The 461,373-nt window shown below is 40.3% G+C and carries 390 protein-coding genes, 7 pseudogenes and 1 riboswitch (2 of these 398 running past the window's edge); of the genes and pseudogenes, 170 read left to right on the forward strand and 227 right to left on the reverse strand.

Features of this window, described 5'->3' with window-relative positions:
- The 3 genes in view from minC to minE are tightly spaced (at most 5 nt apart) and all read left to right on the forward strand, a layout consistent with a single transcriptional unit that may run on beyond the window.
- Window positions 1-662, forward strand: partial view of a septum site-determining protein MinC gene (gene minC, locus EJ103_RS16770; protein ID WP_004586360.1) — the 3' portion only. 46 nt of this gene lie to the left of the window's left edge; only the last 662 of its 708 coding nucleotides appear in the window; the start codon falls outside the window, past its left edge; it ends in the stop codon at window positions 660-662.
- A gap of 5 nt (window positions 663-667) precedes the next feature.
- Complete coding sequence (gene minD / locus EJ103_RS16775) at window positions 668-1,477, forward strand: septum site-determining protein MinD (RefSeq protein WP_024031716.1); 810 nt, start codon at window positions 668-670, stop codon at window positions 1,475-1,477.
- A gap of 1 nt (window position 1,478) precedes the next feature.
- Window positions 1,479-1,742, forward strand: coding sequence for a cell division topological specificity factor MinE (gene minE / locus EJ103_RS16780; protein WP_004586362.1), 264 nt, complete (start codon window positions 1,479-1,481; stop codon window positions 1,740-1,742).
- Window positions 1,743-1,827: 85 nt separating this feature from the next.
- On the opposite strand, the gene EJ103_RS16785 is transcribed toward minE, so the two are convergent.
- Window positions 1,828-2,550, reverse strand: a complete 723-nt coding sequence (locus EJ103_RS16785; protein ID WP_126008861.1) for an outer membrane beta-barrel protein — start codon at window positions 2,548-2,550, stop codon at window positions 1,828-1,830.
- A 134-nt stretch (window positions 2,551-2,684) separates the two neighbouring features.
- Between EJ103_RS16785 and EJ103_RS16790 the strand changes: the two genes are divergently transcribed.
- The gene (locus EJ103_RS16790; RefSeq protein ID WP_126008863.1) at window positions 2,685-3,581 is read left to right on the forward strand and encodes a LysR family transcriptional regulator; all 897 of its coding nucleotides are present in this window, start codon (window positions 2,685-2,687) and stop codon (window positions 3,579-3,581) included.
- Window positions 3,582-3,651: 70 nt separating this feature from the next.
- Window positions 3,652-5,337, forward strand: coding sequence for an RluA family pseudouridine synthase (locus EJ103_RS16795; RefSeq protein WP_126008865.1), 1,686 nt, complete (start codon window positions 3,652-3,654; stop codon window positions 5,335-5,337).
- A gap of 190 nt (window positions 5,338-5,527) precedes the next feature.
- Here the strand turns inward: EJ103_RS16795 and rnd are convergent, their stop codons facing one another.
- The 3 genes from rnd to EJ103_RS16815 all read right to left on the reverse strand — a co-directional run bounded on the left by rnd (window position 5,528) and on the right by EJ103_RS16815 (window position 9,329).
- Window positions 5,528-6,658: a ribonuclease D gene (gene rnd / locus EJ103_RS16805; protein ID WP_126008867.1), complete on the reverse strand. Its 1,131-nt coding sequence runs from the start codon at window positions 6,656-6,658 to the stop codon at window positions 5,528-5,530.
- 51 nt (window positions 6,659-6,709) lie between these two features.
- Window positions 6,710-8,362: a long-chain-fatty-acid--CoA ligase FadD gene (fadD, locus tag EJ103_RS16810; RefSeq protein ID WP_004586367.1), complete on the reverse strand. Its 1,653-nt coding sequence runs from the start codon at window positions 8,360-8,362 to the stop codon at window positions 6,710-6,712.
- 115 nt (window positions 8,363-8,477) lie between these two features.
- Window positions 8,478-9,329 (reverse strand): alpha/beta fold hydrolase, encoded by an 852-nt coding sequence (locus EJ103_RS16815; protein ID WP_126008869.1) that lies wholly within the window; start codon window positions 9,327-9,329, stop codon window positions 8,478-8,480.
- Between the two features lie 580 nt (window positions 9,330-9,909).
- Here EJ103_RS16815 and EJ103_RS16820 point away from each other — a divergent pair.
- Complete coding sequence (locus EJ103_RS16820; RefSeq protein ID WP_126008871.1) at window positions 9,910-11,199, forward strand: alkaline phosphatase; 1,290 nt, start codon at window positions 9,910-9,912, stop codon at window positions 11,197-11,199.
- Window positions 11,200-11,263: 64 nt separating this feature from the next.
- Here EJ103_RS16820 and EJ103_RS16825 read toward each other — a convergent pair whose 3' ends face one another.
- The 5 genes from EJ103_RS16825 to EJ103_RS16845 all read right to left on the reverse strand — a co-directional run bounded on the left by EJ103_RS16825 (window position 11,264) and on the right by EJ103_RS16845 (window position 18,498).
- Window positions 11,264-11,593, reverse strand: a complete 330-nt coding sequence (locus EJ103_RS16825) for a hypothetical protein (RefSeq protein WP_126008873.1) — start codon at window positions 11,591-11,593, stop codon at window positions 11,264-11,266.
- A gap of 68 nt (window positions 11,594-11,661) precedes the next feature.
- Window positions 11,662-12,366, reverse strand: a complete 705-nt coding sequence (tsaB, locus tag EJ103_RS16830) for a tRNA (adenosine(37)-N6)-threonylcarbamoyltransferase complex dimerization subunit type 1 TsaB (protein WP_126008875.1) — start codon at window positions 12,364-12,366, stop codon at window positions 11,662-11,664.
- Window positions 12,367-12,375: 9 nt separating this feature from the next.
- Entirely contained in the window at window positions 12,376-14,292 is a 1,917-nt protein-coding gene (locus tag EJ103_RS16835; RefSeq protein WP_029772969.1) for an ATP-dependent DNA helicase, read from the reverse strand.
- Between the two features lie 98 nt (window positions 14,293-14,390).
- A complete protein-coding gene (locus tag EJ103_RS16840) occupies window positions 14,391-16,244 on the reverse strand; it encodes a M28 family metallopeptidase (RefSeq protein WP_206435503.1) in 1,854 nt (617 codons plus the stop codon).
- Between the two features lie 73 nt (window positions 16,245-16,317).
- Window positions 16,318-18,498: a pre-peptidase C-terminal domain-containing protein gene (locus EJ103_RS16845; RefSeq protein WP_126008877.1), complete on the reverse strand. Its 2,181-nt coding sequence runs from the start codon at window positions 18,496-18,498 to the stop codon at window positions 16,318-16,320.
- A 503-nt stretch (window positions 18,499-19,001) separates the two neighbouring features.
- Here EJ103_RS16845 and EJ103_RS16850 point away from each other — a divergent pair.
- Both EJ103_RS16850 and EJ103_RS16855 read left to right on the forward strand, forming a co-directional pair.
- On the forward strand, window positions 19,002-20,285 hold the full coding sequence (locus EJ103_RS16850) for a sodium:proton antiporter (protein ID WP_064387250.1): 1,284 nt from the start codon (window positions 19,002-19,004) through the stop codon (window positions 20,283-20,285).
- Between the two features lie 133 nt (window positions 20,286-20,418).
- Window positions 20,419-22,356: a cytochrome c/FTR1 family iron permease gene (locus EJ103_RS16855; RefSeq protein ID WP_164521646.1), complete on the forward strand. Its 1,938-nt coding sequence runs from the start codon at window positions 20,419-20,421 to the stop codon at window positions 22,354-22,356.
- 58 nt (window positions 22,357-22,414) lie between these two features.
- On the opposite strand, the gene EJ103_RS16860 is transcribed toward EJ103_RS16855, so the two are convergent.
- On the reverse strand, window positions 22,415-22,663 hold the full coding sequence (locus tag EJ103_RS16860; RefSeq protein ID WP_004586377.1) for a hypothetical protein: 249 nt from the start codon (window positions 22,661-22,663) through the stop codon (window positions 22,415-22,417).
- 435 nt (window positions 22,664-23,098) lie between these two features.
- Between EJ103_RS16860 and hisG the strand changes: the two genes are divergently transcribed.
- The 11 genes from hisG to EJ103_RS16915 all read left to right on the forward strand — a co-directional run bounded on the left by hisG (window position 23,099) and on the right by EJ103_RS16915 (window position 31,857).
- On the forward strand, window positions 23,099-23,998 hold the full coding sequence (hisG, locus tag EJ103_RS16865; RefSeq protein WP_004586378.1) for an ATP phosphoribosyltransferase: 900 nt from the start codon (window positions 23,099-23,101) through the stop codon (window positions 23,996-23,998).
- Window positions 23,999-24,003: 5 nt separating this feature from the next.
- Window positions 24,004-25,305 (forward strand): histidinol dehydrogenase, encoded by a 1,302-nt coding sequence (gene hisD / locus EJ103_RS16870; RefSeq protein WP_126008879.1) that lies wholly within the window; start codon window positions 24,004-24,006, stop codon window positions 25,303-25,305.
- On the forward strand, window positions 25,295-26,404 hold the full coding sequence (hisC, locus tag EJ103_RS16875; protein ID WP_055254149.1) for a histidinol-phosphate transaminase: 1,110 nt from the start codon (window positions 25,295-25,297) through the stop codon (window positions 26,402-26,404). The genes hisD and hisC overlap by 11 nt, the downstream gene beginning before the upstream one ends.
- The gene (hisB, locus tag EJ103_RS16880; protein WP_024031732.1) at window positions 26,401-27,462 is read left to right on the forward strand and encodes a bifunctional histidinol-phosphatase/imidazoleglycerol-phosphate dehydratase HisB; all 1,062 of its coding nucleotides are present in this window, start codon (window positions 26,401-26,403) and stop codon (window positions 27,460-27,462) included. Before hisC ends, hisB begins: the two co-directional genes overlap by 4 nt.
- Entirely contained in the window at window positions 27,459-28,049 is a 591-nt protein-coding gene (gene hisH / locus EJ103_RS16885) for an imidazole glycerol phosphate synthase subunit HisH (protein WP_126008881.1), read from the forward strand. Before hisB ends, hisH begins: the two co-directional genes overlap by 4 nt.
- Window positions 28,050-28,082: 33 nt before the next feature.
- Window positions 28,083-28,817, forward strand: coding sequence for a 1-(5-phosphoribosyl)-5-[(5-phosphoribosylamino)methylideneamino] imidazole-4-carboxamide isomerase (locus EJ103_RS16890; RefSeq protein ID WP_004586383.1), 735 nt, complete (start codon window positions 28,083-28,085; stop codon window positions 28,815-28,817).
- Complete coding sequence (gene hisF, locus EJ103_RS16895; protein ID WP_006793443.1) at window positions 28,799-29,578, forward strand: imidazole glycerol phosphate synthase subunit HisF; 780 nt, start codon at window positions 28,799-28,801, stop codon at window positions 29,576-29,578. The genes EJ103_RS16890 and hisF overlap by 19 nt, the downstream gene beginning before the upstream one ends.
- Window positions 29,569-30,183, forward strand: coding sequence for a bifunctional phosphoribosyl-AMP cyclohydrolase/phosphoribosyl-ATP diphosphatase HisIE (gene hisIE, locus EJ103_RS16900; RefSeq protein ID WP_126008883.1), 615 nt, complete (start codon window positions 29,569-29,571; stop codon window positions 30,181-30,183). The genes hisF and hisIE overlap by 10 nt, the downstream gene beginning before the upstream one ends.
- 123 nt (window positions 30,184-30,306) lie before the next feature.
- A complete protein-coding gene (locus EJ103_RS16905; protein ID WP_055019041.1) occupies window positions 30,307-30,801 on the forward strand; it encodes a hypothetical protein in 495 nt (164 codons plus the stop codon).
- The gene (locus tag EJ103_RS16910) at window positions 30,802-30,987 is read left to right on the forward strand and encodes a DUF1289 domain-containing protein (RefSeq protein ID WP_024031736.1); all 186 of its coding nucleotides are present in this window, start codon (window positions 30,802-30,804) and stop codon (window positions 30,985-30,987) included.
- A 63-nt stretch (window positions 30,988-31,050) separates the two neighbouring features.
- Window positions 31,051-31,857, forward strand: a complete 807-nt coding sequence (locus EJ103_RS16915; RefSeq protein WP_126008886.1) for a glycosyltransferase family 25 protein — start codon at window positions 31,051-31,053, stop codon at window positions 31,855-31,857.
- A gap of 8 nt (window positions 31,858-31,865) precedes the next feature.
- On the opposite strand, the gene EJ103_RS16920 is transcribed toward EJ103_RS16915, so the two are convergent.
- The 3 genes from EJ103_RS16920 to EJ103_RS16930 form a co-directional block, all read right to left on the reverse strand.
- Window positions 31,866-33,137: an aminotransferase class I/II-fold pyridoxal phosphate-dependent enzyme gene (locus EJ103_RS16920; protein WP_126008888.1), complete on the reverse strand. Its 1,272-nt coding sequence runs from the start codon at window positions 33,135-33,137 to the stop codon at window positions 31,866-31,868.
- Between the two features lie 314 nt (window positions 33,138-33,451).
- Complete coding sequence (locus EJ103_RS16925; protein ID WP_126008890.1) at window positions 33,452-35,524, reverse strand: bifunctional diguanylate cyclase/phosphodiesterase; 2,073 nt, start codon at window positions 35,522-35,524, stop codon at window positions 33,452-33,454.
- Between the two features lie 143 nt (window positions 35,525-35,667).
- Window positions 35,668-37,458: a PDZ domain-containing protein gene (locus EJ103_RS16930; protein WP_055019045.1), complete on the reverse strand. Its 1,791-nt coding sequence runs from the start codon at window positions 37,456-37,458 to the stop codon at window positions 35,668-35,670.
- Between the two features lie 203 nt (window positions 37,459-37,661).
- On the opposite strand from EJ103_RS16930, the gene EJ103_RS16935 reads away from it, so the two are divergent.
- From EJ103_RS16935 to EJ103_RS16960, 6 genes are all read left to right on the forward strand, one after another.
- On the forward strand, window positions 37,662-39,197 hold the full coding sequence (locus EJ103_RS16935; protein WP_126008892.1) for a GGDEF domain-containing protein: 1,536 nt from the start codon (window positions 37,662-37,664) through the stop codon (window positions 39,195-39,197).
- Window positions 39,198-39,276: 79 nt separating this feature from the next.
- Entirely contained in the window at window positions 39,277-40,620 is a 1,344-nt protein-coding gene (gene ppnN, locus EJ103_RS16940) for a nucleotide 5'-monophosphate nucleosidase PpnN (RefSeq protein WP_004586396.1), read from the forward strand.
- 10 nt (window positions 40,621-40,630) lie between these two features.
- Window positions 40,631-41,404 carry a flap endonuclease Xni gene (xni, locus tag EJ103_RS16945; RefSeq protein WP_126008894.1) on the forward strand — a complete coding sequence of 258 codons (774 nt, stop codon included), beginning with the start codon at window positions 40,631-40,633 and terminating at the stop codon, window positions 41,402-41,404.
- A 69-nt stretch (window positions 41,405-41,473) separates the two neighbouring features.
- On the forward strand, window positions 41,474-41,860 hold the full coding sequence (locus EJ103_RS16950; protein WP_004586398.1) for a DUF3192 domain-containing protein: 387 nt from the start codon (window positions 41,474-41,476) through the stop codon (window positions 41,858-41,860).
- 6 nt (window positions 41,861-41,866) lie between these two features.
- The gene (locus EJ103_RS16955; protein WP_126008896.1) at window positions 41,867-43,555 is read left to right on the forward strand and encodes a hypothetical protein; all 1,689 of its coding nucleotides are present in this window, start codon (window positions 41,867-41,869) and stop codon (window positions 43,553-43,555) included.
- Between the two features lie 189 nt (window positions 43,556-43,744).
- The gene (locus EJ103_RS16960) at window positions 43,745-44,752 is read left to right on the forward strand and encodes an isocitrate dehydrogenase (RefSeq protein ID WP_055019049.1); all 1,008 of its coding nucleotides are present in this window, start codon (window positions 43,745-43,747) and stop codon (window positions 44,750-44,752) included.
- Window positions 44,753-44,956: 204 nt separating this feature from the next.
- Here EJ103_RS16960 and EJ103_RS16965 read toward each other — a convergent pair whose 3' ends face one another.
- Window positions 44,957-47,956, reverse strand: a complete 3,000-nt coding sequence (locus EJ103_RS16965) for an immune inhibitor A domain-containing protein (RefSeq protein ID WP_126008898.1) — start codon at window positions 47,954-47,956, stop codon at window positions 44,957-44,959.
- Window positions 47,957-48,400: 444 nt separating this feature from the next.
- On the opposite strand from EJ103_RS16965, the gene EJ103_RS16970 reads away from it, so the two are divergent.
- Together EJ103_RS16970 and ilvN are read left to right on the forward strand one after the other, a co-directional pair.
- A complete protein-coding gene (locus EJ103_RS16970; RefSeq protein WP_004586402.1) occupies window positions 48,401-50,125 on the forward strand; it encodes an acetolactate synthase 3 large subunit in 1,725 nt (574 codons plus the stop codon).
- Window positions 50,125-50,622, forward strand: coding sequence for an acetolactate synthase small subunit (gene ilvN, locus EJ103_RS16975; protein WP_004586403.1), 498 nt, complete (start codon window positions 50,125-50,127; stop codon window positions 50,620-50,622). The genes EJ103_RS16970 and ilvN overlap by 1 nt, the downstream gene beginning before the upstream one ends.
- Window positions 50,623-50,830: 208 nt before the next feature.
- Here the strand turns inward: ilvN and EJ103_RS16980 are convergent, their stop codons facing one another.
- The 16 genes from EJ103_RS16980 to EJ103_RS17055 all read right to left on the reverse strand — a co-directional run bounded on the left by EJ103_RS16980 (window position 50,831) and on the right by EJ103_RS17055 (window position 62,693).
- Window positions 50,831-51,106: an HU family DNA-binding protein gene (locus EJ103_RS16980; RefSeq protein WP_004586404.1), complete on the reverse strand. Its 276-nt coding sequence runs from the start codon at window positions 51,104-51,106 to the stop codon at window positions 50,831-50,833.
- Window positions 51,107-51,312: 206 nt separating this feature from the next.
- Entirely contained in the window at window positions 51,313-51,852 is a 540-nt protein-coding gene (locus EJ103_RS16985; RefSeq protein WP_024031747.1) for a DUF3833 domain-containing protein, read from the reverse strand.
- A 1-nt stretch (window position 51,853) separates the two neighbouring features.
- On the reverse strand, window positions 51,854-52,327 hold the full coding sequence (locus EJ103_RS16990) for a chalcone isomerase family protein (protein WP_126009689.1): 474 nt from the start codon (window positions 52,325-52,327) through the stop codon (window positions 51,854-51,856).
- Window positions 52,328-52,377: 50 nt separating this feature from the next.
- Entirely contained in the window at window positions 52,378-52,890 is a 513-nt protein-coding gene (locus EJ103_RS16995; RefSeq protein WP_055019052.1) for a DUF2878 domain-containing protein, read from the reverse strand.
- Window positions 52,865-54,127 carry a cyclopropane-fatty-acyl-phospholipid synthase family protein gene (locus tag EJ103_RS17000; protein ID WP_126008900.1) on the reverse strand — a complete coding sequence of 421 codons (1,263 nt, stop codon included), beginning with the start codon at window positions 54,125-54,127 and terminating at the stop codon, window positions 52,865-52,867. Before EJ103_RS17000 ends, EJ103_RS16995 begins: the two co-directional genes overlap by 26 nt.
- A gap of 53 nt (window positions 54,128-54,180) precedes the next feature.
- A complete protein-coding gene (locus EJ103_RS17005; RefSeq protein ID WP_126008901.1) occupies window positions 54,181-54,918 on the reverse strand; it encodes a DUF1365 domain-containing protein in 738 nt (245 codons plus the stop codon).
- Window positions 54,911-56,167, reverse strand: coding sequence for an FAD-dependent oxidoreductase (locus EJ103_RS17010; RefSeq protein WP_126008903.1), 1,257 nt, complete (start codon window positions 56,165-56,167; stop codon window positions 54,911-54,913). Before EJ103_RS17010 ends, EJ103_RS17005 begins: the two co-directional genes overlap by 8 nt.
- Window positions 56,164-56,874: an SDR family NAD(P)-dependent oxidoreductase gene (locus EJ103_RS17015; protein WP_126008905.1), complete on the reverse strand. Its 711-nt coding sequence runs from the start codon at window positions 56,872-56,874 to the stop codon at window positions 56,164-56,166. Before EJ103_RS17015 ends, EJ103_RS17010 begins: the two co-directional genes overlap by 4 nt.
- A 2-nt stretch (window positions 56,875-56,876) precedes the next feature.
- The gene (locus EJ103_RS17020; protein ID WP_126008907.1) at window positions 56,877-57,305 is read right to left on the reverse strand and encodes a nuclear transport factor 2 family protein; all 429 of its coding nucleotides are present in this window, start codon (window positions 57,303-57,305) and stop codon (window positions 56,877-56,879) included.
- A 1-nt stretch (window position 57,306) separates the two neighbouring features.
- Window positions 57,307-58,698, reverse strand: coding sequence for a deoxyribodipyrimidine photo-lyase (gene phrB / locus EJ103_RS17025; protein WP_126008909.1), 1,392 nt, complete (start codon window positions 58,696-58,698; stop codon window positions 57,307-57,309).
- Window positions 58,698-59,651, reverse strand: coding sequence for a DUF523 and DUF1722 domain-containing protein (locus tag EJ103_RS17030; RefSeq protein ID WP_055254114.1), 954 nt, complete (start codon window positions 59,649-59,651; stop codon window positions 58,698-58,700). Before EJ103_RS17030 ends, phrB begins: the two co-directional genes overlap by 1 nt.
- Before the next feature lie 8 nt (window positions 59,652-59,659).
- Window positions 59,660-60,340 (reverse strand): ChrR family anti-sigma-E factor, encoded by a 681-nt coding sequence (locus EJ103_RS17035; protein WP_055019059.1) that lies wholly within the window; start codon window positions 60,338-60,340, stop codon window positions 59,660-59,662.
- Window positions 60,333-60,956 (reverse strand): sigma-70 family RNA polymerase sigma factor, encoded by a 624-nt coding sequence (locus EJ103_RS17040; protein ID WP_004586416.1) that lies wholly within the window; start codon window positions 60,954-60,956, stop codon window positions 60,333-60,335. The genes EJ103_RS17035 and EJ103_RS17040 overlap by 8 nt, the downstream gene beginning before the upstream one ends.
- Window positions 60,957-61,025: 69 nt before the next feature.
- On the reverse strand, window positions 61,026-61,607 hold the full coding sequence (locus EJ103_RS17045; RefSeq protein WP_004586417.1) for an LON peptidase substrate-binding domain-containing protein: 582 nt from the start codon (window positions 61,605-61,607) through the stop codon (window positions 61,026-61,028).
- 223 nt (window positions 61,608-61,830) lie between these two features.
- Window positions 61,831-62,109 carry a hypothetical protein gene (locus tag EJ103_RS17050; RefSeq protein WP_024031759.1) on the reverse strand — a complete coding sequence of 93 codons (279 nt, stop codon included), beginning with the start codon at window positions 62,107-62,109 and terminating at the stop codon, window positions 61,831-61,833.
- Window positions 62,110-62,333: 224 nt separating this feature from the next.
- Window positions 62,334-62,693: a hypothetical protein gene (locus tag EJ103_RS17055; protein ID WP_024031760.1), complete on the reverse strand. Its 360-nt coding sequence runs from the start codon at window positions 62,691-62,693 to the stop codon at window positions 62,334-62,336.
- 167 nt (window positions 62,694-62,860) lie between these two features.
- On the opposite strand from EJ103_RS17055, the gene EJ103_RS17060 reads away from it, so the two are divergent.
- Both EJ103_RS17060 and EJ103_RS17065 read left to right on the forward strand, forming a co-directional pair.
- Window positions 62,861-63,490, forward strand: coding sequence for a hemolysin III family protein (locus EJ103_RS17060; protein WP_126008911.1), 630 nt, complete (start codon window positions 62,861-62,863; stop codon window positions 63,488-63,490).
- 607 nt (window positions 63,491-64,097) lie between these two features.
- Complete coding sequence (locus EJ103_RS17065) at window positions 64,098-64,997, forward strand: SDR family oxidoreductase (protein WP_126008913.1); 900 nt, start codon at window positions 64,098-64,100, stop codon at window positions 64,995-64,997.
- A gap of 275 nt (window positions 64,998-65,272) precedes the next feature.
- Here EJ103_RS17065 and EJ103_RS17070 read toward each other — a convergent pair whose 3' ends face one another.
- The 3 genes from EJ103_RS17070 to EJ103_RS17080 all read right to left on the reverse strand — a co-directional run bounded on the left by EJ103_RS17070 (window position 65,273) and on the right by EJ103_RS17080 (window position 67,568).
- Window positions 65,273-65,824, reverse strand: coding sequence for a diguanylate cyclase (locus EJ103_RS17070; protein ID WP_126008915.1), 552 nt, complete (start codon window positions 65,822-65,824; stop codon window positions 65,273-65,275).
- A 546-nt stretch (window positions 65,825-66,370) separates the two neighbouring features.
- Complete coding sequence (locus EJ103_RS17075) at window positions 66,371-66,682, reverse strand: MGMT family protein (RefSeq protein WP_126008917.1); 312 nt, start codon at window positions 66,680-66,682, stop codon at window positions 66,371-66,373.
- Window positions 66,672-67,568, reverse strand: coding sequence for a LysR family transcriptional regulator (locus tag EJ103_RS17080; RefSeq protein WP_126008919.1), 897 nt, complete (start codon window positions 67,566-67,568; stop codon window positions 66,672-66,674). The genes EJ103_RS17075 and EJ103_RS17080 overlap by 11 nt, the downstream gene beginning before the upstream one ends.
- 123 nt (window positions 67,569-67,691) lie before the next feature.
- Between EJ103_RS17080 and EJ103_RS17085 the strand changes: the two genes are divergently transcribed.
- The 3 genes from EJ103_RS17085 to EJ103_RS17100 all read left to right on the forward strand — a co-directional run bounded on the left by EJ103_RS17085 (window position 67,692) and on the right by EJ103_RS17100 (window position 72,766).
- The gene (locus EJ103_RS17085) at window positions 67,692-68,774 is read left to right on the forward strand and encodes an efflux RND transporter periplasmic adaptor subunit (RefSeq protein ID WP_024031767.1); all 1,083 of its coding nucleotides are present in this window, start codon (window positions 67,692-67,694) and stop codon (window positions 68,772-68,774) included.
- A gap of 2 nt (window positions 68,775-68,776) precedes the next feature.
- Window positions 68,777-71,857 (forward strand): efflux RND transporter permease subunit, encoded by a 3,081-nt coding sequence (locus tag EJ103_RS17090; protein WP_126008921.1) that lies wholly within the window; start codon window positions 68,777-68,779, stop codon window positions 71,855-71,857.
- Between the two features lie 471 nt (window positions 71,858-72,328).
- Entirely contained in the window at window positions 72,329-72,766 is a 438-nt protein-coding gene (locus EJ103_RS17100; protein WP_241232327.1) for a hypothetical protein, read from the forward strand.
- Window positions 72,767-72,775: 9 nt separating this feature from the next.
- Here the strand turns inward: EJ103_RS17100 and rluF are convergent, their stop codons facing one another.
- From rluF to EJ103_RS17150, 10 genes are all read right to left on the reverse strand, one after another.
- A complete protein-coding gene (gene rluF, locus EJ103_RS17105) occupies window positions 72,776-73,762 on the reverse strand; it encodes a 23S rRNA pseudouridine(2604) synthase RluF (protein ID WP_126008925.1) in 987 nt (328 codons plus the stop codon).
- Window positions 73,763-73,838: 76 nt separating this feature from the next.
- On the reverse strand, window positions 73,839-74,918 hold the full coding sequence (locus tag EJ103_RS17110) for a DUF418 domain-containing protein (RefSeq protein WP_126009694.1): 1,080 nt from the start codon (window positions 74,916-74,918) through the stop codon (window positions 73,839-73,841).
- A gap of 34 nt (window positions 74,919-74,952) precedes the next feature.
- Window positions 74,953-76,167, reverse strand: coding sequence for an HDOD domain-containing protein (locus EJ103_RS17115; RefSeq protein WP_029774480.1), 1,215 nt, complete (start codon window positions 76,165-76,167; stop codon window positions 74,953-74,955).
- Window positions 76,168-76,258: 91 nt separating this feature from the next.
- Complete coding sequence (locus EJ103_RS17120) at window positions 76,259-77,794, reverse strand: glycogen/starch synthase (RefSeq protein ID WP_126008927.1); 1,536 nt, start codon at window positions 77,792-77,794, stop codon at window positions 76,259-76,261.
- 41 nt (window positions 77,795-77,835) lie between these two features.
- Window positions 77,836-79,137, reverse strand: coding sequence for a glucose-1-phosphate adenylyltransferase (glgC, locus tag EJ103_RS17125; protein ID WP_004586432.1), 1,302 nt, complete (start codon window positions 79,135-79,137; stop codon window positions 77,836-77,838).
- 14 nt (window positions 79,138-79,151) lie between these two features.
- Window positions 79,152-81,689, reverse strand: coding sequence for a glycogen/starch/alpha-glucan phosphorylase (locus tag EJ103_RS17130; RefSeq protein WP_126008929.1), 2,538 nt, complete (start codon window positions 81,687-81,689; stop codon window positions 79,152-79,154).
- On the reverse strand, window positions 81,682-83,745 hold the full coding sequence (glgX, locus tag EJ103_RS17135; RefSeq protein WP_126008931.1) for a glycogen debranching protein GlgX: 2,064 nt from the start codon (window positions 83,743-83,745) through the stop codon (window positions 81,682-81,684). The genes EJ103_RS17130 and glgX overlap by 8 nt, the downstream gene beginning before the upstream one ends.
- Window positions 83,738-85,957, reverse strand: coding sequence for a 1,4-alpha-glucan branching protein GlgB (gene glgB / locus EJ103_RS17140; RefSeq protein WP_126008933.1), 2,220 nt, complete (start codon window positions 85,955-85,957; stop codon window positions 83,738-83,740). Before glgB ends, glgX begins: the two co-directional genes overlap by 8 nt.
- Window positions 85,950-87,947: a 4-alpha-glucanotransferase gene (gene malQ / locus EJ103_RS17145; RefSeq protein WP_126008935.1), complete on the reverse strand. Its 1,998-nt coding sequence runs from the start codon at window positions 87,945-87,947 to the stop codon at window positions 85,950-85,952. The genes glgB and malQ overlap by 8 nt, the downstream gene beginning before the upstream one ends.
- 9 nt (window positions 87,948-87,956) lie before the next feature.
- On the reverse strand, window positions 87,957-88,259 hold the full coding sequence (locus EJ103_RS17150) for an isoamylase early set domain-containing protein (RefSeq protein ID WP_004586437.1): 303 nt from the start codon (window positions 88,257-88,259) through the stop codon (window positions 87,957-87,959).
- 373 nt (window positions 88,260-88,632) lie between these two features.
- Between EJ103_RS17150 and EJ103_RS17155 the strand changes: the two genes are divergently transcribed.
- The gene (locus EJ103_RS17155) at window positions 88,633-89,565 is read left to right on the forward strand and encodes a hypothetical protein (protein WP_126008937.1); all 933 of its coding nucleotides are present in this window, start codon (window positions 88,633-88,635) and stop codon (window positions 89,563-89,565) included.
- 64 nt (window positions 89,566-89,629) lie between these two features.
- On the opposite strand, the gene EJ103_RS17160 is transcribed toward EJ103_RS17155, so the two are convergent.
- On the reverse strand, window positions 89,630-90,802 hold the full coding sequence (locus EJ103_RS17160) for a transporter substrate-binding domain-containing protein (RefSeq protein WP_126008939.1): 1,173 nt from the start codon (window positions 90,800-90,802) through the stop codon (window positions 89,630-89,632).
- Between the two features lie 128 nt (window positions 90,803-90,930).
- Window positions 90,931-91,359, reverse strand: a complete 429-nt coding sequence (locus EJ103_RS17165) for an Lrp/AsnC family transcriptional regulator (RefSeq protein WP_004586440.1) — start codon at window positions 91,357-91,359, stop codon at window positions 90,931-90,933.
- Window positions 91,360-91,541: 182 nt separating this feature from the next.
- On the opposite strand from EJ103_RS17165, the gene EJ103_RS17170 reads away from it, so the two are divergent.
- The 6 genes from EJ103_RS17170 (at window position 91,542) to EJ103_RS17195 (ending at window position 98,560) form a co-directional block, all read left to right on the forward strand.
- A complete protein-coding gene (locus EJ103_RS17170; protein WP_126008941.1) occupies window positions 91,542-92,747 on the forward strand; it encodes an aspartate aminotransferase family protein in 1,206 nt (401 codons plus the stop codon).
- Between the two features lie 45 nt (window positions 92,748-92,792).
- Window positions 92,793-93,827, forward strand: coding sequence for an arginine N-succinyltransferase (astA, locus tag EJ103_RS17175; protein ID WP_024031782.1), 1,035 nt, complete (start codon window positions 92,793-92,795; stop codon window positions 93,825-93,827).
- A 7-nt stretch (window positions 93,828-93,834) separates the two neighbouring features.
- The gene (astD, locus tag EJ103_RS17180) at window positions 93,835-95,301 is read left to right on the forward strand and encodes a succinylglutamate-semialdehyde dehydrogenase (RefSeq protein WP_126008943.1); all 1,467 of its coding nucleotides are present in this window, start codon (window positions 93,835-93,837) and stop codon (window positions 95,299-95,301) included.
- A gap of 27 nt (window positions 95,302-95,328) precedes the next feature.
- A complete protein-coding gene (locus EJ103_RS17185) occupies window positions 95,329-96,132 on the forward strand; it encodes a DUF1338 domain-containing protein (protein WP_029774468.1) in 804 nt (267 codons plus the stop codon).
- A gap of 56 nt (window positions 96,133-96,188) precedes the next feature.
- Window positions 96,189-97,043, forward strand: a complete 855-nt coding sequence (locus EJ103_RS17190; RefSeq protein WP_126008945.1) for a transporter substrate-binding domain-containing protein — start codon at window positions 96,189-96,191, stop codon at window positions 97,041-97,043.
- Between the two features lie 293 nt (window positions 97,044-97,336).
- The gene (locus EJ103_RS17195; protein ID WP_126008947.1) at window positions 97,337-98,560 is read left to right on the forward strand and encodes a type III PLP-dependent enzyme; all 1,224 of its coding nucleotides are present in this window, start codon (window positions 97,337-97,339) and stop codon (window positions 98,558-98,560) included.
- A gap of 160 nt (window positions 98,561-98,720) precedes the next feature.
- Here EJ103_RS17195 and EJ103_RS17200 read toward each other — a convergent pair whose 3' ends face one another.
- A complete protein-coding gene (locus EJ103_RS17200) occupies window positions 98,721-100,001 on the reverse strand; it encodes a flavohemoglobin expression-modulating QEGLA motif protein (RefSeq protein ID WP_054981898.1) in 1,281 nt (426 codons plus the stop codon).
- Window positions 100,002-100,147: 146 nt separating this feature from the next.
- On the opposite strand from EJ103_RS17200, the gene EJ103_RS17205 reads away from it, so the two are divergent.
- The 7 genes from EJ103_RS17205 (at window position 100,148) to EJ103_RS17235 (ending at window position 106,918) form a co-directional block, all read left to right on the forward strand.
- The gene (locus EJ103_RS17205) at window positions 100,148-100,405 is read left to right on the forward strand and encodes a DUF3081 family protein (RefSeq protein WP_029774464.1); all 258 of its coding nucleotides are present in this window, start codon (window positions 100,148-100,150) and stop codon (window positions 100,403-100,405) included.
- Complete coding sequence (locus EJ103_RS17210; protein ID WP_004586449.1) at window positions 100,405-100,710, forward strand: hypothetical protein; 306 nt, start codon at window positions 100,405-100,407, stop codon at window positions 100,708-100,710. The genes EJ103_RS17205 and EJ103_RS17210 overlap by 1 nt, the downstream gene beginning before the upstream one ends.
- Window positions 100,711-101,124: 414 nt before the next feature.
- Window positions 101,125-101,700 carry a transcriptional regulator BetI gene (gene betI, locus EJ103_RS17215; RefSeq protein ID WP_126009696.1) on the forward strand — a complete coding sequence of 192 codons (576 nt, stop codon included), beginning with the start codon at window positions 101,125-101,127 and terminating at the stop codon, window positions 101,698-101,700.
- A gap of 1 nt (window position 101,701) precedes the next feature.
- Window positions 101,702-103,165, forward strand: coding sequence for a betaine-aldehyde dehydrogenase (betB, locus tag EJ103_RS17220; protein ID WP_126008949.1), 1,464 nt, complete (start codon window positions 101,702-101,704; stop codon window positions 103,163-103,165).
- Between the two features lie 10 nt (window positions 103,166-103,175).
- Window positions 103,176-104,843, forward strand: a complete 1,668-nt coding sequence (betA, locus tag EJ103_RS17225; RefSeq protein ID WP_126008951.1) for a choline dehydrogenase — start codon at window positions 103,176-103,178, stop codon at window positions 104,841-104,843.
- Window positions 104,844-104,989: 146 nt separating this feature from the next.
- The gene (locus EJ103_RS17230; protein WP_004586453.1) at window positions 104,990-106,207 is read left to right on the forward strand and encodes a BCCT family transporter; all 1,218 of its coding nucleotides are present in this window, start codon (window positions 104,990-104,992) and stop codon (window positions 106,205-106,207) included.
- A 9-nt stretch (window positions 106,208-106,216) separates the two neighbouring features.
- Window positions 106,217-106,918, forward strand: coding sequence for a TorF family putative porin (locus EJ103_RS17235; protein ID WP_126008953.1), 702 nt, complete (start codon window positions 106,217-106,219; stop codon window positions 106,916-106,918).
- A gap of 259 nt (window positions 106,919-107,177) precedes the next feature.
- On the opposite strand, the gene EJ103_RS17240 is transcribed toward EJ103_RS17235, so the two are convergent.
- The 3 genes from EJ103_RS17240 to fdxA form a co-directional block, all read right to left on the reverse strand.
- Window positions 107,178-109,085, reverse strand: a complete 1,908-nt coding sequence (locus EJ103_RS17240; protein ID WP_126008955.1) for a GGDEF domain-containing phosphodiesterase — start codon at window positions 109,083-109,085, stop codon at window positions 107,178-107,180.
- 222 nt (window positions 109,086-109,307) lie between these two features.
- Window positions 109,308-111,554 (reverse strand): carbohydrate binding family 9 domain-containing protein, encoded by a 2,247-nt coding sequence (locus tag EJ103_RS17245; protein WP_126008957.1) that lies wholly within the window; start codon window positions 111,552-111,554, stop codon window positions 109,308-109,310.
- 140 nt (window positions 111,555-111,694) lie between these two features.
- Window positions 111,695-112,018, reverse strand: coding sequence for a ferredoxin FdxA (gene fdxA, locus EJ103_RS17250; protein WP_029774458.1), 324 nt, complete (start codon window positions 112,016-112,018; stop codon window positions 111,695-111,697).
- Window positions 112,019-112,209: 191 nt separating this feature from the next.
- Here fdxA and EJ103_RS17255 point away from each other — a divergent pair, with 191 nt between their 5' ends.
- Entirely contained in the window at window positions 112,210-113,817 is a 1,608-nt protein-coding gene (locus EJ103_RS17255; RefSeq protein ID WP_024031796.1) for an NAD(P)/FAD-dependent oxidoreductase, read from the forward strand.
- Between the two features lie 126 nt (window positions 113,818-113,943).
- On the opposite strand, the gene EJ103_RS17260 is transcribed toward EJ103_RS17255, so the two are convergent.
- The gene (locus EJ103_RS17260; RefSeq protein ID WP_004586461.1) at window positions 113,944-115,245 is read right to left on the reverse strand and encodes a DEAD/DEAH box helicase; all 1,302 of its coding nucleotides are present in this window, start codon (window positions 115,243-115,245) and stop codon (window positions 113,944-113,946) included.
- A 98-nt stretch (window positions 115,246-115,343) separates the two neighbouring features.
- A complete protein-coding gene (gene dapA / locus EJ103_RS17265) occupies window positions 115,344-116,261 on the reverse strand; it encodes a 4-hydroxy-tetrahydrodipicolinate synthase (protein WP_126008959.1) in 918 nt (305 codons plus the stop codon).
- Window positions 116,262-116,433: 172 nt separating this feature from the next.
- Between dapA and EJ103_RS17270 the strand changes: the two genes are divergently transcribed.
- Window positions 116,434-117,087 (forward strand): DUF6058 family natural product biosynthesis protein, encoded by a 654-nt coding sequence (locus EJ103_RS17270; protein WP_126008961.1) that lies wholly within the window; start codon window positions 116,434-116,436, stop codon window positions 117,085-117,087.
- Window positions 117,088-117,204: 117 nt separating this feature from the next.
- Here the strand turns inward: EJ103_RS17270 and EJ103_RS17275 are convergent, their stop codons facing one another.
- The 3 genes from EJ103_RS17275 to EJ103_RS17285 form a co-directional block, all read right to left on the reverse strand.
- The gene (locus tag EJ103_RS17275; RefSeq protein WP_126008963.1) at window positions 117,205-117,492 is read right to left on the reverse strand and encodes a putative quinol monooxygenase; all 288 of its coding nucleotides are present in this window, start codon (window positions 117,490-117,492) and stop codon (window positions 117,205-117,207) included.
- A 62-nt stretch (window positions 117,493-117,554) separates the two neighbouring features.
- A complete protein-coding gene (gene dkgB / locus EJ103_RS17280; protein WP_004586484.1) occupies window positions 117,555-118,370 on the reverse strand; it encodes a 2,5-didehydrogluconate reductase DkgB in 816 nt (271 codons plus the stop codon).
- 155 nt (window positions 118,371-118,525) lie between these two features.
- Window positions 118,526-119,698: an MFS transporter gene (locus tag EJ103_RS17285; RefSeq protein ID WP_126008965.1), complete on the reverse strand. Its 1,173-nt coding sequence runs from the start codon at window positions 119,696-119,698 to the stop codon at window positions 118,526-118,528.
- A gap of 114 nt (window positions 119,699-119,812) precedes the next feature.
- On the opposite strand from EJ103_RS17285, the gene EJ103_RS17290 reads away from it, so the two are divergent.
- Window positions 119,813-120,700, forward strand: a complete 888-nt coding sequence (locus EJ103_RS17290; RefSeq protein WP_126008967.1) for a LysR family transcriptional regulator — start codon at window positions 119,813-119,815, stop codon at window positions 120,698-120,700.
- 248 nt (window positions 120,701-120,948) lie between these two features.
- Window positions 120,949-121,992: a metal-dependent hydrolase gene (locus EJ103_RS17295; RefSeq protein ID WP_126008969.1), complete on the forward strand. Its 1,044-nt coding sequence runs from the start codon at window positions 120,949-120,951 to the stop codon at window positions 121,990-121,992.
- Window positions 121,993-122,181: 189 nt separating this feature from the next.
- On the opposite strand, the gene EJ103_RS17300 is transcribed toward EJ103_RS17295, so the two are convergent.
- A complete protein-coding gene (locus tag EJ103_RS17300; RefSeq protein ID WP_004586487.1) occupies window positions 122,182-122,448 on the reverse strand; it encodes a hypothetical protein in 267 nt (88 codons plus the stop codon).
- Window positions 122,449-122,673: 225 nt separating this feature from the next.
- Between EJ103_RS17300 and EJ103_RS17305 the strand changes: the two genes are divergently transcribed.
- Window positions 122,674-122,937 (forward strand): type B 50S ribosomal protein L31, encoded by a 264-nt coding sequence (locus tag EJ103_RS17305; RefSeq protein ID WP_004586488.1) that lies wholly within the window; start codon window positions 122,674-122,676, stop codon window positions 122,935-122,937.
- A complete protein-coding gene (gene ykgO, locus EJ103_RS17310) occupies window positions 122,937-123,071 on the forward strand; it encodes a type B 50S ribosomal protein L36 (RefSeq protein WP_004586489.1) in 135 nt (44 codons plus the stop codon). The genes EJ103_RS17305 and ykgO overlap by 1 nt, the downstream gene beginning before the upstream one ends.
- Before the next feature lie 51 nt (window positions 123,072-123,122).
- Here the strand turns inward: ykgO and EJ103_RS17315 are convergent, their stop codons facing one another.
- Together EJ103_RS17315 and EJ103_RS17320 are read right to left on the reverse strand one after the other, a co-directional pair.
- Window positions 123,123-123,509 carry an OsmC family protein gene (locus tag EJ103_RS17315; RefSeq protein ID WP_004586490.1) on the reverse strand — a complete coding sequence of 129 codons (387 nt, stop codon included), beginning with the start codon at window positions 123,507-123,509 and terminating at the stop codon, window positions 123,123-123,125.
- A gap of 199 nt (window positions 123,510-123,708) precedes the next feature.
- The gene (locus tag EJ103_RS17320) at window positions 123,709-124,098 is read right to left on the reverse strand and encodes a cytochrome b562 (protein ID WP_126008971.1); all 390 of its coding nucleotides are present in this window, start codon (window positions 124,096-124,098) and stop codon (window positions 123,709-123,711) included.
- Window positions 124,099-124,624: 526 nt separating this feature from the next.
- On the opposite strand from EJ103_RS17320, the gene EJ103_RS17325 reads away from it, so the two are divergent.
- Together EJ103_RS17325 and EJ103_RS17330 are read left to right on the forward strand one after the other, a co-directional pair.
- Entirely contained in the window at window positions 124,625-127,477 is a 2,853-nt protein-coding gene (locus EJ103_RS17325) for a TonB-dependent receptor (RefSeq protein WP_121638469.1), read from the forward strand.
- A 561-nt stretch (window positions 127,478-128,038) separates the two neighbouring features.
- Window positions 128,039-130,885, forward strand: a complete 2,847-nt coding sequence (locus tag EJ103_RS17330) for a TonB-dependent receptor (RefSeq protein WP_126008973.1) — start codon at window positions 128,039-128,041, stop codon at window positions 130,883-130,885.
- 105 nt (window positions 130,886-130,990) lie between these two features.
- Here EJ103_RS17330 and EJ103_RS17335 read toward each other — a convergent pair whose 3' ends face one another.
- The 13 genes and pseudogenes from EJ103_RS17335 to EJ103_RS17395 form a co-directional block, all read right to left on the reverse strand.
- Window positions 130,991-132,769 carry a sugar phosphorylase gene (locus EJ103_RS17335; protein WP_126008974.1) on the reverse strand — a complete coding sequence of 593 codons (1,779 nt, stop codon included), beginning with the start codon at window positions 132,767-132,769 and terminating at the stop codon, window positions 130,991-130,993.
- A gap of 24 nt (window positions 132,770-132,793) precedes the next feature.
- Complete coding sequence (locus EJ103_RS17340; RefSeq protein WP_029771978.1) at window positions 132,794-134,017, reverse strand: hypothetical protein; 1,224 nt, start codon at window positions 134,015-134,017, stop codon at window positions 132,794-132,796.
- Window positions 134,010-135,755, reverse strand: a complete 1,746-nt coding sequence (locus tag EJ103_RS17345; RefSeq protein WP_126008976.1) for an HAD-IIB family hydrolase — start codon at window positions 135,753-135,755, stop codon at window positions 134,010-134,012. The genes EJ103_RS17340 and EJ103_RS17345 overlap by 8 nt, the downstream gene beginning before the upstream one ends.
- Window positions 135,756-135,891: 136 nt before the next feature.
- Entirely contained in the window at window positions 135,892-137,130 is a 1,239-nt protein-coding gene (locus EJ103_RS17350; protein WP_126008978.1) for a uracil-xanthine permease family protein, read from the reverse strand.
- Window positions 137,131-137,139: 9 nt separating this feature from the next.
- Window positions 137,140-137,772, reverse strand: coding sequence for a uracil phosphoribosyltransferase (gene upp / locus EJ103_RS17355; protein WP_004586497.1), 633 nt, complete (start codon window positions 137,770-137,772; stop codon window positions 137,140-137,142).
- 144 nt (window positions 137,773-137,916) lie between these two features.
- Entirely contained in the window at window positions 137,917-138,876 is a 960-nt protein-coding gene (locus EJ103_RS17360) for a phosphotransferase (RefSeq protein WP_126008980.1), read from the reverse strand.
- Between the two features lie 387 nt (window positions 138,877-139,263).
- A complete protein-coding gene (locus tag EJ103_RS17365) occupies window positions 139,264-140,238 on the reverse strand; it encodes a transposase (protein WP_126008981.1) in 975 nt (324 codons plus the stop codon).
- A 176-nt stretch (window positions 140,239-140,414) separates the two neighbouring features.
- Window positions 140,415-141,026 (reverse strand): annotated as a pseudogene (locus tag EJ103_RS17370) (transposase); the annotation flags it as partial.
- A 103-nt stretch (window positions 141,027-141,129) separates the two neighbouring features.
- A pseudogene (locus tag EJ103_RS17375) lies at window positions 141,130-141,351 on the reverse strand (transposase); the annotation flags it as partial.
- 466 nt (window positions 141,352-141,817) lie between these two features.
- The gene (locus tag EJ103_RS17380) at window positions 141,818-142,210 is read right to left on the reverse strand and encodes a hypothetical protein (RefSeq protein WP_126008984.1); all 393 of its coding nucleotides are present in this window, start codon (window positions 142,208-142,210) and stop codon (window positions 141,818-141,820) included.
- Window positions 142,211-142,316: 106 nt separating this feature from the next.
- Entirely contained in the window at window positions 142,317-142,751 is a 435-nt protein-coding gene (locus EJ103_RS17385; protein ID WP_164521647.1) for a hypothetical protein, read from the reverse strand.
- Window positions 142,752-142,867: 116 nt separating this feature from the next.
- Complete coding sequence (locus EJ103_RS17390; RefSeq protein WP_126008988.1) at window positions 142,868-143,212, reverse strand: hypothetical protein; 345 nt, start codon at window positions 143,210-143,212, stop codon at window positions 142,868-142,870.
- A 111-nt stretch (window positions 143,213-143,323) separates the two neighbouring features.
- Window positions 143,324-143,755, reverse strand: a complete 432-nt coding sequence (locus tag EJ103_RS17395) for a hypothetical protein (protein ID WP_126008990.1) — start codon at window positions 143,753-143,755, stop codon at window positions 143,324-143,326.
- Window positions 143,756-143,987: 232 nt separating this feature from the next.
- Here EJ103_RS17395 and EJ103_RS17400 point away from each other — a divergent pair.
- Window positions 143,988-144,227, forward strand: a pseudogene (locus EJ103_RS17400) (phage integrase N-terminal SAM-like domain-containing protein); the annotation flags it as partial.
- A 193-nt stretch (window positions 144,228-144,420) separates the two neighbouring features.
- On the opposite strand, the gene EJ103_RS17405 reads toward EJ103_RS17400, so the two are convergent.
- The 5 genes from EJ103_RS17405 to EJ103_RS17425 form a co-directional block, all read right to left on the reverse strand.
- Window positions 144,421-146,676, reverse strand: a complete 2,256-nt coding sequence (locus EJ103_RS17405) for an acyl-CoA dehydrogenase (protein WP_004588700.1) — start codon at window positions 146,674-146,676, stop codon at window positions 144,421-144,423.
- Window positions 146,677-146,941: 265 nt separating this feature from the next.
- Window positions 146,942-147,970, reverse strand: coding sequence for a zinc-binding dehydrogenase (locus tag EJ103_RS17410; protein WP_126008992.1), 1,029 nt, complete (start codon window positions 147,968-147,970; stop codon window positions 146,942-146,944).
- A 14-nt stretch (window positions 147,971-147,984) separates the two neighbouring features.
- Window positions 147,985-149,394, reverse strand: a complete 1,410-nt coding sequence (locus EJ103_RS17415) for a TolC family protein (protein ID WP_126008994.1) — start codon at window positions 149,392-149,394, stop codon at window positions 147,985-147,987.
- Window positions 149,387-152,539 (reverse strand): multidrug efflux RND transporter permease subunit, encoded by a 3,153-nt coding sequence (locus EJ103_RS17420; RefSeq protein WP_126008996.1) that lies wholly within the window; start codon window positions 152,537-152,539, stop codon window positions 149,387-149,389. The genes EJ103_RS17415 and EJ103_RS17420 overlap by 8 nt, the downstream gene beginning before the upstream one ends.
- A gap of 9 nt (window positions 152,540-152,548) precedes the next feature.
- Entirely contained in the window at window positions 152,549-153,715 is a 1,167-nt protein-coding gene (locus EJ103_RS17425; protein WP_126008997.1) for an efflux RND transporter periplasmic adaptor subunit, read from the reverse strand.
- A 120-nt stretch (window positions 153,716-153,835) separates the two neighbouring features.
- On the opposite strand from EJ103_RS17425, the gene EJ103_RS17430 reads away from it, so the two are divergent.
- Window positions 153,836-154,774, forward strand: a complete 939-nt coding sequence (locus EJ103_RS17430) for a LysR substrate-binding domain-containing protein (protein ID WP_004588705.1) — start codon at window positions 153,836-153,838, stop codon at window positions 154,772-154,774.
- Window positions 154,775-154,782: 8 nt separating this feature from the next.
- Here EJ103_RS17430 and EJ103_RS17435 read toward each other — a convergent pair whose 3' ends face one another.
- The 7 genes from EJ103_RS17435 to EJ103_RS17465 form a co-directional block, all read right to left on the reverse strand.
- Entirely contained in the window at window positions 154,783-155,820 is a 1,038-nt protein-coding gene (locus EJ103_RS17435) for a GGDEF domain-containing protein (protein ID WP_164521648.1), read from the reverse strand.
- A gap of 143 nt (window positions 155,821-155,963) precedes the next feature.
- Window positions 155,964-156,935: a GTP 3',8-cyclase MoaA gene (gene moaA, locus EJ103_RS17440; protein WP_126008999.1), complete on the reverse strand. Its 972-nt coding sequence runs from the start codon at window positions 156,933-156,935 to the stop codon at window positions 155,964-155,966.
- 84 nt (window positions 156,936-157,019) lie between these two features.
- Window positions 157,020-159,311 (reverse strand): molybdopterin cofactor-binding domain-containing protein, encoded by a 2,292-nt coding sequence (locus EJ103_RS17445; RefSeq protein WP_126009001.1) that lies wholly within the window; start codon window positions 159,309-159,311, stop codon window positions 157,020-157,022.
- Window positions 159,312-159,323: 12 nt separating this feature from the next.
- Window positions 159,324-159,812, reverse strand: a complete 489-nt coding sequence (locus EJ103_RS17450; RefSeq protein WP_126009002.1) for a (2Fe-2S)-binding protein — start codon at window positions 159,810-159,812, stop codon at window positions 159,324-159,326.
- Window positions 159,813-160,006: 194 nt separating this feature from the next.
- Window positions 160,007-160,615 (reverse strand): nucleotidyltransferase family protein, encoded by a 609-nt coding sequence (locus EJ103_RS17455; protein ID WP_126009004.1) that lies wholly within the window; start codon window positions 160,613-160,615, stop codon window positions 160,007-160,009.
- A gap of 1 nt (window position 160,616) precedes the next feature.
- Window positions 160,617-161,636, reverse strand: coding sequence for an XdhC/CoxI family protein (locus EJ103_RS17460; RefSeq protein WP_126009006.1), 1,020 nt, complete (start codon window positions 161,634-161,636; stop codon window positions 160,617-160,619).
- A 417-nt stretch (window positions 161,637-162,053) separates the two neighbouring features.
- Window positions 162,054-162,914: a DUF6279 family lipoprotein gene (locus EJ103_RS17465; protein ID WP_126009008.1), complete on the reverse strand. Its 861-nt coding sequence runs from the start codon at window positions 162,912-162,914 to the stop codon at window positions 162,054-162,056.
- 596 nt (window positions 162,915-163,510) lie between these two features.
- Between EJ103_RS17465 and EJ103_RS17470 the strand changes: the two genes are divergently transcribed.
- Entirely contained in the window at window positions 163,511-164,236 is a 726-nt protein-coding gene (locus EJ103_RS17470; protein WP_126009010.1) for a tetratricopeptide repeat protein, read from the forward strand.
- A gap of 71 nt (window positions 164,237-164,307) precedes the next feature.
- Here the strand turns inward: EJ103_RS17470 and EJ103_RS17475 are convergent, their stop codons facing one another.
- The 9 genes from EJ103_RS17475 to dnaK all read right to left on the reverse strand — a co-directional run bounded on the left by EJ103_RS17475 (window position 164,308) and on the right by dnaK (window position 173,611).
- Window positions 164,308-165,726, reverse strand: a complete 1,419-nt coding sequence (locus tag EJ103_RS17475) for a coniferyl aldehyde dehydrogenase (RefSeq protein WP_126009012.1) — start codon at window positions 165,724-165,726, stop codon at window positions 164,308-164,310.
- A 154-nt stretch (window positions 165,727-165,880) separates the two neighbouring features.
- Window positions 165,881-167,605, reverse strand: a complete 1,725-nt coding sequence (locus EJ103_RS17480) for an ATP-binding protein (RefSeq protein ID WP_126009014.1) — start codon at window positions 167,603-167,605, stop codon at window positions 165,881-165,883.
- Window positions 167,606-167,776: 171 nt separating this feature from the next.
- Window positions 167,777-168,043, reverse strand: a complete 267-nt coding sequence (locus EJ103_RS17485) for a hypothetical protein (protein ID WP_004588716.1) — start codon at window positions 168,041-168,043, stop codon at window positions 167,777-167,779.
- Between the two features lie 186 nt (window positions 168,044-168,229).
- Window positions 168,230-168,481: a hypothetical protein gene (locus tag EJ103_RS17490; protein WP_004588717.1), complete on the reverse strand. Its 252-nt coding sequence runs from the start codon at window positions 168,479-168,481 to the stop codon at window positions 168,230-168,232.
- Window positions 168,482-168,637: 156 nt separating this feature from the next.
- The gene (locus EJ103_RS17495) at window positions 168,638-169,006 is read right to left on the reverse strand and encodes a response regulator (RefSeq protein ID WP_024031358.1); all 369 of its coding nucleotides are present in this window, start codon (window positions 169,004-169,006) and stop codon (window positions 168,638-168,640) included.
- Window positions 169,007-169,058: 52 nt separating this feature from the next.
- Entirely contained in the window at window positions 169,059-169,463 is a 405-nt protein-coding gene (locus tag EJ103_RS17500; protein ID WP_004588719.1) for a DUF1761 domain-containing protein, read from the reverse strand.
- A 120-nt stretch (window positions 169,464-169,583) separates the two neighbouring features.
- Window positions 169,584-170,045, reverse strand: a complete 462-nt coding sequence (gene ybaK, locus EJ103_RS17505) for a Cys-tRNA(Pro) deacylase (protein WP_126009016.1) — start codon at window positions 170,043-170,045, stop codon at window positions 169,584-169,586.
- Between the two features lie 302 nt (window positions 170,046-170,347).
- Window positions 170,348-171,490: a molecular chaperone DnaJ gene (gene dnaJ, locus EJ103_RS17510; RefSeq protein ID WP_024031901.1), complete on the reverse strand. Its 1,143-nt coding sequence runs from the start codon at window positions 171,488-171,490 to the stop codon at window positions 170,348-170,350.
- 201 nt (window positions 171,491-171,691) lie between these two features.
- Window positions 171,692-173,611, reverse strand: coding sequence for a molecular chaperone DnaK (gene dnaK, locus EJ103_RS17515; RefSeq protein WP_126009018.1), 1,920 nt, complete (start codon window positions 173,609-173,611; stop codon window positions 171,692-171,694).
- Window positions 173,612-173,852: 241 nt separating this feature from the next.
- Here dnaK and EJ103_RS17520 point away from each other — a divergent pair, with 241 nt between their 5' ends.
- A complete protein-coding gene (locus tag EJ103_RS17520; protein WP_064386624.1) occupies window positions 173,853-174,674 on the forward strand; it encodes a thioesterase family protein in 822 nt (273 codons plus the stop codon).
- 24 nt (window positions 174,675-174,698) lie between these two features.
- On the opposite strand, the gene EJ103_RS20280 is transcribed toward EJ103_RS17520, so the two are convergent.
- Entirely contained in the window at window positions 174,699-174,908 is a 210-nt protein-coding gene (locus EJ103_RS20280) for a hypothetical protein (protein WP_241232328.1), read from the reverse strand.
- Window positions 174,909-175,427 carry an amino acid ABC transporter substrate-binding protein gene (locus EJ103_RS17525; RefSeq protein ID WP_241232329.1) on the reverse strand — a complete coding sequence of 173 codons (519 nt, stop codon included), beginning with the start codon at window positions 175,425-175,427 and terminating at the stop codon, window positions 174,909-174,911. It lies immediately after the preceding gene.
- Window positions 175,428-175,594: 167 nt separating this feature from the next.
- Between EJ103_RS17525 and EJ103_RS17530 the strand changes: the two genes are divergently transcribed.
- The 3 genes from EJ103_RS17530 to EJ103_RS17540 are packed head-to-tail and all read left to right on the forward strand — an operon-like array spanning window position 175,595 to window position 179,021.
- Window positions 175,595-176,761 carry a paraquat-inducible protein A gene (locus tag EJ103_RS17530; RefSeq protein ID WP_236695089.1) on the forward strand — a complete coding sequence of 389 codons (1,167 nt, stop codon included), beginning with the start codon at window positions 175,595-175,597 and terminating at the stop codon, window positions 176,759-176,761.
- Window positions 176,758-178,413 carry an intermembrane transport protein PqiB gene (gene pqiB / locus EJ103_RS17535; RefSeq protein ID WP_029771939.1) on the forward strand — a complete coding sequence of 552 codons (1,656 nt, stop codon included), beginning with the start codon at window positions 176,758-176,760 and terminating at the stop codon, window positions 178,411-178,413. Before EJ103_RS17530 ends, pqiB begins: the two co-directional genes overlap by 4 nt.
- Entirely contained in the window at window positions 178,413-179,021 is a 609-nt protein-coding gene (locus tag EJ103_RS17540) for a PqiC family protein (RefSeq protein ID WP_004588727.1), read from the forward strand. Before pqiB ends, EJ103_RS17540 begins: the two co-directional genes overlap by 1 nt.
- On the opposite strand, the gene EJ103_RS17545 is transcribed toward EJ103_RS17540, so the two are convergent.
- Window positions 179,018-179,518: a GNAT family N-acetyltransferase gene (locus EJ103_RS17545; protein ID WP_126009019.1), complete on the reverse strand. Its 501-nt coding sequence runs from the start codon at window positions 179,516-179,518 to the stop codon at window positions 179,018-179,020. The two genes, EJ103_RS17540 and EJ103_RS17545, sit on opposite strands and share 4 nt — an antisense overlap.
- A 286-nt stretch (window positions 179,519-179,804) precedes the next feature.
- On the opposite strand from EJ103_RS17545, the gene EJ103_RS17550 reads away from it, so the two are divergent.
- Window positions 179,805-181,187, forward strand: a complete 1,383-nt coding sequence (locus EJ103_RS17550; protein WP_126009021.1) for a Na+/H+ antiporter NhaC family protein — start codon at window positions 179,805-179,807, stop codon at window positions 181,185-181,187.
- A gap of 117 nt (window positions 181,188-181,304) precedes the next feature.
- Here the strand turns inward: EJ103_RS17550 and EJ103_RS17555 are convergent, their stop codons facing one another.
- The gene (locus EJ103_RS17555) at window positions 181,305-184,196 is read right to left on the reverse strand and encodes an insulinase family protein (protein WP_126009023.1); all 2,892 of its coding nucleotides are present in this window, start codon (window positions 184,194-184,196) and stop codon (window positions 181,305-181,307) included.
- Between the two features lie 168 nt (window positions 184,197-184,364).
- Between EJ103_RS17555 and EJ103_RS17560 the strand changes: the two genes are divergently transcribed.
- Complete coding sequence (locus EJ103_RS17560) at window positions 184,365-184,784, forward strand: MAPEG family protein (RefSeq protein ID WP_126009025.1); 420 nt, start codon at window positions 184,365-184,367, stop codon at window positions 184,782-184,784.
- A 48-nt stretch (window positions 184,785-184,832) separates the two neighbouring features.
- On the opposite strand, the gene EJ103_RS17565 is transcribed toward EJ103_RS17560, so the two are convergent.
- Entirely contained in the window at window positions 184,833-185,591 is a 759-nt protein-coding gene (locus EJ103_RS17565) for a peptidylprolyl isomerase (protein ID WP_126009027.1), read from the reverse strand.
- A 296-nt stretch (window positions 185,592-185,887) separates the two neighbouring features.
- On the opposite strand from EJ103_RS17565, the gene ushA reads away from it, so the two are divergent.
- Entirely contained in the window at window positions 185,888-187,510 is a 1,623-nt protein-coding gene (ushA, locus tag EJ103_RS17570; RefSeq protein WP_126009029.1) for a bifunctional UDP-sugar hydrolase/5'-nucleotidase UshA, read from the forward strand.
- A 41-nt stretch (window positions 187,511-187,551) separates the two neighbouring features.
- On the opposite strand, the gene EJ103_RS17575 is transcribed toward ushA, so the two are convergent.
- Window positions 187,552-188,496, reverse strand: coding sequence for a hypothetical protein (locus tag EJ103_RS17575; RefSeq protein ID WP_164521649.1), 945 nt, complete (start codon window positions 188,494-188,496; stop codon window positions 187,552-187,554).
- Window positions 188,489-189,370 carry a hypothetical protein gene (locus tag EJ103_RS17580; protein WP_126009033.1) on the reverse strand — a complete coding sequence of 294 codons (882 nt, stop codon included), beginning with the start codon at window positions 189,368-189,370 and terminating at the stop codon, window positions 188,489-188,491. The genes EJ103_RS17575 and EJ103_RS17580 overlap by 8 nt, the downstream gene beginning before the upstream one ends.
- A gap of 233 nt (window positions 189,371-189,603) precedes the next feature.
- Between EJ103_RS17580 and EJ103_RS17585 the strand changes: the two genes are divergently transcribed.
- Window positions 189,604-190,449, forward strand: a complete 846-nt coding sequence (locus EJ103_RS17585) for a S1/P1 nuclease (RefSeq protein ID WP_126009035.1) — start codon at window positions 189,604-189,606, stop codon at window positions 190,447-190,449.
- Window positions 190,450-190,779: 330 nt separating this feature from the next.
- Window positions 190,780-193,920 (forward strand): TonB-dependent receptor, encoded by a 3,141-nt coding sequence (locus EJ103_RS17590; RefSeq protein WP_126009037.1) that lies wholly within the window; start codon window positions 190,780-190,782, stop codon window positions 193,918-193,920.
- A 123-nt stretch (window positions 193,921-194,043) separates the two neighbouring features.
- On the opposite strand, the gene EJ103_RS17595 is transcribed toward EJ103_RS17590, so the two are convergent.
- Window positions 194,044-194,469 carry a MarR family transcriptional regulator gene (locus EJ103_RS17595; protein WP_126009039.1) on the reverse strand — a complete coding sequence of 142 codons (426 nt, stop codon included), beginning with the start codon at window positions 194,467-194,469 and terminating at the stop codon, window positions 194,044-194,046.
- 415 nt (window positions 194,470-194,884) lie between these two features.
- On the opposite strand from EJ103_RS17595, the gene hmgA reads away from it, so the two are divergent.
- Window positions 194,885-196,183: a homogentisate 1,2-dioxygenase gene (gene hmgA / locus EJ103_RS17600; RefSeq protein ID WP_126009700.1), complete on the forward strand. Its 1,299-nt coding sequence runs from the start codon at window positions 194,885-194,887 to the stop codon at window positions 196,181-196,183.
- 5 nt (window positions 196,184-196,188) lie between these two features.
- Window positions 196,189-196,818, forward strand: coding sequence for a maleylacetoacetate isomerase (gene maiA / locus EJ103_RS17605; RefSeq protein WP_126009040.1), 630 nt, complete (start codon window positions 196,189-196,191; stop codon window positions 196,816-196,818).
- On the opposite strand, the gene EJ103_RS17610 is transcribed toward maiA, so the two are convergent.
- A complete protein-coding gene (locus tag EJ103_RS17610) occupies window positions 196,815-197,048 on the reverse strand; it encodes a TIGR02647 family protein (RefSeq protein WP_004588741.1) in 234 nt (77 codons plus the stop codon). The two genes, maiA and EJ103_RS17610, sit on opposite strands and share 4 nt — an antisense overlap.
- A 117-nt stretch (window positions 197,049-197,165) precedes the next feature.
- Between EJ103_RS17610 and EJ103_RS17615 the strand changes: the two genes are divergently transcribed.
- Together EJ103_RS17615 and EJ103_RS17620 are read left to right on the forward strand one after the other, a co-directional pair.
- Window positions 197,166-197,468, forward strand: a complete 303-nt coding sequence (locus EJ103_RS17615; RefSeq protein ID WP_126009043.1) for a DUF1496 domain-containing protein — start codon at window positions 197,166-197,168, stop codon at window positions 197,466-197,468.
- Between the two features lie 54 nt (window positions 197,469-197,522).
- On the forward strand, window positions 197,523-197,831 hold the full coding sequence (locus EJ103_RS17620) for a VF530 family protein (protein ID WP_004588743.1): 309 nt from the start codon (window positions 197,523-197,525) through the stop codon (window positions 197,829-197,831).
- A 38-nt stretch (window positions 197,832-197,869) separates the two neighbouring features.
- Here EJ103_RS17620 and EJ103_RS17625 read toward each other — a convergent pair whose 3' ends face one another.
- Window positions 197,870-199,489: a diacylglycerol kinase family protein gene (locus tag EJ103_RS17625; RefSeq protein WP_126009045.1), complete on the reverse strand. Its 1,620-nt coding sequence runs from the start codon at window positions 199,487-199,489 to the stop codon at window positions 197,870-197,872.
- A 457-nt stretch (window positions 199,490-199,946) separates the two neighbouring features.
- Between EJ103_RS17625 and EJ103_RS17630 the strand changes: the two genes are divergently transcribed.
- The 6 genes from EJ103_RS17630 (at window position 199,947) to EJ103_RS17655 (ending at window position 205,840) form a co-directional block, all read left to right on the forward strand.
- Window positions 199,947-200,471: a sigma-70 family RNA polymerase sigma factor gene (locus tag EJ103_RS17630; RefSeq protein WP_126009047.1), complete on the forward strand. Its 525-nt coding sequence runs from the start codon at window positions 199,947-199,949 to the stop codon at window positions 200,469-200,471.
- On the forward strand, window positions 200,468-201,151 hold the full coding sequence (locus tag EJ103_RS17635; protein WP_126009049.1) for an anti-sigma factor: 684 nt from the start codon (window positions 200,468-200,470) through the stop codon (window positions 201,149-201,151). Before EJ103_RS17630 ends, EJ103_RS17635 begins: the two co-directional genes overlap by 4 nt.
- Before the next feature lie 388 nt (window positions 201,152-201,539).
- Window positions 201,540-203,132, forward strand: a complete 1,593-nt coding sequence (locus EJ103_RS17640; RefSeq protein ID WP_029771656.1) for a DUF4331 domain-containing protein — start codon at window positions 201,540-201,542, stop codon at window positions 203,130-203,132.
- Window positions 203,133-203,142: 10 nt separating this feature from the next.
- A complete protein-coding gene (locus EJ103_RS17645; RefSeq protein ID WP_126009051.1) occupies window positions 203,143-203,655 on the forward strand; it encodes an Ig-like domain-containing protein in 513 nt (170 codons plus the stop codon).
- 56 nt (window positions 203,656-203,711) lie between these two features.
- Window positions 203,712-204,740, forward strand: a complete 1,029-nt coding sequence (locus tag EJ103_RS17650) for a tetratricopeptide repeat protein (protein WP_126009053.1) — start codon at window positions 203,712-203,714, stop codon at window positions 204,738-204,740.
- Window positions 204,737-205,840, forward strand: a complete 1,104-nt coding sequence (locus EJ103_RS17655; RefSeq protein WP_126009055.1) for a HupE/UreJ family protein — start codon at window positions 204,737-204,739, stop codon at window positions 205,838-205,840. Before EJ103_RS17650 ends, EJ103_RS17655 begins: the two co-directional genes overlap by 4 nt.
- 42 nt (window positions 205,841-205,882) lie before the next feature.
- Here EJ103_RS17655 and EJ103_RS17660 read toward each other — a convergent pair whose 3' ends face one another.
- The 7 genes from EJ103_RS17660 to EJ103_RS17690 form a co-directional block, all read right to left on the reverse strand.
- A complete protein-coding gene (locus EJ103_RS17660) occupies window positions 205,883-206,509 on the reverse strand; it encodes a TetR/AcrR family transcriptional regulator (protein ID WP_024031928.1) in 627 nt (208 codons plus the stop codon).
- Between the two features lie 78 nt (window positions 206,510-206,587).
- Complete coding sequence (locus tag EJ103_RS17665) at window positions 206,588-208,003, reverse strand: efflux transporter outer membrane subunit (RefSeq protein ID WP_004588752.1); 1,416 nt, start codon at window positions 208,001-208,003, stop codon at window positions 206,588-206,590.
- A complete protein-coding gene (locus tag EJ103_RS17670; RefSeq protein ID WP_126009057.1) occupies window positions 208,000-211,134 on the reverse strand; it encodes an efflux RND transporter permease subunit in 3,135 nt (1,044 codons plus the stop codon). Before EJ103_RS17670 ends, EJ103_RS17665 begins: the two co-directional genes overlap by 4 nt.
- A 12-nt stretch (window positions 211,135-211,146) precedes the next feature.
- A complete protein-coding gene (locus tag EJ103_RS17675) occupies window positions 211,147-212,316 on the reverse strand; it encodes an efflux RND transporter periplasmic adaptor subunit (protein WP_054981828.1) in 1,170 nt (389 codons plus the stop codon).
- Window positions 212,317-212,574: 258 nt separating this feature from the next.
- Window positions 212,575-213,855 carry a hemolysin family protein gene (locus EJ103_RS17680; RefSeq protein WP_126009059.1) on the reverse strand — a complete coding sequence of 427 codons (1,281 nt, stop codon included), beginning with the start codon at window positions 213,853-213,855 and terminating at the stop codon, window positions 212,575-212,577.
- 115 nt (window positions 213,856-213,970) lie between these two features.
- Complete coding sequence (locus EJ103_RS17685) at window positions 213,971-214,681, reverse strand: transporter substrate-binding domain-containing protein (RefSeq protein ID WP_126009061.1); 711 nt, start codon at window positions 214,679-214,681, stop codon at window positions 213,971-213,973.
- Window positions 214,682-214,800: 119 nt separating this feature from the next.
- The gene (locus EJ103_RS17690; RefSeq protein ID WP_126009063.1) at window positions 214,801-215,910 is read right to left on the reverse strand and encodes an arginase family protein; all 1,110 of its coding nucleotides are present in this window, start codon (window positions 215,908-215,910) and stop codon (window positions 214,801-214,803) included.
- A gap of 435 nt (window positions 215,911-216,345) precedes the next feature.
- Between EJ103_RS17690 and udp the strand changes: the two genes are divergently transcribed.
- A complete protein-coding gene (gene udp / locus EJ103_RS17695; RefSeq protein ID WP_004588758.1) occupies window positions 216,346-217,101 on the forward strand; it encodes a uridine phosphorylase in 756 nt (251 codons plus the stop codon).
- An 81-nt stretch (window positions 217,102-217,182) separates the two neighbouring features.
- Here udp and cdd read toward each other — a convergent pair whose 3' ends face one another.
- Window positions 217,183-218,109: a cytidine deaminase gene (cdd, locus tag EJ103_RS17700; protein WP_055253932.1), complete on the reverse strand. Its 927-nt coding sequence runs from the start codon at window positions 218,107-218,109 to the stop codon at window positions 217,183-217,185.
- Window positions 218,110-218,216: 107 nt separating this feature from the next.
- A complete protein-coding gene (gene ppc / locus EJ103_RS17705) occupies window positions 218,217-220,862 on the reverse strand; it encodes a phosphoenolpyruvate carboxylase (RefSeq protein WP_126009065.1) in 2,646 nt (881 codons plus the stop codon).
- A gap of 120 nt (window positions 220,863-220,982) precedes the next feature.
- Here ppc and EJ103_RS17710 point away from each other — a divergent pair, with 120 nt between their 5' ends.
- The 6 genes from EJ103_RS17710 (at window position 220,983) to EJ103_RS17735 (ending at window position 225,935) form a co-directional block, all read left to right on the forward strand.
- Window positions 220,983-221,381: a DUF393 domain-containing protein gene (locus EJ103_RS17710; protein ID WP_126009067.1), complete on the forward strand. Its 399-nt coding sequence runs from the start codon at window positions 220,983-220,985 to the stop codon at window positions 221,379-221,381.
- Entirely contained in the window at window positions 221,378-222,100 is a 723-nt protein-coding gene (locus EJ103_RS17715) for an SDR family NAD(P)-dependent oxidoreductase (protein WP_126009069.1), read from the forward strand. Before EJ103_RS17710 ends, EJ103_RS17715 begins: the two co-directional genes overlap by 4 nt.
- Before the next feature lie 9 nt (window positions 222,101-222,109).
- Window positions 222,110-222,721 (forward strand): flavin reductase, encoded by a 612-nt coding sequence (locus EJ103_RS17720; RefSeq protein WP_004588763.1) that lies wholly within the window; start codon window positions 222,110-222,112, stop codon window positions 222,719-222,721.
- 158 nt (window positions 222,722-222,879) lie between these two features.
- Complete coding sequence (locus EJ103_RS17725) at window positions 222,880-224,100, forward strand: Xaa-Pro peptidase family protein (RefSeq protein WP_126009071.1); 1,221 nt, start codon at window positions 222,880-222,882, stop codon at window positions 224,098-224,100.
- A 110-nt stretch (window positions 224,101-224,210) separates the two neighbouring features.
- A complete protein-coding gene (locus EJ103_RS17730) occupies window positions 224,211-224,870 on the forward strand; it encodes a DsbA family oxidoreductase (RefSeq protein WP_126009073.1) in 660 nt (219 codons plus the stop codon).
- A gap of 333 nt (window positions 224,871-225,203) precedes the next feature.
- Complete coding sequence (locus tag EJ103_RS17735; protein ID WP_126009076.1) at window positions 225,204-225,935, forward strand: MauE/DoxX family redox-associated membrane protein; 732 nt, start codon at window positions 225,204-225,206, stop codon at window positions 225,933-225,935.
- 61 nt (window positions 225,936-225,996) lie between these two features.
- On the opposite strand, the gene EJ103_RS17740 is transcribed toward EJ103_RS17735, so the two are convergent.
- The 7 genes and pseudogenes from EJ103_RS17740 to EJ103_RS17770 all read right to left on the reverse strand — a co-directional run bounded on the left by EJ103_RS17740 (window position 225,997) and on the right by EJ103_RS17770 (window position 230,411).
- Window positions 225,997-226,275 (reverse strand): peptidylprolyl isomerase, encoded by a 279-nt coding sequence (locus EJ103_RS17740; protein ID WP_004588770.1) that lies wholly within the window; start codon window positions 226,273-226,275, stop codon window positions 225,997-225,999.
- A gap of 108 nt (window positions 226,276-226,383) precedes the next feature.
- Entirely contained in the window at window positions 226,384-226,806 is a 423-nt protein-coding gene (locus EJ103_RS17745) for a hypothetical protein (protein WP_126009078.1), read from the reverse strand.
- A gap of 189 nt (window positions 226,807-226,995) precedes the next feature.
- Window positions 226,996-227,445, reverse strand: coding sequence for a DUF3592 domain-containing protein (locus tag EJ103_RS17750; protein ID WP_064386594.1), 450 nt, complete (start codon window positions 227,443-227,445; stop codon window positions 226,996-226,998).
- 90 nt (window positions 227,446-227,535) lie between these two features.
- Window positions 227,536-227,844 (reverse strand): annotated as a pseudogene (locus EJ103_RS17755) (DCC1-like thiol-disulfide oxidoreductase family protein); the annotation flags it as partial.
- Window positions 227,845-228,197: 353 nt separating this feature from the next.
- The gene (locus tag EJ103_RS17760) at window positions 228,198-228,725 is read right to left on the reverse strand and encodes a response regulator (protein WP_126009080.1); all 528 of its coding nucleotides are present in this window, start codon (window positions 228,723-228,725) and stop codon (window positions 228,198-228,200) included.
- The gene (locus EJ103_RS17765) at window positions 228,722-229,963 is read right to left on the reverse strand and encodes a HAMP domain-containing histidine kinase (RefSeq protein ID WP_206435507.1); all 1,242 of its coding nucleotides are present in this window, start codon (window positions 229,961-229,963) and stop codon (window positions 228,722-228,724) included. Before EJ103_RS17765 ends, EJ103_RS17760 begins: the two co-directional genes overlap by 4 nt.
- 43 nt (window positions 229,964-230,006) lie before the next feature.
- Entirely contained in the window at window positions 230,007-230,411 is a 405-nt protein-coding gene (locus tag EJ103_RS17770; RefSeq protein WP_004588774.1) for a nuclear transport factor 2 family protein, read from the reverse strand.
- Window positions 230,412-230,779: 368 nt separating this feature from the next.
- On the opposite strand from EJ103_RS17770, the gene EJ103_RS17775 reads away from it, so the two are divergent.
- Both EJ103_RS17775 and EJ103_RS17780 read left to right on the forward strand, forming a co-directional pair.
- Complete coding sequence (locus EJ103_RS17775) at window positions 230,780-231,859, forward strand: ketoacyl-ACP synthase III (protein WP_126009084.1); 1,080 nt, start codon at window positions 230,780-230,782, stop codon at window positions 231,857-231,859.
- Window positions 231,860-231,955: 96 nt separating this feature from the next.
- Entirely contained in the window at window positions 231,956-232,342 is a 387-nt protein-coding gene (locus EJ103_RS17780) for a VOC family protein (RefSeq protein ID WP_126009086.1), read from the forward strand.
- Window positions 232,343-232,359: 17 nt separating this feature from the next.
- On the opposite strand, the gene EJ103_RS17785 is transcribed toward EJ103_RS17780, so the two are convergent.
- Entirely contained in the window at window positions 232,360-233,721 is a 1,362-nt protein-coding gene (locus EJ103_RS17785; protein WP_126009088.1) for a leucyl aminopeptidase family protein, read from the reverse strand.
- An 82-nt stretch (window positions 233,722-233,803) separates the two neighbouring features.
- Window positions 233,804-234,226, reverse strand: coding sequence for a hypothetical protein (locus tag EJ103_RS17790; RefSeq protein WP_024031949.1), 423 nt, complete (start codon window positions 234,224-234,226; stop codon window positions 233,804-233,806).
- Between the two features lie 104 nt (window positions 234,227-234,330).
- Here EJ103_RS17790 and EJ103_RS17795 point away from each other — a divergent pair, with 104 nt between their 5' ends.
- From EJ103_RS17795 to EJ103_RS17805, 3 genes are all read left to right on the forward strand, one after another.
- Window positions 234,331-234,498 carry an oxidoreductase-like domain-containing protein gene (locus EJ103_RS17795; RefSeq protein WP_126009090.1) on the forward strand — a complete coding sequence of 56 codons (168 nt, stop codon included), beginning with the start codon at window positions 234,331-234,333 and terminating at the stop codon, window positions 234,496-234,498.
- Window positions 234,499-234,823: 325 nt separating this feature from the next.
- Entirely contained in the window at window positions 234,824-237,400 is a 2,577-nt protein-coding gene (locus tag EJ103_RS17800) for a TonB-dependent receptor (RefSeq protein WP_126009092.1), read from the forward strand.
- Between the two features lie 86 nt (window positions 237,401-237,486).
- The gene (locus EJ103_RS17805) at window positions 237,487-238,914 is read left to right on the forward strand and encodes a sulfotransferase (RefSeq protein WP_126009094.1); all 1,428 of its coding nucleotides are present in this window, start codon (window positions 237,487-237,489) and stop codon (window positions 238,912-238,914) included.
- Window positions 238,915-238,924: 10 nt separating this feature from the next.
- Here the strand turns inward: EJ103_RS17805 and EJ103_RS17810 are convergent, their stop codons facing one another.
- Window positions 238,925-239,827, reverse strand: a complete 903-nt coding sequence (locus EJ103_RS17810) for an alpha/beta fold hydrolase (RefSeq protein WP_126009096.1) — start codon at window positions 239,825-239,827, stop codon at window positions 238,925-238,927.
- A gap of 128 nt (window positions 239,828-239,955) precedes the next feature.
- Between EJ103_RS17810 and rlmF the strand changes: the two genes are divergently transcribed.
- On the forward strand, window positions 239,956-240,888 hold the full coding sequence (rlmF, locus tag EJ103_RS17815) for a 23S rRNA (adenine(1618)-N(6))-methyltransferase RlmF (protein ID WP_126009098.1): 933 nt from the start codon (window positions 239,956-239,958) through the stop codon (window positions 240,886-240,888).
- A 50-nt stretch (window positions 240,889-240,938) separates the two neighbouring features.
- The gene (gene ltaE / locus EJ103_RS17820) at window positions 240,939-241,943 is read left to right on the forward strand and encodes a low-specificity L-threonine aldolase (RefSeq protein ID WP_126009100.1); all 1,005 of its coding nucleotides are present in this window, start codon (window positions 240,939-240,941) and stop codon (window positions 241,941-241,943) included.
- On the opposite strand, the gene EJ103_RS17825 is transcribed toward ltaE, so the two are convergent.
- The 6 genes from EJ103_RS17825 to EJ103_RS17850 form a co-directional block, all read right to left on the reverse strand.
- Window positions 241,926-242,510 (reverse strand): thymidine kinase, encoded by a 585-nt coding sequence (locus tag EJ103_RS17825; protein ID WP_004588785.1) that lies wholly within the window; start codon window positions 242,508-242,510, stop codon window positions 241,926-241,928. The two genes, ltaE and EJ103_RS17825, sit on opposite strands and share 18 nt — an antisense overlap.
- Window positions 242,511-242,611: 101 nt before the next feature.
- Entirely contained in the window at window positions 242,612-243,406 is a 795-nt protein-coding gene (locus EJ103_RS17830; protein WP_126009101.1) for an amino acid ABC transporter substrate-binding protein, read from the reverse strand.
- A gap of 67 nt (window positions 243,407-243,473) precedes the next feature.
- A complete protein-coding gene (locus EJ103_RS17835) occupies window positions 243,474-243,944 on the reverse strand; it encodes a methylated-DNA--[protein]-cysteine S-methyltransferase (protein ID WP_126009103.1) in 471 nt (156 codons plus the stop codon).
- The gene (locus tag EJ103_RS17840) at window positions 243,941-245,296 is read right to left on the reverse strand and encodes an AlkA N-terminal domain-containing protein (protein WP_126009105.1); all 1,356 of its coding nucleotides are present in this window, start codon (window positions 245,294-245,296) and stop codon (window positions 243,941-243,943) included. The genes EJ103_RS17835 and EJ103_RS17840 overlap by 4 nt, the downstream gene beginning before the upstream one ends.
- Window positions 245,297-245,424: 128 nt before the next feature.
- Window positions 245,425-245,910 (reverse strand): GNAT family N-acetyltransferase, encoded by a 486-nt coding sequence (locus EJ103_RS17845; protein ID WP_126009107.1) that lies wholly within the window; start codon window positions 245,908-245,910, stop codon window positions 245,425-245,427.
- A gap of 10 nt (window positions 245,911-245,920) precedes the next feature.
- Complete coding sequence (locus tag EJ103_RS17850; protein WP_126009109.1) at window positions 245,921-250,678, reverse strand: PAS domain-containing protein; 4,758 nt, start codon at window positions 250,676-250,678, stop codon at window positions 245,921-245,923.
- 422 nt (window positions 250,679-251,100) lie between these two features.
- Between EJ103_RS17850 and EJ103_RS17855 the strand changes: the two genes are divergently transcribed.
- From EJ103_RS17855 to bfr (EJ103_RS17865), 3 genes are all read left to right on the forward strand, one after another.
- Complete coding sequence (locus EJ103_RS17855; RefSeq protein ID WP_126009111.1) at window positions 251,101-252,171, forward strand: PepSY-associated TM helix domain-containing protein; 1,071 nt, start codon at window positions 251,101-251,103, stop codon at window positions 252,169-252,171.
- Window positions 252,172-252,337: 166 nt separating this feature from the next.
- The gene (gene bfr / locus EJ103_RS17860; RefSeq protein WP_126009113.1) at window positions 252,338-252,811 is read left to right on the forward strand and encodes a bacterioferritin; all 474 of its coding nucleotides are present in this window, start codon (window positions 252,338-252,340) and stop codon (window positions 252,809-252,811) included.
- A gap of 12 nt (window positions 252,812-252,823) precedes the next feature.
- Complete coding sequence (gene bfr / locus EJ103_RS17865) at window positions 252,824-253,288, forward strand: bacterioferritin (RefSeq protein ID WP_004588793.1); 465 nt, start codon at window positions 252,824-252,826, stop codon at window positions 253,286-253,288.
- A gap of 71 nt (window positions 253,289-253,359) precedes the next feature.
- Here bfr (EJ103_RS17865) and EJ103_RS17870 read toward each other — a convergent pair whose 3' ends face one another.
- The 5 genes from EJ103_RS17870 to EJ103_RS17890 all read right to left on the reverse strand — a co-directional run bounded on the left by EJ103_RS17870 (window position 253,360) and on the right by EJ103_RS17890 (window position 260,430).
- Window positions 253,360-253,554 (reverse strand): (2Fe-2S)-binding protein, encoded by a 195-nt coding sequence (locus EJ103_RS17870; RefSeq protein ID WP_004588794.1) that lies wholly within the window; start codon window positions 253,552-253,554, stop codon window positions 253,360-253,362.
- Window positions 253,555-254,238: 684 nt separating this feature from the next.
- Window positions 254,239-257,439, reverse strand: a complete 3,201-nt coding sequence (locus EJ103_RS17875; protein ID WP_126009115.1) for a CusA/CzcA family heavy metal efflux RND transporter — start codon at window positions 257,437-257,439, stop codon at window positions 254,239-254,241.
- Between the two features lie 11 nt (window positions 257,440-257,450).
- Window positions 257,451-258,707 (reverse strand): efflux RND transporter periplasmic adaptor subunit, encoded by a 1,257-nt coding sequence (locus EJ103_RS17880; protein ID WP_055018869.1) that lies wholly within the window; start codon window positions 258,705-258,707, stop codon window positions 257,451-257,453.
- A 64-nt stretch (window positions 258,708-258,771) separates the two neighbouring features.
- Window positions 258,772-259,989 carry a TolC family protein gene (locus EJ103_RS17885; RefSeq protein WP_024032672.1) on the reverse strand — a complete coding sequence of 406 codons (1,218 nt, stop codon included), beginning with the start codon at window positions 259,987-259,989 and terminating at the stop codon, window positions 258,772-258,774.
- Between the two features lie 81 nt (window positions 259,990-260,070).
- Entirely contained in the window at window positions 260,071-260,430 is a 360-nt protein-coding gene (locus tag EJ103_RS17890; protein WP_227006932.1) for a hypothetical protein, read from the reverse strand.
- Between the two features lie 156 nt (window positions 260,431-260,586).
- Here EJ103_RS17890 and EJ103_RS17895 point away from each other — a divergent pair, with 156 nt between their 5' ends.
- The 5 genes from EJ103_RS17895 to EJ103_RS17915 all read left to right on the forward strand — a co-directional run bounded on the left by EJ103_RS17895 (window position 260,587) and on the right by EJ103_RS17915 (window position 267,340).
- Window positions 260,587-261,486, forward strand: coding sequence for a cation diffusion facilitator family transporter (locus tag EJ103_RS17895; protein ID WP_126009117.1), 900 nt, complete (start codon window positions 260,587-260,589; stop codon window positions 261,484-261,486).
- Between the two features lie 85 nt (window positions 261,487-261,571).
- The gene (locus EJ103_RS17900) at window positions 261,572-261,868 is read left to right on the forward strand and encodes a hypothetical protein (RefSeq protein ID WP_236695086.1); all 297 of its coding nucleotides are present in this window, start codon (window positions 261,572-261,574) and stop codon (window positions 261,866-261,868) included.
- Between the two features lie 73 nt (window positions 261,869-261,941).
- Complete coding sequence (locus EJ103_RS17905; RefSeq protein ID WP_002962255.1) at window positions 261,942-263,234, forward strand: TolC family protein; 1,293 nt, start codon at window positions 261,942-261,944, stop codon at window positions 263,232-263,234.
- Window positions 263,235-263,304: 70 nt separating this feature from the next.
- Window positions 263,305-264,201: an efflux RND transporter periplasmic adaptor subunit gene (locus tag EJ103_RS17910; protein ID WP_002962254.1), complete on the forward strand. Its 897-nt coding sequence runs from the start codon at window positions 263,305-263,307 to the stop codon at window positions 264,199-264,201.
- A 10-nt stretch (window positions 264,202-264,211) separates the two neighbouring features.
- Window positions 264,212-267,340, forward strand: a complete 3,129-nt coding sequence (locus tag EJ103_RS17915; RefSeq protein ID WP_024032674.1) for a CusA/CzcA family heavy metal efflux RND transporter — start codon at window positions 264,212-264,214, stop codon at window positions 267,338-267,340.
- A gap of 84 nt (window positions 267,341-267,424) precedes the next feature.
- Here EJ103_RS17915 and EJ103_RS17920 read toward each other — a convergent pair whose 3' ends face one another.
- Complete coding sequence (locus EJ103_RS17920) at window positions 267,425-268,312, reverse strand: cation diffusion facilitator family transporter (protein WP_002962252.1); 888 nt, start codon at window positions 268,310-268,312, stop codon at window positions 267,425-267,427.
- Window positions 268,299-269,029, reverse strand: a pseudogene (locus tag EJ103_RS17925) (transglutaminase family protein). Before EJ103_RS17925 ends, EJ103_RS17920 begins: the two are co-directional and overlap by 14 nt.
- A 78-nt stretch (window positions 269,030-269,107) precedes the next feature.
- Between EJ103_RS17925 and cadR the strand changes: the two are divergent.
- Both cadR and EJ103_RS17935 read left to right on the forward strand, forming a co-directional pair.
- The gene (gene cadR / locus EJ103_RS17930; RefSeq protein ID WP_002962247.1) at window positions 269,108-269,497 is read left to right on the forward strand and encodes a Cd(II)/Pb(II)-responsive transcriptional regulator; all 390 of its coding nucleotides are present in this window, start codon (window positions 269,108-269,110) and stop codon (window positions 269,495-269,497) included.
- 42 nt (window positions 269,498-269,539) lie between these two features.
- Window positions 269,540-269,917, forward strand: a complete 378-nt coding sequence (locus tag EJ103_RS17935) for a MerR family transcriptional regulator (RefSeq protein ID WP_055018870.1) — start codon at window positions 269,540-269,542, stop codon at window positions 269,915-269,917.
- Between the two features lie 835 nt (window positions 269,918-270,752).
- Here EJ103_RS17935 and EJ103_RS17945 read toward each other — a convergent pair.
- From EJ103_RS17945 to EJ103_RS17990, 10 genes are all read right to left on the reverse strand, one after another.
- Window positions 270,753-272,000 (reverse strand): hypothetical protein, encoded by a 1,248-nt coding sequence (locus EJ103_RS17945; protein ID WP_064386707.1) that lies wholly within the window; start codon window positions 271,998-272,000, stop codon window positions 270,753-270,755.
- Window positions 272,001-272,254: 254 nt separating this feature from the next.
- Window positions 272,255-273,061, reverse strand: coding sequence for a trypsin-like serine protease (locus EJ103_RS17950; protein ID WP_126009119.1), 807 nt, complete (start codon window positions 273,059-273,061; stop codon window positions 272,255-272,257).
- Window positions 273,062-273,257: 196 nt separating this feature from the next.
- Window positions 273,258-273,989 carry a glutaredoxin gene (locus EJ103_RS17955; protein WP_055018909.1) on the reverse strand — a complete coding sequence of 244 codons (732 nt, stop codon included), beginning with the start codon at window positions 273,987-273,989 and terminating at the stop codon, window positions 273,258-273,260.
- A gap of 33 nt (window positions 273,990-274,022) precedes the next feature.
- Complete coding sequence (locus EJ103_RS17960) at window positions 274,023-274,532, reverse strand: DUF305 domain-containing protein (protein ID WP_064387011.1); 510 nt, start codon at window positions 274,530-274,532, stop codon at window positions 274,023-274,025.
- A 140-nt stretch (window positions 274,533-274,672) separates the two neighbouring features.
- On the reverse strand, window positions 274,673-275,191 hold the full coding sequence (locus EJ103_RS17965) for a DUF411 domain-containing protein (RefSeq protein WP_126009121.1): 519 nt from the start codon (window positions 275,189-275,191) through the stop codon (window positions 274,673-274,675).
- A 10-nt stretch (window positions 275,192-275,201) separates the two neighbouring features.
- On the reverse strand, window positions 275,202-275,690 hold the full coding sequence (locus EJ103_RS17970) for a nuclear transport factor 2 family protein (protein ID WP_008109928.1): 489 nt from the start codon (window positions 275,688-275,690) through the stop codon (window positions 275,202-275,204).
- A gap of 22 nt (window positions 275,691-275,712) precedes the next feature.
- A complete protein-coding gene (locus EJ103_RS17975; protein WP_064387014.1) occupies window positions 275,713-276,621 on the reverse strand; it encodes a CopD family protein in 909 nt (302 codons plus the stop codon).
- Window positions 276,622-276,632: 11 nt separating this feature from the next.
- Window positions 276,633-277,040, reverse strand: a complete 408-nt coding sequence (locus tag EJ103_RS17980; RefSeq protein WP_004588802.1) for a copper resistance CopC family protein — start codon at window positions 277,038-277,040, stop codon at window positions 276,633-276,635.
- A gap of 22 nt (window positions 277,041-277,062) precedes the next feature.
- Complete coding sequence (locus tag EJ103_RS17985) at window positions 277,063-277,926, reverse strand: copper resistance protein B (RefSeq protein WP_055011431.1); 864 nt, start codon at window positions 277,924-277,926, stop codon at window positions 277,063-277,065.
- Window positions 277,923-279,755, reverse strand: a complete 1,833-nt coding sequence (locus EJ103_RS17990; protein WP_126009123.1) for a copper resistance system multicopper oxidase — start codon at window positions 279,753-279,755, stop codon at window positions 277,923-277,925. The genes EJ103_RS17985 and EJ103_RS17990 overlap by 4 nt, the downstream gene beginning before the upstream one ends.
- A 166-nt stretch (window positions 279,756-279,921) precedes the next feature.
- Here EJ103_RS17990 and EJ103_RS17995 point away from each other — a divergent pair, with 166 nt between their 5' ends.
- Window positions 279,922-280,608 (forward strand): heavy metal response regulator transcription factor, encoded by a 687-nt coding sequence (locus tag EJ103_RS17995; RefSeq protein WP_004588805.1) that lies wholly within the window; start codon window positions 279,922-279,924, stop codon window positions 280,606-280,608.
- A complete protein-coding gene (locus EJ103_RS18000; RefSeq protein WP_055018910.1) occupies window positions 280,598-281,995 on the forward strand; it encodes a heavy metal sensor histidine kinase in 1,398 nt (465 codons plus the stop codon). The genes EJ103_RS17995 and EJ103_RS18000 overlap by 11 nt, the downstream gene beginning before the upstream one ends.
- 421 nt (window positions 281,996-282,416) lie before the next feature.
- Here the strand turns inward: EJ103_RS18000 and EJ103_RS20285 are convergent, their stop codons facing one another.
- From EJ103_RS20285 to EJ103_RS18030, 6 genes are all read right to left on the reverse strand, one after another.
- Window positions 282,417-282,632, reverse strand: coding sequence for a GDCCVxC domain-containing (seleno)protein (locus EJ103_RS20285; protein ID WP_076916053.1), 216 nt, complete (start codon window positions 282,630-282,632; stop codon window positions 282,417-282,419).
- The gene (gene merC, locus EJ103_RS18010; protein WP_024601094.1) at window positions 282,620-283,009 is read right to left on the reverse strand and encodes an organomercurial transporter MerC; all 390 of its coding nucleotides are present in this window, start codon (window positions 283,007-283,009) and stop codon (window positions 282,620-282,622) included. The genes EJ103_RS20285 and merC overlap by 13 nt, the downstream gene beginning before the upstream one ends.
- A 65-nt stretch (window positions 283,010-283,074) precedes the next feature.
- On the reverse strand, window positions 283,075-283,452 hold the full coding sequence (locus EJ103_RS18015) for a MerR family transcriptional regulator (RefSeq protein ID WP_010557530.1): 378 nt from the start codon (window positions 283,450-283,452) through the stop codon (window positions 283,075-283,077).
- A gap of 377 nt (window positions 283,453-283,829) precedes the next feature.
- The gene (locus EJ103_RS18020; RefSeq protein WP_024032690.1) at window positions 283,830-284,216 is read right to left on the reverse strand and encodes a diacylglycerol kinase; all 387 of its coding nucleotides are present in this window, start codon (window positions 284,214-284,216) and stop codon (window positions 283,830-283,832) included.
- On the reverse strand, window positions 284,206-285,858 hold the full coding sequence (locus tag EJ103_RS18025; protein ID WP_096042867.1) for a phosphoethanolamine--lipid A transferase: 1,653 nt from the start codon (window positions 285,856-285,858) through the stop codon (window positions 284,206-284,208). The genes EJ103_RS18020 and EJ103_RS18025 overlap by 11 nt, the downstream gene beginning before the upstream one ends.
- Before the next feature lie 2 nt (window positions 285,859-285,860).
- Entirely contained in the window at window positions 285,861-287,822 is a 1,962-nt protein-coding gene (locus EJ103_RS18030; RefSeq protein WP_055018895.1) for an LTA synthase family protein, read from the reverse strand.
- 173 nt (window positions 287,823-287,995) lie between these two features.
- Here EJ103_RS18030 and EJ103_RS18035 point away from each other — a divergent pair, with 173 nt between their 5' ends.
- Both EJ103_RS18035 and EJ103_RS18040 read left to right on the forward strand, forming a co-directional pair.
- Window positions 287,996-288,670, forward strand: coding sequence for a response regulator transcription factor (locus tag EJ103_RS18035; protein ID WP_024032693.1), 675 nt, complete (start codon window positions 287,996-287,998; stop codon window positions 288,668-288,670).
- Entirely contained in the window at window positions 288,667-290,076 is a 1,410-nt protein-coding gene (locus EJ103_RS18040) for a HAMP domain-containing sensor histidine kinase (protein WP_223866400.1), read from the forward strand. The genes EJ103_RS18035 and EJ103_RS18040 overlap by 4 nt, the downstream gene beginning before the upstream one ends.
- A gap of 241 nt (window positions 290,077-290,317) precedes the next feature.
- Here EJ103_RS18040 and EJ103_RS18045 read toward each other — a convergent pair whose 3' ends face one another.
- Both EJ103_RS18045 and EJ103_RS18050 read right to left on the reverse strand, forming a co-directional pair.
- Window positions 290,318-290,908, reverse strand: a complete 591-nt coding sequence (locus EJ103_RS18045) for a hypothetical protein (protein ID WP_126009125.1) — start codon at window positions 290,906-290,908, stop codon at window positions 290,318-290,320.
- A 398-nt stretch (window positions 290,909-291,306) separates the two neighbouring features.
- Window positions 291,307-291,630: a hypothetical protein gene (locus EJ103_RS18050; RefSeq protein ID WP_024032696.1), complete on the reverse strand. Its 324-nt coding sequence runs from the start codon at window positions 291,628-291,630 to the stop codon at window positions 291,307-291,309.
- A gap of 686 nt (window positions 291,631-292,316) precedes the next feature.
- Between EJ103_RS18050 and EJ103_RS18055 the strand changes: the two genes are divergently transcribed.
- From EJ103_RS18055 to EJ103_RS18080, 6 genes are all read left to right on the forward strand, one after another.
- Window positions 292,317-292,928 (forward strand): TnsA endonuclease N-terminal domain-containing protein, encoded by a 612-nt coding sequence (locus tag EJ103_RS18055; RefSeq protein WP_126009127.1) that lies wholly within the window; start codon window positions 292,317-292,319, stop codon window positions 292,926-292,928.
- Window positions 292,925-294,952: a DDE-type integrase/transposase/recombinase gene (locus EJ103_RS18060; protein ID WP_126009129.1), complete on the forward strand. Its 2,028-nt coding sequence runs from the start codon at window positions 292,925-292,927 to the stop codon at window positions 294,950-294,952. Before EJ103_RS18055 ends, EJ103_RS18060 begins: the two co-directional genes overlap by 4 nt.
- A 71-nt stretch (window positions 294,953-295,023) precedes the next feature.
- Entirely contained in the window at window positions 295,024-295,896 is an 873-nt protein-coding gene (locus tag EJ103_RS18065; RefSeq protein WP_157683938.1) for a TniB family NTP-binding protein, read from the forward strand.
- A complete protein-coding gene (locus tag EJ103_RS18070; protein ID WP_126009132.1) occupies window positions 295,896-297,227 on the forward strand; it encodes a hypothetical protein in 1,332 nt (443 codons plus the stop codon). The genes EJ103_RS18065 and EJ103_RS18070 overlap by 1 nt, the downstream gene beginning before the upstream one ends.
- A gap of 971 nt (window positions 297,228-298,198) precedes the next feature.
- A riboswitch (yybP-ykoY riboswitch) is annotated at window positions 298,199-298,300 on the forward strand.
- Window positions 298,301-298,386: 86 nt separating this feature from the next.
- Window positions 298,387-298,947, forward strand: coding sequence for a TMEM165/GDT1 family protein (locus EJ103_RS18075; RefSeq protein WP_004588795.1), 561 nt, complete (start codon window positions 298,387-298,389; stop codon window positions 298,945-298,947).
- Between the two features lie 606 nt (window positions 298,948-299,553).
- Window positions 299,554-300,174, forward strand: coding sequence for a hypothetical protein (locus EJ103_RS18080; protein WP_126009134.1), 621 nt, complete (start codon window positions 299,554-299,556; stop codon window positions 300,172-300,174).
- Between the two features lie 384 nt (window positions 300,175-300,558).
- On the opposite strand, the gene EJ103_RS18085 is transcribed toward EJ103_RS18080, so the two are convergent.
- Entirely contained in the window at window positions 300,559-303,675 is a 3,117-nt protein-coding gene (locus EJ103_RS18085; RefSeq protein WP_277600538.1) for a PAS domain-containing protein, read from the reverse strand.
- A gap of 14 nt (window positions 303,676-303,689) precedes the next feature.
- The gene (locus tag EJ103_RS18090; protein WP_126009137.1) at window positions 303,690-304,082 is read right to left on the reverse strand and encodes a response regulator; all 393 of its coding nucleotides are present in this window, start codon (window positions 304,080-304,082) and stop codon (window positions 303,690-303,692) included.
- A gap of 1,482 nt (window positions 304,083-305,564) precedes the next feature.
- On the opposite strand from EJ103_RS18090, the gene EJ103_RS18095 reads away from it, so the two are divergent.
- Together EJ103_RS18095 and EJ103_RS18100 are read left to right on the forward strand one after the other, a co-directional pair.
- Window positions 305,565-307,142 (forward strand): glycoside hydrolase family 68 protein, encoded by a 1,578-nt coding sequence (locus EJ103_RS18095; RefSeq protein WP_126009139.1) that lies wholly within the window; start codon window positions 305,565-305,567, stop codon window positions 307,140-307,142.
- Window positions 307,143-307,429: 287 nt separating this feature from the next.
- Complete coding sequence (locus tag EJ103_RS18100; RefSeq protein ID WP_206435504.1) at window positions 307,430-309,082, forward strand: glycoside hydrolase family 32 protein; 1,653 nt, start codon at window positions 307,430-307,432, stop codon at window positions 309,080-309,082.
- A gap of 891 nt (window positions 309,083-309,973) precedes the next feature.
- Here EJ103_RS18100 and fucP read toward each other — a convergent pair.
- On the reverse strand, window positions 309,974-311,281 hold the full coding sequence (fucP, locus tag EJ103_RS18105; RefSeq protein ID WP_126009141.1) for an L-fucose:H+ symporter permease: 1,308 nt from the start codon (window positions 311,279-311,281) through the stop codon (window positions 309,974-309,976).
- A 317-nt stretch (window positions 311,282-311,598) separates the two neighbouring features.
- Here fucP and EJ103_RS18110 point away from each other — a divergent pair, with 317 nt between their 5' ends.
- From EJ103_RS18110 to EJ103_RS18125, 4 genes and pseudogenes are all read left to right on the forward strand, one after another.
- Window positions 311,599-312,729, forward strand: a complete 1,131-nt coding sequence (locus tag EJ103_RS18110) for an ROK family transcriptional regulator (RefSeq protein WP_004589563.1) — start codon at window positions 311,599-311,601, stop codon at window positions 312,727-312,729.
- Window positions 312,730-312,966: 237 nt separating this feature from the next.
- The gene (locus EJ103_RS18115) at window positions 312,967-315,564 is read left to right on the forward strand and encodes a TonB-dependent receptor (RefSeq protein ID WP_126009143.1); all 2,598 of its coding nucleotides are present in this window, start codon (window positions 312,967-312,969) and stop codon (window positions 315,562-315,564) included.
- Between the two features lie 32 nt (window positions 315,565-315,596).
- Window positions 315,597-316,616, forward strand: coding sequence for a carbohydrate kinase (locus EJ103_RS18120; protein ID WP_241232331.1), 1,020 nt, complete (start codon window positions 315,597-315,599; stop codon window positions 316,614-316,616).
- A gap of 731 nt (window positions 316,617-317,347) precedes the next feature.
- Window positions 317,348-318,207: pseudogene (locus EJ103_RS18125) on the forward strand (helix-turn-helix domain-containing protein); the annotation flags it as partial.
- Window positions 318,208-318,258: 51 nt separating this feature from the next.
- Here the strand turns inward: EJ103_RS18125 and EJ103_RS18130 are convergent.
- Window positions 318,259-319,110: a universal stress protein gene (locus EJ103_RS18130; RefSeq protein ID WP_126009145.1), complete on the reverse strand. Its 852-nt coding sequence runs from the start codon at window positions 319,108-319,110 to the stop codon at window positions 318,259-318,261.
- A 10-nt stretch (window positions 319,111-319,120) separates the two neighbouring features.
- Entirely contained in the window at window positions 319,121-320,611 is a 1,491-nt protein-coding gene (locus EJ103_RS18135; protein WP_126009147.1) for a SulP family inorganic anion transporter, read from the reverse strand.
- A gap of 341 nt (window positions 320,612-320,952) precedes the next feature.
- Here EJ103_RS18135 and EJ103_RS20185 point away from each other — a divergent pair, with 341 nt between their 5' ends.
- Window positions 320,953-321,093, forward strand: coding sequence for a hypothetical protein (locus EJ103_RS20185; RefSeq protein ID WP_164521650.1), 141 nt, complete (start codon window positions 320,953-320,955; stop codon window positions 321,091-321,093).
- A gap of 527 nt (window positions 321,094-321,620) precedes the next feature.
- On the opposite strand, the gene EJ103_RS18145 is transcribed toward EJ103_RS20185, so the two are convergent.
- Both EJ103_RS18145 and EJ103_RS18150 read right to left on the reverse strand, forming a co-directional pair.
- A complete protein-coding gene (locus EJ103_RS18145; protein WP_126009149.1) occupies window positions 321,621-322,574 on the reverse strand; it encodes an MBL fold metallo-hydrolase in 954 nt (317 codons plus the stop codon).
- 266 nt (window positions 322,575-322,840) lie between these two features.
- Window positions 322,841-323,212: a DoxX family protein gene (locus EJ103_RS18150; RefSeq protein ID WP_126009151.1), complete on the reverse strand. Its 372-nt coding sequence runs from the start codon at window positions 323,210-323,212 to the stop codon at window positions 322,841-322,843.
- 137 nt (window positions 323,213-323,349) lie between these two features.
- Between EJ103_RS18150 and EJ103_RS18155 the strand changes: the two genes are divergently transcribed.
- On the forward strand, window positions 323,350-324,237 hold the full coding sequence (locus EJ103_RS18155; RefSeq protein ID WP_126009153.1) for a LysR family transcriptional regulator: 888 nt from the start codon (window positions 323,350-323,352) through the stop codon (window positions 324,235-324,237).
- A 57-nt stretch (window positions 324,238-324,294) separates the two neighbouring features.
- Here EJ103_RS18155 and EJ103_RS18160 read toward each other — a convergent pair whose 3' ends face one another.
- The 5 genes from EJ103_RS18160 to EJ103_RS18180 form a co-directional block, all read right to left on the reverse strand.
- On the reverse strand, window positions 324,295-324,450 hold the full coding sequence (locus tag EJ103_RS18160) for a hypothetical protein (RefSeq protein WP_241232332.1): 156 nt from the start codon (window positions 324,448-324,450) through the stop codon (window positions 324,295-324,297).
- Window positions 324,451-324,546: 96 nt separating this feature from the next.
- Window positions 324,547-324,966, reverse strand: coding sequence for a hypothetical protein (locus EJ103_RS18165; RefSeq protein WP_241232333.1), 420 nt, complete (start codon window positions 324,964-324,966; stop codon window positions 324,547-324,549).
- Window positions 324,967-325,043: 77 nt separating this feature from the next.
- On the reverse strand, window positions 325,044-325,532 hold the full coding sequence (locus tag EJ103_RS18170; RefSeq protein WP_164521651.1) for a DUF6436 domain-containing protein: 489 nt from the start codon (window positions 325,530-325,532) through the stop codon (window positions 325,044-325,046).
- Window positions 325,533-325,545: 13 nt separating this feature from the next.
- Window positions 325,546-327,012 (reverse strand): methyl-accepting chemotaxis protein, encoded by a 1,467-nt coding sequence (locus EJ103_RS18175; protein WP_126009157.1) that lies wholly within the window; start codon window positions 327,010-327,012, stop codon window positions 325,546-325,548.
- 106 nt (window positions 327,013-327,118) lie between these two features.
- Complete coding sequence (locus EJ103_RS18180) at window positions 327,119-327,673, reverse strand: hydrolase (protein ID WP_126009159.1); 555 nt, start codon at window positions 327,671-327,673, stop codon at window positions 327,119-327,121.
- A gap of 310 nt (window positions 327,674-327,983) precedes the next feature.
- Here EJ103_RS18180 and EJ103_RS18185 point away from each other — a divergent pair, with 310 nt between their 5' ends.
- Entirely contained in the window at window positions 327,984-332,342 is a 4,359-nt protein-coding gene (locus tag EJ103_RS18185) for an EAL domain-containing protein (protein ID WP_126009161.1), read from the forward strand.
- On the opposite strand, the gene EJ103_RS18190 is transcribed toward EJ103_RS18185, so the two are convergent.
- A complete protein-coding gene (locus EJ103_RS18190) occupies window positions 332,339-333,235 on the reverse strand; it encodes a cation diffusion facilitator family transporter (protein WP_029774437.1) in 897 nt (298 codons plus the stop codon). The two genes, EJ103_RS18185 and EJ103_RS18190, sit on opposite strands and share 4 nt — an antisense overlap.
- Window positions 333,236-333,433: 198 nt before the next feature.
- On the opposite strand from EJ103_RS18190, the gene EJ103_RS18195 reads away from it, so the two are divergent.
- A complete protein-coding gene (locus tag EJ103_RS18195; protein WP_126009163.1) occupies window positions 333,434-334,876 on the forward strand; it encodes a diguanylate cyclase in 1,443 nt (480 codons plus the stop codon).
- Window positions 334,877-334,885: 9 nt separating this feature from the next.
- Here the strand turns inward: EJ103_RS18195 and EJ103_RS18200 are convergent, their stop codons facing one another.
- Entirely contained in the window at window positions 334,886-335,758 is an 873-nt protein-coding gene (locus tag EJ103_RS18200; RefSeq protein ID WP_126009165.1) for an SMP-30/gluconolactonase/LRE family protein, read from the reverse strand.
- Between the two features lie 354 nt (window positions 335,759-336,112).
- On the opposite strand from EJ103_RS18200, the gene EJ103_RS18205 reads away from it, so the two are divergent.
- Window positions 336,113-336,949, forward strand: a complete 837-nt coding sequence (locus EJ103_RS18205) for a patatin family protein (protein ID WP_126009167.1) — start codon at window positions 336,113-336,115, stop codon at window positions 336,947-336,949.
- On the opposite strand, the gene EJ103_RS18210 is transcribed toward EJ103_RS18205, so the two are convergent.
- Genes EJ103_RS18210 through EJ103_RS18220 form a run of 3 tightly spaced genes read right to left on the reverse strand, consistent with a single transcriptional unit; the run spans window position 336,946 to window position 339,058 of the window.
- Complete coding sequence (locus EJ103_RS18210; RefSeq protein WP_126009169.1) at window positions 336,946-337,182, reverse strand: hypothetical protein; 237 nt, start codon at window positions 337,180-337,182, stop codon at window positions 336,946-336,948. The two genes, EJ103_RS18205 and EJ103_RS18210, sit on opposite strands and share 4 nt — an antisense overlap.
- Window positions 337,179-338,774 (reverse strand): PepSY-associated TM helix domain-containing protein, encoded by a 1,596-nt coding sequence (locus EJ103_RS18215; RefSeq protein WP_126009171.1) that lies wholly within the window; start codon window positions 338,772-338,774, stop codon window positions 337,179-337,181. The genes EJ103_RS18210 and EJ103_RS18215 overlap by 4 nt, the downstream gene beginning before the upstream one ends.
- Window positions 338,771-339,058: a hypothetical protein gene (locus tag EJ103_RS18220; RefSeq protein WP_029774445.1), complete on the reverse strand. Its 288-nt coding sequence runs from the start codon at window positions 339,056-339,058 to the stop codon at window positions 338,771-338,773. The genes EJ103_RS18215 and EJ103_RS18220 overlap by 4 nt, the downstream gene beginning before the upstream one ends.
- Window positions 339,059-339,506: 448 nt before the next feature.
- On the opposite strand from EJ103_RS18220, the gene EJ103_RS18225 reads away from it, so the two are divergent.
- The 3 genes from EJ103_RS18225 to EJ103_RS18235 all read left to right on the forward strand — a co-directional run bounded on the left by EJ103_RS18225 (window position 339,507) and on the right by EJ103_RS18235 (window position 342,205).
- Window positions 339,507-339,728, forward strand: a complete 222-nt coding sequence (locus tag EJ103_RS18225) for a hypothetical protein (protein ID WP_024032720.1) — start codon at window positions 339,507-339,509, stop codon at window positions 339,726-339,728.
- Window positions 339,729-339,908: 180 nt separating this feature from the next.
- Window positions 339,909-341,936, forward strand: a complete 2,028-nt coding sequence (locus EJ103_RS18230) for an ATP-binding protein (RefSeq protein WP_126009173.1) — start codon at window positions 339,909-339,911, stop codon at window positions 341,934-341,936.
- Between the two features lie 17 nt (window positions 341,937-341,953).
- Window positions 341,954-342,205 (forward strand): hypothetical protein, encoded by a 252-nt coding sequence (locus EJ103_RS18235; RefSeq protein WP_126009175.1) that lies wholly within the window; start codon window positions 341,954-341,956, stop codon window positions 342,203-342,205.
- Window positions 342,206-342,316: 111 nt separating this feature from the next.
- Here EJ103_RS18235 and ahpF read toward each other — a convergent pair whose 3' ends face one another.
- Both ahpF and ahpC read right to left on the reverse strand, forming a co-directional pair.
- Window positions 342,317-343,900, reverse strand: coding sequence for an alkyl hydroperoxide reductase subunit F (ahpF, locus tag EJ103_RS18240; RefSeq protein WP_054981773.1), 1,584 nt, complete (start codon window positions 343,898-343,900; stop codon window positions 342,317-342,319).
- A 156-nt stretch (window positions 343,901-344,056) separates the two neighbouring features.
- A complete protein-coding gene (ahpC, locus tag EJ103_RS18245; protein ID WP_126009177.1) occupies window positions 344,057-344,626 on the reverse strand; it encodes an alkyl hydroperoxide reductase subunit C in 570 nt (189 codons plus the stop codon).
- A gap of 254 nt (window positions 344,627-344,880) precedes the next feature.
- Between ahpC and EJ103_RS18250 the strand changes: the two genes are divergently transcribed.
- From EJ103_RS18250 to EJ103_RS18260, 3 genes are all read left to right on the forward strand, one after another.
- Window positions 344,881-345,300 carry a DUF3429 domain-containing protein gene (locus EJ103_RS18250; RefSeq protein WP_054981772.1) on the forward strand — a complete coding sequence of 140 codons (420 nt, stop codon included), beginning with the start codon at window positions 344,881-344,883 and terminating at the stop codon, window positions 345,298-345,300.
- A 67-nt stretch (window positions 345,301-345,367) separates the two neighbouring features.
- Complete coding sequence (locus EJ103_RS18255; protein WP_024032725.1) at window positions 345,368-345,766, forward strand: hypothetical protein; 399 nt, start codon at window positions 345,368-345,370, stop codon at window positions 345,764-345,766.
- Between the two features lie 3 nt (window positions 345,767-345,769).
- Window positions 345,770-346,594 carry a class I SAM-dependent methyltransferase gene (locus tag EJ103_RS18260; protein WP_126009179.1) on the forward strand — a complete coding sequence of 275 codons (825 nt, stop codon included), beginning with the start codon at window positions 345,770-345,772 and terminating at the stop codon, window positions 346,592-346,594.
- Here the strand turns inward: EJ103_RS18260 and EJ103_RS18265 are convergent.
- Window positions 346,589-348,199 (reverse strand): GMC family oxidoreductase N-terminal domain-containing protein, encoded by a 1,611-nt coding sequence (locus EJ103_RS18265; protein ID WP_126009181.1) that lies wholly within the window; start codon window positions 348,197-348,199, stop codon window positions 346,589-346,591. The genes EJ103_RS18260 and EJ103_RS18265 overlap by 6 nt on opposite strands.
- 176 nt (window positions 348,200-348,375) lie before the next feature.
- Here EJ103_RS18265 and EJ103_RS18270 point away from each other — a divergent pair, with 176 nt between their 5' ends.
- The 4 genes from EJ103_RS18270 to EJ103_RS18285 all read left to right on the forward strand — a co-directional run bounded on the left by EJ103_RS18270 (window position 348,376) and on the right by EJ103_RS18285 (window position 353,021).
- A complete protein-coding gene (locus tag EJ103_RS18270) occupies window positions 348,376-349,392 on the forward strand; it encodes an AraC family transcriptional regulator (RefSeq protein WP_126009183.1) in 1,017 nt (338 codons plus the stop codon).
- Window positions 349,393-349,680: 288 nt separating this feature from the next.
- Window positions 349,681-350,682, forward strand: a complete 1,002-nt coding sequence (locus EJ103_RS18275; RefSeq protein ID WP_004587130.1) for a Gfo/Idh/MocA family oxidoreductase — start codon at window positions 349,681-349,683, stop codon at window positions 350,680-350,682.
- Between the two features lie 512 nt (window positions 350,683-351,194).
- A complete protein-coding gene (locus EJ103_RS18280; RefSeq protein ID WP_004587131.1) occupies window positions 351,195-351,944 on the forward strand; it encodes a FadR/GntR family transcriptional regulator in 750 nt (249 codons plus the stop codon).
- A gap of 219 nt (window positions 351,945-352,163) precedes the next feature.
- Window positions 352,164-353,021: a DMT family transporter gene (locus tag EJ103_RS18285; protein ID WP_126009185.1), complete on the forward strand. Its 858-nt coding sequence runs from the start codon at window positions 352,164-352,166 to the stop codon at window positions 353,019-353,021.
- 75 nt (window positions 353,022-353,096) lie between these two features.
- Here EJ103_RS18285 and EJ103_RS18290 read toward each other — a convergent pair whose 3' ends face one another.
- Together EJ103_RS18290 and EJ103_RS18295 are read right to left on the reverse strand one after the other, a co-directional pair.
- Window positions 353,097-354,275 carry an MFS transporter gene (locus EJ103_RS18290; RefSeq protein WP_064387172.1) on the reverse strand — a complete coding sequence of 393 codons (1,179 nt, stop codon included), beginning with the start codon at window positions 354,273-354,275 and terminating at the stop codon, window positions 353,097-353,099.
- 79 nt (window positions 354,276-354,354) lie between these two features.
- The gene (locus tag EJ103_RS18295) at window positions 354,355-355,449 is read right to left on the reverse strand and encodes an NADH:flavin oxidoreductase/NADH oxidase (protein WP_126009187.1); all 1,095 of its coding nucleotides are present in this window, start codon (window positions 355,447-355,449) and stop codon (window positions 354,355-354,357) included.
- Window positions 355,450-355,864: 415 nt separating this feature from the next.
- On the opposite strand from EJ103_RS18295, the gene EJ103_RS18300 reads away from it, so the two are divergent.
- Window positions 355,865-358,279, forward strand: a complete 2,415-nt coding sequence (locus EJ103_RS18300; RefSeq protein WP_126009189.1) for a TonB-dependent receptor — start codon at window positions 355,865-355,867, stop codon at window positions 358,277-358,279.
- A gap of 85 nt (window positions 358,280-358,364) precedes the next feature.
- Window positions 358,365-359,948 (forward strand): sulfotransferase, encoded by a 1,584-nt coding sequence (locus EJ103_RS18305; RefSeq protein WP_126009191.1) that lies wholly within the window; start codon window positions 358,365-358,367, stop codon window positions 359,946-359,948.
- Window positions 359,949-360,836: 888 nt separating this feature from the next.
- On the opposite strand, the gene EJ103_RS18315 is transcribed toward EJ103_RS18305, so the two are convergent.
- From EJ103_RS18315 to EJ103_RS18325, 3 genes are all read right to left on the reverse strand, one after another.
- On the reverse strand, window positions 360,837-361,142 hold the full coding sequence (locus tag EJ103_RS18315) for a hypothetical protein (protein ID WP_126009195.1): 306 nt from the start codon (window positions 361,140-361,142) through the stop codon (window positions 360,837-360,839).
- A 112-nt stretch (window positions 361,143-361,254) separates the two neighbouring features.
- Window positions 361,255-361,554 carry a hypothetical protein gene (locus EJ103_RS18320; protein ID WP_126009197.1) on the reverse strand — a complete coding sequence of 100 codons (300 nt, stop codon included), beginning with the start codon at window positions 361,552-361,554 and terminating at the stop codon, window positions 361,255-361,257.
- Window positions 361,555-361,673: 119 nt separating this feature from the next.
- Entirely contained in the window at window positions 361,674-362,087 is a 414-nt protein-coding gene (locus tag EJ103_RS18325) for a hypothetical protein (RefSeq protein WP_126009199.1), read from the reverse strand.
- Window positions 362,088-362,486: 399 nt separating this feature from the next.
- Between EJ103_RS18325 and EJ103_RS18330 the strand changes: the two genes are divergently transcribed.
- From EJ103_RS18330 to EJ103_RS18340, 3 genes are read left to right on the forward strand one after another with little or no spacing between them, the layout of a single operon-like run.
- Window positions 362,487-364,340 carry a CIA30 family protein gene (locus EJ103_RS18330; protein WP_126009200.1) on the forward strand — a complete coding sequence of 618 codons (1,854 nt, stop codon included), beginning with the start codon at window positions 362,487-362,489 and terminating at the stop codon, window positions 364,338-364,340.
- A 27-nt stretch (window positions 364,341-364,367) separates the two neighbouring features.
- Window positions 364,368-365,408 (forward strand): histidine kinase, encoded by a 1,041-nt coding sequence (locus EJ103_RS18335; protein ID WP_126009202.1) that lies wholly within the window; start codon window positions 364,368-364,370, stop codon window positions 365,406-365,408.
- Window positions 365,405-366,193 (forward strand): LytTR family transcriptional regulator DNA-binding domain-containing protein, encoded by a 789-nt coding sequence (locus EJ103_RS18340; RefSeq protein ID WP_126009204.1) that lies wholly within the window; start codon window positions 365,405-365,407, stop codon window positions 366,191-366,193. Before EJ103_RS18335 ends, EJ103_RS18340 begins: the two co-directional genes overlap by 4 nt.
- A 16-nt stretch (window positions 366,194-366,209) precedes the next feature.
- Here the strand turns inward: EJ103_RS18340 and EJ103_RS18345 are convergent, their stop codons facing one another.
- Window positions 366,210-366,620: a hypothetical protein gene (locus tag EJ103_RS18345; protein WP_004589556.1), complete on the reverse strand. Its 411-nt coding sequence runs from the start codon at window positions 366,618-366,620 to the stop codon at window positions 366,210-366,212.
- 191 nt (window positions 366,621-366,811) lie between these two features.
- On the opposite strand from EJ103_RS18345, the gene uvrA reads away from it, so the two are divergent.
- Complete coding sequence (uvrA, locus tag EJ103_RS18350; RefSeq protein WP_126009206.1) at window positions 366,812-369,373, forward strand: excinuclease ABC subunit UvrA; 2,562 nt, start codon at window positions 366,812-366,814, stop codon at window positions 369,371-369,373.
- On the opposite strand, the gene EJ103_RS18355 is transcribed toward uvrA, so the two are convergent.
- From EJ103_RS18355 to EJ103_RS18365, 3 genes are all read right to left on the reverse strand, one after another.
- Entirely contained in the window at window positions 369,370-369,861 is a 492-nt protein-coding gene (locus EJ103_RS18355; RefSeq protein WP_126009208.1) for a DUF2798 domain-containing protein, read from the reverse strand. The two genes, uvrA and EJ103_RS18355, sit on opposite strands and share 4 nt — an antisense overlap.
- Window positions 369,862-369,910: 49 nt before the next feature.
- Window positions 369,911-370,528, reverse strand: a complete 618-nt coding sequence (locus tag EJ103_RS18360) for a LysE family translocator (RefSeq protein WP_064387054.1) — start codon at window positions 370,526-370,528, stop codon at window positions 369,911-369,913.
- Window positions 370,529-370,596: 68 nt separating this feature from the next.
- Entirely contained in the window at window positions 370,597-373,074 is a 2,478-nt protein-coding gene (locus EJ103_RS18365; protein ID WP_126009210.1) for a prolyl oligopeptidase family serine peptidase, read from the reverse strand.
- A 165-nt stretch (window positions 373,075-373,239) separates the two neighbouring features.
- Between EJ103_RS18365 and EJ103_RS18370 the strand changes: the two genes are divergently transcribed.
- From EJ103_RS18370 to EJ103_RS18380, 3 genes are all read left to right on the forward strand, one after another.
- On the forward strand, window positions 373,240-374,217 hold the full coding sequence (locus tag EJ103_RS18370; protein ID WP_126009212.1) for a LacI family DNA-binding transcriptional regulator: 978 nt from the start codon (window positions 373,240-373,242) through the stop codon (window positions 374,215-374,217).
- Complete coding sequence (locus EJ103_RS18375) at window positions 374,217-375,446, forward strand: glycosyltransferase (RefSeq protein ID WP_126009214.1); 1,230 nt, start codon at window positions 374,217-374,219, stop codon at window positions 375,444-375,446. The genes EJ103_RS18370 and EJ103_RS18375 overlap by 1 nt, the downstream gene beginning before the upstream one ends.
- A gap of 107 nt (window positions 375,447-375,553) precedes the next feature.
- The gene (locus EJ103_RS18380) at window positions 375,554-376,780 is read left to right on the forward strand and encodes a threonine/serine exporter family protein (protein ID WP_029773039.1); all 1,227 of its coding nucleotides are present in this window, start codon (window positions 375,554-375,556) and stop codon (window positions 376,778-376,780) included.
- A 56-nt stretch (window positions 376,781-376,836) separates the two neighbouring features.
- Here the strand turns inward: EJ103_RS18380 and EJ103_RS18385 are convergent, their stop codons facing one another.
- The gene (locus tag EJ103_RS18385) at window positions 376,837-377,895 is read right to left on the reverse strand and encodes an alcohol dehydrogenase family protein (protein ID WP_126009216.1); all 1,059 of its coding nucleotides are present in this window, start codon (window positions 377,893-377,895) and stop codon (window positions 376,837-376,839) included.
- Window positions 377,896-377,906: 11 nt separating this feature from the next.
- On the reverse strand, window positions 377,907-378,413 hold the full coding sequence (locus EJ103_RS18390; protein WP_126009218.1) for a TetR/AcrR family transcriptional regulator: 507 nt from the start codon (window positions 378,411-378,413) through the stop codon (window positions 377,907-377,909).
- Window positions 378,414-378,715: 302 nt separating this feature from the next.
- On the opposite strand from EJ103_RS18390, the gene EJ103_RS18395 reads away from it, so the two are divergent.
- Together EJ103_RS18395 and EJ103_RS18400 are read left to right on the forward strand one after the other, a co-directional pair.
- Window positions 378,716-379,705 (forward strand): IS30 family transposase, encoded by a 990-nt coding sequence (locus tag EJ103_RS18395; protein WP_164521653.1) that lies wholly within the window; start codon window positions 378,716-378,718, stop codon window positions 379,703-379,705.
- Window positions 379,706-379,953: 248 nt separating this feature from the next.
- The gene (locus tag EJ103_RS18400; RefSeq protein ID WP_126009222.1) at window positions 379,954-381,861 is read left to right on the forward strand and encodes a tetratricopeptide repeat-containing diguanylate cyclase; all 1,908 of its coding nucleotides are present in this window, start codon (window positions 379,954-379,956) and stop codon (window positions 381,859-381,861) included.
- 10 nt (window positions 381,862-381,871) lie between these two features.
- On the opposite strand, the gene EJ103_RS18405 is transcribed toward EJ103_RS18400, so the two are convergent.
- From EJ103_RS18405 to EJ103_RS18415, 3 genes are read right to left on the reverse strand one after another with little or no spacing between them, the layout of a single operon-like run.
- Complete coding sequence (locus EJ103_RS18405) at window positions 381,872-382,090, reverse strand: DUF6500 family protein (protein WP_126009224.1); 219 nt, start codon at window positions 382,088-382,090, stop codon at window positions 381,872-381,874.
- Between the two features lie 26 nt (window positions 382,091-382,116).
- A complete protein-coding gene (locus EJ103_RS18410; protein WP_126009226.1) occupies window positions 382,117-382,374 on the reverse strand; it encodes a hypothetical protein in 258 nt (85 codons plus the stop codon).
- 57 nt (window positions 382,375-382,431) lie between these two features.
- A complete protein-coding gene (locus EJ103_RS18415) occupies window positions 382,432-382,683 on the reverse strand; it encodes a hypothetical protein (protein ID WP_126009228.1) in 252 nt (83 codons plus the stop codon).
- Window positions 382,684-382,999: 316 nt separating this feature from the next.
- On the opposite strand from EJ103_RS18415, the gene EJ103_RS18420 reads away from it, so the two are divergent.
- Window positions 383,000-383,425: a hemerythrin domain-containing protein gene (locus tag EJ103_RS18420; protein ID WP_126009230.1), complete on the forward strand. Its 426-nt coding sequence runs from the start codon at window positions 383,000-383,002 to the stop codon at window positions 383,423-383,425.
- An 85-nt stretch (window positions 383,426-383,510) separates the two neighbouring features.
- Here the strand turns inward: EJ103_RS18420 and EJ103_RS18425 are convergent, their stop codons facing one another.
- Window positions 383,511-383,924, reverse strand: a complete 414-nt coding sequence (locus EJ103_RS18425; protein ID WP_126009232.1) for a hypothetical protein — start codon at window positions 383,922-383,924, stop codon at window positions 383,511-383,513.
- A 348-nt stretch (window positions 383,925-384,272) separates the two neighbouring features.
- On the opposite strand from EJ103_RS18425, the gene EJ103_RS18430 reads away from it, so the two are divergent.
- From EJ103_RS18430 to EJ103_RS18475, 10 genes are all read left to right on the forward strand, one after another.
- Entirely contained in the window at window positions 384,273-386,627 is a 2,355-nt protein-coding gene (locus EJ103_RS18430; RefSeq protein ID WP_126009234.1) for a TonB-dependent receptor, read from the forward strand.
- A gap of 16 nt (window positions 386,628-386,643) precedes the next feature.
- Window positions 386,644-388,797, forward strand: a complete 2,154-nt coding sequence (locus EJ103_RS18435) for a bifunctional TVP38/TMEM64 family protein/FAD-dependent oxidoreductase (RefSeq protein WP_126009236.1) — start codon at window positions 386,644-386,646, stop codon at window positions 388,795-388,797.
- Between the two features lies 1 nt (window position 388,798).
- Window positions 388,799-389,617 (forward strand): DUF547 domain-containing protein, encoded by an 819-nt coding sequence (locus tag EJ103_RS18440; protein ID WP_126009239.1) that lies wholly within the window; start codon window positions 388,799-388,801, stop codon window positions 389,615-389,617.
- Window positions 389,604-390,881 carry an ABC transporter substrate-binding protein gene (locus EJ103_RS18445; protein WP_126009241.1) on the forward strand — a complete coding sequence of 426 codons (1,278 nt, stop codon included), beginning with the start codon at window positions 389,604-389,606 and terminating at the stop codon, window positions 390,879-390,881. Before EJ103_RS18440 ends, EJ103_RS18445 begins: the two co-directional genes overlap by 14 nt.
- Window positions 390,878-392,632, forward strand: coding sequence for an ABC transporter permease subunit (locus EJ103_RS18450; RefSeq protein ID WP_126009243.1), 1,755 nt, complete (start codon window positions 390,878-390,880; stop codon window positions 392,630-392,632). Before EJ103_RS18445 ends, EJ103_RS18450 begins: the two co-directional genes overlap by 4 nt.
- Before the next feature lie 22 nt (window positions 392,633-392,654).
- On the forward strand, window positions 392,655-393,293 hold the full coding sequence (locus EJ103_RS18455) for an ATP-binding cassette domain-containing protein (protein ID WP_096042815.1): 639 nt from the start codon (window positions 392,655-392,657) through the stop codon (window positions 393,291-393,293).
- A 27-nt stretch (window positions 393,294-393,320) separates the two neighbouring features.
- Window positions 393,321-393,965: a CDP-alcohol phosphatidyltransferase family protein gene (locus EJ103_RS18460; protein ID WP_126009245.1), complete on the forward strand. Its 645-nt coding sequence runs from the start codon at window positions 393,321-393,323 to the stop codon at window positions 393,963-393,965.
- The gene (locus EJ103_RS18465) at window positions 393,958-394,749 is read left to right on the forward strand and encodes a sterol desaturase family protein (RefSeq protein WP_126009247.1); all 792 of its coding nucleotides are present in this window, start codon (window positions 393,958-393,960) and stop codon (window positions 394,747-394,749) included. The genes EJ103_RS18460 and EJ103_RS18465 overlap by 8 nt, the downstream gene beginning before the upstream one ends.
- 595 nt (window positions 394,750-395,344) lie before the next feature.
- Window positions 395,345-397,471: a glycoside hydrolase family 16 protein gene (locus EJ103_RS18470; protein WP_126009249.1), complete on the forward strand. Its 2,127-nt coding sequence runs from the start codon at window positions 395,345-395,347 to the stop codon at window positions 397,469-397,471.
- Window positions 397,472-397,539: 68 nt separating this feature from the next.
- A complete protein-coding gene (locus EJ103_RS18475) occupies window positions 397,540-400,473 on the forward strand; it encodes a TonB-dependent receptor (RefSeq protein WP_054981730.1) in 2,934 nt (977 codons plus the stop codon).
- A 52-nt stretch (window positions 400,474-400,525) separates the two neighbouring features.
- Here the strand turns inward: EJ103_RS18475 and EJ103_RS20395 are convergent.
- The 7 genes and pseudogenes from EJ103_RS20395 to EJ103_RS18510 form a co-directional block, all read right to left on the reverse strand.
- Window positions 400,526-401,998, reverse strand: a pseudogene (locus EJ103_RS20395) (S41 family peptidase).
- 229 nt (window positions 401,999-402,227) lie between these two features.
- Window positions 402,228-402,740: a YetF domain-containing protein gene (locus EJ103_RS18485; RefSeq protein ID WP_121638353.1), complete on the reverse strand. Its 513-nt coding sequence runs from the start codon at window positions 402,738-402,740 to the stop codon at window positions 402,228-402,230.
- Between the two features lie 593 nt (window positions 402,741-403,333).
- Window positions 403,334-403,699 carry a hypothetical protein gene (locus EJ103_RS18490; RefSeq protein WP_126009251.1) on the reverse strand — a complete coding sequence of 122 codons (366 nt, stop codon included), beginning with the start codon at window positions 403,697-403,699 and terminating at the stop codon, window positions 403,334-403,336.
- 109 nt (window positions 403,700-403,808) lie between these two features.
- Window positions 403,809-404,720 carry a hypothetical protein gene (locus EJ103_RS18495; RefSeq protein ID WP_126009253.1) on the reverse strand — a complete coding sequence of 304 codons (912 nt, stop codon included), beginning with the start codon at window positions 404,718-404,720 and terminating at the stop codon, window positions 403,809-403,811.
- Window positions 404,721-404,862: 142 nt separating this feature from the next.
- Complete coding sequence (locus EJ103_RS18500; protein ID WP_064387074.1) at window positions 404,863-405,276, reverse strand: helix-turn-helix transcriptional regulator; 414 nt, start codon at window positions 405,274-405,276, stop codon at window positions 404,863-404,865.
- 194 nt (window positions 405,277-405,470) lie between these two features.
- Window positions 405,471-406,049 (reverse strand): hypothetical protein, encoded by a 579-nt coding sequence (locus EJ103_RS18505; RefSeq protein ID WP_126009255.1) that lies wholly within the window; start codon window positions 406,047-406,049, stop codon window positions 405,471-405,473.
- 434 nt (window positions 406,050-406,483) lie between these two features.
- Window positions 406,484-408,004 (reverse strand): aldehyde dehydrogenase family protein, encoded by a 1,521-nt coding sequence (locus tag EJ103_RS18510; protein WP_024032776.1) that lies wholly within the window; start codon window positions 408,002-408,004, stop codon window positions 406,484-406,486.
- Between the two features lie 172 nt (window positions 408,005-408,176).
- Between EJ103_RS18510 and EJ103_RS18515 the strand changes: the two genes are divergently transcribed.
- Together EJ103_RS18515 and EJ103_RS18520 are read left to right on the forward strand one after the other, a co-directional pair.
- Window positions 408,177-409,073: an AraC family transcriptional regulator gene (locus tag EJ103_RS18515; protein WP_126009257.1), complete on the forward strand. Its 897-nt coding sequence runs from the start codon at window positions 408,177-408,179 to the stop codon at window positions 409,071-409,073.
- 79 nt (window positions 409,074-409,152) lie between these two features.
- Window positions 409,153-410,184: a LacI family DNA-binding transcriptional regulator gene (locus tag EJ103_RS18520; RefSeq protein WP_055014506.1), complete on the forward strand. Its 1,032-nt coding sequence runs from the start codon at window positions 409,153-409,155 to the stop codon at window positions 410,182-410,184.
- Between the two features lie 73 nt (window positions 410,185-410,257).
- Here EJ103_RS18520 and gtfA read toward each other — a convergent pair whose 3' ends face one another.
- On the reverse strand, window positions 410,258-411,730 hold the full coding sequence (gene gtfA, locus EJ103_RS18525; RefSeq protein ID WP_126009259.1) for a sucrose phosphorylase: 1,473 nt from the start codon (window positions 411,728-411,730) through the stop codon (window positions 410,258-410,260).
- Between the two features lie 173 nt (window positions 411,731-411,903).
- On the opposite strand from gtfA, the gene EJ103_RS18530 reads away from it, so the two are divergent.
- From EJ103_RS18530 to EJ103_RS18540, 3 genes are all read left to right on the forward strand, one after another.
- Window positions 411,904-413,121 (forward strand): MFS transporter, encoded by a 1,218-nt coding sequence (locus EJ103_RS18530; RefSeq protein WP_126009261.1) that lies wholly within the window; start codon window positions 411,904-411,906, stop codon window positions 413,119-413,121.
- 164 nt (window positions 413,122-413,285) lie between these two features.
- Complete coding sequence (locus tag EJ103_RS18535; protein WP_126009263.1) at window positions 413,286-415,673, forward strand: TonB-dependent receptor; 2,388 nt, start codon at window positions 413,286-413,288, stop codon at window positions 415,671-415,673.
- 116 nt (window positions 415,674-415,789) lie between these two features.
- Window positions 415,790-416,737, forward strand: coding sequence for a carbohydrate kinase (locus EJ103_RS18540; RefSeq protein WP_126009265.1), 948 nt, complete (start codon window positions 415,790-415,792; stop codon window positions 416,735-416,737).
- A 67-nt stretch (window positions 416,738-416,804) separates the two neighbouring features.
- Here the strand turns inward: EJ103_RS18540 and EJ103_RS18545 are convergent, their stop codons facing one another.
- The 7 genes from EJ103_RS18545 to EJ103_RS18575 all read right to left on the reverse strand — a co-directional run bounded on the left by EJ103_RS18545 (window position 416,805) and on the right by EJ103_RS18575 (window position 425,553).
- Window positions 416,805-417,185 carry an STAS/SEC14 domain-containing protein gene (locus EJ103_RS18545; protein WP_004589535.1) on the reverse strand — a complete coding sequence of 127 codons (381 nt, stop codon included), beginning with the start codon at window positions 417,183-417,185 and terminating at the stop codon, window positions 416,805-416,807.
- Window positions 417,186-417,410: 225 nt separating this feature from the next.
- On the reverse strand, window positions 417,411-418,103 hold the full coding sequence (locus EJ103_RS18550) for a cupin domain-containing protein (RefSeq protein ID WP_126009267.1): 693 nt from the start codon (window positions 418,101-418,103) through the stop codon (window positions 417,411-417,413).
- Window positions 418,104-418,194: 91 nt separating this feature from the next.
- Window positions 418,195-419,661, reverse strand: coding sequence for a carbon starvation CstA family protein (locus tag EJ103_RS18555; protein ID WP_004589533.1), 1,467 nt, complete (start codon window positions 419,659-419,661; stop codon window positions 418,195-418,197).
- A 636-nt stretch (window positions 419,662-420,297) separates the two neighbouring features.
- On the reverse strand, window positions 420,298-421,215 hold the full coding sequence (locus EJ103_RS18560; RefSeq protein ID WP_024032786.1) for a carbohydrate kinase: 918 nt from the start codon (window positions 421,213-421,215) through the stop codon (window positions 420,298-420,300).
- Between the two features lie 2 nt (window positions 421,216-421,217).
- The gene (locus tag EJ103_RS18565; RefSeq protein WP_126009269.1) at window positions 421,218-422,741 is read right to left on the reverse strand and encodes a mannitol dehydrogenase family protein; all 1,524 of its coding nucleotides are present in this window, start codon (window positions 422,739-422,741) and stop codon (window positions 421,218-421,220) included.
- Window positions 422,742-422,777: 36 nt separating this feature from the next.
- Window positions 422,778-424,499, reverse strand: coding sequence for a hypothetical protein (locus EJ103_RS18570; protein WP_126009271.1), 1,722 nt, complete (start codon window positions 424,497-424,499; stop codon window positions 422,778-422,780).
- Between the two features lie 382 nt (window positions 424,500-424,881).
- Window positions 424,882-425,553 (reverse strand): HAD family hydrolase, encoded by a 672-nt coding sequence (locus EJ103_RS18575; RefSeq protein WP_126009273.1) that lies wholly within the window; start codon window positions 425,551-425,553, stop codon window positions 424,882-424,884.
- Between the two features lie 373 nt (window positions 425,554-425,926).
- Between EJ103_RS18575 and EJ103_RS18580 the strand changes: the two genes are divergently transcribed.
- The 3 genes from EJ103_RS18580 to EJ103_RS18590 all read left to right on the forward strand — a co-directional run bounded on the left by EJ103_RS18580 (window position 425,927) and on the right by EJ103_RS18590 (window position 429,285).
- Window positions 425,927-427,465 (forward strand): catalase, encoded by a 1,539-nt coding sequence (locus EJ103_RS18580; RefSeq protein WP_004587093.1) that lies wholly within the window; start codon window positions 425,927-425,929, stop codon window positions 427,463-427,465.
- A gap of 67 nt (window positions 427,466-427,532) precedes the next feature.
- On the forward strand, window positions 427,533-428,027 hold the full coding sequence (locus EJ103_RS18585; RefSeq protein WP_126009275.1) for an ankyrin repeat domain-containing protein: 495 nt from the start codon (window positions 427,533-427,535) through the stop codon (window positions 428,025-428,027).
- A 391-nt stretch (window positions 428,028-428,418) separates the two neighbouring features.
- On the forward strand, window positions 428,419-429,285 hold the full coding sequence (locus EJ103_RS18590) for an alpha/beta fold hydrolase (RefSeq protein ID WP_126009277.1): 867 nt from the start codon (window positions 428,419-428,421) through the stop codon (window positions 429,283-429,285).
- Window positions 429,286-429,305: 20 nt separating this feature from the next.
- On the opposite strand, the gene yddG is transcribed toward EJ103_RS18590, so the two are convergent.
- On the reverse strand, window positions 429,306-430,226 hold the full coding sequence (yddG, locus tag EJ103_RS18595; RefSeq protein WP_126009279.1) for an aromatic amino acid DMT transporter YddG: 921 nt from the start codon (window positions 430,224-430,226) through the stop codon (window positions 429,306-429,308).
- A 175-nt stretch (window positions 430,227-430,401) separates the two neighbouring features.
- On the opposite strand from yddG, the gene EJ103_RS18600 reads away from it, so the two are divergent.
- From EJ103_RS18600 to EJ103_RS18630, 7 genes are all read left to right on the forward strand, one after another.
- On the forward strand, window positions 430,402-431,055 hold the full coding sequence (locus EJ103_RS18600) for a TetR/AcrR family transcriptional regulator (protein WP_024032802.1): 654 nt from the start codon (window positions 430,402-430,404) through the stop codon (window positions 431,053-431,055).
- Between the two features lie 3 nt (window positions 431,056-431,058).
- Window positions 431,059-431,541 carry a putative 4-hydroxy-4-methyl-2-oxoglutarate aldolase gene (locus tag EJ103_RS18605; protein WP_126009280.1) on the forward strand — a complete coding sequence of 161 codons (483 nt, stop codon included), beginning with the start codon at window positions 431,059-431,061 and terminating at the stop codon, window positions 431,539-431,541.
- 346 nt (window positions 431,542-431,887) lie between these two features.
- Window positions 431,888-433,096, forward strand: coding sequence for an amidase family protein (locus EJ103_RS18610; RefSeq protein WP_126009282.1), 1,209 nt, complete (start codon window positions 431,888-431,890; stop codon window positions 433,094-433,096).
- Window positions 433,093-434,667, forward strand: coding sequence for a gamma-glutamyltransferase (locus EJ103_RS18615; protein WP_126009284.1), 1,575 nt, complete (start codon window positions 433,093-433,095; stop codon window positions 434,665-434,667). The genes EJ103_RS18610 and EJ103_RS18615 overlap by 4 nt, the downstream gene beginning before the upstream one ends.
- Complete coding sequence (locus tag EJ103_RS18620; RefSeq protein ID WP_126009286.1) at window positions 434,664-435,488, forward strand: sulfite exporter TauE/SafE family protein; 825 nt, start codon at window positions 434,664-434,666, stop codon at window positions 435,486-435,488. Before EJ103_RS18615 ends, EJ103_RS18620 begins: the two co-directional genes overlap by 4 nt.
- Window positions 435,489-435,491: 3 nt before the next feature.
- Window positions 435,492-436,721 (forward strand): alanine--glyoxylate aminotransferase family protein, encoded by a 1,230-nt coding sequence (locus EJ103_RS18625; RefSeq protein WP_126009288.1) that lies wholly within the window; start codon window positions 435,492-435,494, stop codon window positions 436,719-436,721.
- 14 nt (window positions 436,722-436,735) lie between these two features.
- Entirely contained in the window at window positions 436,736-438,022 is a 1,287-nt protein-coding gene (locus EJ103_RS18630) for an allantoate amidohydrolase (protein WP_126009290.1), read from the forward strand.
- A 110-nt stretch (window positions 438,023-438,132) separates the two neighbouring features.
- Here EJ103_RS18630 and EJ103_RS18635 read toward each other — a convergent pair whose 3' ends face one another.
- From EJ103_RS18635 to EJ103_RS18675, 9 genes are all read right to left on the reverse strand, one after another.
- Window positions 438,133-438,684 (reverse strand): YrbL family protein, encoded by a 552-nt coding sequence (locus EJ103_RS18635; RefSeq protein ID WP_164521654.1) that lies wholly within the window; start codon window positions 438,682-438,684, stop codon window positions 438,133-438,135.
- 426 nt (window positions 438,685-439,110) lie between these two features.
- Entirely contained in the window at window positions 439,111-439,422 is a 312-nt protein-coding gene (locus tag EJ103_RS18640; RefSeq protein ID WP_126009294.1) for a hypothetical protein, read from the reverse strand.
- Between the two features lie 277 nt (window positions 439,423-439,699).
- The gene (locus EJ103_RS18645; protein ID WP_126009296.1) at window positions 439,700-441,238 is read right to left on the reverse strand and encodes a glucan biosynthesis protein; all 1,539 of its coding nucleotides are present in this window, start codon (window positions 441,236-441,238) and stop codon (window positions 439,700-439,702) included.
- Between the two features lie 347 nt (window positions 441,239-441,585).
- Window positions 441,586-441,954, reverse strand: a complete 369-nt coding sequence (locus tag EJ103_RS18650) for a hypothetical protein (RefSeq protein ID WP_064387087.1) — start codon at window positions 441,952-441,954, stop codon at window positions 441,586-441,588.
- A gap of 105 nt (window positions 441,955-442,059) precedes the next feature.
- Window positions 442,060-442,359 (reverse strand): hypothetical protein, encoded by a 300-nt coding sequence (locus EJ103_RS18655; RefSeq protein WP_241232315.1) that lies wholly within the window; start codon window positions 442,357-442,359, stop codon window positions 442,060-442,062.
- A gap of 91 nt (window positions 442,360-442,450) precedes the next feature.
- Window positions 442,451-443,107 carry a hypothetical protein gene (locus EJ103_RS18660; RefSeq protein WP_126009298.1) on the reverse strand — a complete coding sequence of 219 codons (657 nt, stop codon included), beginning with the start codon at window positions 443,105-443,107 and terminating at the stop codon, window positions 442,451-442,453.
- A complete protein-coding gene (locus EJ103_RS18665; RefSeq protein WP_126009301.1) occupies window positions 443,107-443,661 on the reverse strand; it encodes a pesticin C-terminus-like muramidase in 555 nt (184 codons plus the stop codon). The genes EJ103_RS18660 and EJ103_RS18665 overlap by 1 nt, the downstream gene beginning before the upstream one ends.
- A 234-nt stretch (window positions 443,662-443,895) precedes the next feature.
- A complete protein-coding gene (locus EJ103_RS18670) occupies window positions 443,896-444,147 on the reverse strand; it encodes a Rho-binding antiterminator (RefSeq protein WP_126009303.1) in 252 nt (83 codons plus the stop codon).
- Between the two features lie 15 nt (window positions 444,148-444,162).
- A complete protein-coding gene (locus EJ103_RS18675) occupies window positions 444,163-445,002 on the reverse strand; it encodes a DUF417 family protein (protein ID WP_126009306.1) in 840 nt (279 codons plus the stop codon).
- A 358-nt stretch (window positions 445,003-445,360) separates the two neighbouring features.
- Here EJ103_RS18675 and EJ103_RS18680 point away from each other — a divergent pair, with 358 nt between their 5' ends.
- A complete protein-coding gene (locus EJ103_RS18680) occupies window positions 445,361-445,741 on the forward strand; it encodes a GNAT family N-acetyltransferase (protein ID WP_164521655.1) in 381 nt (126 codons plus the stop codon).
- On the opposite strand, the gene EJ103_RS18685 is transcribed toward EJ103_RS18680, so the two are convergent.
- The 7 genes from EJ103_RS18685 to EJ103_RS18715 form a co-directional block, all read right to left on the reverse strand.
- A complete protein-coding gene (locus EJ103_RS18685) occupies window positions 445,738-446,373 on the reverse strand; it encodes a trimeric intracellular cation channel family protein (protein WP_126009309.1) in 636 nt (211 codons plus the stop codon). The two genes, EJ103_RS18680 and EJ103_RS18685, sit on opposite strands and share 4 nt — an antisense overlap.
- Before the next feature lie 172 nt (window positions 446,374-446,545).
- Entirely contained in the window at window positions 446,546-446,965 is a 420-nt protein-coding gene (locus tag EJ103_RS18690; RefSeq protein WP_121638325.1) for a hypothetical protein, read from the reverse strand.
- Window positions 446,966-446,967: 2 nt separating this feature from the next.
- On the reverse strand, window positions 446,968-447,291 hold the full coding sequence (locus EJ103_RS18695) for a hypothetical protein (RefSeq protein ID WP_126009311.1): 324 nt from the start codon (window positions 447,289-447,291) through the stop codon (window positions 446,968-446,970).
- A 50-nt stretch (window positions 447,292-447,341) separates the two neighbouring features.
- Window positions 447,342-447,836: a hypothetical protein gene (locus EJ103_RS18700; RefSeq protein WP_241232316.1), complete on the reverse strand. Its 495-nt coding sequence runs from the start codon at window positions 447,834-447,836 to the stop codon at window positions 447,342-447,344.
- A gap of 20 nt (window positions 447,837-447,856) precedes the next feature.
- Window positions 447,857-448,321, reverse strand: a complete 465-nt coding sequence (locus EJ103_RS18705) for a hypothetical protein (RefSeq protein WP_055018918.1) — start codon at window positions 448,319-448,321, stop codon at window positions 447,857-447,859.
- A gap of 48 nt (window positions 448,322-448,369) precedes the next feature.
- Window positions 448,370-448,963 (reverse strand): RDD family protein, encoded by a 594-nt coding sequence (locus tag EJ103_RS18710; RefSeq protein WP_064387094.1) that lies wholly within the window; start codon window positions 448,961-448,963, stop codon window positions 448,370-448,372.
- 147 nt (window positions 448,964-449,110) lie between these two features.
- Window positions 449,111-450,265, reverse strand: coding sequence for an iron-containing alcohol dehydrogenase (locus EJ103_RS18715; protein WP_004587069.1), 1,155 nt, complete (start codon window positions 450,263-450,265; stop codon window positions 449,111-449,113).
- A 221-nt stretch (window positions 450,266-450,486) separates the two neighbouring features.
- Between EJ103_RS18715 and EJ103_RS18720 the strand changes: the two genes are divergently transcribed.
- Complete coding sequence (locus EJ103_RS18720) at window positions 450,487-451,386, forward strand: LysR family transcriptional regulator (protein WP_126009314.1); 900 nt, start codon at window positions 450,487-450,489, stop codon at window positions 451,384-451,386.
- A 183-nt stretch (window positions 451,387-451,569) separates the two neighbouring features.
- Here EJ103_RS18720 and EJ103_RS18730 read toward each other — a convergent pair whose 3' ends face one another.
- The 9 genes from EJ103_RS18730 to EJ103_RS18770 all read right to left on the reverse strand — a co-directional run.
- On the reverse strand, window positions 451,570-451,965 hold the full coding sequence (locus EJ103_RS18730; RefSeq protein WP_241232317.1) for a DUF4019 domain-containing protein: 396 nt from the start codon (window positions 451,963-451,965) through the stop codon (window positions 451,570-451,572).
- Between the two features lie 105 nt (window positions 451,966-452,070).
- Window positions 452,071-453,084 carry an MBL fold metallo-hydrolase gene (locus tag EJ103_RS18735; protein ID WP_126009316.1) on the reverse strand — a complete coding sequence of 338 codons (1,014 nt, stop codon included), beginning with the start codon at window positions 453,082-453,084 and terminating at the stop codon, window positions 452,071-452,073.
- A gap of 9 nt (window positions 453,085-453,093) precedes the next feature.
- Complete coding sequence (locus EJ103_RS18740; RefSeq protein ID WP_126009318.1) at window positions 453,094-454,992, reverse strand: TonB-dependent receptor; 1,899 nt, start codon at window positions 454,990-454,992, stop codon at window positions 453,094-453,096.
- Window positions 454,993-455,206: 214 nt separating this feature from the next.
- Complete coding sequence (locus EJ103_RS18745; protein ID WP_004587064.1) at window positions 455,207-455,941, reverse strand: DUF5020 family protein; 735 nt, start codon at window positions 455,939-455,941, stop codon at window positions 455,207-455,209.
- Window positions 455,942-455,971: 30 nt separating this feature from the next.
- Window positions 455,972-457,348 carry a nucleobase:cation symporter-2 family protein gene (locus EJ103_RS18750; RefSeq protein ID WP_054981699.1) on the reverse strand — a complete coding sequence of 459 codons (1,377 nt, stop codon included), beginning with the start codon at window positions 457,346-457,348 and terminating at the stop codon, window positions 455,972-455,974.
- Window positions 457,349-457,426: 78 nt separating this feature from the next.
- Entirely contained in the window at window positions 457,427-458,494 is a 1,068-nt protein-coding gene (locus EJ103_RS18755; RefSeq protein ID WP_126009320.1) for a BMP family ABC transporter substrate-binding protein, read from the reverse strand.
- Window positions 458,495-458,561: 67 nt separating this feature from the next.
- Window positions 458,562-459,488 (reverse strand): ABC transporter permease, encoded by a 927-nt coding sequence (locus EJ103_RS18760; protein WP_126009323.1) that lies wholly within the window; start codon window positions 459,486-459,488, stop codon window positions 458,562-458,564.
- Between the two features lie 2 nt (window positions 459,489-459,490).
- Window positions 459,491-460,594 (reverse strand): ABC transporter permease, encoded by a 1,104-nt coding sequence (locus EJ103_RS18765; RefSeq protein ID WP_126009325.1) that lies wholly within the window; start codon window positions 460,592-460,594, stop codon window positions 459,491-459,493.
- On the reverse strand, window positions 460,591-461,373 hold the 3' portion of the coding sequence (locus EJ103_RS18770; RefSeq protein ID WP_126009328.1) for an ABC transporter ATP-binding protein. It continues 777 nt past the right edge of the window; 783 of the gene's 1,560 nt are visible here — the last part of the coding sequence; its start codon lies beyond the right edge, outside the window; it ends in the stop codon at window positions 460,591-460,593. Before EJ103_RS18770 ends, EJ103_RS18765 begins: the two co-directional genes overlap by 4 nt.

Consider the following 461,373-nt stretch of genomic DNA (forward strand, 5'->3'; position numbering starts at 1 on the left):
CAGTATTGCATCTTTATAGCACTGATATCGCCCTTCTAGCAGAACAGTTGTATGTAAAAATAGCCCAAGCTCCCCGTTTTTTTGAAGGAGCGCCTATTGTTGTTAATTTAGAAGAAATTAAAAACAGCTCACTTGATTTTGTACATTTAAAATCTCTCATTGAGCGTATGAGCTTTAATGCTGTGGGTGTTTGTAATGGCTCAGATGAGCAACACACGCAAGCTAAAGCCGCTGGCCTTTCTGTACTAAATTACTCGCAAGATGCTAAAAGTGCACCCGTTAAACAAGAGGCGCCAAATACCTCTATTGTTGAAAAAAACGTGTACCTACCTGCGCAAGTAATTAATGGCACGGTACGCTCAGGGCAGCAAGTTTATGCAAAAGACAGAGACTTAATTGTACTTGGTGCAGTTAGCCATGGTGCAGAAGTAATAGCCGATGGTAATGTGCATATTTATGGCACCTTACGCGGTCGTGCTATTGCAGGTGCAAAAGGGATTAAAGACGCCTGCATTTATTGCCAAAAGCTCGAAGCCGAATTGGTTTCAATTGATGGCAATTACTGGATCAGCGACTCATTACAAGGTGAGCACTGGGGCAATGCAGTACAAATACAACAAAAAAACGAATCATTAGAAATTTCAGCTTTGGTTAAAGGATAAATCTCATGGCAAAAGTAATTGTCGTTACCTCTGGTAAAGGCGGTGTTGGTAAAACAACATCAAGTGCTGCAATAGGCACCGGTTTAGCTTTAAAAGGCTATAAAACAGTTATTATCGATTTTGATATTGGCTTACGTAATCTAGATTTAATTATGGGGTGTGAGCGCCGCGTAGTATACGATTTTGTAAACGTAATAAACGGCGAAGCCAACCTAAATCAAGCGCTTATTAAAGATAAACGCGTTGAAAAATTATTTTTACTACCCGCATCACAAACACGTGATAAAGACGCCCTTACCCGTGAAGGCGTAGAGCGCGTTTTAAACGAACTAAAAGAAGACTTTGACTACATTGTGTGTGATTCACCTGCAGGTATTGAAGCAGGCGCAATGATGGCGATGTACTTTGCTGATGAAGCAATTGTAACAACAAACCCTGAAGTATCTTCGGTTCGAGATTCAGACAGAATTTTAGGTATTTTACACAGCAAATCGAAACGTGCTGAAGAAGGCCTAGAAAATATTAAAGAACACCTATTATTAACACGCTACAACCCTGAGCGAGTTGAAAAAGGTGAAATGTTATCGGTAGAAGATGTTAAAGATATTCTGTCGATTCCTTTACTTGGTGTTATTCCTGAGTCGCAAGCGGTATTGAGTGCGTCTAATTCAGGCCAGCCAGTAATACTTGATGGTGATTCAGATGCAGGGCAAGCATACGCTGATGCAATCAATCGCTTACTCGGTGAAACAGTCGATTTTCGCTTCTTAGATGTTGAGAAAAAAGGCTTATTTAAACGGATTTTTGGAGGTTAATGTGTCTTTACTTGACTACTTCCGCTCAGAAAAGAAAAATAGCGCGTCATTAGCAAAAGAGCGATTGCAGATCATTGTCGCGCACGAGCGTTCGCAACGCGGAACACCGGATTACTTACCACAATTAAAACAAGATATTTTAGATGTGATCCGTAAGTACGTAAATGTAAACACTGATGCAGTGCAGGTACAGTTTGACCAAAACGAAGATGATTTAGCGGTACTTGAGCTCAACGTGACATTACCTGACGAAGAAAAAAAGTAGCACAACTAAAAGCGGCATTTTAAATGCCGCTTTTTGCTTTGCACACTCACTACACGTATGTGGTGCATTGTGTTGTGTTTTAAATTTAGAAGTTTACACGTAAACCAAGTAAAAACTCATGGCTTGCTGCACTGTCAATTTTAAAGCCATCAGTAAATGCATCTTGCCCCGTTTGCACATCACCAAATTCAATGTATTGATACTCAGTGTATAACGACATAGTTTTAGCTATTTGATAGTTAACCCCTGCGCCAATATTCCATGTAAATTCGGTTGAATCGTCATCAGCATACGCATCGTAATAGCCATCAACATTTCCATCGAATGCGTCAAAGGCGCTAATGCCTGCACCACCTAATTTTGCAGAATAGCTGTTATCGGCAAGCCCCAAACCCGCTTTAATATAAGGCGTAAACGCGGTGCTGTTATCAAAATCGTAAAAGCCTTCAATTGTATAAGTGGTGGTTTTTAAATCCCCCTTTAATACATACTGCTCACCTTCGCGTGCACCCACGCCAACTTTTGTATCGCTATAGTCAGTATCATGATAGCTAATACGCGCCTCTACTCTAAATTGAGGATTGAACTGATAACCTAAACCAATACTGCCTACACTGCCCTCACCGGCATCAAATTCAGATGGAAAATCACTATCTACGGCAATATTGTTACCAATGGCTTGAGAGTCATTTGCTTGCGAACTATAGCCTACATGTGCAGTTCCATAAAACCCCTCTGCACTAGCTAAAGTAGGTGTGGTACACGCTAAAGCAATTGCGGCAACCATAGTTTTTTGTAATGTGTTCATTGTTATTCCTGTTTTTTTTAACAACCAAATTATTGGGCTGTAAGGCTAATGTTGAATTCGCAGCTAATATAACTTTTCGATTCACAAGCGAATAGATACAATAACGGCACAATACAATTCCGACTTTCAGAACAATGATTAACTATTTACGACACATGGCTATTTTTGCCAAAGTGGTTGCTGGCGGTTCATTTCGTATTGCAGCTAAGGAGCTTGGCATAGCACCTTCACGTGTTAGCCATAGTGTTTCTGACTTAGAACAGTTTTTAGGCGTCACTTTATTACATAGAACAACCCGTAAATTGTCGCTTACCCCTGAAGGTGAAAAATTTTACGCCCACGTAGAAAACTTAACAAAACACGCAGAGGCAGGTTTGAACGAAATTAACTCTGTGGGTGATGAGCCTATAGGGTCTTTAAAAATATCGCTGCCCGCCTTTTTAGCAAGCTCCGAAATTTCAGCCGCGATAGCAGAATTTGTGCAAACCTACCCAAAAGTGAACTTGTCTCTTAATTACACAGACCAAGTAATAAATATAATGGATGAAGGACTCGATTTAAGTATTCGAGTTGGCTGGCTAGAAGACAGCTCACTCATGGCGCGTAAAATTGGAGAGAGTAAACGCTTTTTAGTTGCCTCAAGTAAGTACGCGAGTAAACATCAACCCCCTACGCACCCAAACGATTTAAAACAGTGGGATTGGGTTCATTTTAGTATGCACGGCAGCACTGTAGATTTTACCTCTCCAAATGGCGAAGTGGTGTGTATTTGTGAAAAGTCGCGCGTAAATGTAAATAGTGCGCTTGCAATAAGTCACTTTGTATCTGAAAACTTGGGTCTTGGCATATTGCCCGAAAACCTAGTAAAAAAACAATTAGCACGAGAAGAGTTCATTCACATTTTACCTAACTGGCAACTTAAGCCGCTTGGTTATTACGCGGTATGGCCAAATAATGCACGCAGAGAAAACCTAACACTATTATTAGTACGCTTTTTAGCTGAGCGCGGTTTAGTAACCGCAGAGGATTAAGCAAGTACCCCTTAAGTGAATATGTTATTATGGACCTATTACTTTGCTTTATGCCTGCTATTACTTTGCTATGTTAAATCACGCTTCTTGTTTTACTTTATTTGATTGCTCTGTAGATTCTATACCGCTTCCAGATAAATTTACGTTTCCGTTTTACTACCAGCCTCATCCGTTATCTGTTTTAGCCGCAACACAATTGCAGCAGCAACTTGAAACGCATTTACCGTATAACGACAATGACAGCAGTAATACAGCAACGAATGATGGCAAAATGTTTGGTGTACTGGTTGTACAAAACCAGCAACAACAACTTGGCTTTTTAGCGGCGTATTCAGGCCAGCTCGAAAATTTAAATACCGATATAAAATGCGTGCCTAATGTATCTACAATGGCACTGGAAGATGTAGGTTATTTAAAAGAAAGTAAAATAATTAACGAGATAAATGCGCAAATACATGCCCTAGAAAATGCAAGTACATTGAATAAATTAACAGCGTCATTAAATGCCGATAAAGCCGCGTTTGATCAGCAGTTACACGCTCAACAAAGCGTAATGCAAGCCAATAGAAAAACACGTAAAAAAGCGCGCAGTGCACTTGTAATTGAGCACAGCCAAGCAATAACGCCTGAGCAACAAGCAAGCTTGAATGAACTGGCCAAACAAAGCATAGAAGATAAAAAACACTATCAAAGCATAAAAGATCACTGGCACGACAAAATAACTCAGCAACAGCAGGCGCTTAATGCCCTACACGACGAAATAAAACAGTTAAAAAAGCGCCGTAAAGTTTTATCTAAAAACCTACAAAAGCGAGTGTTTGCACAGTACCAGTTTTTAAATGCAGAGCATGAAGTTAAAGATCTCAATGCCATATTTGCAGCATTGCCAGAGCATACTCCGCCATCAGGTGCGGGAGATTGCGCTGCGCCCAAGCTATTACAATACGCATATCTTAATAATTTAAAGCCAGTGGCTATGGCTGAGTTTTGGTGGGGGGCCGCACCTAAATCGGCAATACGCCAACATAAAAACTATTACCCTTCTTGCTACAGTAAGTGCCAACCTATTTTATCGCACATGTTAAAAGGCCTCAGCATAGAAAATAACCCGCTACTCGTTAACCCTGCTGAAGGTAAAACGCTGCCGATAGTCTATCAAGACGATGATATTGTTATTGTAAATAAGCCCAGCGAGTTTTTATCTGTACCAGGTGTCAATATTGAAGATTCTGTGTATCTACGTATTCAAACGCAATTTCCGCACGCTACAGGCCCGTTAATTGTGCACAGACTAGATATGTCTACATCAGGTTTATTAGTGGTGGCGCTCAATAAACGAGCCCACAAAGCACTACAAAAGCAATTTATTGCCCGCACTATTGATAAACGTTACATTGCGCTGGTTGATGGTATTGTGCCTAAGGACAGTGGCAAGATAGAGCTTCCATTGCGACTTGATTTTGACGATAAGCCACGCCAGCTTGTTTGTTATAAAAACGGCAAACCCGCACTTACTACGTGGCAGGTACTTGAACGTAAAAACAATATTACACGTCTACAGCTCTACCCTAAAACAGGACGCACTCACCAGTTAAGGGTACACTGCGCTCATCACCTAGGGCTGAATATGCCTATTATTGGTGACACACATTACGGTAAAAAAGCCAACAGGTTACACTTACATGCCGAATATTTGGCGCTAGATCACCCCATTACACATAAGCGTTTAACATTCAGCGTAGCGCCCGATTTTTAATACCAATTCGCATAATTAAGTGATCTATTTTGAGGATGAAAAAACGTGTTGATAGCAAGGCAAAAAAATCGCTATTTAGTTGTTCTAAATGAGAATTTTTTAACGCAGATAGCGACACGTTTAGTCCCTAAAAATGATTAAATATTATTGCGAATTGGTATAACATAGCCTGTTAGCTTAAAAAGTGAGTTTAATTATCCCACTCTTTAAGTGCCTCTTTAACAAAACTGTAGCGCCAAGAATTAAGTAAATCAGGTTTAATATGATTTACCTTTTGCTCATCGGTGAGTTTCCAATTCCAGCTAATAAGCTGATTAATTTGCTTTTTAGAGGCCATTACATCCTCTGGTATACCCTGCTCTTTTGCCACTTTCGTGATTTTTTGCTTAATATCTTTAGCGACTTTTTTATAAGCCGGAAAATCAATTAAACGTTTAAGCACAGGCGGATGCTCATCAACCGCAAGTGCCTTGGCTTTTTCAATACACTTTAGTATTTCGACCCCAGAGCGGTTTACTTCCATTGACTCAACACCCGGAATTTGTCTTAGCGTATTTAAGCTCGAGGGCCCACGTTTAGCAATTTCCGTCATGTTGTGCTCTTTAAGCACAAAGTTAAGCGCTAAATTTTTACGAATAGCTTTATTACGACGCCATACAGCTAATTCTTTTAATACCGCGAGCTCGTGTGGTTTTAGTTGCCATGCGTTTTTTATATCTTTGTAAAGCAGCTCATCTGGGGTTTGAAAGGCGCGTTTATTTGCAATTAACTCGCTCTCATTTATTACAATATCAAATAACTCAGCTTTATTTATACGCTCAATTATTAGTTCAAAACAAGGCAGTAAATGAAACGTATCAGCGGCTGCATAATCGAGCTGCTTTTTAGTTAATGGGCGCTGTAGCCAATTAGTTCGCGATTCACTTTTGTCTATTTCTATGCCTAATAGCTCTTTTACCATTAGCGCAAAGCCCATACAGTTGCCTTCGCCTAAAAGCTGAAGAGCAAATTGTGTATCAAACAATGGAGCGGGTACAAAGCCTGCATATTTTTGAAATACTTCAATATCTTCTGAGGGTGAATGCAACACTTTCAGTACTGATGGATCTTGTAATATTTGCCAAAATTCAAATAACGAGAGTTCAGCAAGTGGATCTATAAGGGCGAGATGCTCACCATCATATACTTGAATAAGTGCAACTTCAGGGTACAAAGTACGGCGGCGCATAAACTCTGTGTCTATGGCTAAAATAGGCTTGTTTTTTATTTGCTCAACAAAGGTGTTGAGTTGATTTTGTGTTTCGATCAATTGGTATTGCACTTAATCTCCTACAATAAAAAAGCCGGCTAATGCCGGCTTTTTTATAGTTTACTAATCTTTTAGGGCTCTTCTGAGAATTTTACCTACATTTGTTTTAGGTAACTCATCCTTAAACTCAACGAGTTTAGGCACCTTATAATTAGTTAAATTATCACGACAGTGATTTATTATATCTTTTTCAGTTAAAGAAGGGTCTTTTTTAACAACAAAAACTTTAACTTGTTCACCACTTACATCGTGCGGAATACCAATGGCCGCGACTTCTAGTACGCCGTCGTGCATGGCAACCACTTCTTCTATCTCATTTGGGAACACATTAAAGCCCGATACAATGATCATGTCTTTTTTGCGGTCAACAATATAGAAGAAACCTTCATCGTCGTATGTGGCAATATCGCCGGTAGCAAACCAGCCATCTTGCAAACATTCTGCAGTTGCATCTGGGCGGTTATAGTAACCTAGCATAACTTGTGGGCCTTTAACCCATAGCTCACCGGGTTCACCTTTTGCCGCTTCTTCTCCGTTTTCAAGCATTAGCTTAATTTCGGTATTAGGAGCAGGTAAACCAATAGAGCCATTATAAGCTTCTAAATCGTACGGGCTTACAGTTACAAGCGGTGCACACTCAGTTAAACCGTAACCTTCCATCAATTTAGAATTAGTCACTTTTTGCCATTTTTCAGCTACAGGACGTTGTACCGCCATACCGCCACCTAATGACATTTTTAAATGACTAAAATCAAGCTCTGCAAACCCTGGTGTATTGAGTAACCCGTTAAACAGGGTATTTACACCGGTAATAGCAGTAAATTTATGCTGATTAAGCTCTTTAACAAAAGCCGGCATGTCACGTGGGTTTGTAATTAATACATTCAAACCACCGTATTTCATAAACGTTAAGCAGTTAGCCGTTAACGCAAATATATGATAAAGCGGTAATGCAGTTACAACAACTTCAGTACCACGGTCTAATACTTTATCTAAACAGCCCGATACTTGCTCAAGGTTACCAACCATGTTGCCATGACTTAACATCGCCCCTTTAGATACGCCGGTTGTACCACCTGTGTATTGTAAAAAAGCCAGATCAGATAAGCTCATTTCTGGACGCGTATACTTTGCAGGGTCACCTGCTAACACATCTGAAAACTTAATTGTATTTGGTAGGCTGTAGCTGGGTACCATTTTTTTTATGTATTTAACCACAAAATTAACGATATGCTTTTTAATACCACCCACCATGTCGCCCACTTGGGTAACAACAATGTGTTTTACATCCGTTTTTGCAAGTGCTTTTTCAAGCGTGTCTGCAAAGTTAGCCAATATAAAAATAGCTGACGCGTCAGAGTCTTTTAACTGATGCTCAAGCTCTCGTACTGTGTAAAGTGGGTTTACGTTAACCACCACACACCCTGCACGTAAAATACCTAAAATAGCGATAGGCGTTTGTAATAAGTTAGGCATCATTACGGCAACTTTGTCGCCTTTTTTAAGACCTAAATCATTTTGAATATACGAGGCAACACGTTGTGTCGCTGTATCTATTTCATCATACGATAATGTTTTACCCATATTCGTAAATGCAGGTAAATCTTTGTAATCGGTAAAACTTTTTTCGAACACTTCGAGTAACGAGTTGTAATGCTCAGGATCGATTGTTTCAGGCATACCTTCTGGGTAGCGCTTAAGCCAGATTTTTTCCACTCTTAGCCCCTGTTTATAATTATATTTTTATTAACCTTAATCTAAGTAAGGCACTTTAACAATTGAGCAAATACTCTAATGCAGGAATAATCCCACATTTGGCGCTAATTTACAATTAACATGCACCATTTTGCAGCATAAAGGCTTGAATATGCTCAAAACATAACCCACTGCTTTGCATATGGCAATGATGCCCGCCATCTACATTAATTACCTTCAAGTTGTTGTAATAGCTAATATACTTGGCCAAATTTTGTTTTACAAACGAATAACCTTGGTTACCTAAAATTAATTGGCTTGGTGCAATTAATTGTTTTATTGCACCAATACATTGCGCTTCATCAAACCTAAAACCTGAGTGATTTTTAAGCTTAGGGTCTGTTGTTAACTCATACCCTAGTTCACTTTGCTTAATATTACGACTCATCAATAAGGTGATCAGTTCGTTATTTAAATCTGTTGTATTTGCACGCGCATCGATAATCGCTGATTGCGATTTATAAACGCGCTTTTTTTTATTGTAGGCGCGCTCTCTGTTCAGTATCGCCCCTTTTAATTGCTCACATACTTCATCACTGGGGGTTGTAACACAGCCAATCCCTTCAATAAAGGTAACTGAATGCACATACTCACTAAAACAACTAGCAAATAAACCAGCCACCATTGCGCCCATTGAATGGCCGACTAAATGTACCTTTTTTGCCCCTAAGCTCTTTATAAGTTGGTACACATCGTCAATATAATCAACAAAATAATAATGAGCGTCCTGTGCACGCCAATCAGATAGCCCATGCCCAACAAAGTCAACACAATACCAAGTATGCTGCGGATTAACCTGATCCAACATAGGTGTAAAACTATTACTGTTATCTAGCCACCCATGCAAGGCTATAACCAGCTCATCGCCAGTGCCTTTTTGTAAGCCTCGCAATGTTATATTTCTTGTTTTTATTTCAAATGGCTGCAACAGACACCTCTTTTTAACGTGCGACATTATTTATAACATACTAGTTGTCAGACCTCTAATACCAAAAGTTTTTATATTTTTTATACTTATAAAGACCACTTGAATTGTAAGGTTAACTTTAGAACTTCAATTATACATTTAATTTCAATAACTTAAACTATCTCAAGTTTCATTAATTCAATAAATAATTACAAACAGAGCTTAAATACTCTTCAGGTAAGTAATGTATACCACTATATTCAGTACACTATAATTAACATAACCTAAAAAAATGGCTGTATAGTTTTAGTGACAATTAGCCAAACCTGTTTATATACTTTGCTTTTTATTCTTACTTCATTTCATTATTATACGAGTGCGTATTGAACTTTGTGGATTGAAACTTGTTCAATCTACGGGCGGTTAAATCCTGGTACGAGGTTTGTAACCTTGTGGGCTGAGTAACAACCTAGCAAAAAACTTAATCGCCTTAGAAAGAATTTTTGGGCAGCGCATGTTTGGTATTTATGCTGCAAATTCAACACGCCGTAACCATATACAATTGTGGTGCTATTTAAACAGCACATTCATAGGGATTAAAATGAAAAACCAACTTAGCTTATTAGCGCTTTTATGTGCATCTACCAGTGTTTATGCAAGCGATGCACCTAAAAATGTAATTTATATGATTGGTGACGGGATGGGTCCTGCCTATACAACCGCTTATCGTTATTTTAAAGATGATCCAACCACCAAGCAGATTGAAACAACCGTATTTGATACTATTTTAACAGGCATGGCGCGTACTTACCCTGACGATCACACTTATGTTACCGACAGTGCTGCAGGTGCAACCGCACTGAGTAGCGGCCATAAAAGTTATAATGGTGCTATTGCAGTCGATACAGACAAAAAGCCTGTTAAAACCATGTTAGAAATAGCAAAAGAACGCGGTATGACAACGGCATTAGTGGCTACCTCGCAAATTAACCATGCCACCCCAGCTAGTTTTGCTACACATAACGAATCACGTCGAAATTACGATGCGATTGCTAATGAATACATAGATAACAAAATTGCCGGTAAACTCCCTGTTGATTTAATGCTAGGGGGCGGTACGCAGTATTTTATTAGAGAAGACCGTAACCTCGTTGATGAATTTAAAGCAGCTGGTTATCAATATAGCGATGATATAAAAAACCTTGGTCAGATCACACAAGTACCGGCACTTGGCTTATACGCCCCAATGGGCCTGCCATTTGCACTTGATGCTAATTCAAACCACTTAACGCAACTAACAGCTAAAGCATTTGATTTACTCGACGGCCAAAATAAAGACGGCTTTTTTGTCATGATTGAAGGCAGCCAAATTGATTGGTGTGGACATGCTAACGATGTAGCCTGTGCCATGGCCGAAATGGATGACTTTGCACAGTCGATTGAAAAAGCAAAAGCCTATATTGATAAAAACCCTGATACTTTATTAGTGGTTACTGCAGATCATTCAACTGGTGGGTTAACCCTCGGTGCGCACGGACAATATAAGTGGGATACAGAAGTTATTAAAGGTGTTAAAGCAACAGCCATTGAGCTAACAAAGCAATTACTCGCTGCTGATGACCTAGAGCCTATTTGGCGCGCCAACACAGGTATTGAATATACACCGGCTAATAAAGTAAAACTTGAACAAGCGAAAAAAATGGGCGAAACAGCGCTTAATTTAGCCATTAAAAGTATTATTAGTGACGCCAGCTTTACTGGTTGGACAACAGGCGGACACACCGCTGTAGATGTACAAGTATTTGCCTACGGTAAAGGCAGTGAACACTTTAACGGTGCTCAAAATAATACAGATATTGCCGATAAACTAATTGGCTTTATTAAACAGTAGCTATAAGCTAACGCAAAAAGCCCGAACCTGTGTTCGGGCTTTTTATTTTTTACTATTACTGGGGCTAAGCGTATATATCGACGCCTATTAAATCTTGTACTTCGGCGCGACGCTCTAAATTTGCAAATTCTGTATATGTTGAAATTGCTTTACTCACCGTTGGGCTTGGTTGGTCATAAATAGTTTGGCTATACTTTGCGTTACTGGTGCTTTGACTAAAGTATTGATTAGCAAGCTCTACACCCGCTTTACTACTTTTTACATAATCTGTGTTTGTTTTTTGACTGGCGCTATCATCCGCTAAACCTTGTGGTTTAGAGGGTATAATTTTTGTTGAGGTAACCTTTGCAGGAATATCCCCAGTAAAAAAACCAGCACCAATTGGCAAAGTCATAGATAACTTCCAACAACAAACATATTAAAAATTATGATTTAAAAACACTCAATTTGCAACTCTTGTGCTTATTCGCGACCCGGTAGTTTTTTCCATGTTACTGTATCGCGCACATATTTAGGTTGCGCATCGCTTGCTTTAACAACCTCGCCCTTTAAAAAGGCCGTATCTACATGGCTAAGCATATAGCGAGCATCTGGCAAAGTAATGGCTGTATTTATGGTTATATTGCTAACGTTTTTAAGTGCATCAGGGTAACTTTTAAATCCCGTGCCAACGGCAATCGCGTGTAACTCTTCACTGTTTATATGCTCTTTGCTTAATAACTCTGGTTTTATAACACACTCTTCATTTACCAACTCCATGCGTGCATTATTTACCTGGTATTGGGCAAAATAAATTTCTCCCATACGCGCATCTATAGCTGAATACACTACTGGTGCCTGCGTTTGCTCGTACGCTTGCTGGGCCATAATTGCCAAGGTTGATACGCCCACTAATGGTAAATTGGCTGAATAAGCTAACCCTTGTGCAATAGCAACACTAATGCGTACACCGGTAAAGCTACCTGGCCCTTGGCCAAAGCCAATAACGTCTAAGTCTTTTAATTTACACTGTGCTTTATTAAGAAGCTCATCAACTAAAGGGAGTATTTTTTGACTATGTTGCTGTGGGCATTCTTCAAAATGATGAAATGTTTGGCCCTCAAAGTGTAAAACTAAAGATAACGCTTCGGTTGAGGCATCTAGGGCAAGAATATTACTTTTAATCATTTTAGTACTCTAGTTAATGTGTTTTAAAAATGTGTTTGCATCTTCTAAGCTTCGCGTGCGACGCATCGGCGGTAAGCTTTTTAAAAATACTTGGCCATATTGGCGCGTTACTAATCGGTTGTCGCAAATAACCAGCACGCCTTTATCTTTGTTATCTCGTATTAAACGCCCCACGCCCTGCTTGAGCGCAATAACAGCTTGCGGTAACTGTATATGAGCAAACGGGTCTTTGCCTTGCATTTGGCAATCTTGCATTTTGGCTTGCAGTAATGGGTCATCCGGTGCTGCAAAAGGTAACTTGTCGATAATAACACAGCTTAGCGTGCTACCACGGACATCAACCCCTTCCCAGAACGAGGCAGTACCTAACAATACCGCATTACCATGGCGCGTAAATTTTTCCAGTATTATACGCTTAGACATTTGCCCTTGCATATAAACTGGGTAGTCCATTTGTGTGGTTAACCCCTCAGCCACCAAATGCATCATTCGGTAACTTGTAAACAGCACAAAGCAACGCCCTTTAGCCGATTTAATCAGCTCTAGGGTTAATTTTATAATTGCATGAGGCATGTTCTCTGCGTGCGATTCAGGCAAATATCGTGGCAAGCATAAAAGCGCCTGATTAGGGTAATCAAAGGGACTATCAACCATCATACTTTGCGCAGGAGTAATACCTAAGCTTGCATTAAAGTGATCGAGCTTATTATCAACCGATAACGTGGCTGAGGTAAATACAAACCCTGCGCCGGTGTCTTTCATCATTTGAGCAAATTTAGCAGAGACATTAAGTGGCGTAATATTAACCGTTAAATAGCGCCGCGTGGTTTCGTACCAATAGCTAAAGCCCGTTTGTGCGGTATCAAAAACACGCTCTAACTGACCTTTAAACGCTAATGTACGCTCAAACGGATGCTCTATTTTATCACTGCGCTCTAGGCACAGTTTTAATACCTGATAAACAAAGTCTAAATCGCTAATCACCCGATGCAGCGCTGCGCAAATTAATTTATCGCTGAGCTTTTCGCGCCAATCTCCTCGGCTACCATCTACACCAAACTGTAAACGTAAATCAGCCACACTGGTTTCTAGCTTATTAAGGCTTTTGCCAAGCTGCAGCATATCGGGAATTTCTGCACGGTAAATAGCGCGTAAATCGTTAATTAAATCCACCAGCTTTTTAGTGCTAATACTTTCACCAAAGTAGTCACTGGCAATTTCGCTAAGCTGGTGTGCTTCGTCAAAAATATAAGCGTCGGCGGTGGGCATAAGTTCGGCAAAACCGGAGTCTTTTACTGCCATATCAGCAAAAAATAAATGATGGTTTATAACCACTACATCCGCTTCGGCTGCATTTAAACGCGCTTTGCGTATATAACATGATTGAAAGTCTGGACACTCTTTGCCTAAACAATTATCGGCTGTCGAATTAACATAGGGCAGTACCTTGGCGTCTTCTTCAATACCAATACAATCAGCTAAATCACCCGAGTGTGTTTCACTGGCAAATTTTGCAACCATAGCAAGTTGATGCATTACATCAGGATCGTCTGTTGGCACATGAGCTACATGTTGGTTTAGCCTATAAGTGCACAGATAATTAGCGCGCCCTTTTAATAATGCGGTTTTTTTAGATGCATTAAGTGCTTTTACTAGCTGAGGTAAATCGCGGTGGTATAACTGCTCTTGCAAGGCCTTAGAGCCCGTTGAGATAATTGTTTTACCCTTAGATTTAAGGGCAGGCGCTAAATAGGCAAACGTTTTACCTGTACCAGTGCCCGCTTCAACCACTAACTGCGTGCTATTTTTTAATGCATCGTTAACGGCAACGGCCATATCAATTTGAGGTTGGCGTGGCGTGTATCCATCTAAAGATAACGCTAACGGCCCGGTTGCACTAAACAGCTGTTTGATAATACCAGTCACTTTACAAAAAATAATAGCGAGATTTTACGTAAGCCTGGCTATAAGGGCAAGCCAATTGAAATTAGAATTTTTTAAAGGGGCTCACACCCCTTTACACGTTATTGTGCATTTATAGATAACGTGACATTGCTGGCATTGCTATACCCTTTTAAATCGATATACCAATTACCTGTTTGTGGCGCAGAAAACGAACAGGTTTCGCTATTGCCATTTTTATATGGCCTGCACAAGTACTCAGAATCACTAGAAGGAGTGCCAAAGTTTACATATAAATCAGCATCGCCACTGCCACCAGACATTGTTATATCTAATGATGCGTACTGCGTATTTAAACTTTGGCTAAAGCGCTGCCAGCTCCCAGCAGAAACATTTATGTTTGTAATGCTCCGATTGATAGGCTCAATACTCCCCCCTTCATTGTAACTTCCGGTTAGGGATACATTTTCTATCGCATTCCATGCGTGTACCATCACATAGTAAACTCCTTCACTAGAGGGGTTAATATCGCAACGTTCATTACTACTTGAGGTAGTGCTTTTACAATCATAATCGTTCAGCGTAGGTGCTTGATTGTAGCGTACATATAAGTCTGCATCGCCTGTGCCGCCAGTCGTAATAAAATTTAAATTGCTCGCACTTTGTGGCACAGCTAATGTGTAAATAAACTGCTCTTTTGCAACCCCTGTGATCCCACTAAGTGTTTGCCCATTGGTTAATTGGTTATTAGTAGGAGGCGCAGTATCGCCGGCATTTTTTGCCATTTCGGCAACATAACTTACTGCCAACTTGGCGAATTTACTGGCATGTTGAGTATCAAACTGGTTATCGTTTTGGGTGTGAATAAGCGGGTTTATATCGCCCATTTTTGATTCAAAAGGCATAGAGGCTGCAAACCCTTGCTGATACCATGACGCATGATCAGAACAACCATAACCACACTGATCAAATCCATAATCTAATTGCGGTAAGTAGGTATCTAAAAGCGCTGCTAAAAACTGATTTTGTGCATTGTTAGTATAATCAGTCATCATGACTATATCTTCAAGGCTGCCATTATTGCCTGTCATATCAAACTGCACCATGCCCACTACATTTTTACCCTGCGATTGGTAGCTGCTTGCAATATCACTTGAACCTCTAAGGCCGACTTCTTCCGCTGCAAACGCCATAATTTGAATCGTACGCTGTGGTTTGTAATTAGTTTGTACAATCGCGCGCAGCGCCTCTGATAGCACAGCAATGCCTGAGGCGTTATCATCAGCACCGGGTGAACGTCCATTGCTTGGGTTTGACTGATTTATCGAATCAAGGTGGCCACCAATAATAACGATTTCATCTGCTTTTTCATTGCCTTCAATTGTCACTATAACCGACGATTGCGCCCAATTATGCGGGTAAGTTGCAATGCTAATATCACTGCGACTTTGCGCTATTTGTTGCCAATGTGTTTTTAACCAATTTGCAGCATCTATCCCTGTTTGTGAGGTGTAATAACGATTATTAAAACTGGTTAAAGAGTTAACAGTACTATCGAGGTTAACGGTGCTAATTGATGACATTAAATTTTGTACTGTTTGTTCGTTATCAATAGAATAACTAAATGCTAATGTATTTTGTATAGTATGCGCCGTGGCTAATTGTGTTGCGTAACTGCTCGCCTCTTGCCATGAATCATGTGCCACAAACCCACCGCACCGATTATAATTGTGGTGCATAAATTCGCTTAGATTATTTACCTGATCAGCTGGTATATACACCAAATCTATATTTTCAAGCGCACTTGTTGAGCGCTGTGCAAAGGGCAATCTTTGCACTAACCCATGCTGGGTATACTCATAATGTTCCGCTGCAGTTGAATCTATGCTTACCCACACTTTGTTTGTTTCACTTTGTGCTACAACGCCCATTGTAGTAAATAAGCTCAGCGCACTTAGTAGTTTAAAAGGTTTCATTGGTATTCCTTATAATTGGCAATACTGGTATCCATAAAATTAAAAAGGGGCACTAGGCCCCTGGTATCAATGTTTAATTAGCAGACACACTCAGTGTTACTCCGCTTGCATTACTGTACCCTCTTAAATCTAGGTACCATGTACCTGACTGTGGGTTATCAAACGAACACGTTTCACTGTTGCCATTTTTATAAGGTCTACACAAATAAGTTGACGTACTCGACGCCGAACCATAATTTATATAAAGATCGGCATCGCCACTTCCACCAGAAATAGTAACGGTTAAATTACTATAGCCCGCTCCTAAGTCTTGAGTAAATCGAGCCCAGCTATTAGTTGAAACACTAATATTAGACTCGGTTCTGTTAATCGGTGTTACGCCTCCTGTTGAATTGTTAAAACTCCCAGTAAGCGATACATCAGCTATAGCATTCCATGCTTCTACCATTACATAGTAGGTGCCTGCTTGAACGTTCGAAATACTGCAGTTTTCGGTGCTTGAAGAGGTGGTACTTTTACAGTCATACGTATTCAGTGTGGGTTTACTTCCAAACATTACATATAAGTCTGCATCGCCCGAGCCACCAGCGGTATTAAACTCAAGATCTGTTGCCCCCGCTGGTACATCGAGTGTAAAAAACATCTGCGCTTTTGCAGAGCCGCTGATCCCCGTACGTGCTACTTTATTTGTTAACGCCTCATCCGTAGGCACAGGTGTGCTCGAGCAATCGCTCCCTGCACTTAGGTTTGAACTAACTCCCACTGCGGCCAATGCAGCTTGTACATCGCTTGGGTTGTAATTTAAGTCACACGCAGCGTCCATAACGCCGTTACCAGCTAAATCCCAATTTGTACTCGCACTCCAATAAAGCTGATTCGCTCGTGCCATAACTACAAATGCTTTTTTAGTATCCCAGCCGGATGTAGTAGCAAGGTTATAAAATGCTTTGTTAAATACACCCGAGCTATAGTGCACATACATGCCAGAGGTATAACTACCTTGATTATCTATAGAGCGTCCATCCTGTGATGGGTTATTCATATAGCGAAGCGCGCCATTGCCTTTAAAAATATCTTGCCCGACTAACCAATCGTTAGTGCCTTTCATGTAATACTCAGCCGCTTCACCAGCCATATCAGAAAAAGCTTCATTTAAGCCACCAGACTTACCGCTGTAAATTAAGCCAGAATTCTGTTCGGTAAAGCCATGGCTTACCTCATGCGCCGATACATCAAGGCTTACGAGTGGGTAAAAAGTGCTTTGCCCATCGCCAAAGGTCATTGCGCTGCCATCCCAAAATGCATTTTCATAATTACTTGAATAATGTACGCGCATTTTTAACTGAAAACTTAGCGGTGGCGACCCCACCCAGTCGTTATACATATTAAAAATAACGTTACCAAAATAATGAGCATCGTTAAGCGGCGAATAAGCCCCATTTATCTCTTTTACTGTATTCTCTGGGCAGGTAAATGAATGGGCAGCAGAGCCACTTGTGCCGCCATTGAGATTTATAGTTCTTACATTGGCATTATCCATAACACAGGTGTTACCAGATTGAGACACATCTAGGTTGCTAAAGTCAGTACCGTAGATGTATTTACCTGTTTTGAGATTCCCCCCTGGTCCCGTAGCATCAGCATGTTGTAAGTTATCGTAGCTGAGCAAAACCTCACCGGTATTAGCATCGATTATTTGATAAGGGCGTGATGGCGATTTGCCGTAGGTTACATACGATACTTCATACACCAAATGCGCCTTACTTTGTTGATCAACCCAAATCGCTAACCTTGATTTCTCATTGTGTTTTTTTAAACCTTTAGTTTTTGAAGCTATGCCTACATTTTGGCTTTGAAGCATGGCTTGTTTTACAGATAATTTAGCGCTTACATCGTTTATATCGCCTTCAATATCGTACACCGCAGCGCCATGGGCTTTTTTAAGCATGCCATTTTTAAATGTAAGGCTTAAAGTGTCACCAATTACTGGTAAACCTTGATATGTTTGCTGATAACGGCGAGTTACTTCACCGTTATTACTTATAAACTCTTTTAATACAACTAACTCGTTCCTTACACTTAACCCAATCAAGTCTTTAGGGCTAGTAGATAAAATGGATGCTGAATTTGATTGCATCATGTTATTTAAAGCCGTTTGTTGATTTAGATATTTCTTGTTCGCAGCTACTGCATCTGTTGCTTGAACCAAGGTTAAAGCAGCAAAAGTTGCTAATGTGATTTTTGATAAATTCACGTTTACGCTCCGTCAAAATATTTAGTTTGTAGTGGATTTGTATTAACCGGAACTACTTGTACCCGATTAAGGATCAAGCTTATGTTACAAATTTGAGTTATGAAAATTAAACATTTAATTTACAAGTAAAGTATTAGGAAACGTAAGAACAATAGAAATTACAGTAGGTTAAAAAACACACAAAATCAGTAAAACTTTAAACAGATACAAATTGTATACATATATTTACACTAAATTACACTATTAGCCGTGCACAATAGCTACGTTTACTTTATTTAATTAACGGCAGTAATCAGCCATTATGTTGCCTAGGCAACTTTGTATTAATCTCCTCATTACAAGCAATAACACCAGTAAATTTGCATTAACTATATGTCTCCTAAAGACATAAAAAAAGTGCTAAAAGCCCCATAAATACTGTGACACAGCCTAGTCACAGGAGTAATATACGGCTCGTTTAATTCGCTCTTTTTTGTTCTCTAAAATAAATTTAAGGTTAGCCAATGAATGCTTGGTATCTCATTTGTTTTCTCTCTGCTATCGCAATTTTTATTGCTTATGCAAACCAGTATGTTCTTAAAATGCAAACAACGATTGCTATAACAACGGGCTCGGTTGTTATATCGTTGTTATTAATTATTTCAGTTAAGTTATTAGGCGATACAACTGCATTAGAAATGACGCAAGTTGTAGCCAGTATTAATTTTAATGAATTGCTTTTAAAAGGCATGCTTGGATTTTTGTTATTTGCAGGTGCTTTAGAAATTAACCTGTTGGCACTGCGTAAACAACGATGGGAAATAACCGCTTTAGTTTTGTTCTCTACCGTAGTCTCTACTTTTTTAATTGGCTATTTAAGTTTTTATATTTTTGCCGCACTCGGCTGGCCCGTCCCTTTTATTTATTGTTTACTTTTTGGCGCCTTAATAAGCCCAACCGATCCAATTGCTGTACTGGCAATTATTAAACAATTACGCGCCCCTGAAGGTATTTCGGTACAGGTAGAAGGCGAGTCTTTATTTAACGATGGTATTGGTTTGGTAATTTTTACTACGCTGTTTTCTGTTGCATTTTTTGGCACCGATGCCAACCCAGCCGACATTGCAGAGCTGTTTTTTGTTGATGCCATAGGTGGGATCGTGTTTGGCTTAGCAATGGCCCTTGTGGGTCACTTTTTAATTATTAACTGTAAAGATGTAAATATACGCCTATTAATAACCTTAACCATTCCAACTGCGGGTTTTGCCGCTGCCAATGTATGGGAAATATCTGGTGCGCTTGCCATGGTAACCAGTGGTATTATTTTAGGTAATATTACTCGCGCAAAAGCAACCGAGCGCACAGGGCCCGAAAACACGCGCTATATTAAAGATTTTTGGCACGCCACCGACAGCTTTTTAAACGCTTTGTTATTTTTGATTATTGGTATGCTGATTGTCACTATGCCAGTAACAATGGGTGAAATTGGCTTAGGCCTCGTTATGATCCCTGCTATTTTATTAGCACGTTTTATTAGTGTGGGTGCGCCATTTGTAATATTTAAGCGCTTTAAAAACTACGACAAACACAGCGTTAAAATTTTAACTTGGGGTGGTTTACGTGGCGGTTTAGCATTAGCTATGGCTGCAGCTATTCCTCGTGATCAAGTATTTATATCAGGCAGTGATCTGCATGATTTAATCGTTATTGTGACCTATGTTGTGGTTATATTTTCTATTATTGTGCAAGGTTTAACTATCTCGCCTCTCATTCAAAGTAGTATTAAATCTGCCGAGCAAAGTCACTAAGTTTTCTTTATTAAACCCGCAGTCTATTCACTGCGGGTTAGTTATTTATGGGGGATTATTTTTAGCACGGTTTTATTTATTTTAAGCGTAATAAAAATAGTTTTAATTTTAAATGTTTTTTATAGGGCTAATTATGTCCAGTAAGTATACAAGTGTTTTTTCGTTATTTTATGGCATTACACGTCGCCACGTTTTTCTCTTTCCTTTGTTCTTACTCACTTTTTTATGTTTTTCTGCTTTTGCCTCAACGCCTGCTGAGCAAGCTAAGATTAAACAAATATCACAACTTGCAGAGTACGTAGGGGTTGATTACGTTGGCGCGGTGCATAAAGGCGAGGTACTCAGTAAAGACGAATTTCAAGAAATGTCTGAGTTTGCAAATTTAATAAGCACGCTAGCCACACAGTTAAGCAGTGCTAATAATCAATACAGTCATATAAAAATACAAGCTGGCGCCTTACATAACGCCATTATAAATAAACAAAGCGTACAGAGTGTTCGTGCTGCCAGCTCAAAGCTTAGAGAGTCTTTGCTTGAATTTATGCCACAGCTTTCTTTGCCTACATCTTTATTACCCCTAAAACAAACAAAGGCACTTTTTGCAGAAAACTGCTCTATGTGCCATGGCATAAATGGACAAGGTGATGGCCCACTTGCTAAAGGTTTAACACCACAGCCTACGGACTTTACGGATAAAGAGCGAGCCACAAATCGCACAATTATGGGATTATATGAAGCTGTATCCAATGGCATAGACGATACGCCAATGGTTGCTTTTAGCCAATTTAATGAGCAACAACGTTGGTCACTCGCCTTTTATGTAGGCAGTTTAGCTTTTCAAGATATAACTAAGCCGCAACACAATAACCAGAATATCAGCACTTCAGACATCATTAATCTTAACCCTGCGCAGCTTTCACAAAATAAATCCCCTGCCCAAGTTCAATTTATTAAGTGGCTGCGCGGTAATCCAGAACACTTATTTAAAAACAAAGCTCAGCCACTTAGCGTTGCACGCTCGCAACTTATTGCAGCGCAAAATGCACATGCTAATGGTGAATACGCAAAAGCCAGCGAACTGGCTATCAGTGCCTATTTAGATGGCTTTGAGCTGATAGAGAATAACTTAAATGCATACGATGAAAGCTTGCGTAAAAGCATTGAAGTACAATTGATGAACTTACGTAACACATTCAAAAATGAAAAAAACACCGAGCTTGTCGGTGCGCAAGTTAATGCTGTACTTGCACAATTAACAAAAGCAAACAACCTACTTAATGACACCACACTCAGTGATGGCGCCTTGCTATCAGCCAGTTTAGTTATTTTGCTGCGCGAAGGCCTAGAGGCACTATTAGTAGTTATTGCGCTAATGACGGTGCTTATAAAAACCAAACGCCAAGATGCGCTTAAATACGTTCATATTGGCTGGGTAATGGCCCTCATAGCAGGTGGCTTAACATGGGCAGCAGCGCAAACATTAATACAAATAAGTGGTGCCAGCCGCGAAGTAATGGAAGGGATAGGCGCCCTATTCGCAGCTATTATTTTGCTATATGTTGGGGTATGGATGCACAGTAAAACCAGTGCTCAGCAGTGGCAGGCATATATTCAGCAAAATATTAATACGCGATTAGAGTCTGGCACACTGTGGGGGCTCGCGGGCCTCTCGTTTATAGCGGTATATCGTGAAGTGTTCGAGACGGTATTATTTTATCAGTCGTTATTAACGCAAAGCTCGCAAGCACAGTATTCATCGCTTGCTATTGGGTTTGCATTGGGTGTGGTTTTATTAGCGCTTATTGCATGGGTGTTAGTTAAATATTCGATTAAGTTACCTATTGCTAAGTTTTTTGCGTATACAACTTATTTATTATTTGCACTTGCCTTTGTATTAATGGGTAAAGCTGTCATTGCATTACAAGAGGCTGATTTAGTCGCAATTAGTTCAATGCCGATAAACTTTGATATTGCACTACTGGGTTTAAAATCTACGTGGCAAGGCTTTATAGCGCAACTTACCGTAGCTGTTATATTTAGCTTTTACATTATTAAAGCTAAAAAACGCTAGCAAACACATCCTTAATAGTAAAAAGTTGTGCGTGGCTTTTTACTATTAAGGGTTTAGATCATGCCCATGTATCTAAATGTTTATTCCCTTCATCATCTACGGTGATTGCTTTTTCATTAGCTGCACTTGCACTTTTTTTGCCCTGCGCCTGCGCTAATCTTTTTTTGTTGAGCGTCTGTTTTTTTTCATTTTCAAGCTTAATTTTTTGCGCTTGCGGCATATTTTGCACACCTGCAATATGAAATGTACTTTTAGGCTCAAGCTCTAACCGTGAAATTTTCCCTAAAAAAGGGATCATTATATCCATACTCCCCTCCTTAACCTGTTTATTAAAAATTAGATAAATTGACCAACAAAGCCCAATTTGCCTACAATTTAAACATTAAAACAACTAAAAATACTGTTTAGCTCTCAATATTATCGGCAGTTATAAGATATGCTTTAATTTGGTAAAAAAAAACTTGCCTTGGCTAGGCCGTTTATGTTTTTATGAATGCGAAATTTATTGAAACAGATTAAAGCTTAACGCTCACTAAACAGCGGTAAGCAAAATAGGATACAAAAATGCGCTTAAACCTGACAACAGTACATCATCACCACCATTCACCGGAATAACCTGTCAGGTCTTTCGCTGAGAGGTTATTCCTAAAAGGAACCTCTGGCGATTCAAAACACATTGATTCATTTTCGCCCTGAGGTTCCCCTCGGGGTTTTTAGTTTTTAAATTAAAGGAAAATGAATAATGAGTAACACAAATCGTCTACGTATCGCCATCCAAAAAGGCGGTCGCCTGTCTAAAGATTGTCAAGATTTACTAAAGCAACTAGGTGTTAAATTAAACCTACGTGAGCAACGCTTAATTGCACACTCAACCAATATGCCAATTGACGTACTTCGTGTGCGCGATGACGATATTCCGGGCTTAGTAATGGACGGTGTTTGTGATTTAGGTATTGTTGGCGAAAACGTACTAGTAGAAGTACAAGCCGAACGCGAACGCCAAGGTGTACCAAGCGAAGTTAGCAAACTAGCAAAACTAGACTTTGGTTACTGCCGCCTTGCACTTGCATGGCCACAAGAGCTTGGCCCACGTGATAAAAGCTGGTTTGAAGGCAAACGTATTGCAACAACCTACCCAGAAATATTAACGCAATGGTTAAAGCGCGAAGGCATAAATGCAAGCACTGTAATGCTTACAGGCTCAGTAGAAGTAGCCCCACGTGCCGGTCTTTCAGATGCAATTTGTGATTTAGTTTCTACCGGTGCAACGCTTGAAGCGAACGGCTTGATTCAAGGTGATACAATTTTAGAATCAAACGCGTGTTTAATTCAAAATAAAGACCTGCAAGATGAAGACAAACTAGCGCTAATCAATAAGCTTATGCCGCGCCTTCGTGGTGTTAAACAAGCTAAAGAAAGCAAATACATTATGCTACACGCGCCAAAAACTAAACTTGATGAAATTTGCGAAATTTTACCAGGCTCTGGCCAACCTACTCTACTTGCACTTGCTGGTAACGAAGAGTACGTAGCGCTACACATGGTAAGCAGCGAAACATTATTTTGGGAAACAATGGAGCAGCTTAAAGCCCTAGGCGCTAACTCTATTTTAGTAATGCCAATTGAAAAAATGATGGAGTAAGTACCATGCTTCGTTGGAATGAGGAATCTTCACAAGTACAAGCAGCGGCGCTAATGCGCCCTGCGGTTTCTGCCAGCGCCAAGGTTGAAGCTATATGCCAAACAATTATGAGCGATGTGAAAGAGCAAGGTGATAAAGCCTTACTTGATATGGCTAAAAAGTTTGATAATAGAGCTAACCCTCGTTTACGTGTACCGCTTGATGAAATAAACGCATCAGAGCAAGCACTAAGCGCAGAGCTTAAATACGCAATTGACACCGCTTATGCAAACGTTAAACGTTTTCACGAAGCGCAATTGCCTAAAGATATTAAGTTATCAACCCAACCTGGCGTTGAATGTGAACTGAAATATCAGGCCATCGAAGCTGTGGGTATTTATGTACCTGGTGGAAGTGCTCCACTGCCATCATCGGTTATTATGCAAGGTGTACTTGCACAATTAAGTGGTGCTAAAACCGTCGTACTTGCAACCCCTGTGCAAGGTGATGAAAGCATTAACCCTGCCATTTTATATGCAGCTAAGTTATGTGGCATTACAACTTTAATTGAAAGTGGTGGCGCAGGTGCGATTGCCGCAATGGCCTATGGCACTGAATCAGTGCCTAAAGTGAACAAAATTTTTGGCCCAGGTAATAGCTTTGTAACGATGGCAAAACAGCTTGTTGCGCAAACAATTCCTGGTATGGCAATCGATATGCCAGCAGGCCCCTCTGAAGTATTAGTAATTGCAGATGAGCGTGCAAACCCAGAATTTATAGCGGCAGATTTACTCTCGCAAGCTGAGCACGGCGTAGACTCGCAAGTTATTTTATTATGTAACAGCGAAAGTATCATTGAGCAAACGCAGCAGGCACTTACACGCCAGCTTGCTAAATTAAGCCGCAAAGATACAGCCGAGCAAGCTCTGGCTAATTCATCACTTATTTTAGTGGACTCTGTTGAGCAAGCATTTGACGTATCAGCGCAATATGGCCCTGAGCACTTAATTTTGCAATTAGCAGATTCAACACCTTACTTAGATAAAGTAAAAAATGCAGGCTCGGTATTTGTTGGCGACTACACGCCAGAATCAGCGGGCGATTACGCATCGGGTACTAACCACGTGTTACCTACCTACGGTTACAGTGCAACCTATTCAAGCTTAAACTTGCTTGATTTTTTCCGCACTTACACAGTACAAACTATAAGTAAAAGTGGCTTAACACAGTTATCAAAAGCTATTTTGCCACTAGCAGATGCAGAAGGCCTTGATGCACATGCAAATGCGGTTTCAATTCGTTTAGAGGCAATTAAAAATGAGCAATGAGAGCGCACAAGCGACTAGCTTATTACCACAAAATATTGCAGCTCTTGCTGCCTATAGCTCTGCTAAAAGTGAAAAGCTAACAGGGTCAACGTGGTTAAATGCCAATGAAAGCCCGTACGCTAAAAATATTGAGCTGAGTATTGAAGATTTAAATCGCTACCCAGATCCACAGCCACAATTGGTTATTGACCGCTATGCTGCGTATGCAGAGCTTGAAAGCGAAAACGTATTAATGACGCGCGGCGCCGATGAAGGCATTGAGCTTTTAGTACGTACCTACTGCGAACCTGCAAAAGACAGCATTGCGTTATTTTTGCCAACTTACGGTATGTACAAAGTAACCGCTGATACGCACAACGTTGCAATCAATGGACTAACCCAAGCGTTATTACTTGATGGCAGTGTTGATGAAATAGTTGAGGCAGTGGGCAGCTCAAAATTGGTGTTTATTTGTAATCCAAATAACCCAACCGGTAGCATAACCCCCCTTGAAAAAGTAAAAGCAATTGCAACAGCGCTTGCCGGTAAAGCCTTAGTTATTGTTGATGAAGCCTATATTGAGTTTTGCCCTGAGCAAAGTGCTACAGCGCTGATTAACGAATATAGTAATGTAGTGGTACTGCGCACTTTATCTAAAGCGTTTGCGCTTGCAGGGTTAAGAACCGGTTTCACACTTGCACAAGAAAGTGTACTTGCACCTATTCGTAAAGTGATTGCGCCGTATCCGGTATCGGGTGTGGTAGCAAGTATTGCAGCACAAGCCATAGCGCCTGATGCAATTACATCAATGCGCCGACAAGTGACTATTTTAAATAGTTTAAAAGCTAAACTTGTACAGTGGTTAAACGCATCCCCAGCTGCATTAAAAATTCTCACTGGTGAAGGTAACTTTGTTACCTTAAAATTAGCCGACAAAAACTACTTTAAAGTAGCACTTGAACAAGGTTTAGTGATGCGCGCGTTTACCCTATACGGTGAAGACGATTGGCTACGTATCTCCATTGGTAATGAGCAAGAACTTGAGCAAGTAAAAATTTGGTTAGATGGCCTTGATAAGCCAGCAACCTCACCTCTTTTATCAGGACAAGAAGTATCATGAGTAACCCCTATTTATTTATTGACCGTGACGGCACCATAATTGAAGAGCCAATCACCGACAAACAGGTAGACAGCCTAGAAAAATTAGCTTTTTTACCTGGTGTTATCCCGGCTTTATTACAATTACAAGCCGCAGGGTACCGCTTAGTAATGGTATCTAACCAAGATGGCTTAGGCACAGACAGCTTCCCGACTGCTGACTTTGATATAGCACAAGATAAAATGATGGACATACTGCAAAGCCAAGGCATTAGCTTTGACGAGGTATTAATTTGTCCACACTTTGACGAGCAAAACTGTGATTGCCGTAAACCTAAAACAGGTTTATTAACTGAACTTATGCGTTCTGGCAAAGTTGATTTAGCTCGTTCATACGTGATTGGCGATCGTCAAACCGATATTGGCCTTGCTCAAAACTTATGTTGTGAAGGCATTTTGTATGATGGCAGCTGGCCTGCCATTGTTACAAAGCTTACAACTGCCAACCGTGAAGGCCGTGTTACGCGTAACACCAAAGAAACCCAAATTGATGTAGCCATAAACCTAGATCAAACTAAAAACGGTAGCATTGAAACAGGCCTTGGCTTTTTTGATCATATGCTTGATCAAATTCGCACCCACGCCAACATTGGTTTAAATATTAAAGCGAAAGGTGATTTACACATAGATGAGCACCACCTTGTTGAAGACATTGGTATTGCCCTAGGTGTTGCGCTTAAACAAGCGCTGGGTACTAAATCGCAAATAGCGCGCTATGGTTTTGCACTGCCAATGGATGAGTGTAAAGCAGAGGCACAAATCGATTTATCGGGCCGCGCTTCATTTGTATTAAACGCTAACTTTAGCCGTGAAAAAGCAGGCGATTTAGACGTACAAATGGTTGAGCACTTTTTCAAAAGCTTAAGCGATAATGCCGCTATTAGCCTTATTTTATCGGTGAGCGACGGTAACTGTCATCACCAAGTAGAAGGCTTATTTAAAGCGTTTTCACGTGCCCTTCGTATGGCAGTAGCACAAGACACGACCCAACAAACAGCCAGCTCTAAGGGATGTTTATGATTGCCATAATTAATACCGGGTGTGCCAATATAAATTCAGTTCGTTTTGCCTTTGAACGCTTAGGTCAAACGCCAACAGTCATTACCTCACCAGAGCAATTAGCTGGTTTTGAGCGTGCAATATTACCAGGCGTTGGACATGCATCTGTTGCCATGAAACGCCTTGTAGATAACGGCTGGCAACAAGCTATAAACGAATACCAGCGCCCACTTATGGGAATTTGCTTAGGTATGCAGTTACTGTGCGAAAGCACCGAAGAAGGTAACGTACAATGCTTAGGTAAAATACCAGGCCAAGTAAAAGCCCTTGATGTTGGCAATTTAACATCGCCGCATATGGGTTGGAATAACTTAAGCGTAAATAAAGAGCATGCACTCACCAAAGGCTTAACACAAGACGAGCAAGTGTACTTTGTACATAGCTTTGCGCACACCGTAAACGATGCAACACTTGTAAGCGGCCAGTACGGCCAAACCTTTTCAGCCATTGTTGCAAAAGACAACTACGCTGGCATGCAATTTCACCCAGAGCGCAGTGCAAAAGTAGGCACACGTTTATTACAAAATTTTGTTGATTGGCAGTTATAAACGGCCCATTAACCAACAATAAAGAGATTATTTGTGATTATTCCAGCATTAGACGTATTACAAAATCAAATTGTTCGTTTATACCAAGGTAAGTACGACACCGCTCAGTTTTACCCTTTTGAGCTTGGCGCACGTTTAAAAGAATACGCCGACAGCGGCGCAGGTAAATTGCACCTTGTAGATTTAGAAGGCGCACGCGATCCAAGTAAAAAACAGTGGCAACATATCCAAGCTGCAACGAAAGCGCTTAACGTACCTTATCAAGTGGGCGGCGGCATTCGCTCAGAGCAAGATGTAAGCGATTGGCTAAAAGCCGGTGCTAACCAAGTTGTTATTGGTTCTATGGCGGTAGAAAAACGCGAGCAAGTAAAAGCCTGGATTGAACAATTTGGCGCCGAGCACTTTGTTATTGCCCTTGATGTAAATAAAACAGCCACGGGCTGGGCACCTGCTACGCACGGTTGGTTAAGTGAATCTGAGTTTGGTTTACTTGAGCTTGTAGATTTTTATGTAAGCTTGGGCGTTATTGACTTTTTATGTACGGACATCAGTAAAGATGGCACCATGACGGGCCCATCGTTTGAGCTTTACGAAGATTTAACTCGCCATAACAGCAGCATTAAAGTACAAGCTTCGGGTGGCGTGAGCTCACTTGATGACATTAAAAAGCTTAAAGAGCTGGGCGTAGGTGGTGTTATTTTAGGTAAGTCACTACTTGATGGCGCATTTAGTGTTGAGGAGGCGTTGGCATGTTATCAAAACGCATAATCCCGTGTTTAGATGTAAAAGACGGCCAAGTAGTAAAAGGCGTTAAATTTAAAGGCCACGAAATAGTGGGCGATATTTTAACAATGGCAAAAGCCTACAGCGATGCCGGCGCCGATGAACTGGTTTTTTACGAAATCAGCGCAAGCGTTGAAAAACGTCTACTTGATGTAAATTGGGTAGAGAGCATTGCCCGCCACATCGATATTCCATTTTGTGTGGCTGGCGGTATTAAATCAGTAGCCGATGCAGCACGTGTACTAGAGCGTGGCGCTGACAAAATAAGTATTAACAGCCCTGCTATTGCCCGCCCTGAGCTTATAAAAGAGCTGCATGATGAATTTGGTAAGCAATGTGTTGTTGTAGGTATTGATAGCTTTTACGATGAAGTGACCGGCGAATACTTAGTGTATCAACTAACCGGCGATCCTAATGCATCAAGCCGTACACGTTACAAAACCGAGGAATGGGTTAAACGCGTACAAGACTTAGGCGCAGGCGAAATTGTTTTAAACTGTATGAACCAAGATGGCGTACGTAACGGTTACGACAATGAGCAGCTGAGTAAAATGCGCGCATTATGTAATATTCCTTTAATCGCATCAGGCGGTGCAGGCAGTATGCAAGACTTTGTTGATGTATTTAAACAAAGCGAAGTCGATGGCGCATTAGCAGCAAGCGTTTTTCACAAAAATGTGATTAACATTGGCGAATTAAAACAATTTTTAACTGATAACCAAGTGGCAGCAAGACTATGCAAGTAACACAACAAAACCAAACTCAAGTAGATTTTGCTAAAAGCGAAATGATCCCTGCGATTGTTCAAGATGCTCGCTCTGGTGTTATTTTAATGCAAGGCTTTATGAACAGCGAAGCACTAAAGGTGACGCTTGAAAGTAACAAGGTAACCTTTTACTCGCGTTCAAAGTCACGTTTATGGACCAAAGGTGAGTCATCAGAAAACTACTTAAACGTAGTATCGGTGCATACCGATTGTGACTACGACTCAATTTTAGTACTGGCTAATCCAGAAGGCCCAACATGTCACTTAGGTACACAAAGCTGCTTTGGTGAAGACGCTAAACCTAGCCTAAGCTTTTTAGCACAGTTAGAAGATGTGATTGTTGCGCGTAAAAATGATGACCCTGAAAAAAGCTACACAGCGTCTTTATTTGCTAAAGACTTAAGCCGTAGCTGTCAAAAAGTGGGCGAAGAAGGCGTAGAAGTAGCGCTTGCTGCAATGAAACACGATAACGATGAACTTACTAACGAATCGGCTGATTTAATTTATCACCTTACTGTATTGCTACAACGCCAAGGCTTAGCCCTTGAAGACGTTGTAAAATGCCTACAAGGTCGCCATAAATAATACAGCTGCTTTGTTTTAGCGCATTTACAGGCCCATATTTTATGGGCCTTTTTACGTTATGGTATTTATTTTTTTACATAGGTTGCGTATGGTGCAGCTTATAGAATTCTTTTAGCGTTGCTTATGAATAAATCAATTATCACAGCCTTATCCTTATTGGTATTAACGGGCTGTGTAAGCCAAAAAGCCCCTGCGCCTACAATAGTAAAAACGCAAAACGCATGTAGCCCACTAAACACATTACTTAATGCGCACACTAACGGCTTTAATGCAGTAAAAGCAAATAAAGTGGGAAATGATTTTATAAACCAGTGGCATGCTAATACTCATTTTATAGGCAATACCTGCACCATTACTCAACATAATAAGCAGTTTAGTTATCAATGCACGAGTGAAAACAAACAAGCCCATGCCACAAATCTACATATACAAACAGTGGATAAAATACGTCAATGTGTAGCGTCACAAGGCTGGTACGAAAATACGAAAGAGTCAGCAACCTCAATGAGTAGTAACTTTGTTTTGGATGAAGCTCACCCAGTTATCACCTTATTTACCTCTCAAAGCAGAACGCGCTATATTACCCGTTTTGAAATTGCTCCACCGCTAGGAAATTAAATGCAAAAACCCACACACTCAAACACTAAGTTAAAAACAGACTGTTTAGGCATATGTGAGCGCCGCAGCGGTTATTGCACTGGCTGCGGGCGAACTAATGAAGAAATATTTGATTGGATCATCCTCAGCCAAGAAGAAAAAAACGCCATTTTAGCGCAGCCGCGAGCTGACTTAAAAAAGCCATAAATTTGCCACTTGCGTGTAACACCCCCCCTTTAGTATTGCTAAAAACGGTAGGGGGTGAACATCATGGCAGCATTATTTGTAATAAACTTAGCGCGCTCCGCGCAGCGACTCGCAAATACTCAAACGCAACTGGCACGTGTTAACTTGTCATTTGAACGGATTGATGCCGTAGATGGCGCACAATTAAGTACACAACAAAAGTTCCTACATTACAGCCCGCAATTGAATAAACAGCAGTATCACTATCCGCTAAGCAATGGTCAAATTGGCTGCTATTTAAGCCACCGTAAAGCATGGCAAAAAATAGTTGAAGAAAAACTAGATTACGCGATTGTGATCGAGGATGACTTTTATATTGATGAGAGCATTCATAATGCGATAAAAAATATTGAGCAGCTACAGCAGCCCTGGCAGCTTATTAAACTCGCCGCTTATGAAAACCGCACTCGCCCTATTGCCTATCAGCAAAACCTAAATAACCACCAGCAATTAGTCATACATAAAAAGCTAATGACCGGCTGTTGTGCTACGGCAATAAGCTATGAAGGGGCTAAGCAATTACTTAAAGCCACAGCTAAATTTGGCCGTCCTGTAGATTGCGATTTACAGCATATTTGGGAAACCCACGTAAATGGTTTTTCGCTTATGCCATACCCTGTTTCGCAAAATACAGACATACAGAGCGATATTGCAAGCTGCGCTACTAAAACCAAGGTTAAAAAAGCTTTTTTAAAACGTAAGTTTCAACAATTACACAGCGGCGTTTTAAATAAACTTTATACAAATGCATTTATAAAACAAACCAAGCAAATTAAACCTAATAAAAAAGGCGCTACAAAAGCACCTTCTTTACTCACGCAAGGTTCTTAATTTTATAACTATGCTTGATCGAGCGCTTGGCTTACATCGGCAATAATATCGGCAATGTTTTCAATACCGACTGATAGGCGAATTAAATCACGGCTCACACCTGCGCTTGCAAGCTCTTCATCATTTAATTGGCGGTGTGTAGTTGACGCAGGATGGCAAGCCAGCGATTTAGCATCGCCAATATTAACTAAACGCAGGATCATATTAAGCGCATCAATAAAGCGCGTGCCTGCTTCAAGGCCGCCCGCGATACCAAAGCTTAAAATGCCTGAGGCTTTACCACTGGTGATTTTTTGGCTCATTGCATTATATGGGCTTGATGTTAAACCAGCGTAGTTAACCCAAAGTACTTTAGGGTGATTTTCTAAGTATTCAGCCAGTTTCTGCGCGTTTTCGCAGTGGCGATCCATTCGTAAGCCTAGGGTTTCTAGGCCAATTAAAATGTCAGATGCATTTTTGGGCGCAAGTGCTGCACCGGTATTTCTAAGTGGCACTACTCTACAACGACCAATAAAGGCTGCTTCTGCAAAGGCATCGGTATAGACCACATTGTGATACGACGGATCGGGCTCATTCATCATTGCAAAGCGTGTGGCATTGGCTTTCCAATCAAATTTACCTGAATCAACAATCATACCGCCAATAGCTGTACCGTGTCCGTTTATATACTTTGTCAGTGAATGAACCACTATATCGGCACCTAACTCAAATGGGCGGCATAAATACGGTGTAGCTACAGTATTATCAACAATAAGTGGTACCCCTTTACTATGAGCAATGTTTGCTAAACGCTCAATATCGACAATATTACCTGCGGGGTTACCAATGGACTCACAAAATACTGCGCGGGTATTATCATCAATCGCGTCTTCAAAGGCGCTAAAATCATCAGCTTTAATCATGCGTGCTTCAATACCTTGACGCGGTAACGTATGGGCAAATAAGTTATATGTACCGCCATATACTTGGCTGGTGCTCACAATATTAGTGCCTACTTCACACAAGCATTGAATAGCATAGGTAATAGCTGCCATGCCCGAGGCTACCGCTAGCGCACCAATGCCCCCTTCCATTGCAGCAATACGCTGTTCAAGCACCGCATTGGTTGGGTTCATAATACGAGTATAAATATTGCCTGGTACTTTTAAGTCGAATAAATCAGCGCCATGCTGCGTATTATCAAACGTGTAAGATGAGGTATTATAAATAGGCACTGCTGCTGATTTTGTGGTTTCTTCAGACTCGTAACCATGGTGCAGTGCTAATGACTCTAGTTTCATAATTATTTCCTTCAATATTGTGATGATTAAACCTAGCATTATTAGCTTATAAAATGCACATGAATTAAATTAATGAATTATGAGTGTCAGGGGTATTAAAGTTTGCGGGATGAGTTTTACTCAATCTAGAGGGTGTTTTATTTCACTGCATAGGTTTTGTTTTATCAAAATACCAAAGCAGAAGCAGTAAAGCCTATCATATTAATGTGTAGCGTTATTTGGCTAAAGGGTTTAAATACTAAATGCGGTCGACGGCTCAATTTACGCTATTTACAACTAACTGATTTTTAGGTTAACACTTATAATAAATGTACTTATAACGCTTTAAAATCGAGTAACTGTAACGCTGGCAGCGGTTTACTAAAGTAGTAACCTTGAATCAAATCGCAATTTAGCTCGGCTAATAATTTTTGTTGTGCTGATGTTTCTACGCCTTCAGCTACCACACTTAAGCCTAAGCTATGCGACATTGCAATTGTGGCTTTAACTAAGCTGTAGTCTTCTTGGTTTTCGGTAATACCACACATAAAGCTGCGATCTATTTTTAATACTTCAAACGGATATTGCCTTAAATAGCTAAGCGATGAGTAGCCTGTGCCAAAGTCATCCATAGATAGTTTAATACCGAGCTTATTAAGTGCATGCAACGATTCTGTAATATTGGTTTGTACGCTCATTAACACGCCTTCGGTTATTTCAAGCTCGACATTTTTAGCACTTACTCCGGTTTTTTCTAACGTGCTTGCTATAAAACTTAGCAGCTCTGAATCTCTAAATTGGCTTGGTGATAAATTAATTGCCATGCTGTAGTTTTGTTGAGAGCTTACCTGCCACTGCGTTAAAAATGCTAATGCCTGCTCAATAACAAACTTTCCAATAGGAATAATTAAACCTGTTTGCTCTGCTAACGGAATAAACTCATCGGGCATAACCTTACCAAGCACACTATTGTTCCAGCGTAATAGCGCCTCAGCCCCAATTATTTTAAGTGTTTTAGCATCGCATTTAGGTTGGAAATACAATTCAAATTCGTTTTTTTCAAGAGCAACATGCATCTGCGCTTCTATTGCTAACCGCCTTTTTATGGCGGTATTCATTTCGCTGGTAAAGCAGGCGTAGGTGTTTCTGCCAAGCGCTTTTGCTTGGTACATTGCTGTGTCTGCATGGCGTAATAAATCAGAGGCTGTTACCCCATTATCGGGGTACAAAGCCACACCAATACTTAACGTTAATAACAATTCGCGGCCATCTATTTCAAAGGGGGTTCTAAAGCTTTTAAGTAAGCGTGTAACAATCGCATCTAGCTGTTTTTTACTGTGTAGCTCTGATTGTAGAATAATAAATTCATCGCCCCCTAACCTGCCTACGGTCGCGTTTTCATTAACTATTTGGCTCAGTTTATTAGCGGCGCTGATAAGTAATGAATCGCCAATTTCATGCCCGAGTGTGTCGTTTACTTTTTTAAAGTCATCTAAGTCGATAAAAATAACAGCGGCTAAAGTATTTTTTTCGCTCGCAGTGCTAATCAGCTGAGTAAGTCGTTTTAAAGAATAAAAACGATTAGGGAGTAGCGTTAAGCTATCGTAATAGGCTTGTTTACGTATAAGTTTGTTTGACTCATGCTGCTCTGTTATGTCGCGAATTATCACCATTACTTGGTCTGAATGATGTAAATAACTCACTCGCGCTTCGAAATACAAAACGCCTTTGGGTACTAAAAGTTCGTATTCAAAGCATACATTACCTTTGTTAATTAACAGCTCTTGAATATTGTCTTTAAACATTTTGGCTACAGTATAGGGCAATACGCTAAACATCGATTTATTTAAAAATTGCTCAGGCTGTAAATGTAAGTTGCTCAAATCATTTGCATGGTAATCAACTATGGTGCCATCGGGTTTGAGTAGAAAGTACAAATCAGGAATGGCTTCAAATACTTTTTCGAGCATCTGCTGTTTATCCATAGCTTGCGCTTGTGCTTGTTTTACATCGCTCAAGTCTATGTCTATGCAGTACATCTGTTTTACCCCATGCTGATTTGTAAACATAACATGGCTTGAAAACACAGTAACATTGCTGCCATTTTGATGCTGTAATGTAAGCTCAGCCGCGGGTATTTCGATATCGTTTATGAGCCACTCACGATGAGCATCTATAACCGCATCTTGCATTGGGGGCGGAATAATTAATTCTTCTAGTTTTTTTCCGGTTGCGTACTCTTTTGTATAGCCATAAAGCAGCTCACTGCCTTTATTCCAATAAATAACGCGGCGCTGCTCATCGTATCCTTGCACAGAAATACTGTGTATCGCATCAAATAACTGATGCAGCGGATCGTTAAGCACAAATTGATGTGAGAGGATTTGAGTGGTTTTTAATGACTTCATTTATACGCAACCTAGAGTCGTTATTAACACAATAATAGGACGTACTCTTAAAATTAGCACTTTTAGGTTGGTTTTTAAGTGATATACCTTTGCATAAGATATAAAAAAAGGAGCAAAAGCTCCTTTAATAAAACGCTATTATGTTAATCAGCTTGCACATTAATGGGGTGCTCTACCCCCATCCATGCTTTAAATAAGGCGCGTTGAGATAAAGTTGCATTTTTATCAGCAACCACCTTTTTAGGTTTATCATAATCTTGCGATAAAACGAGGGTTGTCGATTGAAGTGCATCGCGACGAATAAAATCGATAGTGACTTTTTCACCCGCTTTAAATACTTCTAAGCTCGATTTTAAATCTTTTCCAACATGCTGCTTGTTAACCGCCACAATTTTATCGTCTGTTGTGAGGCCCGCTTGCCATGCTGCTCCGCCTCTGCGAACGTGGGTAAGTGTTAATAACTCGCCGCTATTTTTTGCAGTGGCATCAATGCTTGCTAATGGCTTAGCGCTCTCAGGGCGAGTAAGCTTTAAGCCAACTTTACCTAATAAAGCATCAAAATCTATATTAGCTGGGGTGCTCACGTTATCGTGCCACCACGTTGTGTAGTCTTCACCTGTTAGCTCTTTTAATATTGCCAGAACATCTTGCTCAGTAAACCCTTGTGGTAACGTGTGCTTGTTGTATAAAGCGTTGTGTACTTGGCGGTAGTTAACTTTTGCCTGGGTTGTTTCTAATAAATGTATATCTAGCAACATAGAAAGCAATGAGCCTTCTAAATATATATTGGTGCTGTAATTACGCGCGTGGTCGCCACCTTGGTTTATCCATTTATCAAAGCTTGTTTCGCTGGCACTTTGTACTTCTCGACCTGGTGTTTGTAAGTGGCGATTAATCGTTTTACTCATCACTTTAAAAAACTCATCGGTGGTTTCTATGCCTGAGCGCACTAATAGATGATCTTCAAAGTAGCTAGTAGAACCTTCCGAAATCCATAATAAATTTGAGTAGTTCATGTTGGTGTAATCATAAGGCGCCAGCCCTTTAGGGCGGTAAGCTTTTACATTCCAGGTATGAATAAATTCATGCGCGGCGGTACTTATAAAGCCTAAGTAATCTTCGCGGCTACCAAAACGATTCCGTGGGCGCTGTATAATGGTTGAGTTTAAATGCTCAGTTGCCCCGCCAGCACCCGATGTAGCATGCACCATAAATACATAACGCTCATACGGGTAGCTATTCCAAATAACATTACCTGTGGTCACTAATTTTTTTAAATCAGTAAGCATTAGTTGCTCATCGTAGTTGCCTTCGCCCCATATGACTAACTCGTATTGGCGGCCATCTACTTCAAATTTATGAAGTTTGTTAATTCCTGTCTCTATTGGTGAGTCTACCAGTACATCGTAATCTGCGGCTTTAAAACTGTGTTTATTACTCGCATTTTCCATGCCTGATACAGAGCGCCACGCTTTAGGCACCTTTAAATCTACGGTAACTGGTTCTTGGCGAAATGATTCACTAAACATAAAAAAGCCAGATGCATCAATAAAGGCATGGCTATCGTCTATGTGGCGTGCACGTTTACCTAACTCGTTTGCATATACTTGGTAATCAATATTCACGTGTGTTGGCTCAGCTAAATGCACTCGCCATGTGCTGTGATTAATTTTTTCCCATTTTAATGCATTGCCATTGTCGTCTGTGGCCGCAAAGTAACGTACCCCATTGGCTAAATTTAATATTTCGTAGCGACCAGTGCGCCATGCAGGCAATTTAACATCGATATGCGATTGCGCCGACTTTGGAAACTCTACACTTACATTACCTAAATGATGTTGTGGCTGTGTAATACTTAAAGAATAATTTACATCGGCTAACGCAGGGGCTGCACAACAGGCCGCTAACATTGACAGGACAAAACGCTTTTTCATAATGACTCAAAGTTACTTATTATTTGAAATAAGCCTAACAAGGCATAAATTAAAAGTGAATTAAAAACGACAAACAACCTAATAGCTCAGTTTACATGCAGGGTCTAAGTAAAAATGCTAAGTTTTTAATTAGATAACTACACTTAATATGATTTTGTTGTAAACTGAAGGTAATGTAATTAATACGATGGCGGTATGCTTAGGTGTCTGAAAACTCTAACGCTGTAGATAAAAAGTTAAAGCAAGCAATTGAAGCAAGGATAGCCATTGAAAATGCGCGTAAGCTCCAAGTTGATACTTTATCAAATCTAACTGCAAAATTGTCTTTAAGCTGTAAAGGGCTTGATATTGAGCTTGATAATAAACTCGCCAAATTTAGAAGTTCGCTAAATAAAGGTGTCGGGTTTGAAATATTATCCCCTTTAATAGATGACATTTTATTGTTACTGCAAAACCAAGAGGCGTTACAAACAGCCCATCAGCGAGAGCTGTTTTCGAGCGTACAAACAGCCGGTAAGCTTTTACAAAAAACCAAAGGCTTACCAGATGATACCCGCCGCACCTTAAGACATTTACTCGACCACGAAATTAATAATGTACAGTCTACGCACGACTACATCCCGATATTAAATCAGCTTATTAACTTTTATCACCATGCTTTGCATAGCAAGCTTTCAACCACGGATGAAACAAGCACTAATGCTTCTCCTCGTATGGCTAAAAAGCTGTTAGAGCTTGCAAATGAGCTGGTATTAGAGGATGAATCGACTGAACAAATTAAACAAATAAAAAATACAATTACCGAAAACGATAATGTAGAAGCCCTGTTGCAAGCTGCTTTAAATATAATAAGCGTCGTGGTCAAAAATATCAGTAAAGAGCGCCAATCGGCACAAAGCTTTTTAGTCTCGCTTAACCAAACATTAGAAGAGTTGCACTCATCAATTGTATCTACCAGCCAGCACTCTAAGTCAATGGGGGAAGAGTTCGATACACTAAATAAACGTATTGAAGGAAAAATAAAACATTTAAACGAGCAAACCCAATCTGCTACGTCTATTTCCTCTTTAAAAGAATTAGTTGATAACGAGCTAAAATCTCTCAGCCAAGACTTTATAGCTAAAGAGCAGCTAGAAAGAAAAGACCGCGAAACGCTGATTGCCAGTTTTGATGAAATTAACCAGCGAATTGGCAGCTTAGAAGGCAAACTAACTAAATATAAAAAACGCCTAAACGAGCAACGCTTTAAAAGTTTACTCGACAGCCTTACAAAACTTCCAAATAGAGCGGCTTTTGATGAACGTTACAATCACGAGCTTCACTTATTTAATGTCCAAGCCTCGGATGTTACCCTAGTGGTTATTGATGTGGATCACTTTAAGTCAATTAATGATAGATTTGGTCATACTGCAGGCGATATAACCTTACAAGTTATTGCAAAGGCGCTGCAAAGATCAGTGAGGCAGTCTGATTTTATAGCCCGCTACGGCGGAGAAGAATTTGTCCTACTTATGCCTGGGCTTTCGTTGTTAAACGCAGCGCAGCCGCTTGAAAAACTAAGAAAAGTGATTAAGAATATTCCTTTTAAATTTAGAGAAAAAGAAATAGAAATCACCATTTCGTTAGGCGCTACACAATTTAAAAAAGGCGATACACCGCTCAAAGCATTCGACAGAGCAGATGACGCCCTTTATGAAGCAAAAAAAACGGGTCGGGATCGCCTTTGTATGAGTAAATAATGTCATAATTCTCAATTAGTTTGAGTGCTAAAGTAGATGACATGCAGTTTTTACATTTTAAGCAGCAAGGAGAATGCCGATGTTAATACAGTTAAACCCGACTGGGGTTTTAGATTTACTGTCACAATTGGAAGTTGATTTATTAGAGCAATCTTCAGCCAGTGAACGTTATCGACTTTTTAGAAACTGTGCCTTAGCCGTCCTTAACGTAGGCAGCCACACAGATGCAAGTAATGAAATTTACGACAAATACCAAGACTTTGATATTCGTTTAGTCAGTCGCGAGCGCGGCATTAAAATTGAGTTAGAAAACCCTCCCGAAACCGCCTTTGTTGATGGCGAAATAATTACCGGTATTCACGAGCATATTTTTTCGGTGATCCGCGATATTTTATTCATTTGCCAAAAGTACGAAAAAGATCTTAAAGAACAAAAAGCCATTACCCACATGGTATTTGATATGCTTAGAAACGCCGGGGCGCTGCGCGTTAACAGCGAACCAAACATGATTGTGTGTTGGGGTGGACATTCAATTAACGAAATAGAATATAAATACACAAAACAAGTAGGTTACGAGCTTGGCTTACGTGGTTTAAATATATGCACTGGCTGCGGCCCAGGGGCAATGAAAGGCCCGATGAAAGGTGCCACTATTGGCCATGCTAAACAACGTATTAGCGAAAACCGTTATCTTGGTTTAACCGAGCCTAGTATAATTGCCGCAGAGCCACCAAACCCTATTGTAAATGAGCTGGTAATTTTACCCGACATTGAAAAGCGCCTTGAAGCATTTATTAGAACGGCGCATGCAATTATTATATTCCCAGGTGGTGCAGGTACTGCAGAAGAATTACTTTATTTATTAGGTATTTTGCTGCACCCAGATAACGAAAAACAGTGTTTGCCTGTTATTTTAACCGGCCCTAAAGAAAGCGAAGCGTACTTTAGCGAGTTATGTAAGTTTGTAGAGCTGACATTAGGCAAAGAAGCTCTTGATAAGTTTGAAGTAATCATTGATGATCCTGCGCTAGTAGGGCAAAAATTAAAATCAGCTATGGCAAATGTACGTAATTATCGTAAAAGCCAAGGCGATGCCTACTACTTTAACTGGACACTTAAAATCGATAACGATTTTCAGCAACCTTTTGCACCTACGCACGAAAACATGGCAAGTTTAGATTTGCACCTAGAACAGCCCAAGCAGCAATTAGCAGCTAACCTACGTAGAGCGTTTTCGGGGATTGTTGCTGGCAATGTGAAAGATGAAGGCCTACGCGCTATAAAAGCACATGGACCTTATGTGTTAAGTGGTGAGCCTGATTTAATGAAAGATATGGATAAACTATTACAAGCATTTGTAGACCAAGGTCGTATGAAGTTACCCGGTAGTAAGTATATCCCTTGTTATGAAATAAAAGCATGAGTTTGACTATTTGAAACCCCATTTACTTTTAATTGATGCGCTTAATTTAATTAGGCGCATTTACGCAGTTGACGCTAACCAAACACACCACAGTGAAGAGCAGATGCTAAAGGCCAGTTGCGCGCGCGTAGCACATGCTTGCAAAAAGCTTTTACAGTCAACAGATGCCACTCACGCTATAGCTGTTTTTGATGGCGACAAAAGCTGGCGCTACCACTTTTATAAGCAATATAAACACTCTAGGGCCCCCATGCCCGACACGCTTAAAAATGCGCTGCACTACTTTAAAGAAGCTATAGAGCAAACGGGCATCGTTGTATTTGAACCGCTCAACGATGAAGCCGACGATATCATAGCCACCTTAGCCGACAAAGCTGCAAAAAATAAGATAAACAGTACCATTGTTTCTACCGATAAGGGTTTTTTACCTTTTTTGAACGACTATATTTGTGTGTACGATTATTTTAAAAAGAGCTACCTAGATTGCGACAGCATTGAGCAGCGCTTTGGTATTGAGCAAAGTAAACTTATTGATTTTTGGGCCTTAGCGGGTGATAAAACTAACGATGTACCCGGCGTTAAAGGCATAGGGACTAAATCGGCTCAGCTTATTGTAAATACCTACGAAAGCATAGATAGCGCCATAGAAGATGATGCCCTATCAAGCAGTATTCAAAAAAAGCTAGTTGAGCAAAAAGACATGTATGTTATTTCTAAACAATTAGTCACTTTGCGAACAGATATACAGCTAGGTTTTAGTTTAAAGCAGTTAAGGTTGCATTAGTCGCATGTTGATAGCACTGTTTAAGCGCACAACATATACTCACTTTATTGTTGCGAGTGTGAGTTAAAAATGATTAAAAAGTTTATAAGATACTTAATATTAGGGTTAGGCTTGTATGCACTCATTGCGACTTTAGTGATCACCTTTTATAAAGATGACCCGCAAGCAATGATTTGGCAAGACCGTGAGGCTTTTAACGAGCGCTACATAAGAAAGCTGTCTATTGATGAGGCGGTTACCTTAAACAGTGTACTCGATTATTTAGGAAGCCCCGATTTAACCTATGCCAAACGTAACAAAGACCAAGTATGGCAGATTGTTTTTTACCGTACACAGCACCAAACTTCAGATGGCATAACCACGATGGATGAATGCACCGGCTTATTATTTAAAAATGGTGAGTTATTTTTATGGGGCCCCAGCGCCTATACAACTTATCAGGAAAAGATCAGGTGATGGCCAATGGATGAGCCTATTTCAAAACAGTTAGTGCGGTTACTGCATAACACACATCAAATACTAACAATTTATAGTGACAAAACGCAGTGGCAACATCTTTATCCGCTTGTTGTACAAACAGCCCAGCACTATCGCGTTTTGTATCAGCAACACCCGCACGCTTTACAAGCGCGTTTAAGCTTGTACACCAGCCACTACGACTTTGCTACAAACCTCGTTATTAACCAATGTGTTATTAGCACAGCACTGTGCGCTAGCCAGCAATTTGATGACGAACTAACCGAGCTTTATATTGGTGTTGCATTGGTAGAGCATTGCTGCGTTGTAGCGCAGCATAATAAAATTGCGCAGCAGCAAATGCTTACACTCAGCGATAAAAAAATATGGCGTTTTCGCCATCAGCTAGCAGCAAAAGTGTTGCTCAGTGCACAGCACCCTACTCAAAATAGCGTGCGTATGTTAGCTAAACTAAATAAGTATAAGCAAGCGTTACTAAGTACTAGCGACATAATGCTATATGACAATGCCATAACCTTGTGTGCATTAAGTAATATTATCGCGATGAACATCACCTATACATCGAAAAAGAACCCATTAAATTTTTACAAAGCTTTGGGTGAATTGTATGTCAAAACAGCTAACCCATTTGCGCAAAGGTTAATTAAGGATTTAATAGCGCATATAGGCCCACACCTGCCAGGCAGTAAAATTGTTTACAGCGACCAAGCAATGGTTTATTTAGCAAGTGATGAGACTAATAAGCATATACTTATTAATGCCAATAATGAGAAAAAACTGGCGTGGTACAAGGTTAAAACCTCACTTAAAGATCAACCAATGCAATGGCTATGTGCTGATAAACGGGTATTATTTTTAGCCTGGAACAATGAGCACCTGGTACGTAAAGCCCCGGCGCAGATAAGTTCAAAGGCCGAATTAATAGCGTTAGTGAGTCATATAAAAGTAGCGCATGAATATAGTTTTAAAGGCTTAGATAAGTTACTAGCCCCTTTTAGTGAAATAACACAGAAGCTCTGCCAAGCAGTCAGGCCCTATAACAATCAGCACCAAGCCGCCAAAGACTTACGCCATAGCTTGTCGATGGTCGGCTACGATAATGCACCGGCAATTATTCAGCGGGTTATATTTGAGCAATTAGTGGATACATCACATCATCCACACAAACACATTGTACTGAATAAACTTAATAGCTTTATTAGTATTTTAGCTTTAATGGTAAGTAATAACCCAAATCAGCAATTTGAACATATAGCCTTGCCCATCTATGGTTACGTGCATTATTTATTAACCCACTGCAGTGCACAGCTCTGTGCAAAAGTAACCATAAGTAGTGTGCCTAACCAAACTTATAGTGCCCCATTAGCAGCCTTTTTTGGGGTGGAAACGATTAATAATGAACATTTAAATACAGAATTAACACAACTACTGAGTGATAATCCATGGACCAAGCCCCTACTCGATGCTGAACAACAACCTAAAAAAGAGCTAAACGAGCAGCACAAATTATGGATTAGTTTAAAGGTCGTGGCGCAAACTATTTTTAAACCCGCTCTGCCTTTAACTTCTTGGCAAAAACAAACTTTAAATGCGCAGCTAAAAGCACAAGGCTTTAAATCTGAGGATGATTTTTTTGCGCAACTGCAAGGCTTATCGCTATATAACAGCATTTAAGTCACTTATGCTGACTATAAGTACAGGTTATACCCTGTATTTATAGTATAAACTGGCAAAATGGGCGATAAGTTGGTATAAATGCGCCCTCAAAATATATCCACATACGTCACATAAATGACCTAACAAGCAGTTACTATTATTAGTAATAATTTATGTGCGTTTTTTATTCTTTTAAAGGAAAAGTCAATGGCCAAACAAACCATCACAGTGATCAAAGGCGACGGCATCGGTCCGAGCATTATCGACTCAGCACTTGAAATATTAAAAGCCGCAGGTTGCGATTTTGATTATGAATTTGTTGATGCAGGCCTTGCTGCACTAGAAAAAACTGGCGAGCTACTTCCTCAAGAAACAATTGATACAATCGCTAAAAACAAAATCACTCTTAAAGGCCCACTAACGACGCCGGTAGGTGAAGGTTTTACGTCTATTAACGTAACATTACGTAAGCAGTTTGGTTTATACGCAAACGTACGCCCTGTTAAATCATTTGTTGGTACTAAAGCACGTTACGATGATATCGATATCATTACTATTCGTGAAAATACCCAAGGTATGTACTCAGGTGTAGGCCAAGTAGTAAGCGAAGACGGTAACGAAGCAGAAGCTAAATCTGTAATTACTCGCGAAGGCGCTGAGAAAATCATCACTTTTGCCTACGAGTTAGCAGTACGTGAAGGCCGTAAAAAAGTAACCGCAGTACACAAAGCAAATATCTTAAAATCTACCTCTGGCTTATTTTTAAAAGTTGCACGTGAAGTTGCTGAGCGTTACCCGCAAATTGAATCAACTGAAATGATTGTTGACGCAACATGTATGAAGCTAGTTATGACACCTGAAGAGTTTGACGTTGTAGTAACAACTAACTTATTTGGCGACATTTTATCTGATCTTTGTGCTGGTTTAGTTGGCGGTTTAGGTATGGCACCAGGGGCAAACATTGGTGAAGATGCTGCTATTTTTGAAGCCGTTCACGGTAGTGCACCAGATATTGCTGGCAAAAACCTAGCAAACCCTACTTCAGTAATTTTAGCGTCTATCCAAATGCTTGAGCACTTAGATATGGGCGACACGGCTGAGCGTATTCGTAGCGCAGTAGCTGATGTAATAAAATCTGGCGATCGCACAACACGTGACTTAGGCGGCAGCCACGGTACAACTGATTTCACTCAATCAGTAATCGACCGTTTATAATTTAACAAGGTTAATCTTGTTTTAAGCCTAAAAAGCCAGCATATTGCTGGCTTTTTTGTATTTTAACCTTTGCTGATAACATCACTTGGCATAACTACGCTATTTATTTTAAATAGAATTTTTAATGCAGCGAGCATCACCTTTTATACCACTGGTGTTAAGTTATTAGACATTTAAGTCAAATGGTTTTACTTCACAAAATCATTAAACTTTATTGCTGGTACGCCGGTAAAATCCACTTATCACTAATAGCGCAATTAAATAACCTATTGCCCCACCACTTGATGACGATTCACTTTGCGCTTCTTGTACCGAGACTGTTAGCTCACTACTTATAACTTCATTGGTTTGACTGTCTGTGAGCACAAGTTTTACCATATAACTACCTGCACCTTGGTAATTATGACTTGGGTTTTGCGTTGTACCTAGTGGGCTGCTATCGCCATAATCCCAGCTATATGTATAATTACCAGATCCACCTAATGGTGAGCTATTAAATTGTACTGCTAAGTTGTTTGCCGTATGGCGTGTACTTAATTGCAGCGGTGCGTTAACACTCAAAGCATGCTGTTGGCTAACACTTATCCCTTGCGTATCAGTTACTATTAACGCGAGGGTATAATCTCCAGAGTAGCTAAATTGGTAATCTAGGTTTTCAGTTTGCGATACGGGTTCACCATCTATAAGCCAACTCATGTTGTAAGGTGCTTCTCCGCCAGTTACGATTAGTTGAGCAGATAAAGTCGCACCGTTTAATTGATACGTTAAATTTTCAATTTCTAGCGGTTTTGTGATGGTAATTTGTTTAGTTTGTGTTTGCGTAGTCGTCTCACCCATTGCCGAAAAGGTAACGCTGTATGTGCCGTAATCGGCATAGGTATGTGTAGGACTTAGCTCAGTACTCGATTGCCCATCACCAAAGTCCCATAAAAATGTATCTGTGGGGGTTAACTTTAAACCGGCTACATTAAAGCTAACGGTTGCCTCGTTTACTGTTGTGGTTATTTGTTGTAGCGCATCATAGCTAAGCAAAAGCTCAGCTGTTTCACTTTCAGGGTGTTGGCTGACTATTTCAAAGTTAAACCCTTGGGGAGTAAGCACCACACCTGATTCAGCCTGCTGCGTAAAGCTGTAATCAAAATGATCATTAAACTCACTAATGGCAGCTAAGTCTTGATCGCCTAAACCTGCACTTTGCTGATATAAACTAAATGCAGCATCGCGTACTTGTATAGGTGTATCTGCAAGTGCGGTGCTACTTGTACCGCGATAAATTGGCTTTTGATCCGCATCAACCACTAAATTAAAACCACCCCCTGGGTGATCAGTTGTGTTGTTGTTATCAAATGCACTATCGCTATACCATAATAAAACTCCCGGTGAATATTGCTCTGCTTGTAAGCCGGCATCCACACCTCTGTGCGCACGTAGCTGTATATAGTAGTGGGCTGCTTTAGCATAAATATAACTGCTCACGCGGCTAAAACCATTTAACGCTAAGGTCGACTCTGACTGCTCTGCGTTATTTTGCCAAATCACAGTATTGTTGTGTGTTATTTTTAAATCATCGGCTACAAAACCATAATACTGTGTGTTTGTATCGGTAATATACTCAATACTTAATGTAATGGTTTGTCCCGCATATTGTGTTAAATCAAACTCATGCATTAAAAAACCATTAGGTTGCTGCGCATCTGCATGTAAAAACGAATCACCAGTTATATACGGGCCTATATCGCCATAATAAGGGTTTGTCTCGATTGTATAATTACCAGCTAAAGGAGTTTGATTTACCTTTACTTGTACAAGGTCATAATCGCGCTCAATACTGTAGTAAGCTAAAAAGCTAAGTGTCAGTGGTGTAGCCGCCTCAGGTAAGGTCACGGTTTGTAAGAGCGTGTGTGTTAGGTTGTTACCTGTACCAGAGTAAAATTGAAAATCACCTTCAACCGGGGTTTTAAATTTTTCTAGCTGCTGCGCAAGTGTCACTTTAATTTGGCTTTGCTGCTGAGAAAGTGAGCTAGTATAAACAAGCGACTGCTGAGGCTGGCTGTTCACTTCCTCCATGGTTAAATTAAGCTGGTTCACCCAATTGCCTTGGTATCTGTTTTGTAAATACTCAAGCGCCTGTGCACTAAACATAACGGGCTGTGAACCTCTAGGTCCACCAGCCCAGCTACCAGTAGACATTATTGACCAAGACGATACAGGCTCACCCACGGTATTTGACTGTAAATCGTACTCATCTGCTAAACCTAAGTCGTGACCAAATTCATGCGCAACGACACCTATGCTGGCATCTATTGGGTTTATCGTATAACCCGATAACTTAACGCTACTACCCGCAATACTGACAGGTTCACTGTTTTCATCAAATACGTAGTAGCGGTGAGACCAAATTGCATCAACGCCTAAATAGCCTCCACCGGATTCTTCACCAATACTGGAATGAAAAACCATAACATGGTCGATAATGCCATTTGGCTCGTTGATAATACCATCGCCGTCAATATCATCTAAATCTGTTAAATCATATTGCGTTAAATCAATATCAAATTGTGCAGTGGCTTTTTCTACTGCTTCTTTTATCAGTGCGGGGGCATTTATATCGCGTGTGTTACCTACGCGCTCACCATAGGTTTTAGCATTACTATCTGCCCTAACCCACCCATATACTTGCCCGCTAAAAGTTAAGCTAGCGCCTGATGCGTCGTAATAATAATCGTATACGCTGCTAAGTGTTTCATTATTAGGGCCTACAAACCCACCCTCATTAAAAAGCAATTGTTGGTAATGCTCTTTTGTAAAATTTTCGTAATACATATCGGTATCATCATCAACTAGCTGATTGTCATCGTGCTTTAAATCAGGAAAATCAATTAAAATAGCCAGTATTTTAACCTCATTTAGCGCGTTGCTAGGACTAGCCGCACTTGCATATTGCAGCTGCTTATTGGCTTGCTTAGCGGTTAAGCGGGCTTTCATGGTAGAAACAGGTTTTAACTGCGAAGGGTTAAGCATTGCAGTATTCGCTAAGTAGCTTTCAACCGTTGGCTTGTTAGTGGTTTGTTGGGTATCAGCGCGTTTATTTAACCAATACTCTATTCTTTGTTTGTTAATAATACCTGGGTCATGCGCACTGGTATTTGCTGCGTTAAGATTTAGGCTGCAAAGGAATAAGCCAAGCCATATTATTTTTTTCACTGTATCTTCCCCAGATAAATTATTGCTCTATCATACCTAATATATGCATTAAGCACAGCGCTCAAATTACCTATTTACCCATTATGGTTACTCGGTTAAATTAGCATAATTTCTTCATATTTTTTATATAACTACAAATAGCGTGCAACTTTTTAGTATTAAAACAAATTAATTTGAAATTTTAATCCAAAACAGCCCTTTCAAGGTTGACATAAGCACGCAAAACCCTTAAAAATAACCCCATATAGAATTTTTAATCTAAAGCAGCATTTTGCTTTTTATAAAGTGACAATTATGAAAAAACAACTTCACCTTTTAATCGTACTCGTAGTGGTCTTAGTGATAAGCCCAGCGGGGATGTATTAAAAAGTGAAATTGCTTTTTAAAAACCCTCGCACTACGCGGGGGTTTTTTTATGCATAAACAGCGCACAGAGGAATGAGGATGAGCAAACAAGAATATAATGGTTCTGAACTAGTTGTTCAGGCATTAAAAGAGTTGAAGGTTAAGTATATATTTGGCTACCCAGGTGGGTCGGTTTTAGATTTATACGATGCACTTTTTCAACAAGAAGACATTGAACATATTTTAGTGCGTCACGAACAAGCCGCAACGCATATGGCAGACGGTTATGCCCGTGCTACTGGCGAAGTTGGTGTTGTACTTGCTACCTCAGGCCCTGGCGCAACTAACTGTATTACAGGTATTGCCACCGCTTATATGGACTCAATTCCGATGGTGGTATTATCGGGGCAAGTACCTACTAGCTTGATTGGTGACGATGCATTCCAAGAAACTGACATTGTTGGCTGTTCTCGCCCGGTTGTAAAACATAGTTTTAACTGCAGAAGCGCTGAAGAAATTCCGGCTATTTTGGCAAAAGCGTTTTACATTGCAAGTACTGGCCGCCCAGGACCCGTTGTTGTTGAGCTACCAAAAGATATGCTTAACCCTGCTATTAAGTTTGAGTACAACTTCCCTAAAACAACAGAGCTTAGAACCTACAGCCCAAATACAAAGGGCCACTCTAAACAAATTCGCAAAGCGGTTACCGCAATTTTAGAAGCAAAAAAACTGGTTATATACTCAGGCGGCGGTATTATTTTATCTAACACCTCTGAGCAATTAACCCGCTTAGTTGAATCGCTAAATGCACCTATCACTAATACATTAATGGGCTTAGGCGGTATTTCGGGTATTCACCCAAATTACGTGGGAATGCTGGGCATGCACGGCACGCTTGAAGCCAATAAAGCCATGGCAAATGCCGATGTAATTTTAGCACTGGGAGCGCGTTTTGATGATCGTGTAACCAATAATGTTAAAAAGTTTTGCCCTAATGCAACCATCGTTCACGTAGATGTAGACCCGACCTCTATTTCTAAAACGATTAAAGCACATATTCCGGTTGTGGGTTGTTTAGCCACTGTAATGGAGCAACTGCAAACCGGCATAGATAAAAGTAGCATTCAAATTGATCGCAGTGCACAAGAGGATTGGTGGCGACAAATTATTAGCTGGCGCGAGCAAAAGTGCCTAAGCTACAACACCGATGGCGACAAAATAAAGCCTCAAGCTGTTATAGAAGCAGTGTATAAAGCCACTAATGGTGACGCATATGTAAGCTCTGATGTGGGTCAGCACCAAATGTTTGCAGCGCAATATTATCCATTTAAAAACCCTCGCCAATGGATCAATTCAGGGGGCTTAGGCACCATGGGCTTTGGCTTACCAGCAGCGATGGGGGTTAAGCTTGCCTTTCCTGATAAAGAGTCAGTGTGTGTAACCGGCGATGGCTCAATCCAAATGAATATTCAAGAGCTATCAACATGTTTACAGTACAACTTGGCTGTAAAAGTGGTTTCGCTAAATAACCGCTCATTAGGCATGGTACGCCAATGGCAAGATATGATTTACGGCGGTCGCCATTCATCTTCATATATGGATTCATTACCTGACTTTGTAAAACTTGTTGAAAGCTATGGCCATGTAGGCATAAAGGTAGATACTTTAGATGAGCTACAACCTGCTATAGATAAAGCCATGAGCATTAACGACCGTTTAGTATTTTTAGATATTAACGTCGATGAAAAAGAACATGTATACCCAATGCAAATTAAACTAGGTGGCATCGATGAGATGTGGTTACGTAAAGGAGTAAAAGCATAATGCGTCGTATATTATCTATTTTATTAGAAAACGAACCGGGAGCCTTATCTCGCATTGTTGGGCTTTTTTCACAGCGCGCCTACAACATAGATAGCTTAACAGTGGGTACCACTGATGATGAGTCACTGTCACGTATCACCATTACCACTATGGGTGATGATAGAATCGTTGAGCAAATTACTAAACAAGTTAATAAATTAGTTGATGTACTTAAAATTATTGATTTGACCGAAATGAGTCACATCGAACGTGAATTATTACTTGTTAAAGTATTTGCCCAAGACGAAACCACACGTGCAGCGGTTACACGCGTTGTAGATGTGTTCCAAGGTGCTATTTTAGATATGGGACGCCAAAGCTACAGCTTACAACTGGTAAGCAGCACAGACAAAATAGAATCGTTTTTAGACACCCTACGCCATGAAACCGACATTATTGAAGTGGTGCGCTCTGGTGCTGTAGGGATCGGCCGTGGTGACAAAGCATTAAAAGCGTAATTAATTAAAGCTTAAACGTTAAGCGTTTTATATTAAATCCCTGCTAAGCAATTAGCAGGGTTTTTTTATGTTAAGCCTTGCATTACAACGCTCTGCATTAATACCTAATTAGGCATATGAGAATAAGCTTAGGTAAGCTCACTACTTTAATGCAGGCAAAAAAAAAGAGCTAAATAGCTCTTTTTTAAAAAATTCTGTAAAGCGCCAATTAAGGGTTTACTTGGTCTTTAAGACCTTTACCTGCTTTAAAGCTTGGGATAGTTGCCGCTGCGATTTGGATCTCAGCACCCGTTTGTGGGTTACGGCCAGTACGTGCTGCACGTTCTTTAACTGAGAAAGTACCAAAACCTACTAATGCAACTGAATTACCTTCTTTTAAAGAAGAAGTTACAGCGCCAGTAAACGCGTCAAGTGCACGTGTAGCAGCAGCTTTAGAGATTTCTGCATCAGTAGCGATTTTTTCAACTAATTGAGCTTTATTCATTGTTAGATTCCTATTCGTTATTATTTTGCCTTCGCAAAACCTATCTTTATGCATTTTTAAGGAGTTAGCAACAGCAAATTGCATTTTTTGCTTAAATACTTCGAAAATGCGTAAAATTTTAATAATTCTCGGTAAAATACAGCGTGTTGGGTTAACTAAAACTTAATTTAAGTACACAAAAGGCACACTTTAAATAACACACTGCTCTATATTTTTTCGATAACTAAGGTCACTTCCCCAACCTCGACACCAAACTTAACAATAGACGTTCGGTTTATCAAGCGCGATTGTGTAACCAGGTACATCCAATCATCAAAATTCACCTCAAGCGTACTACCGTCATAGGGTAAGGCCACATTGTAGTTCCAATGAAACACACTGCCTGCGCTTTTACCGGTTGCAATGCCAAGTACATCATCAGCACGTCCCACTAAGCTATTATCGTCATTAAGGGTGACATACCAAATACGCTTTTGTGTTTCACCATCGTCATACACAAAGTCTTCCTCTATAACGCCCTCGTTCCCTTCCCAGCGCGCATTCATAGTGACAACAAGTTTACGTGTGAGTTCGCCTTTATAATCTTGCACAACGCCGTATGCTTTCAAATCGCCACTAAAAAACGCTTTAAAATCAAATTCTGGGTTGCTGCTATTGTAGTGCTCTACTTTTGGCGCAGAGCAGCTTACTAAAAATAATGCGGCCATTAAAATACATAGCTGTTTAAATTTATTTATATTGCGCATGTTAAATCCCTAATAATTGTTTTCTAAGTGCTGGCTCTGAGGTATTTGGGCTTAGCCAAATAGCTAAAAACTGATTGGCAAATTGCGAGTCACTAATTTCACCTAACTTTTTATCATTATGATAAAAAGTAGCCTCACCGCTTGGTGATGTTTGTAAGCTTAACGACTCGCCTTTTTTAATATCTGGCCAAAAAGTGAGCAATTTATCAGCATACTTAGCTGATAAATCACTTTTACCTAAATGCTGCCATTGCTCTTTAGTGGCTTTAACAATGTCTTTTGCTGCAAAGTCTCGCAAATAGGTGAGCGTAAATTTAACGGGGTGCGACCCCTGTTTGTAACTCCCTGAGCGGGTATATAACGTTGCATCGTAAACATCCCAAAATAAATATTCCATGCGCGCCTCGCCCACTTTTTTAAAGTCAGTTTGCTCTTCGCTAAAGCTCAATGGGGTAAAAAAAGTAGCCATAATCATTGTGGCCGTTATTGCACATATTTTTGCGGTGATATTCATACAAGCTCCTGTTATTGCTTGCTACAATTTATAATCGCTTTAATTTTTTGATTAATAATAAGAATTAATGTAAAGGCAGCAGCCCAAAGTGCGCCGTACAGAAGCCAAAATGCCCATACAGGTGAATAAATACTAAGCACGCCAAATTGAGCACCTGAATAATAACTAATTGGCGCAAAGGCTAAGCACACTAAATAGGCTTGCCAAAGTTTTAGGTTAGTAATAAACGCCATTGATGTGTTTAAGCAAAGCAATAATGCTGCCCAAAGCAAGGCTAACCAAAGCGGAAAAGGGGATACTTTAAATTCCAGAAGGTTTAGCTGCACAGCAAGGTATTCACATAACAGCGCAATTGGTAAAGCTTTAACTAAAAGCAACGCGTCGAGCTTATGCTGCTTTGATAAAACAAACATAAGCACAACAATACCAGAGGTGTATAAAACAGATTGAGCTTCTAAAAACAGTGATAAAAACCACACTGTTTGAAAAAGCACAAAATTAATAATTAAGGGCAATTTCGTCATTTTGACTAGTAAAACGTGGTTTACGCGCCGTTAAATGAACGGTACTGGTTGCTCGCGTTCTAAAAGCGCCTTCGCAGTAAGCAAAGTAAAATAACCATAATCTGTAAAAACGCTCATCAAACTTGTCACTGTCTAGGGTGTGCCAGTTATCAATAAAGCGTGTGCGCCAATCGGCTAGTGTTCTAGCATAATGCGCGCCTATGTCGCTAACAGTATGAATAACCATATCGGTATTGTTTTTAATTTGCTCGCTCATCTCATTAATTGAAGGCAAACAACCACCGGGGAAAATATACTGCTGAATAAAGTCAGAGTTTTTTAAATAATGTTGATAACGTTGATCGCCAATAGTGATCGCTTGGATTAGCATTGAACCGTCTTCTTTGAGTAAGCTATTACATTGCTTAAAAAAGCTTGGTAGGTATTCATGCCCTACTGCTTCTATCATCTCTATTGATACAAGCTTGTCGTATTGCCCTTCTAATAAACGATAATCAAGCTTGAGCAAAGTTATATTATTTTCAAGTCCTAACTGTTTAACCTTGTTTTCAACATAGGCATATTGCTCATCAGAAATCGTTGTTGTGGTCACATGGCAGTTGTAATGTGTGGCTGCGTAAATCGCAAACGCCCCCCAGCCTGTGCCAATTTCAATGACTGAATCGCCTTCGTTTATCTCTACCTGCTCACAAATTTGTTTCAGCTTATTTTGTTGAGCGTCCTCAAGAGAGGCATCTTTTGATGGATAAACAGCGCAGGAGTAAAGCATTTCCTCGCTTAAAAATGACTCGTATAAATCGTTACCTAAATCGTAATGTGCAACGATATTCTTTTTCGACCCAGATTCTGAGTTGCTGTTTTTGAGATGGTTAAAACGGTGGGCTAGGCCACTAAAAAACGAGAATTTTTTTTCAAAAGCATCTAGTTGTTTTTGGTTTATGGCAAATATTTCGATGAGTTTGGTCAAGTTATCACACGACCATTGCCCAAGAATATAAGACTCACCAGCACCCACACTGCCAGATAGCGCAAATGCTTTGTACATGGCAGTGTCGTTAACGGTAATCGTGGTTTTTAAGTCTGAATGTTGTTGACCAAATACTGTTGAGCGACTGTTCTCAACTAACACTATTTGGCCTGTTTCAATACTTGCAAAGGCTTTGGTGACTAGCTTTTTATATAAGTTTGTAAACCAACCTGTTTGCTCTTGGCAGTTTATACTCGAGACTTTTTCCATCTTAAACCCTTTATAATTTTATCGCTACCTGCAACTAAGCTTGTTTAACTATACTAAGGTTTTCCTGAATGACCTAAAAAAGGAACCCTTTTAATAAACAGCTTAAGTGCTTGCACATAAATACCTCTGAAAATAGACAAAGTCATCGCAGGAAATTTTTTTAATAATTTATTAACTTCTTGCTTAGTTAACTGACTTCGCTTTAATCGTAAAGACGCGTCGAATAACAACTCATCCCCACGTTTATTTTCTATATGAATTAATGTGTTATCGGCTGTATGTTGTACCTGCCAATGGTAGTCCATATCTAAATTCATAAAGGGTGATACGGAGAAAGCCTTCTTAAAGTTCACTTTTTTTTGTAAGGGCACCAAATAATAATGGCGCTCATTCCACGGCGTATTGCTTACCTCAGCCACCATATATTTAAAGTTATCGGTGCTATTACCGTAAAAGTAAAAATTTACAGGGCTAAAATAAATGCCCATACACCTAAGTTGGCCAAGCATATAAATATGCGAAAACGTCTCTTTAACACCTAGTTTTTCTATTTGGCACTGTGCACGTTCAATAATACTTAATGGCTCTGAGTTTGGCAGTGTGTTTAAATAATCGGATTGATTAAAACGCAGTGCTTTAAACCCAAAAGTACCTAGCATAGGGTGAATGTTATTAAGCAATAACGGATTTTTTAAATCTACCCACATCATATAAAGCGGGTATTTAAACTGATGGTTTTTTACCGCAAAGCGCCTGTGCCTTACATCGCCTAAGTATACAGCGCTATTCAAATTCAACACCTAATTGCTTAGCCACATCTACCCCACTGCGAACACCATCTTCATGAAAACCGTTATACCAATAAGCACCACAAAAATAGCTATTATTTTGGCCATCAACAGTGTGCTTGAGTTTTTGTGCGGCAATGGATGATTCGTTAAAAACAGGGTGATGATAAGTAAACTCACGTAATATATTTGCTTTGTTAACCCCTTCTAAGTGATTAAGGGTTACACAAAATTGTGTATCTGAGTCAATACCTTGCAGTATATTCATTTGGTATGTAACAACCGCTGCTTTGTCGGTGTTTTCGTTTAGTAAGTAATTCCAGCTAGCCCAGGCGGCTTTTCTATCTGGCAGTAAACTAGTATCTGTATGCAGTACTACCGAGTTTTCGGTATAAGGAATTGCACCTAATACAGCGTGTTCTTGCTCAGTCGCATCACCAAGTAATGCAAGGGCTTGATCTGAGTGACACGCAAATACCACTTTATCAAATTCAGCTTGTTCGCCATTTTCAAGGGTAATAATTACTTTATTATCTACACGTGTAACCGTCTCAATGTCGGTATTTAGTTTTATCCGCTCTGCAAAACCTTTAATAAGCGGCTTAATGTATTGCTTAGACCCACCAGGGATTACATACCACTGCGGCCTGTTTGTAACATCAAGTAAGCCATGGTTGTAAAAAAAGTTTACAAAAAACTCAACCCCTACATCTTGCATCTCTTTTATGCTGGTTGACCAAATTGCCGCCCCCATAGGTAAAATATAATGGTATTTAAAAAAGTCATTAAAGCCGTGCGTATCTAATAACTGACCCAGTGTTTGATCTTTAGGGTAGTTTTGCTCGCTGTGCATTGCTTTACATAATTTATTAAACTTAACTATATCGCTTAACAAGCGCCAAAACTTAGGCCTAAATATATTTCTTTTTTGAGCAAATAAGCTGGCAAAGGTGTGTCCGTTGTACTCAAAACCACTTGCTTGATTATGAACACTAAAGCTCATTTGTGTTTCTTGTCTGTCTACGCCAATGCGCGCGAGTAGTTTTTCAAAGTACGGGTAAGTGCGGTCATTAAATACTATAAAGCCCGTGTCTATTGCGCGTTTAACCCCTGCATCTGATATCTCTACTGTCGCGGTATGACCACCAATGTAATCGTTTTTTTCAAATACGGTAATATCGTAATGCTTATGCAGTAAATGAGCACAGGTTAAACCCGATACGCCAGAACCTATTATTGCTATTTTTTTCAACGGGCTAATCCTTTTGCTAAACGTAACCAAAGTGGTAACGGTAAAATACGTAATGCTTTTAAAATAAGCGTAAACCGATAAGGAAAATGAACTTCTTTACGGCGTTTATTGATCCCCTTAATCATATAATCGGCGGCCTCTGTTGCAGTGACGGCCATAGGCATTGGGAAATCGTTTTTATCAGTAAGGGGGGTTTTAACAAAACCAGGATGCACCAACGTAACATCAACATCGTTTAAGTCGATTGCTAAGCTTTTCGCTAAATAGCTTACCCCGGCTTTAGATGCGCCATAAGCCTCAGAGCGTGGCAGAGGTAAATACGTAACGCTTGAGCTAACAAGTACAAGTTGTCCCCCCGCACTAATTTTTGGTAATAATGCCTCTAGGCAGTAGCCCATTGCCAGCAGGTTTACTGAAATAACTCGCTCAAACAAAGCGCTGTCAAAGTTACGGGCATCATCTACATACTCACAGTTACCAGCGTTAAGAATAACCTTATCAAAAGCACTAAACCCAAGGGTTGCTTGCTTTATGTCTTTAAGGTCTGTGGCATCAAACTGACACGCTTTAATGTTGGTGTGTTTTTCAAGCTCAGCTAACTTTTCAAGGTTTCTGCCGCAAGCAATCACGGCGTTACCTTGCTGTGCGTACTTTATTGCTAGCTGCTCGCCAATACCTGAGGTTGCACCTGTAATTAAAATATTCATCGCTACCCTGCTCGTTTATCTATGTAATTTATAACGCCACCTAAAATAGGAATATGCTTGTATAGCATCTCACCGACATTAAAATAGTCGCGGTGGTTAATAATTTTACCTTCTTTAAAAACCAGCTTACTGTGCCCTTCTACCGATATAGTTTTGCCAGAAGCCAGTTTTGGGTGGGCGTAATGCATAGTCCAATACAAAAATGCTTTGTCATCACGCTCGTAGGTGTCGCTAATATCAAACTGACAATGCTTAACATTACTATATAGATTAGAAAAATATCGGGTAAGCTCGCTTAGCCCGTGTATTTCGTGCATTGGGTCTTTAAATTTAATTTGCTCGCTGTAAATATCATTAAGCAAATGCAGGTTTGATTTATCGAGTTGTTGATATATGTCTACAAATTTTGCTACCGGTAATGCTGTTTCCATATCACCCCTTAAATGCAGCTATTGCACGCTCGCGAGCTGCTTTATGATCTACGATTGCCGGCCAGTAACATTGCTTATCAGCCCCTATTGACGCTAAATAAGCATGAGGAAAATGAATATGTTTATCTGGCACTTTTTCAAGCTCTGGTAAATATTTACGTATAAATTTACCATTAGGATCAAAGCGCTCACTTTGAGTAATAGGATTAAATACGCGAAAATAAGGCTGCGCGTCACAGCCAGTGCTTGCAGCCCACTGCCAGCCGCCATTATTAGAGGCTAAATCGCCATCAATAAGGTGCTGCATAAAAAACTGCTCGCCTTCACGCCAATCAATTAATAAATGTTTGGTCAAAAAGCTGGCAACTACCATTCTTAAACGGTTATGCATCCAGCCGGTTTGAACTAACTGCCTCATCGCTGCATCAACGAGTGGGTAACCTGTTTTTCCCTCGCACCAGGCTTTAAACTCAGCCTCGTTTTTACGCCATTTAACGCCATTGTACTTTTCGTTAAAGTTATCACCACGAGAAAGCTTAGGAAATTGCGCAATTAAATGACGATAAAATTCGCGCCAAATAAGCTCGTTTACCCAAGTAAACGTTTTACTTTTAGATGTTGTTAAAATATCTGGGTAGCGGTTTTGAATATTAACCAGTAACTGCTTAGGGCTTATAATACCCAGAGCTAAATAAGGGCTTAAACCCGATGTGCCTTTAATGCTGGGTATATCACGCTGATCGTCGTAGCTACTTAATTTGTCGCAAATAAAATTATCAACAATGGTTGCTAAGCTTTCATCATCAACCGGCCATTTTTCTGAGCTGCCATCACTTTTAATTGCCTGTGCGTTGTTATTTATCGGCTGTTTTTTTAAAGGCCACGGTAATAAGCTAAAGTGAGTATCTTGGTGTTGTTTAAGCCACTGTTTTTTAAATGGCGTAAACACTTTATACATTTCGTTACTTTGGTTTTTAACACTGCCCACAGGCGCTATTACATCTCCCTCATAGAGGGTAAACGTAATATTTTTATCATCACACTTTGCAAGTATTTGCGCATCACGATTTACTTCATTTAACTCATACTCTTTATTAGCAATTACATGTTCTACTTGATGTTTATCGCAAAATGATAAAAGCGCTCTTTCACAATCGTCAAAGTAAGGAGCGTCAAAAATATGCAGCTCTATTGCGTACTGTGCTAGCTGCTCGCGTATATAATTGAGGCGTCTTTTTAGTAAATCTATTTGAATGGGAGCGGCGTTGTGTTGTTGCCATTGCTTTTCGCAGATAAAAAAAATGGCCTGTTTAGCGCCATTATTTAGCGCTTCAATAAGCGCTTCGTTAGAAAAAAGGCGCAAATCGCGCCTAAACCAAAAAAGTGTATTCATTATATGCCGTAACGTAATTTTAGTTCATTAGGGTATGGATTAAAAAACACCTGCTTTTCTAGGTATTCATTAGGGTGTACTTTCAGATGATGTTTTAACAAAGTAAGCGGTACGTACAAAGGCACTAAACCTTGACGGTATTCATCGATGGCATCGCGTAGCTCTTGCTTTTCAACCTTAGATAAGTCTTTTTTAAAGTAGCCCTGCAAGTGCATTAACGTGTTGCAGTTATTCCTACGTGATGCAGGCTTTTTAAGGCCGTTCATTAACCCAAGAATGTACTCATCTGCTAAAGCGTTAATATCATCACCATTATAAGTACCAAGTAAATTACCTAAGTCGCGGTAAGCTTGATAATTATGAGCCATTAATAAGTACTTATATTGCGAATGAAACTGGGTAAGCTTATGCACTGTGAGCGGCTCAGAAGCTAATAACTGCCACTGTTTGTACGCGTACACGCGCATTACAAAGTTTTCGCGTAAATGCATGTCGTTTAAGCGGCCGTTTTCTTCACATGGCAGTAATGGATTGTGCTTCATTATTTGCTCAGCAAAAAAACCAACGCCTTCGGAGGTATTGCCGGTGCCCGCTTCGTTATAAATTTTAATTCTTTCCATACCGCAGCTTGGGCTTTTCGCACAAAAAACAAAACCACTTAGGTTTTTAGCTTGCTCTGTGGCTACTTTTTTACCGTATTCAGTTAGCTTAGGCCCAACATCACCAGTGCCATCTGGGCGACATACTTTTATTGTATCGCCTACGCGTACTTGGCGTATGGTTGGCCTAGGAATAGGTAACCCTACGGCTACCTCTGGGCAAAAACGCGTGTACTCTACATGTTTTCCAAGTTCATCCATACAAAAGTTAGACTTTTTATGGCCTGTATCAAAACGTACTTTTTCGCCTGCTAAGCAGGCGCTAATACCTATTTTTATTGTGTCTGTTTGCATAAATTCTCTTAATAAATCAAGTTACCTATAGGATTGAGTAACTTACTGAGCCCTTTATTAAAATGTAGCGCACTACTGACTACTGTAAAGCATAAACAGCCATCTTTTGTAAGTGGGGTGTGCTGATGAGAGCCATCTTGCCAAATAAAGTCTCCTGGCACGTAACTGCCCTCTTCATCACTAAACTCACCATCAAGTAGCAATGTTACTTCAAAACCAGTATGAGTATGCTCGGGGATTTCGCCCCCTGCGCCAATATGTAAAAGGCTTGAGCGCAATGGGCCATCATCAATAGCAACGCGAGAGCGAGCAAGCTTACCCACTTGCGTAAAACGCCCATGCGAAATGCGTGTTAAGGCGCGTGGTAATTCGTAGTTATGATCATTAACTTGTACGGTTACCGGCTCAACTTCGTAAACTTCATCAATGCTAGCATCGGCGGTTATCAAATCTAGCAGGTCAGCGTCAAAATCTGGTACTTGTAAATCGTTACTTAAATTTAATGTATCAGGGGCGTATGGCGGCTCGCTAAATACATCCTTTGCATTAGCGGCTTCAAGTTTTGCCACTTTTGCTTGGCAAACTGGGCACATATCAACGTGTATAGATACCGCAACGCTTAACGATGCAGGTAACTGCGCTGAACAATATTGTGCTAGTAAAGATTCACTAGGGTGATGTTTAATCATGCTGATCTCCCATTTCATTACGTAATTTTTGCAAGGCTAAACGCAATCGTGATTTTACCGTGCCTACAGGAATATTTAATTGTTGAGCAAGTTGCTCTTGCGACATATCTTGGAAATAAACACCTCTGACTACCTCTCGCTGTGCGGTTGGTAGTTTGTCTAGGTAACGTTTAATTTGTTGATCTTCCAAGTGGTCGCTAAATTCAAGTGTTGTATCTTGAGATTCGTTAATAAGTGGCCAAATATCTTCGCTTATATTCTCTTCTTTATTACTTTTCATTTTACGAAGCATATCAAATGAGGCATTACGCATTACGGTATATACCCAAGTCGTCGCAGCCCCTTTATCGCTGTGATACAAATGCGCTTTACGCCACACTGAGGTTAGTGTTTCTTGTACAAGCTCCATTGCTTGTGCCTCAGAGCCAAATTGCTTAATTCCAAAGCGTTTAATTTTTGGCGAAAAGTATTCAAATAAGTAAGCAAACGCTCTTTTGTCTCGCGAAGTAGCTACATCAAGCAGAGCTTGCATAAGCTCTGCACTTGGCGTTTCTGGCATGGCAGTATATTTACCTGTATTAGGTTCACAACGTGGTGAGGGTTGTTGACTTACCATAATAATTAATCCCGTGTATGCTTTTGTACATATCTATACGCCAAGCAATTAAACGCAGATCACATTATTTTAGGCAAATTCATTGTTAATCACAGTATGGAGGAAGTTTAGTAAGTTAGCAAAGTTACTTTCGAACGCAAGTTGCTGTTTTTTATCGATAGATATAGGTAATAGTTCAAGCCAGCGGGCAGCTACCCAGGCTAAATTATCAAACTTGGTTTGCCTATATAAACTAGAAAGCTCTTTATTGTTTAAAAATATGTCCTGCAAAGAATCAGACAAGCGTTGATTATCAGCCGAAATTTCACTGTGGGAGTCATTGTACCAATACGGCGTATTGCAATCGCTTAATAAGCCATGGCGCAATTCACTTTCATCTTGGTAAACGTCATTTATTTGCACGCTTTTAGCAGCGTACACATCAATAAGTAGCATATTGCTAGGGTCTTGATCAAAGTCGATAATATCGACCAAACAGCCCTGAGCGCTAATATTAAATGGCGTGTCGTGCTGGTAGGTGCACAGTACAAAACCGACATTATTTTGTAGTGCGGTTTTTACCATGTTTAAATACCTAGGCTCAAATATACGCAAACGCGTATAGCCTTCTGGTAACACAAATATTGGTAATGGGAAAATCGCACGTTTCATAAAGTCTACTTCTTTAAATTACACTGCCTTTATTTACGTGCGCTTTTACTAAGTCGATCAGCTTACTCAAATCGAATTATTTACCTATTAATTAAAAGTTGATCCAACTTCCCATACTTTTTATTACTTGAACCATATAGTAAACACTAATCATGCTTACAACAGGCGCCAACATAAGTGCAAATAATCCTAATTCGTTACTCATCGTCTTATCCTTTTACACTTATTTAGCTTTAACTTGCGTAGTTACCGGCATTGTAGACTGCGTGGTAACGTCAGCTTGTTCTTGCGCTTGATTTACAAATTGCTCAAGTACTGCCTGGGCATCAAAACTAAGGCTCTGCGAAATTGATTGTTCAAGTTCTGCCGTTGCTTGATTAATATAGCTTGTTACGTTTTGCGTTATAATATCAGTTACATCTAGGTCCACTTCACTCGCATGTACTTGCGAAGAACCTAATACTAATAAACTTGCCATAGCGATTTTAATTGAATGTTTCATAATGGTATTCCTTGTTGTGTATATTGTTTAGACGCAATAACATAATCAAGGGTTGTGCCAACAGAAAAACAAAAATTAAACCATTGATATATAAAGACTATATTAAAGCTATACAGCAACGCAGCATTCAGGCTTGGTTAATTTAACTAACCTTTTTAATTTTTTGACTAACTATTAGTAAATATTTTTAGTTCACTATTTGCAGTTTAAAACAACTACTACCATTACTTTTTATTTTGCGTATCGGGTTTAACTTTTTTACCTAACCGATAAGCATCAACCATACTTAGTAACCAAATGACCACCATTAAAGGAAGATATTTATATTCCCCAAGCTGTGCACATTCACCTGATGGATTACGGGCGGCTTGTAAAATGCCTGAAGCCGTCATCGGAATTTTACCTGCTAAAATTTCATTTGCGCTACATTGCGCTATAGCCAAAATATCACCTAATGTCATAAACAAAAGTAGCGTGAATACACCTGCAAAAATACAGCCTATTAAATGCTTTTTAAGCGAAAAATGCCCTGCCCCTGGATAAACAATGGCAGTAAGTAAAACGGCTTTGAGCTCTTTTTTCATGATAAACGTGCCTTAATTAATTGAGACTATACGACCACACTATACCCGATTAATTCCTTTTAAAATCAATAAAAGTACGGTGACAAATTTACAGTAATAATGCTGACATTGAAACATTGAGCGTACACCTGTACACTCAAGTTTAATTAATAAGTGGTAGGACTAGTATGACTATAGAGGCACCCTATTCTCGCAAAGAAGAAAAACTCAATGTATTAAGCCATGCACTGGGAATATTTTTTGCTGTGTTTGTAATGTGGGATTTATTTAAACAAGCCACCAGCGTAAAAGCTTATATTAGCACCGCTGTATATGGGGCTAGTTTATTTGTATTGTTTTTATCATCCACACTTTATCACGCCAGTGTACAGCCAAAATTACGCGCTTTTTATAAAAAGTGCGATCACTGCGCTATTTACGTATTAATAGCAGGTACGTACACCCCATTTTTGTTGCTATCTCTTAATGGATTGTGGTCTTGGGGCACACTGAGCTTTATTTGGGCAGTCGCGCTTGGTGGCGTTGCTTATAAAGTGCTGGTTAAAAATGGTAATAAAAAAGTCTCGCTGGCTACCTACTTACTTATGGGCTGGTTTGCCCTTGCGATTGTATACCCACTTTATTTAAATATTGATGTAAAAGCACTGTACTGGTTACTGGCCGGTGGCATTTTTTATAGCTTAGGAACATTATTTTATAGCGCTAAAAGCACTCAATTTAGCCACGCAATTTGGCACCTCTTTGTAATAGCTGGGTGTGTGTGCCACTACATTTCAATTACTTATTACGTGTATTAATGCATGTAATTAGTAATTTTACGCTACGTACATAAACCGCAATAATTTGGCTACCCTTCTATATAAAAGCGCGATAAAAGCGCGTTGTAGCTTAAGCGATATCACCGCCTTAATTTAAGACTCTGTTATTTACGGCTTTGATTATAAGCCTATCACTTTACCTTACTCGCCTAATTAACTAGCTCGATAAACAGCGTGTAACATTTTCGGTACTCTTATCCATTTTTTACCCATTTTATTCACTTACTCTTTTCCTAGTTTAAAAATAAATGCTTTGAAATAAGTGAGATAGCTTCATATTTTAAATGTAACGCTATGGCATATCTATTGCTCCTTCAATATAAATGGTCAGTAAAACCTTGGCCAAGCAAATATGTTAAAGGAGATACAAAGTGGGCGCATTCCAAGCTGACTCTACAATTGAGGCAAGTGCTAGATTAGTAAGTTGCTACTTATATTCAATATTTTACAACCACACCCACTTTTACGTCTATTCCCGCCAAGCAAAGAGGTAGGTAACACGCATTGCTGCGTTATATGCCATTAGGCTCTTTGTGATTACATGCAGTTAATCCAACTTAAACTTTACGTTAAAGGAGACGTTGATATGCCAACTAACCAATTTACAATGCAAGACCCTAGAAGCCAATATCAAATGGGACGAACCGAAAAAGACAGTGATCAACCAGACCCAGGCCTAGATGAAATTTTAAAACCTAAAGCAGATCACGGCGAAGATACCTATGTAGGTAGCGACAGATTAAAGGGTCGCAAGGCGTTGATCACCGGGGGCGACTCGGGCATTGGCAGAGCGGTTGCCATTGCATTTGCCAGAGAAGGTGCCGATGTGGTTATTAATTACTTAGCCAGCGAAGAAGCCGATGCGAAAGAAACACTCGATATATTAAAAGCCAGCGGTAGCAAAGCTTGGGGAATTGCAGGCGATATCTCTGATGAGAGTTTTTGTAACGACCTTGTGGCTCAAAGCGTTGAAAACTTAGGCTCAATCGACATATTAGTAAATAATGCGGGTAAACAACAGTTTGTTGCCGATTTAGACGATTTATCTACCGAGCAATTTTGCCAAACATATGCAACAAATGTATTTGCTATGTTTTGGATAACAAAAGCGGCGGTAAAACATATGCCACCGGGCGCTAGTATTATTAATACAACCTCTATCCAATGTTATCAACCCTCTGCTGGGCTTCTTGACTACGCATCGACTAAAGGCGCAATTACAAGCTTTACTAAAAGCTTAGCAAAAATGGTGATTGATAAAGGCATTCGGGTTAATGGGGTTGCTCCTGGGCCAATTTGGACCCCACTTCAACAAAGTGGCGGCCAACCGGCTAAAAAATTGCCTGAATTTGGTGATAACGTACCATTAGGTAGACCAGGTCAGCCTGCTGAACTAGCACCCACCTATGTCTACTTAGCATCGCAAGAGTCAAGTTACATAACCGCTGAAATAATGGGTGTGACAGGTGGGCAGCATCTACCATAGTCATGATGGCTCACTCATATTAGTTAATCTCAGCTTATTGTTTTTATAAAATAATAGCGGCGTATATACGCCGCTATTTTTACCTAGCCTTTTTTCAATTATACCTAAATAAGCACTACTAAGTATTGGTGAGGCTCTGGTTAGCAATACCTTAGACAGCACCTGAGCTTGGCACTAAAACCTGTGCTCAAGCAGCAGCACCATTTAGCACAGTGTGAGCAAGAGCGTGCCTATTTAGGCACGCATAAATTAACTGCTTAAATAACTTAAGCAGATTAAGTGTTATCTTTTTTAGCACGTATACCGCGAATGAACTCTTCTAAATAAGGCGTAAACTCTAGCGCAAGTGCTATAAATAGCACCGTTGCCAAGTAAGTTATTGGTAAAGGAGAGGCTTTTAATTGCAGCGTAAAGTCAGGAGGAAAGCCGCCTGGAGTAAATAAAGCGGTAAATTGCTCCCAATGGCGCGCAATAATTAATACCAAAGCTAACAGGGGTATCATTTCTAAAAAACTGTGTATATGTTGCTCTACCGGCCCTACCCTTCGCTTACTTACCGCATAACTTACATCCCACATTGCTGTAAGCTCATGCAGAAAAAACAACACAATACAAAGGGCAATAATCAAACTATTAACTTCAAAAATTAAAACGAGGATTAACGGAATGCCCACTTCGGCAAACATTAATAAATGAATAAATGACTCTTTAGCACCGCTGGTTGTAGAAATATTACTACGTCGATGACAAAACCAATCAGCAATACCAGCAGCAAGCCACACAGGGATCACAAAGTACATTAAAATCAATAAAGTTGGGTCAGTCATAGTTTGTTAGTCCTTAATATTTGGTTTTAATAACCCTCATGCTTAAAACTAAATATTTACACTTCATCAGCTTGATCATTCATCAGTAGCGATGTGAAAAACCGTATTTTTTAAATAATTTATCAGTCACTTTTAAGATGGCTTGAGGATTACTTACGTTTTTACCTTAATGTAAATGAGATACCATTTTTAAACGCGCCCTTGAGCCAACATTTGGTATGCTCAATATCTATTTACAACTAATAAGTAGTTCAAATGTTATGCCAAATCTCGACGCTTAATTGATTTAATGCCATTTTAGCTATAGGCAGGTGTGGAGGTGTTTTTACTTTGCCGTGTATATTTTTGTTGTGTAAAAAATAGAAAATATATCGCTTATCATTGTAAGTTTTTCATTCACAAAGCTAGATAAGGAGGTTGTGGAAAAGGTAAACTACAAGCTGAATAACCCTATTTGTTGTAGATTTACGCTAGCTAAAACAAAAAAGTAAGCCGCACACTTGTAATAAAGCAGCCTTTAAAAGCTTTTTTACGATAATACGTTCACTACTGCCATCTATACTCGCGCATATTTACTTTGTCGTTTTTAAAGCTAACCCCTTCTAATAATAGCTTTTGGCGCTGCTCTTGGTATTTATCACTGCCTGCAGGGAATGATATTTTACCTTGGCTGTTTACTACTCTGTGCCACGGTATAACAGAATCATCTGGCATTTGCTTTAAAAGGCGCCCTACTAAGCGTGAATTTTGCGGATAACCGGCAAGCGATGCTACTTGCCCGTAGCTTGCAACAAAACCTGCAGGTATATTTGCAATAATGGTGTAAATGAGGGTTTCTTTATCAATATCAGCGGTCATTAACGTACGCCTCACTGAGTACTTTAAATTGCTCCCAAATAGAGCGCGCAACAGGGCCATGGTGTATTGCATCACGCCTAAATGCACGTACTTCTATACCAAACTCATCTTCTCTGTCGTTTATCTGTATTTGCTGTAACAGCCCGGCTTCTATTTCAGGGGCGCAATAGTCTATGTTCATCATTGCCCAGCCGGCACCAGCAAGCAAAAACGACTTTAAATTGGTTACATCGTCAATCTTCATTAAGGCAGAGCCTTTTGAGTAAGAAAGCTTGTCGCTGTCTATGCTTAAGTCACTTTCAAACATGGCCAAACACGGGTAATTTTGTAGCTCGTTAAAGGTCATGTACTTAGGAAACGCTTTAGTAGCTGCAATAATACCAATGTTTAATTTACCAATAGGTAGGCTCTCTAAGTGCCCTGTTGCATGAAATAAGTCAAACCAGGGGCCTATGCCTAACTCCACTTGCCCACTATTTACTTGCTCTAAAGAGACAAAGCGTTTGCCACTGGTTAAATTAAACTCCGTACGCTTAAATAGTCTAAAAGTATTACTTATGATCTCGTTATAACTGTCTTTTTGACAAATTTGCTCATAACAAATTCGATATTGTGGCTCGTTACCCAGTGCGAGCTCTTTAGCAAGCTGTGCTAGCTCATCATTTGCATGCAATAATTGTTGTGCTTCGCGGTGAAAAACACGCCCTTTTTCAGTTAAATGTAATCGGTACTTGCTTCTATCGAGCAGTTCAAAGCCAATTTTTGCCTCTAGGTTTTTAATTGCTAATGTAAGCGCAGGTTGAGTTTTATGTAATTTAAGCGCCGCGCCACTTAAACTTGCACTTTGTACAATGGCATCTAAAATTTGTAATTGATTCAGCTTCATACTGCGCTCAACATGATCATAAATAAAACTTATTATGTTTCTAAAATTTAATGAATTTTATTTTATATGGTTGCGGCGTATCCTGCACTTAATTATTTTGCCCATCATTGCCACGGAGAAGACATGAAACTCTTTCGTCTATGTATACTTACTACGACTCTACTTACCTTAATGGCCTGTTCAGAGCCAGAAAAGCAAGTAAAAGAAGAGCCCATTAGGCCTGTAAAGTTATTCAATATAGGACATGATTCGCAAACAAATGTGCGCAGTTTTCCTGCTGAAGTGGTTGCTAACCAAGGCTCGTACTTAGCATTTAGAGTCAATGGTGAACTGGTAGAGTTTCCGGTATTAGCAGGTGAAGAAGTTGAAAAAGGGCAACTTTTAGCAAAGCTTGACCCAGAAGACTTTCAGTTACAGTACGATGATAGAAAAGCCCGTTATGAGCTTGCTAAATCACAACTTAGCCGCATTGAACAATTACTTGAAAAAAGAATCGCGAGTCAATCAGAGTACGATGAAGCATTGGCAAATATGCAAGTGGCAGAGTCTGCCTTTAAAATTGCCGAAACCAACCTAGAATACAGCGAGCTGCGCGCCCCATTTGCAGGGACTGTAGCCAAAGTATTTGTTAAAAACTTTGAAAACATTCAAGCCAAGCAAAACATTTTACGCCTAGAAACCCGCGATTTAATGGATGTAGAAATCCAAGTTCCTGAAAAAATAATAGCGCGCATTAAAAAAGGCAGCGACTACCACCCTACCGTTGTGTTTGACGGTTATGATAATAAAGAGTACACCCTTGATTTAAAAGAGTGGGACACGCAAGCCGATCCTACTACGCTTACCTACAAAGTTGTTTTTTCGCTACCAGTGCCTAAAGACTTTAACCTACTTGCAGGGATGACGGGCCGTGTATTTATCGATTTATCAAAAGTAACCAGCTCGCAAGTGGCTTACACTATTTTGCCGGTTGAGTCGGTTTTTTCTGAAGCTAAAGAAAGCGTGTCAGATAACGCCTATGTGTGGATATATAACCCAGAAACTGGTGTTGTTAATAAACAAGCCGTTAAAGTGGGCCAAGTACACCGCGACGGCATTGAAGTGCTAAGCGGTATTAAAGAAGGCCAAATTGTCGTTTCTGCTGGCGTGCACTCATTAGATGAAGGCATGAAAGTACGTCCATGGAATAAAGAGCGAGGCTTATAATTATGAGCTTTGCGCAACTCTCCATAGAGAAAAAAGTAATTAGCTGGATGTTTGCACTACTGCTGTTAATTGGCGGGAGTGTGTCGTACTTTGATTTAGGCCAACTAGAAGACCCAGAGTTTACGCTTAAAACCGCCATGGTTATTACTATGTATCCGGGTGCATCGCCACAACAAGTCGAGGAAGAAGTCACCTTTCCTATCGAAAATGCAATTCAGCAACTCCCCTACGTAGATTATGTGACCTCTATTTCATCAAATGGTAAGTCGCAAATATCGGTAGAAATGAAAAGCACCTACCGAAAAGAGCAGCTGCGCCAAATTTGGGATGAAATGCGACGTAAAATTAACGACTTAGCGCCGTCACTCCCGAGTGGCGTTTACCCAAGCACCATTTTAGATGACTTTGGTGATGTATACGGCGTTATGTATGCGGTTACCGGCGATGGCTACTCTTATGATGAACTTAAAGATTACACCGATTACTTAAAGCGCGAACTCGTACTCGTTAAAGGTGTGAGTAAAGTGACCATTGCTGGTGAGCAACAGCCTCAAGTAATGGTTGAAGTGTCTACCCGTAAATTAGCGCAGCTCGGTATTGCCCCAAGCCATATTTTTGGTTTACTGCAATCGCAAAATACAGTCTCTAACGCAGGTAAAATTAGAGTGGGCGATGAGTCTATACGCTTTCACCCAACCGGCGAATTTAAAGATGTTAAAGAGCTCGAAACTCTACTTATATCTAAACCCGGTGCTAGCGAGCTTATATACTTAGGTGATGTAGCAAAAGTATTTAGAGAATACGCAGAAGTACCCAGCAATGTTATTCGCTACAACTCAGAACAAGCGCTTTTAATTGGCGTTTCGTTTATGAACAGCGTGAACGTAGTAGATGTAGGTAAACGTATTGACGAGCACTTAGCAGAGCTTGAATACCAGCGCCCACATGGCATTCATGTAGAATCGGTGTATAACCAACCTAAAGAAGTAGAAAAATCGGTAGATGGCTTTATTGTCAGCCTAGTAGAGGCGATTGCCATTGTAATCGTCGTACTGCTTATATTTATGGGGTTAAAAAGTGGTATTTTAATTGGCGGTATTTTATTACTCACCGTTTTAGGCACCTTTATATTTATGAAGTTGTTCGCCATAGACTTGCAACGTATTTCTCTCGGTGCGCTTATTATTGCCCTTGGTATGCTGGTAGATAACGCCATAGTAGTAACCGAAGGCATATTAATAAATTTAAAGCGTGGCCAAACTAAGTTAAAAGCTGCGGTTAATATTGTAGAACAAACTAAATGGCCGCTACTAGGCGCTACAGTTATTGGTATTACTGCGTTTGCCCCTATTGGCTTAAGCTCTGATGCAACCGGTGAATTTGCGGGTAGCTTATTTTGGGTCTTGTTTATATCGCTTTTACTAAGCTGGATCACCGCCATTACGCTTACGCCATTTTTTGCAAATTTAATGTTTAAACAAGATGAGTTTAAAAAAGCTAAAAATGCTGAGGGCGAAGAGGAAGATGACGACCCATATCAAGGCTTTATTTTTACCGGCTATAAAGCACTTTTAGATGTGTCTATGCATTATCGTAAAACCACGCTTGTGCTTATGGTCGTGCTCCTTTGCTCGGCTGTGGTTGGTTTTGGTGCGGTTAAACAATCGTTTTTCCCCGCCTCTAACACGCCTATGTTTTATGTAGATTACTGGCAGCAACAAGGCTCCGACATAAGAGCAACGCTAGAGGGAATTAAAAAGCTTGAAAACTACCTTCAAAAAGAAGAGCTAGTTGAAGAAATAACCAGTACTACAGGCCAAGGTGCTCCACGCTTTATGCTTACTTATGCACCGCAAAAGTCGTACTCGTCATACGGGCAGCTCATTATTAGAGTAAAAAACCGCGAGGCGGTGGCTGTAGTAATGAAAAAAGTGCGTGAATACTCGCAAAATACACCGCTTTCAGCTGAGCTTAAAATTAAGCCCATGGAAATTGGCCCCTCTACCGATGCTAAAATTGAAGCGCGCTTTACAGGCCCAGACCCAGTAGTTCTTAGAAAGCTAGCGGCTAAAGCAGAAGACGTTATAGCACAGGATGAAGGGGCTTATAATATTCGTGATGATTGGCGGGCACGTACTAAAATGATTCGTCCACAATTTAACGAACAAAAAGCGCGCCGCTTAGGTATTAGTAAGTCAGACCTTGATGATGTACTGCTTACTAGCCTTTCAGGCAAGCAAGTGGGTGTATACCGCGATGGTACACAACTACTGCCAATTATTGCTCGCTCGCCGGCAAATGAGCGCCTAAATGTAGAAAGCGTTCACGATTTACAAATATACAGCCCTGTACTGGGTGTATTTGTGCCAGTCACGCAAGTGGTTGACGAATTTGTGGTTGAATGGGAAGACAGCCTAATTATGCGCCGCGACCGAAAGCGCACAATAACGGTAATGGCCGATCACAACGTATTAGGCGATGAAACTGCCGCTAAGTTATTTGCACGCGTGCGCGGGCCCGTAGAGGCAATAGAGCTACCGCGTGGCTATAAATTAGAATGGGGCGGCGAGTATGAGTCGTCATCGGATGCGCAAGCCGCTATATTTGGTTCATTACCGCTGGGTTATTTAGCGATGTTTGCGGTAACCGTACTGCTGTTCAATTCACTTAAACAGCCTTTAGTTATTTGGGCTACAGTGCCACTTGCCATTATTGGTGTGAGTGCGGGCATGTTAATAATGAATGCGCCATTTAGCTTTATGGCACTACTTGGATTACTAAGTTTAAGCGGGATGCTAATTAAAAACGGCATTGTGTTGGTCGATCAAATAAATCTTGAGCTTCGCGATGGTAAATCGCCTTATCAAGCTGTGTTTGAATCTGGCGTTAGCCGTGTACGCCCTGTAGCCATGGCGGCTATTACCACCATTTTAGGTATGATCCCGTTGTTGTTTGACGTGTTCTTCCAGTCAATGGCGGTAACTATTATGTTTGGTTTAGGTTTTGCAACCATACTTACGCTTATCGTAGTACCTGTGCTTTATACTGTTGTATTTAGAATAGACTACGAGCCTAGAAAGTAATTTAAAAGCCTTACAGGACGTTTAAAACGCAGCTTACCTCACAGTAGCTGCGTTTTTTATTATTTAAACCGAGGTTAAAGATGGACATAATAAACTAGGTTGTATTTGTATTCTGTTTGGCTATTTTCGCTTTATAACCGACGAAAATGGCAATGTAGATTTAAACAACTACCGTTTCACGAGCGGTATTGCACTGGTAATATTTGACGGTACTTACGATTTAATTACACGACTGCGCTCTAAAAACAGCGTATCTGCATTAGCCATTTATTTAGGGCTTTTTTTACTTTATATTGGCGTTGTGTTGTATAAATAACCCCTCAAATGACAGCAAAACAACTTTTTAGAATAATAATTACCGCTAGTTTACTATTCCCACCCCTATTTTTTATTGCTTGGAATGAAAATCTCGATCCCCCCTTTATTGCCAATACCGCTTATGATTTTTTAACACATAAGCTGTTTCCTGTTTTGTCAGTAATAATTAGTATTGCAGGGGGGATGTACGGATACAAAAAGTACAACGCATGCATAACATTTAAATCAAATTTTAAAGACTACTTAGAGGATGATGGGAAGCTTAGGGGCTGGCTGGGTATTTTGTTTATACCGGTTTTAGTTTATTTATGGCTGTGGGCTAGTTTTTGTATTTCAGTAAAGTTATGGACGTATTATTATAGCGACAATAGCTGGCAGCAAGAGTACCAGCTACTGGCTGTAGAGGCGTGTCCGAGTGATTACGAATACAGCTGCGCAAAACTGGTTGTGCTTGATTTACAAACTTACAGAAAGCGCTCTTTTAGGTGGTATTTAGATAAACCAGCATTAAAGCGGCTAAAAAATGAGAAAATAAACATCGTGGGCGTTAAAAGCCCACTTGGTTACGTTGTGCATCAAATACAGTGGTAAGTGCGCACGCTATTTTTTTAAACTTAATGTGCCAGATGAACGCGCTTTACCGTTTGCTGGCTTTTTGTTGTTTGCGTTTTTGCTATCGCCTTGCGTATTTTTGCTAGCGCCCCCTTTACCTACATAGGTGGTTGAGCGCTTTTGAAAGGCCGTGTTACTTCTTTGAGTGCGAGTGCCTCGCTCATTATTAAAGGCGCGTGGGTTTTCACCCTGAAAATCACGCTTTTTAGGCTCGCCTTTGTTATTGGCATTTTGCTTATTGGTATCAACCGAATGCTCTTGCGTTTTACCCGAATCAGCAATGGAGTCATTAATTTGTGCCATTTCTACGTCGGTTAAATGTCGCCACTGGCCTACTTTTAAGCCCTTTAACGTTACATTCATAATGCGGGTACGTTTAAGGGTCACAACTTCATAGCCTAGGTATTCACACATACGACGAATTTGGCGGTTTAAACCCTGCGTAAGCACTATTTTGAATTCTTGCGGAGCTGTTTGTGTCACTTTACATTTTTTTGTAACGGTATCTAAAATAGGAATACCGTTGGCCATTTTGCTCACAAATTGGCGATTGAGTGGTTTATCAACTGTCACCACGTATTCTTTTTCGTGGTTATTACCCGCTCGCAAAATTTTATTAACGATATCGCCTTCGTTAGTTAAAAAAATCAATCCTTCTGAAGGTCTATCTAAACGGCCGATAGGAAATATACGGGTGGGATAATTAACGGCTTTGACAATATTACTTTGAATTTTACTCTCGGTGGTACAGGTTATACCCACAGGCTTATTATACGCAATGTACACGCGTTTTGGTTTTTCGCGCAGCGGTTTTCCATCTACTAAAACAGTATCGGTATCAGCCACTTTTACGCCCATTTCAGGCGTATTACCATTAACTGTTACACGACCTTGCTCAATATATTTATCGGCTTCACGGCGTGAACAAAAACCTGTTTCACTAATAAATTTATTTAAACGTTTTAATTCGGTCATGGCACTTAATGGTCCTAATTTTAAAGGCGACTAGTGTAAACCACACGCCATTATTTTTCGCCCCTAATTTAAACCTTTACGCATTAATTTTTGTAATTTTTGCTTGAGTTAACCTGCGCCAAACATATTCCAGTGGCCCTTGCTCATAATAGCGACAATATAAAGCTGTAAACAATAGCTGCACGCTAACCAGGCCAGTCGCGACTATCCAATAGTCTATTCGGTTAAAACTTAATACCCACTGCGGATACAACACTTTATAAAGCAACAGCTGCATAAGTGTTTGGCATATATATAAGGTAAAAGCTAAGCGCCCAGCTTGCTGAATAAGCCGACCCACATGGGCACGGTTATTACAAAATTTAACGATGAGATGAATATAAAATACAGCCATGAACAATGCGGCAAAGGTATTTATAAACTCTTGTATAGCGAACCCTGCTCCTCCTGTAAACTTTGACGCATAAAGCCTCATGCCTGAAAAAATAAAGGCGCCAGCTATACAAACAATAAGGTGCGGCTTAGTTAAACCTTTACTAAAAACCTCATTTTTATATAAATATATGCCAATCAGCATTAGCCCTACGCACAGCCACATGATCATGATAGGAACAGCTACCAGCATTAATACGTTCATACCTAGGTTACTCAAAAAGTAATCGCTGTAATGCGGGCTATATAAATCGATATACTGTGCTGAATCACGATAAACGACCTCATCAGGCGCACTAAAAAGCACCAACCCCGTGGCTACACAACCAATTAAAAGAAACTCCCCTGCCCTTTTTACAAGCAGTTGGTTATTACTTTGCAAATATTTTAGAGCAAACCAGCCAGATACACCGTACAAAAATAAAATGTCGCCAGCCCAAAGTAAAAAACCATGTACCAAACCAAAAATGATAAGCCAATGCAATCGCGCTTTTAAAGGCGCTGTTGATTTAACTTTTTGCCATTGAATATAAAGCCCTGCCCCAAACAGTAAGCTAAACAGCGTTCTAAATCGGCCATCAACAAAAAAAGTACTCACAGCATGGATAAGGGTGTCGCTAAAAGGCGGGGTAGATAAAGGAATATAGCTATAATCCATTAAGCCAAACGCATAGCCATTCATATACACTAAGCAAAGCACGGCAATGCCGCGAATAAAGTCCATATTATAATTTCGCATAATGGGCGGTTACTGTCCTTTAACTATTATTTTTATAATTATCTGCCCAATCTACGGCTTGATTATATAACCCTGGTAGCACATCACTTTTAACATTAAGTAATATAACGGCTTTTTCTAATGTCCACCAGCTACCTGTTTCGTACGCTTGTACTACATTTAAGATATAATATAGGGTGTTTTTTTCGTTTAATAATGCCGCTTTAATATCATCAGGAAAAGGTAATTTTTCGACTAATAAACTCATAGGTTGATCGAGTATGGCATCTAGTAACGAAAACAAGCCGGTTAAAAACGCCTCACCCGCCAACGATTTAGACACCTGCTTTGCTATTAGCTCACAAAAGCGTGCTCTAACTACACACACTTGCATTAATTCTGCTGGCTTTTTACCCGCGGTGTGCGCGGTAACAATTAAACTAACAAACTTTTTTAAACGCTCATGCCCTAAATACACTAACGCCTGTTTAATAGATGATATTTTACTCTGAATAGGAAAAACACCGCTGTTAATTAGCCGCATAAGCTTATAAGCCAAGGCCGCATCGGCTTCAAATAACGCACTAATTTGCTTTATATCTGGGCTTGGTTTCATTACTTGCGCGTAAATAGCCACAACTAACGCATAGTTATAATCAATGTCTTGCTGTTCGTGCATTGTGGGCTTGGCAAAAAAGTAGCCTTGAAAGTAATCAAACCCCATTTTATGTGCTTGGTGATAATCGGCTTGGGTTTCTATTTTTTCTGCTAATATTTTTATTTTTTTATGCTGTTTTAGTTTTTCTACAATCTCGGCAATATCTGATAAAGGCGTTTGCGCAATATCAAACTTTACTAGCTTAATAAACTTTAAAAATCGCTCCCATTGCTCGTTATAAACAAAGTCATCTAATGCGAGTTTATAGTTTTTATGAAAAAGCTCTCTGCAAAGCTGATAGTTATCGTCGGTGGGTTCAATGGTTTCTAGCAGTTCAATGACCACATCTTTACAGGGTAAAAAGTCACATAAATTGTGCTTTAAAGAGTCTGGGCCTATATTTATCAGTGCCGTTTTTCCTGAGGTGATGTGGCGTGTGCCTAAATTAAGCTGGTTTTCCATTATTAGGCGAGCAGTTGCTTGACCTTCTTCTATATCGGGAAAAAAGTTTTCAGCACTATTACGAAATAAAAGCTCGTAAGCAACTACATTTTGCTTACGATTGAATATTGCTTGCCTTGCAACAAATACAGACACATTACCTACTTCTTATTTTTATACTCAAACTAAGTAATTAATAGCGTAAATAGGTATAAATGTCACTTCTACTGCGTTTAATTTTAATGATTTAGCAATACATGCTTGAAATATAATCAGCAGCGACCGTTTCCCACGAAAAACGTGCCCCTTTAGCATTAGCTGTAATGTTACTCCATTGCTTAGGATTTTGCTGTTTTAGCGTAAGGGTTTCAGTTAAGCATGTCATTAACCCATCAACTTGTTCATTCAACGAGCCGCCAGAAAATGCAAAGCCATTGTTGTTGTGACTTACGGTGTCTTTTAAACCGCCAACACTGTGTACTAAACAAGGTTGCCCTGCGCGCATAGCAAGCATTTGACTAATTCCGCAAGGTTCAAACGAGCTTGGCATTAAAAATAAATCCCCAAGCTCATATAGGCTATCGCCAATACCTTGCCCATAACCTTTTAAAAACAATAAGTTTGCATTGCGTGCCATGGCCTTGGTGAAAATGCTTTCAAGGGCTTTGTCACCAGAGCCTAAAATAATAAGACGACCGTTAAAACGGTTAATTATTTCACACACGTTATCAAGCGCTAATGCATTACCGTATTGTTGGCAAAGTAATAACACCTTTTGCTCGGTCAGCCTGCCAACACTTGTTACAAGGGGCCCATCTATTGGCGTGTTTTTAAACTGCAGCATGCGCTGATGCGCCACATAGTAGCTCGTTTCAAGCTGCTCATGTTTTGCCATCCAGTTAAATAAAGTATGTTCAATACGCTCATACAAGAGCGATAAAGTAACCTGCTCAGGGTTTTGCTCAGGGTATTCACAGCCATTTAATATTCCCACCACCTTGCCTTGAGCCGATTGATTTTGTAAATCAAGCTCTAAGCCTTCTCCACCAAAAAAACCTTGCTGATAATTACTCGGCTTTAGTACCTCGGTACTGTAAGTAGGTGAGACTAAATGAACTTTATCTGCCAAATTTATAGCACTGCGCATAGGGTTAAAACAGTGTGGGTAACGAGGATCGCACAAATGTTGCCCGTTATAACCTAACGACGGAAACCAAGCCTCTAAACTCGAGTCGTCGTGCTTAAAAGGCCTGATCCCTTGCAGTGCTAAATTATGAACTGTATAGGCAATATGTAAATTAGCGAGGGTATCGTAGCGTTTATCAAATTTTAATAATACGGCGACACACGCGCTATGCCAATCGTGTAAATGCAGTGCTTGAGGGCGCGTTATTAAACCCTGTAGCAGCGCTTCACATAGAGCGACACTAAATAATGCATATTTTGTTGCATCAGTAGCAAAAGGTCGTCCGGGTTCGTCATTGCAATACACCGAACCCGATTGGCTAAACAGTGGGTGCGAAATAACAAATTGATTAATGTGTGTGTTGTCATCACTTATTTTAAATAAAGATAATACCTGTGGCTGCGCTCTAAATATAACAGTGACATCACCTATATATTCACGTTGCAGTTGCTCAAACCCATAATCAGGGATAACAACATCTACGCTCACGCCTTGTGCTGCCAGTGCTTTTGGGGCATCTCTGACTACATCTGCTACCCCGCCCACTTTAGCGTTTGGTAGAGCATCGTTTTCTGCGGCAACCATTAATACATGCATTTATTTACTACTTCCTTAACCTTTGTTATTCGCATCCGATTTTAAGCGAACTTTTTATTTTCGTGTGCTTGACGTTCAAGCTTTTTAGCAAGTTCCGTGAGCATATCACGGGTGACTAATACGATGCCTTTTTTAGATACCCTAAAGCCGTTTTCTTCATCGGCTTTTCTATCGTAGCCAATTTCAAGCCCTGCGGGTATTTCACAGCTTCGATCAATTATGGCTCGCTTAATTTTACAATGACGATTAATGAGAGCCCCGGGTAAAATAACCGATTGCTCTATTTCGCAAAATGAACGCACGTGCACGTTAGAAAAAAGCAGTGATTTTCTAACTACTGAGCCCGATACAATACACCCTCCTGATACCGTTGAGTCTACCGCCATACCTCGTCTATCTTCATCATCAAAAATAAACTTAGCCGGTGGCAACTGCTCTTGGTAGGTCCAAATAGGCCAGGTTGGATCGTATAAATCTAGCTGTGGCTCGGGCATTACCAATTCCATATTGGCTTCCCAAAACGAGTCTAACGTTCCTACATCGCGCCAATAAGGTTGCCCTTCTTGCATGGGATCTCTAAACGGGAACGCATACACACTGTGCTCTTCTATAATTGCCGGAATAATATCGTGCCCAAAGTCGCGGCCAGAACCTTCATTTTCAGCATCTTTTTTTAGCTGCTCAAATAAAAACTCAGTATTAAACACATAGTTGCCCATAGAGGCTAAGCAGGTACCTGGCTTACCAGGGACAGAGCTGGGGATCGAAGGTTTTTCATCAAAGCGACATACCCGATTTTTTTCATCAACAGTCATTACCCCAAAGGTATCTGCAGCCTCTTCAACAGGTACTTCAAGGCAACATACTGTCATGTCGGCGCCTTTTTGCACATGCTCAGCTAATAGAGCGCCGTAATCCATTCGATAAACATGATCGCCTGACAAAATCATCACATATTTTGGCAGTTCGTGGCGAATAATATCCATGTTTTGAAAAACCGCATCGGCAGTCCCACAATACCACTCATCGCCATTACGCTGAGATGCGGGTAAAATTTCAACCGACTCCCCCAGCTCCTTTTTAAAATGGCCCCAGGCGCGATTAACATGACGAATCAAAGAGTGCGATTTGTACTGTGTGGCTATGCCTACACGCCTCACACCCGAATTGATACAATTTGATAATGGAAAATCGATAATACGGTGCTTACCGCCAAAATAAACAGCGGGCTTTGCGCGCCAATCTGTCAATTCGTGTAAGCGTGAGCCGCGTCCACCAGCCAGTATTAACGCGTACGTATCTCGGGTTAAGCTACTTATGTAACGATTTGCATAACTAGGCATAATACTCTCTCCGTTTAGTCTGTGCTCTTAGTGGCATGGCTCGTAGTTGCGTGTAAGTCTGTTTCACTAATAGTTAGGGGGGTTAGGTGCCAAATATCTTCACTGTATTGGCTTATGGTTCTATCGCTTGAAAATATGCCACTTGCGGCCGTATTTAAAATACTCATTCGCGTCCAATGCGTTTGGTCTTGATACGCAGCCTCTACCTGCTTTTGCGCTGCCACATAGCTTTCAAAGTCATGTGCAACCAACCACGGATCGTGAGGGCTTTTAATAGCATTAATAATGTCGTCAAATAAATTAGGCTCAAACAGGTTAAATTGCCCGCTTTCGAGTAACTGCATTACATGGCTTAGGTCGCTGTTTTGCTCTATTAAATGAGAAGGGTTATATCGCGATTTAATATCATCAATTTGATGAGCCTGCGCACCAAACAAAAAGAAGTTATCAGCGCCAACAGCGTCTCTAATTTCAATATTCGCCCCATCTAACGTGCCAATAGTAAGCGCACCATTCATCATAAACTTCATGTTACCAGTGCCTGATGCTTCTTTACCTGCGGTCGATACTTGCTCTGATAAATCGGTTGCAGGGCAAATAGTTTCCATTGCGGTTACATTATAATTTGGCAAAAACGCAACTCGTAAATAAGGAGCTGCAAGTGGGTCTTTATTAATAACCTCAGCTACATTATTAATTAGCTTAATTATTTTTTTAGCCATGTAATAACCAGGGGCGGCTTTACCCCCTAAAAGCACACAACGTGGTACTAAGTTTGTTGTATCGCCTCGGCGTATACGGTCATATAAATGAATAACATGAAGTACATTTAATAACTGGCGTTTGTATTCGTGAATACGTTTAACTTGTACGTCAAACATCATCTCTACATCAAAATCAACACCACAGCGCTCTTTCACTAAATCGACGAGACGTTGTTTGTTTTCGCGTTTAACATTTTGCCATTGCTGATGAAACGCGGTGTCGTCGAAGTAGCGGCGTAATTGGCTTATATCTGCAAAATCGCTAACCCATTTTGAGCCAATTTTTTCTGTAATTAAATGACTCAAGGCCGGGTTGCAGTGTGCTAACCAACGCCTTGGCGTAACCCCGTTGGTTTTATTATTAAACTTGTTAGGCCAAAGCTCGTAAAAGGTTTTAAATAGCCCTTCTTTTAAAAGTTGGGTATGTAGTGCGGCCACACCATTTACCGAATAGCTACCCACAATCGCTAAATAAGCCATGCGTATTTGCGGCACGTCGCCTTCTTCAATTAACGAAAGCGCGCGCTGTTTACTTGCATCGCCTGGCCAATGCTGTGCCACTTGCGCTAAAAAGCGGGCGTTTATTTCATAAATAATTTCTAAAATTCGCGGCAATAGTTTTGCAAAAAGCGGCACCGACCATTTTTCTAAAGCCTCTGGCAATAGCGTGTGGTTAGTGTAAGCCATTGTGCTGGTTGTAATTTCCCACGCGTTATCCCAATCAAGCTCGTAGTCATCAACCAAAATGCGCATTAACTCTGCCACGGCAATACTTGGGTGCGTATCGTTTAATTGAAATACATGATGTGCAGCAAAGTCACTAAAGTCTTCGCCGTATTGTTCAACCCATTGCGATACAATATCTTGAATACTCGCTGATGATAAAAAGTACTGTTGGCGTAATCTAAGCTCTTTACCATTTTCACTGCTGTCATTTGGGTAAAGCACCATTGTGATTTGTTCTGCTAGGTTTTTTTGCGCTACCGCTTCTGAATAACTCCCCGCATTAAACTCGGTTAAGTTAAATTCGTCGGTCGCTTCTGATTTCCATAGCCTTAGCGTATTAACAATGTCGTTTTTATAACCAGGAATAGGCACATCATATGGCACAGCTAATACGTCGTGACAACCAACCCATTGACGGTGTTCGCGCCCATGTTTGTCGGTATAACTTTGTACGTGCCCAAAAAACTTCACTCGTTGTGATTGCTCAGGCGCGGCAAGGTCCCACGGGTGCCCCTCACGAAGCCAGTTATCGGGTTGTTCAACTTGGTGGCCATTTTTTAATGATTGGTTAAACATACCGTATTCGTAGCGAATACCGTAACCAACCACGGGAAGCGCAAGGCTTGCACAACTATCTAAAAAGCAGGCAGCTAAACGCCCAAGGCCACCATTACCTAGCCCTGCATCGTGCTCGGCCTGGGCTACGGTTTCAATTGTGGTGCAATATTCTTGCAGTGCACTGGAGACTTGTTCGTCTAAGTCGAGGTTTAAAATAGCATTACCAAGTGCTCTACCCATTAAAAATTCTAGCGATAGGTAAGCTGTTTTACGGCGTTTTTCTTGCTTGATTTGTTGTTTGGTTTCTCTGCAACGTGCAACAAGCCGATCTCTGATTGTCAGCGCAAGCGCATGATATAAATACAGTTGCGACTCACCCACTTTGTCACGCCCTAAACTGTAATAAAAGTGCCGAGTTAAATCATCTTTTAAAGTGCTTTCATCAATTACAGGGCCTTCTTGCCACCCTTTTACCACACACACATTTTCGTCTTGCTTAGACATGACCATCGTCCTCTAAATTTGCACTAAAAACCCAGCTGCTTTGTGCTGAAATTTCGACTATTGCATCCTCTTTACTGCTTAGCGATGCGTTATGTACACTTGATAAAACCATCTCCCATTGCGCCGCGATAGGCGATGGGGGTAACTTACAAAAAACTGTTTTTTTACTCGCATTTAGAATGATTAATAAGGCGTATTTATTTTGCTTATCTAACAAGCTATACATTAAAAACTGGCGCTGTGGCTCGTGCCAATGCTCGTTAGTCATTTTTACGCCCTGCTCGGTAAACCATTTAACTGTAAAGCGCTCGTCTATATCTTCTGAAAACACGCTGTGTTTAAACGCACTGTGACCACGCCTTATTTTTAGTGCATCGTCAATAAATCGGGTTAGTGAATGATTTAGCTGCGAGTCTTTCCATGCCAACCAACTGGTGCGGTTATTTTGACAATACGCATTATTATTGCCCCCTTGCGAGTGTCCCATCTCACTGCCTGAGGCAATCATAGGCACCCCTTTTGAGAGTATTAGCGTAAGTAAAAAGTTCTTTTGTTGCTGCAGCCTCAGGGCAATAATTTTGGCATCATTAGTAAATCCTTCAACACCACAATTGGTGGAATGATTAGCGCTGTGGCCATCGCGATTTTGCTCGCCATTCGCTTCGTTATGTTTGTGCTCATAACTCACTAAATCGGCAAGCGTAAAACCATCATGGCTGGTAATAAAATTAATACTGTTTAGCGGCCCGCGCTGGCTGTGCTCAAAAATATCAAATGAGCCATGAATACGCTTTGCTACATTTGCAATAACGCCTTCTTCGCTTTGCCAAAATCGGCGTATTACATCTCGGTATTGGTCATTCCACTCTCGCCAAGGTGCAGCAAAAGCCCCCAGTTGATAGCCACCAGGTCCTATATCCCAGGGCTCACTAATAAGCTTTACACGGCTCAATACAGGGTCTTGCTCAATGGCTTGAAAAAATGCATGGGCGCTATTAAAACCATGGGCATTTCGGCCTAAAATGGTGGCTAAATCAAACCTAAATCCGTCTACTCCCATTACTTGCACCCAATAACGTAAGCTATCAAGTACCAGCTTTAAGGTTTTAGGATGATCAATATTAATGGTGTTACCGCAGCCAGTATCGTTTATATACACCTGAGGCTTATCAGCCACCGTCCGGTAATAAGCTAGGTTATCTAGCCCTCTGAGCGATAAAATCGGCCCATCGGCGCCCGCTTCTGCGGTGTGGTTATAAACCACATCTAAAATAACCTCTATATCCGCTTTATGAAGCTCGCTAACCATGCGCTTAAATTCGTTAATGTCATCATCAACTAAATAATCTTTATGCGGAGTAAAAAAGTTGAGTGTGTTGTAGCCCCAATAATTTTGCAGCCCTTTTGCTGTTAAAAACTGCTCACTTATAAAAGCATGTACAGGGAGCAGCTCTAGCGCGGTAACCCCTAAATTATGCAAATGCTCAATAAAGCTAGGGTGGCTTAAGCCTAAAAACTTGCCTTGCAAATTTTTAGGAATATTAGGGTGTCGGCACGTGGCGCCTTTTACATGGCACTCATAAATAACGGTATTAGACCAGCTATGGTTTGGCTTTTTATGTTTATAAGGCTGGCTATTAATGACCCGTGATTTAGGTATATCAATGGCATTATTAACGGTGCTTTTCGTGCCAATAGGCATTTGCCCATAGTGGCGCTCACTCCATGTAAATTCGCCAAATAAATCTTTTGCATAAGGGTCAATCAGCAATTTGTGCTCGTTAAACAGCAGACCTTTTTCAGGACTGTACTCCCCTTCTACGCGATACCCATATAACGCGCCTTCGGCTAAGGGCGCGACATGGGCTGTCCATATACCGCCTTCGTTGATATGCATGGTTACTTTTAATATTTCAGAGTGCCCACTTTTATCAAATAAGCACACATAAGCTTGTGTTGCTTTAGGTGCGTACAAGCTAAAGTTAACGCCGCCACTGCTAATAGATGCACCAAGTGGCTGTGGTTGCCCATGTGAAACCTCAAATCGATTACTCATCTTCAACCTTTTGTAAATAAATAGTCGTTAACCCGCCCATTGCAATTTTAATGCTATGCGAAAAGCCATGGGCGCTTGCCTTAACGCTACTAACCGTGGCGTTTTTGTTTGCTGTTACTTTAATACCTGAGCCAAAAAAAGCGTCATCATCGGTGTTTAAAATAACCTTATATTTACCCGCTGCGGGTACCCCAATTTCATACTCTTGATAAGAAACAGGTGTAAAGTTTGCTACTACTACAATAAAGTCGTGGGCATTTTTAGCATAACGTACAAAACTAAATATACTTTGCTCGTTATTGTTGTTATCTATCCATTCAAAACCCGCAGGGCTTGAGTCGAGTTCATACAGTGCAGGCGACTTTTTATAAACAGTATTAAGCGCTTGTACAGTGTTTTGTATACCACGGTGGCTTTTATGCTCTAGCAAATGCCAATCAATAGAATGATTGTGATCCCACTCTTTTCGCTGTGCTATTTCGCCGCCCATAAACAACAGTTTTTTACCGGGGTGCGCCCACATAAAAGCGTAATACGCACGTAAATTGGCAAATTTTTGCCAATCATCACCGGGCATTTTTTCAATTAATGAGCCTTTTCCATGTACAACTTCGTCATGACTTAGCGGTAAAATGTAATTTTCGCTAAATGCGTACACCATAGAAAACGTCATTTCGTGATGATGATGCTGCCTATAAAGCGGGTCATGTTGCATGTAATGAAGGCTATCGTTCATCCACCCCATATTCCATTTGTAGCCAAAACCTAAGCCATTGTGATCAACACTTTGAGTGACTCCCGGCCACGCGGTCGACTCTTCAGCCACCATCATAATGCCCTGATTATTTTTATAACTACGCAAATTCACCTGCTTTAAGCACTCAATAGCGCCTAGGTTTTCTCGCCCACCATAACAATTGGCAATCCATTCACCTTCTTTGCGGCTGTAATCTAAATAAAGCATTGAAGCCACCGCATCTACGCGCAGTCCATCAAGGCTAAATTGCTCTAGCCAATACATCGCATTAGAGATTAAAAAGCTTTTAACCTCTGGGCGGTCGTAATTATAAATATAGGTATTCCAATCAGGATGAAAGCCCTGTCGAATATCGGCATGTTCAAATAAATGCGTGCCGTCAAAGTGGTGTAAACCATGCGGATCACTAGGAAAATGCCCAGGCACCCAATCAAGTAGCACGCCTAAGTTTGCTTTGTGGCACTGCTGAACAAAGTATTTAAAACTGCTGTAATCACCAAAGCGACTAGTTGGTGCAAATAAACCCACCGGCTGGTAACCCCAAGAGCCATCAAACGGGTATTCACTTATTGGCATTAATTGAATATGCGTAAAGCCCATTTCAAGCGTGTAATTAACCAGTTTGTCGGCAAGTTCGCTATAGCTTAAATAGCGGTTTTCTTCAGCCCTTTGCCATGACCCTAAGTGCACTTCGTAAATACTTATGGGCGCGTCTATATGGTTACGCTTTTGACGATTTTTAAGCTCGCTATCACTGAGCGAAATAGCCGTTGCTTGCTGTTGTAATACACTGGCGGTACCTGGAGCTTGCTGCATTTTAAAGGCAAACGGATCTGCTTTTTCAAGCACATCGCCTTGCTGTGTCACAATAGAAAATTTATAACAGGTATCGGGCTGAAGCCCTGCGATAAAAAGCTCCCATACACCACACGCAGGATGAAAGCGCATATAATGACGATTAGCTTGCCAAAGGTTAAATTCGCCAATAACAGATACACTGGCTGCATTTGGCGCCCACACACAAAAACGCACTCCATCAACCCCTTGTTGATTAATAAAGTGTGCGCCTAAATGTTTATATGCATGCTCTAAACTGCCTTCGTTAAATAAATACATTGCATCCGTATCTAGGCTGCTTGCAAAGCTATATTCATCGTAAAAACATAATGCTGAGTTTGCATATTCAACGTTACACTTATAAGGCTGCGTTGGCATTTCGTTGCTTGTTGCAATAAATAAATCGCTACTGTTATAACGCTTAGCAATAACTTTTTTATCATTAATAATAATATTTACATTTTTAGCCGCGGGTAAATACACGCGTATTTCATAGCCATTTTTATAAGCATGTGCCCCTAAAAAACTAAAAGGGTCTTTAAATCTGCCGCCTTGAAGTGCAGTTACCTGTGCGTCGTAATGGGTCTGTAATGAATCCTTTGGTGCGGTACTACTCATATCCTTTCCTTATTGAATTAACTGCAGCCAAAGTACTGGCATTATTTTTAAAAATAGCGTTGCTTGAATGAGTTAAAACACGGCGCCAATTTGGGTATTCGGTATTAGTACCGGGTATATTCACCGGATACGTTTGTTTATCTAAATCATCAAGCTGAAGTGCAAATAAACGGGTCTCACTGTGTGCAAGTGCTTTGGCAAGTTCACCGTAAACGCACATAGCATCGCTAGTTTCGCTAAGTTGCTCTGCGCTATGTAACCGTATAAAACGCAGTAATCGTTGTTTTTCTTGTTGTCGTTCGTGCAATTGCTGTTGGTACTGCTGATCATCAATAAGCTGATACTGGCGTTTAATATCTAAATCATCTGTTTGCCACCAGCCGCAAAATGGCGGTACGTCATGATTCGCTATCATAATTAAACAATGCTTAGGTAATTCTTGTAACGGTAAAAACTCGCCATCATGTTGTTTTTCAAAATAAAATAAGCTATTTGAATAAATACCACTTACTGCAAGTGCGTGTTTTACCTCGGGCGGGACTATGCCTAAGTCTTCACCTATTACTATGCACTGATTAAGGTGAGACTCTATTTTTAAAATAGCCAATAAGTGCTCAAAAGGGTAATAAACATAACAGCCATCTTGTGTATGGTTACTTTCAAAGCACCACCATAAGCGCCTTAGTGCCATAACGTGATCAATGCGCAAACCGCCAACGCCTTGCATGTTTGCGCTAATAAGTGAGCGATAAAAGGCAAAGTGATCATTTTTTAATTGTTGCGGGTTAAGCGCAGGCAGCCCCCAATTTTGCCCCGCTTGTGCCCAAGGGTCTGGCGGCGCGCCAACATTGGCATTATCACTAAAAAGTGATTGCTGAGATTGATACTCAACGCCATCACCTGCACAGCCAACAGCAAGGTCATTAATTAAACCTATTGCCATGCCTTTATTTAAACAGTGCTGCTGACAATGGCTTAATTGTAATTTAGCCTGCCATTGTAAGTAGTAATCAAAGGTAGGATTGGCTGAATTCAGCGTAGTTAGGGTCTGGGCGTTTTGTTTGCAAAACTGTGCAAACTCATCGCGTCGTAAAGCACTGGCATGTGCTTCAAAATGACTAAATAGCGCTTTAAATAATGTATATTTAACTGCGCTTACTTTTTCATAATTTATAAACTGTTCATTGCTGTTAAAAAGCGCTTTTACCTCATCACTGTGTAACAAAGCATCTAATTGTGGATTGTTTTTAGCATCAGCTGATAGTTCAACACAAATGTACAAAGGATTTAATAACGCACGGCTATTAGGGCTATAGGGGCTGGCTCGCTCACTTTGCTGTGCAAACAGCAAATGTAACGGGTTGAGTAATATGTAGTCCATGTGCTGCTGTGCACATAAGTCACATAGCTCTAGTAAATCATTAAAATCCCCTACACCTAGGCCTGCTTTGTTTTTAACTGTGTACAACTGCAGCGAAAGCCCAGTGCGCTTAGTATCATCTACTTGAAAAACTTTTTCTGGGGCGGCCCACAATTGAATCTCTTTGCTTTGCTCCCCTACACTAACCAGCGCCTGATGATAACCTACCGGAATAGCCCCTAAAGGCACTGCTACTTCAATATAACGCACGCCATGTACATAGTAATCGCCCGTAATAGCCAAATTATGTAAGTTAGCACGCTCATAGGTTACGTTTAACTTTGGCAACGTTATCGCAACAGGTAAATCACGTTGACGCTCATCTATGCGAATATAAAAAAGGTTATCAGTTAAATTCACTAAGCTGGTATCGGGTGCTAACTCTAACCAAGGCGCAACATCTAATTGATAATTAAGCTGTGCTATTTGGTGTTCATCTTCGGTATTTACACCACAACATTGTAAGGCACGTTTGCGCGTGTCTTCGCTAAATATAACCTGCTCGCCCGTGTATTTAGTAAACTCATAACCGATACCGTGCAGATAAAACAACTGCGAAAGTGCGTCCATTTACTCGCCTTAATTTATGCGTTGAGTGTTCACTATGCTATTTTCTGTGCCAAATGTATTAGGTAGGTAGTCATCTGCTTGGTGGTCGTTATCCCAAATATCACCATTAATTAAGTAACGAAAATGAAACTGCTGATCAACTGGCAAGCGTTGCTTACATTTAAATACCCCTTCTTTTTTATTAAGCTTCATAGGCACAGGCTGCCAATCGGTAAATTCACCAAGTAAACTTACTTGCTCTGCATCAGGGTGGGTAAACTCAAAGGTAACTTCAGCTTCATTTTTTGTTTTGAAAAAACGTTTATTCAACATAGTAGGCTCCAACTAAACCAAAATGGGTACTTAATCTTTGCCACAGGGCCGATACAACACTTTAAAGGGCGATGTGGGGTGCATTTAAACATCATTAAACGCGGGTAATTTAAACAAATTTTTATTTACGCATTATTACAGTGCAAAAAAGTTTTTAGCTGCACATATAAGGTGCGATTACGATAAAAATTTTCGCTTATTAATGACAAACTAATGTACAGCAAGTATTAAACCAACTTAATCATTTTTCATTATTAATATATTGAGCAAAAAATCGTATAAAGGTTCACACTAACCTATAAAATTCTTTCGTTATCAGTGTGCTTAAGTAATAATACACAGCATCTTACGTCTCTGAAATACCAAAAATTTCATGTTGAAAAAAAGCATTTTATTTACTACGGTAATTGTATTTATTGCACTTGCCTCCTTTGTAAGCCTTTCTATACATACCCTTTATAGTAAAAAGCAATTATCAGTAGACCCTAAATTAAAAGAAATTTCAGGCATTGAGTTTGATAAAAAAAAGCGTTTGTGGGCGATTAATGATGGCGGTGACGACCCAAAACTTTATCGCCTGGGCGAAGATGGCGCTATTGAAAAAGAAATCCTTGTTACGAATGCTAAAAATATAGACTGGGAAGACATGACGCAAAATAAATTTGGTCATTTTTTCTTAGGTGATTTTGGCAATAATAAAAACGATAGAAAGTGGTTAACTATCTATAAAATAGAAAACCCAATAGATATAAAAACAGAGACCACCGAAGCCGAAATTATTAAGTTTACCTATCCTGAAATGGATGGCACTCCCATTACCCCTAACAAACGCAACTTTGATTTAGAGGCCTTTGTAGAGTACAAACGCCATTTATATTTATTTACCAAAAATAGAACAGAACCTTTCGATGGCATAACCAATGTTTATAAAGTGGGCGATCATGCAGCCAATTTTGATGCTCAGTTAATTGATTCATTTAAAACATGCACAACTCTAGAAAAACTCTGTTGGATCACATCCGCTGCTCTTAGCCCTGACAGGACTAAACTTGTGTTACTTGATTCTACAAGTATTTGGCTGTTCGAAAATTTTAAAGGCGACAAGTTTTTTTCTGGTGATGTGTATCGAATCGATTTAGGTATTGTTACGCAAAAAGAAGCGATCACCTTTTATGATGATAATACGCTTATTTTTACCGATGAAGAATTCAAAGGGCTGGTAGGAGGAAATGCTTACGTTATTAAATTAAACGAAGCACAAAAAACCGTTATCAGACAAGCGCCAAAGGCTGCTGTAAATAAATAGCTATACAATATTTACACAAAATTTTGCTATACACGCGGGCTTTAATAAGACGCTGCACACGCTATTAATTTAATGCGTTGTTATTAAGTGAGTGCAGCGCTTTTTCTACATCAACTCCCAAAATAATAACGCCAATATGATCGCCCTTGGCATTTTTTATCGGTAGACTTAATTGCACCTGAAAATGATGTGTTGAGGCATCATATTCAACACTGTCAAAGCGATACGCTAAAGACTGCTGGTATACGAGGCTAAATTTATTCTCATCCCCTTGCCAATAATCACTAGTGATTTTGCTTATAGCCACATTTTTACCTTGCTTATCTGTCACTATAATTTCGGTAATTATGCCTTTGAACTGCCTTTGCCATTGTTTTAAATATAATGAAGCATCAGTAAGTAACATATTTTTAGCTAAATCATGTTGATGTGTTTTGACTTCTTTTATCCAATGCTCGTCAGCGATTCTAAGCGCTTTGTTTTTCAGCTTTATATGGTTACTTTGCGCCGCGGCATCGGTAATTATTGGCTGTGAAATTAACGCCTTTATTGGCTCTAATAACGTATTTAGTATTTGTACTTGTTCACCCTGTGATAAATAAAACGGTGCAGGGGCACATTGAGGAATCGTTTCGTCGAATTTTTCTAAAAAAGAAGGGTGCGAATTAATAAGCTTATTAGCAGCAAAAACACCTAAAGGCACATAACGATAAAATGAGCGCGGGTAGGAAGAAGCATCAATACCTAAGTGATCGGCAGCATTATTAAAGTCATCTAAATCAAGTAATACTTTGTCTACTCTATGATGGTGAAGTACGTTTACTATTTCTTCTAGCGAGTTTACTTCAACTAACGAGGTAATATTTTGCGTTTTAAACCAATTAGCCTGATAACTGCCATGGACCACGCCATAACGTAATTTTTTCGGGTCTTTATTAACGCTATCGGGATGAGTAAACCAGTACCAATTTTCTAGGTAAATAGGTGACGACAACTTACCATACTGGCTCATCTCAGAGGTTAAATGCGTTGTAAAATACCCATCCAACCTACCTTGTTTTACCTCGCGACGAGCCCTCAGCCAAGGTAACGATTGCAACTCAAATGGCATGTCCATATTGTGTAAAATGCATTGCACTTGGTTAACCGCATTATCTGGTGTTGTAAGCGATACATTGGTACCAAATTTTAAGGGTTCAGTTAAAGTTAAAAGTGCAAAAAATAACGTTGTGGGCATAATCCATTGCTAAATAATTGTGTTAATTACAATTAGTATAGTAAGGCTTTGCCAAAATATCTAACTTCGATAAAATTAAATATTAAGTTAAATCAATAGGTAACCTTTCGCTTTCATAACACTTAACTTTAACGCTTAAATTTTGTTTCTAAAATCACTGACGATGTTGTGCGCTCTACCCCATCTAAATTACCTATATCATCAAGTAAATGGCTTAGCTTTTCTAAGTTTTGCGCTTGCACTACAGCAATTAAATCAAACTCCCCACTAATGGCATAAAGCTGGGAAATAGCATCAATCTGTTTAAGTTCTAAATTGGTTTTAGTGGTGAGTTTTTGCATCACCTTTATAGATACATGAGCCGAGACCATACTGGTCAAATAGTCTTCACCGTAATCTACGCTATAGCCTTTTATAACCCCTGTTTCTTCAAGTTTCAACATACGACTTTGCACGGTAGAGCGCGATAAATTAAGCATGCGTGCCAAGTCAGAAATACTGGCTCTTGCATTGGTTTTTAAAATTGAAAGTAGCTTTTCGTCTTGTGGAGTTATCATATTGCTTATTAATTTCGTTATTTTGACTTTTATTGTAATCATTTTTCACAAAATAGCACTGCAAATTTAACCTGCAACCTTCGATAATAGTGCTTAATAACAAAAATTACCTAGCTGAGAAAACGCTAACGTTTTTATTTTGCTAATCTTTATTCAATATTCACAATTTTTAGGTGTACATAATGCAAGTAACAAGAGACTTATTTAACGATGTAATGGTGCCAAACTACAATCCGTCGGCAGTTATTCCAGTGCGCGGCGAAGGCTCACGTGTGTGGGATCAAAATAACAATGAGTTTATTGATTTTGCAGGCGGTATTGCTGTTAATTGTTTAGGCCACTGTCACCCAGCGCTTGTATCTGCTTTAAAACAGCAAGGCGAGAAAATTTGGCACTTATCAAATGTGATGACTAATGAGCCAGCCCTGCGTTTAGCACAAAAAATGGTTGAAGCGACATTTGCGGATAAAGTGTATTTTGCAAACTCAGGCGCAGAAGCCAACGAAGCGGCTCTTAAGCTTGCTCGTCGTTTTGCACTTGACGAACACGGCGAAGATAAATCACAAATCATTGCGTTTAACAAAGGTTTTCACGGCCGTACATTTTTTACTGTGACGGTGGGCGGGCAAGCTGCTTACTCTGATGGCTTTGGCCCTAAACCTGGCGACATTATGCATTGTGATTACAACGACATTGCAGCATTTGAAGCACTTATTAGCGATAAAACATGTGCCGTAATGATGGAGCCACTACAAGGTGAAGGCGGCATTATTTCACCAACAGATGAATTTGCTAAAAAAGTACGCGAGTTATGTACTAAGCACAATGCACTGCTAATTTTTGATGAAGTACAAACAGGCGTTGGCCGCACTGGCGATTTATACGCTTACGAAGGTTTAGGTGTAGTGCCCGATATTTTAACTACGGCTAAAGCTTTAGGCGGTGGTTTTCCTATTGGCGCTATGATCACTCGTACTCATATAGCAGAGCACTTAAAAGTAGGTACGCATGGCTCTACGTACGGTGGTAACCCACTAGCTTGTGCAGTAGCAGAAGCTGCATTTGACACCGTAAACACACCGGATGTACTCAACGGCGTTAAAGAGCGTGAACAACTATTTCGCGATGGCTTAAATGCAATTAACGAAAAATACAACGTATTTAGCGAAGTACGTGGTAAAGGTTTACTTATTGGTGCGGTATTAAACGAAAAATTTGAAGGCCGCGCACGTGACTTTTTAGTTGCCAGTGCTAACAATGGTTTAATGAACCTTGTTGCAGGCGTGAATGTTATTCGTTTTACCCCTTCTTTAGTTATTCCATTTGAAGATATTAAAGAAGGCCTAGCACGCTTTGAAAAAGCAGTAAGCGACGTAGTAAACGGCTAATTTAATTAAGCGCGCCTTAGGGCGCGCTGTTGGAGCAAGTAATAAATGCAAGTATTACGTCCTATTACCACTGAAGACTTTGCTGCACTTAAGCAAATTGCGATTGAATCGGGCCATGGGTTTACCTCACTTCCGGTGGACGACCAGCTATTAAAAGACAAAATAGACCGCGCCGAGAAAAGCTTTGCTAAAAATATCAATCAGCCGTTAGATGAAAGCTACCTATTTGTTTTAGAAGACAGTGAAACAGGTGAGGTTATTGGCACAACCGCCATAGAAGCCGCTGTTGGCTTATCGGTGCCGCTTTATCATTACCATTTAGGTAAAACAGTACACCACTCGCCTACACTTAATGTTTATAACACCGTTGATATTTTAAGCATGTGTAACGATTACACCGGATGCTCTGAAATATGTACTTTGTTTTTGCGCGAAAACAGCCGTAAAGGCTTAACCGGGCGCTTTTTATCACGCTCACGCTTTTTATTTATGGCGCAGCACAGCGAACGCTTTGCCGATACCGTGATTGCTGAAATGCGCGGTGTAAGCGACGAAGATGGTCATTCACCGTTTTGGCAGTGGCTGCAAGAGCACTTTTTTAGTATTGAGTTTCCCAAGGCCGATCATTTAGTGGGGCTTGGCGATAAAGTGTTTATTAGTGAGTTAATGCCTAAATACCCTATTTACGTAAACTTACTCAGTAAAAAAGCCCAAGCAGTGATTGGCAACGTGCATGAAAAAACTAAACCCGCACTTAAACTGCTCGAAAAAGAAGGCTTTGAGCACCGTGGCTACGTGGATTTGTTTGATGCAGGCCCAACGGTAGAAGCCAAGCTTGGTAATATTCGCAGTATTCGTGAATCTCAAGTATGCCCTATTACTATTGGCGAGTTGGAACATATTAGCCAGCACAGCTCAGATACTTTAGCCGTTTGCAATCAAGGTGTAAGTGGGTTTAGAGCAACCTTTACCCAGCACGCCCATTATAACCACGCTAAACACACATTAGTAATAAGCCAAGAAGTGGCTGATGCCCTTAATTTATCCCAAGGAGATGCAGCGCGTTTTTTCCGCCTGTAAAACAAATATGAACACACACCTTATAAATAACCAATGGCATTCAGGCCAAGGCCCCGCTTTTAGCTCTGTTAATCCAAGTAACGGCGAAGTTGTATGGCAAGGTAATGGCGCAACAGCTGATCAAGTAGATGCTGCAATCAGTGCAGCTAGAGCCGCACAAGTACAATGGGCAGATACGCCAATTGAGTCGCGTATAACCATACTTGAAAACTTTGTAGCACAATTAAAAGAGCACAGCGAAGAATTTGCAGCCATTATAGCGCGCGAAACCGGCAAGCCTCTTTGGGAAACACGCACAGAAGTAGGCGCTATGACAGGTAAAGTGGCCATTTCGATTAAAGCGTACAACGAGCGTACCGGCACCACTGAAAACCCAATGCCGGGTGCAAAAGCCTTTATACGCCATAAACCACACGGCGTTGTGGCTATATTTGGCCCGTATAACTTTCCTGGGCATTTACCTAATGGCCATATTGTACCGGCTATTTTAGCGGGTAACACCGTGGTATTTAAACCGTCTGAACTAACCCCTCACGTTGCTGAATTTACTTTATCACTTTGGTTAAAAGCAGGCTTACCAGCAGGTGTGATTAATCTTGTGCAAGGTGAAGTAGAAACAGGTAAAGCACTTGCTTCGCATCAAAACATAGACGGTTTATTTTTTACCGGCAGCTCAAACACAGGTCATTTATTACATAAACAGTTTGCAGGCCACCCAGGTAAAATATTAGCGCTTGAAATGGGCGGTAATAACCCATTGATAGTTAAAGACGTAGCCGATGTAAGCGCTGCAGTGCACGATATTATTCAATCGGGCTTTATTACTTCTGGCCAGCGCTGTACTTGTGCACGCCGCGTGTTTATTGAAAAATCGCTCAATGGCGATGCTATTTTAGAAAAACTGATTAGCGCAACTAAAAACATTGTTGTTGATGACAGCTTTGCAAGCGATCAACCATTTATGGGCGCCATGATCAGCGAAAAAGCCGCCTTAGGCATGGTTGCAGCGCAAAATGAATTAGTTGCAAGTGGTGGCGAAATACTTGTTGAGCTTAAGCAGCTAAAAGCAGGCACTGGGTTTGTAAGCCCAGGTATTATTGATGTAACTAACATTACCAACATGGCCGATGAAGAACACTTTGGCCCGCTCATTAAAGTGTATCGCTACAACGACTTTGACAGCGCAATAGCAGAGGCCAATAACACCAGCTTTGGTTTATCAGCAGGCTTACTTGGCGATAACGAAGATGATTATAGCCACTTTTTAAAGCGCATTCGTGCCGGCATTGTCAATTGGAACCGCCCTATTACGGGTGCCTCTAGTGCAGCACCGTTTGGTGGCATAGGCGCAAGTGGTAACCACAGAGCAAGTGCGTATTATGCCGCTGATTATTGTGCCTACCCTGTAGCATCAGTTGAGGCCGATAAGGTAAACCTGCCACAAACTTTAGCGCCAGGCTTAGTAATTGAATAAGTGAATAACCCAATTTAAGGATTTAACATGCACACTAACGTAAATACATTATTTGAAAACCTATGGGATAACTATTTAGCCGTTACCCCCTCGGCAGATAAAATTCATGATCTGTTAGGCTCAACGCAAAAAGATGACATTATTAACGACCATATTGCGCTGCGTACCTTTAATATTGAAAAAGTAGGCCTTGAAAAACTAGCCGCGCACTTTTTAGCACTTGGTTATACAGAGTGTGGTGAATACCACTTTGAAGCTAAAAAGCTCTATGCTAAACACTACGAGCATAGCGACCCTAAACAACCTAAAGTATTTATTTCTGAGCTATTAGTTGAAAAGTGTTCACCCGAGTTACAAGCCATTGTGACAGATATGGTAGAGCAAATAGATGAAAACGCAGTAACTGCCGATAACTTTTTATACTCAGGTACCCATTGGCAAGTAAGTAGCGACACATACAAGCAGTTACTTGCTGAAAGTGAGTACGCAGCGTGGATGTCGGCATGGGGCTATCGTGCAAACCACTTTACTGTAAATATTAATATGCTTGCTAAGTTTGATAATATTCAGGATGTTAACCAAGCACTTAAAGACGCAGGCTTTGCCCTAAATACATCAGGCGGCGAAGTAAAAGGCTCACCAGAGGTGTTATTAGAGCAATCATCAACCCTTGCAGATGATTACGCTGTCACCTTCAGCGACGGTGACCTGCGGATCCCTAGCTGTTTTTATGAGTTTGCCATTAGATACCCTAAAGCCGATGGCGAGCTTTACACGGGTTTTGTTGCAGCCTCTGCTGATAAAATCTTTGAAAGCACTAACGCGCGTTAAAAATAAAACATGCCTTAATGTTTTAACTTAAAAAAAGCCCGTTTGGGCTTTTTTTTATGACAAAAATATTTAGAACATTTACACTAAGTTTTATGCCTGTATTTACTAAATTTTTGATTATCTTGCATGTACTGCTTATATCATCATTGAGCCATGCAAATGAACCACTTACATTACTCTCTAGAGCGAATGCGTCTACTGATGGCTTTTTAAACTCAGATAAAACGTTCGAAAGCCTGCTCAATCATACAATTAATACTAAATTGCAGTGGACCAACCAAGCTCGTTTAATCAAGCGACTTATGGGTAATGAAGCAGTATGCAGCTACGATATAATAAAAACGCCCGAGCGTGAAAAACATATTTTGTTCTCAAGTATACCAACTACTATTTACGAGCAACGAAAAATATACGCATTTAAACGCACCTTACAAAACTTTCCTGAACGAGTCTCTGTTGCTCAACTACTAGAAAAAGATTTTACCCTTGCCGTAGACTCAGGAACGAGTTACCAAAAACTTGAGCCTGTTTTAACAAAGTATAATGAGCAAATTGCAGCAATAAGCTCAGAAGATACCAGCGCTCAACTGCCTCAACTTCTCATCCATAATAGAATAGACATGATTGTCGATTACGAGGTTAACGTACTCGGTGCACTCACCAGTGAGCAACTAACACAAATAGATAGCCGTGAAATAGCTGAATTTCCAGAATTTGTTAATGGCTACTTTGCATGTAGTAAGTCAGAGCTTGGCGAAAAAGTAATAAAAACCATTAATATTTTAATGAACACCCCCGAAATTTACGACCGCTTACAAAAAAGTTTACAACAAGCCTATAGTGCTGATACATCTAGCGCTATGATGCTTGCTTACTCATCAGAGCACGTATACTTAACCTCTGATGAGTAAAATCAATCGTCAAGACAAACTCCACAAATCAACATAAGCCACTGATTTTAATAACAAATAAATTATTTTAAATTTATTTAAAATTTTTATTGCGCTAAATAAAAACCTACATTATTATCTCGCCGCTTCTTGATGATAGCCAATCCGAGTACATTACAAACCCCGTTTGTAGCAAGGCGATAGAGCAACTATCCAAGAGTGAATTTGACTGTGCGTTTGCACTATTGATCTCACTCAACTGACTCGTGGATACACCATACCCGAGCAGTTGCTTAATTGACTCGGAAAATAAAATGGCTTTTTCAAAACAACAACAAGACACCGTAACTAAAGTACCTGCAGCAGCGGTTGCTGCAAATCAAGCAATTGATTGCGCGCAACCGAGTATTGCCCACATTGAACAACTTGCTTCACAATTTGGCGCACCTCTAATGGTGCTTGACTGCGACGCTATACGTCGTCAATACCGTGCACTTAAACATGCACTGCCTGGCGTTGTGTTACATTTTGCTTTAAAGCCTTTACCGCATGCTGCTGTCGTGCGCACTTTGTTAGATGAAGGCGCAAGCTTTGATTTAGCAACCAGTGGCGAAGTTGACTTAGTAGCAAGCCAAGGCGTACCAAGCGAGCGTACGATTCACACGCACCCAATAAAGCGCGACAGTGACATTCGCGACGCACTTGCCTACGGCTGTACAGTGTTTGTGGTGGATAACATTAACGAGCTTGAAAAATTTATTGCCTATAAAGATCAAGCCGAAATTTTAGTGCGTTTAAGCTTTCGTAATAAAGATGCATTTGCTGACTTATCTAAAAAGTTTGGCTGCAGCCCAGAGGCGGCAATCGACATTATTAGCCTTGCCCAGCAACTTGGTATTCGTATTAAAGGGTTATCGTTTCATGTTGGCTCGCAATCACCTAACCCAACTAAATACGTTGAAGCGATAAATGCATCTGCAAAAGTGGTTAAACAGGTGGCTGAGTTAGGCTTACCAGCACTTAGTACGCTCGATATTGGTGGTGGGTTTCCTGTGCCGTACAGCGCAGATGTGCTACCAATTGATGTATTTTGTGCGCCTATTAATATCGCGTTGGCACAATTACCGGAAACAATGCAAATTATTGCTGAACCTGGCCGTTTTATTGTAGCAAGTAGTGTAACCAGTGTTGCCTCTGTAATGGGACAAGCCACGCGCGAAGGTAAAACATGGTACTACTTAGATGATGGCGTTTATGGCTCTTTTAGCGGTTTAATGTTTGATGAAGCAGCCTACCCTATCGATAGTGCAAAACAAGATAGCGAGCGTTTTGAGTCGGTACTTGCAGGCCCAACATGCGACAGTATAGATGTAATAAGTGATTCAATTATGCTGCCAAAACTAAACAATGGCGATTTAATTATTAGCCGTATGATGGGTGCCTACACACTTGCTACAGCAACCGACTTTAACTTTTTTAAACGTGCTGAGGTCGTTGTATTAAACGAGCAAATGCACAGCCAAGTATTAACAGGTTAAGAAAATAAGTTCCTCGCTATAGGTACGCTGGCTTGTACCTATACATTTCAACGCAGTTGCTCATTCCAACTGCGTTTTTTTTATTGCATTAAATAACTGGGGCTTGTTTACCTTTTTGCTCAACAGAGCAGGCTCTAATAAAAGCAACCTGCGCTACTTATTACAAAAATAATGGTTTATAGTCGTTTTCTAACTGTTCAAACGATAAGTCGCCTATAAATCTGCCAAAGCTTAGCCACGTTGCTAAACCTCGTAAATCTTTAAAATGTGGTGGTACAAATTTTGGACTTTCTATTACACCTAAACTATGTAATTGCGATATAAGTCTAAAATCATCAATCGATATTTTTCCGACCAACAATAATGGCAGCTGATCAATGCGCCCAAGCTGTATAGCAACACGAATTAAGTTATATACCAGCACAAATCCTTTAATGTAAGCAATATCCTTAGTAAAAGGTAAGCCTGTTGCCGTGCTGCCTCTAAATACACGTTGTGCTAACGTATAGCTTTCATCTTTTGAAAGCCCTTGCGCTAAGTAGTCACGGTATATATCAACAAACTCTGCGCCATCAATCACTTTAGTAACTGCTTGAATACGATTTACTAACTTTGATAAACGCCTAGGCGTTGATTTAAGGGTAATTATTTCGGTTAAAACAGCTAAGCCTTCTTGAGTCACTGTTGAGCTTGGCGTCCCTTTACTTAAACAGGTTAGATAAGGCTGAGCTAGCCCGTTTTGCGTTGTACCTACGTGTATCCACCCTTCGTGCACTTCTAAAATATCGAGCTCACGCTGTGAGAATTTAACATCTTGATTTAGCTTAATGTTATTTGCACCTGCAGCAGCATCACTGACAATCCCATCGCTGAGCATAACCTCTACATTAATACCCGCCATACTGCTATTTACTTGCTCAGATAAAATACGCACTGCATCACTTGCATTAATATTTTTAGGATCATCTGGCAAAATATCGGCTATTAATAAGTTTTGCAGTGGTTTTTCTAGCATATTGGCAAGTTCGAACAGTGAAGGTTCACCCGCATGAAATAAATCCTTTGGGTGACCAAAAAGCTCTACCGACAAATCATGAAACTCAGGCGTTCCTCTATACTCAAGCATACTGAGCACCGTTTTATACTCACTACACATTTTACCCATGTATTGAGAAATAGGATTTAGCTGACCTAACTGGTTAATAATATTGCGATGCAAGTTAGAAAACGCTTGGCGTAATTCGCTGGGGACAAATCCTAAATCTCGTTGCTGGTAATAGGCGCTATCGATTAGCGGATTTTTTTGGCACTTTTGCCTGAAAAACGTCTCTTTGATTTGTTTATCCCAGTTAATGGCATCGAGTATTCTAATGGGTGTTTGTAAAGCAATTAATTGCTCTGACAGTTCGCGAGTTTTAAGGAGTAAAGCCTTGTCTATCATGGTGTAAGCTCAACAAAAAATGAGGCTTGAGCATAAGGTAAAACCAGTTAATAGCAAGATTATTTTAGCGCTTTTTAGGCATTGTTTTTACGGTGATCGACCCTCATATATAAAACGTAATAGCTTTAAACAATAAAGGGTTAATGATGAAAAACGAACTCGATAACAAGCAGATCCTCTCTGTGTACGAACGTATTCAGCAGCGCGGTAAACAAAATAATATTGGTAAACATTATCAAGGTGTTACAGCTTACTCTGACATTGACGGCTACACTATTTACTTAGAAGGTAGCGGCGTATTATTGCGCTTTGGGTTTCATAATGCTTATCACTTAGATTATGAGCATGACAAACATAAAGACGACTTTTTAAAAAAACTATACAACATTGCTAATGAGGAATAATGCAGCCAAGACGCATTCGTAAACGCACCACAAACAAGCAAACCACCACGTTTATAAACCAGGTAATTACTGAGCTGCAAGCGCACCCAGAAAAGCTGGAGATAATCCGTCGAAACCTAAATGAATACCGCGAACAGACTCACCTTAAACGCGGTTTTTTGCTGGCTATTGAACGCTTTGACTGGGTGTTTGAGGCCAGTAACGATGTTAATTTTATATGCCAACAAATCTTAGCCGATGATTACATAGGTAATCGCCTTAGACGCTACCCGCTATTATTTAAAGGCGTTATTAATAGCGCCTAATTTGCACGCCTTTTTTAACCTTAACGCCTCCTCTTATAGCCATTACATACTGCTACTTTTTTAATTAGTACACTAATTAAACATGTAAAATGGTTTCGTTTGCTTATTTGAAATACCCTTCGTACTCTAACTATTACCATTCTAACGAATATTTATCTTTTTTATTACTCATACCCCGTAAACAAATCCTTACTATTTTTACCATTTAAAAATCAACATATAACCCACTGAATATAATCAACTTTATTAATAAAGGCCTGCAAGCAGCACTACTACAAATTAACCCGTTTTTATTAATAATCCATCTACATCTTGGTATCTGGTTGTTTACTTGCGCCTTGAATTGTTAGAGCTATTACATTAAGCTTATCTTTATTGAACGTTCAATTAATAAAAATTATGCCTAAAGTCGGAATGGAACCTGTCAGGCGTCAGCAGCTAATTGACGCGACCATTGAGTCAGTTGCACAGCGCGGTTTGCAAGGAACAACTATTAACACCATCAGTAAAAATGCGGGTTTATCATCTGGCATTATTAGCCATTACTTTGGTGGCAAGCAGGGGTTAATAGAGGCAACCGTTAGGTATTTGTTATCGAATTTAAAAAATGAATTACTTGAAAAAGTTGAGCCAACCACCAGCGCAATTGAGCGTTTGATGTTTATTGTTGAGGCCAACTTTGCACTTGTTCAACAGCGCAACGACACCACACGTACGTGGTTAAGTTTTTGGGCGCAGTCAATGCACGATCAAGAACTGCACAGGCTGCAAAATGTAAACAGTAATCGCTTGCAAAGTAATTTAGCATTTTCTTTTAAGCAACTAATGCCCGTAAAGCAAGCAAAGCAAGCTGCAGAACTTAGCGCCGCCATGATTGATGGCCTATGGTTAAGAGCAGTATTAAGTCAATCTGACGAAAACCAATTTAAACACAGTGAAACATTAGCAAAAAGCTATGTACATTCACTCATCAAGCAATATGGAGCCTAGCGTGACTACACCTGTCTATCAAAACTTTATTAACGGCCACTTCCTTGCAAACCAAAGTGGTGAAACTTTTGATGTAAAAAACCCAGCCACAGATGAAGTTATTTACTCGGTAGAAGTTGCCGACGAATTTATTCAAAACGCGGCTATCGAAAGTGCAAAACAAGGCTTTGCTCAATGGTCAAAAATGAGTCCAATAGAACGTAGCCGTATTTTATTAAAAGCGGTTGCTTTATTGCGTGAGCGTAATGACGAGCTTGCCTTAGTTGAAGTGCTTGATACAGGTAAACCAATGCAAGAAGCTAACTGCGTTGATATAGAAACAGGCGCAGATGTAATTGAATACTTTGCAGGCCTAGCACCAGCGCAAGTTGGCCAGCAGCAAATGGTTGGCGAAGACTTTTACTATACCCGCAAAGAGCCACTAGGCATTTGTGCTGGTATTGGTGCATGGAACTACCCGCTGCAAATTGCATGTTGGAAATCGGGCCCTGCCCTAGCCGCAGGTAATGCGTTTATTTTTAAACCTTCTGAAGAAACCCCTTTAGGTGCTATTAAACTAGCTGAAGTTTTTGTTGAAGCAGGCGTACCTGCCGGTGTATTTAACGTTGTGCAAGGTGCAGGTGATGTAGGTCAGTGGTTAACCTCTCACAGTGAAATAGACAAAGTGTCGTTCACTGGTGAAGTAGGCACAGGTAAAAAAGTAGTGGCAAGCGCTGCCGGTACATTAAAAGACGTAACAATGGAATTAGGTGGTAAATCACCTTTATTAGTGTTTGAAGATGCCAATATTGAGCAGGCAGTCAGTGCTGCTATGCTAGGTAACTTTTATACGCAAGGCGAAATTTGTACTAACTGTACCCGTATTTATGTTCATAAAAATGTATATCAACAATTTATTGATGAGCTTAAAACACGTACTGAGCAAAATATTATTGCCGGCGACCCACAAGATTTAAATACTAACTTTGGGGCATTAATTTCTAAAAAGCATCAAGAATTAGTAATGAGCTACATAGAAAGTGGCTTGGCCGAAGGTGCAACCCTACTTACTGGCGGTACAACTCTTTCTCCTGCATCAGCGCCTAATGGCTACTTTGTAGCACCTACGGTATTTACCGATTGCAACGATGAAATGACTATTGTTAAAGAAGAAATTTTTGGCCCAGTTATGAGCGTGCTTGTTTTTGAAGACGAAGACGATGTTATCGCCCGTGCAAATGGTACACACCTTGGCTTAGCTGCAGGCGTATTTACTAGCGATATTAAACGTGCGCACCGTGTTATTCACCAATTAGAAGCCGGTATTTGTTGGATTAATGCTTACGGTAATTCACCTGCTGAAATGCCTGTTGGTGGTTACAAGCAATCAGGTATTGGCCGTGAAAATGGCATAGAAACGCTTGATCATTATACGCAAACTAAGTCTATTTATGTGGGCATGACCGACATAGAAAGTCCTTTTTAAGGTGGCAACTATGAGTAACACTTACGACTATATTATTGTTGGCGCCGGTTCTGCAGGTTGTGTACTTGCAAATCGCTTATCTGAAGATACAAACAATAAAGTGCTATTGCTAGAAACCGGTGGTAGCGATAAAAGTATATTTATAAAAATGCCAACGGCGCTCTCTATTCCTATGAATACAGATAAATACGCATGGCAATTTCACACTCAGCCAGAGCCGTATTTAGATAACCGAGAAATGCACTGCCCACGCGGTAAAGTGTTAGGCGGTTCATCATCAATTAATGGCATGGTATATGTACGTGGCCACGCGAAAGATTTTGACGAGTGGCAGCAACACGGTGCTAACGGCTGGGATTATCAGTCGTGCTTACCTTACTTTAAAAAAGCAGAAAGCTTTTATTTAGGTGAAAATGCGCACCGTGGTGGCACAGGCCCGCTTGGCGTTAATAACGGTAACGAAATGCAAAACCCGCTTTACACCACCTTTATTAAAGCAGGTGTAGAAGCAGGGTATGCACACACAGACGACTACAACGCAGCTCAGCAAGAAGGCTTTGGCCCGATGCACATGACTGTTAAAGACGGTGTGCGCAGTTCGGCCTCGCGCGAGTATTTAGACCCAGTAAAATCACGCAATAACCTAACAGTTATTACAGGTGCTTTAGCACAAAAAGTGATTTTAGAAGGCAAAAAAGCCACAGGCATTGAGTACACAGTAAATGGCACTCTTAAAACGGCGCATGCTACTAAAGACGTTGTATTAAGTGCAGGTCCAATTGGCTCACCCCATATTTTACAGCTTTCGGGTATTGGCGATAAAGCCATACTTGAAGAAGCCGGTGTTGAGGTAAAGCATCACTTACCAGGCGTAGGTCAAAACTTACAAGATCATCTTGAGTTTTACTTTCAGTACAAGTGTAAACAACCTATTACCTTAAACGGTAAATTAGGTCTTATTTCAAAAGGCTTAATTGGCGCTAAATGGCTGCTGACCCGAAAAGGCTTAGGTGCAACCAATCACTTTGAGTCATGTGCGTTTATTCGCTCAAAACCTGACGTTGAGTGGCCAGATATTCAGTACCACTTTTTACCAGCGGCGATGCGCTACGACGGGCGCAGTGCATTTGCGGGTCATGGTTTTCAGGTGCATGTAGGTCATAACAAACCTAAAAGCCGTGGTAGTGTGACTATTCAATCAGCTAATCCTGAGCAACCGCCAAAAATTTTATTTAACTACTTACAGCATAAAGACGATATTGAAGGCTTTAGAGCGTGTGTGCGCCTAACTCGCGACATTATTGAGCAAAGTGCATTTGATGACTACCGCGATGAAGAAATTCAACCAGGTAAGCACATTCAAACCGACGAAGAAATAGATGCCTTTGTACGCCAAGCAGTAGAAAGTGCCTATCACCCGTCTTGTTCTTGCAAAATGGGCGAAGATGACATGGCCGTGGTTAATTCTAATACCCAGGTTCACGGTATTGAAGGGCTGCGTGTTGTTGACTCGTCAATCTTCCCAACGGTGCCAAATGGTAACTTAAATGCCCCTACAATTATGGTTGCAGAAAAAGCAGCGGATCTAATTTTAGGTAAAACACCGTTACCGCAAGCATCTGTGGACGTTGCCATGAGCAGTAATTGGCAAACAACGCAACGTAATAGCGAGATTTAATTAAGCCATAACGTGCCTAACACTATGAAGGGCACGTTCAACTTGCAGTGGCTCACGGCGTAAATTGGTTACGCGGTGTTTATGCAAGCAATAAAACAAAAACGGAGAACTTATGAGTTACTTTTATTCATTTTGGGAGGGCGATAATGACTATATGGCTTAGTGCTGGCATTATATTTACGCTACTTGCTGTTATCACTATTTTATTTAAATGGGGTAACGTACGCGTAGTAGGCGTAACACCAGTGAGAACGTTTACCTTTATCGCAATCTTATTTACCTCAGGCCTAGACGTTGGCCTAATCATGTTTCCATTAACCGAATTTGCAGGTTATGCAGACATAAAAGCAAGCCCAGAATACGCGTTTGCAAACCCACTGGCTATTGAGTTTGGCTACTGGGGATTCTTGATCTGGGGATTTTACTTTCTTACGTGCTTTTATTTCTGTGTAATAGAGCCCAAAGTTAAATTTTTCGAAATTTCATGGGTTAAGTTCATTAATAACGTGGTTATTATTGGCACATGTGCCTTTACGGCTTACCTACTGCTTTCTAACTTACCCTGGTACTTACCAGAGCTAGGCGATGGTTCGAGCGTTATACCTACCTTCTACTTTATTGTATTTGCAGCTATTTGCTTTGCTGTGTACTCAAGTACAGATATTAAATACGTGCGCTTTTTAAGTATTTCTACAACGTGGTTATTTATCGCATTAATTGCCTTTATGTGGGCAGGTGCCTTTGTCGTTGGTGACAGCGAAATGTCGGCATTTACCAATAACCTTGCTGAAATTGGTACTTACTTTGCCAATATAAATCAGTTTGTTTTACCGCTTAATGACTACCATGAATTTTATCTATTTTGGTGGTTTGCGTGGAGCATTATGATTGGCCAATTTACGTCTCGCTTTGTAGGCGGCCTTAAAACATACCAAGTATTAGGTGCAATGTTGATATTTCCATCTATTCCGATTGCGATTTGGTTTAGCGTACTTTATCACTACCACGAAATGGGTATTTCAACAGCGGGTATTAAAAACTTTGCCATGGTATTTGTTGGGATAGTGTTTGTTATTAATTCGCTTGATTCATTAATACGCTTATACACAGATAACCTTAACTTAACGGTTAAACGTTTAGGTAAAATGAACTATATGATACTCAATATTGTTGCCCTTTCGTTACTAACCCTATTGTTTAAGCTTGAGTTTTTACAAATTCAATGGGTTGGCGCGTTAGTAATTGCACTGTTTTTTGGCTGTGCTGCGTTTATTGGCTACAGCAAGTTTAAAACGGTTAACAATATAGACAGTTCGCCAAAAGCAAACAAAATAGATTACACAAAAATAGAAACTGTACATTAGGGATCAACAATGAATAACAAACTAAAACAACTAGCAGTAGCGCTACCTTTCGCACTTTTATCAACTACGGTGTCAGCTAACTGGTCAACAACCATTACAGCAGCATCTGACTATACTTTTAACGGTGTAACTCAAACTGATAGCGACCCTGCAATTCAAGCAAGCCTTGATTACGCGTTCGACAGCGGTGTTTATGCGGGTGCATGGGCATCTAATGTAGATTTTGGTGATGACACTGATTTTGAACTTGATGCCTACCTAGGTAAATACGTGCAATTAACTGAGACGGTTAGCGCTGATTACGGTATTGCTTATTACACATACCAAGGTAATAACAGCGATGGTAACTACGCCGAAGCCTACACAAAATTTGGCTATGCAAGTGAGTATGGTCAAACAGAGCTAAACTTTTGGTATAGCTGGGATTACTTTGGTACAGGCGCTGGCCATGTTATTTCTATGATTGCCCACACCTTTGAAATTGCCCCGAATCATGCAATTCGTGCAAGCTTTGATATTTCTAATTCGCTTGATGGCGAAAAATGGGCATGGGATGTAAACCAAAAGAAATCATACAAACATTACCGCCTAGCGTACCAAACTAGCTACGAAGGCTTTGGTATTGAGATTGCTGCTGAAGACACAAGCCTAGATTACGATTACGCTGATGAGCGTATAGTACTTGCTATATCACGCACATTCGATTTATAAAATTGTAGTTGTTAGATTCTACAAACAAAAATGCCACTTTTAAAAGTGGCATTTTTTTACTAAATTTTAAGGCTGTAGTCCTAAAGAACTTAGTTTTATTTAGGGGCAATTAAGCACAATATAGGGTTTAACATTTCGTGGACTAAATAGCTGCACCAGTGAATGCTCAAGTTAATCGCTATCGGTAGGGGCAATTTAATACCATAGCATGGGCCTAAAACCCTACATAAGCTATTAAATTACCTATAATAAACAGGCTCTAACTTTCTATTTCCCACGCGCTGGTGCCCGCTGCAGATAAGTTAGCGGTATTTTTACGTAAAACTTTGTTACCCACATTGATAGATGATTGAGGGCGACTAACCAAATAGCCTTGTACAGAGCTTACTCCCATGCGTTTTACAAGTTCAAACTGCTCGATTTCTTCTACGCCCTCTGCCACTATTTTAAGTCCTAACTTTTGACCTAATTCACTAATAGTATTAAGGATGTCATTGTACTTTGGACTTTTATCGGCTTGAGAGATAAACGAGCGATCTATTTTTATTACATCAATGGGCAAATCAGCCAATGTACTTAATGAACTAAAGCCAGTACCAAAATCGTCAATAGCAATCGTCACACCTTCTGCTCGAAGCCGCTCAAGCTCTTCAATCATACTTTTACTGGCTTTAATAAACGTAGACTCTGTTATTTCTAGCATTAAAGAATGCGATGGCAGCCCTGTGTTTTTTAGGTTTTTCATTATCCAATCGTACACTGAGCGGTGTTTTAGTTGCACACCCGATACATTAACCGAAATTTTTACTTTGCGCATACCGGCATTATGCCATGCCGCCATTTGCCTACACGACTCATGCATAATCCAATCGCCGAGCTCTAAAATAAGGTTAGACTCTTCGGCAATAGGTATAAACTCCGCCGGTGAAATCATCCCTTCTATAGGGTGATCCCAGCGTGTAAGCGCTTCAAAATAATCTATCATGCAATCTTCTACATGCACGATAGGTTGAAAAGATAAGTAAAAGTCTTTACACGCAACCGCTAAACGCAACTCTTCTAATAAATAGTGATAGCGGCGCATTTTATTACCCATCTCTGGGGAGTACACTTTAAAAATGCCTTTACCATCGCTTTTTGCACGGTACATTGCCACATCGGCCAATTGCAATAATGCTTGTGGTGTTGATGCGCTCTCTGGGTACGCCGCTATACCAATACTGGCGCTAATTTTTATTATTTTATTACCTAGTACAAAGTCCTTTTCAAGCTCACTGAGTACGTGCTTAGCAATATCGACTACTTTATTATCGGTATCTACTGACTCAATAAAAATTGAAAATTCGTCACCGCCTAAACGTGATAAATTTTGCTCTAACTGATTCGCCTCGTTAATATTACTTAACTTATGATGGCGTAATACGTTGGCTAAGCGCGTAGCAACCTGTACCAAAATTTCATCACCAAAGCTGTGGCCAAACGAGTCATTTACCTGTTTAAAGCCATCTAGGTCAATAAACAATAAGGCGCATTTAAGCTGCTCTTCATCAGTAAAATTTATTTGCCTATCTATATGCTCAATATAAGCATGGCGGTCAATGAGCAAGGTTAGCTTATCTTGGCAGATACTTGTTTGTGTTTGCTTTAAATAATTAGCAACATGGGTATTTAAATTGTTTATTGACTGGCTCAAATTACCCAGCCCTGATGGGTTGTCGTGTTGGGGTTGTAGGTTAAAGGCAACAAGCAATTGATTAGCGTTGTTATTCAGCTGTGCAATTTGATGCTGATAAGAGATTTTTTTACGCTCTTTACGAATAATTGTAAAGCCAACAAACAATACCATACACACCAATATAAAGTTTATTGGCGACGTTAAAGTCATTAAAATAAGCTTTGTTGCGTTTGCAGCGATAAATTCCGAGTCGGTAGTTTTAACTAACAAAAAATCGGCAGAAGGCTGGTGTATTAAATAGTGCCCATTGAGCATAGGGTTATACCAAGGCGCCATTTCGAGCGTTGTATCTACAATATCAAAGTGGCGTAAATCTATATCAGGGTTGAATAAATTAATGCGGTTAATCTGGTTTGTTAGTTCGATGTTTAAACAAAAGCAAAATAAGATAAATACAAAAAAAATGCCGCCTAAGGGTTTAAATTTATTCATCAATAAAATCCATCTAAATTACTTATCCTATAAACCCGTTACTAAAAGACGATTATATCGCCTGTTTTTAGTACTAAGCAAGCCATAGCACAGTCCTTATTCATTAAAATTTTAGAACTGTACTCAAAAAGAATAAATTAATGCTTAATAATTAACTAATTATAGAGTGTGATGAATAAAAATAAACCACTTTGTTAAAGTTACATATTTTGGCTTAACAACTTATAGCTGCCATGCATAGCTAACTTTTGTAAAAAATGTGCGTTGATCTCTTTCAACGTGTTTTAGGGAATCGTCTTGATAGCTTTTATCTGAGTAGCCTAAGTAAAATAATGTTTGAGCATTAATTTTGTACGAGTAAACTAATTGGCTGCCGTAGTCTTTATTAATGTGGCTAACTTGGTAGTAGTAGGCGTCTTTATTTCTATCAATGTCTTCAAATTGCAATATAAGCTTGAGCATAGCGCGCATGCTAAATTTATAATAAAGCCTAAAATCTAATAAGTTAGCAGTATAAACTCGCTCCCCTTGAGGGTTATCTAAAACGCTGTAGTTATGTGTAGCGTCTACTTGCCAATGATCGTTTATATCCCACGTAAGTTGTGTTTGCGTTGCATACGAATCGCCAATTTGCTCATTGGCGTAATCAATGCGGCTGCCATACTCGCCATAAAACGAAAGCCATATATTATTTTTAGGTTTAAAGCCCGTATAAACAAAGCCAATATTTTGGTTATAAAAAGCATCATTATAGTTTTCATAACGATGCAGTAAGCCAATTTCAAAAATAGACTGCTTTTGCCCTTTTAATGTTATAAATCCTTGGTATTCTTCTTCAAGTAGGTCGCCATTTTGCGCCCATGTTTTATCCCAATCAGCCTCATAAGACCATGACGTTAATAAGCCAGACTCATCTGCATACCAGGTTTGTCCGCCCCCAAAGCCTACGTTCTCATAATCTACTTTTTCTTGATAACCTAAGTCAGTGCGATAATCTTTACCTATGTTTTCGTAGCTGGCAAACAAATTGTAGTCACGTTTATCACGGGTAAACTCTATAGCGTACGCTTCATCAGATTGAGTTTTAGATAAGTTATAGTTACTTGTTAAAAAATCAGAGTTTTTAGAATCTGTTCTAGCTACCTGGTAGGTCAGTAGATCTGATTGATTAAACCAATAGCTGCCATCGACAGAAAGCACTGTATTGTAGTAATCATCGCTTTCGCGGTGAGTCGTACTTAGCCCTATAGTGCCTTGTTGGCCAATATCGTATTGATAACGCGCTGCTGCTGCATGGGTTTTATCCTCTAAAATTGCAAAACCAGAGCCTTGATTTGTAGGCAATAAAATATTGCTATTATTGTCATCGGCATACATAAATGCATAGCTATGTTGCCCTGTTTTACCTGTTAATTTTGCCCCTACTTCAGGCTCTGCAATAGTGCGGGTATACAATAGTTCAAATAAACTGCTTTTAAAGTAGGATGCGCCATCTAAAAAAAATGGTCGTTTTTCTGCATAATAAATTGAGTAGGTGGTATTTACATCTAGGGCTAACGCATCACTTTCTATTTGCGAAAAATCTGGGTTTATAGTGGCATTAATTACCGCATCTTGTGTAACCCCCCAGCGTAAATCAAGGCCAGCTTCGGTGTCTATATCGCCATTATCCCAGGGCCCTGGCAAGGTAGCTTTTGAATCATTTCTGAGCGCCGTAAGTGTGGGCGTTAGTTGCAGATTTTTGCTGGCTTTTATATTTTTAAAACCATTTAATTTATCAAACTGACATAAACTGCATTTTATATCTCGGTCAAACCCCATATTTGAAAGCTGATACAGTACATCACGTTGGTAATTTCGCATAAGGGCAAAGCCCCATGTTAAATCTGTTTTATTTTCAGGAAATCTTAGCGCTTTAAAAGGTATACGCATTTCAACCACAAACCCTTGGTCGGTAATTTGCCCTGCGCTATCCCATATTGCATCCCAAGACGGGTCTGATTGCCAGCCATCGGTGTCACTCATTCGCGTATCACCTTGCGCACCCAATGGATTTACATAAAATTCGTAAGCTGAACGTTCGTCGTTAAAAGTGTCAATAATTAAAATAACCGTATCATCTTGCCAAAGCGTATCTCTGTCGCGAAGAGAAGCTGTTATTTCGCTCGGCTGTGGATCTTCGGCTACAAAAGCAACATATAAGTTGCTGCCATCTTCATACATGTAAGCATCAGTTTTAACCGGTGGGGCGCCCTTTTCGTTAGGCTCATCTTGAAATGCTATAGGAACTAAAGTGGCATTTTGCCAGTGGGGCTCATCAATTACGCCATCTACAGTAATATCTGCATTTATATGTACAAGAGAATGCTGCTGTTTTTCACTGGCATAAAGGTGGTTAGAAAATAAAAGTGCTAATAAAAAGGGGAATAAAGCACTGCATTGTTTTTTTATAATTATTAAGTACTGCATAAACATCCATTTAGACGTATTTACCCTTAAAAGGTAAACTTATTTATGCAGTGTAATTTAAGTCAGTACATTTGTTAATAGCTTGATACTAAAAACAATAGCTTTTTTAACTAATTAATATTAAAGGCTTAATTTAAAAGCTAGGTTTCAATTAATTTAAGCTTATTAGCCACACCATTCCAACTATCGGCATCAGCAGGCGCTGGTTTTACCTCAACAATGCGTGGCCACACCAATGCAAGCTCAGCATTAAGCTCGGTAAACTCTTTTTGGTCTTCCGGCAGCTCGTCTTCTTGGTAAATTGCTTCAGCTGGGCACTCTGGTACGCATAATCCACAATCTATACAATCAATAGGGCTTATTGCTAAAAAGTTAGGGCCTTCGTAAAAGGCATCTGCAGGGCACACTGCCACACAATCTGTGTATTTACACTTAATACAGTTTTCGGTGACCACAAACGCCATAATAGTTTAAACCTAGTAATTAATTATCTACAGCGCGATCATACCCAACCCCATTAAAAACACAATAAATATGTGCCATCTGCGGTCAATTTAACGTAATATATGCGCCCTTAATGTATAGCCATTACGTGCCCTACACTTCTTATTGTGAGCGGATACTATTACCGCTAAGACACCTAAAAGAGATAACAATGATACGTTTAACCGAAATAAAGCTGCCGCTTGATCATAACGAAGACGCTATAGGCCAAGCCATAGTTGATAAACTAAAAATACAGCCAGCGCAGCTACACAGCTACAATGTGTTTAAACGTGGGTACGATGCACGTAAAAAAACGGCTATTTTACTTATTTATACCCTCGATATTGAAGTAGATAACGAAGAAGCGCTGTTAAACGCATTTGCTAAAGATCAGCACGTAAAACCAGCCCCCGATACCTCATACAAATTTGTTGCCCACGCCCCCGCTAACCTTACTGAGCGCCCTGTAGTTATTGGCTTTGGCCCGTGTGGATTATTTGCGGGCTTAGTGCTGGCTCAAATGGGTTTTAACCCTATTATTTTAGAGCGCGGTAAAGAAGTACGCGAACGCACCAAAGACACCTTTGGCTTTTGGCGTAAACGCACCCTTAATACAGAGTCTAACGTGCAGTTTGGCGAGGGTGGCGCAGGTACATTTTCAGACGGTAAACTATACAGCCAAGTAAAAGATCCAAAACATTACGGGCGTAAAGTTATCACCGAATTTGTAGAAGCCGGCGCACCAGATGAAATTTTATATGTAAGTAAGCCACACATTGGTACGTTTAAACTTGTTACCATGATTGAAAAAATGCGCGCACGTATTATTGAACTTGGTGGCGAAATCCGCTTTAGTACCCGCGTAGACGATATTCATATAGATGATGGACAAGTAACAGGCTTAACGCTTTCAAACGGTGAAAAGCTCAATACCCGCCATGTAGTACTTGCTGTGGGACATAGCGCCCGTGATACCTTTAAAATGATTCACGATAAAGGCATTTATGTAGAAGCGAAACCGTTTTCTGTGGGCTTTAGAATCGAGCACAAGCAATCGATGATTGATGAGTGTCGTTTTGGGCCTAACGCGGGTAACCCCATTTTAGGCTCTGCTGATTATAAACTCGTTCACCATTGTGATAATGGCCGCACAGTTTACAGCTTTTGTATGTGCCCAGGAGGGACTGTTGTAGCCGCCACCTCTGAAGAAGGCCGCGTAGTAACAAACGGTATGAGCCAATACTCTCGGAGTGAGCGCAATGCAAATAGTGCCATTGTAGTAGGTATTACACCTGAAAAAGACTTCCCTGGTCACCCGCTTGCCGGCATTGATTTGCAACGTAAACTAGAAGAGCAAGCCTATGCATTAGGCGGTAGCAACTACGATGCACCAGCACAGTTAATTGGCGACTTTTTAAAAGGAAAAGCATCGGGCGATTTAGGTGATGTACAACCGTCGTTTACACCAGGAATAAAGCTCACCGATTTAGCAAATGTACTCCCGCAGTTTGCTATCGATGCTATACGCGAAGCCATTCCAGCCTTTAATAAGCAAATTCGTGGTTTTTCTACAAACGACGGTTTATTAACAGGGGTAGAAACCCGTACATCATCACCTATTAGTATCAAGCGCGATAAAAGCTTCCAAAGCATAAATACTAAAGGTTTATACCCAGCGGGTGAAGGCGCCGGTTACGCAGGTGGTATTTTATCTGCAGGTATTGATGGTATTAAAGCGGCTGAAGCCGTTGCACTTTCAATGTTAGAAAACGCTTAACCCTTTTAAGTTATTAATCAAAAACCTCACTTAGTGAGGTTTTTTTGTTTAAACCTTGAGCTAAATTGAGGCACAAAAAAACCCGAGTAACCTCAGGTTTTTTTTAAAGCGTTACACTTTGTAAGCTTACTTTTTAAGGGTAAGCTTGGCGCCTTTTAAGCTTTTACGCACATTTGAAATACGTGAGCGATTTACCGCACGTGCTTCGCCTGTTGCTTGGCCTGTTGGCTTATTAGTACGGCTACGGCGTAAATGCGCTGGTTTTTTACCTATTTTATCAATAAGTACTTCACGGCTACTTACTTCATAACCCTCTAAGTAAACACGTTTGATTTTTTGGCCAATTAACGACTCTATTTCAAACAAGGTGTTTTCTTCTTCGCGGCTTACAAACGAAATTGCTTGGCCTTGATTACCAGCACGACCTGTACGGCCAATGCGGTGTACGTAATCTTCTGCAAGCCATGGTAAATCAATATTAATTACTCGTGGTAGGCCTTCAATATCAATACCACGCGCTGCAACTTCGGTAGCCACTAAAACACGTACTTTGCCTTCTTTAAATTCACGAAGTGCACGGCGGCGGTTACCTTGCGATTTATCACCATGACATACAGTGGCAGGAATACCATCAAGGTTAAGCTCTTTAACCAGCTCATCCGCCGTTTCTTTCATGTTTACAAACACAAGTACCTGTTGCCAGTTCTTTTTACCAATCAGCTCAGAAAGCAGCTCTTGCTTACGACGCTCTTCAACAGGGTACACAACATGCTGTACCGTACTTGCAGTACTATTAGTTTGATCTACGCGAACAATTTCAGGCTGTTTTAATACTTTTGCTGCAAACTGCTTAATAGCCGCTGGAAAAGTGGCTGAGAAAAGTAAAATTTGGCGCTGCTCGTCACAACTTTTAATAACACTTTGCATATCTTCAATAAAGCCCATATCAAGCATACGGTCGGCTTCATCAAGTACTAAGTGTTTAACACTTGCTAGGCTTAAATTACCTAAACGAATATGATCAAGTAAACGCCCTGGAGTTGCAACTACAACATCTACGCCGTCTTTAAGTGCATTTGCTTGGCCTGCGGTATTAACACCGCCAAATAGGCTCACTACTTTTAAAGCGGTATGTTTTGCATAGGCTTTAAAGTTATTTGCTATTTGCTCTGCCAGCTCACGAGTTGGCGCAAGCACTAACGCGTGCGGAGCATTGCTTGTGCTTAGCTCAGATTCAGTTAATTTTTGGATGATAGGTAAAGCAAACGCAGCCGTTTTACCTGTGCCTGTTTGGGCACTTGCTAAAACGTCTTTACCTTTACGAACAGCCGGAATAGCTGAACGCTGAATGGGCGTAAGGGTGTGGTAATTAAGTTCGTCTAACGCCTGAATAAGTTCAGGGGAAAAACTAAAAGATTTAAAATTCATGCTGTATAACCTGCGGCCACATTTATCAAGGGTCGCAAATTATACAGCAAAAACGCGTCAACAGTTAGTGATTAGTGTTTATTAATACAAACTTATCACTAAGATAGGATAAGCACATCATCGTTATTTAAAACGTTAGCTTTATTGCCCACAATATCATCAACGTTAAGCTCGTTTATTAAGGCCTCGCCTTGTGCTTGTTGCTCATCGCTCAGTGGCACATACGGTAATCTAAATACGGGATTTACCGCGCCTGTCATCATCATTGCGGTGTTTATTGCAATCGGGTTTGGCTCGCAGAATAGCCAGTTCATTAAAGGTTGTAATGAGGTATTTAACGCATCATTTTTAGTATCCATTAACTGGCGGAACAACCCTGGTATAAGATTAGATGTAACCGATATAACACCGTGTGCATTGTGCGTGTGGCGTGCATCGTGTGCTTCGTCATCGTTACCTGACCAACACGCAATGCCTTGCTGTTCGTAATGGGCAATACGCTCGTTACCACCACATTCTTTTACACCAATTAAATTAGGGTGTTTTGCTAATGGCTCAATAATATCAGGGGTTAAATCTTGCCCTGTGCGCCCTGCTACGTTGTAAATAAACGCAGGGCCTATATCGAGTACACGTTTAAAGTGCTCGTTAACACCGGCAATAGAGGTGCGGCCATAATATGGGTTAATTTGCAGCGCGGCATGCATACCACTTGCAAAGCCATACTTAGTGGCTTTAATAGCTTCGCGGGTATTATTGCTACCCGTATTCCCTACAATCACGAGCTTATCGCCATATTTATTTGCACTGTGCGCGATAAGCATTAAATGCTCTTCCCAGTTCATTAGCTGGCCTTCGCCGGTTGTACCACCAACCACAATGCCATCTACACCCGCTGCAATTTGTATTTCAACGAGTTCATCGTACTTTGCTAAATCTATTTCACCATTGGCTAAGTATGGGGTTTTAATGGCGGTAATTAAGCTTGCTTGTTTAATTTGTTCTAGGGTGCGCATAAAAATTCATTATTTATAAAACTTGCGCTATTTGTAACATACTTGCACGCATTTTTGCAGGCCTAAGCGAATAATAAACGTAAAATGGCTTGTGTTATTTAGTTTGATAATACAAAATACAAACACTGTACATTTAAACAGTATTTGTATTTTTAACTTTAAGCGAGCCATTATGCGTTTATCTGACTACTTAGCCACTCATTTTTATAACACCGATGAGCTTTGTCATGCTTTAAATATTGATGCCGAGCAACTAGATACATGGCAGCAGCAAAGTATTTTTCCTAAACCAAGTTATTGCATAAAAAGCCAATTAAGTTGCAGCTCGTACTCTGGTTTGTATGAATGTGAAGAGTACGATGACTATTACCCGCGCGGCTGTGTAAATTGGGGGCAAGGGCTAATAAAACAAAAAATAGAATCCTCTAGTAATGCCTTTAATTACTTTGCGCAGCAGTACACGGCAAGCCTGAGTAAACTTGCCCAGCAAGGCTTTAGTTTTGATGAAGAATTATTTGGCTGCGAAATAGACGAGCATTTACAGCAAGTGTGGCAACAGTTTTTATGCAGCAAATACGGCGTACTGACACAAAACGGTTTAATTGACGAAATAGTATGTGTGGATATAGGCCGCTTGCTGGTAGACGATATTACTGAATTGCGCACTAAAGGAAGTTTAAACCAGCAAGAGCGTACGCAGCTTCACCCCGCGATGAAGTTACTCAATAAAGCATTAGGCCACGGCGCCGATCACGAAAAACAACACACATTGCGTGCCCGTTACATAGATGCACTTATTTTAAAGTACGATTTATCGATTAAATAAAATGGCTGAGGTTTTAATACGAGGTGGGTATTTAAAAGACTAAGTAACGCAAATGGCGATGTATGCTTACGCCGCCACTGTATTTTACTTATTAACTAATATTAAGAGTGCTTTTTACTAGCCGATGGTGTTGTACACATCAATATTACTGCTTGTTACAAGCCCGGTAACTTGGGTACCAAATGCTTTGTAGTGAGGCTCTTGTTTATGAGCTTCAAAGTGTTCTTGCGACGCCCACTGCTCACTTACAAGGTACTCGGTTTTGTCTGAGTCACGTTTAACCGACAACTCGTAACGCAAACAACCCACTTCTTGACGTGAATACTTTTGCAGATTTTCGAGCGCAGTTAAAACAACCTCTGCGTCGATATTTTTGCTCGCTATAGTGGCAATTACCGTTAACATACGGAGTCCTTTTAAAAAAAAAGTGCAGCTTTGCTACACCTAATGTTGTTTTACGTATTTTATTACTGATCCCACTGCGGCGCAAAATCAGGCGTAGCTTGGCGGTCGCCACAATCAAGTCCGTCAATACGAGCAATGTCTTCAGCGTCTAACTTAACATGGTCATTAAAGTTATCTTCTAAGTTTTTACGCTTAGTTGACGATGGAATGGTGGTCATGCCGTTGGCATTAATCCATGCAATAACTACTTGCGCTGGCGATGCCTCATGCTTATTGGCAATATCAATAATAGTTTGATCTTTAAGTACTTTACCAACTACAAATGGCATATACGCTGTAACGTGAATGTCGTGCTGGGCACAAAAAGCGCGTAGCTTAGTATTGGTTAAATACGGATGCACCTCAACTTGGTTAGTAAATATCTCACGCGAATCAAGTGTTTGCATTGCTTCGTTTAAGTTGGCAATAGTAAAATTAGATACGCCAATATGTTTTGTTAAACCAAGCTGCTTAGCTTTTAAAAGCTCAGTTAGGTACTCACTCATTGGTTCATCATTTGAAGGCGCAGGCCAATGAATAAGCAGTAGATCGACAGAGTCTACTTGTAATTTTTCAAGTGACTTTTCAACGCTGGCAATAAAGTCAGTTTTGTTAAGCTTGTTGTTCCACACTTTGGTGGTTAAAAATATTTCGCTGCGCGGAATGTTACTATCTTTTATGGCTTGGCCTACTTGCTCTTCGTTACCATAAATTTGCGCAGTATCAATATGACGAAACCCCACTTCTAACGCCATTTTTACTGAATTGTAGGCGGTATCGCCTTCTAAACGGAATGTTCCCATGCCTAAATCTGGCATTTCTATTACACGTTGTGTCATGGCTCTATCCTTATAAAATAATCGGTTAAAAATACAAACTGTTTAAAGTTTTACGAAATACACCTTTTACTTCTTTTGTGTTGTCACCTAAAAATTTATGACCTCAATACAGGTAATGAGGTCATAAATTTAAGTTTCAACCTTAACAGAATACTTTATGTTTGTTTCACTTCTCGCTTATCAAGCATGCCACTGTAACGAGTTACTACTAATGCAAGAGCGGAAATTGCTGCGCCAATCCAAGCGGTATCTTGAAGTGACATACCCTCTACTACACTGCCACCAATAATTGAGCCCAGTGCGATACCAATATTAAACGCTGCTATGTTTAAGCCCGATGCGACATCTACCGCATTAGGAGTATGCTTTTGCGCCTGTTTTACGACATAAAGCTGTAAGCCTGGTACGTTACCAAACGCAAATGCACCCCATACTAAAATAGTCAGTACGGCCGCTACTTTTGATTCCATCGTAAAAGTAAAAGCCAATAAAATAATTGTCAGCGCGCTAAATATAATACTCAGTGCGCTAATTGGGCCGCGTTTATCAGCCAGTTTTCCGCCCCAAATATTACCAATGGCTACCGATACACCGTAAACCAGCATGATTAAACCAATCGCTGAAGGAGCAAAACCTGTTTCTTGCTCTAAAATAGGTGCTAAGTAAGTAAACGCAGTGAACGTGCCGCCGTAACCTAAAATTGTCATTAAATATACGAGTAATAAGCGCGGCTTAACAATAACCTGGAGCTGCTCTTTAAACGTTGCCGGAATAGACTGTTTTAAGTTTTTTGGTACTAAAATAGCGCTGCCAATTAAAGCGATTAAACCCAGTACTGACACCACTAAAAACGTTGCTCGCCAGCCAAAGTGTTGGCCAATCCAAGTCCCTAGTGGCACACCCGTCACTAGCGCTACAGTAAGTCCGGTAAACATAATAGCAATAGCACTGGCTTCTTTATCTTTACTTACTAAGCTTGTGGCAATCATTGAGCCAATTGAGAAAAACACCCCGTGAGCCAAGCCTGTTAGAATACGCGCTAGTATTAATGTTTCGTAACTAGGCGCTTGCCATGCAAGTAAGTTACCCAAAACAAATAAGCCCATTAAGCTTATTAGTACAATTTTACGGTTCCAACGCCCAGTTAGTGCGGTCAGTACTGGTGCACCAATGGCAACCCCTACTGCATATAAACTAACTAGCAAACCGGCTGAAGGTAGGCTTACGCCTAAATCGTTTGCAATAGTAGGCACTAATCCCACTATTACGAACTCGGTTGTTCCTATTGCAAATGCGCTTAAGGTGAGCGCCCACAAAGCCAATGGCATAATTAAATCCTCATTATTAGTTAAGACTTACAGTTTGACTAAAAATGTGTTTGCAAAAAACAGCATTAGTGACAAAATACTTTTGTAATTAATGCAAAAGTAAGGTACTAACGTATGGCTCAGCATGCAAAAACCGAAGACTTAGAAATGTTTTTAACGGTAGTAGATAGCGGAAGTTTTTCAGCAGCAGCTAATTTGCTTGATCAGCAAGTAGCAAAAGTGTCGCGGGCCGTGTCTCGCCTTGAAAACACGTTACAATGTACATTACTAAATAGGACCACTCGCCGATTAGAGCTAACCGAAGAGGGCCATACCTTTATTAAATATGCTCGCGATGGCTTAAACACTTTACAAACCGGCGAAGAAGCAATAAAGCTTTTAAAACAAGCTCCTAGTGGAAAATTACGTATTGATGCAGCAAGCCCCTTTGTACTGCACCAATTGGTACCTTTAATTGCTGAATTTAATACGCAATACCCCCACATTACGCTCGATATAACCTCCCACGACAGCATTATAGATTTGCTCGAACATAAAACCGACTTAGCAATTCGTATAGGTGAGTTAAAAGACTCTAACCTACATGCAAAAAAGCTCGGCGTAAGTAAATTGCATTTAGTTGCAAGCCCTAGTTACCTTAAACATACACCGGTTATTTCTCACACCAGCGACTTAACCCAGCATAAACTCATTGGTTTTACCGACTCGCCTAAACTTAATAACTGGCCGCTAAAATCGCCCATAGCTTTAAATTTTGGCCTAACCGCAAGTAGCGGCGAAACTGTACGCCAACTATGCTTGGCAAACCAAGGGGTGGCGCTGCTTTCGCACTTTATGATTGGTGATGATTTAAAATCAGACAAACTAATAGAAATACTGCCAGGGAGTATCAGCACGCCAAACAACCGCGAAATTGTGCAAGCGGTGTATTACAAAAACAGTGCTGTATCGTCACGTATAATGGCCTTTTTAGACTTTATAAAACCACTGCTGAAATTGTAAGTGACGTTTTTATACCAAACGCTTAATTAAGTAATCTATATTGAGGCTGGAAAAACGTGTTGATAGCTAAGCAAAAAATTGGCTATTTCGTTGTTCTCAGCAATTGCTCCTGCATCCATGCAGTCGTAAATGAAAATTTTTTAACGCAGGTAGCGACACGTTTAGCCCCGCAATATGATTAAGTATAATTGTGGATTGGTTTTAAGCCCAAGGGCAGCATACTAACACCCTAAATAAAAAGGAATAAAATGGACTCGTTAACGCAGGTAGTTTTAGGTAGCGCAGTAGGTTACGCGGTATTAGGTAATAAAATTGGCCGGAAAGCTGCTTTATGGGGTGCTGCTTTAGGTACTTTACCCGACTTAGATGTTTTTATTCCTTATGGCGGGCCAGTGGAGGCATTTACTTATCATCGCGGTTTTAGCCATTCGTTTATTGTGCACTTATTAATTAGCCCCCTTATTGTTTGGCTTATTTTAAAAATACACTCCGGCATGCAAATACATAAGGCGCGCTGGTTTTGGCTGGTATTTTTATGTTTATCGACCCATGCATTACTCGATAGCTTTACAGTATATGGTACGCAATTAATCTGGCCGCTTAGCGAGCACCCTTTTGCTATTTCAAATATATTTATAATCGATCCCCTGTACACCCTGCCGTTATTGTTGGCCTTTCTGTGCACTTTAATACCTAAAATACACACACCGCGCATTTATAAAATTAACGCCGCTATGCTTGTGCTCAGTAGCCTTTATTTATGTAGCTCTCTTATTTTAAAAGTAATAATTAACAATAAAATAGACGCCGCGTTTGCACATAAACACATACACATTAATAACTATGTGAGCACCCCCGCCCCGCTTACAACCTTGCTATGGCGAGTTGTTGCAATGTCTGATGGGCAATATTACATAAGTTATGCCTCGGTATTTGACTCCCCTGAAGAGGTTACAATAAACCGCTATAACACAAGCCCCGCTTTACTAAACGATATTAAAAATGAATGGGGCGTACAACGCTTACAATGGTTTACTAAAGGTTTTTATAGCGTGAAAGAGCAGCAAAATAAAATTGTTTTATCCGACTTACGTATGGGCATAGAGTGTTATTACGTATTTAATTTTGCAGTTGGTGAAAAAACCAACAAAGGAGTGCAGGTAAGCAACTTTGAAAAACTAAATCAGCGCTCAAATTTAAGTAGCCTAAGTAAAGTGTGGGGTAGAATTTGGAACCCTGATGTCAGTTTAGCCCCGCCCTATGCAGATAAAAATTGTATGAAAACGCCTTAACACTCTGATTATAATTGCATTCATTAATCTGAGCTGGCGTTAAAATATTTAAGTTTGCTTTCGCTAGCTAAAAATTTTAAGTGAAAACAAAACAAATTAGCAGCTTGAGATAGATTTATTATCCAAAGCTCAGGTTGGTGGTTAATTAATAAGGCGCAGCCAAGTGAGAGTTTCACCTGCGCCTAAGTATTAATTTTGGTGCTCGTATTGTCCGCGGTATACCTCAAACACTTTTAAAACAGTGTGCTGTTCTTTATTTAGATTATCAAACCAATCGTCAAATAGTTCGTCGTTATCTTGCTCACTTAACGCCATATAGTGTGCTAATAGCTCAATAATGTCGTTGTGTGTACAGTCTATTGGATTAATTTGCTCAGATAAGACTGTGTGATCGCGCTCTCTAAGGGTTTCCATCACCCCTTGGTCTATTTGTTCTTGTTGTGCTGCGTCGCTCATAGCTTACCTCTAAACCGTAAAAAATTTTTTTGTTAACACTTTTTATATAGTTATAACAGCCTAAAAACTAATAGCCAGTATTTTTGGTTTAAGTGGTTATTTTTTGAATTGTTTGCGCAATTAGCCAGCAAAAACCCATGTAAATGAGAGTAAAAATCATTTGCACAAACGTCGTAAACGCGATAATCTACAGTTATATTATCACATAACAACTTAAGGCGTATTATGAAACCTAATATCCATCCAGATTACAACGTGGTTGCTTTTCACGATACAGCTGCCGATAGCTACTTCATTATTGGCTCTACCATTAAAACAGACCGCACTATTGAGCTTGAAGGGAAAACGTATCCGTATGTGCCTATTGATGTGTCTAGCGACTCGCACCCATTTTATACTGGTAAGCAAAAAACAGTGGCTAGTGACGGACGTGTCGCGCAGTTTAACCGTCGCTTTAAAAACTTATCTACTGCCAAAAAAGGTGAGTAATGAAAGTATTAAGCTCGCTTAAAAGCGCTAAGCAACGACCAGGATGTCAAATAGTGAAGCGAAAAGGACGTGTTTTTGTTATATGTAAAGACAATCCACGTTTTAAAGCAGTACAAGGAATGAAGAAAAAGTAACACTAATTCCGTGAAGTATACGGGTAAACGATACATGTTTACCCGTATTTTTTATTTAACAACTACAGAAAACTCAGGTTGGGCCTGAATCACTTTTTTAACAGTACACGTATTAACCGCAGCAATAAGTGCTTTTTTATATTTTTGAGGAAAGCCATCTGGTAAATTAATTTCGATAGAAAATAATTTTTTACCTTCTTCATCTACGTTTTCATTATTTTGTGTAAGCGTCATCCCTTGTGTAGAGATATCGCGTTGCTCACAAAATTTACGTGCATAAAACCCAGCACATAGCACCATGCTTACTAAAAAGTAGTCAAACGGTTCTGGGTGTTCGGCACCGCCACCAGCATTAATACTTTGATCGCTTATTACTTCAAGGTCTCCAAATTTTGCACTTTGTTTTTGACCCTCTAACAATGACACCGAAATTTCCATTACTATTCCTTAATTAATCTGCACCCTAAATAAGAGCTTTACTAAATATTGAAAAATGAGCATTCAAACTCTTTAATCTACAGCTATACATTTTATTAAAACATCACAAATCTGCGCATCAATAATGCGCTACTACGAAAAAGTTAGCATATGTAGCGCTGAAATAACTGCTCGACATTAATTTACAAAAAAGCTGAGGTTAATTACCAAACAATAAGTCAAAAAAACCCGGAGGCTCGTGCAACTCATGATACTTCTTGCGTAAATCATCTATATTTTTAAGGGCTGGCTTTGCTGCATCAAGCCCGCGCTCATTCGCTAATTTTTTTGCCAACTTTGCTTGCGCAATAACTTTGTCTAGCCCTTGTAGCGACATCTGTGCTTCTTTATGAAAGGTCGCTTTTTTACTGGTTTCAACCAAAATAATAAACTTATCTATGGCGGTATTAAAGCCACCTATACCTACTGCTTGCACCGCATTTTTATAAGCAAGGCCTGTATTTTTCATATTAACTTCGAGATCAACTTCTTGCTCTGAAATGGCCGCAGTACTAAATACAAAAGTAAAAATTAAAACTAAAGACTTCATGGTAAAACCTATTTATAAAAAACAGTATAAGTGTATCAAGTTTACGTAATAAAGTAACTCAAGGTGCATAGGAAGCTAGATAACTGTAAAGGGGCTTTACAATAAACGAGTAAGTAACAAGTATTACCTTTATAAATGTAACTAAACAGTAAACACAAATAATACACCTTAAAAAAACGCCCCATAAAAGGGACAATAGAAATTAACACCGCCTAATGAAAACTCAAAAACATCAATACAAACACATGAATTACCTATATTAAATACAATTTAAAAACAGGGACAACAATTTCAATTAAAAGAACAATCTTATTTTAAAACAAGGGTTAAGCATATTTTTTTCATTTAATTAACACTGTATTTGGGCTTATTTTATTGTGATTTCAGCGAAAATTAGTTGTTCCCATATACATCCATGTTAATTGTTAATGTGCAATGTAAATAATAAATAAACAGCTCGTAGTAATTAATACACATTGCACAAGAGCTGTACCTAAAATCACAAGTAATCATCTAGGGAATTTCAATGAAAACGTTTAATATAGTCTCTCACAGTATTAAAGCTGCACTTTGTCTCTCAACTGCAGGTTTAGCATTTTCATCATTAGCGGCAGAAGAGGATGAAAAAAAATTAGAAAGAATAGAAGTAACAGGTTCTAAAATCAGCCGTGTAGGCGCAATAGCCCCTGCCCCTGTTACCGTTATCTCTGGCGAAGATCTTATTAACACCGGCGCAGTTAATATTGGTGAAGCCTTAAACAAATTACCAGCGTTAGGTAATACATACTCACTTGCAAACTCAGGCAGGTTCATTGGTACTGCCGGTTTAAATATTCTTGATTTACGTAATATGGGTACAGACCGTACCTTAGTACTTGTTAATGGTAAGCGCCATGTTTCAAGTTCTGCGGGCTCTCAATCAGTCGATACGAATACTATTCCAAGTGTATGGGTTGAGCGCGTTGAAATAGTTACCGGTGGTGCATCGGCCGTTTATGGTGCGGATGCCGTAACGGGCGTTGTTAACTTTATCTTAAAAGACAACATTGAAGGCTTAAACGTAAGTGTGACTAAAGGGGTTTCTGACCTAAGTGATTATAACAACGAAAAAGCCACTTTTTCATATGGTAAAAACTTTGATAATGGCCGCGGTAACGCAGCATTTGCAGTTGAATACTCTGGTCAAGACTCATTAAACGCACTTGATCACCCGTGGACAGACGGCTCTTACTCAAGTTTACGCAACCAAGCACAAACTGATGCTAATAAAGATGACCCAAACTTTCCTGATAAAATTTACACACCAAATGCAGGCTACTATGCAATTAATAACGCAGGCGTATTTAGCGTAGGTAACGGCTATGTAAATACGTTTAATCCAGATGGAACACAGCGTGATATTTATATTGGCGACAATGTTGATGGACTACTGTGTGCCGATTGTGACTCGTTTAACCTTGCACAATTTGATGAAATACAACCTGAATTTGAAAGATACAATGTTAATTTCAAAGTCAACTATGACGTAACAGAAGACTTAAATGCTTATTTTGAAGCAAAATACGTCAACAGTGAAGGTGAAAGCATTGGTCAACCAGCATTTTTCTTTGGCGATCCTAGAAATACAATCAGTATAGATAACCCATACTTAGATGACAGCGTCAGAACATTAATGGAAGAGGCTAATGATGGTGAAGGCGTCGACTCGATTAATGTTTTACGTATGATGACAGATTTAGGTCGTCGTATCGAAAATAACACCCGTGAAACCACGCGCTTTGTAGCGGGTTTAAAAGGAACAGTTTTAGAAGATTGGGATCTAGATGCTTCAGTGGTTCGTGGTAAAACCGAGCTTGAGCGTGTAAATGGCGCTAATATGATTTTAGATAACTATTCTTACGCGCTTGATGCAATTGAAGATGACGAAGGCAACATTGTATGTCGTAGTGAAGCTGCACGTGCTGACGGCTGTGTGCCTGTAAACATTATGGGTTTTGGCGCACCTAGCCAAGAAGCCATTGATTATATTAATACCGTATCAACCGGTACTTCTGAAATCACACAAACAGTGGTTTCAGCTTCACTGGCAAATGGTGCACTTTTTGAAGTACCGGCAGGTTATGTTGGTATGGCATTTGGTGTTGAATACCGTAAAGAAGAAAGTGAAACAATTGAACCTGATAACGCTGAGGGGACTTTCTTCAATGCTTTAGGTGAGGATAAGGGCGAATTTGATGTAAATGAAGTTTTTGCTGAGGCCACTATCCCTTTAGTCTCTGACCTTCCTTTTGTTCAAGATTTAGTACTGGATGCAGCTGTGCGTTACGCTGATTACAGCACCATTGGTGATGCAACAAGCTGGAAGCTTGGCTTAGATTGGACTGTTAATGACCAAGTACGCTTGCGATTTACACAGTCTGAAGCACTAAGAGCGCCTAATATTGGTGAAATTTTTGGCGCACCTAGCCAGACTTTCTATAACGTAGATGATCCTTGTTTAGCCGATAACTTAAATGATTTACAAAATAGCGACACTCGCCGTGCTAACTGTGCTGCGCTTGGTGTACCAGTTGGCTTTGAATCAGACTACGACTCACAAACACTTGAAGGCTTACAAAGTGGTAACCGTGATGTTAAAGGTGAAGAATCAACAAGTACAACCATAGGTTTAGTGTACCAGCCTGATTTCATTGAAAATGCAGTATTAACGGTAGATTACTGGAAAATAGAACTAGAAGATGCGATTTCTACAATTGCATCTCAAGAAATTCTGGATCGCTGTGTCGACAGCACTTCAGGTATTGAAAATCAATACTGTGATTTAATAACGCGTGATGCAAACAGTGAAATTACGCTAATTCAAAACTCAGTTCTAAACGTATCAGGCCAAGAAGCTTCTGGTATTGATTTTGAACTAGCTTATGACTTTGATGCCCTTGAGGGTAGCTTTGCAACCCGTTTAATTGGTACTTACTTAATTGAACGTAAAGAGTTCCCATTCCAAGATGAACCAGAAGAGTTCATTGAATATGCGGGTACAACTGGCGAAGCTGAGTGGCAAGCTAACATTAATATAGAGTATAGCTACGAGCGTTTCTACACCTCTTTAAGCACTCGCTATATTGAACAAGTGAGCTTATACACAGAACAAGAACTTGAAGACAACCCTAACCCTAGTAGCTTAATGAACTATGGCACTTATATTATTTCAGATATAACAGTAGGTTATAACTTTGATAATGGCATGGGTGTTAAATTAGGCGTAGATAACGTATTTAACAGAGAGCTTCCATACGGTACACGTGGTACAGGTAGTGGTAGTGCAAGTTACGATAATATTGGCCGTTTTGGCTATGTAAACTTATCATACGATTTTTAGTTTTTAACCCTCCCTAGAAAGGCCCTTAATTGGGCCTTTTTTATTTTTTTAGATGAAATTTACTCAATTTATTGTTTTTAGAAACATATAACTGTTTCATCATGTTACTTTTTCGGGGTCAACCGACACAAAGTAATTACATTAAAACACATTGGAGCTCGTTTTTAACTCATACGTTCAATTTACGAGCAAAGCATAGTTAAACCCCACGCCAACTTCAAAGCCATTAAAAGATCAAAAAACAAACCAATAAATCAACCAAACGTAAACACACCTGTAAAATAACAAAAAATGTAACACTACGCCCTTTTAACCCTCATTAATATTAACAAAACCCGAGCGATTTATTGTTGCGTTAATACTAACAAGCGGCAACTTTAGACAATTTAATAAAGAGTTAACTTACTGAAAAAGGGAAAATTACGACGCTTCTATTCATTGTTTCAGCATGCAATAATCGCCGGCCCTATAACAAAAGTTATAGGGCTTAGGCTAAATGCACTGTGTATTTAGCTAAAAGATAATGTATTTAATTATTATAAAATCTCCTTTGGGAAACACATGAAACGTCATAATTTACTTTCTACTAGCATTAAATGTGCATTGATTACTGCTGCTGCAACAGCGAGTAATTCTGTACTTGCACAAGATGAGCAAGCGACAAAAATTGAACGCGTTGAAGTAACGGGTTCGCGTATTTTACGTGAAGGCGCTATTGCACCGGCACCAGTAACAGTTATAAGCGGCGAGCAGCTAATTAATACTGGCGCTGTAAACATTGGTGAAGCGCTAAACAACTTACCAGCACTTGGCAATACATATTCAATGGCTAACTCAGGCCGCTTTATTGGTACAGCTGGTTTAAACATTCTTGATTTACGTAACATGGGTACCGACCGTACCTTAGTACTTGTAAACGGTAAACGCCACGTATCTAGCTCAGCGGGTTCTCAAGCTGTAGATACAAATACTATTCCGAGCGTCTGGGTTGAGCGAGTAGAAATTATTACTGGTGGTGCATCAGCTGTATACGGTGCTGATGCGGTTACAGGTGTTGTCAACTTTATATTAAAAGACAACATTGAAGGTATGGATTTTAGCGTTACCCGTGGTTTTGCCGATTTAAATAGCTACAATAACGAAAAAGCAACGTTCTCATACGGCTCTAATTTTGATAACGACCGTGGTAATGCCGCTTTTGCTATTGAGTACTCAGGCCAAGATTCATTAAATGCACTTGACCACCCTTGGACTAGCACATCTTTTAGCAGCTTACCTAACCAAGCCCAAACGGATGAGAACAAAAATAGTGCTGACTTTCCTGATGATATTTTAACACCTAATGCGGGTTATTTCGCCATCAATGATGCAGGTGTTTATGCACTTGAAGATCCAAGTAAATTTATTAATAGCTTTAACCCGGATAGCAGTGCTCGTGACTTATACATAGGCAATAACGCAGATCCATATTCATGTGCAGAATGTGACTTTTTTAACCTAGGCCAATTTGAAGAAATACAACCTGAGTTTGAGCGTTACAACGTAAACTTTAAAGTTAACTACGATGTTACCGACGATTTAAACGTCTACTTTGATGCAAAATACGTAAACAGCCAAGGCGAAAGCATAGGTCAACCTGCGTTTTTCTTTTTTGACAGCGACAACAGCATTAAAATTGATAACCCTTACCTAGACCCAGATATCAAAGCGCGAATGGAAGAGGAAGGCGTTGATTCAATCATGGTTAACCGCATGATGAGTGATCTTGGCCGCCGCGTTGAAAATAATACCCGTGAAACAACGCGTTTTGTTACAGGATTAAAAGGGACTGTGTTTGAAGACTGGGAATTAGATACATCAGTTGTGTATGGTCAAACTGACTTAGAGCGCGAAAATGGCGCTAATATGATTTTAGCCAACTACTTTAATGCCCTTGATGCCGTTGAAGATGCAGATGGCAACATCGTATGTCGCAGCGCTGCAGCACAAGCTGATGGCTGTGTACCGGTTAACATTATGGGTTTTGGCGCACCATCTCAACAAGCGATTGATTACATAAATACGGTATCTGTAGGTACGTCAACTATTAAGCAAACCGTGGTTTCTGGTTCACTTGCCAATGGCGCTATATTTGAATTACCAGCAGGTTATGTAGGTGTTGCATTTGGTGCTGAATACCGTAAAGAAGAAAGCGAAACAAAAGAGCCAGATAACGCAGAAGGTACATTTTTTAACGCTTTAGGCGAAGATAAAGGCTCGTTTAATGTGCGTGAAGTATTTTTTGAAGCAACTATGCCTATTTTAACTGACTTACCGCTTATTCAAGATTTAGTATTTGATACCGCAGTACGTCATGCTGATTACAGCACAATTGGCGAAGCAACTAGCTGGAAACTAGGCCTTGATTGGACTGTTAACGATGAACTACGTGTGCGTGTAACGCAATCTGCAGCACTTCGTGCGCCTAACATAAGTGAAGTATTTGGTGCAGCAAGCCAAACTTTCTACAATGTAGAAGACCCGTGCCGCGCTGAAAACATAGCTAATTTATCAAATGCAGCAACACGCACTGCAAACTGTGCTGCATTAGGTGTTGCAAGTGACTTTAACTCAGGTTACGACTCAGCCTCTTTAGATGGCTTAACAAGCGGTAACCGTGATGTTAAAGGTGAAGAGTCAACAAGCACAACCGTAGGTATTGTTTATCAACCAGAGTTTTTAGAAAACGCTGTGCTTACTATAGATTACTGGGAAATTGATCTAGAAAATGCAATTGACACAATCGACGCGCAAGAAATTCTTGACCGCTGTGTTGATAGCACGACAGGTATAGACAATCAGTACTGTAATTTAATTACACGTAATGCCAGTGGTGAAATTTCGCTGATTCAAAACTCAGTGCTTAACGTAGCTGGTCAAAAGGCGTCTGGTGTTGATTTTGAACTAGGCTATGACTTTGATGCGCTAGAAGGTAGCTTTAAAACACGTTTAATTGGTACTTACTTAATTGAACGTAAAGATTACCCGTTCCAAGATGATCCTAGTTCATATATTGAGTACGCAGGTACAACTGGCGAAGCGAAATGGCAAACTAACCTATCGGTTAGCTATGCAATGGATAACTTTTATTCAACGGTTGAAACACGCTTTATCAGCGAAGTTGATTTATACACAAATGTAGAGCTTGCGAGTAACTCGAACCCAAGTAACCAAATGTCTTACGGTAAATACTTTATTACTGATATGACTGTGGGTTACAACTTCGATAGCGGCTTAGGCGTTAAAGTAGGTGTTGATAACCTATTTAATCGTAAACTTCCGTATGGTACACGCGGGACAGGCGAAAACAGCGCAAGTTACGATAACATTGGCCGCTTTGGCTACATTAACTTAAGCTACAGCTTATAATTAGTAACAACGTTTATTAATTAAGTTAAAGGCTCGCACTGCGAGCCTTTTTATACCAATGCGCTTAATTAAGTGAGCTATTTTGCAAATTGGTATTACTGCACTTTATTTAATATTACTTAACCATACACTTTGATATGGCTCTAGCTCTATAGTGAGTTGATCCTCGGTAATTGTTTCATTAGCCACTAAATCAAACCACTGCTGGGTGTTAATTAAATTTAAATCTGCAAGAGTAAGTACTTGTGGTTTATCACTTATGTTATAAACGCAAAATATACTTTGGCGCCTGTCTATACTTTGCCGCCAAAACCCAAATAATCCCCCCGCTAAGTGCAGCGTAAATTGCGTGGCATTAGGATGAAATGCACTTTGTTTTTTTCGAATACCTAATAAATGCTTAATACCATTAAACACTTTGTGATGATGGCTATATTTATCACCTAAAGCCGATAATAGTTTTGACTCTTGCCAACGATGACGGTTAATTGCACGGTTATGCTGTGAGTTTTCAAAGCGTTCGTAATCGTTCGTTGTGCCAAGCAAACTATGAATATAAAGCCCAGGGATCCCTTCAAGCGCAAACATAATGGCGTGTGCACACATAAATCGCTCAAGGCCAAACTTATCTTGCCCATTGTGCGTGCCTTGTAATGCATCAAAAAGTGCAATATTTAGCTCATACGGTGTGTGCGTACCATCGTTACTGGTGCGCATTGATACACGCCCACCAAATTGCATAGACGTACTCACCAATGACGCCACTTCGCTTGGTTGTAACAAGCCTTCTATTGGCCTAAGTCCAATGCCATCGTGCGAGGCAATAAAGTTAAAGTATGTGGTGCCGTTTTGCGCAGGCGGCATACTCATCATCCAATGCTTAATGGCTGTGCTATCTCCACTGAGTAATGTATGCAGTAATAAAGGCGGTAAAGCAAAGTTATAAATACTGTGGGCTTCGTTGGCGTTACCAAAGTAAGAGAGATTTTCTTGGTTTGGTATGTTTGTTTCGGTAATTATGACAACGCTTGGCTCAGTATGCTCTATTAGGGTGCGAATAAGCCTAACTGCTTCATGCGTTTGCGGTAAATTAATGCAATTTGTATTGAGCTGCTTCCATAAAAATGCAACCGCATCTAGCCTAAACAAGCGTACGCCGTTATCTAAATAATGGCGAATAATACTTATAAACTCTTTTAGAACTTCCGGGTTACCAAAATCAAAATCAACTTGGTCGTGGCTAAACGTACACCATACATGTTTTTCGCCGCTAGGTGTGGTTACCGTATTTAATAGCGGTGACGTACGCGGGCGTACTACATTAGATAAATCATCGGTTAAACTTGCCGTTTTAAAGTAATCTTTGCCGGGGTCCAAATCGTTTAAAAAGTTTTCAAACCATACACTTCGGCTAGAGCAGTGATTAATCACTAAATCTGCCATTAGCTTTACATCTTTGGCAATATTTCTTATATCTTGCCAATCACCTAGCGATTCATTTACTTGCACGTAGTTCATTACCGCGAAGCCTTCATCAGAGCTATACGGGTAAAATGGCAATATATGCAAAGCATTAAGCTGCATATCGCACTGCTCTTTTATAAACCGGTGCAAGGTTTTAAGCGGTGCTTCTACCGGTTTTGCAACAGCTTGATCTCCCTCATCGTGCTTAATAATAGAGTCGCCATAGGCTATTAATATAATATCTTGCTCGTCCCAACGGTTAGTATGGGGTGTGGGGTCGCGCAGCGGGCTGTCGCCTAAAATTATAGTAATAAGCTGCTCAGCCAGCTCTGTAATACTTAAGGGCAGTTCAACATCTTTATAAATAATATGTAGATGTTGCTCTACCCGCTGTAAAAATAATTCACTTACTGTATTCACACGCGCCCCTTATTATTGTTTTATTTATTCACTAAATTCTTTATTATCAAGATCAACCGCTTCTCTTAAGCGCTCAAAAACATCTGGCATGGCCGATACAACACGGTTCCAACTTGGCACAAATGGCGCTTCCATTGGGTTATCTAAAAAGTGCTGACCTGCTTCCATAACATTTTTGGCAAACATTTCTACGGCCTTTTCCTCTTGGTGCACATCTAAGGTTAAACCATTCATCAGTGCATCGTTATGATACGTTTCTATAAAGTCTAAACCAATACGGTAGTAAGTTGCTTTTAAAGAACGAATTGTTTCGCTGGTAAAAGTAACCCCTTGAGTGGCTAATTTTCTAAATAGTGCCTTGGTTATGTCTATCGACATTTTAGATAAACCGGCGTTTTGGTCATCAAGAGAAAGTTCCTGGTGCTTATGATCGTAGTTATCAGCAATATCCACTTGGCACAAACGGTTATGTGAATAGTTACGGTACATTTCACTGAGTACGCCAATTTCAAGACCCCAATCACTCGGGATACGAATATCGTTTAGCACATCACGTCTAAACGAAAACTCCCCTGCTAACGGGTATCTAAAGGTATCCATATATTCTAGGTAGTCGGTATTGCCTAAAATAGTTTTGAACGAGCGTAATAACGGCGTTACTAATAACCGCGATACTCGGCCATTAATTTTGCCGTTTGCAGTACGTGGGTAAAAGCCTTTACAGAATTCATAATTAAAACGAGGGTGCGCTACTGGGTAAATTAAGCGCGCTAACAAACCTCTGTCGTAAGTTAAAATATCGCAGTCGTGCAGGGCTATCGACTCTACCTCTGAGGTGGCTAATTTATAACCCATGCAATACCACACGTTTCTGCCTTTACCAAGTTCACGCGGTGCAACGCCTAGCTCTTGTAATTCTTTATCAAGCGCTTGCAAGCGTGGGCCATCGTTCCAAAGCACTTTGTGGTTTTGGTTAAGCTCTTTAAAAAAGCCTAAAGCATGGCGGTATTGTGACTCGTCTGCCCTGTCTAAACCTATGGTAATTTGCGATAAATAAGGAACCTCTCTGAGTTCTTTTACAATGTTTTGCAGCGCTGGGCCTTCAAGCTCACTAAACAACGAAGGGAGTATTAACCCCATTGGCCGTTGCTTACTAAAACTAATTAGCTCTTCTTCAAGCGCTTCTACCGGTCTGTCGGCTATATTATGTAAGGTTGTGATGATGCCATTTTGATAAAAATCAGCCATGTGATTTTCGCTCCTCAATAGTATTTAAAATGCTGCTAATACAAGGCAATGTGGTTATTTCTTCAATCCAACCCAGTGGAGCGGGCGATTGCGAATAACGCGCCTTGTTATGTGTTAACTTAACCGGCTTTTTACTGCTTGGGTTATGTATGATAATGGCGATATCAGCTTGCTCTAGCATCTGCTTATCGTTGTCACTATCACCTAGTGCAATTACCGTGAGAGGCTTTCTAAAATGTTGTGAAATTTGTTTAACTAACCACTGCTGTGCAGCGCTTTTATCGGTGTTTTTAGCAATATGTATAAACCGCCCGCCTATTTTTATTTCGTAGCCGAGTGCTTTAACATCGTTTACAAACGCATTTAGTAATTCATCGCTTCCGTGCCAATAAAGTGGGTCTGAAAAATCGCGTGTTTGAGCGCGCCTTGCATGCGCTTCATCAAGCCCGGTGAGGGATGAAATTTGCTCGCTCGACAAATCACTAAATAACTTATAATGCGATTTATATTCGCTGCTTAAGGAGTCTAAATCACTAAGTAAGTTAGATAAGGGTGATGCAAATGCATAACACCAATACGCCCCTACTTGTGTGCAGCCAATGGGTTTAAGCTCAAAATAATCTACGGGTAAATAAGCAGCCGCACCATTTTCAACAATAAAAGGCTGTTGAATATTAAGCTCGTTTTTAAGTTCAACCACTTCGCAAAATGTTTTGCTCGTATTAAACACCACAGGAATGTGGGCTGCTTGTAAGTCTTGCAGCAAGCTACTAATATTTTTAGTGTTGTAATCGGCGTGATCGAGTAACGTGCCATCTAAGTCGGTAAATATAATAGGTTGCAGCGTATCGTCGCTGGTTAAGTGCATAGCACTAATATCGCGATTACTATCAAGCTCTATAAGGGCGTTAGCTTTAGCGCTTAGGGTATTTAAGTTTTCGCGAGTAATACGCTCAAAATGAGAAATAAAGTGCACCAGTTGCTCATCATTCATGGTGCCATCGCCCTCGCCTTTAGCGGCAATAAGCTTTTGCTCTTGCTCTTGTCGCCACTTAAATACATCTTCAAAGCTCGGCGCTTTAAGCATCACCGTGTAATCTATTTTACTAAACACACTTTTGTATTCATTTGCTAGGCAACTGTTTACACAACGACGCCACACGCCTTCTTTATCGTGCTGTGTTTCTAACTCGTTTATAGGCTCACTTAAAGAAAATAACGGTTGTGGCTCACTGCCTACGCACCAGCCTTCTAAAATAATAATATCAATGGGTTTATTGTTACATTGCCATGTTTGCTCGGGGCTGCAATCGTCGTGATGCTTGTCAAATTTAGGCAACGGCACGCCAACCTCTTTTGCAAGTAACCGGCTTATGGTTGTATTCATTAGCCCTACATCGTGGGTGCCAGGCACACCGCGGGTGGCAAATAATGGGTGTACGTCTTTGGCAAGTCCTTGGCGGTGCGCTTTAGATAAGTAAAAATCATCAATAGAAAGCGCGACACTGGTAAACAGCGTGTTGTTACTAAACCAAGTAACTAAAAAATCTGCGAGGGTGGTTTTTCCTGAACCTTGGCATCCATTTATGGCGACAAAAATAGGGGTGTTATTTTTTTTTGATTCTAGAATATCGTGTGCAAGCGGGATAAAAAATTGCTCACTAAGGTACTGATACTTTAAAGGCAATTGGTGCTTTGCTAAAAATGGGGTTATATCCACAATACTGGCCTCTGACATAGTAACTCCTTATATTATGAAGTAACAAATGCAGGTACTAGACCACTATTATTTTTATTTAATTATTAGTAACTTACAAAAATAGCGCAATTAGTATGCGCTATTTTGGTGCGTAAATTTTACATACAGTGCAAAATTAATCAGTTTCTGGTTCAGCTTTTGGCAATACCAAGTTAAGCACAATACCTAAAATGGCGCACAAGCTAACCCCTTCTAAGCTAAATTGGCTACCACCTATGTGCATACCGCCAATACCGCATACTAATATAAGTGCCACAATACTTAAATTACGGGGTGCAGTTAAGTCATCACCAGATTTAACCAACGTATTTAAACCCACTACTGCAATTGAGCCAAACAATAAAATCATTATGCCGCCCATCACAGGTACAGGAATAGTTTGTAAACCAGCGCCCATTTTTGCCACAAAGGCCAGTACCACAGCAATAATGGCAGTCCACATCATTACTTTAGGGTTAAAGTTTTTGGTAAGCATCACTGCGCCAGTTACTTCAGAGTAAGTAGTGTTTGGCGGCCCACCAAATAAAGAGGCAGCGGCAGTCGCTAAGCCATCACCAAATAAGGTGCGATGTAAGCCTGGTTTTTTTAAAAAGTCTTTATTGGTTACTTGGCTAATAGCCATCATATCGCCAATATGCTCAATAGCAGGTGCAATGGCAACAGGCACCATAAAGAGAATGGCTTGCCACTTAAATTCGGGCCATGTGAAGTTTGGTACAGCCAACCAGCTGGCTTCATTTACGCTACCAAATTCAACCACACCCATTACCAGTGATAAAACATAACCCGATATAACACCGGCTAATATAGGGATCAGCTTATATACACCTTTGCCCCACACAGCAAAAATAAGTGTTACAACAAGAGAAAACAGCGAAATAATAATGGCTTTATCGTAAGCAATAAGTTCAATACTGCCGTCGCCACTTTTACCCATTGCCATATTTACCGCAACCGGTGCAAGGGCTAAACCAATCACCATAATAACGGGGCCTACGACCACAGGCGGCAAAATTTTATGAAGTGTTGCCACCCCTTTAAATTTAACCAATAGCGCTAACAGCATATAAGCACAGCCCGCAGCCATTAAACCACCCATAGTGGCTGGTACGCCCCACATTTGTACTGAGGCAATAATAGGCGCAATAAACGCAAATGATGACGCTAAAAATATAGGCACCTTGCCTTTCGTCACTGCCTGAAATAATAAAGTACCTATACCCGCTGTAAACAAAGCGACACTTGGGTCAAGCCCCGTTAATAAAGGCACTAACACTAACGCACCAAATGCTACAAACAACATTTGGGCGCCGGTTAAAATGGTTTTTATAGAAAATGTAGAATTATTTTGCACTGTTAAACCTTAGTAAACCGTACCGAAAATTTTGTCACCTGCATCGCCAAGCCCTGGGATAATGTAACCCTTTTCATTTAAATGGCTATCAACTGAGGCAGTAAAAATCTCAATATCAGGGTGAGCGGCTAATGTTTTTTCAACGCCCTCAGGTGCAGCAACCAGTACAATTACTTTAATGTCTTTACAGCCTGCTTTTTTAAGCATATCGATTGTAGCAATCATAGAGCCGCCAGTTGCAAGCATTGGGTCTATAACTAAGCTTAAACGCTCATCAATATTGCCTACTAACTTTTCAAAGTAAGGCACTGGCTCAAGCGTTTCTTCGTTACGCTCAAGGCCCACTACACTTACCTTAGCCGCTGGGAGTAATGACATTACGCCATCCATCATGCCAAGGCCTGCACGTAAAATAGGCACAACAGTAATTTTTTTGCCTTTAATGTGCTCTACTTTTAATTTGTTGCCGTCCCAGCCAGTAATTTCGTTATCTTCTAACTGTAGGTTTTTAGTTGCTTCGTAGGTTAATAAGGTACCTACCTCAGAGCATAATTCACGAAAGCTTTTAGTACTTATACCGTGAGCGCGCATTAAGCCTAATTTGTGTTGAACTAGAGGGTGTGAAATTACGTGAATTGACATGATAAAAACCTACTGATACAAGAATTGGCGGTATTTTATATTAAAAAAGGTCATTTGACCTGCAATTTTAAATAAGTTTTCATAGATCGTGCCAAAATGTATTGATTTGCTTGATATTTATGCAAGCAATACGCTAATTTATGTTTATAAATTGTTATCTGATAACGTTAAATTTACTTGCGCCATCATGTAGCTATTTATTTTAAAATGAGTTGGGCTCCAACCCGCTAAAAAACGATAAAAATCGGCCCAAGCTAATGGCCATAATGCATGCCACTTCGCAATCACGTCATCGGCATTTATTTGCGGTTGATACACTAAAAGCGCATTTTTTAATTGGCTAAAGTAGTAACGTAAATACTCATCGGCGCAGGTATGTAATTGCTCGTCGCTTAAGCAGCTGGTCATAAAATACATTACATCGCAAATCCCTACCCCAGCCCCTACATACTGAAAGTCATAAGCGAGTATTTCACTTTGCTCATTTGCAGCAAAGTTGGCGAGCTTAGCATCGCCATGTATCAAGGTTTTGTAGTGTGATCCTTGCAGTGTTTTATCAATTTCATGAGCCGCATTTTTAATATCGGACTTTTCGTCAGCGCTTTGTTTTAACTTATTAAACTCATCTGGGCGCGTGCTTAAATGCCAGTAATTGCCTTGCTGCCATAAGCCCTTTGCTGGCTTATTTAAATTAAAGGCATGAAAAGATGCTAACCAGTTTAGTATTGCCTTTATATGCTGGGAGCTTGCTTGAGCAAAACCATATTGAGTAAAGTTTTTAAATACTAACGCATAATCATCACCATCATTAATTGCATTAATACAGGTAATACTTTTAGCGCTTGTCGGTAAGTACGCGCTGTATAACCTATAAAAATTATATTCAACTTTATAAGACTGCTGCTTTCTCTTTAATGCAAATTCGCTTTGCTTAATTTTTGGATGGTTTATGTGGCGTGGTATTTTAATCGCTTTGATAACACATGGCTCGGCATCAAGCGTGCACTCGACAATACAGCCACACCCGCTCCAAAGCGATGTGAGCGTATTACCAATTTCAATGTGTTTAAAATGAGGCTGTAAAAGAGGAAGATAAAATGCCATTGCTATATTAAGTCATTAAGTTTTTTATAGTTTAACATTAGAAGGTATTTTTAATAAAACGATAGCATCCATAAGCCCCTTGCTTAGTGTGACACCCATCTAATTTCTACATAGTAAATTACATAAAGTTAATACTTTTTTAGCTTGACACCCATCTTAATTTCTACAAAGTGAATTAGCCAGATTCAAAGCCTTTCTTAAAGTGACACCCACCTTAATTTCTACAAAGTGAATTACAAAAGGTTAAAGTTAACTAGTGAATTTATGTTTTTTAACTGTCCAAAAATAATTTGAGTTTTAAAATAGAAGTATTGCTAAATAAAGCTCAAATGGCAGCCACAAAAATTCCTACATTATGTAGTTGGAGTGCTCAAAAGTGATTAGGCTCTAAGCGAATAACTTTGCGCAGTTACTTATATTCGCTCGCCGCTTTCGGTTTAAGTTTTCGCAATACCCGTCTTGTGAGGCTGGCCTGCCCACTGCACCATGAAATACGCGTGTAAATTGTGTGGTGAGTTTTAACCAGTTTTCTGATGATATATTAAGCCTTTCTAGCAAAGGAAGGGTCATATTATCTATATGCCCGTGCTTACCCTCTCGCATTACTCGCCCTGTTAGCTCAACGAGTTCAAGGTACGATTTAAGCTCAAACGGCAGCCCTTTGGGCATAATTTGACGTGGCATACCTGCAAAGCGAAGTAGTTGTTTTGGCTGCTTGCCTTCTTTTGCAAATATTAAGCGTACTTGAGCGCTGGTATGGTCTGACTCTTCTGGCGTGTTAGCCATCTTGGCTCTAATGGGGTTTAAATCTACATAGGCCATACTCGCTGCAAGTGCTGCTTCATCAAGGAGTGCTTGCGATTTGAATCTCCCCTCCCAAAACCTTCCTGTGCAGTTATCTTCTATATTTGCTCTACGCGCTATATTTTCATTTAATAGGCGCATAAACCAGCTGATACTTGCTAAACGTTCTCGGTATTGTTTTACCGTTTGATTGAAAAAGATGAGTTCAACTTTACTTAGCTTCTCGCCTTGTATGTATTTTTGCGTTAACAATGTGCCTTTACAGAGTTTATGCCAGCGAATAACAATCGCTTTATCATTCAGCCTATTTGCTTTTTTATCATCTACATACAGTACTAAATGGGTATGATTGCTCATTACGGCATAAGCGCACACATCAATACAAAATACCTTAGCTAATTCACCCAGCTTATCTTCAACCCATCCTCGTCGATGCTCGTAAGATTGACCAGTGAAACGGTCTTCGCCACATAAAAATGCACGACGAACACACCGTGAAATACAGTGATAGTATTTTGTATCAACCAAACTTACTTGTCGCTTTCTTGCAATTGCCATAAGACACTCTGCCTGTTTTTTGCACTAAATAAAAGCTAGCCTCTAATTGCGTTAAGTGCAAAATTTAGGATGGGTGTCTTGTTTATTCTTTTTTAAGTGCAAAATTTAGGATGGGTGTCTTGTTTATTCTTTCAAAATTTAGGATGGGTGTCTTGTTTATTCCAGCGTACTTGAGCGCTGGTATGGTCTGACTCTTCTGGCGTGTTAGCCATTTTAGCTCTAATGGGGTTTAAATCTACATAGGCCATACAGGCTGCAATTGCGGCTTCATCAAGTAAAGCTTGCGATTTGAATCTACCTTCCCAGAATCTACCTGTGCAGTTATCTTCTTTATTTGCTCTTCGCGCTATATCTTCATTTAACAGGCGCATAAACCAGCTGATACTTGCTAAACGTTCTCGGTATTGTTTTACCGTTTGATTGAAAAAGATGAGTTCAACTTTACTTAGCTTCTCGCCTTGTATGTATTTTTGCGTTAACAATGTGCCTTTACAGAGTTTATGCCAGCGAATAACAATCGCTTTATCATTCAGCCTATTTGCTTTTTTATCATCTACATACAGTACTAAATGGGTGTGATTGTTCATTACGGCATAAGCGCACACATCAATACAAAATACCTTAGCTAATTCACCCAGCTTATCTTCAACCCATCCTCGTCGATGCTCGTAAGATTGACCAGTGAAACGGTCTTCGCCACATAAAAATGCACGACGAACACACCGTGAAATACAGTGATAGTATTTTGTATCAACCAAACTTACTTGTCGCTTTCTTGCAATTGCCATAAGACACTCTGCTTGTTTTTTACACTAAATAAAAGCTAGCCTCTAATTGCGTTAAGTGCAAAATTTAAGATGGGTGTCTTGTTTATTTTGTTGTTTATTTTGCTAAATGGGTATGATTGCTCATTACGACATAAGCGCACACATCAATACAAAATACCTTAGCTAATTCACCCAGCTTATCTTCAACCCATCCTCGTCGATGCTCGTAAGATTGACCAGTGAAACGGTCTTCGCCACATAAAAATGCACGACGAACACACCGTGAAATACAGTGATAGTATTTTGTATCAACCAAACTTACTTGTCGCTTTCTTGCAATTGCCATAAGACACTCTGCCTGTTTTTTGCACTAAATAAAAGCTAGCCTCTAATTGCGTTAAGTGCAAAATTAAGGTGGGTGTCTTGTTTATTTTGTTTCTAAATAAAAGCTAGCCTCTAATTGCGTTAAGTGCAAAATTAAGGTGGGTGTCTTGTTTATTTTGTTTCTGTTAGAGAAGATAGCTGATTTTTAACACCTTTTATCTGATCTGGAATAGAAGACACATAACTATTTGTTTTATATATAGAGTCAACAGCTTTGTCTATTTGCCCTTCCTTATATAATGTAAAGAACTCACTAATTTCGGTTTTGTATTCATTAGCCAGCAAATTCCCTGAAAAAAAACTAATAAACAATATCTATACATATTTCATTTAATACTCCATTTAAAGCTAACGCCGCCATAAAAGGCGAGCAACTTGTTGCGAGTCCAGCGCGTGAAACGCGCGATTTTTGATGGCCTTGTTATAGCCTACACCCACCGGTGAATACCCCAGCACGAAATTGCAACACTAACCGTGAAATAACCAAAATACAAAAAGGCTAATAGCTGGCTGGATGACGCAAGACAAAGAACGCCAGCAATACCTAAAGCCAAAAGCACAACGTTTAATAAAGTGAAGGCCTTCATTTTTTGCAACACAACAACTAGAGGCAACGCAAATAACGTTGTAAGTACATATGCGATCATGATCCCTATTACGCTATAGAAATTAAAAACCTGTTTCCAATCCGTAATTGCTGACTCTTCTGGGAAAAGTAAATGACTAACCAACCCCATAATTAGTATTGCAGGTATGATTGCCAAAGGACCTACCAACACCGAAATTACGTTTTTTCTAGTTGTATCACTGAATGTTTTCATGAGCTATAACTTTAAGCTAAGGGGCGCAGATACGTGGGGCATAATGGCGAAGCCGCCCCGCGTATAGGCGTCCCAGCGACCGAAGGGAGTGAGCTTTAGCGTTTTGTTATATGCTCTTAACACCGATAACTTCGCCCGACATTAGAACAGCAACGAAATTTTTTGAACCATACATTTTGTTGCCGTCTAGAAGAGAATCGTACTCTACAACGTAATACCAATACTCTTCTTTAGAAAAGCCAGCTAAACAATGGTACTTAACTAACTCAACACTTCTTATTTCAATACCATCGAACTTAGGCAAGTTGTTTACAGCCCAATCTTGCACTAAAGAATATGCTTTGTAGGTAGCTAATGGTGGTGAAGTCATTTCTTTAGGTGACCACGCTCCAGCTTTTTCAATCTTGCTTCCAGGAACGATAAGACCATACTTTTCACCGCCATGAGTTGCAGTAGTTCTGGGAGTATGATCTTCACAAAACTCAGTATTCGCTTGCGCAAATAACGGTAGTAAAATTAATAGAGGAAATATAAATTTCATCGCAATCCTTCCATGAGCATATAACGCCCTAATAATGGGCAAAAATTGTTTGCTAAAATGTTGAGGAACGAAAACAGCAAACTGTTTTTTGTCCTTATTAATTAGCTTGTTATAAGTCACTTTACACTAACTAGTTCAGCGTCATCAAACCCAACGGTTACATTAGGAACATGATTCAAAATAGTTGACGAATTAGATGAAAGTAGCCCTTTTATAATATTCACTACATCGGTTTGTACACTTTCCCAGTTAACACTATGCGAGCATGGTAAATCAATGTACTTTGTTGTTGGAACGAAGTCCTCGTTACAAGCCCAATCGTCATCTTCAGGATCATATTCGTTTGAGCCTACAAGGTAAGCTTGAAAGCCATTTTCAGATTGGAATAAACCGATATTTATGGCAATTACATCAGGGCGATCTTTTATTTGCTTAATCCATGCTTCAATTTCAGATTTCACAACGATTCCTTCGTGACTTATAACGCTTTGCTTTGGGGCCGTAGTGAAGCGCAGCGCAACGGAGGTCCCAGCCGCGTAGCGGCGACAACAGCAACTTGTTATGAGCTTTTGTTAATACCACAACAAATTATCCTTATAGTTCGCTGGAGGTTTTCCATCAGTAGTTAACCCTAAGTAGTAATAAAAACTCACCGTTTTACTGCCAATGTCGGCGGAACCAACAAAATACCAATGATCTGTATAAGACACTAAACCGAAGTGCGAGCGATGAGAAGCCTCTGAAACTTTAATCTCAGCCCCCTTTAGAAGGGACGCAACATCCATCCCGCGAGGACAGGATTTGAAACCATGGTTTTGATATAGCTCGTTAACGGGTAAGCCTTTAGTAAACATTGCATTATTATCAACAGCGCAAATGAAAACGTCCTTTTCTAAATTCTTTATGCCTATATCACCTTCAAATTGAGAACTATCTGAAACATTATTTATGGTTGTGCAACCAACCAAGAGAATTATCAGGCTACAAATTAGTAAGTTATTCATATGGCTCATAACAATTTTGTCTACGACATTTGTCGTTTTATAAACCGACAAATGTCCATATATTACAATGCATTTATCTTAACCATCAAATAAACGCCTGTAAACAATTAGTTAACTGAAAATTATTTTTAATCAGTGCGAAAATACACCGAAATGGTGGAGATCAGTAATATTGGACAAAACAATATACACTGTCTGTATATACAGTTAAATTTTGCTAGAGATTCATATCATGAAATCACCTTTTTTAACTATGATAGCCGAACAAATGTATCTAAAGCATTATGCTAAAAGTACCATCAAAGCGTATTTATACTGGATAGCTTCGTTTATTCGTTTTAACTCTATGAGGCACCCAACAACGATGGGAGATAATGAGGTCGAACTTTTTTTAAATCATTTAGTCAACCAACAAAATGTTGCTCCTAATACTCAAACACAAGCCTTAAATGCGTTGAGCTTTTTATTTAAAGTATGGAAAATAAACTAAACAGCTACTCTAATTGAACAAGCAAAACGACCATCAAATGAGCCACCATTACCCCTGTCTCTATATTACACACATAAAAAAGCCCCGCTTGCTTTTAAACAAACGAGGCTCCACACTAATTTTTTTAATCAAAAATAAAAGCGCCGATACAGCGGGCGCTTTGCATCATTGAATTTTATTGATTAACTACACTTTTAAGTGGGTTAACTGGTTGTGCGTTGTCATCTAATAAGTTCATGTCAAAGTCGAACTCATCAACGCGAATCGCTTTTTCACGCTTTTTGTTGTAATCAATTAGTTGCGCATGTTCATCCGCAGTAATTACATTTGCCGCTAATGCGTTATCTAGCGTAATGGCAAAACGTGTACCTGGTTTAATCGTTTTAGCGCGCAGCGCTTTTTTAACTTTAGCCAGCTCAACAAGTGATGCCATTTTAGCTTTATAAGCTTGCTCGTTAATGTGATGACCGTCACCTTCTACAGGCTTAACTAAATGCGTAATTTGCGCTTTAAATGCGGTATCAAGCTGTGCTTGTTTTGCTAATTCACGAATTAAGTCGTCGCTAATTTTTGGCATTTTAGTTGAGTAGTTCATTGTTACAAAACGAATAAACTTACGAGTACCACTTGCAGGGAAGTTATCTAAAAACTTATGCAGTGCTTCTTCAGCGCTTTGCAATGCAAAACGTGTCGCGTAGTGGAAGTACGGCGCTGCTTGCTCGCGCTCGCTGCTTGCTACTTTTTGCTCGTAATACTTAATTGATGCCATTGCCGCGTATAAAAAGCTCATTACATCGCCTAAACGTGCTGATAGCATTTCAGCCTGCTTTAACTTACCGCCAAGTACGAGTAACGAGAAGTCGGCATACACCGCTAATTTTGCAGACAGTTTATGTACGGCTTTTTCGTATTCACGTACTTCTGGTAATGCAGAGTTTGCACTTGCAGTAAATGGTAAAACACCTAAACGGAACGCTCGTAAACTATTTGCTGTGCTGTAACCAATTGTTTTACGCAAAATGCCGTTAAACTCTTTATCTGCACCTTTATCTTCACTATGGATTGATTCAACCATAGATTGTAAATAAGGGTGACAACGCATAACACCTTGACCAAAAATCATCAGGTTACGTGTAAGAATGTTCGCGCCTTCTACTGTAATTGCAATAGGCTGTGCTACGTAACCGCTTGCAAGGGTATTTTGTGGGCCATTTTGAATCGCTTTACCCGCTTGAATATCCATTGCAGAATCTAATACGTCGCGGCCAAGCTCGGTCATGTGGTATTTAGCTATTGCTGTAACAACCGATGGTTTTAAGCCCATGCCTAGGCCTTCAGTTGTCAGCACGCGCATTGCTTCTTGAAGGTATGTTTTACCTGCAATGTCTGCTAGTTTTTCTTGAATACCTTCAAATTGACCAATTGCTAAACCAAACTGCTCACGCACTGCTGCGTATTCAGATGCTGACTTAAACGCCACTTGTGATGTACTTACACCTAGTGCAGGTAATGAAATACCACGCCCTGCGCCTAAACAGCTAACCAACATTTGCCAACCACGACCGATGTTTTTCTGGCCGCCAATAATAAAGTCCATTGGTACAAATACTTTGTTACCACGTGTAGTACCGTTATAAAAACGAATACCCATTGGGTCATGGCGGTTGCCAAGCTCTACACCTGGGTGATCTTTAGGAATAAGCGCACAGGTAATACCTAAGTTTTCTTTGCCGCCTAGTAAACCTTCTGGATCCACTACTTTAAATGCTAAACCAAGTACCGTAGCGATTGGTGCTAGTGTGATGTAACGCTTATCCCATGTGATCTCGAGGCCAAGTACTTCTTCGCCGTTGTACATGCCTTTGGTGACAGTACCAATATCTGGAATGCCACCTGCATCAGAGCCTGCCTCTGGGCTTGTTAATGCAAAACATGGAATGTCTCTGCCGTTTGCTAAACGCGGTAAGTAATGCGCTTGCTGCTCTTGTGTACCAAAGTGCAGTAATAACTCACCTGGGCCTAAAGAGTTAGGAACCATAACAGTTACCGCTACTGCAGAGCTTTTTGTCGCAATGGTTGCCACAATAGTTGAGTTTGCATAAGGGCTAAACTCTAAACCGCCAAACGATTTAGGAATGATAAGCGAGAAGAAACGCTCTTTTTTCAAAAATTCTAATATGTCATCTGGTAAGTGAATACCGTTTTGAATAACTGAATCGTCAATCATGCCTAGTAGCTCTTGTACTGGGCCATCTAAGAATGCTTGCTCGTCTGCACTTAGCGTGGCAGCCGGCACATCGCGTAGTGCGCTAAAATCTGGCTTACCTTGATAGATAGACCCTTCTAGCCACACATCACCCGCGTCTAGCGCTTCTTGTTCAGTGATTGAAATACTTGGTAATACTTTTTTTAATTTTGTACGTAAACTCATGATTGAACTCATCCGACCAGATAAATAATACCTACATTACGTCATAAAAATCAGTTTAGATCAATTACTCTATTCAATTAATTAACAGTTTTTTCAATTTATTTTCTTTACGGTGACGTAAACTGTTGAAACTAAAAGGCTTACACTTGTGCGCTGAAATACCTCTATTTGGCAACAATTAAGCCCCATACTCATAAAAAGCTATTTTTTAGGCATAAAAAAACGCAGCCACTTGGGCTGCGTTTTTAAAATAAGGTGGGCAACGTTAACTACTTATTTGCACAACGTGTTTGCCTGTAAAGCCACCCGCAATTTGGTTATTTAAGGCAGCACTGACTGAGTCAGCAGTAAAGTCAACCGCAGTGATTGCCGGTGTTTTAATATCGCCCGATAGCGCGCCTTCAAGCAATAAATTGCCCATAAAACTTAAGCGCTGCTGTGCACATAAACTATTGGCAAGCCACGCACCACCAATAGACACCACACTAATATTAGGCGCTCGGTGGTACATTAAATCTTGATCAAAATGAGGCAGCGAGTTTAAACACGCGATACGCCCGCAAAAACGCATTAATTCAATATTTCTAAGCGTTGATTCACCGCCCATAGTATCAATTACCGCATCAAACCCTTGCGGGCCAAGCTCGCGGCGAATTTTGTCGCGTAACTTTTTGTCGTTATAATCAAATACCACATCGGCACCTAGCTGCTTTACCAGTTTGTGATTACGCTTTGAAGCGGTGGTAAATACATCGGCACCGCGTTGTTTAGCATATTGAATGGCAAACTGCCCTACCGCACCAGAGCCACCTTCGATTAGGATTTGGTCGCCCTCCGTAATGGCAATTTTATCTAAGCTAATAAGGGCGGCCATACCAGCGCACGGTAACGTAGCAGCCTTTGCAGGGCACAGCCCATCGGGCACAACCGATACAGCAAAGTTAGGCACGGTGGTGTATTCACTCAGTACCCCTTGCTTACCTATATTGGCATGCCACATTACTCGTTCGCCAACCCCAGGAAACACACCTTTGTTAGCTTTAACTACCACACCAACGGCGTCTAGGCCTAAAATATGAGGGTATTGCCACTTACAAAAGCCCGTTTTAGCAAAATAGGCATCAGCAGGATTAAGGCCTACATACTCAAGCTTTACCAACAGTTCGTTGTCGGCGCACTCGGGTATATCAACCTCAATATCTTGCAAGCGTATTTGCTCATCTGGTTGTGATAAAACAATAGCGCGCATTGTTTGTAAGGAGCTGCCTTGATGTGATAATTCAGTATTGCTCATTCAATTAACTCTACCTATTTTGTACTGCTAAGTGCATAGCTCCATTGGCCGTTAAATGCCTGATAAGCATTCACTTTAGCAAGCAATGTAGCAATAGTTGTGTCAACAGCGTTTTCTTGTGCCATTAAAACATCCTGGCGTGCATCTAACAACTCTAAGTACGGTATTTGGCCTTCTTCGTACATCGCCTGTGCTTGTAAAAATGCTTTATTTGCAAAGCCATAGCGCTGTTTAGCATAACGCTCTTGCTGTTGTTGATTGACCAACATTTGCAATGAAAGTTCACTTTGAGTCACCGCATTTAATACTATTTGCTGATAGTCGCTGTAGGCAGCTTCACTTAAAAACTGCTGTGCATCGCGCTGGGCAAGGAGTGCGGGGTAACTTAATATTGACCATTGCACTTGGGGGGCTACTTGCCATTGCTGATCAGTATTTTTTAAGCCCGTGCTGTCTATGCTTACTACGCCTGCAAAGGCTGATAAGCTAATATCAGGTAGTAAGGCTTTACTTGCCGCCACACTTAAGCTGTTAGCTTGGCTAAAATCATACAATGCACGGCTTATATCAGGGCGCAGGGCAATGGCGCTATTGGCATTTTTAAGCGCAACGCTAAAGCTTTGCTCCAGCAGGTTTTGCTCATTATCTATCGCAATGTCTTGCGCAAGCTTACCTGTAAGCACCGCTAAAGTTGATAAGTCGCTGTATTTAGCATACTCAATAGCGGGCATTAGGGCTTCTTGCTGCCTAAGCTGTGCCATCGTACGGTTTAGGTCAAGCTCGTTGGCAACGCCTTCATCTACACGTGCTTGAAGTACCTCAATGCTTTGCTCTAATGCGTTTATTTGCATGGCTATAATGTGTTGTTTTTCAACATTACCTTGATAGCTTACAAAACCTTTAACAACAGATGATACCACTTCAATTTGCAGTGAACGTACTTGCTCGGCTTGGCTCATGGCCGATGCATTTGCAGCATCAACCAAAGCAGTAATACGGCCAAATAAATCTAACTGCCAGTCAAGCGCTATGTTAGCACTCGATTGACGGTCAAACACATTCGGTGCATCGCTTCGTGCTGCGCCAATATTTACCCCGCCTTGGGGTAAATATTGCGCTTTTTGCTCACCAAGTCGGGCAAGGGTACTTTTAAGCGTTAATTGGCTTGTTTGCAAATTGTAGTTATTGGCAAGTGCGCTATTAACCAAAGCATTTAGCTGCTTTGATTCTAACTTGTGCCACCAATTTGTTTCATCTGCTATGGCAACATTGCTGGCAATATTTGCTTGAGCTACAAAATCGTTAATAGCGTTTTGCTCGCTTTGTGTATCTATTTTGCTAGCGCAACCAGATAAAAAAGCAGCCACTAGCACAGCACTTAACGTTAAGCGCGTTTTGATAGGTTTAGCGATTAAATTAGTCATGCGATAACCCCTTTGCTTTTTGCTGCTTTTTCACAACTAACATGTAAAACACAGGTGTAAATAATAACCCAAACACCGTTACCCCTATCATGCCTGCAAACACCGCGTTACCCATTGCGTGGCGCATTTCGGCGCCTGCACCGGTTGCAAGTACTAAAGGTACAACCCCAGCTGTAAAGGCAATTGAGGTCATTAATATTGGGCGTAAACGCATACGACACGCCGCTAATATTGCCTCAAAGTGCGTTAACCCACCGCCGTGTTGGTCGCGGGCAAATTCTACCATTAATATGGCGTTTTTAGAGGCAAGTGCCACCAGTACAATTAATGCAATTTGAGTAAATATATTATTGTCTGAGCCTACAAACCACACACCTAATAGTGCTGAGAAAATAGTCATCGGTACAATTAATATTATGGCCAGTGGCAAACGTAAACTTTCGTACTGCGCAGCAAGCACCATAAATACAAGCAACACAACTAATGGGAATACATAAACCATGGTGTTACCTGCAAGTACTTGTTGGTACGTTACTTCTGTCCACTCGTACTCAATACCTGTTGGCAGGTTGTCGGCTAATATTGTTTCAATAGCAGTTTGTGCCTGATCAGAGCTATAACCGGGGGCTGGGCTGCCGTTTAGTTCTGCACTTGGGTAACCGTTGTAATGCATTACACGGTCAGGTCCTATTGTTGGTGTAACTGTAAGTACCGAGCCAAGCGGCACCATATTTCCTGCACTGTTACGTACTTTTAGGTTAAGGATTTGCTCAGGATCAAGACGAAAATCAGCATCAGCTTGCGCATTAACCTGATAAGTACGACCAAACATATTAAAGTCGTTCACATACACAGAGCCTAAATATATTTGCAATGCGTCAAATACTTCATCAAGAGGAATACCTTGAATAAGCGCTTGCTCGCGGTCTATGTCAATATCCATTTGCGGTACTTGAATACGGAAACTTGAATATAAGCCCATTAACGCGGGGTCTTGCTGCGCTTTACCAATAATGGTTTGCAAACTATTAAATAGTGCATCAAAGCCTTTATTTGCTCTATCTTCAATTTGCAGCTTAAAGCCTCCGGTGGTACCTAAGCCTTGAATTGGCGGCGGCGGAAATACAGCCACAAACGCTTCATCAATAGCTGCAAAACGCTGATTTAACTGCGCGGCAATTGCCATCGCTGATTGACTAGGGTCGGTACGTTTATCAAAGCTCTCAAGTGGCGTAAATACAATGCCGCTATTTGGGCTGTTAGTAAAACCGTTTACCGATAAGCCTGGAAACGCCACGGTGTGTGCAACGCCTGGTACTTCTAATGCTATTTTTTGCATTTGCGAGAGCACATCTTCGGTGCGGTCTAAACTGGCTGCATCTGGCAGTTGCGCAATCGCAACTAAATATTGCTTATCTTGCTGTGGAATAAAGCCACCAGGTACGGTATCAAACAATTTAATTGTACCGCCCACCAGCGCAACATAGGCCACCATAACAATAACGCTCATACGTATAAGCTTTTGTACCAGCTTTTCGTAGCCTTTAGCACCACGGTCAAACACGCGGTTAAACGGTTTAAATAACCACGCACCAAACAGTTTATTAAGTAAACGCGTGAATGCATCTGGTTTTGCATCGTGCGATTTTAATAATAATGCCGATAGCGCAGGCGAAAGGGTTAACGAGTTAAACGCCGAAATAACAGTCGAAATAGTAATTGTTAGTGCAAATTGCTTATAAAACTGACCCGATAAACCGGTAATAAATGCAGTAGGAATAAATACCGCACACAGCACTAACGCTATCGCAATAATTGGCCCGGTTACTTCGCTCATAGCAACTCGTGTTGCCTCTAAAGGCGAAAGCCCTTGTTCTATATTTCGCTCTACGTTTTCAACAACAACTATCGCATCATCAACTACAATACCAATTGCCAGCACCAAGCCAAACAGCGAAAGTGTATTAATAGACACGCCTAGCCATTGCATTACAGCAAACGTACCAATTAACGAAATAGGCACCGCAATCAATGGAATAATAGACGCGCGCCACGTTTGTAAAAATACAATAACCACAATTACAACTAATACAATGGCTTCAAGTAGCGTTGCTATAACCGCATCTATTGAACCACGTACAAACACAGTGGGGTCGTAAACAATGTCGTACTCAACCCCTGCCGGAAAATCTTGTGATAAACGCGCCATTGTTTCACGTACTTGGTCTGAAAGCTCAATCGCATTTGAACCTGGGCGTTGAAAAATAGGCATTGCAAGTGCTGGCTGGTTATCAAGCTCTGCACGAAGTGCATAGGTATCTTGGCCTAAATCAACATGGGCTACATCAGACAAACGCGTTAATTGCCCTTGCTCGCCCACTTTAATAATGACCTTTTCAAACTCTTCAACACTGTTTAAACGCCCTTTTACGTTTAATAAAATTTGAAATTGGCTGTCGTTAGAAATTGGCTGTGCACCTAAGCTACCCGCGGCAACTTGCTGATTTTGCGAGCGCAAAGCGGCCACAACATCGGTGGCTGTAAGCTCACGGGCTGCTAATGCATCTGGGTTTAGCCACACGCGCATTGAATATTTGCCACCACCAAATAATTGAATGTCGCCTACACCTGGTAAACGGGCAATCTCGTCTTTAATATGAATGTCGGCATAGTTAGATAAATACGCTGTGTCGTGGCTGTTTTCAGGCGAGTATAAATGCACCACCATGGTTAAATCGGGTGATGATTTTTCGGCTACTACACCTAAGCGCTGCACCTCTTCGGGCAAACGTGGTAATGCACTGTTTACACGGTTTTGTACTTGTACTTGTGCACGGTCTAGGTCGGTGCCTAATGCAAACGTTACCGTAAGTGTCATACGGCCATCGCTGGTGCCTTGAGAAAACATATACAGCATGTTTTCGGTACCGTTAATTTCTTGCTCAAGCGGCGTTGCCACAGTTTGCGCAATAACGGTTGGGTTAGCACCTGGGTAATTTGCTGTTACCACAACAGTAGGTGGCACAACTTCTGGGTATTCACTTACAGGAAGTTGAAACAGTGAAATACCACCAGCAATTAAAATAACCAACGACAGCATGGCTGCAAAAATTGGTCGCTGAATAAAAAAGTGTGAAAATTTCATCAATAAACCTTATTGCTTAGCCATTAGCTGCGCGTTGTCGTTTGACAGTGTAAAAGCCACGCCGCTTGTATCAATTGTCACTGTATTTGGCGAAATTGGCATACCTGGGCCTACACGTGCAGGGCCATTTACCGCAATAACATCGCCTTCGTTTAGGCCAGCAGTAACAGCGCGTAACGCACCATAGCGCTCGCCTACTTCTATTAATTTGTATTCAAGCACGTTGTTTTCGCCTACGGTTAATACAAAGCGATTTTTTAAATCGGTGCCAATAGCACGCTCAGGAATAATTACTTTTTCGCTCACTTCGTTTGCTGCCAATTTAACGCGAGCAAAAGAACCTGCACGTAGTTGATTGTTATCTTGTTCAAATACCGCACGTACACGTAAAGTACCCGTTGCTGAATTAATTTGGTTATCAATAAAGTTAATATAGCCTTGGTAAGCAAACTCTTTTTGACCTACTTTTTGCATAACAACTGTTTGGCGGCTTTGGGCGGTTACATCATTAAAAGCGCTATTCCAAGTACGCTCATCAACATCAAAGTAGGCATACATTGCTTTATTAGAAACAATTGAAGTTAATACACTTTGGCCCGCTAATACGTTATTACCTTTGGTAATATTTGCGCGTGAGATAACACCATCAATCGGCGAAACCACTGATGTAAATTCTAAATCGAGCTTTGCAGAGGTAAGCTGTGCTTGCAGCGCTGCCAGTTGTGCTTCGCGCTGGCGAAGCGTTGAGGTACGCGCCTGTGCTTGTTCTGTTGAAATAGCTTTACGCTCTAATAAGCGCACTGCTCGTTTGTCTTCACTTTTAGCTTGTTCAAGTGCAGCTTCTGCGCTGTGTATTTGCGCTTCTAGGCTTGCTACAACTGCTGCAAAAGGGCGCTCGTCAAGTTGAAACAACACATCGCCTTGCTTAACAACATCACCTTCTTTAAATTCAATGCTATCAATCACCCCAGATACACGCGGCATCAGCGCAACTTCTTGCGGCGATTCTAAACGCGTGGTGTAGGTGTGCCAGCTTTGTACTGGTTTAATTAAAACTTGTGCTACATCGATAGGTTGTAATTGTTGTTGCTGCGCATTAGGTGCGCTCTCATCGGCACAGCCCGCTAAGGATAGAGTTGCCGCAGCTAATGCAGCAGCAATTAAATGTTTATTCATGAAGACGCTCCTTTATTTATTTACCTGGCATGTTACGGACTATACTTGCGGACAAAAACCATAGATTTATAAATTCATTAATGCCAAAATGGCATCAATAGCATTTATTGGGTGATCATAATGGATACAACAAGCCGGCTTTTAATGCTGCTTGAAGTGGTAGAACAAGGCTCTTTTGCCAAAGCTGCAGAAATAAGAAACATAGACCGCTCTGTTATATCTAAACAAATCAGTCGATTAGAGGACGAGCTAGGCGTTAGGTTATTAAACCGCACCACCCGTTCGTTTTCGTTAACGGCGGCGGGCGCAGAAATGATTAAAAAAGCGTCAGAGCTAAGAGAGTTACTTGGTGAAACCGTACGTATGGCCGAAAACTACCACTTAGAGCCACGCGGTGTGTTAAAGGTTACCTCGTCAACATTAATTGGTCGGCGTTATTTACAACCTGTGCTAAACGACTTTCAAAAACGTTTTCCACAAGTAGAAGTAGAGCTGCGCCTCGACGATAGGCTAGTTGATATTGTATCTGAAGGGTTTGATTTAGCATTTAGAATTGGTGAGCCTAAAGACTCCTCATTAATTGCCCGTAAAATTGCCCGTAACAGGCTGCTTATTGTAGCCGCCCCTGAATTTATAAAAACCTATGGTATGCCACAAACCATAGAAGAGCTGGTGCAGTTACCCGCTGCAAGTTATGCAAGTAACGCTATGCGCGTAGAAACCATAGATTACTACGATAGTAAAGGTGAGCCGTGCGAGCTAAAAATAAAAAGCGTGTACAGAGCAAACGACGCTGAAGTACTGCTAATGAAAGCTATTTCAGGGACTACCTACTTTGTTGCGCCAGCATTTATTATCGATAAAGAAATTACACAAGGTCAATTGGTGCCCATTTTAACGGATGTTAAGTTAAAAGAGTTTAGCCATATGTATGCGGTGTATCCACACAGAGACTTACCGGTAAGAACACGTTTATTTTTTGATGCAGTGAGAGAATACCTAGGTAAAGACAAACCAATTTGGGAAAACAACATCCCAAATTTTGAGCAAATGTACTAGCCTCGTACTTAGGCTATTTGAGGCTTTTCAATCAGGTTGGCATTTGCTTGAAAGTACACTTTATTGCGGCCATATTCTTTTGCTTTATACAGTTGTTTATCTGCTTTAATTACAAACTTTTCAAGCGTGTCGCCTTGGCGATACTTAACAACGCCGATACTGGCAGTTACATTTATTTTTAGTCCATCAATCTCAAATGCCGAATTGTTGAGTTTTTCTCTTATGGTTTCGGCCATTGCCAATGCATCACTTTGTGACGCAAAAGAATGTAGTAAAGCAAACTCTTCCCCGCCCACTCTAAATACATACCCTTTTGCCAATACAACCCGTAATAAAGTGGCGACTTCAATCAGCACTTTATCCCCTACTGCGTGGCCATGGGTGTCGTTAACCTGTTTAAAAAAGTCTAGGTCGAGTAAAAACAAATAAAGTTGCGACTTATCTTTAAGCTCTACTGCAAAGTAATGGTTCATTGATAAACGGTTTGCAGCCCCAGTAAGTGGGTCTAACAAGGCCAGATTTTTCAGCCGTTTAGACGATAAAGCACGACTGCCTTCAAATACATGAGAAATGGCCCAAATGCTGATATAAACAAAGGCAAGATTTAAACCGAAGTTAAGCGTTGTTAGAGGAAGTTGCGATGCTTTGGTTAATAATATGGCCCCCTGGAGTACAAATAACAAAGCCGATAATACAATGCCATAGCGCTTACCTAACAGTAGGTAATACAACACAGGTAACGCAAACGACCACACATACAAACCATTTATTGGCTTTGCTAAATAATTACCTAATACAATAACAAAGGTGACAAATATGCACATAACAACAGATTGCCATACTTCGAGTGCGTGTGTGTTTAAGCGGTGGTAGGTATAGGCACAAAATACAGTGAGCGCTATTTCTAAATAGCCTAATAACGCAAAGTTATTTAAAAAAATATTAAACGCAGCAAAAAACAATGAGACAAAACCAAAACACAAGCACATCCATTTCAGAACGTTTCTTCTTAATGATTTAGTACTACTAAGTGCTGCTATATCCATTCAAAAAACTTAAAATAATAAAAAATTCAGTGTAACCCTAAAATTAAATATAACAAGTAGCTAAATAGGTAAAAACAGTCATTTTAATAAACTGTGTAGCGAAAACAGTAAACTCAGTAGCGAATTACACTACATTTACGCCTTTACCCACCTAACATAGATAAGTTTGTAGTGACCCCGGTGTTTCCTTGGTGCAATAAGTGCGTTGGTTTTTTTGTTTTTATATAACGCGCTAACTGATCAATTAATGCCTGATTAGTGTTATCACTCATGTATTCTCTAAGTGATATACCCTGCTCAGAAAACAAACATAAATGCAGTTTCCCCAGTGATGAAATTCTTAACCTGTTGCAGGTAGCACAAAAGTCATTACTGTAAGGCATTATTAACCCTATTTTGCCTAAATAATCAGGATGGAAAAACTCTTGCGCAGGCCCCGCCGTTACATCACGTATAATGGGCTGCCAACCAGCGCGAAGCAACTGCTCTTTTATGGATTGCCCCGATATATGGTTAGCATCAAAAAATGCTTTATTGTCGTTTGTTTGCATTAACTCAATAAAGCGCATCGTTACGGGTCTGTGCTTTAAATACGCTAAAAAAGCTTCAAGGGCACGGCCATTGTACTGTTTCATGAGTACGCTGTTTATTTTTACTGAATCTAAGCCGCTCTCTAGGGCAGTGTCTATGCCTTGCATAACCGTGGCAAACTTATCATTGCCGGTAATGGTATTAAACATACGTGGGTCTAAGCTGTCGATGCTAACATTTATTGCGTTGAGCCCTGCGTGTGCCCAATCTTTAACATGTTTATGCATTGAGTAACCATTTGTAGTGGCGGCTATTTTGGTAATACCTTGGGTGTCTTTTGCCGCACGAATTACATCTATAAAATCTTTTCTGAGGGTTGGCTCACCGCCAGTAATGCGTAACTTTGATATGCCATGATGAGCAAAGGCGTTTACTGTATTGCTAATTTCGTTAAGTGAAAGGAAGTCTCGGTCGTGATCGCATTGATAACCATCCGGTAAGCAATACACACACTTAAAATTACAAACATCAGTAATGGATAAACGTAGATAACTAAATTTTCGCCCTGCAGGGTCGACTAGCATAAAAAAGCCTTTAACATTTTAATAATTCATCGCTAAGTTCAAAGCGCGTAAAGCCTGTGCCTTACGCGCTTTGTTAGCACTTAACTAGGCCGAAAGACCTGCTTTAAGCTCATTGGGTTTCATGGGTAAATTACGTAACCGTACACCAACTGCATTAAATACCGCATTTCCAATAGCTGGCGCAACCCCAATTACTCCTGGCTCACCTAAGCCCATTGGAAACTCATCACTTTGTACAAACTCTATGTCCATATCGGGCACATCTTGCATTCTAAGTGGCAAGTAAGTGTTAAAGTTAGTGGCTGCTACTTGTCCGTTTTGGTAATTATTTGATTCATGTAACGCAAGGCTTGTGCCCCACAGTAACGAACCTTCAAGCTGGGCTAGTGCACCATCTGGGTGAACAATTAAACCTGCATCTACCACGGCGTAAAGCTTTTTAAGCGTAATTTTGCCATCGCTTTTATTTACGTGCACATGGGCTGCTGTGGCAATCCACGCTGGCATATTACGCTCTTGGCCTGAACTTACTGAAAAACCAATGCCTTCATTTTCACCCAGCTTAACATTTGCGACCTTCGCTGACACTTTTTTAAGTACCGCATTTAAGCGCAGCGCTCCGCCTACGCTTTCAGGGGCTTTACCTGCTTGTTTACCTTTGCCGTCGAGCATTGATAAACGAAACTCAACCGGATCAATCCCTTGTTTGTGCGCTATTTCGTCGATAAAAGACTCTAGGCTCCATGCTATCCAGCCAGGGCCTACCGAGCGAAGCCAACCTGGGGTAAATGTGCTTTGCGCTAATTCGTTATTAATTGCGCGGGCACGGTGGTTATCCATGCTGTACCAGTGATCGGCTCCAGAGGCTGAAAATGCATCAAACTTACCTTTGCCATCAACCCCTGGTGATAAGAAGCCAGGTGCCATTGCTTTTGTTGGCCAGCCTGCTGCAAAAGCATGCTCCATTGCACTAAGCTTGCCATTTTCATTAAACGAAGCTGTTAATTTAGCTGTAGAGGCAGAGCGTGATTGATCAAATAAGCTATCGTCAGCGCGCGTAAATACCAGTTTTACGGGTTTGCCAATCGCTTTCGCTGTTAATGCTGCAGGCACAGTCCAATCACCAAACAAGCGACGCCCAAATCCACCGCCTAAATAATAAGGGCGAATAATAACGTTATTTTGTTCAACCTCTAACGCCTTGGCCAATGCAGGTAGTGTTAAAGACTGCCACTGATTACCGGTATGGATAATCCACTTGTCTTGTTTAAACTCTGCCACCGCGTTAAGCGGCTCTAATTGATAATGGCTTGCTGTTGCTGTGGTGTACAGTGACTCAAGCGACTGCGTTGCCTCAGCCTGCATTTTAGTGGTATCACCTTCATTAACAAATAAGGTGCCAGCGTTGCTATCGTTACATAATTTTTCGCCGAGGGATTGAATATCGGCCTCTGTAACATTAGCTGTTTGCCCTTTTTTATAGGTTACTTTTAGCGCATCTACCGCTTTAATAGCACTGGGGTAATTGTCAGCTAAAACCACCACCCAGCCTTGTACGGTATTACTCGGGTCGTTTAAAATCTCAAACCCTTTATAGCCTTTTATTGCTTTTGCAGCGCTATCGTCCACCTGTGTCACTTCACTACCATAACGTGTTGGTGGGATCACAGGGCGCGCATACACCATGCCTTCAAGCTCTACATCTATGGCGTATACGGCAGTACCATTTGTTTTTGCGGGAATATCAAGCGCTTTAAAGTCTTGTTTTAAACCCGTTAAGTGGCGCTTGTTGGCAGGCTTTAACGGCAGTTTTGCAACTTCTTCACTGCTAAATGTACGGTTAAACTCACCATTTTTAACAATATCGGCATAACTGAGCGATTTATCGCCAGCAATTATGCGCCCTTTACTAGCGTGGCACTGCTCAGGTTTAACCCCAAGCATATTAGCCCCTGCATCTATAAGGGCTATACGCCCCGCAGCGCCGGCTTGTGAAAGCGGCTTAAAGCTTTGAAACACCGACCATGAACCACCTGTAACCATGTAGCCCCACTTTTCGTGCGTATCTACATACGTGATTGATACTTTATCCCAGTCGCACTCAAGCTCATCTGCCACAATACGCGCTAAGGCGGTGCCTACGTGTTGGCCCATTTCAGCTTTGGCAATACTAACGACTACTTCACCTTGCTGGTTCATAGTCCACCAAATTGTGGGTGAAAACGATTGTTGTGCAATCGACTCTTTGGCGCTAAGTTCACCTGAAAATAAAGCCGGAGCAAATGCCATAACCAGGCCAGCAGTTGCTGTACTAATCATAAAAGAGCGACGGTTTAAGTCTACGGTTTCGGTATTTTTTTGAAATAGTTTTTTCATTGTCGGCTCCAGTTACACGTCTAGCTCTTTGGGGTTAAACATTTGTACTGCACTTTGCGATTCATCAGCTGCACGTTGTATAGCCGATTTAATACGCTTGTACGCCATACAGCGGCAGTAGTTGCCATTCATATGATTTACTATTTCTTGATCTGTTGGATTTGGATTGTCTGCTAATAACGTAGCTGCTTGCATAATTTGCCCCGATTGACAGTAACCGCACTGAGGCACTTGCTCATCGACCCACGCTTTTTGCAGCGGATGCGCGTTGTTAAGTCCTTCAATGGTCGTAATGTTTTTTCCTGCCACTGCGCCCACGGGTAATACACACGAGCGCGTTGCTTGTCCGTCTAGGTGCACCGTGCATGCACCGCACATAGCAATACCACAACCAAACTTAGTTCCTTTTAACCCTACTTCATCACGAATAACCCACAGCAAAGGTGTATCTGCACTTGCTTGCGATTTAACCTCTTTGCCATTAACTGTAAACGTCACCATAGCTTGCCCCTTGATTAAGCCTAAATAAAATTAAAGTAACGCATGACCCATACACGTTACTTTTTATACCACCGTACGTTGAAACTATTACGCTTTGCATTGCAGCGCACATTTTAAATGCGCGCTGGCATAACTGTTAAAAATTTAATCTCGTTTTGAACGTTTAACCTAAAGTTTAGGCTATATTTTTTAGTTTATTCGCTTACAGTTAGGTTGTTGTTATTATTAATAAACTGCTTTAATTGCTGTTGAGTGTCGATATCTGTGCTTGCCTGCTTAAGTAAAATGGTATTAACGTCAACCTGTGTATCGCGCAGTAAATGTTGAGCGCCTTTATCGCAATTTAGCGCTGCTAGAGTTTTAAAATCAGAGGCAGGAAATACAGCAGGTACGCCAAGGCGCTCGCCATAATCAGCACACCAGCGCGAGGGGTTGTTGTTAAAATGAGTAATTAAAGTATTTATGTGTGTAGCACTAAGCTCAACCTGATCCGCCAGCATAAATAAAATCCCCTCTAATGAGTGCGCCTTACTTATAGTGTGTGTTGCCAGCGCAATGGATTTTCCTAAGCCTATTTGCCAGTGTGGGTTATGCAGTATTTCAACATTTTTATAGCCACGTAACGCGTGTTCAATTTGCGCATGCCAAGCACCGCTAATAACGTATATGGGTAATGTGTCATCACCTTGTAAGGTATCTACGGCGCGGCAAATCATTGGTTTATTACCTACATCGGCTATAAGCTTACAGCCGTTAAAGCGCGACGATTGCCCAGCGGCCAAAATAACCTTTGCTACGCGCACCTTAGTTGCCCCAATTACTTAACGATGTAGCATCTTTATTAGCAAATACCGCATGAATTTCGCTAATGAGCGACAAAGCTATGCTCTCTGGCGAGTCGCCTCCCAAATTAAGCCCAACAGGACCAAATACAGGCGCTACTACCTTATTTACCTTTGTATTTGCATGTTCAAACACTTGCGCTCGGCGATGTGCTGGCCCCAGTAACCCCATGTACTTTAGTTGGCTTTGCTCAAGTGCGGCTAACGCCTGTGAGTCAAGGTCTACACTGTGGGCCATTAAAACAGCGGCATCCACTTTGTGCTGTTCGCAAAATTGTTTAAGCTGCGCAGCTGGGCAACGCAAAATATTATCGGCCTGCTTAAAGTAGTCTCTTTTAGCATTTGCAGCTCGGCTATCCCATACACTTACCGTCCACCCGAGTTGTTTAGCAAACGCGTATACCGGTATCGCATCAGCGCCACCACCGACAATTAATAAATGTGCGCTGGGGTAAATAGCCACTTCTAAACGTTGGACTTTATCTTGCTCTAAAAGCGCTGCTTTGCGGTTTAAAGATAAGTTGTGCTGCTGCGCCACGGTTTTAAAAACCCCAGACCCCTTTGCCACTAAAGGTTTAATTTGCTGTGTGTAGTGCCCGGATTGCTTATTTTTAAGCGCATTAAACATGCTATCTAGTTGTAAGTATTCGTTTTCACTATTAACGCTTTGCAAAATAATATGCACCACACCACCACAGCCAATTCCTAGCTGAAATGTTAAGTCGTCTTCATCGGTTGCATCATAGGTAATAGTTTTAGAATGTAATGTGGTCATAACCTGTTTGGCATGGCGCTGAATATCAGCCTCTAAACAGCCACCCGAAAGCATGCCTAAGCGCTGGCCAAGGCTCGAAATAAGCATCATCGCGCCCAATTTTCGATAGCTAGACCCTTCAATTTGGTACAAGGTTGCTAGCACCCATTGTTGTTCATCACGAAGCGGATACCACGTATTGAGCATTCCTTTTAAATCAGTAACCATAAACTGCAGCCATTACAAACCTTAATATGCGCGCGTTTTAATTATCACCAAGGTGTCGCTTTGCTTCATTTGTTAGATATAACGAGGATAATCAAGCAACAAATAAGTGAGAAGCGTACGTGATATATTTTAAAATCGATCAGATAGGACGTTATTAAATATGAAATATTATCTTAGCATTTATCGAGGGCGAGGTGACCTATGTGGATTGAAATTTTTCACTCTAGGTGCAATTAAATCGCCTTCAAAGGCTTTGCCCTGACTAAAAACCAAACGCCCTGCTGTAAATTCATCCACCGCAGTACGCCACGCCCTAACTTCCTTAATAAGCGTATAAATTATAAAAAGTTACACATGCTTAATTAGCAAACAATACGTTAGCTTTTTGGCTAATGTGAGCCTTGGCTCAAATAAGCATTAATCTTCAATTAAATCGGTGAGCGTATTAATTAGCTCATCAAACTCATCATTTACACTCTCGCGTTGCTGCTCACTCAATGTGGTATTTAGCTCAATAAGTAGGTTTACATAGAGCGCTAAGTTTGCATCATTACTGGCTAATAATTCTTCGCTCATATACGCTTCTCGCTGTGTAATTACATAGCTTAATTGTTTTACAAATTCAGCCTCACTGAGCGCTTTATTTAAAAGTACTTGCTGCGCTGCATTTAAACGCGTTTGCTTGTACTGATGCCAAAGCAATGAAGAGTCATAATGAGCATTGTTAGCTTGGGTAATAAGCTGCGTTTGCACAGGGGTTAACTTTCCTAGCCATTGTTTGTAGTAATCAAGCTGTCTTTCTAGGCGCTCGCTTTTGCGCTCCTGCGCTGTTAATTCAGTAAACTCTTCGTATTCTTCGTTAATTTGCGTTTGGATATTAGCAATAAGCTCTTCGCGCTGCGCATAAGAGAGCGTAAGCCCTAACTGCGCGAGCGGTATATGCGCGTGTTCAAGAATGTTTTGAAAATAAGCTCTGGCCAATACCACTTGCGACTTTAGTTGCTGATAGTCTAACTGCTGATTAAATAACACTTTTAAATTTAGGATATCTTGCTTGTAGGCGGGTAATTGCGTGGTGCGATGCCACTGCTGGGTTGTGTTAATAATACTTTTGAGTTGCTTGTTTTGCTGCTTATTTAGGTCAATGTAGTCATCTACCCAAAACGATGAAAGCCACGTTAGGTTATTATAAGTAAACGAAGCCGAACAACTACACAAAAAGAGCAGACTGAGCGCAATGGCTACGCGCGAAACTTTTATATTTTTTATTTTAAACATGAAATCCTCAACTAACGCTTTCTCTCAAACTCTCACATAATACGCAAAGATGTTAATTTATTTTAATTGATAATAATTATTATTTACTGTTGACACACCGCCAAATCTAAATAATAATTAATCGCATAAACAAAGTGTAACGACCTCAGTGCCCAAGGAAGAAATACAGCATGGATGCTGACATTTTGTTTTAAGCGCGTGACTGCTTAATGGCTATTATTTACTCGACCCAAGTAATAGCATAAAAGTTCATCTCTACTTGCTACATTGCTCATATTAGTGACGGTTAATATGACATTAAAAGCGCAGGCCTTGGCTTGCGCTTTTTTACTGCTTTAAATTTTCTGTAATATCTGTATCTTACGCTTATAAACAGCGCATTATTAGCAATATAATTGCTTATTTAAGCTATAATTACCACAACAGCTTGGCTAAGTGTTAAACGAGCATATAATCACCAAAGCGTTAGTATTTCACTTAACCGCAAGCACTTGCACCATTTTATACGTGGCTATTAAATAGTAAGTACAAAGTGTTGCAATAAAACAGGTTTTTATACATACACATTGCAACTATTACCTATTGGAGACATGGCTATGTCACAGTTTAATTTAAAAGCATTAATACTTACTGGCGTTTTGCTTTCAAGCCCATTTGCACATGCAACTCTTGAAGACGGTATAAGAGCTGCCAACGAAGGCGAGTTTGCGACGGCACTAAAAGAATTTGTATATTTAGCTGATAAAGGCTTTGCCCCTGGCATTTACGAACTAGGTAAACTTTACGAGGGCGGCTATGGTGTTACACGCGACTACTTTAAAGCGGCAGAGCTTTATAAAGAAGGCGTTAAAAAAAATCACGCTGACTCAATGTTTGCGCTAGCGGTATTATACGATGAAGGCAAAGGCGTAAAGCTTGATAAGCAAATGGCGGTTACGTTATTTGAAAAAGCAGCGAAAAAAAACCTCCCCGCCGCACAATTTAATTTAGGTGTTATGTATGCAAATGGCGAGGGCGTAACGCGCGATTATAAACAAGCCAGAATGTGGTACGAAAAAGCCGCTGCTAATAACTACTCACTGGCGCAATTTAATCTGGCGCTCATGTATTTTGAAGGCCTAGGCATGCCAAAAGACTTAGAGAAGTCGTATGTGTGGAACACCATTGCAGAATACAACGGCAACATGCAAGCAAGCCATAGCCGTAAGCTAGATGAGCGTAAAATGCTACCCAAAGAAATAGAAGAAGCAAAAGAAAAAGCCGACAAAATCTACGAAAAAATACTCGCAGGCACGTACGCCGGTGAAGGTCGCTTATTTTAATTTGCGCCTAGCTAAACCTAAGTGTTTAACAAGGGCAAATGCATCTCGCATTTGCCCTTTTTTATACCAATTTACTTAATATATAAAAATTTAAGCAACTTAATAATAAGGTTGCTCTGTTTGAGTAAAAGCGCGGTACGCGGGTTAAACGTGCTAGACACCAAGGTGTTTTTTGCATGACTAAAGGTTAAAAACCCTTCTTTACCATGATAATGCCCCATTCCTGAATGCCCAACGCCACCAAATGGCACATCGTCTGCTGTCACCTGCACTAAGGCATCGTTTACAGCAACTGTACCACTTAATGTTTGCTCCATGATGTAATCTTGAGCGTGCTTATCTTGGCCTAAAATATATAGCGCTAAAGGGTGATTATGCGCTTTTATGTAGCTAATTGCCTCATCGAGCTTTTCGTAGGTTTTAATAGGCAAAATGGGGCCAAATAACTCATCTTGCATTAACGTCATATCATCGCTAGGTGCGGTAACAATATGCAAACCCATTCTATGCTTTTGTTTGTCTTGTTGGTTTTGATCTAGCGGCTTAATAACTTGCGCACCTAAATGTTGTGCTTGTGTTAAATACCCTTCTAAGCGAGTGTAATGCGCATCGCTAATAATTGACGTTAAGTTTTTGCCTTCAACCCCGTCTTTAAAGTGCTTTTTATAAAGCTCGCACAATTGCTGCACCAGCTGATGCTCAAGGGCCTTAGGTACAAATACATAATCTGGGGCTACACAAATTTGCCCCGCATTAGCCATTTTACCAAACAATAATGTTTGCGCTGCTTTTTTAATATTAGCTTGTTCAGTAATGATCACCGGCGACTTACCACCAAGCTCTAAGGTAACAGGAGTTAAATTTTCGCTGGCTGCTTTCATAACCAGCTTGCCCACTGACGTTGAGCCAGTAAACAGCAGATGTGCAAATGGCAGTGCAGAAAACTTACTCGCTACATCGCTTGCCCCTAATACCACTTTACAATGCGCTTGTAGCTCGTCTGCAAATATTTTTTCGATGACTGCATTAGTATGCGGGGTAAACTCGCTGAGCTTAAGCATAACTCTATTACCCGCAGTAATGGCGGTAATAACAGGCACTAATGCCAATTGTATGGGGTAATTCCATGGTGCAATCACGCCAACTACACCAAGTGGCTGGTAAGTCACACTCACTTTTGATGGCCACAAACTTAAGCTAGTTGAGCGCTTACTGGGTTTTGCCCATTTTGGCAATTTTTTAATAATGTGCGCTAAGCCCTGAACCGTTGGCAGAATATCGCCAAGTAACGTATCGAACGCGGTTCTGTAGCCAAAGTCTTTTGATGCTGCATCGATAAGCGCTTGTTCATTACTAACAATGCGTTTGTGCAACGTTTTTAATAATACGATACGCTTATCTATCGGGAGGTACGTCTGGGCTAAAAAGCTATTTTGCAGCTCATTAAACGTATCGCTGAGTGACGGTGTGTGTGTGCTATCAGTATCCAAAGGTGCTACTCGTGTATCATTTTGCTACGACTATAACGCCGTTCTGATTTTCGAGCAATAACACTAACTATCTAAAAATTACCGTTTTTGTAGGAACAAATAGCCACAATTAATCACTACTCGCTCAATAATTTAGCCCTTAAATTACTTTTATTTAGCTCGTTAGCGGCTCACAAGGCAGCGTAATAATAAATTTAGCGCCGCCTTGCTCGCGGTTCTGTGCGCTTAGCGTGCCATTAAGCGCGCTAATAATTTGCTTAGAAATACACAACCCAAGCCCTAGCCCATCAACCGATTTAGTACTGTAAAAAGGCTCAAAAATAGTCTCTATATCGTGCACTTCTATACCCGGACCAGTATCTTCAATACACAGTTGCACACTATTATTTAGATAATTTGCACTGATACTCAACTCGCGAGTAATACACCCTTGCATTGCTTGGCTGGCATTCGATATTAAGTTAACTAACACTTCTTCAAGGGCCGCTTTATCTGCTAACACGTTTAATTGGCTGTCAATTTTAGGCGGTAAAACACTTATATTGTCCTGCTTTAGCTGGTTTTTATTAATCTCAATTGCCTTGGCTACTGATTCATTTAATGGCACTTCGCTAATAATCGTTTTTGCAGAATCAGAAAAATAATTTAGCTGTGCAACTATCTTATGCACTCTTGCTACTAAGGCTTCAACAAACTGTAAATTTTCGTTTAGGGCTTCAAACTTTCCTTTAGCTAGCAAGCGTTTAGCACTGGCTAAGTAAGTATTAATGGTATTAAGCGGGTGATTAATTTCGTGGTTAAAGCCCATGCTAAGCTGGCCAATTGTTGCAAGCTTAGTTGATTGTACAAGCGCATCTTGCTGTGCTTTAAAAGCATTAGTACGTGCACTAATTTCCTGACTGACACTGTGATGGGAATAAACCAGCTTTTTAACGCCAACAAAGCGCCTTAAGACAACATACCCTAGGGCAATAATAAGCGCATAAATTACCACAAAGCCAAATAACGCCGGTAATTGGGCAATATTAGCATTAGATACATTTACTAATACGGTAACCGATGCGTTCAAAAAGCGTAATTTTTGCTCTACCGATAAATAATTATGCTCATCAATTGTGCTAAACAGTAACCTTTGTGATGTGTAATTTGAATGGGCAATCAGCTTAGGTTGATAATCTAAATACGCTCGACGCTGAGCGATGTCTCGACGATGAGTAATATCAAGGGTAGAAAACGTATTCAGGCGCCAATTTTCCATATCTGAAATAGCAATCACGCTATCTTCTAGCTGCACATAAAAGTGGCTGCCTTTGGCGGTATTTAAAAGCTCACGGTCACTTTCAAATTTGTTCACATTGACTTTTAAAACAACGACCCCTACCGCTTGATTATTGTTATAAATGGCTTGTGAAAAATAGATGCCTCGCTCTTTTGTACGCATGCCTAGGGCAAAATACGCTACTTTTTCACCTGCAAATGCGCGCTTAAAATACGGTCTAAACGACAGATCGCTGCCTAAAAAGTTATGATCGGCCTGCCAGTTACTGCTTGCAATCACAGCGCCTTGTTCATCAAGAATATAAATATCTGAGGCACCACTGGCTTGTTGTATATCAGCTAAGTAGTTATTAATCTTTTTTTCGTTATTTTGCGCCGCACCTAAAAAATCAATAACCTCATTGTTATAGGTAAGAAGCTGAGGAATTTTTGAAAAACGCGCAAGCTCAGCATCAATATAATGCTTTAACTGAGTTGCTTGCTGGGCTGCTTTTTGCTCGGCCTGATTATAATAATGAGTTCGGCCATAGCAAAACACGACCGACAATAGCACTATCAGTACAACAAAAGATAAAAGAAGTTTTTTAGAAAAGGAGAACATGCCCTAGCTCACAACAAAATAGCTATAAAATTTAAGGGCGCTAGTTTAACGGGTTATGGGCGCTAACAACAGAAACTTTGTGTTAACAAATACAATAAATCTTAATTTATTTATAAACTGCTGCAAGTCTGTACTGACTCGCAACAGTAAACATCATTAGCGGTACTAAAATTACGAGTTAGTGGCTAATTGAGGCTTATTTTTAGCGTACTTGTATAAGCCGATCAGTGAAGCTGCAATCCAGAAAATCTCAATTACAAAGCTTGCAAGGTTAAAGTTGTAACACAAACTGATTAACAGCAAAATTGCCCCTGTTAAATTCATTATGTTGTACAATAACCCCGTTGGGGATGCTTTATTAAGTTGTAATAAAAAGAATGCACCAACAACTAAGAAAGTACCCGCCATACCTACAATATCAAATAACAGTGCTATCACACGTTTATCCTTTGCTTAAAAAACCCAACTAACTGGCCCTATCCTTGGGGAGGGTGTTTTTCAATCATTGAAACAGCAAAACCGGGCGAGTATATCAGGCTTGTTTATTGGTACAAGGTCAATTGTCCGCCTTACTAAGCAGCAAATCTAAGCTTTTGTAGTTATTACATTTTTAAACGTATTGGGTTATTTAAAGGTAACCTTACCGCCAATTATTTTATAAGCTGGTGTACCGCGTATGATTGCTGGGCGCGCAAATGGGCGCTCGCATTGGGGGCAAATACACGGTGTAGTTGTGTAATCTTGGGTTATTCGCTCTATAAAACACTTTACTAAAGCGCCTTTGCCACCTTTTCTATATTTAAACAGCGCCGCTTTGCAAGCAGAGCAAAAAATATCGACTGTTTTAGTCGGCCCTTTTTTATTTGGCTTAGCCATACACTCCTTAACATGCCTACATTGATACAAAGCAGGCATTTTAGCAGTTAATAAATAAAAACGTTACAGAAGCTAGGTAAACTGCCTAATAAGCAGTGGAGAAAACACAGGGGATTAAATAATAGGTACGATATAAAACGCCATAAAAGCGTTTCGCTAATCTCTAAAAAACAAACGGTTTAATTGCGCTGATAACACATTCATATTAAATGGTTTAATAATAAACCCCGACACTTTTGCTTTAATAACTTGTTTTACTGTATCAGCGTTATCTTCGCACGTGACCATAATAACAGGTAAATCGACTAAGGCTTGGTCGTGGCGTATGTTATCGAGCAAGTTTACACCGTCTACTTTAGGCATGTGTAGGTCGGTTATTACTAAATCAAATTTTTGCTGACGCAGTATTTTTAATGCCTGTTGGCCGTCAGTTGCCTCTACAACATTTTTGTAATCAAGCTGCCTTAGCATGTTAATTAATACGTGGCGCATAAGTGGCATATCATCAACGACTAATATTTTCATATTTATCTTTATTGTATTTTAGCGCTTAAAGGTGGCGCCTTATTTAGCGTACTTAGGGCCATACACCTATAATAAAACCCATTAATGTAAATTGTAATGTGTAATACCCTGCATTAATTATAAATAACTTGATTGGCCGCTGCTCATAAATGTAACTGAGCCCCAGCGAGCTACCTACCCAAAACAAACCGATGGCAAAACCTGTAAAGGCGCCCTCTCCCATTCCGGCCTCTTTACCTAAAAATAATGAAAGCACCACTGCCGACAAAAGTGCAAGTACCATACTGCCGCCAAAAATTAACGCCGGTTTTGCTGTTTGTAAATCAAGCTCCGTAAGGCCTGTACACTCTAACCAGGCATTTTTAAAAAAAGCGTTTGAGTACCAAATACCGCCAAGCATAAAAGAGGAAAGCGCCGCCACAAGCACGGCAAAAAAATTAACATCAGTAAAATTCATACATACTGCCATAATGCATAGTGTACAAGGGTATTTTGACTGTAGTTAAAAATACCCTAAGCAGCAAATTATCGCCTTTAAAATTTGCGGTTTAGGGTGTGTTGGTTTTTGTGGAGATTTTTAAAAATCGCCATAGGTGGCACATGTTTGTACCTTTAAATCGATTGGCGATAGCGCTACCTCAAGCCCTCGCTTACCTGCACTTACATACACTGTTTTAAAGGCCATAGCGCTTGAATGAATAAAAGTGGTTAGTCGCTTTTTTTGCCCAAGTGGGCTAACCCCTCCTAAAATGTACCCCGTGGCGGCTTGTACCTTTGGCGCGCTTGCCATTGCGACCTTTTTAGCGTGACTCAGTTTGGCCAATTGCTTTAAATTTACTTTCTGGGATACCGGTGTAACGGCAACAATTAACTGCCCTTCATTGGTTTCAAGCACGAGGGTTTTGAATACCTGCTCACTATTAAGGTTTAACTTTTCAACGGCTTCTTGGCCATAACGTGTTGTATTAGCATCGTGTTGATAACTAAGTACATCGTGAGGCACATTTTGTTTTTTCAGTAATTCTATTGCCGGGGTCATACAATTTAGTCACATTATTTTAAGCGCATTATTAATCTACAATAAGGGTTAATCATTTTGAAGAGTAACTTAATAGCAGATACGTAAAAAGCCTTTTATTGACGAGGGTATAGGTACAAAGGGTAAAGCAATGTGGGTCAATTGCACAAGGCAACAAAATAGCTCAGTGAATCAATCGATTGAGTATACGCACTTTATAATATTGCTAAGTCGTGCCCAGTAATATGGTTAAAAAAACATGAATTTGAGCCAAAAAAAACGGTGCATCAAGCACCGTTTTTTTTAGTTTTTACGATAACTAATTACTTAGTTAAATCGTCAAAAAACTTTTTAACGCCGTCAAAAAAACCTTGCTCTTTAGGACGGTTTTTTGAGCTATCTTTGCCCATGCTCTCGTCTAACTCTTTAAGTAACTCGCGTTGACGCTCGTTTAAGTTAACTGGCGTTTCAATCACCACTTTACAAATTAAGTCGCCTTGAGCACCACTACGAACCGATTTAACACCTTTGCCACGCATACGGAACATTTTGCCCGTTTGTGTTTCAGACGGTATTTTAAGTTTTGCACGGCCATCAAGCGTAGGCACTTCAATTTCGCCACCTAAACCTGCGGTAGTAAAGCTAATTGGCACTTCGCAGTACAAGTTATTCGCATCGCGTACAAAAATTGGGTGTTCGCGTACAGATACTTGCACGTATAAGTCGCCAGCTGGCGCTCCGTGCATACCCGCTTCGCCTTCACCGGTTAAACGAATACGATCGCCTGTGTCTACGCCTGCTGGAATTTTAACTGACAACGTTTTCGTTTTCTCAACACGCCCTTGGCCGTGACACTTATCACATGGGTCTGAAATAATCTGACCTTGGCCCTGACACGTTGGACACGTTTGTTGAACAGCAAAGAAACCTTGGCGCATTTGTACTTGGCCAGCACCATGACACGTAGTACATGTTTTAGGCTTAGAGCCCGCTTTTGCACCACTACCATCACATGGCTTACAGCTAACCCACGTAGGTACTTTTATTTCTACTTCTTTACCACGGACCGCTTCTTCTAAGCTTAGGTCCATGTTGTAACGTAAATCTGATCCACGTTGCTGACGCGATTGACGACGGCCACCACCGCCACCAAAAATGTCACCGAACACATCACCAAAAATATCACCAAAATCGCCTTGACCACCACCGCCAAAGCCACCGTGACCGCCGCCACCGCCTTGTTCAAAGGCAGCATGGCCGTATTGGTCATACATTTGACGTTTTTGATCGTCGGTTAAAATCTCGTAAGCTTCTTTTACTTCTTTAAATTTAGTTTCGAGATCTTTATCACCGGCGGTACGATCTGGGTGATATTTCATCGCTAAGCGTTTATACGCTTTTTTTATGTCTCTCTCGCTTGCATCTTTGCTTACGCCGAGAACTTCGTAATAATCGCGTTTTGACATATCTATCACACTACTCTTTTCTATTTGCAGCTAGGCTGCGGGATAAACCGATAAATCACATCGATTTATCATGAAAATTTTAAACCTTAAATACATACAAAAGGCGCGACAAGCTGTAGCCTGCGCGCCTCAAAAGTTCATCCTACCCTAAAAACTTGAGCAAATCATGTTGTTTAGGCTAGTTAGAAGCTTAGCTGACAATTACTTGTCGTCTTTTACTTCTTCAAACTCAGCATCAACTACATCGTCGTCTTGCTTAGCAGACTGTTGTGGTTGCTCGCCTGCATCTGCGCCACCTTGTTGCGCTTTAGCTTGAGCGATTTCCATTAGCTTTTGAGACTTTTCAGCAAGTGCTTGCGTTTTAGCTTCAATTTCTGCTTTGTCGTCGCTCTTAATAGCTGCTTCAAGGTCAACAACAGCTGCTTCAATTGCATCTTTGTCTTCGCTTGGTAGTGCATCGCCAGCTTCTTCAATTTGCTTGCGAGTACCGTGTACCATTGCATCAGCTTGGTTACGAGTTGCTACTAGCTCTTCAAACTTTTTATCTTCTTCAGCGTTAGCTTCTGCATCACGAACCATTTTTTCTACTTCTTCATCGCTTAAGCCTGAAGACGCTTGAATCGTGATTTTTTGCTCTTTACCTGTATCTTTATCTTTCGCTGATACATGTAAGATACCATCCGCATCTACATCGAAAGTTACTTCGATTTGTGGAGTACCACGTTGTGCTGGGCGAATACCTTCTAGGTTAAATTGACCTAGAGATTTGTTGTCGCTAGCACGCTTACGCTCACCTTGTAGTACGTGAATCGTAACGGCAGATTGGTTATCTTCTGCTGTAGAGAACGTTTGCGATTTCTTAGTAGGAATCGTTGTATTTTTCTCAATTAGCGCGGTCATTACTGAGCCCATTGTCTCAATACCTAGCGATAATGGAGACACGTCTAGTAATAGTACGTCTTTAACGTCACCTGCTAATACACCACCTTGAATTGCCGCGCCTACTGCTACAGCTTCATCAGGGTTAACATCTTTACGTGGCTCTTTACCAAAGAACTCAGCAACTGTTTTTTGTACTAGTGGCATACGTGTTTGACCACCTACTAAAATGATATCGTTAATATCATTTACAGATAAATCAGCATCCGCTAGTGCACGTTTAAGTGGCTCAATTGACTTAGTTACTAAGTCTTCAACTAATGATTCAAGTTTAGCACGCGTTAGTTTAACGTTCATGTGCTTAGGACCTGATGCATCGGCAGTTACGTACGGAAGGTTAACTTCTGTAGATTGTGCAGATGATAGTTCGATTTTCGCTTTTTCAGCCGCTTCTTTAACACGTTGCATAGCAAGCGGATCATTTTGTAAATCGATGCCTTGGTCTTTCTTGAATTCAGCTACTAAGTAGTTGATTACGCGGTTATCGAAATCTTCACCACCTAAGTGAGTGTCACCGTTTGTAGCAAGTACTTCAAATGTGTGCTCGCCTTCAACTTCATCAATTTCAATGATTGATAAATCGAAAGTACCACCACCTAAGTCGTATACTGCAACAACGTTTTCACCTTTGTTTTTGTCCATGCCGTAAGCAAGGGCAGCAGCTGTTGGCTCATTGATAATACGTTTAACTTCAAGACCCGCAATACGACCAGCATCTTTTGTTGCTTGACGTTGTGAATCGTTAAAGTATGCAGGTACTGTGATTACAGCTTCAGTTACTTTTTCACCTAAGAAGTCTTCTGCCGTTTTCTTCATTTTTTTAAGTACTTCTGCAGAAATTTGTGGTGCAGCGCGTTTTTCACCGCCCGCTTCAACCCATGCATCGCCGTTATCAGCTTTGATGATTTTGAACGGCATAATACCGATATCGCGTTGTACTTCTTCGTCTTCAAAACGACGACCAATTAAACGCTTAATTGCAAATAACGTGTTAGTTGGGTTAGTAACCGCTTGACGCTTAGCAGGTTGACCTACTAGAGTCTCACCGTCTTGCGTGTAAGCAATAATAGACGGGGTTGTGCGATCGCCTTCCGCATTTTCAATAACACGTGCTTTATCACCATCAAGTACTGCAACACAAGAGTTTGTAGTACCTAAATCGATTCCAATAATTTTACCCATGAATCTTCTCCAACTTCAAATTCGTTAATACGTTCGATGACTAGTAAATAGGGATGCCACAAAGTTAATTCAACTGTAAAAATGAAAAAAAATTCATTTTTTGTAATTTATTTAACAAAAAACCTTAATAAAAGTAGGGTTTGATGTTTTTTACGCCAAATACACCTATTCAACACAACTAGTCTGACCAGTTGTTATGTGCTATATATGTCTGATAATGATAATTTCAAGGATATTAACGATGCATTTTGATGACTTATTAAAACAAGCCTCTGCTATTTCAAACTCTTCTTCCGCTTCGCTTGCCAATAACAGCAATACAATGGAGTTTCCTGCTAATTGGTGCCAAGGTAGAACCGCTTTTGGTGGCCTTTCTGCTGCACTACTTTATCAAGCAATCAGAAAACACATTGACCCAAGTAGACGATTACTGTCTTTGAGCACTAATTTTGTTGGGCCGCTGCTTGCCGACACGCCTTTTTCTTTGTCAGTTGAAATTTTACGCCAAGGTAAAAGCAGTACTCAGGTATTAGCTAAAGTGATTCAGAGTGAACAAGTGTGCGTTATTGTCCAGGCGTGCTTTGCTATTGATAGGCAATCGGGTGTTAATGTACCGGTTAGTAAAGAAATGGGATTAAAGCCAGTGGATGCACGTCATACATTGCCGTTTATCGAAGGGCAAATGCCTGAGTTTTTCCAACATGTTGATTTATGTCCGCAGCAAGGCGCTATGCCTTTTAGCGCTGCACAGACCTCGCATTTAGGCGGCTGGATGCGCTTTAAACATACCCCAGAGGCAATTACCGAAGCACATATAATTGCCCTTACCGATGCATGGCCTCCTACATTATTACAAATGTTTAAACAGCCGGCTCCGGCAAGTAGCATGTCGTGGTATTTAGAATTTGTGCAAGAGCCAACACTTACACCCGGTGAATGGTTAGGCTTTGAAGCAATTACACATCATGCTAAAGGGGGTTATGGCTTAGAAGATGGCTGTATTTGGTCGCAATCGGGGGAGCTAATTGCTTTGACACGTCAAACCGTTGCTTTGTTTGATTAAGTACCGCTTAGCTTACTAATGAGCTTAGTGGTAACCACTCATTATTTGTTGATATTTTCCCTTTGCTTTTATAGTTAGCAAGCCTTTATCAAATGTTTTTTGCAGCACTGCGTTGTTAAAAAAAGCAGGGCGCGGGGCTTTTGGAAAAATTGGGTGAATATTAACGGGTAATGAGTGCGCATAGTCATTGTTATAGTAATGAAATATGCGCTCATCGAGGATAATTACATCCACTCAGTCTTTCATTAGCCTATCGACTTGCGCACGCTGATTGACTACTTCTTCATAACTTGCAAACTGAGCAACCCCTTTTGCAAATGGGGGTGGTAAATAAGCTGTCGCATGTTGAAATCCTAATACACTTTTATTGTTTAGCTCATTTATCGTCTCAATAGTAAAGTTGCGCTTTTTAAGAGATACCGCCACATTTTTGTAACTCAATACTGGCTGATGACTAGGGTAAATACCTGCGCCGCGCTTTCCTGCGTAATTAAGCAGTATATCCACATTACCGCTATGCAGTTGCTGCTCGGCGCGCTTGTTAAACATGTAAATAACCACAATATTACCTAAGCCCTGCTCAATAAGTGCCGCTTTAATTATATTACGTTGTATACCCGTATCTGTTTTTTCTATTACATAGGGAGGAATAGTCGCACTGGCAGCAATCACAATTGGCTGTTTTTGCCAAGCGGCACACACTGGCGGGCTTATAAAAAAACAGGTAATAAAGCAAAGTAATAACAGCCTCACATCTATCCTTAACGTATTGTTATTGCGCTTAATGATGAATCGCGTTGTATTAATAACTTAAATATAGCAAAATTGCGTAAACATTCTTCTTTGATGGTTATAACTTGCAAACAATTTGCCCGTGCTGCGACCTAATAATTGATATACCCGCAATAGCCGATAAGCAAATGGCCGTGTGCCCGCATTGTCACCATAAGTTGTGCGAAGGCGATGTAAACAACGACAGTAAAGTAGTTGCGCTAAGTATTGGCTCATTACTAATGCTATTAAGCAGCATGTTTTACCCGTTTATTTCATTTAGTAGCAGCGGCATAACGCAAACCATCACCCTGCCCGATGCTGCCCGAATTTTATTTAATTACGACAGTGAGTTACTTGGCTTATTTATTGATTTAAGCATTATTGCGCTGCCAATGAGCTTACTGATTATTCTTATTCCTATGCATCTTGGGCTTTTGCAATCTTTGCCTGAGGCCATCGCTAGGCGATTGCTCAAGTTTACCTTGGCCCTTGAGCCGTGGATCATGTCTGAAATATTTTTAATTGGCGTGTTAGTAAGCATGGTTAAAATTATGTCGCTTGCCGACATTAGTTTTGGCACCAGCTTTTGGGCATATATTGGCTTTGTTATTATGTATATTGCGGCACTTGCCCATTTAAATAAGCCGCGCTTATGGGCACATATTAAACCAGCAACAACACTCGAAGACGCAGCACATGCCAAACGCGCTATTGATCAAAACATTAAAGCTTGCCACGTATGCCATCAACTGTGTAAAAGTAGTATTTGCCCGCGTTGTCACACTAAAACCCATGTAAGAAACCCCAACAGTGTTCAAAAAGCAACTGCTTGGTTAGTGACCTCTGTGCTGTGTTACATACCTGCAAACCTATTACCAATAATGCACACCACCAGCCTGGGTGATGTGTCACCGTCAACCTTAATTGGCGGCGTACTGACACTTTGGAAAAGTGGTTCCTACCCCATTGCTGCCATTATCTTTTTGGCCAGCGTAGTGGTGCCACTGGCCAAAGCCTTTGTGCTTAGCTTTTTATGTATTATGGTGGCAAAACCTGCTAACAAGCACACAAAAGGCTATACTAAAATTTATCAACTTACTGAATTTATTGGCAAATGGTCAATGATCGATGTATTTGTTGTTGCTATACTCGTTGCCTTAGTGCAACTAGGCAACTTAATGTCAATTACCCCAGGGCTAGGCATTGTATTTTTTACTGTTATGGTAATATGCCAAATGATGGCTGCACATGCGTTTGATCCGCGCTTGTTGTGGGATACACCAAAAAACAAACATTCAGAGAATAAAGCATGACCGAAACGGCTAATGTAACAACAAAACCAAAAATTTCTGCTATTTGGATTATTCCACTGATAGCCTTATTAGTTGGTATATGGATGTTGTATCAATACCAAGCAAATGTAGGCCCTACTATTTATATAAAAATGCCCCACGCAGAAGGCATTATTGCAGGTAAAACAGAAATAAAAGTGCGCAGTGTTAAAATTGGTCAAATTGATGCTATACGCCTTTCTGACTCGCAAGATAGCGTTATTGCCCGCGCACAAATAGACAAAAACTATAATGAGCTCCTCACCGACGATGCTAAAATTTGGGTTGTTAAACCCCGTATAGACGAAACTGGCATTAGTGGTATGAGTACGCTTTTGTCGGGTGTTTATTTAGAGTTTTCACCGGGGGAGAGTAAAAAACTAAAAGAGCGTTTTGTATTACAAGACGAGCCGGCCCTTATTGGTAAAGATGTAAAAGGTGGGCGTTTTCAGTTACTCAGCTACAACGCTGAAGTGCTAGAGGTAAGCACTGGGATATTTTTTAAAAACTATAAAATAGGCCAAATAGAAACCGCTACTTTTGACTGGAAAAACCAAGCAATGAAGTACGGTATTTTTATTAACGAACCGTATCAAAATCTCATAACATTAAACTCTATATTTTGGGTTAATGCCGGCATTGAAATAGATTTGTCGGCCGATGGTATTAATATAAGTACCGGCTCATTAAGTAAACTCCTCAAAGGCGGTATTTCGGTTGGCTTACCAGAGCAACAAGCCCCAGGTGACTTAGCCCAAGACGGCCACAACTTTTCGCTAAGCCAAAGCTACAAAGAAGCACTAGAAGAGCGCTTTTACGACTTTGATTACTACATTATTGATTTTGAACAATCTATACGTGGCCTAAGACCCGGCGCGCCTGTGGAATATCGCGGCACCCGAATTGGTACCGTGGTAGAAGCCCCCGCTAACGTTATTGTTAATGGCAAACCTGCACATTTTAAAAACCATAATACGGCGGTGCCGGTACTGATTAAAATTGAGTATGGCCGTTTATATCACGATAGCGCAGCGGCCAAAGAGTTTTGGCAAAGTAGCCTAACCGGCTGGATAAAAAATGGTATGCGTGCTTCTTTAAAACCCGGCAACCTTTTAACTGGCGCAGTGTATGTAGATTTTGATATATACCCCGACGCACCAAAAGCGCATTTAGCAAAACTTGCCCAATATGATGTATTTCCGAGTATTTCTAGCGGCATTACGGTGCTTGCCGATCAGGTCTCGGATGTGCTTAACAAGGTAAACGATTTAAAAATTGAAGACAGCCTAGCGCAAATGCAAGCTACATTTAGCGACTACCAAGCGCTTGCTAACGAAATGCGTGCGTTATTAAGCCAAAAAGATACCCAAAACTTACCCGGCGACTTTAACCGTAACTTTGATAAAATGACCAAAAGTATGGAGCAGTTTGAAGTGACCATGCGTCAATTTGATAAAACCATGGCAAGTTATCAGGCCGGCTCTGAGTTTCATCATCAATTACAGCAAACCTTGCTTGAATTTAAACGCTTAAGTGAAGAAATTCAGCCGCTTACACGGGGTTTAAACGAACAACCTAATATGTTTATTTTTGATAAAGCACTCCCTGCTGATCCACAACCAAGGAAGCAATAATGAAACACTTATTTTTAGCCATAACCGTGTTAATTACCCTTGCAGGGTGCAGTGCGTCAATTCAAACCGCAACGCAGTATTATCAGTTTGAACAACCCATTGCTTCATCATCACGCCATGTAAAAGAAACTGATGCCCAATTAAGAGTGCAAACTGTAGCCCTTAGAGGCGCATTAAATAATTTGGGCATAGCAATGAAAATTGATAGCAACCAAATTCATGCGGCAAATTACAACCTATGGGGTGAATCGCCCGATGTGATGCTCACCGCTACAGCACAACAAACCCTTTTTAATGCAATGCCTAATTGGATGGTTATTAAGGGCTTACCGGTAATTACCGAGCTTGATCAGCAAACGTTTTACGAGCTTGAATATGAAGTGCACCACTTTAATGGTGATATGCAAGGCAACGCTGATATTTCTGGCCTGTGGCGCTTATATTACACCCACCCAGAAACCGGCCGCAGCCTGATTAGTGTGCATAATTTTTCGCATGTAGTTCCAATAGAAGATGACGGTTACGATGGCTTAGTGGCTACCCTTGAGCAAACTTGGCAAAACATAAACCTAAGCGTAGCAAAAGCCATAGAGCAAGCGCGTCTTTAATAAGCATATATAATTACGGCGGTTTTATCATTATTAATAACCGCCTTGCCTACCCTATTAAAACCTAACTTTAATAATACGCACTGAGAAGCGGTATTATTAGCTGCGCAGATAGCACTGACCTGCTTTATCCCAAGTGTGTGCCTATTATGTAATAGCACTTTGGCCGCTTCAAAAATATAACCGTTTTTCTCATAACGGGTTAACAAGGCAAAACCTAAATCTGGCTGCTGCAGTACATCGCGTTTATAAAAGCCCACAACTCCTACTACTTCACCATTGTGTAAAGTAATAATATAAGGGCCAAACCCTTGGTGTTTATGGGATGCTCTAAACGATTGCTCAATGTAGCGCTTGGCATCGCTGTGCGTATGAATGGCTTTATCGCCAATATATTTTATAAAATTTGGCTGATTCACCAAATTAAGTAACATGGCTGCATCGTGCTCATTTGCATAGCGCAATAATAAACGTTGGGTTTTAAATACGGCCTCCACGTTATCTCCTATAAAAAGTTATTTTGTACGTAAATTTTTATTGACTGAAATACAAAACCGGATTATTTTTGCGCCGATGTTTTTACAGGCACAACAATAGCGGCATGCTTCTCTTGCACCGTCTGGCGCCAAAGCCAACGCGTTTCCCTTTCGCTATTAATTTAACATAACAGCAAAGCACCCTACGCGGCAAAAGCAGTGACTTGGCACGTAATAACTATTACCTGCTTTGTTTTTGTTAAGCAATTTATTATTTAAATATGCTTTTAATTTTGTGAATCTTTAAATGCTTGAACCTTCTGCATTAAGTTTACTGCCACCAGCGGTGGTTGTGGTATTGGCTGTTGTTTTACGCCGCCCTATTTTATCTTTACTTATTGGCGCTTTAGTTGGCTTAGTAATAGCCGACCCAGCTCAGGTGCTTGCTAACTTTGCCAGCACATCACTTAAAGTAATGACCGACGAAACCATAGGTTGGTTAATACTCGTGTGCGGAGGCTTTGGCGCTTTAATCGCTTTATTAGTGCGCACTGGCGGTGCGTCGGCGTTTGGCAAATTAGCGCTAAAATACACTAAAGGTAAACGCTCTTCTTTATTTATGACCTTTTGTTTAGGTGTGGTTATTTTTATTGATGACTATTTAAATGCGCTTACCGTTGGTGAAACGATGAAACGCATTACCGATAAATTTAAAGTTAGCCGAGAAATGCTCGCCTACGTTGTAGATTCAACAGCGGCACCTATTTGCGTACTTGTCCCTTTATCGACTTGGGCGGTATTTTTTGGCGGCTTGTTAGTCGATAACGGCATTGCCGAGGAGGGCAAAGGCATTGCGGTTTATATTCAAGCCATTCCTTATATGTTTTACGCCTGGTTTGCAGTATTGGTGGTTTTGTTAGTGGTACTGGGTGTTATACCTGCTATTGGGCCTATGAAAAAAGCCGAAAGGTTAGCGCAAGTTGAGCAAGCCACTGTAGACCCTGCGCAATTTAGTGATATTCAAACAGCCGACGAATACGCTGTAAAAGCAGTAGAAGAAAGCTTTGAAGATGCCGACCCTAAAGGAAAATTACACAACTTTTTACTGCCTATAATTTTACTAGTAGCCTTTACAGTTTACTTTGAGATAGATGTATATAAAGGCTTATTGGCAACTATGGCGGTAACGCTTCCTTTTTATGCACTACAAAAATTAATGAGCTTTAGCGAAATGATAGAGCGCATGCTTGATGGCTTTAAAAGCATGATACCGGCTATTGGCACTGTAATAGCGGCATTTATATTTAAAGATGTGTGCGACTTAATTAGCTTACCGCAGTTTGTGATCGGTAGTTTGAGCCCGTACATGACTGCCCAATACTTACCGGCGGTGGTATTTATTGCTATGGCGGTGTTAGCGTTTGCTACAGGCTCTAGTTGGGGTATTTTTGCTGTGTCGATCCCAATAGTTATGCCACTGGCAACTGCCGTTGACGCTAATATTCCACTGGTTATTGGCGCGTTGTTATCGGCCTCATCATTTGGTAGCCAAGCCTGTTTTTACTCAGACTCTACCGTACTTGCAGCACAAGGCTCTGGCTGTAATTTAATGAGCCATGCAGTAACGCAACTACCTTATACATTAATTGCCGCGGCACTTGCCGTTGTCGGCTTTATTGCTATGGCATAAATTAAGTTAATATAAATAAAAACCCCAATGTAGTACTACACTGGGGTGTTTTACCAATCCACAATAATACTTAATTAAGCGGATTGGTATTCTTTTAGCTGTATAAATATATATAGCTTATTTTTGTAATTTAATACCATTGTAATAGGTTTCAAGCGATTGAATTTTGGTTTGATTTGGTAAATCAGCAAAGTCGCTTTCTACAAACTTAGTACCACGTAACTGCACATTTAAACGTGCGGCTTGTGGGTTTAGCATAGTTTGTTTGTAGTACTGCTTAATATCCTCAAGCGTTACTTTTTCAACTTCATCAATTAGCTTTTGCTTAGAGTCAAAGTGAAAGTTTTCACGATACCAATCGGTAATAAGTGGCCCCATTTCATCGCTTAGGTTTTTAGGCTGCTCTTTTAGTGATACAAGCGTGGCATTTTTAAGTTGAGCAAAAGTATCTAAGCTCATATTATCAAGCTCTACCGCGTACTCTTTTTTGAATTGATCAAAACGTGCCTGTATTTCTTTTGGCCCTTTAACAGGTGTTTGAATAAACAAGCCAATTGCCGAGTAATCCTCTATTGGGCGAGCCAGCGCGCCTACGGCGTATGCAAGTTGCTCTTCGGTACGCATTTTATCAAATGCAATGGTTCTAAAGTGGCTTTGTAACACCGCAGCTTGCGCTTTTTGTTTATACCCTGGCACTGGGTGAACAGTCATATCAACTACTGCCACATCGGCAACATCAATATCTTTTTGCAATACTCGCGTTTCGCCTGGCTGTGGTAACCATGCTTTACTACGCGCAAACTCACTCGATGTATGATTGCTTGGTAAAGTGGCACTTAACTCAGTGGCTATCGATTCTATATCTTGTTGGTTGTAATTACCGTAGCTAAATACACGTAAATCGTTGGTGGCAAATGTGGCTGTTTTTAGCTTGTTTAAATCGGCAACGCTTAGCGATTCTGCCGCTTTTATCAGTGCCTCTGTATCAAAGCTGCCTGTGCGGATAAGTTTAGAGTAAGCGCCAAATGCTTGTGCATACGGAAATTGCTTTTGCTGATTTAACAAACCACGTATATAGCGATCAATTGCTTGGGTAAATGCTTGTGCAGTTACGTCGGCTTTTAACCCGCTTAGCGCTTGTTTTAAAAGTACATCTTGCTTATCGGTAAAGCCACTCATTGATAAAACTAAACCATTACTTGGCGCAAGGTTTACACTCATGCCGGCAATGGCGGCTTCGGTGCTTAGTTGGCTTTGTTGAATGTTATATAAGTCGGCCCATACTGAGTAAAGTACTTCAGCATTAATATCATTTAAGCCTGGTTGGGTATTAATATATACCTCAACCAACCCCTTTGGCTGGGCAGCAAATTTTTGGCTTGCTTGGCGCCATACTTTTACGCCGTTTTTATCGTAAGCCAGTTTAGGGTGTTTCTGCTCTTTAAACTCAGCTGTTTTAATCGCGAAGCTTTCAGGTAGTAAGTTATTTACACTTGGTAAAGCAAGCTTAAACTCGCTTGATGTTTTCCAACTGGCAATTTCGGCATCGCTAATATCTTCTATGCGGTATTTACCATCATAAAAATGCAGTTGCGAGTCGGTTTCTTCTTGTTGCGAAATATACCAAACGCGCAGCGTATCGGCATTTAATTGTTTAAGTACCTCGTTTATCGCCTCTGCGTCAAATTTGGCATAATAGTAAGGTGCATCAATGGCATGATTTAATGGGTAATCTTGCATGCTACCAGTAAGCGCGCTGACATAGCTAAACTCATCGCCTTTTTCTAAAAACTTAAATTGATTGCTAAGTGATGTACGAATTTCATTAAAGTACTTAGCATCTACACCTTCTTTTTTAATCAGTTCAATGTATTGCATAATAGTTGCGACAATTGTTTCGCGGTTTTTCATGCCTTCATCGGTTAATTCTAGCGAAATAGTAAGCGCGCCGTAATTGCCGTACTGACTAGGAGAAGGAGACGCTGTTAATTGCGATACCCAGCCTTTGTCGCGTAGTAATTGTGCCGGGCTACCTGGCATCTCATTACTTAATAAATAACTGACATAACGGTTAGGTTTAACCGCAAAGTCGCTGCTGTTGTTATTAATCGTAAACTCAAGTTGCAGCTGTTTTACGTCTTCATTAGGTGAGTAATATACTTTTTTGCCACCGGCTTTATCAAAATCAAGCTCTGCAGTAACGGTTGGCTTTTCAATGTGTTTATTTTCGATATCGGCAAAATAAGTTTTTGCTTTTTGCTCCATTTGCTCAATTGGCAAGTTTGAAATAAGCGCCACTTTCATGATATTTGATGAATAGTATTTATTGTAAAAGTCGACCGTTTCTTTGTGTAATTGGCTGCCTTCTTTGTCTCCTAGCGTTTCTAGGTTACCAATTAAAAAGCGATTTGCCGGGTGATCACCCATCATTTTACGGGCAAGTTTAAACTGGCCAAAAAAGTCCATTTCGCGGCGCATTGACCACTCGGCATTTACAGCGTTTTTTTCTTTATCTGCATATTCAGGGTACAGCTTAGGGGCTTTAAAAAAATCAGCAAAACGGTCTAGCGCTTCATCAAAGGCATCGTTATTAATTTTAAACATGTAGTTGGTAATATCGAGCCAGGTATACGCATTATTTACCCCGCCATTTTTGGTCATAAAGTCAGAGTAGCCTTTTGTATCGGGGTAGCGCTCTGTGCCTAAAAAAAGCATATGCTCTAAGTAATGTGCCATACCTTGCTGCATCATAGGGTCGTGTAGTAAGCCTACGCCTACACTTAGCGATGCTGCTGATTTTTCAGCGCTTGGATCAGAGACTAAAATGACTTCTATTTCGTTTTCGAGGGTAAGAGTTTTATATTCGCGCGTATCATTTGGGCTTACAACTAATGTGTCTGAGAGTAAGGGGTTTTGCGAAGAACTAGCAACCGATGAGGTAGATGATGTATTTGTACAGCCACTTAAAACTGCTAAAGCGATGACGCTAAAACCAAGAATTTTTTTCATTTTGTTTTTCCATTAAAATTGCGCTTAGGATGCGCTCAAAACAACGTAATAGAGCTAAATTAACACTAACAATTAAGGGTTTACCACAAAATAATACTAATTTATGTAACACATTGTGAAAAACACCTGCATACTTAAAGTCAGTAAAATAATAACGAAGGAAATAGGATGGAAAAAATAATAATACTCGCCATGTTTGCACAAGTAACATTATCGCTCATTGTAATGTTAATTATGGGCAAGCGACGCTTTGCTGCTGCAAAAAACAAACAATTACAGTTGAGCGATTTTAAAACCATGCGCCTTGATAACGCAGGCGATACCGTACGCGTAGCAGATAGAAACTTTACCAATCAGTTTGAAATACCAGTGCTTTTTTATATCGGTTGTATTGTTGCATTGCAACTTAACAGCGCTAGCTACTTAATTACTGCGCTTGCGTGCTTATTTGTTATTTCGCGTATTGTGCATACGGCTGTTCATATTGGCAGTAATAATGTAAGAATGCGCTTTAATGTTTTTTTACTAGGCTGCGCCAGTGTGTTTGCATTATGGCTTGCGATTGTTTGGCGAATTTTAGCATTTTAGTAAAAGCGGCTTAATTAGCCGCTTTTTTATTTACTGTTTAACACATAATTAGTATTTAGCGCGTTTTAAGCGTTTACCCACACCAAGCAGTGCAATTAAGCAAAAACCAATACCCATACTCCCACCCGAACTGCTCGATGAGCCAGCCTCTGCTGATGAATCGTCTTGGCTTATTAATGTATTGGCTGTTGGGTTTAAGTTGGCAGATGAAAGCGGGTCGTCATCTAATACCACCACACTGTTAATAGTTACAAAGTTAGCGCTGCTCAGAGCGACATCGCTACTTGAGCATTGTTCACTGGTTATATCAACCAACGGGATATCGCCGCAGTGTACTAATCCAGCAATATTATCGAGCGTAGCTTGGCTTTGCGCTGTAATTTGTCCAAATACTGTAAAACCGCCATTTTGAGTATCAAGCGCTTCGCTATTATCAACCACATTAAAAAACCACTGGCTCGTTGCGCTGTTTTCATCGTTGGCTAATTTAGCCATCGCGATTGTGCCCTTCACATTAGATAAAACAGGCTCATTAACAACAGCAGGCTTGGTGGTTATTGGCACTAATTCGTCGGTAAATGTAAAGCCACCACCTTGTATTACAAAGTCGCTGACTGAGCGGTGTATTACGGTTTGGTTGTATGCGTCATCTTCAATATAACTTAAAAAGTTAGCAACCGTATTGGGGGCTTGTTGGTCAAACAAGTTAAGCTCTATCACCCCGTGCGAAGTTTGCATTTCAACAATAGTGGCTTGGCTAGTAAAGCACGAAAACGCAAGTAGTGAGCCAATCAGGCACTTTTTCATTATGAGTCCTTTTTGTTATTGTTATTTAAATTAAGTGTTAATTCTAATCCACACTATACGCCAAGAAAAAGCATTTAAAAGGCACAACTACAATTAACACCCTTTTAGTTACACTTCATTACATATTCTTTTAAATAACACTCGCTGTATTCGCTTTGTGTAAAAGCATTTAATAATTTAATATTACTTTTAAAACTCGAATATAAAAAAGTATAAAATAAGTACGTTATTTATCGCTAATTTAGTTTAAACTAACCGCCTAATAAATTAAGCACACCATAATAAATGGGTATTTCATGCGTATAATTATTTTATTTTCAGTTATTTTATCTGTTATAGGTTGTACAAACTCACCTTTAAACACCTCCACTGCCCCACAGTATATTACTGTATTACATACTAACGATAATCACGGGCGCTTTTGGCATAACGAAAAAGGTGAATATGGTATGGCAGCGCGTAAAACGTTAATTGACGCTTTACGTAACAAAGCTCAACAGCAAGGCCATGCAGTATTGCTGCTTTCTGGCGGTGATATTAACACCGGTATACCTGAGTCAGACTTACAACACGCAGAGCCTGACTTTAAGGGGATGTCGTTACTCGGTTACGATGCTATGGCAATTGGTAACCATGAATTTGATAACCCACTGAGCGTTTTAAGTAAGCAGCAGCAATGGGCTACCTTTCCTTTACTGTCTGCAAATATTTTTGACAAAGCAACTGGGGAAAGCGCATTTCAAGGCTATAAAATTTTTGAAAAGGGGGGCTTAAAAATTGCGGTTATAGGACTTACCACTACAGACACCGCTAAAATAGCTAACCCACAATATATTGGCCATTTAGAATTTAAAGACCCCGTTGATGTGACGGCAGCTCTCGCTAAAAAAATTAATGAGCAATACAACCCCGATATCACTATTGCTCTTACTCACATGGGCCATTATGTAGATGCAAACTTTGGGATTAATGCCCCGGGCGATGTCACACTTGCCCGCTCTTTACCCGCTAATACCTTAGATATGATTATTGGTGGTCACTCGCAAGAGCCGGTTTGTATGGCAGCTAAAAATAAAAATGACGATAACTTTAAACCCGGTCTTGCGTGTAAGCCCGATCAGCAAAACGGCACATGGATTATGCAAGCACATGAGTGGGGCAAGTATGTGGGTAAGGCAGAGTTTAAGCTAGAAAACGAAAAGCTCACCCTACTCGATTATAAATTGTTGCCAGTTAATTTATATGTTGATGAAATTCAAGCCGATGGGTCTAGTAAACAAGTATTAGCCAACGAATACATTAAACCCGATCCGACCCTAGAAGCTTTTTTAGCAAGTTACCAAGCAAAAGGCGCAAAACAAATTGCAGGTAAAATTGGCAGTGTTGATGCGCGTTTAGAGGGCGATAGAAACAAGGTGCGTTACCAACAAACTAATTTAGCGCGTGTGATTATACAAGCACAAATGAATGTAGTTGGCGCCGACTTTGGCCTTATTAGTGGTGGCGGAATAAGAAGCTCTATTGAAGCTGGCGATATTAGCTATAAAGATATTTTAAAAGTACACCCGTTTAAAAATCGCATTACTCACATGGACTGGCAAGGGCGTGATTTATGGAACTACTTAGAAACAGTGACCAGCTTCCCTGTTGATGCAGGTGCCTATTTGCAATATCACAAATTAGCGTTTACCCGTAAAAATGGCAAATTAGTCAGTGTACTCATTGATGGTAAGCCATTTGATGAAAATAAAACTTACCGTATGAGTTTAAATAGCTATAACGCATCAGGTGGTGACGGTTACCCTGCTATTAATAAACTAAAAGGGTTTGTTAGCACAGATGAAACCGATGCCCAGGCACTTAAAACCTTTGTCTCACAAAATAGTCCACTTAAAGCTGCGCAGTTTGCACCTAAATAACAAAACGTTATTAAAAGATAATGTTTAAGGAAAGTAGCTGTCTACTTTCCTTTTATTTCTATGTTTCCCTTTGCAATATTTATTAAGCCGTAACTGTGTAAACGTGAGCGAGAGCCCTCGCCATATGCTTTAGGCGGATAATAAATGTCTTTCATATCAGGGTGTTCATTTAAGACTTCGTCAAGAGCTGCACGAATCTCACTGAGTGTTTTTTCTAAGCTGCTATTAAAATTTGGCCGCTTGCGTATAGTATGCCCAAGCTCAATCAACCTATAAAAGTACTTATTAGCAAGCTCTATAAGCTCATCTGGCACGTATTTATTTTGATTTAGCACAACATCTTTATTATCACGACAAAACTCTATTAATGCTAAATAAAAGCATAGCGGTTTGTTAGCTAAACACACTGTAGCCTCAGGCATATAACTATTACTGAGTGTTTTAGTGTTTAAATCAATGATCAATGCCAGCTCTTTTGGTTTTCCTAAGTCAGTATCAGCGTTCAGTGATGGGCCTTTAGCATCTACAGGCATACCTATAATAGACTTCAGCCATTTGCTAAATAAAATACTCAAAACTAAAAATAACAAGCAAATCAAAAACCTGTTTTCTGACCAAAACTGTGCGTTTTTCTCAAACACTAAAGAGACATGGGTAGTGCTCGACTTGAGTGTTCTTACAAACTGGTTTGGCTTTAAAGTTAAAGGCTTAGCAGATTTTGGCACAATTTTAACTAAGCGAAGGTTATTGTCTAAATAGCCGTTGAGCTTTAATAAGTAGTCTTGCACTGCATGTTGGTTACCCGAGTGCTTTAAAAGCTCATTAGAGAGCGCAATTAACGGTAAATCCAGTGCAACTTGTTTTTCGGTTTCAATAACCTGGCGTTTAATAGCGTCACTCTGCTCATTAATTACAGACACATAAAACACTAAACAGTTAATAATAAAAACAGCGCAGCCAAAAAAAACATATTTATACTTATCCATTTTTAACGCTCTCATCTTTAGCTGTTACCTGCTCTGAACTGCAATCCCAGTACGATTGCGCCTCTTTGTAATAACTCAGTGTCTGCTCCTTTGACATATCAAGAATATGACGCTGTACAGCACATAAAAGGTCTGTATTGTTTTGCTGCATTTTTAGATACCAGCGCGAACCTGAAATTTTATTACTTAAAGGGGTTATATAATTTTTTGAAAAACGAGCAGCATCACTTTCTTTCCAAAAAGACGCAATAATATCGACCTGCCCATTAGCTAATAAGTCACGAAGCTCGCTGTGCGAACTGGCGTAAGTAATATCTAAATTGGCTAAGTTGATATTTAAATCTTTAAACATTTTCTTTGGAAGTATATGGCCAGAGCGGCTTGTAGGGTAATCTAATAAGCCTATACGCTTATCTAAAAAGTATTGTTTTGTTAAGCGTGGTTTTTCTTTTGAGGAGATAAAAAATGCGGTGTAATCAGAAAAGCCCACCACAGATTGATAGTTATAAGTTAGCTCTGCATTAAAGGCGTCCATTATATTATTTTTTGCAAGTACGAGGTCTGCAATCCCTTTGCCTACAAAATCGAAGCTTTCCGTTGTACTGTCACCCCAGTAACCTTTAACTGAACCGTATTGTTTCGTTACCACGGTATCAAGGCATAGAGACTCTGTAAGCTTCTCTGCCACGCTTTGCGATGGCGTAAATACAATAAGCTGATTTCTGTTTTCACTGGCTGTTGTATAACATTGTGTTGACGTTTTTATTAGTTCTGGGAAATTTATTTCATCACTTTTAACGCTCACCTTTCCAACAGACCATGCAGCAACCATAACCAGAAACAAAAGTGTAACAAACGACAGTTTATGTAACATGACCTTTCCAAACCCCATCAATAAGATGTACCTAACAACGCTAAGGCTTTATTTGAACAATATTATTTACTTATTACAACAGGTAATTTTACCTATCAAAGGTAAGTTATTGATTTAATGAAATTATGAATAAGAAATAATGAATACTCTTGACTCCTTTCTATATTTAGCAAAAACAATCACAATGTTTACACCAGCTAATAGGTGAATAAAAATAAATGCAGGAAACATTGATGCGCATTAAAATTGCTACTCTCGTAGCAACAACGTTAATAATTGGTGCTGTTTTTACAACTTCTAAAGCGTATGCGTGGGGTCAAAATGGTCATCGAATTGTTGGGCATATTGCTGAGCAACATTTGAGTGACGAAACAGTGCAGAACCTGTTGCCACTATTAGAAGGACAATCCCTAGCTCAAATTGCTACTTGGGCAGATGAAATGCGATCTAGTCCTGAACTATTTTGGCGTAAAAAATCTTCACGCTGGCATTACATAAACCTTCCTAAAAATAAAACACTTTCTCTAAATCACGCACATACACACAGCAAAGACGATGTAACAAATATTCTAGAAGGTATTTACTTCTCTATTAATACACTTCAGTCATCTACCTCTTCCCTTAATGAAAAACAGTTTGCTTTAAAGTTTTTAGTTCACTTGGTTGGCGACAGCCATCAACCATTTCATGCTGGGCGAAGTAAAGATAGAGGCGGCAATTTAATTAAAGTTGATTTTTTTGACAACGAAACCAATTTGCATAGCCTTTGGGACACTGGATTAATAGAAAATGAAAACTTAGCTTACACTGAATACGCTCAGTTTATAGATACCGACGATGCAGCATTAATTAAAACATACTTAAACAGCAGCCCTACTACTTGGCTGATGGAATCTCACAAACTGGCCGAAGATATTTATACCTCAACCAGTGATGAAGTGAGCTATAGTTATGTTTTCAAATACAATCCGCTTGTTAAGCAGCGTTTGCAAAAAGCAGGCGTTAGGCTTGCGGGTGTATTAAACTATTTATTTGATTCGTCAGATGAGAATAAAAAATTAAAAATAACGACAAAATAACAATCAACCTATAAATAAAAAACCTACACACGGGAATTAATTTATGTTTATACACTCTCTGGAGTATAGCTAAAATAATACAGCTAAAAATGTATTAATTACAAAATGTAAATAATTAATTGTAAAAGGAATTATAAAGTTTGCATTTCATAATACTGTCACATAACGGCGGTAACATAACAATAAGTAATTAATCCAAATTTAGTTAAGTATACAAGTATAAATTGTGCAAATTAATTTTGCATATTACAAGAGTATAAATTCAACAACACTGCTGACTTTATACTACTTAAAATAACAATTTAATTATAACTTTCACGGGAAATGAAAATGAAGACTAAACTTCAAAAAACAGCACTCTCACTTGCTATCGCTGCGTGTGTAAGTGTAAGTGGCGCTGCATTCGCCAACGAAACAACCTCTGCGATTAAGGGTCAAATTACCGGTCCAAACGGTAACCCAGCTCCAGGTACCAAAATAACAATTTTACACGTACCGTCTGGCTCAGTTAAAACAACAGAAGCAAACGATGCAGGTTACTTTACTGCTAAAGGCCTTCGTGTTGGTGGTCCTTACAAGGTAATCGTTGATTCTGATGTTTATGCTGATCAAGAATTTAATAATATTATCCTAAACATTGGTAACGATTACCCAGTAAATGCTGCACTTGAGCCACAATCAAGCATGGAGCAAATTGTAGTAACGGGTGCACCTATCAGCTCTATGTCTGGTGGTACTGGCCCAGCGTCTACATTTACTTTAACTGATCTTGAAAACACGCCTGCTATTAACCGTGATTTAAAAGATATCATTCGTATTGACCCGCGTATCACAATTGATGATAGCCGCGGTTCAATTAACTGTGGTGGTGGTAACCCTCGTTACAACAGCTTAACGCTAGATGGCGTTCGTATGAACGATAACTTTGGTTTAAGCTCTAACGGTTACCCAACTATTCGTGCACCTTTCTCTTTTGATTCAATTGAACAGGTTTCAGCTGAGCTAGCACCATTTGACGTACAGTACGGTGGCTTTACCTCATGTAACATTAATGCGGTAACAAAATCTGGTGGTAATGAAGTTCACGGTGGCATCTTCTACGATTTCACAAGTGATTCATTAAAAGGCGATAAAATTGAAGGCGAAGACGTTGATAACGGTAACTACACCGAAAAACGTTACGGCTTTAACGTTGGCTTACCGTTAATCGAAGATAAACTATTTTTATTCACTTCATACGAAAAACTTGAAGGTGTGCAACAGTTTAACTACGACGGTTTAAGCAGCGGCAGTGTAACTGCAGATGATATTGCTCGTATTACAAGTGTTGCTCAATCTGTATATGGTTATGACGTAGGCGGTATGCCTTCAAGTATGCCGGTTGAAGATGAAAAAATCTTAGTTAAATTAGATTGGAACATCAACGAAGATCACCGTGCAAACTTAATCTATAACTACAACGATGGTAATACGGTTTCACAGTCAGACACTGGTTCTAGCCGTGTTTCACTATCAAACCACTTTTACGACCAAAGTGCAGAATTTACTTCAATCATTGCTTCTGTTTACTCAGATTGGTCAGATGATTTTTCTACTGAAGTTCGTATTGGTAAATCAGAATTAGACGCAACGGTACAATCGCTTGATGCTGCAAGCAGCTTTGGTGAAATGCAAATTAGTACTGATAACGGTGGTACAGTTTACATTGGTCCAGATGATTCTCGTCAATCAAATGATTTAGACTACGATACCACTACATTTAAAGTAGCGGGTACATACTACCTTGACCAACACACAATTACTGCTGGTTATGAGTTTGAAGAGTTAGACGTATTTAACTTATTCGTACAACATACTGAAGGCGAATACCGTTTTTACAACGATAGAGATGCAGGCCTAACTGGTATAGATTTATTTGAACAAGGTATCGCAAACGCTGTTTACTACAACAATGCTGCCGGTACTAATGATCCTAACGATGCAGCTGCAAGCTTCTCATACGCTCAGCATACATTTTATGTTCAAGACGAATACGCATTTACAGACCTAGATGCAAACATCACATTTGGTTTACGTTATGATAAATACACAAGCGATGACGTACCTAACTTCAACCAAAACTTTACTGACCGTTACGGCTACAGTAACCAAAGCACATTCGATGGTATTGATTTACTTCAACCACGTGTAGGCTTCCAGTGGTATGCAACTGACGAGTTAGAAGTTCGTGCTGGTGTTGGCTTATTCTCTGGTGGTAACCCGAATGTTTGGTTATCTAACTCTTACTCTAACGATGGTATTACAAACATCGGTACTTACCGCAGCTCGGTTGATTTATTCAACACGCCTAACGTAAATGGCGGCACGCCTGGTTTTGAAGTACCACAAGAAATGTTTGATGAAGTTGCTAACACTGTAATTGGTTCAGGTGATGCTACAGTAAATGCAGTTGACCCAGACTTTGAAATTCCTTCAGAGTGGAAATACTCAATTGGTGCTACATACACAACTGAAAACGAGTATGTTATTTCACTTGATTACTTATACTCTAAGAAGAAAGATGCAGCGTTAATGCGCGATATCGCACTTGAAGATACAGGTGAAACAACTTTTGATGGTCGTCCTATTTACGAGTCAATCGAAGGCCGTGATGGTGAATACCTTCTTACAAATGTAAGTGGCGATAGCGGTGATTCATCAGTTATTTCATTAGCAGTAAGCAAAATGTTTGATAATGGCGTAAGCGTTAACTTTGGTTACGCGTACACAGATTCAGACGATGTTAACCCAATGACAAGCTCTGTTGCTGGCTCAAACTACGGTAATATTGCGCTAACGGATCCTGGTAACCCTGGTGTTGCATCATCTGATTACGAAATCCCACATCGTTTTACTATGACGCTTGGCTACTCTCATGAATTTGTAGATGGTTTTGCTACTCGCTTTAACCTATACGGTGAAGCATACAAAGGCTTACCATACAGCTACACATTTGACGGAAGTGATGACGCATGGGGCGATGCTAACTGGAATGGTGACCGTCAGTTACTTTACGTACCACTTGAAAACGATCCTAACGTTGTTTACGACATGAGCGCTGATGAAATTAACGCGTTTAACGACTTTATCGCATCTAACGGTTTAGAGCGTGGTGAAATCACTGGCCGTAATGCTGAAAACTCAGATTGGTTTGTTAAATTTAACTTTAAAGTTACTCAAGAATTACCAGGCTTTATGGATGGCCATAAAGGTGAAGCGTTCTTCGTAATTGATAACTTAACTAACCTGTTAAACGATGATTGGGGCGTACTTAAAAAAGGTCCTTTCGTTGGCGCTAGCATGATTTCAACATCAATTGATGAGCAAGGCCGTTACGTATACTCAGGCTTTAATGAAAACAACGCAAATACATCAGTACAATCTGATGCGTCACTATGGCAAATGCGTGTAGGTGTTCGTTACACTTTCTAATCGCATTAGCGTAAAAAACTACTAATTAAAGCCCATCTTTTGATGGGCTTTTTTTTACCAACCAGCTTAATTAAATGATCTATTTAGCCCCTCAAAATGATTAAGTATTATTGCGGATTGGTTTTATAAGGCACCTCTAAGCTCTTTTAGTAAATCTAGCAATTGGACTTGTTGCTGCTTACTAAATTTTTCAGCTAATTGCGCTTCCCAGTTTTGTGCATCACGTGCTATGAGCTTGTAAAGTGCATTGCCCTGCTCATTTAACATAACCTGCGTTACTCGCTTATCTTGCTGATTTAGCTGTGCTTCAACATACCCTCTTTGCAGCAATGATTTTATAACTCGCGAAACCGTTGACTTGTCCATATTGGCCTGTGTACATAAATCTTTTGCATTGCTTTTGCCGTATTGCGCTAAGTTTGCCAACACCCGCCATTGAGGGATGGTTAAGTTGTATTTTTGCTGATAAACACGCGCAAAATCATCGCTTATGAGATTTGCCATTTGGTTTAACTGATAGGGCAAAAACTGCTCTAGATCTATTTCCATTAATACTTTCTCATCGCATTTACACACTGTGAAAACTGTGCATTTTTATTTACAGGCTAAAACATGCGCCCATTTGAAATTACTCTCACTTGAGAGTACTTTAAACTAATTAGGGCCTGTTGACCTTTCAGGATTGAAATTTGTTCAATCTAGGGGCCATTTAATCGCGGCGCGAGGTTTGTAACCTAGTGGGCTAAGTAAAAACCGGGCAACAAAGAGTAAATGGCCCCTAGGCAGAACCCTTCGGGCAGCGCCTGTTTGGTATTTATGCTACGTTATCGCCTATTTATGGGGAACAACCACACTGCATAGGCTCTGCCTTGCCTAATTCCCAAACAGACTGCTGCAAATTCAACCTCGAAAGATAAACAGGCCCTAGAAAGATAAAACAATGTCACTCTCACAGGATCTAAATATGGCCAGCGAAATAAACTACATGAGCGGTTTTGGCAATGAGTTTGAAACCGAAGCGCTACCCGGTGCACTGCCTGTTGGGCAATTTACCCCACAAAAGGTGAAGTACAATTTATACACCGAGCAATTTAGCAGCACGGCCTTTACCGCCCCGCGAGCCGCTAATCGTCGCACGTGGCTGTACCGCCTTCGTCCATCGGTGGTACAAGGTGAATACACCGCTATAGATAACGCACTAATAAGAACAGCGCCTATAACTGAAGCAATTACGCCCCCTACGATGATGCGTTGGAGCCCTATTGATATTCCCACAAAGCCCACTGATTTTATTGATGGCTTAATTACAATGGCTGCAAATGGCAGTGCCAATGGGCAAACCGGTATGGGTATTCATGTTTATGTTGCTAACAGTTCTATGCAAGGGCGTTATTTTTGTAATGCCGATGGTGAGCTGTTGTTTGTGCCTCAGCATGGCGAACTGTTATTACACACCGAATGTGGAAAGCTCACAGTAAAGCCGGGGGAAATTGCCGTCATTCCTCGCGGGATTAAATTCTCGGTTGATTTAATTGATGAAACCGCACGTGGCTACATTTGTGAAAACTATGGTCATGCATTTGAACTTGCCGAGCGCGGCCCCGTCGGTGCAAATGGCTACGCCAACGACAGAGACTTTAAATACCCTGTTGCTGCATTTGAAGATAAAGAAGGTAGCTTTGAATTAGTCACTAAATTTAACGGTCATTTATTTAGTTGCCCTATCACACACTCGCCTTTTGATGTAGTTGCTTGGACCGGTAACAGCGCACCGTACAAATACGACTTAGCACGTTTTAATGTTATTAATACCGTGAGTTTTGACCACCCAGATCCTTCTATATTTACTGTACTTACCTCCCCTTCAGCCACTGAAGGCATGGCAAATGTAGATTTTGTAATTTTTCCACCGCGCTGGATGGTAGCTGAAAATACATTTAGACCTCCTTACTATCATCGCAATATTATGAGTGAGTTTATGGGCTTAATAGAAGGGGTTTACGATGCAAAAGAGCACGGGTTTGTACCAGGAGGCGCTAGTTTGCATAACTGTATGTCGCCACATGGGCCTGAAGCCGAGGTATTCGAAAAAGCATCTAACGCTGAGCTTGCACCGCAAAAATACGAGAACACGTTGGCCTTTATGTTCGAGTCTCGTTACATAATATCGCCCACTAAATATGCCCTTGAAGGAAAAGAGCGCCAAACTAATTACACTCAGTGCTGGCGTAGTATCACAAAACATTTTACAGGCGAGGAATAATAACAATGAAACTATACAGCTACTTTCGCTCATCTGCCGCATACCGTGTACGCATAGCACTTAATTTAAAAAGCATTGAGCATGATATGCAATTCGTTAATTTACTTAAATCTGAACAACTAGCTCAGCCTTACTTAGATAAAAACGTGCAAGGTTTACTTCCTGCTCTTGAAACGGACGAAGGCGTATTAGCGCAATCACTGGCTATTTTAGAGTGGTTAGATGAAAGCTATCCGCAAACGCCGTTAATTTATGGCACTGCATGGCAAAAAGCGCAAATTCGTAATATAAGCTATGCAGTGGCATGTGATATTCACCCAGTAAATAATTTACGAGTGCTCAAGTATTTAAGCAACGTATTGGGTGTAGACGAGCAAGCTAAAGCCGCCTGGTACAGGCATTGGGTAGAGCTTGGGTTTGAAAAAATTGAAATGATGCTAAGTGAAAACAATGAGTTTTGCGTAGGCAATACACCCACTCTCGCTGATATATGCTTAGTGCCACAGGTATTTAATGCGTTGCGTTTTAATGTAGATATGGCTGCGTATCCAAAAATTGCAGCCATTTATGCACGTTGTAATGCATTACCCGCTTTTAGTGACGCCGCGCCGCAAAATCAGCGCGATGCAGTTTAACTTTTTAACGCGCAGTGAATAACACTCACGTGCTCTATTAAATCAAGGCCCAGTTCGGTTAAATAGCCGCCATCTGGGCTGTCTATCACGCCTTTATCAAACAACCTTTGTGCCGCGCTTAATAAATTTGGTTCAGCATCCGAATGTAACTTAATCCCTTGCATTTTGCTCTCACGTGGAAATTTAGCTAATAACGTAAATTCATCTATCATTGTTTGATTAAATTGCATGTGTTCACCTTTTTATAATTGTGTGTTTAAGTCAGTGTTGTTTAACGCTATTACTTACCCTAGCATGTTTTTTAATCGTGTGTACTATTTTTAAACTATCAAAATCCGAGGTCGCTCATGCGCCATATTATGGTTTTATTTATTTTTTTAATTGCGTTCACTTTAGCCCCTAGCAGTTATGCAAAAACAGTCAAAACGCATTCTATTATTGACGCTAATGAGATTATTAATAATGGTGATATTTGTTGGTACGACAACAAACGTTATAGTGAAGGCGCGCTGGTGCAAGTACATTCTTTTACCTTAGTGTGCGCTGCTAAAAACCCGCAGCATAATAACAGTAAGCTAATTTGGCTAAAATTAGATAAAAAAGGCAATATTGTTTATCCCACAAAGCCTAAAACCATTACGGTCAATTAGCGCTAAAAGAGGATTTACGCTACAATGCGCACAGTTTAAATAAGTAGTATGGCTATGGATAATCAACCAAAAAATCCTCTTCATGGGGTAACGTTAGAACAAATTTTAGTAGAGCTTGAGCAGCGCTTAGGGTTTAAAGCCATGGGCGAGCAAGTAAACATTAAATGTTTTACCGACTCACCAAGTATTAAATCAAGCTTAAAATTTTTGCGTAAAACCCCTTGGGCACGCGATAAAGTTGAAGCTCTCTACTTACATACGTTAAGTAACAAACCGCTGCGTAAACCCAAAAGCGCTCAGCGCCCTAAGCCTGCCAGCCAAAGCGATAGCAGTGGTTTTGTTTGGCCAAGCATTAAAAAGTAATACACAAAAATGCACGTTAAACACGTGCATTTTGTATTTTATAACTCCTTACTAATTACATTTAACGAGGCAGGGTCAACTGTAATAGTAAGCGTATCCGCTATTTTTATTTCACCATCGAGTACATACTTAATTTCTTCGTCTGCGGTTATCGTTACTTTTTTAGCGTTGGTATGATGCGAGCTAATTGCTAAATGCGTTTGTGTAATACTACTAAACATAAGTTCAGCAATGCTTAACACGCGGGTGGTGTTTTCATCACTAGGTAGCAGCCAATTAATGTCTAATAGGCCATCTTCGTGATCGGGCTGACCACCTCCTTGGGCTAATAACGTAGTAAATGGCGCAGCATTAGCCACAATAAAGCTATTCGTATTTACCTCCTGCGTTTGATTATCATCAAGGGTAACATAAAGGGTTTGCGCTTTTTGCTCACTAAATGCCTGAAAAAAACCACTTAAATAGGCAAGCTGACCCGATTCGTTTTTTGAGTCTCTATCTGCTTTTTCTACCATTGATTGCTCATAACCAATCCCCGCTAACAACAGCATTAGCTCGTCATTACAATAGGCCGTATCAATTGTTTGGGTTTGCCCATCAATAATAAGATCGCAGGCCTGCTCAACAGGAATGATTTTAGAGCTAATCCCCATAAGCACATGCGCTAAGGCATTGGCTGTGCCCATTGGGATAATACCCAGCTTGCACTGAGTGTTTACCAACACACTTGCTACTTCTGTCACGGTTCCATCGCCGCCACAGGCAATTATTATATCTGGCTTATCTTTAATAGCTTGTTTAGCAAGCTCAATACCGTCTATTTCTTTGGTGGTGGTTAATACTTCTAAATCATAATACGCCGACAACCTAGCCACTATTAAATGCTCTTTGTCTTGCCACATTTTGGTACCCGACACAGGGTTTGCAATAATAACGGCTTTGTTTTTAATAACTAGCTCCCCCTTTTTATGTCGCTTTGCTAAATGACGAAGTTGATGCTTATTAAGATTTGCGGTTTCGCGGGTTTCTTTTATTTGCGCGAGCACTTGGTGAACATCGGCGTTTTTATCTTGGCTCAGTAAATACGCTGCCATAACAAATACCGAACGCCCTCTGCCCAGTGCACAGTGAACTACCACGCGGCGGTCTTCTTTAATATGATGATGTATCCAGTTAATGGCTTGGTTTAATTGCGAGTGGGTAGGCACACTATGATCAAGCACCGGAATATTTAAATAGCTAATATTTTCTTGTGTAGAGCTCCATTCTAAGCCATCAAACTCACACGTTACATCTAATATTGCCGTTATGCCGTTTTCTTTTAACGTATCAATATCAGAGGGGAACAATCGGCATGCTAAAAATAAATGGTCGTTAATTTTTTGAATGGGAGGGACTTTATCGTGCTTGCGAGAATACGCATTGTAAATTTGAGCACCCAGTAAAAAAGGCACAAATGCCCAGCGAATATAAAATGGAATAACACCATTTTCACGCTTTCTAAAAATTTTCGCCAAATTAAAAATGTAAGCACCACTGACAAGAATTAACGACAATGCACTCCAGTAAAATACCACTGCAAAATATACCGAGTTAACCTCCCACCCTATAAATATAAAAATTAACGCTAAAATTAAATAACTCGTTGCAGCCCACATATTTTCTCCTTTATTTTTACTGTTTTGGCACATTTTTTTACAGCTGTGTATAAGTGTAGTAGCAATTTGCACGCCAACAAAAGTTGTTTTTCAGGAACAGAAACAACACTAAGTGACTGATATAAGATAAATAAAAGTAGATAGCTTTAGCTGTATTCGCATATTAGGCGCTTTTTACACACTAATCGGTCATTTTTTCTCACTACCCAAAGGTAACTGTTTATATTTAAAACTTGTTTCAATGTGTACAGCAGCTAATATAAATGTCAGCTTAAAAGTTTTTGCATCCAATCACTCTTTTCACACGTTTATTGAGAGTGTGTTTATCTTTATTAGTTAAATTTATAACAGCCTGTTTAATCTCTATTTCAAAGCGATTAAGTTGCGCTTAAATAAAACAATTTTTAATTCACGAAGCTCAACACACCTCGGTAATAATAAAAACAACAGGAACCTTATGGAAAACGACAATTTACTTCCCCTTTTGTGTAAAACAGCACAGGGTAACAAAGCCGCGTTTGCTGATTTGTATCAGCAAACAAGCGCAAAGCTTTTTGCGATTAGTTTAAATATGCTGTCAAACCGCGCGCACGCAGAAGAAGTACTGCAAGAGGCATTTATAAAAATTTGGCATAACGCGTCAGAGTACAATTCATCTAAAGGCACAGTTATTAGCTGGATGATAAGCATTGTGAGATACCGCAGCTTAGATACATTGCGTTATCACAAGGTAAGAAAAGAGCAGGCAATGGGTGACGATGAATACGATGAACAAGCAGTCGATGTTAGTTACGACGAACAAACCAAACTTGTTAATTGTATTGAGCAACTTGATCCCCAACAAAAACAAGCCATTCATTTAGCCTATTACAAAGGGCTAAGCCATGGTGAGCTAGTCAATCACATAGAAACGCCCTTAGGCACAGTTAAAAGCTGGATCAGGCGTGGTTTGCAGCAGTTGCAGAGGTGTTTAACATTATGAATTATAATAAACCAGAATTACTTGATGCTTTAGCAGGGCAGTATGTATTGGGTACTTTAAAAGGCCTGGCACGAAAACGTTTTCAACGCTTAATGCTCAGCTTACCGCAAGCCCGAGAAGCCACTATAATGTGGGAGCAAAATTTAAATGATTTAGCCAGTGCAATTACGCCTCAAACACCCAGCGCGCAAGTGTGGCAGAATATTTTAAATACACTAGAGCACACCAACCAACCCGTTAAACCGGTGATCAAACCAGCTACATCGCTGTGGCGAAATTGGTCATTTATAGCTACAGCTGCCTGTATTATCTTAGCATTTTTGGTTATTCAGCCCACATATCAGCCCCAATACAGCCAACAAATTGCTTTAGTACAAAACCAAGATAAGCAATCACTGTGGTTTATTAACGTAGATGAGCAAACATTATCGGTTAAAGCCAGTGATAAGCTTGTTGCGCAAACCGATAAAGACTACGAGCTATGGATGATTTTAAAAGGGCAAGACACGCCAATTTCGTTGGGTCTACTGCCTAAAAACGGTGAAAAACAGTTACTCAAAGGCACACGCTTTAAGGCGCAAGACATTGCCCTACTCGCTGTTAGCTTAGAGCCTTTAGGTGGCTCGCCAAACGGCCTACCAACACAAGTGCTGTACACGACAGATTTAGTTATTTTATAACTAAATAAACGCGACTGGTTGGTCAAACTTTGTTTGGCCAACCTTTTTATTTACCTTGGGGTCTAGCGCCCTTTAACCATTAATATTTGATTAAACTAAAGTAGGCTTAATCGGGGTGCGATGTTTATCATATTGTGTGCTCAATACCTGCTGCGTTATTTTAATTGCATACACCCCCTGTAATAAGTATAAAACCAAACCGCTTCAGCCCCTTAACACTCTCTTATCACTTCCTTATCTAAATGCAAAACAGCCTGTTGCAAATTTAATCTTGAACGTTAAACACCCCTTTATTAACAAAATAAAAAAATATTTAACTTTTTTGCATCCATTGTGCTTTTTGTTTCGTTATTAGTTATGACTCCAATCAAAACTAAAGGAAAAAGTCATGAAAGCTTTAACTCCATCTATACTCGCAGTAGTAGTATGCAGTACCTTAGTAAGCACCTCTAGCGAGGCATCAAGTCATCGTGAAGCGCCGAACATTAGCCGCTTTCCAACCTTAGACTCTACCGACTTTTACGTATTTAATAGTTATGAAGCAGGCAGAGACGACTACGTTACATTTATTGCCAACTATATTCCTCTACAAGATGCCTACGGCGGCCCTAACTACTTTGCTATGGACCCAGATGCAACCTACAGTATTCATATTGATAACGACGGTGATGCAGTTGAGGATATTACCTTTGCTTTTAATTTTACCAGTATGCTGCCAAACGATAATCAAGGCGTGCAATTAACCGTTGGCCCAGAAGATAATCAACGTACTGTATCTGTACCTCTTAAAAACGTTGGTGGTGTAGCAGCAGGTGATGATAGCGCCGCTAATTTTAGCGAGTCATACACACTCAGCATGATAAGCGGTCCACAACGCACGGGTACCAGTACAGCATTAAGTAATACCACCACCAGTTCAACCACGTTTAATAAACCGCTTGATTATATAGGTGACAAAACATTTGGTTCAATGGCTGATTACCAAACCTATGCAGATCAGTTTGTTTATCAAGTTTCGGTACCAGGCTGTGACAGTATGGCCAAAGTATTTGTTGGTCAGCGCAAAGACCCATTTGTCGTTAACTTAGGTAAAACATTCGATTTAGTAAATTACGTTCCCGTTGAAGGTGATAGTGCGCCAGGTGCTGGGGATGGCGGTGGTTTCCCTGGAGGGATTACACAAAGCAGTGAGAATGACGACCTCGTAGATAAAAACGTTACCTCAATTGCAGTTGAAATGCCTAAAAGCTGTATTGTAGGTGAAGGCAACGGCGTAATTGGTTCATGGACAACAGCGAGCCTACCTCAAGCACGCATTTTAAACCCTAACGCTAAATTTGCAGATAACGCGGTAAATGGCGGTGCATTAACGCAGGTTTCACGCTTAGGTAATCCATTAGTTAATGAGCTTGTTATTGGTATTAAAGACAAAGATACCTTCTCAACGGCTCACCCTAAAGACGATGCACAGTTTTTAGATTACGTTTCGCACCCGTCTTTACCAGAGCTGTTAAATATTTTATTTAAAGATGCAGTAAATACCACACTTGGCGCTAATTTAGAAACTCTTGCTCCAACTAACTTTCCACGTACTGATTTAATCACCGCATTTTTAACTGGTTTTGCAGGGGTAAACCAACAAGCCACCGTAACGCCATCAGAAATGCTACGTTTAAATACTGCAATTGCAGCGACAGCACAAACTGATCAGTCTGCATTTGGTGTAGCCGGTGATGATTTAGCAGGTTTTCCAAACGGGCGCCGTCCAGGTGACGATGTCGTTGATATTGCACTTCGCGTGGTAATGGGGCGTTTATGTCACCCTATTCCTGTAAATGGTGAAGACACCGACTTAGGTCTATGTACACCAGAGGATGCTGATGTAGGTACAGTGCCATTCACTGATGGTGCTCCAGTTGATGCGAGCATGATGGATGCCACTTTCCCATACTTAGCCACCCCACTTGCAGGCTCTAAATAAGGAGTAACGTATGCGTAATTTAAACCTTACCCATAGCAGTATATTGTTATGCGCTTTGGCACTAGGCGCGTGTAGCAGTGATGATGATAACAAACAGCCCACACCGGTTGTAAATTCTGCGCCCAGTGCTAGTGATGCAATGTTAACCACACAAACAGAAGTTGAAATTAACGACATGTTAGTGGCCACCGATGCTGATGGCGATACATTAACATACACATTAACTTCGCAGCCGACATTAGGTAACGCTGTAGTAAATAGCGATGGCAGCTTTACCTATACCCCAAACAAAGAAGCAACCGGTAGCGACAGCTTTATGTTTGGCGTATCAGACGGTGTTAACCAGCAAGTGACTGCAGCGGTAAATATAACCATTGAAGCACTGCAAGTGGACTTTGCACAATTTGCAAGCGACGCATTTAATCAAAGCCCCACTGCGCAACCGCTATCTACCAACGGACGTGTCTTTATCAATACAGACACAGACGTAAGCGGTATTTCATCGGGCGCTTCTGGTAACTAACTCAGTAAGTAAATTAAGCTGATGGCCATGGATGGCTTTTTTAAGAGGATAAAACAATGCGCAGTCATTATAAAAAAATGCTCTTTGTTTTTTGCGCTGCACTTTGTGTAAATAACGTGCTTGCAAAACCAATTACCCCAAAAGATAACGCAATTATTGCCTCAAGCAATGCAACATTAAGTGCTAATTTAACCCTTGAGCAACTCTCTGCGCTGGTGCTAAATAGCCAATACATAGGCCAAACAGAGCGCTATCAAGGTGTATTAAAAAAACGCTTAAAAAATCTATATACCGCTTCTGCAACTGCACAAACCGGTTATTTATATGCACGGGTACTTCAAAAGGAGCATGCGTTTTCGCGTGCCATTGAAGTTGCTAATAACGTATTAAAAACCCAGCCAGATCATGTAAACACCCATTTATTACTCGCTAATATGTTGATGACACAAGGCAAATTTGAACAAGCTAAGCGTCATTGTGTGGCATTAATTGGTAACACCAGCCTATTAACGGCCAGCACGTGTGTGCTAGATGTACAAAGCCAACAGGGCAAACTTAGTGAAAGTTATCACGCGTTAGTTAAGCTTACGCAAAACAAAAACAGCAGCTTAGCGACAAAACATGTGCTCAGCGAAATGGCATTTAGACTCAATAAATTCACCCGTGCGCAGCAGCATATAAATAATATTGATTTAAACACAGCCCCGGTGAGCCTTATTGTGCTGTGGGCCGATATTCAACTGCAGCAAAACAACCCTGAAAAAGTGCTTAATACACTCGGTAAACTTGCCAATAGCCACTCATCGCTTGAAGACGCTATTTTGCTCAAGTTAGCCATAGCTGAAAAACGCAGTAATATGCACACTAATACGGTGTGGCAACCGCTCATGCAACAGCGCGTAAAATTACGTGAACAACGCCAAGATACCTTCCATGCCAACGACTTAGCTAACTACTATATTCATGTACAAGCAAACCAAGCCAAGGCACAATACTGGGCAAATATAAATTGGCAGCAAGCAAAAATGAGTACAGATAAACACTTACTAAGCCAAGCAAATACGATGGTTAGGGATTCTTTATGAGTAAAATAAACGCGTTATTTGTTTTATTTATAGTTGCGCTATTTGCCAACTTTAGCGTGCAAGCTCATCAGTTGAGCACAAGCTACATTTCACTGGATAATACCAACAACGAAAAGCAATACACAGGCACATGGCAAATAAATATTAGCGATTTAGAACAACAAGTTGCGCTTGATGTTAACCAAGACACCCAAATAAGCTGGGGCGAATTAAAATCACAAAAGACGGCTATTAATCGCTATGCCAAAAATACTCTATCGGTTTTACAAAATGAGCAAACTTGCCTATTAACAATCACCGATAACTACCAATTAGATAATCATTTTAATGAAGCATATTTAGTGTTACCGCTAGTTTTTAGCTGTAACACTGATGCAGATGTAACGTTAATGTACCGCGCTTTTTTTAACCAAGACGCAAATCACAAAGTTATTGTAAATGTAAATCAGGTTTCGCGGGTTTTCACTATAGATGAGCAACAACACACTTTTACCACTGGGCAATCGAGTTATTTAACGACTTTTAACCAATATGTTTATCAAGGCGTGTTACATATTTGGATTGGCATTGACCATATTTTATTTTTAATCGCTCTACTTTTAACCTGCGTTTTAACCCGCACTGAAAGTCACTGGCAGGCAATAGCAAGTAAAAAGCACATTATTAAGCACACTGCGTGGATTGTGACTGCGTTTACCCTTGCGCATTCACTTACCCTTACTGCTACGGCTCTTAATCTTGTTTCGCCAAGTAGCCGCTGGGTAGAGCTAGGTATTGCAATCTCGGTATTATTTGCGGCTTTAAACAATGTATGGCCGGTTATATTACGCCTTGGCTGGCTTACTTTTGCGTTTGGTTTGTTACATGGAATGGGCTTTGCCAGTGTACTGGGTGAGCTTGGGCTCTCGAGCGATTATCAATTGCTCAGCATTTTAGCGTTTAACTTAGGTGTAGAGCTTGGACAGCTGAGTATATTGTGTATTGCACTGCCGGTGTTACTAACCATGCGCAATAAACCTATTTACATAAAATGGGTGATGCCAATTGGCTCCCTTGCTATCGCTGCAATGGCACTATTGTGGTGCATAGAGCGCATTTAGCATTAAAAAAGCGAGTCTTTTGACTCGCTTTTTAGTTTTCTATTACTTTGTTTTATCAAACGGCATGAGCAAGGTTTTCATCGCAGGCCTTAGCGCGATTAACACCGTTTCTTCGGTGAGCTCAGGGTAGAGCATCTTACGAAGCAGTAACCCCGCCATCATCGAAAAAATAACGTTAATGCGGCTTTCAAGTTCGTGTTCATCAGTGTCTTTAAGTGCACTACGTTCACTGGTGAGTAGTTGGCGCATGCGCCCCCGCGCTTGAATATCCATATCTCGTAAAAGCGAGGCCACTTTACTATTGCGACCCGCTTCCGCCATCATGTCTAAATCAACCACACAGGCACCGGTATCCATATGCCTTTGTACACCAATGTTTAAGCCATCTATAAGCGCTTGCAGAACATCACCTGGGTGATCTTCAAACTCCTGAAAGATAGAAAACATTTCTTCCATGTCTTTAGCAATAATACTTTCAATTATTGCCTCTTTGCTTTCAAAGTAGTTATATATATGCCCAGCGCTCATGCCTGCAGTACGGGATATTTCGGCCATGCCTGCGCCATGGTATCCCTTGCGTTTAAAACACTCTGAGGCAGCACTAAGCACCTGCTCTCGCCTAGCTTGTGCTAATGCTGGGTCTATATGCCTTTTAGCTTTCGTGCTCATAACCCTACTCCGGTATTAAGCGCATACTTAATACAGCGTAAGTTCATTGCATAGCTTAACTTAACAACACCTTTCATTTTACTGCTCTTGCACAGGTGTTTTAGCTATATTCCAGCCGCCACCTAAAGCTTTATACAAATTAATTTGGCTGGCAAGGTAAGCCTGCTGACCTGTTATTAACTGCTGTTGAGCCGAGTACCACGTACGCTGTGCATCAAGTACCTGTAGGTAGCTATCAGCGCCTTTTTCGTAACGCATTTTTGATAAATCGTACGTTAGCTGACGCGAACTAATTAGCATATCGAGGGCATCAAGTTGCTCTTTGTAGCCTTCTCTATCTGCTAATGCATCGGCGGTTTCACGAAATGCATTTTGAATCTTTTGCTGGTACGTCGCCACCGCAATTTCTTGATCAGCCTTTGCCACATCAAGGTTTGCCTGGTTACGTCCCATAGTAAAAATTGGTAAGTTGATTGACGGTACAAAGCTCCACGTCCCTGAGCCTGAATCAAACAAGCCACTTAAATCACTAGACGTACTGCCCGCAGTTGCGGTTAAGCTAATGCTTGGGTAAAACGCCGCACGCGCTATACCTATATTCGCGTTAGCGGCTAATAAAGCATGCTCAGCGGCTTTAATATCAGGGCGCTGCGTTAATAAATCAGAGGGTAAACCAACAGGTACTTCTGGTAAATCCAGTAAATTAGTTAACGAGTTAGTCGGTAATAAATCACTCGATACAGGGCGCCCTACCAGTAAATCTAACGCGCTTTTATCACGTTTTAACAAGCGTTTATATGTTGCTATATCTACTTTTGCAGTGGCAACCGTACTTTTAAGCTGCTCAAGCGTAATTGCCGATGTAGCGCCTAAATCAAAGCTTTTTTGCGTAAGCGAGAGCGACTCCTGCTGTGAGCTTAATGTTTCTTTAGCAAGCTCTAATAGCTGTAAGTCAGTTGCGTAGTTTAACCAAGCATTGGCAAGCTCAGCAATGAGTGAAATTTGCGTGCTGTATTGCGTAAGCTCAGTGTTATAGAGGTTTTGCAGGGCTTGCTCAGACTGGTTACGTACCTTGCCCCAAATATCTAATTCATAAGAGGTAATACCAACCGTTGCGCTGTACTGTGAGCTAATACCTGCTTCACCCGTACTGGTTAAATCAGCCGGTAAACGTTGGCGCGTAGCCCCACCATTAAAATCTAATGAAGGATATAAGCCCGAATCTTCAATTTGGTATAAACCGCGTACACGCTGCACATTTAATACCGCTATTTGCATATCTTTATTATGCTCAAGGCTTAAGCTAATTAAGGTTTGCAATTTTTCATCATTAAAAAATTGCTGCCAATGTAACTGCTGCGCTGCTGCTTGTTCAGTGTCAGATACATAAGTATCTGGCACTGGTAAAGCAAGGTCTTTTTGCTCAGGGGCTAGTTGGCAGCCACTTAAAACAACTAATGTAATTGCGCTTAAAGTGAAGCGTTTAATGCTCATTGTGCGCTCTCCTTTTTATCGTCGGTGTTTTTCATTGGAAATACACGACGAACTAAAACAAAGAATAACGGCACAAATACCACCACTAAAATAGAAGAGGCAAGCGTACCACCTATAATCGAAATACCCAGTGCATTTTGCGCTCCTGAACCGGCACTTGAGGCAATAGCAAGCGGTATAACACCACAAATAAAGGCCATTGAGGTCATTAATATTGGACGTAAGCGTAAGCGTACTGCTGCAATAGCCGCATCGACTAACCCTAGGCCTTCTTGCATTTTATGAATCGCAAATTCTACGATTAATATTGCATTTTTAGAGGCTAATCCTATGGTGGTTAATAAACCTACCTGAAGGTAAATATCATTAGATAAACCTGCCATTACCGCGGCAACCGTCGCACCAAATATACCTAATGGCACAATAAGCATAACCGCAAACGGTACAGACCAGCTTTCATAAAGCGCTGCTAAACATAAAAATACAAACAATAGCGATATGCCGTAAAGTAACGGTGCTTGGCCACTGCTAGAGCGCTCTTGAAACGAAATACCCGTCCACTCAGAGGCAATTCCATTAGGAAGTTGCTTAACTAAGCGCTCCATTTCATCCATTGCTTGGCCAGTACTGTAACCTGGTGCAGCAGTACCTTGAATTTCCATTGCTGAAAAGCCGTTGTAACGCTCAAGACGTGGTGAACCATAAGTCCAATGCGAACTTGCAAAGGCTGAAAATGGCACCATATCGCCACTGTCATTACGTACATACCACTTGTTTAAATCCTCTGGCACCATACGTCCTTGCGCTTCACCTTGTAGGTAGACCTTTTTAACGCGGCCACGGTCAATAAAGTCATTAACGTAACTACTACCCCACGCAGTTGATAGCGTGCTGTTAATATCAGCCTGAGACACACCGAGTGCTTGTGCTTTAGCAAGGTCAACATCAAGTTGCAGCTCGGGCATATCTTCTTGTCCGTTAGGGCGTACACCCGCCAAAATTGGGCTTTGACTCGCTAAACCAAGTAATTGATTACGCGCTGCTAATAAAGCATCGTGGCCAAGTCCAACCCTGTCTTGTAAGAAAACATTAAAACCATTTGCAGTACCTAGCTCAACAATGGCTGGCGGTGGGAAAGCAAACACAAACGCTTCTTTAATCGTTGAGAAGTAGCCCATTGCTTTACCTGCCACACCTTGCACAGATAAATCATCACGTTCGCGCTCATCCCAATGCTTAAAGTTTACAAACCCTATTGCTGAGTTTTGACCAGAACCTGCAAAGCTAAATCCGGTTACCGTAAAAATACCGTTAACAGCTTCAGATTGATCGTTTAAATAGTGGTTTTCTACTTTTTTAACCACTTCTAATGTTTCTTCGGTTGTTGAGCCTGCAGGCAGTGAAACCTGGGTAAACAAAATACCTTGGTCTTCATCAGGTAAAAACGCTGTAGGTAGGCTTGAAAAGATATACACCATGCCCGCAACAATAAGGCCATAACATAAAAGGTAGCGCTTAGATAAGCGGATCATACGGCTTACAAAACTTTGCGCGCCGGCATTTGTTTTATCAAACCCGCGGTTAAAGCCACTGAAAAAACGGCCAAACAACGAGCTATTATCATGCACGTGGCTAGGCTTTAAAAGCGTGGCACACAATGCAGGTGTTAAAATAAGTGCCACTAATACCGATAGCCCCATTGCTGATACCAGCGTAATAGAAAACTGACGATAAATAACACCGGTAGACCCACTAAAGAACGCCATCGGAATAAATACAGCCGACAGCACCATGGCAATACCTACTAGCGCGCCTTTAATTTCATCCATCGATTTACGTGTTGCTTCAAGCGCAGAGAGTTTTTCTTCGCTCATTACACGCTCAACGTTTTCTACTACAACAATCGCATCATCAACCAGTAGACCTATGGCAAGTACCATCGCAAACATGGTTAATGTATTTATTGAATAGCCAAACGCGTACAAAATACCAAAAGTACCTAACAACACCACAGGTACAGCTATAGTTGGAATAAGCGTAGCGCGGAAGTTTTGTAAAAACAGATACATAACAACAAATACCAGCACGACCGCTTCTATTAACGTATGCACTACCTTTTCAATCGATAACGAAACAAATGGAGTAGTATCATAAGGGACGACAACGTCTAAGCCTTCAGGAAAAAACGCTTTTAACTCTTCAATAGCGGCTTTTACACCTTCTGCGGTATCGAGTGCATTTGCCCCACTGGCAAGCTTAATACCTAAGCCCGATGCTGGTTGTCCATCGTAACGCGCTACAACACGATAGCTTTCACCACCAAGCTCTACACGGGCTACATCTTCAAGGCGTACAAACGAGCCATCGGCGTTTGCCTTAACTATAATGTCTTCAAACTCTTTTGCTGTTTGTAAACGGCTTTGTGCAGTAACAGTAGCATTAAGTTGCTGACCTTCAACCGCAGGCATGCCGCCTAATTGCCCAGCAGACACTTGGGCGTTTTGAGCACTGATTGATGCACTAATATCAGCAGGGGTTAACTTGTAGTTTTGCAGCTTAGCTGGGTCTAACCAAATACGCATAGCATACTGAGAACCAAACAGCTGAACCTCACCTACCCCTTCAACACGCGAAACAATATCTTGAACATTAGATGACACATAATCACCAATATCGATATTCGTCATGCTGCCATCTTTTGATACAAAACCCAGTACCATTAAAAAGTTACGTGCGGACTTAGCCACCGATACACCTTGCCTTTGCACTTCTTCAGGTAGCAAAGGGGTGGCTGTGGCTAACTTGTTTTGCACTTGTACCTGTGCAATATCTGGGTCAGTTTCGGAGCTAAATGAAAGCGTAAGGGTTGCTGAACCACTCGACTCAGAAGTCGATGACATATATAGCAAACCATCAAGGCCTTTCATTTTTTGCTCAATAACTTGGGTAACCGTATCCTCTAGGGTACGTGCTGATGCACCCGGGTATGTTGCAGTAATACTAATTGCCGGCGGGGCAATTGACGGGTACTGAGCTATTGGTAAACTTTGAATAGCTAAAACACCTGCAAGCATAACCACGATAGCAAGTACCCATGCAAAGATGGGTCTGTCGATAAAAAATCGTGACATTAAAACTCTCCGTTATTGCGCTTTGTCAGCTGTTGCTGATGGTGAAACTTCAGTCGGTGTTACCGGCGCTCCAGGGCGAATTTTTTGTAACCCTTCAATAATCACTTTATCGCCATCGCTTAGCCCGTCGGTTACTAACCAGTTTGAACCAATCGTTCTGTCTACTTTTAAAACGCGGCTTTCAACGGTGTTTTCTTTGCTAACAACCATGGCTGTTGGCTCGCCTTTTGTATTACGGCTAACCCCACGTTGCGGCACTAAAATAGCGTCTTGTTTTACGCCCTCAACCACAGAGGCACGTGCATACATACCCGGTAATAATAACTTATCAGGATTTGGGAATTTAGCGCGTAAGGTAACCGACCCTGTGCTTGGGTCTACTGTCACTTCAGAGAACTGTAACGTGCCTTTAAGTGGGTAAGTTGAGCCATCTTCCATTTGCAGTTCAACATCTGTTTGCGATTGTGAATCAACGCTCAATGAACCTGAAGAAATAGCTTTTTTAAGTTGAGTTAGCTCGTTGCTTGATTGGGTTAAATCAACATAAATAGGGTCAAGCTGGGTCACTGTTGCCAGTGCTGTTGTTTGATTAGCGCTAACAAGCGCACCAACAGTAACGCTCGATTTACTAATTTGGCCACTGATTGGAGAAGATACATGGCTGTAGTCTAGGTTAATTTGCGCCGATTTAAGCTGTGCTTTTGCCGTTAATAGCTCTGCTTGTGCTTGCTTCTGCGCTGCATCTGCTTCGTCAAAGTCTTGCTGACTTACGGCTTTAATTTTTAAAAGCTCGCTATAACGCGACGCTTTTGATTTAGTGCTGGCAATACTTGCTTCAGCGCGGGCCACAGCTGCTTCGCTTGCTGCTAGGTCAGCTTCAAACGTAGCGGGGTCAATTTGATAAAGCGCTTGGCCTTGCTTAACTTGAGCACCTTCTTTAAATAAACGCGATTGCACAATGCCACTTACTTGCGGGCGGATTTCCGCAATTTGAAAAGCACTAATGCGACCGGGAAGCTCCTTTTTTAGTGTAAGCGCTTGGCTTTTTAATGTAATTACACCAACAGGTACTGCTTGTGGAGCTGAAGCTTGTTGCGAGTCAGCTGCTTGGTCGCAACCTGTTAAAGCAACAGATCCAACGAGGGCTGTTAATACAAATAAAGCGATGCGAGAACGCTGCATGTTAAATACCTTTTAGTCTATTTATGTCTAGAGTGAACGATCATTCTAAAGTAAATCTAAACGAGAATAAATTAAAACGGGTGCAAATTTACACTAACTTACAGTTGTAAAATTAAACTACGCCATAGGTTGTAGAAGATGTTAACTTGATGAAAAATAAAACGGAAAAGTATGAAAAATAAACTTTAATGCGGTGCGTTATTTATTAACCTGCAACAAAAAAGCCAAGCTAAGCTTGGCTTTAATACAAATTTATAACTATTTACTTATACGAGACACTAATAATTGCTCTACCCTTATCCCCTCAACATCAACCACCTCAAATTTAAAGCCATTAAAGGTAAAGTGCTCAGCACGTTTAGGTATACGCTTCATTGTGTATATTAAAAAGCCAGCCACGGTTTCAAAGTGCATTTGATCTGGAAACTCTTCAATGTCTAATACTTTTGCTAAATCAGAAATCGGGGTTAAGCCATCCACTAACCATGAGTGCTCATCGCGGGCAATAATAAGTTCATCGCCTTGGTGGGTAATTAAATCTCCCATAAACCCTTTCATTAAATCTTTTACGGTAACAATACCGACTAACAAGGCATATTCATTTACTACCACAGCAAACGGTTTTGCAGCACTTTTAAACGCATTTAGCGCTTCAGACAGGCTTAGGGTTTCAGGTAAATAAAACACGTCTGTTTCAATCAGCTCTTGCTTAATATTAGCTGGCTCACCTTTTAGTACTTGTCGTAGTATATCTTTTGACTCAACAGAGCCGCGTAATTTATCTAAATTACCCGAGACCACTAAAAAATGATTATGGGGGTTTTCAATAATTTTGGTGGCTATATCGTGGCTGCTTTCATTTAAGTCAAAATAAACTATTTGGTCGCGTGGGGTCATTACACTTGATAAAAAGCGTGCTTCTAGTTCAAACACATTGCCAATTAGCTCATACTCTTGTTGTTGTAAGCTGCCGTATTCTGCGCCCGCATCCATCATCGCCACAATGTCTTCGGTGGTAACAATATCTTCTCGCTCTGCGGGTACTTTAAATAAACGCAGTACTAAATTAGTTAAACCATTAAAAAACATCACTAATGGCGTAAGTGCAAAAGTGACCCATCGCATTATTGTTACCACACGCACAGCCACCGCTTCGGGCATGATCATCGCTAAACGCTTTGGCATTAAATCAGCAAATAATATAAACAGCGAGGTAATGGTAAAAAACGAAAATAAAAAGCTAATTTTTTCAAGGTGTACACCTTGGTAAAAAAGCACCAAGATACTTTGTACATAAGGCGATAGCGCTTGTTCGCCCACTATTCCGCCTAAAATAGCAATCGCGTTTAGGGCAATTTGGATCATCGCAAAAAACGCCCCAGGGTTTTCTTGCAGTTTTAATACCGCGGCCGCGTTATCACTGCCTTCATCGGCCATTACCCGCAGTTTAATTTTACGCGACGCTGCAATAGCAATTTCCGACATGGCAAACAACGCACTGATCAAGATCAATAAGCTAATCCCGATTAAATCACCCATTTAACGCTCCAAAAAGTTAGCGCTTTTTCAATAAAAAGCAGCTGATTATAGACGCTTTTTTAAACGCGGCAATTTATATTTATACTTTTACAGGGTAAATTAATAAGCCATTGAATTAACGTTGTTTATTTTGCTTTTTTGCTTCATCGAATGCCAGCGCAAGTCTATCTTGTAGACTTTGCGGCATGTTTTTATTACAGGCAAAGTAAAGGGGGGAGTGTTGTGTATTGAGCGTAAATATAGGCTCTAATAATTTAAGCTTTGGCTCAAACTGTGCGCGGTAGTTAAATTGTTTTTTACTTAATATAACAAAGTCGAGAATATCGTGCCGTGTGCTTATTAATTTATCTATCTTGTCTAAGCTATCAATTATCAATAAGTTTTTAGCCTCACTAAAGCCACGCTCTAGCAAATAATGGTGGCTAAAATTATCCCTAAGCACCGCTGTTTTATATTTTTTAGCATCGTTAAGCGTTTTTAAGCGAATGTTACGTGATTTAAGGGCATAAATAGCAGAGTCAAAACTTTCAAGCTCAGCCACCCAGCTAAACTTATCTTCTCGCTTAGGTAACCTTACAATAGAAAATATACAGGTATTCGTATCTCTTAATACTGCGTTATAAGACACAGCCCAACTGTGCGCTAACATAGTGTATTTAATATCTGTATTGGCGAGCGCGTTTCTCACTTTATCTACAGAGCGCCCTGCAAGTTGGTTGTTTTCGTCAATGTATTGAAAGTCGGGGAATACTTCGGTCACTATTGTAATTTCAGCTGCATTAAGCCTTATGCATGCAAAACACAACAAAAATAAGTACAGCTTCATTTAGCTTCGCCTCAAAACTAAAACAGATATACACCAACTATAGCCGAGGGTAACCGAACCGCTAGTTTTTAACCTAGCCCTATACGCTGATAGGACTAGATTTTTTAAAGACTAACTTGCTATTTATTCATTGCACTAATTAAGAACGCTGAAATTTTAGCGCCTTCACGTAATGTTGTTTCTGAACTTGCTTGGCCTACTAATGAGCTGTCGGTAAATGGCGCTATTTCCATCATGTCGGCGCCAGTAATTGGAAACTCATCGGCAATAGCTTGTAAAATATCCAGTGCATGTTGCGGGGTTAAGCCGTTATCTTCTGGTGTGCCCGTGGCTGAGGCAAATTCGGCATCGAGTGCATCTATGTCAAAGCTTACGTACACTTCATCTACGTTATCGGCTTTAAGCTGCGCAATGGTTTCATCTGCAACCGCTTTTGCACCACGCTCTATTATTTCATTAGCCCAATGTTGTTTTACACCAAAGGTGCTTTCCCAGTGCGATTTAGGTTTACCGCTTGAGCGAATACCAAACTGGATTAAATGATGCGGTGCAGGTAAAAACTCTAAAATATGCGTACACCACGAGCCAAAACATAAATCGATGCCTAAGCGCTCTACTAATAAATCGGTATGCGCATCAAAATGAATAATAGCGGTACGTTTGCCTTGCTCGCGCTTAGCTTTTAAATACGCTTTAGTTAGCGGGTAGCTGATTGAGTGATCGCCCCCAATACCAAATATGCCTTTATCTTTAAATGTGGCGTAAAAGCTGTCACACACATCTTCGGTAATAGAAAGCGGGCTTACGTAGTAATCATCGTTTTTATCGCCGTATAGGGCTTTTTGGCAGTTTGAAATTGTGGTGTCGTTTAAGTATTTATCATGTAATAAATGCGGTATAACACGCACATCACCTAAGTCGAAAGAGCGGCACTGGGTTTGCTGATCAATCAAGGCTGAGCGTAAGAATAATGGCCCCCAGTTTGCCCCACGTAAAATACCGCCGCCACAATCTGAGCTAATACCTAACATAACTGCTTTGTGAGGAGATTCGGGTAATTGTGTTAAAGAATCACGCCACAAAACATCAACATTTTCGCTTTGCCCATACAATTTATTACGTAATGCCGCTTTACGCTCTTTCGCGGTATTAACTGTAAATACACCATCGCCAGGTGCACATAAACAGTGCTCTACTTTACGTTTAAACGCGTCAAATTGTGTGCTCATAATAAATCCTATACTTGTGTGTTTTATTCATGTGGTTTTGATTAGTTATGCAAAAACTAAAATTATCGGCTTATTTGCAATTAACGCGTAATGCGCTCACTTATTGCTCAAGCATTATTTACACGCTTAAATAAAAGCCGTTAAAATAAAGCCGAAATCAAACCGTAACTATTTGTTATTAAATAACTAAAAACGCTTCAAACCACGTATTGATAAATTTAAATTATCACCATAATCAATACATATAGACTCTCAATAAACAAGTCAACCACCCGCCTTTTAACGAACTTTAAGCCTTTGATTTAATATTCAATGTGAATGAATAAAGCCATCATTTATAAGTATTTTTCAACATCGGACATACGTCCTGTACTTAGTTTACATTTGCCGTAATGATGCTAGATTGACAACAAATTTTTATAAAAAGGCTTAGTTATGGAAAAGGTATTTCACTTAGGATTATGTATTGACGATTTAAAAGGGGCTGAACTTGCTATTGTCCCTGGTGACCCAGATCGTGCTGCACGCATTTCTCAATTCCTAGACAACCCAACCTGCCTTGCTCAAACACGTGAGTTTCATGTTTATTTAGGCCAGTTAAATGGTCACTCTGTGGTGATTTGTTCAACCGGTATTGGCGGCCCTTCAACCTCTATTGCTGTAGAGGAGCTGGCACAGCTTGGCGTACGTACTTTCTTACGCATTGGTACTACTGGGGCAATTCAGCCACATATTAATGAAGGTGATATTTTAGTAAGCCAAGCGTCTGTGCGTTTAGATGGCGCAAGCCAACACTTTGCACCACTTAGCTACCCTGCGGTATCTGACTTTTTTGCCACTCAAGCTATGGTGCAAGCGTGTAAAAACCTAGATATCGACTTCCACATTGGTATTACTGCCTCAAGCGATACATTCTACCCAGGGCAAGAGCGTTACGATACGCACTCGGGTTATGTACCTAAGTCATTACAAGGTAGCTGTGAAGAGTGGCAAAACCTAGGCGTGATGAACTACGAAATGGAGTCTGCTACCTTATTTACCATGTGTGCAGCGCTAGGCCTTAAAGCGGCGTGTGTTGCCGGTGTATTGGTTAACCGTACTCGCCAAGAAATTCCAAATGTTGATCACGGTGAAATTGAGAAAAAATCTGTAGCTGTGGTATTAGAAGCTGCAAAAGTACTATTAGGCTAATGCCTTTTTAGCGCTTTAATAAAATGCATAAAGCACAGCAATTGCTGTGCTTTATTGTTTTTAGCTTAATCTAAATTCTGGTTACCTTAGCTTTGCGCTAATCACTTCTATTTCTGGCAAATTGCTAAAGCTTGCAAGTACAGCACGTGCTACTCCCCCTTGGTTTTCATGACCTTGGGTTTCTAACAGTGTAATTGCTTTAATCGTTTTATCGTTAAAGCTAAGACCCGCTAAAAACAATTGACTAAGCGCGCTTTGTAGTGGCGAAAGGCTTGGGCTGTAAGCCGCGTTTTCTGCATAACTGCCGTAAAAGTCACCATTGTTAAAGGTACTTATTTTAACTGCGCTAAAGTTGTTACTGTAAGGTACGTAGGCCATTAGCGCCATGGCTGCTAGTTTTTCATCAAGAGCTGTATCTGCAAATGTGTGTTGCTGCTGTTTTGGGTTAAACAGGCTAAAATCGTTGCCTAAATCTGTGGGGCCAAATGAATGCGGTAATAAATCAGCTAATTTAAAGTGCTGATCTGGTAGTAAAATATCAAACTCTTTTGCATCAGCCAGTTCGTTCATAAACTGTCTGCAATAACCACATGGGGCATCGCTAATTGCTATTTTTAGTATTTTTTTTGCGCCATTTAACCACGCATTGTTAATCGCCGACTGCTCTGCATGCACGACTAAACTAAGCGCTTGGTGATCAAACTCTACATTAGCACCAAAATAAAAATTTATATCACCTTGCTCATCAAGTGCTTTAACAATAGCTCCCACATGAAAATGAGAAACAGGAGCCACCGAAAATTCAGACGCTAAAGGCACTAAACCTTGTAATAACGCGTCATCAGATACATTAAGTTGCGCGCATAATTGGCTAATATCGTTAGGATGTAAAATACCGCGCTGGGCTTTTAATTGGCTGCGTAATGCTTGAGTTTGCGTAACGCTTAGTGAGATATGTGAATTTGTGAGTGCTGTGTCTTGTTGCACAGTAAAAGTTGCTGATGCCATAACATATTATAATTATTTAATGGCTAAGTAGTTTAAAAGGTTAGGCGCCTAAATGCTAGAAAAAAATGGGAGCACACTGTGCTCCCCTGTTTTTTAGTTAAAGTAGACTAACCAGTATTGCGCATACCTGCAGCAATACCTGTCATGGTGATCATTAATGCATTATCAATATCACCTTCACTTACTTTATCGCTTGAGCGCGAACGACGCAGCAGCTCAACTTGCAGTACATTAAGCGGATCGGTGTACGGATTACGCAGCGCAATCGACTCTTTTATCCATGGCTGATCTGCCAATAAGCTATTTTGCGGGCTAAGCGATTGCACTAAGCTAATTGCTTCTTCTAGCTCTTTACGTAACGAAGTACCTAGTGGTTTGTACATGTCTTCCACCAGCGCGTTATCGTAATGCTCACTTAACCAGCTATCGGCTTTACTAAATACCATTTCTAGCATTTCAAGGCGTGCTCTGAAAAATGGCCATTGCAGGCTCATTTCGTGCAGTGTTTCTATGCCGTATTTATCAAGTGCCGCTTTTAAGCCTGTTAATGCACCAAGCCATGCAGGTAACATTAAACGGTTTTGGCTCCATGCAAAAATCCATGGAATAGCACGTAAGCTCTCAACCCCACCATTTGGGTTACGTTTCGCAGGACGCGAGCCCAATGGTAATTTAGACAGCTCTAGCTCAGGCGTTGCCATTCTAAAGTAAGGAACAAAGTTTTCATCATGGCGAACCACATTACGGTAGTGATCGCACGACTGCTCGCTTATCAACTTCATTACTTCACGCCATTCTTGCTTAGGCTCTGGCGGTGGTAATAAGTTACTTTGCAGTACGGCACCCGCGTAAATATTTAAACTTTGCAGTGCTACATCGGGTAAACCAAACTTAAAGCGGATCATTTCGCCTTGCTCAGTTACACGCAAGCCACCTTTTAATGAACCAGGCGGTTGTGAATGCAGTGCTTGTGCAGCAGGTGCACCACCGCGCCCTACCGTACCACCACGACCATGGAATAAAACAAGTTCAATGCCGCGCTCATCGGCAAGCTGCACTAGTTTATCCATTGCTTCGTACTGTGCCCAGCCTGCGGCCATCATGCCGGCATCTTTAGCTGAATCAGAATAACCAATCATGACATTTTGGGTATTTTTAATATGCCCGCGGTACCATACGTTATCAAGCAACGTGGTAATTACATCGCTACCAGCGTTTAAATCGTCAAGCGTTTCAAACAAAGGCGCTACTGGTAAATCAAACTGACAGCCACTTTCTTTTAAAAGCAGTTGTACAGCTAAAATGTCAGAGGCGGTACGCGCCATTGAAATAATGTACAAGCCAAATGTTTTTTCATCTTGCTTAGCTATTACATCAAAGGTGTCGAGTACTTCTTGCACCTCTGGACTTGGTTGCCAGTTTTTAGGAATAAGCGGGCGGCGTGAGTTAAGCTCGGTAAGCAAAAATGCTTGTTTGTCTTGCTCTTGCCATTGGTTGTAATCGCCTAAGCCTAGGTGGCGTGTAAGCTCAGAAAACACATCGCTGTGGCGGTCTGAATCTTGGCGTACATCAAGTTTTGCCAAACGCAGGCCAAAGCTATTTATACGGTGCAGTAAATCAAGTAATAAACCATTGGCGACAACTTTCATGTTGCACTTTAATAAAGAGCGATAGCACACCTCTACTGGGTGCTTGATTTGATTTATATCAGTGATTAAGTCTTCTGAATCGCTGCGCTTATTCTTAATTTTTGCACCTAAATGCACCACTGTTTCAGATACTTGGTTTTTAAGCTTTTTAAGTACAGCGCGATAAGGTTCAAAGTCTTGTCCTGCCAGCTCAATTAGCTCATCGCTTGCATCTGACATGCTCAGCTCTGCGCTTAGCGTGTCAATATCACGGCTGTATAAATCAAGCGCCATCCAACGACCATGGTCAAGTACTTGCTGTGTTACCTGTGCGGTTACAAATGGGTTACCGTCACGGTCTCCGCCCATCCAAGAGGTAAACTCAATGGGGCTGTAATCAATTGGGAGCTCTAAACTTAAATGCTCTTTAACTTGGTCTGAAAACTCACGTAAAAAACGTGGCACAGCATGCCATAAGCTGTTTTCAATAACAGCGTATCCCCATTTAGCTTCATCAACTGGGCTTGGGCGAGAACGACGAATATCATCGGTGTGCCATGCTTGGCTGATAAGCTGAGCGATACGGTTTAAAATAGCTTCACGCTCTTGTGGTAAATTGTCTTTGCGCTCAAGCGAGGCTAAACAATCACTTAATTCTACGTGCTTATTAATAATGGTACGGCGCGTCACCTCGGTTGGGTGAGCGGTTAATACTAAGTTTATGTGGAGTTTTGAGAGTGTTTCGGCCAGATGATTACTATCTAATTGGCCTTCTTTTGCTTTTGCAGTTAACGTTTTTAATGTTTGAGTGAGAGGGTTTAGTTGGCAAAAACCAACATCATTAAAACGCGAAACAGTGTGGAACTGCTCTGCTACATTAGCTAAATTTAAAAAATGATTAAATGAACGGGCAACCGGTAAAAGCTCTTCATCACTAAGCGCATGTAGTACCTCAATTAGCGCTTGTCTGTCGTCTTCGTTACCACTGCGAGATGACTTTGATAAAGCACGAATTTCTTCTACTTTATCTAAAATCGCTTGGCCTTGGGCATCTTTAATAGTTTGTCCTAGTAGCTGCCCAAGTAAATTAACATTACCTCGCAAGGCGGCATATTGTTCACTCATTTCTCAGTCTCCTTTGTTTCATGGAATGCTATTAATATCATCATGAGCGCAGATTTAATAGATCCATTTGCAATGGTGAATCGTAATTAGCTATATGTAAATTATTAGAAAACGACTTTTATGATCATTTTTTACGACGCCAGCTGTCCGCTTTGCAATACCGAAATGCAGCACCTTAAAGATGCTGATACTAAACATAAAATTGTTTTAGAAGACCTTAACAGCCACGATTTTAGCGCACGTTATCCAAGTGTTAATAAAAACAAGGCCATGGCTATACTGCATGCACAGTTACCAACTGGCGAGATGATTTACGGCTTAGATGTTACCCATCAAGCGTGGAAAACAGTAGGAAAATACCGCTGGTTGAAAATTTTTCGCTTGCCAATAATTCGCTACTTCGCTGATGCCGCCTATATGTTTTTTGCAAAACACAGACAAAAAATAAGCCGTTTGCTCATACCAAACGCCTCCTGTTTAAACGGCCAATGCACTGTTAATACAAAGGACAAACAATGAAAAAAATTGTTTTATTTGGTGCCAGCAGCGCAATAGCACAAGCTTATATAGAGCACCTACAAATAAATGCACCCACAGTGCAAGTTATATGTGTTAGCTCAAAAAAGGCAAAAACAAATAGTAATGTTATTTACCTTGAGAGTGATTACACAGCGCAAAGCTTAGCCAAGGTTACAACTTACTTAAAAGAGCAAAATGCCGATATTCAACAAGTCGTTATGTTCAATGGCACATTGCACAACAAAACCCACATGCCAGAAAAAAAGCTAGAAGAGCTAAACGCAAACTATTTTAACGAATTATTTAATTCCAACACACTCACTCCCTTACTGTGCTTACAAAGCATTTTGCCGCTTTTAACACATAAAACGCAGTGCACTATAACGGCGCTCAGTGCGCGTGTGGGCAGTATTAACGATAATAAATTAGGCGGTTGGTATACATACCGCGCATCTAAAGCGGCCTTAAACATGCTATTTAAAACCGCAGCGGTAGAACTGGCGCGCCGAGCTAAAAATACTAAACTGGTGTTATTTCATCCGGGCACTACCGATACAGCGCTTTCGAAACCATTTCAAAAAAACGTACCTGCGGATAAGCTTTTTAGCGCTGAATTTGTAGCTAAACAGCTTTTTACACTTACGTTTAATAACCCTCATTTAGAACTTAACGGTGAGCCCGCCTATTTAGATTGGCAAGGCGAAGCCATACCCTGGTAAGGACCTTTAATGCATTTTACTAAAGAGCGCATAAACGCACTTGAAAAACACACTCGTACTCATTTAATTAATTCACTTTCGGGTTTTAAAAGCGCCAACTTAATTGGCACGCAAGACAAGCAAGGCAATACAAATGTAGCTATTGTTAGCTCGGTTATTCATTTAGGGGCTCACCCGCCATTGGTTGGCATGATAATGCGCCCTAATAGCGTGCCTCGCCATACGTTCGAAAACATCATAGAAACCGGCTGTTACACCATTAACCAAGTTAATAAGGCCATATATAAGCAAGCTCATCAAACATCAGCTCGCTACGATAAAGGCGAGTCAGAGTTTGACGCGACAGGTTTAACGCCAGAATACCTAAATGAATTTACAGCCCCGTTTGTGCAAGAGTCGCGATTAAAATACTCTGTAAAATACGTTGAGCACCAACACTTAGCCGTTAATGGCACCGAGCTGGTTATAGGTGAAATTACCGATGTGTATTTAGATGAAGCGGCGCTACAAAGTGATGGCTTTTTAGATTTACAAGCCATTGAAACAGTGGCTGTAACAGGGCTTGATAGTTACCACACTAGCAATAAATTATCGCGTTTACCTTACGCTAAAAAACCTTAGTATGCATGTTGTCGCATAATATTGAATTATGCTTTTACATTAAACACAATGCCTAACACCAAACTGCTTATTGGGGCTTTTTAACATTTTAGTGAAATTTAATTTGTTAAATTGCTCAAGAATTTATGCAGCTTGGTATTGAAACCAAGGAGACTTTTATGGCCACACTAGGCGTTGGTACACACACAAGCGAGCAAGCTTTAGCGGGATTAAGCAATATGACCGCCAATGTAACCCCTATTCAAGCAGATGAATATTTACAGCGCATTGCAAAAGCACAAGCTTATATGCAAGCAAATAATATAGATGCAATTTATTTAAATGCAGGTACAAATCTCACTTACTTCACAGGTATGAAATGGTATGCAAGTGAGCGCATGGTTGGCGCCATTTTACCCGCTATAGGCGATGTACAATACATAGCCCCTTATTTTGAAATTGGCACCCTAAACGGCTTTAAAGTGATTGAAGGCCCCATTCATGGCTGGCAAGAACATCAAAGCCCGTATGCGCTATTTGTTAGCGTACTAAAGCAACTCAACATACCTGACAATGCCACAATAGGCATTGATGAAAGTACACAGTTTTTTATATTCGACGGTATAAACAAAGCGCAAAAAGGCTTAAATATAGTTAATGCACAAAGCGTTACTGCACACTGTAGAATGCATAAGTCGGTAAAGGAATTAGCGCTCATGCAATGTGCAATGGATATGACCCTTGCAGTGCACCAAGCAACTGCAAGCATGCTATATGAAGGTATTACCACCACAGAGGTAGAAGCCTTTATTAAAAAAGCGCATCAAAAGGTAGGTGCGCCAGGTAACTATTTTTGCATTGTTTTATTTGGCGTGGCGACCTCATTTCCACATGGCGTTAAAGATGCGCAAGTGCTTAAAAAAGGCGATATGGTATTAATAGATACCGGTTGCAAAGTGCATGATTACCTTTCAGATATAACCCGCACCTATGTATTTGGTGAGCCAACAGTGCGCCAGCGCATGTTTTGGGATCATGAAAAAGCAGCGCAACTCGCCGCCTTTAGTGCTGCAAAAATTGGCGCTACGTGTGAAGCAGTTGATGCAGGCGCTCGTCACTATTTAGCGGCTCAAGGATTGGGGCCACAGTACCAAACACCGGGCTGCCCGCATCGTACGGGCCATGGTATTGGCTTAGATATTCACGAATGGCCTTATTTAGTCGGTGGAGACAAAACCCCACTTGCACCTGGCATGTGTTTTAGTAACGAGCCAATGCTAGTAATACCTGATGAATTTGGTGTACGTTTAGAGGATCACTTTTATATGACCGACAACGGCCCGCATTGGTTTACACAACCAAGTTATAGTATTGACGACCCGTTTGGGCTGAACGCTTAAACCCTTTATAAAGAGCAGCCATTAGCTGCTCTTTTTAGTTTGAGGATTGATAATGCATACTTCATCCCAATATCGTTTGTTATACCAAAGCAATCCGCAAAAGGATGAATATGAAAAACTTTAAAATTGATATCGTGTCAGACGTAATGTGCCCATGGTGCGTAATAGGTTACAAAAACCTAGAAACAGCGCTTGGCCAACTTAAAGACGAGATGAGTGCAGATATTACATGGCATCCTTTTGAGCTAAACCCTGACATGCCGCTTGAAGGTCAAAATTTAAACGAGCACCTAATGCAAAAGTACAACCTGACTGAAGAGCAAGGCGATGAAAATCGCAAAAACATGTTCGAAGCAGGTCAGCGTGCCGGGTTTACCTTTAATTTTGATGGTGAGCGCATCATGATCAACAGCTTTGATTTACACCGCCTACTTACTTGGGCGCGTGAAGAAGATAAGCAAACCGAATTAAAGCTTGCCATGTTTGAAGCACACTTCACCGATTTAAAATACTTAAATCAAGAAGACGCACTGCTTGATGTAGTCGCAAGTGTTGGCCTTGATAAAGAACAAGCGCGTAGTATTTTACACTCAGATAAATACGTTCAAAAAGTACGACAAGAGCAAGACCGCTTTAAGCAAATGGGTATTACTTCAGTCCCTACATTTATTATCAACGATAAATATGCAATCAGTGGCGGACAACCAAGCGACTCATTTATTCAAGCACTAAAACAAATTAGTGAAGAAGAAGCAAAACAAGACGCTTAGCAAGTAAGCTGCTGTTTAACATATATAAGGCTGCGCAATGCAGTCTTATATGGTTTTAAAGGTGCAGCGTGACTTTACTGCCTACGTGAGCCGATATTTCAATAAGCTTTTAACAAAAACCTCTGCGACTCAAACCTTACCCTCTGCACTTTTATAAAAGTGCTGGCACTATACGTGCATAGTCTATTTTGTGTTCTTAATGAGTGTGCTGCGCGCTATTTTATTTCAAATGCCACGTAAATATTACAAGGTGCTATTAACTTCTTTCATACCGCCATTCACTCACTATTACTTAAGGGCTAACGAGTAACTAAATACGCATAAGGAGCAAACATGGCTAAGTCAGCAACATTATACAGAATGGTAACTAATGAGCATATTTGCCCATTTGGACTCAAATCAAAAGATTTACTTAAGCGAAAAGGCTATAAGGTAGATGATAAACCGCTGACTTCGCGCGAAGAAACCGATGCATTTCAACAAAAGCACAATGTTGGTACCACACCACAAACATTTATCGATAACGAACGCATTGGCGGGTATGACGACCTGCGCGCTTACTTTAATAAATCGGAGCCTGGCCAACAAGGTACTACTTATACTCCCGTAACGGCCATTTTTGCTGTTACCCTATTGCTTGCCTTTGCATTTAGCTACTCGACTGGCTTTGCACTTTTTTCTATGCATACAGTTATGCTGTTTGTCGCGTTAACAATGGGCGTACTGGCTATTCAAAAATTACGCGACTTATACAGCTTTAGTAATTCTTTTATAACCTATGATTTATTTGCGATGAAAGTAGTGAGATATGCTTATGTGTATCCATTTTTAGAAGCATTTGTAAGTATTGGCATGATAGCAGGGCTTTCAGCTTATATTGTTGCACCAATTTCTTTATTTATTGGGGGTGTTGGCGCCGTGTCGGTGATTAAGGCTGTTTACATAGACAAACGAGAGCTTAAATGTGCCTGTGTTGGCGGAGATAGTAATGTACCGCTGGGGTTTGTCTCTCTGACCGAAAACCTGTTTATGATTGCTGCGGGTATCTGGATGTTTATTAAATAAAAAAACTGAATACGAAAAAGGCTGCAGTGTGCAGCCTTTTTACTATTTGTCAGCGAGCTTATTAAGTACGATAAAGCACTTTAATTACATGCCAGCCAAATTTAGTTTTAACTAAATGTGGCTCTAAAATAGCGCCATTAAAGGCTATTTTGTCAAACTGCGGAACCATTTGCCCACGTCTAAACTCACCTAAGTCACCGCCTTTTTTACCTGATGGGCACGACGAGTATTTTTTAGCTAAGGTTTGAAACTTGGCACCTTTACCTAATTGCTTAATAATGTCTTCTGCTATTTCTTTGTGTTTAACCAATATGTGGAGTGCGTGCGCTGTGCTTGCCATTTCAAAACCCTGATAATTTAAAACGCGGCGATTTTAGCACAGCCACCTAAACCTAGCATCTACTTATAGCTGACCAATCAAATAATTGGCGTCACCCAATAGCACGCTTTAATTCACAAAACCTGATATTTGGTCTAAGCAGCTATAGCTAGGGTCCGAGAGTGGGCTCAAGCTAGTTACTTTTCTAATTCGTGGTGCTTTACTTTTTTCATGACTGGCAATAAATCCCTCCACTAAAAGCATTCGATCACTACAATGCTTAACAAACCCCTCAGTTACATCACCGTAAAATGGGAATACTAAGTATTGCTTTGACTTTTTTTCTAGAGCTGCACGATCTTCATAAAAATCAAGGTGTCCGTAATGTCCAACTAAGCACACCTTAGTTCCAACCAAATCATTTTGATTCTTGAAAAGTTCGCCCCAAGATATTTTTTTACATTCAATTTTTTCCTGTAAAGGAAATGCTTTTACAGAAAAGACCACAACCATTAAAACTAACAATCTAGACATAGATATAAATTTTTTCATATTTGGATTCTATTAACTTTCCGGGAGGATTGCTCTATAACGCATCCGTACACTCTAAACTGCGAGGCCAAAAAAACTCATAACCTATTGATTTGTATTAGTTAACACCTCAATATTAGCAACAACCAAAGGCAATAAGAAAAACCTAACCCAATTAGTTTTCTGCTTCTGCTAAGAGCCTTTTTAAAATCAGTTTTTTAATAACGTTCTTAAATTCACAGCTGAGAAAAATACCATAGCTATACACACAAACAACAAAAGATAAATACCGTAGCCTACACCAACCATTAGGTAGGATTTACTAGGCTCCTGAGGATTATAATAAACATTAACTTTATCCCTCGTTTGATATTTTTTAAGTTGTAAATCTCGCTCCGCTCTATCAAGCATAGAGTTGACGTTTGATACTCGATTTCCAACAAATAGCTTTTCATCAAGCATATAAGAGTATTCAACCTCTATAATATAGCGCTCTTGGTTATGTTGTATACGTAGTCCATTACTAGAAATAACAGTACCCTCAACCATAGGCCAACTTTTCGTAGTCAGACCTTCTGAAACAACGGTGACTAAATATGCACTCCAAGCTAGTGAACTTAAAAGCATTACAACAAAAAAGACTCTACTTTTATTAAACATATCAGCACCTAATTTTTTGGGACTACACAATATATTTGTTTATGGAGACAATGATTCAACACGATAGTAAATTTCTTTACCTGCGATCAATTATAAATAATGTTTTGCGTCCTCTGGGTTGGGTATTCTGCAATACTGATATTTGCCAAATAAGGTATAGCGGTTTAAAGCAATTTTATCGTACAGCCAATTATTAAATGTATTGGGTAAAACACTAAATGCAGTGGCTAGTTTAAAGGGATAACCTAGCTGCTTAACCACTTCAAAAAAAGCATGGCTTTGCGTGTACGCTTTGCCGTTTTGTAGGTAAACCATTGAGGCGTATTGTGTGGTTGAAAAACCAAAGTGAGTTAATAACAGTGCACCTTTTGGGGATTGCACGCTGCACAATTTAAAAATGGCAGTGGCATCGTTACTAGGGCCTGTTGACCTTTCAGGATTAAAATTTGTTCAATCTAGGGGCCATTTAATCGCGGCGCGAGGTTTGTAACCTAGTGGGCTAAGTAAAAACCGAGCAACAAAGAGTAAATGACCCCTAGGCAGAACCCCTTCGGGCAGCGCCTGTTTGGCATTTATGCTACGTTATCGCCTATTTATGGGGAACAACCACACTACATAGGCTCTGTCTTGCCTAATTACCAAACAGGCTGCTGCAAATTTAACCTCGAAAGATAAACAGGCCCTAATAATATAATTTTTTGATTACGCATTAATGTAGTCGCATCATCTCTCATTTTATACCCCTTAAGCGGTTACAGCTGAACCGGCTTTTTTTGTAACTTACGCTGCAATGTGCGCCTATGCATATTGAGTTGCCGCGCAGTGGCCGACACATTACCGTTATTACTATGTAGCACTTGCTGAATATGCTCCCACTCTAAACGCTCTGGTGACATAACTGGTGTGGCAATATCACTAACATTTTGTGTATTTGAATCTGCGTTTAGGGCCTTTAATAGCGTGGCCATATCAACGGGTTTAGTAAGGTAGTCGTTAGCACCTAACCGCATGGCCTCTACTGCGGTGGCTATGCTTGCAAATCCTGTTAATAATACAATATACGCTTGCGGTAATAAGCTGCGAAGTGGCTTAATTAAGGCAAGGCCGTTATCGTCACCTAGTTTCATATCGAGCAAAATAAAATCTGGTAAGTGTTTACGTGCACTGAGTAATGCATCACTTTGGTTATGTGCAACTTCACAACTAAAGCCTTGTTTTGTTAAACGCCGAGCAAGTGTACTGGCTAGGTTTATATCGTCTTCAATTATCAGTAATTTCATGTAAGTGATTGCTCATTATTTGCTATGGCTAATTTTACTTTAGCCACAGCCCCGCCACTAGCGTGATTATACAAAGTTAACGAGCCGTTTAGTCGCTCAAACGTTACATTAGAAAGTAAAACCGCAAGCCCCATACCTTGGCTGCTAGGCATAAGTTGCCCGCCAAGCTCTGCTAATTGTGATTGGCTAAAACCGCTACCAAAATCACGAATTAGCAAATACACACTTTCACTGTGTTGATTATCTTGCTGCCAGCTTAGCTCTAACTGGGTTTGGTTATTTTTTTGATTAGCAATGCATGCATTTTGTAGCAAATTGAGAATAGCAGGCAATAGCATTGCATCACTTTTTAAGGTGACTGCTATTGGCTCACTTAACCAATTAATGTGCTGATCAGGGTATTGCAGTAATAATGTATCGATGATCTGCGTTTGTAGCTGGTTTACTGTAATGTGCTCGGTGGTATTTTTATTACGAAGCTGAGCAGAGAGCTTTCTAAAGTCATTTAATTGCCTAGCACATTGCTTGAGCGGTGTTTGCATTTGCACCACGACAGGGTTATTTGGCTGATCTTCTAAAAGCTCTTCAAATAGTAATTGTAAGTTAGCGATAGGACTGGCTAGTTGATGGGTTATTTGCGCAGCTGCGCCATCTAGGGTTACCAGTTGCTCGTTGCGCAATTGCTGCTCGCGAGCTTTAGCTATTGTGCGCTCTCGCTCCTTTAATGCTCGGCTCATAGCACCAATAACCAAAGCGATAACGCTTGCACTTAAAACAAAGTTAACCCACATGCCTATAAAATGCCCGCTCATATTCATTTGATGCATACTGTGATCGGGCATCCTAATGAGTAAAAAGCTATAAGCGGCAATTGCCAGTACGGCGATATAAGCCAAGCCTTTTTCACGAAGGGTGACCGCTGCAATCATGATAGGTAGCAATAATAGCGATACAAACGCATTGGTTGCGCCGCCACTTAATGAGAGCAAAATAGTTAAAAACAGGACATCCGCAGTGAGCTGCATTAACATCCCTATAGGGCGCGCTTGGCTAACATTTCGATAGGCGAATACGCTTACTAATTGAAATATCGCCTCTATAGCTATTACCACTAATAAAGGGAGTAACGCTATTTGGTGTTCTAATAAAAAATACACGCTTAGTACAGCAATTAACTGCACAGCAATAGCACCACTTCGCAGCATTAAAAGGCGGCTAATGGTCGGGTCGGTTTGCATAAACAAGGTGTGATATACCTATAAAATTTAATACGTTAAAAAGTTAATCTTCATCCATTGATATAGTAAACAGCGCGCACGGGGTCCCTTGATGAAACACCATTTTCCATTGTTCATTACTTTTACGCCAAAGCGACATACGTAAGGAGTAATTAAACTCACTTCGGGCTGAGCGCCTATAAGCGGCTTGGTAACTAATTTGCGCGACATCATCGCTAAGCATTCGCCCTTTAAAGTGCTGATTATAAAACTGCGGAACAACCTCGGTAGGTAAACGTGTGAGTACGTGCTGCTTATCAAATACGGTGCCATTAGCTGCAATTTCAATAAATTCATCATCAAGTAAGGCATTTAATGCATGGCTTGATTGACGAACATCGGGGTCGAGCAACTGTCGTTCGGCCTCTATCAAGTGATTAAACAACGACACTTTTATTTTATTGCTCATGGGCTTCCTTATTATGTATGCAATTGCCACGTGTTTGTGTGTTTATACGTTAAACGGGCAGTAATTAATAATATCGGCTTACTTTAATTCACTCAAGCTAACAGCTAGAGCACTGTGCCATAAACGCAAGCCACTTACGTTTAAGTAAAGCCGCAAAATCATGCACTATTCAATTATATGCTGTTTAACACATCGCTACGTATAGCTTTAATACTTGCTCACTCTTTAAACAAGCTTTACGTTAAATTGCCCACAATTACTATTATTTACGAGACAAAACAGGTTAATAACTTCTCTTAAAGGGCAATTTTTGATATAACTCACCCATTAGCAATACACGTCAGACCACCTTTTTAAGAGAACACACTATGGCCTACGCACATATTACTGGTTGGGGTAAATGCATTCCACCAGCAAGCATTAGCAACGATGAAATTAGCGAAATAGTTGATACCAACGATGAGTGGATCACCACACGTACTGGTATTAAATCTCGTAGGGTTAGCCATGTTAGCACCGCAGAACTTGCAACCGTTGCCGCAAAGCACGCCATCGATTGTGCAGGGATTGACGCAAAAGATATCGATTTAGTTATTTTAGCAACGTGTACCCCTTCTACTGTAGTGGCCAATACCGCCTCTTTAGTACAAAAAAACATTGGTGCTACCGGCGCTGCAGCTATGGATACCAATGCTGCGTGTTCTGGTTTTTTATATGCCCTTCAGGCTGCTACCGCTCAAATTCAGGCGGGTATGATTAAAAAGGCCGTGGTTATTGCTGCAGAGCGCATGACCTGGTATGTAAACTGGGCACGCCGTGACAGCGCTGTATTATTTGGTGATGGCGCAGGCGCAGTAGTACTAGAAGCCGCAGAAACACCCGCAGGCCTGCTAGGTACTAAAACCGGTTGCGACAGTGAAGACAGAGACATTTTGCATATCACCAACTTTGGTAGTGATTTAAATAAATATGAGCCAATTGGCCCATCAGACTTACTATTTGAAGGCCGTGAAATATTCAAACGTGCCGTTAAAGGTATGAGCGAAGCGTGTGATGATGTATTAACGCAAGCCAATCTAAGCCTTGATGACATAAACGTATTAGTGCCACACCAAGCTAACTTACGTATTATTCAAGCAATTCAGCATCGTTTAAAAGTGCCGGATGAAAAAGTAATGGTAAACATTGCTGACTACGGCAATACCTCAGCCGCTACGATTGCTATTGCGTTATGTGAAGCCGTAGAGCAAGGCTTAATTAAGCCGCATTCAAATATTATGTCGGCAGCGTTTGGCGCAGGTTTAACGTGGGCAGCAAGCTATATAAAATGGGGCGAGCGTGTAACGCCGATTAAAGTAAGTGATGCAACTTTGCCACCGTGTGAGCTAACAGGCCTTGAGCTTGTAGCCCCCGCAGTTAAAGCCTGCAAAGACGCTGAGCCTAGCTAAACGTTTTTAAAGCACATAAAAATTAAACGCACTTTTTAGTGCGTTTTTGTTTTTAGGAGAACAAACTCATGGAGCTAATTACATGGAGCTAACTACATGGAACTATTAGGCATTCATCATGCTGCTGTTATTTGCAGTGACTACGCCCGCTCTAAGCACTTTTATAGTAACGTACTTAAACTTAAAGTTATTAACGAGCATTTTAGGGCCGCGCGTAATTCGTATAAATTAGATTTAGCGATGCCTGATGGCAGCCAAATAGAGTTATTTTCGTTTGATGGAGCACCTGTAAGACCAAGCTACCCAGAAGCGCAAGGCTTGAGGCATTTAGCATTTAAAGTTAAAAACGTTGCCCAAGCAAAGCAGTATTTAGAGTCACAAAATATAACAGTGGAAGAGATAAGAGTGGATGAAATAACCGGCAAAAAATTCACCTTTTTTGCCGATCCAGATAACTTACCGCTTGAGTTATACGAGGTATAACCCTCGTATAACAAGGTTTATTTAAAGCGGCTTTGCAAGTAATTAAATACCGCACGAATACCTAACGCTTCGCCGCCAGTTGGGCGACCAGGTAATGCACGTAAATTCCACGCCATTACATCAAAATGTACCCAGGGTGTGGTTGGCTCTACAAACTCTTTTAAATAAAGCGCCGCGGTAATTGCACCACCAAATGGTGTGCTGGCACAGTTTGCCATATCGGCTACATCGCTCTTTAAAAAGCTTTTGTACTGATCAAATAAAGGCAATTGCCATACTGGGTCGCTTACATCCATACCGGCATCAATAATACCATTTGCTACATCGCGCTCTGTTGAGAAAAAGCCCGGTAACTCAGTACCTAAAGCAACACGACAAGCACCGGTAAGGGTCGCAAAGTCAATAATTAGCTCAGGGTTATCGTTTTGTGCCTCGCTAAGCGCATCACACAATACTAAACGCCCTTCAGCATCGGTATTGTCAATTTCTACCATAATGCCTTTACGCGTTTTAATTACATCACCTGGGCGAAATGCATTTCGCGATACCGCATTTTCAACCGCAGGCACTAAAACACGCAGTCTAATTGGTAAATTAGCCGCCATAATTAGCTGCGCTAAAGCAATAACATGCGCGGCCCCGCCCATGTCTTTTTTCATGTTACGCATGCCCGAGCTTGGTTTTAAATCAAGCCCGCCAGAGTCAAAACATACCCCTTTACCAACTAAGGTAATAAGTGGTGCGTTTTCATCGCCCCATTTTAAATCAAGTAATCGCGGTTTGTTTTCGCTGGCGCGCCCGACCATGTGTATTGTTGGGTAATTTTGCTCAAGTAGCTCATCGCCAATCCACTGGGTAAATTCGCCGTTGTAATTATTGGCTAAATCTTCCATTACTTGCGATAAATGCTGCGGCATCATATCTACCGCAGGTGTGTTTACTAAATCACGCGCTAAATAAATGGCATCGGCTTGTTGCTTAATACGCTGATACAGCGCTTCATCGGCAATGGCTAATTGTGCTTTGGCCGTTGGTTTTTCTTTATATTCACTAAATTCATAGCCGCCTAACACAAAACCAAGCGCGACTTGCTCTATAAAGGCATCATCGCCTTGAATTTGATACGTGCCCAGCGGTAATTTATTGGCAAGCTCGCCTGCGGCCCAAAAATCATCTTGGCTTTGTAATAAACAATAAACGTGGCTTAGCTCACCGGTTTGCGCGTCAGGCACAAGCGCTAAACCTTGCTTTTCAAAGCCGCTATTTGTTAACCATGTTTGGATAAAAGCCGGTTGTTGTGATTGCCAGTCAGTTAACTCGTTTTTAAGAATAAAAGATAAAGGAATACCAGAAGAAGTATGACGAAGTAATGCACTCATTGAAAAGCTCATATAATAAAAAATGGTAGCTCAAAGCATACCAATAAGACCGGCTAAAAGGTATAGCTAATTTTAGCCAGCTTTATTCTTTATTTGGCGCTTTAGTGTGTTGTTTTAAATCCTCTTTAACTATTTCGGCGTCTAGCTCTTTAACTGGTTTATTAATGTTAAACGAGCTAGGCAACACATCTACACCTACCATTCTGCCTAGCTTTACAACCAATGGAATAGTAATAGGGGCAAACGGCAGTACGGCAAATACTCCTAAGCCAAGCCCTTTTAAAATATCTACAAACTGCTCATTAGCACGCTTTAACTCTTCTTTGCTGGTTTGCCCTTGCGTGTAACGCCTATAAATGGTGAGCATTTCTATGGTTTCTTGCCTTTCTTGCGCAAGAGCAATTTTTAGCGCCACCATTGCACGACGAAAGCGAAGCTGTTGGCGCTTTTTACTAATTTTAACTACCCGCCAAGGCGCACGGTGAATAACTTTATATAATCGCATACCCTTTATTTTCACACATAAAGGGTTTTACACAAGAATAATTTACTTAATACGCCCTATACTTTACTCTTTTGCACCATAACAGTGCTCACAAGCTCATTTTTATGCAAAGCAAACAAATAATAGTACTCCCCAAACCCCAAAAACCACAGCCTGATGAATGCTGCGGCGGAGGTAGCTGTAGCCCTTGCGTGTGGGACGAATACAGACAAAAATATCGCGACTGGCAAGCGCAAAACACACCACCTGCCTCACCAAAAGAAACAAGTTGATAACATCCACCCACCCACTTCGCGCATTAAATCTTCGTAAAAGCGTTAAAATCGCACTTTATTAGTTCAAATTAGTTACATACTGCACCATTGTTGCAAATATATTTTATTTTGAACTTTTTGTTATTAAAGAGTTAATTATTAATTGCCCTGAAAGTTTTTTATGTATAGGCTGTACACAGGACTTCACATGAGGTGGGCTTTTAGCTTTAAGAAGTCGAGTAGGTTGACTCTTTATCCTCATGTGAACACGTCCAAAATTATAAATAAGTAATGTTAATTACTGCATTACGTACAAAATATATTCTAACTGGGGAAAATTAGAATGAAACTTAAAAGCAATGCGCTAAATCAAGCAATTAAATTTGCATTAGCAACAACCACCGCAGGTTTGTTTATTTCAGGTTCTGCTGTTGCAGCAGAAGAAAGTGAAACTAAAGTTAATAAAAACGTTGAAAAAATTGCTGTAGTAGGTACTCGCTCAGCGCCACGCTCTATTGGTGATTCACCGGTTCCTATTGATATTATTGGCGGTGAAGAGCTAGAAAAGTCTGGTAACACAGACATGCTAGAGCTACTTAAAGGCTCTGTTCCTTCTTTTAATGTTCACCAAAACCCAATCAGTGATGCTGCATCACTAGTACGCCCAGCTAACTTACGTGGCTTACCTTCAGACAGCACATTAATCCTTTTAAACGGTAAACGCCGTCACCGTGCTTCTGTTATTGCATTTTTAGGTGGTGGTATTAACGATGGTGCACAAGGCGCTGATATTTCAGTTATTCCTAGCATTGCACTTAAGCAAGTAGAAGTACTACGTGATGGTGCAGCAGCACAATACGGCTCAGATGCAATCGCAGGTGTAATGAACTTCCAACTTAAAGATGCCTCTGAAGGCGGTAAACTTGAAGTACGCCATGGTCAATACTACGAAGGCGACGGTGATACCACACAGATATCGGGTAACGTAGGCTTACCATTTACTGACAACGGTTTTGCTAACTTAAGTTTTCAATATAAAACAGCAGATGCAACAAGTCGCTCAGAGCAACGCCCTGATGCAGCCGCACTTTCTGCTGCAGGTGTACCAGAAGTGTCTTCGCTTGCGCAAGTTTGGGGTGCCCCAGAGGTTGATGACGACATTTCAATTTTTGGTAACTTTGGTTTAGAACTAACAAACGACTCAGAATTTTATATGTTTGGTAACTACTCTGAGCGTGATGTACGTGGTGGTTTTTACTACCGTAACCCGCACACTCGCCCAGGTGTATACTCAAACGATGGCGGTGAAACACTGCTTGTTGCCGATTTAACAGAAGACATGAGCGGTAACTGTCCAACTATCGCAATTGATGACAACGTACTAGATAACCCAGACTACATTAGCGGTGTTGCTAATAATCCTGATTGTTTTGCATTTAACGAAACCATTCCTGGCGGTTTTACACCTAACTTTGGTGGCAACATTACCGATACCTCTTTAACTATTGGTACAAAGGGTATGTTTACGGGTGGTTTCCTTAAAGATGCATTTTACGATTTAAGTGGTACGGTGGGTTTAAACGAATCTCGCTACTTTATTTACGACACGGTTAATGCGTCGTTAGGTGCAGACAGCCCACGTGATTTTAGCCCAGGTAAATATGAGCAACTAGAGAAAAACTTTAACTTTGACCTTTCTAAAGGCTTTGATTTTGACCTAGCGTACGATGTAAATATTGCCGGTGGTTTAGAATGGCACGAAGAAACATTTACTGTAATTTCGGGTGATGAAGCATCATTCACTGCAGGTCCTTTAACTGAGCAAGGTTTTGGTATTGGCTCTAATGGTTTCCCTGGTTTCAAACCTTCTGATGCAGGCGAATATACACGCCGTAACTACGCAGCTTATGTAGATATTGAAGCACCATTTACAGAAGAATTCTTAATGGGCCTTGCGGTACGTTTTGAAGATTACGACAGCTTTGGTACAACAACAAACTACAAAGTAATGGCGCAGTACCACGTAACTGAAGATCTAAATATTCGTGGCTCAGTAAGCACAGGTTTCCGTGCCCCTACTGTTGGCCAAGCGAACGTTAGTAACGTACAAACAAACTTAAGTGATGGTGTATTACAAGATTCAGCACTTTTACCACCAACAAACCCAATTGCAGTGCAATTAGGTGGTACAGAGCTTGAGCCAGAAGAATCGCAAAGCTACACTCTAGGTGCGGTTTACACTATTGGGGATTTATTTGTAACACTTGATTACTACAATATTGAAGTTGATGACCGTATCAGCCAATCTGAAAAAATTGTACTTAGCCAAGATGATAAAGACACGTTAGAAGCAGCAGGCGTACCAAATGCGCAAAGCTATGCACAAGTGAGCTTTTTCACCAATGACTTTGATACAACAACGCAAGGTATTGACTTAGTAGCAAACTACACAGCTGACATGCTAGGCGGAAGCTCTACATTTAGCCTTGCTTACAACTGGAATGAAACTGAGGTAACTAAGTTCAGTGACATTACTGGTGAGTTTAAAGTTAAGCGTTTAGAAGAAGATTTACCTAATCACCGTGCAACGCTTACTTGGGCACAGCAGTGGGAATCTTTTTCAATGTTTACCCGTGCTAATTACTACGGCGAATACCAAGGTGTTCACGTAGATTACGATGCAACAGCAAAAACAGCTGACGCAGCAGTAACTATTGACGCTGAAATAACGTACTTCTTAAATGAGTCTATTAGTTTCTCGGTAGGTGCACAAAACATCTTTGACCAAGACGCTGAAAAACTTGATTTTGAAGACCGTACGGGTATCCCTAACAATAACTGGGGTGGCCAATACTACGAGACATCTCCATACGGTATTAACGGTGGCTTCTACTACGCGAAAGCAACCTATACTTTCTAATATTTTTTCATGATAAACCAAGGCGAAATGTTAAGACATTTCGCCTTTTTTATTTTATATTAATTAAAAAACAATAATCCCTCATCATGCTAATTAAAAAAGCCAATCAATTACTACAAGAAAATAAACTCAAAGAAGCCGAGTTTCATTTTAAAGCAATTTTAAATAGTAACCCGCAAAGCGGCGAAGCATTATTTGGTTTAGGCAGGATAGCACTTAGGTTAGAGCGCTATGATGCAGCGGTATACTTATTACAAAAAGCATGCGAACGTTTACCCCATATGCTTGAGCCACTGCACGCCCTTGCCGATGCATTTAACGGTGTTAATTCCCCTAATGATGCGCTTAAAGTACTCGAATATGCTAAAAGTCTCGCAAGCCATAACCCAGAGCCTCATTATTATTTAGCTCAGCATTATTTAAGCTACGGCGAATTAGACAAAGCACACACCACATTTGCGCATGCACTAAGCATGGGGCTATACCCCGTAACTGCCTATATTTTATTTGAACTAGTACAATTAGGCCGTTTCAATAAAGAACATAATTATGTGAGCAACCTGCACCACTTTTTAACGCAAACGAATAACGTGCGTTTAAAAATGGTGTGTTACTACGCGTTAGGTAAAAGCTACGACAAACTAGAAGATACAGAGCAAGCATTTAACTACTATGTGCTTGCCAACAAACTTCAAAAAAAGCTTACTCACTTTAAAACCAGTGACTTAGTGCCTTTTTATGAAGCAATTATAACGCATAGTACACAACAGCTAATTGCATCTGCCGATCACACTTTTACCGGCACTATTACGCCCGTGTTTATTATTGGTATGCCCCGCAGCGGCTCAACCTTACTTGAGCAAATGATGGCCAGCCACTCACAGTTTGCTACATTAGGTGAAAACACCAGTATTGCTAACCAAGTGGTGGCATTGATAGAGCAGCAAACGCAAACCCCTTACCCGCAATGCTTAAGCGCGCTTAGTAACGATTTAATCGCAAAAGCTCGCAATATTTATATTGAAGAGTTAAAAAAAGCACAGCCTATACGCCCTTTCATCATTAATAAGCTACCGAGTAACTATCAGTCTATTGGCTTAATTTACTTGCTGTTCCCTAATGCTAAATTTATTAATTTAAGTAGGGATTTTAACGCTACTGCTTTTTCGGTGTTCAGTAACTACTTTGCCGAAAATGAGCCGTACTTTTGTGATTTAAAAGAATTCAAACTTTACCATGCGTTGTATGCAAAATTAATGGTTCATTGGCGCAGCCTGCCCTCATTACCGCTATACGATATTCATTATGAGCAAATAGTTGCCGAGCCTGAGTCGCGGCTAAGTGCTTTATTTTCGTTTTTAGGGTGTGAGTATGAACCGCAATGCTTAGCATTTTATAAGCGTAAGGCTGCTGTTAGCACATTAAGCAAACAAGCCATTAGGCAGCCAATTAATACACAGGCACTCGCGCATTGGGAGCGCTATAAAACACCGCTTTTAAAACAATTTGAATGAACCTAATTGCCTAACTGTGCTCGTTAAACCAGCTTACAACATCTTTAAATTGCTCATCCCGTGCCTGAGGGTGAGTAAGCATATTAATATGATCGTAATCCACACTATGACCATGGCGCTTGCCATAAATTTTAAGGGTTTGTTTTCCAGGTCCGGACTCTGCCATAAACTTTTTAATATCAATAGGCTGCGCAAGAGCCTTATCGTTTACAGCGCCAATATGTAGTGTAGGAGGCACCTGCACTTTAGCTAAGGCTTTTGCATAGTCAAAACCATCATCGCTATCTATCCATGGCCTTTTTTTAGCCCACTGCATGCTTTGATAATGCGACTTTTGCGATTCGTTATCGCTGCCCCACTTATAGCCTTTTGCGTTTAAGTACCCCTGTTTTTTAGCCAATATGGGCGCCATAAAGTACCAAATTATATTTACTTGTAGTAACTTTTTAGGGTGATTGTTAAACAAAGAGCGTTTAGAGCCAAAATAAGCACACGCTTTAACCTCTTTTAAATACTCAGGAAAACGTGCAAAAACGCTATTCATTAAAACGCCCCCCCAAGAGTGAGCAACCCAATAGTCTGGCTTTTTACCCTCGAATTGTTCAATGTAATTAATAAAGGCGGGGATATCTTCTACTATTGCCTCTGTTTGACCATATTTAGCCTGCGGCGAAATAAGCGGCTTGCTCTCTCCGCGCCCGCGCAGGTCTGCTACATAACAGCAGTAGCCTTGCTCAGCCAAATAAGGGGCTAACCCTTTATTGCTATGAGTATAAAAAATTTTGCCATTTTCTACTGCGCCGTGCATAAAAAACACCACGGGGCCCGCTTGCTTGTCGTTTGCTATACGGCGTAAATGTAGTGTTTGCTGATTGCCTAGTTGAACAAAATGGGAGTGCTGTGTAATTGCCACAAATTTTCCTTTATTATTTTTAGCCACTCATCCTACCAGTACCACTGTTAATTCTAAAGTAAATGGTTGCACTTTTTAGTGGGGCATTTGATACAATTGCGCCATTATTTAATTGCTAAATTAATGCTATGAAATCAAAACAAGTCACTAACAAGCTCCACCCACGCAACCAACATTTACATGGCTACGATTTAGACCTGCTATGCGATAAGCATGATGCGTTAACCCCATTCATCATCGTCACCCCTGCGGGGAGTAAGAGCATTGACTTTACCAATAACACAGCAGTAAAAACGCTTAATCAAGCGCTTTTAAAAGCGCATTATAAAATAGATTTTTGGGATATTCCTGAGCATAATCTTTGCCCTCCTATTCCTGGTCGCGTTGATTACATTCATTACTTGGCAGACTTATTAAGCGACGACAACCAACAAAATATTCCAACTGGCAGGCAAATTAAGGTGCTCGATATTGGCACAGGGGCCAATTTGGTCTACCCGTTAACGGGTAATCATGAATACAACTGGCACTTTACTGGTAGCGACATCGATGCAAATTCAATAAAAATAGCGAAACAAATCGCCCAATTTAATGGTTTAAAAATAACCCTTAAACACCAAAAAAACGCATCATCTATTTTTGAAAACATTATAAATCAAAAAGATTTATTTCATTTAACCCTGTGTAACCCCCCGTTTCACGCAAGCGCAGAAGAGGCCAATAAAGGGTCGCAGCGCAAATGGAAAAACTTAGGGAAATCACCTAAAAACACCCTTAATTTTGGCGGGCAAAATAATGAGCTATGGTGCGAGGGCGGCGAAGCACAGTTTATTAGCAATATGATTGCTCAAAGTGAGCAATTTGCAGAGCAAGTAATATGGTTTACCTCCTTGGTTTCAAAAAAAGAAACGCTTAAAGTGTTAGAAAATAAATTAAGCACCCTCCCTATTGCCGAATATAAAATTATAGACATGGCACAAGGACAAAAAGTAAGTCGCTTTATTGCCTGGAGTTATTTTGATAAAGCCACCCGTGAACAAATTTTTGAAGAGCTTGTTTAAACCCATAAAAAACAAAAAAGCCTGTAGTACTTAATAAAGGAATAACCACCATGATAGATTTTCGCTCAGACACGGTTACTAAACCCTCAAAAGCCATGCGCGATGTAATGTATAGCGCGCCAGTAGGCGATGATGTGTACGGGGATGATTCTAGCGTAAACCAACTAGAAGCCTATGCATGTGAGCGTTTTAGCTTTGAAGCCGCACTTTATTGTAGCTCTGGCACGCAAGCTAACTTACTTGCGCTTATGGCTCATTGCGAACGCGGAGATGAATATATTTGCGGGCAAAATGCCCATAACTATAAATTTGAAGGCGGTGGCGCTGCAGTATTAGGCTCTATTCAACCACAACCGATTGAGAATGAACCCGATGGCAGCCTCTGCTTTGATAAAATTGCCGCAGCAATAAAACCAGACGATAGCCATTTTGCCAACACCCGCTTACTTAGCCTTGAAAACACCATAGGCGGAAAAGTACTCCCCCTTAGCTACTTAGCCAAAGCACGTCATTTTGTAAATGAGCACTCGTTGGCTCTGCACTTAGATGGCGCACGTGCGTTTAATGCGGCGGTTGAATTAAACGTTGATATTACAGATATTACCCAGCACTTTGACTCTGTTTCAATTTGCTTATCGAAAGGGCTAGGTGCTCCCGTTGGCTCGCTATTACTAGGCACAAAGGCGCTTATCACAAAAGCACGGCGCTGGAGAAAAGTACTCGGTGGTGGCATGCGCCAAGCAGGAATGCTGGCAGCCGCGGGGCAATACGCACTTGAAAATAACGTCTCTCGCTTAAAAGACGATCACGCTAATGCGCGTTATTTAGCAGGTAAGCTTAATGAGCTCAATGGGTTTAGCGTTGATATGAGTAACACCACTAACATGGTGTATGCGCGCTATTCAAGTGAGTTAAATATAGCGCATATTAGCGAGCAATTAGCACAACAAGGCATATTAATCAGCCCAAGCAAACAGCTTAGGCTAGTCACTCATCTTGATATAAACAAAGATGATATAGATACTTTTATACGAGCCTTAGCGGCCCATATTTAACTCAGCCTTATAGTGCTTGCGGCACACCGACACATAACGGTCGTTGCCGCCAATTTCTACTTGGTTACCATCGGCAATGGCATTGCCGTTTTCATCTGTACGCAATACATGATTGGCTTTACGGCCGCAATGGCACACTGTTTTAAGCTCAACCAGTTTATCGGCCCATGCTAGCAAGTACTGAGAGCCAATAAATAACTCACCTCTAAAGTCGCTTCGCAGGCCATAACACAATACCGGAATACCAAGTTCATCAACCACATCTGTCAGCTGCATAACTTGCTCTTTAGACAAAAACTGGCATTCGTCAACCAATACACAGTGGCGCTTTTTTTCGTTTTGCAGATTTTGGATCAGCTCAAAAACATTTTTTGACGCATCAAATATATGCGCATCAGCTTGCAGCCCGATACGAGACGATACTTTTCCTACACCAGAGCGGTTATCAATTGCAGCCGTTAAAATAACTGGCTCCATACCGCGCTCACGATAGTTAAACGCAGATTGTAATAAGGTGGTTGATTTACCCGCATTCATCGCAGAGTAGTAAAAGTATAATTGAGCCATTGCCGTGCCTTAAGATAAAAAGTGCGCTTATGCTACCTTAATATGCGATTAATACCAATTTCATATCGCTATTTTAGTTAATAAGCACTTTGATTTTCTTACTACTCAACAGCTTGCAAGTATTTTATATAAATTTGTGCACTGTCAAAGCGCGCTAACCATTGCCATATCTCTTTACTAAGCTGGCTATTTTGCTGGAAAAACTGCTTTGAAAAAATTAAATAACCGTCGGTTGTTTCATAAGGTGGGTAAAGGGGTTTTACATCGCTCCCTTTATGTTGATAGCTCGACACTTTTAAGTCATCTACTTGGCATAAATCAACACTTGCCTGTACCACTCCTTTATCAAGTAATTCAAATGCTTTTTCTTTTGAAAAAGTATTATGGATGTAAAAAGGCTCTTCTTTTAGCGCGCTGTTTAAGCCATAGCCATTAGGAATGGCGATAGTGAACGCTTTATTTTGAAATACTTCACGTGTTTGCCATTGTTTATGAAAACGAGCTCGCCCTATTAAGCAGCTACTAAAACGACTCACTGCAAATTTTTCTAGCAACACCCCTTTTTCGTTTGTAGGGTACACAGCAAAACGTTCACGCCCATCACGATAGCTGGCAATAACGGCATTAACACGGTTAAGCTCTAAATCGTTTAAGCATCTGCGCCATGGTTTTCTAACAAATGAAATAGCCACATGGGGTATGTCGGCATCCAGTTGCTTTAAAATTTCAATTGAGGCGCCAGGGTTATCTATAGGCACCTCTTGCCCAATGCCCAAAAACATAGGTGCAACGTCTTTATCTTCGTAGCAAAATATAAGTGTTTGTGGGTTAGCAAACACTGCTGAAGAAAACATCAAACCAAATATAAATAAATAATTTAAGCTGCTGATACTCATAATAATTTTTATTAGTAAATAATGTAAATTGTAGCTTGTGATAACAAAGCTGCCAGTGCTGCAACAGTTAAATTATCCCTTCATGCTTTAGTAACCAACTTTTTCTCTCAAGGCCACCAGCGTACCCAGTAAGCCTTGAGTTTGCACCAATAATTCGATGGCATGGCACAATAATACTGATGGGGTTTTTGCCATTTGCAGCCCCGACTGCTCTTACCGCATTAGGGTTATTTAATTGTTTAGCTATATCGCCGTAGGTCATGGTTTTGCCAAAAGGGACGCTGAGCAACGCTTGCCACACACCATTTTGAAAAGGCGTACCTTGTGTATCTAATGGCACATTAAAGGTTTTGCGCTGACCATTAAAGTATTCGTTTAATTGTTTTACGCAGATTAAAACCGCTTCATTTGTTACTTGCTCAACGGGTGTATGGGTGTAGTGTGTTCTTGGGTAAAAACCAACATAGCTCACCCCGTTTTCAGTCGCTTGAATAATAACATCGTCAATCGGGCTCGAAATTGCGGTCTGTATAATCATGAAAGTTGCTGCCATAGTTGAAACGTTAAGTACGAGCGAAATGGAGCGCTCAGCTCTGGGTTAAATTGCTTAGCATTGATCAGCGCCTTTTTTACCCCGAGATCGCCGGCTAATAGTATATCTGGGTTACTTTGCCCGCGCAGTTTAGCGTAGTTAACAGTCCATGGGCCTATGCCTTTTATATCGAGCCAATTATCCAAAACCCTGTTATCGGGGTTATCAGCGCAGTACTTAGATAAATTTTTTAATGCATTTTTGCGCGATTGCGGCATTTTAAAAAATTCAAAGTCGCATGTCGCTAAATCCTCAGGCTGTGGAAAATACACTTTATCTGCGTGTTTATCGCCTCGCTCTGCGACCAGCTTTGTTACTAAAGTGTGCGCTGCCCCCACGCTAACTTGTTGGCCCAATACAGCGCGGATCCCCGCTTCAAAGCTTGACCATATTCCAGGTAAGCGTAGCCCTTCACTTAATGTAAATGCCCCATTAATACTGTTTTTTAAGTGGCTTTCAATAGGGTTTATATCGGCATCTACATCAAGTACACGGCGTATATTATTAATTACTTTTTGTAAGTGCTCGGTATTATTTATTACTATTTCAACTTTAAAATGGTTATGTTGCGCCTTAAAGTGCGCATTAAAATAACCTACCGCCCCTTTTAGCTTAAATGTTCGCCCGTAACTGGTTGGGGTTATCCACTCCATAGGCTCTATTAACCGCTTTGACAAAAAGCTGTGCAAAGCCTGCCAATTGTAAGGAGGTCTAAAAGGGAGAGTTAATACAATCACTGGGGTTGCCTCTTTTTTTGATTTTCTGAGCTTTGATGGCGCTATATTTAATTGTTGTAAAAAAGCATCGTTAAAACGTCGCACACTTTTAAACCCAGCGGCAAATGCAATATCGGTTATAGGTAATGTGGTCTCTTGAATGAGCTTTTTAGCAAACTGACATTGGTTAAATAACCGATACTGAGTAACAGACATACCAAAGTGCTGATTAAATATACGTCGCAAATAACGACTGGTAATACCCAAACGAGTAGCTAGCATTTCGCAATTACAGCTGTCACCTAAATCAATTAACTGCTTAGCTCTGAGCGCTGTTGTTTTTACCCCTTGCCAAGCAGCGCTGCCCGGAGCGCTATCGGGCCTGCAGCGTATGCACGGTCTAAAGCCTGCTTGCGCCGCGTTGTGCGCATATTGATAATACACCACATTTTTTTCTTGAGCGGTGGGCGCGGGGCAAATTGGCCGACAATAAATGCCGGTGCTTTTTACCGCAACGTAAAATAAGCCATCAAATCGTGCATCGCGGCTTTGCCGTGCTTTTTGCCAATACTGATTATTCATGTAGGGTCTTAATCAATAAAACGTACCTTAGCATAACAATTTTTAAAGCAGATACTGGCCGTTTTCGGCACTCATCTGCTTTTAAAAAAGTATTATACCAACCCACTTAATTAAGCGTTTTAGTATCACTATTGCTCTGCAAAATCGAGCAAGTCTTGGCCTGCTAGGCGGTAGATTATCCATTCGTTTTGAGCTTTTGCCCCAATGCTATTATAAAAATCTATAGCGGGTTTATTCCAATCCAATACTACCCACTCAAAACGTCCACAGTCGTTTTTTATAGCTTTATTAGCAAGGTGTTTCATTATTAGTTTGCCCGCACCATTGCCACGGCTATCGGGGCTCACGTATAAATCTTCTAGATATAAGCCATTTTTACCCAGCCAGGTAGAGTAATTATAAAAATACACCGCAAAGCCAATAGGCTCATCATCTTCAAAGCAAATAACACTGTGTGCAGTTGCCCCCTCACTAAACAGCGTTTTTATAATTGCTTGCTCATCTGTTTTTACTGCATCGGGTTCTTTTTCGTAAATGGCCAGTTCGGTAATAAACTGTAAAATGGTTGGCGCATCGCTTTTTTTAGCGTCGCGTATTTGTATTTGCTTACTCATGTTATTAATCCTAAAAGTACTGCTCTATTTTTTCTTTTAAAATATCAAGCTGAATGGGTTTAGTTAAGTAGTCATCCATACCGGCATTAATACAACGCTCTTTATCTGAGTCCATTGCATTGGCGGTTAGGGCAATTATTTTTATTGCTTTGTGCTCATCCCCTGCCATACCGTCTCGTATATTAGCCGTGGCGTCAAAGCCATCCATTACCGGCATTTGGCAATCCATTAACACTAAATCAAAATACCCTTCGTTATGCTCGCTTAAGGTATTTATGGCTTCTTGACCATTTTGCGCCAGTATCACTTCGCAATTTAGCTTTTTAAGCATCAGTGTAGAAACATGCTGATTAACGGGGTTATCCTCAACTAATAAAATTTTTGCAGGTGTGTCTGATTTTTCTTTTCTGAGTGACGAAATATACCCTGGGGTCACCAAAGGAAGGGGCTCCGTGCTGTCTGAACTTGTAATAACCGATAACGCAGAAATTAAATCGGCGGTTGTAACCGGCTTAGGAAAATAAGCCTGAAAACCAATTTTTGAGTAGCGCTGAGCGCCTTCCATACCTGCAATACTGGTCATCATTACTAATGGCATGGCTTTATAGTCATCATGTGCTTTAAGCACTTTACACAGCTCCATTCCATCCATTTCTGGCATTTGCATGTCTAGCACGGCAATATCAAACATAGGCTGATCATTTTCTATGCGCTGTGCACATAGTTCAAGCGCCTGTTTTGCACTACTAGCAAGCGTAACATTAGCCCCCCAATGCCCTAATTGCTGAGAGATAACTAAGCGGTTTGTCTCGTTATCATCAACCACTAATACATTTAACGAACTCATATTTATATTAGGGATGGTACGTTCTTTTTCGATGCCTTCAGCCACTTTCATGGTTGCAGTAAATTCGCTGCCTTTGCCAGGTTCGCTCGCCAGTGAAATTTTACCATTCATTAGCTCACATAACTGTTTACATATTGCAAGCCCCAGCCCCGTGCCTCCGTATTCTCGCGTGGTTGATGCATCCACTTGCGAAAAAGGGGTAAATAATTGCTGTTGTTTTGCTTCGGTTATGCCTATTCCTGAGTCTTTTACTTTTATATTTAGCAGTAGGTCTTGGTCGGTTTTTTCTATAGATGCGCTCACCACCACTTCACCCTGACTGGTAAATTTAACCGCATTACTAATTAAGTTGGTTACCACTTGGCGTATGCGCCCGGGGTCGCCCATTAAATGTGAAGGCTCCAAGGAGACTAAATCTAAAATAATCTCAATGCCTTTTTCTTGTGCGGTAAAGGCCTGTGCCTCGGCTATTTCGCCAATTAAGTCGCGCGCATTAAAATGTATATGCTCAAGCTCAACTTTGCCTGCTTCCGCCTTAGAAAAATCTAAAATATCGTTAATAACGCCAAGTAAAGAATGAGCACTGCTTTTAGCAATAGCGACCTTTTTTTCTATTGGTTTACTTAATGGTTCTAACTCTACCAGCTCTAACATGCCTAATACGCCATTCATCGGTGTACGAATTTCGTGGCTCATGGTTGCTAAAAACTGACTTTTTGCTATAGCAGCATCTTGTGCTTGCACTAAAGCAACCTTTAGCTTTTCAGCGGTTTCTTTACGCTTTTGCGAGACCAAGGTACTACCGACTAACGTAGCCAAAGAGCGCAAATAGGTTTCTTCGCTTTGCGTCCAAGTGTGCTTAACCCCTACAGTTTCTGCGCATAAAATACCTAAATTTCCATCGCCAGATGAAATAACCGCATCCAGCATCGATTGAATATTTAATGGTTGAGTATAACTTTGCGTAAATTCAATGGTTGCCTTATGCGTATATACATCTTCAATTGAAACTAGGTTTTGCTCAAAAATAGCCTCATAGTAACTTGGAAAATCAACCTTTTTAAGAACGCCGTCAAAATCTACAAATCCATCTTGTCGAGTATATAAACCATGGCACGCCATTTCGTCGCACTGTTTGTTAAATATCCAAATAGAGGCACGCTCAACATTTAATACCTCTACCATCGACTTTATCGTCAGCTTTTTAACTTGCGCAACGTCGCTATTTTGTACCTCAGGCGAAACCGTTAATGACGCTAAATTTTTGTTATAGGCGTTTGCTTTTTCGCTTTCTAACTCTAGGCGTTTATGTGCATCAATACTTTGGAACGAGCCAAAGACACGCACACATTTGCCGTCTTTAAACTCCGCCTGCCCCATCGACTTAACCCAGCGCTCTTTACCGGTATAAGTTAAAATTATCAGCTCAACACTCCAGCTTTCGCCTAAAGTCACCGCACATTCAAACAACGTACTAATTTTATCGCGGTGCTCTCCTGGCTTATAAAAATTAATGGCAGTATCAATGCTAGGTTCAAACCCGTCGGGAACTTCGTGTATTACTTTTACTTCGTCTGACCAATACATGGTTTGGTTTTCAAGGTTTATTTCCCATGCGCCAATTTGGCCTTGTTTACTCATTGCTTCAAGCAGGTTTTGTTGGCGTGTAATTTCTACTTGAGTATTATGGCGCTCAGTAATGTCTAAAATAAAGCCATCTAAATAAAGAACTTCGTTGTCATCGCCATAAATTGCTTGGCCTTTTTCGTGTACCCAACGAATACTGCCATCATTTCTTTTTACTCTGTATTCAATAGACCAGGGCAGCTTTTGTGCAATACAGGTACTTACCTGCAGCTCAACATCTTGATCGCCATCGTGAATAATAGCGGCAAAGCTTAGTGTTTTATTATTAATAAAGTCATCAGGCGTATAGCCTGTTATGTCTTTTACTTGGTCACTCATGTACAACATGGTCCAAGCTTTATCGAACTTACATCGATAAATAACCCCTGGAATATTTTCCACTAAAGAAGCAAAGCGATCGCGGCTATACTGTAGCTCAGACTCTATTTGCTTGCGCTCGGTAATATCTAAATGTGTTCCAATCATACGACGAGGCGACCCATCTAGGTTCCAGTCGACTACTTTTGCAGTATCGAGTACCCAAACCCAGTGGCCATCTTTGTGTTTCATTCGCGCTTCGCTGACATAGTAACCAGTGTCACCATTAAAGTGCGCTTTTAACTTTTGCTCTGAAATAACCAAATCATCGGGGTGTGCAAACTTATACCAAGTATTAATAGTGGTAGGTTCTAACTCGCTGAGTTTATAGCCTATTATTTCTGCCCAGCGATTATTAAAAGTCACTTTGCTGGTATCTATAAACCAATCCCATATTCCTACGGCGGTGGTATCTATGACTAACTGAAGTTGGGTTTTGTGCTGCTCAAGTTCAAGCTCTTGTAATTTTAATGGCGTGACATCAGTACGAATGGCTATATAGCTTTGCGGTTTACCGTGCTCATCAAAAAATGGCGCTATGGTGGTGTCTACCCAATAAAAGCCACCATGTTTTGCTTTATTACATATTTGGCCGTTCCATACTTCACCCCGTTTAAGGGTTTTATACATGCTTTTAAAAAAGCCTTTGTCGTGCCTTCCTGAATTAAGTAAACGGTGATTTTGACCTATAAGCTCATGTTCTTCATAGCCGCTAATTTCACAAAACTTCTTATTTACAAAGGTGATGGTGCCCGCTAAATCTGTTACCGCAACAATGGCATGCTCATCGAGGGCACTTTTTTGCTCATCCAATTGTTTAAACGCAGTTTGCAAAGCAGAGCGTTGCTTTTGCAGTATGCTCTGCTGCTCTTCTTTAAATGCCACCATTTTTTGAAGATCTACTGATAACCTATTTAACTCGAGACTATCAGTTAAAGTAGGCACCTTTACTTTCTCGCCATCGGTAATTCGGGCCATTACGGAGGTAAGCTGAATTAAAGGCTTAGATAAGCGCCGACTAAACCACCACGCTGCGCATAAAATGAGAAGTAAAGAAACTGCATTTGTAAAAATAGCCAGCTGCTTATAATAAGTAGAGTCTTTGAGCATAATGTGCAAAGGTTTTGCTGCTAAAAGTTGCCACCCTTGCACACCTAAAAAATTTAAATCACTAATATATGCATGGTATGTCGTGCCGTTGGCACTGGCGTAATCAAACACTTGCTTACTGGTGAGGGCCGTTTGCGAAAAAACAGGCGCCTCATCTGCATTTGTTACTGAAGAGCGCTCTATTTTATTATTATGTAGTACAAAAAAACTCACTTCGTTGTGCATGTTGTGAATGGTGTTTAAGCTTTTTAAAAGGCCATTAATATTTACTTCTGTGAGAATTACACCCTCTAGTTGTTGCGCCGAATTAAGCAAAGGCATAGCCACAATATTAAACTGTTTGCCATTTAACATAACAGAGCCAAAAGCGGCTGGCGTTGAGGTATTAACCGAATTTATAAGCGTACCAAGCTCACCTTTGTTTATCTGCCCGTAAGGCGAGATAATGGGCTGCTTAAGTGCCGATGCAGCGATAATTTCTATACTATTTACAAAGTCATATTGACTAACAAAATGATTTATTAATTTGCTTTGTTCAAGCGGGAAGTTAGAAAGCTGATTTTTAAAGGTATATAAATCAGTAAGGTGATCATCAAACCATAAATTAGCAAACTCTGAGGCGATAGAGCTTAATTCATGAAGCTCTGCATTTGCATTTTTTTGCAAGGTATTATTAACGTGCTGTAAGCTAAACCAGGTCAGCAAGCAAAGTGGAACAATAGCAATAACTAAAAAAGTAATGATCAGCTTACTACGCACAGACTGAGCTGTGCCATTTAGCAGCCCATACTTTTTTCCTTCAACCATGCTATATATCCAACAACTGTAATTGTATTATTTATTACCTATATTAATGCACTAAAACCTAAAAGACGCAAGTTTTAGCCCGTAAAGCGTTTAAAATACATCACATAATTACAGTTTAAACATCAATAAGTTGCAATTAAAATTTACACGCAAAAATAAGCAATAACGCAAACCGTGCATTTTTTAATTTTTAGCTGGTGTTTATTTCATTATTATAAAAATTAAAGCGCATTACTCATACGAACTTTTACTGACTTAAAGCCACTAAATTTTTAAACTTTATTTAAGGGCCTAAAGCTTGGCGTGTTGTTCGCGGTTTTATATACAGTAGTTTGCTTACACAAAGGGTCACATTTTATAAATTGATAAACACCTGTTCTATCACTTACAATCGCTGTAACTGCTTATTATAGAGATTACTTTTGAAAATCTGGTTACGTCGAATTCACTTATACCTTGCCTTACTAAGTGGCCTTTTTTTGTTAATACTCAGTATTAGCGGCGCCATTTTACTTTATGCAAATGACATACAATATTATATTCAGCCCGACAAATGGCAGGTAGAACCACAAACCAAAACGCTTAGCCACGCAGAGTTAATCCGCGCAGTACAGCAGCAAACAGATAAAAAAATCACCCGCTTTATGCCACTTAGTAACCCTAATGCCAGCTGGCAATTTAGATTAGGTGATGGCAGTAACGCCAGTGTGAACCCGTATACAGGAAAAGTAATTTTTCAATACCAGACAAATGACACGCTGAATGGTTTTACACTTGCTTTGCATCGCTGGCTATTATTTGAAACAGTCTCTGGTGAAAAACCACTAAAAAACGTGGTCTCTGTATGCGCCCTATTATTAATAATAAATGTGTTAGTGGGTTTTTATTTATGGTTTAAGCCTAAAAACCGCCTAAAACGACTGGCGATTAAACCTAAAGCCAAATTTAAAGTACTTATGTATCAGCTACACACCGTGATGGGTGTTTATGTTTTATTACCGCTATTGCTTATAGCCTTTACAGGTATCACCTTTAATTGGAAAAGCGCGACCAAAACATTAGTAGAAACCGTGGCATTTTCTCAAGTACAAAATAGGCCTAAAGCGCCAAAAGTGATAGCAAAATCAACTGCAATTACTAACTACGACCAAGCAATAAATAAAGCCCTTGATGTATTTCCTGAGGGGATTTTGTATCGTATTTACTTACCTAAAAAACACAATGACCCAATCGCTTTACGCATACAAAACCCAGGAGAAAGCCATGCTTATAGCTGGGTGTGGGTAAATCCATACAACGCTAAAGTGCTTAGCGCGTATGATGCCAGTAAAGCAAATGCAGTCACCCATGTATGGAACTTTAAATATGTGTTTCATACTGGCGCATTTGCAGGGCCGATTGTAAAATTTGTATGGCTTTTATTATCACTGTCGTTAGCATTTTTTATACTCAGTGGTGTTTATTTATGGTGCAAACGGCACAAATGGGTATAGCATTACCCTTTAAATGAAAATGCAAAACTGTACATAAACCAAGCAATAACGCAAATTTAAATAAGAATCAAAACCAATTGTAAATTAATGATTTTTATAGAAAAACTTGCAAAACACGCAAATTTAACTACACTGTGCACAATTAAAATAGTTAAGGTGATTTATCATGAAAGGTAATCAAAAAGTAATCGATGCATTTAATACTTTGCTAGCCAATGAGTTAGCCGCAATTGACCAGTATTTTATTCATTCACGCATGTATGATGACTGGGGTTTAGATAAATTATATGTACGCCTTAACCATGAAATGGAAGAAGAAAAAGATCATGCTGATTGGCTAATAAAACGCATCTTGTTCTTAGAAGGCGTGCCTAACATGACTAAACGCCGTGACCTTTTAATTGGTAACGATGTAAAAAGCATGATGCAAAACGACTTAACACTAGAGCTTGAAGTAGTTGCATGTGTTAAAGAGGTAATTGCTATTTGTGAAGAGCAGCAAGATTATCAGTCTCGCGAAGTGTTAGAAAAGCTATTATTTGATACCGAAGAAGATCACGTTTATTGGTTAGAGCAACAACTTGGTCTAATTGATAAAATTGGTACGCAAAACTACTACCAAGCACAAATGGGCGAGTAAGGAGCATAAAGTATGAAAGGCGATAAAGACGTTATAGCAGCTTTAAATAAAGTACTCGCTAATGAGCTTGTGGGTATTAACCAATACTTTTTGCATGCCCGCATGTTTAAAGATTTTGGTTTTAGCCAGCTTGATAAAGCAGACTACAAAGTTTCAATTCAAAAAATGAAAAACGCCGATCGTTTAATCGAACGTATTTTATTTTTAGAAGGCTTACCTAACTTACAAGACCTAGGCCGTTTACGCATTGGCGAAAACAGCGAAGAAATGATTGCCGCAAATATGAGCTTTGAGCTTGATACAATTGATGATTTGCGCAGTGCAATTAAATTAGCTGAAAACAAAAAAGATTATATTAGCCGTGAAGCACTCGACAATATTTTGAACGAGCAGGAAGAACAAATTGACTGGCTAGAAACCCAGCAATTACTTATTCAAAATACGGGGCTTGAAAATTACTTACAGTCTCAACTGTAAGGTAAATTTAGGTCATAAAAAAAGCAGCTTTATAAGCTGCTTTTTTTGTATTTGAATTTTGTAATAATGAATTAAGCGACTTGATCGGTAATATCTGCAATCTCAATAAGTTTGCGATTTAGGATCTTTTTAGTACAACAACAACACTTACCGCATTGGCTGCCTACTTTAAGCTCTTTAGTTAATTCACGCATGGTAGTTGCACCATCGTCAATTGTTTGCTCAATTTTTTTATCGGTCACCCCGTGACAAAGACAAATATACATGAATACAAACTACTCTCAATTTCATTTAGTAGGTGCATATTAATCTAAACAATAATGGTTATCAATTGTTTGTGGAATAAAAATTAGTTATTTTTCAAAAAAATGATCAGTGCCACTTAAATCGAGAATTCACGGCGCGTTGAGAACTTATTGATTTATAATGAAATATGGCACTTAAATTGAGATTTATTAACTAAATTACACTCTAAAAATAATTATGTTTTTTATTAGGTAAATTTCTTAAACAACGAGAAATCGCTTGAAAACATCTATTACAGTAAGTGATTTGAATTGATAATTTGCCCTATCTGTTATACGAAAGCTAATCGGTTTACTTCGAGGTAGAGTTTATTTAGGCCGATGCTTTGCGGAGTAGCAACAGCGCATCTTTATTTTTCATTACATAAAGAACTTGTATTCATGGGCAGTTATAGCCGTGGATTGCATCACTCAATAATTACCGGCGGTCTGCTCTGTGCCATAAGCCGACCTTGAGACACATAGAGATTAAGACTGCAAAGATACGAAAGCGGAAGTTAGCTTTGGCCTGTTTAACGACAAATATTCCGACAAAGCAGTCATGACTATTAGTTTATTGTTAAATCTAATCTTTCTTTTCGTTCATCTACTCAATAACCCCACGCTAAACGTGACTTTAGCGTGGGGTTAGAGTTCACAGTAATTTTATCTGGATAGCTCTTTTATTTTTTTCTCTGAAAACCAGCGATATAAAACAGGTAAAACAAATAATGTTAACAGTGTTGCAGTTACCAAGCCGCCAACAATAACACTCGCTAATGGGCGCTGTATTTCTGCACCAACACCATTAGACATTAACATCGGTATCAAACCTAAAGCTGATGTTATAGCAGTCATAAGTACAGGTCTTAATCTTGAAGTAGCGCCTTCAAAAACGGCTTTAGATGCTTCTAGACCGTCTTTAATACGTTGGTTGATACTTTCTACCATAACGACCCCATTCAATACCGCTACACCAAATAAGGTAATAAAGCCAACGGAGCTTGGTACAGACAAGTATTGTCCAGATAAATATAAGGAGAAAACTCCGCCAATTACAGCAAGCGGCACGTTGACCAATATCAGCATAGCTTGACCAACAGAACCAAAGGCAAAGTAAAGTAGTAGTGCGATTAGTGCTAACGATAAAGGTACAACTATAGCTAACCTATTTTGAGCACGTTTTTGACTTTCGAACTGGCCGCCAATCGAAACAGAATAACCTGAAGGTAAGTCAACCTTTTCAGCAATTACCGTTCTGATATCGGCAACCACGCTTCCCATATCTCGATTTTGTACATTTGCTTGGATAACGACTCTTCGTTGTACATCATCGCGTCTAACTTGTGGTGGGCCTGACTCAAATGAGACTGAGGCTACGTCACCCAGTCGCACCCAAGCACCAGTAGGTGATTGAAGCCGAATATCAGCAATAGCTTCTTTGTTACTTCGGTACTCTTCCTCTATGCGAACGTAAATATCATAACGTTCATTACCATTGATTATTTGTCCGGCTGCAACACCACCAATACCATCACGCACAACCTCCATTATGTCACTCACAGACAATCCAAAGCGTGATAGTTCTTGCCTGTTAGGACTTATCACCAATTGCGCTTCACCAGCAATTTGCTCCAATGCAACATCCCTTGCACCTTCAATGTTTTTAATTGCTGTTTCTATTTCTTGACCTTTAGCCGCCAGTACATCAAGTTCAGGCCCAAACAACTTTATCGCCAACTGAGCCTTAACACCAGATAGTAGCTCATCGACACGAGTCGCAATAGGTTGAGAAAAGTTGAGTAGCAACCCAGGGAATTCTTCTAGAGATCTCTCCATTTTTCCTTGAAGTTCATATCGATTAGATGCACTGGTCCACTCAGAAACAGGCTTCAACCCTATGTAAATTTCGATGTTATTCACTGGCTCTGGGTCTCCACCTATTTCTGCTCGACCAATTCGGCTTAATGCATAGGTTACTTCAGGAAAAGCCATTAGTTTTTCTTCTAGAATTGGTGCCACAGTGAGCGCGGTATCTAAACTGGAAGAAGGTGCAAGCGTTGCTCTTAAGTTTATCGTCCCTTCTTCTAACTCAGGTACAAATTCAGTACCAATTAATGGAACTAATGCAAAGGCAGAGAAAACTAATATAAGTGCGGCTGAAATGACTAATTTGGTGCGTTTTAGTGCGAATGTAAGCCCTTTTCTGTAGAGTTTGTCTAATGGCCTAAGAACAAAGCTTTCCCTCTCTTTTACACCTGACTTAAATAAATAAGTAGCTAAAGCGGGTACAAAAAACAACGCAACCACAATAGCAGATATAACAGCTAAAATGATGCTTATTGCCATAGGTTGAAATAACTTTGCCTCAACACCTTCAAAGCTAAATAAAGGCGTAAATACAACTAAAATAATAGAAGCTGCAAAAAATACGGGACGAGCCACTTCTTTACCCGCATTTTGAAGACGTAACTTAATACCATGCTCATCTTGTTCTACATCATGTGGATCAGTATCAGCACTAGGCACTCTTTCTTTTACAGTTTTTAAATGGGTAGAGTCTGGTCTATTTAAATGCTTAAACATGTTTTCAACCATCACGACTGAACCATCAACTAGCATACCAATGGCTACGGCAATGCCACCCAATGACATAAGGTTTGCAGAAATGCCCCACCAAGCCATGATCATTAACGCGATACCAATTGAAATTGGAATAGATATTAGGACAAGGAAGGTTGCACGTATATTCATTAAAAATAGTGCTAATACAATACAGATGAAAATAAATGCTAGTAATAGTGCATCAACTACTGTATCAACGGCTTTTTCAATCAAATCAGCCTGATCATAAAATGGTTCAAAGCGAACACCTTTAGGCAATGCTTGATTAATCAATGGGATTCTTGCATTGATACCATCAATGGTGGCTTTAGTATTAGACCCCATGCGTTTTAAGACAATGCCAGAGACAACTTCACCTAAATTTTCGACTTTACCGTCTTCGGTTTTGCGCGTCATTGTGACAGCACCTTGACGAATTTCACTGCCCATTTCAACTTTAGCAATATCCGAAACCGTCACAACTGTCCCATCAACTGTTTTGACGGGAACTTGTTTGATATTACTAATACCAGCGTCACCACTTTCAAACCAACCTGCACCTCTAATAACAAGCTGCTCTTGCCCACGGTTCATATACCATCCGCCAACATTGGCATTGTTGTTATCTAGGGCACCAACAACGTCTTCTTGCGTTAGGTTATAAGAAAGAAGCTTAGATGGATCTACATTTACTTGGTACTGCCTAACAATACCTCCAAAGGAGAGTACATCAGTAACACCATCGACAGGCATAACGAGTAATTTTACTACCCAATCATTGAGACTCCTGAGTGCCATAGCATCATAGCCTGCATCTTTATCTGAAATAAGAAGGTACTGAAATACTTGGCCTAGCCCTGAGGTGTTTGGCCCCATTTCGGGTGTGCCGACACCTTCTGGTATCAGTTCTTTTGCGGCTTGAAGACGCTCAAATACAAGTTGTCTTGCAAAGTAAATGTCGGTGCCTTCTTTGAAAACAACCGTGACGCCAGACAAGCCTGTCTTAGAAATTGAGCGCACTTGTTCTACATCAGGTAAGGCATACATGACCGCTTCAATGGGGTACGTAATGAGTTGTTCAACTTCTTCAGCAGCTAGTCCTGGCGCTTCAGTATTTACAGCAACTTGAACATTAGTAACATCAGGAAAGGCATCTAAATTTAGTTTTGGTATAACCATAATTGCGCCGACAATTGTGGCAAACAGCGCAATCAAAATCAGGAGTCTATTATTAACAGACCAATCTATTATTTTATTAAACATAGTCTTGCTCCTTAGTGGTTATGCGGATCAAATCCGCCTTTAGCGATTTCAGAAGCAACAAAAAATGCGCCTTTGGTTACAATTCGCGTCCCACTATCAAGGCCAATGATTTCCCTAAAATCACCTAAGGCTCGGCCTAGTTCTACTTCTACAGCTTTAAATTCTCCAGGGTGGTCTTCGACAAATACGGTCCAATCACCATCTGCGCTGCGGATCAATGCTTCTTCTGGCACAGCCATCACTTTCTGCTTTGTGGCAAACTGAAAGTAAACTTTTACAAACATACCTGAATGAAGGTTATCATCAGCATTCTGTACCCCCAATCTAATAATTCTTGTACGAGTTACGGGATCAATTGTATGGGCTTCTTGGATAACTTTGGCATTGTAACTCTGGCCTTCTAATTTAAGTACCGCAGGAGAATCAATTGATAAATTTAGCTTTTTATTTGGAGAAACTTTTGCTTCAACCCATAGTTGTTTTTCATCAGCTAACAACATGACTGAATCCCCAGCATCAACACGTTGCCCTTGGATAAAGTCGTCTTGAAGCACGACACCTTCACGGTGCGCCGTTAATGCATATTGTCCAAATGCTTTAATGTCTTTGTTAGAAATACCATTTATTGCTTTTTCAGTTAACCCTAAAGCAATGAGCTTGCCATAGCTCGCATTGTATGTTGTTTCAGCTTGTAATAATCGACTTTCACTCACCGTCTTATTACCCAGCTTTTTTACACGTTGCCATTCGGTTGAAGCGATTAAATAGTCAGCTTGTGCTTGTGCCATTGCTTCACTAAATAATGTAACTAACTTCTGACCTATTTCTACATACTCGCCAAGCGCTGCATGGCGACTGATAATTACTGACTCTGTACGTGGTGATACCACATAACTTTTATAGCCATTAGCTTTTATTTCGCCAGGTGCATATACGGAGCTAAATTGATATTCAGGCTTAACACTTTCCACTTTAATGTTAGCAAGCGACATCTTCTTTGGATCAATAGTGATACCTTCTTCATGTTCTTCTTCTCCCTCTCTATTACCACCTTCATGGCCGTGCTCGTCATGGTCACCTTTATCTTCTTCATGTCCCTTTTCGTGTTCATGCTCATCTTGATGTTCTTTTTCTTCTTGTTTCGAAACGTTTGTGACAGAACCAGTTCCATCTGACGACTGTGCAAAAGCATCATGATTTGTACTAAACCCAACTAACAGGCTGCTAATTACTACGGCTAAAAATTTTTTACTAATTACTGTATTCATTTTTGTAACCTATATCTTTAATAAATTTAAGATTTCGTTTTTCGCTACTGAAAAAACAAAGCGCTCAAATCTCAAATTTGGATAACTGACCCATACTTAAAATGAAGGATATTTCTGCAAGCTTGAATTGATTTTCCAAACGTATTCCTGCATGAAGCCCTTCCGCACGTTGATTTAATGCGAGTAAATAATCAGAAGTGTTTATGTCACCAGCTTGCCAGCGCTTATTTAATAAATTTGCGCTGCTAGCCAACCTACCTTGGGTGAGCTTTTGCCATTGCTCGTAGTATTTTCTACTGACATTAAGCGATTCATAATTAGCTTTTGCTTCAAAAGACTGCTTTCGATATACCGACTGAAAATTCGCCTCGGCTGCAATGGCTTCTGAATAAGCGGCTTTAACATTATCTGTATAGTTATTTCTGATGTTTAAAGGCATTGAAAAAGTCACACCAACCAAGTCTTCATCTCCACTTTTCCCTGCGCTAACGCCAATGGTTGGATTAGCTTTAGATTCCATAGTGGTTAGTTGAGCTTTAGATTGTTGTCCCTTCCATTTCGCTCTAGCAAGTTTAACTTTTGGATGTTCCTCAACCCACTGGGAGTTAAATGAGTAGCTTGTTGCTCCAAAAGTAAATGAAAACAAATTGGTAGTATTAGGCGTCCAATCAGGCAATAACTCCTGAACCTTTACCTCTGCATTTTTCAAAGCAATTTGAGACTCAGATATTTCACTAAAAATTTGCGACAAGTTTAAATAGACTAGCTCAGCGTCAAGTGGCTCTAGAAGTCCAGCTTTTCGTTTGTCTTCAACAATTCCAACGAGCGTTTGCAATTGCTCTTCTCTTTCTGAAAGTAACTGAGCAGCTTTTTTTGCTGCTTGCCAATTAACTAATGCAGTTAAGGCATTAGCCTTTTTAGAATCGAGTAGAGATAACAATTGTTGCTGGTTTGCATAAACATCAATTTCACCAATGGTTTTATTTGTTGATTGCTTATCCCAAAAATCTATCGTTTGACTGATACCAATAGAGTAATTATCAAAATCACCTTCTTTTTCATAGCTTGCTTCAAGCTCTGGGTTATATACGGCTTGAGTTAAGCTTTTGGCTCTATGATTACTTGCATTAAGTAACTCTTTAGCCGCAACAACTTCGGGATCTTTATTTATTTGACTATCTAGCCATGAAATACTTTTCTGTTTGCCATAAGTGGCAACTGAAAAACTCACAGCCATGCATAAAGACAGGGTTAAACCTGCATTTTTTAAAAATATATACATAAAACTTCTTAATTTTTTAATTTATAAACACGAACCCTTTATCCTTCTCATGGACAAATAGGTCATTAAAAATCAATCTAATTAAGAAATGGGTGGGCGAAGTATCGCTTCAAGGTAAGTATTTGTTTGATCAATTTGATAAGGCGTTTTATTGATAATGTTTAGTTTGCCCGTGGTATTTGAATTACTGACTAAAATCCAAGATAAGTGGCTGCCACTGCAATGACCGCAGTGATGACAATCTTTTTCATTATGCTGCTCATCACCTACATTATCATTTGAGACATTTCGATCATCTGCATGATCATGTTGAGTTTGAAGGTGCTCTATATCTATTTGGTGATTCTCAGATGTTGAGGATGCTACAGCAGTTAACGATTGTAAAACAATCGAAATAACCAAGAGCATTTTTAGTACAACATTAAGGTTCAAAGTTATCACCAGTTAAATATAGTATTTAAAATACTAGCAGAAACTATTTTCTTAAACTAGCTTTTCAATTCAGTTTCCACGCTTTTACATTAAATAATTTTTTATTTGACTCTATAGCCACTATAGATTTTATACTTATTTTAATATTATTACGGAGTGTTAAATATGTCAGAAAAATGTAGTGGTCAGTGTCAATCATCTTCTACCAATGAAGATGTAAAAATTGATACACAATTAGATAACTATAGTGGCGCGTTTGTCAGTACATTTAAAGTACCTCAAATGGACTGTCCTTCAGAAGAGAGATTGATTAGGTTAGCACTTGACTCAATTGAGCCTTCAGTTGGGTTGCAATTTGATATTCCTAGCCGTTTAGTCAAGGTTTTTCATGATGAAAATTTAGATGAGATAACAAAAAAATTACAACAACTCAATCTCGGTGCAGAGTTGGCATCAACTAAAGAAAGTGGCAGCACCGAAGCTGCAAAAGCAAAAGATCTAGCCCAAAAAAATGAGATGAAAGAAGCATCAACGCTAAAATGGTTGTTAGCCATTAATGGAGTCATGTTTTTTATAGAAGTAATTGCTGGGATTATTGCGCAATCTGCTGGCCTTATTGCCGACTCATTAGATATGTTTGCTGATGCTGCTGTTTATGGTTTAGCTATATATGCTGTCGGTAAAAGCATAAGCATGAAACTTAGAGCGGCACATATATCTGGTGTACTTCAAATTATTCTAGCGCTAGGTGCTTTGAGTGAAGTCGTAAGACGCTTTATTTACGGTAGTGAACCTATCTCTTCTTTAATGATGATATTTGGTGGAATAGCACTAATCGCTAACATTGCTTGTCTGTTTTTAATATTTGGCAACAAAGAAGACGGCGCTCATATGAAAGCGAGTTGGATTTTTTCCGCAAATGACGTAATCGCAAACGTAGGTGTAATCTTAGCTGGCTTATTAGTTACAGTAACTAGCAGCCGTTATCCAGATTTAGTGATTGGTTTGATTATTGCTGTTGTCGTTTTAAACGGTGCTCGCCGCATCTTACAGCTAAAGTCTTAAGTAGAAAGTAGTTAAAAGAATGCACCCGTCATATTTTAAACCATATATATCATACGTGATAATGATTTTAATCGCGGTGCAGTCTGTGTTTTTTTCGCAAGAAGAGATTGAAGGAAACTTAATTGAAAGTTCTTTTAATATATCACTAACTGAGTCTATTACCCCGCTAAAAGCTCCTGAAAGCTCTAATTTATTTGAGGAGGGTAATAGCCAAACTTTAATTGATAATTGTAATTTTTGTTGCTGCTGTCAGTTATTTTTAAATACAGATTCTTCTTGTAATATTTTACAAGCAACAGATCACTTCCTCACCTACGCCTTAGTTTCCCCTGAGCTAAAAGGCTATATCTCGGTGCCATTCCGCCCACCTAAATACGCCTAAATTTTATAGAAAATTAAGAAAGGTCAAATGTTAATGACCTAAATATCACATATAAATTTATAGGAAAGTATACATGGCACTTAATACCTGTGTGCATCGCAAGATAGCAATTTTAAGGTGTGTAACACCTCGGCTTAAATATATCGCGTTTCTCGCTTTGTCACTTTTTACATTTAATGTTTATGCCTTTGAGAAGCAGTTAAACCTTCAAGAGGCAATTCAGTGGACGCTTAAACAAAATCCAGAACTTAAAATATTTGATTTCAAGCAAACGGCATTAATTGGACGAGAACAAATCGCAAGTTTAAATCCTGCTTATGAACTAGAGCTTGAAGCTGAGAACTTTGCAGGCTCAGGTGAATTTAATACATTCGACAGTGCTGAATTAACAGTCGCTCTATCTTCGGTTATCGAAATGGGAGATAAACGCTCAGCGCGGATTGGAATTGTTTCAAAATCAAGAACACTACTCACTGCTGAAAAAGAAGTCTCTGCGCTTAATTTAATGGCTCAAGTCACTGAGAAGTACGTGGAAGTACTTGCAGCCCAACAAAGAGTTATATTGGCAGAAAATGCTTTGAGCTTAGCACAAGAAACCTTAGAGATTGTATCTCAGCGTAACCGCGCAGGTGCTACTCCTGAGGCTGAAGTGAAACGCTCAAAAGCAGTTATTGCTCAGGCTAACCTCACCCTTCAATCTGAACAAAAGCGCTTGGAATATCTAAAGCTTTCTTTATCAGCTTACTGGGGAGAAACATCAGTGTCATTCTCTAGAGTAACTGGAGATCTGTTTCAATTTGGCAATGATAGTGATTTTAGTAGTCTCTTTGCGAAATTAGAGAAAAACCCTGCTATTCAAGTTTATGCAAGTGAGCAGCGACTAAAAGAGGCCGAGTTACAGTTGGCTAAAACAGAGTCAACGGCCAATATCAAATGGTCTGTTGGTGTTAGGCGCTCTCAAGAAGCCAATGATACGGCACTGGTCGCTGGCTTTAGCTTACCTTTGTTTGCTGAAAAGCGAAATTCTGGCGCAATCGCTAGTGCGCTAGCAGAGCGTGACCAAGTTGCCATAGAGAAAGAGGCGACTAAGTTAAGATTTAGAAATCACTTACTACGAGCATACTCCAATAGAAAACAAGCCATATTAACAGCTAATTCATTAAAGCAGTCGGTTATCCCAATGCTTGAAGATGCACTGGAAGATACTCAAGACGCCTATCAAAAAGGTCGATATGGATATCTTGATTATGTATCGGCTAGACAAGAGCTGTTAAATGCTCGGCGAACCCTTATTGACGCGGCATCTGCTGCCCTAATTTATGGCGCAGAGATAGAAAAACTAACAAACGAAGCGCTGTCACTCTAAATAAACATCACTTTAAGTTTAATAACAATTTATTGATTCAGTGATTAACTGAATCGTTTAGGAATTCAAAATGAAAAACTATTTACTCGCACTATTGATTTTTATTGGGTATCTATCACCCATTCAAAGTGTTTTCGCTAGTGAAGATGAACATGAAGGCGAAGAAGGCATAAGCAAAATCGACAATAACATGGCAAAAAAGGTTGGTGTTGAAACAGCCTATTTAGCTTCAAAAACGTTGAACCAAACTATCCCTGTATACGGCTCTACGACGATAGGCGCTGAACAATTATTTCAAGTTAGCGCTAGATATAACGGCGTTATAAAGACAATAAACTTCACTGTTGGTGATACGGTAAAAAAAGGCGATCTATTAGCCGTTATTGAATCTAATGAGAGCTTAAATACTTATAAAATAACATCGCCTGTTTCTGGGACTGTTTTACAGCGAAATGGAAATATTGGCGGTATCACGCAAAACACTAGCTTGTTTGAAATCGTCAAATTTGACACCTTGTGGGCTGAATTTAAGGTGTTTACCAGCCAATATAATCAAATCAAAGTCGGTCAGCATGTTGATATTGAGCAAGGTGAACACGCATTCAGTTCAGTCATCACTAATATTATTCCAGCTAAAGATCAGCCTTATGTTTTAGCACGGGTACGATTAAACAACACTGAGTTAAAGCTAACGTCAGGTCAATTATTAAAAGGCAACGTAAAGATAAACCAATTTGAGGTGGATTTAGCGGTCGAGAAAGTTGCCATACAAGAGCTAGGTGGACAATTAGGTGTCTTTGTAAAAGAAAATGAAGAGTACGAGTTTGCACCACTTGTCCTTGGTCGTTCAGACAAAAACTATATCGAGGTCATTGATGGCCTCAGTAAAGACGCTGAATATGTAAACAAAAACAGTTATCTGATTAAAGCAGATATCTTGAAATCTGAAGTAGAAGACGACGATTAGGAGACGCAATATGATTGAATCAATTTTGCGTCTTGCAATAAATAGGCGCTATTTAGTATTAAGCTTGCTGATGGTAATCATCGGCGTTGGTATGTGGAGTTATCAAAAACTTCCCATTGATGCTGTTCCAGATATAACAAACGTACAGGTACAAATAAATACCTCTGCCCCCGGTTATTCACCTTTAGAAGCGGAGCAAAGGGTAACTTTTCCAGTAGAAAACGCATTAGCTGGACTACCAAAGCTGTCTCACACCCGCTCTCTTTCAAGATATGGTTTATCCCAGGTGACCGTTATCTTTGAAGAGGGAACCGATATTTATTTCGCACGCAACTTAATCAATGCAAGATTAGCTGCGATAAAAGGCGTTATTCCCTCTGGCTTAGAGCCAGAGATGGGTCCTATTTCCACAGGGCTTGGTGAAATATTTATGTATACCGTACAAGCTTCTCCTGACGCTAAAATGCCTAATGGAGAGCCTTATACCGCTATTGCTTTAAGAGAAATACAAGACTGGATCATTAAACCGCAATTGGCTCAAGTTAAAGGCGTCATTGAGGTCAACAGCATCGGCGGCTATAACAAGCAGTATCATATAACGCCGAAACCCGAAAAATTACTTTTTCATCAGGTAAGCTTTGAAGACGTTTCTGATGCATTACGTAAAAATAATGATAACCGTGGCGCGGGTTATATTGAGCAAAACGGACAACAAGTGTTAGTGCGCTCCATCGGGCAACTTGCGACAATGGATGAAATCCTCAATGTCATCATCAAAAAGAACGATGGTATTCCTGTAAAAATAAGTGATGTTGCCAATGTTGCTATAGGCAAAGAACTTAGAACAGGGGCTGCTACTCGTAATGGCATTGAGACAGTGCTTGGTACAACCATGATGCTGATTGGTGAGAATTCTCGCACCGTTGCTTTAGAAGTGGAACATAAGCTCAGCGAAATACAAAAATCTCTGCCAAAGGGCATTACCGCAGAGCCTGTTTACGACAGAACAACGTTAGTAGATAAAGCGATTGCAACCGTTACCAAAAACCTCGTTGAAGGTGCGCTTTTAGTTATTGTTGTGTTATTTATTCTACTTGGAAATTTACGTGCAGCTCTCATTACCGCTGCTGTTATCCCTATTTCCATGTTAATGACAATCACAGGTATGGTGCAAGCAGGAGTATCTGCCAATTTAATGAGTCTCGGCGCATTGGACTTTGGCTTGATAGTGGACGGGGCTGTAATCATCGTTGAAAACTCTGTCCGTAGGTTAGCACAGGCCCAACACAACGGTCATAGGCAAGACTTAAGAGAACGCCTAAATACCGTTTTTGAAGCCACTTCAGAAGTGATACGTCCAAGCTTGTTTGGTGTGGCAATTATCACTGTTGTTTACATCCCCATTTTCACGCTAACTGGCGTTGAAGGGAAAATGTTCCACCCTATGGCGGCAACTGTCGTTATGGCGTTAATTTCCGCAATGATCCTTTCAGTTACACTGGTTCCTGCTGCTGTAGCTGTGTTTATGAAAGGTAAAATCAGCGAAAAAGAAAGTGTAGTTATTCGTTCAACCAAGTCTATTTATGAACCATTGTTAAAAATGGCGATGAAATTTCGTTGGATTATTGTTTCATTCTCAACGCTGTTAATGGGGTATAGCCTTTGGTTAGCAACTACGCTTGGGACAGAATTTGTTCCTCAATTAAATGAAGGTGATATTGCACTACAGGCATTAAGAATTCCATCGACTGGCCTAGAGCAATCAGTAGAAATGCAAGAAGTACTTGAGCAACGTATTAAAGCGTTTCCTGAAGTTGATAAAGTATTCTCGCGCATTGGCACACCAGAAGTAGCAACCGACCCAATGCCACCGAGTATTGCTGATATCTTTGTTATTTTAAAACCACGTAAAGAATGGGCCGAACCTTCAAAACCAAGAAGTGAATTAGTTGAAGAAATGGAAAAAGTACTGAAAAACATTCCAGGCAACAACTATGAATTCACTCAGCCTATTCAAATGCGTTTCAATGAATTGATTTCTGGCGTTAGAGCTGATGTCGGCATCAAAATATTTGGTGATGATTTGGATCGGTTATTACTTACCGCAAAAGATATTCTAAATATTGTGAAAACCGTGGATGGTGCCGCTGATGCTCGAATGGAACAGGTCACAGGTGTTCCATCTTTATCAGTAATTCCTAAACGAGAAGCGCTTGGTAGGTATGGATTGAACGTTACCGAATTGCAAGACTGGGTTGCCACTGCGATTGGCGGTGAATCTGCGGGGATCATTTATGAAGGTGACAGACGGTTTGAGTTAGTTGTTCGCCTACCAGAGCAAATAAGAACGGATATCGATAGCTTGAAGCATCTGCCGCTTCCACTTGAGAATGGTAACTATGTGCCAATTGAAGAAGTTGCAGAGCTTAAATCAGAGTCTTTACCCGCGCAGATTAGCCGAGAGAACGGAAAAAGAAGAGTTGTGGTTACCGTCAATGTTCGTGGTAGAGATTTAGGCGGTTTTGTAAAAGAAGTTAAAGCTAAAATTAATCAGGAAGGAGAAATTCCAGCAGGATACTGGCTTGATTATGGTGGAACGTTTGAACAACTAGAATCAGCAAGTAAGCGATTAAGCCTAGTTGTACCGATAACATTGGTTGTTATCTTAGGTATTTTGATTATAGCATTTGGTTCATTAAAAGATGCATTAATCATTTTCAGTGGCGTGCCTTTAGCATTAACAGGGGGCGTATTTTCACTTTATTTAAGAGACATGCCCTTATCAATTTCGGCAGGTGTCGGCTTCATTGCATTGTCAGGTGTCGCAGTATTAAATGGCTTGGTTATGTTGGCTTTTATTCGAGATCTTTGGCATGAAAAAGGCGACCTATACGTAGCGATCATTGAAGGTGCCATCATTCGTTTAAGACCTATTTTAATGACGGCACTGGTCGCAAGTTTAGGTTTTATTCCAATGGCGTTAAACACTGGAATTGGTGCAGAAGTACAACGACCACTAGCAACAGTTGTTATCGGCGGTATTGTATCTTCTACCATTTTAACTTTGTTTGTATTGCCTATTTTATATCAATGGGCGCATGGCGCTGAGAGTAACAAACAGCAATCCGACGAAATCTAAAAGCAAAAAAGCAGCTTAATTACTAAGTTATGCCTAATTAAGCTGCTTTTTATATTGTATGCTCCAAAATTTTATTGATAAAACTTACTCTGCTTCATCCCTACAATTTTCATTTAAAAACTCAAACTCTATCGTCGTATGCGATAAATGATAGGAAGATAATTTAGCTGCAACCTCTTGTTTAAGCTTAATTAATTCTTTAACGTCAAAGTTGTCACTCAGCTCAAGGTGCGCTGTTAAAACGTGACTTTCACCATCCAGTGACCAAAAATGCATATGGTGTATACCATTTACTTCAGGAAATTCAATTAATGACTGCTTAATACGCTCTTGGGTCTCTTTATCGGGTGCAGCTTGAAGAAAAAGCACCAATGTTGATTTAAGATTTTTGAAAACGTTAAATAAGATAAACAGCGTAAACCCTATTGATAATAGAGGATCTAATATCGGCAGTTCAACGAACAACAATACAATAGAGACTATAAGAACGGCAACCCAACCGAGTACATCTTCAAGTAGGTGCCATGTCAGCACTTTTTCATTTAGTGTTTCACCCGCTTTTAATTTGAATACCGCATAACCATTTACGGCAACACCGAGTATGGCTAGCCCTAACATCCCCTCAACTACAGGCATTTCAGGATTGGACAGCTTAGGTATTGCTTCAAATAAAACCCAAATAGAGCCGATAATCAAAACAATACTATTTACCAATGCACCAAAAAGTGTAAGTCGGCGATAACCATAGCTGAATTTGTCTGATGCTTCTTTATCTGAAAAACGACTTAAAATCCACGCAAAACCTATTGAAAGACTATCACCAAGATCGTGAACGGCATCCGCCATTATCGCCGTACTGTTTGTGAGCCAACCACCTATAAATTCGATAATGGTAAATATCACATTAAGGAAAAATGCCCAACCAATCCGGTCGTCTTTACCATGCTGATGACTGTGACTATGGTTGTGCATTTTGTACCTCCAGTACTTTTTTATTTCTTATTTTTGATACATTCATATTAATCAAATGTCGGATCACTCGTTGATACAACCAACGTTTTACACCTGATAGATTAGTACCTTTTTCGAGATAGAACTTATCTGGTGAATCATAAAGCCCAAAGTCGTCATGAATACCTTCTTTTTGAATATAGGTATCCTCTCCACGCCAATCCGTACCGGGTGAAGATAAGCACTTTGTTGCAACACCATAACCACAAAACTCATCTTTTGCTTGGCTAAATTTCTGCTGTAGTGAGCTTAAGTATTGCTCATCCAATATAAAGCCCTCTAAGTTTATCCAACGCCCTTCAAAGTAAACTTCTACCCAACTATGAATGATGTATTTAGGTGCTAACCAAAATACAAGCTTGGGATAGCACCTTTTTGTAGTTGCTGATCAATGGTAAAACCTTGGAAACGACACTGGATACCTAGTCCACGCAATAGTGCCATTAACAGATTACCCTTAGTATTACATTGTCCATAACCATCTGCTAGCACATCGCTTGCTGAAATATCATCACTCTTGTTATAGCCAAACATTATTTCATCTTTTACAAACTGATAAGCGGCACCAATTTTGTTGAAATTATCCAAATTTTTCCACCCTCGTTGATCGATCAGGGATTGGATATCTTTGTGTTCAAAATTAACGATATTCGTATTGTTTAAATATTTCTCAGTCATTTTTATATATCCCTTTCGTTGCATACCTATACTATAGATCCTATAGTAACTATAGAGTCAAATGTCTGGGGGAAATTGATGAAAATAGGCGAATTGTCAAAAAAATCGGGCTGTTCAATACAAACGATTAGATATTATGAAAGAGAAGGATTACTGTTAAATCCAAACCGTTCAGAAGGTAATTTCAGGCTGTATGATAGTAAAGCACTTAAACAATTGGAATTCGTAAAGCATTGTCGCAGCCTAGATATATCACTCAATGATATTAAACGTCTTATCGAATTAAAAAATAAGCCAGAAGAAAGCTGCTCTAGCGTTAATGCATTAATTGATCAGCAACTTGCACTAGTGAATAAACGTATGAAAGAATTAAGGGCGCTTAAAGCTGAATTACAACAGATGGCAAGTGCTTGTGGTTCAGACAATACAATTGAAGCGTGCGGCATCATCAAATCATTGGATAGCTAAACTAAATATAACTTTAGATTAGTAGTATTCACAAAGGCAATAATGAAAACCATTGGCAAATTAGCACAATCATTAAATTTAAATGTAGAAACCATTCGTTTTTATGAACGAGAAGGGCTGATTACACAACCTGAAAAACCAATATCTGGTTATAGACAATATGACGAAACAATAGCAGGACAACTTAGGTTTATCACAAAAGCCAAAGCGCTCGGCTTTACGTTAAGAGAAATAAAATCGCTAATGTCTATGGACAGCAACTGCACTCAAGTTGAGCTATTAAGCCGACAAAAGTTAGCAATCATTCGAGACAAAATTAATGACCTTCAACGTTTAGAGAAAGTAATTGTGGATATGACAAATACCTGTATGCAAAACGAAGATCCAACACATTGCCCCATAATTGATTCATTAAAATGATTGACTCCGTACTTATATACGGAGTTTAGAATGATGGTAATATCAACCAATAGACTTTCAAATGATAAATAAAATATTAGACAGAGTAGGCTCTAGTGGCGTTTGGCTAGCGGCACGGCCTGCTTCCCTGCATTAAGGTCACTTGCATCGGCATTAGGACTAGGCTTCTTCTCTCACTTCGAAGGAATAGCTGTAAATACGCTCTTACCTATTTTTGCATCTTTGGAACTATTGGTAAACTTATACAACTGGCACAAAATAAAAACCATACCAGAGCTGTCTTCAGCATTCTAGGGCCTGTAGCAGTGCTATTAACGCTTTATCCTCTTTGGCTATATGATTGGAGCACATACCTATTTTACTTTGGTATTTGCTTAATGGTCGTTATGTCGGTTTTGGATATCGTAAAACCAGTAAGGGAGCAAACATGCAACGTATGGCTAATTGCCGTCGTTGAAACGATTAACGGTCAATGTCTGCTTTTCGCTCAAATAAGCCCCCCGAAAAGTGGCTCATATATCTATCTAAGTTAAGGCTTTCAAAAACAGAAGTATATTTCCGATAACTGCCTTTGAATTCCTATAAACGGAAGTTTGCTTCCGAAATATAGCAATATTGGGTTAGAAACCGGAAGTTTACTTCCGTTTTGTACTTTAAGATTATAAGTTGGTATCTAATGAAAGCTCGGCAGTCCAACTCTTTTCTACCCCATTGTGTTTTACGTTAGTTTTTCTACACAGCATTCAGTTTAGTATTTGACTTACTTTACCTTATGACAAAAACTCTAGCTATATGGTCAAACTTACTCATCCACTGCAGTCCGTCAAGTTGATAGCTATTCAATAACTAAGTGCCGGTTAATAGCTTTTTTACACTCAAGGGTAAAGCGCCCCCCCATGTCCCTATCTACTTCGAACCTTTTCTTTTCCGAATCGACAAACCTTACAGTTGTTTTTATGTTCTCACCTTCACCGCTCAGGATGAGGGTAAGAGTGTTCTCATCTACCTCTTTGTAACCGAGAGTTAGCTTCTTCTCTCCAGCTTGGTTGTATATGTCATATTTTGGATAGTTGTCATCAACCTCCACAGCGCCTATTTTATCGCTTTCGCCTAGTAGTGGTTCAAGAACAATATCTTGAATAACCTGACAAGCTAATAGGTATAAAGGAGAACCCTGCGCTTGTTTGATGATCGACCTTAGCTGGATGCTTCTATACAGGCCACCAAATGTAGCCCCTTCACTACTGGTCACTAAACTCTCCGCTATTTCATGGGCAGCAACAAACATGTTCAGTATATCCTCTTGTGAGTTGGATTTTTCAGTTGATGGGGTTTCAACCACTTGATTCACTATGGGGGATAACTCTCCACCTAAGAAGTTTGTTAGATGGAGTGTTTCGAAAAAAGCATCTCGGTAGGTATTTATATCTGAGCTATCCAAATTAATCACCCTCATCCCAATTTCATAATGCAGTGTTAGTGCACATTGATTTAAATACTGAATTAGCTGGATGATCAGACTTTCTTTGATGTGCCTGTTCGGCGTTTCTTTGGCTTCTTCGTTTTGCAATAGGTTTAGAGCTTCTTCTAGTAGCCTTTCGGTATTCCGAAAGTAGTAGTCAATGGCTCGTATCGCTTCATCACAGACACTTAGTTTACCACGTTTAATTAGACGGTCTTCCGCATACACCTTTGAGTGAATTGCTGGCAAGTCATCTGTTGAAATAAAAGTAAATGCACGGTCAGAGGATAATTTACCAAACTGCTTAATTAAAAGACGCTCACTAACATCATACTCATCTCTAAGGTGTCTATTTATTACTTGCTGCTCCTCTAATTCGGATGGCTTATTTGAGTTGTGAGCTATCAACCATTGAATTAATGTCGTAACACAAAAAACAACAGAAGCCAGCGGTATCCGATAGGTTTCTAATGTATGTTTTAGCCCCTCAGAGAAGCCAGAGACATTTTGAGCCATAGAGACCAATGTCAACACTACAATTAGAGTGAAAAATGGCAACACCCAAAACCAAATGGATTTGTATGGAGGTTGCCTTCTAGCTTTGCTCTTTATTGTGTCCATAAATATTTCTCAGTCAGTAGGTTATGTACTAGCTTACCCTATGAAACCCGTCATAACCAACAGAGTTTGCTTGCGTTGCACATCATCCACACTGCCAGAAAGTCCGCCGTGGCGAGCCGCTTATTCAATACATCACCTAATTCTAACTGAGTTAATTTAACAACCTATGTAACTCAAAATTGTCCAAGAACGAGCTTAAACGACCGTCCGCTTCTCGCTCTAGGTCGAACTTCATTACAGTCCCAAAACAGACGCTAATTGACAGTTTTTGGTTCGCTAGCTAATACATCCTTAATCCACTTACTATAATTGGAAATTCTCACTTGATATGCAGTTGTACCATATAACCCACCCTTAAAATCAGAAATATCGCCATGCGCTAATTGCCAACTTGAAAGCCCTACAAGAAAGGGTATACCACCCTGATAAATGACAGAGGCTCCACCACTATCACCTGAAGCGTGCATTCCCTCTAGAGGTAATCCATTAGGTGCCTTATCAAACCTGAATGTCAGCCAATTAGTTTCTGCATTTTCGATAATATTTTGGAAGTGATTCAGCTGTTTCAAAGATTTAGTCTCAGACTCTTCGCCAATAAGCCCATTACCTGTGGCACCTCTACCAAAAACTGTAACTGTTTTTCCTTGTTCTTTTGTGTTTGTGTAAAGAGTAATCGGTAATACATCGCTCACAGGCGAAGTTAATTTGATTAATGCAATATCACTTCTTGCTTTAAAAAAACTCATTAAAGGCGCTAAATTTCCTTTCAACAAACTTTCGCTAGGTTTTTCAAATTCAGGATGTATGTACACTTTTTCAATTTGATATGTATTTGATCCAATCCTTAAACTTTTACCAATATAATTATAAAAAATGGTATTCGCGACAGTTACAACCCACCTTGGGTTAATTAAAGCGCCATGCCCTTCATGAGGCATATCCACTAAGAAGTTAGGAGCTTCTTTCGACACATAATTCTCAGGGGGAATATCATGCCTTTTTACAACAGCGAGACAGCTAATAGAAAAGACAAATAGAAAAATGAAAAAGAAAGCTTTCATAGTGCGTCCATGTTTTTATGAATGCTTTACAGGCTACCTTGCAAGCTAGGAGAAGGCAACTAATTCGACCGTCTGCAATTCGCTCATAGCAGTCTGCCTGATGAAGTCTAAACGTATTCACTTAAACTGTAAGATCAGATATGAGCTGGTACAACTTGACTAGTACACCATTATGTTTTTAAATTAAAGCTGTTGTTTACTTAATAAACATCCAAATACCGGCAGCGATCATAAACAGGTTTTCTGTTAGGGAGATAAACCCTAGTGGTACGTTACTGTCACCGCCTACACACGCACATTTTAACTCTCGTTTATCTATATAGACTGCTTTTATCACTGAAACAGCACCAACCCCACCTATGAACAATGAAATAGGGGCAATAATATAGGCTGGTAATCCGGCTATCATTCCAATGCCAACAAATGCTTCTAAAAATGGGTAAACATAGGCGTACCTGACTACTTTCATAGCGACTAAGTCATAGGTTATAAATGAATTAGTAAAGCTAAATAAGTCTTGAAGCTTTTGTATTGCTAACACTGCCATTGTTAGGGCTACAAATAGTTCAGCGGTTTGCATTGATAATAAGCTATTATTCGCTGCAAAACTAAATGCCACACTAAGCAAAAAACTAACCGAAAAAATCGCAATCACGGGCGTGTAAGTTGTACCTTCTTGCCCAGCTTTTGGCTTATCAAAGTAATCGCGTAAGTCGTCATAGCCACCTATACGTTTATTATCAATAAATGTTTGAGGTGTAGTTTCTACACTGTGTTGTTTTTTAAATTCATCTGTTTGCTCTCGAGAAGTTAATAGCTGATCATCAACTGTATATCCCTCTCGCTCTAGTAGGTCTTTTGATTTTAAACCAAACGGGCAAATATGCTCATCTGTGGCCATTCTAAAAAGTTGGGCTGATTTACTCATGTTTAGCTCCCTTTTATGTATTGGTATAAAATTTTACTTAGCATTAAAATCCGGTACTGTCCTAGATTGTGCTTGCTCCTGAGTTTCTGCTAGGCCATTTTTCTCTATATCCTTTAGTAACCACTGCATTTCTTTAATCTCACGACGCTGTGCCTCAATAATATTTGTTGCAAGCTCTTGGACTCGCTTATCTTTGATTTTTGCCCTTTCACTGGTGAGTATTGCAATTGAATGATGTGGGATCATCGCCGACATCCATGAGCTATCATCAACAGTCGCTTGTGATCGAACTAAAAATAAACTTCCCGCAAATACGGTAACACTAGCAATGAGTACTGTTATATTTTTCTTTTTATCTTTATACATATTGAGCATGAAAAGTAGCATTATCACTGCCATCGTGGCTCCCATATAAAGCGCCATATAAGTACGAGTTTCACTAAAAAAAACATGACTTAGCTGATAAGTATTCAAATACATCAGTACAAACATGACTAATGTTGATGTGGCTATCATTAAGAAAAACTTTAAATACTGCGACATTAGATGGCTCCTTTCTATCATTTACTTTGTATATCATTTATACCAATGGGTAATTCTTACAGGTTATTAGGCGTAAACCCACTATATATTTAATCATTGAATCAATGTTTAATATTACATCAAGAGTTGTGCCATAAGTGTTAAAACTGCTCAGCGTATTTGCTAATATGCTTATAAGTATTCTGCTGTAAATCGTGCGTAAGCATTTCAATATTATATTTATAAAAGCGATCGCCTATTTCCATACCTGGCGTACCAGCAGGCATAGAGGGAACAGAGAGCCCTATCGTCTTTTCAGGATGTTGTTCAGCTAAAAACTGTTTTATATGTTTGGCGGGAACATGACCTTCAAATACAAATCCATCGGCTGAAACGGCTGTATGGCATGACCGCATATTTGGTTTTATTTGATACTGAGATTTAATCGTCCCCATGTCATTGACGTTAATTGCTTTTGTTTGAATATTGTTTTCGCTCAAATGAGCAATCCACTTATTACAACATCCACAATTTTTACTTTTATAAACGGTAAGCTCAATTTTAGGTTTTTCTGAATTCTCATAAGTTATTAATGCTTTATGTTGTTTTTCGATACTTATCGCCGAAAATGACATAGTTAATGATAAAAATAACGCTGAGGTAATGTAGATTACTCGCATTGTTAACTCCTTAATTTGACCAATGAATATGAGTGATTTTCCAACCTGTATCGGTGTTTTTTAATGTGATTGATTCCATTCCCATAGACTTAATATCTTTTCCTTTGTACTTTCCTTGAGTTTTACTTCTTGAAATTGAGTAAGCTATGTCTCCATTTGTGTAAACTTGATGCTCTAGTAGTTCACTATTAACAGCACTTAAGAATTTCATATCCGCTATCATATGATGTTTCGCGTATTCATCTGCAGAACGCTCAACACTTCCGCCTTCAAAAATGATGACATCGTCGGCCAGTAATTTACGTGCAGCTTCGCGATTGCCTTGTTTTAGAGATGCATGAAATAGGCTGACTGTTTTTGCAGCCTCGCTATCAACATTGACAAAGGCCTTGCCTTTTTTTGAATATTTTTCATCGTCATGTGCACTAACAGTAAAAGAACTAACAGTGCTAAAAATTAGTAGCAATAAAATTTTTAAATTAAAGGATTTAATTAACATACGTTTCCCTTTTTATTAATCGTTAAATAGGCGGACCAACAAGTGTGGTAAATACACTTGTTGTAATAAGTACAAACAGGGCAATTACTATTTCAACAGTAATCGAGCGTTTTAATATACTTATATGGTGTTGTTGAGTGATTTGCGGGACTAAAAAAAGCTTATGCCATGCACCTAGGAACAGCATCGCGCTGACGAGTAACAGCTTTAATAAAATTAGTTGCCCATAATCTGATGTAAACAATGCAGAAAATGACTCTAGGTACCGCAGGAGCAGAGTTAAGCCCGAAATAAGTAGTACAAATACAATAACAATAGCGAGTTGACCAAAGTAATGCATTAACCGCTTTACTTCACTGGTAGGTAGTAAAGTGCAGCTTTTGTAAAGCGGCCACAATGACCCTAACCAGCTCGCTATGGCAATAAGGTGAAAGGTTAAAATACTTTTCACTAACCCATTTTCGTTTGCACTGTGCCCAGTAAAAGTGAAGCTATAAGCGATAAACCCAAGCATGATGAGTATAACGGCACCGTTTTTATAACCTGCTACGTTATCATCTGATTCCACATTCCACATACATGCGCTAATTAGAGCAATAATAAGCGCTGGTATTCTAAACCTTGCTTGGTCACCTATGACTGATTGCCAAACAATTTCAAGCATAAAGGGGTCAAACATTCCCATAAAGCCTGATTCAGCCATTGCTCCAGCTTCTATAGGTACTTGTAAAAGTGCAGCAATACTACCTGTAACTACACACGTAATTTGCCAACGTTTTAAGAACTGATGAAAGCTAATTAAGTGATGCTCTGCAACATTGCTGTTGCCACACATAAAGCGCATTAATAAAGTGCCCGCAAGCCCTACAATTGCTATATAGCTTGCTAGTTTTAATAATAGTAAGAGCACTGACCATTCACTTAATTGCATGATGTTGCTACTTAATGATTATGTTTGCTGTGGGTATTAGATTGTTCTTGCATCATCTTATGCGATTCATTTTTATGTACCATAAATCTAAACGTGCCAGTCATTTTATGTCCATCACCACCCAGTGCTGTCCATTTAACCGTGTAAGTGCCTTGGGCTAGGCTCGGTAATGACCAATTAAAGTCTGTGCTTGGGGTGGCGCTGGGTTTGAAATCAAAGTTTATTGTTTTATTTTTTTCATCTTTGATGATGACTTTTGCTAGCCTTACTTCACCACTAAAAATTAACGAAAGTTCCTCTGGTCCTTGCATTAACATGGCTTCTTGTGCAGGTATTGATTGCTTGAGTGATATATGCGCTGATGCGGAAAATGTAAGCACTAAACCTAAAATGGCTACTGCAGAGTTAAAAAACTTCATAATTACCTCTTATTTAAAATGATTAAAACCAAAATTTAATACCCGCAACAAATGCGGTGTTGTTGCTACTTTGTCCACTTGATGTGGCATAGTCGGCGGTATTGCCAAATTTATTGCTCCATTCAACGCCAATATAGGGCGCAAACTGGCGTGTAAATTCATAACGAACCCTAAAGCCAATCGCGCTGCTTGATAGGCCACTTCCAAGCTCGTTTTGTTTATCGTTTTTGCCATAAAGTGTAATTTCGGCTCGCGGTTGTATAATTAGCTTTTGCGTGAGTAGTAGTTCGTACTCTGCCTCTAACGTAAATGCGGTATTGCCTCGCTCACCTACGTATGCTGTCATATCAAGTTCAAACCAATAAGGGGCTAAACCTTGTAAGCCAAAAGCCAACCATTGCCGATTTTCACCTTCTTTATTGTAATCAAGACGAACACCTGCTTGAGTATCCCAATATGCTGATACGGCATGACCCCATAAAATATCGGTTTGGTTTTCTTCAATACTTCCTTCGCTGAAATCACCCTCGGTTTTAATTACCAATCGATCAAAGGTAGTGCCGTACCATGCTTGTAAGTCAAATACACCTGCGTTTGCTTGCTCGTTATATTCAAGACGATCGCCTAGTAATGCGTAAAATGGATGCTCATCAGCGAGTGTTAATCGCTCATTGCCCTCAAGCGCATATGGGCCTTCTGTTAAAGTTGTTCCCGCAGAGTAAGCATGGGGGTCTCTTGCATCTTTAGGTGCACTTCCTCCTTGTGGTTGCATCTTAGCGCTATTCATTTGTGCCATTTCACTTTGCGCTAATAAAGGGAAACTAATTAATGAAGCCCCAGTTAACATTAATAAACTAAATGATTTAGATAGTTTTAATTGTTTCATGATACGACTACCTCTCTAAACATGCCGGCATCCATATGGAATAATAAATGGCAATGCCAAGCCCAGCGCCCTACATCGTGAGGGGTGGTTAAAAAGCTGATTCTTTGTGCGGGTTGAACAGGTATTGTATGACGTCGCACTTGCACATCACCTTGCTCATTTTCTAAATCACTCCACATACCATGCAGATGCATAGGGTGCGTCATCATGGTATCGTTTTGTAAAATAACTCTTAAACGTTGGTTATGCTTCATATGCACTGGCGTGCTTTTACCAAATTCTAAGCCATCAAATGACCAGCTATAACGTTCCATATTTCCGGTTAAATGCAACTCAATTTCAGCTTCTGGCTCTTGCTGGTTAGTGATCCCTTCAAGTGAGTGTAAATCTGCAAGTGTTAAAACACGGCGACCATTTTTACGTAAACCAATACCAGGATCATCAAGATTTGTTCTAGGCATATCAACGCGCATATCAACTGAAGCTCCATACTCCGTTTTGGCATGACGCACTTTAGGGCTGGCAACTGCCAATGGGTTTTCAGACATACCATGTTTGCTATGATCCATCGCCATTGCACCGTGCTCCATAGCGCTATGATCCATTTCTTTAGAGTTCATACCTGACATGCCAGCCATACCTGCCATACCTGCCATTGCAGAATGCTCACCGCCGTGGGTCATATTGCCCATCATATCGGTCATCGTTAACCATTCAACAGGGTCAAGTGCAGGTACTGGCGCATCAATATTAGGCGAGCTTGATAAAGTTCCTTTTGCGTAACCAGAGCGATCCATACTTTGAGCAAAAATCGTATAGGCATCATTTTTAGGCTCAACAATTACGTCGTAGGTCTCACCAGGGCCGAATCTAAATTCATCAACTGTCACTGGTTCAACGTTTTGCCCATCAGCTTGTACAACTGTTAGTTTTAGTTCGGGAATACGAACGTCAAAAAAAGTATTGCTTGAGCCATTAATAAACCTAAGTCTTACTTTTTCTCCAACTTTAAACATTCCTCGCCAATTTGACATTGGCGTACTACCGTTCATTAAAAAGGTCATTGCTGATGCAGATAAGTCAGCTAAATCTGTAGGATTCATTCTCATTTGATTCCACATTTTGCGGCGTTGCAAAGCATTCGAAACACCGCTATTTGAAACGTCATCAAAAAATTCTGGAACAGTGGGCTGATTGAAGTTAAATACATCACTCTGTATTTTTAATTTGCGGAACAGCGCCATTGGGTCATCATCAGTCCAATCAGATAATTGAATAACATGCTCGTTATCTGCACTAATAATATCTTTTTCTCGCGGTTCAATAATTAATACACCGTACATGCCAGTCATTTCTTGAAAGCCACTATGTGAGTGATACCAATATGTACCGCTTTGTTGTAATTTAAATTTATAAACAAAGGTTTCGCCAGGCATAATGCCTTTAAAACTGATACCAGGTACGCCATCCATTTGATACGGTAAAATAATGCCATGCCAATGAATTGAACTCGGTACTGATAACTTATTTGTTACTCTAATAGTAACGTCATCGCCTTCTTTGAGGCGCAAGGTAGGGGCGGGTATAGAGCCATTGATAGTTGTCGCCATACGTACTACGCCAGTAAAGTTAACCGGCGATTCATCTATAACCAGATCAATTACTTTGCCGCTAAGTTCGGGCACAGTGCCTGTTATTGTTCCTGCTACTAAAGATGATGCAGCATGTAATACACTCGGAAAAGCAGCAAGTACACCTCCTGCAATTAAGCCTTGAACAAATCGTCTTCGTGGTGTGCTAACCTGTTGTGATGACTTTTTAAACCCCATTTCCTTACTCCTTCATACCAGAATATGTATTGAGTATAGAAAATAGACCTGTCTTAAACATGACGCGAACATTACAAAGTTGTAATGTTGGTGTCATGTTGCTGTAGTGACAGATACTGCATAATATTTGCAGAGGTAGTTGTTAGGACTTTAATGAAGGAATTGTATGCGCTTATTAGTTGTTGAAGATGAATCAAAGACAGGAGATTATTTAAAACAGGGACTAAGTGAAGCTGGTTTTCAGGTTTCTTTGGCGCGCAATGGACTTGACGGTCATCACCTAGCAATGACCGACTTATTTGATGTAATAATACTTGATGTCATGTTACCTGACGTATCCGGTTGGAAAATTTTACAGTCGCTACGTGAAGCAGATAACAAAACCCCAGTACTATTTTTATCTGCTCGCGATAGTATAGACGATAGAGTAAAGGGGCTCGAACTTGGTGCTGATGACTATTTAATAAAGCCTTTTGCTTTTGCTGAAGTTTTAGCAAGAGTACGCACTCTTATTCGCCGTGGTGTAGTACAAACAGTTGACGATATACTGATAGTTGCTGATTTAGAAATGGATATTCCAAAGCGAAAAATACAACGTGCAGGCAAGCGTATTTTATTGAGTAATAAAGAGTTTAGCTTACTTGAACTATTGTTACGGCGCGAAGGTGAAGTACTGCCACGTTCGTTAATTGCTTCTCAAGTATGGGATATGAATTTTGATAGCGACACCAATGTGATTGATGTTGCCATTCGTAGGCTAAGAGCAAAAGTTGATGATGACTTTACTGTTAAATTAATTCATACGGTTCGTGGTATGGGCTATAAATTAGAGGTTGAAACTGATGGCTATTAAGTCACGGCCTTTATCACTTACGATGCGTGTTGTGTTGTTTGTCGCTGTAACCGTTATTGCGTGCTTAACTTTAGTTGCCACCTTAATAAATAGTTCGATAAAACATCATTTTTTCCAGCAAGATAGTAGTGAACTGCATGTTATTAATCAATCTATTGAATTAGTTTTAAGACAACAGTATAAATCAAACCTGAAACTTAAAAATGAATTATCTAACGCTGTAGCGGGTCATCACGGTGTTTACTATCAGGTAAATACCGCAAAAGGAGAGCTCATTTTTCAAAGTTCTGAACGAGATTTTAGTGATTTTGTAATGAGTGCTAATGCTTCAGCTGGCTTTAACCGTAACAACATTACCTCATGGCAAAATGATACCCACACCTACCGAGCTCTGGTGAGTAATTTAAGTACTGGGCAACAGCAATACAAAATTACTACAGCGATAGACATGAGCTTTCATTTACACTTTCTCAATCAATTTCAACAAAGTCTTTGGGCTATTATGTTTGGCTCTGCGGTACTCATTTTATTGGTGGCTTGGTTTGCTATACATCAAGGATTGAACCCTTTACGAGGTTTGAGTCAGAAAATGCATGACATCCAAACTAATAAGATGGATGTAAGGCTTGATGAAAATAAAGTGCCTATTGAGCTTGTTAATATGGTGCAGTCGTTTAACTCGATGCTCGACAGGCTCCAAGGTGAATTTATTCGTTTATCAAATTTCTCTAGTGATATTGCGCATGAGTTACGTACTCCACTAACAAATATAATCACTCAAACACAGGTTGGTTTATCTAAAAAAAGACAGTTGTTAGAGTATCAAGAATTATTGTTTTCTAATCTAGAAGAGCTGGAACGACTAACTAAGATGGTTAGTGATATGCTTTGGCTTGCAAAAACTCAGAATGGACTGGTTAAACCCGTTCAAAATACTCTAAAAAGCCATGATGAAATTGAAGCATTATTTGAGTACTTTGATGCTTTGGCTGAAGACTCATTGATTACATTTAAGAAAAAAGGTCAAAACCTTTGTTTTTATTGTGACAAATTACACTTTCGCCAATTATTATCAAACCTCCTATCCAATGCAATAAGGTATGCCCCAAAAGGCTCATCAATCACAGTAAATAGTGAAATATTTACCGCTGAAAAAATATGTATTTCAGTGATTAATACTGGGGAGAGAATACCTTCTGAGCATTTACCTTATTTATTTGACCGCTTTTATCGACCCGATAAATCGCGCCAACGACACAGCGATGGAGCTGGTTTAGGGCTTGCAATAGTTAAAGCTCTAGCGCAAGCAAACGGTGGAAATATAGAGGTCAGTTCAAATAATCAAACTACCAGCTTTAAAGTTTTTCTAAATTTAGCTAAAAGCTAATTATTAAATTTAATAACCCAATGTTTGCTTGTACCTCTAGACTTCCCAGCTTTCATTAAACACCGGTTTATAAACTTAAAGTACAAAACGGAAGTAAACTTCCGGTTTCTAACCCAATATTGCTATATTTCGGAAGCAAACTTCCGTTTATAGGAATTCAAAGGTAGTTATCGGAAATATACTTCTGTTTTTGAAAGCGTTGGCCTAGATAGCTATATGAGCCATTTTTCGGGGTCTTATTTGAGCGAAAAGCGGAGGGTCGGGTAAACTCGTTTTTGGACAAAAATGAGTTAGAGCTGAAGGACGGCTCTGTGCCAAAAGCAGCCCTTGAGTGACTTAGTGATAAAGGCTGCAATGATACGATTGCTGACATTTCACTATTTCTTTTTATGCCTTCTCATTGCCATTAATAGACTGTCATTTAGCTATCGCAACAACTTTGACCTTCTTGAATTGGCGGGCATTTCACTGTTCCATAAGAGCAATATACGCAACAATCGCCTTTCAAAGGCTTTAGGAGAACTTTGCAAGATTCACATTCATAATACCACTGGCAAGCGTTGGTTGGCATTTCTTCAGTTTTACTGAAGCCACACTCAGGGCAAGTAATGGTAGAATTTAACTCTATACTTTGCATGTTTGCTCCTTCAAAGGTTTAACAATGTCTAATACGGACATTACAATCATCAAACAAATACCTACATAAAACAAATAAGTGCTCCATTCGTATTGCCATAGTGGATAGAGGGTTAACAAAACCGCTATAGGGCCAATAACCCCAAGAATACCTCTCGCATGATTTTGGTTTTTATACCAGTTATACAAATTTACCAACAATGCCAGAGTTGCAAATATAGGTAACAAGGTATTTACAGCAATTCCCTCAAAGTGAGAGAGAAAGCCTAATCCTAATGCTGATGCTAACGAGCCGAGTGCGGGGAAGCACCCCGTACAACTAAGAGCCGCAAGCCAAACACCACCTGAGCTAACTTTATCTAAAATCTTATTAATCATTTTTAACGTCTAACATTATTTGAATGATTTGAGTATGAACTCCGTAGGTAGGTACGGAGTCAATACTATTTTAGCGAATCGATTATTGGGCAGTGGGATTGATCGTTATTGTTGCGGCATGAATTAGTCATTTCTTTTATGACGACTTCTAAGCGTTGAAGGTCAGCTATCTTATTTTGAATTACGTTCAATTTCAGCAAGCCTAGGGATTCTACTTTGGCACAATCGCCATCCATTGACATCAATGAAGCCACTTCTTTTAGAGTAAAGCCAAGTGCTTTGGCCTTACAGATGAATTGTAATTGTTTGGTGATTGAGTCGTCATAGACACGATAACCATTTTGAGGTTTTTGAGGCTGTTTTATCAAGCCTTCCCGCTCATAAAACCGTATAGTTTCTACGCCTATATCAAGTTCTTTAGCCAACTTGCCTATTGTTTTCATCGTCCAACCATAAAATCAACTTTAATCATGACATTAGTATATCAATACGAAGTAAAATTGCTCGAACTACAATGACTGGTTTTCACTAAAAGCTGCCCTTAGAGCATTTACGTTAACTCGTCTTGGGGCAGAAAAGAGTTGGACTGCCGAGCTTTCATTAGATACCAACTTATAATCTTAAAGTACAAAACGGAAGTAAACTTCCGGTTTCTAACCCAATATTGCTATATTTCGGAAGCAAACTTCCGTTTACAGGAATTCAAAGGTAGTTATCGGAAATATACTTCTGTTTTTAAAAGCGTTAACCTAGATAGCTATATGAGCCATTTTTCGGGGCCTTATTTGAGCGATCAGCGGTCATTGAGATTGGATAAATTTTAAAAATAACCAATATAGTTTATAAATACAGCAACCCAGACGACTGAACATATCAATAGAGCAATTAGTACTGCTGCGGAGCCTAAATCTTTAGCGAGACCAGACAATGGATGAATTTCTAAGCCAACTCTGTCTATTGTTGCTTCTATTGCTGTATTAACAATCTCTGCGAATATCACAAATAAAACAGAGATTAGGAGCATGACCTTTTCGTAAATACCTATCTGCCAAATAGAAATAATAGTTAGCGATAAAGCAAGTAATAAAAGCTCTTGTTTAAAAGCAGCTTCATTTTTGGCAAGCCATTTAAATGCACGCTGTGAATTTTTAAAAGCTAAAAATACTCGATTAATACCTGACGGCTTATTTACATTATCAAACTGCATTGGGAATTCCCTCATTGTAGGCTTCGGCCTTACAGGCGTTAAAAATATCGTATATAGGTTGGTATTGGTTGCTATTTACATGAGTTAATCCAAGCAAAGTGTCAAAAATATTGTCGTGTGAAAATGTTTTTGAGTGTTGCAACTCAACACAGCGATTGAATTCAGAGTCAGTAAGCTTATTACTCCAAAAAATCATTGGGATATGAGTTTGCTCGGTTGGTGCTAGTGCATAAGGAAACCCATGAAGGTATAAGCCTTTTTCACCAAGTGACTCACCGTGATCTGACACATACAAGAGTGATTTTTCCGTTTCGTTACTTTCTTGTAATACTTTTATTAATTCGCTCAATACCCTGTCTGTGTATGCAATAGTGTTATCATATGTGTTTGTTAGCTCTGTTGTAGTACAGTTCTGAATATCGCTTCGATCGCAGTCAGGTTTAAACAAACTTGCGTGTTCAGGGTAACGACGATAATAAGTTGGCCCATGTGAACCTATCATATGTAGAATAATCAATTTATGCTTAACGTTACTTTTAGCTATTCTGTCTTTGAATTTCGAGACTAATATTTCATCAAAACAGTAATCACCGTCACAGAGCGAGTGCTTTTTGTTCGGCTCAATGTTTTCTGATTTGACGCGAGCACACACTCCTTTACAGCTGCTATTATTATCAATCCATGTCACTTCAACACCACTACGCTGGATAATGTCTAGGACATTTTCTTGACTATTAGCAAGGCGCGAATCATATTCTTTGCGATTAAGCCGTGAAAACATACAGGGCACGGAGATAGCCGTTGCCGTTCCACATGATGAAACATCACTAAAATATTTCACGCCTAGCTTAGAGGTATAAGCATTCGTTGCTCTACTATAGCCTTGCAGTGAAAAGTTAGCAGCCCGAGCAGTTTCTCCTACAACCATTACTGTTAGCGAGGTGGTCGTTTTATTTTCTAAAGCTGGTAAATTATCAAGTACCTTAAAAGGTAGGGGGGGGTAAAAGTAATTATCTCTCAAATATTTATAACCCGCTGTATAAAAAGCAAACGGGGTGATATAGCTTGTAAGCTGTCGGTTATTACGCCCTACAGAAGCGTACTCTTTATAAAAGGTTGCTGCTATTAAAGCACAACAAAGCAAAGCAAATAGATTTAGCTTCACAAAGCTCTTTAAACGTACTCTAAAACTACCAATAATTATGAACTTGGAAAATAAGTAAGTAGGTACAATTCCTAATAAAACTACAAATATTACAAGCTGAAAATTTAAATATGAAAATGCTTCACCTGAGTTTGTCTCAACAATATTTTGTAACATGCTTTTGTCAAAAATAACGCCATAATTAAGTGTTGAATAAAACAATAATGAGCAAAGTAAAACGCTAAATAAAAGTACGGGTTTAACAAAAGTAACTAAGGACAACCAACTCAAAACTAAAATAGTCAATGAGAAAAGCATTAAAGGAATAGACGTGATAAAAAGCCAATTTATATGGCCTGGCTGTGTTGCAGCAATAAAGGTGTTGTATAAAAACAAGCCATTAAATACGATAACAATATACATCGAAACTAAGCAAACGAAATGACTATAACTTACATGCCAAGACGAAATGTTAAAAATTTTAAAAGCATTTTTCATAATTATTCCTTATCGCTATTTTTATCAGCTAAACGATAAAGCTGCTCTGTGTAAGCTAAGTTGCTAAATAACACATGAGCGAGTGCTTTTTCAGCTAACGTTTTATCTGCGTTTTCCGGTTTATTTCTTTTTTGTATTTTGGTTTTTTTGTTATAGCGCCAATAGCTAGTTTGTTGATTTGGCATTAGGATGACAGCGCGATCATTTTCTAGGTATGCAAAATTGTCGTAGTACTGCATCATCACGCGTTCAACTGGATAATTTTTGGTGAGATCAAAGCCCACCATTGGAGTTGCTTGTTCAATTCCTAAAAGTGACAACAAAGTAACTGGTAGGTCAATTTGACTAACAAGTCTTGAGTCGCGTTTAGCCTTCATATCGCTGTTTAAAATAACCGCAGGTATGTGAAAAGACTTTAAAGGGACGGGCTCAGAGCCAAAAACACGCACATCATGGTCTGCCACAACCAAAAATACGGTGTTTTTCCAGTACGATTGTGTTTTTGCTTTATTTATAAACTTCCCTAGTGCGTAATCTGCATACTTAATTGCAAGATCACGTTTATAGTTTTCAGGGCTATACCCTTCAGGTAGCGATACCTTACCTTGTGGGATGTCAAATGGATCGTGATTGCTCGAAGTAAATACAAGACTAAAAAATGGCACTGCCGCATTACTTAGTTTAGTCAGTTCCTTATCTGCTTGTTGGAATAAGTCCTCATCACTCGCGCCCCAAGATGAGATAAACTGAGGGTTTTCAATGTGGTTGATGTCAACAATATCGTTAAATCCGTTTCCTAGGAAAAAGCTTTTCATATTGTCAAAATGACTTTCACCGCCGTAGATAAATTGGGTAATATAACCTTGTTGACTCAATACATCAGCTAATGAAAAAAAGTTATGCTGGGATTTAGATAGTTTAACTACCGAGCGAGATGGAGATGGCATAAAGCCAGTGGTAATTGCTTCAATACCTCTCACGGAGCGCGTTCCCGTAGCATAAAGGTTGTCAAACCCCCACCCTTGTTGATATAGCTCATCAAGTTCAGGAGTTATACCTAACCCACCAAGTTGTCCAACAAATCGGGCACCTAAACTTTCCTCAAGTATAATTACTAAGTTTTTTTTAACTCCAGAAACAAAAGGTTTGTTGTGTGCCAAGGTCGGAATATTTCCGGTGACAAACTGCTTACGATAAGAAGCCTTTTTGACTATATCTATAACTTGCTGATGAGGCATTGTGCCATACAAATTGCTAGCACTTTTTTCGTTACCCATGTTTTTCAGCGCAAACGCAACACTGTAAGTGGAGTTAAGAACAAGTGAATTTACTAGTGAATCTTGAGAAAAATAGACTAATGCAGGGTTAAGTGGCCGGTGGCTCAATGTACCTCTGGCAGCAAGGAAACAAAGTATTAAAACACCCATAAGAATAGATAAATTAGCTACTTTTTTCAGTGGCTGTACTTGTGGTTTTGTGAATGCTCTATATAAAAGGCGATAGCTGTAAATACTTGTTATTGTCGCCACAAGTAATGTACTTAGCATTGCTAAAAGGTGACCATGAATTAGCATCGAGAATACTTCTTGTGGGTAATCAAGATATTCAATATATAACCGGTTAGGCCTTACATCATATTGAGTGATGAATGCAGCTGTTGATGTTTCTAAAATAACAACAACAGTCGCAATAATGCTACCGTAAAGCGAAAACATGCGCTGGAATAGCTTTGTTTTAGAGCGTGCAATTACATGCAGCATCAATATCAGCACTCCAATAGTTGCTAAGTATCCAACGCTACTTAAGTCTATTTTGATAGCACCTGAAATGACTGGCCAAATATCACCATCATTTAATCTTGAATGTTGCCATATCAATAGCCCAATTCGGGAAGTTATAAAGATTGATAACAATATAAGTGTAAAACGTAACAAGGGTTTTAAAACGGAAGTATTTGCTGACATAGTTGTACTCGTCTTTAAAAATTGCAGCAATACTAAAAATCGAAACTTAAGAAATCCTGATGATAAACTTAATAATGGCTATACTATAAAAACTTAAGGAAGCCTTAAGTAAAACTTAAGTTATATAGCGTAACCTAGTGATTAAGATGTATTTTCAGGTGAACAAATAGAACATGAAGTTATTAATAATTGAAGATTCAGGGTCACTGCGACGTAGTTTACGGGTTGGCTTAACAAATTTGGGCTTTGCGGTGGATGAAACCGGTGATGGCTCACAAGGGTTGAGTATGGCAATGACAGGTGAATATGAGCTTGTAATACTTGATATTATGCTACCTAGTATCGATGGCATCACTGTACTGCAAACCATAAGAACAAAACAGCTTGATACTAAAGTTTTAATTTTATCCGCAAAGCAAGAACCTGAAGACCGCGTTTTAGGGCTTCTAACCGGAGCGGATGATTACCTCACTAAACCTTTTTCATTTGATGAACTTCACGCTCGACTCTTAAATTTAATGCGTCGTGGTGGACTAAAAATGGTCAGTGATATTATAGTTATTGATAATTTAGCCCTGAATTTACAGTTAAAACTGCTAAAAGTTTCTGACAACGTTATTGATTTAACACCCAACGAGTACAAAATTGTCGAATGTTTATTTAGCAATCAAAATAAAGTGTTTAGTGCGGAAAAGCTAAGTACCTATCTTGCAGGACAGTATGATTTAATATCGAAAAACTCGATTGAAGCCCATTTATCATCTGCTCGTAAAAAAGTAAGAGTTGCAGGGGGAGAGCTACCAATTCAAACCAAACGTGGCTTTGGTTATATTGTGCAAGGGCAATGATGAAATCTATTCGCAGTAAACTAGTAATTACTCTCTCAGTAACTATAACAGGGTTAGTTTTATGCATATTGTTGGCCACTGATATTGCTGTTGATAGCTGGATAGACAATGAGTTTGATCGCAGCCTGCAATCTAAAGCAGGTATGTTAAAGACCTTAGTAAATAAGACCGATAATGGTTATTCCTATAATTTTTCCAGTGAGTTTATGCCTGAGTTCGCAGGAGAAGTTGAGCCCGAATACTTTCAAATATGGAACAAAGAAGGTACCTCCATCCGCTCAAAAAGTTTAGATTTATTTGAGGTTAAAAACCTACCATTTGAAAACTTGGAAATTGGCGAATCAAAAATACGACCTATTCAACTACCTGATGGTCGAGATGGCCGAATTTTTTACAGTCGTTTTATACCACAAGTAAAAGATAATGCATCAGTTGACACCTCTAAAAAGACAGACGGTGAGTCAATGATTTTAGCTTATACAGCATCCTCTGAGGAAGTTGATTTTGTACTTTGGTTGATTGACGTTATTTTTATAGTCACGACGATTACAGTTATTGTATTTATTCGATTGTTTGTCAGAAAGGCCATAGATACATCACTTGCGCCATTGGTACAATTAAATAAGGATATCAGTCAGTTAAGCATTATCAGTGAAGGCTCAGAGATATTTATAAAAGAGCCAGTTAAAGAGCTCTTGCCAATTGTTGAAAGTTTAAATGCCTTTATTAAAGAGAACAGGCAACTTTACCTAAGAGAGAAGCGCCTCACATCAGATATTGCCCATGAAATAAAAACGCCCATTGCCGAACTAATTAATATGGCAGAAGTCTCCATACGGTTTCCAAATGAAAAAGAGCTCAATGATGACTTTAAGCCTGAAGCTTTGAAGATAAGCCTGAGACTTAAAAATATAGTCTCAAATTTATTGCTATTACATAAATACGGGGGAGGTAAGCTGAACAAGCGAGATGCCTGTGATTTAAATCAAGTTATTAGCAGAATACTGGAAACCCATGATTTATCACGTGTAAATTTGCAGTTGGATGAAAATGCACCAGCAATTATGAGCAACTTGTTTGCCCTTGAATCAATTTTTAGCAATTTAGTTAACAACGCGAAACAATACAGTCCACTCGATTCAAAAATTTTAGTCTCCACGAGAGTTGTAAGGGATAAAAACTTAATATTATCAGTTACTAATTCCCTTAATGAACCTTTGAATGATAGCGATATAGACCAATTATTTGACCCATTATGGCAAAAAGACACTTCAAGAACATCGATTGATAACTTTGGATTAGGGCTATCAATCGCTAAGACGCTTAGTAAAGCAATTGATGCGCAATTAAGCGCGAAAGTTAGTGACAAAAAAATTACATTTTCTTTAGCCTTAACTACGGATTAGCTTATTCACTAACTACATAGAAATAAAGGCTGGGGTGTACAATTATGTGAAGAGGCTCCTATATACTTAATTTTCTGGCAGCTATAAAACAATCAACACCTTTTCTGCGGCTTAGCTGGGTGTTGTTATCACTGTCCGCTCATGGAATAAATGCGTCTGTTCGATTTGATTGACTTTATTTGTTCAAATCTGACAGTTTTGGTTAGATCTTATTAAATGAATACATTACGCGCTTATCTTGTTAAGCAAAAATGCTAACTAAATCACTGTTAAAAGAAAGTCCGCTTAAGCTATTTTCATTAACCAGAGATTTAAACGCAGCATTACAATAAAGTGCTGTCCCACCTTGCATGCATGATTTAAAAACAAGATTTTTGTCTGATTTAAATGATAAGGATTTGAGGCCATCCTCAATACCATTCAGGTAAGCCTTTTCAGTAAGAGATTCGTCTTCTTCTTCGAAAACGAGTGGATTAAATAAAATTAGCTCTTTATCACACCTAAGCGGTATAAACTCCCCGTATACTTGCAGATAGTTCCCTAGGGCAATATACGCTTTTTGGTTCAAAACAAGGTAATTCGTAAATAAGTTTACGTCGTAGGCTTGCTTTAAAGCTTCTTTTTCAACCTTGCAGCTAAATCCGTTTTTGACTATATCCGTTATTCTAGTTTTGCCGCTTGGAAAGCCAATCTTGGCTAATATTACTGCTTCTTTATAACTGAGGTTATTTTCTTCGGCAATTTGGTCTGCCATCGATACGTTATCTAGGTCAATTATATCGTATGTTCTATCTGGTTTGTGTAATTTATAAATATCGAGTTCCTTTCCCATAAGTAATCCTTTGTGAAGTAATATTTGTGCTTATTAAAGATTAATGAAGCCAGAATATCAACTCCTTCGGCAACGCAAACAGAATCTTATTGAATATTAGCCAAATTTTATTAGGCTGGATTACTAAGGGAGTGCGCGTTAGTTATACCTGTACTCTATTCATTTATTAGCTTTTACTGTATTCATTTATTAGCTTTTACTGTATTCATTTATTAGCTTTTACTGTATTCATTTATTAGCTTTTAATGTATTCATTTATTAGCTTTTAATGTAGAACTAGCAATATTTACATAATACAGATTCTCATCTTTGCCTACCAAAGCCCCTAGGTATCTACCGTAATGTAGAGCTCATGACCTTTAAAAGTAAAATAGACAGATTAGAAGGCGATAATCGCCTTATTTATCTTCCATAATATCTTTAAGTGCAATGCGCTTTAGCTTAGTACCATCGCGATACCCTTTTACTAACAATTCATCTAATACAGCGCCAGTGTAGAAGGTATAGCCATTTTCTTCATCAACGGGAAGCTCGTATACAGAGCCTGATATTTGAGGCCAAATCCAATAATTCCCACAGGGTGATAAGTGAGGTAGAACCATTGAACCTGAGCTTACTCTCCATTCATCATCATTTTTCCACGAACAAAACAACACATAGCAGGGTTTGCTATCAATAGTTTGAAACGTTAAAACAACCCACCCTTCTGGCTTGTGTTTCATATGTCACTCCATCTTGTTTACAAAAAAATTTAAGCCTCCATTAACCTTAACTTAATAAACAAGAACACCCCCTCTTTTTTCTTAAAAAACACAAAAAATAAAAATGCTTAAATTAACCTAGAATTAATATCGTTGGCATTTTATGAATTTTAAAACCCAAATCAAAGACACTTAAAGAAGATAACGAGAGATCTGACCAGTTTAACCTTCTCTATTTCTGTAATATCTGCAATCATAGTGACTGCCTTTTGAAAAGCATCAACCTTGCTGGGGGCTAGGTGTGAAATTTTAAATTTAAGCTTTTAGGAGCAGCACTGAATACTAATTTCACTTTGGGTGTTTTACTTGAACATAACAACTTCATGTTAAACACAAACATAAAATCGGTTTGGATAAGGTAAAAACAACTCGAGAAACCTTCACAGTACTTTAAAGATAAATTTTTTTTGAGAATAAATAATTTGCTCGTAGAAAAAACATTGAACTTAACTTTTGAATTTTAAAGTGAGATTAACCCTTGAAAATAAAACAAAATTTTCAGTGGCTCCAAGGATTGATAAGCCTAATTATGACGAAAGGAATAATGTAAAAATGCTTACCAAGAACAACTATTCTAAAGATAAACCTTTTAATTTATCACCCATTATCTATAGTGTAAAGACATTTATTTTTTGGGAGGTAAAATTATGACCGTTACAAAGACGAACGCTAACGTTCACAGAGGTCGATTTGTTATACGATTTTACTCCCATAAAAATCAGTGCGCACTTAATCCCGAGTCATTTCAGGAGCTGATCCTGGCTTTTAAACTGGAATGTGACCCTAATGTGAAGCTGTTTGCCACCCAGCCTGAGCAAATAGAAGTGACTATAGACAAAAAAGTTTACCGCTATACACCCGACTTCTTAGTCCTATATCATTCTGGCTTCGCTGAATATATTGAAGTTCATCATGAGTCTCAGGTTGATAAAGAGTATCACTCGAAAATTCATCTTTTTAATGAGTACACCCGAAAAAAAGCACAAATAGGTTTACGGTTAATCATCGTCGATAAGCTCAATACTATCTTTATGGCGAACCTGAATCTGATAACAATGTATTACTCGGAGCATTCATTGCCATTAACAATGCTGCCTGATGGAGATTTAACCTTTGGTCAACTCATCGAATGCTTGGAGGGTATAGCTAAAAACCCAGTGTCAGAGGCTTATGGACTAATTGCATCAAATGTATATAAATTCGATATGGAGAAGCCGTTAAACGCCTCTACTACATTGATGCGAGGTCACCTCAAATGATCGGATATGCTACGGGCACTGACTTGACTAATAAGTACGGTAACGTTGAATCTATTGCGTTTGTTGACAGTACATCAATACTCCTTTCCGGTGATGGTATAGAGACTAAGAAGCGCCTATTACCTCGAGACGACTTTGAGAAATCAATTGATGATAAAGGCTTTATATTAAGAAACGCACAGCATCCACATATTGAACTAACAGAATATCAAAAGTTAACGGTTACATCACGATTGATGTATCAATCTATCTTGAAAGAACTGGTTAGTGAAGGATACCCTGCTACAACTAAGAAGACATATGATGAGCTCATCAAACGAGTCGAGAGCCAACATCCTGCAACTATTGCCACAAAACACCCGCAATGGAAAACGGTATGTCGCCATTGGCGCGTATGGGTTCAATCAGATTTTAATGATGAGGCGCTTGCGGGAGTGAAGCGCAATAGCCCTGTACGGCTAAATGCGGCCACTGAGGCTTTCATACAGCACTACATCGCTACCGTCTATTCGTGTAATAACTCTGCTTTCAAAGGCGCATATTACAGTAACTATAAACGAGAAGCGCAAGAAGCTAGCTTGAAAAATAATGAGATTCAAATCGCATCACAACGCACCTTTTACCGCCGGTTACAAGAGCTTACTGATGCCGAAAAACTTGCTAATTTTAAAGGCCTTTCACAAGCGGAAATCAATAAGCGACTAACAACGCTACGTAAACGAATAAAAACCTATTACGCAATGCAGCGCGTTGAATGCGACCGTGTTGTGCTAAATATGTGTTTAATTGACGACAAAACAGGCCTTCCGACACCGCCTATTTCTTTGTATGTAGCAATAGACGTATACACACGCGCACCTATCTCTGTGGTGCTTAGCTTTGAACCTGAAAACTCTGCCGGTGGGCTTAACCTTTTACGTCAAATATTTATGGCGGATAGTAATCTTACAATGAATGGACGCAAACCGACTACATTGATTATGGATAATGGCCCAGGGTTTAATAATCGTTTGATAAAAAAGGCTGCGGAGCGACTTGAGTTAAATATTCATTATACACCATCAAATCAACCTGCTAAGAAGCCATTCATTGAGTCATTTTTTAACGTATTAAGAGATCACTTTTTTTCAGGTATGAAGATTGAAACGCAAAGTGGTGAGACGAGTATTGGATTTCAAAGTTATTCAGGAAAACGTACTAACCCGAACTCACTCGACACAATTCCATTAGCTAAACGTGCGGATATAAAGGTATCTGATTTTACAAAGCTACTGAATATATTTTTGACAGAATACATGCACAAACACCATAAACAGGCTGGCCATACGCCTATCAAAAAATGGAATCAGTCCATTATTGATACGCCTATGCCTTCATTCACATATGATCAGCTACAACATTGCTTCCACGTGTCCAGAGCCCAGGCCTCACATAAATTACAGCAACGTGGAACTATCAGATGTTTAGGTCAAGATTATTACAGTGATGAGCTAAAACAACTATACGCGGCTACTAAAACAGACATGGAGCTGGGTGAAAACCCCTCTGTTTATGTGTTTCATGACGACCTAGATGCCAGAAAAGTAACAGTTCAAGCAACACTGCCTGGCGAGAACAATCCTGTGGAAATAGTGGCTGATAATATTGACCATCATGATACTAAACTACCAGTCAGCTTTGCTGAATTAAATGGCAATCAAACTCTGACCCAACTCGGAATATATACAGAAACTTTCTCCCATACTCCTACTGGTCACTATGTCGGTGAAATAACTGAATTCGTAAAGCAAAAGCCCAAACGCAAACAGCACAGAGGCCCGAAGGTAGCGTCTTTCAATAAAAATACGAAAGAGAACTTATCCATTGTAGAGCGAATAAAAAAATCTCATAAAGTGAATGAACTTAAATCACAGATATCGCACTCAGGTGAACAAGATACCTACGCAGATACGATAGTGAGCAAAACCAGAGAAATGGCCTCTACCCGTTATAATGATGATGAAGGAAATGAAAAACAATGGTAACTATGCCCAGTACAATTTTCGCATGTGACATTCAAATGAAGATATGGCAGAGGATAGCGGAAATCCACAATATGTATCACGTACCTTCAGAGGATAAACGAGCTCAACTTATTTATGGTGCCTCGGGTGCTGGCAAGACGTATATATTAAAGCAGTATCACGCTCAGTTTTTACCTGTTACTAAGCCAGAAAAAACGACAAAACCAATCTTTTATGTCGCTTTTAAGGAGTTTAAAAAAAGTACTGCAGAGATAACTCGATTTTTAATTTCAGAGCTAGAGGGAACAACACAAAACTCTCGCACTACTGCAGCTGAATTGGATGCCCAACTTATCTCACTTCTCAAAGACCTAGAAGTGGAGCTAATCATTCTTGATGAAATTCAGAATATTGCCTCAAGTTATGATGGGATAGAGTTTCAACGAATTATTAAATATTTTTGCTATCTGATCGATAGCAACAAGATCCGTTGTTCGATTATTTTCGCCGGTACAAGCAGTGCTAAGCGCCTTATTACATTTGGTAGAACCGCCGGTAAATTTGACGATGACGAGCAGATGTCTCGTCGACAAATGCGCCCCATTGAAATTAAGCCAATCCTTCCTAAAACGAAAAACTGGATTGCCTGTTGTAATTGGTTCATTCAACAAGTTGGGTTGCCAAATTTAACAAAGGATGAGCACAGTGAGCTACTTGATCGTATTTACCTTGCGTACAGTGAGCACACCATGAGTACAATGCGCGATTTATTTTTACGTAATAACACACGAAATGCAAAAAACTATGATCAGCTTATAGAAGCCTTATTTGAAAACTTTGAGAAATATGCAATTGGGGCTGTCAATCCATTTGATTATGAACTTTTAACAAAAAAACAATTAGATGCATATCTAAATGAGCAAGATAAAAACCTTAGAAGTCAGTTCTATTCGGGGTTATGCTAATGCGTTTCCCAATAAAACCCTCTTACTATGAAGCGGAGTCAGGTATTGGTTATGTACTTCGTTTACTTAAAAGAAATGGCATACAATCAGAATCTCGCGTACTCAATAAGGCTATGCTAACCAGTATCATCAAAGGTAGATCAACAAAGAACGGACTCCTTGATCACCTTATTCCTATAACTCGCACTTTATCATCATTAAAGATAAAGTGCTGGACACATGCGAGATTGCTAACGCCACAAGTTTGTCCAGATTGTGTTAACCAATATGGGTATTTTAGGGCCCAGTGGCAAAATCCATTTTTACGACACTGTATTATTCATGAGTGTGCCCTGTTATCCGAATGCCCTCATTGCAATTCACCGCTGCAATTTACCATTAATCTTCTAAATGGCCGCTGCACATCACCTTTGTGCGGCTTACGCTTAACGCATATGCCATTGAATAATCAATTAAAATCACCTGAACAAGTCCACGATGCATACCTCATAGCTAAAGTGATAGTTGACGATAGTAATACACGAACGAGTTTCCCACCAAAGGAGATTACCTCCACATTATTAAATAGAGCGGCTGATATTCTTAATAACCCAGATAGTGCTAGAGTATTCTTAAGTGAAAGGGCTAAACGTGTACCAACAGATCTACCGTTGAACATTGAGTTTCACAAAATTGAAATTATTGTTCAGAATTTGCTATGTGAATGGGGGTCATTATCCACACTATATGAAATGTATAATAGCGAGTATATTCGTTCAAAAGCTCCCATAACTCAGCTTTGGTTTGAAGCTCAAACAGCCTCCTCTATAATTGGGGTAACGTTTAAACAAATCGCTCTTTTAGTCGAAGTTGGATTGATAAGAACTGATTCAAAAAAGGCCTTAAGAACAGATACTCGCGTTGAAATATCAGGTGTTTATACCTTTTTAGCCGAGTTCAGCCACAATAAAGATTACGTCCCCCTTTCTGAGCTACGTCGCTTTATGGCTCTTCATAATATCTGTATAACTGATGTACTGATAGCTGCTAAAAATAAAGAATTATCAATAACATACAAACCTTCATTAGACTTAATGCATTCCATACACGTTTTGCCTGAAGCATTCGATACCTTTTGTAAATTACATACTCAACTTATAAGAGATAAAACGATGTCCGTTGCAAACGTAGCTGAAGTCACCGGTATACCAAAGGTAGAACTAATGAGGTTGATTAATACCGGTAAGCTCAGGCCCGTTTACATTCATGGCAATAATTCAAAACGTATACTTAATTGTGATACTTTGAAGTTGGCGAAAACGCAAAACAAACAGCTATCACTCGACATTTAGTACTTTGTAATTTCAACTTTAATTTTTAGGCCGAGACATGTTCTCGGTCTATGCTTTATTAATAACAATACCGGCAGTTCACTAAAACTAATCGACTGAATATCAATAAGTTTAACTTTCCCTTTTTTAATAAAGGTTTAGTAACTTCATCCATAACTAAACCTAAATCAAACCAAATTTGAATTAACTCAACATTACAAATGAAGCTTCGCATATCTGCATTTTAACTTTCACTTAAATGGCTTCATTTCTCTTTATCCTAAAAATCCATTTTCTAATCGATTTACTACACTTTTACTAAGTAAATATTAGCGTATAGTGTTCGCCACTAATTTACCGAATACAGAATCTACTTAATTATGTGCTCATTAAAATCAAGTCAGAGTTCTTCAGTGGCAGAATGAGAATCTGCAAGGCAGAATGAGAACTTTTTGGCTGGATGAGAATTTGTGTTGGGGCAGTTTTTAGCTATAAATAATTCTCAATTTAAGAGGCGCAGTACCGATAAAGAACACAAGCTAAGTTATTGTTTTGAAATCTTATTACATGGCTGAGATTCTCAAGTTATATGGCGCCGATCAAAAATGATCAGTGCCACTTAAATCGAGAATTCACGGCGCGTTGAGAACTTATTGATTTATAATAAAATATGGCACTTAAATTGAGATTTATTAACTTAATTACACTCTAAAAATAATTATGTTTTTTATTAGGTAAATTTCTTAAACAACGAGAAATCGCTTACAAACATCTATTACCGTAAGTGATTTGAAGCGGTAATTAGCCTAGTTATTAAAACGTATACTTTTTGCTTTAAACATATGGTCGAAAATGAGATGCCCTGATGAAGATTAACGGCTTTGACTTAATATGCTTGTGTAGTGGCAGCGTTAACTTGTCCAACTTTATAGATGCTCATCGGTAAAACTTATAATTAAATATTTACTGGTATTTTACTTTGTGGGAAAATAGTCACCCTCTTAGGGGAGTAGCCTGCTCATTAGTGAGTAAACTTATCAACATAATTGCACCTTATGTGCATGGTAAGTTTGTAATGTTGTAGCAAGCATTATCGGCAAGACCTAGGTAGACACTATCCTCATGGCGGGAGATAGTTGTTTGCCTCGGTTTAATATTTCCCGCCAAAAGACTAAAATTTATGGATATTTTCTTAACCTCTACCGTTACTGTCGCTCTTGCTGAAATAGGCGATAAAACCCAACTTTTATCTTTACTCTTAGCAGCCCGCTTTCATAATAAAATAGCGCTTATTCTAGGTATTCTCGCTGCAACAATTATTAATCATGGTTTATCTGCTTGGTTTGGTGATTGGCTAAGTGGGAACTTTGTCGTGGAATACTTACCTTGGATAGTGAATTCAAGCTTTATTGTAGTGGGTCTTTGGCTACTTATTCCAGATAAGGATGAAGAAGTGAGCCACAAATATGACTGCTATGGCGCGTTTGTAGTAGCTTTAATCTTATTTTTTATTGCTGAAATTGGTGACAAAACACAAATCGCAACCGTATTGCTTGGTGCGCAATATCAATCAGTACTATGGGTTACCATAGGGACAACGTTAGGAATGTTAATTGCTAATGTCCCTATTATATACGTTGGTAAAGCTTTGTTACAAAGAATTCCACTAAAAACAATAAGAGCTATTGCGGCCAGTGTTTTTGTGATATTGGGTATTCATGGCTTAATGACGATATATTGATAAAGTAACGTTGAAATCAAGCGCAAACGCTTACATAACACTATACAAGTGACTGTAAGCGTTTTAATAGTGTCAATTGTAAACAACTTTAATACTATATTAGTCCTTAAATTTTCGTAATTTCAGATCATAGTGGCATTTAATAAAATAGCCAATGTTCAAAACCTGTTATTTAGAGCCTAAGCAACAGCTAAAACCGCCACCTGGTAACATGGAATCCAACACATTAAAACCCGATTGTAGCGTTTGTGCTGACTTATTTAAGCTGTACCTCTTTAATGTGTTATTTACAGACTACTATCTTTGGTTTATCTTGAATTACATGAAGCTACCATAGGTGAAAAATGAAAAATTATATTTCTATTCTTACAGACCTTCACTGCAACCGTTTATGGCGATACCATTCATTACATCGACGCATCCTCACTAAGGCACAACCCCAATAATAAGTACTTTATTGAGGTTCTGACAAAAGCCCTAAAAACATCAGAACCCGAGTTTGGAAAATTTAAGCTAAGCCCAATAGACACCCTAATTAGCCAAGAACGGCAACTGAGGGAACTGAACAAAGGCAATATTGATGTTTTTTGGACGGTGAGCACCCCAATGCGTGAAAAAGTAGCTTTGCCGATCAAGATCCCACTAATTAAGGGTGCCTACGGGCTAAGAGTGCTTGTAATAAATAAGTTGGATAAATCGGTGTTTTCCATGCTCAACTCGCAGGAGGGATTAGCTGGAAAAATAGCAGTTTTAGGTAAAGACTGGCCTGATGCAGCAATATTTCGCGCGAATAAACTTTCAATCAACACAGAGGCACCTGAATATTCTCTTTACAATGTCATAGCAAAAGAGCGAGGTTTTTACTTTCCAAGAGCTATTACAGAAGCTTGGTCTGAACTCCACAGCCTAGAAAACCCTCAATTAACTATAGACACCCACCACCTACTCCAATATCCCTCAGCAGTCTACTTTTTCGTTGCTAAAGATAATAAAAAGCTTGCCGAACGAATTGAAGTAGGACTTAATAAAATGAGGAGGTCAGGTCAGCTTGACGCACTTTTTTACGAATATCCGCTTCATCAACTCTCGTTAGCAGCTAGTAATATAAACAATGCCAAAATTTATCAACTTAATAACCCGCTTTTTGTTAACTCAGATGAAAAAGTGGCACTAAAAAAAGCACAAAATGAAGTATTGAGGCATCTTAAAGGGTTAAGTAGTAACTAATCTTTATATTAGTTAAACTGACATCAATATACTTACATTTCTAAAATGCGCTTAACTATAAATTATTTCTCGAAGCCAACTTTTATAATTTAACATGCATATCTGGTCACAGCACATTTCGGTTATTTGATACTCACTAAACTTAATCTCTCCCAGTATAGAGTCACGAAGTTTCTCATAATCAATTTGGGTCAACAACCTACCGACATTATCTCCTTGTGTGCAATCCGAAACAGATGCTCTATACGGTTTTTACACATAGCAATTAAGTCTTCCTGCTTACTACGGAAGGTGTTCTGTATAGCCGTTCAGATTTATAATTTTTAGGTTAAGCCTCTTTTAAAAATTTTGTTTTATATCACTGATGTGATCGAAAACTTATATTTAATGTAATGGAAAACGAACATAAAATGTTGCTCCCTGCGAACTAGATTCATCAAAGCCAATACTGCCGTTCATTGATTCTGCAAGTTCTTTACATAATGCTAATCCCAAGCCTGTCCCTCCTTTTTCTTTTGCACTGCTTGCATCCGCTTGAGAAAAACGCTGGAAAAGTTTATTTTTATAATGTTCAGGTATACCTGGCCCCTCATCTTTAACTGCTATTTCAATATTTTGCTTAACCTGAGAAATAATAATATGAATTTCCCCACCCTCAGGTGAATATTTAATCGCGTTAGAGAGTAAATTGGCAAGAATTTGATGAAGTCTATGTTCATCAATTAAAATTTGAGCCTTTTCTAATACCTTTGGGATTACTAGGTTGATATGTGACTTTGTCGTATAAGTTGAGTTATCAACTACCGATTTTTCAAGTAGTGGCTTCAGCGACTGCAACTGCAGCTCAAAACACATTTTACCGGCTATTAACTTTTCTACATCGAGCAAGTCGTTAATGAGACGCTGCAAACGCTCCACGTTACTACAAGCTACATTAAGCAATTTAGCACTTTTTTCATTAAGCGCACTCAACTGGGTAGCTTGTATTAATTTTAATGCACCACTAATAGAAGTAAGTGGTGTTCTAAGTTCATGGCTTACTGTGGAGATAAAATCGTTTTTCATTTGCTGTAAACGCATTCGCTCTGTCACATCTTGTACAGAACCAATCATTAATAAATCGGGGTTATTAACTTCGGGTAACATTTGTGCTAGTTCATGCACCCAACGTATTTCACCATCTGGACGAATAATACGGTGGACGACATCATGTAGCCCTGTAGTTTTTGCTCGCTCTTCACTTTCATAAACAAGATCTGCATCATCAGGATGAAGAGTACTTCTAAATAACTCCACGCTTGGTTGCGTTGTTGCCTCATCAAAACCAAATACGTCATATATCATAGATGACCACGATAGCTCACCCGTGTTTAATGACGCCTGCCAATAACCTATTTGCGCTTGTTGGCTTGATAGTTCAAGCCGCTGCTGTGCTAAACTCAATGCGTTATTGGATTGCTCAAGTGCGATGTAGTGCTGCTTTGTATCCGTAATATCATAAAGGTAGCCATGCCAGAGCACACTTTCATCTGGTAACAACTCGGGCATTGCCCTACCAGATAGCCACATAATTTTACCGTCATTTTTTTCAACTCGGTATTCATGCTGCCATAAAGTTAAATTCTCTGCCGAATACTGAATACTGCTTACTAGCCCAGGCAGATCTTTTTCAAGAATCATATCGAAGATTTGATTTGCACTTTGTTGTATCTGCTCTGGAGTAACGCCGTATATTTTTTCTATATTTTGACTGGCATAAGGAAAGGCTATACGCCCATCAGGCCATTGCTGAAATTGATAAACAGCACCTGGTAATTGTGCAGTTAAATTAAGCAATTGTCTTTTTAATTTCTTTTCATTAGTAACATCTAAAATGAAGCCGTCTAAATATCGCACGCTACCATCTGCGTTATATTCCGCTACACCACGCTCCTCAACATGACGAATAGAACCATCTTTGGTTATAACTCTGTAATTTAGCAACCAGCTAGCTTGCTTACAAATTGCTTTATGCATTTCATCATCAACATAAGATGAGTCATCAGGATGAATAATACTGGCATAGCTACGAACTGCATTATTAATAAAATCACTGACAGGATATCCTGAAAGAGAGTCAATACTCTCGCTAATGTAATGCATTGTCCAACTATCGTCGTTTAAACACCGATAAGTTATGCCAGGTATATTATTAACTAAAGTTTGAAATTGATCTCGGCTTTGCTGAAGTTCCGTTTTGGTTCTCACCTCGTCAGTCACGTTTAAATGACTACCTATCATTCGAATTGGTTTACCATCTGATGACCATTCAATGATTTTACCAATACAACGTACCCAAACCGTTGAGCCATTTTTATGGTAATAGCGCACAATATTATCAAATGCTTGTTCACCATAACTCGCTACATGTTTGTCAAACGAATCAGTAACTTTAGCTAAATCATCTGGATATATAATTTTTTGCCATGCTTCGGGTGTATTGGCCATTTCATCATCTGTATAGCCAAACATTTCTTTAAATGCTGGACTTAAAAACTCAAAATCATCTTGTATATACCAATCCCAATATCCCGCCATTGTCTGTTCTAAAATTTGCTCGTATAACCATTTTTGTTTTTGCAGCTTTTCTTTATTTAATTTTTCTTCAGTGACGTCCGCATGAGTACCATACATCATGCTTGGCTCACCTGTCTCAGTCCAAGAAACCACTCGACCTCTATCATGTACCCAAATCCAATGGCCTTGCTTATGTTTCATTCGGCATTGGTGATCATAAAAATCGAGTTCACCGTTAAAATGGCTTTCAAGTAAGTCTCTCGAATGCACTAAATCATCTGGATGAGTTAGCGATAACCATGTTTCAATGCTCACAGGGTTGAGCTCATCAAGTGTGTAGCCTAGCATTTCTCCCCATCGTTCATTAAACACAGTTTCACCTGTTTGGACGTTCCATTCCCATGTGCCAATACAAGTTCCTTCTAAAACACATCTATAACGTAATTCACGCTCAGCAAGTTCTTTTTGCGCTTCTTCTTGAAGCCTATCTTGAATTTCAAGCTCCACTGCATCTGCAAATTCCCTGAGTATTTTTAACTCTCTTTGATTCAATGTGCGTGGTTGAGGATCTATAACACATAGAGTACCAATAGGTTGCTGGTCAAAAAATAAAGGCGCGCCAGCATAAAAACGTATATTAGGGTCACCCGTTACAAGCGGGTTATCGGCAAATCTTGGATCTTGGCTAGCATCAGGGATTTCAAAAATATCCTTACCTTGAATAGCATGACCACAGAAGGAAATATTTCGCGGTGTTTCACATGCACTTAAACCTTGTTTAGACTTAAACCATTGCCTACCAGTATCTACAAGTGAGATAAGTACAATCTCAGTGCCTAAACACAATTTAACTAAATGAGTTAATCTATCAAAACGTTCTTCACTATCAGTATCAAGTAGCTGCGTTTTGGCTAAGGATATTAATCGTTGCGCTTCTGTAGTCAAAAAGGGAGCTGGTTTCATATATTAAACTCTTGCGCCTCTATAAATAATTGGTTTAATGTGCTGCCTATCGTCATTGGGTCAAATGGCTTTTCTATGACTCCTACCGCTCCCGCATCTATATATATCTGTTTCTCGGAAGGCTGAATTTTAGCTGTCATAAACACAATGGGTGTGGTGGTCAGTGAAGGTATTTTTTTTAATTCAGCCAACGTTTCTAAGCCATCCATTTTCGGCATCATTACATCGAGTAAAATTAAGTCAGGTGCAAATGCAACGACCTCCTTTAATGCAGACTCTGCACCTTCACAACTTAAAACCTCAAAGCCAGCAATATCAGATAGCGCCATCTCTGTAACGATACGGATACATTCATCGTCTTCAACATGCATTACTTTATTAAGTTTCATATTACTCTCACTGTATTTTACAAAGTACTTTTATTACGTACTTAAATATACGTAAAGCAAATATTTTATAACCTAGTTTATCGGTATTTCCAATGCTATTAAAATTCAATAATATTATTTACAACTTAAGGAAAATCATTAGCTCTAAAACGATTTATATTAAGTACCTACTAAAAAGTTATAAATGTTTGGTCCATTAGGTCAATAAGTTACCTTACAAAAAAGTTTAGCTAACAGTGAGCTAATTTCATAGTGTGTATATAAATCAGTTCTAAAGATGTGGGCTTTCCCACTTTAGAGGACATGTTTTTGTCGCTTAGCTTAGCTAAATGTCAGCAATTGTCACTTCGACGAAGTCCGCCTAGAGCGAGATGGGTCACTTAAGAATTTAATGTCTTAAGTCATGAACCATTGGCTTTATCACTTTCTTACGTTTACAGTGGATAATGTCAGTAAATTCTTCGACCATAGTTAGTTGTAGACGATTTAAAAAACTGATTCCCCCCTAAATAAAACCTATATCAGGAACACAGGTAAATAAAAACTTTGTCGGATTCCTATTGCAGCAAAACAAATTGCTAACGCTCAACGAGACCTTAACTTTCGGCAAAATTGCCTAGAATATAAAAACTCAACATTAGTTTACCTAGTGCAGATTAATTTATTAAGAGGCTCGCTTCGAGTTAAACTTCCGTCACGCTGAAGATTAAAAACCTTGGCGGGAATGCTTTTCAAGACCCAAAGCAACAGTATTTTATGAGTCGGTATCGTTTTTGACTCGTCGGAAAATAACAATACGTAATCCTATATTCGGGGTTCATTTTTCCAATACATAAGCACTAGTGTAAAACTAATGCCCCCTTTTTCCAGACCAACTTAATCGATTAAGTAAAACCCTAATTAACCTAGTGCCGAATGGTGATAAATACATTGTTTTTCAGTTAAAACCTAAATGCAGAATCACAACATTAAAGCATTAAAATTTAGTTTTACAGCATTAATATTCACACTTTTATTTTCTCCCTCTAGGTCACTCATTAAGATTATAAGTAAACACCAACCCCTACACACCCCATATATATGACAAAACCTTAATTCAAGATGAATTAACCGGATTTTTTTAAAAGATAATTCATGCATTAGTTTTTATATTTATATTTATGTTTATATTTATATTATTAAATCAGTACACTCTTACTAAACACGCAACTTAATCGTTTAAGTATTCGAGAAAGTAGTATATAGTCACACTGCTAATATCAATTAGCGAGGGCATTATTACGCCTGAATTTCTTGGCTAATTCCAGAAGATAAACTTTAGCCTTTGTCCGAATCGATTTCGCTTTAAAAGTCGCATACATTCAAGTGAATACAATTAGTTTTCACTTAGGATAATTGATTTAGACTAGGGTAACAGGGTGTCTTATTAGGAAGAGGCTATTCTTTTACGGGAAACATTTTCAATTTAGTGAGAAGATATTGATGGATAGTAAAATAAGTAAATCGACAATCCCAATTTTGTGTGCATTTCTGGGTTTAACAACGGCAGCTGTTGCAGAACCTTATCTACAGCCAGGTCCCGAGCCGACACTTCACACCCAAGAGGCATTTTCACCTGAGAGTAATTTCACTGCGAAGTGGACGCGGGCTGATGCACGCCAAATCAAGCGCATGTCTGATCCGACGGCAGGTTCACGTCAAAATTCGATGCCTGAAGAATATACTATGCCTGATATCCCGCAAAACTTTCCCGACATGTCGAACGAACAGGTCTGGGTATGGGACTCTTGGCCTCTTACTGACGAGAATGCTAATCAGTACAGTGTCAATGGGCAGGAGATCATTTTTTCTTTAGTAGCTGACCGTAGCCTTGGCTTTGATGACCGTCATGTTTACGCAAAGATCGGCTACTTCTATCGGCCGGCTGGGATTTCCGCTGACCAACGCCCAGAAAATGGTGGTTGGACCTATGGTGGTCTCGTGTTCGATGAAGGTGTCACCGGTGAAATTTTCGAGGACCAGTCTTATAGCCACCAGACCCAGTGGTCAGGCTCCGCGCGTATTTTTGCAGGTGGTGAAATAAAATTATTTTTCACAGATGTTGCATTCTACCGAGACCAAAACGGTGGACCGGACATCAAACCGTACGACTCTCGACTCGCCCTAAGCGTAGGCCATGTGCATGCTAATAAACACGGTGTGAGATTCACCGGGTTCAATAAAGTTACGTCGTTACTCGAGGCTGACGGCACTTACTACCAAAATGCTGAGCAAAACCCTTACTATAACTTCCGCGACCCGTTTACTTTCGAAGATCCGGCTCATCCAGGTGAGACCTATATGGTATTTGAGGGCAACACGGCGATGGACCGGGCAACTGCACAGTGTGATGCGGACGACCTTGGCTACCGGGACGGCGACCCTTATGCAGAAACCGTAACCCAAGTGAATGCATCGGGTGCGCCCTTTCAAATCGGTAACGTTGGTCTGGCCAGGGCTACGAACGACGACCTGACCGAGTGGGAATTTCTGCCGCCTATTCTATCTGCAAACTGTGTCACCGACCAGACTGAACGACCGCAGATTTACCAACAAGATGGCAAGTACTATCTTTTCACTATTAGCCACAGCACTACATATGCAACAGGTATTACTGGCCCCGAGGGCGTATATGGTTTCGTAGGCAACGGTATTCGTAGTGATTACCAGCCGATGAACCAGGGATCTGGGCTGGTGCTCGGTAACCCAACAAACCTCAATTACTGGCCAGGTAGCCCGTTTGCGCCAGACTATAATCAGCATCCAGGTCAATTCCAGTCATACTCACACTATGTGATGCCTGGTGGTTTAATCCAATCGTTCATCGACACAATCGGCACTAAAGAAAATTTTCGTCGTGGTGGGACACTTGCACCTACAGTTAGGATAAAAATTAACGGCGACTCGTCAGAGGTTGATTATTCCTATGGCGTAAATGGTTATGGGCTAGGTGGTTGGGCCGATATCCCTGCAAACCTGAATGTGAATTCGGGCGGACAGATCAAGCCACTTAAGCAATAACTTTAGTAAATTAACTTATATAGTCCTTACAAGGGGGAAGAGGAGAATGTGTTGTACCGACGTATCCTCTTCTCTCTTATTTGTACCTGGCAAATAAAAGTATGCGGATTCATTGGACAGCCTCACAAACTGTCAGTCTGTTTTTTTTGTTTTGCGGCAGTGACTTTTGAAGCACTGCATTTCTTTATTTTACAATTTTTTTGTACCGCCCATACCATCTATCATGCTCATTGAGTACCTTTGCGCAACTACTTTACTTTTTATCCGATTTTCCAATAAGGAGAGTTATGAATAACAATTTTATTTTAATATCTGCAAGTCGCTGGTCTTTGGCAATTTGCATGTTGGTCGCGCTGTTCAATTCAGGGGGGTCATCGGCCGTTGAATTCGGTTCCGAAGCAGCAATCAGCTCCTCACCGTTGCCCCTGTTGACAGAAAAATCATCTAAATACCAGCGTCCGACTAATTGGGCACGATATAGACCCGCAATGCACCTGACCCCCGAAAAACACTGGATGAACGATCCTCAGCGTCCAATTATGATTGACGGTATCTGGCACTACTATTACCTTTACAATGCCGATTATCCTATAGGGAATGGTACTGAGTGGTACCACGCAACCTCGGTTGACCTTGTGCACTGGCAAGATCACGGCGTGGCAATTGATAAGTATAAGAATGGCCTCGGCGATATTGAAACCGGCAGCGCAGTAATTGACATCAATAACACTGCAGGCTTCGGTCCTGGCGCGGTAATCGCCATTATGACTCAACAGCACGAGGGTGTGCAGCGTCAATCACTCTTTGTCTCGACTGACGGCGGCTATCGATTTAAGGCGTACCAAGACAACCCTATTATGGACAACCCAGGATCCCAGCATTGGCGTGATCCTAAAATAGTCTGGGACGACACGCGCAATGAATGGTTGATGGTTCTGGCTGAGGGTCATAAGATCGGCTTTTACACATCGCCCGATTTGAAGCATTGGAAGTATCAGTCTGGGTTCAAGCGCAGCGACCTTGGAATTCTGGAATGTCCAGACCTGTTCCGGATGTCGGTCAACGGTGACACTGCAACTACACGATGGGTGCTGGTAACTGGCGCGAACGGCTTTAAAAAAGGAATGACCACGGGAACTGTGTACTGGACCGGAGAATGGGACGGAGAACATTTCACCGCTGATCACGATGAACCTCAATGGCTAGACTTCGGCGCCGACTTTTATGCCGCAGTGACATGGGACGACCCCCGCAACAATGACGCCGAACGCCTTACTTCGCGCTATGCCATCGGTTGGCTTAATAACTGGGCCTACGCCACCAAACTCCCAACCGATGACTGGCACGGGGGAGCTAACTCGGTCGTACGGCGCATCATGCTTCAGTCCGTCGACGGTAAGCCACAACTTGTATCGCAACCCATAAATGCGATCAACAAACTTGAAGGCAGTACAATAGCTCGATCTAATATTCGGGTGACGGAAGCGTCGAAAACGACACTCCCTCAACCTCCATCCGACGCCTACCGTCTCCGTGTGAAAATTAATGCGGATTCAGATGCTAAAGAGGTCCGCTTCCGACTTAAGGAAGGAAAAAAGCACTTTTCTATCGTTGGGTACAACCTTGCGAATGATACTGTATTTATCCAACGCGATAGTGATGCTATAGCCAATGCGATGCCCAAAGTTTACCGCGAGGTTCGAAAGTCGCCCGTACAAATGCGCGATGGCTTTGTCATGTTGGATATCATTGTAGATATAACATCCATTGAGGTCTTTGTAAATAACGGAGAAGTTGTACTTTCAAATCTTGTATTCGGTGCCCCCGGAGAAAATGGCCTCTCGGTCGAGTCAATTGGCGGGAATACCGAACTGAGCTTATTTGAGCTAGCTCCTTTGAAGGTTGCCCCGATCATTCGCAGTAAAGGTAATACGCGCTAGGCCTATGCTCCCGTGAAATTTTCGCCTAGATGTATTTTAAGGTGTTGCTGGTTATTGTGTAATTAATAGATATCGTTCCAATATGCTATCTCTCTAAGAACAAAGAAGCTCGACAGCTATTGAAGTGGATTGAGCTTCCTGAAAAAACAATGATGCGGGTCTAGTTGTACATCAGATTGACAAAACCAGAGAGATGTTGATAACTCTATAATTCACACGGAGTTTGATTTGAAATTTATCAACTAAAGTAGAGGGCTATATTTGTAATTCGTATCAGCTTTTTTACTAACGTAATGGTAAAGTAATTTTGGACACCCATTAAGAAGGAAATATTATGCTAATAAGCATATAAATTTGGGTAAAAATCACAAAATTAAAACGCGAAACTTATTCCGCAGTAATCAAATAAGAAACTACTCAATTAGCTTAATTTAGGTTTAACGACAATTGACTCTAAGATTAAATATAAAGAACCTTAAATTGTGGCCAATATAATTGGCCACTACATTTCGAGAATCCCTCCACAAATATACATCTCAATTGTTGGATGTACTACCACTACAATGGTGAGTACTTTGCTGAGGTTCTGACAAAAGCATTATTCATATAAAGCTTAATAGGAGCGTTATAAGGTTGCTCGGTTTAAACTAAAAATGCCCTTCGTTTTAGTAAACTCACCTCCACCCAGTTTGACCTCGCTCTTTAATGCAATGAGCGCGGACTAATACTACCCACTAAATACGAGTAAATATTGCGTTGCTTGTATTGAGCTAATACTAAAAAACATAAGGCTTAATAAACTTTTAATTATCAATGCCTCAACTTACCAGTATTTAGCTAGCAGAGAAAATATAATACAAAAAAGCCGAGCTCTTAACTCGGCTCAAGTTATTAACAAGGAGAGGTTTTGTTAAACGTTCTTACTTTAGCCTTTAAATCAAATGCAGCATAAGCGGCTACAACAATAAAGCAACCTGCAGGCACCATATATGAAAATGCAACGCTGTAAGTATCAATAAATACAGCTTGAATTACAGGTACTATTGCCCCACCAAGAATCGCCATAACTAAACCTGCTGCGCCTAGCTTAGCATCGTCACCTAACCCGTGTAGCGCAATAGCATATATAGTAGGAAACATTAATGACAAACAAGCAGAAATACATACTAGTGCCCAAACACCACTTATATTGGGCATTTGCACCATGTAAACACATAACATCATTGCTATAAGAGATGTAGCCATCAGTAACTTTGCAGGACGAATAAATCCCATAAGCCACGTCATTACAAAACGAGACACTAAAAATGTAATCATACTGTATTGTAAAATTGTGCCGCCACTGACCTCATTTGTATTCAACGCTTCCATTACATATTGAATCGTAAAGGTCCATACACATGTCTGTGCAGCAACATTAAAAAATTGGGCTATTACACCAAAACGATAATGGGTATTTTTAAATAAGCGTTTAAAGGCTGGCTTAAAATCAACATGTTTTGAGACCTGCTTCTTTTTACAAAAATCCGGCGTTTTAGTGAACGCGATGGCAAGCCAAATAAAAACAAGCACACATGCCATACCCACATATGGCACCATTACGGCATCCAATTCGGCGCTTATTATATTTTTGAGCTGCGAAGTAGTCATGCTCGAACGCTCATCGGAAGTAGCGGTATTCAAGCTTGGTAAAATAAGAGTAGCAGCCAAAAACACCCCTATGTTTGTCCCTACCGGATTAAATGATTGCGCTAAATTCAACCTTCGAGTTGCACTTTGCTCATTCCCCATCCCCATAACATAAGGGTTTGCAGATGTTTCTAAAATAGATAGGCCACCTGCAAGTATAAACAAAGCCGCTAAAAAAAAGCCATAGGTCATTGCTTGACTAGCAGGGTAAAACATAAATGCGCCCATTGCAGCCATGCCTAGCCCAGTTAATACGCCAACTTTATAAGAATACCGTTTATTAATATAGGCAGCAGGAATAGCTAAGCAAAAATATGCGCCATAATAACTAAACTGCACCAATGCGGATTGCACTGAAGACATAGTAAAAATTTTACTAAAAACTTTTACTAACGGATCGGTCATATTTGCAGCTGCACCCCAAGCTGCAAAACATAATACAAGTAAAATAAAAGGCACGACCATCTCTTTTGAGACCAGAGGTGCTTTCGTGTGTGTGTGTGTGGTCATTTCAGTGTCTCAGTTGTTAACTTTAAGTAAAGCATTTAAACAGGTATATATCTGCACGTCAATAAATCAACTATAGTTATTTATTGTGCTTTTAGCTTTATATAATATCAATATATTATTCAACAAAGTAGCAAAGCAGCTCCCATTTATACAGGTTGCTGTATCGCCAAACGAGAGCTTGCGGTGTACAATAAATTAAGTTATTCAAGACAATAACCAACTAGGTAGGAATAATTATTAAAGCTAAAAACCCTCGACTTACATCACAAGAAGGCAGAAGCCAATCAGGCCTGCGTGCTTATAATGAACGTCGAATTATGACGCTGATCCGTCAGCAAGGTAGCGCTCCAAAAGCTGAAATTGCGCTGAAAACAGGGCTTTCTGCGCAAGCGGTTACAGTTATTATTAATAGCTTAGAAGCCGATTCCCTGTTAATAAGAAAAGAGCCACAACGAGGCCGTGTGGGGCAACCCACAATCCCCTTTGCACTAAACCCTGATGGCGCATTTGGTATAGGTCTAAAAGTAGGTCGCCGTAGTTTTGATTTAACACTTATTGATTTAATGGGAAATATTCGTGCTACGCTTCATGAAAATTGCGCTTACCCAACAGTAGATAGCCTACTAACCTTTTTAAAAAAAGGTATAAGCGTACTAAAAATGAGCCTTAATAAAGACCTAGCAGATAGGATTTTAGGCATAGGCGTTGCTACTCCTTACGAGATTTGGAATTGGACAGAAGAAGCCGGTGCCCCTACTGAAATAATGGAACAGTGGAAATCTTTTGATTTTAAGTTAAGAATAAATCAAATAATTGACCTACCTGTTTATGTTTGTAATGACGACACAGCGGCTTGTTCAGCTGAGTTAAGCTTTGGAAACCCTACCCGATTTACAGATTTTTTATATGTTTTTATAGGCACTTTTATTGGGGGTGGCGTAGTCATAAATGAATCATTATTTACAGGTAAAAAAGGCAATGCAGGCGCTATTGGCTCACTTCCCAAGCCTATGCTTAATAGCAAAGGTCAACTTAGTTCTCAGCAACTTATTATGCAGTCATCTTTATATATTTTAGAAAAAATGCTTAAAAATGATGGCTACAACACCGATATACTATGGAGTTCTAATGAATATTGGGGCGACTTAGGACCTGTTTTAGAAAAATGGATAGATCAAGTTGCTGACGGCCTCGCCTATGCAGCATTATGCTCCCTTGCGATTTTTGATTTTGAAGCTGTCGTTATTGACGGCGCTATTCCCATAAACGTTAGAGAAAAAATAGTACTCGCTACCCAGATAAAATTAAGCGAAGCAGATCACCGTGGTATTAATCGCTGTGAAGTAAAAAGTGGTTCTATTGGAGCTAAAGCACAATCAATAGGCTGCGCTAACTTACCGTTACTCATAAACTTTTCACAAGACAACACTATCCTTTCACACCATTAAAGCAATTCTGAATTCACTATTAGCAGCTTGCGCTTAGCTTGGGCTGCTATATACAAAGTACCTTTTCATAAATCCCATAGACTAATAAGTCACCATTATGTTTGTAAAAATTAATAAATAATAATAGTTGATTTATTAAATCAAGTTCTCTACATTCTATTTACAATTTTGAAAACACTGACCCGTTTGATTAATAAATCACAAAATTGTAAACACACACAATAAAGAGAGAACAACATGAAAAATATGTCTGCTAAAATGACCTTAATAGCTACGGCAGTTGCTATTTGCATTTCACCCAAAGCTAAGTCGCAAGACCAAGATTCATTAGAAACAAAAAGTGATTTAGGTTTTGAAAGAATAATCGTAACAGGTACATCTCGACCCAAAGAAAAAATTGAGTCAACGAATGCAATGACAACGTTTAACGAAGCTAAGTTAGAGCAGTTAGCGCCCCACAGTGTAGCAGAGCTCGTTAGAAGTATTCCTGGTTTTCACGCCGAAGACACCGGCGGCGAAACGGGTAATAACGTGGCTCCCAGAGGTTTCCCACTTTCAACCCAAACTGAATTTACAGCACTACTACGTGACGGTATGACTGTATTTTATAATCAAGATATTTTATTCACTCAAAATGACAGGTTTACTCGACTTTCAAATTATGTAGGTAATGTGGAAGCAATAAGAGGCGGCGCATCCTCTATATTTGTTGGTAGTGCACCTGCAGGGTTTATTAACTTTATCTCCCGTGAAGGGGGCGATGATACTCAAGGCGATGTATTTTTTGAAACCAACAGTAATAATCGTTTAGGAGTGCAAGGTTGGGTAAGCGGCTCTATTAATGATCAAACAACCTATGCGGTAGGCGCTTGGTACCGCGAGGATGACTCAGCACGCGATCCTGGGTATACAGCAAACCAAGGTGGTGAAATAAACGCTAATATTAAATATTTTTTTGATGATGGTAATGGATTTACGCGCTTTGAAATAAACAAACAAGATGACAGCTCATTCTTTTTTATCCCACAACCACTAACGGGAAGCACTACCGATGCGCAAACAATACCAGGTGGTATGGACATAAGAGACGGCACAACAGGTAATTCAGCAGGTGCTCGTCTTTTAACGCTAAACAACACCCCAAGTGGAGACATAGATTTAGACGTAGCAGATGGCAACTACGCTGACGTCACTTATTTTGGTAACACTACCGAAATAGAAATAAACGAGAATTTAATTTTTTCTAACCAAATGCGTTATACGGATATGTTAACTACATTTACCGGTATCATAAATGTAGGTAATGCCGAATTATTATCAGATAAAGCGCAAGCCATTTACGATGCAAATGCAGACCAATTAAGTAATGCACTCGTAAACGGCAGTTTAAATTTTGATATTCGTGATGCAGGTACAGGGTTTAGTGTTGCAAACTCAAGTGATGTAAACTCATATAACACAAATGGCTACGGTATTAATGCCGGCTTTTGGCACAGGCGCTTTGAAGGCGATAACTTTCAAAATGAAACTAAATTAAACTACACATTCGATAACATGGGGGATGGCACTCTCTATGCAAACTTTGGGTTATTTTTCTCTAATATCAATGGTCACGTAACTGACTACCGTATTAATACATTACAATCAATTGAGCCTCTACCACAACGATTAGATATTGTTTTTACCGATGAACAAGGTAACGATATTGGCAGCGGCACATACAAAGGTATTCAGTCAGGGTCTCATGGTTATGCAGATATTGTTTACAGTGAAAAAACTCTCGCGCCGTTTGCCGATTTTGAGTACGAGCTTGAAGATGTATCTTTCAATTTAGGCCTAAGATACGAAACATTAAAAGCAGATGGTGAGGCGCAAAATCAAGCAGAATATACAATAAATAGCTTTGCCAGTGATACAGATACTATTAACGGCAATATCTCCTTACCTTTTGGCGCAGGCACCTTCAGAAACTTTAACGTTGAATACAATGAACTTGCTTGGACAGTGGCCGCAAACTATAAATTTAATGATGATTTGGCTGTATTTACACGTTACGCAGATGGCTTTCGTATGCCTGATGTTGACAAGTACATGGCAATTACAGGCTTGACAAATCAACAAGAAATTGACGAGTTTAATAATTCCAATCGTCGAGAAACACAGCCGGCATCAACGGTAATGGCTGAGGTAGGTATAAAATATAACGAAGGCGACATAGCCGCATTTGTCACAGGTTACTTTGCAGCTGCTGATGATTTATTTTTTAATGTGCCAACGGTTGAAAACGGCCAAGTTGTTCAACGCCAAGCATTTAGAAATACGGAAACTCTTGGCGTTGAAGCTGAGTTAAACCTTCAAGTTACCGAAGGCTGGCGCGTTGGGGTTTCTGCTACTTATCAATCTCCAGAATTTGTGAACACCCCTGCCGCTCAATACCTTGATGCGAATGGTAATGCTGCGGCTATTGATATCAATGGCAACATGCCTGTACGTGTTCCAGAACACTTTGGGCAACTTACTAGTAGCTATGAATTTGATGATTTTTCTTGGGGTATGGCAACACTACATGGTAGCTATTCATGGAGTGGTAAACGTTATGCTGATGATGCCAACACTGCGGAGCTTCCTATGTATGGCATGCTAAATATTGGTTTATCGCTTGAAAATGAAAAAGGCTACTACCTTCGCGCTGATGTAAAAAACCTAAATAATTCTGAAGGGTTATCAGAGGGCGATCCACGTGCAGGTGAAACAGTTGCGGGTCAAGCAACTACGTTCAATGCACGGGTTGTGCTACCACGCACATTTAGTATTAGCATAGGTAAGCGCTTTTAATTTTATTTTTATCGCCTGCTTAGCAGGCGATAATGTTTACTATTATAGGAATATTTACGATGGAAGTACTTGCAATCGGCGAGGCGTTAATCGATTTACTTTCAAATGAATGTATAAACGAAAACACCTCAAATCAGTCGTTTAGTTTTAACCAATTTGCAGGCGGTGCACCAGCAAATGTAGCTGTAGCAGTGGCTAAGTTAGGTGGTAAAAGTGCACTTTTAGGAAAGGTAGGTGATGACAAGTTTGGCCACTTTTTAATTAATGCCCTTAAATCCCATAATGTAAATACAGATCACCTTGGTTTATCTCTAAGGGGTAAAACTGCCATTGCTTTTGTGTCTTTAGATAAAAGCGGTGAACGTACGTTTGAGTTTTATGACAAATCCGCAGCCCATTACGACCTTCATATAACAGATCTAGATCCAACCTTATTTACGCAACCTAAAATTGTTTCATTTTGTTCAGGCTCTCTAGCCAAGCCACTCATTTACGATACCACTGTATATGCTCTACAACAGTTTAATAAAGTTGATTCTATATCCTGTATGGATATTAATTTTCGCCCAGCATTTTGGGATGCACCTCATACTGCAGCATCAGTAATATTTGAAGTTGCCAAAACAGTTAATATCATCAAAGCAAGTAAAGAAGAGCTAGCTATGTTGTATGGAATAGAGCATATAGAAAGTACTATAAAAGCGTGGATTGATAGTGGTGTAACGTTAGTGCTTATGAGCGATGGCGCCAAGCCAATTTCATTTACATCTCAATCTTTCAGTGGAACCTACCCTTGCCCTTATGCAAATGTTGTAGATACCACTGCTGCAGGGGACTCATTTATTGGCGGCTTTTTATATCAACTAGCTAAGAACATTTGTAATCGTAGTGAATTTTCTACTTGGACTAATAATTTTGAAAACGTTTTAAAAGCTATTGACTTTGCGACTAAATGTGGAGCATTAACAGTCTCTAAATTTGGTGCCTTTGATGCACTGCCAACACAAAGTGAAATAGCTAATCTAAAACTTAAATCCGCAGCTGTGGCATAGCTTATAACAATAAAATCCGTAAACTAAATTTGGTTACTAATTTCATACCAACTAGACTTTTTTGCCTTTAGTACGTATTTGTTAAAAGATAAAGCTTTCTTAAACAGAAAAAACTATTGGCAAAAAAGTATGCGTGAAAAAATAAATTTAAATCCCTTTCTACTTACATATGTCTTTAGTAGCGCTATATCGACCCCGCTTATTTATAACTTTGAGCCATTTATGCTTGGGGTTGCGCATTATTACGAATGGCACTAACGCTTTGTTTATTAAAAACTCCTGAAATAAAAAGCCAACTAAAGCGCTTTAACGCGACACTTAATATTCTTAGCCAAAACATGCTTGCTCTTGTGAATCCGCTTAACCAAACGTAAAAAATAATTAGGCTGCACTCTTTCATGAAAGCAAAAAATAAATCGCTAAAGTTAAATAAGCTTTATTATAGAAATAACTAAAATGGAGTACTTTTTAAATTCACTTCCTGTGATTGTACTAACAGTAGGCTTCATCGAAATTTTGTTGTTTATAACCGTATTCTAAAACCGCATATGTTGTCCTTAATCGTATTTGACCCACAGCTCTAACAGCCTAATATTCTTAATATTACCCAGGTACGTTTTAATACCTCTTAATATTACCCAGGTACGTTTTAATACCTATAAAAGGCTAATAAGTAACAGCGCTATTAAACAGTGCAATAACAAGTGGACTGCAATTTCTCTCAGATGCAACGTGCCTGTGAGGAACTGGGGATCCAAATTATCTTTGCCAGCTCTCCTCAGGGCAAAGGCCGTATTGAACGCGCCTTCGATACTTTGCAAGATAGGTTAATTCCGGAGTTACGGCTTAACAACATTACTGACATGACGGGCGCGAATAGCTATCTCCATCACGTCTTTATCTCTCTGTTCTGGCGTAAAAGCTTGGTTGTAGAATCAAGAAAACCAGAAACCGAATATACGCCTTTATCACGCTACACCAACCTTGATGATATCTGCATCACCAAGGCCTACCGGAAGATCCGTAACGACCATACGTTTAGCTTCAGGGGAAAACTCTACTTCATCGACTCACCGCTTAAACACTCAATCGCAAACCAGAGAATTGAAATCCGTCTAGGTAAATATAAGCGGCGCGATGCTTACTTCGCCGGACGAAAGCTACAGGTAACCGAAGTAACAGAGCCTAAAAAATTGTCCTCGGAAGACAATGAGATCCAGAAGAAGCTTGAAGCATTAGCGTTGGCCGAAAGGCTTGGAAATGTGGCAAAAGCTTCCCGTCTTAGTGGTGTCTCCCGCGATACGATTTACCGCCACCGTAAACTAATAAAACAAGGTGGAATCCATTCATTAAAACGCAAAGAAACATCAGGATTAAGGCATAAAAATTGTGTCGATATTGATATTGAAAGAACAGTAATCGAACACTCAATCCAATATCCTCACTTAGGCCAGCAGAAAATTGCTAAAGAGATAGAGCCAAGTATGGGCTGGAAATCAGTCCAAATGGTGTACGCAGTATCTGGCTTCGACAGAGCATGAATACTATTGAACAGAGGATGGTAAAGGCGTCAGTCGCAGTTTGCGCCTGATCGGATGACCAAACAGTGCGCAATACATATACGTATTGCGCACTGTGTAGACTATCGTAAAACAATCAACGGAATATCTACTGTTTCCAACATTTTCAATGTATTGCTACCAACAAATAACTGTCGCAATCTGGAATGACCAAAAGCCCCCACTACCAACAAATCAATGTTGTTCGCAATTTGATATTTCACCAATTCTTCATTGATATTGCCTTCTAAAAATGCAGTAGTCACACTTAAGCCACGCTCGACTAATTGAACGGCAGCATTATCAAACTTAGCTTTAAGATCGGATTCATTGTTTTTTATCGCCACTAAATGACAATCAATGTCATGCAAGAGGCCGCCATCCAGCACTTTTTGTAGTGCCCTATCAGCCGACTCACGCCCGTCATAAGCAATCATAAATGACGATGGCACTGAGAATTTTTCAGGAACAATAACAACAGGCTGGGATACTTTTCGTAACAGTGTTTCAAGATGAGAGCCAATAGCTTTAAACTCGTTATCGTGACCGACCCCTTTACGGCCAATAACAATTAGTCGAGCCTCGCTTTCAAGTTCGCTTAATGCCTCAACGATATCGCCATTACGCTGTAAAGATTGCACTGTCTCTAGACCCATTTTTCGAGCCTCAGAGACTGCGTATTCAAGAAGCTCGTCGCCAAACTGAAGAGCAAGCTTACTTCTTTGCTCATCCAGTTTGGTCATCTCTTCCAATAACGAGGAGCGAGCGCCGAGCCCGATACTACCAGTATAATCATCCGCGCCGTGTTGATGCGTTTTTTCAATGGTATGGATAAAGCATAACGGCTTTGCCAACTTATTTGCGACCCATTTGCCAGCGCCGACGACGGCGGGTGTTATTACAGAGCCATCAATACAGGTAATAATTTTTTCCATAACTTGTCTCCTAGTGACCAGCCATTAGCTTTTCAACTTCTGCCGGGCCATTGTGTACACCAAACTTATCAACCACAGTCTCTGTTGCCTCGTTCATACCTATTAAAGTTACAGTAGCGCCTTCACGTCGATATTTAATGACGACTCTGTCTAATGCATTAACGGCAGTAATATCCCAAAAATGGGCGTGGCTAAGGTCTATCACAACCGTATTTACAGCCTCTTTAAAATCAAACGATGCAATGAACTGCTCTGAGGAAGCGAAGAATACCTGCCCGATAATTTCATAGGTCCGGGTCTTATCAGGCTCGGAATAGTGGGGCTTGACTGCCATAAAGCGCCCGATTTTGTTAGCAAAGAAAAGGGTAGCAAGCAAAACACCAACCAGCACACCTATAGCCAGATTATGTGTTGCTACAACAACGACAACGGTGCTAATCATGACAATATTAGATGAAAGCGGACGCTTGCCTAAATCTTTTACTGACGTCCAAGAGAATGTCCCGATTGCCACCATTATCATGACAGCGACTAATGCTGCCATCGGAATTTGTCGAAGCCACTCATCCAACACGAGTACCATAAAAAGTAAAAATGTCCCTGCGACAAAACTTGACAGTCTGCCACGACCACCAGACTTCACATTGATAATTGACTGTCCAATCATGGCACAACCTGCCATGCCTCCGAACAAGCCAGCACCAATATTAGCAATTCCCTGACCTTTACATTCCTTGTTTCTATCACTATTCGTGTCAGTCAAATCATCGACGATGGTAGCCGTCATCATCGATTCCAGCAAACCTACAACAGCAAGGCCTGCGGCATAAGGGAACACTATTGATAGCGTTTCAAAATTTAACGGCACGTCCGGCCACAAAAATATCGGTAATGTGTCAGGCAGTTCTCCCATATCACCCACTGTGCGTATGTCTAATCCTGTGACAATAGCAACAATAGTCAGTGTGACAATACAAACCAGAGGCGAAGGAATGGCCTTGCCAACCACAGGCAGATAGGGAAACAAATATATAATGCCAAGACCAGCGGCGATCATGACGTACACATGGTAAGTCACGTTGGTCAGTTCTGGCAGTTGTGCCATAAATATCAAAATAGCTAAGGCATTCACAAATCCCGTAACGACTGACCGTGAAACAAACCTCATCAACTCACCTAACCGCAAAAAGCCAGCCACAACCTGTAACACACCTGTAAGTAATGTCGCGGCTAACAGATATTCGAGACCATGCTCTTTCACTAGTGTCACCATCAATAGCGCCATAGCACCTGTGGCTGCCGAAATCATACCGGGTCTTCCGCCAACAAAAGAAATGATTACCGCTATGCAAAAAGATGCGTATAAACCCACTTTGGGGTCTACCCCAGCAATTATAGAGAAGGCAATGGCTTCGGGAATGAGGGCTAAGGCCACAACAATACCCGCAAGCACATCACCACGAATATTAGAGAACCAATCTCTTTTTACGTGTTCGAACATGCAAAGTTACCTAAACAGTTTTCCTCAAAAGAGGATAGAAAAATTACGTATGAATATGTCTCGCAAGGGATGCGATAAATTGCTCATTAAACTGAGCAGGAGATATTTAGAGGGGAAGCCTAGGGCGGCGTAAGTGTCAAACTTGACTCCGTTGCGTGTGATTTCAGATTTGAGGATCATACATTACCCGAATGTCATTATCCATGCCATTATTCCAAAAAGAAGCTACAGCAACTTCGTTTCCTGTATTGCTTATTTGATTGCCACTCAGTATTGTGGACATGATAAAGTCGCGTGGTAATTATACCGTCAGTGTCCCTTGGTAATCACACTAGCAAACTATGGGAAGGCCAGGCACCTTTGAATTTAAAGATAAACTGTTAGTTGACCCATTTACTTTATCGCCATTTGCACTAACAGGTATTATGAAACTCACTTATTTAACAGTAACCGCCGCTAAATTACCCAATAAAGTAGTTTAATGCTTATCAAAGGTAGAGTTTGTAGGATTATAGGCCTACTACGGCGCTGAGCCTTTCCATTAAAATCACATGCGCCACACGTCATGAAGTTGACCTAATCTCTCTCGGTTTTCGACCTGCCTAGAACCATTACGAGCATGTAAAGCAATACTTCTGGGGCGTGTTGATCTTTGGTGGTTGAATTTGCAGCAGTATGTTTGGTTTATAGGCAAGGCAGAGCCTATGTAGAGTGGTTATTTCCCATCAATAGGCGATAACGGAGCATAAATACCACACATGCGCTGCCCGTCAGGTTATTTCTAGGGACGATAAACTCTTTATTGCCTACATGGATGTAGGTAAGGAGCGTGAGCAGGACGCGGAAGCTTTGCTCAGTTTTTACTTAGCCCACAACTTCGCGCCGCGATTTAATTGCCCCTAGATTGAACAAAGGTCAACACGCCCTAGTAATAGATATCGCCTTAAAGCGATATATACAGTCATTGTAAATACATCAGCACGATAACGTCGGTGAGTATAAAGCTATATTAGTTTGACTCAAATGACGAAAGTTTCTTTTGAACGTTATTTCGCAATACATCGTCGATGTACTCATTAAATGCTTTATTACCGATTACCACAGGGTTTAATTGATCAGATTTACGATTTTTTAATGTATTAATTTGATTAATTAAATCATGTGAAAACGGGTGGTTTGAGATACTCGCATCAACATCGTTTTTGTTTGCAATTTTTTGAAAATAATTTAAAGAGTGCAAATAAGTTTGATTTGCTTCTTTAGTATCCGGTAAACCGGTACCTCCCCAAAGTGCAACTGTATGAGGTTTGCCATTATCTGTAACAGGTATTATCAAAGACAACCCACCAGGCGTATGCCCTGGTGTAGCAAGTACCGTTAAATTAGTTTTACCTAAACTTATTTTTTCACCATCGATAACCTGGGTGTAAGTGCTAGGTAACGGTATTTCGGTAGAAAAGTTACCGAAAGGATCAGTTAATACAGGTGCATTTGGATTATGGATATAGTCCCACTCATTTTTTCTCATTAAAATTTTAGCGCCATAATGGGATTCAAAGTAGTGAGCGCCACCATAATGGTCGCTGTGTCCGTGAGTAACTATCACGTATTTAATATCCTCAGGATTTAAGCCTAGCTCTTTTAGTCCAGGAACAATCACATGTTTAGCGTCGTGCGGGGTCCACATAGTATCGATTAAAATAATGCCCTCAGTTGTAGTTATAACAAAAGTGCCTACGCTGACATATCCTACAAAATAAAGGTTATCAAATAGCTGAGTGGGCTCAAGAACAGTGGTATTGAACAAATCACTAGAGGTTAGCGAGGAAGGTAATTTATTTAATCTAGTACTTATTTGATCTTCACTCAATTTTGAAATATTACCGTTATTTGATGTTGTGCAGCCGCTAAGTAAGTAAGTTATTACTGTAATCGAGAAAATGCCTAAAAATGTTTTTTTCATATTTTACACCTCAGTTAATTAGGCATATTAAAAGCCCAAGTAATAAACTTTAGTACGTCGTCTATTTAATTATCAAATACAGGGTATGAACTCAAAATTAAAATTTAATGGATAAAACAACTTTAGCCTTTGTTTGCTTAGTAATCGAGCTTGTTATCTTTAGGCTAAATGAGAGATGTGAATGCATTAGTCATCTTGTAAAAGAGGGTTTGAATAACGATAGAGGCGAATATATCGTTATTCATTGGATGGAAAATAGCTCTAGGTTACTTATTATCCAAGGCCTTTATATCATTAACTCGGTTAATTATGATATTAATTAAGAAAGCAGATAAAATAACGGCAGGTATTGCATTGGCAACACTGTCGTAAACCACATGAAAAAATGTTGCACCTGCCATAATAATTAACAAACCACTCGCAGCTAAAATGCTTAGTTTTTTTATCCAAATAGCAATAGCACCCGCAAGTTCACTTGCACCAATAAAGTAGCCAAACCAAGCAGGTAAACCCATGAGTGCAAAAGATAAGTGCATTTGCTCAACTCCTGCTAGTTTTGCAAAGCCTGCCGCTATAAACGCAAGTGATGTTAATCCTAGTGATGTGTACATAAAAATTATTTTTACTTTTGTGCTCATGTTATTCCCAACTTTAATAAGAGTGATCTAAGCCTACGCTTAGCTTTTGACGTTAGAATAATTACAGTTCTTATTAATTAATATTGAATGTTTTTTTATAAGATATAAACTTTAGCTTTACATGTTTGGCGTAAATTATGAAATTAGAACAGCTTAGTATGTTTGTTACTGTTGCTCAGGTTGGATCACTGAGTGAAGCAAGCGCTCTTTTACACAAAACTCAACCAGCAATAAGCCAAGGTATTAAGCAACTAGAAAATACCCTTAACTTTGCCTTATTTAGTCGTCACGGTTATCGGTTAGAGCTTACCAGTGCAGGAAAAACTATGTTTCATAAGGCTGTGAAATTGTTAGATGATGCAGTACAACTTAAACAAGTTGCACACCACATAGCACAAGGGAACGAGGTAAGTATAACGATTGCAATTGAAGCATCATTTAATTTAAAAGGTATATTACCATTACTAAAAAATATGCAAAATCAGTTCCCTGAAACTCAAATAATAATCAGGCAAGAGTACATAACAGGTGCAATTGAAGCATTACTTGATGGTGGTGCTGATCTGTGCATAACACCAACAATGGAATTTTCTGCACAAGAAGAAAAAATTGAAAAGCATTTGTTAAATAGCGGTTCATTAATCAATGTAGCTTCCCCAGTGTTGATAAAGCGAAATCCAAATCTTAGGCAGGCCGCTGATTTGTTGAACGAATACCAAATAATTGTGCAGGACTCAGGCACTGGTTCAAAAAACATAGAGTGGGGTGTACAGCAAGGTCAGCGACGATGGTATGTAAATGACTTTCCAACTAAAAAAATGCTTATCGAAAATGCAATGGGTTGGGGTAAATTACCAGGCTATTTAGCTGATGAAGGTATTGAAAATAATACTCTGCAAATGCTGTCACTTAGTGATGTGCAAAATATAACGCCGCTGAAATATTATATTATTAAGAAAAGGGGAGAAGTGTTAGGACCTGTAGGAGAGGCTGTGTGGGAGCAATTTAAAAACTATCAGATATAACAATCTCATATATGTGAAAACTTATTTAAATTACTTCCCTAAAAAAGCCACTAAAACCTACTTAGCTTGCTCTCTTACTACCACAAACTTAAGTGGCACATCGCCGTTGTTATAAATGCCGTATACATCATTAGGGGCTGTAAATGAAAATATAACCAGTATGAGTTGGTTGGCATTTGCCATTAGATTAATGGGATCAAATCTTGACTTCATAAAATAAAAATCTTCAATGACAGCTCATGGCAAAAATGCGGCTGTTAGATTTAATTCTCTCTAGCTGTTCAAATCAAGACTCATTCATCGAATATTTTATGCGCTCACTGTAGTGCCATTTTTAATATTTCGAATGGAGTGTTCTTCACTAAGGGCTTTGTCAAAGCCTACAACATTAAATGCAAACCACTTCTCACCTTTTAAATTGCATTCAAGCAGCTCAACATTGTTGCTAAAATCGTTTAAGAATAGCGGCGAATATTTAGGGGATACTACAATTGTTGAAACACCCAAACCCGCTATATCAGGTTTTTGTAAGTTTTGGTGAGCAGTACTAGGCTCTATCAACCAATCAACGCCCAACGTTCTCCAATTGTCTCTCATGCTCATACCGTCGAACATTAACAACTGGCCCTCGGTCAATTGAATAGTTTGTTCGAACCCCGTTCCATTAAGTGAGAGAAACTCATCAGGCTCGACACTCACACTGTATACTTTATTAAATTTGTTTGTCATTAAGCATTACCTTGAGTCAATAATGAAATACGTTTTTGAAATTGAAAATCTAGGAAGCGATTCATTATTCACTAATATTAAGCAGTGCAGTAACAACCACTGGTTTTATTAAGTAACAGTTCGCTGTTAAATCCAGCTACAAGATTATTTATAACCGTTTCAACAAAACCACTGCCCTGCGCGCAGCCAAGCCCTTGAGAAAGTGGGCCGGCATAAACAAAGTCACCTTTATCGTTAATCACCACAGCAGCTGGTGTAGCAGGGAGCAGTATTTGTAAAGAGGCTGTTTGCTCAATATTGATAAGCGTAATATTTTGCGCTTTAGAAAACGCAGCCAACTGTTTTAAATGAGGCTGGGCTTGCTTGGTGCAGCCACAGTCAGGGTCAGTAACGATAATCAACGAATTATGCTTTTCTGCTGTAAACCCTATGTGTTGTTTAAATTTAGTAAACCACCCTGGTTGTTCAAGCACGCCATAGCTGTCAAAAACGCGCAACTGATTATATTGATAATAAACTAAACCAGAAACCGTCAATACTAACCACAGAGCAATCACTGCGCTCATTTTAATGGATGAATTACTTAAATTTAGCAATGCTTTGCTCTAATACCGCAATACTTACGTCGATCATTTGTACTTTAGCGGTTAGTTTTTCTACCACTTTGGTATCTTGATATTGGCTTTGCTGCATTTGTTCTGTGCTTGAGGCTATTTGTTTTGTGTTTACAGCTTGCTCAGCAACAACTTGCGCTACAGAGTGAGTACTTATGCTGACGGCTTTTATTTGCTCACTCATGGCGCTTATGTTTTCTTTCATGGTGGTGCTGATATGCGTTAAATCAACAACAAAATCGACACACTGGCTCATAGATTGAGTTGACGTTTTACTGTTTGTAACTAAATCTTTTAATGTTAAAGCAATTTTATCTGTCGTGGCTTTACTGCTTGTAGCAAGCGTTCTGACTTCATCGGCTACAACAGCAAACCCGCGGCCATGCTCACCCGCTCTTGCGGCTTCAATGGCTGCGTTAAGCGCAAGTAAGTTAGTTTGCTCTGCAATGCCCGATATTTCATTTAACAGCCCTGATATTACATCGCCAGCGGCCACTAAATGATTTATTTGCTCTTCTGTATGATTAAGTAAATTAAGTAGCTCCGTGCTTTTAGTGTCTGTTTGCATAACGTCATTTAAGGCGCTATTTGCAGCTTGAGTAATGTTATCTACTTGCTGCTTTAACACTTCGCTTTCATGCTCAACTAAGCTAAAGCCCTGTGCAACTTGAGCACCAGAGTCAGCTATATCATTAGTTTGTTGCTTTCTTTGCTCTGCCCCGCTTGCTAGCTCATCGTGTACGTTTATTAATTGCTGCGAATTTTGCTGCAGTGAAAGAGACTGCGTTTGCACTTGCCTAATTACATCTGATAAATAACCCAATAAAGTATTAAAGCCCGCTACTGCATTGCTATTTTTATCATCGGCCCTAAGCGAAAGCTGTATATGCTCAGGGTCTTGCATAATGGCTTCGGTCGCTTTGGTTAAAGACACGCCAGCTCGGCGCTCTTGTTGTAGGGTTTTAGCAATATAGCCTGCTACAAACACTTCTACTATTGCATAGCCGGCATGTATAAGCACCGTAGTAAACGCCAGTCTGTCAGGGTCAAATACATAAAAGCCGGTGTTTTGTGTTTGTAAAAAGTAAAAGCTTAAATGATGAACGGCCACAAAAATAATGGCCGTAATAAACACCTGCCACTGCACAAACATGATCAACATGGCCATTAAGATGAATATTTCGAAGTGTATTTCTATCAACCCAAAGGCTTGTTGTATGTGCAAAAAAGAAAACATCATAATTGCCGCAGCAACAACATGACCTGTGATTGGGCTATTTTGCTGAGTTTTAAGTAACCATATAGGCATTAAACTTAAAGGTAGGCCGACTATAAATGCTTGTGTAAGTGTCCCAAAGTACAAGCCTAGGGCGATAGACTCTACAAACAAAAAAATAAATATTATGGTGAATAAACGACTTACACTATTCATAAATACCTTTAATTATTAAAATTTTTTTAAACAAAATCAGGGGTTGTACGTATTAGCTAATAATTACGACCACATTTAATTATCAATATAGCCTAGCCTGCCAACTTTACTTAATAATTGATAAAACCGCTTTAAACTCAGGTAATGCTGCGTTTTTTGCCCACTGAAAAATGATACTTTCTACGCTTGTAATTATTGCACCTGCCTGTTGTAACTGCTCTAGAGCTAGCGATTTATGCATCGTATTACGTGAGCCCACAGCATCTGCAGCTACATGTACCTCAAACCCTTGTGCTATTAAATCTAAGCAGGTTTGTAACACACATACATGCGCCTCTGTGCCTATTACTATAATTTGTGAACGCGTAAGCTTTGTAAACACAGCATTAAATGCAGGCTCATTACACGCACTAAAATGCGTTTTTTCAACAGTCTGTGCGTTTATAAGGGTGTTTTTTAAAAGGCTGTTTGTACCACCAAGCCCTTGAGGATATTGCTCAGTTACTATGCTAGGAATTTTAAAAAGGGCGCTTACGTTGGCAATTTTTATTGCCCACTCTAGTAAATTAGAAAATTCGCTAATAGCGGGAGAAAGCTTATCTTGAATATCTATCACTAATAACACGCTGTTATCTGCAGATAAATTTTTGTGACTAACCATAACACCCCGTTTTTAAGTAATTATAATTAGTAAGCGTAGCTTAAATGATTATAAATAACTAAATTAGTGCTTTAATTTAGTTGTTATAAGTTGTAATCCACATTTTAAAAAATGTGCTATATTTAACTTTTATATGTATATCCCCTGCCCTAGAGCGAGTTTATTAGTGCGATTGAGTATTTTGTTTTTTCTCTTCACCACTGTATGTTTTCTTTGTATTACTAGCGTATCGGCCTCCACAAATTATGCTCAACAACTACAACGAATATCTACCGATGAAGGTTTATCCCAAAATTACGTAACTAAAATTTTGCAAGACGATTTAGGTTATATTTGGATAGCTACAGCGCAAGGGCTTAATCGATTTGATGGCTACACGGTAACCCCTTTTGATGGCGGATTTACCCTTAACGAAAACTTCATCACTACACTATTTAAAACGCATGCAGGCAATATAATTGTTTCTACTGAGCTTGCCGGCGCCTATTTAGTTAACCCAAAAACGTTAACTACTCGTAATATATTTTCGGGCAATCTTGCAGGTAATACAGCTAGTTACGCTTCAATTGAAGCGATAGCCCAACACCAAGATACCTTTTACCTTGCCATTTTAAACAACGTGTATTCACTTAACTCTAAAACAAATTCACTTACTTTAGAGTTTACAATAGGCAATGAAAACAGCGTGGTGCGCGCGTTAAAATATTACAAAAATACGCTATTTATAGGCACACAAACGGGTTTATTTAGCTACGACCTAAAAACAGAGTCATTAACCCCTCTTAATTTACATACTCCCGATAAACAAACAGTCGATAACAGTAATGCTAAGTTTTTATCTGTAGACCCCGCGCTAGGATTATTAGTAGGCACCGTTGAGGGCATGTACGCGTTAAGTTTAAATAGCTCAGCAGGAGCAGCTGCAACTCAAAGCACTAAAAGCGTGATTGCTGATTACAATATTTGGGATTACAGCAATACACCCTATGGCGAATTTATTGCCACAGAGCATGGCTTGTTCGAATTTAACCGAGAAAAGGGCACCACTGAGTTAATTCTTAGCTTTGATCAAAGTAAATTTAATATTACCGAAAATACTATTAACGATTTAATGGTCGACTCAAGTGGCGTGTTTTGGCTGGCGTCGCGCACTCAAGGCGTCCTTACTTGGTCAATAAACACACGGCGCTTTAACAAAATCACCCTACCCGAAAACAACTATATAAACAGTATTTACCAAGACGATGATTTAACTATGTGGTACGGCACCGATAATGGCCTTGCTCATGTAAATGCTAAAAACAAAAAAACCTACTACCTAACCTCGCAAGACCCTAAAGCGGTTTATGGTGAATACGCTATTTTTGCAATTAATAAAGCGCATTTAGAATCCACTTCACGGTATTTATGGCTAACGGGGTACTACAGTTTAATTTTATTTGACAAAGAAACAGGCACAGCCGTTGCTAAAAAAGATTTAAATAACGCACTGTCTGAAGGTGCGGTTATTTATGGTTTGTCTGAGGTAGCCCCCGACACATTCGCTTTTTATAATGATCACAGTTTTTATGTGTACAATGGCAAAACAGGCTTAACGCGCGAAATTAACGGGTTAAAACAACATGTAAACCCTTTAGAGGCCTATACTTTTCATCGACCTTTTGATGATTACCCAAATGAATTTGTATTAAGCACAACTACCCACTTTTACCGCTTTAACGAGCAAACAAACACCCTTACTACTATTTATAAAACCAGCAAAAAAGACAGCCAAAATTACCACACAGTCGAAAACTGGTTAACCGATAAAAATAACATTTTATGGTTAGCAACAACCAGCGAAGGCTTAGTGGGTATTGATGCGCAGAGCTTTGAAAAAAAGCACCACTTTAACGTAAGTAACGCTTTAAAAACGCAGTCTATTTATTCACTTATTAGCGATGAGTATGGCTATTTATGGTTTAGCAGTAAAAATGGTTTGTACCGCTTAAATACCGATACGTTAAGACTGCGAGTTTTTACAGTAAAAGATGGTTTATCGGTTAATTTATTTAGTACTTTAGGGGCAATTACGCTTAAAAATAACACTGTAATGTTTGGCAGCAGTTATGGTGCGATTTCGTTTAACCCCGCTGAGTTTTTACAGCAAAGCACGCAAACAACAACCTCAATAACCGATATTACTTTAATGTCGCGCGATTTAGACTATCAGCCAAATCAGTTTGCCACCTCTGCATTGCAATTAACACATGAGGATATGGGTTTGGAGGTCAGCTTTTCTAATTTTGATTTTCAAAATAGCGCGGAAACACGGTACAAAATTACGCTTCAAGGACCTACTTCGCTAGAGTATGATGATTTAAAAGCAAACAAAATATTTTTTACAAAGCTCCCACCAGGTAATTATCAATTAAAGGCCAGCGCGTATAATTTTAATAGTGCGACCGAGTCAAAGCCGGCGCTGTTAAATTTTAATGTGGCATACGCGCCGTGGAAGTCTCCTTATGCGTATGCGGCTTATATTTTAATTATTATAACTGTGCTGTGTTTACTGTTTTGGCAATACAGAAGCAGACAGCTAGCCATAGCTAATGCGCAAAAAGCGACAATACACTCACAAAAACAAACCGAGCTTGCGCTCAGTAACAATAAAAGTGGCATTTGGGATTACCATTACAGCGACGATTCGGTAAATACAAACCGGGGGAGTGAGCTTGGGTATACTAATTTGCCCAACCGTATTCCATTAAAACATTATTTAGCTTTAATTCACCCTGAAGACAAACCGCGGGTTATTTCGCACTGGTTAAATTTTACCAAACAAAAAAAGCATGAGCATTGGCAAGCAACTTACCGGTTAAAGCATAAGCTTGGCCATTGGTTGTGGTATCAAGATTTAGGGCAAATTATTTATGACGAACAAACAAATAAACCGGTATCTGTATCTGGCATATATACCAACATAACAGAGCAACGTGCCAATGAGCAGCAAGCCAACATTTTAGGTGAGGCGTTTGGGCAAATAAACGACTGGCTGCTTATTCTAGATAATAATTTGGTGCCGGTTTCTGCAAATAACAGTTTTATAAAAACCTTTTCGCAAACTCATAAACATCCGCTTAGCTTAAAAGTGTTTGTTAATGCGATAGGTAAAACGCAATGTAAAAGCTATGCCAGCACATTAAAAAGCTTAACAGCAAAACAAAATTGGCGAACTGATGCCGTTATTAAAACTGCAACTAACCCGCACCACCCCATACATATAAGTGCCACTGCAATCGCTAAAGATACACATAGCATAAGTTACTATGTGATTGTTATTTCGGATTTAACCGAGCAAAAAAAGGCAGAAGACGAGCTGCGCTATTTAGCCAACTTCGATCCCCTAACACAATTGCCTAACCGCAGTTTAATGCATCAAAAAATTGGTAAATCGGTTAAAAAAGCTCATCAGCAGCTCACTCAAAGCGCTTTACTATTTATAGATTTAGACAAATTTAAACCGGTAAACGACACATTTGGCCACGCAGTGGGAGATCAACTACTGTGTAATATTACCCAAAGAGTGAGCGCTATGTTGCCAAGTAATGCCACGCTTGGCCGCCAAAGCGGTGACGAATTTTTAGTGCTTATTGATAACGTAGAAGACATAGCCGCACTAAATAACATAGTCAAAAGTATTAGCTCAGAACTTGCCAATAAGGTCATTATCGAAGATTTTTCTATTAATATATCAGCCAGTATTGGCGTGGCTTTATACCCATTTGATGCCAGCTCGACCGATTTACTGATCAGAAACGCAGATGTAGCCATGATGCATGCAAAGCAAGCTGGCCGAAACGGGTTTAAGTTTTTTAACGACTCGATGAATGAGCAAATAAAACAAAAGCTCATCCTCGAAAACGATTTAAAAGACGCCGCGAAAGATAATCTATTATTTAATCACTACCAACCCATAATAGACACGCACGCACAAACAATAAATGGGGTTGAGTTACTTATGCGCTGGGAAAATAACGGCCAATTTGTCTCGCCGGCATTATTTATCCCTATTGCTGAAGAAACAGGCCTGATAGAAGCATTAACTGAGCAAGCTTTAGAGCGCGCGCTAACTGAGCTAGCCCCTACATTGGCCAGCAACCCATTATTTTATATTTCACTTAACTTGTCGCCAAAGCACATTTTAAGGACGAATATAGCAACCAAGCTGACCAATATATTAAAACAGCATCAAATGAGCCCAGTACAACTGCGCCTAGAAATAACAGAAAACATACTGCTAGAAGACAAGCAAAAAGCCGCAAAGCAACTACAAAAGTTAAAATCGGCTGGTTTTAAGCTGTTACTCGATGATTTTGGCACCGGCTACTCATCACTTACTTATTTGAGCCAGTTCCCTATTGATGTCATTAAAATAGATCAAAGCTTTGTTAACAGTATTGGGGTTGATAAAAGTGATGAGTCGATCATCAAAACCATTTACACTTTAGCTCAAAACTTAGAGCTTTATTGCATAGCCGAAGGCGTTGAAACTAAGCAACAAAAAGCCTTTTTAGAAGGGTTAGGTTGTCATGTTTTACAAGGTTATTATTTTGCAAAACCAATGCGGGCAGAGCAATTACAAAACCCCGAAACACATGAGCATATTCACACTTTAATAAAAAGCTAGCTATGAATATGCTGGCATTCGTGGCTTTCAATTTGCAGTACGCTGCTTTTAACATTAAAACGCGCAGCGAGGAGTTTTTCTATTTTTAAGCGGCAGGCTTCATCGTGCTTTTCAATTGTACAATGCTCTTTTAACACCACGTGAGCGCCGACAATAATATCGCTGTCTTTGCGCGACACCGTCACATTATGTACGTTATGCACATGCTCTAAATCGGTAATTGACTGCTCAATATCCTTCACTTTAGGCAACTTAGCGTTATTAAAGAACAGCCCCTTAATACAGCTCGTGATCACTTTACCGCCGGTAAATAACACAAACGAGGCAATTAGCATGCTCGATAAAATATCAATAATGCTCCAGCCCGTAAAATAAATAAGTACGCCAGCTATAAACGTAGAAATGGTCGATATAATGTCAAAAAACGAATGTAAAAATACAGCGTACACATTAATGCTTGCTTTGCGGCCTTTATAAAGTACCCACGCTGCAGCACCATGAAATAAAAACCCCACAGAGGCAATACTCGACATTAAAAAGCTGTTTATTGCTAAATCATGGCCATCGTTATGATGGGAAATTCTCTCTACACCTTCATATAAAATAACGGAGCTTATCGCCAAATACAGTAAACCATTAATTAAACCACCAATGAGCTCAGCGCGTTGATAGCCATCGTTATAGGTTTTAGCAAAATGAATTGCTAAGCTTGAGGCAATAAGGGCAATAAATAGCGAGCTATTATGCACAAATAAGTGCCCTGCATCGGCAAGTACAGCAAGCGAATTAGCGTAATAAGCGCCAATTACCTGAATTACCATAAATGAACATGTTATCGCTAAAGCAATAAGTAACCGACGACGAGACGCCTGGTGTGTAGTGATTTCTGTCATGAAATGCTTGAAAAACCTATACTTAAAATGCAAATAAGCCGTCAGGTGGCTTAGAGTAGAAAAGGGTAATGATATACAGTAGCAATTGTAATACGAAGCCCTCTTAAACGCACTAAAAACTTAGCAAAATAGCTAAAGTTGTACTAAATAACATAGTAGGAACAATTAAATTGTATGTAAAATCAACGGGAGCAATGAGTGGGCTTAAAACCAATCGAAGATATGTGGAGTACTATAAAGCTTATTCCGTTTGCCGTTGTACTTTATGATGCTAAAACACAAGCCTATAAAGCAAACACTCAAGCGCAGAGTATATTTGATTTACCCTCACAGCCAACATTAAAAGATGCAGACTTTAAGCACCTCACGTTAAGTAGTACAGAAAGTAAAAAACAATTTACTGTTACGCAATTGTTTGAAAAATACTTAGTTATAAATACTAACTGCCACGTATTTTTACAAAAACAAACGCAATGCCTATTACTAAACGCCAAACTTGCTTCGCTAAATAGTCACTTACACATTGCTACGTTTGAGATAATTGAACACAACGAAGATGCGCAATATAACTTTGATAAAATTATTTCAAAAATTTCTACCGACTTAATAGATATTCAAATTGACGATATTGATACTCATATAGAGTTTGCGCTTAAAGCCATTGGCACTGTATGCCATGCCGATAGGAGCTACTTATTTAAATTTTCTGAAGATGGTAAGTCAATGCGTAACACCCATGAGTGGGTTAACCAAGGGATTCAGCCATTTAAAGATCAACTACAGCACATACCAAAAAACTCACTTCCCTACTTTGCTAATTTAATGGGCACCACACACTTATTTAAAGTAAATGATGTTGCCAGCCTCTCAGAAAAAGCGACTAAAGAAAAACAAGAACTTGAGCGTGAAGGTATTCAATCGGTACTGTGTATTGGCCTTCGCTACGATAAGGAGCTAGTAGGCTTTATTGGTTGTGATTGTGTAAAGCAAAAACGTGAGTGGACAGACTTAGACTTAATTAGGATAAAACTAGTAGGTGAAATAATCGCTAATGCGTTTAAAAACTTAAACTACAAGCAAGAGCTTCAGCATATTCAACAACAGCTAATTACCGCAAATCAAAAACTTAACCACCTTGTTAATACCGACAGCCTCACCACAATTGCAAACAGACGCTGTTTTGACAAAGCACTAGAGAGCGAAATTAAACGCTGCGCACGTGCTAAGCAACCGGTTAGCTTAATTATGTGCGATATAGATTTTTTTAAAAATTACAACGACAGCTACGGCCATCAACAAGGCGATGAAGCCTTAGTTAAGGTGGCAGCTGCGCTTAAGTCGCAATGCCGACGCGAAGGCGATTTAGCCGCGCGCTATGGCGGTGAAGAATTTGCCGTCATTTTACCGGCAACTAATGAGCAAGACTGCCAACAATTTACCCGCTTAATTCAACAAGCAATTAAAGCGGCAGACATAAAACACAATAATTCTACCGTAAGTGAGTACTTAACATTAAGTATCGGTTTTTATTCAGCCACGCCTGATAAAAATAGCACGCCGCAGTGCTTTATAAGTAAAGCCGATCAAGCACTCTATACCGCAAAAGAAACAGGCCGTAATAAGGTGTGCCAATTTACATAACTAAATCTATTATAAAGTAACGGGCGGCTCTAGCTGCCCGTTTTTTATACCTAATATTTTAAATACATTACCTTGTAATGACTGGTTAGTTTTTACATTACTGTCATCTGCAGAAGTTACAAATAGCCACTGTGCGTTGTTGCCACCAAACGCAACACTTGTAGGTTTTGTTGCAGCAAGTGGCAGTGTGTTTAAAACCTCCCCATCTGGCGATAAACACATAACGCAGCCCATATCCCATACCGCAAGCCATAAGTTGCCAAGGGCATCAATCACACAGCCATCTGGGTCCACTTGGGTATTTTTAAATTGATAAAAAACTTGGGCGGGTAATATAGGCTCGCCGCTATCTGGGTTTACATTTAAAGTAAAAATACAGCTGGCTTTTGAGTCGCAGTAATAAGCACGTGAGCGCGCTTTATCAAAACATAACCCGTTGGGAATGGTTAAACCTTGCACCACGCAATTGAGCGAATTTTGATAAAAACGGTAAATTTTACCTTCTCCTGAGCGGGCGTTTGTATCCATAGTGCTTAGCCAAAAACCACCCCAGGGGTCAGCTCGACCATCGTTAGAGCGCCGTGTGGGCTGGGTATTTTCTAAAAATGTAAGCGTTTGGCGCACCCCAGAAGCTATATGGTATTTATAAATACCCGTACTGGTGCCAATAATAAGGTGTGCTTTATCAAGCCACGCTAAAGCCGAAACCGTATCTTGCATTTCAACTTGTGTTAGTGAGTCAGGCTTTGTTAAGCACTTACTTAGCAGGAGATTTTTTTCTATATCTACCCAAAATAGCGTTTCAAGCAAAGGGTGCCAAAGCGGGCTTTCACCTAACTTATTTTGCACGTTACTAAATACGGTCACACTTAAGTCAGTCATAAATAACGATTCTTTAATATTAACAAAGCCTTGTATTAATAAATACTTTATCAGAAATACCCAACACTTACGATTAAACTAAACGTATTAGCAACTAAATGCTTTTGCTAAGCCAAACAGTGCACTAATACCAAATAGCTTAATTAAGTGATTTAGTTTTAAATACTAAACCATATTGATTACAGGATAAAAGCTTCGTTACTGGTCTGTTTATATCAAAATTTTTAGCGCCGTTAGCGCCAAGTTTAATCCCTTGAGTGAATTAAGTAATGTGGCAAATGGGTATAATTATTTCAGCATTTTATCGCGCTTTACCTGGTTAGTTGGTAATATCATCAACAGGGAGGTAATAGTATGATTAATAATAACAATAAACATTCTTTAGTGGTTGAGGGAGGTGCAATGCGCGGTATTTTTGCCGCCGGCGTGCTGGATGAGTTTTTAGCGCAGCGCTATCAACCTTTTACTAATTACTTTGGGGTTTCTGCTGGCGCTACCAATATAGCCGCTTATTTATGCCAACAACCTAAACGAAATTACCATGTTATTACCGATTTTTCGTGTCGGCCTGAATTTATTAACTTAGCGCGCTTTATCAAAGGCGGCCACTTATTTGATTTAGATTGGCTGTGGCAAGCAACCATTAAAGAGATCCCCCTCAATACAGAAGCCTTTGCAAAGGCGGCTCACGAATTTTATATCGTCTCTACAGCTATCACCACAGGGCAGCCCCATTACCTCAAAGCAAGTAGTGATGCGATGGTAGAGCAACTTAAGGCATCGTGCGCGATTCCAATTGCGTATCGTAACTACCCTATAATTAATGATATTGCGATGACCGATGGTGGCGTAGCAGACTCTATTCCCGTAATAAAAGCATACGAAATGGGCGCTCAAGAAATAACCGTGGTGCTTTCTCAGCCACTAGGCTATAGAAAAAAGCCAAGTAAATCTCAGTGGTTAACTAAAAAACTTTATAAAAACTACCCTGCTTTAATAAAAAGCACGATTAACAGAGCGCATGTTTATAACAGCAGCATAGATTTTATTAATAATCCGCCTGAAGATTGCAAAATCAATATTATTGCTCCACCGCCTCAATTTAGAGTGGGCCGTACAACAAAAAATGTTAAACGCCTTAAAGATGGGTACAAAATGGGAATTGAAACAGCCAAAGCCTTTTTAAGCTAAGTGTGTTGTTTCCCTTTAGATAGCGCAACCAGTATGCCCATTACAGTAAACGCTGCAATAGTGCATACAATCCCCGCTAGCACAGCGTAAACATGTATAAAAAACGCTAAGGCAATAGCTATTAAAGCACAACAATACAGCCACTTATAGGCTACATTGTAGTGCTTACTTCTCATTAATAATAAAGCGGCCAGTAAACACGCTAGTGCAATAACTATCATAACGGTGCTCATGCTGCTTTTACCTCTGCAAGTGCTATGGCATCAGGTTTTGTTTTTAAGTATCCCCATAAAAACGCCAGTCCCACAATTAAAAAGCTAATATCTGTAAATGCCACTAGGGTACTGTTTGCGTTAATAACATTATTAACGCCCAATACACTATTAAGTGGTAAAACACTTATTAAGAATAAGGCGCAAAGCAACAAAGTTGCTCTAAAGTAGTTTTTATAGTTTTGCCAAAATGCTGCAATTACTAGCCATACTAACCACGTGTAAAAAAATACCGGCCCAAAGTAAGCATTGTGCTCAACACCAGCCACGGCATAGTTTAAAAGTACTTGCACAGGGAATAACACACAACAAGCAAGCACTAAACCACCGCAACTGCCTATAATAAAGCGGTTCCACCTTGCATACGCGTCAGCGCTAAGCGTTGGTGTGCTGCCTCTGGTACGCTTTGCTAACCACATCATCATGCCTGAAAGTGGCATTAAGGCACATGCTAAGCCAAGCATTACCCAAAGTAACTTCACAAATAAACCTGCAAAATTACCAAAATGGAGTGGGAAGAGTACTTCAATAATTTTAATTGATACCCCTGCAATATCGCCAAAACTACTCATTGAAGTGATGTACTCCCCTTGCCCATTGTAATGCAATAACTGAGAAACCACGGCTTCGCCTCCTAAAAGGCGTAAATACACTTGTGCGTTAGCATCGTTATGCGCCATTACCGTGGCATCTAAAATAACAGCGTGTGGGTAGCGTTGCTGCGCATCACTTAAAATAGCGGTTATGTTAGTCGGCTGATTTACATGACTAATTATTGGCTCAGGAATAGCTGTAAAAGTTTCTATCAACTTATCTTGGTCTCCTCCAAAGCTAACAAAAGCTGCTGCAGGTAGTAAAATTACGGTTGCGAGCCCTAAAAATGCGCCACTAAAGCCAATTACAATATTAAAAATACTGCCCCAAATGCCCATTACTTTGTGGCCGTCACTTATGGTTACATCAAAGCCTTTAAGCCACCTAAAGGTGAACAGCTCTTTAATTAATTTACGATGTATAAATAAGCCAGTTACCGTACTTACTAATAATGTTAAACCTAAAAACCCAGTTAAAATAAGCCCTATAGGTCGCCCTAAATGTAAGTCAGCGTGAAACTCACCAATGTAGCTGGCTGCATCTGTTTTTCTATTGGCATAATATTGCTTACTGGGGCCATAGTAGGTATTTACCAACGCTAAGCTCGCTGGGTCAAATTCAAATGCCCAAAGTACTTCTTGCTGGTAATTTTCATCACCATGGTGCGATTCAAATACTAAAGCCAATAAGTGAAAATTATGCCCTGTTGGCATAAACACATGAATGTTTTCACCAAACTCTTTGGGCACTTGAGCGTGGTATGTATTAACTAATGTGCTTATTTCACTATTAGGAATATGTTGAGTTTGCTGCAGTGATTGGTTGGCCCAAATTTTTAGCTCAGGCCTTGCAAGTACTGCTAACGCGCCGGTAAATGCCACAACAAACAATAAAACGGCGGTTACTACGCCCACCCAACTATGTAATAAAAATAGCTTTTTTAAAGTAATTGATTTCATCCTTGCCCCTGCATTAATGCAAAATAACTTAAAATTCCATGCACTAAACACAAAGTGATCATGAGTAAAAATGGCTGCCATGCTTTTTCGCTAATGTAGGCATATATAAAAAGCCCAACCCAAATAATTGGAAACAGTAAAATAGGCAGTAAAATTTGTTCACTCATTTGTAAGGGCAAATAGGTAGTCATCCCGGTGATCATCACCGTAGCGGTTACCAATGCCAATACGCACGCCATTAAATGGCGACGCTTTGTAGCGCTAAAGGTTTTTTTATTATTCATTTTTAGCTCTTTTAATAAATAGCAGGCGCGCACATCTGCATATACAAATAACAACTATTTGCATTATATTGCGCATTTGTAAATTTATACAACATATTATCGTTACTTAATAAGCTAGCAAGCTCCTTTTTATTCGCATAATCAATGCCTGTTTATTTATAAAATTACATTTTTTGAGCATACTTGGTATTTAGGTAGGCAAATATGATGAGCTAAAACTGTTTTTAAATAATCCCAAAAACAACTGCGTTATCATACTGATCAGTGCTTAACTGCTTAGCCCATTAAAATAACGACTAAACAGGCAAATTTTTAACTTTAACAGTCAACAAACTCTATAATTATTGTTATTTTGTTAAGGCATATGCAAAAAGCTAATTGTCCCTAGGCAGGCTCTTTTTGCAGCTGTTAAACAAATCACTATACATTGATAAAATGAGAGAAATTTATGAGCGATAAAATCAATCCAGACGCGTTACACGCACTAAAAATTGCATTTACTTACATGCCGCAAGCAATTGAAGTAACAAAGTACGAATATGGCGAGCGCTATCAAACGGTGCTTGATCATATTGAAGCCGTGCGCGAAGTGTTGCTTATAAACGATGTAGACCCAGAAGAAGTAGGCGGCGACATAAACCCAGAATACACGCCTAATTCTACCTATTAATGGGAAAAGTTTGCTAATTGAGCAAAACAATTAAGTTCGCGTGTTGATAGCCTAACACCCATTACTCAATATATTGCTCAACGGTTTACGCCTGTTGGTATAAACTGTTAAAAACATATAAATAAATGTGCCTATCTGCCGATACGCATAACGATATAAAATACAATTAAGGTAATTGCGGTGAACTTTTTAAGGCGTTTTCACGATATAGTCTCAGACCAAACTCTGGATTTTAATTCTAAAATTAAAAACCTACTCGCGTTTGGCCTAGAAGTGTTCAGCCTTGATGTAGCAATAATTAGTAAAATTGATGCTAATACGTACACAGTATTACATGCTCTAACACCCGATAACGCCTTATTACCCGGTACACAATTTGAGCTAGATGGCACCTATTGCGTCCATACGTTATCTGCGGGCTCGGCGCTATCGTTTCATAAAGCCTCACAAAGTACGATTGCAACTCACCCTTGTTACATAAATTTTCAACTTGAGTCCTACATTGGCGCACCTATAAAAGTAGCCGATAAAACTTTTGGCACGGTTAACTTTTCATCGCCTAACGAGTCAACTGCATTTAGCGACGAAGCCTACGATTACATTGAGCTATTTGCTCAGTGGTTAGGATCTGAATTTGCAAAAATAGACACGAAAGAGCAACTTTTAAAAAATAGCTACACCCTTTCAAAGCTCGAAAACATCGCTAATATCGGCACTTGGGAGGTCGATTTAATCGAGAACAAAGTTTATTGGAGTAAGCAAACTAAACGCATTCATCAGGTAGCCGATGACTACCAGCCAATAGTTGATAACGCAATTGAGTTTTACAAAGAGGGCCCCAGCAGAGAAGCCATAAATAAAGCGGTAGAAAACGCCATAAACAAAGGTGAAAAATGGGATTTAGAGCTTGAGGTTATCACTGCACAAAACCAAGAAATTTGGATTTCGACTTTTGGAGAAGCCGAGTTTAACGAAGGTAATTGCATAAGGCTATTTGGTACATTTCAAGACATTACCGAATCTATATTACTTAGAGAAGCGCTAAAAAAGAAAAAAGCCGAAGCAGAGCATATGTTAGAAGATAGAAGTATGCTATTTGCTAAAATTAGCCACGAGTTACGCACCCCCCTAAATGGCATAACCGGCATGCTCACCACCCTAATAGATGAAAAAGACACTGAAAAACGAGACGAAAAAATAAAAATAGCGCTACGCAGCGCTGATATTTTATTAAATATTATCAACGAAGTACTCGATTTTTCTAAAATTAATCATGGTGAATTAAAACTAGAGCCAACCGATGTACTGCTTAAAACCATATTTAGTGATTTAGCCTCTTTATATACCCCGTTATTTAAAGAAACCCATGTTGAATTAATCATAGAAAATACAATTGATGATAGCTGCTGGGCCTTTTGCGACAGCACACGCCTGAGCCAAATTACCTCTAACTTATTAAGTAACGCGTTAAAATTTACCGAGCAAGGCCATGTAAAACTTAAAACACAGCTCATAAATAATAACGATGCGTTATCTCTTGGTATCACTGTTTCTGACACTGGTCGCGGAATGACCCCTGCCTTTTTAGAGTCTTTATTTTCGCCGTTTACACAAGAGGTTGACGCTAAAAATAATAAAGGGGGCACAGGGCTTGGCCTAGCAATTATAAAAGAGCTTGTAGAATACATGGGCGGCACAATAAAGGTGACAAGTGAGCTACAAAAAGGCTCAACGTTTAGTATTAATATTCCGCTAGAGCTTGGTAAAGAGCAAGTAATAGACGACATTCAATCAAAAATTGAGTTAAACAGCCACTCGCTCAGTGTACTTATTGTTGATGACAGCGATATAAACCGCCGTGTGCTTGATGCCTCTCTTGATAAGTTAAACGTAAAAGCCGACTGCGCCATTGATGGCCAAGACGCTATTTTTAAGTGTAAGCAAAAGCATTACGACCTTATTTTTATGGATTGCATTATGCCAATCCTGGATGGTTTTGAAGCCACTAAAACGCTGAGAGCGCAACGTATTTGCCCTAGCGAAAGCACCTACATTGTAGCGCTAACTGCTAATACATCGTCGCAAGATAAACTAGCTTGCCAGCAAGCAGGCATGGATATGTTTGTCTCTAAGCCGTTTAAGCTTCCGCACATAGAAAAAGCGCTTTCTAATGCCTTAGAACATACAGCTAAAGTAAATTCGCTTTAATTTAGTAAGGACATACTATGAGAAATATAATAAGAACATTACTTTTTACTGTACTGTTGTTAGCCATATTTAAAGGCATTTCTACAGGGCAATGGGGTTCATCAATAATCGTTGTTATTGTATCAAGCGTATTGCTATTAGTTACGTTTATCAATGGGAAAGCATCACGTAGCTCTTCAACTTATACAAGCACTGACTCTTCAATTTATGCTAGTAATAACTCACACTCTAATAATGATTGCGGTGGGGATTCTGGTGGCTGTGATTAATAGAGATATTGTTATAAGCATTAAAAAAGCCGCCTTTGGAGAGGGCGGCTTGGGTTAACAAACAGCTTTTGGGTGTACCTATTGCTGTTACATCAAGAGACGATTTGCCTATTAAGCTGCATTTTGGTCTTGGTTGCTTTGCTCGCTATGGCGAATTAAGTAATCAAACGCCCCTAAGCTTGCTGTTGCACCACTACCCATTGCAATAATGATTTGCTTAAACGGCGTATTTGTCGCGTCACCCGCACCGTAAACGCCCGGTAATGAGGTTGCGCCTTTAGCGTCAATTTCTATCTCGCCAAACTTGCTTAGTGTAAGGTCGCTCTCTTTTAACCATTCGGTATTAGGGATCAAACCTATTTGTACAAAAATACCTGCAAGTGCTAATGATTTTTCCTCGCCTGTTACACGGTCAGTGTAATTAAGTCCGGTTACTTTTTTACCATCGCCTACTACTTCAGTGGTCTGCGCATTTTTAATAATAGTGATGTTGCTTAAGCTATTCGCTTTGCGAATAAGTACTTCGTCAGCGCGCAGCGTGTCAGCAAACTCAAGCACAGTTACATGCTCTACAATGTTAGCTAAGTCGATAGCCGCCTCTATACCCGAGTTACCACCACCAATAACGGCAACAGGCTTACCCTTGAATAGCGGACCATCACAGTGTGGGCAGTAAGCTACGCCATGGCCGCGATATTCTTGCTCACCAGGTACGTTCATTTCACGCCAGCGTGCACCGGTTGCTAAAACAAGCGATTTAGCTTTTAAAGTAGCCCCGTTTTCAAGGGTAATTTCATAACCATTACTACCGCGACCAAGCCCTGCTGCGCGTTGGTTATGCATTACATCTACATCGTATTCTTTAACATGCTCTTCAAGCTGAGCAACAAGCTTTGGACCTTCAGTGGCTTTAATCGAAATAAAGTTTTCGATAGCCAACGTATCGGCAACTTGGCCACCAAATCTATCGGCGACTATACCGGTGTTTAACCCTTTACGAGCAGAGTAAATAGCGGCTGAGGCACCCGCAGGTCCGCCACCGACTACTAACACATCAAACTCGTCTTTTTCGCTTAGTGCTGCAGCTTGCTTAGCAGCGCCTTTAGTGTCTACTTTATTTAAAATGTCGGTCAGGCTTAATGCACCTTGGCTAAACGGTTCGCCATTTAAGTACACAGCTGGTACTGCTAAAATATTGCGCTCTTCTACTTCGTCTTGAAACAGTGCGCCGTCAATCATTGTTGCTTTAATTTTGCTGTTTGTTGCTGCCATTGTATTTAGCGCCTGCACTACTTGCGGGCATGTTTGGCAACTTAAGCTTATGTATACTTCAAAATTAAGTTCTTGATTGAGTGATTCTATTTGTTCAATGTCTTCGCTTTTTGCTTTGCTTGCGTGTCCGCCAGTGTGTAAAAGCGCTAACACTAAACTTGTAAATTCGTGACCCATAGGTACGCCAGCAAACGTAATGTGGGTGTTTTTTTCGGGTGAATGCACAACCATAGATGGGCGACGTGCGCTCGAATCAGGGTTGCTCACTACCGTAAACTTGTCGCTTAATGATGCTAAGTCGTTTGCTAGGCTTTCTACTTCTGCTGATTTTTTGCTGTCATCCAAGGCAATAAGCAGCTCAACAGGTTGAGTAAGCGATTCAAAATGGCTTTTTAATTGATTTTTAATGTTGTTATCTAACATGGCTTAACCCTTTTTAGGAAAATTTAAACAGCAAGCCTCCCATGCCAACTAATGCATGTGCTAATGAGTCCGAGTTGAGATAGGAGGCACCAACAAACGAAATGATGTTGGTTTAAGGGCAGTTACCTGCCCTCATAAAAGTGGGTAAACCTGTATTTAGATTTTACCAACTAGGTCTAGTGAAGGAGCAAGTGTGTCTTCACCTGGCTGCCAAGATGCAGGGCAAACTTCACCGTCGTGAGTTGCAATGTATTGTGCAGCTTGTACTTTACGTACTAACTCTTTAGCGCTACGGCCAATACCTAGGTCATGCGTTTCAATTACTTTAATCTCGCCCTCTGGGTTCATTACAAAAGTACCGCGAAGTGCAAGGCCGTCATCTTCAATCATAACGCCGAAGTTGCGAGTAATACGGCCAGTTGGGTCGCCAATCATTGGGAATTTAATTTTACCAATAGTGTCTGACGTGTCATGCCATGCTTTATGCGTGAAGTGAGTATCAGTTGATACTGAGTAAACTTCTACACCCATTTCTTGTAGCTGCTCGTAGTAATCAGCAACATCGCCAAGCTCAGTAGGACATACAAACGTGAAATCTGCTGGGTAAAAGAAGAAGATTGACCACTTACCTAGTACGTCTTTTTCAGACACTTCTACAAAGTCACCATTGTGGTATGCAGTTGCGTTAAAAGGTTGAATTTTTGTGTTGATCAATGAAGTGCTCATAGTATTCCTCATTTATATTTAAAGTGTTTTAAAGTTACTCAACGCAGCCAAAATGTGTGGCCTTTCGCGTTGGCTTGATTAATACAATAAGCCCATTGATAAACTAAATAAAATTGATTGTTTAGATTAAAACAATCGATTTTTAAGATTGAACTATCCAGCTCTTCTATTCGTAAACGATTTATTACCTGTAAGTGCTAAGAATACTGCTACAATAGCCGCGCTAAAAAACACACAACATAAGGCATGCTGTAATGGAAAAATTTGTTAATCATATTCAACTTGGCTATTTGGGGTTACTACCCTTTTTGGGCTGTGTAGCGTGGCCGCTTATGTTTGGCAGTAATAGCGTTAACTTGGAGTTTTTTACTTTTTATAGCATTGCTATACTGGCATTTATGGCGGGCAATTTATGGCGTGCTGGGATGCAAAGCTACAGCGATGCAATTAAAGCGGTTGTGCCTGTTATACCCGTACCATTTTTATCGTTTATCCCGCTGGAGTGGGCGCTTGCCTGGTTAGGGGCTAGTTTTTGGTTAGTTCTTATCTTTGAAAAAGCCACACCACAATGGCAAACCTACCATCGCGATTATCAAAAAATGCGCTTTATTCTTACCTCAGTGGTATTTGTGTGTCACATACTCACCATTGGTATGAGCCTCTACCCAAAATAACCTTGCGCTGCTTAACCTACTAGGCGTAATAGTGTAACATCCGCGCACTGCTATTTAAGGACGCACCATGATTAATACATTACGCCAGCAGCTTAACGAGCTTGGCGAAAACTACGTAGAAAAAAACGCCGCTTTTAAAATTAAAGTTATTCCGTTTTTTTGCGCTATTAGTATTAAAAAAGATCACAAAAATGAAGGCCGGCTCAGCTTTTACTCAAACCAATTAATAGAAATACTGTTAGTGGTGTTATTTATGTTGTTTGGGCTTACGCTTTATAACCCAGAGGCGGGTTTTACACATGGTCCTATTCATATTGTGTTTGCTATTTTAATTACCTTTAATTTAATTTTAAAACAAATAGCCATTGAAGGGCTTAAAACACGCCTTGCGTTTCATCGTTTGCATGGTGCTAATACAGCGCAAAATACTCAAAGTGCAGATCAAAACACTCACAAATCTAATTAAGTTATGTATTTAAATCCTAATTGGCGAATTCTCACCGTAGGCGATGGCGATCTATCGTTCTCTAATGCGGTGGTTAATCATATAAAACCGGCAAAGTTAGTCGCATCTACTTATGATAGCGCCGAAACCATAGAGCAAAAATACCAGCACAATGCGCTAAGTAGTTTAAAAAAGTGTCATGTTGAGGTTATTAATTGCTTTGATGTAACGGACCCTTTATGTTGGCAAAAATTAGCTGCCCACCAGCACAGCTTTGATGTGGTTATTTTTCAGTTTCCGCTTATTCCTGCCTTTGTAGGGCGCGAAGCATTTGAAAGCAACACCCAAAAAACCAGCATGAACGTGCTTAATCGCGCGTTACTACATCAATTTATTAAATACGCTAACAAATACGCACTCGACAAAAGCGGCCCTATGCTTTGCTACATAACCTCAAAAGATGTAAAACCCTATCGCGAGTGGAATATTGAAGGCAGCTTAAGTAATGGCCTTGAGGCTAAGTACGCGGGCCAAATGCCTTTTGATATTAACCAGTTTGATGGTTACAAAATAAGAAACGTAGACCGTGATAAACACGTAAAAGACACCAGTGGCATCACTTATGTGTTTACGCCTAAAGCAACCTTGGCGCAATCTGACGAACTAAGCACTCACCTTACAAAGCCTGCGTATTTAGGTGAAAATCATTGCTCGCTTTGTCGGGTAGGCCCTTTTATTGCCACCGAAGATGAAAACAAACACCTTAACGCTAAAAAGCACCAACAAATGCTTAAACTAGAAGATGACTGGCAGGCGTGGCTTACTGACTTTTACAACCACACTTTATAACCCTGTTTTATAGCTCAATTTAATTAAATCAGCGGCCTTTTCAGCAATGGCAATAACAGGTGCGTTTGTGTTACCTGTTACTATGGTTGGCATAATTGAGGCGTCAATAACCCTTAAGCTGCGTATCCCGTGTACTTGTAGTTTGCTATTAACCACCGCCATATTGTCGGTGCCCATTTTACAGGTGCCCACAGGGTGATACTCGGTATCGGCAGTTTGGCGAATAAACTCAATAAGCTGGGAATCGTTATTTACATCTAGCGGGTAAACAAAGTTACCACGAATTTTATCAAAGGCGGGGCTTTGCATAATACGCAGCGCTTTTTTAAGCCCTGCAAGCATAAGCGATAAATCATCAGGGTGGCTTAAATAATTAGGGTCGATAAGTGGCGCACTGCGTGGATTGCTATTGGCAAGCCTTATTGTCCCTCGGCTTTTGGGGCGCATAATACTACTGTGAATACTATAGCCATGGCCAAGGTGAACTTTGCGACTATGATCGTCCACCAACCCAATAACAAACTCAAGTTGAATATCCGGCGCAGGCGAATTATCCAACACATTAATAAACGCATGTGACTCAGCAAAATTACTGGTTAACACCCCGCTGCGTTTACTAAACCACTGCGCACACCCTTTAATAATACTTGCAGCGCCTTTTACACTTACCCCAAAGGTGCCTTTTGCTGTATTTGCTTTACACAAAGGCACCACGGTTAAGTGATCTTGTAAATTACCCCCTACTCCTTCCAGTGCATGTTCCAGTGGTATGTTATGCGCTGCTAAATGCGCTTTAGGGCCAATTCCTGAAAGCATTAACACTTGCGGAGAGTTAATTGCACCGGCGCTTAAAAGCACCTCCTTTTTGGCCATTAATGTAATAATTTTACCGCCGCGCTCAAGCTCTACGCCGTGGGCAACCTTATTTTTTATTATGATTTTATTAACGTGGCTGTGGGTAAACACACTAAGGTTAGGCCTATTTAAGTGCGGTGTTAAATACGCTTTTGCAGCACTGCAGCGCTCACCATTATGTTGCGTAACCTGCGAAAGCCGTGCTCCATGTTGCTCAGCGCCATTTATATCGTCATTTAACTGTATTCCTTGCTCGACACACGCCTTTAAAAAGCAAGAGTTTACCGCACTTGGCTTAGTCAGCTCTTGCACATGCAAAGGCCCTGTTGTGCCATGTAACGCGTTATTAAACGTTTTATTGTTTTCGGCTTTTATAAAATAGGGTAATAAACTGTTGTAGTCCCACCCAAGGTTGCCATTTTGTGCCCAGTTATCGTAATCGTATTTATTACCGCGTATATACACCATGGCATTAGTAGAGCTTGACCCACCTAGCACTTTGCCCCGCGGTACAAAGCCACATCGGTTATTAAGCGCCTTTTGCGGTACCGTGTTGTAATGCCAACTATTTATGCCGTATGGCACACTGGCCGCAATACCCGCAGGCATTTGTATTAAAGCGCTCTTATCGCTACCGCCAGACTCTATTAAGCACACACTTATATGCTGATCTTCTGATAAACGCGCTGCCAGCACACAACCTGCACTGCCTGCGCCAATAATAATATAATCAAACGTGTGGTTACTCATAGGTGCCTTTGCAACATCACTATTTAGTTCTTATTGGTAGCTGCTTTTGCTTTGTGCATCCATGCAGTTGTAAATCAGCAGTTTTATTGCAGCATGCTATTCGCTCTATAGTGCATAGATTAAATCCTAAAAACTTGATATTTTTAGACACCCTCTTTAATTTACAGCGCCAGTGTATGAGCAGCCCAATACGTGCCACCTCTTTATATTCAATAGACTCGTTAATTAAAGAACTTGGTGCAGACCCAGCAAGCGTAATGAAAACCTGTAAGGTCACTGTCGACTTTAATAACCTTGAAAACCAATATTTACCCTACTTGAGCTATGCAAATTTATTAGAGTACTGCAGCCACACCCTTAACTGCCCAAGCTTTGGGCTTAAATTAGCAAATAAACAAAACTTTGATATTTTAGGCCACATCGCCATAGCCGCTAAAAGTGGGACTAATTTAGAAGAAGCGCTTAGCTGGGTGGTTAAATATTTACACTTACACAGCCCCGCATTGTGCTTAACAACGCACTCATTAGATAATGACGAGAGCTTATTTTTATCGTTTGAATTTAACTTAAAGCCCCTGCCACAAATAAACCAAGCCATAGAGCTAACGCTTGGCTTAGCCATGAGCATAATTAAAAAATTAAGTAATAATCAGTGCAAGCCTCGCACTGTGTTTTTACCGCAAAAGCTGGCAACTAATACACATGCATACAAAACCTATTTTGGCTGTAAAGTAATAGAGCACCGCAACAGTGCAGGCATTGTAATAAACAAAGCCGACTTATCGATAAAGCTTAACCACAATGAGCTTAATAAAACCGACGCGGCCTTTAATTTTTTAGCTAAACGCAACGAACACAGTCACTCATTACCTGCCCAAGTAAGCGCACTCATAAGGCCAATGCTGCCTATTTATCAGTGTTCAAACCAAACTATTGCTGAGGCACTTAATATGCACCCGCGTACCTTGCACCGTGAATTAGCTAAACATAACACCAGCTTTGTAAAACTTAAAGACACCACACGTCGGGCGCTGGCAGCGCATTACTTGCTTCAAAAACAATACTCTATCAGCACTATTTCAATGCTTTTAGGCTATCACGAACAGGCAACCTTATGCGCAAGTGTTAAACGCTGGTTTGGGTATTCTCCTAGGGCGTGTCGAACTTTGTGGATTGAAATTTATTCAATCTAGGGGCGATTTAATCGCGGCGCGAGGTTTGTAACCTAGTGGGCTAAGTAAAAATCGAGCAACAAAGAGTCAATCGTCCCTAGAAAGAACCCATAGGGCAGCGCATGTTTGGTCTTTATGCTGCGTTATCGCCTATTTATGGGGAATAACCACACTACATAGGCTCTGCCTTGCCTAAAAACCAAACATACTGCTGTAAATTCAACCACCAAAGGTCAACACGCCCTAAAGCATACAGGGCAAAAAAAATGTTAAAGTAACGGCTCTTATTATTTAAGCTAAGGAGCAGGCATGAACTTTGTCATTGTCGGTACAAATTTTATTAGTGATACCCTATTAAGCGCAGCAAATACGTTACCTGCATTTAATTTATACGGTGTGTGCTCACGCAAACAATCAAGCGGCGAAGCCTTTTTATCTAATCACCCCAATACCGATGTAAAAATTTTCACCTCAATTGAGCTGGTATGCCAAGACCCCGATGTTGATGCGGTGTATATTGCAGCGCCAAATAGCCTACACAAGCAATATGCAGTAATGTGCCTTGAAGCAGGCAAACATGTACTAGGCGAAAAACCTTCAGCCGCTAATAGCCAAGAGCTAAATGCTATTTTAACTGCAGCTAACGCCAATAAACGCCTTTACATGGAAGCAATGATGACCACGCATTTGCCAAACTTTGCGCGACTTAAAAATGCGCTGAGTAAAATTGGTAAACCCCGTAAGTTTATTGGCCAATACAGTCAGTACTCATCACGTTACGATAAATACAAAAACGGCGAACGCCCAAATACCTTTTTACCCGAATTTGCCAATGGCGCTTTGCTCGATTTAGGTGTGTATCCGCTTTACCTACTTATAGCACTTTGGGGCGCTCCACAGCGCGTGAGTGCCAGTGGGGTACTATTAGATACAGGCGTAGATGGCGCAGGCGACGTATTATTAAATTACGATGATAAACAAGCCGTTATTAGCTACTCTAAAATTTCTCAAGGCGATAACATCACCGAAATACAAGGTGAGCGCGGACGCTTACGAATACATGCCGTGTCGCAGTTAAAACACATAGAGTTTGTTGCCAATAACGGGGAGGTTGAGGTTATTTCTGATAAATTTGATGAGCACTTTATGAAATACGAAGTTGCGCACTTTATGCAAACCATAAACGCGCAAAAGCGAGAGTCAGATGTTAATACACATCAGCTTGCCCGCGACGTAATGAACGTACTTGATACCGCAAGAAAGCAGCTTGGGGTAGTTTACCCTAATGATAAAAACGCAGCAGCGGACTAAAGTTGACCCCCATCCGTGGGCAATCAAGGCAAGAGCCTAGTTGTAATTATGCGCTTACTTATTTTTTATTAGGTACAGCTAAATTACACAGGCTCTTTATTAAAGCGTGTAGATTTTTAATGGTTTAATTTGCATAAATCTATTCACCATTCAACCAAGGCAGCGCCAGTTATTAGGCGCACTAGGTTACACACCTCGCACCACCATTAACCCGCGCCTAGATTGCACACATTTCAATCCATTAAAGTTAGCTTGCTCTAAGCACGCTTATATAAATGAGCAAAGTTAACTTAGCACACAAAAACATGACCAATCAAGCTAGCCAATTATTAAAATTTATACTAAATTGGTAACATAAATAGGTTAACACTCATTTATAATATTATATGACCGTTACATCACTTTAGAATTTTGACATAATAGTGAATTTTGGGGTAACCTCTGCTAATAACAGTAGGTTTAGGCTATTTGAGCCTATTAGCCGCTATTCCTTAAGGTAATAAAGGTAGAATATGGGAAACCGTCGCTTATTTTGGCGCATTGTTGATAAAGTTGAAGCTTTGATAAACCAAGGAGAGTTTTCTGCTGGGAGTCGTTTACCACCAGAGCGAGAACTTGCCGACATGTTTGACGTAAGCCGCCCAACAATTCGTGAAGCTATTATTGCATTAGAAGTACGAGGCCGCGTAGAGGTCAAAACCGGCTCAGGCGTTTATGTAATAGAACAACAAGAAACATCGGTAAAAACAAAAGAGATCAGCGCTTTTGAGCTAACACAAGCTCGCGCACTCATTGAAGGTGAAATAGCCGCACTTGCCGCTCAATCAATCACCGATGAAGAACTAGCTCAATTAAAGCAAACGCTAATAGCCATGGAAAAAGGCTTATATGTAGAACAAGCAGACCGCGAGTTTCACGAAATTATAGCGCGTGCTACACGTAACAAAGCCCTTGAGTATGCAGTGGCAAATTTATGGGATTTGCGTTTAAACAATTCACAAATTGTGGCTGATTATGGCAGTGTGTGTAAAAACAATAACGATTGCGTAATGGATGAGCACACCGCTATTTATAATGCGCTGCAAACGCACGATGCAAGCGCCGCACGTACCGCAATGCATAAACACTTTAACCGTTTAATTAATGCATTATTTGACGCTGTAGAAGCGCGTGCGCTTGAAGAAATCAAACGTAAAAATGATGAAAAACGTGGCCTTTATTCTTTAGATGGCCTAGTTAAAAGTGCTAGCAAAACACACTAAAACGACCTAAACGTTTATAAGCCAACGATCTATTCGCTGGCTTTTTTATTTTAAGGCACTCAGCGTTTGCCTTTAGTTATGCATAATCAGCTACGCTAATTCATCGCACATATTAGTCACTCCCTCCCAAATTTAATGTGTATGCCATACAAGCTATTACTTAGCCAATAAAAAACAGATACACTGCGCAAAACTAGACGATTGTTACCAAGGAAAATAATGCAATCAACCACTAAAGACTTTTTGCTCGCGTTTGTGTGCGTTATTTTAGCAATGATCACAATTCAATCTGGTGCCTCATTTGCTAAGCAGTTATTTCCGGTTGTTGGCCCCGAAGGCACTACTGCACTTAGGCTTGGCTTTTCTGCACTTATTTTGTGTTTAATATTTAAACCGTGGAAACACCTACCAGCTAAAGGTAATCGGTTATCAATTGTGGTATACGGTTTAAGCCTAGGCGGAATGAACATTTTATTTTATTACGCCATTGAACGTATCCCTTTAGGAATTGGTGTGGCGCTTGAATTTACCGGCCCATTAGCGGTGGCGTTATTTAGCTCACGCGCTAAGCGCGACTTATTTTGGGTGGCGTGTGCAATTGCGGGTATTTTACTGTTACTGCCCGATATGAGCAGCCAAGAAAGCCTAGACCCAATTGGCGTAATACTCGCGCTAGGTGCCGGTGCTTGCTGGGCAGCCTATATTTTATTTGGCAAAAAAACCGGCACGCAAAGCTCGGGCGGCGCAACGGTCGCACTGGGTATGACCGTAGCAGCCATTGTACTTGTACCTTATGGCGGCATATTACAAAGCAGTGCATTTACATGGAGTGTTATACCGCTGGGCATTGGCATTGCTATTTTATCAAGTGCACTGCCCTATACACTTGAAATGGTTGCACTGCGTAATATGCCCGCTCAAGGGTTTAGCATTATGCTAAGTCTAGAGCCTGCATTTGCCGCTCTTGCTGGGTTTATTATACTTGGCGAGTTATTAACCTTGTGGCAATGGTTGGCTATTTTATTGGTGATTATAGCTTCGGTGGGTAGCTCATTTTCGAGTGTTAAAAAACAATAATCGCCTCTATAAAAAGGCCAGCACATAACTGCGCTGGCCTTTTAAATAACAAAATTTTATGTAACTTGTATCGCGCTACTTTTTACTTGTCATTAAATAGCCGACTAGTGATATAACTGGCATACCCGCTGCCACTAACGCCACGCTTTCCCAGCCACCAGCTTCGTATAGAGGGCTTGCCATTAACGAGCCAAGCGCTCCGCCAACAAAAATACTGGTCATGTATATGGCGTTTAAGCGAGCTCGGCTTTGCGGCTCTAATGAATATACCACCCGCTGACCCAACACCATATTTGCCTGCACAGCAAAATCAATAAACATGCCCGTAAGCGCTAAAATAATAATACCGTGCGGAAGCTCAAATATACTGGGTAAAAAGCACGCAGCAGCAATCACTTTTGCAAGTAACGATAACTGATGCGTGTAACCTTTGTCGGCTAAACGCCCAACAATAGGGGCTGCAATAGCACCAGCTGCGCCTACTAAAGCAAATAAGGCGATTTGTGATTGCGATAAGCCATATTCTCTGGCTAATACAACCGGTACGCTGGTCCAAAATAAGCTAAAAGAGGCAAACATAAGCGCCTGATACAATGCCCGCTGACGCAGCACGGGCTGCTGTATTATTAGCTGCTTAAGCGATTTTAATAACTTAAAGTATGTTGTATTGTGTGTCGGTTGTCTGCTCGGTATTGCAAAATATATAACACTGGCTATAAATGCCATACAGCCTGCGGCAAAGTAAAATACGGCTCGCCAACCAAAGTGATCGGCTATCAAGCTTGCAACTGGCCTTGCTAATAAAATACCCAGTAACAACCCCGCCATTATATTACCCAGTACTTGCCCACGTTTTTCATCTGACGATAAATGCGCAGCAAGCGGTATTAATACTTGTACCGATACAGAGCTCGCCCCCACCAATAAGCATAATAGCAACATTACACTTGGGCTTTGCGCCAAGCCTGCGCCTATTAAACTTAAAAATGTTATGGCTAAGGTAATGAGCATTAAGCGTTTGTTTTCGACTAAATCAGCCAATGGCACTAAAAAAAACAGTCCCATTGCATAGCCAATTTGTGTAAGCGACACAATAAAACTGGCGCTGTGCGCACTTAAACCCACATCAGGCGCTAATAACTCAATAATAGGTTGGGCATAATAAATATTTGCCACAATAAGGCCACAGCACAGAGCAATAATGCTCACTAAGGTATTACTTATTTGCACTGGCTGTGCACGTGATTGGTTCATAAATAACTCTAATTTATAAATAATAAAACCCACTGCATATAAATGCAGTGGGTAGCCATGGTAAATGTAAAAATGTAAGTTACTTAATAGGTGAAGGCTGCCCATGCGGGCTAGATCGCAAGTACTGTTTAGGCGCATTAACGGTTGCACCAAGCTGCGCTGCAGCATGCCAAGGCCAATGCGGGTTATACAAAATACCTCGCGCTAGTGCTACGCCATCGGCTTGCTGCTCGCTAATAATATCTTCGGCTTGTTGTGGCTCAGTGATTAAACCTACAGCTATTACCGGCATACTTACTACCTCTTTAATAGCGGTTGCAAATGGTACCTGAAAGTTAGGTTTAACCGGTATTTGTTGCTCTGGGCTTAGCCCTGCTGTACTTACGTGAATAAAATCGCAGCCAAGCTTATCTAATGCTTTAGCAAGCTCAATAGATTGTGCTAAATCCCAGCCACCTTCTACCCAATCAGTAGCAGAGATTCGAATGCCTACCGGTTTATGGCTTGCAAATTCAGCTCTTAGCGCTTTAAACACCTCAAGCACAAGGCGCATACGGTTTTGCAAACTGCCCCCGTATTCATCATCACGCTTGTTTGAAAGTGGCGATAAAAACTGATGTAACAAATAACCATGCGCACCATGTAGCTCAATTAAATCAAGCCCTAGCTCATCAGCGCGCTTTGCTGCACTGACAAAATCGTTTATTAGCTGGGTTATATCCGATTTTGTCATAGCCTTTGGCTGGTAGGCGCTGTCATCGTAGGCAATGGCTGAAGGCGCAAGTGTTTGCCAGCCGTTGTCTTCGCTAGGTGCAATTGCACCACCGCCATCCCACGGTTTTTCAGTAGATGCTTTTCGCCCTGCATGCGCAAGCTGAACGCCAATAGGCATAGGACTGTATTGCCTAAGCGCTTTTAAGCTTTTGCCCAGTGCTTGCTGGGTTTCGTTATTCCAAAGCCCTAAATCGGCGTAACTAATCCGCCCCTCAGGGCTTACCGCGGTGGCCTCTAAAATTAATAGCCCTGCACCACTTAAGCTCAATTGCCCTAAATGAATAGTGTGCCAATCACTGGCAGCTCCCTGATTTGCTGAGTACTGGCACATAGGCGCAATAATAATGCGGTTGTCTAAAGTGAGTTCACCGAGCTTTAAAGGTGAGAATAATTGGCTCATAAATATTCCTTAAATACGCGTACTTTAGTACGAAATGCTATAGCTTACGGTATGAAGGGTTAATGGGGATCAAACTTCACTTTTATAGTGCTAAAACGAGAATAAATACCGTTGAGCAAAACATTCAACAGGGTCTTATAGGTTTTTTAACCGTATTAATACATTTAGGTAATTAACCAATATGAATGGCTATTTACATTTGCTCAACGAGTAAAATATGCTTCCTTGTACCTTAATTAGCCAATTACTTGGATGTTATACATATTTATATAATTTTTTGTTGTGCAACTAGCTATATTTATTCCAAAAAAGTGAATTAAAATTCAATTTTAATATTCCCACCACTTTAACTCCCTGATAAACTGGTTAACTTATATTAACTGGTGTTAAATTTTGAATCTGGGGATCACTTTTTATGTTTAAACCAAGCTTGCTAACCTTGGCTATTTCGAGCGCTGTATCTAGCGCATTTTTATTTTCTAACTCGGCTGTGGCACAACAAGAAACCACCGCTAAAAACAAATCACTCGAAGTAATCGAAGTTACAGCAACAAGACGCAGCGGATCTGTACAAAATGCACCGCTAAACATTACCGCACTTGATGCCGATGTAATGAAAGATCAAAACATTGGCGAATTAGCCGATGTAGCGCGTTGGGTACCTGGTTTAACAATTACCGATCAAGGTGGTCGCTCAGGCTCACCGATTATAGTTCGTGGTTTAAACACTAACTCGTCGGGTCCATCATCAGATGGCGGCACCGTAGCCACATACGTTAACGAAATTCCAGTGTCAGTTGATATGCGTTTAGTTGACATAGAGCGTGTAGAAGTACTTATTGGGCCACAAGGCACATTATATGGTGCTGGTACTTTAGGCGGCGCAATTCGTTACATGCTTAAAGAGCCAGAGCTTGATTTTACAACGGTAGAAATATTTGGTGATATGTTTCAAACCCAAGAAAGTGACTCGTTAGGCGGCGAAGGCGGCTTTATAGTAAACCTGCCACTTATTGAAGATGAACTTGCAGTACGTGCAAGCTTGAACGTATACGAAGACCCAGGCTTTATTGATTATGCTTACACAGTGCGTGAGCCAGGTGTATCGCTACCGGACCCTGATTGGAGTAACGCCGACGAAGTAAACAACAATATTAAAAATGTTGAAGATGCTAACGGCGAAACAACTACCACAGGCCGTATTTCTGTACGTTGGAAACCAAGCGAAACATTTGAAGGGACACTTAATTACTTTTACCAAAATCAAGACAGCGAAGGCCGTTCAATTGTTCATTACAACAGCCTAAACGATGATAACGGTTTAAGCGATATTGTAGGTAAATACGAGTCGGCTTATCGTTATGAAGAGCCGCGCGAAAAAGAAGATCAACTATTAAGCCTAGAGCTAAAAGCCGACCTAGGTTTTGCAGAGCTTGTATCGGCAACCGGTATTTCAAGCTTTGATGCCGACGGCCAACGTGACCAAACCGATTTACTTATCCGCCTAAATTACGGTTATGAAGAGTTCCCTGCGTTTTCATCATACACACGTGAAATTGACGAAGAAGATACCTTCACGCAAGAGCTTCGTTTAGTATCGCAAAGCGACAGCGACCTAAATTGGATTGTAGGCGCGTTTTACAACAAAATAGAAACAGACGCCTCAAGTAAAGAATTTACCCCAGGCTTTGGTGATTTTGCCGTAGAAAACTTTGGCGCATCGCAATCTCGTCCAGATCAACTTGAGTACTTTTCTGTAGACCGTACAGAAATTACAGAGTCGGCTTTGTTTGGTGAAGTAGGTTACCAACTAACAGAAAAACTAGATGTGACCATTGGTATGCGTTTGTACCAGTACGACGTTGAATCAGAATCTGCTGTCGACTTCCCGCTATTTAATACCTTATTTGATGGCGCAGCACCTGATGCGATTTCATTAAATTTTGAAAAAAATGAAGCAGACGACAACGGCAGCCTATTTAAATTTAACGCTAAATACCAGTTCACTCCATCAGTAATGGGTTATGCAACGGTAAGTGAAGGCTTTAGAATTGGTGGCTCAAATGGTTTAGCACCGTGTCCTGATCCATTACCAGCTAACCAAGCAGGTTGTGGTAGCCCAGAAGAAATGCTTTACGATGCCGATACCACAACAAACTACGAGCTAGGCCTTAAAAGCACCTGGTTTAGAAGCCAATTACACTTTAACGCCGCTTTATTTAATGTAGATTGGGAAGATGCGCAAATTGCAGGCGCAACAGATGTAGGCCAATTACCGTACTTATCTAACGCAGGCTCTGCCAACGCAAAAGGTATTGAGCTATCTACCCGTGCTATTTTATCTGACTCCTTTACCGTGTACGCAACATACGCATACACTAAAGCAGAGCTAACCTCAGACGCCCCATTTTTATTTAATGCCGATGGTACCGATGGCGCAGAAGACGGCGACCGTTTACCAGGCTCGCCAGAGCACCAGTTCTCTATGGGTGTAAACTATCAAACAGATGTATTTAGCGATAAAACCCTTGATATTAACTACGGTTTAACAGCCCAAAGCGATGTAATCACAAGAGTAGGCCTGCACGACAACGGTGAAACCCTGCCAGGTTACAGCTTAAGTAATATTTCTGCCAAGTTAACAGCCGATGAGTGGTCAACAACTCTTTATGTTGATAACCTATTCAACAAATATGCATTTACATCAGTACGTCGCTCAGATGCAGACATAACATCAGCAAATGGCGCCGACATACAACGTAACTACGGCCACTATATTAATCGCCCGCTTACGGTAGGCGTTAAATTTAACTACAAATTTGAAATATAATTTATAGTCACTTTTAAACAATGTTATAAGGCTCAAATTTATTTGAGCCTTTTTTCTTTATTAACACATAAATAAAACAAACATCATGCAGCCAAACTTAAAGCACCTTCATCAAAGCGCCATTGAGTATTTAAACCAAGGTAATATACAAGGTGCCCATAAAGCCCTCGTCGAATTAGTGACTCAAAAAAGCGACTTTGCCGATGGCTACTTTTTACTGGCCATGGTTAATTTACGCGTAGGGCAAATTCACAAAGCCATAAAGCTAATAGAAAAAGCCCTTTGCCTTGGTAAAAGCATTGAATACACCGCACAGCTTGCAAAGTGTTACGCATTAACAGGTGAGCTTACCAAAGCCAAAAACACCGCTTTAGCGATACCCGTTGAGCAAATAAAAAAGAGTCTTGATGCCGATACCCTAGGTGTAGCGCTTACACAAGCAGGCCTGCACAAAGAGGCACTAAACTACTTTAACTGCGCAATTGAGCTGGCTAACCATGCAAATAAACCGCAGCCACAGTTTTATTATAATTTAGGGGTAAGCGCTAAATTTTTAGGTCAATTTGAACAAGCCAAAAATGCCTTTGAAAACGCAATTACGCTAAACCCACTTCACCATTCAAGCCATTTCGCATTAAGTGACTTAACCAAAGCGACGCTGCAAACTAACCATATTGAACGCTTAAAAAACGTGTTTAAGCAAGTAACACACCCCGATGCAAAATTACACATTGGCCACGCACTTGCAAAAGAGTACCAAGACATAGGCAAGTTTGATGATGCGTTTAACAGCCTGGAGCGAGGAAAAGCCACTAAACGCGCTATGCAGCCTTTTGATCATAAAAGCTCAGCCGCATTATTTGAACACATTAAACATTTAAGTGAGCAGAATAAACACGCGCTAACACACGGCAGCCCAACGCAAGAGCCTATTTTTGTATTAGGTATGCCCCGCTCTGGCACCACATTGGTTGAGCGTATTTTATCGAGCCACAGCGACGTACAATCAGCCGGTGAATTACAAGACTTTGGCCTAAGCGTTAAAAAATTAAGCCAAACTCAAACACCGCATGTACTCGATACTCAAACACTCACTAAAGCGTATGAGCTTGATTTTAATCATCTTGGGACAACGTATTTAAACGCCACTCGCGTAACCACCGGCAGCCATAAGCACTTTATAGATAAACTCCCGTTTAACTTTTTTTATATCGACTTAATAACCAAAGCCCTACCAAACGCTAAAATTATTTGTATGCTGCGCGACCCAATGGACACCTGCATTGGTAACTATCGCCAGTTATTTACCATTAATAACCCCTACTACGCGTACTCGCTCGATTTACTCGACACAGCCAAATTTTATAGCCGCTTTTACAAACTCATGCAGCACTTTAGCGCCCTGCACAGCAATATAAAATTAGTAAAATACGAAGAACTAGTCGCCCAGCCCGAGCAGCAAATAAAAGAGCTAGTTAGCTTTTGTAATTTAGAGTGGCAAGCACAGTGTATGGACTTTCACTTAAACACCGCGCCGGTATCTACTGCAAGTAAAGTGCAAGTACGTCAACCACTTAACAACAAAGCAATTGGCCGGTGGAAAGCATTTAAACCCCATACTAATGCAGCAGTGGAGTACCTTTTAAGCCAAGGTATTAATGTTGAATGAGCGTTTTATTTTGGGTAGTAGGTGAATCCAAATAAGCGACTTGTGTAAGTGTAGGTCGGATAAGCGAAGCGCCATCCGACACAGTAAAATACCTTGCCAATTATTATCACATTTTATGTTGTCGGTGGCTTAAGAGTGAAATGAGCGGACGGTCGTAACCTTAGTCACTTGTTGTTATATTTACTTACTATCAGAGTCTTGGTTATTATTAGGTAAATCATTACATACAGCACAATTAATATTTTTGCGATAATTGTAAGAACGTCTAATAGCAAAAATAGTTACCGACACCAATGCCCACGATATACCAAATCCAATAGAGTATTCTAGACTTCTGCCTTTTAAGTATTGAACACTAGTTAGCAGAACAAAAATAATTGGTAGAGCTATTGCGTATTGTACAATCCACTTTTTTATTGGCATAAATATTCCATTAACGCTCTAAACTTGCAGTAAAAAAACGCACCAGGTAATGCATGGCTATAATGTTGAGCTGAGCCATGCTTTAGCAGCACAGTCCCACTTGATTAGCTTTTTACGCTTATTTACACGAGGCTTTTCTAGGTGCTGATGCTTTATGTAATGGAGCCGCTTTTGAGTTTCTGTATTTAGTATTCCAGTTATTAACTTCTCTGATATTAGCAACGATAGCAGCAGCTCCGCAGTCTTTTATTTCTTTGTGGGTACTGACAGGCACTCCATTATCGTATGCAAGAGTATATCTTTTGTTGCTTGATACATCGTTAGTATTACTACAAGCAGCTAAAAAGCACATTGAAATTAAAACAGATATTTTTTCATTTTATATTCCTTTACTCATTAAAATTTAAATATAGTAGATTATTAACTATGAGCCTAACGCACTATTAACAGTTTATTAAGCGTACACTACTGCAGATATACTAGGTTTAATTGTAGCAATACCGCCGCCCCCATTAAGTACATATTAAATAATCTAAATTTTTTAAACTGTCTTATTTTTCCATCGACTACAGTTGAAAAAAAACCTGTTTTAAGTGATTCACTTAAATTTGCATTTGTAACAGACCATTGAGAGCTACCTAAAGAGTTATGGGATAATTTTTTCCATTCTTCTGGGTAGGTATAAGATAAATATTTACACAGATCTTTGAATTTTTTTATTTGAACAAAAATAAGTATAGATATAAAAATTAAAGGGATAGAACTTACCATGTAACTAACCTCCTTTGCGCATAACGCCTTTTTAAACGGAAGATAATGGTTGGCTACAATCGCGAAGCGATAGCCAGCAATTATTTTTCAATTTAAGCAATTTGTTTGCTGATTATTTGTTAAGTAAACTTATCCATTCACTTGGGTTCGACACGATAAATTGATATGTACTACCGTCTTGCAACGAAATTTCTATGGCATCCGATGTTAAAGGAATAATACCTGCTCCTTTGCCCAAACATTTGTCTACTTTTGAAATTGACTTTCGCTCAATTTTGTATGACCCAAGTCCGGCGCCGTTGTGGAACGATTCAAAGTTGACTTCGCTTTCAGTTACCCAGAGCTTACCATCCCCTTTAGCCACGCCATTCTGAATGGTTGCTATAGTCGACTTAACAGTGTCTTCTTGCATATTTCGAACTCCTTTAGAAAATATTTAATTGTTGAGTTGTTCTTATTATTTGCGCCAATCAGCTAACGCCCCACTAAAACGGGTGAGGAGCAGCGTCCTACTTTAGTGCCTTGTTAGGTTTACTTTAGACGAGTTAAATCCCCATTTTTAAGATGATAAAATTGTTCCTCTTCACCACTAGGACAGCAGCGAGGATCATCAGGCATTTTTTGCTTAATGTTAACCCGAATAATTCCTGCTTTAACTTGAACATTTTGAACAATACCAAAAAGCTTCATAGTTGAAGCTTCACTATTATCAGCACTAAAAACTGATAAATAATCTTGCCAATATGTTGCTCCAAGCATAGACCACTGAATAATAGTTATCTCTTTGCTATAACCATCAATAACTCCTTTAATTTTATTCTTTACCACGTAACCTTCTCTAACTTCCAAGTAAGATTTAATGGTATTTTCAATCTGATTATTGACTACTTCGTTGCTCAGTGAAGAAAAAGACACGATTAGTGAGATTAAAAATAAATACTTCATGCAAACCTAACAACTTTATCAGAGGACACTTTCCTTATTTTAGCGCCAAAACGTCCTTATTTTATGTACTTATATTAATAGCAAATAGCGTAAGCTATTGCCAACTATAAATATTATGCTTTATGTAGCTTATATAAACATGTAAATAAGAGGAAAGTTTCCTCCTATTATTACTAAACTAATGTCGACTCAACTGAGTTACTGCTTCTCGCTCATCGCGGCCCTTTAAAAACTTAATTTAGTTAGCCTGAGTACCCCACCACAACGCTTATTTACTTTTATGTCGGTTCAACTGCAAATAATGTCGATTCAGATAAACATTAATGAAGCAGGTTAAAAAGCTCGCTAAATTTCTTATCAACAAAACGCCAAACACCTATTTTGATAAGGAATATAGTCATGAACATTATTACAAAAACAGTTATAGCACTGAGTTTAGCAAGCCACTTTAGTGCGTATGCCATTGACCTGCGGGTCGACAACATTCGTGTATACCAAAGTAATTCGCAAAGCTTTTCTGCGCCGAGTTCGCTGTATATTGACGATGGTAAAATTGTAAACGTTGCTAAAGCGACCGACCCACTACAAAACGCCGATAAAACTATTGATGCCAACAACCAATATGCAATACCTGGTTTAATTGATTTACATGTACATTTGGGTTCATCGGGCAGTAACTTTACTGAGTTTCAGTATTTGCCGGTTAAATCGCACTTTAATTCTAATTTGTATTTAGGCGTAACTAACATTGTTGATTTGTTTTCGTTTGAGCAAACCCTAAACGAAGCCGCTCAATTAAAAGAAGCCCAACTAACCCCTAACCTTTTTTATGCGGGTACTTTGTTTACTAACCCTGGCGGGCATGGCACGCAGTTTGGCGGCCACGCATACGAAATTGCAAAAGATGAAGACATAGCTGCACTATGGAAAAAACATATAAGCACTAATCCCCATGTAACTAAAGCGGTTATTGAAACCTTTGGCGGTGTGGGTAAATCGTTGACTGATAGCCAATTAAGCGATCTTGGTAAGCGCTCTAAAGCGGCTAATTTACCGTATTTTGTGCATGTTTCTACATTAAATGATGCTAAACGCGCTATTAAAGCCGGCGCAACAGCTTTAGCGCACGGTATTAATAGCGAAGCGATTGACGATGAATTTATTACGCTAATGAAACAGCATAATGTAACCTATATTCCTACCCTTGCGGTGTATCATAACCATAGCGATGAAAAGCATAACCATACTATTAGCTCACAAAGCGAGTTACTAAAAACCATTCCCGAAAAGCTACAAGGGTGTTTGTTTGATAACGTACCTGCACCTTCAAAATGGAAAGAGCACGCGTGGGAGGAGCGTAAAACCGCTTATGCAAATATACAAAAGCTACATAAAGCTAATATTACAATTGGTACAGGCTCTGATGCCGGAAACCCTTACACGCTACACGGTACTGGGTTACATAACGAGTTAGATGCACTTAAAAAAGCGGGCCTTACAAATGGTGAAATAATTAATGCAGCCACAGTTAACGGCGCAAAAGCGATTAATAAAGCCAAGAGCATTGGCAAGCTGGCTAATGGCTTTGAGGCAAGCTTTGTACTGCTTAAGCAAAACCCACTTGATGATATAAACCACATTCATACTATCTCAGAGGTTTATAAAGCAGGAGTACAAGTAGACCGTCCAGCACTTATTGCTCAAAACAAAGCCATAAAGCCCCAAGGCCCCGCTTGTAATGAAGTAATAAAAAGCCGCCAAGCGCAGAATATTATTGATGATTTTACCGGTGATACACCATGGCAAGCCTTGAGCGACTCGGTAATGGGTGGTCAATCTGTGGCAACACTTACCACGCATAAAAACAGCTTAACGATTGATACAACCATTACAAAACCAACCAGCTTTGGCGCGTGGGCAGGCGCTGAAATAAAATTTACATCGCCGGCTGATGCCTCATCATTTAAAGGTATTCGACTAACATATAAAGGTTCAACCACGCCTTTTGCTATGTCTGTTTATCATAGTGATGTAAAAGATTGGGATCACTTTAGTGTACTTTTAAAACCACGCGATGAATGGACAACACTTGATATTCCTTTCACTACATTTAAACAATTTGGCTTTGGTAGCCCCGTTACGTGGTCGGCCACTCAATTAACTGGAGTAAACCTAATGTGGCGTAAAATGCCAGGTGCAAGCAATGAGCCATTAAAAAACACACTACAAATCAAAGAGCTAACTTACTTTTAAAAGAGTAGCAGTCAAAACACAAACTCTTTGGGTTTTGACTGTTTTTTGTTATGGTTTAATCACTTACAAAAAGAAGCACCTATTATGCTCAAACATCCTTTTTATAAATACAGCTTTTTTATTTTACTTGTTGTAGATATTGCTTATGCCCTTGGGCTCATAATTGCTAACTCTGCGCCCTTTACTGCGGGTAGTGCACTCGCTGCTACCGTGTGGTTTGTTACTTTTTACTGGGTTCCTGTTTGGAGTGCGGCAGCGGTTATTTTTTACCTGCGCAATAAACACATTAACAAAATAGCGTTTGAATGGTTAATTGCATTTGTATTTATGGCACTTGGTAATGTGCTTACTGATATAGTACTCACACAGCTTTTTGATGGGCACAAATCGATGGGGGTGTTTGTTGTTTTTAACGGCTTACTTTGGGGCTCGTGTATTTACTTTACCAGTATTTTTATTGAAAACAAAAAACGCGCAACAGCCGAAAAACACGCGCTTAAACAAGCGCAACTTGCTACATTGCGCTACCAACTAAACCCACATTTTATGTTTAATAGCTTAAATACAATTTCGGCTTATATTCATACAAACCCTGATTTAGCCGATGAAGTACTGCATGAACTGGCTGATATTTTAAGGTATTCCCTCGACACCGCAGAGCAACAACAAATACCTTTACAGCAAGAGCTTACAATAATAGAAAAGTACCTAAATATTGAAAAAGCCCGCTTTGGCGATAAACTCAAAGTTAATTACCACATTCCCAATACGCTTAAAAACATATCGCTGCCCCCGCTACTTATTCAACCAATTATTGAAAACGCCATTAAACATAACGCCAAACAAACGTCGTTAATACTTAATATAACGCTTAGTGAGCTACCTAACGGCGTTAAAATACAAATTAGCGATAACGGTAAGGGTTTTTCGAGCGAGGTAATAAAACACGGCCATGGCAGTGGTGTAGGAATGAAAAACATACTAAAACGCGTTAAACAACTTGGTAAAAGTAAGGTACTACTGAGCAATAATAATGGTGCAGTGGTTACGTTGGAGCTAACACTATGAGCCACAAAAACCAGCCAAATACAGTAACTAAAATGCGCGTATTATTTGCCGATGACGAGCTTCCCGCTCGCGAAAAATTAAGCCATCAATTGAGTTTAATGGAGCATGTTGAAGTAGTGGGTATGGCCACAAATGGCAAAGAGGCCATATCATTAATAAATGAGCTGACTCCTGATGTGGTATTACTTGATATCCAAATGCCTGAAATCAATGGCTTAGAGCTTATTGATTTACTTAACTACCAGCCCATTATTATTTATACAACCGCGTATGACCAATTTGCAATTGAAGCTTTTGAGCAGGCCTCAACTGACTACTTACTCAAACCTTTTCCTATTGCTAGGCTAAAAAAAGCTCTCGCTAAAGCGCAGCAGCAACTAGAGCAACAACGTGCACATACGCTAGTCAATCATGAACCCAACGAGCAAACCTTTACATTAACCAAAAACACCATAAATAAGCTCATTAGTAAAAACGGTGAGCGTATATTTTTACTCTCCCCAAGTGACATTAAATTTATTAAATCGGAGCAAGGCAATAGTTTGGCGTGGAATGGCGATACATTTCATCATTTAAGCCATACACTCGATCAGCTCGAACATGCTTTAGTAGCAAAAAACTTTGTACGAATTCATCGAAGTTATTTGGTTAACGTTGACCACATTAAAGAAATACAGCGTTGGTTTAACGGTAAGCTAATGGTGATTGTAAATGATGAAATTAAATCAGAACTAAGCACCAGCAGAGCCGGTGCCGATAAACTAAAGCAATTGCTACATATTTAACTTATCTAAAAACATGTTACTGATCATTACTGGTATACACACTTAAAATAGGAAACGTATGCTCAGCAAACGATACCGTTACCGACTGTGTTTGATTGCCTTTAAAGCCTAATTTAAATTCACTTGGTGTTAGCCTGCTGCCATCTGCAAACAGCGCTAATACGTGTTCTTGATTAAGCTCTCGCTTACCAGAGGCTAAATTAGTAAGGGTAATAACCGCCCAACGCTCTCCTATTTCGTTGCTCATAAGTACATAGTTTGCAATAGAAAAGTCAGACTTTTTAGGCGTTATATTATTATCGTTTGGAAACGACAAGTGCATGCTATTTGGTATGGCTCGGTCAACGTTTAGTACATTATTTTGCGCTGCACACACATTGGCGCAAAGTACTAATAAAAATAAAAAGCTAACTACAATTTTTGCCACAATTAAACGTCCTTTTAAATTTCGACTTTGCTTGATTGATTGAAATTTATACTCGCAGTTTTTACCTATTATGTAAACACTCTATTAAACGCTCAGTAAACTAACTAAGCGCTCATTCAGTGACGCCCCATTAGTATTAATACTTTGCGGCACGTTAATAAACACATGGTTATTAAACAGGAGTAAATTACATGGCAACCACACCTAAAAATTCACATGAGGTTAGTAATGCGCAATCGGCTTTATTAAACCCAGAGCACAGCATTCAAGTACGAGGTGCGCGTGTTCATAACTTAAAAAATGTGGATGTAAACTTGCCCCGTAATTCACTTGTTGTTTTTACTGGTATATCGGGCTCGGGTAAATCATCGCTCGCCTTTGGAACATTATTTGCCGAATCACAGCATCGTTATCTTGATTCGGTATCGCCTTATGCGCGCAGATTAATAGACCAAGTAGATGAGCCTGATGTAGATTCGATTGAAGGGCTGCCACCCGCGGTAGCATTACAACAACAGCGTGGCGCACCCTCGGTACGTTCGTCGGTCGGTAGCGTAACCACTATTTCTAACGCGCTGCGAATGCTTTACTCACGCGCGGGCGAATACCCCAAAGGGCAAGGTATACTGTATGCCGATGCGTTTTCGCCAAATGCACCACAAGGCGCCTGCCCAGAGTGCCATGGTATTGGCCGTGTATTTAACGTAACCGAAGAGCTGTTAGTGCCCGACCCGACTAAATCAATTAAAGAGCGCGCCATTGCAGCATGGCCGCCGGCTTGGCAAGGTAAAAATCTAAGCCGTATACTTACCTCGTTAGGTTACGATATTAATAAACCGTGGCAGGCCTTGCCCAAAAAAGCCCGTGATTGGATTTTGTTTACCGACGACACACCCACAGTACCGGTGTTTCCCGAGTACACGCTTGAGCAAACTCAAGCGGCTATTAAAAATGAAGAAAGCCCCAGCTACATGGGTACATTTATAAGTGCTAAACGCTTTGTTTTACAATCGTTTGCCAGTACCCAGAGCCCACGCACAAAAAAGCGCGTGTCGCAGTATATGCAAATATCACAATGCCCACAGTGCGAAGGAAAAAAACTTAAAAAAGAGTCGTTATCGGTTAAAGTAGCAGGCCTTGATATAGGCGAAATTTCGCAGTTAACACTTGGCGAGCTGGCAGAAAAACTCAGCATTGCAGCCAATAACCCCGCTAAAAGTAACGCAGCCAACCCCGAAAAAGCCATTGTGGCAAAGCGCATCACAAGCGACATTATCAAACGCGTAGAAGCACTCACTAAACTTGGTTTAGGGTATTTATCGCTTGAGCGCACTACGCCATCGTTATCAGCTGGGGAATTGCAACGCTTGCGGCTTGCAACGCAAATTCGCTCAAAATTATTTGGTGTTGTGTATGTGCTAGATGAACCTTCGGCAGGTTTACACCCAGCCGATACGCAAGCACTTTTAAGCGCCCTAGATGAACTAATAGCGGCTGGTAACTCAGTATTTGTGGTGGAGCACGATACAAGTGTAATTCGCCACGCCAATTGGGTGGTTGATGTAGGGCCAAATGCGGGTTCGCATGGCGGTAATATTGTTTACAGCGGCCCAGTTGAAGGCTTAGAGCAAGTGAGCAACTCACATACAAGTCAGCATCTTTTTAAGCATAACAATAACGCAAAGCCAAATCATCAAACACAACGTACTCCAGCAGACTGGCTTAAGCTAAGTGGTATTGAGCGTAACAATTTACACAACATCAGTGCCGAATTTCCGCTTGGGGTTATTACAAGTGTTACGGGGGTTTCTGGCTCAGGTAAATCAAGCTTAGTAAGCCAAGCCTTAGTCGAGCTTATTCAAGATGCTTTAGGACAAAAAACGCCGCCGCCAATGCCTACCGATGAAGCCGACTTGCTTGATCAAGAACTCCAAACACCAACCCATGGCAAAATTACCGAGGGCCTTGAGCATATAAAGCGCCTAATAACGGTTGATCAAAAAGCCATTGGCCGCACGCCTCGCTCAAACCTTGCTACTTACACTGGTTTGTTCGATCACGTACGTAAATTGTTTGCCAATACCAAAGAGGCAAAAGCGCGTAAATACGATGCAGGTCGTTTTTCGTTTAATGTGAAAAAAGGCCGTTGCGACAACTGCGAAGGCGTAGGCTTTGTAAGCATTGAGCTGTTATTTTTACCGAGCGTGTATTCGCCGTGCCCCATGTGTAACGCTAAGCGCTATAACCAAAAAACACTCGACATTACCTATAAAGATAAAACCATTGCCGATGTGCTTAATTTAACGGTGGAGTCAGCGCATACTTTTTTTGCCGATGAACCTGCTATTTTACGTGCGCTAAACGCGCTCTTACAAGTAGGCCTTGGCTATTTACGTTTAGGGCAACCGGCTACTGAGCTTTCGGGCGGAGAGGCCCAGCGCATAAAACTTGCCACAGAGCTGCAACGTGCGCAGCGCGGCGATACGCTGTATATTTTAGATGAACCAACCACCGGCCTACACCCAAAAGATGTAGCCATGTTGATGGCGCAGTTAAATGGCTTAGTTGATGCGGGCAACACCGTTATTATGGTTGAGCACGATATGCAAGTAGCCAGTAACAGCGATTGGGTTATTGATATTGGCCCAGGAGCCGGGGACGAAGGCGGCTTAATTGTTGCTCAAGGTAAACCAGAAGATGTGGCTCAATCTGAGCATAGCCGCACGGCAACATTTTTAAAAAGCGCACTTTAGCTTTTTAAAAATCGCTCTAATTTAGGTTTTACAGTAACCGACATAACAAGCATTAATGTTAAACCAATGGGTAGCGCGGCTAATAACCCCTCTACCCACGCGGTATAAAATAAGCGCATATTGGCAAAACCTATATTGTTACTAGCGGTTACAAACGCCATTAGCGACTCCATGGTAAGCGCCATAAAAACACTAATTACTAAATTACGTTTTAGCTCGCTTGCTCTTGGTAATAATTTAGCCACCAAGGTATTCATAAGGGCTGTCATTGCTAACCCCACAGGGGCCATAACCAACACCGCACTTAAAAACGAGGTAAACCAATCTATATAAAAATGCTCAGTTATACCTACATTTGTGTAAGTCATAATGCCTGTTAAGCTGCCGCCTACAAAAACAATAATACTTACCATCACCATTATTTTATAAATTACAGGTGTTTTTTTAGGCTCTACGAGCGCAGAATTTACTAAAGCAGGCGTATTCATTAAACAGGTATTTCTCTTAAAATAGATGACAATATCAACTGTTATTTAATTACCCTAATGCCAGCCATATGCCTACTAGCACCATAAGGCTGCCTGCAATTCGGTTCATCCATTTTATATTATCACCACGGCTTAAAAATAAACGTAGGCTTTTACCGCCTGTGGCGTACGCTAACATGCAGATAAATTCGCTTATCATAATAACTAAAACAAGCACTAACAGTTGCGGGGCGAGTGCGTGTTCAACGCTAATAAATGGCGGTAGTAAAGAGATCATAAACGCCCAGCCCTTTGGGTTAGCAATGGCAGTCACAAAGCCTTGCGTAAATAGCGACTGGCGACTTACATCATGCGGTTTTTGTGTATCAATCGACATTTTACCTTTTGCGCGCCACATATTTATACCTATATAAATTAAGTATGCACCGCCTACCCATTTTAAAATATCGAACGCATTAGGGTAATTTAGCATTACGCTTGCAACACCTAATACCGCAGCAATAGCAACACTTGCGACCCCTAACAGCTCACCTATCATCATCCATAATGTGCGCCTTACACCTATGCTCATACCTAATGTCATGGCAAGGGTCATACACATACCCGGTGTGATAGATACAAAAAAGAAGGTAGGAATAAAAACGGCAAGCGCTGCAACATCAATCATTTTTTCTCTCTATATTAAAAGCAAAAAACGCGGCTAAAGTAGCCGCGCTATTGGTTACCTATTATCTACTATTGTTCAGCAATCGGTATTGGCTCTGCTACTTGCTCAGTAGTAACATTTTCCGGCTCTTCAACAGAATCACTTAATAAGTACTTATCTAGCCACTGCTCTTGCTCCCACAGTACATGCAATAAGCTTTTACGAGCGCGGTAACCATGTGCCTCATAAGGGAGCATAACTAAGCGAGCGTCTTTACCTAAGCCTTTTAGGGCGGCGTACATGCGCTCACTTTGCATTGGGAAAGTTCCAGAGTTAGGATCTTCTTTGCCATGAATCATCAGCATTGGCTCATTAATTTTTTCAGCATGGAAAAACGGCGACATGTTAGCGTACACACTTTGTGCTTGCCAAAAATCACGCTCTTCACCCTGAAAACCAAACGGCGTTAGGGTACGGTTGTAAGCACCACTGCGAGCAATACCGGTTTTAAATAAATCACTATGCGCTAATAGGTTTGCCACCATAAATGCACCGTACGAGTGCCCTGCTATAGCAATGTTGTTTTTATCGGCAATGCCTTTTTTAACCAGCACATCAACCGCAGCTTGCGCACTTGAAACTAGCTGCTGTCTAAAGTTATCATTTGGCTCGCTGCCATCAACACCTACAATAGGCATTTTAGGGTCGTCAAATACGGCAATACCTTTAGCAAGGTAAGGCATAGGGCCCCAATAACCAATGTAAGTAAATTCGTATGGCGATTCGCGCACTTGTGATGCTACGGCTTTATCTTTGTATTCAAGTGGGTACGCCCACATAAGTACGGGTAACGGGCCTTGGGTTACATCGTAACCTGGTGGTAAATAAAGCGTGCCCGAAAGCTCAACCCCGTCATCGCGTTTATAACGTAACTGCTCTTTTGTAACCCCTTTAAATGCTGGGTACGGATGAGCAAAATTAGTAAGCTGCGTAAGAGTATCGTTATCTAAATCACGAATAAAAAAGTTAGGTTGCTCGGTTTTAGACTCTCGCACAGTTATAAAGCGCTCGCCTTCGTCGTCAAGCAATGCACGAACACGCTCGTAGTATGGCGCTTGTGATTGCCATAAACGCTTGCTGCTATTCGTTTTTACATCGTACTGGTCTAAAAACGGAATATTACCTTGCTCAGACGCGCCGTTACCGCGCAGATACATATAACGCCCGCCAACAATTTTAATAACGTTGGCGCCTAAATCGTTACGCTCGTATATAAAGCTACCTGGGTTTTTATACGCATCGTTATAGCTTCGCTCAGAAAAAAGCACACGGTTTTTATCTGCATTGCGTGGCTGAATAACATACGTGCGCACTTGGCGGTCGCTAAAGCGCCAGTCGCTAAGCATGGCAATATTTTGATTACCCCAAACTATACCAGCATAGCGGCGCTCTACTTTAGCAAACAGTTTTGGCTCGCGTTTAAACGGCGCGCGTAGGCTGTAAATATAATCATGGTGCTTAACATCGGTTTTCATGTCGCCGCCATCTTGTGCTTCGGCCCAAATAACTTCTGCGCCTTGATCCGCGCGCCATTCAAAATCGCGGCGGCCGGTGCGAACACTGTCATAGCCTTGTGGAATGTTATCGGCAAGCGGTTGTTTTACAAGTTCGGCTAATGCGTAACCGCGCATTCCCCATATTTGCCAAGTGCTGGCAAAACGGCTGTACGGTACTTGATACGAAAACGGCTCGTTTATCGCAGCAACTAATATATTGGTTGAATCTGGCGATACCGAAAACGATTTAAATAATGCAGGGCTGCCAATGGCTTGTGTATTGCCATCAAGCGTTACGTAAGCTAATTGCCCTTGGCCGTAAAATTTAAACTGTGCTTCGTCAAACGGGCTGGTTAATAAGTTTTGATAAGTACGCGCTTGGGCTTTTTCGCCTGTGCTTTGCTGTATAACAGGCACTACATTTTGACTGCTGTTTTTTAACGCGGGTTTACCTATATTAACCGCTAAATTTGCAACCAGTGCGCTGCTATCGGGCAGCCATTGGTAAGGCGTAGCGGTAATAACCGAGTTAAGCGCTGCATTTGAGAGCATTTTTGCTTGCTTTGTCTCTACACTGTAAAGCCATAAATTTGCTTGGTTTTGTTGCTCTACAACAAACGCTAAATATTTACTGTTAGATGACCATTTAGGCGAGCGAATAATACCGTTTGGTAAATTATTAATATTAATAACGGTGCCGCTTTGCACATGCTTAAGCTCAAGCGCGCTGTATTTAGCGCTAACACGCGAGCGTGAAAAGTTAGCAGGGTTTAGCTTTATACCCGCAAGTTTAAGCTCATCTTTAGCAAGCTCGTCAAGCGTCTCTACGCGCTTACGCTCAAATAAAGCAAGCCATTGGCCATCGCTCGATAAAAAACTAGTGGGTGCTAATTTGGCATCTACCACAGCGGCGAGCTCAGGCGAAGGTGTTTGATAACCTTGCTCAGCATAGCTGTTTGGCATTATTACAACACAACAAATAAAGGCAACTAACAGCCTAAATGCGTTCATGTTTTTATCCTTTTGTTATTTTTAAGATTATAAAAGGTATATAAACATGTTTTGCTCTGTTCATAAAGTATTAAGCTTTAAATTACAGGGCTAAAAGATGACTTAAATGCATTATATACGCTACACTACGCAGCTATTTACTCACTACTGCGCGCTTAAAATACCATGCCTAACAAAGCTAAATCGGTCACTATTTTTGATGTTGCTCACCGTGCGGGGGTGTCTAAATCGACCGTATCGCTGGTGCTTACGCACAGCAATAAAGTAGCCGATAAAAGCAAACAAAAAGTGTTACAAGCCATAGATGAGCTAGGTTATGTGTATAATCGCGATGCAGCGGCTATGCGCTCTGGGCGCTCTAATTTAGTAGTTGTAGTAATTGACGATTTAACAAACCCGCTTATGGCATTGCTTGCTAAAAATATTGAGCAGGCATTAAGCGAGGCTTTTTTTCAGGCCATTATTGTTAGTAGTAACAACAGCCTAGAGCGCCAAACGCAGCTAATAAATAATTTAAAAGAATACAAAGTGGCTGCATTTATAATTTGCCCTGTGGCTAGTACCTGTGCGCAGTGGCTCGACAACCTTGCTGCTGCCTACCATGTTATTAGCCTAATGCACGAAGTACCTTACAGCTCAGCCCCGTGTGTTTTACCCGACTACACTAAAGCAAGCCATGTAGTAACATTGCAGCTAATAAATGATTCGCCTAAAAACATACTCTTTATGGGTGATGAAAGCTTATCTGCACAGGGTTTATTAAGTGGCTTTAATAGCGCGTGTAAAAAACACAATATAACCCATGAGCCAGCTATTACGTGCACAAAAAACACCCCATTACATGCTAAGCAAATATTTAGTAGCACATTACTTAATAATCCGAGTATTGACGCGGTTGTATGCGCTAATAATATAATTGCGCATGGCGTTTTAGCCGCCGCCCCGCATTTGAAAAGCAATATAGTAAGTTGCTTACATATTCCTGATATTACCGAAATGCAACCTCGCTTTACTTGCGCCAATATTAACACGCAAGAGCTTGCTAAGCGCAGTATTTTAGTGCTGCAAGAACAACTTCAAACAAACACTGCACCAGTAAAAACGCTGGTAAATGTAAACCTACAAATTAGAGAAACACCGTAATGAAAAAAGTGCTGGTAATTGGTTACGTATGGCCAGAGCCAAATTCGTCTGCTGCGGGTACGCACATGATGTCGTTATTAAATGCGTTTAAAGCGCAAAATTGGCAAGTAGAATTTGCCACCCCAGCACAACGCACCGAGCACATGGTAAACCTAGATCACTTTGGTATAACCAGTCAAAGCATTGCCCTAAACTGCGAAAGTTTTGATGAGTACGTTAAAGCGTACAACCCAGACATAGTGATGTTTGACCGCTTTATGATGGAAGAGCAATTTGGCTGGCGTGTAGATAAACATTGCCCCAATGCCATTAAAATACTCGATACCGAAGATTTACAATGCCTACGTAATGCGCGCCACGAAGCGCACAAAGGCGAGCGAGAATTTACCACCAGCGATTTACATTCAGACATAGCAAAACGCGAAATAGCCGCAATATTGCGCTGCGACCTAAGCTTAATTATTTCAAGCTTTGAAATGCAATTACTTAGTAATGTATTTAACGTAGAAGCCAGTTTATTACATCATCTCCCTTTTATGGTCGATTTAACTGCTTTACCTGCGCAAACTAAATCGTTTGAACAACGTCAGCACTTTATGACCATAGGTAACTTTAGACACGCCCCCAACTGGGATGCCGTGCTGTACTTACAAAAAATATGGCCGCTTATTCGCAAGCAATTACCAAAAGCAGAACTGCATATTTATGGCTCTTACCCGCCACCAAAAGCAACAGCACTTAATAACCCTAAAACCGGTTTTTTAATAAAAGGCTGGGCTGATAATGCCTATGAGGTAATGCAAAGCGCACGCGTATGTTTAGCCCCACTTCGTTTTGGCGCAGGTATAAAAGGCAAGCTGCTAGAAGCAATGATAATGCAAACCCCTAGTGTAACTACCGACATAGGCAGTGAGGGCATGCACAACGAACTACCATGGCCTGGTAAAGTGACTAATAATACTGAGGATTTTGCAAATGCAGCCGTTGAGCTTTACACCAATCAAACCGATTTTGAACATGCGCAACAAGCTGGCAATACGCTACTTAATACCTTGTACGACAAAGTAAAATTAAGCGCGGCGTTAATTAATAAAATTGACTCTATAAGCAACGATTTAAAAGCGCATAGGGAAAAAAACTTCACCGGACAAATGTTAAAACACCATACTATGCGCAGTACGCAATATATGGCGCAATGGATTGCTGAAAAAAATAAAAAATTAGATTAAAAATGACTAGACTCCTACAGATTTGTGTTTAAAATCGCGCCCATTACAAATGGGCGTTTTAGCCTATACTTTTAGCTAATTTATTTACACACTGGTCCATACAAGATTTGAAAACTGCAACCTTTACTGAAAAACGCAAATTTATCGTTAAATTAGGTAAAATGCTTCATAAGTACGGCACCCCAGCGTACCGCCTAGAAGCACACTTAATGGAAGTGGCCACTTACTTAGGACTTAAATCGTCTTTTGTTATGTCGCCAACTTCGGTAACGTTTGTAATTTGGACTGATGGCCACGAAGACGAATACACCCACGTGGCACGCGTAGACCCAGGCGATCACGACTTAGGCTCACTTGCCGACACCGACGACTTAGTTAATCAAATGCTCGACGACAAGCTCACCTTGCAAGAGGTTGATGCTCAGCTTGATGCCATTTACGACATGCCAAACCCGTACAATAAATTTGTTACCGGTATTGCTTTTGCAACATCGGGGGGTGCATTTGCCATGCTAATGGGTACCAGCTGGACAGACGTTATTTGGTCTGCGTTGCTTACTTTAGTGGTGTATGTGTTTGTACTGTGGTCGGGGCGCTCAAAACGGGTTGCTCACATGCTTGAGCCCCTTGTTGCTATAGTATCGGCAGTGCTGGCTTGTGCAATAAGTGTGTATATTTCGCCCGATATAAATATACGGTTAGTGGTGCTTTCAGCCATTATTGTATTTATACCTGGTTTAGCGCTAGCGCTTGGTTTAGCAGAGCTTGCAGCTAGGCATTTAGTGTCGGGTACGGCGCGGGTTATGGACTCGTTTATGCTGTTATTTAAACTGTACTTTGGCGCCTTTATTGGCATAGGCATTGGCTTTGCCATATTTGGCCAAACTGATTTTGTACAGCCCGAGCCACTACCGCGCTGGACTGCGTGGCTTGCTATATTTTTACTTTGTAGCAGCTTAATAGTGATATTTAGAACCAAACTTAAACATGCTGGGTGGTCAATCGCATCTGGTTTTATAGCCTATGGCACGAGTATTGGTTCGGCTATGTACCTTGACTACACGTTAGGCACATTTGTTGGTGCGCTTTCGGTTGGAGTGTTTAGTAACTTATTTAACCGCGTTGCAAATGCGCCAGCTTCCATTGTTGCCATGCAAGGCTTAATTGTACTGGTGCCCGGCAGTAAAACGTATATTGGCTTAAACTCGCTTATTGAAGGCCAAGACTTTGTTTATGCCGAGCATATAGGCCAGCAAACGTTTTTAATATTTATGTCGCTTGTAGCAGGGCTCATATTTGCAAACGTAGCTTTACCGCCTAAAAAAAGCTTATAAGCTTGTTACCATTAAAAAGCCCGCTTACTTTGTAACGGGCTTTGTTGTTTAACGCGCTATTCGCTATGAGGGATGGTGAGTACAATTTTTCCTACGTGTTGTTTTTGTGCAAACACTTTTTGCGCTGTAACAATTTCGCTCAATGGGAATGTTTGCGCCACAATAGGCTTTATTTTTTCTTGTTCAATAAAGTTAACTAAGCTTTTAAATACCTCAGGCTCTATAACTGTACAGCCAAAAAAAGTTAAATCTTTTAAGTACAGAGTACGTATATCAAGCTCTACTAATGCCCCGCCAATAGCGCCCGACACCGCATAACGCCCCTTTGGTTTTAATACCTCCAGCAGTGCAGGCCATTGCTCGCCGGCAACAAGGTCAATGACTACATCAACACTGTTTTTACCTAAGGCTTGAATTAAATCATCTTCACGAAATATAACTTTATCGGCACCTAACTCTTCAAGCTGCTGCGCCTTACTTTTACTCGTAATGGCAATAACAAAAGCGCCACGTGCTTTAGCTAATTGCACTGCCGCTGAGCCAACACCACCAGAAGCGCCTGTAATTAAAACAGTTTGCCCTTGCTGTGGGTTTGAGCGAAATAGCATGTTTTCGGCCGTAGAATATGAGCACGGAAAAGAGGCCAGCTCTTCATCACTATAGTTACTAATGATTTTATAAGCGTGAATAGAGTCAACACGGGTAAACTGTGCAAAGCCACCATCACACTCAGAGCCAAAATACCATGGCGATTTAAGCGTTTCACCATTAGCTTTAATTAAACATGGCTCAACTATGACGCGCTCACCAATACGGCTTTGATCTACGTTTTTACCAACAGCCACAATTACGCCGCATACATCTGCCCCTTGAATACGAGGAAAAACAAACGCATCACCAGACCAACTTGCATCGTCTTTACTGCTTTGTTTTTTAGCGTACCACGCCGTGCGGGTATTAAGATCTGTGTTATTAACACCTGCCGCCATAACTTTTATAAGTACTTCTGTTTGTGCAAGCCCTGGCAACGGTAAGTTAGTTGCATACTTTAATACATCAAAATCGCCATGCTCGGTAAGCTGTACAGCGTGCATTGTGCTAGGTAAATTTGCCATTGGTTGCTCCATTATATTAATTTAAGAATACTGTTTTTTGCTGATGTAACCGCCTCATCGCCCATAACTGGCCACGCACTCGACACTCCTTCGTGCAGCAAAAACAAGCTACTAGCCAACGATGAATTTAAACCTTGCTCAACTAGCAGTTTTTTTACGTCATTTTTATGCGTTTGCACCGCAAGGCTAATAGCTTCATCTTCAGGAAACGCCGACAACGCATTAATAGATAAACAGCCATTAGGCGCAAATTGCACCATCCACGCTTTTAGTTGATCAAACATGTGCAAAACCGCCTCAACTCCCGGAGCAGGTGCATCTTTAAGTAAAAAATTAATATAGCGATTATGGCGGTACTCAAGCGCAGCAATGATCATTGCCTGCTTTGACGGGTAATATTTATAAAGGGTGCGCAAACTAACGCCACTGAGTTTTTGCAGCTTAGCCACACTAGGCTCAGCAAAGCCATGTTGACTAAAGGCCACCTCAAGTGCAGCAGCTATATCTTGTTTTAGCATAGTGTTTAACTCATGTAGAATGAATGCTCTACCCAATATGGTAGAGCATTCATTCTACATGTCAACCAATACAGATTTATACAAAATAATAACTATGACACCCATCTTAAAATTAACAAATGAGGAAAGCCCTCAAGTTCAAAATGTATAAGGATAGTGATAGATATGGCATCCCTTTAATCTTTCTTAGTCATAATAAAGCCATAACTGTGACACCCACTCTAATTATTTATAAATTAACAAGCCAGATTCAAGGTCGAAGTGCACCACCTTTACTAAACTATAAGTTCAGGAGGTGTGCCATGGGTACCCAATATTCACATTTATCTAACTTTGAACGTTGTCGTTTATTTGAGTGGTATCATTACCAAAAAAAATCAATACGTGAGGTGAGCCGATTACTAAATCGCTCACATAGCACTATTAGCCGAGAGCTAAAGCGTAATAAATATGATTATTACGTACCAACTTATTACCCTCATCCAGCTCAAATGTATTATGAAGTAAGGGTAAAGGAGAGAGCTAAGCGAGTTAAGCTTAAGTCTGTTGAAGCTCAACGCTATGTGGCAGATAAACTCAAACTTGGGTGGAGTCCTGAGATCATAGCTGGACGAATAAAATTTGATAAAACCTTACCCAGCGTATCTCACGAGGCCATTTATCAATATATATACAAGAATGAAACATCACTTATTGTATATTTAGCTAGGCAACATAAAAAGCGTAAGAAAAAATATCCAACCCGTAAAACGAAAACAGTTTGGGGTCAAAGATGTAGTATTTTAGACAGACCAGATGACATTAATCTCAGAAAAAACGTTGTGCATTGGGAAAGTGACTCTGTTGAATCTAGCGACAGAAAATGTGCGCTGAATGTGTTACTTGAACGAGTTTCTAGAGTGTGTCACATCACTAAATTATCATCTAAAAAAGCTCTAGCGACATCGAATGCAATATGTAAAAAACTATCTATTTACCCACCAAGCTCTTGTTTATCGATAACTTATGACAATGGCTCTGAAAATACGGAGTTTAAAAAAGTAGAAGCCATTTTGAAAAATAAATCTTATTTTTGTGAGCCTTATCACAGTTGGGAAAAAGGTGCTGTAGAGCAAATAAATGGGTTAATTAGAAGGTATTATCCGAAGAAAACAAACTTTAGCAAAGTAAGCCATCAGCAATTAAAAAAGGTAGAGGAGCAACTAAATAATCGCCCTAGAAAATGTTTAGGATTTAAAACACCAAATGAAGTCTATAATGAATTAGGTGGTGCACTTCCAATTAGAATCTAGGCTTGTGTTTTATACAACTATTATGATGGGTGTCGTTATTATTTTATTATTTGTGTTTTGATGGGTGTCATAGTTATGTTTTAAATGGATGTCATCATTATTTTAATAATGCTTTTCATACTTATTTACTAGAAATTGAACTTTCAAAAGGATGTGGTGGTGTATTCCCAATAAAGTATTAACTTGTTATTTACAAGCAATGCTATAGTTAGTTATATCGTTTTAGGTGTTGATTCAGTAAAAAGTAAATGACGAACAATATAATAATAAAAATCAATATAGTGTGGTTTCACTTTTTTGTGCTCCTGTTATTTTTACTAACAAGTAGTGCTACATTTGCCAATAGCTCTTCACTAACTTCATCTGATATAAAATCAATCCAAAGCCTGCTTAGTGATATTAAAGCCAACAAGCTAGATTACCTTTTACACCAAAAACAACTAACCCACGCTTATAATGTCACTAAACATACAAAGCATAAACAGTTGCACCTTGAAGCGGCTGCCTTATATTCAGAGCTACTTTTTCGACAAGAACAATACACCGCGCTAAGTACCCATTTGCTAATGTATTTAAAGAGTACTGAGCTTGTAACATATAAAAACAGTCACCTACTATTTTTAGAGGCTCAGCTTAAGCTTTTCGCAATTAACAAAGAGTTAAGTAATGCGCAATCGCTTGCTAATCAACTGCAAACGCAGGTAAAACAGCTTTCTCCTAACGAACAAATCATTGTTTTTCGGGCTATAGCCTATTACTACACCGAAACCGACGAACTTAAAAAAACGCTAAGTGCGGCGTTAACAGGTTTAGAGCTTGCAATAAAAGAAGAAGACATAGCCTCGCAGGGCTACTTTTTTAGAAAAATTGCCGACGCTTACAACTACCTCTACAAAGATGATAAAGGAAAAGCCATTTATTATGCCCAAAAAGCGGTAGATTCATACGAGCAAACAAGCGACGGCCTATTTACTGCTAAAGCTTATTGGAGTTTAGGAAACGTATTACTTGAGGTCGGTCAGCCTAAAAACGCGCTTGTATACTTAAATAAAGCGCTGGCTTATTTTAGCAAAGTTAATATGAAAAAAGGTTTAGCCTTCGCTCAATATTCTATTGCAAATATTCAATACCTGCAGGGTAATTACGATACGGCTTTAATGCTTGTAAACAAAAACATTGCACTTGCAAGCTCTGCCGGCATTAACGACATGCATTTAGCATCAATGATTTTATTATCAGACATCTACACAAAACAAAATTTATTAAATAAAGCCAACCAAGTAAACGACGAAGTATTTTTAAACCTAGATAAATTTAGCCGCAGCATTTATAAGGCTGACTTTTTAAGCAAACGCTATAAATTAAAGCGCCAGCTTAACTTCACCGAAGATGCATTTAAAGCAATTGAAGATGAGCTTGCTTATACAATAAAACACTACGAAGCCACCAGCGAAACCAATATAAAAACCTTACAAGTTAAATTTGAAGTAAAAGAAAAAGAAGACAAAATTTTACAGCTAGAATACGAAAAAGACATAAACAAACTGCAGGCAACAGAAGAACACCAGCAAAAAATAATTTGGCGCTTAAGTGCCTCAATCGCCTTTATTTTAGTCATCGTGTCGCTATTTTTATTTTACCGCCAAATGCGCCAACGAAAAAAATACCATGCTATAGCATTAACCGACTACCTAACTAACAGCTTAAATCGGCGTGGCATTTTGCAAAAAGCAAATGAGTGTTTATCCCAGCAGAGCCTAGCAATAGCCATCGTTGATTTAGATTACTTTAAAGCTATTAACGACAAATTTGGCCACGATATAGGAGATTTAGTACTTATAAAATTTGCTCAAGCAGCAAAAGACACACTAAGTACTAACGATAAGTTTGGGCGTTATGGCGGCGAGGAGTGGCTATTTGTTTTAAAAACGCAAAATCGCGATAAAATAAACAACTTTTTTGAAAATCTTGAAAATAAGCTAGCGCAGTACTGCAGTCATATTGAGGCATTGCCAAGTAAAACACACGTAACCTTTAGTGCTGGCGTGGCAATAAGTGATGCTAAAAGCGACTCACTTAGCGAGCTAATTAAACGTGCGGACCAACAACTCTATAAAGCAAAAGAAAATGGCAGAAACCAAATAGCAATCGCGTAAATATACGTTATTAGTCACCTTCAATAATCATTTGCCTTATTTTTATCGCTTTTTCAAAGTGATCTAACTTATGGGTGTGTATCCACCACGTAGCGGCTTGCATCAGCAGCTCTGGATTGTCGTTTTTATTTGCAAAAAAAGCGTAAAAAGAAAGCCCTACGTTTTCGCCTTTGGCTGCTATTTTTTTATCGCACACAGCTATAATTTTTGCTTTTAGTTCTTCCTGCATACATACCTTATTTAATTGTATTTTAATTATCTAAATATACCGTTTAAAAAACTAACAATTAGCTGTAAAAGACTTCTATCAACAATACTATGATTCTCAAACTCTTTATTAGGCGTATTTACTTTTGTAGCTTTGCATTCATTATCTAGCGGCTCATTTTTATGTATATTGGTTTCATAAGCTATATCAGCTTGCTCCATACATTGTGCAGAGCCCGCATAAGGCTTTGCCGCACAGCCAGTTAAAAATATACACAGTAAGAATACAATTAAAAACGCTTTCATATTCAATCCTATTTTACGCACCCTTATGCTTTAAATTATAGCTGTAAGTTTGCTTACTTAGTCGGCTATTAAAACAAGTAGATCAATAAAAAACACACCAACTTCATCAAAAAAAGTGTCGCCTTTAGCATCCTTTTTTATTTGAGCGCTTACACATTCATTGAAAACCTCTGAGCTTGTTTTAGCGCCATTTAGCTCAGTTATTTCTGCCTCTTGTATGCATACACGTCGTTCAGAATGCTCGGCTGTACTACATGCACTTAATAACGCGCACAGTAATAATGCTGTAGTGTGGCTTTTTAAGTTCATCCTTAAACTATCCTAGTATCTAAAGTTTTATAAAAATATAGGTAAGGCAAGTATGTACAGCTTGTACCCAAATAATGCGCTACTTTAGCATCTCAATAAAATACCCAACCAGTAAAAATATGTAAGCTTATGTAGCGTCAAAAACAATCGCCTCTTTTAATCTGAAAAAATTGCAGCTGTTTATGTGTAAAAGTTACAGAGCAACTCCATCCAAACCAGCCAAAAGTACATTAAAGTCAATTATATCAAAACATTAAAATTTGGCACTGCGCTTGCTTTTAAAAGTTTATAAAGCAATTACAGCAAGGAAAGAGTTATGAATATTTTTGAAGCGCTACGTCAAGACCACGATAAACAACGCGAGTTAGTAGATGCCCTCATTCAAACGCACGGCGATACACAGCAGCGCCACAAGCTAATGGACGAGCTAAAAGCCGAATTAGAAGATCATGCAAAATTTGAAGAGCGTTATTTTTATAACCCACTTATGTTTGACGATCTAACGCACGAAAAAGCACGCCACAGCGTTGCTGAGCACCATGAAATTGACGAATTAATTGAACAACTTGAAGACACCGAAATGAGCTCATCGGCATGGTTAGTTGCAGCTAAAAAATTGCACCATTTAGTGCATCATCATTTAAGTGAAGAAGAACATGAAGTATTTCAATTAGCGGGTAAAGCCCTAACCGAAGGGCAAAAAGAAAGCCTAGCTAAACAGTATAACGATGCCATGCATTAGTTATTAATTAAACCGACTTCCATACACTCCCTTGTGTACTTATTGGTTATAAGCCGTATGGCTTATAACCATTTTTTTTGCAGTGCTACTTAATGGTAAATTTAACGTCTTGCTCGCGTAACACATAAAGTGCAAAACACGCTGCCCACATTGGCCACGCTGTAAAAAACAATAAGTTATTAAAGCCATCAATATACTGGTTATAAGATGAAAGCGTAGAAAGGCCGTGCATTACAAATATAACGCCATACGTAAGGCGCTTTTTAATACCCGCTAAAAAAGCCAACACTATAATAAGCTGTAACGCCCCCAGTACATAAGCAACCACATCTGTAGAGCCGCCAATACCATAAAAATGCTCAAAAATTCGTGCGCTATGCCCAGGGTTAACAAACTTATCAAACGTCCACATAATCATTACAATAAACACGCCTAGGCGTAGCGAAAAAAGCGACCACTGCAAACGATTTTGAAAGTCAGTACCTGTTGTACCAGTCATAAAATTTCCTTAAAACTAAATAATTTAATGTTGAAACTAGCAAGACCGCTCAACACATATTTTATTTCATCTCAATGTATAATTTTTTAATAAGTTCTGTGCCCTGCTTTTCGTTTGTTTGCGTATAAAACCGCTATTTATAAATTACGACCTTATCATGGCAATAACTAACTACAGTATTTGTAAAACAAAAACATAGTGCCTAAAACTGAATAACGCTTTTGAGCAATGTGCTAAACTTTTAACGTTTCATTCTAAAAAACAAAAAGAATTAATATTTACTGAAAGTTATTCACAAAGCTTCAGGTCTTTATTGCCACATTCACACTAACCAAAATGAGAACCCTTTTGAAACATTCATATTTGGCACTTTTTATAGCCGCTTCACTCACACCTAATTTTTATGCTCACGCGGCACAATCTGCAGCTAATACCGACTCAATTGAACGTATTGAAGTAGCAGGCCAAACGATTAAATCTCAAGGGCTTTCTGTAAAAGATGCCACTATTAACGGCCCCTTCGGCGACAACCTTGTGCTGCAAGACATAGCACGCTCAGTAACACCTATTTCAAGCGAGTTAATAGAGCAACTAAATATTACTACCCTACAAGACGTACTAGCCGTGAGCCCAAACACATACTCTGCAAGTGGCTTTGGTGCACCCAGCTTACCTACTATTCGTGGCCAGCTAGGTGAGCTTTTTCAAGATGGTACACGCCGCCAAGCAGGTAATAATGGCTTTGGCGTGCCGTTATCGTTCAATTCTGTAGAACAAATAGATGTAGTAAAAGGCGCACCGCCGGTTTTATTTGGTTCAAGCCAACGTAACGGTGGTTTTGTAAATTTACACTCAAAGACTGCCTCTACAGATGAAAGTAAAGGTAAAGTTAAGCTCTCAGCCGGGCGATGGGATCAATACAGTGCGCAAGTAGATTACACTGCCCCCATTATAAAAGATAAAGTGGGCCTTAGAGTAAGTTACGAGCACCTTGATGAAGGCAGCTACTACGATTACTCAGGCACTAAAAGCGGCAGCTTATTTGCAGCAGTTAGAATTTTGCCCGATGATAAAAGCAGTTGGGACATTAACTTTGAGCTATACCAAGTTGAATTTACCGATAACGCCGGTATTAACCGCCCTACCCAAGCCTTAATTGATGATGGCCTTTATATTACCGGCCAAGGCGTGCAAGCCAATGGCAGTACCGTACCAGCAGCGGGTTCAATTGTATCGCCTACTGGGCAAGTAAAAATAGATCGCAGCACCGTGCTTACCGACCCTGATAACCAAAACGAAGCAACCACTTATTTAATTCACAGCATTTATAAGCGTGAGCTAAGTGCTAATGCCTCACTTAAAAACATTACGTATTTTCAGCATTTACAGCGTGAAGAAATAGCCCAAAACAGCTTTGTAGAAATTATAGACGGCGCCGATACAGCGCAAAACCGCACTGAGCTTACCTACCGTTGGAATAGCGACCAACAAACAATTTTTGCTTTTGACGTACGCTACAACAAAGTACTTGGCTACAGCCAATTTACTACCGAGGCCGATTTACCTATTGATTTAACTGGCCCACTTTCAAACCGCCGCATTCCCTTAACCGATGCACAAAAAGCACGTTTAGTAGAGCTAAGCCCAGGTGTGTTTGTATCGCCTGGCGGCCAATACGATTTAGATAACGATGGCAGCGGCGACTTTAACTTATCAGACACCACCGACTCACGTTCATGGCAAACAGGACTTGCTATTCAGCAAGACTCAGATTGGGGTGATAAGCTTCATACTAGCGTGGGTTACCGCATTGATTTTTACGATGTAGAAGCAAACGACCCTATTGCACCACAAGGCCAAGTTGCTGCAAGCGACAGCATTAACGAAATACTGCATTCTGGCCAAGTTAGCTTTAATTACAAATTAAATAGTGATTACACCACCTATGGTGCAGCAAGTTATAACGAAGCAACATCAAACAGTATGGCTGGCGGCACATCACTTGGCGGCGATAACACAATTAGCGCACAAAATTTTGCTACCGAAAACACCTTAGTCGAGTTTGGCTTAAAGTACGCTCCAACCGATAGCGACTGGTACGCTGATGGCGCGGTATTTAGCCAGCGCCGTAGTTTACGTAATCGCGACGGCAGCAATACAGGTATTCGTACTACAGGTTTTGAAAGCCAAGTATTTTACGATGCCTACCCTTATTGGCTAAGTGCGGGCTACAGCTATATTGATGCTCGTTACGACAATTCTGCAAGCAGTCAAGATTCTGCTCAAGTAATCGATGCATTTGACAATTCACGCCCAGATATTATTGCAGGTACCGGCGTTGGCGCACCAAGTTTTACCGCGTTTGCACCTTCAAACCGCCAAGTTCAGGGCATTCCTGAGCAGTCGTTCAGTTTTAACGGAAATTATTCAATTAATTCGAAATGGCAAATGGGTTTTTCCGGTCTATATACAAAGAGTTACCCATTAGACTTTTTAGCAACAGTTAAAATTCGTGATCAATACACGCTAAACGTTAATACTAGCTACGCATTTACGCCTAGCACTAAGTTGCGATTAGATGTAAACAATGTCACTAATCAAAAAAACTGGCGCCCAGTATTTGAAGGGGGTTACTTTGGCGCAACATTGGCATTTCCAGAACTGCCAATAAACGCAAAATTAACACTAACCCATAATTTTTAAGAGCGGTTGAGAGAACATGATTAAAAAACTATTTTTGGTATTGATTGCAGCAGCGGCTATAGGCTTGTTCTTTCACTTTAATTTACACCAGTTACTTACGCTTGAAGGCTTAAAAGGCTCGATGGATCAATTTAGCCAATATAAAGAGCAATCGCCATTATTGGTTTTTGGTGGCTTCTTTTTATTATACGTAGTGGTAACGGCTCTCTCATTACCGGGGGCGGCTATATTAACACTAGCCGCAGGTGCGTTATTTGGCTTAGTTGAAGGCTTATTGGTTGCCTCGTTTGCCTCTACGGTAGGTGCTACGCTTGCCTTTTTAGTATCGCGTTACTTATTGCGCGATACAATTAAACAACGTTTTCCTGAGCGTTTAGACGCTATTGACGCAGGCGTTGAAAAAGAAGGTGGCTTTTACTTATTTACGCTTAGATTAGTACCCGTATTTCCGTTCTTTTTAATTAACTTATTGATGGGTGTTACCGCAATTAAAGCATGGACCTTTTACTGGGTAAGCCAAATAGGCATGCTGGCGGGTACATTTGTATTTGTAAACGCGGGTACGCAACTTGCGCAAATTGAAAGCTTATCAGGCATTTTATCGCTCGATCTTATTTTATCATTCGCTTTATTGGGTGTGTTCCCTTTTATTGCTAAAGGAATCTTAAACGTGTTTAAAAAACGTCGCGTATACAAAAACTACACTAAACCTAAAAAGTTCGACCGCAACATGATTGTTATTGGCGCAGGTGCTGGCGGCTTAGTGACAAGCTACATTGCAGCAGCAGTTAAAGCCAAAGTAACGCTAATTGAAGCCGGCGAAATGGGTGGCGACTGTTTAAACTACGGGTGTGTGCCAAGTAAAGCTGTGATTAAAAGCGCTAAAATTGCTGAGCAAATTCGCCACGGTGAACACTACGGCTTAGAAAACATGGCACCGCAGTTTTCGTTTAAAAAAGTAATGGCACGTGTACATAAAGTAATTGCCGACATCGCACCACACGATAGTGTTGAGCGTTACACTAACCTAGGCGTAGATGTAGTAAAAGGCTACGGTAAATTATTAGACCCGTGGACTGTAGAAATTAAGCTTAACGACGGTGGCACGCAAACACTCACAGCCCGTACTATTGTTATTGCCACAGGCGCACGCCCATTTGTACCACCACTACCTGGTATTGAAGAAACAGGCTATGTAACAAGCGATACATTATGGACTAAATTTGCTGAGCTTGAAGAAGCCCCTAAAAAGCTTGTTGTACTTGGCGGTGGCCCAATTGGGTGTGAACTTGCACAAAGCTTTGCACGCTTAGGCTCAAATGTTACGCAAATTGAAATGGCTGAACGCATTATGATCAAAGAAGACCTAGAAGTGTCTACCTTTGCCCACGAAGCGCTTATTGAGAGCGGCGTAAACATTTTAACCTCGCATCAGGCACTGCGCTGTGAAGCGCGCGACGGTAAAAAATTCATTGTGGTAAAACATAATGATACCGAAATCGATATTGAATACGATGAACTACTATGTGCTGTGGGCCGAAGCGCTCGCCTTAAAGGTTACGGCCTTGAAGAGCTTGGCATAGAAACTAATCGTACTGTAGTCACTAACGAATACCTTGAAACGCTTTACCCTAACATTTTTGCCGCTGGCGATATTGTAGGTCCGTATCAGTTTACGCACGTAGCCGCTCATCAGGGTTGGTACGCAGCAGTAAATGGCTTATTTGGTAACCTTAAAAAGTTTAAAGTAGATTACCGTGTTATTCCGTGGACCACATTTATTGACCCTGAAGTAGCACGTGTTGGCTTAAACGAGCAAGACGCTATTGATAAAGGCATAGACTATGAAATCACTCGCTTTGAATTTGAAGAGCTAGACCGCGCCATTACCGACAGCGCCACCAAAGGCTTTATTAAAGTAATTACACCAAAAGGCAAAGACAAAATACTCGGTGTTACTGTGGTATCTGAGCACGCTGGTGATTTAATAGCTGAATTTGTACTGGCAATGAAACACGGTTTAGGCCTTAACAAAATACTAGGTACTATTCACAGCTACCCTACTTGGGCTGAAGGTAACAAGTACGCAGCAGGCGAGTGGAAACGCGCTCACGCACCAGAAAAAGTACTTAACATGCTTGAAAAATACCACGCATGGCGCAGAGGCTAATATGTTTAAAACACCTTTAAAAGCGCTATTGTTAGGGTCTGCTTTGCTTGCAACATCGTTTGCAACGTCATTTTCGGCCCAAGCTCAAAATATGCACGACAGCTGGAATACATTATTAAACAACCATGTTATAGCTATTAATAATGGCCACAGCACTGAGGTTGATTATGCAGCAATTAAAGCTAAGCACAGTGAACTTAAAACCTATTTAGATTCGCTATCGGCTGTTACGCAAAACGAGTTTGATACGTGGGAAAAACCGAAGCAGCTGGCGTTTTTAATCAACGCGTATAACGCCTTTACTGTTGAGCTAATATTAACAAAATACCCAAACCTTAAATCAATTAAAGATTTAGGCAGCTTTTTTAGCTCACCATGGAGCAAAGAGTTTGTGCCATTACTTGGTAAAACGCGCAGCCTTGATGATATAGAACATGGTTTAATACGTGGCAGTGGTAAGTACAACGACCCACGCATTCACTTTGCTGTAAATTGCGCAAGCATTGGCTGCCCAGCACTACGTGAAGAAGCCTACACAGCCACTGATTTAGAAAGCCAATTGCAAGCGCAAACGGTGCGTTTTTTATCAGATACAACCCGCAATATAGCGCAAGATAACACGCTAAGTGTATCTTCAATATTTAAGTGGTATGGCGATGATTTTGAACAAGGCTTTAAAGGCGCAAACACATTGCAGCAGTTTTTTTTGCAATACCCTAAAGCACTAAAACTGATACCAGCTCAGCAAAAAGCGCTTAAAAATAACGACATAAAAGTTAAGTTTTTAGACTACAACTGGGATTTAAATGCTCGCCAATAAATGTTGGCAAACATTATCGCGATACAGCTTTTGCTGTGTCGCGTTTTGCATTTGCCTTGTTATTAGCTTTAAAAGCCTAGCAAGTACACAATTACAAAGCCGTTGGCAGCAAATTGAAAGCTTAGGTAAAAACCAAAGCGTATATTTTTATGCATGGGGCGGCGATGCGCAAATAAATGCATATATTCAATGGGCTGCGCAGCAAGTAAAAGCCAAATACAACATAAACTTAGTACATGTAAAGCTAAGCGATACCAGTGAAGCAGTAAGCCGGGTACTTGCCGAAAAATCAGCAAACAATAACGATAAAGGCAGCGTAGATTTAATTTGGATAAACGGTGCTAACTTTGCAACCATGAGCGAACACTCGTTATTACTAAAACAATGGGCTAATAGGCTGCCTAATTTTAGCTACACCGACCCTAGTAATAACCCTGCTGTTAATTTTGATTTTGGTATACCCACTAATGGAATGGAAGCACCTTGGGGGCAAGCATCGCTCACCTTTTACTACGACAGTTTAGCAATTGATGGCACTGCAAATAACACACTACCAACAACCCTAAACCAATTACTTAGCTGGAGCGCACAAAACCCAGGGCGCTTTAGTTACCCAAAGCCCCCTGATTTTTTAGGCATGAGCTTTTTAAAATACGCGCTTGTTATGCTACATCAACAAAGCGATGACACACTTAAAGCACAGTTAAATCAGCCAGCTACTGCACAAAACACAGCCCAAGTATTAAACCCGTTATGGGATTTTTTAAATAAGCTGCACCCAACACTTTGGCGCGGCGGTAAACACTTTATGCAAAGTGGTGCACAAATGCGCCGCTTAGTAGGCGACACAGAACTAAGCATAGCGTTTACGTTTTCAGCACCCGAAGTGCCCGCAGCCGTTAAACGTTATGATTTACCAAAAAGTATTCGCAGTTATGCAATGCAAGATGGCAGTTTAAGTAACACCCACTTTGTAGCCATACCTTATAATGCAAGCCATGCACAAAGTGCGCAGTTAGTGGCTAATTTTTTATTAAGCCCAGAGGCGCAAGCTCAAAAACAAAAAGCACCTATATGGGGCGATAAAAGCGTGCTTATTCAATCAACGCTAGCACCACAGCAGCAAGCTTTATTTAAAACAACGCAACCGCATCCAAGCGCCCTGCCTTTAAATAGTATTAAACGCACGCTAAGTGAGCCACACCCAAGCTGGGTAAATGCTATTTTGCAAGGTTGGCAAGCGCGTTTTGGAGTAAGCCAATGAGTGTTGTATCAAATAAGCTAGCAGCGAGCCCAACACTTAAACCACATAAATGCGCCGATATGTTTAGTAAATTAGTTAAATTAAGTCCACGCTTTTTACTGGCATTGCTTATTTTACCTGTAATAGGCGGCTTAATTAGCGTGCTATTGCCCGCTTTTGGTTATGCGCCGGTACTTGAGCACACAACACTTGGCCTACATGGCTTTACTATGCTCATGCAAACACCTGGCCTAACACACATGGTTATGCTAAGTGTTGGCAGCGGATTAATAAGTACCTTACTAGCCTTTACCATTACATTAATGATTTTAGCGGCATTTTTTAATAGCCCGTGGCTTAACCGTATTCAGCGTTTACTGAGCCCAATACTCGTAATACCCCACGCGGCAGCGGCTATAGCGGTTGGTTTTTTAATTGCGCCTTCGGGAATGATCTCGCGTTTAGTATCGCCTTGGTTTAGTGGGTGGGAACTTGCGCCTAACGGACTGTTTCCGCATGACGCGTTTGGTATTAGTATAATTTTAGGCTTAACCCTTAAAGAGCTGCCTTTTTTACTGTTAATGGCGCTAGGTGTGCTTGCCCAACCTGAGCTTGGCAAAAAGCTGCGCCAGCAACATAAAGTCGCGCTTAATTTAGGCTACTGCCCTATGACTGCTTTTTTTAAAGTAGTATTACCAAGCCTTTACCCATTGCTGCGCCTACCCATTTTAGCCGTATTGGCTTATGCCAGTGCAAGTGTAGAAATGCCACTTATTTTGGGGCCAAATACCCCGCCAACGCTTGCTGTTGCTATAATGCACTGGTTTAACGATGTAGATTTAAACCTGCGTATTAAAGCCTCTGCGGGGGCGTTATTGCAGCTTGTACTTACTGGCGGTTTGCTAGCACTTTGGCTTGGCGGCGAAAAAGCGATAAAAGCATTATTTAGCGATTTACTCACCAATGGCGAGCGAGAATATGGCGGTGTTTATTGGCAAAAAATAACAACCGTATTAACAGTATTTGTAATTGGCTTTATTTTGCTTTCATTAATTGGCTTAATTATGTGGTCGGTTGCCGGATTTTGGCGTTTTCCGGCGGCACTGCCCGAGCAGCTCACGCTACTTCACTTTAAAAGTGCGCTAATGCAAATGCAAAACCCGCTTTTTAATACCCTTGCTATAGGGCTAGTAACTACGTTATTTGCCATTATTATTACCCTTTTGTGCTTAGAGTCAGAGCAGTTAAGTGCCAAACCTATGTCGCGCTTTACCAGCTTAATTATTTATTTACCGCTGCTTGTACCAAGTATTGCGTTTTTATTTGGCCTAGTGTGGCTGCAACAACTAGTAAATAACCAGGCCGCGTTTTTTAATGTGGTATTTACCCATTTATTGTTTGTACTACCGTATGTGTTTTTATCGCTTGCGAGCAGTTATAGGCGCTTAGACCCTCGCTTTGCTCATGTAGCAGCAAGCCTTGGCGCAACGCCCTGCAAAGTATTTTTACAAGTGAAATTACCCCAGTTATTTGCTCCTATTTTAATTGCGGCGGCACTTGGTTTAGCCATTAGCTTTGGCCAATATTTACCTACACTTTTAGCCGGTGGCGGGCGCATAGCAACCATAACAACCGAAGCGGTTACCCTTGCTAATGGCGCAAGTAGGCGCACCAGTGCGGTGTATGCCATTATGCAAATGGCATTGCCACTCATTGGCTTTATACTGGCGTGGGTGTTACCTAAGTACTTTTTTAAAAGCGCCCATCGCTAACCCATAAATTAAAAGGTTTTTAATGCAGTCATCTTTAGAGATTAAAAATTGTGAGCTTTATCGTCAAAACCAGCAATTACTTAGCTTAAACGAACAGGTAAAAGGCGGCGAAATACTCACTGTTATGGGGCCATCAGGCAGTGGTAAATCAAGTTTATTAAATTGGCTTACCGGCACATTACCCAACGGCTTTAGCGCAAATGGCGAAGTGTGGCTTAACGGCGAAAATATTAATAACTTGCCCGCACATTTACGCCACATAGGCGTGCTTTATCAAGATGCGTTATTATTTTCGCATTTATCGGTAAGCGGTAACATTGCCTTTGCTATGCCTAAAGGCAATAAAAAACAGCGCCTTGAAAAAATAGAGCATGCCCTTGAACAAGTAGGGTTAAAAGGCATGGCTAATCGCCACCCCGACAACCTCTCTGGTGGGCAACAAGCCCGCGTTGCTTTATTGCGTATGCTATTAAGCGAGCCAAAAGCTATTTTACTTGATGAGCCCTTTAGCAAGCTCGATACCCAATTAAGAGTAGATACGCGCGAGCTGGTATTTAGCCAAATACGCGAGCATAAATTGCCCGCTATTATGGTAACTCACGATCATAGCGATGCAGAGGCTGCAAACGGCAAACTGATCACCTTAAATTTAGCCAAGTAAACGCACAAAAAGCACAAGGCACCAAGTATGTTAGACAAATACATCACCCCAGTAATAAAGCCACTGTTAACTCCTGTTGTGGCGTTAATGCACAAGCGCGGCATAACACCCGACCAACTTACTGTGGCGGGCTTTTTAATAGGGCTATTAGCTGTGCCATTAATTGCGTATGAAATGTGGTACGCAGCGTTAACGGCTATTGCTTTAAATCGTATTTTAGATGGGCTAGATGGCGCATTGGCACGCCATACAAATTTAAGTTCAAGCGCTGGCGGCTTTTTAGATATTACCCTCGACTTTTTATTTTATGCGGCAATTCCGCTTGGCTTTATTTTGGCAAACCCTGAGCAAAACGCGATTGCCGGTTCCTTATTACTGGCTACTTTTATAGGCACTGGCTCAAGCTTTTTAGCCTTTGCCATAGCCGCCGAAAAATTTAAGCTCGAAAAACCCCAGTTTAAATACAAAAGCTTTTACTACTTAAATGGTTTAACCGAAGGCACAGAAACCATCGCGCTGTTTATTGCCTTTTGTATTTGGCCGCAGCACTTTGCCCTAATGGCGAGTATTTTTGCCACTGCGTGCGCTATTACTATTTTTACACGTATACATGGTGGTTATAACACGCTTAAATGCCAAGAAGCTGATGAGGTTAAACAAACCAATGAGTAATGAAATTTGGTGGCGATTAGGGTTCTTTTTTAGCATTTTGGTTATTATGATGCTGCTAGAGTTGCGTATGCCTGCCCGTAAATCGCCGATAAAAAGCACCACCCGGTGGTTGGCCAATTTTGGACTGGTGTTTGCGGCCTCTGTAATTGCTCGCTTAAGTGTGCCAATAGGCTTAACTGCCGTAGCGCTTTATAACCAAGAGCACGGTATCGGTTTATTTAATCAAATAGCCACACCAAGTAATGTTGCTATTATTTTAAGCATATTACTGCTAGATATAGTTATTTATTGGCAGCACCGGCTTTTTCATCAAGTGCCTATTTTGTGGCGCTTGCACCGTGTGCACCACGCCGATGCCCATGTAGATACCAGCACAGGTTTGCGTTTTCACCCTATCGAAATTGTACTCAGCATAGTTATAAAATTGATTGCCGTTACCGCTTTGGGTGTACCTGCTATTGCTGTATTAATATTTGAAATAGCACTTAATGGATTAGCGCTGTTTAACCACGCCAATATACGTTTACCCAATGCCATAGAAAAACCACTTCGGCTCATATTAATGACCCAAATACTGCACCGTATTCACCATAGCCAACGCGTGAGCGAAACCAATTCAAACTATGGATTTAGCGTTATTTGGTGGGATAAACTGTTTGGTAGTTACAAAAATGAAGCGCAAAAAGCCGATAACGACATAGATATAGGCTTAAAAGAATACCCTAACCCGCAGCAAAACGCCTCGCTGTGGGGCTTGCTAATTATGCCGTTTAAACGTAAATAAGCTGCCATTTCAAGTGGCTACAATACTATTTAAATAAACAATAAATTAAGAGGTAAATGCGTATTTAAATTTACACATTTACCTTATTAAACCCCGCCAAAGCCTTACTCCCTATAATTTAACCTTTACAAGCTAAGCGCTTTAAAGGGTTTACTAACCTATTGAATACTATACCACTTTCACTTTTTTTAACTTTCGTTTTTTGTAAAAAAGCAAAATTACACGCCATATAGTTAGCCTAATACAGGTAAATCATCGCAATTAGCGCTAAATGTAATTGCTACAGGTCACTTTAATATTTACTAATTAAGTAAAGTATTAATAGATGTATTAAAAATGCAACATTAAAAATAATGTAAGCTTTTAAATTTATTAACGATTTAGTTAATAACTCCAATTGGTAAACTGGTCTTACCGTAAACTAAATGTAAATAAAACACACAAATATGTTGACCATTTACGTAGTGCGCAATATTATTTGTAAGCGCTTACAAAAACACATGATAAATGTAAGCGCTTACAAAAATAAATATGGTTCTTTTTAATAAGTTTAAACACACATTCTGACAACAATCTGTGAAACCGGGGTTCAGCTATGAACATTGAAAAAACACACATTGCTCGCTTACTGGCTGCTATTTCGTTAGCGTCTTTAGCTGGCTGTGGTGGCGACTCAGCCACAACATCTAATTTTGAAAATATCGACGCTTCTGAGCCAGTTTCAGATTGGCAACTAGTATGGAGCGACGAGTTTGATGGCTCTGCCATTGATACTAATAAGTGGAACTTTGAATTAAACTGCGATGGCGGTGGTAACAACGAAAAACAATGTTACACCGATAACGAAGAAAACGCCTTTATACAAGACGGTGTGTTAAACATTGTTGCCCTACCCGCAACAGAAGGCGCTGAAAAGCCCTACACTTCTGCGCGTTTAAATACCCGTTACAATGCTGACTTTACTTATGGCCGCTTTGAAGTACGTGCAAAGCTCCCTTCGGGGCAAGGCAGCTGGCCTGCGTTTTGGATGCTACCAACCGATGAAGAATATGGTACATGGCCACGCTCAGGCGAAATTGATGTTTTAGAATCAGTAAACCTAAAAACCGCTGACGAAGATGGCGGTGTTGAATCAAGCATTCATGGCACATTGCATTACGGCCGCGCTTGGCCAGATAACAGCTACACAGGCCAAGAGTACAAATTTCCTGAAGATAGCAACCCAGCAGATGACTTTCATACTTACGCAGTAGAGTGGCAAGAAGGTGAAATACGCTGGTACGTTGATGGCTACCTTTATGCCACACAGCGCCAATCAGAAGTATTATATAATTCCAAAGGCGAAGCCGCAGGTTTGAAACATCGCGGTTGGTTTGCAGAGTATTTTGAACAAGGTTTTGGCGAGCTAGAAACTCATTGGGATAGCGCTCCTTACGATAAAGACTTTCACTTACTGTTAAATTTAGCAGTAGGCGGCGACTGGCCTGAAAACGTAAATGAGTTAGGCGTAGATGCCAGCGCATTTGAAAACGGCCAAACATTTGCAATTGACTACGTACGTGTTTATCAATGTGCATCAAACCCAGATACCGGCAAAGGGTGTGAAACTATTCGCCCAGGTTACGATAGCTTAAACGATGCCTTACTTGAGGGCGATGCCCCAGTTCCTATAGCTGGAGGGGTTACTCCATTAACTATATTTGGTGATTCTTTTAATATTAATTGGCCTGCGTGGGATTGTTGCGGAGGCTCAACTCCTGCAGTAGTTGTTGATGAACAGCAAGGTAATACAGTTGAATTTAGTGTTGGTGAAAACCCAACTGTAAACGGTTTTATTTCAAGAGCGGCAAACATTACTGATGAAGCTGGTGTAGCTTCCCCTTTTGATGCAACCCCCCTGTTAGCACAAGGGTATTTTCAGTTTAAAATGAAAGTAACTAGCGCACCTGCTGATTCAAACTCTACATGGGTTGTTAAGCTTGAAAGCGCAGGAGACGCCCCTACGGCAGCCGAATTGCCTATTACCCAAAGCGTTGAAGGTATTGCGCCTGTTGTAGGTCAATGGCAAACATACACATTTAAATTAACCGATCTTGTTGCAGCAAACTTAGATATTAGTGCTATTGATGTAGTTATGATTTTTCCTGCATGGGGCACTGGTAATGGCGCTGTTTATAGAGTTGATGATGTAAAAATAACTCAAGACTTTCCTAAGCTAGATGTTTTCTCTGATACTCAAAATCTTGACTGGCCAATGTGGGACTGCTGTAGCGGCTCTACGCCAGTGGAAGTAATGGATGATGAAGAGCATGGTATAACAGCGGAATTTACAATAAATGATACGCCTACAGTAATGGGTTTTAACAGCCGTACATCTGTTGGCGGAAGCGGCGAAGCATTTGATGCAAGCGCTATCATAACGGTTGGTCAAATTACGTTTGATATGAAAGTTACGAGTATGCCGAGCACACCCGATGCGTCATGGTTTTTTAAAGTTGAGTCAAACGAAGGTGACTCTGCCGTAGAGCTTGCACTTACTGAAAGTGTTGAAGGCATTGCCCCTATTTTAAACGAATGGCAAACATATACTTATACGCTTTCTGACTTATCAGCTGCCGGTTTAGATGTAAGTGCGATAGATGTATTAATGATTTTTCCTAATTGGGGCCAAGGGGCTGGCGCAACATATCGTGTTGATAATGTGACAATTTCAAACCCATAAAAACACACACTACAATAGGCGCTAAGCGCCTATTGCTACACAACAACATTTTATAAAGCAGAGCTATTATGAACACATTCAATTTTAAAAAGAGCCAACTTGCGGCTTCTGTGTCTCTTATCATTGCTGCAAGCACGTTAAATACGGCCATTGCTGCCGAGGCAGACACTGCAGCATCTCCTGATGTAGAAGTTATTGAAGTAAAAGGTATTCGTGGTTCACTTATTCGTTCTATGGATATGAAACGTGATTCATCGGGCGTAGTAGATGCCATTTCAGCAGAAGAAATGGGTAAATTTCCAGATACCAATTTAGCAGAGTCATTACAACGCATTACCGGTGTATCGGTGAGCCGAGCAAACGGTGAAGGTAGCCAAATTACCGTACGTGGTTTTGGCCCAGAGTTTAACTTAATTACGCTAAACGGCCGCCAAATGCCTGGCACAGGTTATACGCGTTCGTACAACCTTGAAAACATTGCCTCAGAGGGCGTAAGTGCGCTAGAAGTATTTAAAACAGCGCGCGCCGATGTACCAAGCGGTGGTTTGGGTGCAACAGTTAATATTTCTACTGCGCGCCCTTTTCAAAAGCCAGGCCAAAATTTTTCAGCCACGGTTAAAGCAAATCACGACTCATCAAACGAAGCCGGTGATGATGTAACCCCAGAGCTTTCTGCTGTTTATAGCAACACATTTGCAGATGACAGATTTGGTTTTGGTTTTTCGTTTTCGCATCAAGAACGCGACTTTCAAAAACAACGCGCCAATATCCAAGGTTGGCAAGCCAATGTTGATTTACCTGAATTAGATAGCAGTAACGTTGTTGATAACCGTACTGACCCATCAGGTAATTACTACTTCCCTAAAGACATGAACTACTCTATTGAAGATGTAGAGCGTGAACGTACTAACGGCCAAGTTACTTTTCAATTTGAACCAGTTGATGGCTTTGTAGCCACCTTAGATTACACAGCAAGTAAAGCGGTTACGGGCTCTGAAAGTATTGGTTGGGGTATTTGGAACGACTTTGGTAGCAATATTAATGGCTACGAGCTTGATGAAAACGGCACCGCTGTTTATGCCGATATTAGCGGTAACGATGCCTCGTTTACAGCCAACAAAGGCACCACAGAAGTAAAAGCACGCTCTATTGGTTTAAACCTAGAGTGGGAAATTAACGACACGTGGCACGTTGAGCTTGATTACCATGACTCTAAAAATGAAACCGATAACGGCGCCGATGACGGGCTAGGCAGTACCGGCCAAGTGATTTTAGGCTCTGATCAGCTAGCAAACAAAATTTACGATTACCGCACAGGCGAAATCCCAAGTGCTCAAGTTAACTGGTTAAACGGCACAAGCGAATTAACGCCAGGCGAAATTGACTCTAACTTTAGCCAATTTACGCACTCGCCGGGTGAATCAAACATTGAGCAATTACAATTACATACCACTTGGTACAATGAAAACTTTGATATTGGCCTAGTTAAAGTAAAATTTGGTGCATCGCGCACTGAGCAAAACACCGGTGGTTACACTGCATGGAGTGGCTTAGTGGGTGGCCCTGGTTTTAACCCATCGTACACAGAAATATTCCCAGATAGCATGTTTACTCGCCACGATACGTCGGGCCTTTTAGATCAATTTGATGGTGGCGGCAGCAACTTACAACCAGGTTACTACTATACCTACGATTTTGACGAAGCAGTTGCTCGCCAAATGGCTTACCTCACCTCTGATGTAACCGGTGGCGATGCATACGCAGCTAATGCTTACATGGATGGTATTGATAGCGAAAGCTACGTAGAAGAAATTACAAACAGCTTTTATATTCAATCAAGCTGGGAGTTTGATGTAAGCGATTACTACGTAAAAGTAAACGCAGGCCTGCGCTACGAGCAAACAGATGTAACCAGCACAGTACGCCAACGTGTTGAAGAACAAGTAAACTGGATAAGCGCCTCAGAGTGGATAATGCAATATGCAGCCGGCGGCGATGATAACTTCTTAGAGCAGCAAGGCGATTACGACATATTATTACCGTCAATCGATGTAAGTGTTGATTTAACCGAAGACGTTGTAGCCCGTGTTTCATGGGGTAAAACTATGTCGCGTGCACCACTGGGTGATTTAGCCGGTGGCCGTAGCTTAACAGGCAGCCCAAAACCTGGCTCGCGCACGGGTAGCCAAGGTAATACAAATTTATTGCCGTTTGAATCAACCAATCTCGACTTATCATTAGAGTATTACTACGCAGAAGGCAGCTACGCCTCTGTTGGTTACTTTAAAAAAGACGTAGATAACTTTATTCAAACCACCATTACGCAAACCACGATTGAAGGTCTATACGACATTTTAAACGGCCCACGTTACTTACAAGCAGTTAGCGATATTGAATCGCGCGGCGAGCAAGCAACCACCGATGCTATTTTTGCGCAAATGATTAGCAATGGTTATGGCAATGCGAATGGCGTCATTGAGCCAAATAGCGATGACCCACTTATGGTATGGAACATAAGCCAACCACAAAACACCGACAGCAAATCGGTAGATGGTTTTGAAGTGGCTGTTCAGCACTTAATTGGCGAAACTGGTTTTGGTGTAGGTGTTAACGCCACGTTTGTAGATGGCGATGTAGAATTTGATAGCGAAAGCCTAGACCAACAAGCGCCGCTTACAGGTTTAAGTGACTCTGCTAACTTTCAAGGCTTTTACGAAAAAGACGGCCTATCAATCAAAATTACTTACGCATGGCGCGACTCGTACTTAATTGGTGTAGGCCAAGCACAAGGCTCAGCCGATGCACCACCGCAATATGCTAAAGCCTACGGCCAATGGGATATGAGCGTAAACTACGATGTAAACGAAAACGTAACCGTATTTTTTGATGGCATAAACTTAAATAATGCCACCGAAGAAGGCTACGGCCGTTACGAAGAGCAGTTTTTATTTGCTAATCAGTACGGCCCACGCTACTCAATTGGTGCCCGTTACACGTTTTAAACTATTCCCTAGTTAGAATAGTTAAGCCGCTTGTTTCAACAAGCGGCTTTTTTTATAACGTTTTTATTTGCTCAAGCAATACATTGGTTGTCCAATCAATGCCGTTATATGCCACATCGGGCTTATAAAAATCCCCTGCCCCACGCGCTCTGTTTACGTATACTTTGTTAGGTACAATCACTTTCCCCAACCCTGACGGTAAATCGGCTAAACGTACCTCCATATATAATGAGTCTGCGCTACTTGGCGCACCGAATAACGTTGTATTTTCAAAAAGCTTAAACTTATCAAGCGCATCTAAACAAGCACTGGCGCACTGCGGTGGAACAATAACAAACACCTTGCTTTTAAAGTCACTAGTTAAAGGCTTTTGAGGTATGTTATTTGGCATATTAGTTTCTTGCTCTACATAAAATGGATCACCACTTTTAAGTGATAAAGCCATACCCGCAGCTGTGATTTTAAATATTTTCAATAATTCAGGCTGATTTTTTACAACCTCTAATAAAGACACTACATGGTCGGTATTATCCTTTGATGCTCTCCACCACACTTGCGTGTTTTGATAAGTATTATTTACTTTTTGTTCTACTATTTTTTTGCCCCATAGTTCTTTGGCTATTTGTGAGCTCCAATAAGATGAGCCACCTTGGTTATGGCGCAAATCTAACACCACGGCTTTTGCAGTAAGTAACTTGCCACGCTGCTGTTGTATTTTTTCAAACACTTTATTGTAGGCAGCAGTTTGCTTTTCGGTTGATGAAAAGCTAGGCATAGCAATCCACGCAATATTTTTTTCAGGCCAGGTTAAATCAATGGGGAGTTCATCACCGTTGTAGGCATTTTCTAAATGCTTACTGACTGACTTAGGCCTTACAGACCAATTTAATACGTGTGTATAGGTATCGCCATTGGCTTTAACAAATTCGCATTCTTTTAAAGGAGTTAAAAATGGATTGCCCTCGTCAATGAGTAACCGCCAACCTTGCTGTCACCAATGGCCAGGTTGTGCAACTTGCCCATGAAACTTAAACACTCTCTCACGTATTAAGGTCTCGGTGCTTTGCCCATCACATTGGCTTACAACGTCGCCTTTGCTAATATTTTTGTTTTCACTGTAATACACTTTTAGCGCATCACCTCGCCACACAGTTCTAAAGCCCGGCCAGCGGCGCGCGGGTCTATCTACGCTTGAAAACGCACCCGCGTGGCCATCTTGTAATACAGTACTAAAACGAGAAATTGCCGTTGCATGAACCTGCGGCCCGCTCGCTTGAGCTGAGAGTTTAAGTGCTTCTGCTTTCGCTTTTTTTAATAAGTCAGGGAAGGTTGGATTATTAACATCAAACATACCGGGATGATTTTGTGCGGTAATGCTATATGCTGCCTCAATATCGCGCTCTGTTATACTGCGCCACTGCTCAGGTGTAGTAGGTATAATCGGCTCTTGTGCGGCATTTACAACTGCTGGTAGTAGTAAAATTGGTAGCAATACATAATTGGTTATTTTTGTTTTTATAGTCATGAAAATCCATTTAAGCTAAAAATAAACTACTGGTACATTATTGTTCATTAACAATACTAATAAAGCGATTTAAGGGACATAAGTAAATACATACCTGGCACCTAAGTTAAAGATTTAAGAGTCGTCCAACCTTATTTAGTAGGTGAGCAATGTGTCTGATACAGTAAAAAAGCCATGCCAATTAGTTTTGGCTCTTGAAGGTAATCTTCGGCCGCTAAAAATTGTCCAATTAATCTCGGGGATTTCGTAACTTCATAATCAGTTGATCATAGTTTTCACTTTTCGGCACAATACTTAATTCACCATCCGCCTCGAAAACCACCGCCATAACTGTGCTTAAATCACCAAAACCGGCTTTTCGAACACTCGCTTCCACTTCCGTGCTGGTGAGTCGAGTGTCTTTCATAGCAGCCTCTATATATTCACCGTCGAAAAAGACTAATTGTGGAGAAGTTTTGACTACTTTGTCGAACGTCGAAAAATGGGCGCTGATCCAAGTGAGTAAATATTGTAAAAATAGGAGCAAGCTTACCGCGACTAAAACCTCAACTATAACCACGTCTTTCAATAAGATAGCAGAACCTAAGATGGAGCCTGCCGCAACGGTGATTATCCAGTCAAAGTTGTTCATTTTAGCAAATGAGCGTTTACCTAATAAATGCGTCGCTAGGATTAAAAAGGGATAAATAATCAAGGTTGTGGTAACAATGCGCGCTATTTCACTCCACGATTCAAAAAACATATTTCCCTCTACTTAAGGTGCTGAATATACTAATAATAATATAAACTAAACAGCCACCTGAATCACACAAACTAGGCAGTCACCTTAATAAAACAAACAACACTGTGCAACTAAATCTGCCATACAGATTCAGGATTTATCTTTTATTAATAGATCTCTTTACGAATGGTTTTTAATTTATGTCAGGGCATCAAATTATAATGGGGCCTAACAAATTATGATGGGACCCACTTTATTTAGCCTATTAGAATCTAGGCTTTGTAAAGAGCAAAGTTTAAGATGGAGGTTTTGTTAATTCTTTCTCTGAATTTTTTAACTAAAGGCACTATCGCTAAAGCTAGCAATACGGCAAGAAAAAAGCCCACAAACGTATTACCAAACACCCATCTAAAAAAGATTCCTGAAAGAGATAGAACAAAAGCTGACCAAAGCCATGGATTTATATTCTGCATACTATCTAGAGCACCTCATAACACCCTGCTTAGGGGCGCAAACACATGGGCTATAATTTGGATCGAAGCGACGCAGCCCATGTGTGTGCATCCCAGCGAACGAAGTGAGTGTGTTGATTAGGTTGTTTGGTGCGTGCATATTTAAACCACTACCCTAGGGGCTTTACCATGAAAGCCCAAGTATAGTTTTTTGAGATTATCTGGCACGAGAGGCCAGCCACGCTCAATACCTTCTTTTGTACCTTTCCAGAATAAGTGCTCTGTATAATATACATCTATGTATTCGAATTCTGCTTTGGTTGCAGTATCTAGTTTTTCGCTCATGTACTGCAACTGTTCTAATGCTTCTTCTAAATTACCTTGGTTAAACAAAATGGTTGTCAAATTTGCGAACTCTTCCATTAGGAATGTGGGTGCCCATTTTTCATGTTTTTCCATGAGAGGCACAACGTCAGGAAATTTAGTGCGGATCTCTTTTAAGAACTGTCTTATCTCTGATTTGGCCATTGATTTCTCAGAATCACCTAACGCCCGCTTAAGCGGACAAAAATTGTTGGTTATAATGTGGAGCGAAGCGGAACCTAACCAGCTGTTTTTGTTCCATTTAAAGCGCTTGTTATGCGTTTTCTTCGCTAGGCTCTAACTTTAGTAAAATATGCTTTTTAGACTCAACTACAAATGGTTGAAAATTATCATCAATTTTCAGTTTTATAACAGGTTCAGTTGTATGTTCGACCAAAGCTTGTTTAATACTCTGGTAATTTTCTTTAACAGTAGCTTGAAGGTTCCTAACTTTAAATAGTAAATGATCTGATTGAATAACGGCCGAAGTCGGATGCTTGCTCGATGAGAACCCAAAACCTATAGGCATATATTCTGTTCCATCATGTAGGACTACATTAGTATTTCCAGCATTTCTACGCAAAGCTCTTCTTTGCTCTGTAGATAAAATTGGTGCAGTTGAGTTAGTCTTGTAAATAAAAGGCTTAATCACATGAGGCCAGTTATTATGAATTGTTTGAATTAAGTCGGTGTTAGTCCACGTTACAACGGAACCATCTGCTTTCTCGTGTTTCAATATATCAAGTAGGTATGCATTGCCCTCACTTAAATAGATAAATAACAATTCTTCACTTCGCTCTTCACGGAAGTGTAAATGATAAATTCCCCACTCAGATTTTAGCAAGTCTGCATTTTTTACTTGATTTAATTTCCTTACTTTATTACTTAATAAGCGATTGACGTCCACACCATTTTCGAGTTTATTAATGATCTCATTTATTTCACTCCGCCCCTCTAGCTCACTTGAAGTATGAACATTCCATTTAATGACAGGGATTCTTCTTGAGTACACTGTAAAGCAATGAAGTAATAAATTATGTAAGTCATAATCTTTAATTTTACTTTTTATTTCTTCACTTCGCTTATCTTGTAAGCGTAACTGTTCAAATGTTGGAACGGCAAGGTCGGCATCTTTAAGTAGCCTTTGAAGCTCATCTACTAGATCAGAAAAAAAGTCTAAAGTCATAGCTGGAATCCTTATGGGTAACGCTGACGCATAACTTTTCAATAACGAGCGCAGGCACGTGGGGCATAATGGCGAAGCCGCCCCGCGTGTATGCGTCCCAGCGAACGCAGTGAGTGAGTTTATTGAGTTGTTATATCGCTATTCACCAATATTTCTTCGTATCAATATAATGCTTCATGTTAGAAAATATGTAAGCTAGAAAAAAAAATGCCGGCGTGGCAATTACGTCGGGTTTTATGAACCAAGTTAGTAGGCCCAAAAGCACCGTCATCATTTCTAACATAATAATTTGCTTTCTTGCTTTTACTCCCCAAAACGAAAACCTGACCCATAACGGCTCTTTTTTCCATTCATTAGATGTTTTGTCTATCACGATAATTTCCTCTTGAAGTTTAGAAATGTCAATTTCAAACACAGAGGCAAGGGCTTTAAGAGATTCTATGCTGGCCTTGTTTCCACTTTCTATTCGTTGAATAGTTCTCGTACTCAAGCCACTTAACGTGGCGAGTTGTTCTTGTGACCAGTTTCGTTTTTCTCTAAGACGTTTGACTATCATTTGGGCTCCTTACCAGTGCGAGAGGAAACTATCCATGTTTTAATCGATTGTCGGTTACGAAATTCACACGACAGTGGGACGACAGGCGATGTTTACAGCGATATAACACCCCAAGAAGGGGCAATTACACGTGGGCTATAATACGGAACGAAGTGACGGGAGCCCACGTGTAATTGTCCCGCTTGCTTAGTTTGTTAGGTGAACTTGATAGGCAGCATAGCGTAATCAATATTTTTGCCTTTAAACTCATTTTGTATCCACCAAACAAGCCTAACCATTAAGTTCATAAAAAGAATGATGAACTTCAATCTTGGTTCGGAAGATGTCCAATCATGAACCTTCTCGCTAGGTGTTCCATGTTGATCTTTGCCTTTTACTGATAATTTGAATTCTTCGCATGGTGTAATATTAGCGTCGGCTAGAAATGAATTTACTTGTACTCTGAGCCCTTCTATCTGCGAATCCTCAAGTTTATGCCTCTTTCTATGGGAAAACTTATTTCTTATGTCATTTACTTTGTCGAGGATTTTGTATGCGTCAATATGCAATCCCATATTTCTTGAAATTACTAATTTGGTTTTGAAAGGAACGAAGACACCTGAAAATAAATCTTCAACATCACTTAATTTGCTGCAATAAAGTGTTATGAGATCTTCTAAAATCAAATGGGCTTTCAACAGGCATGCTGATTCATCAGGTATGTTGTACATACTCAACATATCTTCATTATCAAATAGCTTTTCAAATTTATCTGTAAATGGTACTGATTTCATTAAGACATCCTTGTTCACCTAACAACTTTGTCTACGACATTTGTCGTTTTATAAACCGACAAATGTCCCTATATTACAATTCATTTATCTTAGCTAGCAAATAACCACCTGTAAACAATTAGTTAACCACAAAGAAATCTCCGTTAATGCTGAAATACACATAAATGGGGGAGATCAGTTATATCCGACAATGCATAAATCACTGCACATTTTTAGAGCAACTTTTATAAAAAGTTAATATCGTAAAATCGTTTTTAACGCAGGTAATGAGTTATTAAAACGCTTAGGTTTTAACGTTTTGAACCCGGCTGGTATTGTACTTATATATTACAACACGCTTAAAGTAGCGTTGTGAGCAATGTGAATAAAAGCGCTGCAAATATGCAGCGCCCTCATTACTTAATGGTTGTTGTGTTTAAGTTTGAATTGCTTTATCAGAAAAAGCCGAGCGGGTCTTCGCTATAGCTCACTAATAAATTTTTAGTTTGTTGGTAGTGATCGAGTGCTAGTTTGTGTGTTTCACGCCCTATTCCTGATTTTTTATAACCACCAAATGCAGCATGTGCTGGGTACATGTGGTAACAGTTAGTCCACACTCGGCCAGCTTCAATTTTGCGCCCCATGGTATAAGCACGGTTCATGTTTCGGCTCCACACCCCTGCGCCTAAGCCAAATTCTGAGCTGTTGGCAAGTTCGAGTGCTTCAGCTTCATCTTTAAAGGTCGACATAGAAATAACAGGGCCAAAAATTTCTTCTTGGAACACACGCATGTCGTTTGTACCTTTAAGCAGTGTAGGTTGTATGTAATAACCACCATTTAAATCGTCATTTAGCTGCTCTACGTTTCCGCCGGTGAGTACTTCAGCGCCTTCTTTTTTACCTATGTCTATGTAACTAAGTATTTTATCAAACTGTGCTTTTGAAGCTTGAGCGCCCACCATGGTTTCGCTGTCGAGTGGGTTACCGCGTTTAATTTGTTGGGTACGTTCGAGTATGCGCTCAATAAACTGCTCGTATATATCTTCTTGAATAAACAATCTTGATGGACAGGTACATACTTCGCCCTGGTTAAAGTAAGCAAGTACGGCGCCTTCTATGGCTTTTGATAAAAACGCGTCGTCTTTTTCCATTACATCATTAAAAAATATATTGGGCGATTTACCGCCAAGCTCTACCGTTGACGGAATAATGTTTTCAGCAGCACATTTTAAAATATGTGAGCCAACAGGTGTAGAGCCTGTAAATGCAATTTTAGCAATGCGTTTACTTGTGGCCAGTGCTTCGCCTGCTTCTTTACCAAACCCATTTACAATATTGAGCACGCCTGCAGGCAGTAAATCACCAATAATGTCCATTAAAACTAAAATAGATGCTGGAGTTTGTTCGGCTGGTTTTAGTACCACACAGTTACCTGCAGCAAGAGCTGGGGCAAGTTTCCATGCGGCCATTAAAATAGGGAAGTTCCACGGAATAATTTGCCCAACCACACCTAACGGTTCGTGAAAATGATATGCCACCGTGGTTTCGTCAATTTCACCAATACTGCCATCTTGCGAGCGCAGGCACCCTGCAAAGTAGCGAAAGTGATCGGCCGCGAGCGGAATATCAGCCGCGAGTGTTTCGCGAATGGCTTTACCGTTATCCCATGTTTCGGCAACGGCTAGTAGCTCTAGGTTTTGCTCAATTCGGTCGGCTATTTTTAACAGTATATTACTGCGCTCGGTCACCGAGGTTGTGCCCCACTGCTCTCGCACTGCATGCGCTTTGTCGAGTGCTAGGTTTATATCATCTTTGTCGGAGCGAGGTATTTGGCAAAATACCTTACCGTTTACTGGGCTTATATTATCAAAGTACTGGCCGTTTACAGGCTTTACCCACTCTCCGCCAATGTAATTTCCGTATTGTTGTTTAAAGTTTACGAGTGCGCCGTCGCTACCTGGATTTGCGTATATCATGTGTGTGCTCTCTTTATTGTTGTTAGCTAAAGGTCGAACATTTATATAAAACAAAATGCTTTATATTTAATCAGTGTTGTTTGACATTAGCCTAACAAGCCCCTAAAAACTTGATTAGCTGTCCACAAAAGTTGTCTGTGAGTCCACACTAATAAAAGCCAAAAGGATTGATATGCACACATCTCAGTTAAACAAAAGACGCCAACAACTTGATGTTTTAATAGAAAATAAAGTGACATTTGCAGCAGATAACAGCGAGTTGAGCATTTACGACACGTACCAACGCGCACAAAAGGTGGCACTGCATTCAAAGGAGTTACTGTTTTGTGCCATGCTCAGCGGTAAAAAAGTAATGCACGTAGAAAGTAGCCAATACCATAAAGCATTTTTACCCCACGAGTCGTTTGTATTAGCGCCAGAGCAAGGTGTATTAATTGATTTTCCACAGGCATCAATGCACGCCCCAACCACATGTTTAGCAATTGAAATAAGCAAAGATAAAATAAACGCTGTGGCGAATGTGCTTAACATGCAGCAAAGCTTTGCACACGATGGCGGCTTATTCGAGTATGTTCCACAATTGGTGCATAGCCAACATAATAGCCAAACACAGCAATTATTAGAGCGCATGGTGCATTTATTTAGCGAACAAGGCGCACAGCGACATTACTTAATTGACTTGTCGTTAAACGAATTGATCACCCGGTTGTTACAACAACAAAGTCGCGATTTATTACTCGCTAATAGCGATAAACCACGCCTTAAAACAAAAATAAGCGATGCACTGCTTTATATTGAAGAGCACTTAAACGAAACGCTCGACATAAATACCTTGTGCAAAATAGCCTGCATGAGCCGCAGTAAGTTTTATCAGCAGTTTAAACTGGCATTTGGCACTACCCCAGCCCTTTGGCAGCAACAATTAAGACTTAAAAAAGCGCGCAATCAATTACTGCAAGGCCATGCAATTAGCCAAGTGTGCTTTGATGTTGGGTTTAATAGCGCGAGCCACTTTAGTCGTGTATTTAAACAAACCTTTGGCATTGCGCCTAAAGAGTGCCGGCATTAAGGCTAAAACCTTATTTTTTACTTTGCTAACGCCCTGAATATGTTAGTTTATTAACATGAGTATTGAGTAAAGAATTGGTATGAGTAAGCAAACCCGCTGGACACTAAAAAGTATTGCCAAAGAGTTAGGTGTATCTAACGCAACAGTCTCTAATGCGTTTAATCGCCCTGATCAGCTATCGGCTAAACGCCGAGACGACATTCTTGCAGCGTGTAAAACCTTGGGCTATTACGGGCCCAATAAAGCCGCGCAATCGCTTCGCAGTGGTACGTTTAATATTGTGGCGTTAGTGCTGCCCGATAGCGTGGAATATATGGTGTCGGACCCTGTGGCCAGTAGCTTTATGCGGGGTGTAACCTCGGTGCTTGAAAAAAACGGCATTAATGTTTTATTGTTTTCTGGTAATAGCGATAACCTTAACAGTGTGGTCGACTTTGTTGATGGCTTTATTTGTTATGGCCGCCCTCGAAATAACGCATTAGTAGAGCAGCTAAAAACGGTCTCTAAACATGTGGTAACTATTGATTTTGATATAGCCCGCAATGCCTCTGTAAATATTAATAACGAGCAAGCAAGTTACGAAATAGCCAAGCATGTTTTAAAAAATCCAAGTGATAAAGTCGCTATTTTAGGCTTAAGATTACTTGATGAAAACGTATTGTGCCGCGTATATGAGCACCACGAATTTGAAACAGGGCAATCTATTTCGCACCAACGTTTACGGGGTTATCAACGTGCTTTAAGTGAGGCAAATATAACCGTAGCTGATGACCGTATTTGGAATATACCTGAGAGCAGCGAGCGTTTTGCTAACATTGCCGCTAAAGAGGTGTTAAGTGCCTCCCCTCGCCCTAACGTTATAATTTGTATGAGTGATTTAATTGCCCTTGCCACCATGCGAGAAGCGATAAAACAAGGCATAAAAATAGGTGAAGAACTGCGTATTGTCGGCTTTGATGGGATAGACGAAGCCGCTCGTTTTGTGCCGCGCCTAACCACTATTCATCAAAACAGCCAAGAAAAAGGCGTAATGGCCGCCGAACTATTTATATCTAAAGAAGAAAAAATATGTGATGTAAGTTACGAGCTAGATATTGGCGCAAGTGGTTAATAGGTTATGTTAAAAAGGGCTGGGTAAACAAAAGCCAAGCTCAAGAGCTTGGCTTTTATGTTTTAATAGCATGTTAGGCTAGCAATGCGTTTAAACTTATCGTTGTTTCTTCATCACCATTTACTTGAGTAATAAGCGCGTCTCGCGTTTTAAAATTAACACTTAATGCAATAGACTTATCTTCTAGTTGCCATGTTAAACAACATATTCCCTGGGTGCCGTGAGCACTAAACTCTCCTGCAAAAGCGGGGTGTTCATTACGTAATTTAATGAGCTCTATTAAACCTTTTACTACAGGTTTATTGAGTGCGTGCTCAATTGTTTCAGTATTTAAATACGGGCGGTTAATATCACGGCCCACATTGGTACGCGCAAGTAAATCCATATCGTTTTCGCAGGCAAATAAACCGCCGTAGTACACTTGCGGCACACCGGGGGCAAAAAACTGTATGGCACGCGAAATCAAATAATCTAAATCGTTAGCGCCTAATGCATTGTAATACGTGCAATTTACTTGGTATAAATCAACGTTACTGGCAGCAGCACCCGTAGCTTGGCGGCTTTGGTTGTTACTGTTGGCATGCATGGTTTCTACAAGCGTATCTATTTGCTGTGCATTTAATAGCCCTGGCTTGTCGCCCATTGGGCCTGCATCAATAATGCCTATGCCGTCGTGCGTATCAAGTACCGTTAAACAGTTGCGTGGTGAAATTTGTAACCATTTAAGTAATGCATCTACATCGTTATTAAATAAGCTATGCAAAATAAGCGGCGGTAATGCAAAGTCGTAAACCATGTTTACACGCTTTGCTACTTCTACTTGTGTTTGGAAGTGGCTATGAATTTCAGCAATGGTTTCCATGCCAAGCTCGTTTGCTTGCTTTGACAAGTTATCTAGGTAGCCAAAGGTTTCGTCTAGCATAAAACAGTTTGTACCGGCTTGTTTAATTGCGTAACCCGCTGCATCTAAACGAATAATATTTACGTTATTTTCAGAAAACTTAGTTAATACGTTATTTAAATACGCAATACCCGCTTCAACTTTTACGTTTATATCAATTTGGTTATCGGTAAACGTGGTCCAAAAGTCATACGTTTGACCATCGCCACACTGCATGGGTGTAAAACAGCTACCGGGGCGCGGGCGATAAATGGCTTGCTGCTCTTGCTCGCTCATTCCATTTGGAAAAACGTCTTCTTTTGTTAAAAACAAATCCCAAAATTCTGATTGCTTACCTTTAGCTAGCACATCTTGAAACTGATAAGACTGCGCCGATACATGGTTAACGATTAAATCGGCCATTAGATCATGGTTTTCACCCAGTGCTTGAATATCAGCCCATGTACCAATGCGAGAATCTACTTCGCTGTGATCAATCGGGTCAAAGCCTGCATCGCTGCCATCAATCGGATTATAAAACGGCAAAAGGTGTACACCACCAAAAACGCCCTTAAGTTGGCCATTTAAAAGCGTAGTAAGTGCGTTTATATCTTGCCCTGTGATTCGATCAGCGTATGTGATCAATTGAACTTTATTCTTCATCATGTGTGATTACCAAGTTGAAACTTAATCGATTAAGATATATCTTTAACTAGCACGTACAATTTTACAAGTAATTTTTAAATATTTTACATACAAAAGTTGTGGCAACGGTAATACTAACTAGAGTAAGTGATTGAGTTATTACTATAACTTGAGCCACAACGAGGAAAAATCACATGACGAATTTACACACACACACCCAAAGCGACCCAATGCAGCGCATACGAATACTCACTTACATGATGTTTTTTATGTTTGCGATGACCTCAGATGCGGTAGGTATGATCATCCCTGAACTGATCACAGAGTTTGGTTTAAGTATGACCCAAGCCAGTGCTTTTCATTACGCACCTATGGCACTCATTGCCTTTAGTGGCTTGTTTTTGGGCTTTTTAGCAGACAGCCTAGGCCGTAAACAAACCATAATGTTAGGCTTACTAATTTTTTCGCTCAGCTGTTTTTTGTTTGCCTTTAGTAACAGTTTTTCGGTATTTTTAATTTTGCTCTGCTGTATAGGGCTTGCCATTGGTTTATTTAAAACCGGCGCACTAGCGCTACTTGGCGATATATCTGCAAGTAACGCAGAGCACACTAAAACCATGAACAAAGTAGAAGGCTTTTTTGGTATTGGTGCCATAGTTGGCCCTGCGCTGGTAGGCGTACTGCTTACTCAAAACGTGAGCTGGACTTATCTGTACATTATTGCCGGCGTTATGTGTTTAATTTTAGCGTTAATGGCATGGCGCGCCGACTACCCAAGTGTTGTTAAAAGCACAGAAAAGCCAGCTTCACTTGCCACCACCATGAAAATGATTAAAAACCCGTATGCACTTGGTTTTTCGTTGGCTATTGCATTATATGTGGCTACCGAGGTTGCTATTTACGTGTGGATGCCAACACTTTTAAAAGATTACACAGGCTCGTGGCCTTTGCTTGCGACCTACGCACTTACTATATTTTTTGTATTACGTGCTGCTGGACGCTTTATTGCTGTATGGCTTTTAAATCACTTTAGCTGGCAAGGGGTTATGGCTTATTTAAGCTTAGGCATCGCACTGTGTTATGTAGGCACTTTGCTAGGCGGTGTTGATTGGGCGGTAGGCTTGCTTCCGCTTTCGGGTTTATTTATGTCGATGGTTTACCCTACTTTAAACTCTAAAGGTATATCGTGCTTTCCTGTTGCACAACATGGTGCAGTAGCGGGTGTTATTTTATTTTTTACCGCGCTTTCGGCCGCACTTGCGCCTTTATTTATGGGCATGATAAGTGATTACTTTGGCCACGTACGCTACGGTTTTTACTTAGCTACCGGCTTTGCTGTGATCTTATTTTTAGCCATGCTTTATAACTTTTACCGCGACCCTGCGGCAAAAGCATTAACTAAAAATGCATAAATGGCTGCTCAAGCCAGAATAAAAAACACCTTTAAAATCAATATAAAAACAAAAAAAGTGCAAATTACACACAAAAATAATTTGCATATTGTAAAAACTTTGTTATTTTTACTTAATCGATTAAGTAAAAATAACAAACTCACACAACACAATGAGGCGTTAACATGACAACACACCACACACCTTTATATTTAATCAGTGCCTTAGCACTTGCAGTAAGCCAAGGCGTTCATGCACAAGACGAGCAAGAAACCAAAGTGCAAGCTAAGCAAGGGCTTGAAACAATTGTTGTAACCGGTGTACCTCGCCGCACAACTATTATGGCATCGAGCTCATCAGTAAGCAGTTTATCACTTGAGCAAGTTGAGGTATCAACACCACGCTCAACGGCTGAAGCATTTAGAATTATCCCGGGTGTTCGCGCTGAATCAACAGGCGGTGAAGGTAATGCAAATATTGCAGTGCGTGGCTTACCTGTAGCATCGGGTGGCGCCAAGTTTTTACAACTGCAAGAAGATGGTCTGCCTGTAATGCAGTTTGGTGATGTTGCCTTTGGTAACGCAGATATTTTTATGCGCCTTGATAACACAGTGCAAACAATCGAATCTATTCGTGGTGGCTCAGCCTCTACATCAGCCAGTAATGCACCTGGCGGCATAATTAACTTTATTTCTAAAAATGGCGAAAACGAATCGGGTAGCGTATCTACTACTGTTGGCCTAGATTACGACAGTGTACGCACCGACTTTGAATACGGCACCTATTTAACCGACAGCGTGCGTTTTCATGTAGGTGGTTTTGTACGCCAAGGCGAAGGCCCGCGCGAAACAGGCTACACATCAAATAAAGGTGGCCAAATTAAAGCTAACCTTACTAAAGATTTTGAAAACGGTTACGTTCGCCTTTATTACAAACACTTAGACGATAAGAGTGTTGGCTATCTTCCTATGCCAATGTACTCAAATGGTGACTCTATTGCTGGCTTTGATGCGCAATCAGATACACCTCACTCAGCGTTATTTACTAAAACAGTACGCTTAAATGGTGAAAACCAAATTAGCAGTGGTGATATCCGTGATGGTATGAATCCAAAGGTTGACTCTGTTGGTTTTGAAGCTGTATTTGATTTAGATAACGATTGGCGTATCGAAAACCGTTTTCGTAAGTCATCAATTAGCGGTAACTTTAACTCGCTTATTCCTGCTGAGGTTGGCAGCGCATCGTCTATTGCACAAAGTATTGGCGGTGTAGGCGCAACACTTAGTAACGCAAACACAGGCGAAGCATTTAATGATGAACTTGCCATGCGTATTCACACTTTTGATGTAACGCTTAACGACTTTGGCTCTATTGTTAACGATTTTAAACTGACTAAATCGTTTAGTGATGACACTAGCCTAACCTTTGGTTACTTTGCCTCTACGCAAAATATTGCTATGTCGTGGTTATGGAACTCTTACGTAATGGAGCTTAAAGGCGACAATGCGGCACTTTTAAATGTAACCGCAGCCGATGGAACTGAGTATTCAGAAAACGGTTTATACGCATACGGCACGCCTTATTGGGGTAACTGTTGTCAGCGCGATTACGACACCGAGTACGACACTCGCGCACCGTATGTTGCGTTTTCAACAAAACTTGGTGATGTAAGCATTGATGCAAGTGCCCGCTACGACAGCGGTGAAGCACGCGGTAACTACGCAGGTGCCGTAACCTCAACAGTAGATATGAACCGTGACGGTACTATTTCTATTCCTGAGCAAAACGTAGCAGGTATTGATATAGCTAATGCAAGCCCAGTAAATTACGATTGGAGCTACTCGTCTTATTCTGTAGGTGCTAACTACCAAATTGACCCAAGCCTAGCGACGTTTGCACGTATTAGTAAAGGCGGGCGCGCAAATGCAGACCGTTTATTATTTGGTAAAGTACGCAGTGACGGAAGCGTAGCCGATGAAGATGCAGTAGATGAAGTAAACCAATTTGAGATTGGTGTGAAAAAACGCTTTGATTCGTTCTCGGTATTTGCAACAGCCTTTTACGCAGAAACAGAAGAGCAAAACTTTGAAGCAACATCGCAAACCTTTTTCGACCGTGAATACGAAGCAAAAGGGATTGAGGTTGAATCAACTTACTTTATGGATGCATGGGACTTTAGAGGTAACTTTACTTGGACCGATGCTGAAATTGCAAAAGATGCGCTAACTCCTGAAGTTGTAGGTAACACACCACGTCGCCAAGCGGATTTAATTTACTCATTAATGGCGCGTTACAGCTACGATAAAGGCGCGGCAGGTGTAAGCTTTATTGGTACAACCGATGCTTATGCACAAGATAACAACGACCTTAAGTTTGACGGCTACACGCAAGTAAATGCGTTTGTAAGCTACGACTTATCAGAAAACTTAAACCTTGCGCTTAATGTAAACAACCTATTCGATACAGTAGGTATTACAGAAGCCGAAGAAGGCTCAGTACCTGAGAACGACATTATTCGTGCCCGTACTATTAACGGCCGCACTACGTCGGTTACTTTAAAATACGCTTTTTAACTAAATGTGTGTATTGCGCTGCAGTGAGTCATCGCTGTAGCGCCTTTTAAAGTATGAATAAATAACACCCTTCATGTTTTTAGCCTAGCCTTGCTAGGCTTTTTAGGATATTCCAAATGACCAAACTCCTGTGCTTAGGCGAGCTTTTAATTGATATGCTGCCTCAAGATGCTCATAACTCAGCGTACTTACCCATCCCTGGTGGTGCACCTGCTAATGTTGCTGTTGGCTATGCAAAACTTGGCGGTGATGCTGCATTTTGTGGTGGTAAAGGAGACGATCATTTTGCCAATCAATTAAGTAATGCATTGGCTCAATACAATGTAAATACAGACTATTTGTTTACCATTGCTGGCTCACAAACCGCCATGGTAATAGTAAGCCTTGATGAAACAGGCGAGCGCAGTTTTGGCTTTTATCGCCATAACACAGCCGATGTACTTTTAACCCAAGCGCATTTAGCGCAAATAAATTGGCAAAGCATAAGCACCCTGCACTTTTGCTCAAACACCCTAACCGATCCAGCCATAGCTAGCACAACGGTTAAAGCGCTAGAGCTTGCTAAAACACATAGTAAGCTCGTTAGTTTTGACGTAAATTTACGCTACAGCTTGTGGGAAAACATCCATGATATAGCCAGCAATGTAAAGGCCTGCTTCGCTTATTGCGACATAGTTAAACTTTCGCGTGATGAACTTAATTTTTTAGCAAAGCATAGCGAAACAACAGGCGAAAATTACATTCAAATGCTATTAAATACAGGAGTAAAACTGGTGTTTTTAACCGACGGGCCTGAGCCTGCTACGGTTTACCACAGCGCATTTATACTTAACGAATCGGCACCAAAAATAAACGCAGTAGATACAACAAGCGCGGGCGATGCCTTTATAGCGGGAGTTTTATACTATTTAAATAACTTAGGGAGTAATTTAGTGCTGGCAGATAAGTTAAATGATGAAACTAGCATAAAAAACGCCCTGCACTTTGCCCTTCAATGTGGCTCTAAAGCGTGTTTAGCTAAAGGAGCATTTCCGGCATTACCAGTGCTGGCTGATGTAATATAACCTTAAGTAGAGTGCAAGTTGCTTTAAATAATAAAAAACGCTCTTGAGAGCGTTTTTTATTATTTAATTATTCATCTAGCCAATCGATGGCGGCGGTGGCGTTTTCGTAGTATTGCACCTCGCCTGAAATAAACCAATTGCCTATTTTAGCCATGCGGGCTTGCCATTCTTGATTGCCATAAATAGCAATTTTATTAAATTCTTTTGAGTGCCTTACGCCAAGCTTTAAATCATCCCACGCGGCGCGAAGCTCCCAACCTTCTAACTCGCTGGCATCAATAAGCACGTTTGCTATAGGGTGTTTAACCTCGCCAAGGGCTGAGTCGATCATGGGGGTAATGACTTTATAGTCGTCGTGGGTTAGCGTTCCTACAGCTTTTAGTTTTAAAAAAAATTCTCGGCCTGCGCGTTCAATACCAATAGATAAACCATGTGTTGTGTGTACCATGCTGCTCTCCTTAATCGGGTGCGCTTATGTTATTTACAGCCTGTGTGAGTGGGTTTAATAACAAAAGCTGGAGTTAATTAAAGCCTATAAAGTGAAATTATTCCCTTTAAAAAATAAAAACCCCAAAAATACCCATCACTTACTGAGTTAAACTATAAAACTACACCGTATTAAGTTAATTAGTACTGAACTAAATCAAACAATACTGCTAAATAATGCTATTTGCTAAGCGTTTTGTACGCGCTCTATTTGCTTATCTACATCTGTTAAGTGCCCTAATTTAAGCCACACTTTTGCACCTTGCTTACCTGCGGTTATATTAAGCTCACTATTAATAGGCAGCCTTAACCAGCTGTGTTTTACTAATACGTCTGATTGCTCACTTATATCGCCTTCAAGGACGAGTAGCTCAGCACCACCATTTGCACTAATTTGCATGTTAGCGTCTGCCTCAAAATGTAATAAGCTCACATCTTCAAAGTCATCTTTATAAAGTGGGGTTATGGCAAGGCCTTTAAATGTGGCGTGTTGCACGCTGCCCATATGTTGTGTTTGTAAGCGTACGTGGGTTCTATCTTGTGGCTGAAATTGCCAAAGCTTTACAAATATTATGCAGCCTTCATCGGAGCCTGGTTTGTGCTTCGATTGCGGAGGGTTACGAATATAAGAGCCTTGTGGAAAATCGCCATGCTCATCTTGAAATACCCCTTCTAGTACAAAAAACTCTTCGCCGCCTGTATGCACATGAGGCGAAAACTCGCTCCCTAGTGCATAACGTACAATGCTTGTAGCACGGGCTACTTCTGCGCCTACTCTATCAAGTGGGCGCCTATCAACGCCCGTCATTGGCGAAGGGGTCCAATTAAGTTGCTCACTATGAACAACGACTCTCTGGGTAAAATCAGCGGCTATTTTCATTTTATTACCTTTAATATTGCATCGTGTGAGGGTAAATTTTATGCATAAAAAAAGCGAGCTTAATAAGCTCGCTTATTTAATTTTTAACGCTTTACGCTACATCTAGCTTTTTATGCTTAGAGTGTACAAACACTAAACCTACTAAGCCAATAACAACCACAGCGGCACCAATTGGTTTACCTAAGTCGGCCGATAAATTAAAGCCAATAGCAGCAGTCATAATGTACGAAAGTGTTACGCCAGTAGCGATAACGGCAGGTATGCTGGTGATCCAGTGGAATGCACGTCTATCAAATAAGTACTTGGTTGCAAGCCATAGCACACTGGTTGAAAGCAGCATGTTTGAAAATGCAAAGTAGCGCCAAATAACCGAGAAATCTAATTTAGTCATAAAAAAGGCTATCGTTAAAATTGGCACTGCCAGTAATAAGCGATTACGTAAGCTTTGCGGAATATTAAACGCATCAACCACGGTTAAACGCAGTGAACGGAACGCCGTATCGCCAGAGGTAATAGGGAACACCGCAACAGCAATAATGGCCATAATACCGCCCATTACGCCTAAGTAGCTATTTGCTACATGGTTAACCACTAAACCTGGGCCACCTTGATCAAGCAATGCTTTTAAGCCTGCGTAACCTTCTGGGAACGCGGCAATACCCGCAAGTGCCCATACACAACCTACAATGCCTTCACACATCATTGCGCCGTAATATACTGGGCGTACGTATTTTTCGTTTGTTAAACAGCGGGCAATTATAGGCGCTTGGGTAGAGTGAAAACCACTAATAGCACCACAGGTAATGGTAATAAACAGTAACGGCCAGGTTGGCAGGCCATCAGGGTTTGGCTCTAAAAAGTCATGCGCGTGGTCGGCTTCAAAGTAGGCTAAAAAGTCGCCTGCAACTGGTAAGTGTGGTGCATCTAGTAATAACGCACCGGCTATTAATGTAGTCATTACAATCATTAATAAGCCAAATAGCGGGTAAAACTTAGTAATAATTTTATCAATAGGTAGCAGCGTTGCTAAAAAGTAGTACGCTAAAATAGCCAAAACCCAAAAAGTATTATTAGCAAAAAAAGTGCCTTCAAATACATCTAAGTTACTTAATAAGCCTGCTGGGCTCATAATAAATACAACGCCCACAAAAAACAGTAGCATGGCTGTAAATATCAGCATAAAGCCTTTAAACACAACGTTGTAATAGTGCCCTGCTATTTCTGGTAAGCTTTTGCCATCTTCTTTAATGCTCATCACACCCGAGAAGAAGTCGTGTACTGCACCGCCTAATACGTTACCAAGCACAATCCACACAAGTGCTACCGGTCCGTAAAGCGCACCTAAAATTGGGCCAAATATAGGGCCTACACCCGCAATATTTAAAAACTGAATTAAAAATGCACGCACAGGGTGAATGGCTACATAGTCAACACCTTCGCTAAAGCGTTTTTGCGGTGTATCAACTGTTGTATCCATACCTGCTTGTTTTTCAACAAACGGGCTATAAAACTTATATCCCAGTATTAAGATTGTTATGCAGATAAAAAAGATGATCATAAAGCACGTTTCTCTTTTTGTATTTGGAGTATAGAGCGCCTAATTGCCGCCCCGCCTTTCAATCCATGAATAATCGACGAACATTAACAAAGTATTAATCCCCCCGCTATAAGACGAATAGCTAATACACAAGGGTCTGTAGACCTTTCAAGGTTAAATTTGCAGCAGCCTGTTTGGTATTTAGGCAAGGCAGAGCCTATGTGGTGTGGTTATTCCCCATAAGTAGGCGATAACGCAGCATTAATGCCAAACAGGCGCTGCCCTTCGGGTTCTGCCTAGGGGCGATTTACTCTTTGTTGCCTACATGGATGTAGGTAAGGGGCGTGAGCAGGACGCGGAAGCTTTGCTCGGTTTTGACTTATTCTTACATGGATGTAAGCCAGTAGGGTAACGCAGGAGCAGTTACCGAGCCCACTAGGTTACAAACCTCGCGCCGCGATTAAACCGCCCCTAGTTTGAACAAATTTCAAACTGCAAAGGTCAACAGACCCTATTTGAGTTACTTTTTATGCACCTTGCTCAACACTTAATCTAAACGGCTTCATTAATAAAAATTAAAGCAAAAAAAAGCGGCTTTACTATAAAAGTAAAGCCGCTTACACACACAATGATTGGGTGTAACTGTGATTTTTTACGTTACGCTGGGCTCATAAACTCGTTAATTTGTTCATGAGTAAGTGTAGGTGTAGCACCGGCACTTTCGGCCACCATAGCACCTACTGCACACGCAAAATCAACAGCATGTTGTGCACAATCGCTACTACAAAGCTGATAAATTAACGACCCTAAAAACGAATCCCCCGCGCCTACTGTATCCACAACGCTAATTAAATAACCTGAGTTATAGTAATTTTCGCCTTTTATGGTTAGTAGTGCACCGTGGCTGCCTTTAGTTACACATAAGTATTCAGTGTTAGTTTGCTGTGCAATAAACGCTAAGTTTTGCTCAAGTGAATGGAACTTACAGCCCATTGCTTTGGCAATTTCATAAAGCTCTTCATCGTTTAATTTGATGAAGTCGGCTTTATTCATTAAATCTACTAATGTGTCTAACGTGTAGTGTGGCGCACGTAAATTTACGTCAAACACTTTAAAGTTAGCTACATCAACTAATTGGTTTAATGTAGCAAGTGAAGCTTCGCTTCGGCCAATTAGGCTGCCAAATACAAATACATCACTGGCTTTTACTTTTTCAATAAGTGAGTCTGTAAGCTCAATGTTATCCCATGCAGTGTCGGCAACTATTTCGTAGCTGGCTGAGCCGCTTTTATCTAGGGTAACTTGTACTGTGCTGGTTTTTTTGTCGTTATTAACGCCAATGTATTCGCAGCTTACGCCTTTGCTTTTAATTTCGCCTAGTAGCTCAGTACCCAGTTCATCGTTACCTACAGCGCTTATCATGTCGGCTTTAATGCCCAGTGAGTTAATACGCACACACATGTTAAGCGGCGCGCCGCCTAAGCGTTTATCGTTTGCAAAACAATCCCATAGTACTTCGCCAAAGCAACTTACGCTTACGTCTTTACCTTGTTTAGAATCAATTAAAATGCTCATTATTAATTACCTTTAGGCTCAAGCACGTTATTCATAATTGCTTTAATTTTGCTAGCCGGTGCGTATAGCGCTTCTACATTGTTTTTGTAGTGAGACGTAAAGGCACTTTGCGTGTTTAAATCGCCAAATAAGCTAGTTAGCGATAAAAATGCAAGGTCATCAGTCGCCGTTTTAGCCGCGGCTTCATGTAACTCGCTTTGCATTGCATCGATTATTTCAAGCTTATTGCCTTGCTCATCTTCGCCTTTATCGCTGTAAAAACACCATGCAGCAATAACCAGGGTCGCAAGTGATACATCACGGCCACGGGCTAGATTTTCGTTAATAGTGGCAATTAAAAACTTAGGTAGCTTTGCTGCGCTTTCTGAACAAATGCGCGATAAGCTGTCTTTAATGTTTGGATTAGCAAAGCGCTCAATTAGCGTGTCTTTGTAGATTTCAAGGTCAATGCCTTCTAATTTCTCTAGGTTAGGCGTTACTTCTCTATCCATAAACGCACGTAAGTACTTAGCAAATAAAGGATCTGATACTGTTTCGTCAATTGTGCCGTAGCCATGTACAGAGCCTAATAAACCCAGTACCGAATGGCCTGCATTTAATAAGCGTATTTTCATGGTCTCAAAAGGTGTTACGTCACTTACAAATTGTGCGCCAACGCTATCCCAATCTGGGCGTCCGCAACAAAATGAGTCTTCAATTACCCATTGTGAAAACGACTCACAGGTAATTGGCCATTCATCGCTAACACCGTAGGCATCAACAACGTAGTCAATATCGCTCTTTTTAGATACTGGCGTAATACGGTCAACCATTGCATTTGGGAAGGTTACGTTATTAGCAATCCACTCGCTTAGTTCTTTATCTTGCTCGGCCGCAAAGGCAAGTAGCATTTTACGCGTTACATTACCGTTGTGCTGAATGTTATCGCACGACTGTACTGTAAACGCATCAAGGCCTTGTTCTTTACGTAGCTTTAACGCAGCAGTAATGTAGCCAAACGCCGTAATTGGGTCGTTCGGGTTATTAATGTCGTTAATAATGTCTGGGTTTGAGTAGTCAAACTCACCCGTAACTGGGTTAAAGTTATAGCCGCCTTCGGTAATGGTTAACGACACAATATGCGTATCGCTGTGCGCAAGCTTATTAATAACCGCTTGTTTGTCCTCTGGAGCAAACAAAAAGTCAATCATAGAGCCAATAACTTTGTTATCTATTTGCCCGTTTGGGTGTCTTACCGTTAGCGTGTAAAGGTAGTCTTGCTGCTTTAAAATATCGCGCAGACCACGGTTACCCTCTAATAAGCCAACACCACAAATACCCCACTGTTCAGCACCTGGCGTTTTTAATAGCTCGTTAATGTACACCGCTTGGTGAGCACGGTGAAAGCCGCCCACACCAATATGAACTATACCCGCTTTTAGCTTACTACGGTCGTAGTTTGGTGTATCTACATGGCTTGGCATATCTGCCAAGCTTTGTTGGTTTAGCCCTTTAACAAGAGCGTCAGTGTGCTGGTGTTGCGTCATGGTGCGGCCTTACTAAAACAATATTAAAAATTTAAATTAAGATGCAGTATTGAGTGCTTTATGGCGCAATAGCGACCAGTAAGCGGTTGCAAAATAAATAATGGTGCAAATAAAACATGCAATTTCAAACTGAGATTTATTTCCTGCGTAAATGCTCATGCTGTCACTAAAAAACATTACTTGGCTGGCAAAGCCAAAAATAATAAGTAACGAAACAGTCGACACGCCATTTAACACTTTGGTTAGCATTGAGTTATCAGCAACTGGAGCTTGAACGTTTTCTGCAAGTCCTGCTTGGTACTCTTTAATGTCTTGCTGCTCTTGCTCTTCTGCTGCAATTTCTTTGCTGTAGTCTTCACCTGCGCCGTATTTTTTTGCCAGTAGCGTGTAAATAACAATGGTGAAAATCCAAGTAGGAATAAATAAGTAGTAAAACGACATTACATCAATCGCATTTAAACCAAAGCCAAACACAAGTGCTAATGCCCAAGAGGCAATGGCTGGTACGCTACGTGTAATGTTTTTGTATTTAGCCCAGTAACGGGTTAAACCAATTTTAGGAAATAAAACATGCTCGGCAAATACAATGCCGCCTACAGGTACTACTAATAAGCCTGCGTAAGTTAAAAGCGGTAACATTTGCGAAAATACAAACGGGAAACACGCAATTATAACGGTTACAACACCGACAATTGCTGTAGTGCGCTCGCGCGATTGGTCAACAAAAATAGATTGTGCTGCAAGGCCTGCACGGTAAAGGTTGGCGTTAGCTGTAGTCCAGCCTGCAATAATTACAATAACAAAGCCTGTCCAGCCTAATGCGTGGTAAGCAACGTCACCTGGGTCAAGTGATGAAATAGTTGTTTTAAGTAATACCGCAACACCTGCGCCCATAATACCGGCCGAGATCCATGCTAAGTAATGGCCAAAAAACATACCTACGCCTGAAAACAAACCGTAGCTTTTGCGTTTAGCAAATCTAAAAATTGCCATATCAATTAAGCCAAAGTGGGTAATAGAGTTTGCAGCCCATGCAAAACCAATAACCTCTAATAAGCCAATACCTTTTTCGCCATCAGCGGTGGTACCGGTCCAAATAGAAGAATCCCCTATCGCCATAAAGTCATCAAACCCTGTTAGCGTGGTTACTCCTAATACATGATTAGAAAGCTCAGGGAACAAGGCAAACGAGCCCGCTATAAAAATAACAAATAACCATGGCGCACAAATTTTAGAAAAATCAGCAACGGTTGAAAAACCATACATAGCCACAAATACAACAATAGAGCCAACCGATAAAACAATGGCCACAAATGCTAAGCTGTTAGGGTACCAATCGAGTTGCGCGGGTATATCAAACAAAAACCGCACTGCGGTTGCCGATACCGTGATCATAGCGGCGGATATCACACTAAATATGACCACATTTGCCCAGTTATAGAGCTTGGTCATTGAGTTACCCGCAATTTTATTTAGGTAGTTGTATAAACTTAAGCGTGTTTCTACCGCAATTGGAGAGGTAATTAACCACCACGAACACATAGCTAATAGGTTACCAATTAATAAACCTAATAAAATGTCGATGGTCGATGCGCCTAATGCAACAAAGGTTGCACCAATAACAAACTCGGTTGCAGCAACGTGTTCACCAGCGTATAAACCGGCAAAGTGCTTCCAACCATGAAGCTTATGATTAGCAACGGGCAATTGCTCTTCGTTAACATCGTTAAATGTTTGTGTGTGTGGACTTGATGCCATGGTATTTTCCTATTGTTTTAAGCACAGCCCTAACTAACCTGAACTCTGGATAATAAATCTATCTTAAGCAGCTATTTCCAGCGCTAACTACGTTAAATTTACTTGCAATAGGCTAGCTATTGACGCGTAATTTCGCCTTGTTTTCACTGTAAATCTCTGGCTAGAGAAAATAAACATAGATATCAATTTTGATTTAATATGTTAGTAAATCTCTTAACCAAAGTTCAGGTTAACTATTAATTTAAATAAGTGTTTTTTATTTAAATTAATAGTGAGTAAATCACCGTGCCTTTTTATAATGCTACTACTATAACTACTTAATAATTAATGCATTTTTACGTTAAGCTTTGTCAGTGTCATAAAGCTCAACGTTGATATTCTATTACTGTGTTTGTAATGCTGGGTACTGCTTATAAAAGTCATCCCAATGCGTTAAATGCGCTACCTCTGGGTAAGCTTGGTGAACAAAGTTCACTGCATCTTGCATATGCCCACCCCCGCTGTAATGCAAAACCTGCATATTGGCGGCAAGAGCGGCGCACACGCCGGCTTTTGAATCTTCAATCACTAAACAATTTTGTGGCTTTACGCCCATTTGCTCAGCGGCATGTAAAAATAAATCGGGTGCGGGCTTACCATTTTTTACCTCACTTGAGGTAAATACCTTATTAAAGTGCTGCGATAAATTAACCACATTAAGCGCTTTAGCGGTGCGTTTAGGGCTACTGCTTGTTGCAATACAGCAAGGTACAGATAATTGCTCTAGCACGTGTTTAATGCCGTTAGTTGGCATTAATGCAGTTTCGAACTCGTTTAATAATGCTTCTCGGTAATCGGCTTCAAAGCTCTCAGCTAAGGTCACGTTAAAGGTATCGAATAAGTTTTGGGTAACTGTTTTAAAATTACAGCCCAAAAAATATTGCTGTACATAGGCTCGGTCAATATTAACGTCAACCTCTGCAAGCATGTTTATTAACACTTGCGCGCTTAATATTTCGCTATCTATAACAACGCCATCACAATCAAAAATAACTAATTCTATTTTAGTATTCATATTGCCCCTTTTTATGCACCTAGTTTGGTGCAACCTTAACTTGAGCATAAGCCCAGCAAGTGAGCATATTCTCTTTATTGTTATAATAAGTCAACATCTTGTTAGTGAAAAACGCACCACAGTGGTGAATATTTATTCATTAAATATGAAATTGTCTGTATTTTCATTGATTTCAAAATTGCAATTACGACTAAGGTCGAACATTGCAAAACCGCTATTTAGAAAATAGAAGGCAGCACGCAAACAACAATCTAAATTTGTGATTACTCCAATCTAAACAATCAATTTTACCGAACTTACTTTTGTTAATACACTCGTTAACAGTTAAACAGCCAGCAACACTGCCGGCACTTTTATACAGATGAGGTCGACAATGAATACTCAAAAAAACACGATTAATAATAAATCTACGTTAACGCTAAGTGCATTAGCTTTAGCAATGGCATTACCTGCAAGTGCCGCAACTACCCTTACTAAAGACAACGGCGCAGCTGTTGGCGACAACCAAAACTCGATTACCGCAGGTGAGCGCGGAAGTGTATTACTTGAAGACGTACACCTAATTCAAAAGCTACAACGTTTTGCACGTGAGCGTATTCCTGAGCGTGTAGTGCATGCGCGTGGTACAGGTGCACACGGTGTGTTTGTAGCGTCTAAAGAATTAGATGACTTAACAATTGCTGCACCGTTTGCAGAAGCGGGTAAAGAAACTGACGTATTTGTACGTTTTTCATCAGTAATTCACTCAAAAGGTAGCCCAGAAACACTACGTGACCCACGTGGTTTTGCTACTAAGTTTTACACCGACCAAGGTAACTGGGATTTAGTAGGTAACAACTTACCGGTATTCTTTATTCGTGATGCGATTAAATTTCCAGACATGGTTCACTCGTTAAAGCCGTCACCGGTAGATAACATTCAAGATCCTAACCGCTTTTTTGACTTTTTCTCATACGAGCCAGGTTCTACTCACATGTTAACGTGGGTATACAGCGACTACGGTACACCAGCAAGCCTACGTAAAATGGACGGCTGGGGCGTACATGCTTACAAAATGATTAATAAGTCAGGCGATGTTAAATACGTTAAGTTTCATTGGGTAAGCCAACAAGGTATAGACAACCTTGATGCTAAAGAAGTAAACGAAGTGCAAGGTAAAGACTTCCAACACTTAACACGCGACCTATACAGCGAGATTGGTAAAGGCAACTTCCCTAAGTGGGATCTATACATTAAAACCCTTGATCCGTCGCAGTTAGATGACTTTGACTACAACCCATTAGATGCAACAAAAATGTGGTTAGACGTTAAAGAAACTAAAGTAGGCACCATGACCCTAAACCGTATGCCAACTAACTTCTTCCAATCTACAGAACAAGTTGCAATGGCACCGGCAAATGTAATTCCGGGTATTGAGCCATCTGAAGACAGACTATTACAAGGGCGTGTTTTCTCTTACGCCGATACGCAAATGTACCGCTTAGGTGCTAACCACCAACAATTGCCAATTAACCGTGCAAAAGTTGAAGTGGTTAACTACAACCAAGACGGCGCAATGAACTACGGTAATACAACAAGTAACGTGAACTACCAACCAAGTCACGAAAACGTTGCAGAAAACCCAATTGCACGCAGAAGTAACACAGAGCTTAAAGGCTACGTACAACAAGCAGCAATTAAAAAGCAGCAAAACTTTGCTCAAGCGGGTGTACTTTACCGCAGCTTTAGCAAGCAAGAGCGCACTAACTTAGTTAACAACTTAGCCGGCGATTTAGGCAAAGTGAAAGACAGCAAAGTTATGCACAAAATGCTTAGCCACTTCTACAAAGCAGATAGCGAATACGGTACACGCTTAACTAACGCTGTAAACGGCGACATGAAACAAGTTAAGCAACTAGCCGCTAAGCTTTAATATTTTACCCAACCTGTAAGTTATTGAGGAAAGCCTGGCTTTCCTCTTTTTTAAAAAGGTAAACAGTATGCGTAAATTACTTATTATATTTACTTTAGTGATGAGCTTTTCAAGCTTTGCCAATGAGCCACAAAGCCCTGTAACGGAACAAAGCACCGTCCAGTCGCAATACGACAGCTTACTTGCTTATTACTTTGCAGCCGCACGCACCGACGACACCGCCGTTATAACGCAATTTGTTGATGCTGGCATTCCTATTAATAGTTACAACAACAAAGGTTACACCGCGCTAATGATTGCCACCTACCACGGCAATAAAAATACGGTAAACACCTTATTGCAATTAGGCGCTAATGCCTGTTTAGAAGATAACCGCGGTAACACAGCCCTAATGGCTGCCATATTTAGAGGCGAATTTAGCATAGCTAAAACACTTGTAGGCCTTGATTGCGATAACGCACATCAAAACAAAGCCGGTCAAACAGCCGAGCAATTTGCACAAAAATTTGGCCAACAAAAAGTGCTCGACTTATTAGCACAGGTCAACAGTAAATCTAATTAACCAACTTTTAATTACCCCCTAGCCCGTTATTGTTAGTGACAATAAGGCTACATTAGCAGCCAATAACACGGCTTTAGCAAAATAAGTAGTACCCTTTAGTTATTTAAACCTTCCTCTCGCCCCATTTAATCTGGGGCGTGGTTTAATACCAACGCCAATAAATAGCTGATCTATTTCATTTACTAAAACAACGCATTTCTTTGTTGTAATTAGCGTCAAGTGAGCAACTATTTACAGCAATTTACACCTAAACTGAATTGTTTATTCGACGTAAAATTTAGAACATATACTTGATAGGGTTGGTATAAACAATGCTTTCCCCTCTTGCCGAGACTGGTCTAACCAGCTATTATTTTTACCTGTGTACTTTATATGGGAAATAATAATTCTAATGACCGCACCACACTTTGAGCACACCACTATTACCTGTAATAACAGGCAAACCCTAAGCGCCCGTGTATTTACACCCACCAGCCCTATTAAAGGTGCGGTGATGATTGCCCCTGCAACCGGTATAAAGCAGCAGTTTTATGCAAACTTTGCTACTTACTTACAGCAACATGGCTTTGGCGTTATTACGTTTGATAACAGTGGCATTGGCCAATCGCTTAACCGTAGTATTAAAAAAAGCAAAGCCAGTTTACAAAGTTGGGGTGAGCAAGACATGCCTGCGGTACTTGAGCATTTGCAAAGGGTATTTCCTAATACGCAATATCATTTAGTGGGTCATAGCGCCGGCGGGCAATTAGTGGGGCTAATGCATAACGCTAACGAGCTAAGCTCCGCGTTTAATTTTGCTTGCTCGTCAGGTAAATTAACTAATATGAGCTTAGTGTACCAGGTTAAAGCGCACTTTTTTATGAATGGAGTTATACCCCTTAGTAATGCCTTGTTTGGTCATACTAAATCGCAGTGGTTTGGCATGGGCGAACCCCTACCTAAAGGCGTAGCTAAACAATGGCGAAAATGGTGTAACGCCCAAGGGTATGTGCAATCAGCATTTGGTGATACCGTATTTCAACACTGTTACAACACGCTTTCTATGCCCTCAATATGGGTTAATGCTACCGATGACGATATTGCTAACAATGCAAATGTTGCCGATATGCTCTCGGTTTTTCCTAAATTAAAAGCACAAACCCTAACCTTAAACCCACACGACTATGGTTTGAAGGAAATTGGCCATATGAAATTTTTTAGCAAAAAATCTGACGGATTATGGCCACTTGCGCTTAACTGGCTAAACAAACACAGTTAAAAAAGGATGCGTTTACACCGTTAGTTTACGGCGTTAATTTGCTTTTTAACTGGTTTTTCACGCGTTACGAAATAGCACACGAGTGAGCCGCCAGTTACCATTATTACTCCTTGCCAAAACGAGGCGCTGAGGGTAATTGATAAATAAAGCGCCGAAATAATCGCCGAAAAAACCGGCGTAAAATACGAAAGCGTACCAAGCAACATTAAGTTACCGCCAATAATAGCTTGGTTCCAAAGAGCATACCCGCTGCCAACAACCACACCAGCTAACACAAGCGTTACGGTCGCGTGCAGTGTAAAGGTCATTTTTGGCTCGTCACTTAATCCATACAACACCCATAAGCTTAGTGCCGTGGCGATAAAAAACAGCACAATGGCATTTTGCCCATTGCTATTTTTTTGAGTAATTACACAGTAAACAGACCAAATAAAAGGTGCTACAAACGCCAACAAGTAGGCCGTTGGGTTACTGGCAAAATTGCCCATAATACTATTAAGAGATAATCCACTATCGCCACCAACGCACCAAGCCACACCAAAAAAAGCGAGCAGCATACCGGGGTAAATCCAAATACTTACTTTACTACGGTTAACTATAATACTGAGCAAAATGGTAAGTGTGGGCCATAAATAATTTATAACTGCCATTTCTACCGCTTGGTGGCGATTATTAGCAAGCCCTACAAACAGCGCTAAACACACCTCGTAAAGTGCAAATAAAGCAGTGCCCCAAATAATATAACGCTTATTAAACCCAGCAAACTTGGGCCGTCCCATTACCAAAATTAAAAACAGCGCGCTTACACTGTACATAAGTGCCGCCCCACCTATGGGGCCAAATAACTCCGAAACATCCCTGAGCAGAGCCACTAAACAACTCCATAATAAAATAGCGGCAATGCCATAAAGCGTGTATTTATGATTAGAAAAAAAGTCCATTAACTACCTAAAAGTACTACTTATGTTTGACGTTACGCTAACAGTAATTAATGGGTTAAACAATTGTTGCTCATCATTTATTGTTATAAAGATGTTTTTGGCCTGCACTTAAGTGTTTGACCTTTTGGTCAGTAAAGTTACAATCATTCAACACGTTAAAAACAGCATCGCCATAATGAGCACACAAACAAAGCCAAATAAAAAAGAACTCACCCGAGTAAAAAACCAAACATTAATACTCGATGCCGCCGAGCAGTTGTTTTCTCAGCTTGGTTACGATGGCACCAGTATGAGTATGGTTGCCAAAGAAGCAGGCGTTCCTAAGGCCAATATTTTATATTATTTTAAAAGCAAAGACGGCCTATACGAAAACGTAATAGACCGCATTATCGCGCACTGGAACTTAGGCTTAGATAACGTAACCCCTGAGGACGACCCTGCACATGTGTTGTATCACTATATTAAAAGCAAAGTCATACTTGCCGTAAACCAGCCGCTGCAATCACGTTTATTTGCCAGTGAAATACTGCGCGGCGCTCCTTATTTGCAAAACTACTTTAGAACCAACACACGCCCGTGGGTAAAACAAAAGGTAGACGTGTTTCAGGCCTGGATAGATGCAAACAAAATGGATAATGTTGACCCTTACCATTTATTATTCACCATTTGGTCAACTACGCAGTACTACGCCGATTTTCAGGCCGAAGTGCTACTGGTAATGAACAAATTAGAATACGACGAAACCGATGTGGCACAAATAACGCAATCAACTGCCCACATAATTTTAAAAGGTATTGGTTTAAAAATACCTGAGCACAGTGAGGCTTAACCCATGGATAATTTTACCACCCCAGACTTATTTGACGATCACCGCAATAACGTACAAGTAGCCGACAGCGGCCTGCGCCACTTTGGAAAAAAAACCACGTTTAGTGGCCAAGCAGTTACCGTTACCTGCCCAGACGATAACTCGTTTGCCGCCGACATACTGCATGAAAACGGCAAGGGTAAAGTACTGGTTATTGATGGCTTTGCTAGCAAACGCTTTGCTTTTATAGGCGATATTATGGCGGAGCGCGCGTTAAAAAACGGCTGGGAAGGCGTGATTATTAACGGCTGTTGCCGCGATATTGAAATACTTGCCACAATGGATTTGCCGGTTATGGCACTTGGCTCAACCCCGCGCAGTACATTAAAGCGTGGCTTTGGAGATAAAAACCAAACAGTGACCATGCTTAGTACCACAATTAACCCTAACGATTGGCTATATGCCGATGTAAATGGCTTAATTATTAGCCCTAACGCATTACTATAAACGCTACACTTGCAACCAAGTTGGTGCAACCACGCACCAACTTGGTGTGTTTTCACCTCTAAATTACGCCTTATTTAATACTTATATTTTTATAAATATCTGCTAAACCCCATACAAACCAAACAAAACCTGACCGAGCGGACAACTTTATTGCATTTGGCATTGCTTTTGCTTAGCTTTTAGGCAATATAATAGCTAACCGATTAAAAAGCGGATCAGGCTCTGTAAAATAAAAATAAGATGTTACGCAGTGGGCTGAAAAATAATAATAACTAATTCGTCTTTTTAATCACCCTAAATCTGATTATAACCAGTTGGTCAGATTTACTTTATAACGAGTGGTGATATGAGTACCAAAACAGATAATAATTTTACCGGTATTTTTTGTGACCATGGCCCTAACGCATGGCAAACACAAACCCACGGCACACTTGTAAATAAGCGCCTTGCGGTAAAAGATGTATTTGCTGTTAAAGGCGAGCGCAACAGCGCAGGTAACCCAAGCTGGTTTAAAGCAGCAAAACCTGCACAGCAAACAGCAAGTACCGTAAACAAACTAATGAATGAGGGTTGTAGCTTTACAGGCTTTACCCATACCGATGAGCTGGCCTACAGCTTAGAGGGCAATAACATTCACTATGGTGCAGCACAAAACCCAAAACTTAAAGGCCATGCAAGTGGCGGCTCAAGTATGGGCTCGGCTGCAGCTGTAGCGGCTAACTTAGCCGATATTGGCTTAGGCACTGATACTGGTGGCTCTATTAGAATACCGGCAAGTTATTGTGGCTTATTTGGCATAAGGCCAAGCCATAACGTAATTGAAAAAGATGGCCTAATACCGCTAGCGCCCCCATTTGATACCATTGGCTGGCTTACGCAAAATGCACAGCTGCTAAGTGATGTAGGCAATGTACTTTTACCAAATCAAGCTATTAATAACGTTGATACCTTAGTTATTTGCGAGCCACTATTTGAGCTGGTTGACCCTGCATTACAAGCCCCACTTAAACAATTGCTTGAAAAAACCAAACCTTATTTTAAACACCATAAAGAATTTGAACTGCCTAACAGTAGCTTATTAAGCGAACTGGCTGACAGCTTTAGAATACTGCAAGGGCGAGCAATCGCAAAAACGCACAAAGATTGGCTTCAATTGCCAGGGCAACTTCCCCAGTTTGCTCCGGCAATTGCGGCACGTTTTAACATGGCGCTTGCCCTAACCGCCCAAGAAGAGCAAGAAGCACTAAATGTACAAACCCAATGGCAAACACTAATCGCTAAAAACCTAAACACAAACAGTTGTTTATTTTTGCCAACCACACCCACAACTGCACCTAAATTGGGCGCCGACACAAGCGCCTTACGCATGCAAATAATTACCTTATCGGCCATTGCGGGCTTGAGCCGCTCGGCGCAAGTACACTTACCATTGGCTAATTTAGAAAATGGCCACCCATATGGGTTTTCATTAATGATGAGCCACGGCAACGATAAAAGCCTACTTGCCTGCGTACAACAATTAGCTGCCCACTTTAAACAGGACACACTTGCATGAGCAAACACAACATTGCCTTTACTGCCCCGCATTTTGCAGCAACCGAGGCAGGCACCTTAATACTAAAACAAGGCGGTACAGCCACCGAAGCCATGGTAGCGGCAGCGGCTGCGATTAGCGTGGTATATCCGCATATGAATTCAATTGGCGGCGACAGTTTTTGGCTTATTGATAACCCAAACCAAAGTATACCCACTGCCATTGATGCCTGCGGGCGCGCACCAAACGATATAAGCGCCTATAGCAATGAGCCACACATACCAGAGCGCGGCGGTTTAAGCGCATTGACCCAAGCTGCAACATTACGCGGCTGGCAAAAAGCCCTTGCGGTAGATGAGCACGCAGCTCTCTCACTAAGTACTATTTTAGCCCCAGCCATAAAGCTCGCGCGCGATGGCTTTACAGTATCTAAAAGCTTGCAAGCAGGCTGCGAAAAGCTTGCCACTGCTTCAAACACCAACGCTGCCTTTGAAGAACTTTACATACCTAATGGTAAACCGTTGCAAGCGGGCCAACATTTTAAAAACCCAAAACTTGCCAGTACCTTTGAGCACTTAGCCGAGCATGGCTTAAACGCCTTTTACCAAGGCCCTTTAGCAGAGTCGTTTGCAAACGATTTAGCTGCCGCAGGCAGTGCAATTACACGCGCTGATATTGCCAATACGCAGGCCGATTTAGTAACGCCGCTCAGTGCTAATTTATCGGGCATACAGTGTTATAACTTACCCGCCCCCACGCAAGGCGTACATTCTCTGCAAATAATTGGCGCTGTTAATAAACTAAAACATTTAGCCAAAACAGAGGCCGATTGGATGCACTTAATTGTTGAGGCAACCAAACAAAGCTTTACTCACCGCCCTACACTGTGGGCCGACCCAGATGCGCTAGGCGATGATTATAAAAACGCATTAACTGATGAGCGCTTAAATGCGCTTGCCAGCAATATAGATATGAGCCAAGCCAAGCAATGGCCATTTAATGCAGAGCCAGGCGATACCGTTTGGATGGCAGCACGTGATAAAAACGGCCAACTAGTGAGCTTTATTCAAAGTGTTTACTGGGAATTTGGTAGCGGCATTTTGATGAGCGAAGGCGGCTTTGTGTGGAATAACCGCGGTTTAAGTTTTAGTTTAAATAGCAACGATGCCAATGCCTTAAAAGCGCATAAAAAACCGGCTCATACACTCAACCCTGCTTTAGCAAAATTTGACGATGGTAGACGCCTTGCCTACGGCACCATGGGCGGCGAAGGCCAGCCACAAACACAAGCTGCAGTATTTAGTGGTTACGCATGGCGTAATAAATCAATTGCCCAAGCAGTAAGCGATCCGCGTTGGTTACTAGGGCGCACCTGGGGCGATACAAGCACAAATTTAAAGGTAGAGCAAAGCTTAGTAATTCAAGTTAAACATGAATTAAATCAACGTGACCACGACTGGGTAAGCGTTGATAATAACAATGAAATGATGGGTCATGCAGGTGCCATTTTAGATACGCCTACCAGCCTTGAAGCAGCCACCGATCCTCGTTCAGATGGTCGCGCAACAGTAACTACAGCAGGAACACAATGACAGAAATAATAAATCAATGGCCGATTATAGCGGCCTTAATAGCAACCGGTATTTTTGCAGGTATTTTAGCAGGCCTATTTGGTGTAGGCGGCGGCATAGTAATTGTGCCTGTGCTGTACTTTTTACTGCAAGGCTTTGGCGTAAGCCCTGAGTCGGCCATGATGATAGCCACAGCGACATCGCTTGCCACCATAGTGCCTACATCTATTTCGTCGATTCGCTCGCACCATGCCAAGGGCAATATCGACCTTGCTTTAATTAAATACTGGGCCCCGTTTATTTTGGTAATGGCCGTTATATGTAGCTACTTAGCTCATTCTATACGCGGTAATGCATTGGTACTTATGTTTGCCTGTATTGCCATTTTAGTAAGTTTAAACATGTTATTTAGAGCCGGCGCGCCTGCCCTTGTTAGTAAATTACCAGGTAAATTTGGCCAAGGCATTATGGCAAGTATTTTAGGTGGTTTATCGGTAATGATTGGCATAGGTGGCGGCACTATTGGCGTACCCATGCTAAACGCGTTTAACGTACGTGCCCATGTTGCCGTTGGCACCGCTGCTGTATTTGGCTTATTAATCGCGTTACCGGGCGTTATTACTTTATTAAGTATTGGTACTACACCCACTGATGCGCCGCTTGGCACGTGGGGCCTTGTAAACCTACCTGCTTTTATACTTATTATTCCGCTTACTATTTTGTTTGCCCCTATTGGCGTAAAAATTGGTAGCAAGCTAGATCAAAAACAATTAAAACGCGCCTTTGCCGTTGTATTAATGATAACGGGCATTCGTATGCTTATTCAGACTCTGGGAGCCTAAAACATGTTTAGCGACACGCAAATTCAAACTTTAAATCCGCCACAGCGATTACTCATGGGCCCAGGCCCAATAAACGCAGATCCACGCGTGCTACGTGCTATGTCGGCGCAGCTAATTGGCCAATACGACCCAGTAATGACCGGTTTTATGAACGAAACCATGGCCCGCTATCGCGAAATTTTTAAAACCAAAAACGAATGGACCATGTTAGTTGATGGTACATCGCGCGCAGGCATAGAAGCCGTTTTATGCTCTATTTTACGCCCAGGCGATAAAGTACTGGTGCCCATTATGGGCCGCTTTGGCCACTTGCTTGCTGAAATAGCCGAGCGCGTAGGCGCAAAAGTACACACCATAGAAGTCCCGTGGGGCGAGGTATTTACCCCCGAAAAAATAGAAAAAGCCATTGTTGATGTAAAACCCCATGTACTTGCTATGGTACAGGGCGATACCTCTACAACCATGAACCAACCCCTTGAACACATTGGCGATATTTGCCAAAAGCACGACGTATTATTTTACTGCGATGCCACCGCATCAATTGTAGGTAACGATTTACCCGCCGATGAGTGGAAACTCGATGCGCTTTCGGTTGGTTTGCAAAAATGTTTAGGTGGCCCATCTGGCTCTGCCCCTTTAACACTGAGCGATAAATGCGCCGATTGGATCCAAAAACGCAAAAAAGTAGAAGCGGGTATTCGTACCGCGCAGCATACCGACGGCACCGAGCCATTTGTACGCTCAAACTACTTTGATTTAGGCATGATCATGAATTACTGGGGCGAAGAGCGCCTTAACCACCACACCGAAGCCACCAGCATGCTGTATTGCGCATCAGAATGTGCTCGCATTGTTATTGAAGAAGGCGTAGATAACTGCGTTGCCCGCCACAAGTTACACGGTGATGCCATGCTAACGGGTATTCAAGCGCTGGGCTTAAACGTATTTGGCGACTTAAACCATAAAATGAACAACGTAGTGGGTGTTTATATACCCGAGGGCATTAATGCTGACCACGTACGCGCTCAAATGCTAACCGACTTTGGTATTGAAATAGGCACCTCGTTTGGGCCGCTGCATGGCAAAATTTGGCGTATTGGCACCATGGGTTACAACGCCCGTAAAGATGCCGTATTACAAACATTGGCAAGCCTAGATGCCTGCTTACACGCCAACGGCTATAAAGGCCCTAAAGGCGAAGCCGCTATTGCCGCCCTTGCCCATTATAAATAAAAAAAGGATTTAGCATGACGATTGCAAGCCCCCTCCATGAGCCATTATTAAGCAGTGAGCTGGCTAATAAATTTGCCGCGCGCGCGTTATTGCGCTGTAAAACGCTCAGTGCCCTATCGCAAATGCAAGGTGGCATTCACCGTGTGTATTTATCTAAAGAGCACAAAGAGTGTAACCGTGTAACTGCTGAATGGATGGCTGAGGCGGGCATGCAATCGTGGCAAGACGAAGTCGGCAATTTATGGGGGCGCTTAGCATCATCTAACCCAAACGCTAAACGATTAATTATTGGCTCACACCTAGACACCGTACCAAACGCCGGTGCATTTGATGGTATTTTAGGGGTATTACTGGGTATTGAAATAGCCGCCCTTGCACACACGCTTAAGCTTGATTTACCGTTTCATTTAGATGTAGTGGGCTTTTGTGATGAAGAAGGCACCCGCTTTGCCACCACATTAATTGGCTCAAAAGCACTGGCGAACGAGTTTGACCCCCAGTGGTTAAATATACAAGATACAAACGGCATTAGTATGCGCCAAGCCATGCTTGATTTTGGCCTAACCCCTGATGATTACGCTAAAGCCGCCCTTAACAAAAACGAATTACTCGGTTATTGGGAAACCCACATAGAGCAAGGACCAGTGCTTGAATCGGTAAACCAGGCGCTAGGCGTAGTAACCGCTATTGCTGGCGCCAAACGCGCTATGATCACCCTAACAGGCCAAAGCGGCCATGCAGGCACTACACCAATGAACTTACGCCAAGATTCGTTAGTTGGCTGCGCCGAGCTTACCCTTGCCATAGAGCAGCTAGCAAAAAACGCAAGTAATGGTGAAGTAGCCACCGTAGGGCAAATTCATGCTCGCCCAGGCGCTACAAATGTTATTGCCGGTAAAACGACTATAAGCCTAGATGCACGCGCACAAAATGATGCCGACCTAGCAGTATTACTTAATGCAATACATACCCGCGCCGATCAAATTGCTACATCGCGTAATTTAACGCTTGATTGGCAATGGACACATGCGGCCGACGCCGTAGCGTGCGACACTCAAATTCAACAATTGTTTAGCAGTGCCTGTAAATTGAATAACCAAGCCTCGCCTTCACTTGCCTCTGGCGCTGGGCACGATGCCATGGCTATTGCTCCTATTTGCCCTGTGGGCATGCTATTTATACGCAGCCCTGGCGGGATAAGCCATCACCCCGCAGAAGCTGTTATTGATGAGGATGTAACAAAAGCCCTTAGCGTAATGTACAGCGCGCTCATGCTGTATGTAAAAGAGTTAGAAAAGTAACTAACGGTTATTAAGCGCAGGGTAGGCTATGTGCTGTTAGCTTAGCCCTGCGTATTAAACGGGGCTGTGGTTATTAAGTAAAGCCAGTATTTAAAATCGGTGTTTAAAACTTAATTAAGGCTTAAGCCAAGCTCATTTAAACTCGCTTCAAAGCGCTGCCATTTTCTATTTATTTTACGCTTAGCCGATGAGCTCACGTAATTACTAATAGGAAAAAACTCAGTATTACCAATATCATCAACAACAACACACCGCTCAATGGTGCCGTTATTATTAACACACGCTATATTGCGTGGTTTTATTTCTTTGGTGATCACTAAATTGTGTAATAAATAATCTTTTAAAGTTAATAGTGGCTCGGCTAAGGCTTCACTATTTGGCTGATTTAAATAATATTCTAGCGTTTTAGCCGGCTGATTATTTGCATCAATCACTAAATCAAACACATACCCTGTGCCAATATTGGTGTGTACCGTACCATGGTATCGCGCTAACAACTGCCACTGAATATTTCGGTTACTAAGTCGCTTATAATAAGCCAGCTCTTGGTCTTGCTCTTGCGAAAACCCTTCATGGCTTACTTTTATACATAAATTATGTGCCTCAGGATGCCTGTAACACGTTCTATGCGCCCCTTTACCTACAATTAAATCGTCGTTCAATGAGATCAAACCAATTTTCGTCCTAACGTAAATTTACAAATACCAATTCGCTTAATTAAGTAACCTGTTTTGAGGATTGGTATAAAACGAGGTAAATAACACGCCATAATATTGCACGCTTAGTATTTACATCTATTAATGCAGCTTTTAATACTATGTCAGTAATAAAGTAGGTACATTCGTTAAATAAGCCGGCCATTTTAACTATAAATTAGGGTTTATCAAGGTAAATTAGCTACAGTTTGAATGTATTAAAGCCTAAGGTAGATTTGCTTTTGTATTATTATTAAAACAAATATCAGGCTATTGAGATAAGGAAGAAGAACAAAAAATTTAGATTTGTTCGCGGTAGTTAACCAAGTCTTACAAATAAATATTTAGATAGTAGAAGCCCCGTTTTTACTATCTAAATACGCCGGTATATAGCTAAACCGACTTTGTATATTTGTATTCGCATGATACAACAGCTGCACATAAGCCACTAAAAGCTAAAATACAAACTGCAGAAACTGCACCCCAAATTGACATTATCAGCACAGGTAAACCGGCATTTGGTGCAGACATAACTATTCCATTCCCTAAATCTTTAGGTGCGCCAAGGTTAGAAAAAACACCAAATAAACCAATGCAAATAGCTATAAAAAACAGTATATAACTCAAAAACCCAAGCACTCTAGAAGCGATAAGCAGGCCCTTAAGGTTTTCTGTTTTAATTGTTGAGTATGGGTAAAGTTTCATATATATCCTTAATTTAATTACTTTTATTATTTTTATTATTTTTCCTGATCGAATGTTTATTATTCACACAAGCAAACATAAAAACAAGTAGGAGCAACTTAAAATAGCTAAATTCACCAAGTAGTTAGCCAAGCATATTAAATTTATAACTAAGTATTAGATGTATATTGAAATAAGAGAATTGCTTTAGCTAACCTTCGCTAAAAACATTTATTTTGCAGTTATTCGGGTGGCTACATAAAACTAATTATAGGGCCACCCGTTTTAATTTTTATAGTTACTCAATCGTTACCTTTGCATCACTTACCCATGTTTCGGTTATCGCCTCTTCGTTTTTATCAACCAAATACGCGCGTATGCTTACGGGGTCGTTATTGCTCTGTTTGTAGTCAAATGCTAATCGCCATTGGTTGGTACCCACTATTGGGTAAGCACCAATTGGCTCCAGTATTTCGCCGTTACTGGCTTCAACAATAGGCTTTATGCCACTTTCTCTATCTAGGCCTTTAAACACTGGCCCTTCAAAATCAATCACCATTTTGTTTACGCCCTCAGGAATAGGCTGGCCAGGAATTCCGCCCTGCCCTTGGCGAGTATTAACAACACTTGCTAGGTTTTTTGATTTTGGATCGAGTGGACGCCACTCAATATCATAAGAAAAGGTAAACTCATCGCCTTTACGTACCTCTTTTTCAGGCACCCAATAAGCAACAATGTTATCAAACGTTTCATCTTTAGTTGGTATTTCGATTAGCTGCACAGCGCCTCTCCCCCAATCACCCGTAGGCTTGATCCACGCTGATGAACGCTTATTGTAAAACACGCCGTCGTCTTGGTAGTTATTAAAGTCACGATCTCTTTGGATTAAACCAAAGCCTTTAGGGTTCTCATCAATAAAGCTATTGGTCGACACCGACTGCGGATTATTTAACGGTCGCCAAATATACTGGCCCGACCCAGTATGAATCGCTAAGCCATCGCTGTCGTGAATTTCTGGGCGCCAGTCTTTAGCTACCGTTTTATCTTTTTCTGAGTACCAATACATGCTGGTTAGCGGCGCTATACCTAAGCGCTCTACATCGGCGCGCATATACAAATTAGCACTTACAGAGGTAACATGCCCTTTGGCCTCTTTGTTGTCTTTACTTAAACCAAACCGATAAGCACCTGTAACAGAGGGCCCCTCAAGCAAAGCCCACACAGACATGCTCTCACCTTTATTTTCTGCAGGGCCTAACCAAAATGCCGAAAAGCGAGGGAATTCTTCTGGCTCACTCATACCGGTATTTATTGCAATACCGCGAGCCGACAACCCATATTGCCCCTGAGGGCCATCAGTTCTAAAATAAGACGCCCCCAAAAACGATATCCAATCTGGTTTTATATCGGGGCGCATAATTCTAAAGCCTGCAAACCCAAACCCTTCTGGCAGGTCGTGGGCAGGGCTGTCGTCAGGCATATCAAAAAGCGCATTACTAAAAGGCAGTTCTTTAACGTTGTTTTTATCATCTCTGATGAAAATACTTACCGGCTCAGGAAAATATCGCCCAGGGTAAAATAATTGTACCGGTGCCTTTTCGCCATTTGGGTAGAGGGTTTCATCTTCTTTAAAGCGTATTTTCCAATGTTCGTCATAGGTGATTTTATCAATAAGCTCAGGTGCAGGCACTTCCACAGGCGTATAAGGCTTTTTGGCAGAGGCTTTTGCCATTGCTTTTAAATCTTCAAAAGTAAACTTAGCACTTGCTTGTGCTTGCGCCGCGTGTAACGACACAGAGGAGGCAATAATAGCGGCAATAAATAACTTTAACTTCATAAAAAGTATCTCTAGTAAAGGGAGTCTAAAAATAAGCGCCCACTACAAGCGCCTAACTTAAAATGCTTGTAAAGATATTACACACCGCAATATGAACTCGCGTTTACTAAAATAAGGTTATTTGGCGAAGCTTCTATGCTTAGCTGTGTTTAGGGGAGATTGTATTTGAATAGTTGCGTTTGAATAGCTGTATTAAATAAATGCGGCTGATATAACTTTTACTTAGTTAAAGCCAGTTAGTGCTTTAAAATCGAACTGCTGAACAATGCGTCACTGCTACGCTTAGTATAAATACCTGACTAGTAAAAGCCTCATAAAATTAGCTAATTAGTATGGTGTTCAGCCACTTATTTACTAATGTCTTTTCGATATTTTGTTATACCGCTGGCTATTTCCTTCCACCAGTTGTTAGCCCCAAAATGCAAAAACTTATACTTAGTTGGTTTAACTCTGCCTGCGTTTGCAATTATTAACTTTGATAACTGCTCAATATCATAGCCAGTCCACTCAGGTATTGGCTGTGCAAAATTCTGATTAACAGCAGGGTAAACCTCATTCCAGTAGATATACTCTAATTCTAAAATTGAATACTTAGATTTAGCACACGTAGCTATAGCGTTTTCTAGCTCATCAGATGGCTCAATATCCATCCAAAACATTTGCAACGCATCCCAAATAGGTTTTCTATCTTCTGAATCTAATCGCGGATTATCCATAAGCCACTCACGCCTTGTAAAGTTTAAAAATAAAACCTGCCATTAGTAACAAAGTGAACTATTTTCTGTGTTCAGCTATTTAAGTATGCTTGTTATTGCTACAGGTTAAATAGCTTTTCGCATTTTATTTAATAACTCGTAGCATGCTTTATACAACAGTATTTCCATGTCTTTTGTATGATACAAAGGGCCCCAGCGAAAGAATCCTCTTAAGCTAATTTTTTTAGCAATAAATTCGCGCCATGTAATAGACTTGGAAACACTAAACGTTTTAATCGTCTTGTTGTGCTCAATGTTATACAAGCGCGACACTAATTTAACTTTTGGTCGCCAAAAAAGCGGAATAATAGCAGTATCAAAATCCACAGGGAATGCATCGCCACCATGCAAAGTAACTATAACCACATCTAAACCAATATCTGACTTTTTGGGCTCTTTAATAGACGAAATACTATGAAGGCAAAATACCTCTTCAAGCTTTTAATGGATATTAAGTTTAATTCACTGGATATTTCATAGCTTCAAGTTTACGCTGCTTATCTGGATCAACGATTATGATAGTTGAATAACTCTTATAATTACCCACTTTAGATTCATCTGTAACCCATACAATCCAATCTGAAAAAGAATTATCATTTACATCTGCTAGTGCAACTACTTCAAGAATGAAAGTCCATTCATCAGTCTGTAACTCTGCAATGTTATGCCCAGCATGGCTATTTTTCGGAAAAAGTGATCCAAGTGTATGCGATTCTTTACTGCTTACTCTATACAAAGATGAAGGAAAAGTTCGAAGATCTAATTGATCTTTCAATCTTCTACCAAAATTTAAATCAGTACCTTCTTTTGGCTCTATTGAAGTTGATTTAATGAGAATATCTAAAGCTTCGCAAATCAAATACTCACTTTTAACAAGTTGATTATGGACTGACTCTTCAATGCTATACTTTGAGTTCAATAAAAAATATGAGTTGCAGCTTTTAGCTTTTTCACCGTTACTAAACATTAAACCAGTGCGATTTATTTCTAAGGAGTTATCCAGGTTTTTATAAGATACCTTTAGAGTGTTATTTAATATGTCTTTATCTTGGTGCAGGTCAGCATTTGTACAGCCAACTAAAAACAAAATGCTTAAATAGGCTTCAATTTTCATTATATTTTTTCCAGTAAAGCAGCTTCTTTTCTTCTTCTTGTAGGGTAAGCATCACCAAATGACTTTAATATTTTGATAGCTTCCTTCCAATCCTGTGATGTTACCGCTTTCCAAAATTTGGGGGTAGTTGAACTTAAACCGATGCCATATTGAAACGAAACAGAAGTAATAACTGTTTGAGCTTGGTGAGGTATATCAATGAATTTTTTTTTATTCCCCAGAGCGCTATTATACTTTAATTTCAATTGATTAATATGAGATGATTTTACTGCCTTGTCTATTTCTTTAGCTTGAATTAGGCTAATCATAAGAGGAGATTTTTTAAGTATGGCTTCAGCACTTTTACCTTTAGCCCCTAAATAGGGTTTTAACTTATTCATCAAAAGCGGGTTTATTCTCAAAGCCCTGAGCTCGGCCTCATTTCGTTGACCAAGGTCGAAACCTGTAGCTATCGTAACTCCGCTTTTACTAACTTCGGGAGCAGGCACATAGCCTTTTGTATTGCAGCCACCTTCAAGATCACTTAGAAATTTATAGTCTATATTTTCTGGCATAAAACCTCCTTATCTTATTTATAATATCGAATTCAATCAATAATCATACTAAATAAATCTAGTGTAAACAAGTAATTAGAGCTGTTATAAAAGTGACTTTTTAAAAAGGTAAAAAACCGTGTTTAATAAGTTATTGGGTTGGTGTTGCTAATTAGAGTAAAGGTTGTGGGATATATACATAGTTCGTTTTAACATAGGTTTACAGCGCTGCCTTTGCACCATTATCTAGATTGTTTAATTAGCCTCAAAGTTTACTTTATTAAAATACGGGTTTTGTGTGAGGGCTTTAAGTAGACTAATTGTAGTGAGCACAATAAGCTTTAGCTCGCCATTTACGTTAATGGCAATGCACTCTTGTTTGAGTGCATTGCGTTTTGTATCAGTTGCTACACCACATACACTATCACCATTTTTTAATATAAGCTCAATGCGTAAATGGTGCATACAGGCAATTTCGATGTAGTCGTATTGGTGGCAACTGATCATAATGCCCTCTTTATATTATTTAGCTGGCTTAAGTAGCATTAAAGTGGCAATAACAATTAGGTTGCCTACATACCATAAATCTTTAATTACAAATTGCCCTAAACGCTCTAATAACGTGCTTGAGCTAAACGCGCCGTTTGCGGTAATTAAAAATGTTTGGGTCATTAAAAATACGCTTAAACACGCTAAGCCACTAACAATAATAAGCTTTTTATTGTTAAGTAAAATGCCTATGCCAAGTAACACTGCAAATAATACATCAAACCCACCAATTACGTTTGATGCGCCTTGTACGCTAAATACCGTGTATAACCACGACATAAACGGTGAGGTTTCTACAAGTCCTACAATGGCTTTGGCTTCAAACTCATAAAATTTCATGCCGCCAATCCACAGTAAAACCATAGCAACCGGTATAAAGTTTAAAAGTACGTGTTGTTTGTCTGTTAGTTTATTTTTATAAAACAAAAATAAATACAAAGGGATAACAGCAAAGTATTTAATTATGCCTTGCCCACTGCCAATAATTGGAAAGCCACCTAACTGTGCCATCCAGCGGTTACTGGCAAATAAGGTAAGTAAAGGCACTATGCTAACAACTAACACGAGTATAAGTGCAGGCACAGGCTTTATTAATTTTAAATGCGCAGCTAAGGTGGTGACTGCCAACGCAATCATAGCGCTGCCTGTGAGCAAACCTAATGTATTTACACTGAGTAAGGTATCAAGTTCATAAAAACTAAAGGTAGCTGAGAGTGTGTTTGGATTTGCACCTAAAGCAAACGATACACCAAGTAATGCAAAGCTGAGTGTAAGTAAAAAGGTGAGTGCGTTATTTGTGTGTGTTATGTTCATTGTGTGCCCATTAAATCTGTAATGGCTAATAAAGACCTAATTTTTACAAAAAGTGATTCAACTAAAGTTAAATTTTTTAAATACAAGGAAGGACATTTTGGTTTTTACGTTTACAAAATCCACGCCCGAAAAGAGGTTTAACCTGAGCTTTGGTTAAGAGATTTAGATATAGTTGGCTAGTAATGTTACTGGGTCTGTTTTCTCTAGCTAGAAATTTTAAGTGAAAACAAGGCGAATTTGCGCGTCAATAGCTAGCCTATTGCAAGTAAATTCAACGCAGTTAGCGCTAAAAATAGCTGCTTGAGATAGATTTATTAGCCAAGGTTCAGGTTATTAATTATGTCTTAGAAAACTTACTATGGTAGAGCACCTTGAGGTGGCCGGCTTATTTTTAACTGAGCAACAGCATAATGAAAGGGTTGACGAGCAATACGATTGCTCTCATCTCATACAGTTTAATGGTGATACTATAGGTACGCTAAAGTACAAGGTATCGGGTAGCCACATTGAAATAATGCAATTACAAATACACCCCAACCATCAAAATAAAGGCTACGGCAGAGGCGTTATTGAGCAAGTAATTAAAACTGCAAAGTTAAAGCCTATCAAACTAACAGTACTTAAAAACAACCCTGCTAAAACACTTTATACTCAACTAGGCTTTAAGATCACTGGGGAAGATAACTATGAGTACCATATGCAAACCCAGCCAATTAATAACTCCCGCCTTAAAACCTAATCACTTTGATTTTTAAAATCTTTTTTTCTGAAAATGGTTAGGTGCCAGCCCCATTTAAGCGAGCCTAGCCTTAAAAATACCGTAGAAAACAATGAGCCTAAAATACACCAAATATAATCAATACTTAAAGTAAACAACGCTGCATATACAAGGCCACCAATTAAACAGGCTGAGGCATAAGGCTCGTTTCGCATAACCGAGGGCAACTCACGACAAATTACATCGCGTATAAGCCCACCAAAAATACCGGTTGTTACACCCATAGTAATGGCGATTAACATACCTGTGCCGCTAATCAGCGCTTTTTCGATCCCCATAATATTAAACAAACCCATGCCTATGGCATCGACGAATAAAAAATAAAAGTTATTTACATGAGGCAAGTAACGTACAAATAATATTGTGGCTACAATGGCGGCGTAAGTTGAGTATAAATATTCGGGCGTAGCAATCCAAAATACAGGCTTATTTAGCAAAATGTCTCTGAGAGTACCGCCGCCAAGTGCAGTGACAGTAGCCACCACAACCACCCCAAAACCACTTATGTTTTTTTCGTAGCCTAGCAGTGCTCCTGCAACCGCAAAAAAAGCCACTCCGAGCAGCCCCAGCACCATAAAGTATTCAGCAGTCATGTGCATTCCCTTTTAAATTTTATACATTGGTGTATCAATTTATATGCCAGATGTAATTAGCAAAAGCCAAAAGCGAGGATTGAAAGTACTATTAAAAACAATTAGTTAATAAATTTTTGATAAAATTAATGATGGGTTATTGTGATATGCGATATTTAAAAAAGTAATTATTTTAAAAGTGAGTAGTTTTTACACATTTTTTATAAGTAGGACTGTAAATTAAGTTATTGCGATTAACCCATTCATAATAAGCTAAATAGCCAACAAAAAGAGACTCTAAAATTAATAGGCTTATACCCTTCCAACTTGCAGAATCTAGGTATATAAAAATGAAACAGATGCAAATCAATGTCCAAAATGTGTTAGCTAAAGCTAATAATTTAATGATCAAAAAGCTTCTTTTTCTTTTAGAAGCCAACAATAATGCCAGCGCACCATAAAGCATATTAGCTGCTGTAATAAATTGAAGGATATATAGAGGTAAAGAATAAACTTCGTGAAACCATCCTTGAAAACTAAACAACGTTAAACCTGCAAGTAGCCCTGCGACACCGTCAAGAAAGAGTATGTCGAATTTTTTATATGTAACCACTTTTAGTATCTTTCAGCTTTTAGTTGAGCTGCCTTTTTTAGTGCCCACCAGCCAATTATTAGGCTCATTAGTATACGTACGGGAAAGTAAATAACGGCTGGAATGCCGAATAACCAATTGGCAAAGCCTTCGGGCATTACATAAAACGCAACCTGCTTCACCCAATATATAAACTCTACATACTGCGCTAAAAAGTCATTAAGCGATAAGCTCAAAAATGCTAAATTATTACTGATTAAAACCCAAAGTGCATACAAGCCAAGCAGGCCATCGCCCACACTGCCAATATAAGATGAGTAACCAATAAATAATAACAAGCCGCGCATGGTAAGTCCTTGTTAGCTGTATCGTTAAGTTAAATAATAAACTCGCTTAGTTAGTTACAGCCTTTGTTGGTTTTAGCTAGCTGAACGTCATGCACACTTGCATGTGCACCACAGTAAAAAATATAGTTAGAACAATGGTAGTTTTCATCCTTAATATTTAAACCATTCTCATCAAATTCTAGCTCAAACTTACAGTTAATGTCGTATTCGGGCTCTTGTTCTTCAAACACCAGTTTTTTATCCTTTAGTACTAAAGGTAATGGTTCTGTAGTTCCCTCAAGCGGCGCTGTGATAGTGCAAATATGAAAGTTGTAGCCCCATATAAGGCCTTCTGTAAAATATTTTTCGCCTTCTTTGAATATATTTATGTAACTCGTTTTTAGTTTAAAATGCTCATTACTTTCGCCTCCATCTTTGTTGAGCATAGGAGTCGCGCTCGTTATTTTATCCGTTGTGGAATAACATCCTTCAAATGAGCTTGCATGTGAATATTCACTAAAGAGCACACTTGCTAGCATCAAAAACCTTAAAGCCTGTATGCTCATTACTGCTCCTTGCTGCGCTGTTAATCTTCGTCAAAAAAACGGCCACTATCATCTGTCATTTTTACTGGCAGGCCGTTATCTACCATAAAATAGTAAAAACGTAGGTCGTCAATTAAATCTGGAGCGGTTATTTCAATATCTTGGTATGTCGCGTTTTTAAACTTAAATCGTAAAATATGCTCAAAACGCTTAGTTTGGCAATAAAGCACTTCTTCTAGCTCAGACACTTTTATATTTATGCCGAGTAGTTCAAACTCGCCATTTACAATTTCAATTGCATGAGCCTGTTCTGTGTTTGCACAATACCACTGTGAAAAAAACCTCAATAATACAAACGCAAAGAGGTATAAAAATTGATGCAGCAAAGGCTGTTCAATAAATACCTCTACCCAAAATAAAACTATAACTGCGATAAATGTGTTGAAACCAAGCGTCCAAAGTAGTTTTGCGCTGGGTGTTTTTTTGTACCTTGTTAGTTTTTTCATAAATCCCTTTAAAGTATTATCCTTCGCTGAGTATTGCTATTGCTATTGCTAAATATTACTCACTTTTGTTCCCGCTATATGATCGTGTAAACAGCGTTTATCTTTTCCTAATATAAATGCAGGGTTTACAAATCCAGCAATAAACTGACCTACCGAAGGGACTAGTGATAGCAGCTGCATAGGTAACATGCGTTTAAAGTAAATAGTTGTAAAACTTGCTTGTGTGCCGTCTAGGTTTTCTATACGAATAGACATGCAGTATTTACCAATAGTTTGTCCGCGGTGATACATAAGGTAACCATGAAGCACTAACATAGAAAACACACCGAAGCCCCATAAAAATGCCGTTAAACTCAGATTTGGTTGGCTTAAACTTTCAAAACCGATATACATTATTACAGGTATAAAAACCGCTATACCTAATAGGCCGTCAATAATAGCAGCAACAAGCCTGTCCCCGCGTGATGCTTTTTCTCCCGCTATTTTTAGGTCGGCATTGTGTGCGGGCTCTTGCGCTTCTCGGGTTTTTATAAGCTCGTCTATTTCTTTTGCGCGCTCAGGAAAGCGTTCTCGGTCAATGACTTTTGCGCTGGAGTAAAGTTCATCTAATGTGTAGGTAGAAAAGTCTATTGGGGTATCCATGCTTGGGGTATTCCTTTACGTGATTTAACCCAAAGTAGCATAGCTTTAGTAATTCATTCAATAATCTATGTAAAAAATCTAGTTCAACATTTAGCTTTTTGAGCATAAAAAATGGCGCTAAAAAGCGCCATTCAAAAAACAATTAAATTAAAGCGCTAGGCTTAAAATTTTCTTCGCTTTAGCTATGTCAATATCGCCATGTTCGCCAAGGGCTGTCATGCCGTTACGCTCAAGGTTGTTGGCAACGGCTTCAACCGCGTCTTCACCTAGGTCGTAATCGCCAAGTTTTGTTTTAATGCCCATTTGCTCAAAAAAGTCTTGAGTATGTTTAATGGTTGCATCAATCAGCTCGTTTTTGTCTTGCATATCAAGGCCAAATACACGCTCACCTAACTGAATAATTTTAGCGCGTTTTTGCTCTTGCTGAACAAACATAAGCGGCGGTAATACAATTGCAAGTGTTACAGCGTGATCTAAGCTATAAAGCGCTGTTAGCTCGTGGCCAATCATATGCGTAGACCAATCTTGCGGTACGCCTTGGCCAATTAAGCCATTTAGTGCCATCGTTGCCGACCACATTACGTTTGCACGAACATCGTAATCTTCTGGGTTTTCAAGGGCTTTAGGGCCTTGCTCAATTAGCGTAGATAAAATGCCTTCAGCAAAACGGTCTTGCAGTGGCGCATTAACTGGGTACGTTAAGTATTGCTCAATAACATGTACAAACGCATCAACTACACCGTTAGAAATTTGGCGAGTTGGCAGTGAGAATGTATACGTAGGATCAAGCACGGCAAATTGCGGTTGCACTATTGGCGTACCAAAGGCACGTTTTTGCTGGGTTTCTTTACGGGTAACAACCGAGTTACCGTTGCTTTCTGAGCCTGTAGCCGGAAGCGTTAATACCGCGCCAATAGGTAATGCACTTTTTACTTCTGCGCCATTAACTAAAATATCCCAGCCGTCGCCTTCGTATTTTGCTGCTGCCGCTACGTATTTAGCGCCGTCGATAACACTACCGCCGCCTACAGCTAATATAAAGCTAACGTTTTGCTCTTTCACAATTTCTACAGCTTTTGAAAGTGTTTCGTAAGTTGGGTTTGGCTCAACTCCCGAAAACTCCACAAAGTCCACACCTTCAAGTGCATTTACTACATCGTCATATACGCCGTTCTTTTTGATCGAACCGCCACCGTATAAAAACATGACCTTGCCTTGGCTTGGTACGCGGCTTGCGATCTCATTAATTTGATCTTTGCCGAATAAAATCTCGGTGCGGTTTTTAAATGCAAAATTTAACATATTTGTACTCTACTTGGTTACGGGGCTCAGCCCCTGGTGCTCATTGCTTTATAAAATGGGAATTAATAGTTAACTTTCAAGTAATTAATTACCTATTTTATAAATTAAATATTAAAACGTTTAATGTCTAACTGAACGAGCGCAAGTGTACGCGCACTTTACAATAACTAGAATTCAGTTAATCTTGCTTTACCCATCGGATTTCTGATACCTAATGTTTTATGTCTTATTTTGTACAATTACGCACCTTTGTTGAAGTATATCGTTGTAAAAACATCTCTCGGGCTGCTAAAAATTTGGGGCTGTCGCAACCGGCTGCAACCGCGCATATACAAACAATGGAGTCGGTGGTAGGTAAATCGTTATTTGAGCGGCGTCACCGAGGTGTAGAGCCAAGTAATGCCGCCCACGATTTAGCAGGCCAAGTGGCAAATCACCTTGATGCTATAGAGCAAAAAGTCGCCTCTGTACGCACCCGTTCAAACGATGTGAGCGGAACGATTACACTAGCCGGGCCCGCCGAATATATTAGTTATGTTGCCTCTGCACAGCTGGCAAATTTGTTACAAGCAGGCAATGTTGATGTGGTCGTGCTGCCTGGTAATCGTGAGCAAATTTATTCAGCGCTCGACACCGGCGTTGCCGATATGGCTATTACAGCCTCCCTGCCCGATAACAAAATTTACGACTTTGAAGTGCTCGACAGCGAAGAGCTAGTACTGGTGGCGCACCGTTTATTAGCGCAAAGCTTAGAGGGACAAACCATTACGCCAGCACTTTTAAATACGCTGCCGGTGGTCAGTTACGACAGTCAATTACCGCTTATACGCCAGTATTTTGATACTGTATTTAAACAAAGCTGTACGTCAAAAATAATTGCCCGCTGCCGCGACATACGCGCGCTCGCCGGCATAGTAAGAACCGGTGTAGGCTATACCGTGCTGCCTGATTATATATGTCATGACGATATTCAATCGGGTAGATTAATTAAACTTGGTCCGCAAGGGCCGGAAAACAATTTGTACTTAGCGTGGCGTAAAGGGGCGCTTGCTCACCCGCGGCTTAATTATGCCCGCGATGTGTTAATGGCTTTTTCTAATATTAATAAATACGCAAAATAGTTTTTTAACTTATACCAATCCGCATAATTAAGTGATCTATTTTGAGGATGGGTAAACGTGATGATAGCAAGGCAAAAAATTCGCTATTTAGTTGTTCTAAATGAGAATTTTTTAACGCAGATAGCGACACGTTTAGCCCCTGAAAATGATTATATATTATTACGGATTGGTATTGAACGCTGGTTATTTAATAAAATAGCCAACCGCGCGCCATTGCCCACTGCTTTTACTTAATGTAAGGGTTTCAACCGCAAGCCTTGCTGAAAATTGCGTTTTAAATTGCACAATAAGGTATTTACCTTGCGGGGCACCAGGTAAAGATGAGTAAGCATTAGCACTTATTTGTTCTCGCGTAGCCACTTTACCTAGTGGCGCACGCACTGTGTTTAGGGCGCTTTTCCAGTTTGCTTTACTTAATTGTGATTTAAATAGCGCATCGGCTTGTTGCCAACTTTTTGTGTATTCACCCGCATCAATTAACTGTAACCAGTTTATTGCTACGGGCATATTTTTAGTGGTTTCGGACCACACTGAGCAGCTTATAAACAAGCATAAAATTAAAATGAGGGGTTTCATCATTCTTCCTTTTAATCTGGCGTTAAAAGTAAATATAGATACTCCAAATTACAACACATTGGTTAAATGGTTAACCCCTAATATTAAAAACTTTTGCAAATAAGTGCCTTACTCTCCTTTAATTTTTAAAACCTGCGCGTAAGTGCAATCGCTCAACATAGAAAAACCATGCGAGGCTTGCTCTTGGCCTATTACAAATGGATGCTCCGCCTCGGGGGCTCTATTTTTAAGTTGCTTTATGCGCTCAAACGAACCATCGCGTTTAGGGTGGTTTGATATAAACACATCTACACCGGCTTGCATTGCCACATTGCCAAAACGTTTAGCGGCAACACTGTAAGCGCTAATTCGCTCAATATCAGGCCCATAGTTTAGCCCAGTCCCTCCCCACAGGCTTAGCATATGTTTTTTGCCGTTATCATATACTGGGAACAACAACGAAATAGTGCCAGGGGTGTGTCCAGGCGTTAAATAAACGCCAATGCTAGTATCGCCAAGCGTAATTGTATCTGCCTCTTTTGTGCTTATATCTCTTGTTGGCCGTTTGCCCCAACGTGGGCTTTCAAAATCAAGCTTTGGTTGTTCTAAGCGTCGCCACTCAACCTCACTCATTACAACACGCGGTTTGTATTTATTAACTAAGTACTCTTGCCCACCGTAATGATCACCATGCCCATGGCTAATAATTAAATACTTAATATCTTCGGGGTTTAAGCCTAGTTTAAGCAAACCTTTTTCAATGTAATTTTTAGCTTGTTCGTTGTTATTTAGCGCATCAATAACAATAAGCCCTTGTGATGTTTTAACTACCCAACTTGCCACTCCACCAGTACCTACATAATAAAGGTTGTCAAACACTTGTGTAGGTTCAATCGTTGATGAACGCCGTTTACTACCCAACTTTTTACTGCGCTTTTTACCTTCATTATTAGTACGAACACGCTTTGTTAAATCACGTAACGGGTTTTGTATATCGCATAGGCTTGTTAACCCCGGAAACTCATCAGCGTACTGCATGCCTTTTTCGACATAATCTTGCGCTGTTAATTGTGTATTTTGCGCAATAGCCGGGTACGTAGCTAAAAAGCTAAGTACCACAGCAGATAATATAAACTTTGGCATAAACACCCCTTATAGTTTTGTATCTATAGCTAGCCAGTAGCGTCGGCCATCTTCTACATAGCCGTATTCATCGTAGCTGGTTGCTTTATCAAATATATTGTAAATACCAAACATAACTTTAACGTTACCGTTTACTTGCCACGCACTGCCTATATCTGCTGTTGCAATAGAAGGGGCTGAGGTTAAACGGCTAGTTATAGAGGCTGCTTCGGTTTCTTTACCGCGGTAATTAGCACGTGCCCACGTATTAATATTATCGCTTACATCCCAGTTAATATTTAGCGTTGCTAAATGTTTAGGTATTTGCGTAAGTGGCTGGCCTTTATTGTCGCCACTGCGTTGCTCAGAAAAAGTATAGCTGTAGCTAGTTGCAAGGGTAATATCTGCACTTAACATTGTTTCTATATTTAGCTCAGCCCCATAAGTCACCGCTTTATCAATATTGATGTTATAGCGGTCGGTTTCATCACCACACACTGTGATAGGACATAAAACGGTGTTAATTTTGTCTTCAAAGCTATTATGAAAAACCGTGATATTAGTTTGAAAATCACTGTTAGCATAATACACAGCCGCTTCTTTACTCACGGATGTTTCGGGCTCTAGGTCAGCATTTCCATATAAATCGCCACCGCGGCTGCTTTGGATCCAATTAGGGCTAAGCTCGCGTAAATCTGGCGCTCGGTAACCGGTAGCTACGCCCGATTTAAAGGTCCATGCCTCATTAACATTCCAAACTCCGTATAGGCGTGGACTCAAGTGCGAATCAAACTGCTCGTTATCATCAACTCGTAAACCCGTGGTAAGGGTAAAATCGGGGTGTAAGCTCCACTCATCTTCAGCAAATAGCGACCATTGTTTGTTATCTATTTTAGTAATAGTGGCTGCGTTTGTTGTTTTGTCATCAAGCTTTTCTTGTTCAAATGCGCCGCCTAATGTTACATGGTGGTTTTCAAGTGCAATTGACCACTGCGTATTTGCTAAGGTATTTTCGATGGTTATTTCACGGCCTTCGTTTTCAACCGACTCTTGTTGAATATACGAATGCGCAGCGCCCCAACTATAGCTACCTTTATGTGCTAACGACCACGTGCTGCGGTTATTGTTCGTTTCGCTAGAGCTATTTCGACTAGGTAACGATAGCCCCGAGGTAGAAATACGTTTTTGATCGTGTTCGCTGTATTCCAGCGATATCACATCGTGCTGGGTGGCTGTTAAATGCAGTGTACCACTGTAACTTGTCAGCTCTTTTTCACCGTAACCGCGCTCAATTTCATCTTCTTCACGCTCTTGGTAAAGAGCCGAAAGGTTAACGCTTAATAAATCTTTTATTAATGGCCCCGCTGCATATATTTGCCCTTGGTATTCATCACCCGAATTACTGTTTTCTTGCTGTGTGGTTTCTAGGCGAACATTAGCATGCCAATTGTCGTAATTTTTACGGGTTATAACATTAATAACGCCGCCAATTGCATCCGACCCATACAACGTAGACATAGGCCCACGCACAACTTCAATACGTTCAATAGCATCTAGTGGTGGCAGCCAATCTTGCTCAAAGCCACCGCTGCCGCTTGGTTGTGATTCACGCCCTGACTGCTTTTTACCGTCTACCAAAATAGCAGTGTACTGCGCTGGCATGCCACGCACGCTTATATCTTGTCGCGAGCCACCACCGGTAACCGTAACCCCTGCAACATCGTTAAGTGCATCGGTTAAGTCTTTATAAGCGCGGTTTTCTAGCTGCTTTTTGCTAATTAAAGTAATAGAAGCTGGCGCTTGCGCTAAGGTTTGTTCAAAGCCAGAGGCGGTCACTACTATTGTTTCTATATCATTGTTAGCGTTAGCCAAAGTGTAAAATGGCGCGACAGCAATTAGAGGCAGAGCTAAAGTGTTTTTCAGAGTCATTACGTGGTATATAATTAGTTATTTTACGTAATGATAACAATTATCAATACATTCAGCAATTAACATTTCATTAATTCACAATAAAACTTAACCGATTAAGATGCGGGTTACTGCAGTGTCATTATTAACAATAAGTCAATTTTATTGCGTTACAGAATACAAAAAAGGCTGCATTAACTAGCAGCCTTTTTTGTATTCTGTAACGCTTAAAGTTTTAAAAATGCCATTTAACCATCAAATTTGGGTTGTGCTCTGTTTGACCATCTACACCAAACTTATTTTTCCAATATACGTATTCTATACCTACATCAAGGCGACCTGTGTCTAGGCCAAGCATAGGAGCAATGTTGTATTTAAGTTGTGAGGTAAAGTTAAAACCGCCTTCACTTTTACCAAACATAGTGTCGGTACTGTCAACAATATCTAAAAAGCCATCGTATCTAAAGTTACCCTTGTTATAGCCCCACGTTACGGTTATTTGGTTGTTATCTTCACGCTCTATGCCAATATCGTCCTGAAAACGACGGTAATAAGCCACATTAAAATATTGAAACCCTGGTACATCTAACGATACGCCGCCACCTAATAAGTAGTTATTTTGATCGGTATCGCCCGAGCCATATTCTGTTTGTAGGCCTAAAAATACCTCTTTAACAAAGCTGTTTTGTGGCTTGTACAGCGTTGGGTTTATGTTTAGCTCTCCGTATACTTCATCGGGGTTACTTAATCTATCCATAAAAAAGAAGGTACCGCCCCATGTATGCCCCGATGCATGCTCAATGGTTACTACGCTTCTGTCATCTTCCTCCCCCGAAAACGGCTCGAGGTAATCGGCGCCGGTCATGGCGGTTATACTAAAATCTGACCACAGCTCTTTTGCCGACACACTACTTGAACACACCGCGATAGCACTGACTAAGGCTAATTTTTTAATTGTTGTAATTTTCATTGTTAATCCCTTTGTTATAATTTTATTAGTCTAGTTAAGATGATCTGTACTTGCTGAATAATTTTCTGGTAAAACAAGCGTCATAACGATGGCGGTTAAACCCGATACCGTTACAGCGCTGCCAAAAATAGCAGTTACCAGCTTAGGCGCATTTATAAACATTTCGGGCACAAAGCTTACCCCTAGACCCATACCTAAGCTCACCGCAATAATAAGTAAGCTACGACGGTTTATTTTTTCGCTTGCAAGAATTTTTACCCCTGCGGCTGCCACGGTACCAAACATAACAAGCGTTGCACCGCCTAGCACTGGTTTAGGAATATTTTGTAGCACGGCACCAATCACCGGAAATAACCCTAAAATAATCAAAATTACACCAATCCACAGGCCAATGTATCTACTTGCTACACCGGTTAACTGAATAACGCCGTTATTTTGGCTAAAAGTAGTATTAGGAAACGTATTAAATGCGGCAGCAATCATTGAGTTAACCCCATCGCCTAAAATACCTCCGCGTATACGCGCTAAATAGCTTGCGCCTTTTACCGGTAATTTAGACACCGCGCAATTTGCGGTTATATCGCCTGTGGATTCAATGGCGGTAATTAGGTATAAAAAGCTAAAGGCAATCATGGCGCCAAAATCAATGTTAAAACCATATTTAAAAGGTAATGGCATGGCGATTAAATCAAATTCGCCCATTTTAAATTTGGCTATACCTAAAATAAGTGCAAGTAACCACCCTACTAACATGGCAACGACTACAGCGGTAAGCCTTACCCACTGATTTTTGCTAGCATTTAGTAATACCACCAGCGCCACCACCGAAAAACCCACAATTAAGTTGCTTGGCGAGGCAAACTTTTCAGGCATATTAGTTAACAACCATTGCCCGCCGCCTATGTCCGTCATACCTACTTTAATGAGGTAAACCCCAATGGTGGTGATCACCACACCGGTCACTACAGGCTTAATTACTTTGCCAAGCTTTTCTATAAAAAAGCTAATAAATATCTCTACAAAGGCTGCTAAAAAACACACAGCAAAAATGGTGGCAAGTACTTCATCGTTTCCGCCTCCAGTGGCTTTTACGGTAAAACCGGTTGCCAAAATAGTGCCTAAAAACGCAAAGCTGGTGCCTTGTACGCAAATAAGCCCTGAGCCAATTGGCCCCACACGGCGAGCCTGAATAAATGTACCAACACCCGATACAAACAACGCCATACTAATTAAATACGGTATTTCGCTACCAAGCCCCAACACGCCACCAATAATAAGCGTGGGCGTAATAATACCTACAAAACTTGCCAGTACATGTTGCAGGGCAGCAAAAAAAGATTCGGTCAGCCCTGGTTTATCATCTACTGCGTAAATTATGTCTTCTGAGATTGCTTCTTGGTTTGACATAGTCAACATCCTTTTAGCGCTTTAATATGGGCAAGGTATACACGCCTTGCCCAGGTTTTAATTTAAATACAGTGGCGCTTATTTAAGCTGCCCTTCAACACCCTCTACATAAAAGTCCATACCCAGTAAGGTTTTATCATCAATTGTTTGCCCCGCTTTAGTTACCAGCTCACCTTGCTGATTGTTAATTGGGCCACTAAATGGATGAAACTCGCCGTTGGCAATTTTGGTTTTAATCGCCTCTATCTCTGCAACCACATTGGCGGGAATGTCTTTACTCAGCGGCGCTAAGCGGGTCATACCGGCATCTATGCCTTTCCATACATTTTGCGATTCCCATTTATCATCAAGCACTTGCTGCACGCGCTCGGCGTAAAACTCATCCCAATGATGAACAGGCGCCGTAAGGTGCGCTTTTTTACCATAGCCGCTCATATCTGAGTGGTAACCAATGGCGTATATTCCGGCGGCTTCTGCGGCTTGAAGTGGCGCAGGTGAGTCGGTGTGTTGAGTAATAATATCAACACCTTGGTCGATTAAACTGTCGGCAGCTTCGCGCTCTTTACCAGGATCAAACCAGCTATTAACCCACACTACTTTTACTTTTGCGTTAGGTTTTACTGAGCGCAGGCCCAAAGTAAACGCGTTAATACCGCGTATTACCTCAGGAATAGGAAACGCGGCAATATAGCCAATACTGTCAGATTTACTCATGTGCCCAGCAATAACACCGGTTAGGTAGCGCCCTTCGTAAATACGGTCAAAATAAGTGCCCACATTTTTAGCGCGTTTATAACCTGTTGCATGCTCAAACTTTACGTTAGGAAAACGTTTAGCCACCTTAATGGTCGGGTTCATGTAGCCAAACGAGGTGGTAAATATTAAATCGTGCCCGCTTTTGGCTAGTTGTGTAATAACTCGCTCTGCATCGGCGCCCTCTGGCACGCTTTCTACAAAGGTGGTTTTTATTTTTTCGCCAAATTTATCCTCTAGGTAGCGGCGGCTTACATCGTGGGTGTAAGTCCAACCAGCTTCGCCAATCGGGCTTACATATACAAACCCTACTTTTACGCTGTCTTTTGCCATTGCACTCGCGCTTAACCCTAAGCTAAGTGCTACGCCAAGCGCTGTTATTAGTTTTTTCATTGTTATTCTCCGTGTTGTATTTTTAATATCCTGTTGAAGGCTTATTGTTACTCTTTGTATAAAATTTTTAATGGCCCTTATGCCAAGGCTTACCTAGCCACATGGGTTCGTACATTTTTAGTTTTTGTTTATTTTTACTTAGCATAATCAGTACTATAAGCGTTGCACCATAAGGCAGCATGGCCAGTAAATTAGAATCCACCGCTAAGCCAAGCGCCTGTGCCACTAAGTGCATAATGCTGGCAAAACCAAATAAATAAGCGCCTAGCATTACCCGCTCAATTCGCCAACTTGCAAATACCACTAAAGCCAGTGCTATCCAGCCACGTCCCGAGGTCATGTTTTGTGTCCAAAGGGGTGTGTAAGCAAGCGATAGGTACGCCCCTGCAATACCCGCCATTGCGCCGCCAAACATAACGGCTAAATAGCGAGTACGCATTACAGGCAAGCCTAAGTTATTACCAACGCCTGGGTTTTCACCAATGGCGCGTACCGCAAGCCCTGCCCTGTGGTATTTAAAAAATAAATAAGTACCAAGTACTAATACCCAACTTAAATACACAATGGCATCTTGCGAAAACAGCGCTTTGCCCAGTAGCGGAATATGCTCAAACCCTGTAATTGCTAAAGTGGGTAAGGCATTAATGGTTTTACCCTCGTAATCAACGCCTAAAAATGCCGACAAGCCCGTGCCAAAAATAGTTAGCGCTAACCCGGCAGCCACTTGGCTAGCATTTAAATTAAGTGCTACAAACGCAAATACTAACGACGCCATAACCCCCACAAACGCAGCCACGCTAAAGCCTATAAAGAGGTTGTCGCATTGGTACATGGTTATAAACCCTGCCACCGCGCCTAATAACATCATGCCCTCTTGCCCAAGGTTAAGTGTGCCGCTTTTTTCGCATACCATTTCACCTAGAGCCACCAGCAATAAAGGCGTGCCGGTGCGAATAGTGGCGTATAAAATATTTGTGAATACCTCTAAATCCATGTTTAAGATTCCTGTGCGATGGGTGTTAGCTGCGTTTTTTGTTGTTTAAATGGCAGTAACAATTTAATGCGATAACCAATAAGCACATCGCACGAGAGTAAATAAAACAGCATTAAGCCCTGAAAAATGCCGGTAATGGCATTGGGTAGGCCAATTTCTATTTGCGCCATTTCGCCGCCCATATAAATAAGCCCCATTAACAGCCCTGCTAAGGTGATCCCAAGCGGATGTAAGCGCCCTAAAAAGGCCACAATAATTGCGGCGTAACCATAACCGGGGGATATTTGCGGCACTAATTGCCCTATAGGCCCAGCCACCTCGCCAGCCCCTGCAAGCCCAGCTAACCCGCCACTTATTACCAATACACCAGCAATTAAAAGCGCACGTTTATAGCCCGCCATTTTGGCCGCCGATGCATCAAGCCCAAGTACTTGAATTTGAAAACCCACAAAGGTTTTACTAATAAACACCCATGTGGCACACAGCGCTAATAGCGCAAATGCAAGCCCTAAATGAAGGCGAGTACCATCAAATAAAACCGGTAGTAAGGTGCTATCGCCAAATAAGGCGCTTTCAGGAAAGTTATAGCCGTATGGGTCTTTTAATGGCCCGTGTACTGACCACAGCAACACATTAACGGCAATGTAATTGAGCATAATGGTGACTAAAATTTCGTTGGTGTTTAAACGTAATTTCATAAACGCGGCTAAGCCTGCCCACAGCATGCCACCGGCAATACCTGCAAGTAATGTAAGCCCTAATGCAAAGGCACTTGTAGAGTCAACAAAGTTAACAGCTACGGCACTGGCGCATACGCCGCCAATAAGTAGCTGCCCTTCAGCACCTATATTCCACACCGCCGCTCTGTAACACAGCGCTAAACCATAGGCACATAATAAAATTGGAATGGTCATTACTAATAGCTCGGTAACGCCGTACCAGTCAGAAATTGGCGCTATGAGTAAGGTATATAAGGCATTAATCGGGTCGTGCCCTAGTAAGGCAAACACCACATAACCTGTTATTAAAGTGAGTAAAATAGCTAAAACAGGAGAAAGATAACTCCATGTGTTTGAGCGCTCTACGCGGGGTTCAAGCTTTATCATGCCAGCGCTCCTTGCGGTGTTATTTTTGCTGTGTTGCTTTTAGTGTCGTGATTAAAATCGCCCGCCATCCACTGCCCTAATTGCACAAGTGGTACACAGTCGGTATTTAAAATAGGTGAGAGCTTACCATCACAAATTGCCCCAATACGGTCACAAATTTTATAGAGCTCGTCTAAATCTTCTGAAACAATCAGTACTGCACAGCCTTCGTCGCGCAGCGTTAAAATTGCCTCGTGAATGGCAACTTGCGCGCCAATATCTACACCCCAAGTAGGGTGCGACATAACCAGCAATTGTGGGTTTTGCTCAACCTCTCGGCCAATAATAAACTTTTGCAAATTGCCGCCCGAAAGGCTTGCTGCGTGAGTACGGTTGCTGGGGGTTCTTACGTTGTATTTTTTAATGATTTTGTCGGCGAGTTGGCTAATTTTTTGTTTTACTAAAAAGCCTTTTTTAACTAAACCACTATCAAAACTGGTAAGAAGTGCATTCTGCGCTAAATCCATATCGGGTACTGCGCCGCGCCCTAGCCTGTCCTCGGGTACGCATGCAAGCCCAAGCCTGCGCCTTTTTAGAGGGCATAACGCATCAACAGCGGTATTTTTAAATTTTATTGCGTTGCTATTTTTTTGCGGCTCCTCTCCCGAAAGCGCTTTTAATAGCTCCTCCTGCCCATTACCGGCAACCCCTGCAATACCGACTATTTCACCTTGTTGTACAGCAAAGTTCACATTTTTAAGCGCAATATCAAATAACGCCTGCGCACTGGTTGATAAGTT

This window comes from Pseudoalteromonas sp. Xi13 (assembly GCF_003952205.1).
Lineage (GTDB): Bacteria > Pseudomonadota > Gammaproteobacteria > Enterobacterales > Alteromonadaceae > Pseudoalteromonas > Pseudoalteromonas atlantica.

What these genes read in the sequence shown, in the direction of transcription:
- dnaJ (WP_024031901.1), bottom strand. Translation starts at nt 171,490, where the DNA reads ATGTCAAAACGCGATTATTACGAAGTTCTCGGCGTAAGCAAAGATGCA.
- upp (WP_004586497.1), bottom strand. Translation starts at nt 137,772, where the DNA reads ATGTCAATTCACGTAATTTCACACCCTCTAGTTCAACACAAATTAGGC.
- EJ103_RS17760 (WP_126009080.1), bottom strand. Translation starts at nt 228,725, where the DNA reads ATGAAATTACTGATAATTGAAGACGATATAAACCTAGCCAGTACACTT.
- EJ103_RS17630 (WP_126009047.1), top strand. Translation starts at nt 199,947, where the DNA reads ATGGAAAACGACAATTTACTTCCCCTTTTGTGTAAAACAGCACAGGGT.
- EJ103_RS17155 (WP_126008937.1), top strand. Translation starts at nt 88,633, where the DNA reads ATGTTGAAAAAAAGCATTTTATTTACTACGGTAATTGTATTTATTGCA.
- EJ103_RS18260 (WP_126009179.1), top strand. Translation starts at nt 345,770, where the DNA reads ATGTATTTAAATCCTAATTGGCGAATTCTCACCGTAGGCGATGGCGAT.
- EJ103_RS17520 (WP_064386624.1), top strand. Translation starts at nt 173,853, where the DNA reads ATGCATTTTGATGACTTATTAAAACAAGCCTCTGCTATTTCAAACTCT.
- EJ103_RS18465 (WP_126009247.1), top strand. Translation starts at nt 393,958, where the DNA reads ATGAGTAATGAAATTTGGTGGCGATTAGGGTTCTTTTTTAGCATTTTG.
- EJ103_RS17425 (WP_126008997.1), bottom strand. Translation starts at nt 153,715, where the DNA reads ATGAATAAACATTTAATTGCTGCTGCATTAGCTGCGGCAACTCTATCC.
- EJ103_RS18585 (WP_126009275.1), top strand. Translation starts at nt 427,533, where the DNA reads ATGCGTAAATTACTTATTATATTTACTTTAGTGATGAGCTTTTCAAGC.
- EJ103_RS18705 (WP_055018918.1), bottom strand. Translation starts at nt 448,321, where the DNA reads ATGAAAAAACTAACAAGGTACAAAAAAACACCCAGCGCAAAACTACTT.
- fdxA (WP_029774458.1), bottom strand. Translation starts at nt 112,018, where the DNA reads ATGGCGTTTGTGGTCACCGAAAACTGTATTAAGTGTAAATACACAGAT.
- EJ103_RS18370 (WP_126009212.1), top strand. Translation starts at nt 373,240, where the DNA reads ATGCCTAACAAAGCTAAATCGGTCACTATTTTTGATGTTGCTCACCGT.
- EJ103_RS17795 (WP_126009090.1), top strand. Translation starts at nt 234,331, where the DNA reads ATGCAAAGCAAACAAATAATAGTACTCCCCAAACCCCAAAAACCACAG.
- EJ103_RS17480 (WP_126009014.1), bottom strand. Translation starts at nt 167,605, where the DNA reads ATGTTCTCCTTTTCTAAAAAACTTCTTTTATCTTTTGTTGTACTGATA.
- EJ103_RS18695 (WP_126009311.1), bottom strand. Translation starts at nt 447,291, where the DNA reads ATGCGCGGCTTGTTATTATTTATTGGTTACTCATCTTATATTGGCAGT.
- EJ103_RS18145 (WP_126009149.1), bottom strand. Translation starts at nt 322,574, where the DNA reads ATGAAAAAAACATTTTTAGGCATTTTCTCGATTACAGTAATAACTTAC.
- EJ103_RS18435 (WP_126009236.1), top strand. Translation starts at nt 386,644, where the DNA reads ATGATTAAAAAACTATTTTTGGTATTGATTGCAGCAGCGGCTATAGGC.
- EJ103_RS17640 (WP_029771656.1), top strand. Translation starts at nt 201,540, where the DNA reads ATGAAAGCTTTAACTCCATCTATACTCGCAGTAGTAGTATGCAGTACC.
- EJ103_RS17230 (WP_004586453.1), top strand. Translation starts at nt 104,990, where the DNA reads ATGACTATATGGCTTAGTGCTGGCATTATATTTACGCTACTTGCTGTT.
- EJ103_RS18470 (WP_126009249.1), top strand. Translation starts at nt 395,345, where the DNA reads ATGAACATTGAAAAAACACACATTGCTCGCTTACTGGCTGCTATTTCG.
- EJ103_RS18280 (WP_004587131.1), top strand. Translation starts at nt 351,195, where the DNA reads ATGGGAAACCGTCGCTTATTTTGGCGCATTGTTGATAAAGTTGAAGCT.
- EJ103_RS17285 (WP_126008965.1), bottom strand. Translation starts at nt 119,698, where the DNA reads ATGCCATTGGCTTTGTGGGCGCTCACCTTAAGCGCATTTGCAATAGGA.
- EJ103_RS18645 (WP_126009296.1), bottom strand. Translation starts at nt 441,238, where the DNA reads ATGAAGTTAAAGTTATTTATTGCCGCTATTATTGCCTCCTCTGTGTCG.
- EJ103_RS17670 (WP_126009057.1), bottom strand. Translation starts at nt 211,134, where the DNA reads ATGTCACGATTTTTTATCGACAGACCCATCTTTGCATGGGTACTTGCT.
- EJ103_RS16785 (WP_126008861.1), bottom strand. Translation starts at nt 2,550, where the DNA reads ATGAACACATTACAAAAAACTATGGTTGCCGCAATTGCTTTAGCGTGT.
- hmgA (WP_126009700.1), top strand. Translation starts at nt 194,885, where the DNA reads ATGGCCAGCGAAATAAACTACATGAGCGGTTTTGGCAATGAGTTTGAA.
- yddG (WP_126009279.1), bottom strand. Translation starts at nt 430,226, where the DNA reads ATGGACTTTTTTTCTAATCATAAATACACGCTTTATGGCATTGCCGCT.
- cadR (WP_002962247.1), top strand. Translation starts at nt 269,108, where the DNA reads ATGAAAATAGGCGAATTGTCAAAAAAATCGGGCTGTTCAATACAAACG.
- EJ103_RS20185 (WP_164521650.1), top strand. Translation starts at nt 320,953, where the DNA reads ATGGGAAGGCCAGGCACCTTTGAATTTAAAGATAAACTGTTAGTTGAC.
- EJ103_RS18560 (WP_024032786.1), bottom strand. Translation starts at nt 421,215, where the DNA reads ATGAGCATTTTAATTGATTCTAAACAAGGTAAAGACGTAAGCGTAAGT.
- EJ103_RS17645 (WP_126009051.1), top strand. Translation starts at nt 203,143, where the DNA reads ATGCGTAATTTAAACCTTACCCATAGCAGTATATTGTTATGCGCTTTG.
- EJ103_RS17020 (WP_126008907.1), bottom strand. Translation starts at nt 57,305, where the DNA reads ATGGAAACAGCATTACCGGTAGCAAAATTTGTAGACATATATCAACAA.
- EJ103_RS18225 (WP_024032720.1), top strand. Translation starts at nt 339,507, where the DNA reads ATGAGCGATAAAATCAATCCAGACGCGTTACACGCACTAAAAATTGCA.
- EJ103_RS17835 (WP_126009103.1), bottom strand. Translation starts at nt 243,944, where the DNA reads ATGATTATACAGACCGCAATTTCGAGCCCGATTGACGATGTTATTATT.
- EJ103_RS17565 (WP_126009027.1), bottom strand. Translation starts at nt 185,591, where the DNA reads ATGAAAAAGTGCCTGATTGGCTCACTACTTGCGTTTTCGTGCTTTACT.
- EJ103_RS17905 (WP_002962255.1), top strand. Translation starts at nt 261,942, where the DNA reads ATGGCACTTAATACCTGTGTGCATCGCAAGATAGCAATTTTAAGGTGT.
- EJ103_RS17050 (WP_024031759.1), bottom strand. Translation starts at nt 62,109, where the DNA reads ATGAAACATTCAATTAAAATCGCTATGGCAAGTTTATTAGTATTAGGT.
- EJ103_RS18220 (WP_029774445.1), bottom strand. Translation starts at nt 339,058, where the DNA reads ATGAATAATAAAAAAACCTTTAGCGCTACAAAGCGTCGCCATTTAATG.
- EJ103_RS17460 (WP_126009006.1), bottom strand. Translation starts at nt 161,636, where the DNA reads ATGGTTACTGATTTAAAAGGAATGCTCAATACGTGGTATCCGCTTCGT.
- EJ103_RS18415 (WP_126009228.1), bottom strand. Translation starts at nt 382,683, where the DNA reads ATGAACTTAAAAAGCCACACTACAGCATTATTACTGTGCGCGTTATTA.
- EJ103_RS18425 (WP_126009232.1), bottom strand. Translation starts at nt 383,924, where the DNA reads ATGACTGGTACAACAGGTACTGACTTTCAAAATCGTTTGCAGTGGTCG.
- EJ103_RS17385 (WP_164521647.1), bottom strand. Translation starts at nt 142,751, where the DNA reads ATGAAATTTATATTTCCTCTATTAATTTTACTACCGTTATTTGCGCAA.
- EJ103_RS17750 (WP_064386594.1), bottom strand. Translation starts at nt 227,445, where the DNA reads ATGTTTAATAAAAGTAGAGTCTTTTTTGTTGTAATGCTTTTAAGTTCA.
- phrB (WP_126008909.1), bottom strand. Translation starts at nt 58,698, where the DNA reads ATGAATACACTTTTTTGGTTTAGGCGCGATTTGCGCCTTTTTTCTAAC.
- EJ103_RS18640 (WP_126009294.1), bottom strand. Translation starts at nt 439,422, where the DNA reads ATGAAACTTTACCCATACTCAACAATTAAAACAGAAAACCTTAAGGGC.
- hisIE (WP_126008883.1), top strand. Translation starts at nt 29,569, where the DNA reads ATGCAAGTAACACAACAAAACCAAACTCAAGTAGATTTTGCTAAAAGC.
- EJ103_RS17805 (WP_126009094.1), top strand. Translation starts at nt 237,487, where the DNA reads ATGCTAATTAAAAAAGCCAATCAATTACTACAAGAAAATAAACTCAAA.
- EJ103_RS17200 (WP_054981898.1), bottom strand. Translation starts at nt 100,001, where the DNA reads ATGATAGACAAGGCTTTACTCCTTAAAACTCGCGAACTGTCAGAGCAA.
- EJ103_RS18170 (WP_164521651.1), bottom strand. Translation starts at nt 325,532, where the DNA reads ATGAGCGCAGTGATTGCTCTGTGGTTAGTATTGACGGTTTCTGGTTTA.
- EJ103_RS18320 (WP_126009197.1), bottom strand. Translation starts at nt 361,554, where the DNA reads ATGCAAGAAGACACTGTTAAGTCGACTATAGCAACCATTCAGAATGGC.
- EJ103_RS18610 (WP_126009282.1), top strand. Translation starts at nt 431,888, where the DNA reads ATGAGTACCAAAACAGATAATAATTTTACCGGTATTTTTTGTGACCAT.
- minD (WP_024031716.1), top strand. Translation starts at nt 668, where the DNA reads ATGGCAAAAGTAATTGTCGTTACCTCTGGTAAAGGCGGTGTTGGTAAA.
- EJ103_RS18535 (WP_126009263.1), top strand. Translation starts at nt 413,286, where the DNA reads ATGACAACACACCACACACCTTTATATTTAATCAGTGCCTTAGCACTT.
- EJ103_RS17315 (WP_004586490.1), bottom strand. Translation starts at nt 123,509, where the DNA reads ATGGAAATTTCGGTGTCATTGTTAGAGGGTCAAAAACAAAGTGCAAAA.
- EJ103_RS16850 (WP_064387250.1), top strand. Translation starts at nt 19,002, where the DNA reads ATGAATGCTTGGTATCTCATTTGTTTTCTCTCTGCTATCGCAATTTTT.
- pqiB (WP_029771939.1), top strand. Translation starts at nt 176,758, where the DNA reads ATGACCGAAACGGCTAATGTAACAACAAAACCAAAAATTTCTGCTATT.
- EJ103_RS17725 (WP_126009071.1), top strand. Translation starts at nt 222,880, where the DNA reads ATGGCCACACTAGGCGTTGGTACACACACAAGCGAGCAAGCTTTAGCG.
- EJ103_RS18130 (WP_126009145.1), bottom strand. Translation starts at nt 319,110, where the DNA reads ATGGAAAAAATTATTACCTGTATTGATGGCTCTGTAATAACACCCGCC.
- EJ103_RS16980 (WP_004586404.1), bottom strand. Translation starts at nt 51,106, where the DNA reads ATGAATAAAGCTCAATTAGTTGAAAAAATCGCTACTGATGCAGAAATC.
- EJ103_RS17260 (WP_004586461.1), bottom strand. Translation starts at nt 115,245, where the DNA reads ATGAATTTTAAATCTTTTAGTTTTTCCCCTGAACTTATTCAGGCGTTA.
- EJ103_RS18300 (WP_126009189.1), top strand. Translation starts at nt 355,865, where the DNA reads ATGTTTAAACCAAGCTTGCTAACCTTGGCTATTTCGAGCGCTGTATCT.
- udp (WP_004588758.1), top strand. Translation starts at nt 216,346, where the DNA reads ATGGAAAAGGTATTTCACTTAGGATTATGTATTGACGATTTAAAAGGG.
- EJ103_RS17685 (WP_126009061.1), bottom strand. Translation starts at nt 214,681, where the DNA reads ATGAAGCTGTACTTATTTTTGTTGTGTTTTGCATGCATAAGGCTTAAT.
- EJ103_RS18115 (WP_126009143.1), top strand. Translation starts at nt 312,967, where the DNA reads ATGAAAAATATGTCTGCTAAAATGACCTTAATAGCTACGGCAGTTGCT.
- EJ103_RS18205 (WP_126009167.1), top strand. Translation starts at nt 336,113, where the DNA reads ATGATTAATAATAACAATAAACATTCTTTAGTGGTTGAGGGAGGTGCA.
- EJ103_RS18100 (WP_206435504.1), top strand. Translation starts at nt 307,430, where the DNA reads ATGAATAACAATTTTATTTTAATATCTGCAAGTCGCTGGTCTTTGGCA.
- bfr (WP_004588793.1), top strand. Translation starts at nt 252,824, where the DNA reads ATGAAAGGCGATAAAGACGTTATAGCAGCTTTAAATAAAGTACTCGCT.
- EJ103_RS17590 (WP_126009037.1), top strand. Translation starts at nt 190,780, where the DNA reads ATGAAGACTAAACTTCAAAAAACAGCACTCTCACTTGCTATCGCTGCG.
- EJ103_RS18410 (WP_126009226.1), bottom strand. Translation starts at nt 382,374, where the DNA reads ATGAAAGCGTTTTTAATTGTATTCTTACTGTGTATATTTTTAACTGGC.
- EJ103_RS16990 (WP_126009689.1), bottom strand. Translation starts at nt 52,327, where the DNA reads ATGATTATGGCTACTTTTTTTACCCCATTGAGCTTTAGCGAAGAGCAA.
- EJ103_RS18270 (WP_126009183.1), top strand. Translation starts at nt 348,376, where the DNA reads ATGAGCAGCCCAATACGTGCCACCTCTTTATATTCAATAGACTCGTTA.
- EJ103_RS18215 (WP_126009171.1), bottom strand. Translation starts at nt 338,774, where the DNA reads ATGAAATCAATTACTTTAAAAAAGCTATTTTTATTACATAGTTGGGTG.
- EJ103_RS18290 (WP_064387172.1), bottom strand. Translation starts at nt 354,275, where the DNA reads ATGAACCAATCACGTGCACAGCCAGTGCAAATAAGTAATACCTTAGTG.
- ahpC (WP_126009177.1), bottom strand. Translation starts at nt 344,626, where the DNA reads ATGAGCACTTCATTGATCAACACAAAAATTCAACCTTTTAACGCAACT.
- EJ103_RS18265 (WP_126009181.1), bottom strand. Translation starts at nt 348,199, where the DNA reads ATGAGTAACCACACGTTTGATTATATTATTATTGGCGCAGGCAGTGCA.
- EJ103_RS18530 (WP_126009261.1), top strand. Translation starts at nt 411,904, where the DNA reads ATGACGAATTTACACACACACACCCAAAGCGACCCAATGCAGCGCATA.
- EJ103_RS17775 (WP_126009084.1), top strand. Translation starts at nt 230,780, where the DNA reads ATGGCCTACGCACATATTACTGGTTGGGGTAAATGCATTCCACCAGCA.
- EJ103_RS17840 (WP_126009105.1), bottom strand. Translation starts at nt 245,296, where the DNA reads ATGAATAATCAGTATTGGCAAAAAGCACGGCAAAGCCGCGATGCACGA.
- EJ103_RS17320 (WP_126008971.1), bottom strand. Translation starts at nt 124,098, where the DNA reads ATGAAGTCTTTAGTTTTAATTTTTACTTTTGTATTTAGTACTGCGGCC.
- EJ103_RS17405 (WP_004588700.1), bottom strand. Translation starts at nt 146,676, where the DNA reads ATGAGTTTACGTACAAAATTAAAAAAAGTATTACCAAGTATTTCAATC.
- EJ103_RS17965 (WP_126009121.1), bottom strand. Translation starts at nt 275,191, where the DNA reads ATGCGAGTAATCTACATTACCTCAGCGTTATTTTTATCATTAACTATG.
- EJ103_RS18040 (WP_223866400.1), top strand. Translation starts at nt 288,667, where the DNA reads ATGATGAAATCTATTCGCAGTAAACTAGTAATTACTCTCTCAGTAACT.
- EJ103_RS17445 (WP_126009001.1), bottom strand. Translation starts at nt 159,311, where the DNA reads ATGAAAAAACTATTTCAAAAAAATACCGAAACCGTAGACTTAAACCGT.
- astD (WP_126008943.1), top strand. Translation starts at nt 93,835, where the DNA reads ATGAACACACACCTTATAAATAACCAATGGCATTCAGGCCAAGGCCCC.
- bfr (WP_126009113.1), top strand. Translation starts at nt 252,338, where the DNA reads ATGAAAGGTAATCAAAAAGTAATCGATGCATTTAATACTTTGCTAGCC.
- EJ103_RS16950 (WP_004586398.1), top strand. Translation starts at nt 41,474, where the DNA reads ATGATTAAAAAGTTTATAAGATACTTAATATTAGGGTTAGGCTTGTAT.
- EJ103_RS17790 (WP_024031949.1), bottom strand. Translation starts at nt 234,226, where the DNA reads ATGCGATTATATAAAGTTATTCACCGTGCGCCTTGGCGGGTAGTTAAA.
- EJ103_RS17435 (WP_164521648.1), bottom strand. Translation starts at nt 155,820, where the DNA reads ATGGATATAGCAGCACTTAGTAGTACTAAATCATTAAGAAGAAACGTT.
- EJ103_RS17970 (WP_008109928.1), bottom strand. Translation starts at nt 275,690, where the DNA reads ATGTTAATTAAATCCTTTAATTTAAAAATTTTATTGCTACTAATTTTT.
- EJ103_RS18155 (WP_126009153.1), top strand. Translation starts at nt 323,350, where the DNA reads ATGAAATTAGAACAGCTTAGTATGTTTGTTACTGTTGCTCAGGTTGGA.
- EJ103_RS16960 (WP_055019049.1), top strand. Translation starts at nt 43,745, where the DNA reads ATGGCCAAACAAACCATCACAGTGATCAAAGGCGACGGCATCGGTCCG.
- uvrA (WP_126009206.1), top strand. Translation starts at nt 366,812, where the DNA reads ATGGCAACCACACCTAAAAATTCACATGAGGTTAGTAATGCGCAATCG.
- EJ103_RS18295 (WP_126009187.1), bottom strand. Translation starts at nt 355,449, where the DNA reads ATGAGCCAATTATTCTCACCTTTAAAGCTCGGTGAACTCACTTTAGAC.
- EJ103_RS17075 (WP_126008917.1), bottom strand. Translation starts at nt 66,682, where the DNA reads ATGACCGCTGATATTGATAAAGAAACCCTCATTTACACCATTATTGCA.
- EJ103_RS17015 (WP_126008905.1), bottom strand. Translation starts at nt 56,874, where the DNA reads ATGAATATTTTAATTACAGGTGCAACCTCAGGTATTGGCGAGCAGCTA.
- EJ103_RS18330 (WP_126009200.1), top strand. Translation starts at nt 362,487, where the DNA reads ATGAACATTATTACAAAAACAGTTATAGCACTGAGTTTAGCAAGCCAC.
- EJ103_RS18565 (WP_126009269.1), bottom strand. Translation starts at nt 422,741, where the DNA reads ATGACGCAACACCAGCACACTGACGCTCTTGTTAAAGGGCTAAACCAA.
- EJ103_RS16905 (WP_055019041.1), top strand. Translation starts at nt 30,307, where the DNA reads ATGAATAAATCAATTATCACAGCCTTATCCTTATTGGTATTAACGGGC.
- glgC (WP_004586432.1), bottom strand. Translation starts at nt 79,137, where the DNA reads ATGCCTAGTTATGCAAATCGTTACATAAGTAGCTTAACCCGAGATACG.
- EJ103_RS17960 (WP_064387011.1), bottom strand. Translation starts at nt 274,532, where the DNA reads ATGTCGCAGTATTTAAAGTTTTTCTTAATGATAGCCACATCAACATTA.
- EJ103_RS17340 (WP_029771978.1), bottom strand. Translation starts at nt 134,017, where the DNA reads ATGGCTGATTTTTATCAAAATGGCATCATCACAACCTTACATAATATA.
- EJ103_RS17885 (WP_024032672.1), bottom strand. Translation starts at nt 259,989, where the DNA reads ATGTATATATTTTTAAAAAATGCAGGTTTAACCCTGTCTTTATGCATG.
- EJ103_RS17240 (WP_126008955.1), bottom strand. Translation starts at nt 109,085, where the DNA reads ATGAATAAATTTAAACCCTTAGGCGGCATTTTTTTTGTATTTATCTTA.
- EJ103_RS18495 (WP_126009253.1), bottom strand. Translation starts at nt 404,720, where the DNA reads ATGACTTTAGACTTTTTTTCTGATCTAGTAGATGAGCTTCAAAGGCTA.
- hisF (WP_006793443.1), top strand. Translation starts at nt 28,799, where the DNA reads ATGTTATCAAAACGCATAATCCCGTGTTTAGATGTAAAAGACGGCCAA.
- EJ103_RS17735 (WP_126009076.1), top strand. Translation starts at nt 225,204, where the DNA reads ATGGCTAAGTCAGCAACATTATACAGAATGGTAACTAATGAGCATATT.
- dapA (WP_126008959.1), bottom strand. Translation starts at nt 116,261, where the DNA reads ATGCGCACCCTAGAACAAATTAAACAAGCAAGCTTAATTACCGCCATT.
- EJ103_RS17870 (WP_004588794.1), bottom strand. Translation starts at nt 253,554, where the DNA reads ATGTATATTTGTCTTTGTCACGGGGTGACCGATAAAAAAATTGAGCAA.
- EJ103_RS17780 (WP_126009086.1), top strand. Translation starts at nt 231,956, where the DNA reads ATGGAACTATTAGGCATTCATCATGCTGCTGTTATTTGCAGTGACTAC.
- hisB (WP_024031732.1), top strand. Translation starts at nt 26,401, where the DNA reads ATGAGTAACCCCTATTTATTTATTGACCGTGACGGCACCATAATTGAA.
- glgX (WP_126008931.1), bottom strand. Translation starts at nt 83,745, where the DNA reads ATGAGTAATCGATTTGAGGTTTCACATGGGCAACCACAGCCACTTGGT.
- EJ103_RS17540 (WP_004588727.1), top strand. Translation starts at nt 178,413, where the DNA reads ATGAAACACTTATTTTTAGCCATAACCGTGTTAATTACCCTTGCAGGG.
- EJ103_RS17380 (WP_126008984.1), bottom strand. Translation starts at nt 142,210, where the DNA reads ATGAAAACATTCAGTGATACAACTAGAAAAAACGTAATTTCGGTGTTG.
- EJ103_RS17040 (WP_004586416.1), bottom strand. Translation starts at nt 60,956, where the DNA reads ATGGTAAGTCAACAACCCTCACCACGTTGTGAACCTAATACAGGTAAA.
- EJ103_RS16840 (WP_206435503.1), bottom strand. Translation starts at nt 16,244, where the DNA reads ATGAAACCTTTTAAACTACTAAGTGCGCTGAGCTTATTTACTACAATG.
- EJ103_RS17490 (WP_004588717.1), bottom strand. Translation starts at nt 168,481, where the DNA reads ATGGCTAAGCCAAATAAAAAAGGGCCGACTAAAACAGTCGATATTTTT.
- EJ103_RS17500 (WP_004588719.1), bottom strand. Translation starts at nt 169,463, where the DNA reads ATGAATTTTACTGATGTTAATTTTTTTGCCGTGCTTGTGGCGGCGCTT.
- EJ103_RS18520 (WP_055014506.1), top strand. Translation starts at nt 409,153, where the DNA reads ATGAGTAAGCAAACCCGCTGGACACTAAAAAGTATTGCCAAAGAGTTA.
- EJ103_RS18575 (WP_126009273.1), bottom strand. Translation starts at nt 425,553, where the DNA reads ATGAATACTAAAATAGAATTAGTTATTTTTGATTGTGATGGCGTTGTT.
- EJ103_RS18210 (WP_126009169.1), bottom strand. Translation starts at nt 337,182, where the DNA reads ATGAGCACCGTTATGATAGTTATTGCACTAGCGTGTTTACTGGCCGCT.
- EJ103_RS18235 (WP_126009175.1), top strand. Translation starts at nt 341,954, where the DNA reads ATGAGAAATATAATAAGAACATTACTTTTTACTGTACTGTTGTTAGCC.
- EJ103_RS18490 (WP_126009251.1), bottom strand. Translation starts at nt 403,699, where the DNA reads ATGGCCAAATCAGAGATAAGACAGTTCTTAAAAGAGATCCGCACTAAA.
- hisC (WP_055254149.1), top strand. Translation starts at nt 25,295, where the DNA reads ATGAGCAATGAGAGCGCACAAGCGACTAGCTTATTACCACAAAATATT.
- EJ103_RS17130 (WP_126008929.1), bottom strand. Translation starts at nt 81,689, where the DNA reads ATGTCTAAGCAAGACGAAAATGTGTGTGTGGTAAAAGGGTGGCAAGAA.
- EJ103_RS18735 (WP_126009316.1), bottom strand. Translation starts at nt 453,084, where the DNA reads ATGCCAAAGTTTATATTATCTGCTGTGGTACTTAGCTTTTTAGCTACG.
- EJ103_RS18385 (WP_126009216.1), bottom strand. Translation starts at nt 377,895, where the DNA reads ATGGCAAATTTACCTAGCACAATGCACGCTGTACAGCTTACCGAGCAT.
- EJ103_RS17950 (WP_126009119.1), bottom strand. Translation starts at nt 273,061, where the DNA reads ATGAAAGCTTTCTTTTTCATTTTTCTATTTGTCTTTTCTATTAGCTGT.
- EJ103_RS16855 (WP_164521646.1), top strand. Translation starts at nt 20,419, where the DNA reads ATGTCCAGTAAGTATACAAGTGTTTTTTCGTTATTTTATGGCATTACA.
- EJ103_RS18075 (WP_004588795.1), top strand. Translation starts at nt 298,387, where the DNA reads ATGGATATTTTCTTAACCTCTACCGTTACTGTCGCTCTTGCTGAAATA.
- EJ103_RS18285 (WP_126009185.1), top strand. Translation starts at nt 352,164, where the DNA reads ATGCAATCAACCACTAAAGACTTTTTGCTCGCGTTTGTGTGCGTTATT.
- EJ103_RS17845 (WP_126009107.1), bottom strand. Translation starts at nt 245,910, where the DNA reads ATGAGTAAGCAAATACAAATACGCGACGCTAAAAAAAGCGATGCGCCA.
- EJ103_RS18095 (WP_126009139.1), top strand. Translation starts at nt 305,565, where the DNA reads ATGGATAGTAAAATAAGTAAATCGACAATCCCAATTTTGTGTGCATTT.
- maiA (WP_126009040.1), top strand. Translation starts at nt 196,189, where the DNA reads ATGAAACTATACAGCTACTTTCGCTCATCTGCCGCATACCGTGTACGC.
- rlmF (WP_126009098.1), top strand. Translation starts at nt 239,956, where the DNA reads ATGAAATCAAAACAAGTCACTAACAAGCTCCACCCACGCAACCAACAT.
- EJ103_RS17830 (WP_126009101.1), bottom strand. Translation starts at nt 243,406, where the DNA reads ATGAGTATCAGCAGCTTAAATTATTTATTTATATTTGGTTTGATGTTT.
- EJ103_RS16955 (WP_126008896.1), top strand. Translation starts at nt 41,867, where the DNA reads ATGGATGAGCCTATTTCAAAACAGTTAGTGCGGTTACTGCATAACACA.
- EJ103_RS17875 (WP_126009115.1), bottom strand. Translation starts at nt 257,439, where the DNA reads ATGTTTAATAAAATAATAGATTGGTCTGTTAATAATAGACTCCTGATT.
- EJ103_RS16860 (WP_004586377.1), bottom strand. Translation starts at nt 22,663, where the DNA reads ATGGATATAATGATCCCTTTTTTAGGGAAAATTTCACGGTTAGAGCTT.
- EJ103_RS17160 (WP_126008939.1), bottom strand. Translation starts at nt 90,802, where the DNA reads ATGCCCACAACGTTATTTTTTGCACTTTTAACTTTAACTGAACCCTTA.
- EJ103_RS18510 (WP_024032776.1), bottom strand. Translation starts at nt 408,004, where the DNA reads ATGATATACGCAAATCCAGGTAGCGACGGCGCACTCGTAAACTTTAAA.
- EJ103_RS18720 (WP_126009314.1), top strand. Translation starts at nt 450,487, where the DNA reads ATGTCTTATTTTGTACAATTACGCACCTTTGTTGAAGTATATCGTTGT.
- EJ103_RS18050 (WP_024032696.1), bottom strand. Translation starts at nt 291,630, where the DNA reads ATGAAACACAAGCCAGAAGGGTGGGTTGTTTTAACGTTTCAAACTATT.
- EJ103_RS17245 (WP_126008957.1), bottom strand. Translation starts at nt 111,554, where the DNA reads ATGCAGTACTTAATAATTATAAAAAAACAATGCAGTGCTTTATTCCCC.
- EJ103_RS18665 (WP_126009301.1), bottom strand. Translation starts at nt 443,661, where the DNA reads ATGCCAGAAAATATAGACTATAAATTTCTAAGTGATCTTGAAGGTGGC.
- EJ103_RS17205 (WP_029774464.1), top strand. Translation starts at nt 100,148, where the DNA reads ATGAAAAACGAACTCGATAACAAGCAGATCCTCTCTGTGTACGAACGT.
- EJ103_RS18760 (WP_126009323.1), bottom strand. Translation starts at nt 459,488, where the DNA reads ATGGATTTAGAGGTATTCACAAATATTTTATACGCCACTATTCGCACC.
- EJ103_RS18505 (WP_126009255.1), bottom strand. Translation starts at nt 406,049, where the DNA reads ATGAAATCAGTACCATTTACAGATAAATTTGAAAAGCTATTTGATAAT.
- EJ103_RS18555 (WP_004589533.1), bottom strand. Translation starts at nt 419,661, where the DNA reads ATGATCATCTTTTTTATCTGCATAACAATCTTAATACTGGGATATAAG.
- EJ103_RS18150 (WP_126009151.1), bottom strand. Translation starts at nt 323,212, where the DNA reads ATGAGCACAAAAGTAAAAATAATTTTTATGTACACATCACTAGGATTA.
- EJ103_RS17715 (WP_126009069.1), top strand. Translation starts at nt 221,378, where the DNA reads ATGAAAAAAATTGTTTTATTTGGTGCCAGCAGCGCAATAGCACAAGCT.
- EJ103_RS17915 (WP_024032674.1), top strand. Translation starts at nt 264,212, where the DNA reads ATGATTGAATCAATTTTGCGTCTTGCAATAAATAGGCGCTATTTAGTA.
- EJ103_RS16985 (WP_024031747.1), bottom strand. Translation starts at nt 51,852, where the DNA reads ATGCGCAATATAAATAAATTTAAACAGCTATGTATTTTAATGGCCGCA.
- EJ103_RS17575 (WP_164521649.1), bottom strand. Translation starts at nt 188,496, where the DNA reads ATGGATAAGTATAAATATGTTTTTTTTGGCTGCGCTGTTTTTATTATT.
- EJ103_RS17275 (WP_126008963.1), bottom strand. Translation starts at nt 117,492, where the DNA reads ATGTTAACGGTAATTGCCACTATAGCGAGCAAAAATATCGACGCAGAG.
- EJ103_RS17620 (WP_004588743.1), top strand. Translation starts at nt 197,523, where the DNA reads ATGGATAATCAACCAAAAAATCCTCTTCATGGGGTAACGTTAGAACAA.
- EJ103_RS16920 (WP_126008888.1), bottom strand. Translation starts at nt 33,137, where the DNA reads ATGAAACTAGAGTCATTAGCACTGCACCATGGTTACGAGTCTGAAGAA.
- EJ103_RS18755 (WP_126009320.1), bottom strand. Translation starts at nt 458,494, where the DNA reads ATGAAAAAACTAATAACAGCGCTTGGCGTAGCACTTAGCTTAGGGTTA.
- EJ103_RS18740 (WP_126009318.1), bottom strand. Translation starts at nt 454,992, where the DNA reads ATGACTCTGAAAAACACTTTAGCTCTGCCTCTAATTGCTGTCGCGCCA.
- EJ103_RS16995 (WP_055019052.1), bottom strand. Translation starts at nt 52,890, where the DNA reads ATGACGAAATTGCCCTTAATTATTAATTTTGTGCTTTTTCAAACAGTG.
- EJ103_RS17495 (WP_024031358.1), bottom strand. Translation starts at nt 169,006, where the DNA reads ATGAAAATATTAGTCGTTGATGATATGCCACTTATGCGCCACGTATTA.
- EJ103_RS16970 (WP_004586402.1), top strand. Translation starts at nt 48,401, where the DNA reads ATGAGCAAACAAGAATATAATGGTTCTGAACTAGTTGTTCAGGCATTA.
- EJ103_RS18060 (WP_126009129.1), top strand. Translation starts at nt 292,925, where the DNA reads ATGATCGGATATGCTACGGGCACTGACTTGACTAATAAGTACGGTAAC.
- EJ103_RS18440 (WP_126009239.1), top strand. Translation starts at nt 388,799, where the DNA reads ATGTTTAAAACACCTTTAAAAGCGCTATTGTTAGGGTCTGCTTTGCTT.
- EJ103_RS18625 (WP_126009288.1), top strand. Translation starts at nt 435,492, where the DNA reads ATGTTTAGCGACACGCAAATTCAAACTTTAAATCCGCCACAGCGATTA.
- EJ103_RS18250 (WP_054981772.1), top strand. Translation starts at nt 344,881, where the DNA reads ATGGAAAAATTTGTTAATCATATTCAACTTGGCTATTTGGGGTTACTA.
- EJ103_RS18600 (WP_024032802.1), top strand. Translation starts at nt 430,402, where the DNA reads ATGAGCACACAAACAAAGCCAAATAAAAAAGAACTCACCCGAGTAAAA.
- glgB (WP_126008933.1), bottom strand. Translation starts at nt 85,957, where the DNA reads ATGAGTAGTACCGCACCAAAGGATTCATTACAGACCCATTACGACGCA.
- EJ103_RS17995 (WP_004588805.1), top strand. Translation starts at nt 279,922, where the DNA reads ATGCGCTTATTAGTTGTTGAAGATGAATCAAAGACAGGAGATTATTTA.
- EJ103_RS17430 (WP_004588705.1), top strand. Translation starts at nt 153,836, where the DNA reads ATGGATACAACAAGCCGGCTTTTAATGCTGCTTGAAGTGGTAGAACAA.
- EJ103_RS17450 (WP_126009002.1), bottom strand. Translation starts at nt 159,812, where the DNA reads ATGGTGACGTTTACAGTTAATGGCAAAGAGGTTAAATCGCAAGCAAGT.
- EJ103_RS17580 (WP_126009033.1), bottom strand. Translation starts at nt 189,370, where the DNA reads ATGTTACATAAACTGTCGTTTGTTACACTTTTGTTTCTGGTTATGGTT.
- EJ103_RS18605 (WP_126009280.1), top strand. Translation starts at nt 431,059, where the DNA reads ATGGATAATTTTACCACCCCAGACTTATTTGACGATCACCGCAATAAC.
- EJ103_RS17800 (WP_126009092.1), top strand. Translation starts at nt 234,824, where the DNA reads ATGAAACTTAAAAGCAATGCGCTAAATCAAGCAATTAAATTTGCATTA.
- EJ103_RS18660 (WP_126009298.1), bottom strand. Translation starts at nt 443,107, where the DNA reads ATGAAAATTGAAGCCTATTTAAGCATTTTGTTTTTAGTTGGCTGTACA.
- ushA (WP_126009029.1), top strand. Translation starts at nt 185,888, where the DNA reads ATGCGTATAATTATTTTATTTTCAGTTATTTTATCTGTTATAGGTTGT.
- EJ103_RS17190 (WP_126008945.1), top strand. Translation starts at nt 96,189, where the DNA reads ATGACAAAAATATTTAGAACATTTACACTAAGTTTTATGCCTGTATTT.
- EJ103_RS18390 (WP_126009218.1), bottom strand. Translation starts at nt 378,413, where the DNA reads ATGCTAAAACAAGATATAGCTGCTGCACTTGAGGTGGCCTTTAGTCAA.
- EJ103_RS17150 (WP_004586437.1), bottom strand. Translation starts at nt 88,259, where the DNA reads ATGTTGAATAAACGTTTTTTCAAAACAAAAAATGAAGCTGAAGTTACC.
- EJ103_RS17655 (WP_126009055.1), top strand. Translation starts at nt 204,737, where the DNA reads ATGAGTAAAATAAACGCGTTATTTGTTTTATTTATAGTTGCGCTATTT.
- EJ103_RS16825 (WP_126008873.1), bottom strand. Translation starts at nt 11,593, where the DNA reads ATGACTTTGCCAATTGGTGCTGGTTTTTTTACTGGGGATATTCCTGCA.
- EJ103_RS17305 (WP_004586488.1), top strand. Translation starts at nt 122,674, where the DNA reads ATGAAACCTAATATCCATCCAGATTACAACGTGGTTGCTTTTCACGAT.
- EJ103_RS17745 (WP_126009078.1), bottom strand. Translation starts at nt 226,806, where the DNA reads ATGAAAAAATTTATATCTATGTCTAGATTGTTAGTTTTAATGGTTGTG.
- EJ103_RS18455 (WP_096042815.1), top strand. Translation starts at nt 392,655, where the DNA reads ATGCAGTCATCTTTAGAGATTAAAAATTGTGAGCTTTATCGTCAAAAC.
- ppc (WP_126009065.1), bottom strand. Translation starts at nt 220,862, where the DNA reads ATGAGTGAACAATATGCCGCCTTGCGAGGTAATGTTAATTTACTTGGG.
- EJ103_RS17470 (WP_126009010.1), top strand. Translation starts at nt 163,511, where the DNA reads ATGTCACAGTTTAATTTAAAAGCATTAATACTTACTGGCGTTTTGCTT.
- EJ103_RS17555 (WP_126009023.1), bottom strand. Translation starts at nt 184,196, where the DNA reads ATGAAAAAAATTCTTGGTTTTAGCGTCATCGCTTTAGCAGTTTTAAGT.
- astA (WP_024031782.1), top strand. Translation starts at nt 92,793, where the DNA reads ATGCAAGTATTACGTCCTATTACCACTGAAGACTTTGCTGCACTTAAG.
- EJ103_RS17720 (WP_004588763.1), top strand. Translation starts at nt 222,110, where the DNA reads ATGCATTTTACTAAAGAGCGCATAAACGCACTTGAAAAACACACTCGT.
- EJ103_RS16915 (WP_126008886.1), top strand. Translation starts at nt 31,051, where the DNA reads ATGGCAGCATTATTTGTAATAAACTTAGCGCGCTCCGCGCAGCGACTC.
- EJ103_RS17660 (WP_024031928.1), bottom strand. Translation starts at nt 206,509, where the DNA reads ATGAGCACGAAAGCTAAAAGGCATATAGACCCAGCATTAGCACAAGCT.
- EJ103_RS18035 (WP_024032693.1), top strand. Translation starts at nt 287,996, where the DNA reads ATGAAGTTATTAATAATTGAAGATTCAGGGTCACTGCGACGTAGTTTA.
- EJ103_RS17255 (WP_024031796.1), top strand. Translation starts at nt 112,210, where the DNA reads ATGATACGTTTAACCGAAATAAAGCTGCCGCTTGATCATAACGAAGAC.
- EJ103_RS17045 (WP_004586417.1), bottom strand. Translation starts at nt 61,607, where the DNA reads ATGAAACGTGCGATTTTCCCATTACCAATATTTGTGTTACCAGAAGGC.
- EJ103_RS17550 (WP_126009021.1), top strand. Translation starts at nt 179,805, where the DNA reads ATGCTTGAACCTTCTGCATTAAGTTTACTGCCACCAGCGGTGGTTGTG.
- EJ103_RS17935 (WP_055018870.1), top strand. Translation starts at nt 269,540, where the DNA reads ATGAAAACCATTGGCAAATTAGCACAATCATTAAATTTAAATGTAGAA.
- EJ103_RS17365 (WP_126008981.1), bottom strand. Translation starts at nt 140,238, where the DNA reads ATGGCAATTGCAAGAAAGCGACAAGTAAGTTTGGTTGATACAAAATAC.
- hisG (WP_004586378.1), top strand. Translation starts at nt 23,099, where the DNA reads ATGAGTAACACAAATCGTCTACGTATCGCCATCCAAAAAGGCGGTCGC.
- ilvN (WP_004586403.1), top strand. Translation starts at nt 50,125, where the DNA reads ATGCGTCGTATATTATCTATTTTATTAGAAAACGAACCGGGAGCCTTA.
- EJ103_RS17650 (WP_126009053.1), top strand. Translation starts at nt 203,712, where the DNA reads ATGCGCAGTCATTATAAAAAAATGCTCTTTGTTTTTTGCGCTGCACTT.
- EJ103_RS17330 (WP_126008973.1), top strand. Translation starts at nt 128,039, where the DNA reads ATGAAACGTCATAATTTACTTTCTACTAGCATTAAATGTGCATTGATT.
- hisD (WP_126008879.1), top strand. Translation starts at nt 24,004, where the DNA reads ATGCTTCGTTGGAATGAGGAATCTTCACAAGTACAAGCAGCGGCGCTA.
- EJ103_RS17635 (WP_126009049.1), top strand. Translation starts at nt 200,468, where the DNA reads ATGAATTATAATAAACCAGAATTACTTGATGCTTTAGCAGGGCAGTAT.
- EJ103_RS17530 (WP_236695089.1), top strand. Translation starts at nt 175,595, where the DNA reads ATGGCCGTGTGCCCGCATTGTCACCATAAGTTGTGCGAAGGCGATGTA.
- EJ103_RS18590 (WP_126009277.1), top strand. Translation starts at nt 428,419, where the DNA reads ATGACCGCACCACACTTTGAGCACACCACTATTACCTGTAATAACAGG.
- EJ103_RS18305 (WP_126009191.1), top strand. Translation starts at nt 358,365, where the DNA reads ATGCAGCCAAACTTAAAGCACCTTCATCAAAGCGCCATTGAGTATTTA.
- EJ103_RS17270 (WP_126008961.1), top strand. Translation starts at nt 116,434, where the DNA reads ATGCGTTTATCTGACTACTTAGCCACTCATTTTTATAACACCGATGAG.
- betI (WP_126009696.1), top strand. Translation starts at nt 101,125, where the DNA reads ATGGAACCTGTCAGGCGTCAGCAGCTAATTGACGCGACCATTGAGTCA.
- fucP (WP_126009141.1), bottom strand. Translation starts at nt 311,281, where the DNA reads ATGACCACACACACACACACGAAAGCACCTCTGGTCTCAAAAGAGATG.
- EJ103_RS17560 (WP_126009025.1), top strand. Translation starts at nt 184,365, where the DNA reads ATGGAAAAAATAATAATACTCGCCATGTTTGCACAAGTAACATTATCG.
- EJ103_RS18065 (WP_157683938.1), top strand. Translation starts at nt 295,024, where the DNA reads ATGTATCACGTACCTTCAGAGGATAAACGAGCTCAACTTATTTATGGT.
- EJ103_RS17770 (WP_004588774.1), bottom strand. Translation starts at nt 230,411, where the DNA reads ATGAGCAATAAAATAAAAGTGTCGTTGTTTAATCACTTGATAGAGGCC.
- EJ103_RS17290 (WP_126008967.1), top strand. Translation starts at nt 119,813, where the DNA reads ATGGCTCAGCATGCAAAAACCGAAGACTTAGAAATGTTTTTAACGGTA.
- EJ103_RS17060 (WP_126008911.1), top strand. Translation starts at nt 62,861, where the DNA reads ATGACTATAGAGGCACCCTATTCTCGCAAAGAAGAAAAACTCAATGTA.
- EJ103_RS17410 (WP_126008992.1), bottom strand. Translation starts at nt 147,970, where the DNA reads ATGAGCAATACTGAATTATCACATCAAGGCAGCTCCTTACAAACAATG.
- EJ103_RS18360 (WP_064387054.1), bottom strand. Translation starts at nt 370,528, where the DNA reads ATGATTGATGTTGCAGCGCTTGCCGTTTTTATTCCTACCTTCTTTTTT.
- EJ103_RS18700 (WP_241232316.1), bottom strand. Translation starts at nt 447,836, where the DNA reads ATGAGCATACAGGCTTTAAGGTTTTTGATGCTAGCAAGTGTGCTCTTT.
- EJ103_RS17415 (WP_126008994.1), bottom strand. Translation starts at nt 149,394, where the DNA reads ATGACTAATTTAATCGCTAAACCTATCAAAACGCGCTTAACGTTAAGT.
- EJ103_RS18175 (WP_126009157.1), bottom strand. Translation starts at nt 327,012, where the DNA reads ATGAATAGTGTAAGTCGTTTATTCACCATAATATTTATTTTTTTGTTT.
- tsaB (WP_126008875.1), bottom strand. Translation starts at nt 12,366, where the DNA reads ATGATTAAAAGTAATATTCTTGCCCTAGATGCCTCAACCGAAGCGTTA.
- EJ103_RS18750 (WP_054981699.1), bottom strand. Translation starts at nt 457,348, where the DNA reads ATGTCAAACCAAGAAGCAATCTCAGAAGACATAATTTACGCAGTAGAT.
- EJ103_RS17395 (WP_126008990.1), bottom strand. Translation starts at nt 143,755, where the DNA reads ATGAATAACTTACTAATTTGTAGCCTGATAATTCTCTTGGTTGGTTGC.
- EJ103_RS17825 (WP_004588785.1), bottom strand. Translation starts at nt 242,510, where the DNA reads ATGGCTCAATTATACTTTTACTACTCTGCGATGAATGCGGGTAAATCA.
- EJ103_RS18030 (WP_055018895.1), bottom strand. Translation starts at nt 287,822, where the DNA reads ATGTCAGCAAATACTTCCGTTTTAAAACCCTTGTTACGTTTTACACTT.
- EJ103_RS17110 (WP_126009694.1), bottom strand. Translation starts at nt 74,918, where the DNA reads ATGGACTTTATTCGCGGCATTGCCGTGCTTTGCTTAGTGTATATGAAT.
- EJ103_RS18545 (WP_004589535.1), bottom strand. Translation starts at nt 417,185, where the DNA reads ATGGTACACACAACACATGGTTTATCTATTGGTATTGAACGCGCAGGC.
- EJ103_RS18325 (WP_126009199.1), bottom strand. Translation starts at nt 362,087, where the DNA reads ATGAAGTATTTATTTTTAATCTCACTAATCGTGTCTTTTTCTTCACTG.
- EJ103_RS18090 (WP_126009137.1), bottom strand. Translation starts at nt 304,082, where the DNA reads ATGAAACTTAATAAAGTAATGCATGTTGAAGACGATGAATGTATCCGT.
- EJ103_RS17980 (WP_004588802.1), bottom strand. Translation starts at nt 277,040, where the DNA reads ATGAAGTTTTTTAACTCTGCAGTAGCCATTTTAGGTTTAGTGCTTACA.
- EJ103_RS18165 (WP_241232333.1), bottom strand. Translation starts at nt 324,966, where the DNA reads ATGACAAACAAATTTAATAAAGTATACAGTGTGAGTGTCGAGCCTGAT.
- EJ103_RS17420 (WP_126008996.1), bottom strand. Translation starts at nt 152,539, where the DNA reads ATGAAATTTTCACACTTTTTTATTCAGCGACCAATTTTTGCAGCCATG.
- EJ103_RS17610 (WP_004588741.1), bottom strand. Translation starts at nt 197,048, where the DNA reads ATGCAATTTAATCAAACAATGATAGATGAATTTACGTTATTAGCTAAA.
- malQ (WP_126008935.1), bottom strand. Translation starts at nt 87,947, where the DNA reads ATGGACGCACTTTCGCAGTTGTTTTATCTGCACGGTATCGGTTATGAG.
- EJ103_RS18275 (WP_004587130.1), top strand. Translation starts at nt 349,681, where the DNA reads ATGAACTTTGTCATTGTCGGTACAAATTTTATTAGTGATACCCTATTA.
- EJ103_RS17680 (WP_126009059.1), bottom strand. Translation starts at nt 213,855, where the DNA reads ATGGGTGATTTAATCGGGATTAGCTTATTGATCTTGATCAGTGCGTTG.
- EJ103_RS18055 (WP_126009127.1), top strand. Translation starts at nt 292,317, where the DNA reads ATGACCGTTACAAAGACGAACGCTAACGTTCACAGAGGTCGATTTGTT.
- EJ103_RS18045 (WP_126009125.1), bottom strand. Translation starts at nt 290,908, where the DNA reads ATGGGAAAGGAACTCGATATTTATAAATTACACAAACCAGATAGAACA.
- EJ103_RS17235 (WP_126008953.1), top strand. Translation starts at nt 106,217, where the DNA reads ATGAATAACAAACTAAAACAACTAGCAGTAGCGCTACCTTTCGCACTT.
- EJ103_RS18570 (WP_126009271.1), bottom strand. Translation starts at nt 424,499, where the DNA reads ATGGCATCAAGTCCACACACACAAACATTTAACGATGTTAACGAAGAG.
- EJ103_RS16820 (WP_126008871.1), top strand. Translation starts at nt 9,910, where the DNA reads ATGAAAAACCAACTTAGCTTATTAGCGCTTTTATGTGCATCTACCAGT.
- EJ103_RS18400 (WP_126009222.1), top strand. Translation starts at nt 379,954, where the DNA reads ATGACGAACAATATAATAATAAAAATCAATATAGTGTGGTTTCACTTT.
- EJ103_RS20285 (WP_076916053.1), bottom strand. Translation starts at nt 282,632, where the DNA reads ATGCAAAGTATAGAGTTAAATTCTACCATTACTTGCCCTGAGTGTGGC.
- EJ103_RS17210 (WP_004586449.1), top strand. Translation starts at nt 100,405, where the DNA reads ATGCAGCCAAGACGCATTCGTAAACGCACCACAAACAAGCAAACCACC.
- EJ103_RS18540 (WP_126009265.1), top strand. Translation starts at nt 415,790, where the DNA reads ATGACCAAACTCCTGTGCTTAGGCGAGCTTTTAATTGATATGCTGCCT.
- EJ103_RS18340 (WP_126009204.1), top strand. Translation starts at nt 365,405, where the DNA reads ATGAGCCACAAAAACCAGCCAAATACAGTAACTAAAATGCGCGTATTA.
- EJ103_RS17090 (WP_126008921.1), top strand. Translation starts at nt 68,777, where the DNA reads ATGAGCTTTGCGCAACTCTCCATAGAGAAAAAAGTAATTAGCTGGATG.
- EJ103_RS18730 (WP_241232317.1), bottom strand. Translation starts at nt 451,965, where the DNA reads ATGATGAAACCCCTCATTTTAATTTTATGCTTGTTTATAAGCTGCTCA.
- EJ103_RS17975 (WP_064387014.1), bottom strand. Translation starts at nt 276,621, where the DNA reads ATGCAATTAAGTGAATGGTCAGTGCTCTTACTATTATTAAAACTAGCA.
- EJ103_RS17185 (WP_029774468.1), top strand. Translation starts at nt 95,329, where the DNA reads ATGCACACTAACGTAAATACATTATTTGAAAACCTATGGGATAACTAT.
- EJ103_RS17295 (WP_126008969.1), top strand. Translation starts at nt 120,949, where the DNA reads ATGGACTCGTTAACGCAGGTAGTTTTAGGTAGCGCAGTAGGTTACGCG.
- EJ103_RS17985 (WP_055011431.1), bottom strand. Translation starts at nt 277,926, where the DNA reads ATGAAACAATTAAAACTATCTAAATCATTTAGTTTATTAATGTTAACT.
- ppnN (WP_004586396.1), top strand. Translation starts at nt 39,277, where the DNA reads ATGTTAATACAGTTAAACCCGACTGGGGTTTTAGATTTACTGTCACAA.
- EJ103_RS18375 (WP_126009214.1), top strand. Translation starts at nt 374,217, where the DNA reads ATGAAAAAAGTGCTGGTAATTGGTTACGTATGGCCAGAGCCAAATTCG.
- EJ103_RS18615 (WP_126009284.1), top strand. Translation starts at nt 433,093, where the DNA reads ATGAGCAAACACAACATTGCCTTTACTGCCCCGCATTTTGCAGCAACC.
- EJ103_RS18020 (WP_024032690.1), bottom strand. Translation starts at nt 284,216, where the DNA reads ATGCAGTTTGATAATGTAAATAAGCCGTCAGGTATTAATCGAGTATTT.
- EJ103_RS17990 (WP_126009123.1), bottom strand. Translation starts at nt 279,755, where the DNA reads ATGGGGTTTAAAAAGTCATCACAACAGGTTAGCACACCACGAAGACGA.
- EJ103_RS16790 (WP_126008863.1), top strand. Translation starts at nt 2,685, where the DNA reads ATGATTAACTATTTACGACACATGGCTATTTTTGCCAAAGTGGTTGCT.
- EJ103_RS18080 (WP_126009134.1), top strand. Translation starts at nt 299,554, where the DNA reads ATGCGTGAAAAAGTAGCTTTGCCGATCAAGATCCCACTAATTAAGGGT.
- EJ103_RS18395 (WP_164521653.1), top strand. Translation starts at nt 378,716, where the DNA reads ATGGGTACCCAATATTCACATTTATCTAACTTTGAACGTTGTCGTTTA.
- EJ103_RS17065 (WP_126008913.1), top strand. Translation starts at nt 64,098, where the DNA reads ATGCCAACTAACCAATTTACAATGCAAGACCCTAGAAGCCAATATCAA.
- EJ103_RS17785 (WP_126009088.1), bottom strand. Translation starts at nt 233,721, where the DNA reads ATGAGTGCATTACTTCGTCATACTTCTTCTGGTATTCCTTTATCTTTT.
- EJ103_RS18070 (WP_126009132.1), top strand. Translation starts at nt 295,896, where the DNA reads ATGCGTTTCCCAATAAAACCCTCTTACTATGAAGCGGAGTCAGGTATT.
- ltaE (WP_126009100.1), top strand. Translation starts at nt 240,939, where the DNA reads ATGATAGATTTTCGCTCAGACACGGTTACTAAACCCTCAAAAGCCATG.
- EJ103_RS17955 (WP_055018909.1), bottom strand. Translation starts at nt 273,989, where the DNA reads ATGAGTAAATCAGCCCAACTTTTTAGAATGGCCACAGATGAGCATATT.
- EJ103_RS17070 (WP_126008915.1), bottom strand. Translation starts at nt 65,824, where the DNA reads ATGACTGACCCAACTTTATTGATTTTAATGTACTTTGTGATCCCTGTG.
- EJ103_RS17920 (WP_002962252.1), bottom strand. Translation starts at nt 268,312, where the DNA reads ATGCACAACCATAGTCACAGTCATCAGCATGGTAAAGACGACCGGATT.
- EJ103_RS16930 (WP_055019045.1), bottom strand. Translation starts at nt 37,458, where the DNA reads ATGAAAAAGCGTTTTGTCCTGTCAATGTTAGCGGCCTGTTGTGCAGCC.
- EJ103_RS18710 (WP_064387094.1), bottom strand. Translation starts at nt 448,963, where the DNA reads ATGGATACCCCAATAGACTTTTCTACCTACACATTAGATGAACTTTAC.
- EJ103_RS18475 (WP_054981730.1), top strand. Translation starts at nt 397,540, where the DNA reads ATGAACACATTCAATTTTAAAAAGAGCCAACTTGCGGCTTCTGTGTCT.
- EJ103_RS17880 (WP_055018869.1), bottom strand. Translation starts at nt 258,707, where the DNA reads ATGAATACAGTAATTAGTAAAAAATTTTTAGCCGTAGTAATTAGCAGC.
- EJ103_RS17710 (WP_126009067.1), top strand. Translation starts at nt 220,983, where the DNA reads ATGATCATTTTTTACGACGCCAGCTGTCCGCTTTGCAATACCGAAATG.
- EJ103_RS17035 (WP_055019059.1), bottom strand. Translation starts at nt 60,340, where the DNA reads ATGATTAAACATCACCCTAGTGAATCTTTACTAGCACAATATTGTTCA.
- EJ103_RS18745 (WP_004587064.1), bottom strand. Translation starts at nt 455,941, where the DNA reads ATGAAAATTACAACAATTAAAAAATTAGCCTTAGTCAGTGCTATCGCG.
- EJ103_RS17595 (WP_126009039.1), bottom strand. Translation starts at nt 194,469, where the DNA reads ATGGAAATAGATCTAGAGCAGTTTTTGCCCTATCAGTTAAACCAAATG.
- EJ103_RS18515 (WP_126009257.1), top strand. Translation starts at nt 408,177, where the DNA reads ATGCACACATCTCAGTTAAACAAAAGACGCCAACAACTTGATGTTTTA.
- EJ103_RS17165 (WP_004586440.1), bottom strand. Translation starts at nt 91,359, where the DNA reads ATGATAACTCCACAAGACGAAAAGCTACTTTCAATTTTAAAAACCAAT.
- EJ103_RS18355 (WP_126009208.1), bottom strand. Translation starts at nt 369,861, where the DNA reads ATGAATACGCCTGCTTTAGTAAATTCTGCGCTCGTAGAGCCTAAAAAA.
- EJ103_RS17675 (WP_054981828.1), bottom strand. Translation starts at nt 212,316, where the DNA reads ATGCAGCGTTCTCGCATCGCTTTATTTGTATTAACAGCCCTCGTTGGA.
- EJ103_RS16910 (WP_024031736.1), top strand. Translation starts at nt 30,802, where the DNA reads ATGCAAAAACCCACACACTCAAACACTAAGTTAAAAACAGACTGTTTA.
- EJ103_RS17345 (WP_126008976.1), bottom strand. Translation starts at nt 135,755, where the DNA reads ATGTCAGAGGCCAGTATTGTGGATATAACCCCATTTTTAGCAAAGCAC.
- EJ103_RS18365 (WP_126009210.1), bottom strand. Translation starts at nt 373,074, where the DNA reads ATGAACGCATTTAGGCTGTTAGTTGCCTTTATTTGTTGTGTTGTAATA.
- EJ103_RS17615 (WP_126009043.1), top strand. Translation starts at nt 197,166, where the DNA reads ATGCGCCATATTATGGTTTTATTTATTTTTTTAATTGCGTTCACTTTA.
- EJ103_RS18110 (WP_004589563.1), top strand. Translation starts at nt 311,599, where the DNA reads ATGACGCTGATCCGTCAGCAAGGTAGCGCTCCAAAAGCTGAAATTGCG.
- EJ103_RS18460 (WP_126009245.1), top strand. Translation starts at nt 393,321, where the DNA reads ATGTTAGACAAATACATCACCCCAGTAATAAAGCCACTGTTAACTCCT.
- EJ103_RS18620 (WP_126009286.1), top strand. Translation starts at nt 434,664, where the DNA reads ATGACAGAAATAATAAATCAATGGCCGATTATAGCGGCCTTAATAGCA.
- EJ103_RS18405 (WP_126009224.1), bottom strand. Translation starts at nt 382,090, where the DNA reads ATGCAGGAAGAACTAAAAGCAAAAATTATAGCTGTGTGCGATAAAAAA.
- EJ103_RS17690 (WP_126009063.1), bottom strand. Translation starts at nt 215,910, where the DNA reads ATGAGCACACAATTTGACGCGTTTAAACGTAAAGTAGAGCACTGTTTA.
- EJ103_RS18200 (WP_126009165.1), bottom strand. Translation starts at nt 335,758, where the DNA reads ATGACTGACTTAAGTGTGACCGTATTTAGTAACGTGCAAAATAAGTTA.
- EJ103_RS18315 (WP_126009195.1), bottom strand. Translation starts at nt 361,142, where the DNA reads ATGGTAAGTTCTATCCCTTTAATTTTTATATCTATACTTATTTTTGTT.
- EJ103_RS18650 (WP_064387087.1), bottom strand. Translation starts at nt 441,954, where the DNA reads ATGGATAATCCGCGATTAGATTCAGAAGATAGAAAACCTATTTGGGAT.
- EJ103_RS17740 (WP_004588770.1), bottom strand. Translation starts at nt 226,275, where the DNA reads ATGGCAAGCACAGCGCACGCACTCCACATATTGGTTAAACACAAAGAA.
- ahpF (WP_054981773.1), bottom strand. Translation starts at nt 343,900, where the DNA reads ATGTTAGATAACAACATTAAAAATCAATTAAAAAGCCATTTTGAATCG.
- ybaK (WP_126009016.1), bottom strand. Translation starts at nt 170,045, where the DNA reads ATGACCCCGGCAATAGAATTACTGAAAAAACAAAATGTGCCTCACGAT.
- EJ103_RS17945 (WP_064386707.1), bottom strand. Translation starts at nt 272,000, where the DNA reads ATGGACACAATAAAGAGCAAAGCTAGAAGGCAACCTCCATACAAATCC.
- ykgO (WP_004586489.1), top strand. Translation starts at nt 122,937, where the DNA reads ATGAAAGTATTAAGCTCGCTTAAAAGCGCTAAGCAACGACCAGGATGT.
- gtfA (WP_126009259.1), bottom strand. Translation starts at nt 411,730, where the DNA reads ATGATGAAGAATAAAGTTCAATTGATCACATACGCTGATCGAATCACA.
- EJ103_RS17170 (WP_126008941.1), top strand. Translation starts at nt 91,542, where the DNA reads ATGCAAGTAACAAGAGACTTATTTAACGATGTAATGGTGCCAAACTAC.
- EJ103_RS17030 (WP_055254114.1), bottom strand. Translation starts at nt 59,651, where the DNA reads ATGCAAACAGACACAATAAAAATAGGTATTAGCGCCTGCTTAGCAGGC.
- EJ103_RS18685 (WP_126009309.1), bottom strand. Translation starts at nt 446,373, where the DNA reads ATGACTGCTGAATACTTTATGGTGCTGGGGCTGCTCGGAGTGGCTTTT.
- EJ103_RS18550 (WP_126009267.1), bottom strand. Translation starts at nt 418,103, where the DNA reads ATGAAAATAGCCGCTGATTTTACCCAGAGAGTCGTTGTTCATAGTGAG.
- EJ103_RS17080 (WP_126008919.1), bottom strand. Translation starts at nt 67,568, where the DNA reads ATGAAGCTGAATCAATTACAAATTTTAGATGCCATTGTACAAAGTGCA.
- EJ103_RS17850 (WP_126009109.1), bottom strand. Translation starts at nt 250,678, where the DNA reads ATGGTTGAAGGAAAAAAGTATGGGCTGCTAAATGGCACAGCTCAGTCT.
- EJ103_RS18160 (WP_241232332.1), bottom strand. Translation starts at nt 324,450, where the DNA reads ATGAAGTCAAGATTTGATCCCATTAATCTAATGGCAAATGCCAACCAA.
- EJ103_RS17910 (WP_002962254.1), top strand. Translation starts at nt 263,305, where the DNA reads ATGAAAAACTATTTACTCGCACTATTGATTTTTATTGGGTATCTATCA.
- EJ103_RS16795 (WP_126008865.1), top strand. Translation starts at nt 3,652, where the DNA reads ATGTTAAATCACGCTTCTTGTTTTACTTTATTTGATTGCTCTGTAGAT.
- EJ103_RS18680 (WP_164521655.1), top strand. Translation starts at nt 445,361, where the DNA reads ATGGTAGAGCACCTTGAGGTGGCCGGCTTATTTTTAACTGAGCAACAG.
- EJ103_RS18025 (WP_096042867.1), bottom strand. Translation starts at nt 285,858, where the DNA reads ATGAAAAATGCTTTTAAAATTTTTAACATTTCGTCTTGGCATGTAAGT.
- EJ103_RS17195 (WP_126008947.1), top strand. Translation starts at nt 97,337, where the DNA reads ATGGCTTTTTCAAAACAACAACAAGACACCGTAACTAAAGTACCTGCA.
- EJ103_RS18670 (WP_126009303.1), bottom strand. Translation starts at nt 444,147, where the DNA reads ATGATCAGTTGCCACCAATACGACTACATCGAAATTGCCTGTATGCAC.
- EJ103_RS18445 (WP_126009241.1), top strand. Translation starts at nt 389,604, where the DNA reads ATGCTCGCCAATAAATGTTGGCAAACATTATCGCGATACAGCTTTTGC.
- EJ103_RS18420 (WP_126009230.1), top strand. Translation starts at nt 383,000, where the DNA reads ATGAATATTTTTGAAGCGCTACGTCAAGACCACGATAAACAACGCGAG.
- moaA (WP_126008999.1), bottom strand. Translation starts at nt 156,935, where the DNA reads ATGCTAGTCGACCCTGCAGGGCGAAAATTTAGTTATCTACGTTTATCC.
- EJ103_RS18000 (WP_055018910.1), top strand. Translation starts at nt 280,598, where the DNA reads ATGGCTATTAAGTCACGGCCTTTATCACTTACGATGCGTGTTGTGTTG.
- dkgB (WP_004586484.1), bottom strand. Translation starts at nt 118,370, where the DNA reads ATGACACAACGTGTAATAGAAATGCCAGATTTAGGCATGGGAACATTC.
- EJ103_RS17585 (WP_126009035.1), top strand. Translation starts at nt 189,604, where the DNA reads ATGCGCATTAAAATTGCTACTCTCGTAGCAACAACGTTAATAATTGGT.
- merC (WP_024601094.1), bottom strand. Translation starts at nt 283,009, where the DNA reads ATGATTAATAAGATTTTAGATAAAGTTAGCTCAGGTGGTGTTTGGCTT.
- EJ103_RS17120 (WP_126008927.1), bottom strand. Translation starts at nt 77,794, where the DNA reads ATGCATGTATTAATGGTTGCCGCAGAAAACGATGCTCTACCAAACGCT.
- EJ103_RS17085 (WP_024031767.1), top strand. Translation starts at nt 67,692, where the DNA reads ATGAAACTCTTTCGTCTATGTATACTTACTACGACTCTACTTACCTTA.
- cdd (WP_055253932.1), bottom strand. Translation starts at nt 218,109, where the DNA reads ATGGCATCAGCAACTTTTACTGTGCAACAAGACACAGCACTCACAAAT.
- EJ103_RS17895 (WP_126009117.1), top strand. Translation starts at nt 260,587, where the DNA reads ATGTCAGAAAAATGTAGTGGTCAGTGTCAATCATCTTCTACCAATGAA.
- EJ103_RS18630 (WP_126009290.1), top strand. Translation starts at nt 436,736, where the DNA reads ATGACGATTGCAAGCCCCCTCCATGAGCCATTATTAAGCAGTGAGCTG.
- EJ103_RS17665 (WP_004588752.1), bottom strand. Translation starts at nt 208,003, where the DNA reads ATGAGCATTAAACGCTTCACTTTAAGCGCAATTACATTAGTTGTTTTA.
- EJ103_RS17055 (WP_024031760.1), bottom strand. Translation starts at nt 62,693, where the DNA reads ATGAAAAAAGAGCTCAAAGCCGTTTTACTTACTGCCATTGTTTATCCA.
- EJ103_RS17625 (WP_126009045.1), bottom strand. Translation starts at nt 199,489, where the DNA reads ATGTGGGCTGCAACGAGTTATTTAATTTTAGCGTTAATTTTTATATTT.
- EJ103_RS18765 (WP_126009325.1), bottom strand. Translation starts at nt 460,594, where the DNA reads ATGATAAAGCTTGAACCCCGCGTAGAGCGCTCAAACACATGGAGTTAT.
- EJ103_RS18500 (WP_064387074.1), bottom strand. Translation starts at nt 405,276, where the DNA reads ATGATAGTCAAACGTCTTAGAGAAAAACGAAACTGGTCACAAGAACAA.
- dnaK (WP_126009018.1), bottom strand. Translation starts at nt 173,611, where the DNA reads ATGGGTAAAATTATTGGAATCGATTTAGGTACTACAAACTCTTGTGTT.
- EJ103_RS17730 (WP_126009073.1), top strand. Translation starts at nt 224,211, where the DNA reads ATGAAAAACTTTAAAATTGATATCGTGTCAGACGTAATGTGCCCATGG.
- EJ103_RS17465 (WP_126009008.1), bottom strand. Translation starts at nt 162,914, where the DNA reads ATGTTTAAAATAAAAAATATAAAAGTTTCGCGCGTAGCCATTGCGCTC.
- EJ103_RS18015 (WP_010557530.1), bottom strand. Translation starts at nt 283,452, where the DNA reads ATGAAAACAATAGGCAAGTTGGCTAAAGAACTTGATATAGGCGTAGAA.
- EJ103_RS17000 (WP_126008900.1), bottom strand. Translation starts at nt 54,127, where the DNA reads ATGGAAAAAGTCTCGAGTATAAACTGCCAAGAGCAAACAGGTTGGTTT.
- rluF (WP_126008925.1), bottom strand. Translation starts at nt 73,762, where the DNA reads ATGACCGAATTAAAACGTTTAAATAAATTTATTAGTGAAACAGGTTTT.
- EJ103_RS18190 (WP_029774437.1), bottom strand. Translation starts at nt 333,235, where the DNA reads ATGACAGAAATCACTACACACCAGGCGTCTCGTCGTCGGTTACTTATT.
- betA (WP_126008951.1), top strand. Translation starts at nt 103,176, where the DNA reads ATGAGTAACACTTACGACTATATTATTGTTGGCGCCGGTTCTGCAGGT.
- EJ103_RS18715 (WP_004587069.1), bottom strand. Translation starts at nt 450,265, where the DNA reads ATGTTAAATTTTGCATTTAAAAACCGCACCGAGATTTTATTCGGCAAA.
- EJ103_RS16925 (WP_126008890.1), bottom strand. Translation starts at nt 35,524, where the DNA reads ATGAAGTCATTAAAAACCACTCAAATCCTCTCACATCAATTTGTGCTT.
- EJ103_RS18485 (WP_121638353.1), bottom strand. Translation starts at nt 402,740, where the DNA reads ATGTTTTTTGAATCGTGGAGTGAAATAGCGCGCATTGTTACCACAACC.
- hisH (WP_126008881.1), top strand. Translation starts at nt 27,459, where the DNA reads ATGATTGCCATAATTAATACCGGGTGTGCCAATATAAATTCAGTTCGT.
- EJ103_RS18450 (WP_126009243.1), top strand. Translation starts at nt 390,878, where the DNA reads ATGAGTGTTGTATCAAATAAGCTAGCAGCGAGCCCAACACTTAAACCA.
- EJ103_RS17360 (WP_126008980.1), bottom strand. Translation starts at nt 138,876, where the DNA reads ATGGCATTTTATCTTCCTCTTTTACAGCCTCATTTTAAACACATTGAA.
- EJ103_RS17765 (WP_206435507.1), bottom strand. Translation starts at nt 229,963, where the DNA reads ATGCAAACCGACCCGACCATTAGCCGCCTTTTAATGCTGCGAAGTGGT.
- EJ103_RS18580 (WP_004587093.1), top strand. Translation starts at nt 425,927, where the DNA reads ATGAATACTCAAAAAAACACGATTAATAATAAATCTACGTTAACGCTA.
- EJ103_RS18135 (WP_126009147.1), bottom strand. Translation starts at nt 320,611, where the DNA reads ATGTTCGAACACGTAAAAAGAGATTGGTTCTCTAATATTCGTGGTGAT.
- EJ103_RS17325 (WP_121638469.1), top strand. Translation starts at nt 124,625, where the DNA reads ATGAAAACGTTTAATATAGTCTCTCACAGTATTAAAGCTGCACTTTGT.
- EJ103_RS18255 (WP_024032725.1), top strand. Translation starts at nt 345,368, where the DNA reads ATGATTAATACATTACGCCAGCAGCTTAACGAGCTTGGCGAAAACTAC.
- EJ103_RS18120 (WP_241232331.1), top strand. Translation starts at nt 315,597, where the DNA reads ATGTTTACTATTATAGGAATATTTACGATGGAAGTACTTGCAATCGGC.
- EJ103_RS18180 (WP_126009159.1), bottom strand. Translation starts at nt 327,673, where the DNA reads ATGGTTAGTCACAAAAATTTATCTGCAGATAACAGCGTGTTATTAGTG.
- EJ103_RS18675 (WP_126009306.1), bottom strand. Translation starts at nt 445,002, where the DNA reads ATGAACATAACACACACAAATAACGCACTCACCTTTTTACTTACACTC.
- EJ103_RS17300 (WP_004586487.1), bottom strand. Translation starts at nt 122,448, where the DNA reads ATGAGCGACGCAGCACAACAAGAACAAATAGACCAAGGGGTGATGGAA.